Origin of the sequence: Pseudomonas coleopterorum (assembly GCF_900105555.1) — a bacterium.
Classification (GTDB): domain Bacteria; phylum Pseudomonadota; class Gammaproteobacteria; order Pseudomonadales; family Pseudomonadaceae; genus Aquipseudomonas; species Aquipseudomonas coleopterorum.
Map to the genome: position 1 here is coordinate 4,325,687 of NZ_FNTZ01000001.1, position 461,373 is coordinate 4,787,059.

Sequence of the window (461,373 nt, forward strand, 5' to 3'; positions counted from 1 at the left end):
TATCGGCGATGGAGGTGGAGATGGCATCGGTGGCCACCGACCAGCCATGGTAGGCCTCGAGCATGCTGAGCATGTCGCGACCACCGCTGGCCGCCCAGGCCAGCCGAATCGCCAGGTCGTTGGCCTCCGTGCCGCTGTTGACCAGAAACACCCGATCGAACCCTTCGGGCGCCAACGCCAGCAGGCGCTCGGAAAACTCGGCGATCGCGGCATAGTGGAAGCGTGAGTTGGTATTGAGCAACGACCATTGTCGCGCCGCCACCTGGGCCATGCGCGGATGCCCATGGCCAAGTACCGCGACGTTATTGAGCATGTCCAGATACGCCTGGCCGTGCATGTCGAACAGGTGGTTGCGCCAGCCGCGCTCGATCTGCGGCGGCGCCTGGTAGTAATGTTTCTGCGAACGCGCGAAGCTGGCGTCGCGACGCTGCAGCAGAAGGTCCGCGTCCGGGGGTGGCGGCGCATCGCAATCCATGCCCAGCACAAGCGCTGGCGAAGGGCACAGACGCTGCCAGGCTGCTGCCCGCGCCGGCGTACAGAACAGCGGCGGACTCAGCTCGGGAATGCGGCACAGTTGCACCAGCAGCGAACCGTCGACTCGGCCCAGCGGGGCGCCCGCCGCCAGCACCGTCCCGGCTGGGCAAGGACAATCGAGCCCCCACAGGTGCAGGCTCGCGAAGGCGCCTTCGAGCACCACGCTGGCATCGGCCAGTCGCCGCAGCGTGCCAGCCCAGGGCGCTTGCAGGGATGTGCCCGGCGGCGCCTGGACCTGCACATGCAGTGCGCAGGTCGCCGATGCCGAGCAGGTGTCGATGCGGGTACGCGAGAGGCGGTACTCGCCATACCGGGTGCAGGCCCAGCCACCGACCGCTGCGGCATCGACCAGCAGCCGTTCGTCGATATTCGCTTGCTCCCAATTGCCGTCCGCGAAATGCTCGCTGAGCACGCTCAAATCCACGGGGCAAACTGTCGAGTGCGTCACGCCGACGAACAACGGCAATATGCCATCGCTTGAAGATTCGGGTATGCTCCGAACCACACTGCTGAAAATTGCCGCTTCCATCAATTCGAATGGTTCTGCGGTAGCTATGTCGAAGATCTCCCACTCATGTTCGACATTGGCCCGGATGTAGTCGTTACCCGGCGCCACGCTCAACTGCCGGGCGCTGCTGGTTACCAGCACCGCCGCCCGCAGCACCACCAACGGCCACAGCGCACGCAACTCGGCTTCGCTCAGCGGATTGACCTGCTGATAGGCCATCACTGCCGGCAACACCGCGAACGGATCGCCATGGGCATGATGCAGCAGCGCGGCGCAGGTTGCCGCCAGGTCCGCCACACGCCAGGTGTGCACCAGATCACCAAAATCGATCAGACCCGCCAGTTGCCAGCGCAGATTCACATCGCGCTGCCAGACACTGTTGTCGTCGGTGATGTCCAGGTGCACCGCCTGCATCGGCAGATCGGCGCTCACCTCCCCCAGGCGACGCTGGGCCTCGAACGCCATTTCAACCACACGGCCACGTTGCCGTGGGTCGTCCAGCGTCGGCAACAGGCGATCAAGCAACTTATGCGCGTGGCGCGGGTCCCATTGCAGCGTGCGCGTAAGGCCTGGGTGCCGAAAGTCGATCAAGGCGCGGTCCACCTCGCCGCACAATCTGCCGATGCGGGCGATCGGTTCGGGCCCCAGGTGCTTGAGATGGGTCAGCGGCTGGCCTTCCAGATAGCTCAACACGCGCATCTGCAGGCGTTGCTGGCCAAGCGTCACGGCCACGGTGTCGCGACCGCTGGTCGCCAGCAGCACATGAGGCACTGACAGGCCACTGCGGGCCAGATGCAGCATTGCGGCATGCTGGGCAGCCAGTGCCTGACGGGCTCCCTCATCGTGACAGAACTTCAACACCCAGCGGCCCTGTGGGTTTTCGACCCGAAAATTCAGGTCCTGCTGGCTACCCAGGCTGTACAACTGGCCCTGCAGGCCGTAGTGCTCGAACAACAATGCCTGCGCCTGTTCGATACTCACCACGGGGTTGGGAAGACTGGCACGTTGCACGAGCGAGTCGAGCGGCATGAGTGAAACCTCGATGGCCTGATTTGCAAGTACTGTAGCGGTTCGCCGCGCGACATTTCCACCATCGGCAAGGTTGTCTGGCGCGACGCGATCGCGCAGGCCGGTGGCTACTGAACCATGCTGCACATTCGTTTAACCAACCGGGCTTGCACCGCCGCGCCCATCCACACAAGCTAGGCTGCAACGAATCTTTGTCAGCTAAGGAAGAAGGCTTTCGACATGCGCATTCTCATCACCGGCGGCGCCGGTTTCATCGGCTCGGCCCTGGTTCGTCACCTGATCGCCAACACCGAGCACGAAGTTCTCAACCTCGACAAGCTGACCTATGCCGGCAACCTCGAATCACTGACCGAAATCGCCAACGACAGCCGTTACGAATTCGTCCAGGCCGACATCGCGGACCAGGCAGCGGTCGCCGCCGTACTGGCGCGTTTCCAGCCCCACGCGATCATGCACCTGGCCGCCGAATCCCACGTCGACCGCTCCATCGACGGACCGGGCGAGTTCATCCAGACCAACGTGGTCGGCACCTATGCCCTGCTCGAAGCCACCCGTGGCTACTGGCAGCAGCTGCCCGCAGCCGAACGCGAAGCCTTCCGCTTCCACCATATTTCCACCGACGAGGTCTACGGCGACCTGCATGGCGTGGACGACCTGTTCACCGAAACCACGCCGTACGCGCCAAGCTCGCCCTACTCGGCCAGCAAGGCAGCCTCCGACCATCTGGTACGTGCCTGGCAGCGCACCTACGGCCTGCCGGTGCTGATCACCAACTGCTCGAACAACTACGGCCCGTATCACTTCCCTGAGAAACTCATTCCGCTGGTGATTCTCAACGCCCTGGCCGGCAAGCCGCTGCCGGTGTACGGCAATGGCATGCAGGTGCGTGACTGGCTGTACGTCGAAGACCATGCCCGCGCCCTGTTCAAGGTCGTCACCGAAGGCGTGGTCGGCGAGACCTACAACATCGGCGGCCACAACGAGCAGAAGAACATCGACGTGGTGCGCAGCATCTGCGGCCTGCTCGATGAGCTGGCACCGCAGCGTCCGGACGGTGTGGCGCACTATGCCGACCTGATCACCTTCGTCAAAGATCGCCCGGGCCACGATCTGCGCTACGCCATCGACGCCAGCAAGATCGAGCGCGAACTGGGCTGGGTCCCGCAGGAAACCTTCCAGACCGGCCTGCGCAAGACCGTGCAATGGTATCTGGACAATCTTCAATGGTGCCGTCGCGTACAGGACGGCAGTTATCAAGGTGAACGCCTGGGCTTCACCGAACCTAAGGACTTGATCGCATGATGAAAGGTATCGTTCTGGCCGGAGGCTCCGGCACCCGCCTGCACCCCATTACCCTGGGTGTTTCCAAGCAGTTGCTGCCCATCTACGACAAGCCGATGATCTACTACCCGATCTCGGTACTGATGCTGGCCGGCATCCGCGAGATCCTGCTGATCTCCACGCCCCAGGACCTGCCGCAATACCGCCAGTTGCTGGGCGATGGCAGCCAGTTCGGGATCAACATCCAGTTCGCCGAACAACCGGCGCCGGACGGCCTGGCCCAGGCGTTCCTGATCGGCGAGGAGTTCATCGGCGATGACCCGGTGTGCCTGATCCTGGGCGACAACATCTTCCACGGTCAGCACTTCAGCGATCAGCTCAAGCGGGCCTCGGCACACCCTACCGGCGCTACCGTGTTCGGTTACTGGGTCAAGGACCCCGAGCGTTTCGGCGTGGTCGAGTTCGACGAGGACGGTCGCGCACTGTCCATCGAAGAGAAACCGGCCGAGCCCAAGTCCAGCTACGCGGTCACCGGCCTGTACTTCTACGACAACGACGTGGTGCGCATCGCCAAGGACGTCCAGCCTTCGCCGCGCGGCGAGCTGGAAATCACCGATGTCAACAACGCCTACCTCGAGCGCGGCGACCTGCGCGTCGAGCGCTTCGGCCGTGGTTTCGCCTGGCTCGACACCGGTACCCACGACAGCCTGCTCGATGCCTCGCAATACGTGCAGACCATCGAACACCGCCAGGGCCTGAAAGTCGCCTGCCTGGAAGAAATCGCCTACCAGAACCACTGGATCGATCGCGAACAGCTGCTGGTGCGCGCCAAGTACTTCGGCAAGACCGGCTACGGCCAGTACCTGTACGCGCTGGCCGGAGAAACCCGATGAACGTGATCGCTACCGAACTGCCCGATGTATTGATCATCGAGCCGAAGGTTTTCGGTGACGAGCGCGGCTTCTTCTACGAAAGCTTCAACGCCCGGGCTTTCAAGGAAGCCACCGGCATCGAGCTGCCGTTCGTCCAGGACAACCACTCGCGTTCGGCCCGTGGCGTGCTGCGCGGGCTGCACTACCAGGTGCAGCATGCCCAAGGCAAGCTGGTGCGCGTGGTTGCCGGGCAAGTGCTGGACGTGGCGGTGGACATCCGCCGCAGTTCGCCCAACTTCGGCAAGTGGGTGGCCGTCGAGCTGTCCGCGCAAAACAGCCGCCAGCTGTGGATTCCACCGGGCTTCGCCCACGGTTTCGTGGTCCAGAGCGAATACGCCGAATTCCTCTACAAGACCACCGACTACTACGATCCGTCTTCGGAACGCAGCATCGCCTGGGATGACGAGCAGTTGGCGATCGACTGGAAATTGGACGCAGCGCCGTCGCTGTCGGCCAAGGACCTGGCCGGCAAGCGCCTGGAAGAGGCCGACGTGTTTCCGTGATCGCCTGTGGCAACGTCGCGATGCATGTCACCCGTGCTTCGCGGCGGTTGCCTGACGCATAATACGTCGGTCTCTCCCGGCGTGTTGTCTTATGACCTCCAGATCTTCCTCCACTCGCAGACCCCGCTGGCGCAGCCTGGCGATCCTCGCCTTGTGCCTGGCGCCCCTGTTGTGGCCGCTGGAACATTTGGCCGAGCGCTATTACAAAAGCGAGCTGGTCAGCCAGAACCGGCAGACGCTGGACCTCTACGTCGCCAACCTGCTGGGCACCCTGCACCGCTACGAAACCCTGCCGCAAATCCTTGGTGACCTGCCCGCGCTGCGTGCGCTGCTGGCTGCACCTCGCGACCCTCAAGCAACGCTAGACGCCAACCATCTGCTCAAGGACATCCGCGAACAGACCGGGGCGGAAGTCATGTACCTGCTGGACGCCGATGGTAATACGTTGGCTGCCTCCAACTGGGAGCAGCGCGACAGTTTCGTCGGTCGCAACTTCGCCTTTCGCCCCTATTACAGCGATGCCGTCGCCGGACGCCTGGGGCGCTTCTTCGGGCTTGGCACCACGTCGGCAAAACGCGGCTATTTCTTCGCCGCCGCCGTACATGACCAGGACAAGGTCATCGGCGTGCTGGTGGTGAAGGTCGACCTCGACCACACCGAAACCCTGTGGGGCAAGACCCCCGAACAGCTCCTGCTCACCGACCACAACGGCGTGGTCATCCTCACTTCGCGCCCCGAATGGCGCTTCCGGGCCACACGCCCGCTCAGCGATGGCGAGCGTCAGGCCATCGTCTCGATCCTGCCCTACCCCACCCGCGACCCGCAGCCGCTGAATCTGGACGCCGACGCCTGGCTCACCCAGACGCGAACCATCGCCGAAACCGGCTGGAACGTCAGCATCCTCGCCCCCAAGACCTTGCTCGATCGCCCGGTGCGCACCGTCGTGGCGGTGGGCGGAGCCCTGCTCCTGGCATTGATGCTGCTGCTTGGCCTGATGATGCAGCGTCGCCGCCACTACCTCGAACGCATCGAATTCGAAGGCCGCACTCGGCACGAGTTGGAAACGCGGGTGGTAGAGCGCACCAGCGCACTGGAAGGGCTCAACAGCAAGCTGCGCCAGGAAGTGCTCGAGCGCGAGCAGGCCCAGCAGGAGCTGGTGCGTGCCCAGGACGAACTGGTCCAGGCCGGCAAGCTGTCGGCGCTGGGCACCATGTCGGCCAGCATCAGCCACGAGCTCAATCAGCCCCTGGCAGCCATTCGCAGCTACGCCGAGAACACCGAAGTGCTGCTCGACCACGAGCGCATCGAGGATGCGCGGGGCAACCTCAAGTTGATCAGCGAACTGACCGGCCGCATGGCGTCGATCATCGCGCACCTGCGTGCCTTCGCCCGCCGCGACCGCCACGCCCTGGAAAGCGTCGCCCTGCAGCCGGCCCTCGACGATGCCCTGGCGCTGCTCGCCAAGCGCCGCCGGGCCATGGCCGTCGAGCTGATCCGCGACCTGCCCGATGCGCCGCTCTGGGTCCAGGCCGGCGAAACCCGGCTGCGTCAGGTGCTGGGCAACCTGCTGGCCAATGCCCTCGATGCCCTGACCGAAAAAGCCACGCCACGCTGCCTGTGGCTCAGCGCCGAACAGACGGCCGACGGCGTGGAGCTGCGCATCCGCGACAACGGCCCCGGCTTCACCAGCGAGGCCATGGCCCGGGCCCGCGAGCCATTCTTCACCACCAAGACACGCACACAAGGGCTTGGCCTGGGCCTCGCGATCTGCGATACGCTGATGCGCGCACTGGGCGGCGAACTGCTGCTGTCCAACCATCCCCAAGGCGGCGCCCTGCTGATCCTGCGTTTGCGCGCCGGAGAGCCGGGCGTCAGCCTGCAAGCCCCCGAGGACCCATCGGCATGACCAGCGACAGCGCCATCGACAGCAAGATCCAGGTCGTGCTGATCGACGACGATCCCCATCTGCGTCAGGCCTTGAGCCAGACCCTGGACCTGGCCGGCCTCAAGGTGCTGGCCCTGGCCGATGCCCAGGGCCTGTCCGCGCGCATCGAGCGCGACTGGCCTGGCGTGGTGGTCAGCGATATCCGCATGCCGGGCATCGACGGCCTGCAATTGCTCGAACAACTGCATGCCCGCGATACCGAGCTGCCGGTCCTGCTGATCACCGGGCACGGCGACGTGCCGCTGGCCGTGCAGGCCATGCGCGCCGGGGCCTACGACTTCCTCGAAAAACCGTTCGCCAGCGACGCGCTGCTCGACAGCGTACGCCGCGGCCTGGCCGTACGCCGCCTGGTGCTGGACAACCGCAGCCTGCGCATGGCCCTGAGCGATCGGCAGCAATTGAGTACGCGACTGGTCGGCCAGTCGGCCTCCATGGCACGCCTGCGCGAGCAGATCGGCGCGCTGGCCGGGACCCGCGCCGACGTGCTGATCCTGGGTGAAACCGGCGCCGGCAAGGAGGTCGTGGCGCGCGCCCTGCACGACCTGTCCAGCCGCCGCAGCGGGCCTTTCGTGGCGATCAACGCCGGCGCCCTCGCCGAATCGGTGGTGGAAAGCGAGCTGTTCGGCCATGAGCCCGGCGCCTTCACCGGCGCGCAGAAACGCCGCATCGGCAAGTTCGAGTTCGCCAACGGCGGCACCCTGTTCCTGGACGAAATCGAAAGCATGAGCCTGGACGTACAGGTCAAGCTGCTGCGCCTGCTGCAGGAACGGGTGGTCGAACGCCTGGGGGGCAACCAGCAGATCCGCCTGGATATCCGGGTGATCGCCGCGACCAAGGAAGACCTGCGCCAGGCCGCCGATCAGGGACGCTTCCGCGCCGACCTGTATTACCGCCTCAATGTCGCCTCGCTGCGCATCCCGCCCTTGCGCGAGCGGGGCGAAGACGTGCTGACGCTGTTCCAGTACTACGCCGATGCCGCGGCCGAACGCCACGGCGTGCTGGCCAACGAACTCTCCGCAGCGCAACGCGCGTTGTTGTTGCGACACAGCTGGCCGGGCAACGTGCGCGAACTGCAGAACGCTGCCGAGCGCTTCGCCCTGGGCCTGGAGCTGGCGCTGGACAACGGCGAGCCCGGCCCGGTGGAGATGACCCGCACGGTCACGGGCGGGCTCAGCGATCAAGTCGAGCATTTCGAACGCGCCTTGATTGCGGCCGAGATGAGCCGCTCGCACACTTCCGTTCGCAGCCTGGCCGAAGCCCTCGGCATCCCCCGCAAGACCTTGCACGACAAGCTGCGCAAGCACGGCCTGAGCTTTGGTGGAGGCGAGGAACATGAGTGAAATCCAGGCCCTCGAGCGGCTGCTGCATCATGACATTCCGCTGACCGGCGACATGGGCCTGCGCGTGCGGGCCTGGGACAACCATTGCCTGCGCCTGCATGTGCCGCTGGCCCCGAACGTCAATCACAAGAGCACGATGTTCGGCGGCAGCCTGTACTGTGCCGCCGTGCTGGCGGGCTGGGGTTGGCTACACTTGCGCCTGGGCGAGGCCGGCCTGAGCGGTGGCCATATCGTCATCCAGCAGGGCCAGATCGACTATCCCCTGCCGGTGGCCGGCGACGCCCTGGCCGTGTGCGAAAACATCGACGAGGCCCTGTGGCAGCGCTTTCTCAAGACCTACCGACGCCATGGCCGGGCGCGTCTGCAACTGCAGACCCAGGTGCTGGATGGCGAGCGCTGTGCGGTCACGTTCAGCGGTCAGTACGTGGTAGTTGCGCACACCCCGCCTGCGCCAGCGTAACCAGCGACTGACGCCAGGGCACATTGCTGGGCAGCGCCAGGAACGACGGATTGAGCAGTGACTCGCGGGCCGCATAGACAAACGGCTGTCCGTCGATCTGCAACACTTCGCCACCCGCGCCTTCGAGCACGCCCTGGGCCGCAGCGGTGTCCCACTGCGAGGTTGGCGCCAGGCGCGGATAGCAATCGGCGGCGCCTTCGGCCAACAGGCAGAACTTCAGCGAGCTGCCGACACTGACCAGCTCCAGCGGGCCCACCACGGTGCTCAGACCGGCCAGCAGGTGCTCCTGTTCGGGGCTGGAATGTCGCCGACTGGCGACCACGGTAAACGCGCTGCCGGGCGCAGGCACACTGCGTACGCCGATCGGTTGGGCCGGTTCTCCGCCCGCTGCATGCCAGGCACCCAGCCCGGCACCGCCATAGTAGGCACTGCCCGTTGTCGGCACGGTGACCACGCCGAACACCACCCGACCGTTCTCGATCAACGCGATGTTGACGGTGAATTCTTCGCTGCCGTTGATGAACTCCTTGGTGCCGTCCAGCGGATCGACCAGCCACCAGCGGGTCCAGCGTTCACGCACCGCGAGGGCGATGTCTGCATCCTCTTCGGACAGGATCGGGATATCGGGCGCCAGCGCCGTCAACCCGTCGACGATGATCTGATGCGCCGCCAGATCGGCGGCAGTCACCGGCGACTCGTCGGCCTTGGCCATGACCTGCACATCGGCCCGCCAGAACGGCAGGATTGCCGCGCCGGCCTGATGGGCCAGCGCCACGATTTCGGGCAACAGACGTTCCATGTCGCTCACAGGCTGAACACTCCGCGCTGGATCAACAGGTCGCGCGCCAGGTACAGGGCGGCCAATGCGCGGCCTTCGGAAAACTGCGGATGCTGGGCCAGGCCGGCCAGGTCACGCAGGTTGACCCGTTCGACGCGCATCGGCTCCGGCTCGTCGCCCTCGAGCCGCTCCTCGTACAGCCCCTGCGCCAGCACGACCTGGATCTTCTGGCTCATGTACCCCGGCGACAGCGACAGTTCGGTGAGGTGCTCCAGTTCACGTGCGCCGAATCCGGCCTCCTCCTTGAGCTCGCGGTCGGCGGCCGCCAACACGTCTTCGCCCGGCTCGATCAAACCCTTGGGCAACGACAATTCATAAGCATCGGTCCCGCCGCAATATTCCTCGACCAGCAGGGCATGCTCGGCATCGGCCATCGCCACGATCATCACCGCACCGTAACCAGTGCCGCGGCCCACCAGACGCTCGTAGGTGCGCTCCACGCCATTGGAGAAGCGCAACTGCACTTCCTCGACACGGAACAGGCGACTGCTGGCAACGATTTCGCGGGCGAGGACTTCGGGTTTCTGGCGCATCGGGCAGCTCCTGGACGTGAACGGGTTACTATACCGTGGCTTGGCCTGCGGCAGGCCACCCTTGATCCACCACTGCCCGAGAATCTTCGCTATGCCTTGCCTCGCCTGGAGCACCATCGACACCGTCCTGCTGGACATGGACGGCACCCTGCTCGACCTGCATTACGACAACCACTTCTGGCTGGAGCATCTGCCGCAACGCTATGCGCAGCTGCACGGGGTCAGTCTGGCGATGGCGCAGTTGGAGCTGCAACCGCTGTTCACCGACAACGCCGGCAAGCTGAACTGGTACTGCCTGGATTTCTGGACCCGCGAGCTGAACATCCCGGTGCGCGAGCTCAAACGCGAAACCGCCGAGCTGATTGCCCTGCGGCCCGACGCCGACACGTTCCTGGCCGCCATCAAGCAGGCCGGCAAGCGCGTGATCATGATTACCAACGCCCACCGCGACTCGCTGTCGCTGAAACTGGAGCGCATCGAGCTGGCGCCCTATTTCGAGCGGATGATCAGCTCTCACGACTACGGCTACCCCAAGGAAAACGCGCAGTTCTGGGACGCTCTGCAGGCCGACATCGGCTTCGACCCGGCGCGCAGCCTGTTCATCGATGACACCCTGCCCGTGCTGCGCAGTGCCCGGGCCTACGGGATCAAGCACCTGCTGGCGGTCAGCGAGCCCGACAGCCGCAAGGGCGCCAAGGACACCGAGGAGTTCGCGGCAGTGGGTGACTACCGCGAGCTCATCGCGGGTTTGTGACCCGCCCGGCCGGCCAGGGACCTACCGCCAGCGCGTGTCGCTATACTGCGCATCGCCAACCCAGGAGCGAGCATGGACATCAAGCAACTCAAATTCCTCATCGCGTTGGATGAAACCCGGCACTTCGGCCAGGCCGCAGCGCGCTGTCATATCACCCAGCCGACCCTCTCGATGCGCCTGCGCAACCTTGAAGAAGAACTCGACTTGCCGTTGGTGAAGCGCGGCCAGCGCTTTGAAGGTTTCACCGCGCCCGGCGAGCGCGTGCTGGCTTGGGCGCGTACCGTCCTGGCCGCCTACGATGGCCTGCAGGCCGAAGCGGCGGCGTGCCGCGGCCACCTGGTCGGGACGCTGCGTCTGGGTGTGGTGCCACTGTCCAGTTTCGACCCGGTGCCGCTGCTGCAGACCCTGCACGGCGAGCACCCCAACCTGCGCTTCGAACTCAGCTCGCTGAGCTCCGAGCAGATCCTCGAACAGCTGGCGAGCAACCGCATCGACCTGGGCGTCTCGTTTCTGGAGCGGCTGGACCAGGAGCGCTTCGAATCGCGCGCACTGGGCGAAACGCGCATGGGCCTGCTGTTCGATCAACGTCACTACGATTTCGGCGAGCAGGCCCTGAGTTGGGAAGCCCTGACCGAACTGCCCCTGGGCATGCTCACCACTGGCATGCATTTTCGCCAGTCCATCGACCACAACTTCCACTCGCGCGGACTCGCACCGCAACCGCTGCTGCAGACCGATGCCGTCCATCAATTGATCCAGGCCGTTCACGGTGGCCTGTGCTGCGCGATCATGCCGTTGGCGGGCGGGCTCGAAGGCTTGACCGAGCACCTGCGCCTGCAACCCATCGCCGAGGCCCACACGCTGGCGCCTCTGGGCTTGATCATGCGCCGCGCGGCGCCCCGTTCGGCACTGGCCGAAGCCTGCTTTAAGCTCTACGACGCGCCATGATCAATGCGGTCTATCGTCGCATCGGTAATAGCAATTAGACGCTAGGCAATCCTGCGCCTAGGCTTAAAGCTGAATTCATTGCCGGTCCATTCCCATGAACGCCAAGCACCCGGCCAGCGCGGTGCCCGTTTCTACCTCGGCTGCCCCTCTCGCCAGTCCCACCGCCAGCCAGACCTACAGTTACTGCAGCTTGAGCCTGGACGAACCCGGCAGCACGCCACTGGCCGAAGAAGTGGCGCTGGCGATCGCCTACAACGGCATCAGCCAGGCCGTCATGCTGGTCACCCCCACCGACCTCGAAGACTTCGTCACCGGCTTCAGCATCGGCAGCGGGATCGTGGCCGGCGCCGATGAAATCTATGACATCAAGCTCAGCGGCGCAGGCTCGGCACGTCATGCCGAGGTGCAGATCGCCAATCGCGCCTTCTGGAACCTCAAGACCCAACGTCGGCAATTGGCCGGCAGCAGCGGCTGCGGGCTGTGTGGCGTAGAAGCCGTCGAACAGGCATTGCCTGACCTGGCGGTATTGCCCGGCGCGGCCCTGCCGCCAGCGCAATGGCTCGAGGGCCTGCGCCAGCGCATCGGTGTCTTCCAGCCACTGGGCCAGCGCAGCGGCGCGGTCCACGCGGCGCTGTTCATGGACGCCACCGGCACCCTGCTGTTGGGCCGCGAAGACATTGGCCGCCACAACGCGCTCGACAAAGTGATCGGCGCCCTGGTGCGGCAGAACATCGACAGCACCGGCGGGCTGGCCATCGTCACCAGCCGCTGCAGCCTGGAACTCATCCAGAAAGTATTGCGCGCCGGCATCCAGACCCTGGTCAGCCTGTCGTCGCCGACCGGCCTGGCCCTGCAATGGGCACGCCGGCACAACCTGAACCTCATCCACCTGCCGCAGCACAGCGCGCCGCGGGTCTATAGCCCTGCGTTGGAGAATCAAGCGTGAGCATTCACAATCAAGCCGACAAGACTCCTGTTCCTCGCTACAAGCCCTACAAGGGCGCTGCCGGCGGCTGGGGCGCACTGATCAGCGTGACGCAGTTCTGGCTGAGCAGCGACAACGCCCTTAAGAACATCCGCACCATGCTCAAGACCAACCAGAACGGCGGTTTCGACTGCCCGGGTTGTGCCTGGGGCGACTCGCCGGAAAGCGGCATGGTGAAATTCTGCGAAAACGGCGCCAAGGCCGTGAACTGGGAGGCGACCAAGCGTCGCGTCGATCCGGCCTTCTTCGCCAAGCACAGCGTTACCTCGCTGCTGGAGCAGAGCGACTACTGGCTCGAATACCAGGGCCGCCTGACCGAGCCGATGGTCTATGACGCCGCCATCGATCGCTATGTCCCGATCGCCTGGGACGACGCCTACGCGCTGGTCGCCAAGCACCTGCTCAATCTGGAAAGCCCTGACCAGGCCGAGTTCTACACCTCGGGCCGGGCCAGCAACGAAGCGGCGTATCTGTACCAGCTGTTCGTGCGCGCCTATGGCACCAACAACTTCCCCGACTGCTCGAACATGTGCCACGAGGCCAGCGGCGTGGCCTTGTCGCAGAGCGTCGGAGTGGGCAAGGGTACGGTGACGTTCGACGACTTCGAGCATGCCGATGCCATCTTCGTTTGGGGTCAGAACCCCGGCACCAACCACCCGCGCATGCTCGAACCGCTGCGTGAAGCGGTCCAGCGCGGCGCGCAGGTGGTCTGCATCAACCCGCTCAAGGAGCGTGGCCTGGAACGCTTCCAGCACCCACAGCACCCGATCGAGATGCTCACCAACGGTGACCGTCCGACCAACACCGCCTACTTCCGTCCGGCCCTGGGCGGCGACATGGCGATGATGCGTGGCATGGCCAAGTTCCTGCTGCAATGGGAGCGCGAAGCCCAGGCCAACAATGCGCCGTCGGTGTTCGACCACGACTTCCTCAATGAGCACACCGCCACCGTGCTCGAATACCTGGCCGCGATCGATGACACGTCCTGGGAGCATATCGTCGAGCAATCCGGCCTGCCGCTGGAAGATATCGAACTGGCCGCGCGCATGTACCTCAAGGGCAAGAACGTCATCATGTGCTGGGCCATGGGTATCACCCAGCACCGCCACTCGGTGCCGACCATCCAGGAAATCGCCAACCTGATGCTGTTGCGCGGCAACATCGGTCGTCCAGGCGCAGGTCTGTGCCCGGTTCGCGGCCACAGCAACGTGCAGGGCGACCGCACCATGGGAATCAACGAGCGGCCACCGGCCTTTCTGCTCGATGCCCTGGAGAAGCGCTTCGGTTTCAATGTGCCGCGCACCAACGGCCACAACGTGGTCGAAGCCATTCATGCCATGGCCGAAGGTCGGGCCAAGGTGTTCATCGCGCTGGGCGGCAACTTCGCCCAGGCCACGCCGGACAGCACCCGCACGGCGCAGGCACTGCGCAACTGCGATCTCACCGTGCAGATCAGCACCAAGCTCAACCGCAGCCACCTGATGCACGGCAAACAGGCGCTGATCCTGCCGTGCCTGGGCCGTACCGACATCGACCAGCAGAGCGAGGGCCCGCAAGCGGTCACCGTGGAAGATTCGTTCAGCATGGTGCACGCGTCCAACGGCCAACTGCAGCCGCTGTCCAAGCAGATGCGCTCCGAACCGGCGATCATTGCCGGCATTGCCGCCGCCACGCTCGGTGCGCAGCCCGTTGACTGGAACTGGCTGATCGCCGACTACGACCGCATCCGCGACCTGATCGCCGACACCCTGCCCGGCTTCAAGGACTTCAACGAACGCCTCAAGCATCCAGGTGGGTTCTATCTGGGCAACAGCGCTGGCGCACGTCGCTGGAACACGCCTACCGGGCGCGCCAACTTCAAGCCCAACCGCCTGCCGCTGGACCTGATCGACGAGCGAGTACGCGCCACTGGCCAGGTGCCGGATCTGATCATGCAGTCGATGCGCTCTCACGATCAGTACAACACCACCATCTACGGCCTGGACGACCGCTACCGCGGCGTACGTGGCCAGCGTGACGTGTTGTTCGCCAATGAAGCCGACATCATTCGTCTGGGCTTCCGCCCGGGTCAGAAAGCCGATCTGGTATCACTCTGGGAAGACGGCCGCGAGCGCCGCGTGAAGGGCTTCACGCTGCTGGCGTTCGACATTCCGGCCGGTCAGGCAGCGGCGTACTACCCCGAGGTCAACCCGCTGGTACCGCTGGAAAGCGTCGGCGACGGCAGCAGCACGCCAACTTCGAAGTTCGTCGCCATTCGCCTGGAGCAACCCACCCCAAGCGCTCGCATCGCCTGAGGCCCCACGCAAACCCTTGTCGCGGCTCGTGCCGCGACAAGCCCTCATGCCAATCAAGGGTGAACGCTACCCCTGTAGCAGCGGCGCAAGCCGCGTAGCCCTTGATCTTGACCCTACCCCTCGGCCGCCCCAAAAAGACGCCTCTCCTGTAGCAGCGGCGCAAGCCGCGTAGCTCTTGATCTTGCCCTTAACCTTCAACGCCAGCAAAAGACGCCACTCCGGAAGTACGTGCGACCACCCTCTCCGCTCAAAGTTTCCCCATGAAAGTTCAGAATCTCAGAACTGCGCACCCATCGTGCTTTCCATCACATCGCGCTTGTCGGACGACCGATCGCATAGCAAAGTCGCGCCGTCATCCCTCTGAGATCTGATCGATGAAATTTCCCTCGATACTTTTGTTGACCCTCGGCCTGGTAACAGGCGCTGCCTCTGCTGGCAGCAACACCGAAGCCGGTGTAGGGGGCGCATTGGGTGGGGTACTGGGCGCGGTGGTCGGCCAGCAACTGGGCGGCAGCACCGGCTCGACCATCGGCGCAGGCCTGGGTGGTGCGGCAGGTAGCGCAGTCGGCGCCGACAAGCGCAGCCGTGGCCAGGCCGCCATCGGTGGCGCCCTGGGTGCTGCAGGCGGCAACGTGGTGGGCCGCAACGTAGGCGGCAGCACCGGCGGCCTGATCGGCGCCGCCACCGGCGGTGGTGCCGGCGGCGCGCTGGGCAACTACATGGGCACCTCGTCCGACCGCGACGATCGTGACGATCGCCGCTATCGCGGCCACGACAACCGCGGCAAATGGAAACACCGCGACCGCGGCCGCTATGTCGGCCACAACAAGCATTGGCGTGATCGCTAATTGCTCATACAGCAATATTCACCCAGTCATCTCGCTTGAAAACTTCCGCGCTCTGGCGAGCGCGGCATATAACTCACCCGCCGCGCTCACTTGTCGCTCCCATACCTCTTTCAGCTATAGTCAACGCCTGATCAGTTCCGTCACGGGCTGATGTCGTGCCATGGACCGAGCCACAGCCATTCGTTAATCGAGAGTGGACCGGTGCTCACTTCAGGAGACCTTCATGAAACCGTCTGCCGCGCTTGCTCTGAACAGGACCGCTGTACGCGAGGCCGTTGGCCGCTACCGAAGCGCCAACCCCAGAGTATTCGGATCAGTCTTGGCGGGCACGGATACCGAGGGCAGTGATCTTGATCTACTCGTCGATACCCTGCCTGGGGCAACATTGTTCGACTTAGGCGGGCTACTGGAAGAACTGGAGGAGCTCCTCGGTGTTTCGGTAGATCTTTTGACCCCTGGCGATCTTCCTATCAAGTTTCGTGACGACGTATTGACCCAGGCTGCACCCGTATGACACGCCTTGGGCTCGAAGACCACCTAGCCCAAATGACTACGGCAGCACAGGACGCGTTGACGTTCGTGGACGGTCTGGAACTGGAAGATTTTCTGGCGGACAAAAAGACCCAACAAGCCGTGACCATGAGTCTCGTTATCATCGGCGAGGCGGCTACCAAGGTGCTTGCAATGCATTCGGAGTTTGCAGCCACGCACCCGCAGGTGCCTTGGAGGAGCATGCGCGGCATGCGCAACAAGATTGCGCATGGTTATTACGAGGTAGCGTTCGACGTGGTGTGGGATACGATTCACGAGTCACTTCCTGCACTGTTGACCGCACTCAAAGCGCTACCACACTGTGACTGTTCTTTTTGAAACGGGTATCCCACAAAAAACCGCCTTGAAAAAGGCGGTTTTTTTTGTTTCAGCGAATGCTTACAACTGCGGACCGGCAGCCTTGATCGAGTCGCTCACGTCGAACTTCTTGAAGTTCTCGATGAACAGCGAAGCCAGGCCTTTGGCGGCTTCGTCGTAGGCGGCTGGGTCAGCCCAGGTGTTGCGTGGGTTGAGCAGGTTGGTGTCGACGCCTGGGACAACCTTTGGCACGTCCAGGTTGACGATGTCCAGGTGCTCGGTCTCGGTGCCGATCAGGGCGCCGCTCTGGATCGCTGCGATCACGCCACGGGTGGTGGGGATGTTGAAGCGCTTGCCAACGCCGTAGCCGCCGCCGGTCCAGCCGGTGTTGACCAGGTAGACCTTGGAGCCGAAGCCACGAATACGCTTGATCAGCAGCTCGGCGTACTCGCCAGCCGGACGCGGGAAGAACGGTGCGCCGAAGCAGGTCGAGAAGGTCGACTTGATGCCGCTGCCCGAACCCATCTCGGTCGAACCAACCAGCGCGGTGTAACCCGACAGGAAGTGATAGGCCGCCTGCTCTTCACTGAGAATGGACACAGGCGGCAGTACGCCGGTCAGGTCGCAAGTCAGGAAGATCACGGCATTGGGCTCGCCACCCAGGTTCTTCGGCGCGCGCTTTTCGATCAGCTCACGCGGATACGCGGCACGGCTGTTCTGGGTCAGGCTGTCATCGGCGTAGTCGGCCTTCTTGTCGGCATCGAGCACGACGTTCTCCAGCACGGCGCCGTGCTGAATGGCTTTCCAGATGACCGGCTCGTTCTTCTCGGACAGGTCGATGCACTTGGCGTAGCAGCCGCCCTCGATGTTGAACACCACGCCCACACCCCAGCCGTGCTCGTCGTCACCGATCAGGTAACGGCTTTCGTCGGCCGACAGGGTGGTCTTGCCGGTGCCCGACAGGCCGAAGAACAAGGTGACGTCGCCGTCTTCGCCCATGTTGGCGGCGCAGTGCATCGGCAGCACGTCGGCGGCCGGCAGCAGGAAGTTCTGCACCGAGAACATCGCCTTCTTCATTTCGCCGGCATAGCGCATGCCTGCGATCAGCACCTTGCGGGCCGCGAAGTTGATGATCACGGTACCGTCGGAGTTGGTGCCATCGCGCTCGGGCACGCACTCGAACTCAGGCGCGTTGAGCACCTGCCATTCATCCTTGCCACCGGCGTTGTACTGCTCCGGATTGATGAACAGGCAACGCCCGAACAGGTTGTGCCAGGCGGTCTGGGTAGTCATCTTGACCGGCAGGTAGTGCGCCGGATCGGAGCCTACATGCACATGGGAAACGAACCGCTCGCGCTCGCCCAGATAGGCTTCGACGCGATCCCACAGGGCATCGAACTTGTCGGCCGGGAATTTGCGGTTGATCGGGCCCCAGGCAATGGCGTCCTGGGTAGTGGGCTCTTCGACGATGAAACGGTCGACTGGCGAACGACCGGTACGATGACCGGTACGCACCACCAGAGCCCCGGTATCGGCAAGCTCGCCTTCACCACGGTTCAGGGCTTCTTTAACCAGATCGTCTACAGTCAGATCGGCGTACACGGCGTTCTTGGCTTGCGTCATGAGGTTCCCCGTCGGCTCTGGGCCGAGTGCTCCAAACGTTTTGTAGTAAGTTTACAACAACCACTACAGCTAAAAAGTGGGCCGGATTATGCCAGAAACGCCCGAAAAGAATAGCGTCCTCCTGTCGGTAACGGCGTTATTCCGGCGTCCGTTTGTTAATTTAGCGAGACTAAATCGCTTCAGTGACGGGTATCTGACGGAGCGTCCACACCAGCGCCACTGAAGAGCTGATCGACGTCGGTGGCGTCAAACAAGTAGCGCTGGTTGCAGAACTGGCAGTCGATCTCCACCGTACCGCCATGCTCCTTGAGCAATTCGCGTGCATCGTCGTGCCCAAGGCTGACGAGCGCTCGTGCCGAACGCTCCCTGGAACAGCTGCAGCGAAACCGAATCGGCTGGGTATCGAAAAGCCGCAATGCCTGCTCGTGGTACAGGCGGTACAACACGGTTTCGTTATCCAGGCCCAACAGTTCTTCGGCCTTGAGGGTATCGGCCAGGGTGATGGCGGTCTTCCAGCTCTCGGCGCGGTCGTCTTCGTCCTTGATCACAGCGGCAGGCAATTGCTGCAGCAGCAGGCCACGGGCACGCTGGCCATCGGCCTTGAGCCAGAAGCGCGTACCGAGCTGTTCGGAGAGGGCGAAGTAATTGGAGAAACTTGCCGACAGGTCGGCACCTTCCAGATCCACGATGCCTTGGTAGCGCTGACCTTCGGTAGGGTCGATGGTCATCGCCAGGGTACCGGCGGGCATCAATTCTGGCAGGCCATCGGTGTCGTTGATCTGCTCGGCATGGAAACGCGCCAGGCCGCGGATATCACGCTCGCTGGAGCATTCGATCATCAGCAACGGCACGGGGCCTTCGGAGCGGGCCTGCAGAATCAGCAAGCCATCGAACTTGAGCGTCCCTACCAGCAGGGCCGCGGCAGCCATGAACTCGCCCAGCAGCAACTGCACCGGCAGCGGGTAATCGTGCTTGGCCAGGACCTCGGCGTAGCTGCGTTCCAATGCTACCGCCTCACCGCGTACATCGGCGTCGTCGAAAATAAAGCGTTGGGTGAAATCGGCTTCAGGAAGATCGTGCATAAGTCCAGTATCTGAGAATGGTGACAAAATGTGTAGCGGCTTTTATAAAGCCCGCTTCAGAGCGTTCGTTTGATCGCTCACTGCCCTGTGGATGTAGAGGTATCTTATGAACAAAGGCCCACTGTTCCAAGCCAGGTGGAACGTTAGCGGCTTGCTGCTGTGCAATTCAATCCCGATCGTGCTGTTGTGCTTCTGGTTATGGCCTATTGGCCATCATTTGTGCACAGCATTCGACGAATGGCTGTTTCGCCTGCTCAACGCGCCCCTGGCCAGCAATGCCGCGTGGCGTTATGTGTGGACCCTGGGCAGCTTGCGACCCTTCGACATCGTGGTCGGCGTGATCATGCTGGCGCTGCTGATCCGCGGCAATTGGGTGTTCAAGGCCGGACAGGTTCGCCAAGCCTTTTTCGGCTTCATGGCCGTGCTGTTGCTCTTAGTGGTGGTGCGCGCGCTGTTTTCCAAGTGGATACACGTAATGGGCTGGGACCACGACAGTCCGAGCATGGTCCTGGCCGATCCGGTACTGCTCAGCGACTGGTACCCGAACCTGGAACGCCACTGGGAACTCAAGGACCGCTCCAGTCAGAGCTTTCCGGGCGATCACGCGTCGGTGCTGCTGATCTGGGCGCTGTTCATGAGCGTCTGTACCCGTCGAGTCGGCCAGTGGCTATGTATCTGGGCCCTGGCCCTGGTGTTCATGCTGCCGCGCCTGGTTGCCGGCGCCCACTGGGGGCAGGACGACTACATCGGCGGCGTGCTGATGGCCGTCTGGGCGCTCGGCTGGGGCTACTTCACGCCTTTCGCAGCCCATACTTCGCAGTGGCTGGTGCGGGTCACCGAGCCATTGTTCAGGCTGCTGGCGAAGCTGCCGGTACTGGGACGGTTGAGTATCGTCGCAGGGTGATGTGTTGACTGTGCTGCCCCCCATCAATCCCCTGATCGAAAACTGAACAACTGCCGACGCTGTTTCTTCGAAGGCTTGCCGTCGGTGGTCACGCCCAGCGCGCCGGCCTTGCGCATGGCCGCAGCGGCTTCGCGCCTGGCCTGGCTCTGCTCGGTTTCGCGGTAGAGCGTCTGCGCTTCGGGCGCACCACGGCGCACGATGGACAGCGCCTCGATGATCACGCTGCGCTCATCGAAACCGGTGCGTATCTGCAGCTCATCGCCCACGTGCGGCTCCTTGCCCGGCTTGCAGCGCTCGCCGCGGTAATGCACCTTGCCGCTCTCGATGGCTTCCTTGGCCAGGGCACGAGTCTTGTAGAAGCGCGCAGCCCACAGCCATTTGTCCAGACGGACCTTGTCCTCTTCTTCCTGCTTTTGCTTCTGTGCCACAGGCTCACCTCGCGAAATGCCGTCATCGAACTGTACTACCGTGCCTGTCGGATGCAAGCGACGGTCTTTGCGATTACAGTGCACGCACGCTTGCCAAGCGGCGTCGGGCTGGGTTGAATTGATCCGGGCCGCGCCGGTCTGAAGCTTGCGTATGTGGGTCCACCCCTACCTCTTGCGGTTTGCCGAATTTGAAAACATTTGATCACCTGACCGTCATTGGTCTGCGCGAGTGGGTGGCGCTGCCCGACCTGGGTGTCGCCGGCCTGCGCGCCAAGATCGACACCGGCGCCAGCACCTCCAGCCTGCACGCCACGGACATCGAACCGTTCACCCGTGCCGGTGAGAAGTGGGTGCGTTTCACCGCCCACCTGGGCACCGTGGTGCAACTGCGCCACAGACGCTGCGAAGCACCGCTGGTGGCCATGAAGACCATCAAGAGCTCCAATGGCCATGCGCAGACGCGCTACGTGATCAAGACCACTCTTGCCCTGGGCGACCGGGTCTGGACGGTCGAATTCACCCTGGCCTGTCGTAAATCCATGCGTTACCGCCTGCTGCTGGGTTCCAAGGCGCTGGTCCATGGCCAACTGGTCGTGAACCCTGGCGTCACCTACGTTCAAGACAAGCCGGTGTTCCCGGCCTCTACTACCTCTGCCACAGGTGTTGCATGAAGATCGCTGTGCTGTCGCGCAATCCGCGTCTGTATTCCACTCGTCGTCTGATCGAAGCCGGCACTGCCCGTGGCCATGAAATGGTCGTGATCGACACACTGCGCGCGTACATGAACATCGCCAGTCACAAGCCGCAGATCCACTACCGGGGCAAGCCGCTGCAGGGCTTCGATGCGGTCATTCCGCGCATCGGTGCGTCGGTCACCTTCTATGGCTGTGCGGTGCTGCGTCAGTTCGAAATGATGGACGTCTTTCCGCTGAACGAATCAGTGGCCATCGCCCGCTCGCGCGACAAGCTGCGCTCGCTGCAACTGCTGTCGCGACGCGGCATCGGCCTGCCTGTCACCGGCTTCGCCCACTCGCCGGACGACATTCCCGACCTGATCAGCATGGTCAATGGCGCCCCGCTGGTGATCAAGGTGCTCGAAGGCACCCAGGGCATCGGTGTGGTGCTGTGCGAAACCGCCACCGCCGCCGAGTCGGTGATCGAGGCGTTCATGGGTCTCAAGCAGAACATCATGGTTCAGGAGTACATCAAGGAGGCCGGCGGCGCCGACATTCGCTGCTTCGTGGTGGGTGACAAGGTGATTGCGGCCATGAAGCGCCAGGCCAAACCCGGCGAGTTTCGCTCCAACCTGCATCGTGGCGGCAGCGCCAGCCTGATCAAGATCACCCCGGAAGAGCGCATGACCGCGATCCGCGCGGCCAAGGTAATGGGGCTCAGCGTCGCCGGCGTGGACATCCTGCGCTCCAACCACGGCCCCTTGGTGATGGAGGTCAATTCATCGCCAGGCCTGGAAGGCATCGAGGTGACTACCGGCAAGGACGTGGCCGGGATGATCATCGAGCACATCGAAAAGAACAGAGGCCCGAACATGACCCGCACCAAGGGCAAGGGCTAGTTCCTAGACGGCATCCCTGGGCAGCATCAGGCCCAGTGGCAGCCGCACCCGCGCCTCCAGCCCGCCCGTCGAGCGATTGCGCAGTTCCACGTTGCCGCCATGCATGGCGGCAATGCGCTTGACGATCGCCAGACCCAACCCGGTGCCCTTGCCACTGCGCGCGCGATCGCCGCGGATGAACGGGTCGAAGATGCCAACCAGCTCCCCCGGATCGATACCGGCGCCACGGTCCAGCACGCTGAGCACCACATAGGGCGCGTTGTCGTCGCCCGAAACGTTGACCGCCACCTCCACACCGCTGCCGGCATGGTAGAGCGCGTTGCCGATCAGGTTGTTCAACAGCCGCTTCATCGACACCCGGCGCAGCGGGAACGGCGGGATCGGTTCCAGGCGAAGCAGCACCTGCTCCTGCGCCTGGTTGTAGGGCGCAACGACTTCCTGCACCAGATTCCCCAGGTCGACGACCTCGACTTTTTCGTCGCGCCCGTCGCGAATGAAGGCCAGGAACTGATCGAGGATCGCGTCCATGTCCTCGATGTCGCGGACCATGTCGGGGGTGAATTCGTTGTCCGAGGTCATCAGTTCCAGCGACAGCCGCAGCCGGGTCAGCGGCGTGCGCAGGTCGTGGGAGACGCCGGCAAGCATCAGCTCGCGCTCGCGACCGGCCTGTTCGACGTCTTCGGCCATCTGGTTGAACGCCCGGTACACCTCGGTCATCTCACTGGGCGTATCGCTCACCGGCAGGCGCACGCTGCGGCCCTGCCCTAGCTGACGGGCGGCAAACACCAGGCGCTTGAGCGGCTGGTTGAGCTGACGCACGAAGATCCAGGCCGAAGCGGTCGACAACAGGCCGATCGCCAGAAACCAGCCCAGCACGCTCCAGATCTTCTGTCCGCGCAATGGGTGCGGATACAAAGGCACCTTCAACCAGCCAGCGCCCAGGCTCGGCGCACGCACCCACAGGGCGGGCGGCGCATGGACGCGCAAGCGCACTTCGGTGTCCTCGCCCAGCTCGGCCTGCATCTGGCGTTGGTAGATTTCACTGTACGGCCAATGCTGTTCGCCTTCTGGCACACCGCCGCCGACCACGCGAATCAAGCCTGCGGCGTCAGCGATCTGGTCGCGGTTGTTCTCGTCCGCCGCCCAGTAGGCACGCAGGGTCAGCGCCACACCGTGACTGTACTGGCGGTCGACCAGCACGTCTTCGTTCATCAACAGGTAGACCAAGGTCAGAGCCTTGGAAAACAGGACGACGACCAGCACCAGCCAGAGGGTTCGGGCGAAGAAACTTTGGGGAAACCAGACAGGGGTCTTCATTGCGCGGCGGTCACATACGTTGCAGGAGCGAGCAGGCTCGCAGACATTCTGGATGACGAATATCCCGAATCAACATGTGATTCAGGACATCGACCCTACAAAAACCCCTGAAGTCTACCGGGCGGCGTTGCCATCGGGTACGAATACGTAACCCACGCCCCAGACCGTTTGGATGTAGCGCGGCTTGGACGGATCGGGTTCGATCATGCGGCGCAGGCGCGAGATCTGCACGTCGATGGAGCGCTCCAGAGCGTCCCATTCACGTCCACGGGCCAGGTTCATCAGCTTGTCGCGGGTCAGTGGCTGACGAGCGTTCATCACCAGAGCCTTGAGCACGGCGAACTCGCCGGTGGTGAGCATGTGCACTTCGTCGCCACGCTTGAGCTCGCGGGTGGCCAGGGAGAGCTCGTAGTCGCCGAAGGACACCGATTCGTCCTCGCTGCCTGGCGCGCCCGGCACAGGCGCCGACTGACGACGCAGCACGGCCTTGACGCGGGCCATCAGCTCGTCGGGGTTGAAGGGCTTGGCCAGGTAGTCGTCCGCGCCCAGCTCCAGGCCCTTGATGCGGCTGAGTTCGTCACCCTTGGCGGTCAACATGATGATCGGGACCTGATTGTTGCCGGCGCGCATGCGGCGGCAGGCGGACAGGCCGTCTTCGCCGGGCAGCATCAGGTCCAGCACCACCAGATGGAACACTTCGCGAGCCAGCAGGCGATCCATTTGCTCGACGTTGGGCACGGCGCGCGCACGGTAGCCTTTGCTGGTGAAGAATCGCTCCAGCAAGCTGCTCAATCCCGGATCGTCGTCAACGATGAGGATCTTTTCACCTTCGGCTGCTTGTGCGGTACTGCTCATGGGTTGCTCCTCTGATCTCGGCGCGCATTATGGCGTAGCTGCCGACGCTCGTGCCGTGTGCATTGTTAGCAGATTTTTCTTTGGCCGCCAGCCACATTCCTTGATCGTCAAGGCTTGGGGTTCGCGCCGAGACGATATCGCTGGGTATACTGCGCGGCTCGTCAGCGGCAACGTACGCATGAAAGCGTCCGCTGCCACGGTGCCCGAAACGTGCCCATACACCAGGCATATGGGGGACTGCACCTTGTACCTATCATTTTTCAGGTGGTTATCATGATCAGCATAAACAGCCGCATCGCCGAGGAACTCGGCGTCCGCCCTCAACAGGTCGAAGCGGCCGTCGCACTGCTGGATGAAGGTTCGACCGTGCCTTTCATCGCTCGTTACCGCAAGGAGGTGACCGGCAGCCTGGACGACACCCAACTGCGTCACCTCGAAGAGCGCCTGCGCTACCTGCGCGAACTCGACGAGCGCCGCGCCAGTATCCTGGCCAGCATCGAGGAACAGGGCAAGCTGACGCCCGAGCTGACCCGCGAGATCCAGCAGGCCGACACCAAGACACGCCTGGAAGACCTCTACCTGCCGTACAAGCAGAAGCGCCGCACCAAGGGCCAGATCGCCCTGGAGGCCGGCCTTGGCGAGCTGGCCGACGGCCTGTTCGCCGACCCGACGCTGAACCCGGAAACCGAAGCAGCCCGCTTCGTCGACGGCGATAAAGGTGTGCTCGACGTCAAGGCAGCACTGGAAGGCGCCAAGTACATCCTGATGGAGCGCTTCGCCGAAGACGCCACACTGCTGGCCAAGCTGCGCGGCTTCCTCAAGCAGGAAGCGGTACTCAGCGCCCGAGTGCTGGCAGGCAAGGAAGAAGAAGGCGCCAAGTTCCGCGACTACTTCGAGCACGACGAGCCGCTCAAGAGCATGCCCTCGCACCGCGCCCTGGCCATTTTCCGCGGGCGCAACGAAGGTATTCTCGGTTCGTCGCTGAAGGTAGGCGAAGAACTTCCGGGCACCCTGCATCCCTGCGAGATGATGATCGGCGAGCACTTCGGCGTGAAAAACCAGCAGCGCGCCGCCGACAAGTGGCTCGGCGAAGTGGTGCGCTGGACGTGGAAGGTCAAGCTCTACACGCACTTGGAAACCGACCTGCTGAGCGAGCTGCGCGAGAACGCCGAAAGCGAAGCCATCAACGTCTTCGCACACAACCTGCATGACCTGCTGCTGGCCGCCCCGGCGGGCCCGCGCGCCACCCTCGGTCTGGACCCTGGCCTGCGTACCGGCTGCAAGGTGGCGGTGGTGGATGCGACCGGCAAGCTGCTCGATCACGCCACGGTGTACCCGCACGTGCCGCATAACAAATGGGACCAGACCCTGGCCACGCTGGCTGCACTGTGCGCCAAGCATGCCGTGGACCTGATCGCCATCGGCAACGGCACTGCCAGCCGCGAGACCGACAAGCTGGCCGCCGAGCTCATCAAGAAATACCCCGGCCTGAAAATGACCAAGGTGATGGTCTCCGAAGCCGGTGCCTCGGTGTATTCGGCCTCGGAGCTGGCAGCGCGCGAGTTTCCCGACCTGGACGTGTCGATCCGCGGTGCGGTCTCCATCGCTCGGCGCCTGCAGGATCCACTGGCCGAACTGGTCAAGATCGATCCGAAATCCATTGGTGTGGGCCAGTACCAGCACGACGTCTCGCAGCTCAAGCTGGCACGCGGCCTGGATGCCGTGGTGGAAGACTGCGTGAACGCCGTGGGCGTGGACGTCAACACTGCCTCCGTGGCCCTGTTGGCGCGTATTTCCGGGCTCAATGCCACGCTGGCGCAGAACATCGTCGCCCACCGCGACGAGCACGGTGCGTTCCGGACCCGTGCGGCACTGAAGAAAGTCTCTCGCCTGGGCGAAAAAACCTTCGAACAGGCGGCCGGTTTCCTGCGCGTCATGAACGGCGACAATCCGCTGGACGCCTCGGCCGTGCACCCCGAAGCCTATGTGCTGGTGCAGCGCATCGCTGCAGGCACCGATCGGGATATCCGTTCGCTGATCGGCGACAGCGGCTTCCTCAAGCGCCTGGACCCGAAGAAATTCACCGATGAAACCTTCGGCCTGCCAACCGTGACCGACATACTGCAGGAGCTGGACAAGCCGGGCCGCGACCCGCGTCCGGAGTTCAAGACCGCCGAGTTCCAGGACGGTGTGGAAGAGCTCAAGGACCTGCAACTGGGCATGGTGCTCGAAGGCGTGGTGACCAACGTGACCAACTTCGGCGCCTTCGTCGATATCGGCGTGCACCAGGACGGTCTGGTGCACATCTCGGCGCTGTCGGAAAAATTCATCAAGGATCCGCGTGAAGCGGTGAAGGCCGGCGACGTGGTCAAGGTCAAGGTGATGGAAGTGGACATTCCGCGCAAACGCGTGGGGCTGTCGATGCGCATGGGCGACACGCCCGGCGAGAAGATCGACGGCGCACGGGGCAGCCGTCCCGGTGCCGCAGCCCGTCAGCAGGCCGCTCCGGCCCGCGTCAAGGAAGCCGCCGCGCCCGCCAACGGGGCCATGGCGTCGTTGTTCGCCAATGCCAAACAGTTGAAGAAACGCTGATGGAGATTGCCGACGACCTGACCCAGAGCGCCTACTTTCGTGAGCTCGGCTGCCAGGTGCGACGCCTGGATGCCGGTGTGGCGGAAGTGGCACTGCCCATGGCCGAGCACCTGCGCAACCGTGGCCAGGTGATGCACGGCGGGGCCATCTTCAGCCTGGTCGACATTGCCATGGGCCTGGCGTGCTCGACCTCCCACGGTTTCGATAATCAAAGCGTCACGCTCGAATGCAAGATCAATTACCTTCGCGCGGTGTCAGAAGGTGAGGTGATCTGCAAGGCCCAGGTATTGCACGCCGGCCGACGCACGATGGTGGTGGAGGCCGAGGTGCTTCAGGGCGAAAAACTGATGGCAAAGGCACAAGGTACTTTCGTGGTTCTCTAGCCCGAAGGGGTCGTTCTGCGGTAATTTCGGCACGGCGCAGGCGGTGTCGATCGCAGTACGGCCTGCACCTTGCCCGATCGAAACCAGGCGACGACGCCGGTTCCTTTTTGTCTTCACCCTTGCAGACCGTCCGTTCCACCCCCATATCGGGGCGACTGACGCGTGAAGGAATCCAACTTGAGCGAATTTCTCAACCGCCGCCTGACTTTGCTCGGCGAGCCTGCCACCCTTTCTCTGCTCGCGCAGTGCCTGCATGGCATCGAGCGCGAGTGCCTGCGCGTCAACCACGAGGGTCGCCTGGCACAGACGCCGCACCCCGAGGCGCTGGGATCGGCGCTGACCAACGAACAGGTCACCACGGACTACTCCGAATCGCTGCTGGAATTCATCACGCCCGCACTCGAGGATCCCGCCCAGACCCTGCACAGCCTGGAGCAGATCCACCGCTTCGTGTACAGCAAGCTGGGCAGCGAGTACCTGTGGAGTCCCTCCATGCCCTGCCCGTTGCCGGCCGAGGAAGATATTCCGCTGGCCTACTACGGCACCTCGAACATCGGCCGCCTCAAGTACGTCTATCGCCAGGGCCTGTCCCTGCGTTACGGCCGCACCATGCAGTGCATTGCCGGTATTCACTACAACTTCTCCCTGCCCGAGCAGCTGTGGCCGGTGCTCAAGCAGGCTGATGGCTATGTCGGCACCGATCGTGATTACCAGTCTTCCGCGTACATCGCGCTGATTCGAAACTTCCGTCGCTACAGCTGGTTGCTGATGTACCTGTTCGGCGCCTCGCCGGCACTGGATGCCGGTTTTCTGCGCGGGCGCGCCCATCAGCTCGAGCAGTTGGATGCGCAGACCCTGTACCTGCCCTACGCCACCAGCCTGCGCATGAGCGACCTGGGTTACCAGAGCAACGCCCAGGCCGGCCTGACGCCGTGCTACAACGATCTGGCCAGCTACACCGACAGCCTGCGCAAGGCAGTGGCCACGCCGTATCCGCCGTATGTACAGGTGGGCACGCACAAGGATGGCGAATGGGTGCAGTTGAACACCAACATCCTGCAGATCGAGAACGAGTATTACTCCAACATTCGTCCCAAGCGGGTGACCTACAGTGGTGAGCGGCCGATCCAGGCATTGATGGCCCGTGGCGTGCAGTACATCGAAGTGCGCTGCCTGGACATCAACCCGTTCCTGCCCACCGGCGTCGACCTGACCGAGTCGCGCTTCCTCGATGCGTTCCTGCTGTTCTGTGCGCTGGAAAGCAGCCCGCAGATCGACAGCAGCGAATGCGCGGCCTGTACCGGCAACTTCCTCAGCACGGTCAAGGAAGGTCGTCGGCCGGGCCTGCAGTTGCAGCGCAATGGCGAGGCGGTCGAGCTCAAGGCGTGGGCTGGCGATTTGCTGGAGCGTATCGACGCCGTCGCTGCGTTGCTCGATCGCAGTACTGGTACCGATGAGCATGCCCAGGCGATGGCGGCGCAACGCGCCAAAGTCAGCGATCCGTCGCTGACGCCATCGGCGCAGGTCCTGGCGAAGATGGCCGAGCAGAAACAGAGCTTCGCCGAGTTTTCCTTCAGCCAGAGCCAGGCCCATGCCGAGTACTTCCGGCAACAGCCCCTGAGCAGCCAAGACCAGGCGCAGTTCGAACAGCAGGCGCGCGATTCACTGGCCGCCCAGGCGACGCTCGAGGCCGAGGAAGTGGGCGATTTCGATGTGTTCGTCGGTTCCTACCAGGCAAGCATCCTGGCCATCAGCAACTGACCGCGCTGAATACCCTGCGGTATCTCTGCTGCACCGCAGCGCCCTTTTCGCGGGCAGAGCCCGCTCCCACAATGGATATGCGCTTATCTCATGTGGGAGCCGGGCTCTGCCCGCGAAGAAGGCGCCACCGATCGTTCTGATGCGCCGCTATAGCGCCTTTTCGAAGATCTTCGAATTACGCTGGTAGTTGTACAGCGAGGCGCGTGCCGCCGGCAGGCGTTCGACGCCGCTAGGCACGAAGCCGCGTTCGCGGAACCAGTGCGCCGTGCGGGTGGTGAGCACGAACAAGGTGTTCAACCCCAACGCCCGCGCCCGCTCTTCGATACGCTCGAGCAACTCGTCGCCACGACCGCCATGGCGGTATTCCGGATTCACCGCCAGGCACGCCAGCTCGCCGGTCTGTGAATCGGCGATCGGGTACAGCGCGGCGCAGGCGATGATCATGCCTTCACGCTCGACCACGCTGAACTGGGTGATCTCGCGCTCCAGCACCTCGCGGGAGCGGCGTACCAGGATGCCCTGCTCTTCCAGCGGGCTGATCAAGTCCAGCAAGCCACCGACGTCTTCGATGTTGGCTTCGCGTACCTGTTCGAACTGCTCCTGCGCCACCAGGGTACCGCCCCCATTGCGGGTGAACAGCTCGGTGAGCAATGCGCCATCTTCGGCGTAGCTGACGATGTGCGCGCGGCTGACGCCCCCCTTGCACGCCTGGGCGGCCGCATCGAGCAATTCCCCCTGGTAATCGTTACCCAGTCGCAACAGGTGCGCCGGCACCTGCTGCGGGCGCAGTTCGCGCACCAGGTGACCGGTTTCATCGAGCAGCCCCGGCTCGGCACCGAACAGCAGCAGCTTGTCGGCCGCCAGGTCGATGGCGGCCCGCGTCGCCACGTCTTCACAGGCAATGTTGAAGATCTCGCCGGTAGGCGAATAACCCAGCGGCGACAACAGCACGATCGAGCGTTCGTCGAGCAGGCGGTTGATGCCCTTGCGATCGACCCGACGCACTTCGCCGGTATGGTGATAGTCGACACCCTCGACCACGCCGATCGGCCGCGCCGTGACCAGATTGCCGCCTGCCACACGCAACCGCGAGCCCTGCATCGGCGAGGACGCCATGTCCATGGACAGGCGTGCCTCGATGGCGATCCGCAGATGGCCCACCGCATCGATGACGCACTCGAGCGTGGCGGCATCGGTGACCCTGAGGTTGCGATGATAGTGCGGACTCAGGCCACGCGCGGCCAGACGGCTTTCGATCTGCGGGCGCGATCCGTGGACCAGCACCAGGCGCACGCCCATGCTGTGCAACAGCACCAGGTCGTGGACGATATTGCCGAAGTTGGGGTGGGCAACGCCCTCGCCGGGCAGCATCACCACGAAGGTGCAGTCACGGTGGGCATTGATGTAGGGAGAAGCGTGGCGAAGCCAATTCACGTAGTCGGGCATAACGGCAGAAGCCTGTAGAAAAGTGGGACGAAAAGCATCACTCGGCGCACAGCGGTATGAGGGTTATCGTCGTGACAGGCTTGGCAACACGCGCGCACTCCTTGCAGGGATGACGGCCCGCAGGCACGCCGATTTAGGCAATCACCGATTCGAGGCAGTAATGCTCGATCAGTTCACGCAATAGACGCACGGTAGGCTGCAAACGTGACATTTCCAGGTATTCGCCGGGCTGGTGCGCACAGGCGATGTTGCCTGGCCCCAGTACCAGGGTTTCGCAGCCCATGCTCTGGAAGTATGGCGCCTCGGTACCGAAGCCCACGGCCGCCGCCGTGTACCCCGTCAGCCGCTCGGCAACCCGCACCAGCTCGGTGTCGGCACGCTGCTCGAAGGGTGGCACCTCGGCGAACAGCGGTGCATAGTCGATCTTCACCTGGTGCAACTCGGCCAACGGCGCAAGCTTGCTGCGGATGGCTGTGCGCAGGACCTGCGGGTCCATGCCCGGCAACGGCCGCAGGTCGAACTCCAGCGAGCATTGCCCACAGATGCGGTTGGGGTTGTCGCCGCCATGGATGCAGCCCAGGTTCAGGGTCGGTTGGGGCACGCTGAACTGCGCGTTGTTGTATTCGCGCTGCCATTGCCGACGCAGGTTCATCAGCTCGCCGATTGCACCGTGCATTGCTTCAAGGGCGCTGTGACCAAGGCTTGGGTCCGAGGAATGGCCACTGCGGCCAAGGATGTCGATGCGCTCCATCATCACCCCCTTGTGCAGGCGGATCGGCTTGAGCCCGGTCGGCTCGCCGATGACCGCGGCACGGCCCAGCGGCCGGCCGGCGGCGGCCAGCGCCTTGGCACCGGACATCGAGCTTTCTTCGTCACACGTGGCGAGGATGATCAGCGGCTGCTTGAACGGCTGATCGATCAGGCCACGCACCGCCTCGATCGCCAGTGCGAAGAAGCCCTTCATGTCGCAGCTGCCCAGCCCGACCCAGCGTCCATCGACCTCGGTGAGCTTGAGCGGGTCGGTGTTCCACAGCGCCTCGTCGTAAGGCACCGTGTCGCTGTGCCCGGCCAGCACCAGACCGCCAGGGCCGCTGCCGAACGTGGCGATCATGTTGAACTTGCCGGGCTCGACCTGCTGGATCTCGCAGGCGAAGCCCAGCTCGGTCAGCCAGTTGGCCAGCAGATCGATCACCGGGCCGTTGGACTGATCCAGGCTGGGCTGGGTGCAACTGACCGAAGGCGCCGCGATGAGGGCGGCGAATTGTTCCTGCATGGACGGCAATGGCATGGCGATCCTCCCGAGGCGAGCCCCATCATAGAGCCATCGGGCGCCAAGAATAAACCGCCGCGGCACGACTGCTGTACACTGCACGGCCTTATCTAGTCATCAGCGCGTTGTTGTCCGCCAGCGCTTGGATTGCCCCCTCATGCACAAAGAAACCGAAATCAAACTGCGCGTCAGCCGCGAAACGCTCGCTGCTCTGCGTGAGCATCCCCTGCTGAAAAAGCGCAACAAAAGTGGCTGGGAGCGCCGAGAGCTGTTCAACCAGTACTTCGACACGCCTGCCCGCGAACTGGCAGCGGCCAAGGTCGCCCTGCGCCTGCGCCGCGATGGCGAAGAGGTCATCCAGACCCTCAAGACCCGTGGCAGCAGCGTGGCCGGGCTGTCGCAGCGCAACGAATACGACTGGAACCTGACCAAGGCCAAGCTCGACCTGAAGAAGCTCGACGGCGAATGCTGGCCCGAGCAACTGGCCGAGCTGGACAAGAAGACCATCAAGCCGGTATTCACCACCGACTTCGTCCGCGAGCGGGCGGAAATTGCCTGGGGCCGCGGCAAGGCCCGGGTGGTGATCGAAGCGGCCCTGGACCTGGGCAAGGTCATCGTCGGCAAGCAGTCCGAAGAGATCTGCGAGCTGGAGCTGGAGCTGCGTGAAGGCGAGCCGGCGGCATTGCTGGAGCTGGCCGCCGAGCTGGCCGAGAAGCTGGCCCTGATGCCCTGCGACATCAGCAAGGCCGAGCGCGGCTATCGCCTGAGCGATCCGGACAGCTACGCGCTGAGCCTGCCCGCCCCCGAGCTTGAGGCTGAAACGACGCTCGACGATGCTTTTGCCGCCCTGGCCTGGCACCTGTTGGCGAACAGCCAGCGCTTGGCCGAGCAGTACCGCTTCAACGGCCACTGGCGCTTGCTGCAGGACTGGGTGCAACAGCTCATCGAGTTGCGCGGGTTGGTCGGCAGCCTGGGCCAGGCCGCACCGCGCGCCAGCAGCAACGAACTGCGCACTGCCCTGGACGCTCTGCTCGAAGACTGGCGCCCGCTGGTGCAGGCCGGCCAGGAAGACGAAGACGTGCGCAAGGCCGCACCCGAGCAGTTCGCCGAAGAGCTGCTGGACGTACGCTGGGGCCAGTTCTCGCTGAACACCTCACGCTGGTTGATGGGCCGCCTGTGGACGGTCGAGCGCAACAACCGCGGCAATCGCCAGGGCGCTGCTCAGCTGCAAAGCTGGCTGGGCCATCTGCTGGCCGAGGAAGGCGCAGCGCTGCAACTGCCCCGCTACCAGCAGCAACCTGAGGATCTGGCCGAGCAGTTGCCGCGTATCGAGCGGATCCAGAGCTGGTTGCACCTGGCCCGTGGCGTACTGGACGTGCCGGAAGTCGATCGCCTGTTCGGCGAGCTGAACAAGCTGCACGCGCTGGCCAGCCTGGACATCAGCGATGAAGTGCTGGATGCGCGGATGCAACAGGCCATCGCCGTGAGTCAGAATCGCGCGTGGAAACTGTTGCTGCGCAAGTAAGCTTTCTGGTGTCTGTCTGGCCGCTCCTACAGGGTGTTGCGAACCTGTAGGGGCGGCAGACATCGCGAGTCACCGGTCCACCGGCAAACTGGTGGTCGACTTGATTTCCGACAGCGCCACCGTCGAATTCACTTCTTGAATGCCCGGCACCATCGACAGCTTCTCGAAGAAGAACCGCTCGTAGGCCTCAATGTCCGGTGTGACGATGCGCAGCAGGAAATCGACATTGCCCATCAGCACATAGCACTCCAGCACCTCTGGAAAGCCCCTTATGGCCTCTGTGAATTCGGTGAAGTTCGAACGGCCGTGGGCGTTGAGTTTCACCTCGGCGAATATCTGTGTGTTCAAGCCGATCTTCTTACGATCCAGCAGGGTCACCTGCGCCCGGATGACCCCCTCTTCCTTGAGCCGCTGGATGCGCCGCCAGCAAGGCGACTGCGACAACCCCACCTGCTCGGCAATCTGCGCGCTGGACAGCGTGGCGTCCTCTTGCAGCAACGCCAGAATGCGCCGGTCGTAAGCATCCAGCGAGCTGTGCATAATTATTTCTCCATTGCCCGAATTGTAAAATTGTTTGATTCAGGATAGCCCCACAACGCGCAAAGTTGGGCAAGAAATACCGTAATGGGCATGGGAGACTTTCCCCATTGACCACGGAGATTACCCATGTCTGCCTTCGAATCGCTGACCCCGCTACGCCCGGATGTCTGGGCCGCTGGCAATCTGACTACCACCGTGCAGTTCAACCTGAGTGCAGAGATCGAAGCCGACGTGCTTTGCCGGGTGCTCAACCTGTTTGCCATGCAGTACCTGATCCCCTGTCAGCTCGCGGCCCGCCAGGTGGCGGACAGCCTGGAAATCCAGGTGCAGGTGAGCGAGTTGAGCTGGCATCGCGCACAGGTGATCGCGGAAAAGATGCGTAACCTGATCAGTGTCCTTGATGTGCAACTGGCCGATGCCCAGCATCCGGCCCAGGTGCAATCGTACGCCTGAGCCGGCGACAAATGCGGCAACGGTTGCCATGACGGCAATTTCCGGCGCGGGCGCTAGGCTGTGTGGCACGCCAGATCGCGCACCGCCAAGGAGGCCCACGCATGACCCTCGTCGCCACGACCCTGCGGCATCGCCATGACTGCGACCTGTGCTTGCGTGAGCTGGTCGACGACTTGCTGGCCGACGGCTTCATCGGGCTGGAGCGCGCTCAGGCACTGCGCGACAGCCTCGACTACAAGGAACCGCTTCAGACGCACCCCCTGCAACAGCTCGCCGACTGCCGATTACCCGATCCCCGCCAACCCGGACAATTGCTGACCCTCGAAGCCCTGACCCAATGGTTGGCACAGCGTGCCGACCAACCGTACCTGCGCATCGATCCGTTGTACATCGACGTACCCACCGTGGTGGCCTTGATGCCCCAGGCCTTTGCTCAGCGCCATGGCATCCTTGCCGTGGCCGTGGACGAGCGCAGTGTCACCATCGCCAGCGCGCAACCGTGGCAGCGTCAATGGGAGGCCGACCTGGCCCAGGTGCTCAAGCGCACGATCAGGCGTGTGGTGGCCAATCCCGTCGACATCCAGCGCTTCACCGAACAGTTCTTCCAACTGGCCCGCTCGGTCAGCGGTGCCAAAGTCCAGGGCCAGTCATACCATGCGGGCAACCTGGAGCAACTGCTGCAGCTGGGCGACATGGTCGCGCCTGCCGCCAGCGACCAGCACGTGGTCAACATCGTCGACTGGCTGTTCCAATACGCGTTCGAGCAACGCGCCAGCGATATCCATATCGAGCCTCGACGAGACTTCGGAGCGTTGCGCTTTCGCATCGACGGCTTGCTGCATTGCGTGTACCGCTTCCCCGAACAGGTCACGCTGGCCATCGTCAGTCGCCTGAAAAGCCTGGGTCGCATGAATGTCGCCGAGAAGCGCAAGCCTCAGGATGGGCGGATCAAAACCCGCCTGCCCGAGGGCCAGGAGATCGAGTTGCGCCTGTCCACCCTGCCCACGGCCTTCGGTGAAAAGCTGGTGATGCGCATCTTCGACCCACAGGTGCTGCTCAAGGATTTCGCCCAGCTCGGCCTTGTGGCCGACGACCTGAGTCGCTGGCGGCAGATGACCACCCAGGCTCATGGCATCGTGCTGGTCACCGGCCCCACCGGCTCGGGCAAGACCACCACGCTGTACACCACCCTCAAGCAGCTGGCGACGCCGCAGATCAACCTGTGCACCATCGAAGACCCGATCGAGATGGTCGAACCGGCCTTCAACCAGTTGCAGGTGCAGCACAACATCGATCTGGATTTCGCCAGCGGCCTGCGGGCGCTGATGAGGCAGGACCCGGACATCATCATGATCGGCGAGATCCGCGATCTGGAAACGGCCGAGATGGCGATCCAGGCGGCGCTGACCGGTCACCTTGTGGTGTCGACCCTGCACACCAACGATGCCGTGGGTGCGATCACCCGCCTGCTGGAACTGGGCGTCGCGCATTACCTGATCAAGGCCACGGTGCTGGGCGTCATGGCGCAGCGACTGGTACGCACGCTGTGCGTTGACTGCAAGGCGCCAACGCATATCGATCCGACAAGCTGGCAGGCCCTCATCGGGCCCTGGCGCATGGCCGTCCCGGAGGGGGCCCAGCGCGCCGTCGGTTGTCCGCGTTGTCGAGACACGGGTTATTGCGGGCGGGCCGGCGTGTATGAAGTGCTGCTGCTCAGCGACGGTGTGAAAGCCTGCATCGACGCCAACACCGACTTCACCGCGCTCAGGCGCCAGGCATGCAAGGAGGGTATGCGCAGCCTGCGCCTGGGAGGTGCACGGCAGATCGCTGCCGGCCTGACCACGCTCGAGGAAGTACTGCGCGTGACCCCGCGCATCGACTCGATGTGAGGCCGCTGCTGCGGGCCGCTCGACCGCCCCGGGGAACTTGAATGACGTTGACCCTATCCAACGAGCAGAACGACAACTGCCCCGGATCACATTCGTACCGGATCACACTGTGGAGTCTCGATCATGCGCGTCAAAACCGCTGTTGCTACCCTCGCGTTGCTGTCCCTGCCCGTCAGCTCGGCCATGGCCGATCCCTTCTGGCGCAACGTGCTTTCCTCGGGCGCCACGACCGGCTCCTCCTACCTGACCTTCAAGGATCACAAGCTGATCATCGCCGCACAGGACGATGCCGGCAGCTTCGTGGCCAGCGAAGGCGGTATCCGCGGCCCGTATCTGGAAGCGGCGATCCAGAAAGTCCGTGCGCAGAACCCTGGTCTGGAAGCGTCCGACATGGACCTGGCCAACGCCATTCTGGCCAAGAACGCCGTCGCCGATAACTGACAGCGCGGCCATGAAAAAACCCTCGCACAACGGTGCGAGGGTTTTTTTATGCGTGCAGCTTTTCGGTACCGGGTCGAGCGAGGGGCCTTAAGGCCCCTCTGTGACGGTCAACGCACCAAGTGCAGGAACTGCATGTGCCGTTCGTACTGATCGAGGATGTCGTTGATGATCTGCTCCTTGCTGTAGCCGACCAGATCGTAATCCTGGCTGCCTTCGGACAGATGCACCTCGGCTCGATAGTAGCGGCGGTTCTTGAGCTCCTGATTGCCCATCCCACCACGGGCGAAGGATGGCGTGAAGTAACCGCGCATCTGCACCTGGTAAATGAATGGCCGCTCCTCGCCATGCCCGATTTCGAACGTGACATTGTCGTGGCTGGTGTCCTCCTGGGTCACGGCATCCAGGCCCTTCTCGGCGAACGAGGCGGTCACTTCGGCCACTGCCGGGCGCACGTGGGTGTCCATGAACCGGTACACCTCGTCACGGGAGGGGAAGCTTACGGCCTGGCTCAGGCGCTGTCGCCAGCCACCGCGCCCAGGTCGCGAGCTGGCAACCGGGGCCAGCGAATACAACTGGGCGATCTTGCGCTGGCCCTCCATGTGGAACGCCTTGTGGAGCCCCCACATCATCGCCAGCAGGATGATCGAGAACGGCAGCGAGGTCAGCACCACCGCCGATTTCAACGAATCAATGCTGCCGGCGAAGAGCAGGCCACTGGTGACCAGCGCCGTCATCGCGCCCCAGAATACCCGCAGCCATTTCGGACCGTCTTCGTCCGGGTTGCCACCGCGTGCGGACAACGTCGAAAGCACGACAGTGCCCGAGTCGGCCGAGGTGACGAAGAACACGAAGCTGATGAACACGGTGACCGCGATCACTGTCCGCGCCCAAGGGTAGGTTTCCAGCAGCAGGTAGAGGGTCATCGACGGGTCGGTGATGGCCGACTGGCCGATCGCGGCCATGCCGTGATTGATCACCTGGTCGATGGCGCTGTTGCCGAAGATCGACATCCAGGCCAGGGTGAAACCCAGTGGAATCAGCAGCACGCCGAAGACGAACTCGCGAATGGTGCGTCCCCGCGAGATGCGCGCGATGAACAGCCCCACGAACGGCGACCAGGCAATCCACCAGGCCCAGTAGAACACCGTCCAGTTGCCCAGCCAGTCGCTGGGTTTGTCATACGCATAAACGTCGAAACTCTTGCTGGGCAGCGCGCCCAGATAGTCGCCGACGTTCTGCACCAGGGTGCTGAGCAGGTGCTGGGTCGGCCCGGCGAACAGCACGAACAGCAGCAGCGCACAGGCCAGCAGCATGTTGATGTCGGACATCACCCGCACGCCCTTGTCGACGCCGGAGACCGCCACGAGAATGGCTGCGCCCATCATCAGGGTGATCAGGATCACCTGAACCCATTGGGTATGGGCCACACCGAACAGGTAGTCCAGGCCGGAATTGAGGTGCAGGACGCCGAAGCCCATGTCGGCGCCCAGGCCAAAGATGGTAGCGATGATGCCAAAGCCATCCACGGCGTAGCCGATCGGCCCATTGATGCGCTTGCCGATCAGCGGGTAGAGCGCCGAGCGCAGCGCCAGCGGCAGGTTGTGACGATAGGCGAAATAAGCCAAAGCCATACCGACGAAGGCGAACACGCCCCAACCGTGCAGCCCCCAATGCAGGAACAGCAGCTGCATGGCTTGGCGCGCGGCCTCCTGGGTGCCCGCCTCGCCCTGCGGCGGTTGTAGCATGTGGGTCAGCGGTTCGGACACGCAGAAAAAGAACAGGGTGATGCTGATACCGGCGGCGAACAGCATGCCGGCCCAGGACAGGTAGCTGAATTCGGGCTCGTCATGATCGGCCCCCAGCTTGATCTTGCCGTAGCCCGACAGCGCGGTCACCACCACGAACACCAGGTACAGGGTCATGGCCAGCATGTAGTACCAGCCAACGGTGTTGGCCGCCCAGCTCTGCGCGGCCAGCAGCCATTGGCCGGCCGCCTGCGGGAAGGAAATGACGACGATGCCGAAAATCAGAATGAAGCTGGCGGCGAAGTAGAACACCGGAGGGTTCATGCGCACGTTGCCGCTTGGTGTCGATGAAGATGCACTCATGCGTTGTGCACTCCACACGTTCGGAAATGGAAGAAACTGGGCGTTTTCAGCAAGGGATGGCCTCCTGTTGAACGCGAATCGCGATCCATGGTTTTATTGAACGAGCGTTCAATTAAAACACGAGTGATGGGTAGATGGCCAACTGATGGGCCAAACGGTCCTGTCGAACAGGCCGCTGGCCGCGCGTCGTGCCGGCTTATTTCTGGCCGCTGTCGTGTTGCACCAGATTGGCCTGGGTCAGGTTGCTGCCGGCGGGCACGGTGCGCGTGAGCCACACGTTGCCGCCGATGGTCGAGCCCTTGCCGATGGTGATGCGACCCAGAATGGTCGCCCCGGCATAGATGACCACATCGTCCTCGACGATCGGGTGGCGCGGGTGGCCTTTCTGCAATTGCCCGGACTCGTCCGCCGGGAAGCGCTTGGCGCCCAGAGTGACCTGCTGGTAGATGCGCACCCGTTCACCGATCACGGCGGTTTCGCCGATCACCACGCCCGTGCCATGGTCGATGAAGAAGCTCGGCCCGATCCGCGCGCCGGGGTGGATGTCGATACCGGTCGCCGAATGAGCCAGTTCCGAGCTGATGCGCGCCAGCAACGGCAGGCCGGCCAGATACAGATGGTGAGCCAGACGATGATGAATCACCGCCAGCACGCCGGGGTAGCAGAGCAGCACCTCATCGACGCTGCGCGCTGCCGGATCGCCGTGGTAGGCCGCCAGCACATCGGTATCGAGCAACCGCCGCAGGCCCGGCAGAGCGGCGGCGAAACCCTGAATCAGCTCCAACGCCTTGGCGTCGACGGCTGGCAAGTCGCAGTCACCGTTGCGCGCTGCGTAGCGCAACTCCAGGCGAGCCTGGGTCAGCAGCTCGTTGAGCGCGGCGTCCAGGGTGTGGCCGACGTAGAAATCTTCGCTTTCCTCGCGCAGGTCCACCGGCCCCAGGCGCATCGGGAACAACGCACCGCACAACTGTTCGAGCACCTGGGCCATGGCCTCGCGCGAAGGCAGCTCGCGACCGCCCTGCATGCCGCAGCTGCGCCCGTTCTGCCGACGCCAATCGGACCGCGCCTCATGCAACTGGCCGACGATGGACTGTAACTGCCAATGGCCTTTGCGTGCCTGAGGAATGTCGTTCACGGTTATGTCCTGCCCTGTGCGAAAACAGCGATGGCCGCCGATAGGCGCCCACCATACGGGAAAAATCCTGGCACCAAAAAGAACGCTTTGGATCGATCGTGGAGCATCTGAACATAAGCCGGGGTCATACGTTCCGTGGCTACCGTTGGGACTTGTGGGCCAGCGTGGCGGTGCCTATAGTCCTGTTTTCCGATCGCTCCCCTCCTTCATCACGATCATCCATTACAACAAGGATTCGCCATGAATTTTCCCGCATTGCGCAAACACCTGCTGATCGCCGGTCTGGTTCTGGGCAGCTCGCTGCTGGGCCAGGCGGTCGCCGGCGAACAGTTGCAGAAGATCAAGGACGCCGGTGTCATCAACGTCGGCCTGGAGGGTACCTATCCACCGTTCAGTTTCGTCGATGAAAACGGCAAGCTGACCGGTTTCGAAGTGCAGCTTTCCGAGGCGTTGGCCAAGGAGCTGGGCGTCAAGGTCAAACTGCAGGCGACCCCGTGGGCCGGCATCCTCGCGGCGCTGGATTCCAAGCGTCTGGACATCGTGGTCAATCAGGTGACCATCTCCGAGGAGCGCAGGAAGAAGTACGACTTCTCCACGCCCTACACCATTTCGGGTATCCAGGCGGTGGTCGCCAAGAAGAACGCCGACAGCATCAAGCAGGCGTCGGACCTGGGGGGCAAGAAAGTCGGCATGGGCCTGGGCACCAACTACGAGCAGTGGCTCAAGGACAACGTGCCGAGCGCCATCGTGAAGACCTATGACGATGACCCCACCAAGTACCAGGACCTGCGCGTCGGCCGCATCGATGCCATCCTGGTGGATCGCCTGGCGGCCTTCGACCTGATCAACAAGACCAACGAGACCCTGGCCCTGGCTGGCGACGCCTTCTCGCGGCAGGAATCAGGGATCGCCGTGCGCAAGGGCGAACCGGAGCTGCTCAAGGCCATCGACGACGCTCTGGAGAAACTGCGCAAGGACGGCACCCTGGCCAAGCTCTCCAAGCAATGGTTCAGCGCTGACGTCACCCAATGATCGAGAGCAGCCTGCAGCTGATGCTCGATTCGGCGCCTTTTCTGCTCAAGGGCGCCTACTACACGATATTTCTCAGCCTGGGCGGCATGTTCTTCGGCTTGCTGCTGGGTTTCGGCCTGGCGCTCATGCGCCTGTCCAGAAGCCGGCTGCTGAGCTGGCCGGCGCGGGTCTACGTGTCGTTCTTCCGCGGCACGCCGTTGCTGGTCCAGCTGTTCGTGATCTATTACGGCCTGCCCCAGGTCGGTATCGAGCTGGACCCACTGTCGGCGGCGCTGATCGGGTTCTCCCTGAACATGGCAGCCTATGCCTGTGAAATCCTGCGCGCAGCGATCGCATCCATCGAGCGCGGCCAGTGGGAAGCGGCCGCCAGCATCGGCATGACCCGCGCCCAGACTTTGCGCCGAGCCATCCTGCCGCAGGCCATGCGCACCGCCCTGCCGCCGCTGGGCAACAGCTTCATTTCGCTGGTCAAGGACACGGCGCTGGCCGCGACCATCCAGGTGCCGGAGCTGTTCCGTCAGGCGCAGTTGATCACGGCACGCACGTTCGAAATCTTTACCATGTACCTGGCGGCCGCATTGATCTACTGGCTGTTGGCAAGCCTTCTGGCGCACCTGCAGAATCATCTGGAACGGCGGGTCAACCGCCACGACCAAGAGGCGTGAAGCAATGATCGTGGTAAAGGGCCTGACCAAGCAGTTCAATGGTCACACGGTGCTCAAGGGCATCGATCTGGAAATCGCTGCCGGCGAAGTAGTGGCCATCATCGGCCCCAGCGGTTCGGGCAAGACGACCTTCCTGCGCTGCCTGAACCTGCTGGAAACACCCACCAGCGGCCGCATCCGCGTGGGCGACATCGAAATCGACGGTGCCCGTGTGGCACAGCAGCAAGGCTTGATTCGCGAGCTGCGCCAGCAGGTGGGTTTCGTCTTCCAGAACTTCAACCTGTTCCCCCATCGCACGGCATTGGAAAACGTCATCGAAGGGCCGGTAGTGGTCAAGAAAACGGCCATGGCCGAGGCGGTCGAGCTGGGTCGCAGCCTGTTGGCGAAGGTGGGCCTGGCCGGCAAGGAGGACGCCTATCCGAGACGGCTGTCGGGGGGCCAGCAGCAGCGCGTGGCGATCGCCCGGGCACTGGCCATGCAGCCGCAGGTGATCCTGTTCGACGAGCCGACTTCGGCGCTCGATCCGGAACTGGTCGGCGAGGTGCTGGCGACCATTCGAGGCCTGGCGCAGGAACGGCGGACCATGGTCATCGTCACCCACGAGATGCAGTTCGCCCGGGACGTGGCCAACCGCGTGGTGTTCTTCGACCAAGGCGTGATCGTGGAGCAGGGTCCGGCCCGTGAGCTGTTCGCCAACCCGCAGCAGGCCCGGACCCGGCAGTTTCTCGATAAATTCCTGCACCCCGAGCGGTAGTACCGCTCAGGGTTTGCGGAACACGTAGAACAGGTTCGGTTCGCTGACCATGTACAGGTTGCCATCGTCGTCCATGGCGATGCCTTCGGGCTGCGGCACGCTCTTGCTCAAACCCTGGTGGCCTTTGCGCAGCGACATGGTGCTCAGGGGCCGCCCCTGCACGTCCAGTTCGACCACCAGCAGCGATTCGTCCGAGAGTGCCAGCAGGTGACCACTGCGTTCGTCGTACTGCAGGCTGGAAAGATCACGCACGAACAGCCCGGCATCGCGCCGACGGTCCTGGGTGACCTGCACGTCCAGCGGCTTGTCGCTCACCCCCCGTGGAAAGCCCTGAGCCTCGTAGATCAGCATGGGGTCACGCTCGCGCGCCACGAACAGGCGCTTGCCGGCCGAATCGTAGGCCAGCCCTTCGAAACCCTTGTTGCTGCGGCCGCCGAAGTTGAGGCTCAACTGCTCGGCGTGCTGAGCATCGAGGATCTGCGTGGTGTCGTCGATGTTGATCTTGATCAGGCGTTGCTGGCGCTCGTCGGTAATCACGTAGACACCGGGGCTGATGTACTCGACCGCTTCCGGATCACCGAACCCGACCAGCTCGATCCGCCGCAGGATGGTGCCCTGCAGCGACAGTTCGATCAGCTCGGAGCGCTGGTTGGTGACGGTGAACAAGGTCTTGCGCGATGGGTCGAAGGTGAGCGCCGAAATGTCGTCGTCCAGGCCTTCGATCACCTTGGCCTCGATGTCCACCTGATAGCTGTCCAGATCGATGGCGCCCGGCAGCGGCCCGCCGAGCCATCGCTCGACGTTGAAACTGGCGCGTTCGAGCCAGCGAAAGTGATGCAGTGCGGCAAAGGCGCAGATCAGGGCGATCAAGGCCGCGATCAGCAGCAGGTGAACGGGTCGGACGAAGAAACGCATTGCGTCGGGCTCTTGAATGAAGTGTGCGCATCAAACCATTAAATGATGAAGCCAAGCTTAAGTTTCTACGGATAATCGTGTGGGAAATTTCCCTTACTTCACAGCTCTACACTGCATGTTCAGGCTTAGTGTTTGCGCAATACGTAGAACAGATTCGGCTCGCTCACCAGATAGAGGGTGCCCTCGTCATCGATGGTCACGCCCTCAGCGCGCGGGATGGTGTCCTTGAGACCATTCATGCCGCCCAGCAAGGTCATGAAGCTCCACTGCTTGCCCGTTTCGTCGTATTCCATCAGCAGGTGCGAGTCGGCCGACAGCAGCAGACGGTGACCGGTACGCGGATCCACCGCCACCGCCGAGAGATTGCGCATGTCCAGGTCGGGCGCATCAAGGCGTTGTTTCTCTCCAGTCGGCTGCCCATCGCTGCCCAGTTTCAGCGAGAAGAGTGCCGGTGGTCGCTCTTCACCCAGCAGCAGGCGCTGATTGCGCGGATCCCAGGCCAACGCTTCGAACGCCTTGTTCTGTTCAACCGACGGGCCAAGGTCGAAAGGTGTGAAGTCGGCGATGTTCAGCTCGCGGGTAGTGGGGTCTACCTTGACCACGGTCAGTTGGTGCTGACGCTCGTCAACGATTGCCAGGCGTCCGTCGGGCAGCGTGGCAACGGCTTCCGGATTGCTCCAACCGTTGAGCGGCATCTTGCGCAACACGTCGCCCTGCAGGCTCAGTTCGACCAGGTAGGGATTCTTGCCCATGACCGCGAACAGCGTGCGGGTGCCGGGGTGATAGGTGATATCCGAAGCCTCGTCACCTTCCATGCCGGGCAAGTGCTTGCCGTCGATCACGGCCTTGTAGTCGGGCAACCAGACGCTGGCCTTGCGCTGTGCGCTGCTCTGCGTCCACTCCTTCACCCACAGCTCGGCCCGGTCGTCCCAGTGCAGGACCACGGCGACGATGTAGCCGATCAGCAGCACCAGCAGGCTCCACAGGTACCAACGTTTATACAGGGGGCGAGATGAATGCAGCGCGGCGCGGACCATGGAGTACCCTTGCTGGAGATGGATTCATACGGGCACATCTGGACGATGCACCCACTGGGGTGGGGGCATTATCCAGATCGAATGTAAAAAAAAAGTGAGGCGCGGCGCGACTACTGAACGCGGCTTTCGAAGCGGCTGACACCCGGCAGTTCCAGCACGATATCCGCGCCGACTTCGAGCGGACCGACCCCGGCCGGGGTGCCGGTGAGAATGACGTCGCCGGCCTGCAGCGAGAAGCATCCGGCCATGTATTGGATCATTGGTACGATGGGGTTGAGCATCAGACTGCTGTTGCCATCCTGGCGCACTTCGCCGTCGATGGTCAGGCGTATCGGGATGTCGGTAAGGTCCGGGAAGCTGGCAGCCGAGACGAACGGTGCGATCACCGCGGCGCCGTCGAACGACTTGGCGATCTCCCACGGCAGGCCTTTCTCGCGCAGGCGTGACTGCACGTCGCGCAAGGTCAGGTCCAGCGCCGGGGCGAAACCGGAGATGGCGTCGATGACTTCCTCGACACTGGGCCGAGTGCTCAGGGACTTGCCCAGCAGCACCGCGATCTCGGCCTCGTAGTGCACCGCGCCACGGTCGGTCGGGATGCTGAAGGTTTCCTGCAATGGCACCACGCAGCTGCTGGGCTTGATGAACAGCAGCGGCTCGGTCGGGATCGGGTTGTCCAGCTCCTTGGCGTGCTCGGCGTAGTTGCGGCCGATGCACACCACCTTGCCCAGCGGGAAGTGAATACGGGTGCCATCGATGTACTGGTGCTGGTAGCTCATTGCTCGAACCTCTGCTCAGATGAACGCATCAAATGGAAAAGATCTTGCCCGGGTTCATGACCCCGTTGGGGTCGAACACGGCCTTCATGGCCTTCATGTACTGGATTTCGACCGGCGAACGGCTGTACTGCAGGTAGTCGCGCTTGACCATGCCCACGCCATGCTCGGCGGAGATGGAGCCGTTGTACTTGCGCACGGTTTCGAAGACTTCGGTGTTGACCAGCGCGCACTCGGCGAAGAACGCGTCCTTGTCCATGTGTTCGGGCTTGAGGATGTTCAGGTGCAGGTTGCCGTCGCCGATGTGGCCATACCAGAGCACGTCGAAGGCTGGATAGCGTTCGCTGACGATGGCGTCGATTTCGCGCAGGAAGGCCGGCACCTTGGAAATGGTCACCGAGATGTCGTTCTTGTACGGCACCCAATGGGAAATGGTCTCGGAAATGTACTCGCGCAGCTTCCACAGGTTGCGCAGCTGCTGCTCGCTCTGGCTCATCACCCCATCCAGCACCCAACCCTGCTCCACGCAGTGCTCGAAGGTGGCCAGCGCGGTGTCGGCGATGTCGTCGGTGGTGGCTTCGAATTCCAGCAGGGCGTAGAACGGGCAGGCCGTTTCGAACGGCGCGGGCACGTCGCCGCGGCCCAGCACCTTGGCCAGTGCCTTGTCGGAAAAGAACTCGAACGCCGTGAGGTCCAGTTTGCCCTGGAACGCGTGCAGCACCGGCATGATCGCGTCGAAGTCGGCTGTGCCCAGGACCATGGCGGTGAGATTCTTCGGTGCGCGGTCCAGGCGCATGGTGGCCTCGACGATGAAGCCCAGGGTGCCCTCGGCACCGATGAACAGCTGGCGCAGGTCGTAGCCGGTGGCGTTCTTGACCAGGTCCTTGTTCAGTTCCAGCAGATCGCCCTGGCCCGTGACGACCTTGAGGCCCGCCACCCAGTTGCGTGTCATGCCGTAGCGAATGACCTTGATACCGCCAGCGTTGGTGCCGATGTTGCCACCGATCTGGCTGGACCCCGACGAGGCGAAGTCCACCGGATAGTACAGGCCATTCTCTTCAGCCAGGTTCTGCAACTGCCGGGTGATGACCCCAGGCTGGCACACCACGGTGCGGTCGGTGGCGTTGAATTCGAGCACCTTGTTCATGTACTCGAACGACACCACCACTTCGCCGTTGGCCGCGACCGCTGCCGCCGACAGACCGGTGCGGCCGCCGGAGGGCACCAGCGCGACCTGGCGCTGGTTGGCCCAGCGCACGATGGCCTGGACCTGTTCGATGGTCTTGGGAAAGGCGATGGCGCTGGGGGCCGGGGCGTACTGTTTGGTCCAGTCCTTGCCGTAGGTGTCGAGGGAGGCGGCATCGGTGAGGACCTTGCCGGGCTCGAGCAGGGTCTTGAGTTCATCGATCAGGGCGTGGCTGTTCATGGACGCGACTCTGGAAGTGAAGGTTTCACGAATCGAGCGGTTCGCGGCCCGTCAAACCTCGAACCATTCATAGTCACCCTGAGAACGGCTCATGACCCAGGATGGGCGTACGACAGGGAGGCTATGCTAGCATACGCACCCCGCCAATCGAGCTCTGGCCCGGTGCGCGCCGCTTCACTTCCTGCCATTTTTTTCGGGACACAGGTTTACGCAGATGAGCAAGACTTCCCTCGACAAGAGCAAGATCAAGTTCCTTCTTCTCGAAGGCGTCCACCAATCCGCCGTGGACGTCCTCAAGGCTGCCGGCTATACCAGCATCGAGTACCACACCAAGTCGCTGCCCGAAGCCGAACTCAAGGAAAAGATCGCCGACGCGCACTTCATCGGCATTCGCTCACGCACCCAGCTGACCGAAGAGCTGTTCGACTGCGCGAAGAAACTGGTGGCCGTGGGCTGCTTCTGCATCGGCACCAACCAGGTCGACCTGGCCGCTGCCCGCGAACGCGGCATCGCCGTGTTCAACGCGCCGTACTCCAACACCCGCTCCGTGGCCGAACTGGTACTGGCCGAGGCCATCCTGCTGCTGCGCGGCATCCCCGAGAAGAACGCTTCCTGCCACCGTGGCGGCTGGATCAAGAGCGCGGCGAATTCCTTCGAGATCCGTGGCAAGAAGCTGGGCATCATCGGCTATGGCTCGATCGGTACCCAACTGTCGGTCCTGGCCGAAGGCCTGGGCATGCAGGTGTACTTCTACGACACCGTGACCAAGCTGCCACTGGGCAACGCCACCCAGGTCGGCAGCCTGACCGACCTGCTGGGCATGAGCGACATCGTCACCCTGCACGTGCCTGAAACCGCCGCCACCCAGTGGATGATCGGCGAGAAGGAAATCCGCGCCATCAAGAAGGGCGGCATCCTGATCAACGCCGCGCGCGGCACCGTGGTCGAGCTCGACGCACTGGCCGAGGCGATCAAGGACAAGCACCTGATCGGCGCCGCCATCGACGTGTTCCCGGTCGAGCCACGCTCCAACGACGACGTCTTCGAAAGCCCGCTGCGTGGCCTGGACAACGTCATCCTGACCCCGCACATCGGCGGCTCCACGGCCGAAGCGCAGGCCAACATCGGTCTGGAAGTGGCCGAGAAATTGGTCAAGTACAGCGACAACGGCACCTCGGTGTCGTCGGTCAACTTCCCTGAAGTGGCCCTGCCGGCGCACCCGGGCAAGCACCGCCTGCTGCACATCCACGAAAACGTGCCGGGCGTGATGATGGAGATCAACAAGGTCTTCGCCGAGAACGCCATCAATATCTCCGGCCAGTTCCTGCAGACCAACGAAAAGGTCGGCTACGTGGTGATCGACGTCGACGCCGAATACTCGGATCTTGCGCAGGAAAAACTGCAACAGGTCACCGGGACCATTCGTTGCCGCGTACTGTTCTGATCCCGAACGGCTTCGATCAGTGAATGACCGCGGTGTGCCTGGCACACTGCGGTGTTCTAGAACGGCTCGTTGCCTCGACGGCGGAACCAGCCGGTCAGCGACAGCCGATTGCGCTGCGCCGGCATCACTTCGTGCGGCACCTCTCCGGAAAGAAACACCACCAGCGTGCCACCGATCGGCTGCACGTCGAACGCCGTGTCGCCTTGCAGGTACATGCGCAACTGCCCGCCATCCTCCTCGCCCCAATCTGCATCGTTCAGGTACAGCACCGCTGAAACCATGCGCCGGTCATCGTCGCGAAACCGGTCCAGATGACGCAGGTAAACACTGCCCGGCGGGTACAGGGCAAAGTGGCACTCGAAGTCTTCCAGCCCCAGGAACAGACCACGGTTCAGGGCTTCGCGCAGGCTGTCCATGACTGCCAGGTAGGTGTCGCACGGTAGCGCTTCGCCCGGCTCGATCCACTGGATGCGATCACCGCGAATGCCTTCGCGAATCTCCTGGGACGGGCCACGCCCGACGGCCGCTGGCGCCAGCTCGCCCTGGGCATGACGGGTACGGCATTCGGCCGCCAGCGCCAGGGTCAACGCCTGGGGCACGAAGAGTTCCTGCTGCGACCAACCCTGCTCGGCCAGGTCGTCGACGATGCGCAGCAGCAGCGGATGGTCAGAAGGTATTTGCATGCCCGGCATAGTATCCATACGCCCGCAAAACCGACAGAGGCTTGCGCAGTGTCGATGCATCCAGGCGCGATGCCTGTGTCACTTCTCGACAAAGCCTGGCAATGCCACGGACAATGGCCCCTTGCCGACAGGAGTCCCTATGCGCCGCGTCCTTGTGTTCTTGATGATGTTCAGTACGACGCCTGCCTGGGCCGACGACCACGACTTGCTGTACAAGGCTGCCGGCTGGCCTGAACAAAGGGCGCATTTCAGCGATGCCCTCAAGGCGGCCCAGCAGCGTTACCAGAGCAGCCTGCCACCGGCCGTGTTTCAGGCACTGGTGAGCAACAGCGACCAGCGCTTCGCGGCCCAGGCCATGGACCAGCGTGCCGAAGCGCGGCTGCGCCAGGGGTTGGCCGATCCCAAGCCTGCCCTCGCCTTCTTCGAGTCGCCATTGGGCCGCAAGATCGTCGCCGCCGAACTGCTCGCCACCCGCAGTGACCAACTGGCCAAGAACGCCCAGGGTTTGCCGAAACTGCAGGTCGAGTCCACCCGCGCGCTGTTGATCGGCCACCTGGCCCAGGCCCTGCCCGCCCGCCAGGCCGGTGCAGAGGTCAGCCTGGCGATCGCCGGGGTAGCCGCCGACAGCCTCAGTTCGATGATTCCAGGCCTGCTGGGGGGCGGTCAGGCCGCGGGTTTGCTCAATGGCCAGCGTGAGCGGCTGCAGCAGCAGATCGGCATCGATTTGAACAACACGCTGCTGTACGTGTACCGCGATCTGTCCGATCCGGAATTGGAAGAGTTCGTCGATTTCGCCGAGTCTGCCGCCGGGCAGGCTTATTATCAGGCCGCCCTGGAGGCAGTACGGGCAGGATTGGCGGTTGGACAGGCGCAAGGCCGGCCTGGGGCTTAGAGTGCCCATGCGGGCCTATTCGCGGGCAGAGGGCTCGCCGCCCGCCCCGCTCCCACAGGGTCCGCCAATGCCTGTGTGAAGAGCCTTGCTCCCACAGGTTCCGCTAATGCCTGTGTGTGGGAGCGGGGCTCTGCCCGCGAATGGAGCGACGCGGTTACAGATTCTGATCAAAAAACCCGAAGCACTGCGCCCTGATGGCCGGCACCTCATTGACCAGATGATGCTTGCCCCCCGCCACCTGCAACAGCCGCACTTCAGCGAACTTGCCACGCAGCACCGCAAGGTTGTGGCGCCAATCCACAGTGTCATCGTCATCCCCCTGCACGATCACCACTGTCCGCGGACTGCGCGGCGCGGCTTCGATGTGTCGCACCCATTGCACCAACGCACCCACCCATGCCGTTGGCAGGCGCCGGGGTTGCAACGGATCGGCCTGCAGAAACGGCAGAAAGTCTACGTCGTTGCTATTGGCGCTGAACCGCCGCGCAATGCCGTTGACGAAAGGCTTGAGCAGACGATAGCTGAGCTTGGACAGACCCCACGCCACCGGCCGCACCAGCGGCGCCATCAACAGCACCTGCCCCTGTGCCGGCGACCGTGCCCCGTGGTGCAGCAGATGGTCGATGATGATCGCGCCACCGGTGCTCTGGCCCAGCAGGTGCCATGGCTGGGGCAACTGCAGCAGGCTCGCTTCGGCGAACAGGCCGTCGAGGGTCGCCTGGTAATCGGCGAAGTTGTGAATGCTGGCCCGCTCTCCGTTGGACAGGCCATGACCTGGCAGATCGCAGGAAATGACCGCGAAGCCGCGTTCCAACGCCCAGCTCACGGCGTGCCGGTACAGCCCCATGTGGTCGTAGAAGCCGTGCATGACGAAGAGCGTGGCAATGGGTCGTTGCGGTATCCATACCTGGGCGACGAGGTCAAAACCTGCTGCCGAGAAGCGTCCCAGCCAGCTTTGTGCGGGCAGGTCGAGTTGGTAGAAGCGTTGATAGCCCTGGGCCTCGGCAGACAGTGGCTGTCGGGCGCTCAGGGGTTGCAGGGAGTTGCGCAGGGAATCGGGTTGGAATGCATGGGGCATGAGTGAGTATTCCAAGGCAATACGTGTGCTGACTTGCGGGCCTCTTCGCGGGCAGAGACCCGCTCCCACAATAAACCCGCACTGTGCCGTACTTGTGGGAGCGGGGCGGGCGGCGAGCCCTCTGCCCGCGAAGAGGCCCCTCCCACAATAAACCCGCGCTGTGTCTGTAGAGTAGTGCTCTATTGTGGGAGCGGGCTCTGCCCGCGAAGAGGCCCTCAAGGGCGCTGAAGATCCAGCGCCCTACCCCATCAAGCCGATGCCACCGGCCGCTGTGCCTTGGGCTGCTGCCAGGAGTTGGCCGCGCTTTCCTCTATGGCTTGCTGGATCGCCTTGCGGCGCCGCTCTTCAGCCTGACGACCGAAGTACCAGACCAGGAATGTCACCAGCGACACCGCCAGCAGAATCAGGCTGGCCACCGCGTTGATCTCGGGCTTCACGCCCAGGCGCACCGCCGAGAACACTTCCATCGGCAGCGTCGTGGAGCCCGGTCCGGATACGAAGCTGGCCAGTACCAGGTCATCCAGCGACAGTGCGAACGACATCATCCCACCGGCCGCCAGCGATGGCGCGATCATCGGGATGGTGATCAGAAAGAACACCTTCCACGGCCGTGCGCCCAGGTCCATGGCGGCCTCTTCGATCGACAGGTCCAGTTCGCGCAGCCGCGAGGACACCACCACTGCCACGTACGAAGCGCAGAAAGTGGTATGGGCGATCCAGATCGTGGCGATACCGCGCTCCTGCGGCCAGCCGATGACTTGCGCCATGGCCACGAACAGCAGCAGCAACGACAGACCGGTGATCACCTCGGGCATCACCAGTGGCGCGGTCACCAGGCCGCCGAACATCGTGCGGCCCCTGAAGCGACTGATGCGGGTCAGCACGAACGCCGCCATGGTGCCCAGCGCCACAGCCGTTACCGCCGTGTAGCAGGCGATTTCCAGAGAACGCATGACGGCGCCCATCAGCTGCGCATTGTCCAGCAGGCCAACGTACCACTGCACCGACCAGCCGCCCCATACCGTCACCAGACGCGAGGCGTTGAAGGAGTAGATCACCAGGATCAACATCGGGGCATAGATGAAGATCAGCCCCAGTATCAGGATCAGTTTGGAGAACCCGAAACGCTTCATGCCTTGCCCTCCAGCTCTTTGGCCTGGCTGCGGTTGAACAGCACGATGGGCACGATCAGAATCGCCAGCATCAGCACCGCCAGCGCCGAGGCGACGGGCCAGTCGCGGTTGTTGAAGAACTCCTGCCACAATACGCGGCCGATCATCAGGGTTTCCGGACCACCGAGCAGCTCGGGAATCACGAACTCGCCGACCACTGGAATGAACACCAGCATGCAGCCGGCGATGATGCCGTTCTTGGACAGCGGCACGGTGATCTTCCAGAAGCTGTTGAACGTGCTCGAACCCAGGTCGGAGGCCGCTTCCAGCAGGCTGTTGTCATGCTTCACCAGGTTGGCGAACAACGGCAGGATCATGAACGGCAGGTACGCATAGACCACACCGATGTACACCGCCAGGTTGGTGTTGAGGATCTGCAAGGGCTGATCGATCACCCCCAGCCACAGCAGAAAGGCGTTGAGTAGACCGTTGTTGCTCAGGATGCCCATCCAGGCATACACGCGAATCAGGATGGCGGTCCAGGTCGGCATCATGATCAGCAGCAACAGCACCGTCTGCAGGTCCTTGCGCGCCTTGCTGATGGCATAGGCCATGGGGTAGCCGACCAACAGGCAGATCAGCGTGCTGAAGAACGCCATCTTCAGCGAGCCCAGGTAGGCCGAGATGTACAGGTCGTCTTCGGTGAGCAGCGCGTAGTTGGCGAAATTCAGAACCAGCTGGAATTTCTGTTCGGCGTAGCTCCAGATCTCGGTGTACGGCGGAATCGCCACGTCGGCTTCGGCGAAGCTGATCTTGAGCACGATGAAGAACGGCAGCATGAAGAACAGGAACAGCCACAGGAACGGTACGCCAATGACCATCTGGCGACCGTCGGGGATGATCCGCTTGAGCTTGCGTTTGATCTTGCGCAGCTTCATGAGCGCAGTACCACGCCGCTGTCGTCTTCCCACCAGACGAACACTTCGTCGTCCCAGGTCGGGCGGGCGCCGCGGCGCTCGGCGTTGGCCACGAACGACTGCACCAGCTTGCCGCACGGCAACTGCACGTGGAACACCGAATGACCGCCCAGATAGGCGATGTCATGGACCTTGCCGCGCGACCAGTTGTGCTCGGTGGCCGGTTGCTCGGTGGTGACCAGCATCTTTTCCGGACGAATCGCGTAGGTCACGTTCTTGTCTTCGGCGGCGGTACTTACGCCATGGCCGACATAGATGCTGCGCTCCAGCTCCGGGCTGCTGATCAACGCGTAGCCTTCCATGTCCTCGACCACCTGGCCTTCGAACAGGTTGACGTTGCCGATGAACTCGCACACCAGGCGGCTGGTGGGGGTTTCGTAGATGTCGATCGGGCTGCCGATCTGGGCAATCCAGCCCAGGTGCATGATGGCGATGCGCTGGGCCATGGTCATAGCCTCTTCCTGGTCGTGGGTCACCATCACACAGGTCACACCGACCCGCTCGATGATCTCCACCAGTTCCAGTTGCATCTGCGAACGCAGCTTCTTGTCCAGCGCACCCATCGGCTCGTCGAGCAGCAACAGCTTGGGCTTCTTCGCCAGCGAGCGGGCCAGCGCAACGCGCTGACGCTGGCCGCCGGACAGTTGATGAGGCTTGCGCTTGCCGTACTGGGTCATCTGCACCAGCTTGAGCATTTCCGCCACGCGTGCGTCGATCTCGGCGGCCGGCAGCTTGTCCTGCTTGAGGCCGAAGGCGATGTTCTGCGCCACCGTCATGTGCGGGAACAACGCATAGGACTGGAACATCATGTTGATCGGCCGCTCGTAGGGCGGCATGTCGGTGATGTCCACGCCATCGAGGAAGATACGCCCCTCGGTCGGCCGTTCGAAGCCTGCCAGCATGCGCAGCAAGGTGGACTTGCCGGAGCCGGAACCGCCCAGCAAGGCAAAGATCTCACCCTGATTGATTTCCAAGGACACGTCGTCCACGGCCACCGTTTCGTCGAATTTCTTCGTGACCTTTTCGATCCGGACCAGCACCTTCTTCGGTTGCTGGCTGCCTTCTAGGGCTTTTTTGTAGGCGCTGGAGGCAACAGCCATTCACGAAACTCCCAAACTTGAGTGAGGGCGGCTCTGGATCGGGCCGCCCTGGGTATTTATTTGCCCGACTTGACCTTGGTCCAGCTGCGGGTCATCAAGCGCTGCACCTTGGGCGGCAGCTCGACGTTGACGTAAAGCTTGTCCTGAATGGCCTGTGGCGGATAGACCGACTCGTCGTTGCGCACGTCCTGATCCATGAACTCGCCGGACTTGAGGTTGGGGTTGGCATAGCCGACATAGTCGCTGACCTTGGCAATCACCTCTGGTTTCAACAGGTAGTCGATGAACGCCAGGCCCTGCTTGGCATCCGGCGCATCGGCGGGGATGGCCAGCATGTCGAACCACAGGTTGCCGCCTTCCTTGGGAATCGAATAGGCCAGTTTGATGCCCTTGCCCGCTTCCTCGGCACGCGACTTGGCCTGGAACACGTCGCCGGAATAGCCCACGGCCACACAGATGTTGCCGTTGGCCAGGTCGCTGATGTACTTGGAGGAATGGAAGTAGGTCACGTAGGGACGGACCTTGAGCAGCTTCTCCTCGGCTTTCTTGTACAGCTTCTCGTCGGTGGTGTTGGGGTCCAGGCCCATGTAGTTGAGCACGGCTGGAAACATCTCGTCGGGCGAGTCGAGGAAAGCGACGCCGCACTTGGACAGTTTCTTGATGTTTTCAGGCTCGAACACCATGGCCCAGGAATCGATCTTGTCGACACCCAGCACTTCCTTGATCTTGTCCACGTTGTAACCGATGCCGTTGGTACCCCATAGGTAGGGCACGGCGTACTGGTTGCCCGGATCGTTCTTTTCCAGGCGCTTGAGCAGCACCGGATCCAGGTTGGCGTAATTTGTCAGCTGGGTCTTGTCCAGTTTCTGGAAAGCCCCGGCCTTGATCTGTTTGCCCAGGAAATGGTTGGACGGCACTACCACGTCGTAGCCGGTATGGCCCGCCAGCAACTTGCCTTCCAGGGTTTCGTTGGAGTCGAACACGTCATAGATCGGCTTGATACCGGTCGCGGCTTCGAAATCCGCCAGGGTGCTTTCGCCGATGTAATCGGACCAGTTGTAGATGTGCACGGTGCCTGCCGCTTGGGCATTGAGCGCCAGGGTCAGACCCGCACCGATCAGCATGGCCTTGCGAAACAAAGAGTGTGACAAGTGCAGGTCCTCTCAATAGTCTGTTTTATATAATAAAACCGGCGCGCAACTTACCGTTCATGTCCTTGCGCCGCAATGATTGATTCCGCGAATCCCAGTCACAGCCTGGCTTCACTGACGCAGGATGAGTGATCACCGCCAGACCTGTGGGAGCGGGCTCTGCCTGCGATGAGGCCATCACTGGCTTACCGCTTCCACAGGACCGATGCTTACTTGCCCGACTTAATCTTCGTCCAGCTGCGCGTCATGATCCGCTGCGTTGCCGCAGGCAGGTCGGCGATGGCATACAGCTTGGCCTGCACGTCGGCTGGCGGGTAGATACCAGGATCTTCGCTGATGGCTTTATCCACCAATGCCGTTGCAGCCTGGTTACCGTTAGGGAACTGCACGCTGTTGGTGATCTCGGCCATGACTTCCGGCTTCATCAGGAAGGTCATGAACTTGTAGGCGCCTTCGACGTTCTCGGCATCCTTGGGAATGGCGACCATGTCGAAGAAGCTGCCAGCGCCTTCCTTGGGAATGTTGTAGCTGACCTTGACCTTGCCACCAGCCTCTTCGGCGCGCGACTTGGCCTGGTAGATGTCACCCGAGTAACCCACGGCTACGCAGATGTTGCCGTTGGCCAGGTCGGAGATGTACTTGGAGGAGTGGAAGTAACCGATCGAAGGACGCACCTTGAGGAACAGCGCTTCGGCTTCGGCGAGCTGCTTCTTGTCCTGCGAGTCGGTCGGATAGCCCAGGTAATGCAGGGCGATCGGCAACATCTCGGTCGGCGAATCGAGGAAGCTGATGCCGCACGACTTCAGCTTGGCCGCGTTTTCCGGCTTGAACAGCAGGTCCCAGCTGTTGGTCGGCGCGTCGGCGCCCAGGGCAGCCTTGACCTTGTCGGGATTGAAGCCGATGCCGATCGAGCCCCACATGTACGGGAAGGCATGCTTGTTGTCCGGATCGCTCACCGACACCGCCTTGAGCAGCGATTGGTTGAGGTTCTTCCAGTTCGGCAGTTTGGAGCGGTCCAGTTCTTGGTAAACGCCGGCCTTGATCTGCTTGGCCAGGAAGTTGTTGGAAGGCACGACGATATCGTAGCCGGACTTGCCGGCCAGCAACTTGGCTTCCAGGGTTTCGTTGCTGTCGAATACGTCGTAGACGACCTTGATCCCCGACTCTTCCTCGAACTGCTTGATCGTGTTCGGCGCAATGTAGTCCGACCAGTTGTACACGTGCAGAACCTTGTCGTCCGCCTGCGCAGCACTGGCCATCGCCCCCATCAGGGCCGCGGCGAGGAGGGTCTTGCCAAATATCTTCATGCGTTGTGCTCCAATTTTATCGAAATCCGATGTCGAGATTGCTGGGGAAGCTGCCGATACCCTGTGGGCGCTGGCTCTGTCTGCGAACGGCGTGAATCGGTGTCGCGGCCATTCGCGGGCAGAGCCCGCTCCCACAGGGGTATGGCCATTCGCGGGCAGAGCCCACTCCCACAGGGGGTGTGGCCATTCGCGGGCATAGCCTGTTCCTATAGGGGCAGGCATCAATTCGTCAGCCTCGGCAAGCCTAGCATTTAGCCACCTAGCGCTTCGAGTGTCAGGTCAAGGCAAAGGCGTGCCTTGCTCACCAGCTCGTCGATCTCGGCATGGCTGATGACCAGCGGCGGAGCAATGATCATGGTGTCACCCACCGCGCGCATGATCAGTCCGTTGTCGAAGCAGAACTGCCGACAGATCATGCCGGCACCCCGGCCCTCGTGACGGCTGCGCGTGGCCTTGTCCTTGACCAGTTCGATCGCCCCGAGCATGCCCAGGCCGCGGACCTCACCCACCAGTGGATGGTCCAGCAGCTCCCGCAGACGCTTTTGCAAATACGGTGCCGCCTCGGCCCTGACGTTGTCGACGATGTGCTCGTCGCGCAGGATACGCAGGTTTTCCAGCCCCACCGCTGCCGCGACCGGGTGCCCGGAATAGGTGAAGCCATGGTTGAAGTCGCCGCCCTGGTTGATCACGTTGACCACCTCGTCGCGCACGATCACCCCGCCCATGGGGATATAACCGCTGGTGAGGCCCTTGGCGATGGTCATCAGGTCGGGCGCCAGGTCATAGTAGTCGCTGCCGAACCAGTGGCCGGTACGGCCAAAGCCACAGATCACTTCATCGGCGACGAACAGGATGTCGTAGCGCGCCAGCACTTCCTTGACCTTCGGCCAGTAGGTGTCGGGCGGAATGATCACCCCGCCGGCGCCCTGGATCGGCTCGGCGATGAACGCCGCGACGTTGTCTTCGCCCACTTCCAGGATCTTCTTTTCCAGCTGCTCGGCGGCCCAGACACCGAACTCGTCGGGGGTCATGTCGCCACCTTCGTCGAACCAGTAGGGCTGGGCGATGTGCACGATACCCGGGATCGGCAAGTCACCCTGCTCGTGCATGCCCGACATGCCGCCCAGGCTGGCGCCGGCCACTGTCGAGCCGTGGTAGCCATTGACGCGGCTGATGATCACCTTCTTCTCGGGTTTGCCCTTGAGCGCCCAGTAATGGCGCACCAGGCGCAGCACGGTGTCGTTGCCTTCGGAGCCGGAGCCGGTGAAGAACACATGGTTCATGCCCTCGGGTGCCAGATCGGCGATGGCCTTGGCCAGCTCCAGCGCAGGCGGGTGAGCGGTCTGGAAGAACAGGTTGTAGTACGGCAGTTCACGCATCTGCGCGCTGGCCGCCTGCACCAGTTCTTCGCGACCGTAGCCGATCGCCACGCACCACAGGCCCGCCATGCCGTCGAGAATCTTGTGCCCTTCGCTGTCCCACAGGTACACGCCATCGGCCTTGGTGATGATCCGCGGACCCTTGTTCTTGAGCTGCGTGTAATCGCTGAAAGGAGCCAGGTGATGGGCGCTGCTCAAGTCCTGCCAATGCTGGGTCTGGGGGTTGTTGTTGCTCATCTGTCGCTCCTTTTTCTCACACCGCGAACAGCAGGAACTCACGTTCCCACGAGCTGATCACGCGCTTGAAGTTCTCGTGTTCGGCGCGCTTGACCGCGACATAGCCGACGACGAATTTCTTGCCCAGGTATTTCTCCACCGTCTTGCAGTTTTCCATGCGCTCCAGCGCATCCTCGATGGTCAACGGCAGACGCAGGTTGCGACGTTCATAGCCACGGCCCTGGACCGGGGCGCTCGGGTTCAGGCCCTCGACCATGCCGATGTAGCCGCACAGCAGGCTGGCGGCAATGGCCAGGTACGGGTTGGCATCGGCGCCCGGCAGGCGGTTCTCGACTCGCCGATTCTGCGGCGTCGCATCGGGCACACGCAGGCCCACGGTGCGGTTTTCCTCACCCCACTCGACGTTGACCGGCGCCGAGGTGTCGGGCAGGAAGCGGCGGAAGGAATTGACGTTGGGCGCGAACAGCGGCAGCAGTTCGGGAATGAATTTCTGCAGGCCGCCGACGTGGTGCAGGAACAGCTGGCTCATGGAGCCGTCTTCGTTGGCGAAGATGTTCTTGCCGGTGGCCGAGTCGACGATGCTCTGGTGCAGGTGCATGGCGCTGCCCGGCTCGCCGGTCATGGGCTTGGCCATGAAGGTCGCGGCCACGTTGTGCTTGAGCGCGGCCTCGCGCATGGTGCGTTTGAACACCAGGATCTGGTCGGCCAGGTGCAGGGCATTGCCGTGTCGGAAATTGATCTCCATCTGCGCCGTGCCGTCTTCGTGGATCAGCGTGTCGAGGTCCAGGTTCTGCGCTTCGCACCAGTCGTAGACATCTTCGAACAACGGATCGAACTCGTTCGCCGCCTCGATGGAAAACGACTGTCGACCGGTTTCGGGACGCCCGGAGCGGCCGATCGGCGGCTGCAGCGGAAAGTCCGGGTCTTCGCAGCGCTTGGTCAGGTAGAACTCCATCTCCGGCGCCACGATCGGCTGCCAGCCCTTGTCCGCGTACAGTTTCAAGACCTTCTTGAGCACGTTGCGCGGCGACAGCTCGATGGGGTTGCCCTGCTTGTCGTAGGTGTCGTGGATGACCTGCGCGGTGGGCTCGATGGCCCAGGGAACGAGAAACACCGCGTTCTCGTCGGGGCGGCAGATCATGTCGATGTCGGCGGGGTCGAGCAACTCGTAGTAGATGTCGTCTTCTACATAATCGCCGGTCACAGTTTGCAATAAAACACTTTCCGGCAAGCGCATGCCCTTTTCGGCGATGAACTTGTTGGTCGGGGAGATCTTGCCGCGGGTGATCCCGGTGAGGTCGCCGATCAGGCATTCGACTTCGGTGATCTTGTGTTCTTTCAACCAATCGGTGAGCTGGTCGAGGTTGGGACTCATAAATACCTCAGGAGGCCATTAACCCGGCTCGCGGCGAGCCAGGCACTTGTTGACGCATGGGCGTCGTTGGAAAAGCGGTCAAGCGAGGGCACCACGATGCCCGCCCGGCCTTTCGATACCCGGCCGGAACGTGAGGCTCAGGGTAGCGGTTTCGGGGCAAAGGCAGTACATGACGGACAAAAAAACAGAGACGCAACGCCGTGGGCTGTCAATTATTCTGGCCGCTGGCAACCGGCGGCTGCAGCGACTGAAATCAGATAATGGCAGACGTGCCATGATTCACCCTCGGTCTTATTGAAATGACGGGTTGAAAACGAGCTTAGCCTTGTTCATTTTTTTCCACAACTCTCGACCTGCAAACTTCATCGTGCACTTTTCATACAGTTGCAAAGTGCCTTAATTGCCTGTCACGCGCGCCCCGATATGCAGCAAAAGAGGCTTAACAGCGCCCTTTCAGGGCAAAACCCGGCTCGCTTGACTTCATGTTGGCTTTCGGATTGACTGAAACCTGCTCAACCCAATGATTGATATTTTTAACAACAAAGGTGTTGCATCATGTCGGTACCCCCGCGTGCCGTTCAGCTCAACGAAGCGAACGCATTCCTTAAGGAACATCCTGAGGTTCTGTACGTCGACCTTCTGATTGCAGATATGAATGGTGTGGTGCGCGGCAAGCGCATCGAACGCACCAGCCTCCACAAGGTTTACGAGAAAGGCATCAACCTGCCCGCCTCGCTGTTTGCTCTGGACATCAACGGCTCTACCGTGGAAAGCACCGGCCTCGGCCTGGATATCGGCGATGCCGATCGGATCTGCTATCCCATCCCCGACACCCTGTGCAACGAGCCTTGGCAGAAGCGCCCTACCGCGCAACTGCTGATGACCATGCACGAACTCGAAGGCGAACCCTTCTTCGCCGATCCGCGTGAAGTGCTGCGTCAGGTCGTCGAGAAATTCGACGCCATGGGCCTGACCATCTGCGCCGCGTTCGAGCTGGAGTTCTACCTGATCGACCAGGAGAACGTGAACGGTCGCCCTCAACCCCCGCCCTCACCCATTTCCGGCAAGCGTCCGCATTCGACCCAGGTGTATCTGATCGACGATCTGGACGAGTACGTGGACTGTCTGCAGGACATCCTGGAAGGGGCGAAGGAACAAGGCATTCCGGCTGACGCCATCGTCAAGGAAAGTGCGCCGGCGCAGTTCGAGGTCAATCTGCACCACGTCGCCGATGCCATGAAGGCCTGCGATTACGCAGTGCTGCTCAAGCGCCTGATCAAGAACATCGCCTACGACCATGAGATGGACACCACGTTCATGGCCAAGCCCTACCCAGGCCAGGCCGGCAACGGTTTGCACGTGCACATTTCGATCCTGGACAAGGACGGCAAGAACATTTTCACCAGTGAGGATCCCGAGCAGAACGCCGCATTGCGTCACGCGATCGGCGGTGTGCTCGAGACCCTGCCCGCGTCGATGGCGTTCCTGTGCCCGAACGTCAATTCGTACCGCCGCTTCGGTGCTCAGTTCTATGTGCCCAACTCCCCGTGCTGGGGTCTGGACAATCGGACCGTGGCGCTGCGCGTGCCCACCGGGACCCCGGATGCCGTACGCCTGGAACACCGCGTCGCCGGCGCCGATGCCAACCCGTACCTGCTGATGGCTGCGGTTCTGGCCGGCGTGCACCATGGCCTGACCAACCAGGTCGAGCCCAACGAGCCGGTGACGGGCAACTCCTACGAGCAGAACGAGCAGAGCCTGCCGACCAACCTGCGCGATGCCCTGCGCCTGCTGGACGACAGCGAGGTGCTGGCCAAGTACATCGATCCGAAATACATCGATATCTTCGTGGCCTGCAAGGAAAGCGAGCTGGAAGAGTTCGAACACTCCATCTCGGATTTGGAATACAACTGGTACCTGCACACGGTGTAACGGCCGAGTGTCGCGGTATGCCTGCCATGCCGCAGTGTTCACGAACGCATTTGCTGGGCTGCGGTGGAGCAGGTACACCGCGTCGTCCCCGGACGCGGCTTGCGCCGCTGCTACAGGGGTTCCCGTGTCTTCTGGACCGCGGTGCGGCGGTACACCGCATCGCGCCGCTGCTACAGGGGATCACCGTGTCGTCTGGGTATGCAGTCCCTGTAGCAGCGGCGCGAGCCGCGTCGGCGGTACGTGCGGATTACCTGACGTACCGCGTCCGGTTCAACGCGCCCAGCGCAACTGGGTCGGCAATGGCGACGGGGGCTCTGGCTCCGGTGGATTGCCCGGCAACGCCAATACCCGATTGAGCACTTCGGTTTCCAACGCCGCCAGGCGATGAGAACCGCGAGCCCGCGGCCGCGGCAGCTCGACGGCCAAGTCCAGACCGATACGCCCCTCCTCGATCAGAATCACCCGGTCGGCAATCGCCACGGCCTCGGAAACGTCGTGGGTCACCAGCAACACGGTGAAGCCGTGCTTGCGCCACAGGTTCTCGATCAACTGCTGCATCTCGATCCGCGTCAGGGCATCCAGAGCACCCAAGGGTTCGTCCAGCAGCAACAGCCGCGGCTTGTGGATCAGCGCCCGCGCCAAGGCCACACGCTGCTTCTGCCCCCCCGACAGCGCCGCCGGCCATTCATTGGCACGTTCGGCCAGCCCCACCGCTTCGAGCGCCTGCAGGGCCTGCTCGCGCCAATTGCCCGACAGCCCCAGGCCAACGTTGTCGATGACTCGTTTCCACGGCAGCAAGCGAGCTTCCTGAAACATCAGCCGAGTGTCGTTGCGCGCCTCACTGAGCGGACCCGAGCCGGCCAGCAGCTGGCCGCTGGTGGGCTGGTCGAGGGCCGCCAGCAGACGCAGCAAGGTGCTCTTGCCGCAACCGCTGCGACCGACGATGGCCACGAACTGCCCGGCCGGGATGTTCAGGTCGATGTCGCGCAGCACCTCGCGCTCGCCAAAGGTCTTGCGCAACTGACGGACCGCCAGGGGAATCCCGCGTCGCAGGTTCCGCGGCTGTTCCTTGAGAACGGTCATGCCGCACCTCCCTTGGTTTGATAGGCCGGATGCCAGCGCAACCACACCCGTTCCAGCCCACGCGCCGCAAGATCGGCCAGTTTGCCGAGAATCGCATACAACACGATGGCCAGAACCACGACGTCGGTCTGCAGGAATTCACGCGCGTTCATGGCCAGGTAGCCAATGCCCGAGCTGGCGGAAATGGTTTCCGCCACGATCAGCGTCAGCCACATCAGACCAAGCGCGAAACGCACGCCAACCAGAATGGAAGGCAAGGCTCCGGGCAGAATCACCTGCCAGAACAGACGAAACCCGGACAGGCCATAGCTGCGAGCCATTTCCACCAACGCGGGGTCGGCGTTCTTGATGCCGTGGTAGGTGTTCAGGTAGATCGGGAACAACGTGCCCAAGGCCACCAGAAAGATCTTCGCCGACTCGTCGATACCGAACCACAGGATCACCAGCGGAATGAGCGCCAGGTGCGGGACGTTGCGGATCATCTGCACCGAGGTGTCGAGCAGGCGCTCGCCCCAGCGCGACAGGCCGCTGATCAGCCCCAATACCAGGCCGATGCCGCCACCGATGGCAAAGCCGATGCCGGCGCGCCAGCCACTGATGGCCAGATGCGTCCAGATCTCCCCGGACTTGAACAACGCCACACCCGCCTCGAACACTGCGCTGGGCGCCGGCAGGATACGTGTCGACAGCCAGCCGACGCTGACCGCCACCTGCCAGATCAACAGCAGGCCCACTGGCAGCGCCCAGGGCGCCAGCCGGTGGATGATTTTGCTTGATGTACTCATGACAGATTCTCAGCGCTTGGCCACGGCCTTGGGCAAGATGTCATTGGCCACCATCTCACCGAAGGGGCTGACGTAATTGGCGCCGGTCGGTGTCTCGGGGCGCTGCACGTCCAAGTGCGGGAACAGCAACTCGGCCACGCGATACGACTCTTCCAGATGCGGGTAGCCGGAGAAGATAAAGGTGTCGATGCCCAGCGCGGCGTACTCCTTGACCCGCTCGGCCACGGTCGGACCGTCACCCACCAGCGCGGTGCCGGCGCCGCCACGAACCAGGCCGACGCCGGCCCACAGGTTGGGGCTCACCTCCAGCTTGTCCTTGCTGCCGCCATGCAACGCAGCCATGCGCTGTTGGCCTACCGAATCGAAGCGCGCCAGCGAGGCCTGGGCACGGGCAATGGTGTCGTCGTCGACATGGGCGATCAGCCGTTCGGCGGCGTGCCAGGCTTCTTCGTTGGTTTCCCGCACGATCACGTGCAGGCGAATCCCGAACCGCACGGTGCGGCCGAGCTTGGCCGCCTTCTCCCGCACCTGGGCGATCTTCTCGGCCACGGCCGCCGGCGGTTCACCCCAAGTCAGGTACATCTCCACCTGTTCGGCGGCAAGGTCTTGGGCGGCGTCGGAAGAGCCGCCGAAGTACAGCGGCGGACGGGGCTGCTGCACCGGGGGATAAAGCAGCTTGGCGCCTTTGACGGTGAGGTGCTTGCCATCGTAGTCGACGGTTTCGCCTTCCAGCACACGACGCCAGATACGGGTGAATTCCACCGATGCTTCATAGCGTTCCTCATGGGTGAGGAACAGCCCGTCGCCGGACAGCTCATCCGGATCGCCGCCGGTGACCAGGTTGAACAGTGCGCGGCCATTGGACAGCCGGTCCAGGGTCGCGGCCTGACGCGCCGCCACGGTGGGCGAAATGATGCCCGGACGCAGGGCCACCAGAAACTTCAGGCGCTGGGTGACTGGAATCAATGAGGCCGCCACCAGCCAGGAGTCTTCGCACGAACGCCCGGTCGGAATCAGTACGCCACCGTAACCCAAGCGATCGGCGGCCTGGGCGATCTGTTGCAGATACCCATGGTCGACCGCCCGCGCGCCTTCGGCGGTGCCCAGGTAATGGCCGTCGCCGTGGGTGGGAAGAAACCAGAAAATGTTGAGGCTCATGGAGTTGTCTCCTGACGTGGCTCGAAACCGGTGCCGGGGCACCGGTGCAATTGTGCGGTGGCTGAAACGGAGTGATTCACGGCGCCTTGGCTACATTGGCCGGCGGTGTCCAGATCACATCCTGAATGCGCAGCGGCTTGGGGATCAGCTTGAGCTGATGGAAGCTGTCGGCGATCTTCTGCTGCGCGGCAACGGTCTGCGGATTGAGAAACTGCGCACCGTAACCCTGGCGCTTCACCGAGGTCAGGGTGATGTCGGCCGGCAGGCCCAGCAGCGGTGCGACCTGGGCGGTCACTTCTTCGGGGTGGGCCTTGGACCATTCACCCACCGCGCGGACTTCCTCGACCAGGGCGGTGATCACCTCCGGGTGCTTCTGGGCATAGGGCTTGGTCGCGAGGTAGAACTGCAGGTTGTCGACGATGCCTTGACCGTCACGCAGGGTGCGGGCCTGCAACTGCTGCTCCGCGGCCGCCTGGTAGGGGTCCCAGATGACCCACGCATCGACGCTGCCGCGCTCGAAGGCGGCACGCGCGTCGGAAGGCGGCAGGTAGACGGTCTGGATATCGGAATACTTGAGCCCCGCCTCCTCCAGCGCGCGCACCAGCAGGTAATGCACGTTGGAGCCCTTGTTCAGCGCGACTTTCTTGCCTTTGAGCTCACTGACCGAGCGGATGGTCGAATCCTTGGGCACCAGGATCGCTTCGCTGGTCGGGGCTGGCGGCTCGTAGGCCACATACAGCAGATCGGCACCGGCGGCCTGGGCGAACACCGGCGGGGTTTCTCCGGTCACGCCGAAATCGATCGAGCCGACGTTGAGGCCTTCGAGCAATTGCGGCCCACCGGGAAACTCGGTCCATTTGACGTCCACGCCCTGTGCCGCGAGACGCTTCTCCAGCGTGCCCTTGGCCTTGAGCAGCACCAGCGTGCCGTATTTCTGATAACCGATGCGCAGGGTTTCAGCCTGGGCCTGGGTAATGGCGCCGAACGACACAGCCGCAGCAAACAGTGCGACCACACCACGACGCAAGAACAGGGTGCGCATGGCACTCTCCTTTTGCAGAGGTAATTGGGTTGCACCTGCTTGCCCGTTGGCGGGCGAGTAAGGTGGATACGACAGTTCGAATCAGATGCTCCAGCGGGCACTGCGCAGGCTTTGCGTGAGCAAGGCCGGGTCATGGGTCTGGGGTCGACGCAGCAGGAAAGCGTGGAATTCCTCCAGGGCGCTTTCCAGCCGCTGCTCGAGGGCCGGTGCCAATTGGGCCGCGACACTGCCTTCGCCGTAGGCGATCTGGCTGTCGTCGGCGAAGATGCCCTGAAGCATTTCCTGCGCCTTGAGCGAGGCCAGCACGGGCTTGAGCGCGTAGTCCACCGCCAGCATGTGAGCGATGCTGCCGCCGGTGGCGACGGGCAGCACCACCTTGTTGCTCAGGGCGCGCTCTGGGAGCAGGTCGAGCAGCGTCTTCAGCGCACCTGAGAACGAGGCCTTGTACACCGGTGTTGCCACGATGAGGCCGTCGGCCTTGCTGACCAACTCGATGAAATGCAATACGTGCGGGCTGTCGAAACGGGCGTGCAGCAAGTCTTCGGCCGGGAAGTCCCGTACCTGGAACGTCACCACTTCGACGCCTTTATGCTGCAGCCACTGCTTGCCGCGTTCCAGCAGTACACCGGAGCGCGAGCGCACGCTTGGGCTGCCGCCCAGAGATACGACGAGCATGGGGTAAATCCTTGAATAGCGAAGTCGGAGCGCTTCTGGAGAAGTCGCCGGAATGGAGGGAACAGTAACAGGCAGGAGTTATATCTTTAAATCATATTTATTCATTTGGTTATTCGATAAAAACATATCCACACCACCGCGCCCCTGTAGCAGCGGCGCAAGCCGCGTCAGCGGTAAACGCGGTACATCTGACGCACCGCAAACGCCGGACGCGGCTTGCACCGCTGCTAAAGGGCAGATGCTCAGCGGTTGGGCTGTGGGGTCAGGCGCAGGTACGGTTTCACTGCCTTGTAGCCCTTCGGAAAGCGCTGCTTGATCTCTTCTTCGTCCTTGAGCGAAGGCACGATCACCACATCGTCACCGTCCTGCCAGTTGGCCGGAGTCGCCACCTTGTGGTTGTCCGTAAGTTGCAGCGAATCGATCACCCGCAGGATCTCGTGGAAATTGCGCCCGGTACTGGCTGGATAGGTGATGGTCAACCGGACCTTCTTGTTCGGATCGATGACGAACAGCGAGCGCACGGTCAGGGTGTCGTTGGCATTGGGGTGGATGAGGTCGTAAAGCTCGGACACCTTGCGGTCGGCGTCAGCCAGGATCGGAAAATTCACCGTAGTACCTTGGGTCTCGTCGATGTCGCCGATCCAGCGCTGGTGGGACTCGACCGGATCTACCGACAAGGCGATGGCCTTGACGTTGCGCTTGGCGAACTCGTCAGCCAGCTTGGCGGTAAAGCCCAGTTCGGTGGTGCAGACAGGTGTGAAGTCGGCCGGGTGCGAAAACAGCACACCCCATTGATCACCCAGCCACTGATGGAAACTGATGCTGCCCTGGCTGGATTCCTGCTGGAAGTCGGGGGCGATGTCGCCGAGTCGAATGGTCATGGTGCTGCTCCTGGACTGTTGTGCGCATGACTGTGCACCGAGCGGCCGCGAAACAAAAAGAATGGATGGTGCTGGTGCTAGGCGAATCTGGAATAACGCTGCGCCACAAACGAAAAAGCCCGCACGAGGCGGGCTTTTTCCAACGTCACGTATTACTTGAAAGCGTACGTGTAGTTGAAGATCAGACGGGTCTGATCGGTGTTGGTGCCCACGTCGCTGCGGTAGGTACCGTTACGCAGGGTGGCGCCGAAGTTCTTCAGCAGACCGCTCTGGATCACGTAGTCGACGCGCATGTCGCGTTCCCACTCGGAGTTGTCCGAATCACCGGTACCGGCTGCCTTGATGTCATCGGCATGCAGGTAGGCGATCGAAGCCTTCAGGCCCGGTACGCCGACACGGCTGAAGTCGTAGGAGTACTGGGCGAACGTGGTGTTCTCGCCAGCACGGGTGAACGAGTTGACCATACTGTCGGTGAACAGGTAGACGCTGGAACCGCCGTTGCCTTCGTTGCGACCGTTGCCATCGACCACGCTGCCGTTGTTGATGAACGGCATACCACCGTCATCGCCCACTTGCTGGTAGCCAGCGAGGAACGCGTGACCAGCGATGCTGTAGGTGAAGATGGCACTCCAGGTCTTGTTGTCGATTTCACCTGGGGTCCTGGCGTAGCCGCTGTTGTTGTTGAAGCGGTAGCCAACGTCACCGTTCTTGCCGTCGGAGCGGCTGTCGAAGTAGCGCAGGTCGGTCTTGAACGACTGATCTTCACCCAGTGGCAACACGTGCACGGCGCCCAGGAAGGTCTGCTTGTAGAAGTCTTCCAGTTGCGCGTGGTAGACCTGCAGAGTCAGGTCCTTGGTGGCTTTCCAGTCCACACCGGCGAACTGGAAGTTGTTGGTGTCTTGAGTGGCACCGCCGACGCCCAGACCCGAGTAGTTACTGGTAGCACGACCCGCGGACTTGTTCAGTCGACCCACGGTGAAGGTGAAGTTGTCCAGGTCCTTGGAGGTCAGGATACCGCCCTGGTAGGTAGCAGGCAGCAGGCGACCATCGTTGGACACCAGGATCGGCAGGTTGGGCTGCAGTGCGCTACCCACCTTGAGTTCGGACTTGGCGAACTTGACCTTGCCGTTCGCGCCCAGACGCGACCAGGTCTTCTCGGCCGAGCCATCGGTGTCGCTCGGGAAGAAGCTGTTGTTGTTCGGGTGGTGACCGCGGCCGCCGTCCAGGTGGATACCGGTCATGGCCTGTACGTCCAGACCGAAGCCGACGGTGCCGGGGGTGTAGCCAGAGATGAAGTTGAAGAGGAAGCCTTGAGCCGATTCTTCCTGGTCGTTCGCTGTGCCTTCGCGGGTATCGTTGCGGAAGTACATGGTCCGCGAGCTCAGCGTTGCTTTGCTGGCTTCGAGGAAACCCGAGGGTGCCGGATCGGCGGCGTAAACACTGGTGGAGATGCTGGCGAGCGCGATGGCTACGGCGAGCGACTGCTTGTACATGTGATGCTCCTCTGGTTTCTAATTTTTGTGGTGTCTTTGGTCGGGGTCTGATGCCCCTTGTCCGCCGATGCGCGATTAGCGCTAAAGCGTGACCAGTTAGTCAATGTTTACAAGCCGATTCGAGACCTTGGTCTAAGCCAAACTCTGGGTGCCGAGATTAACGAAATTTTCACAAAACCAAAAAGAATTGTTTCAAGTTTTTTTAGAATTTAATCGCATAATAGCTGCAACCTTCCAAACAAAAAAGTTCAATCCGATTGTCAAACATAAGCTAATTCCCAAACGGTATTTCAAACCCGTTTCTTATATCGTTTAGATTCTTCTCATTCGCCGATCCGGCACCTCACTTCACGCGCCAGAAGCGCGTGCTGGAAGCTCACCGCCCCCCTGACTCTTGCAAAGGCAACCACCATGGCCAAGCAGCGCTTCGCACGAAAACTGTTCACCACTCTGGCCCTGACGGGCCTGGCCATGGGCATCCAGGCCGCCCCGTTGACCGTGGGCTACCAGACCGGCATCGACCCCAGCAAGGTGCCCCAAGCCGATGGTGTCTATGAAACGGCCATTGGCGAGAAGATCGACTGGCGCCGCTTCAACAGCGGTCCGGAAGTGGTCACGGCCATCGCCTCGGGCGATGTGCAGATCGGCAACCTGGGGTCGAGTCCGCTGGCAGCCGCCACTTCACGCAAACTGCCCATCGTCGCCTTCATCGTTTCGGCGCAGATCAATTCCGCTGAAGCCTTGGTAGTGCGCAACGGCAGCGGTATCGACAATCCCCAGCAACTGGTGGGCAAAACCATCGCCACGCCCTTCGTTTCCACGTCCCACTACAGCCTGCTCGGCGCGCTGAAGCACTGGGGCCTGGAGGGCAAGGTCAAGGTGGTCAATCTTCAGCCCGCTGAAATCGCCGCCGCTTGGAAGCGTGGCGACATCGATGGTGCTTTCGTCTGGTCGCCGGCATTGGGCGAGATCCGCAAGAGTGGCAAGACCTTGACCGATGCCGCGCAGGTCGGCCAATGGGGCGCACCGACCTTCGAAGTCTGGGTGGCGCGCAAGGATTACGCCGAGAAGCATCCTGAAGTAATCGCCAAATTCGCCAAGGTCACCCTGGATTCCTTTGCCGACTACGCGAAGAACCAGGCGCAGTGGACCGCCGACTCCGAGCCGGTGCGAAAGATCGCCAAGCTGACGGGCGCCAATGCCGCGGATGTTCCCGACCTGCTCGTCGGCTCCACCTACCCCGACGCCGAGGCCCAGGCTTCGGACGCGCTGCTGGGCGGCGGTACTGCCAAGGCGGTGGCCAAGACGGCCGAGTTCCTCAAGGAACAGGGCAAGCTGGAAGCCGTGCTACCCGATTACACGCCTTACGTCAGCGCCCAGTTCGTTCAGTGATCCCGCGCACGCCCAACGGAGTACCACCGTGGCCCAATTGATTCTCGACCGTATCAGTGCCCACTACCCAGGCGCTGCGCAGCCGGTTCTGCAGGACATCTCCCTGAGCCTGGGCCCACAGCAACTGTGCGTGGCGCTGGGTCCCTCGGGCAGTGGCAAGACCTCGTTGTTGAACCTGATCGCCGGTTTCGTGCCGCCCAGCAGTGGCCGCATCACCCTGGACGGGGTCGCGGTAAAAGGTCCAGGGGCGGACCGTGGCGTGGTGTTTCAGGATGACGCCCTGCTGCCTTGGCAGGACGTGCTGGCCAATGTCGCCTTCGGTCTGCAACTGGCGGGCATCGCCCGGCCGCAGCGTGAAGCGCGGGCGCGTGAAATGCTCGCGCTGGTCGATCTGGCCGGTTTCGCCGAGCGGCAGGTGTGGCAGCTCTCCGGTGGTCAGCGGCAACGCGTGGGCCTGGCCCGAGCGCTGGCGGCCGATCCGCAGGTGCTGTTGATGGACGAACCCTTTGGTGCATTGGATGCGTTCACCCGAGAGCAGATGCAGGAACTGCTGCTGCAGGTCTGGCAACGGACCGCCAAGCCGGTATTTCTGATCACCCATGACATCGAAGAAGCGGTGTTTCTGGCCACCGACCTGATTCTGCTCGCACCCGATCCGGGGCATGTCGAGGAGCGTCTGAGCCTGGACTTCGGCCTGCGCTACGCCGCCGGCGAGAGCGCCCGGGCGATCAAGTCCGACCCCCGATTCATCGAGACCCGCGAGCACGTGCTGGCTCAGGTATTTGCACAACGAGAGTCTGCACAACGAGAGTTCGCCCAGCGTGTTTCTCCACAGGGCGCCACCGCGCGCGAGGCACTGGCATGAGCCACTATCCGACCGAAGCCATCGACCGCACGCGCAAGCCCGCTGCGCGCCGACCCTGGCGTCTGAGTACGCGAGCCATCAGCACACTGACCCTGGCCGGCGTGCTGCTGCTCTGGTGGGCGGTCACCGCCAGCGAATTGATCGAACCGCTGTTCCTGCCCTCGCCGGGTGCCGTGCTGGACAAAGCCTGGCTGCTGGCAACCCAGGGCTACATGGACGCAACCTTGTGGCAGCACCTGGGTGCCAGCCTGGGGCGCATCGGCCTGGCCCTGGTCTTTGCCGTTTTGTTCGCCATCCCGGTGGGCATCGCCATCGGCCACAACCGCATTGCCCAAGGCATCCTCGATCCGCTGATCGAGTTCTATAGACCCATTCCACCGCTGGCCTACCTGCCGCTCATCGTGATCTGGTGCGGTATCGGCGAGACCTCGAAGGTGCTGCTGATCTACCTGGCGATCTTCGCTCCGATCGCCATTGCCACGGCCACCGGCGTGCGCAATGTCGATCCAGCCCGGCTGCGCGCCGCGCAGTCGCTGGGTGCCACACGGGCGCAGCTGATTCGTCATGTGATCGTGCCCAGCGCCCTGCCGGAGATCCTCACCGGCATCCGCATCGGCCTGGGCGTCGGTTGGTCGACCCTGGTCGCCGCCGAGTTGATCGCCGCCACCAGCGGCCTGGGTTTCATGGTGCAGTCGGCCGCGCAGTTTCTGGTCACCGATGTGGTGGTACTGGGCATCCTGGTGATCGCGCTGATCGCCTTTGGCCTGGAAATGGGCTTGCGCGCCCTGCAACGACGGCTGGTGCCCTGGCACGGCCAGAGCCACTGAATCACCGATTTCACCAACAGAGCTGACCAACATGACTCTGCACATCACCCCCTTGAGCCCCACCCTCGGCGCGGTCATCGCAGGCGTCGACCTGAGCCGGGAACTGACCCCGGCGCAGCAACGCGAGATCGACGCCGCGCTGATCGCCCACCAGGTCTTGTTCTGGCGCGACCAGCCACTGACGCCGGCCCAGCAGGCCCGGCTGGCGCACCAGTTCGGTGACCTGCACATCCATCCGATCTACCCCAGCGTGCCGGGGCAGCCCGAAGTGCTGGTGCTCGATACCGCCGTGACCGATGTGCGCGACAATGCCATCTGGCACACCGATGTCACCTTTCTCGCGGAACCGGCAATGGGCGCGATACTGACGGCCCAACAGGTGCCGCCCTTTGGCGGCGACACCTGCTGGGCCAACGGCATAGCCGCGTTCGAGGCGTTGTCCGCGCCCTTGCAGACCCTGCTCGACGGCCTGACCGCCACCCACGATTTCGCCAAGTCGTTCCCGCTCGAACGCTTCGGCAACGATGCCCAGGCCCTGGCACGCTGGGAGCAGACCCGGCAGCAGCATCCGCCACTGTCGCACCCGGTGGTGCGGACCCATCCGGTCAGCGGGCGCAAGGCCTTGTTCGTCAATGACGGCTTCACCACCCGTATCAACGAGCTGTCGGCGGCGGAAAGTCGGGCGCTGCTCGACTTGCTGTTCGCCCACGCCACGCGACCGGAGTTCTGTGTGCGCTGGCAATGGCGTCAAGGGGATGTGGCATTCTGGGACAACCGCGTGACCCAGCATTACGCGATCGACGACTACCGACCACAGCGACGCGTGATGCATCGAGCGACGATATTGGGGGATCGACCGTTCTGAACGGGCGGGGGTGGCGATGGCCACCCCCGCTGACCATCATTCGCCGATGGCGGCCTTGTAGCCTGCGGCATCGAGCAGTTTGTCCAGCTCACCGGCAGCGCTGGGCTTGAGCTTGAAGAACCAGGCGCCGTAGGGTTCGCCGTTGACGCTCTCGGGAGCGTCGGCGAGTGCCTCGTTGATGGCGATCACTTCACCGCCTACCGGCGAGTAGATATCGGACGCCGCTTTCACCGACTCCACCACACCGGCTTGATCACCAGCGGCGAACACCTTGCCGACTTCCGGCAGCTCGATGAACACCACGTCACCCAAGGCTTCCTGGGCATGGTCGCTGATGCCCACGGTCACCGTGCCGTCAGCTTCCAGGCGCGCCCACTCGTGGCTTTCGGCAAAACGGAGTTCAGCAGGGATATCGCTCATATCATTGTCCTCAACAAGGGTCAGCGGCCAGCCCGCCATACGATTCAGATCAGGGTGCTACCATGCCGGACGAAGGTCGGCTTGACCACCCGTACCGGGTACCATTTGCCGCGTATCTCGACTTCCGCACGGTCAGCGGTCGCCATGGGTACACGCGCCAGTGCAATCGACTTGCTCAGCGTAGGTGAGAAACTACCACTGGTGATCTCCCCTTCGCCAACTCCGGCGATCCGCACAACCTGATGCGCGCGCAGCACGCCGCGCTCCTCGAGCACCAATCCGACCAGTTTCATCGCCGGCCCGACTGACCGCTCGCGCTCCAGCGCTTCACGCCCGATGAAGGCCCGCGAGATCGGTTGCCACGCCACGCTGCCGGCCATGTTCGACGCCAATGGCGAGTTAGCCTCGTCCATGTCCTGGCCATACAGATTCATGCCTGCTTCCAGACGCAGCGTATCGCGCGCGCCCAGGCCGATGGGCGAAATGCCGGCGCCGATCAATTCGTTGAAGAAGTCGGCAGCCTGGGCCGCAGGCAAGACGATTTCGATGCCGTCTTCACCCGTATAGCCGGTGCGAGCAATGAACCAGTCGCCTTGGTGGCGCCCTTCGAAGGGTTCCAATCGCAGCAGCAATTCGCGGCGCTGGCTGCCCAACAGATCGGCGACCTTGCGCCGCGCCTCGGGCCCTTGCACCGCCAGCAGCGCCAACTCGGGACGCTCGCGCCACTGCACATCGAACCCATCGGAGTGAGTGCTCAGCCAGGCCAGGTCCTTGTCGCGGGTGGCGGCATTGACCACCAGGCGATAGCCATCCTCGGTGAGGTAGGCGATCAGATCATCGACCACCCCGCCCTGCTCATTGAGCATGGCGCTGTACAAGGCCTGGCCGGTTGCGGTCAGGTTGCCCACATCGTTGCTCAGCAGGTGTTGCAGGAACGCCCGGGCATCCGGCCCGTGGATATCGATCACGGTCACATGCGACACGTCGAAGACGCCGCAATCGCGACGTACCTGATGATGCTCTTCGACTTGCGATCCGTAATGCAGGGGCATGTCCCAACCGCCAAAATCGACCAGCTTTGCGCCGAGGGCAAGATGCAGGTCATACAGAGGCGTACGCTGTCCCATGGGTTTCTCCTTCCGGGCGTGGCGAAAGCGCAGGCGGATTGTCCTTGGTGCCTGCGCCGGATGCGGCGCATTGTAGCGACAAGGTCGCGTGATGACATCCGACGCGACAAGGTCGCAGTGGTGATATCTGTAGCGACAAGGTCGCGGTGGTGATATCTGAAGCTTGGATCAGTGAGTTCGACCCAGCTGGCGCGCCGAACGTCGAATCAGCCCGATGACCGGCAGCAAGCCGACCAGCACCAGGGTCAGGGCCGGCAGCGAAGCACGAGCCCACTCGCCTTCGCTGGTCATTTCGAAGACGCGCACCGCCAGCGTATCCCAGCCAAATGGACGCATCAGCAAAGTGGCCGGCATCTCCTTCAACGTGTCGACGAACACCAGCAGCGCTGCGCTGAGCGTGCCAGGCAGCAACAGTGGCAGGTAGACCTTGAAGAACAGCCGCGCACCGCCCACACCCAGGCTGCGCGATGCTTCGGGCAAGGACGGGCGAATCCGCGCCAGGCTGCTTTCCAGGGGCCCGTAGGCCACCGCGATGAAGCGGACCAGGTAGGCGACCAGCAGCGCCGCCACACTGCCCAGCAGCAACGGCCGACCGGCGCCGCCCAACCAGCTGGACACTGGCACCACCAGTTCGCGGTCGAGAAAACTGAAAGCCAGCATCAGCGACACCGCCAGCACCGATCCCGGCAGGGCATAGCCCAGGTTCGCGATCGCCACACCGGCGCGAATGCCCGGCGTGGGCGCCTGACGCCGCGCGAACGCCAGCAACAACGCCACCGCGACGGTGATCAGCGCGGCCATGGCGCCCAGGTACAGGGTATGCAGGATCAGCTCACGATAGCGCTCGTCGAGGTCGAAGCGTCCGCGCTGCCAGCACCATGCGACCAACTGCACCATGGGCACGACGAAGGCGCAGGCGAACACCAGCGCGCACCAGCCACTGGCCAACCATGCCTTGAATCCGCTCAGCCGATACAGCGCCTGCCCGCGCGGCCGCTCGCTGGCCGCGTGATCCTGACCGCGGGCGCGACGCTCGCCATAGAGCACCAGCATCACGGCCAGCAATAACAGGCTGGCCAACTGCGCCGCGCTGGAAAGGCTGAAGAAGCCGTACCAGGTCTTGTAGATGGCGGTGGTGAACGTATCGAAATTGAACACCGCCACGGCGCCGAAATCCGCCAGGGTTTCCATCAATGCCAAGGCCACACCGGCCCCGATGGCGGGCCGGGCCATCGGCAGGGCGACCCGCCAGAAGGCCTGCCAGGGTGATTGCCCAAGCATGCGCGCCGCTTCCATCAAGCCCTTGCCCTGGGCCAGGAACGCGGTCCGTGCCAGCAGATAGACGTAGGGATAGAACACCAGCACCAGCACGATGATGACCCCGCCCGTGGAGCGCACCCGCGGCAGGCGCAGGCCGTTGCCGAACCACTCGCGCAGCAGGCTCTGCACGGGGCCGGCAAAATCCAGCAGCCCTACGAACACGAAGGCAAGCACATAGGCAGGGATGGCAAACGGCAGCATCAGCGCCCAGTCGAGCCAGCGCCGCCCGGGGAATTCACACAGGCTGGTGAGCCACGCCAGGCTGACGCCGATCACCGTCACACCCGTACCTACGCCCACCACAAGAGTCAGTGTGTTGCCCAGCAGCCGCGGCATCTGCGTGTCCCACAAATGGGACCAGATCTGCAGGTCGATGCTTTGCCAGGACAGCACCAGCACACTCAGCGGCAAGAGCACGAGCCCGACCACGGCCAAGACCAGCGGATACCAACGGCGTTGGACGAAAGAGGACAATGGGCTCACTCGTGGTTTTCAGATTGCGGGCTTTCTCAACGACAGCCACTCCTGTGGAGAGCTTACTGTGCTGTGTCAGCATGTACGGTGGTGCGCCGTTCGCGGGCAGAGACCCGCTCCCACAGAAGAACAGGTGCTTTTGTGCTTTGCGTGTGGGAGCGGGTCTCTGCCCGCGAAGGCCGCGCCACCGATATCAGCTCAGTTCCACCCGGCACGGTCCATCAACCGGATCGCTTCGGCCTGACGCTTGCCCGCCACTTCCACGGGCAGTGTGTCGGCCTTGAACTTGCCCCAACTGGCGACTTCCGCAGAGGGCGCCACCGCCGGATTGGCTGGAAACTCCTGGTTCACCCCGGCGAAGATTGCCTGCGCCTGCGGCCCGGTCATCCACTCGACCAAGGCGATGGCCGCCTGAGGGTGCGGCGCATACTTGTTCAGGCCAATGCCCGACAGGTTCACGTGCACACCGCGATCGCCCTGGTTCGGCCAGAACAGCTTCACACCCAGGTCCGGTTGCTGCTTGTGCAGGCGGCCATAGTAGTAGCTGTTGACGATACCCACGTCGCACTGCCCGGCATCGATGGCCTGCAGCACCGCGATGTCATCGGAGAACACGTCAGTGGACAGGTTGTTCACCCAGCCCTTGAGAATCTGCTCGGTCTTCTCGGCGCCGTGGGTCTCGATCAAGGTGGCGGTCAGGGACTGGTTGTACACCTTCTTCGCCGTACGCAGGCACAGGCGTCCTTCCCATTGCTTGTCGGCCAGCGCCTCGTAGGTGCTCAGCTCCTGCGGTTTGACGCGCTCGCTGGCGTAGGCGATGGTTCGCGCACGCAGGCTCAGGCCGGTCCACTGGTGGGACGCGGCACGGTATTGCGGGGGAATGTTGCCATCGATGACGGTGGACTGGATGGGCTGCAGGATGCCCATCTGCTCGGCTTGCCACAGGTTGCCGGCATCGACGGTGAGCAGCAGGTCGGCCGTGGCGTTCTGCCCTTCGGCCTTGATGCGCTGCATCAACGGCGCTTCCTTGTCGGTGATGAACTTGACCTTGACCCCGGTTTTCGCGGTGTAGGCGTCGAAAACCGGCTTGATCAGCTCGTCGATGCGCGACGAATAGACGACCACTTCATCGGCAGCGTGGGCGTTGCCACCCAGCAGACAGAGCGCCAGTGCAGCGAGAAGACGTTTGCGCACCATCATGAGGGAAACCTTGCCGTTGGAGTGAGGCCGAAATGGTAGTGAATCACATTTACCTTCTCAACCGAACTCGGGGCCCAGCCGTTACCAAATGTTGCGGGCAGGCGCAGGTGTACGGCTGTCTCAGAGGCGCGCGAGCTCAGGTAGATCGCCGGTCAAGCCCAGCGCCTGGCGGACGAACAACGCCTTGGCTTCCGGCAGTCGCTCCACCCACTTCAAGCCGGTGTTGCGCAACCAGCGCAGCGGCAGCGGGTCGGCCTGGAACAGGCGCTCGAAGCCTTCCATGGCCGCCATCAGTGCCAGGTTGTGTGGCATGCGTCGGCGCTCGTAGCGCGTCAGCACCGGCAGGCCCGCCAGCCGCTCGCCTCGCTGCCGGGCATGGATCAGTTCTTCGGCCAGCACCGCCGCGTCGAGCAGGCCCAGGTTGACCCCCTGCCCGGCCAGCGGATGGATGGTGTGCGCGGCATCGCCGATCAGTGCCAGACCGGTTTCCACGTAGCGCTTGGCATGTCGCTGACGCAACGGGACGCACAAGCGAGGATCGGCAGCGAGAACCTCGCCCAGACGTCCCTCGAAGGCTTGGCCCAGCGCTCGGCAGAAGGCCACGTCGTCCAAGGCCATCAGGCGTTCGGACTGCTCCGGCGTGGTCGACCAGACGATCGAGCACCAATGCTTGCCATCACCGCGCTGCAAAGGCAGAAAGGCCAGCGGGCCCTCGTCGGTGAAGCGTTGCCAGGCCGTATCGCGATGGCCCTCGCTGCACTGCACGCTGGTGACGATGGCGTGGTGCAGGTAGTCCCATTCGCGAGTCTCGCAGCCAGCCAGTCGACGCACCGCCGAGTGCGCGCCGTCTGCGGCGATCACCAGCGGGGTGCGCACGGTCTGACCGCCGGCGAGGGTCAACAGACGATCGTCACCTGAATGGCGCAACTGCTCCAGTCGCGCATTGGCCAGCAGCCGGATCCCGCTGTCCTGCAGGCGTTCGAGCAAGGCGTCCTGAACCACGCGGTTCTCGACGATATGCCCCAGGGTGTCGGCATGCACGCTGGCGGCGGAAAAGTTGATCTGCCCGGTGCCGCTGCCGTCCCACACGCTCATGTGTCGATAGGGGTTGGCACGCCGCGCCTTGATACCGTCCCAGGCGCCCAGGCGCTGAAGGATGCGCTGGCTGGCCATGGACAGCGCACTGACCCGCGCTTCGAAAGGCGCCAATGCGTCGAAAGGTTTGCCGGTCAGCGGCCCGCCGTCGATCAGCAGGATGTCCAGGCCGCTGTCGCGCAGGGCGAGCGCCAGGGCGCTGCCGACCATGCCAGCGCCGACGATGACCAGGTCGGCGCGCAATTCGTTGGTGTGGGTCACTGTATTCATCGCCCTTTGATGTCCGACCGAGTGCCCAGGCCCATTGCCTGGCGTGCGAACCAGCGCTTGGCCGGCGGCAGCAGATCGAGCCCCAGCAGGCCCAGATTGCGGCCCACCGCGACCCATGGATCGGGTGTCGCGAACAAACGCGTCAGCTGGTCCGAAAAGCCCACGGTCAGGTTCTGATCCAGGCGCTGGCGTTGCTCATAGCCACGCAGCAGCGACAGTTCGCCCACATGGCCGGTGCTGGCGAGCAAGGCATCGGCCAGCGCCTGCACGTCGCGCATCGACAGGTTGAAGCCCTGTCCGGCAATGGGGTGCAAGGCATGCGCCGCGTTGCCAAGGACCACCAGATTGGAACGCACCTGCTCCTCGGCCCGTACCAGCGACAACGGATAGACATGTCGGGCGCCCACGCGCTGCAGCGTACCCAGACGGTAGCCGAATACGCCCTGCAGCTCCTGCAGAAACGCATCATCGGACAACCCCTGCAGGCGGCGGATATCGGCGGGCGTACGGGTCCAGATGAGTGCGCAACGGTTGTCGGGCAACGGCAGCAAGGCCATCGGCCCATCATCGGTGAAGCGCTCGAACGCCTGCCCCTGATGCGGATTGCCGGGGGTGATATTGGCGATCAGGGCGTCTTGATCGTAGCGCGTGTGCTGCACGGCAATGCCCAACTGTTCGCGCAGCTCGGAACGACCACCGTCGGCCAGCACGGCCAGGTCGCACTGCACCTGAGTGCCGTCGTTCAAGGTCAATGCGTAACCGTCGGCCAAGGCCTGGGTGCCGGTGACTTCCGCCGGACAGCGCCAGCTCACCACCTCTCGGTCAAGCGCCTGCCACAGGCACTGGCCGAGCCAGGCGTTCTCCACCACATAGCCCAAGGCCGGTACGCCTTCGTCCTCGGCGCGAAGCCGCGCGGTGCCGAAGCGACCGCGGTCGGAAACATGGATCTGACGAATCGCTTCGGCACGCTGGCTGATCGCCGGCCACAAGCCCAGGCGCTCATAGATCTGCCGGGTGCCGTAGGACAACGCTGAGGAGCGCGCATCATAGCTGGGCTGGTAGGCGTCGCCGGGGGCGAAGCGCTCGATCAGGACGATGTTCCAACCGCGAGCCTTGGCACCGGCCTGCAACGCCAGGGCCAGGCTCGCGCCGACCAGTCCGCCACCGATGATGGCCAGATTGAAGCGGCTCATGCCTCAGCCCGCGCGGTCGCCATCAGCGCCTCGATATCGGCGACCGACTTGGGCACCGCCCCGGTAAGAATCTCGCAGCCTTTCTTGGTCACCACTACATCGTCCTCGATTCGTACGCCAATGCCCCGCCACTTCTTCGCAACGCTGAGGTTGTCGGGCGCGATGTAGATGCCGGGCTCGACGGTCAGGGTCATGCCGGGTTCGAGCACCCGCCACTCGCCACCGACCTTGTACTCGCCGACATCATGCACATCCAGGCCCAGCCAGTGGCCGGCGCGGTGCATGTAGAACGCGCGGTGCGCGTCGCGGGCGATCAGCTCGTCGACCTCGCCCTTGAGCAGACCCAGCCGCACCAGCCCCTGGGTTATGACCTGGACCGTGGCTTCATGGGCCTGGTTCCAGTGCTTGTCGGGACCAATGGCAGCGAAGGCAGCCTGCTGCGCCTCGAGCACCAGCTCGTAGATGGCTTTCTGCTCGGGCGAAAAGCGACCGCTCACCGGGAAGGTACGGGTGATGTCGCTGGCATAGCATTCGATTTCGCAACCGGCGTCGATCAACACCAGGTCGCCGTCGCGCAGCACCGCATCGTTCTGCTGGTAATGCAGGATGCAGGCGTTGCGACCCGCAGCCACGATCGAGCCATAGGCCGGCATCTTCGCCCCGCCCTTGCGAAACTCGTAGTCCAGCTCGGCTTCCAGGCTGTACTCGTGCAGCCCGGCGCGGCAGGCCTGCATGGCACGGACATGGGCACGCGCAGAAATATCGGCGGCCCGGCGCATGACCTTGATCTCGGCCGCCGACTTGTACAGACGCATGTCGTGCAGCAGGTGGTCCAGCGCTTCGAATTCATTGGGCGGCTGGGCACCCAGGCGCGCCTTGGAGCGGATGCTGTTGATCCAATCCATCAGGTGCCGATCGAACTCCGGGTGGCTGCCGATCGAGGAGTAGACGCGGTCGCGTCCCTCGATCAGGCCGGGCAGGATGTCGTCGATATCGCTGATGGGAAAGGCGTCATCGGCGCCGAAATCGCGCACCGCCCCCTCCTGCCCGGCCCGCAACCCATCCCACAGCTCGCGCTCCGGATTGCGCTCGCGGCAGAACAGCACGTACTCGCCATGCTCGCGCCCCGGAATCAAGGCGATCACCGCTTCGGGCTCGGGAAAGCCGCTGAGGTACTGGAAATCGCTGTCCTGGCGGTAGACGTGCTCCACGTCGCGATTGCGGACGGCCACCGCGGCCGCGGGCAGAATGGCGATGCTGTTGGGCACCATCTGCGCCATCAGTGCCTTGCGGCGGCGGGCATATTCCGATTTCGGGATGTGGCTCATGGGCAGGCGCAGGCTCCGGGGTCAGGTCAGTGCAGCGACGGCTTGGCGCTGGCCGCGGTCGGGTGCTTGGCCGACTCGGTGTAGAGCAGCAGCGGCGCGACGCGCAGGTATTCCATGACCTCCATGTAGTCGGTCTCGCCGTCTTCGGACTCTTCCAGCGCGTCCTGCACCTGGGCGATGGCGGCCAGATCCTGCAGCACTTCCATGGCTTCGGTGCTCAACGCCGTGTCGCGTGCGGTCAGACCGAAACCAGCCAGGAAACCCTGGCACCATTCGCCCAGGGCGGCAGCCCGCTCGGGCAACGGCGACTCGTCGCTGGGGACCAGCAGTACCACGGTCATGTCGTCGCTGGTGAGTTCGCCCTTGACCATTTCCTGCAAGCCGATCAAGGCCTGGCGAACATTGTCTTCGGCGGGTGCGCCGAGCAGATCGGCGGCATCGACCAGCCATGGCTCGACCTCGAAGCCGGCCCCGGCGCAACTGCGCCCCAGTAACAGGCCGTGCAGTTCGGCAGGCGAAACGGAGTGGCCGCTGCTGTTGAGCAGGGTGGCGAAGGCGTGATAGGGGGAATTCTGAATAGGCATGGGCAACTAGGCGCCAGACGGCGCAATGACTAGAATGAAGGCCTTGTATCCTAGCACCGGCAACCGCGCCAGACTATCGACGCGGCCAACTACGTGTTCATCTTCACCGGACCTGCCAGTTCAGCGGCAGGCGACTTTTTCCAACCGTACCTACCGGGACTCCATGGAACACAACGACCTACAAGCGCTGATGAGCCGACTCGAATCATTGATCGGACGAGTCGAGCAACTTAAACGACAAAACGGACTCCTATTAGCGCAGGAAAAGACCTGGCGCGAGGAACGCGCAAGTCTTATCGAAAAGAATGAAATCGCCCGGCGTAAGGTCGAGTCCATGATTTCGCGCCTCAAGGCCCTGGAGCAAGACTCATGAGTTCAAGCAATAGCGTCACCGTTCAGATCCTGGACAAGGAATACTCGATCATCTGCCCGCCGCAGGAGCGCAGCAATCTGGTCAACGCCGCCCGTTACCTGGATGGCAAGATGCGCGAGATCCGCAGCAGCGGCAAGGTGATCGGTGCCGACCGCATTGCTGTCATGGCCGCGCTTAACATCACTCACGACCTGCTGCACCGCCAGGACACACCGGCGCTCCCGGTCAATGACAACACCCGCGAACAGGTCCGCGATCTGCTCGAACGCGTGGATCTGGTGCTTGCCACCGATCCGGAAACGCCCAAGGGCTGAAATCCGCAAAGCTTTTCTGTATACTGGCGCCACTCCCTGGAGTGCTTGCCAGTCGGTCATGTCCCTGAGCCGATACGCACAACCACGGGGGTTGCACGTGGGGTTGGTGTGCATGTCCGCTCGACGGAAAGCCTTAAAACCTCCTGTGATCTCCACCTTGAACTTTCGGGTTCAAGGGCTACACCGACAGCGGCTCGTCGGGGAGTACCTGAATTTCCAGCCCATGCCAGCTCGACTCGGCGTGGGCTTTTCATTTGTCGCTGGGCAGCACAGCCCCGGTGGCGTCCGTGATCAGGATCGACCGCGCCCATGACCGCCTCCGCGCCGCTGCCTCGTCAACAACCGTCTCGTCAGCAATTGCGCCGCCAGCTGCGCGCCGCGCGTCGCGCCCTCACCCCCGCACAACAGCGTCAGGCTGCCCAAGGCCTCTATCGGCAACTGGCTCAGCATCCGTTGTTTCGGCGTGCCCGGCACATTGCGCTGTACCTGCCCAATGATGGTGAGATCGACCCACGGCCCTTGCTGCGCGAGGCCCAGCGGCGCGGCAAGCGGACCTACCTGCCGGTGCTCAGCGATTGGCCGCGCACCAAGATGGTGTTTCAGCGGGTACGCCGAGGCGAAAAGCTTCGTCCCAACCGATTTGGCATCCCCGAGCCCCGTATCCAGCGCGCCCGCCAACGCACCATCTGGGCGCTGGATCTGATCCTGCTGCCGCTGGTGGGGTTCGATGACGAAGGCGGGCGTTTGGGCATGGGCGGCGGCTTCTACGACCGCAGCCTGGCCTATCGCGCTCGGCGCACGGCGTGGCATGCTCCGGTGCTGCTGGGGCTGGCCCATGAATGCCAGAAGGTGGGGCGCCTGGCGCAGGCCAGTTGGGATGTACCGTTGCAGGGCACGGTCACGGACAGGGGTTGGTATCTGACTTGAGCGTGGCGGTGTGGCCTTTGCAGGCAGAGGGCCCGCCACCGTTACCGCGTACTCACCACCGAAGTCTGCACCACGGTCAACTCAACACCCGTATCAGCCTTGCTCGCCCACAGACTCTGCGCGTATCCGGTGGTGACCACACCCAGACCAAACAAGATCACCAATGTCCACAACAAATCCGGCTTACGGCGCATCGACGCTGCCCCCCTACAAGGCAATTCAAGAATCAACGGAACGGTATTCAGGCCTGCCGAACAGCAGCGCCTGGCTTAAATTTGCGCGCATTCTGGGGCAAGCTTCAACGACAAGCAAACTTTGTGCGCAACCAATTGTCGGCTGCTTTTAAACCCCCAAAAAGCTGGCCATTTCGTATCACTGAGGAACCCCTGTCATGGCCTACTGGCTGATGAAATCCGAACCTGACGAACTGTCCATCCAGGACTTGGCCGCGCTTGGCCAAACGCGCTGGGACGGTGTGCGAAACTACCAGGCGCGCAATTTTCTGTGCGCCATGGCGGTGGGCGATGAGTTCTTCTTCTACCACTCCAGCTGCCCCGAACCTGGCATAACCGGTGTAGGTAAAATCGTGGCCGCCGACTATCCAGACCCCACCGCCCTGGACCCGGACAGCCCCTACTTCGACGCCAAGGCCAGCGCCGAGAAGAACCCTTGGACCTCGGTCGACGTCGCGCACGTCGAGACCTTCGGCAAAGTGCTCGGGCTCGGTTATCTGAAGCAGCAAGCAGGTCTGGCCGAAATGTCCCTGGTGCAAAAAGGCAGTCGCCTTTCGGTGATGCCGGTGACGGCAGAGCAGTGGGCGCTGGTAATGCAGTTGCGCTGAACATTCGAATAGGCCGTGGCCTACTCTGAAATTGATGTCGCTTAAGTGCCGACTGACCGTCTGCGCTGTTACTGCACAATCAAGTTATTGAACAGCAAGTCTTCCACGATGGGCTTGCCCTCTTCGTCGTTCATCACTTGCTGCAATTGCTTGAGGGCTTCCTGGCGCAGCTTTTCCTTGCCCTCGACATTGCTCATCGAGTCGGAAGTCTGTTGCGCGAACAAGGCCACCAGTTGATTGCGCAAGAGCGGATCCTGGCGCTTCACCGCAGCCTCCGCCTCCGCCCCGGTCACCTTCAAGGCAATGTCTGCCTTGTACACGTGCAGCTTGGGGCCGCCATCGAGGGCGTAGTTGCCCACGAACGGCGGGGTCATGCCGATATAGGCCACTTTGGGCGCGGCATTCTCCCCCTCTTTGGCCGCCTCATTGGCCATCACGGCGGTTGGCAGAGCCAACGCCAGCACTATGGATACCCAGGCTTTCATCTTTCATCTCTCCGCAAGGTCGTGTCCTGGCCGGGGCTGTCGTGCCGGCCAGCGCTGTTACCTGCTTGTATCGGCCAACATGGACAATTCAATAGCTCGTGCGAATCCGAAAAGCTGAAACGGTTCTTCCGAAAAACGAAACCAAATGACGAGCAGAACTGAACCGTTTGAGTTCGCATTGCAACATTTTCGCGCACTCCACTGGGCGGTTATCGATTTCGTTTTCGGTAATGAAACTGTAACATTCGAATCCGCAGCAAATAACAATAAATGGAGCTTGTGCATGTTCGCCTTCTTCCGCCCCGCCCCTCATCGCGCCGCCCTGCCCGATGAAAAGATAGACAGCACCTACCGCCGCCTTCGTTGGCAGATCTTCGCCGGGATATTCATCGGTTATGCCGGTTATTACCTGCTGCGCAAGAACTTCTCGCTGGCCATGCCCTATTTGATCGAAGAGCAAGGCTACACCCGTGGCCAGCTGGGTCTGGCGATGTCTGCCATCGCCATTTCCTACGGCCTGTCGAAGTTCCTCATGGGGATCGTCTCCGACCGCTCCAACCCGCGCTACTTCCTGCCGTTCGGTCTGCTGATCTCGGCCGGCGTGATGTTCGTATTCGGGTTCGCACCCTGGGCAACCTCCAGCGTCACCATGATGTTCATATTGCTGTTCATCAACGGTTGGGCCCAGGGCATGGGCTGGCCGCCCAGTGGACGGACCATGGTGCACTGGTGGTCGCAGAAAGAGCGCGGCGGCGTGGTGTCGGTGTGGAACGTAGCGCACAACGTCGGTGGTGGCCTGATCGGCCCGCTGTTCCTGCTCGGCATGGGCCTGTTCAACGATTGGCACGCGGCATTCTACGTGCCGGCGGCAGTTGCATTGCTGGTGGCCCTGTTCGCCTTCGCGACCATGCGCGACACGCCGCAATCGGTGGGCCTGCCGCCGATCGAACAGTACAAGAACGATTACCCGGAAGGCTACGATGCCAGCCACGAAGAAGAATTCACCGCCAAGGAAATCTTCGTCAAGTACGTGCTGCGCAACAAGATGCTGTGGTACATCGCCCTGGCCAACGTGTTCGTCTACCTGCTGCGCTATGGCGTACTGGACTGGGCGCCGACCTACCTCAAGGAAGCCAAGCACTTCACCGTGGACACCACCTCATGGGCGTATTTCTTCTATGAGTGGGCCGGCATTCCCGGCACGTTGCTGTGTGGCTGGATGTCGGACAAGATCTTCCGCGGCAATCGCGGGCTGACCGGCGTGGTGTTCATGGCCCTGGTGACCGTTGCCACTCTGGTGTACTGGCTCAACCCGCCGGGCAACCCGACCGTGGACATGATCGCGCTGTTCTCGATCGGCTTCCTGATCTACGGCCCAGTGATGTTGATCGGCCTGCAGGCCCTGGAATTGGCACCGAAGAAAGCGGCAGGGACCGCTGCCGGCTTCACCGGCCTGTTCGGCTACCTGGGTGGCTCGGTCGCCGCCAGCGCCGCGATGGGCTACACCGTGGACCACTTCGGCTGGGACGGTGGTTTCGTCCTGCTGATCGGCGCCTGCCTGCTGGCAATCGTCTTCCTGATCCCCACGCTCTGGCACAAGCAAGTGGCCAGCGCCGAGCGCCATGCCTGATTAACCCAGGCTACGCCGTCAGGGCAGGAATTGCTGCGAAGCTTGAGTGCAGCTGCCCTGATGGCAACGCTTGAGCCTGGCTTCCAGGTTCTTGTCCGGCATTGCGTGATTGCGCAGGGCACTGACGGTCTGCTCGACGTAATCGCGAGTGCTGCCGAAGCGACCACTGGCACCGTCCAGAATCTGCGTCAGCAGGTTGTCGGGCAAGTTGCCGGCATAGCTGGGCAAATGCCGCTCCAGCACGAAACCCAACGCCTGTACCTTGGTGCCGTCTTCCAGACGGCAGTTGAGCCAGTGCGGGCGGTAGGAGGGATAGGGCATTTCACGCTGCCAAAGCGCCAAAAGCGAGTCTTCGAGATTTTCCTGCGGCAGGCGGTAGGCGAACCCGGCGCAGGAGCCGCCACGGTCCAGACCGAACACCAGGCCCGGCCGCTCGGGCGTGCCTCGGTGCTCGTGGGACCACAGGTAAAGGCCCCGGTGATAGCCATGGACTCGAGCGCGACGACGTTCCGCGGCGCTGCATTCGGGCCGCCAGATGAGCGAGCCGTAGGCGAACAGCCAGACCGGACCGCCACGATGACGTCGCATCGTCGTATTCAGTGAATGAAGAAGTTGCTCGTGGGTCAGTTTTGGCCCGAGATCGAGCGACGGTGGATAGACCACATTCAAGTGCGCAGTTTCGAGTACCGACATAAGCAGTCGCCTGTTATCCCCGTAAGATTGCAATGAACCCTTACTCTAACGCATTGCAACTGTCGCGCCCCTACCGTATGGCAGATTGATCAATAAATACAATTGCTTATAATCAACTTCGAACAGATTGGTTATAAGCACTAAAGCAGTACAGGCACAAAACTCCGTGCACGATTACACGGCGTCGTGTTCGACGCCGGCCATGCAGTGAGGAAGTTCAAGCCACAAAATGAAGCAGTGCCGAAGAAACTAGAGTGGGCGCGGCGCGTAGGCGAAGACGTCCGCACGCATCTGGTGCGCATCCATGCCGGCTTCGACCAGGGCATCGAGCGTGGCATAGATCATCGCCGGTGAGCCGCTGCCATAGACATGCACCCCGCTGAGGTCGGCGATGTCTTCGCAGACCGCTTCGTGCAGCAGGCCGCAGCGCCCTTCCCAACCGCACAGGTCGCTCACCACCTTGTTCAGAAACAGGTTGGGCAACTGCTTCCATTGCTCCCAATGTTCCAGCGCGTAGAAATCCTCGGGGCGACGCACACCCCAGTACAGATGCACCGGATGCTTGAAGCCCTGGGAACGGCAGTGCTCGATCAGGCTGTTCATTTGCGCCATCCCGGTCCCTGCGGCAATCAGCACCAACGGCCCATCGGGCAATTCAGCCAGGTGGGTATCGCCATAGGGCATGTGCACACGGGCCATGCCATTGCGCTGCAACTGCTCGATCAGGCTCTGTGCGCTGGCCTCGCGAACCAGCACATGCAGTTCCAGGTCGCGCCCGCTATGGGGTGCAGACGCCAAGGAAAAGGCTGACTTTTCGCCGTTGTCGCGCTCGATCATCAGGTATTGCCCAGCGTGGTAGCGCGGGGGCTTGCCAGCCGGCGCGCGCAGGCGCACACGCCAGACGTCGCCGCCGATATCGACGCAGTCGATCAGTTGGCAGGCGAGGCTGCGCACCGGCAGCTCGCCCTTGGCCAGCACACCGTCCCAGAGGATCACGCAATCCTCCAAAGGCTCTGCGATGCAGGTGTGAAACTCGCCGTGATCGATCACGACGCCTTCCTCACGAACGCTGCCTTCCACCAGCACCGCGCTGCACACATGGCAATTGCCATTGCGACAGCTCTGCGGGCACTCGTAGCCCAGGCGCTGCGCGGCAGCCAGGATCCGCTCGCCAGGCAGGGTTTCCAGCACCACGCCCGAAGGTTGCAAGGTCACACGCATCAATCTATTCCCAACTGATTCCAGAGTTCATCGATGCGTCGGGTCACGGCCTCGTCCTTGACGATGACCCGCCCCCATTCGCGCGTCGTCTCGCCTGGCCATTTATGCGTGGCATCCAGGCCCATCTTCGAGCCCAGACCCGACACCGGCGATGCGAAGTCCAGGTAGTCGATCGGGGTGTTGTCGATCATCACGGTGTCGCGCTTGGGGTCCATGCGCGTGGTGATGGCCCAGATCACGTCGTTCCAGTCCCGGGCATTGATGTCGTCGTCGGTGACGATCACGAACTTGGTGTACATGAACTGGCGCAGGAACGACCACACTCCGAGCATGACCCGCTTGGCGTGTCCCGGATACTGCTTCTTCATGGTCACCACCGCCATGCGGTAGGAGCAGCCTTCGGGCGGCAGGTAGAAGTCGGTGATTTCCGGGAACTGCTTCTGCAGGATCGGCACGAACACTTCGTTCAGCGCCACGCCCAGAATGGCGGGCTCATCCGGTGGTCGGCCGGTGTAGGTGCTGTGGTAGATCGGCTTGATCCGGTGGGTGATGCGCTGCACGGTGAAAACCGGAAACTTGTCGACTTCGTTGTAGTAGCCGGTGTGATCGCCGTACGGCCCTTCGTCGGCCATCTCGCCCGGATGAATCACCCCTTCCAGGATGATCTCGGCGGTGGCCGGCACCTGCAGGTCGTTGCCGCGGCACTTCACCAACTCGGTGCGGTTACCGCGCAGCAGTCCGGCGAAGGCGTATTCGGACAGGCTGTCGGGGACCGGCGTCACCGCACCGAGGATGGTCGCAGGGTCGGCACCCAGGGCCACGGCCACGGGGAAAGGTTGTCCCGGATGCTTGTCGCACCACTCACGGTAATCCAGAGCGCCGCCGCGATGGCTCAGCCAGCGCATGATGACCTTGTTGCGGCCGATCACCTGCTGACGATAGATACCCAGGTTCTGACGCTCCTTGTTCGGCCCCTTGGTGACCGTCAGGCCCCAGGTGATCAACGGCGCAACGTCGCCAGGCCAGCAATGCTGCACGGGCAGCATGCCGAGGTCGACGTCGTCGCCTTCCAGAACGATCTCCTGGCAGGGCGCGTCCTTGATCACCTTGGGCGCCATGGCGATGATCTTCTTGAAGATCGGCAGCTTGGACCAGGCATCGCGCAGTCCCTTGGGCGGCTCGGGCTCCTTGAGGAACGCCAGCAGCTTGCCGATCTCGCGCAGCTCGCTCACCGATTCGGCGCCCATGCCCATGGCCACCCGCTCGGGCGTGCCGAACAGGTTGCCCAGCACCGGGATATCGAAGCCGGTGGGCTTTTCGAAAAGCAATGCCGGCCCTTTTGCGCGCAGGGTGCGGTCGCACACCTCGGTCATTTCGAGCACCGGCGAGATGGGCACCTGAATGCGTTTCAACTCTCCGCGCTGCTCAAGCTGCTGCACGAAATCCCGAAGATCCTTGAATTTCATCGACCATGCCAGTTAGAAAATAAGCGTACATCCTACCTGCTCTGGCGACCGCTGGCAGCCGCCGGCTGGGCTTTAATGGGAATAGCGATCGGATTGAGGCAGTGAAAATGCGAATGGCGCCACAAGGGCGCCATTCGGATCAAGCAGCCGCTGGGCTTACTTGCGCTTCATCGACAGGAAGAACTCGTCGTTGGTCTTGGTCTGCTTGAGCTTGTCGATCAGGAACTCGATGGCTGCGACTTCGTCCATCGGGTGCAGCAGCTTGCGCAGGATCCACATGCGCTGCAGTTCGTCGTCGGCGGTCAGCAGCTCTTCGCGACGGGTACCGGAACGGTTGATGTTGATGGCCGGGAAGACGCGCTTTTCGGCGATCTTGCGGTCCAGGGGCAGTTCCATGTTGCCGGTACCCTTGAACTCTTCGTAGATCACTTCATCCATCTTCGAGCCGGTTTCGACCAGCGCGGTGGCGATGATGGTCAGCGAACCGCCTTCCTCGATGTTACGCGCAGCACCGAAAAAACGCTTCGGCTTCTCCAGGGCGTGGGCGTCGACACCACCGGTCAGGACCTTGCCGGAGCTCGGGATCACGGTGTTGTAGGCACGCGCCAGACGGGTGATCGAGTCGAGCAGGATGACCACGTCCTTCTTGTGCTCGACCAGGCGCTTGGCCTTCTCGATCACCATCTCGGCCACTTGCACGTGGCGAGTTGGCGGCTCGTCGAAGGTCGAGGCGACCACTTCGCCGCGCACGGTGCGCTGCATCTCGGTCACTTCTTCCGGACGCTCGTCGATCAGCAGAACGATCAGGTGGCATTCGGGATTGTTGCGCGTGATGTTCGACGCGATGTTCTGCAGCATGATGGTCTTGCCCGCTTTCGGCGGAGCGACGATCAGGCCGCGCTGGCCCTTGCCGATCGGGGCGCACAGGTCGATGACACGACCGGTGAGGTCTTCGGTGGAACCGTTGCCGGCTTCCATCTTCATGCGCACCGTGGGGAACAGCGGCGTGAGGTTTTCGAAGAGAATCTTGTTTTTCGCGTTTTCCGGACGGTCGAAGTTGATGGTATCGACTTTCAACAGGGCGAAATAACGCTCGCCTTCCTTCGGCGGGCGGATCTTGCCGACGATGGTGTCGCCGGTACGCAGGTTGAAGCGGCGGATCTGGCTAGGCGACACATAGATGTCGTCTGGGCCGGCCAGGTACGAGGCGTCAGCCGAACGCAGGAAGCCGAAGCCGTCCTGGAGAATCTCCAGCACGCCATCACCGGAGATTTCCTCACCGCTTTTGGCATGCTTCTTCAACAGGGAGAAAATCACGTCCTGCTTGCGCGAACGGGCCATATTTTCTATGCCCATCTGTTCGGCCATTTCGAGCAGATCGGTGATCGGCTTTTGCTTGAGTTCAGTCAGGTTCATAAGGGAATGACGTAATCGTGTATGGAGGGGAGAAATTAAGCTTTGGGCTTAATGAGGCCGCGCCGCAGAGAAGGCGACAGGATCGCGTACTGATTCGAGTAGGAGTGCGTCGGCGACGGCTTGCAGGGGGCAGAGGAGAAACCAATGCGAGGCCGAATGTAACACCTGGATTTGCAGGCGTCCAGTATCACGGCCAGAAAAAGGCCCCGACGAATGCGGGGCCTTTCGGGTGTCAGATGTTGGCGTCCAGGAAGGCTGCCAACTGCGACTTGGACAGTGCACCGACCTTGGTCGCCTCGACGTTGCCGTTCTTGAACAGCATCAGCGTCGGGATGCCACGCACGCCGTGCTTGGCCGGGGTTTCCTGATTCTCGTCGATGTTGAGCTTGGCGACGGTCAGCTTGCCCTTGTAGGTTTCGGCGATCTCGTCGAGTACCGGGGCGATCATCTTGCACGGGCCACACCACTCGGCCCAGTAGTCGACGAGTACAGCACCGTCAGCCTTCAGTACATCTGCTTCGAAGCTGGCGTCGCTGACGTGCTTGATAAGGTCGCTGCTCATGGAGTGTCTCCGTGGTCATATTCGGAAAGAAAAACGTGGCCCATCATAGCGGCACAGCGCCGTCACAGGAAGCCGATGATCATTGATCATCACTATGAACATCGGTGATACAGCCAATGGAACGACGCTCAACGCACCAGGAATGACCGCAGGTGCAGTGCAGGGCGCTCCGCAACGGTGCGTGCCGTGCCCCCGGATGGGCAGCTTCCACACGTCAATACCCATGGAAAGCCAGCGCAATCCGCGCCCTGCCCCATTCTGGCACGCGCTGTGCTACCACCCCTGGCAACCTCGACTCGATCGCAATCGGAGTACTGCCATGATTTCGCGCTGCAGACTGCTGTTCACTGCCCTGGCCGCCAGCTTCATGCTCGCTCAGGCCGTTCACGCCGACGGCCTGAGCGACATCACCGAACGCGGCACCTTGCGTGTCGCCGTGCCGCAGGACTTCCCACCGTTCGGCTCGGTCGGCCCCGACATGCAACCGCGTGGCCTGGACATCGACACCGCCAAGCTGATCGCCGATCAGTTGAAGGTGAAGCTGCAGCTCACGCCAGTGAACTCTACAAACCGCATTCCCTACCTCACCACCGGCAAGGTCGACCTGGTGATCTCGAGCCTGGGCAAGAACGCCGAGCGTGAACAGGTCATCGACTTCTCCAGTGCCTACGCGCCCTTCTACCTGGCCGTGTTCGGCCCGCCAGAAGCACCGATCGCCACTCTGGATGACCTCAAAGGCAAGACCATCAGCGTGACCCGCGGCGCCATCGAAGACATCGAGCTGAGCAAGGTCGCCCCCGAAGGCCTCACCATCAAACGCTTCGAGGACAACAACTCGACCATCGCCGCCTACCTCGCCGGCCAGACCGACCTGATCGCCAGCGGCAACGTGGTGATGGTGGCCATTTCGGAAAAGAACCCCAAGCGCATTCCGGCCATGAAGCTCAAGCTCAAGGACTCGCCCGTGTACGTGGGCATCAACAAGCAACAGCCGGAGCTCCTGGCCAAGGTCAACGAGATCATCGCCGCAGGCAAGAAAGACGGCAGCCTGGAAAAGAATGCGCAGACCTGGCTGAAGCAGCCGCTGCCCGCCGATCTCTGATTGTCGAGCGTACGCAATGGCCTATCAGTTCGCTTTCGCCCCGGTGCTCGCCCAGGCCGACCTGCTGCTCAAGGGTGCACTGTTCACCCTTGAGCTGACCGCCATCGGCGCGCTCCTCGGGGTGGCCGTGGGCATCGTCGGTGGCGCCGTGCGGGCCTGGCAGATCAAGCCGTTCGCCGGCCTGTTTGGGGTCTACGTGGAGTTGATCCGCAACACGCCCTTCCTGGTGCAGCTGTTCTTCATCTTCTTCGGCCTGCCCAGCCTGGGTGTGCAGATCAGCGAATGGCAAGCCGCAGTGCTGGCCATGGTGGTCAATCTGGGTGCCTACTCCACCGAGATCATCCGTGCCGGCATCCAGGCCATACCCAAGGGCCAGCTCGAAGCGTCGGCGGCCCTGGCCATGAGCCGGTTCGAAGCCTTCCGCTACGTGGTCCTGCAGCCGGCGCTGGCCAAGGTCTGGCCGGCGCTGAGCAGCCAGATCATCATCGTCATGCTGGGCTCGGCGGTGTGTTCGCAGATCGCCACGCAGGAGCTGAGCTTCTACGCCAACTTCATCCAGTCACGTAATTTCCGCGCGTTCGAGACGTATCTGCTGACCACCCTGGTGTACCTGGTCATGTCGATCCTGATCCGCATGCTGCTGAACTGGCTGGGTCGGCGTCTCATCATGAGGAACAGTTGATGGATTTCACCCTGTGGGACATCGTGCGCAATCTGCTCACCGGCCTGCAATGGACCCTGGCCTTGAGCCTTGTGGCGTTCATCGGCGGCGGGCTGATCGGCTTGCTGGTGATGACCCTGCGCATCTCCCCCATGCATCCGCTGCGCACCGTAGCGCGCTGCTACATCGAAGTGTTTCAGGGCACGCCACTGCTGATGCAGCTGTTCCTGGTGTTCTTCGGCGTGGCGCTGATGGGCGTAGACATTTCGCCCTGGGTGGCCGCAGCCCTGGCCCTGACGCTGTTCACCAGCGCCTATCTGGCCGAGATCTGGCGCGGTTGCGTGGAGTCCATCGGCAACGGCCAGTGGGAAGCCTCGGCCAGCCTGGCGCTGACCCGGACCGAGCAACTGCGCTACGTGATCCTGCCCCAGGCCTTGCGCATCGCCGTGGCGCCGACCGTGGGCTTCTCGGTGCAGGTGGTCAAGGGCACTGCGGTGACCTCGATCATCGGCTTCACCGAGCTGACCAAGACCGGCAGCATGCTGGCCAACGCCACCTTCGAACCCTTCATGGTCTACGGCTTCGTCGCCCTGGGCTACTTCGCCCTGTGCTACCCGCTGTCGCTCAGTGCCCGTTATCTGGAAAGGAGGCTGCATGCCGCTGCTTAGGATTTCCGCCCTGCACAAGTACTACGGCGATCATCATGTGCTCAAGGGCATCGACCTGAGCGTGGACGAAGGTCAGGTGGTCGCGATCATCGGCCGCAGCGGTTCGGGCAAGAGCACCTTGCTGCGCACCCTGAACGGCCTGGAATCGATCAATGACGGCGTCATCGAAGTCGATGGTGAATACCTGGACGCCGCGCGCGCCGATTTGCGCAGTCTGCGCCAGAAGGTCGGCATGGTGTTCCAGCAGTTCAACCTGTTCCCGCACCTGAGCGTGGGCGAGAACGTCATGCTCGCTCCGCAGGTGGTGCAGAAGGTGCCCAAGGCCCGCGCCCGCGAACTGGCCCGCGAGATGCTCGAACGCGTCGGTCTGGGCGAGAAATTCGATGCGTTCCCTGATCGGCTGTCGGGTGGCCAGCAGCAACGGGTGGCGATCGCCCGGGCCCTGGCCATGTCGCCCAAGGTGCTGCTGTGCGACGAAATCACTTCGGCGCTCGACCCGGAACTGGTCAACGAAGTGCTCAGCGTGGTGCGCAAACTGGCCGAGGATGGCATGACGCTGATCATGGTCACCCATGAAATGCGCTTCGCCCGCGAAGTCGGTGACAAGCTGGTGTTCATGCACCACGGCAAGGTGCACGAAGTGGGCGACCCCAAGGACTTGTTCGTCAATCCGCGTACGCCCGAGCTGGCGCAGTTCATCGGTATGCAGCCGGCTTGAAGGTCGCCTGGGCTCGCCAGAGCTCGGGCCCGGGCGCAAAGATCAGGATGGCGCGTTGGCGCCGTCGCCTGATCGTGGCACGATGCGGGGGTTAACGACCGAGATCCTTTGACCATGCCGCAGACCAAAGCCAAGAACCTGTCCCTGATCGCCGCCATCGACCTGGGCTCGAACAGCTTTCATATGGTGGTGGCCAAGGCCCACGTCAATGAAATCCGCATCCTCGAACGTCAGGGGGAAAAGGTCCAGCTTGCCGCCGGCATCGACGAGGAGCGCAAGCTCAGCGAAGAGTCGATGCAACGCGGCCTGGACTGCCTCAAGCGCTTCGCCCAGCTGATCAACGGCCTGCCCCTGGGCGCCGTGCGCATCGTGGGCACCAACGCTCTGCGCGAAGCCCGCAACCGCAATGAATTCATCGTCCGCGCCGAGCAGATCCTGGGCCATCCGGTGGAAGTCATCTCCGGCCGCGAAGAAGCTCGCCTTATCTATCTGGGCGTTTCCCACACCCTGGCCGATACTCCGGGCAAGCGCCTGGTTGCCGACATCGGCGGCGGCAGTACCGAGTTCATCATCGGCCAGCGGTTCGAGCCATTGCTGCGCGAAAGCCTGCAGATGGGCTGCGTGAGCTACACCCAGCGTTACTTCCGCGACGGCAAGATCACCCCCGCCCGCTATGCCCAGGCCTACACGGCGGCGCGTCTGGAGATCATGAGCATCGAGAACGCTCTGCATCGGCTCAGTTGGGACGAGGCCATCGGCTCCTCCGGCACCATCCGCGCCATCGGCCTGGCACTGAAAGCCGGCGGTCAGGGCAGCGGCGAGGTCAACGCCGACGGGCTGGCCTGGCTCAAGCGCAAGCTGTTCAAGCTGGGCGATGTGGACAAGATCGATTTCGACGGCATCAAGCCGGATCGACGGACCATCTTCCCGGCGGGGCTGGCGATTCTCGAAGCGATCTTCGATGCGCTCGCCCTGCAGCGCATGGACCACTGCGATGGCGCCCTGCGCGAAGGCGTGCTGTACGACCTGCTGGGTCGTCACCACCACGAGGACGTGCGCGAGCGCACCCTGGGTTCGCTGATGACCCGCTATCACGTCGACGTCGAGCAGGCCGAGCGCGTGGAGCGCAAGGCCCTGCATGCCTTCGACCAGGTGGCAGCGGACTGGGGGCTGGAAGATGGGGTCTGGCGCGAACTGCTGGGCTGGGCGGCGAAGGTCCACGAGATCGGCCTGGACATCGCCCACTACCATTACCACAAGCACGGCGCCTACCTGATCGAACACTCGGATCTGGCCGGCTTCTCGCGTGAAGACCAGCAGATGTTGGCGCTGCTTGTACGTGGCCACCGACGCAACATCCCCAAGGACAAGTTCGCCGAGTTCGGCGATGACGGGGAGCAGTTGATCCGCCTGTGCGTGCTGCTGCGCTTCGCCATCCTGTTCCACCACATTCGGGGCACTCAGACGATGCCGGCGGTTTCCCTGCATGCCAAGGCCAAGAGCCTGGACGTGGTGTTCCCCGATGGCTGGCTGGAAAACAACCAACTGACCCAGGCCGATTTCGCCCAGGAAGCCGAATGGCTGACCCGCGTGGGTTTTACCCTGACCGTTCGCTGAAGACCGCGCAGGCCCTTTCGCGGACAGAGACCCGCTCCCACATTGGAATGCGATCCCTGTGGGAGGTGGGCTTTACCCTGACCGTTCGCTGAAGATTGAGCAGGCGCCTTCGCGGGCAGAGACCCGCTCCCACATTGGAATGTGATCCCTGTGGGAGGTGGGCTTTACCCTGACCGTTCGCTGAAGACCGCGCAGGCCCTTTCGCGGGCGGAGACCCGCTCCCACATTGGAATGCGATCCCTGTGGGAGGTGGGCTTTACCCTGACCGCTCGCTGAAGACCGCACAGGCCCTTTCGCGGGCGGAGACCCGCTCCCACATTGGAGTGCGATCCCTGTGGGAGGTGGGCTTTACCCTGACCGTTCGCTGAAGACCGCGCAGGCCCTTTCGCGGGCAGAGACCCGCTCCCACATTGGAGTGCGATCCCTGTGGGAGGTGGGCTTTACCCTGACCGTTCGCTGAAGATTGAGCAGGCGCCTTCGCGGGCAGAGACCCGCTCCCACATTGGAATGCGATCCCTGTGGGAGGTGGGCTTTACCCTGACCGTTCGCTGAAGATTGAGCAGGCGCCTTCGCGGGCAGAGACCCGCTCCCACATTGGAATGTGATCCCTGTGGGAGGTGGGCTTTACCCTGACCGTTCGCTGAAGACCGCGCAGGCCCCTTCGCGGGCAGAGACCCGCTCCCACATTGGAATGCGATCCCTGTGGGAGGTGGGCTTTACCCTGACCGTTCGCTGAAGACCGCGCAGGCCCTTTCGCGGGCGGAGACCCGCTCCCACATTGGAATGCGATCCCTGAGGGAGGTGGACTTTACCCTGACCGTTCGCTGAAGACCGCGCAGGCCCTTTCGCGGGCAGAGACCCGCTCCCACATTGGAATGCGATCCCTGTGGGAGGTGGGCTTTACCCTGACCGTTCGCTGAAGACCGCGCAGGCCCCTTCGCGGGCAGAGACCCGCTCCCACAGTGGAATGCGATCCCTGTGGGAGGTGGGCTTTACCCTGACCGTTCGCTGAAGACCGCGCAGGCCCTTTCGCGGGCGGAGACCCGCTCCCACAGTGGAATGCGATCCCTGTGGGAGGTGGGCTTTACCCTGAACGTCCGCTGAAGACCGCGCAGGCCCTTTCGCGCGCAGAGACCCGCTCCCACATTGGAATGCGATCCCTGTGGGAGGTGGGTTTTACCCTGACCGTTCGCTGAAGACCGCGCAGGCCCTTTCGCGGGCAGAGACCCGCTCCCACATTGGAATGCGATCCCTGTAGGAGGTGGGCTTTACCCTGACCGTTCGCTGAAGACCGCACAGGACCTTTCGCGCGCAGAGACCCGCTCCCACATTGGAATGCGATCCCTGTGGGAGGTGGGTTTTACCCTGACCGTTCGCTGAAGACCGCGCAGGCCCTTTCGCGGGCAGAGACCCGCTCCCACATTGGAATGCGATCCCTGTAGGAGGTGGGCTTTACCCTGACCGTTCGCTGAAGACCGCACAGGACCTTTCGCGGGCAGAGACCCGCTCCCACATTGGAATGCGATCCCTGTGGGAGCGGGTCTCTGCCCGCGAAGGGGGCGCCGCCGATCGTGATGTCTGCTAGCGCACCGGCAGGATCGGGTTGCTCAGCCGCTCCAGCAGGGTGTCCTGTGCACTGCGGGCGTTCTGGTTGCCGGTCGGCGTGTTGCGCACGTAGCGCCCGTCCGCCTGCAGGATCCAGGAATGGGTGTTGTCGGTCAGGTAGCTCTCCAGCTCCTTCTTGACCCGCATGATCAGCTTCTTGCCTTCGACCGGGAAACAAGTCTCCACACGCTTGTCGAGGTTGCGCTCCATCCAGTCGGCGCTGGACAGGAACATCTGCTCCTCGCCACCGTTGAGGAAGTAGAACACCCGCGTGTGCTCCAGGAAGCGCCCGATGATCGAGCGCACATGGATATTGTGCGACACCCCGGGAATACCCGGCCGCAGGCAGCACATGCCACGCACCACCAGATCGATACGCACACCGGACTGGCTGGCCTTGTACAGCGCGCGGATGATCTTTGGATCGGTCAGCGAGTTGAACTTGGCGATGATGTGCGCCGGCTTGCCATCGAGCGCGTACTGAGTTTCGCGCGCGATCATGTCGAGCATGCCCTTCTTCAGCGTGAAGGGTGCATGCAGCAGCTTTTTCATGCGCAGCGTCTTGCCCATGCCGATCAACTGGCTGAACAGTTTGCCGACGTCTTCGCACAGTGCATCGTCCGAGGTCAGGAGGCTGTAGTCGGTGTACAGCTTGGCGTTGCCGGCGTGGTAGTTGCCGGTACCCAGATGCGCATAACGCACGATCTCACCCCCCTCGCGCCGCAGAATGAGCATCATCTTGGCGTGGGTCTTGAACCCCACCACGCCATAGATGACCACCGCGCCGGCGGCCTGCAGGCGGCTGGCCAGCTGCAGGTTGGATTCTTCATCGAAGCGCGCGCGCAACTCGACGACCGCGGTCACCTCCTTGCCGTTGCGCGCGGCATCCACCAGCGCATCGACGATCTCGGAGTTGGCACCGCTGCGGTACAGCGTCTGCCGCACGGCCAGTACATGGGGATCCTTGGCGGCCTGGCGCAGCAGATCGACCACTGGCGTGAACGACTCGAACGGATGCAGCAGAAGGATGTCCTGCTTGCTGACCACGCTGAAGATGTTCTCGCTGTTCTGCAGCAGTTTCGGAATTTGTGGCGTGAACGGCAGGTATTGCAGTTCTGGGTGGCTGTCCAGGCCGGTGATGCTGAACAGACGCGTCAGGTTGACCGGCCCGTTGACTTGATAGAGCTCGGTCTCGGACAAATTGAACTGCTTGAGCAGGTAGTCGGACAGATGCTTGGGGCAGGTGTCGGCCACTTCCAGGCGCACCGCATCACCGTAGCGCCGCGAGAACAACTCACCGCGCAGGGCACGCGCCAGGTCTTCGACGTCTTCGGTGTCGACCGACAGGTCGGCGTTGCGGGTCAGGCGGAACTGGTAGCAGCCCTTTACCTTCATGCCCTGGAACAGGTCATCGGCGTGGGCATGGATCATCGAGGACAGGAAGACGAAATTGTCGCCTGGCCCACCGACGTCCTCGGGCACCTTGATCACCCGTGGCAACAAGCGCGGCGCCGGTATGATCGCCAGGCCCGAGTCACGGCCGAAGGCGTCGATGCCTTCGAGCTCGACGATGAAGTTCAGGCTCTTGTTCACCAGCAGCGGGAACGGGTGTGTGGGATCCAGCCCGATCGGCGTGATGATCGGGGCGATTTCATCGCGGAAATAACGACGCACCCAAGTCTTGAGCTTGGTCGTCCAGTGCCGGCGGCGAATGAAGCGAACCTGGTGCTTCTCCAGCTCCGGCAACAGGATGTCGTTGAGGATCGCGTACTGGCGATCGACGTGCCCATGCACCAGCTCGCTGATTCGCGCCAGCGCCTGATGAGGCTGGAGACCATCGGCCCCGGCCTGTTCACGGGCGAAGGTGATCTGCTTCTTCAGACCCGCCACGCGGATCTCGAAGAACTCGTCGAGGTTGCTGGAGAAGATCAGCAGAAACTTGAGCCGCTCGAGCAGCGGATAGGATTCATCCAGTGCCTGCTCCAGCACGCGGATGTTGAACTGCAATTGCGACAGCTCGCGATGGATGTACAGGCTGCTGTCGTCCAGACCCGGCACGACGATGTGCGGCGCCGGCGCGAGGGCCTCGCTCGGGTGCGCGGGTTCGACGATGGCTTCTATGACCAACGGCGCTTCTACCGGGGTTTCGACCACCGGCTGGTCTTGAGTGAGAGCGACTTGCGTCTGGGCTTCGTTGTTCATCTGGCGTTCCCGGGGGCGTAACTGCCCTCTGCAATTGAGCGGCACGGATCGCGTAATGCGTCAGGATGCCATTGGCGCCTGCACGCTTGGAAGGGGGGCGCGACAGTTATAAGCATCGATTATGACGTTCGCATGACATGCCTGGCCGCATACACATGCTGTCTACGATCTCAGGTTGACAAGCATTGTTCACGACAAGACACATTTGGACACTTTCATGTATGTCCCTGAAGGGTTAGGCTGCGCATTCACTTCGCCAGCATCGATAAAATGCTCCAACAATTCCTGAACGATTTTGGCTACTTCGCCCTGTTCCTCGGCACGTTCTTCGAAGGCGAGACTATTCTGGTCCTGGCCGGGTTTCTGGCGTTCCGTGGCTACATGGACATCAACATGGTTGTGGTGGTGGCCTTTTTCGGCAGCTACGCAGGCGACCAGCTCTGGTATTTCATGGGCCGCAAGCATGGCCGCAAGCTGTTGGCGCGCAAACCTCGCTGGCAGTTGCTGGGCGACCGCGCGCTGGAGCATATCCGCCGGCATCCGGACATCTGGGTCCTGAGCTTCCGCTTCGTCTATGGCCTGCGCACCGTCATGCCGGTGGCCATCGGCCTGTCGGGCTATCCCCCGCGACGCTATTTGCTGCTCAATGGCATTGGCGCGGCGGTGTGGGCCACCGCACTGGGATTGGCGGCCTATCATTTCGGCTCGTTCCTGGAACACATGCTGGGCAACGTGAAGAAATACGAGCTGTGGGTGCTGGGTGCGCTGGTACTGATCGGCGCCTTGCTGTGGATACGCCGCCGCATCAAAGCGGCCCGCATCGCCCGCCAGGCTCGCCTGCAACCCCCTGCGGTCACGCCTGCGCCCAGCGACGAACAGCCCTGATCGCCGACTCGAACTGAACACGCGACGCCGATCGGGATCCATGCTACTGAAACAGCGGACAGAATCGGAGTTCGACATGACCAAGAAAATCGCGGTGATCCTTTCCGGCTGTGGCGTCTATGACGGCAGCGAAATCCAGGAAAGCGTGATCACTCTGCTGCGTTTGGACCAACGTGGCTGCGAAGTGCAGTGCTTCGCTCCCGACGTTGCCCAGAAGCACGTGATCAACCACCTCAGTGGCGAGGAAATGCCCGAATCACGCAACGTGCTGGTGGAATCGGCGCGGATCGCCCGTGGCGAGGTGAAGGACATCGCCCTGGCCAACGCCGACGACTTCGATGCACTGATCGTCCCCGGCGGTTTCGGCGCGGCCAAGAACCTGTCTTCCTTCGCCAGCGACGGCGCCGCCTGTTCGGTGAACCTGCAGGTGCAGGCACTGGCTGAAGCCTTCGCAGAAGCACGCAAGCCGGTTGGCCTGATCTGCATCTCGCCGGCACTGGCCGCCAAGATCTACGGACCCGGCGTGACCTGCACCATCGGCACCGATGCCGATACCGCGCAGGCCATCGAGAAGATGGGCGGCACTCACCTGGAATGCGAAGTGACCGAGATCGTCGAGGACACCGCGCGCAAGCTGGTCAGCACGCCTGCCTACATGAGCGCCAAGACCATCAGTGAGGCCGCTGCCGGGATCAACAAGCTGGTAGATCGGGTGATCGAACTCACTCAGGCCTGACAGCCACCCTCAAGCCGGCACCCGGCGCAGCGTCGCGAGCAATGTGGCCGCCGCCACGAACAAGCCGGCAAAGGTACGGTTCATGCGCCGCTGCTGACGCGGCGTGCGCAGCAGGCGCAAGACCTTGGCCGCAAGCCCCGTATAGCCGGCCATGACGATCAGGTCCACGGTTATCATGGTCGCTGCAATGGTCAGGTATTGGGCCAGCAACGGCGCGTGCGGATTGATGAACTGTGGTAGTACCGCAAGCATGAACACCAGTGCCTTGGGGTTGCCGACGTTCACCAGAAAGCCTCGAAGAACCAGACTGGACGCTTTGCCTGTCGGCTTTTGCTGGGTTTCTTCACTGATGTCGGCGGGCAGCGCACGCCACTGCTTGACGGCCAGATAGAGCAGATACAGCACACCAAACCACTTGATGGCCTGGAACGCCGTGGCGGACGCTGCCAGCACGGCCCCGACGCCCGCGGCGATGATCACGATCTGCAGGAGCAGCCCCAACTGCAGGCCAATCGCATTCCAGTAACCGCGCAGGAAACCGTGCTGCAGGCCGCTGGACATTGACGCAATGGCCCCGGCACCCGGTGAAAGGCTGATGATCCAGCACGCAGCAAAAAAGGCCAACCAGGTTTCCAGCAACATACGGACCTCGACGCTTGAATAAGGACAGCCTAAGGTAAAGCGGCGCAGCGAATTTGGCTATGGGCCTGTGACGGCGGCCCGGCATCGAGCCGCAGCGTCAGCCCAATGCCTCCAGTTGTGCCTGCATGTCTTCGAGCAGCTCCAGCGCTTCCATCCACTGCTCCTCCAGCTCGCCTTCGCGAACCTTGAGCTTGGCCTGCTGGGCAAGCTGATCGCGCAATTCATCCTTGCGCGCGGCCTCGTAGAGCGCGCTGTCGGACAAGGCCGCTTCTATCTTCGCCAGCTTCTCGTGCACCTCACCCAGATCGCGCTCCAGCTTGTCGGCCTGGCGCTTGTGCGGGGCCAACTGCTGACGCAAGGCAGCGGCAGCCTGGCGCTGGGCTTTCTTGTCGGTCTTGTCGGGATTGACCGGGGTGTTGCTGACCGGGGCATGGCGTTGACGATAATCCACCAGCCAGCGCGCGTAGTCGTCCAGATCGCCATCAAACGTCTCGACCTTGCCGTCGGCCACCAGCAGGAAGTCGTCCGTGGTGCTCTTGAGCAGATGCCTATCGTGGGACACCACCAGCACCGCGCCACTGAATTCCTGCAGGGCCATGGTCAGGGCCAGGCGCATCTCCAGGTCCAGGTGGTTGGTCGGTTCGTCGAGCAGCAACAGGTTGGGCCGCTCCCAGGCGATCAAGGCCAGCGCCAGGCGCGCTTTTTCACCGCCGGAGAAATTCAGCACTGGCTCGTCGATGCGCGCACCGCGGAAATCGAAACCACCGAGGAAATCGCGCAGCACCTGCTCCCGCTCGGTAGGCGCCAGGCGTTGCAGATGCAGCAGCGGGCTGGCCTTGCTGTCCAGAGAGTCCAGTTGGTGCTGGGCGAAATAGCCCACCACCAGATTCTCGCCACGCACCAGGCGCCCGCCGATGGGCGTCAGCTCACCGGCGAGGTTCTTGATCAGGGTCGACTTGCCGGCGCCGTTGGGGCCCAGCAAACCAATGCGCGCACCGGGCGCCAACTGCAGCTTGACCTTCTCCAGCACAGCCTTGTCGCCATAGCCGAGGCGACCTTCGGAGAGGTCGAGCAACGGGCTGGAAATCTTCACCGACTCGCGGAAGACGAAATCGAAGGGCGAGTCGACGTGCGCCGCCGACAGCTCCTCCATGCGCTCCAGGGCCTTGATCCGGCTCTGAGCCTGGCGCGCCTTGGTGGCCTGGGCCTTGAAACGGGCGATGTACTTCTCCATGTGCGCCCGCTGCGCCTGCTGCTTCTCGTACGCTTGCTGCTGCTGCGCCAGGCGCTCCGCGCGGGCACGTTCGAAGGCGCTGTAGCCCCCGCGATACAGGGTCAGCTTGTGTTGTTCGACGTGCGCCACATGATCGACCACTTCGTCGAGGAAGTCGCGGTCGTGGGAGATCAACAGCAAGGTACCGGGATAGCCTTTCAGCCAGTCTTCGAGCCACAGGATGGCATCGAGGTCCAGGTGGTTGGTCGGCTCATCGAGCAGCAGCAGGTCGGAGGGGCACATCAAGGCCTGCGCCAGGCTCAGACGCATCCGCCAGCCACCGGAAAAGTCACCGACCTGACGGTCCATCTGCTCGTTGCTGAAGCCCAGCCCGGCCAGCAACTTACGGGCGCGGGCGTCGGCGGTATAGCCATCGGCGCTGTCGAGTTCGGCATGCAGACGGGCCTGGGCGGCGCCATCCTGCCGGGCTTCGGCGTCGGCCAGGGCATGCTGCACTTCGCGCAGACGTACATCGCCGTCCAGCACATAGTCGACCGCAATGCGTTCGAGGGTATCGACTTCCTGGCGCATATGGGCGATGCGCCAGTCGGCGGGCAGGTAGCAATCGCCCGAGTCGGGCGCAAGCTCGCCGCGCAACAGGGCGAACAGGCTGGATTTGCCGGCACCGTTGGCACCGATGAGACCGGCTTTCTGACCGGCGTGCAGCGTCAGCTCGGCATCTTCTAGCAGACGCTGCGGGCCACGCTGTAAAGTGAGGTTCTGAAGTCGAATCATAATGGCGGCGAAGTCTACCAGCTTCCTTGCCCACTGGCGCGAGTAGCACGATGCACGATGAATTGTGGGAGTTTGCCTTGAAGCTCTATGCCCGACCGGGCATCGAGGCCGCCTGCCTGCAGTTGCAGGCAGAAGGCGCCAATGTGTGCCTGCTGCTGTGCGGCGCCTGGCTGGGTGCCAGAGGCGTGGCCTGTTCGCATGAACGCATCATGCTGCTGCAGGCGATCGCCACGCCCTGGCACGATGAGGTCGTGCGACCACTGCGCGAGCTTCGCCAGCAGTGGCGCGCAAAGGCCATGCATGATCCTGAGCTGATGCCGCTGCGTGAATCGATCAAGGCGCTGGAACTCAATGCCGAGCGCCAGTTGCTGCAGCGCCTGCACCGCCAAGCCGCTCCGTGGCTCCTTGCCGCGGAACAGTCCAACATGACTTGGCTGCCCGCCCTGCTACCGGCGCCGGCTGCAGGCGTCAGCGATGCATTGCGGACACTGAGCGTGGCAGCCCGCGACACTCAGGCCTCGCTGGACGACGCGCCACCTTTGTCTGGCTGACCGGCCACGGCTTGGGTATCCGACTCGGTCGCGCTCGTATGAACGGCTGCCGCCAGCGACTTGGCGGCGGCAGGCTTCCTTGCAGGCCGGGCGGCAGGCTTGGCAGGTGCCTTCGCCTCGGGCTTGACCGCTGCGCCTGGCGCGGCGAGGACCTTGCGCGTGGTGCTGCGCGAAACAGCCGGTTTGCCTGCAGTGGCGGCGGCAGCGGCTCGGGTGGTCTTGCTCGCTGCCGGCTTGGCTGCGGCACGCGCGGTCGAAGCTGTCGGACTGGTTTTGGCTGGGGTACGAGCCGCAGGCTTGGCGGCCGAGCTGGCAGGCTGGGCGACCGATGCCGTGGTCACCTTGGGCTTGGTAGAACGGGTTTCGATGGCCTTGCTGGCCGCTTCGCGGACACGGCCCACGCCGGCTGCCAGCTTCAGGCTCTCCTGGGCATCGCGCTTGAGCTCGACGATGTAGGCGCGGGTTTCGGCCTGGCGTTCCTTGAGATCGTCGAGCAGCTCCTCGAGTTCGCTTACCGAATCATGCGCCTTGGCCTGTTTCTTTTTCTTGCCGGCGGCCGCGGCGTCCTGCACTTTGGTGCGCGACTTGTGCAGTTTTTCCTGAGCCTTGCCGCGTTGCTTCTCTAGCTTGGCGAGCAGTTTTTCAGCATCGGCCAAGGCTTGGGAACACGCACTTTCAAGGTGCTCGAGCAAACTGCCGGACAGCTGTTGCAGCAAATGCAGCGGGGTGTTTACAGGCTTCTTGTTAGCCGACATGGGTTACCTCCGGGCCGATGGGTTGAGGCTCATACTAGACCTGAGACCGTAGAGCCGCCAGAACATGTTGACCCTGCCTGTCAGCCCCCGTTGCGCACTCGGTGGCATAATCGCTCGATGCTCGGTCTGTCTTGTTCTGGAGAACCCAATGCTGTCTCGCCTGCTGCTGTCGTTGTCCCTGGTGCCGTTGTCGCTGGTGTGGTCGCACGCGCAGGCTGCGCAGGGTACACCGGATAATGGCCACGATCTGGCCTACAGTGTGGGTGCCAGCTTGGGCGAACGCCTGCGTCAGGACGCCCCCGGCCTTCAACTGGACGCCTTGATCAAGGGCTTGCAGCAAGCCTACCGGCAAGAGCCGCTGGCCTTGAGCGATGAGCGCATGGGCCAACTGCTGGCTCAATACCAGTCGCAGGCGGACAAGACTGACACGGGCCCGGGCGCGGATACGGAAAAGGCGCAGGCGGCCGAGCGTCGCTTCATGGCCGGCGAGCGAGCCAAGGCCGGTGTGCGGGAGATCTCGGATGGGGTATTGGTAACCGTACTCGAACCTGGGGCAGGCAGCCCTGCCACGGCCGATGGGCGCGTGCAGGTTCAATATGTGGGAAGGTTGCCTGACGGCAGCGTATTCGACCAAAGCAACCAGCCGCAGTGGTTTCGCTTGAACAGCGTCATCGAAGGCTGGCGTACGGCGCTGCAACAGATGCCTACAGGTGCGAAATGGCGCGTGGTGATTGCCTCGGCCCACGCCTATGGTGCGGAAGGCGCAGGAGATCTGATTCCCCCCTATACGCCACTCACCTTTGATATCCAGCTATTGGCCACGGCCCCATAGGGCCGTACCCGGGACGAATCACGCCTGAGCGACGGATTCCTCCTTGTGGGCGTTGTGCAGCACTTCGATCAGGCAATCCTCGAGCTCGAAGCGTTCGTGCAGCAAGCCGCCCAGCTCCTTTAGCTTTTCCAGGATAACGGCGGCATCGGAGCAGTCGCCCTTGTCGCAGTAGTCGTTGAAGTCGAGGGCTTTCTGAGTAATCTCGTCGATGCGTGGCCAGATCGTGTCAGCCAGCTCCAGACCGCGCGTGTCGTTGAATGCTTTGGCTTCGTCGGTCAGTTGCTCGTAGATCTCGAAATGGCCTGCCGAGGTGTAGTCGACCAGCAAACCGCAGAAATCCTGAAGCCTCTTACGATCCTCGACCAGCGCTTGGGGTGTGTCGCCCAATGCATCGAAAGCCTTGATCAGCTCGTTGCGTTCCTGCAGCCAGCGATCGATCAGCAGGTGAACTCCGCCCCAGCGTTCCTGGGCATTCTTGCAGCTTTCCAACATGATGAGTGCTTCCCTTGTGGGTCATGCCCGGCGTTGCACTCCTGTATCACAGGAAGCAGGGCTCGGACCGATTCGCGGTCTGTGACAGCGAATGTCGATGTACGTGCAGGGGGAGATTATGCCCGTGCGCCAGTGGCATCAAGGTACGCATCGGATAAAGTTCATACAAGTGTTTAATCGTGGCAATACCGGAACGAATACCGGATTTGCGAGCCTCGCCCCTGTTCCACGATCAAGTGGTGGAACAGGAGCGCAGCAGCCTGAGCACTCAGGCCGAAACGGGCTTCAGAGCGGGCGAACCGTGGTCGGCAGCGGCGCGGCCAACAGGCGCTCGTCGAGCAGCCCGAGACCTTCCTGGAACAGCAGGTTGCTACGCTCGGTATCGCCGAGCTGAGCCAGCAGGCGGGCCAGCTCAGCACAGGTTTCCGGACTGCGCTGCAGACGCAGGCTGCTTTCCAGGTAATCGCGTGCCTTGCCCCACAGGCGGTTCTGCAGACACAGGCGGCCGAGTGTCAGCAACAGCCCGGCGTCATCGGTGTGCTGCTTGAGCCAACCTTCGGCGGTCTGCAACTGACGCGCCGGATCGTTGCCGATGACCAGGCCGTAAAGGCGAGCCAAATGCGTGTCGTACTGACGCTTCTGCGCCGTACGCAGTACTTCTTCGGCCTGGGTCTGCGCGCCTACCTGCCGCAGCTGCTCTGCATAGGCGAGGACCAAGGCAGGCTCCTGACGCTGTGCCGAACTCAGTGCCTGCCATGCGCGCTCGAGTGCAGCCAGCCCCGCTTCGCCCTGACCCTGATCCGGTGCCGACACATGCGCGGCCACGCTGAGATTCTCGCCCCAGGCACGTCGCTCCAGTTCGGCCAGTTCGGCCGCTGGCAACGCCTTGTCCTTGCGCAACTGTGGCAGCAGCTTGACGACGGCTGCCCAGTCTCCACGCTGCTGATGCACGCGTTGCAGTTGACGCAACACCTGCACGTTGCGCGGATGACGCTCGTGCATGGCCTGCAGGGTTTGCAGGGAGCCGTCGCTGTCGCCGCGATCGCTCTGCAACTGGGCATGGCTCAAGGCAATCGCCAATTCGGCTTGTGGCTGACGTGCCAGGGCCTTTTCAAGCAGGCTGTCGCTGTCTTCGTAGCGGCCCAGCTCGTTGGCTGCGCGGGCTGCGCCCAGGTAATACAGCAGGGGCTGACGTTCGTGTTCGGCGGCGTGCTGCAGGTGTTTCTGAGCGCTGGCCCAGCGTCCTTCAGCCAGGTCCAACTGGCCCTTTTCGATGGCAGCCTGCACGCGGCGACTGCGGTTGCGGCCCGACCACGGATTGACCACGCGGCCGGAGGTAACCACCACGCTGATCAGCAGATAGATGATGAATACCAGCATCACCAGCACCACCAAGGCCAGTAACGTGGTCCACAGGCCGGATTCGTAGCGCATCACGTGGGGGTAGTCGATCAGCACATAGCCCGGGTGCTTGGCCACGGCCAAGCCGAGCCCGACCATGGCCGCGATCACCAGAAACAGGATCACGTAGAACCGTTTCATGGCTGGCTCTCCGTAGCGCCTGGCGTGGCTTCGGTTGATTTCTGCAGGCCTTCGACTGGCGTATGGCGGCGTTGCAGGTAGGCCTGGATGGCATTGAGGCTGGCATCCAGATCAGGTGTGGTGACCGACACCGGCTGGCTCTTGAGTGCGGTCAGCTGTTCGATCATAGCTTGGGTGTGGCCGTTTTCGCGGTTGAACCCTGCGATGAGAATGCTGCGTGCGTCATCCAGTGCTTGCGTATAGACCTTGCCCTGACCGTTGAGCGCGGCCCATTGCGCCTGTTCCAGTGCAAGGCTCAGAGCCAGGCGAACCTGGTTCAGGCTTTGCCCGGCCAGCAACGGACGGATGCTGTCATCGGGGTTGAAGTCGACGCGGAAGAACCCGGAAATCTTGTTCCACCACTGACGCCAGCGGGTCTCGCCTTCAGGCGAAGTGCCTTGCGCGGCGTCGGCGGCGGCCTGGAATTCCGGGGCCAGGGCCGTCAACTGCGTTGCCTGCTCGCGCAGGGCACTCAACTGCAGGAACAAGCCGGTGCGGTCGGGCTGGGTTGTGCCTTGCAGCGAGGCCAGGCTGCGGGTCAACTGTTCGCGGGCGGCGAAGGCTTGCGGGTCGTCCTGCTCGCGCAGGATTTCGTCGGCGCCCTGCACCAGTGCCTTCGCGCTGGTGACATCCTGCAGCGCGGACAGACGCAGGCTGGCCAGGCGCAGCAGATGCTCGGCCTCGGCCAGGCGCCAGTCCTTGCGGCTGGCACCCAGCACGGTTTCCAGGCGCTGGCTCAGACGCTGCTGATCGCCCTGCAACTGCGCGACCAGACGGCGGCGATCTTCCAGTTCGTTGGCATCGGGCAACTGCGCCAGGTCGGCGCTGAGTTGCCGTTCGTTGTGCTCCAGGGTCAGCGTCTGCGTGGCGAGCCCTTCGATCACTCGCGACTGCTGCTGATGACCGGCCGTGAGCGTGCGCACCTGCCACACGCCCCACCCTGCGGCAGCGAGGCCAGCGGCGGCCAGCAGCAGCGCGATGATCGCCAAGCCATTGCCATTGGCCGAGCGCTGAGGCGGCACGGCGGCTGGCTGTTCGAAAGGCGCCTTCGGGGCGCTCTGCGTCTCGTCTTTGGGCAAGGCTGTTTCGCTCACGTGTCCATCCTTTGCATAGGGGCGCGCCCGCCTGGTTGGCGGTCGCGCCTTACGATCTGGGTGCGGTCTGCGTGTGCAGCGCCGCCAGCAACGCCGAAGTGCTGGCACCTCGGCAATCCACAACATTCGAAGCGCCAGCGTCACGTGCCAGCGCCGCCACTCGCGGGCTGGGCACAAACAGTGGAAGGGCGCGGATCGCCGACCACTGCTCACCTGCCAACTGGTGCAAGTGTTGAAAACCCTGCCCACTGCTGACCACCACGGCGTTCAAGCGTTCCGATGCGATACGGGTCGCGAGCGTACCCGGCGGGTAGACCGGAATGCTGCGTCGATACAGTTGCAGATACTCCACCGCTGCGCCTTGGTCGCGCAAGTGTTCGGCCAGCGCCTCGCGTCCGCCCTCGCCACGAATGATCAGCACCCGTGGATGGGGACCGCTCAAAGCGGTGCGCAATTGGGCCAGATTCAGCAGGGCCTCGCTATCGTCTCCTGTTTCAGGATACGTCACGTGCAGCCCGCGCTCCTCGAGAATGGCCGCCGTGCCGGCGCCGACGCTGAACCAGACAGTCTGGCCGAGGCTGGTGGGCGCTCGTTCCAGCGCCAGGCGGGCGGCGGGCTTGCTGACGACGATCACTGCATCGTATTGATCGAGGCTGGCCAGAATTTGCCGCTGGCTATCGCTCGATGGCAGAGGCTCGATTGCCAGCAGCGGCAAGCTTGCTGCGAACACACCCTCCTCGCGCAGCGCCTGAGTTTGCTGCGCGCACTCGTCGGTGGGCCGTGTCAACAACACTCGCCACGGGCTCAAGGATGACCTGCCTCGCCGTACACCGCACGCAGGATGTCGTCGGCGCCCTGCTCCAGCAACGCTTCGGCGACCTGTACGCCCAGCTGTTGCGCATCGGCCAGTGGTGCCCGTGCCTGGGCATGCAGCAAGCGCTGCCCGGCCGGATCACCCACCAGGCCGCGAAGCCAGATCTGTTCGCCTTCGAGCACCGCATAACAGGCGATTGGCACCTGGCAGCCACCGTTGAGGTGCTTGTTCAGCGCCCGTTCGGCGCTGACGCGGAATTCGGTATCGCGATGATGCAACGGCCCCAGCAGAGCGTGGATCTCGCTGTCGCCCGTCCTGCACTCGATACCGACCGCGCCCTGACCGCCCGCAGGCAGACTGTCCTCGACGCTGATGCTGGTGGTGATGCGGTCTTCGAAGCCCAGACGGATCAAGCCGGCTGCGGCAAGGATGATCGCATCGTATTCACCGGCGTCGAGTTTGGCCAACCGGGTGTTGACGTTGCCCCGCAGGAAGCGGATCTGCAAGTCCGGGCGGCGCGCCAGCAGTTGGGTCTGACGACGCAGGCTGGACGTGCCGACGATACTGCCGGGCGGCAACGCTTCCAGGCTGTCCCAGGCGTTGGAAACGAAGGCATCGCGAGGGTCTTCGCGTTCGCAGATGCAATACAGACCCAGCCCTTCGGGAAAGTCCATCGGTACGTCTTTCATCGAATGCACGGCGATGTCTGCCGTGCCTTCGAGCAAGGCGGTTTCCAGCTCTTTGACGAACAGCCCCTTGCCGCCGATCTTCGACAAGGGCGAATCGAGCAGCTTGTCGCCGCGACTGACCATCGGGACCAGGTTGACCTGAAGACCGGGATGGGCCTGCTCCAGTCGAGCCTTGACGTACTCGGCCTGCCACAGGGCAAGGGCACTTTTACGGGTGGCGATGCGGATTTCGCGAATGGGCATGAATCGATCCGTATGAAGATTAGCGGACGATGATACCAGCTGTGCGGCAGGCCGCGCCCAGTCAGCCAGACTGGGCCGGCCACTGGAGCCCTAGAGGTGCTGCATCATCTTGCGCACGCCGGCGACATGGCGTCGGCTGACGATCAGCGCGTCACCGTTGAGACCTTTCAGGTAGAGCTGAAAGTGGCCCAACGGTGTGCGTTGCAGGCGCTCGATGCGCTCGCGGGCCACCAAAGCATTGCGGTGAATGCGCACGAAACGATCGCCGAATTCGTCTTCCAACGCCTTGAGCGGCTCATCGAGCAGCACTTCGCCGCCCTCGTGGCGCAGGGTCACGTACTTGTGGTCGGCGATGAAGTAGATCACCTGATCCAGCGGAATCAGCTCGATGCCTTTACGGGTTCGCGCACTGATGTGGCTGCGCGGACCGGTACCGGCCTCGGCAGCAGGACGAGTCAGTGCAGCCAACTGCACACGGTTGGGCTTTTCAGCCTTTTTCAGTGCTTCGAGCAGATGTTCGGAGCGCACCGGCTTGACCAGATAACCCACAGCGCTGACCTGGAATGCGTCCAGGGCGAACTCGTCATGGGCGGTGCAGAACACCACCGCTGGAGGCGTGTCGCGCTCGCACAGCTTGGCGGCAACTTGCAGCCCGTCCAGGCCAGGCATGCGAATGTCGAGCAAGACCACGTCCGGCTTGTGTGCCTCGATCATGCTCAAGGCTTCTTCGCCGTTGCTGGCACCGGGTTCGAGCACATGATAACCCTCGAGCTCGCCAACCAATCGGCTCAGGCGCTCGCGGGCAAGGGGTTCGTCATCAACGATCAGGACATTCATATAGCGCTGGATTCCTGCGTGAGTCTCGCACATGGATAACGTAGACAAGTGAAGTGACGACCGTCACGGCGATTCACGCTAAGACTTGCGCGCGGACCGAAAAGTGCCGCAAGTCGAGCGCCAATGTTTGCCAGTGCCTGCTGGGTTCCGCCTGACGCGTGCCCTGCGGCGGCCTCCTGGTAGGGATTGCTGATGGTCAATATGAACTCTCCCCCTTTATAGTCGGCCTCCACGCTGACCACCCCGCCCGCGATCAATGGGGCGATGCCATGCACCAGCGCATTTTCCAACAATGGTTGCAAGGTTAGTTGAGGGATCGGCAGATCATCCGGGATTGTTTCGATCCTCCAGTGCAACTGTAGACGCTCGCCAAGACGATATTGCTCAATCGATAAATAACGTTTGGCCAATTCCACTTCGTCCCGCCACATGACCAGGCTGTTGGGCTGGGCGAGACTGGCGCGGAACAGGTCGGACAGGTTGAGCACCGCCTGCTCGGCCTTCACCGGATCGCTGACCACCAGGCTGGCGATGCTGTTCAGGCTGTTGAACAGGAAGTGCGGACGAATGCGCGCCTGCAAGGCCTGGATGCGCGACTGCAGTTCAGCCTGTTGCTGGCGTCGCCACTGGCTCTGCAAGTAGAAGTAACGCAGCAGCAGTGCCGACATGATCAGCCCGATCAGGGCATGACGCAGGTAGCGGTTGACCTCTACGGTCGGCGTGTCGAGCCCGCCCAATTGAAAGTAGTCGATCACCGCCGTGCCCGTCAGGGTCAGACCCACCACCAACGCGCAGCACAGGCCACCTGCCATGCCCGGGCGCAGCCGCGCCAGCCAGGGGCGCAGGGTACAGAGCAGGCCCGCAGAGAGCAGGACGATCCACTGCACGAACAACGACGTCAGTGCCAGGCGCACCCAATTGAAGCCCGGATTCATGGGCTCGGCCAGCACCAGCACGAACACCAGCAACTGCGCCAGTACGATCAGCATCAGCAGGGCCTGGGGCAGGCAGAGCTCGGGCAGGAAAAAGTCCGGCTCGGGAGGGTTCGACGGCTTGCTGAACATGTACGGTTCCTGGCTGCTGTGGTGTGTTGCGGGCCTCTTCGCGGGCAGAGGGCTCGCCGCCCGCCCCGCTCCCACAGGTCAACGTGATCACTTGTGGGAGCGAGGGCTGCCCGCGAAGGGGTGAATGCAGACAATAGACATCTGCACTATGCCGCCAACAGACCCAGGCCGCATTTGTTATTATCGCGGCAATTTCCCGTTCACGCCTTGCACGAGCCTATTCATGAGCACTGACAAGACCAACCAGTCCTGGGGCGGCCGCTTCAGTGAACCCGTCGACGCCTTCGTCGCCCGCTTCACCGCATCGGTCGACTTCGACCAGCGCCTCTACCGCCATGACATCATGGGCTCGATCGCCCACGCCACCATGCTGGCCAAGGTCGGCGTGCTCACTGACGCGGAGCGCGACACCATCGTCGACGGCCTGCGCACCATCGAGCAGGAAATCGAGGCCGGCCAGTTCGACTGGCGCGTGGACCTCGAAGACGTGCACATGAACATCGAGGCGCGCCTGACCGATCGCATCGGCGTGACCGGCAAGAAACTGCACACCGGGCGCAGCCGCAACGACCAGGTTGCCACCGACATTCGCCTGTGGCTGCGTGACGAAATCGACCTGATCCTGGGCAAAATTACCCGCCTGCAGCAAGGCCTGCTGGAGCAGGCCGAGCGCGAAGCCGACACCATCATGCCGGGCTTCACCCACCTGCAGACGGCCCAGCCGGTGACCTTCGGGCATCACCTGCTGGCCTGGTTCGAAATGCTCAGCCGCGACCATGAACGCCTGGTCGACTGCCGCAAGCGCACCAACCGCATGCCCTTGGGCAGCGCCGCGCTGGCCGGCACCACCTACCCCATCGACCGCGAGCTGACCTGTCAGCTGCTGGGCTTCGAAGCGGTCGGTGGCAACTCGCTGGACGGCGTTTCGGACCGTGATTTCGCCATCGAATTCTGCGCTGCGGCCAGCATCGCGATGATGCACCTGTCGCGGTTTTCCGAAGAGCTGGTGCTGTGGACCAGCGCGCAGTTCCAGTTCATCGACCTGCCCGACCGTTTCTGCACCGGCAGCTCGATCATGCCGCAGAAGAAGAACCCCGATGTACCGGAACTGGTGCGCGGCAAGAGTGGCCGGGTGTTCGGTTCGTTGATGGGCCTGCTGACCCTGATGAAGGGCCAACCGCTGGCCTACAACAAGGACAATCAGGAAGACAAGGAACCCTTGTTCGACGCCGCCGATACGTTGCGCGATTCGCTGCGGGCCTTTGCCGACATGATCCCGGCAATCAAGCCCAAGCACGCCATGATGCGCGAAGCCGCGCTGCGTGGCTTCTCCACGGCCACCGACCTGGCCGATTACCTGGTGCGCCGTGGCCTGCCGTTCCGCGATTGCCACGAGATCGTCGGGCATGCGGTGAAGCACGGTGTGGACACCGGTAAGGACCTGGCGGAAATGAGCCTGGAAGAGTTGCGCCAGTTCAGCGACCAGATCGAAGCGGATGTGTTCGAGGTATTGACCCTGGAAGGCTCGGTCAACGCCCGCGATCACATCGGCGGCACCGCGCCGGCTCAGGTACGTGCAGCCGTGGCTCGTGGCCGGGAATTGCTGGCGGCTCGCTAAGCGCGCCTGGCAGGTCCGGCCTCTTCGCAGGCAGAGGGCTCGCCGCCCGCCCCGCTCCCACAGTAGGTGTTGAACATACATCCTGTGGGAGCGGGTCTCTGCCCGCGAAGGGCGCCCCACAGAATCCGACATTGACCCCATCGAGAACATGCCATGAGCGACAACCTGATAGACGAAGACGAAGCGTTCGCCGAGGCCACCCTCACCCAGGCCATCGAGAACCAGATCGAAAGCGACAACCCGCCGGCTGCCAAGGCCACGTTCAACAAGCTGACGCTGGTCGGTTACGAGCGCGAGGACATCCTCAACATGATGGCTCATGTGTTGGCGATCGAGATCGACGCCATCCTGGAGCAGGACCGGCCCTTCGACACCGCCTGGTACGAAGCCGCCCTGCGCGCCCTGCCCGAGCTGCCACCGGAAAAAGTCTGACGCCGCACAGGCGCGTTCGCCCAGGGCTGACTACACTGGAAAAACCCCGCTGCCACCGCATCAGGGGTACAGCGCACAGCGCCATTCGGCGCTGTCGTTCATTCCATAAGAAAGTCGGGAGCGCCTATGTCGTCCTACACCCCGGAACTGGTTGCCGAGCTGGAAATCCTTGCCCTGTTCAACCTCGGTAACACCATGGAAGGTCTGAAAATCCACCACACTGCGTCGCCCGCGGCCGTCGCAGCCGCCACTCGCCTGCATGACAAGGAACTGATCACCAAGCCTGACGGCGGCTACCTGACCAGCCTGGGCCATGAAGCGGCCGAGCACGCGCAGTCGTTGCTGACCATCCTGACGGTGGCCGAACCTGCCTGAGCGGCAGAGGCTTTATCGATCGTCCGCAGGCGCCGACAGCGCCTGCAACCGGCGCTGCTCGGCAGCCACGATGATTTTGCGCCGAGTGTCGTCATCGGCCGAGCGCCAGGCCCTGATGTCCTCGACGTGGCGGAAACAACCCTGACAGACCCGCTCTTCGTCCAGTCGGCACAAGCTCACGCAGGGTGACTGTACCGAGGGGCTGACATTGCTGTAGAGAGGCTTGGGCGCGCGTGCAGGCTGGCTCACAATCATCAGATCTCTTCGAAGTCCAGCTCGACGCCGGCCTGTTCCTTGGTGGCCCGGGCCAACACTTCGCCCAGCAACTCCTCGGATTTCTCGCAGCTCCACTTGCCCGACTCTTCGTCGTAGTCGAAGTGATAGCCACCGGAGCGTGCGGCCAGCCACAGCTGGCGCAGGGGCTCCTGGCGGCTGATGATCAGCTGGCTGCCGTTGTCGAACTTGATGGTCATCATGCCGGCGGAAATCTCGATGTCGTCGGCGTGGTCTTCGAGCAACTCCTCCAGCGCCTGCTGGGTGGCATCGACCAGGTCGTGGAAACGGGCTTCGGTCAAACTCATTGCAGGAACCTCGGAAAGTGTCTGTGCGCGCTACGGGCGGCAAGATACGAGCAGCCAGCGGTTTATGCAAAGCATAATGCACCCGTCTGGATCGATGGCACTACCGGCAGCCCACCTGCATAGCCACCATGCCGGGCGCTGGGTATACTCGGGCGCAATTACTGCTTATACAAAGGATTTCGCCATGAAGCGCCTGATCTCTTCCCTGGCCGCGCTCGTCGCCGTTGCCTGCCTGGTGTCCGCCTGCGGTCAAAAGGGCCCGCTGTACTTGCCCGATGACAGCAAATCCCCCGAAGACCAAGCCAAGTCGTCGCAACCGCACAAGCATTACTAAGGGAACACCATGGACGCTTTTCAACGCCGCGACGGTGAACTGTTCGCCGAAGGCGTAGCGCTGTCTGCCGTGGCCCAGCGCTTCGGCACGCCGACGTACGTCTACTCGCGCGCCCACATCGAGGCGCAGTACAACGCCTACGCCGATGCCCTGCAGGGCACCTCCTCGCTGGTCTGCTTCGCCGTGAAGGCCAACTCCAACCTGGCCGTGCTCAATGTCCTGGCGCGTCTGGGCGCCGGTTTCGACATCGTTTCGGGCGGCGAACTGGAGCGCGTGCTGGCCGCTGGCGGGCGCGCCGATCGCGTGGTGTTTTCCGGCGTCGGCAAGACCCGCGCCGACATGCGCCGCGCCCTGGAAGTGGGCGTGCACTGCTTCAACGTCGAATCCACCGACGAACTGGAGCGCCTGCAGGAAGTGGCCGCCGAACTGGGCGTGCGGGCTCCGGTGTCGCTGCGGGTCAATCCGGATGTCGACGCGGGCACCCACCCGTACATTTCCACCGGTCTGAAAGAGAACAAGTTCGGCATCGACATTGCCGCTGCCGAAGACGTCTATGTGCGTGCCGCGCAACTGCCCAACCTCGACGTAGTGGGCGTGGACTGCCACATCGGCTCGCAGCTGACCACCCTGGCGCCGTTTCTCGATGCGCTGGACCGTCTGCTCGATCTGGTCGATCGCCTGGGCGATTGCGGCATTTACCTGCGCCATATCGACCTGGGCGGTGGCCTGGGCGTGCGCTACAGCGAAGAACAGCCGCCGCTGGTGGCCGACTACATCAAGGCCGTGCGCGAGCGCCTGGACGGCCGCGAGCTGACGCTGGTGTTCGAGCCGGGACGTTTCATCGTGGCCAATGCCGGGGTGCTGTTGACCCAGATCGAATACCTCAAGCACACCGAGCACAAGGATTTCGCCATCGTCGATGCGGCCATGAACGACCTGATCCGCCCGGCCCTGTACCAGGCGTGGATGAACGTCACCCCGGTCAAGCCGCGTGAAGGTCAGGCGCGCGCCTACGACATCGTCGGGCCGATCTGCGAAACCGGTGACTTCCTGGCCAAGGACCGTGAACTGGTGCTGGCCGAAGGCGACTTGCTGGCAGTACATTCGGCCGGCGCGTACGGTTTCGTCATGAGCTCGAACTACAACACGCGCGGTCGTTGTGCCGAGGTGCTGGTCGATGGCGACCAGGCGTTCGAAGTCCGCCGCCGCGAAACCGTGGCTGAGCTTTTTGCCGGCGAAAGCCTGTTGCCGGAGTAATCCCATGCTACTGCGTTTTACCAAGATGCATGGCCTGGGCAACGACTTCATGGTGCTGGACCTGGTCAGCCAGCATGCCCACATCCTGCCCAAGCATGCCAAGCAATGGGGCGATCGCCATACCGGCATCGGCTTCGATCAACTGCTGCTGGTGGAAGCGCCGAGCAATCCGGACGTCGACTTCCGCTACCGCATCTTCAATTCCGACGGCTCGGAAGTGGAACAGTGCGGCAACGGCGCGCGCTGCTTCGCCCGCTTCGTGCTGGACAAGCGCCTGACGGCCAAGAAGACCATTCGCGTGGAAACCAAGGGCGGCATCATTACCCTGGACGTTCGCAACGATGGCCAGATCAGCGTCGACATGGGCCCGCCGCGCATGCTGCCGGCCGATATCCCGTTCCAGGCTGACGCCCAGGCGCATAACTATGCGCTGTCGGTCGATGGCCAGAGCGTCGAGATCGCCGCGCTGTCCATGGGCAACCCCCATGCGGTGCTGCGCGTGGACGACATCAACAACGCACCGGTGCACACGCTGGGGCCGAAGATCGAACATCATCCGCGCTTTCCGGCACGGGTGAACGTGGGCTTTCTGCACGTCGTCGATCGCACCCGCGCACAGCTGCGTGTCTGGGAGCGTGGCGCCGGTGAAACCCAGGCCTGTGGTACCGGCGCGTGCGCCGCTGCAGTCGCGGCCATCAGCCAAGGCTGGATGGACTCCCCGCTGCTGCTCGATCTGCCGGGCGGCCGCCTGTCCATCGAATGGGCCGGGCCAGGCCATTCGGTGATCATGACCGGCCCTGCGGTGCGAGTCTTCGAAGGACAAGTACGTTTATGAGCGAGTACAGCCAATGACCGATCAGCCTCAAGTACCCGCGCCTGCGGAGCTCCTGGAGGCTTCGGCCGTGGCCGAGTTTCTCGCTGCCAACCCGGCCTTCTTCGAGCAGCATGAAGAACTGCTGACCCAACTGCGCCTGCCCCACCAACGCGGTGACACGGTATCGCTGGTGGAGCGGCAGATGACCCTGCTGCGCGAGCGCAACGGCGAGATGCGCCAGCGTCTTTCGCACCTGATGGAAGTTGCCCGCGACAATGACCGCCTGTTCGAGAAGACTCGACGACTGATTCTGGCCATGCTCGATGCCACGTCCCTGGATGAGTTGGTGATCAGCGTCGAGGACAGCCTGCGCGAAGATTTCCAGGTGCCGTTCGTCAGCCTCATCCTGTTCAACGACATCCCTGCCCCGGTGGGTCGCAGCGTGACCAGCGGCGAAGCCCAGCAAGCCATCGGCGGCCTGTTGTCGGAGGGCAAGTCGCTCAGTGGCGCATTGCGCGAACACGAACTGGCGTTCCTGTTCGGCAGCGATCAGGCCTCGCAGGTTGGCTCGACCGCACTGGTGCCGTTGTTGCACCAGGGCCTGCACGGCGTGCTGGCCATCGGCAGCCGCGACCCTGCGCATTACAAAAGCTCGGTGGGCACGCTGTTCCTCAACCATATCGGCGAAGTGCTCAGCCGGGTATTGCCGCGTTACACCGGCGCCTTGCGCTCGGTGCGCTGAAGTGCGTGAACAGCTGGACGCCTACTGCACGCACCTGCGCAGTGAGCGCCAGGTGTCGGTGCATACCCTGGATGCCTATCGGCGCGACCTGACGAAAGTCGTCGAGTTCTGCGAGAAGGAAGGCCTGGCCAGTTGGCAGGTATTGGACATCCAGCAGTTACGGCGCCTGATCGCGCGCCAGCATCAGCAGGGACAATCGTCGCGCAGCCTGGCACGGCTGCTTTCGGCAGTGCGCGGCCTGTACCGCTACCTCAATCGCGAAGGCCTGTGCAGCCATGACCCGGCCAATGGCCTGGCCCCACCCAAGGGCGAACGGCGCTTGCCCAAGACGCTGGACACCGATCGGGCCCTGCAGCTGCTCGAAGGAGCGGTGGAAGATGATTTCCTGGCTCACCGCGATCAGGCCATTCTCGAACTGTTCTACTCCTCGGGCCTGCGGTTGTCGGAGCTGACCAGCCTCGACCTGGGTCAGCTCGACCTCGCCGATGGGCTGGTGCAGGTGCATGGCAAGGGCAGCAAGACCCGCGTGCTGCCCGTCGGGCGCAAAGCGCGAGCGGCTCTGGAGCAGTGGCTGTCCATGCGCCCGATGAGCAATCCGATTGACGACGCGGTGTTCGTCAGCCAGCAGGGCCGACGTCTCGGACCGCGCGCCATCCAGGTGCGGGTCAAGGCCGCCGGCGAGCGCGAGCTGGGGCAGAACCTGCACCCGCACATGTTGCGTCACTCGTTTGCCAGCCACTTGCTGGAGTCTTCCCAGGACCTGCGCGCCGTGCAGGAAATGCTCGGCCACGCCGACATCGCCACCACGCAGATCTATACCCACCTGGACTTTCAGCACCTGGCCAGTGTCTATGACAGTGCCCATCCACGGGCCAAACGCAAAGGCGGCGACTCATGAGCATCAAGCTGATCACCTTCGACCTCGACGACACCCTGTGGGACACCGCCCCGGTGATCGTCAGCGCCGAGGCCATCCTGCGTGACTGGCTCGCCGATCAGGCGCCGAAGCTGGGACCGGTGCCGGTGGAACACCTGTTCAAAATTCGCCAACGCCTGGTCGACGCCGATCCTTCGCTCAAGCATCGCATCAGTGCGCTGCGCCGCCGCGTACTGCTGCACGCCATGCAGGAAGCCGGCTACCCGGAAGACGAAGCCGGACCGTTGGCCGACAAGGCCTTCGAGGTATTCCTGCATGCCCGGCATCAGGTGGAGATCTTCCCGGAGGCCCAGCCGACCCTGGAAATCCTCTGTCAGCGCTACACCCTGGGCGTGGTCACCAACGGCAACGCCGATGTGCGCCGGCTGGGCCTGGCCGACTTCTTTACTTTCGCGCTGTGCGCCGAAGACCTGGGTGTGGGCAAGCCGGATTCACGGCCGTTTCTGGAGGCCATGCGCCTGGGCGGCGCAAGCGCTCATGAATCGGTGCATATCGGCGATCATCCGGGCGATGACATCGCTGGCGCGCAGAAGGCAGGCATGAAAGCCATCTGGTATAACCCGCAGGGCAAGCCCTGGACCGCCGAAGGCAAACCCGACGCCGAAGTGGCCAGCCTGGCCGAACTCCCCGCGTTGCTAACCCAGCTAGCCTAGTCACCGCCGTGGGAGCGGGGCGGGCGGCGAGCCCTCTGCCCGCGAAGAGACCCGAATTGCCCACCTCACGCCCACAAAAAAGCCCGCAGCGACCGCGGGCTTTTTCGTCAGCGCACCAAGCGCAACAGACCGTCAGATAGGACGGCTACCGTACTTGTTGTCGGGCTTCTTGGGTGGATCGGCCACCACATTGGGCTCGACTTCCTGCACTTTGCCGCCGCGCGAAAGAAATTCTTCCATCGCCCGCGCCAGCGCGTCGCGCTCTTTGTTCTTGGCTTCGATACTCGGCAGTTCGTCCACCGACACCGACGCCTTGGCCTTGCCTTTGGCAGCGGGTGCGGGCGTGTCACCACCTTCGTCGTCCGCCACGTCTTCGGCAGCGGCCTCGAGGGTTTCCTCGGTATCGTCTTCTTCGCCTACTTCGAGGTCGTCGTTTTCCAGATCATCGTCGCTCATGTTCTACCTCATGACTTGCGAAAGCAGATTATTTATAGCCCAGCTTTACCTTATGTCGACGGCTGCCGGAAAAAATTCACATCCACTGATAACCAGCGGTCAAGCGTCCTCGCCATACAGCGTGGCAAGGACCCGACGCGCGCCGCCATGATCGCGATGCTCGCCCAAATAAATACCTTGCCAGGTACCTGTCGCCAGCCTTCCCGAGGTGACCGGAACGGTCACCTGGCAGCGCAGCAAGCTGGCCTTGAAGTGCGCAGGCAGGTCATCGGGGCCTTCGTCGTTGTGTTCGAAACCGTCCGAGCCCTGTGGCACCAGACGGTTGAAGAAGCGCTCGAAGTCCCGGCGAACGGCCGGATCGGCGTTTTCGTTGACGGTCAACGACGCCGAGGTGTGTTGCAGCCACAAGTGCAGCAGGCCCGTGCGGCATTCGCGCAGGCGCGGCAGTTGTGCAAGCAACTCGTCAGTCACCAGATGAAACCCGCGAGGCTTGGCTCGCAAGGTGATGAGGGTCTGCTGCCACATACCGATCTCGTCCGTTCGGGGCGCATTCTAGCGCGCTCTGGGAAAAAGCAAAGAGCCTGTTCGTGACTGTTTTGCAGTGAGCCGCCGTCCTCGATCGCTACGGCAAAGGGCCGCCCCGGCGGCAAAACCGCAGGGACTGATGCAGATGACAAATCGCAGGCAAAAAAATGCCCGGCAAGCCGGGCATTTTTTTCCGAACGGTTACAAGTTGTAGCCGCGCTCGTTGTGTTGCGCGAGGTCAAGGCCCACGGCCTCTTCTTCCTCGTTGACTCGCAGACCCATCACCGCATCCAGAACCTTGAGGATGACGTAGGTCACGATCGCGGTGTAGACCACGGTGAAACCGACACCCTTGAGCTGGATCCAGACCTGCGCGCCGATGTCTTCGACGGTGCCGAAACCACCCAGTGCGGGAGCGGCGAACACACCGGTCAGGATGGCGCCGACGATGCCACCGATACCGTGTACACCGAAGGCATCCAAGGAGTCGTCGTAGCCCATCTTGCGCTTGAGCGTGGTGGCGCAGAGGAAGCAGATGACACCTGCCGCCAGGCCAATCACCAGGGCGCCCATCGGGCCGACGGTGCCGGCAGCCGGGGTGATGGCAACCAGGCCAGCGACCACGCCCGAAGCGATACCCAGCGCGCTTGGCTTGCCGTGGGTCAGCCACTCGGCGAACATCCAGCCCAGTGCAGCGGCGGCGGTTGCGATCTGGGTCACCAGCATCGCCATGCCAGCGGTGCCGTTGGCGGCAGCGGCGGAACCGGCGTTGAAGCCAAACCAGCCGACCCACAGCATGGCTGCGCCGATCAGGGTGTAGCCCAGGTTATGCGGCGCCATCGGCGTGGTTGGGTAGCCCTTGCGCTTGCCCAGCACGATGCAGGCAACCAGACCCGCCACACCGGCGTTGATGTGCACCACGGTGCCGCCAGCGAAGTCCAGCACGCCCCAGTCCCACATCAGGCCGCCGTTGCCGGACCAGACCATGTGCGCGATCGGTGCATAGACCAGGGTGAACCAGATGGCCATGAAGATCAGCATCGCGGAGAACTTCATGCGCTCGGCGAAGGCACCGACGATCAGCGCCGGGGTGATGATGGCGAAAGTCATCTGGAAGGTGATGAACACCGCTTCGGGGAACAGCGCCGCAGGGCCGGTGATGCTGCTTGGGGTGACGCCGCTGAGGAACGCCTTGGACAGGCCGCCGACGAAGGAGTTGAAGTTGACGACGCCTTGTTCCATACCGGTCGTGTCGAAGGCCAGGCTGTAGCCGTAGACCATCCACAGAATGCTGATCAGGCCGGTGATGGCAAAACACTGCATCATCACCGAGAGCACGTTCTTGGAGCGCACCATGCCGCCGTAGAACAACGCCAGGCCAGGAATGGTCATGAACAGCACGAGGGCGGTCGAGGTCAACATCCAGGCGGTGTCGCCGGAGTTGAGAACGGGGGCTGCCGCCTCGTCCGCCAAGGCAAGGCCAGGCATTGCGAGGGACAACAGGGCTCCTAGCCCTGCGAATTGACGCAGAGTCATATTGTTTACTCCTGGGGCGTTGGGTTGTGTCGGCTTTTTTTTAGATTGCGTCGGTATCGGTTTCGCCGGTACGGATGCGAATCGCCTGTTCCAGATTGACCACGAAAATCTTGCCGTCGCCGATCTTGCCGGTGTTGGCGGCCTTGGTGATGGCTTCGATGACGCGATCCAGATCCTTGTCGTCGATGGCAACGTCGATCTTGACCTTGGGCAGGAAGTCGACCACGTACTCCGCGCCGCGATACAGCTCGGTGTGGCCTTTCTGCCGACCGAAACCCTTGACTTCGGTTACGGTGATGCCCTGCACGCCGATTTCCGACAACGACTCGCGGACGTCGTCCAGCTTGAATGGCTTGATGATGGCAGTGACTAGCTTCATGAAACTCTCTCCCGAATTGGTGGACTTGCCCCAGGAAAACAAACCCGGATCAAGTCTAAGCGCAGTGCCTGGCTTTGTAACGCATCGTCGACCCCGCAGCCCCGGACCGACACCAGATAAACTGCTCCTGACGAAACACATCCTGCGAAGCTCAGCACTGCTCTCGTCACGGCGAGTCCATCAGTGCCAGGGTCACTTGGCTCTAAGCAGAAAGCTTGCCATGTCGCGCAAACCGCGTGATTTCGCCGCCCTGCCCGGCTTTTGTGCAACTCCGCCAGCAGGTCACGCCGACAGGTGCACAACAAGGGTGCAGCCATGGGCACACTCGTGCTCGAAAACCGTGCGCGGCCGGCCTGCTTTTCAGCGTGGGGCTGCGTGATACACTGCAACCCACTCTGCCTCAGGATATTTTCCATGCTCGCGCCCAAAGCTTTTCTCGACGCCCTGAGCGACCACGCATCCCGCCTGTTCAGCGGCGACACCGCGCAGCCGCGCGCCGAACTCGAAAGCCAGTTCAAGGCCTTGCTGCAGTCCGGTTTCAGCAAGCTGGACCTGGTCAGCCGCGAAGAATTCGACAGCCAGATGGTCGTCCTAGCGCGTACCCGTGCGCGATTGGAGAGCCTGGAAGCCAAAGTCGCCGAGATAGAAGCCAAGGCCGCGCCCAAGGCCGACTGACATCAGGGTGCAGCACGTCGCTGGGGCGACTGCACCGCTTTGCGTCACTCCCAGGCATTGCCATTGAACATGTTATTGAACGGCAGGGACGTGCTTCGATGAACCGCAACGAGCTGCGCAAGGCCGATATCAACCTGATGGTCGTGTTCGAGGCGCTCATGCTCGAGCGCAACGTCACCCGCGTCGCGGAAAAGCTGTTCCTCGGCCAGCCCACCGTCAGCTCGGCGCTGAACCGACTGCGCGCCCTGTTCAACGACCCTTTGTTCATCCGCATCGGCCATCGCATGGAGCCCACCGCGCGCGCCGAGGAAATCATCAGGCACCTCTCGCCCGCGCTGGACGCCATGTCCGTCGCGCTGAGCCTGACCCACGATTTCGACCCCACCGTGAGCACCATGACCTTCCGCATCGGGCTCTCGGACGACGTCGAGTTCGGCCTGTTGCCGCAAGTGCTGCGCGCCTTGCGCACCGAGGCGCCAAAGGTGGTGATCGTGGTGCAGCATGTGGATTACTGGCGCATCCCCGACCTGCTCGCGTCCGGCGACATCACCGTGGGCATCAGCCAGACCCGCGGCCTGCCGGCCAACGCCAAGCGCAAACTGCTGCGCCGCATGCGCCCGCGCGTGCTGCGCGCCGACAAGTCCGCCACACCGCTGACCCTGGACGAATACTGCTCACGCCCCCACGTGCTGGTGTCGCCCACCGCGCACACCAGCGGTATTGCGGACGAATGGCTGCAGGAAATCGGTCGCACACGCCAGGTGGTACTGTCGGTGCCCCAATTCAGCTCCCTCCCCGCCCTGCTCGCCGGCACCGACCTGCTCGCCGGCCTGCCCGACTACGCCGCCACCGCCATGGCCGCCCATGGCAATCTGTTCGACGAACCGCTGCCGTTCGATGCGCCCACCCTGGACCTGTCGATGGTGTGGTTGAGCATCACCGATACGGACCCGGCGGAGCGGTGGTTGCGGTCGCGGTTGGAGGCGTACATGGGGGATCGGGGTGGGGTGGTGTAGGGTCGCAACAGCGCATCACTCATCACACAAATCCGCCACTAGTGCCGGGTTTGTCGTTCAAAGGCGACATCTGGACATGGTGAACTGCCTACTGCTTTCATCCTTGCGTCCGTAGCACCCTGAATCATTTCCCCACTGGCATACCCGCCCTCATCCACTACCCTCGCACCACCACCGCAGGAAGCGGTTCATCTTTCAACGCATGGAGCACGCATGTCTCTCGCTATCGTTCACAGCCGGGCTCAGGTGGGTGTGGGTGCGCCTGCGGTCACGGTCGAGGCGCATCTGGCCAATGGGCTGCCAGCGCTGACCCTGGTGGGGTTGCCGGAGGCATCGGTCAAGGAGAGCAAGGATCGGGTGCGCAGCGCGATCCTCAATTCGGGGCTTGAGTTTCCGGCGCGGCGGATCACGTTGAACCTGGCGCCGGCGGATCTTCCGAAAGACGGCGGGCGGTTCGATCTGGCCATTGCGCTGGGAATCCTGGCGGGCAGTGGGCAGATTCCGGCGATCACCCTGGATAATGTGGAGTGCCTCGGCGAACTGGCGCTCTCAGGTGCCGTGCGGCCGGTGCAGGGTGTGTTGCCCGCTGCCCTTGCCGCTCGCGACGCGGGACGCACGCTGATCGTGCCCAGGGATAACGCCGAAGAAGCGGCGCTGGCCTCGAACCTGACGGTGATTGCCGCGGATGATCTGATGCAGCTGGTCAGTCACTTTAATGGGCGCGACCCGATCAGTCCCTTCAATGCCAACGGGCTGCTGCTGGTGAGCAAGCCTTATCCGGACCTGAGCGAGGTGCAGGGTCAGGTTGCGGCAAAGCGCGCGTTGCTGGTGGCCGCCGCTGGCGCGCACAACCTGTTGTTCAGTGGCCCACCGGGAACAGGCAAGACCTTGCTCGCCAGTCGATTGCCCGGATTGCTGCCGCCGCTGGACGAGCGCGAAGCGCTGGAGGTGGCGGCCATTCAGTCGGTGGCCAGCCATGTGCCGCTGAAGAATTGGCCACAGCGGCCCTTTCGGCATCCCCATCATTCGGCATCGGGTGCGGCGCTGGTGGGCGGTGGAAGTCGGCCGCAGCCAGGGGAAATCACCCTGGCGCACCATGGCGTGCTGTTTCTCGATGAATTGGTCGTTAGGTGAGCTTGTCAACAGTGTCTACAAATGACGACCGCTTTGTAGTCACGCTCAGCATTGAACCAGCGGTAGGGATCAACGGGCTTCTCTGCCCGTTTACGATCCCGAAGTGTGCTCAACCGAGCCTTCTCGGATCTCCAAAAAACAGCGCTTATTGGGTAGTCGGAGAAAAGGGAAATTGGGATTTCACATACGCGTGGTATGGCGCAAAGCCTCTAATCGGATTCTGCTCGCCTAGAGCATCCGCCACACTTTCGAGGCGCGGGAGTAAAAGCGACGGCTCATATTCGAGAGTTCTTGCCATCCGGTGTAGCTTCTCCAATGTGATATTTACCTCCCCCGCTCTATATATCCCATATAACTTCGATCGGCCTTTATAGTGGTCAACTGATCCCGCATACTGCGTTAAATTTTTCTTCGGCAACAGCAAGCGTCAACCAATCGTTGAACTGATGCGGCCTTTGCCAGATGTACCGTTGCATCATGATGCTGACCGATATCCTGCTGAGCGAATAACGCGCTCATGTAGTCAATTGTCGATATCACCTGATTACGAACGGATAGCTAGCCTAGAAAGCGCGCTGGAGATTAAAGATGGAAGATAATCAGTTACTCGAGCAATTACACCGCTGAATTTATAATGGAAACCCTATGGACAGGAGTTACTAAATAAAAGCACAGATAAAAAACGCCTTCCGGCTGTTACACAGGGACGATTCAAAAACTTAGCTCTAGGCGCTTATAGAACAATGATTAGACCTACCTTCGACAACTGAGCCAATCATGCCTACTAGCTCTCCAACTAGAAACTTTGTGAACATATCCTTTATAAATTAAAATCACACATGCTCTTCGGCGCCTCTATTCCTTAAAATATCTCAGTACAACTTCTATGGCGACATCAGAGCTGAAGACTGAGCCTCCCTCAAAAAACATCAGTAGGTTACTAACGCTCTGACGCCGTGTATCTATACGACCAGAAATCCTATTAGGGAAAAATCTTGCGAAGTGATACGCAGAGCCTTACTCCGAGCATTTTCTGGTAAAGGGAGCGGCATTCATGATCGTGCAGAAAAGTTCTGCGTACGATGAACTCATGAAATAAATCTGGGCAAGCGGTCTATGTGCTGAATTTTTATCCAACATTTCGACCTATCTATGCTTGGGCGAAGAGTATACTTAAGGCTAACACATGAATATCTTAAACGAGCCGTTAAATGGTAATATTTAGCAGCGAACAAGCTTAAAACGCAGATTTATGCCTCAGTATTAACGCTCATAGAGATTGCCGCTTGGAAGGGCTTCATACTCAAGACTAAATTTAATCTATCCTGTGTAAGATCACAGATAATACGTCGACAGCGGAGCCCACCAACATAAGCTCGTTCAACTCACCCAACCCCACATCTACTATGTTTACATGAATCACCATCGCCCCAGCTGCCTGAGCAATCTCAGGAATATCAGCAGCGGGCCTGACTATTCCGGACGTCCCTACAGAGACTAAAACATCGCAAGCTTGTACCTTTGAAACCGCACTTTTCCAGGCTCCAGATGGTAAGTCCTCACCAAACCATACGACACCGGGACGTAACCGACCGTTACACTTAAGGCAACGAGGCGGCTCAATCAGCTCACCTACTTCAGACACCTTTGTTTGTTCAGTCGTCAGATCCGCTGGTCTCTTGCAGGCAAAGCAGGCAGGCCTATCCAAGCTCCCATGCAGATGTATTACGTTTTCAGACCCAGCTCGTTCGTGCAGATTGTCGATGTTCTGAGTTATCACGGTAATCGTCCGGGCTCCTCCTCCTAAACGCGAGATCATTTCGTGGGCCGCATTTGGTAATGCTCTAGCGACTAGATTACGCCGCCATAAGTACCAGCCCCATACCAATGCAGGATTTTTTTTAAACGCTTTTGCAGTTTCTAATCTTTGAGGATCGTACATCTCCCAAATCCCGGTTAGCTTTTCTCGAAATGTCGGGATACCGCTTTCAGCGGAAATTCCTGCGCCGGTAAAAAACACAATTTTTCGAGCTGCTTTAAGCGCCGAAATTGCTATCTCTATATTACTCATGTGTAAACCTGCCCATAGGTCGAAACTGTAGCGCTTGAGTGCTAAATATAGAGTTGAGCTCATGCCTCATGATCATAACACGACTTCAATCTATTCTTAAACACGTGCTGGATACCCTACCTATTCCGCTTGACCAGCATCGCGCAAACAGTTTTATCATATGGCGAATACGTTCCGACGGAGAATTAACAAATGCTAGCTTCAGTAACAGTTCGCGGACTCAACCTTCAGCGTGCGCAAGCCGACTTAAGATTATTATTATTCCTCCCGGGCAAGCAACTCCAGTTCAAATATAGACACCTTGCTCGATTTGCCACAGCACTGCTTCTACATTAAAAAAGCCTATAGATGTCGATAAAAGTTTGCAAGGACATTGATAGTTGAGCCCGCGTACAGGTTCAACGAACCATAGCTCTGCTGAGCTTCTACTTCCCAACACTCGCTCAGCTATTATCAAAATCTGCTCTCGCCTCGCCAGAAAAAAGCCATATTGCATACTCCAGCAGTTTAGCGAGCATATTCTGCTTCTTGTGAAACCCTCAGGTTTGTACATTACTTAAGTCCTCGCTAGAGGTTTGGCGATCACGTCAATTCGTTAGCGTACGTCTGAGCGACAGGGTCTACAAGAAAGGGGCAACGCGGGACGGAGCTTCGCACCATCCCACGTACCCTCTTCCGATGCTCGGCAAATGCTATAGAGATATGTTTAGACATCATCTAAAGGTCGGATATTATTGCCCTTGTCAATATAACTTACGCGTACAAATTTTTGTAGTTATTAAATCACCTGAAAAGGCCATGACGATAAGCCTCATGCAAAATTAAAATGCGAATAAACCGCAGGCTTATGCTGCTCTACAAACTGATATATAAAATCGCCATACGCCTCACCTGCAATCATATTAAAAATAAATCCTGTGGTATAGTATAGTATTCAATTCGATGCACGATAAATTTGCTTTGTACCTGTTAGTGACTTCGCATCGAAATCTGGACGATTTGAGTCGTGATAGACCGCACCGCTTTCTACCTGGAATAGGCATGTCGCCACGTCATTACAATCAAATCCCATACTTAGGGATTGAAGACGTTCCATACACCACGATGCGCCTCCATTGATCCTACTTGGGGTGACGATTTGAACCTCTGAGACCCTAAAGGCCGCATCCTGCTTGCTCAGAAGTTCGGAAAGCCCCAATTCGTCGCTCAAGAGCTCCTCGGTGGAGACGACACTGCCATCCTGCCACCTCATGACGCTCACATGATACCAATGGGTGTTTAGCGACCTTGAGATGCTATTCCAATGCGCAAGGCCAATAACGAATAAACCTGGGGCACAAGCCATGTCATCTTCGTGAGTACAGAACATTCCTGGGTGTCCCAATCTCGTGCATCGCTTCGCGAAAGGGATGAGATCAGATTCCGTCGTCACGTTGCCCGGATTGCCGAACTACTGATAGTCACGGAGCTACCACTGCATCTCATCACTCAGGGCCTGCCACTACCGTCTGCTCGCATGAGCACCAGAGCACCGCCAGTGCAAGATGACGCCACTTAGGCGTCACGTTATCAATATATAGATTTGTTAGGCGGTACGCAAACGCGGCATACCGTCCCCTTTTAGGGGCCTAAAATGTCGCTACGCGAATCTTTTGGAGCGGTGCTACAGCTGCTCCGTACTCGAAAAGGTCTGACACAGAGTGATATCTCCAAGACCGTCGCCCAATCCCACGTTAGCCAGTTAGAGACCGCTAAGACTAGCCCTACCGTGGAGGTTATCTCCGATTTAGCGTCAGCGCTGGACATTCAACCTATGTCACTGCTTGCCTTGGCTCACGCGTCACATAAACGGAAGACCGCACGTGAAATGCTCATGGAGTCCATCGCTGAGCTGCACGAGCTAGAGTTGGCGGATGCTCCGCTACCGCTCAAATCGGAGTTGATAGTGACGCCAGCGATGGTAGAGGCTACCAGGAAGAGAAAGGCTGTCGAAGAGCTGAAGGCAAGGGGTCTGACCCAAGCTGAAGCTGCAAAGGAGTTAGGAATGGCGGAAAGCACGCTGAGACGACATTGGCATCAAACTGCTAAGGTGTAGTGGTCCAATGAAACCGGACACCCATTTAGGCGAGAATCCTCGCCACACAGAGGTGTTCGATGAGCAGACAACGACGTACCTTCACCCCCGAATTTAAGCGCGAAGCTGCCAGCTTGGTGCTTGACCAGGGCTACAGCCACGCTGATGCAGCCCAGTCGCTTGGGTTGTTAGAGTCGGCCTTGCGCCGGTGGGTCAACCAGCTCCAGCAGGACCGAGGCGGTGCCACACCGGCTAGCAAAGCGCTGACGCCTGAGCGGTAGAAAATCCAGGAACTGGAAGCCCGAATCAACCGCCTGGAACGAGAGAAATCGATTTTAAAAAGGCTACCGTGCTCTTGATGGCCGAGGAACACGAGCGTTCGCGTTAATCGATCAATTGCCGACTCAAGAGCCGATTGATCTGTTGTGCTCGGTATTTGAAGTAACCCGATATTGCTACTACGCGTACTGCCGGAAACGTCGGTATCAAAATGCCGAACGGGTGGTTTTGCGCAGCCGCGTGAACAGCTGTTTACGCAAAGCCGAAGCGCTGCGGCCAGCCGGAGCATCATGCTGATGATGAAAGCGGACCGCATGCAGATCGGGCGATTCAAGGTACGCAAGTTGATTCGCGAGATGAACCTGATCAGAAAACAGCCCGGTTCGCATGCCTATAAAAAGGCGACCGTGGAGCGACCTGATATTCCGAACGTGCTTGATCGAGGATTCACCGTCGCATCCCCAAACAAGGCCTTGTGCGGTGACATCACATACGTCTGGGCTGGAGGCCGATGGTACCACCAGTGACAAAAATCGGGAGTGCAAGGGTCAGGGTATTGACAACCTGGCATCCGGCGTTCTCGGCGGCATGGCTGGTTGCGCCATGATTGGCCAGTCGATCATTAACGTGAAGTCAGGCGGTCGGACACGACTCTCAACGTTATGCGCCGGCGTCTTTCTGCTTTTGATGGTTGTGTTTCTCGGCGAGTGGCTCTCCAGGATCCCAATGGCGGCGTTGGTAGCGGTCATGATCATGGTGTCCATAGGCACCTTCAGCTGGGACTCACTGCGCAACCTGAAACAGCATCCACTGTCGACCAACCTGGTTATGGTCGCAACCGTTGTCGTGGTCGTAGCCACCCATAGCGCTGTGCTTGTTCACCAGATACCGCATGTAGTCGCCCATACCAGCAATGCCCAACGCTTCTGCATCAACGGGGCTAGCAGGCGGGGTCGCGGTATCGAAAGCGTTTCCGACATCGATGCTTGGGAAGCTGCTCAAAACCTGAGAGAGCCGAGAATTGCGGCCTGGCGACATCTCGCGCTCTGCATCACGCAATGGTTTCAGGTACGCAGTGGCGAGCAGAAGACGGGCCCCTGCATCCAGGGACGGCCCTTCCCCGTTCTCTCCGGAACGCACTGAAACATCCACCCATCTGCGGGTGAGCGTTGAGCCTTGGACGCGCGTGGCTGACCAATGGATGTGCAGCCGACCTACGCTGTTCTTGTAGGTAACATACTCAGCGAACGCACCCAGTTCGGCCTTACTCAAACCATCTAATGTGCACCTCAACGTAATGGTGCTGGCCTGAGCTCCGCTGTCATCGATATGGAAGTCTTCTAGTTGCAGCTTCAGGTATTCGGCATCACGAGTTTGCAGTACATACCGGATCGCATCGATGACTGCCGTTTTACCTGCATCATTTTCCCCAACCAGCGCGGTGACACCTGGGTTGAAGGTGACCTGCAAGCCATGGTTGGCCTGGCCAAACTGGCGGAAATTGTCTAGCTTCAAAACAGATAGGTACACAGCGACGCTCCCTGTTACTCATGACGAGACAGGGACGCCTATCTTGGCCGTTTCTGCCAACGCAGTGCATCCCTGATGACTGGTAGCTTTATGACATGATCTAGCGGACGAAACCATTCTCTTGGGATGACTGTCCGCTACTGGCCGTTAGCTGTTACCTCAGTAAGGGCAGCTTCGGGTCGTTTCCAGCCGGTCAAGGCGTACCGGTGCACTGGGCATATCCAATGCAGATGGCTGGTCAAATCGAATGCAAACAGGTGGTTAAATTAGTCGATTACCCACTGTGCGTTGGAGGTTGGCCTGAGCTGCAATGAACGTGGCGCCTGTGCCTTAGATTGCATGGCCATTAGCGACCATCAGCGGCTTGTGACCCAGCAGCTGCGGCATCTGACGATGCTTGATCAGATTTGCCGTGGGGTGGACCACTGATTGGTGGTGCCTCCATTTCAGGGTGAAATCAGATGATCGTAAGTAGGCCTGGTTAGGCGAATAGACTAGAATGCCATCAAACGCAGTGGCCCGCAGACAGGACAGGGATATCGCTCAAATGGCTACGGCCCAACAAATCATTGCTCTGCTAAGCAGCCATAATCAGGGGGATGAGGAGCAATTCCTCTCAATCGCCTTGCAGGTTGCGGCCGCTGAAGCGAGACGCGGTCGGAATGATGTTGCGGCCGAGCTGAAAACGCTGGTTGATACTGCTCGGAAACGTGGACAGAGCAAATCGCGTCAGGGGCCGAGCCATGAGCAGGTTGCCATTCCGATTTCTAAACCTCGTGGCGAACTGGAAAACCTTCTCTCTGTAGCCTACCCAAAATCTCAGCTGCAAGATTTGATCTTGGATGAGTCCAAGAGTAACCGGTTGAGGAGGCTAATCCACCAACAGCGTCAGCGGGATAAGCTGAGAGCTCATGGCATGCCTCCTAGTTCGCGGCTACTTCTGGTGGGACCTCCTGGCGCCGGCAAGACGTTGACTGCTTCCGTTTTATCCGGGGAGCTCCAGCTGCCTTTATTTACCATCCGCCTAGAAACGCTAATCACCCGTTACATGGGTGAAACTGCATCCAAATTACGTTTGATTTTTGACCATCTCAATACAGTACGCGCAATATACCTCTTCGATGAATTTGATGCGATTGGGGGGCGGCGTAACGCTGATAACGACGTTGGCGAAATGCGCCGCGTCTTAAACTCCTTTCTTCAGTTCTTGGAAGAACCTAATAGCACTGATAGCCTAGTGGTGGCGACTACGAATCATCCAGAGCTCCTTGATAAAGCGCTTTTCCGACGATTTGATGAAGTAATCGAGTACGCCCTGCCGGATGCTAAGGGTATAAAAGCGGTTATAGAGATGTGTATGAGCGCCTATCTTCCCAAAAGAATGTCATGGGCCAAGATCGGCACTGTTGCTTCAGGTCTCAGTCAAGCTGAGATCAGCCGTGCGGCGGCTGAAGTCATAAAAGACTTGATTCTCCACGATGCTAAGCAGGCATCTGTCGAGCAGATTGTAGCCGCACTTCTGCAACGGCATGAACTCAAAGATACTCTTTCAGGATTAGGCCCTAGCTGATAGCTAAAACGTCTTGGGCTTTGGATTTATGGAAAAATTCCAATATGGCATCGTACGAGCTTCCGCACTGCAGATTTAAAAAAATTTAAATCTGGTCGCCCTTATAAAAAACGGCAGATGGATATGAGCTCTGCCTCGAACGAGCGAGAGGCAGGCCATGGGAGTCGTCTCCGTGAGAGATTTGATCTTTCCATCAAAGCTCATGCAGGGCGAAATGGATATTTCAGCAATGAGATTAGCGAAACTCCACCCGCTCTTTACCTCGATGTAGTGATTCAAGCAGGGGCGCCCCCGCCCGATCTTAATTGGAAAACACAACACATTCGGTTATCGGCTCTGAGGGTGCAAGAAGACGGAGTAACTGTCGGCGCGTTGTACGTGCCTGAAAGCTCGGTTTCCTTTTTTGATCAAAAACTAGTTGAGTATGCCGAGCAGAGAACTCCAGGAGGCAAACCAAAGAACGACTCAAAGTTCTCTTCCCTAAATCATTTCTCACTCGGATCCATTCAGAGCCTCTGGACAGATTCTCGCCCCTTCCCAGCAGGTACGAATAATCTTTGGTGGGAGTGCTGGTGCGGATCATCTCAAGTCAATCTGATCAGACGAATAGCGGAAAAGCTCAATCTTAGAATTAACGAAAATCTGCTAGTTTTCCCCGATACCGAGGTCCTGCTAATTTTTGCAAATGCTGTCGAAATATCTATGCTTGTGGATAATTCCTGTGGTATCCAAGAGCTGCGAAAAGCATCCGACAGCCCTTACTTCTTCACTAGGTTAGCGCCTCGTGAGCAACAAGACTGGAGTAATAACTTACTAGAGCGGATCCGGATTACCGGCAATGACCGCCCCGCAGTTTGTATCTTGGATAACGGCGTGAACTCGGCACATCCATTACTGCAGCCAGCGTTAGATCCAGAAGATTGTCAAGCAATAAATAGCGACTGGGGAAGCGATGACCATAATGGGCATGGTACCAACATGGCGGGAGCCGCATTGTTTGGTGATATGACCTATGCGTTGGCTGACCAAAGAGATTTGGAGCTAACCTACAAGCTAGAGTCAGTAAAATTCTTGCCACCCTCCGGCTGGGCACGTAACGCTCCGGAAAGCTATGGAATCATTACTCAGGCAGCGGTTAGCTTAGCGGAAACGAAGGCTCCTACAAGGAGCCGAGTATTCTGTATGGCCGTGTCGAATGAGCATGTCTCTGGAGAGCGGCCAACAACATGGAGCTCTGCGATCGATCAGTTGTGTTCCGGTACAATGATTGGTGACTTTGACGATGAAGATCATTCTGGTCCACGACGCCTATTTATACTTTCGGCAGGCAATATTCCGGATTCAACAAACCCTGCAGATGTATCTGATCTTTACGACTATCCAATCGAAGATCCTGCTCAATCTTGGAATGCAATAGCCATAGGCGGATTCACCAATAAAACTGATTTGGATGGGCAGCCTGGATATGAGGGCTGGGGAGCATTCTCCGAGGCAGGAGATCACAGTCCCTACAGTAGGTCATCGGTCGATTGGGAGCATAGTCGATGCCCCATCAAACCTGAGGTTGTCTTCGAAGCAGGTAACAAAGCCTTAAGCCCTGATGGTCAGCAATTCTATTCAGGAGTACCTGCGCTCTCGATTTTGACAACTGCTAGAAACTTTGCACGAAATCCAATCGAAGAGTTTTGGGCTACTAGCTCAGCAACGGCCCAAGCTGCGGGTATGGCTGCCGCCATCATAGCTGAGCACCCAGACTTCTGGCCAGAAACGGTTCGAGCGCTGATGATTCATAGTGCGCAATGGACACCTGCCATGCTCCAAAAATTACGAGGAAAGAGCAAGAGAGAGCGCATCCTTCTCGCTCGGCATTTTGGATATGGAGTTCCGCAGTTAGCACGCGCTCTAGCTTCTGCTGAGCACGATTTAGCGTTGATATCTGAAGCCCATATTCAGCCGTTTAAGAAGGATCTAGACTCCCGAGGACGAGAGAGCGGCGAGCCTCATTTCAATGAAGTCCACTACTACGATCTTCCATGGCCAAAAGACGAACTTGAGCGGCTTGAAAACCGTGTTGTTCAGTTGAAAATAACTTTATCGTACTTCATAGAGCCGAGCCCTAGCGAGCTAGCACAAGTTATTCCCGCAAGATGTCAGTCATTTGGACTTAGATTCGATTTGAAGCGTAAATCAGAAACTGAGCCGGCATTCCGTCATCGGATAAATAAGCTGGAGTCGCTTGAGCAAAAACCACCAAAAACAGAGAGTGACAATAACTGGACGTTTGGTTCAAAACATATTTCCGCCGGATCGGTACATAGTGATGTCTGGGTAGGCCCAGCGATCGACTTGGCAGCAAGAGACAAAATTGCAATATCACCGGTTTCCGGATGGTGGCGATATCGCCACCATTTGGGAAAGTACAACAGTCAAGCTCGATATAGCCTTATAGTATCCATTTCATCTGAGGGTGAGGATGTTAGGCTCTATACGGAAATCTCAAACCTAATCGCAGCTTCGGTTGAGCCAAATATTCTTGTATAAATCAATCAAACTAGGAAATTTCTGCCTGAAAGCACTTATCAGGGCAAAAACTGTGATATTTAATTCGGTTTGGATTGCTCACTATAAGCATTACGCCCTAGTCTTCCTCGTATTGCGACTGCCCAGCTAAAGCTTGGTCGTCGCTTACTTGGCCGTTGTAGGTAAGCCCCATAGAAAAGATAGGCTAGACGCGCTCATCCCGGCGCCTTAGAGGTCCCCGAGACCTGACTTAAATGTGAGTCGCTCCAGCTTGGGTAGACACTGGATGACTGCTATTGGCCGATAGCTGACGTCAGTCTGTAGTTACGATCAGTACTTTATCTTATACGTAGGCGAATCCTCCGATCGGTTCTGCCGCCGGTCGTAGATCTTCGTCGTGCTGATATTGGCATGCCCCAGCCAGGCTTGCACCTTGGCGATGTCCGCTTCATGTTCCAAGGCATTGGTGGCCGCAGTAGCCCGCAGGCCATGGACACCCAGCCCGTCGACCTGGATGCCGGCCTTTCTTGCATAGGCTTCCACCAGTGTGTAGATGCCATTGGCCGTGACGCCCAGGCCTTTCGCCCAGTGCCGCAAGGGCACGAACAGCGGCGCCTTCGGGTTGGCCAGCGCATGCCCCGAGCGTTCCAGGTACGCATGAATCCGATCCGCTGCTACAGGATGCACGGGGAGGTACCGCACCTTGCCGCCTTTACCGTGCACCATGAGGTGGCGAATGCCTCGACGCTCAACCAGGTGATTGACCTGCAGCTGCGCGGCTTCTTCCCGGCGTAGGCCGTGGTACAGCAACACGGCCAGGATCGCCCGGTCGCGCAGGCCTTTCAGGGTCGTATCATCCGGCGCATCGAGCAGTGCCTTAGCCTGGTGATCGCCCAGGGCCGGTGTCTTGCCTTCATTGGTTTCGATCCGGGGCCGTTTGACGCCATGCACTGGATTGCCACCGGCCACTGCATTGCTGTCCAGGAGGTGATCGAACAGGCTGGCCAACGCGGCGAGCTTGCGCCGAATGGTAGCCCCTGCCAGGCCGCGCCCTTCCAGATCCGCGCGCCAGGCCAAGACATGCGAGCGGGTGACCTGGCGAAAGTCCTCGGCGCTGGCCAGCCCTATAAAGGAAGAGAAATCCGTCAGATCGTTTTGGTAGGCACGGCGCGTGCGAGGGTTGTCGATGTTGGCAAACCATTCGACGGCGGCCGGTACCGCGGCCAGCTGCTGAAACTCGATCGCTGTAAGCCGCCTCTCCCCCTCTCGCACTGCAACCGCATGGCTTTGAACGGTTGTCACGCTTGTGGTCATGTATTCAACCCGTTTCGATAATCAGGTCATATCGGGCACGTTGTGTCGCCTATCCGTACACCTTACCCGAAAACGTCCCTTTACTGGTGATAACCTATATTTTGCCGTAAACACGAGTTCTGAATGCAGCACTCCGCTACGCAATCATCCCTAACGTATGCCACTGACAAACGTCCGTTAGGCACATCGTTGCCTTCACCCTCGAATCGTTCCAGCCTACAATCGCTGCCCAAACGAGCACTGTCTTTCGTCTGCTCGGACCCCTTATCAAAGCTATGGCAATGAATTATCTGTGCGAATCGGCTTCCACATGCCGCAGACACAGAATGCTTCAACCAATGGTGAACCGTGCTGACTCAAGATCAATCCCAAGCCCTTCAAGCTGCAGTGGAAAATTGCGCAAGAGAGCCTATCCGCATCCCAGGCAGCATCCAGCCCCAAGGGTTTCTCCTGGTCATCGAAGAGCCTGACATGCTTGTCAGGCAATTCAGTGAAAACCTTCCAGAATGGCTTGGCGTCTCACCTGACGTCCTGCTAGGCGCTCGATTCGAAGACGTCATCTCTGAAGGTGCTGAGCTGATTGAGCAGTTAGGCGAGCTCGAAGAGGACGAAACGCATCCCTATCATGTGGCTGACGTGCGTTTTCTGATCGGAAATCACTCCGGCACACAGCTACCTCTGATGCTGCACAGGCATGACCAAGTACTGATCGCTGAATTTGAGCGTACCGATGCCGGCACCGTGACTCACAACCGTTTGTATCCGATCGTACGATCCTTTATCAGCAGCGCACCTGAGATTGAAACAGTCACTGCCTTGTGTGAGCGCGCCGTACGTGTTGTCAAACGTCTGAGTGGATTTGGCCGCGTCAAAGCGTACCAATTTGATGAGCAGGGTAACGGCCTGGTGAATGCCGAGCTGCTTGATGATGGGTACCAGAGCTATCTGGGGCTGTGCTTCCCCGCATCCGACATCCCAGCCCAGGCGAGGGAGCTGTACTGCACCAATCGAATTCGCGTGATTGAGGACGCTGACTACAAGCCCGCCAGGTTGATACCCGAATTTAACCCCATAACCAATCAGCCACTGGATCTGAGCTTTGCAGCATTGCGCAGCGTATCGCCTGTTCACTTGCAGTACATGCGCAATATGCAGACGCTGAGCTCCATGTCGATATCGATTGTGGTTGAGGGTCGACTTTGGGGGCTCATATCCTGCCATCACCACACCCCTCATACCGTTAGCTTCCAAACGCGGACCGCTTGTGAGCTGCTCGGCCGAGTCTTATCCCTGCAGATTGAAAGTCGTGAAACGCATATCAAAACGTCTCGCATGCTGCAAATCCGTAACCGCATGGTGAGGCTACTGTCGGCCATTGCCGACTGCGATAGCGTCCTGCTCGGACTGCGTGCGGAAGCCGATATTTTCATGGGCTTTGTCGGTGCGGCAGGTGCTGCGGTAGTTTCAGGTGCGGGCTGCGATATTTACGGACAAACGCCTTCAAAAGCACAGGTCCAGTCATTGGCCGAATGGCTCTTCAGAAGACCCGATAGAGATTTTTTTGAGACAGACAATGCCGGCAACACCATCTCAGATTTGCCTGCCATAGGCCGGGCTACCAGTGGTGTTTTGGCCGTGGCCATTTCGGAGCTGCATCCCCATTACCTGATCTGGTTCAAGCCGGAGCTGACTCAGGTCGTTCATTGGGCAGGTAAGCCCGACAAAGTTATCGATGACTCAGGATCACTCAATCCGCGGGTCAGTTTTGAGCAGTGGCAAGAAACCGTACGAGGATTCTCAACGCCTTGGCTGCCCAGCGAAACTGAAGGGGTTCTGGAGCTACGGCAAGCGGTCTTGGGCATCGTCCTTCGCAAGGCTGAAGAATTGGCACAGCTATCTGAGGATTTAAAGGTTTCCAACAAAGAGCTCGAGGCCTTTTCCTACAGCGTCTCGCATGATTTGCGTGCGCCTTTGCGGCACATTGCAGGCTATGCAGAGCTCCTGGAAGACATGGAAGGCGAAAATCTCACGGTTAGAGGCCAACGGTTTCTGGAGACCATTGGTGACTCTGCTCGCTTCGCCGGCACCCTGGTTGATAATCTGCTCAGCTTCTCGCAGATGGGACGTTCCGCGATCCATCTGGCTCCAATCGATCTCAACGCCATGATCGACACCATACGCTTGGAGATGGCCCCTGACTATGAAGGGCAGCAGGTGGAGTGGAAGTACGAGCAGTTGCCTCAGCTGGTCGCGGACCCGGCGTTCATTCACCTGGCCATGCGTAACCTAATCTCCAATGCGTTGAAGTACTCCCGCGATCGATCGATTTCTGTCATCGAGATTGAAGGGTTGAAGCGCGAGGATGATGTTGTCATCACCGTCCGCGACAATGGTGTGGGATTTGACATGCAGTACGTGGACAAGCTCTTCGGCGTTTTTCAGCGCCTTCACCGGGTTGAAGAGTTCGAAGGTACCGGAATCGGTCTTGCGAACGTCAGACGAATCATCGAACGCCACAGCGGTACTGTGTGGGCTCGCGGACAAGTCGACCAAGGCTCTGAATTTTCATTCTCATTGCCAAACAAAATGCTGCCTGTGCTGGAGCGTCGAGAGGGTAAAAACACTCATGCTTAAGCCAATTTTGTTGGTAGAAGACAACCCTAACGACCTGGAATTAGCCCTGATTGCGCTGGAAAGAAGCCAACTGACTAATGAAGTGGTGATCATGCGAGACGGCGCGGAGGCTATGGATTACCTTCTGCGCCGTAATGAATATTCAGATCGTCAGGAAGGCAACCCAGCCGTTTTGCTGCTTGATGTTAAGCTTCCGAAAGTCAATGGTCTTGAGGTGTTAGAGGCTATTCGCCAGACCGAAGCTCTGCGCAGTATTCCTGTCGTGATGTTGACGTCTTCCAGGGAGGAACCTGACTTGGAACGTGCCTATCAGCTTGGCGTTAATGCCTATGTCGTCAAACCAGTGAAATTCAAAGAGTTCGTTTCAGCTATTACAGATCTTGGGATGTTCTGGGCCGTGCTGAATGAGCCACCTGTAGGATCGGCGCGATTTGTGAGAAAGCCAAAATCATAACCTCTCATAATCTGTGTGAACTCAATGCCTGACTCGCTGCTGAAGCTACTTTTGGTCGAGGACAGCATTCATGATGTTGAGCTCACCTTACTCACCCTGGAAAATGCTGGGCTATCCATCGAGCCCGTCGTTGTGCATAACCATACCGGCGCAGAACATGCCTTAAGACAGCAGGTTTTCAGCGTGATCATCTGTGATTACCTGTTACCTTCCTCCTCAGGGCTTCAGGTCCTGCAGGTAGCCAAGACTTATGCTCCCGGTACGCCATTTATCTTCTTATCCGGAGTGTTGAACGGTCAAAACTCGACAGACACCTCCCGGCATGGTGCGACTGACTATGTGCTCAAGCACAACCTCAAGATGCTGCCCAAAGTCATATGGCGTGCCGTCACTGAGGTTAAGGAACGCGAGCAGCGTATTCTTGCTGAGTCGGAGCTTGAGGAGGTCAGAGATCGAGCAAAGCTTGCCATCGAAGCTGCCGAAATGGGGGTTTGGGAGCTAAATTTGGGCACTCAGCAGGTGATCTGGGATGATCGGTGTAAGGAGCTCTACGAATGGACACCCGGCTCATCACTCGCGCTTGAGGAGATTTTGAAGCAGACATACCCTGCTGATGCTTTTCTACTAAGTTATAAAATCCAACAAGCTATATCTCAGGAGTCAACGTTCACTGCTGAGTACCGTATCCAACTGCCTAGCAATCAATTCCGATGGCTCTTATCCAGCGGCCGCTCGATTTTCAAAGATGGGCAGTGCGTTCGTTTTTCAGGTGTTCTTCAGGACATCAGCGAACGGAAGGAAGCTACCCAGACGCTCCTCAGGCTCAACGAAGCATTGGGTGAGAGAGTGCAGCAACGTACCCGCGAGCGAGATCGAACCTGGGAGCTGTCCCGCGAACTGCTTGCTGTCCTGAGCACCGACATGACGCCTGTTGCATTCAATCCTGCTTGGCAAACCACGCTGGGATGGTCTTCCGAAGAAATCAGCAGAAATACGCTACAGGTGCTGATCCATCCCGATGACTTGACCACCACCATACTCGAGATACGCAAGGTCACGATGGGCACCGTTTCAACCAGATTTGAGAACCGTATGCAGCATGCTAACGGCGAATATCGCTGGTTATCGTGGACTATCGTGCCTGAGGACGGATTGATGTACGCAGCGGTTCGAGACATGACTGAAGAGCGTACGGTCATGCATCAATTGGGCATGATGAACCAGCGGTTGGTCGAGCAAATCGAAGAACGTAAGCGTGTAGAGGAGGCTCTGAACCAGATGCAGCGGCTTGAAGTGGTTGGTCAACTGACTGCCGGCTTGGCTCACGACTTCAACAACCTGTTGACGATTGTCCTGACCAGTACTTCTTTGGCCGACTCAGCCCTCAAGAAGGGAAATTACGATCGTGTGTCAGCGCGTCACCGTAACATTCAGGAAGCCGGTGAACGAGGCGCAAAGCTGACCGCACAACTGCTGTCTTTCGCCAGAAGACAGCGTCTGGACCCAAAATCAATCGACTTGAACGCGACCATACGAGGAATGCGAGACCTGCTTCATAAAGCACTGGGTGCAACTGTTTGGTATGAGAGTCGGCTCGCTGATGATCTATGGACAGTCTCTGCCGATCCAACCCAAACCGAGATGATTATTCTAAACCTCGCCATCAACGCTCGTGATGCGATGCCAGATGGTGGCGCACTCATGCTCCGAACCTTCAATGAGGAGGTGGTGCAAACTCCTCTGCGCCCAGAAGATCCCGAGCCAGGTAAATACGTGGTGTTTGCGCTTAGTGATAGTGGGTCAGGCATGACTTCAGAGATAAGGGACAAAGTCTTTGAGCCATTTTTCACTACCAAGGAGGTTGGAAAGGGCTCAGGTCTAGGCCTAGCCCAGGTTTTTGGTTTTGCTAAGCAATCAGGTGGAGGCGTGCAGATTGAGACCGAAGTAGGTGAAGGAACGACGGTGTCAGTTTATTTCCCGATTGCCGAACAAGCGGAGATGCTGGGAGGATCCTTGATACCTCTATCCACGGATAGCGGTCCAAAAACTGTGTTGCTCGTAGATGATGACGAGGCGGTTCGGGAGGTTACTCAATTGTTGCTCAGCTCCTTTGGCCACCATGTGCTCACATCCAATGGTGGCCATGATGCGCTATCAAAGCTCACATCTGACATCGATATCGTAGTGACTGATTACTCTATGCCTGGAATGACAGGTTCAGATTTGGCACTGGAACTCTATACACGCAATCCAGAGCTGCCCGTGATCGTGATCACAGGCTTTGCAGACATTGCTGACGTTGGCCTGGGAACCCTAAAGGTATTGCAAAAACCCTTTTCCAACCAGGCATTACAGCAGGCTATCTCTGTAGCTCTTCAGGCACCATCGAGCTTCTGAACGAACACGGCCGCTCGTTAGGAAAGCCAAGATTCGACGGTATCTCCGCCATGCTCGGCTTTCCAAGCCTTCAACGTTTTATGGTTGCCGCCCTTGGTCTCGACTGTCTCGCCCGTGTGAGGGTTACGATAAACCTTCAGAGCTCTGCTTTTTCGAGTGGTTTTTTTGGACTGTGTCTCTGATAGCTGGCCAAGCTCAGCCTGGGGATCCATGATCGCTACTACGTCCCTCAAGCTTTTGCTGTACTCGCCCAGTAAATCACGAAGCTTACCTTCAAATTCGATCTCTTTTTTCAGGCCTTCATTATCTTTCATGGCTTCCAGCGCATGAAGCTGTTCAGCCAAGTCGCGTTCCAGGCGACGAAATTCTGCAAGCTTCGACATCGTATTTCCTCTCTATAGGTCGGCAAAAGGCGCGTAGTATGAATCAAGGATGAATCCTTCACCACGACATAACGCTGGCCGCTGCACCTAGCCTAGCCTAGCCTGGATTATTTCAGTTCGGGGCGAACGAGACGCTAGTCGAAGCACCTAATCTATGCCACGCCATATGGCGTCCAATCTGAAGGTAAATGTATGCCAGTCGTTCTCAAGACGTAACCGTCCGGGCAAGTCATCTAGCGTAGCTGGCTCTATTGTTTTACGAGATTGCGCAACGATGAAGCTCAGCCCTCAATGTCGATCAGGGACTGCCGGGCATCATCACCCCAGTCAGACCCGATCAAAGCACTTTCTCGTGCTATCAACAATTGAAACGCTTGAGATTCCTTTCAAGCGTTGCTGGATAACTTAAACTTGCCGACTACGCTGCGAAGTTCATTAGCGAGCAATGAAAGCTCGTCAGCCGTTACGGCGTTGTCCTCTACGCCTTTCATGACGATTAAGCTGCTGTTTCGAATGCCGATGACGTTGCGATTGATATCCTCTGAGACCGAATGTTGCTGCACCGCCGCACTTGCAATCTGAGTGTTCATGCCCACAATTCCGTCTACTGCTTCATTGATCTGGTTCAGGCTGCCAGACGCTTGGCTCGCTGCCTGAATGCATTCCCTAGCTCGGGTTTGCCCAGCTTTCATCTGTTGAACAGCGGCATCAGTAGCGCCTTGCAACTGTTGGATGATCCGTCGAATTTCTTCTGTGGAGTTTTGTGTGCGCGAGGCCAGAGTCCGCACTTCGTCAGCCACGACCGCGAAACCACGGCCTTGCTCGCCAGCTCGCGCCGCCTCGATGGCCGCGTTGAGGGCCAGCAGGTTAGTCTGATCCGCGATGGTACTGATGACCTCGATGACACCACCGATTTCTTTGCTGTGTGTCGCTAACGCTTCGACTTTGCTTGCACTGAGCTCCACTTCGTTGGCCAACGCCTCAATAGCGGCACTTGTTTCAATCATAACTTTCAAGCCGTCGTTAGACGCACTGCTTGCAGATTCAGCGGCACGTGCTGCGCCCTCGGTATTCTGGGCCACGTCGGCAACGCTCGCGGTCATTTCGTTGATGGCAGTAGCAACCTGCTCGGTTTCAGCCTGTTGTGAGTTCATTGAGGCTTTGGCTTGGCCTATGGAGATCTCTAGTCGCTTTGCCGCATCTGAGACTGAATGCGAGCTACGCTCCACCTGGCTCAGTGAGCCAGAGAAGGCCGTTACCATGCGGTTAAGTCCCTCGCCTACATCACCGATTTCATCGTGGCTGTTGATTCGGACGCGCGCGCTCAGATCGCCTTGAGCAATACGTGCCGTCACAGCTAGGAGCTCATCAACCCCAATCCGCAGAGCCTTGTAGATGCCGACGAACGCATAGAGCAGCAGTATCGCAATGGCGATAAATAGCTCAGTGCCGAAAGTACGCTCATTACTCAGTGTATTCAGACGCTCATCAATTCGAATTCGCAGCGATTCCTGCATCTGATCCTGAGCTTTGTAAAACTGAGCAACGACGGCGTTTCCACGCTCGCCCAAGGTGTTGGCATTCACGTTTGAGCGCTTGCTCGGATCAAGGTAGTCCACCAGGTCTTTACGCAGATTTTCCAGGTCGGTAATGGCTGTTGTTACAGACGGCTGAACTACACCAGATAATTTCGGCTCTTCTCGGCGAAGCAGGGAAAGGCTCTGCTGCAACTCTTGACGCATTAGCAGCTCCTGTTTCAACAAAGTCTGGGCAAAAATACGAGTGGTGTCGTCCAGAGGACGGTCAGCGCTAAAACCGCTGGCCAGACCGCGAATCTGTCCGACCAGATTTATTTGCCGAGGCAGACGTATAGAGCTTAGATCGATGAGGTACAACGAACCTGCTTCTTCGTCCAAAATCATGCCGGAAGTGGCCGTAATGTAGTAAACGAAATTCATTAGGTCGGTTAACTGGTCGTTCCACGCGGAAAAGATCACCAAAGGTGCTTCGCCTGCTTTGGCGCGTTCAACCAGCTGCACACTAGCGGTACGCAACGTCTGAACTCGGTCTGTCGTTGCCAGTTGGGTGCTAAATTTTGCGTCCTGCGCAGCAAGAGTCGCATAGGCATCGTTAAGCTTTTCAGCATTGCGTGCTGCATTGGCTACTGCGTTGGTGTCACCGCTGAGCATGCCGTGTGTCAGCGCCCTCTGAATCATGGTTAGACGCAGGATAGGGGTGACGTCCAACAAGTATTGTTGACCCACCTGTTCATGCTTGATGCCCGTGATGCTCGTGTTCAGTGAAAGCATCACCCGGGTGCCTAGCAGGAGCAGAGGAATCAGGACAATAAATCCCAAAATTGCGAATTTCATGGGAAATCGAACACGGTTGGTAACGAACAGGGCAGGCGCTAATAAATTCATCGGGTTCTCGATCACTCAAGGTCTGTGAGTGCTTTCTTAGGCGTTAAAAAGTGCCCATCTCTCATTTATGGTTATGAGGTGATGAAAGCATTCCAAGAGATCTTCCTCAAAAGCCGCTTACTCTCCTTTGTTACAGGATCGAATTGCCGCGCTTCTCTTGGTACGAAAACTATCGGCTGAACCGGGCGAAGCTGTAGGGAAGAATGCATGGATAACCAGCATAAAGGCTAAGTAGACCGGTAATGGCACCAGTTGGAGGTGCGTCCGCGCATCCCGTCTTGCGCAACTAAACCGGTCGCCACCTATGCGGTAGTAGCTCCGCAATCTCACTTGCCCGCTGCGTCGGCAGGCGCGTGAGGACGTCCTTCAAATAAGCATACGGATCATGGCCGTTGAGTCGCGCCGATTGGATCAAACTCATGATCGCCGCTGCACGTTTACCGCTGCGTAACGATCCCGCGAACAGCCAGTTCGAACGCCCAAGAGCCCACGGCCGGATTTGATTCTCGCACCAGTTATTATCGATGGGCACGGCACCGTCATCGAGATAGCGCGTCAGCGCTATCCAGCGTTTGAGACTGTAATCCAGCGCCTTGGCGATGGCCGAACCCTCAGGCACAAGCTGTCTTTGGGCGATCATCCAGGTATGAAGTGCGTCGGCGATTGGCGCTGCTTTGTCCTGCCGTATTCGCTGCCGATCACCCGGCTCCAGCTCTCGGACTTCTCGTTCAGCTTCGTACAAGGCCGCGATGTAGTTCAGCGCTTTTTCGGCGACCTGGCTCTTGTTGGTCACGTGCAAGTCGAAGAACTTCCGGCGGGCATGGGCCATGCAGCCGATCTCCGTAACTCCCAGTTCAAAGCCTGCCTTGTAGCCGGCAAAGTCATCGCAGACCAGCTTGCCGTTCCAACTGCCCAAGAAGGCTCGGGCATGTTCGCCAGCGCGGCTCGGGCTAAAGTCGTAAACGACCGCCGCCAGGTTGGAGAACTGACTGGTGGCATAGGCCCAGACGTAAGCGCGATGAGTTTTTTTCGCACCAGGCGTCAGCATTTGTACCGGCGTCTCGTCGGCGTGAACGACGTCGTGCGTCAGCACGGCTTCGCGCAGCGCATCAACCAGCGGCTGTAATTGCACGCCGCAGTTGCCCACCCACTGCGCCAAGGTCGAACGGGCGATGGGCAGCCCGGCGCGGCCGAAGATTTTCTCTTGGCGATACAGCGGCAGATGGTCGGCAAACTTGGCCACCATGATGTGGGCCAGCAGGCCTGCGGTCGGGACGCCTTTGTCGATGACGTGCGCCGGTACCGGCGCCTGGATCAGTGTTTCGCACTGTTCGCAGGCCCACTTTCCACGGATGTGGCGTTCGACTGTGAACACGCCGGGCGTGTAGTCGAGCTTTTCGCTGGCGTCTTCGCCGATGCGCTTGAGTGCGCAGCCGCACTGGCAGTGGCTGTTGTCCGGTTCGTGATGGATCAGTGTGCGAGGAAACTGCGGTGGCAGCGGTGCGCGCTTGGGTTGCTGGCGCACTTTGGCTTCGACAGGTGCCGGTTGCAGCGCCTCAAACTCGGCTTCGATAGCGGCGATATCCGTATCGATCAAGTCGTCGAGCAGGCTGGCTTGATCCGGGCTCAACTGCTCGCTGCGCTTGGCAAACTTGAAGCGTTTGAGCAGCGCGATCTCGTGGGCCAGCTTCTCGTTGACCGATTTGTGATGAGTGATTTGCTTGTCCATCGTCTCGACGCGCTGGATCAACTGCGCCGCCAAGGCACGCAGTTCTTCAGGGTTTAATTGATCGAGATTCGGATGCGAAGTCATGCCGCCGATTTTGCCAGAGAGGGCTAGTGGCGGCGATAGACTGATGGGCCAATTGCGCTGGCAAGCAGGCCATGGCAGGCGAATTAGAGCACCGTGATGGCTGCTCCGGAACCGACGCGTTGCCAAGGCAAGCCGAGCACCAAGGCTTGAAGTTGCTCTGCATCCAACTCGACTTCAGAGCCGTGCCGCACGCCCGGCCAAAAAAAACGTCCTTGATTCAAGCGCCGGGCAGCAAGCCAAATCCCCAAGCCATCATGCACCAGCACTTTCATGCGATTGGCACGACGGTTGGCAAACAGATAAGCACAGTGCGGCTTCGCCGCACCGAACACCGCCACGACCCGCGCCAGCGCAGTTTCAGTGCCTGCGCGCATGTCCATGGGCTCGGTGGCAAGCCAGATGGAGTCGATGCGGATCATCGCAGCAGGTCTCGCAGGAAAGCAGAACACGCCGCTGCATTTTCTGCCGGCCAACTCACCACGACTACGCCTTTTGAATGCGGCACTTCGATTCGGATCGTGGCAGGAAGGGCCTGATGCATCGGCACCGGCGGCGATGTCTTGACCGGGATGAAGGCGGTTTGAAGTGTCAGGTTTTTCTGTGCATGCACCCGAATCCATTTATGGACGAGGTTTGCATTGAGGTTGTGGGTCAAGGCGACATTGGCAATTGAAGTGTCAGGTTGGGCGCACTCAGCAATGATCTGGGCCTTGAAGGACTTGGAATAGGAACGGCGTTCTTGTGGCATGGGCGTCCGCTTAAAAAGGCTAAAAATGGTGTCCACCTATATTTGGGTGGACACCATCGCCTCAAGCGACGGTGTCAGGAAGGTGTGTTGCCCGGACGGTTACCTGGTAACTCGGCCTTGGCTTGTTTCTTCCACGCAGGACGGCTGGCAAATGGCACACTATGCCCTTAGTTTTATAGACGGATTATTGGCTTGAAACAGGATCGCTTCAAACACGCCGCGCTGCCTCGGCCTAAACCAGGTCGTCCCCGCGCAGATCAGGCAGGTGATGTCGAACGCCGGATACATGAAGCAGCCACTGCCCTCTTTCTGGAACAAGGATTTGGCCGCGCCACTCTTGACCAGATTGCAGAGCGAGCCCATGTCGGCAAGACGACCCTGTACAGTCGCTACGCGACCAAGGAAGCGCTTTTTGAAGCTGTGGTACGAAAGTGCGTGGAAACGTTTCTTCAAGAAATGGACATTGTGTCTGTCCAAGGCACTCTTGAACAAAAACTCGTGAGGGTGGGAACCGAGTTGGCCCAAGCCACACTCACCCCTTACGTAGTTTCGATCATGCGAATTACCCTAGCTGAAACGAATCGCTTCCCTGAAATCGCCAAAGAAGCCTTTCGGCTGGGTTTCGGCGCGTGCGTACAAAGTATTGCTGCCGGATTGAGCGGCGGTGAAGAGCCTATGGACGCCGAACGTGCTACTGGTGTGGGTGAGCGATTCGTGGAGCTGGCCCTTCATCCACTCTATTTTCATGCGTTTTTCGGTGATGATCTGGAACACCTAAACGATCGAATTTCAGATGACGTGGCCCAGGTCGCCCGAATGTTATCGAAAGATCTTGAATAGACATGGCTCGACAACATGGGCGAACTGCCAGCTTCTGAGCGGGTTGGCAGCAAGTCGGTCACTGCATCTTGATCACATAGTTTGTGAAACCACCGCAGCGACTTTCGGTGTCCTCTACAGCCTCGTTCACTTGCTCAAGCGGGAAGATCTTATGTTCATAGAATCCAAGATCCAGGAGTCCTACGCCGGCCAGATCAACCATCGTCTGGCTCTGCTGCGTTGTAAACCAGCTTGAGCCGATGATGGTTACGTCGTTTGAAAGCGCCCAGAATAAGTCCAAAGGAACATCACCCTGGACTGCCCCGATGTTCACAAGCCGCCCGCCCCGATTAAGACTTTTGAAGCCTTCTACCAACGGTTCGGCAGGCGCTCCCGGGGCCAATGCATCCAGCACAATGTCGATACCTTCGCCATTGGTCACTCGCTGGCTCCACTCCTTCACAGATTCTGAACCAGACTCCAGTATCTCGATCCTCCCAGCAGGTCCCATATCCTTAACCTTCTGAAACAGGTCCTTGTTTCGGGCAGTGCCCAAGATTTTCTTCACACCAAGTGCCAATGCCAACGCTACTGCACCCAGCCCCAATGTTCCTGTGATGCCGTTGATGAGTAGGATTTTGTCGGGCCCTGCATTAGCTCGGGTCAACCCGCGATAAGCGGTCCCCAGATAGCCCAGACGAGTCGCTGTTTCAAAACCCACCGCATCAGGCAGTCGAACAAGGCTGTACTGAGGTGCCGGCATGTATTCGCACAGACCACCGTACGGATAATCCTCGAACATCTGCGCGCCATTTTTGCCCAGTCCAAAGTACCCGTTTAGTACAAAGCTGTCGCAGGAGATCGGCTCACCGGCTAAGCAGGCACGGCACGAGCCGCAGTGTCGGCCGGGGTTTACATAAACGCGATCGCCAGGCTTAAAGCCGTACACCTGTGCCCCCACTGATTCGATCACGCCAGTTGCGTCCAGTCCAAAGATCGCGGGAAGTTTCGGCAGCGGCAGTTCGGGGGCTATTTCGTCCCATTGTGCGATCACGTTTTGCAAATTTTGCACCACTCCGCAAGCCTCTATTTTTACCAGTACCTCAGTGGAACGAATAACTGGTAAGGGCAGGCGTTCGATTTTCATCGGTTTGCCAGTCTCGTAAAGCCGGGCAGCGCGCATATCGTTAGGTGTCATCTGCATCTCTCCTGATTACACACCACAAAAGGAGGTGTGATTAATGGTACTGGTTCGTACCATTTATGGAGCGCTAGACGAGGAAAGGAGTTCAACGATTTTCGGTTGATTCCACTTGAGGGGTGCATGGCGTGTCTACTTGCCGCTCTGCAGTGACTCAAGCCAGCTTTTGAAACTTGACGAGTGTGAGCTGACACTGATCGTTCAAAGCACCTTCGGTCACGTCCTACTTTCTTATCACACGTTTGATCGCGTCCGGTTCATCGGCTCGCATTTCAGTCATGAAAGCAACGCATTATGCAAGGTACGTAGGCATACCTGACGAACGGTATTTGCTGTTGATAACGTATTTCTTACACTGATTAAGCAGCGACCGATGCATGGTGCGCTGAATCAATCCTGTACAAATACCCAATGGCCTTAACGTCGGGTACCAGTGCAAACGCTTATACAGTCAAAAATCTCAAGGGTCGACTACTCCGTTTTTCTAGCTCATTGAGGCAAGGTAAGCTGTAGATCACTCAGTTTATAGGATGGCCGCACATGAAACTCATAAGCCTAACTACCGCTGGACGGCGCACTGTCGCAGCCATGGCGCTGGCTGTCGCGTCCGTGACGCAAGCCGCTCCTGCGCACGTAATCGACGTGTACCGGGATCCCAATTGCGGATGCTGCTCCAAGTGGATTGCTTACCTGCGGGACAATGGCTTCACGGTCAATGACCATCTGGAAGAAAACATGAGCCTGGTGAAGGCCAAGCTGGGTGTGCCTGAGAAACTGACGTCGTGTCACACTGGTGTGGTGAACGGCAAGTTCATCGAGGGACATGTCCCGGTGCAGCAGATCGCTGAGCTTGAACGCCGGACCGACCTGATCGGCGTAGCGGCACCCGGCATGCCAATGGGCTCACCCGGTATGGAAACAGGGCACAAAAGCGCTTATCAAATCATAGGGCTGAAGAAAATCGGCAAGCAGGAGGTGGTAGCTGACTACCCATCACAATGACTTTTCTCCACACCAACCGGACTTGTGCCAGCTTACCGGGAAGACAGCTAATTGGTTGGTCCGGTATTGCTTTACAGCAAGTGATCTCCGTGGAGCTAACAAGCTGATGATAGGTGCCTTTGCCATACCTTACAGAAATGTAATAAAACTTGCGAAACTCGCAAAGCCTGGATCAGTCGGAATTATTGTGTCTTGAGAAAAGGGTATCGAGTTCAACATCTGAACTCGACCGTCAATTCAGGAGATTACTTCATGAACAGTGCTTACGATGACTGCATTTTAGAGTGCCTACGCTGTGCAATGGCTTGTGAAAGCTGTGCTTCAGCCTGCTTGCAAGAGCAGGATGTTCAAATGATGGCGAACTGCATAAAGCTGGACAGGGATTGCGCAGACATGTGCAGGCTCGCGGCAACCTTGATGGCTCGCCAAAGTCCTCTGGCCAATGAATTCTGTGCCCTGTGCGCAAAGGCCTGCAAAGCCTGCGCCGACGAGTGCGGCAACCACAGAGCCGATCACTGCCAGCATTGCGCGCAGGCTTGCCATGCCTGCGCTCAGGCCTGTGAGGCGATGGCGGCCTGAGCCAGCTTTTGGCCAAGAGCCCGAGCATAGCCGCCGTGCGAGGCTGGACGATCTAGATATTGCCCTAGCGCACAAACGTTAGGACAAAGACTGTTCGGCAGCTAGTTGACGTACACGAGATAGTGCCGCCATGAGCTTGCATCAAGGATCGGGCGATCGCCAGCCCCAACCCTGAATTCCCGGCGCCTTCGCGCCGCGCAGGGTCCACTTGGTAGAACCGGTCAAAGATGCGGTCCAAGTGCTGCGGGGCTATCTCGGGACCAGGGTTTTCCACCCAGAGCGCTACTCGCCCTCCGTGGTCGTGGATGCTGACCTTGATAGCCCCCCCTGACGGCGTGTAGCGCAGGGCATTGGACAACAGGTTTGACACGATCCGGTCGACCATCACGCTGTCCGCAAAGACAGAGGCGTTGCCTGATGCTTGCAGCTGAATCCCCTTATCCTCGGCCAGAAATTCATAATAGCCAAACAGCTTGCTGATGACCGTTCTCAGGTTCAGTTCAACAGGCTCGGGCACAACTAGTCCGTTATCGGACTTGGCCAAGAACAGCATCCCGTCGATGATTCCCGAAAGACGGTTGAGCTCTTCCAGGTTGGAGCTCAAGTTATCTTCGTACACTTCGGGCGCACGCTTTTTGGCCAAGATGACCTCGGTATGGGTCCGCAGGTTGCTGATCGGTGTACGGAGCTCGTGCGCAATGTCAGCAGAGAAATTCGATAGGCGCACGAAGGAATCGTCCAGGCGACCAAGCATGGAATTGAACGCGGTGATCAGCTCACGCAACTCATCCGGTACCGGCTCTAAGGGAATGCGTTCCTTCAGCGAGCCAGCGGACATTGAGGCGGCGGTCTGGGTCACCCTGGCCACCGGCCGCAGTCCGTTCTTGGCGACCAGCCACCCTAGGGCCGCGCTTAACACGGTACTGGCCAATAGAACGCCCCAGAACCAGCGTTCAAGCATGGCAAAAAAGTGCATATGCGTGGTGACGTCCAGGACAAGCCACGCGGTCAGCGGTGGGCTGGCAGTGGGCAAAGACACCGAGGTGATCAGGGCCCTGAACATGCGGCCTTCTTTTTCCCACTCCCAGACGCCATCGCGCTGGGTGGCCTGCGCGAGCGACGGCGCCGCTGATTGGGGAGGTTCTGCAAAAAAAGGCGTCCCATCGATCGTCAGAAATACAGCGCTGAGATCGGGATGTGCGCTCAGAAGAGTGTGCCAGCGCGCCTTGAGCTGGTCCGGGTTCGCGCCTGACTCCTTGGCAATCTGGGTAATCGCTTCCAGCTTTTCTCCCAGCGCCTGCGCATCCAAGGCGCGGAAGTGGTGACGACTCAGCTCGTTGAAGGCGACCCCCACAATGATGAGGACGGCGGCGACCGCGACCACAAACAGAAGGCTCAAGCGCAGGGTGAGTGAGCCAGGCTTCATCCTTCGTCCTGCGCGTCTAGCATGTAACCCATTCCCCGGCAGGTATGCAGCAGTTTTGCCTCGAAGTCATCGTCAATCTTGGCCCTCAACCGTCGTATTGCCACCTCGATAACATTTGTGTCGCTGTCGAAGTTCATGTCCCAGACCTGGGAGGCAATGAGCGATTTGGACAGCACTTCACCCTGCCGGCGCATCAGCAGTTCCAGCAGTGCAAACTCTTTGGCTGTGAGGTCGATTCGCTTGCCGCCCCGAGTCGCCCGACGCTTGAGCAAGTCCACATGAAGGTCTCCGATTTGCAGGCTCGTTTGAACCGGCAGGCTGCTGCTGCCGCGCCGTAACAGCGTTCGCACCCGTGCCAGCAGTTCTGAAAAGGCAAACGGCTTGACCAGATAATCATCGGCACCGAGCTCCAGGCCCTTGACCCGGTCGTCTATCCCGTCGCGTGCGGTCAGAAACAGCACTGGAACGGACTGGCCAGCGGTGCGAAGGCGTCTGATGACTTCCCAGCCATCTAGGCCCGGCATCATCACGTCAAGAATCAACAGGTCATAGGCTTCACTGAACGCCTGTTCAACGGCATCCGTGCCGGTGACCACGCGGTCCACATTGAAGCCGGCCTCCCGCAAGCCTTGCTGCAAATAAATCCCGGTTTTCGGTTCGTCTTCGGCGACCAGCAGTTTCATGTTCGACTCTCCACGGCACCGGGCCAGTGTGACGGCAAAACAGGACCAGGCACACTCACATCCCCGCTTCCATCTCAGGGGACAGCGTGCCAAGCCAGGCAATCAGGCCTAGCACCAAGACGGCGGCGCCCAGCTCCAGGGCCATGCTGTAGCGGATCGAGCGGACCGCTCGCGTGTACTCGCCCCGGTGGACCGCCTGTTCAAGCGTCGGGCTCAGGACAAAGCGGTTAGCCGAGGCCAATCCGAGCATCAGGCCAAACAGTGCCAGCTTGCCCAGCAGCAACACCCCGTAGGTGCTTTTCACCACGCCACTGACCTGGGGACCGACGATAAACAGATAGTTCACCACGCCTGTGAGGACTATCATCGCCACGATCACCGCGCCGGCCCTTTCGAAACCGCTGAGCGTGCGCGACAGCACTTGGACTGACTGTAGGGATTCGACCTTGTTAGGCCGCAGCATCAGTGCAAAAGCCACCAACGCGCCGAACCAGCCGCCCGAGGACCACAGATGAAGGATGTCCGCGCAGAAGTGCCAGAAGCGCGGGGAGCCTTCATCCATAGCCCCATGGCCTGTCCACGCCAAGGTCGCCAGGGCCACACCTCCCGACAGCGAAACCATCAGCAGGCTTGCCATGGGCGCCCGAGGGTTGAAGGCGATGGCCACCGCAGCCCCCACCAGTGCGGCTATGCGGATGAGCCAGGTGGTACCAAGCTCTGTCTGCGTCATCATCATCTCGACGTGAGGGACAGCCTCCAGCCATTCGGATGCACCGCTCATGTTCTTGGCCATTAGCACAAAGGAGGCGGCCGAAAGCAGCAGGCCGATCAAAGCGGTCGCGCTTAGCAGGGGGCTGAAGGGCAACACGGCGCCCGAGCGGCGTTCTGCGCCGCGTAGGCTGTAGAGGCCAAAGAGGGCCAGCCCGAACAGCATCATCAAATCGGTATACAACGCGAAACGAACTGCGATGCTGAGCGGATCTTCCATGTTTTACTTGACCTTAAACGTCACGCTACCGGTAATCGGGTGGGTATCGGAAGACACTGCCCGCCAATCGATCTTGTAGGTCCCTGCCGTCAGAGGTGAGGCCGGGGTAATGATCATGGTCTTAGGGTCACCCCCGCCCGATACTGCTGCTTTGACTGCCATTGGTGAGTGCTCCATGCCTGGCATCGCCGTCATGACCAGCTTCGCGCCGGAAAATTGGGTGACGAGGTTTTCGGAAAAATGCAGCTCGATCTTGCCAGGGACCGCGCCTTCACTGCCTTCAGCGGGAGTCGAAGACACCAGCTTGGGGTGGGCTTGGGCCAGTGCGCTGACCAGCATCCCAGCGGCAAAGAGCGTGACGAAACGTGTGCGGTTCAACAACATGCGAACTCCTTACAGCCCAAAAAAGGGCGTTCGTTGGGGTATCAGATTTAGACTAGAGTGGCTCAGAACCACATGCGCACACCCAGGACTAGGCGGGCTTCGCTACGGTCCTCGCCTTCCTCGCGGGCAAAGTCGGCTGTATTGCCGTAGGAGCGGTTCCAGGTGACGCCAATGTACGGGGCAAACTCCCGGTAGATTTCGTAACGCAAACGCACCCCCACTTCGGTTTCAGACAGGCCCGAGCCGATGCCGCGCTGAGGATCGCTCTGACCGTAGAAATTAACCTCCGCCGTGGGCTGCAAAATCAGCCGGTTAGTCAGCAAAATGTCGTAGTCACCTTCCAGCCTTAACCCAGTTTGGCCGCCTTCACCTAGAAACGCAGTGGCTTCGGCTTCGAAGTTGTACAACGCCAAGCCCTGAAGGCCAAATGCAGCCCAGGTTTGCGGCGAGCCTGGTTTGAAGTCTTGCCGGACGCCGCCGACCAGGTCCCACCAAGGACTGATCGCATGGCCCCACAGCGCTTGCAGTTCGGCCGATTCGGTATTGCCGTTGATACGTTCGCCCTCGGAGCGAATCCAGAGCCGATCGATGTCACCACCCACCCAGCCGTTAACGTCCCAATTCAGGACGCTGCCGTTGTCGGCGTCCTGCCATTCGAGTTGATCGAAGAGCAGGAAGTAATTAGCCGCTTCGTCATGGACAGTGTGGCCTTTGGCACTTTGGTAGACCGCTGCCCGATTGGCATCGGTGATAGGCGCAATAGGCGTGCGGCTTTGGGTAGGTGCCGCAGGCTTGCTGGGGGCCATGGTCGTAATGTCCGAGTCCATGCCCTGCATCTGGCTATGGTCCATACCCTGCATTTTGGAATGATCCATGCCCTGCATCTGGCTGTGGTCCATACCCTGCATTTTGGAGTGATCCATGCCTTGCATCTGAGAATGGTCCATGCCCGGCATAGCGGCCTCTGCCGCAAACACGCCCACTGGGAGCATTCCCAGGCCGGTGACCGCGAGCAGTGAACAAACGTGGAGTCGATTCAAAACAGTCATTGGCTTCACTCCTCTACCCGAACTTCGCGGAACATACCCATCTCCATGTGGTAGAGCAGGTGACAGTGATAGGCCCAGCGCCCCAGAGCATCGGCGGTGACACGGTAGCTGCGCTTGGAGCCTGGCGGCATATCGATGGTATGCTTGCGCACCCTGAAGTTTCCGTCCTCGTCCTCCAGGTCACTCCACATACCATGCAGATGGATCGGGTGAGTCATCATCGTGTCGTTCACCAGCACGATTCTCACCCGCTCGCCGTATTTGAGTACCAGAGGTTGAGCGTCCGAGAATTTGATGCCATCAAACGACCAGGCAAATTTTTCCATGTGCCCCGTCAGGTGCAGCTCAATGGTCCGGCTCGGCTCGCGCCCGTCAGGGTCTTCAAAAGTGCTTTTAAGGTCGGCATAGGTCAGCACCTTGCGCCCGTTATTACGCAGGCCCAGGCCAGGATCGTTCAGCTTGGCGGTGGGGCTCATGGCCTGCATGTCCACCAGCGGGTTGTTTTTCTCGCTGGCAGGGTGGCTCTGCATCACCATGCCTCCCATCGAACCATGGTCCATGCCCGACATAGCGCCGTGGTCCATACCCTGCATGGTCGACATTTTGTTGTGGTCCATGGCGGCCATAGAATTGCCCCCCATGCTGCTCATGGTCTGCATACCGTCGTCGGCACCCGAATCCATGCTGCCCATGCTGCCATGGTCCATACCACCCATACCCATATCGTCCATCGTGACCAGCGGACGAGGATCAAGGGGGGGAACCTGGGCTACCAAGCCTTTCCGCACGGCCAGGGTGCCGCGGGCGTAGCCCGTGCGATCCATGGATTGAGCAAAGACCGTGTACGCCTCGGCAGTGGGCTCAACGATCACATCGAAGGTTTCGGCCACGGCGATGCGTAATTCATCGACCTCAACCGGGTTCACATACTGGCCATCCGACGCTACCACGGTCATTTTCAGGCCTGGAATACGGATGTCGAAGTACGTCATAGCCGAGCCGTTGATGAACCGAAGACGCAGCTTTTCGCCAGGACGGAACAAGCCGGTCCAGTTCATATTGGGGGCCTGACCATTGAGCAGGTACGTGTAGGTGGCCCCGCTCACGTCCGCAAGGTCCGTGGGGTTCATCTTCATCTCGGCCCACATCTTGCGATCCGCGACGGTTGCGGCCCAGCCCTTGTCAGCCACATCGTTGACGAAGTCCCCGACTGTGCGCTTGTGGAAGTTATAGTAATCGGACTGCTTTTTGAGGGTACGCATCAGCGAGACGGGATCTTCATCCGTCCAGTCGGTCAGCATCACCACATGTTCACGGTCGTACTTGAAAGGCTCGCGCTCTTTCGCCTCGATGACGAGGGGGCCATACACCCCTACTTGCTCCTGAAACCCGGAGTGGCTGTGGTACCAGTACGTCCCGTTCTGTTGGACCTTGAACTGGTAGACGTACACGCCACCCGGCTCGATGCCTGCGAAGCTCAGTCCTGGAACGCCGTCCATGTTTGGCGGCAGGATAATGCCGTGCCAGTGTATGGAGGTTGCAGCGTCGAGTCGGTTGCGTACCCGGAGCGTAACCGTGTCACCCTCTTTCCAGCGCAGCAAGGGACCCGGCAGCCCGCCGTTGATCGCCATCGCTGTGCGACGTTTGCCGGTGATGTTTACCGGCATCTCGCCAATAGACAGGTCGTACTCCGTACCGCTCAATACGCTGAGCGCCGGCGAGCCGGACGCCGCCCAACTGGGCGAACGCCATAAGCCTAGCCCACCTAGCGCGCCGGCAGCCGCGAGGCCCTTGACGAAAGTACGTCGAGAAGTTCTTGATTCCATACGCGCGGGTCCAGGTAGGCAAGGACGGCAACTAAGCCGTGTGTTGGGTTTAACGAACTGGAGTGGACGATGTCACAGCATCGTAAGCGGCGCGATTACATTTCTGTAAGCTTGAAACCCCGGGTTGGTTAGCAACATGCCTTAGAGCTTTCAGCTTTTTTAGTATTTGCAGAAACCAGTTGCGCCTCAGCTTTTTTGTTTAGGGTTGTTTGTTGCGCATCCATCATTCGAGCGAACACGCGGTCGGCACCACCTTCAGCAAAGGCGACTGAGGAAATACTGAATGCGAGGGTAAGGAGTACAGCTTTGGACAGGTTCATGACGAGTTACCTTGTATTGGGAAGGCGGCACATGCCGCTGGGCCCAAGGTAACGAGTAGAGGCTTTCAGTTGGCTGAGTTGAGGGTTACAAAAAAGTCAGGTTGAGCGTTAACCAAGCCACCAAATGGTGGTTAATACTTCACCTTATAAGTCGGTGAATCCTCAGGCCTGTTCTCTCGCCGATCGTAGATTTTGGTTGTACTGATGTTCGCGTGTCCCAGCCAGGCCTGGACCTTGGCAATATCGGCTTCATGCTCCAGGGCATTGGTGGCGGCGGTTGCTCTGAGTCCATGCACCCCCAGGCCGTCGACTTTAATCCCGGCCTTTTTCGCGTAAGCCGCCACCACGGTGTAGATGCCGTTGGCCGTGATGCCCGCACCGGTCAGCTTGCCGCGTAACGGGATGAAGAGCGGCACCTTCCTGTCCGCCAGATGATGGCCCGAGCTTTCCAGGTACTGATGAATGCGCCCGGCCGCCACCGGGTGCAACGGCAGGTATCGCACCTTGCCGCCTTTGCCATGCACCTTGAGGTGTTGAATCCCGCGGCGATCCTGAATGTCGCTCACCTGCAGCAGCGCCGCTTCTTCGCGGCGCAGCCCGTGGTAGAGAAGAACAGCCAGTGCCGGCGTCTTGCCTTCGTTGCTTTCTATCTTGGGACGTTTAACCCCGTGCACCGGATTGCCGCCGGCGATTGCATTGCTCTCCAGGAGATGATCAAACAGGCTGGCCAGTGCGGCCAATTTGCGTCGGATCGTGGCTCCGGCCAAGCCGCGATGCTCGAGCTGGGCGCGCCAGGCCAGCACGTGTGATCGGGTCACCACGCGAAACTCATCCGCTGAAGCCAATCCGACAAAACCACAGAAGTCCTCGAGGTCATTTTGGTAGGCGCGTCGTGTGCGAGGGTTATCGAGGTTGGCAAACCACTCGACTGCGGCCGGAACCCGGGCCAGCGTCTGGAATTCGACTGACGTGAGCCGGCGCTGATCATTCTGATGGGACTTCGTCAGTTCTTGCATAGATTTCTCATGCTTGGCTGTCTTGCGATCAATGCTCATGTCCTCAGTCACTAAAGCAACGCTTAATGATGACGATGTTTCCGAAACCGATAAACGGCGATAATTGGTGATAACCTATTTTATCACCAGTAACACGTCAAAGGATCTGTCCAGACTCTCAAGGTCATTAATCAACCTAATTTGCAGTCTTAGTCTTGACAGGACGGCATAAATAAAATCACTCCTGATCATGCGCTATCATAAAAATATGTGTATATTCGAATACACACATATAAACATCTTTTAGGATTGCTCATGGATTTGTCACCGGCGACCGTCTTTAAATGTCTTGGCGACGAAACGCGCACACGCATCATGCTCATGCTCGCTGGCCAAGACGAGCTCTGTGTCTGCGAGCTGATTTGGGCGCTGGATGATAGTCAGCCGAAAATCTCTCGGCATTTAGCCCAACTTCGTAATTGCGGGTTATTAGCGGACCGCCGTCAGGGGCAGTGGATTTATTACCGCTTGCATCCACAGTTGCCCGAATGGGTTTTGCATGTGCTCCAGATAACACGCAGTGCTAATCAGTCCTGGATTGATCAAGACGTAAGCCGTCTTGCATCAATGGAAGGTCGTCCGGTCCGTCAGGCCGCATGCTGCTGATTTCGCCGGAGCGTCTCCATATGGTTGCTGCAATCACAATATTCGCTTTGACACTTATGTTGGTCATCTGGCAGCCGAAGGGATTGGGCGTAGGCTGGAGCGCCGCTGCCGGCGCAGTACTGGCTTTGCTTACGGGTGTGGTTGGTCTAGGCGACGTACCTACGGTATGGGCCATCGTGTGGTAAGCGTTCAGCAAACTCACACTGAATTGGATGTGATTTCGAGGCTTTCAGCCCCACTCACCTCAAAGTCTTCCACAGTCCGTAAGAAAACCTCGAGAAATCGAGAAATAAATTTTTCGCGGTGATGCACGATGTGGATCTGTCGCTTATGACGCGGCAGGTCATGGTTCAACAACCTCAGCTTACCTTCCGCGATTGCATCGCTCACTACCCAGTAAGACAGACAGCTGATTCCGATTCCGGAAGCGACCATTCGCTTAATGGCTTCAGAGCTACCGATCCGGCGAGCGTCGCTCCAGGCGCCAAGGTAGGGAAGTAGCCATTGAAGCACCTCATCAGCAGTTCCTGAGCCGTCCTCGCGAATCAGTCAGGTAGCGGCATTGAGGTCGTCTGAAGTGACCTTTTCCTGAGCGGCAAGGGGATGATTTGAGGCTGCGATGATCGCTAGTTCGTCCTCAAACCATGGACGAATCGTCAGCTCGGGTTGGCGGCACGGCCCCTCAATCAAGCTGATATCAATCGAAAGCTGTGCGGCTTGCTTGGCGATATCTGCACTGTTGCCCATGATGACATCGACTTGAATGCCCGGCGCTCGCGCAGCCAAACGTTCGATCAGCAGGGGCATGATGTAATTGCCAATTGTAGTGCTGCAACCGATCCTCATCCGAGCCGTCGTGTCCTTTTGAAAACCTTCTTCAATTTGTGCCGCCGCTTCCAGCAGCCGGATGGCCTGAGGTAGAAGCGTTTGCCCGTTTTCATTCAGCACTAGGCGTCTGCCGACCCGATCAAATAACTGGGTGCCCAGCGCGCTTTCCAACTCCTGGAGGGCAGCGCTCGTAGCTGACTGAGACAAAGCCAGTGACACGCCCGGGTCGTGGAGCCCAGCTGAGCGATGCCTCGAAAAATGTCCAGCTGGCGGAGAGTCAGCTTCACGAACTTACCTATTAAGTGGGTATGGCATAGAGAAATTACCCGTTTTCCTAGATAAATTCACCCCGCTATTCTGTAGGCACTGCTCCGATGAAGTACGCCGTGGAGGCACCATGCGAGACATCAGCTTGTCAAAAGTAATGCAAGGAGGGCAGCCGCTGTCGGCGCTCTCAAATCCAAGGGAAGCGATCCGGCAGTTCACCCCGAACTGGTTCGCCGCCACGATGGGTACGGGCATTCTGGCCCTGGCATTAGGACAGCTTCCAGGAGATATCGCGCTGCTGTCATACGCGGGAAAAGCACTTTGGCTGTTCAACATTGTGCTTTTCAGTGCCTTTACGCTTATGTACGCGGCACGTTGGGTTTTCTTTTTCAACGAAGCCAAGCAAATCTTCGGTCATTCAACCGTCTCTATGTTTTTCGGCACGATCCCGATGGGGCTGGCAACCATCATCAACGGCTTGATGCAGTATGGCGTACCTACCTGGGGTGATGCTCTAATACCATTAGCCCATGGCCTGTGGTGGCTAGATGTCGCCATGGCACTGGCATGCGGTGTTCTCATTCCATTCATGATGTTCACGCGGCAAGAGCACAGCATCGACCAGATGACTGCTGTGTGGTTACTTCCCGTTGTCGCTGCGGAAGTCGCTGCCGCCAGTGGTGGGGTGATCGCTCCACATTTAGCCGACGCGAGCGCGCAGTTCAATATGCTGATTACCAGCTACGTGCTATGGGCCTATTCCGTCCCTGTAGCCTTGAGCATTCTGGTGATCCTGGTGCTACGCCTGGCGCTTCATAAACTGCCTCACGAGAACATGGCTGCATCATCGTGGTTATCGCTGGGGCCTATTGGAACAGGAGCGCTGGGCATGCTGGTTATCGGCGGCGACGCCCCTGCCATCTTTGCCGCTCACGGCATGGCTAATGTTGGAGCCGTGGCAGCAGGGATTGGCCTGATCGCTGGCATTTTGTTCTGGGGCCTTGGCTTGTGGTGGATGCTCTTGGCACTGCTTATCACTGCCCGATATGCGAAAGGTGGTATTCCATTCAACCTGGGCTGGTGGGGCTTCACATTTCCTTTAGGCGTCTACGCCGTGACCACTCTGAAATTGGGCGTGATCTTGGACTTGGCTTTTTTTGACGTTCTGGGTGTGATTTTGGTGTTGATGTTGGCGGTAATGTGGTTGGTGGTGGCGGCGAAGACCACCATAGGTGCTTACCGAGGGAATCTGTTCGTATCCCCGTGCATTGCTTCTCTCAAGGCAAAGCAGGCCCAGCGTTAATTCAAATCATGTAGCCGCCTTGATGCCCGCGACAGCGTCACAACGATAGCCTTGGCTGCGTTGGGATTTGTACACACTGAAAGCGGGCTCGGATGTGGCATTTCGAACAGGCCCAGGTGACCGCCTGTTACTTCATGAATCGGGGTCTGACTTGCTCATTTTGGTTCGTCCTCCTCGACTTTTTTCGGGGCGCTCACGGCGTTGCGCTGAGAGTGAAATTTATTGATGTCCGAAAGACGGATATCAGTCGGTAGGGCATGGCGGTGTTTGCTGTGGCCCACGCGCTGGGCGTGATAGATCCCGGTATGGCCGGACACTAGATAACTGGCGATACAGGCAATCGCGGCAAGTTGAGCAATCTCTGGGCCGAACAGCTCCATGGCCATGACGATGGTCGCCAGTGGTGTGTTGGCGGCGCCGGCGAAGACTGCGACGAAGCCGATACCGGCGAGCATCGAGAATGGGAGGTGTAGCAGCGGCGCAAGCGCGTTGCCCAGCGTCGCGCCGATATAGAACAGCGGCGTGACCTCGCCACCTTTGAAGCCTGTGCCGAGTGATGCGACGGTAAACGCGAGTTTGCCGAACCAGTCCCATGGCGCAACGGGGGCGGCAAAGGACTGGACGATGCTCGGAATACCTAGGCCGACGTACTGATAGGCATCCAATGCCCACACCGCCGTGGCCACCACTATCCCGCCGAGAACAGGGCGCAAAGGCGAATAGGGAATCAGCTTTTTTATCCACGCCCCGAGGGTATGGGTGGCGGTGGCGAACAGCAGCCCCGCGAGTCCGAACACGATGCCTGCGACAACTATTGCCACCACTGTCCAGAACTGCACGGGCGCGATCTCGCCGATGACGTAGTGGGTGTGGACGACGCCCCAGAGCAGCCCGACTTGATCGGCGACGATCGCGGCGACCATGCATGGAAACAACGCGTCGTAGCGCATGCGGCCAATGGCGAGCACTTCAAGGCCGAACAATGCTCCCGCCAGCGGGGTGCCGAAGACCGAAGCGAAGCCTGCGCTGATGCCTGCCATGAGCATGATTCGGCGATCTTCGGGGCGCAGTCGGAACAGGTGGGTTATCTGATCGGCCAGAGCACCGCCCATTTGCACGGCGGTGCCTTCGCGTCCGACCGATGCGCCAAACAGATGCGAGATTAGCGTACCCGCAAGCACCAGAGGCACCATGCGCAGCGGCACGGTTTGCTTCGGGTCGTGAATCTCGTCGATCAGCAGGTTGTTGCCCGCGTCAACCGGCTTGCCAATCAGGTGGTAAACCAGCCCTACACCAAAGCCTGCCAGCGGCAGCAGCCAGATCGCCCAGCGGTGGGTCTCGCGCCATTGAGTGGCGTGATCGAGGGAGAACAGAAATAGCGCGGATGCCGATCCCGCCAAAAGTGCCACGGCGCTGGCAAGTACCAGCCATTTCCCGATGTAGGGAAGCAGAACGAGTTGTTCAGGTTTTCTGAGTTTTGACATAGGGTCGGCCATACAAGGAAAGTGAGCCTGACCAAAAAGGAATTTTTTCGCGCGAACGCCTACAGTCCTGTCTTGATCAGGTGTCTGTAGGCATCATCAGCTGCTACGGGCGCAGCGGTTGGTAAGTGGAGGAATGCCATCTCCAGGGCCCGAATATAGCGATCTCTCCCGGAGATGTAAACTTGGTCATCAGGTAGAAGGACGAATAGCTTTCCTAAAAGCTTGTCATGAGTGACAGGAGCATCGAGTCGCATCTCACTCGTAAATTCAAGTGTCTGCTTCAGCCGATCTCTATTGGTCAAGGCGAGTCCCTGCCCTGATTAAGTCCATGCAATGTAAGCGGCAAGCAAAAAAACCTTGCACAGATCAGGCGGGCATCCACTGATGCGGCAGCAGCTGCTCGATCTCGCTGGCCTGCTGCGTCGGCAGCCGCGTCAGCACATCCTTGAGATAAGCATACGGATCATGCCCATTGATGCGCGCCGACTGGATCAGGCTCATGATCGCTGCCGCCCGCTTGGCGCTGCGCAGCGACCCAGCAAACAAACAGTTCGACCGCCCGAGCGCCCACGGCCGGATCAAGTTCTCGATCTGGTTGTTGTCGATGAGCACAGCACTATCTTCCAGGTAGCGCGTCAGCGCTACCCAGCGTTTAAGGCTGTAATCCAAGGCTTTAGCCGTCGCTGATCCGTTGGGCACAAGATCGCGCTGGGTCAACATCCAGTTGTGAAGGGCTTTAGCCATCAGGATCTGCCGAAGGCCATTTGACGGTGATGGTTTGCTGACCGAAAGGGATCTCGAGACTCACCAGCAATGGCTGATCGGGCCGAGCTATGGGCTCCATTTTTATTGGAACGAAGGCAGGTAACGCCGGAGCCTGAACATCATGATAAAGAGGTATCCACTTTCGAGCCAGATTGGCATTGATGCCGTGGCGCAGGGCAACACTGGCCATGGACACGCCAGGTTGCAGGCATTCTTGGACTATCTGGGCTTTGAGGGGTTTGGGATAAGAGGTTCTTTGGCGCATGGGAATCCTGACGATAAGAGTGATGGTGTCCACGTATTTTTAGGTGGAGAACATCGCCCTTATTGCTGGGTTCGGATACCGCGAGCCTACCGATGGTGGTGTCCAACCTAGTCAATATCGTGTCAGCGGATTTCTTCCGAATAGGCTTCGCTGAATATGCTTCGGTGATGTGGCCCGTGAACATAGTCAGCGTGATGGCGACCTTGTTCATGCTGTGGCTGTGCTATCGGCGCGACATCCCTACTACCTATAATCCACAGCAGCTTCATGCGCCTGAGACTGTCACCCGTGACAAGGCTACCTTCGTCGCCGGCTGGTGGGCCTTGGCGTTGCTCCTTGTTGCCTGTTCGCGCTGGAGCCGTTGGGGATCCCCATCAGTGCGGTGGCAGCCAGCTGCGCACTCATCCTTCTGGTGATCGCCGGCAAAGGCTGCGTTATTTCTACCCGTACGGTTATCAAAAATGCACCGTGGCAGGTTGGTGTTTTCGCTAGGGATGTACCTGGTGGTCTATGGGCCGCGCAACGCGGGGCTCACGGACGCTCTCACGTCTCTGCTCAATGTCTTCGCTGAACAGGGCCTGTGGACTGCAACTATGGGTACCGGCGTGGTGGCTGCATTGCTGTCGTCTGTTATGAACAACATGCCCAGCGTGCTTATCGGTGCCCTATCGATTCAGGCCAGTCAGGCCACAGGCGTGGTCCATCAGGCCATGGTGTACGCCAACATCATCGGCTGCGACTTGGGGCCCAAGATCACTCCGATCGGTAGCCTGGCCACGTTGCTGTGGCTTCACGTACTGACTCAAAAAAACATCCGCATCATGTGGGGATACTACTTCAAGGTTGGCAGCCTGCTGACCATCCCTGTGCTGCTTATCACCCTGGCCGCACTCGCCCTGCGGCTCAGCATCCAAGCCTAGGACAATATTCCGGCGATTTCCCGAGTAGTCCAAGCCGCCTGACAGGTTCTGATCATGGAGTACTTGGCCTCCGAGAAGGCCTTGGCTGTGTCAATCAGTCGGACGTGAGCGTAGATACAACCTTGTTACTGGCGAGGTCGACTGTGGAGATGCTCAGATCTTCATTGAGCACATAAGCCTTCGACTTATCTTTGGTGAAGACGATAGCTTGGCGAGGTGCCTTCAAACCGGTCACCGTGGTCGTCACTTTCAGCGTTTTGGTGTCAATCACTGAAAGGCTATTGTCGCCTAGGTTGCCTGTGTAGACCTGCAAGCCGTCTGGCGTCAGGGCTGCACCGTAGGGGTCTTTGCCCACCATAACGGTGGTCGTGATGACGTGCTTTTGAGTGTCAACAATGGCAATGCTGTTACTGCCGCTGTTGGCCGCGTACAAGGTGTTACCGTCGGCAGAAATAGAGATGGCCCGCAGCTTATTGAAACCAGTAATTTCACCTTCGATCGCATTAGTCTTGCTGTCGACCAGGGTGATCTTGTCACCCAGAAAGTTGGTGACATAAACGGTTTTACCGTCAGGGCTCAACCGGATGCCCTGGCGCGGTTGAGAGAAACCGGGTACCACGGCGACAGGACGCTGATGCTCCAGGTCGATGACCGACAGCGTGCTGGCCGCTTGATTGTTGACGTAGAGCAAGCTGCCGTCCTTGTTGAGCGTGGTACCAAAAGCACCTGCGCCCAACGGCAGGTCTGCAATGACTTTCAAGGTTTTGGTGTCTATCTTGCGTACTACTCCCAAGCTGCTGTCGGAGAGGTAGAACACATCACCCTTTGGCGAAAATACAATGTTGCGCGGCGTGATGTAGCCGGTGAGAATCTGACGAACCTTACCAGTTTTCAAATCGTAGACCACGACGTCAGGACGCTGGCTGTAGGAAGCCACCGCCGTCGTTTCATCCGGGCTGATAGCCAGCGAGTTGTTGTGAATAGCGCCGTCGAAGGTCCAGCGATCTTCCGCTGCCAAGGCGCTCAGCGATGTTGCCAAGGTAATACCCAGCGTAAGGGCAGTTATTTTTTTCTTCAGTACATTCATCAAAGATTCCTCATCAGGGTCGGCCAGGCATGGGATAGCGCCTTGGCAAATGCAACTCGTTGGTGGCATGTGGCAACGAGCTGACCTTATGCGTCTCTTCTAAGTTCCGGAAACAACTTGTTAAGGTATCACCTACCTATTTTCTACATAGGTCCAGAAAGGGTTGGTTCGCAAACTGGCCACAGCTCTCCCAAAATCGACCGAGACCCGGTGAAATGAATTTGTCCCGGTGACGGATCAAGAAAAAGCGTCGGGTTAGCATAGGCAAGGCGTGCGGCAGTTCAATGAGCTCTTGAGAAACCAGCAGATCCCTCACTACCCAGCGCGACAAGCAGCTGATGCCGATGCCTTGTGCAAGGGTATGCTTGATGGCCTCTGAACTACCGATCTGGTGGGTTTCAGCAAGATTATGCAGATGACGCAGCAGCAACTGTTCGACTTCTTCACGGGTACCGGACCCTGGCTCGCGGAGTAGCCACTCAGCGGTCCGAAGGTCATCAAGCGAGACCTGTTGCCTGAGCGCCAAAGGATGTCGCTGGCTTGCGACGATGAGCAACTCATCCACAAGCCATGGCTCGGCATTCAATTCGGGCAGGTGACACGGTCCTTCGATCAGGCCCATGTCGATCTCGAAATCAGCGACTTTCCTTGCAATAGCCATGCTGTTCGCCATGTCCACATCGACCCGTAAATGCGGCGCCGATTGGCGTAGCTCACCAAGGATCAATGGCAGAACATAATTGCCAATGGTGGTACTGCAGCCCACTCGCAAGCGTGTCTTCAGCTCTGCATGCCCTGGAAGGAAACGGGTCTCTATTTGTTGTGCGTTCTCCAGCATCCTTCTGGCCTGAGGCAGTAAGGCCAAGCCGTTATCGTTCAGCACCAGGCGCTTGCCGACGCGGTCGAACAACCGAGTACCCAGCGCGTTTTCCAGTTCGTTAAGTGCAGCACTGGTGGCCGACTGCGAAAGTGAAACCGCAATGGCGGCGCTGGTGGTACTGCCCTGTTGCGCAATGGCGCAGAAAATTTGCAGTTGACGCAGACTTAGCTTCAAAGGATCTACCTTGTTGATAGGTAACCAAAACCCATATTATCCGTTTTTACCGCTATGTTCATCGAACTACACTTCAGGCATGCCACATCGAATGAATAACGAAGCGGGAGTAACACTATGAGTGACACACGACTCGCAGCGATCATGGGCGGCAGCCATCCACTGGCTGCCCTGTCCAATCCGCAGGAAGTAATCCGGCAATTCACACCCAACTGGTTCGCCGCCACGATGGGGACCGGGATTCTGGCTCTGGCGTTGGGCCAACTGCCATTCGCTGCACAATGGCCCAAAGCGTTAGGGCAAGCCTTGTGGTTTTTCAATATCGCGCTGTTTTGCCTGTTCACAGTGATGTACGCGAGCCGTTGGGTTCTGTTCTTTGATGAGGCCAAACAGATTTTCGGTCACTCCACCGTATCAATGTTTTTCGGCACTATCCCAATGGGGCTAGCGACCATCATTAATGGCTTCTTGCTTTATGGTGTACCGCAGTGGGGAGATGGGGTTGTCGCTGTGGCTGAGATGCTGTGGTGGATCGATGTCGCCATGGCATTGGCCTGCGGGGTATTGATCCCATACATGATGTTCACTCGCCAGCAGCACAGCATCGATCAGATGACAGCGGTATGGCTACTGCCTGTGGTGGCGGCCGAGGTAGCCGCCGCAAGTGGCGGACTCCTCGCGCCGCACCTCGCTGACGCGAGTGCACAGTTCACCCTGCTTATCACCAGCTACGTGCTATGGGCTTACTCGGTGCCGGTCGCCTTGAGCATCCTGGTGATCCTGCTGCTACGCATGGCGTTGCACAAATTACCTCATGAAAGCATGGCGGCATCGAGCTGGTTGTCGTTGGGGCCGATCGGCACCGGTGCTTTGGGGATGTTGGTGCTGGGCAACGATGCTCCGACGATCTTCGCTGCCCATGGAATGGCCAGCATCGGTGCCGTCGCCGAGGGCATCGGCCTGATCGGTGGTGTGCTGTTCTGGGGGCTGGGATTGTGGTGGATGGTATTGGCGCTGCTGATCACGGGGCGTTATTTCAAGGCAGGCATCCCTTTCAACCTTGGCTGGTGGGGCTTCACCTTTCCACTGGGGGTGTACGCCGTGACTACCCTCAAACTGGGTTCAATGCTGCACCTCGCTTTCTTTGACATCATGGGCATGGTGCTGGTGTTGCTGCTGGTTGTCATGTGGATCATCGTCGCGGCCAAAACCCTGGCGGGAGCCTATCGCGGCAACCTGTTCGTGTCGCCTTGTATCGCCTCGCTGAACAAGGCGAGCAAAGCCTGAGCCTTTGGCTACTCAACCGACTGTTTGGCGTGAAACAGTGCGGACAGGATGCGTTGCCGGACACTTGGGTGAGTGCAAACAGAAAGCGGACTGGGATGGGGCATTTCCAGCAATTCGAAATCAGGAAAGGCTAACCGGATACGCGGCATTGCCTGCTGAGCGACACGCCCTGCAAACACGACAGTGACGAGATCTGGGAAACGAGGCAGCAGGGTGATCAGCATCTCTATACCCTCGTCAATTTGCGCTCTGCGGAGCGCACCCTTGGTTTTTTCGAGGTTGGGCAGCCAAGGGTACAGATTCCAAAGGACTGTCTCTTGGCGTGCCAATCCAGCCTGCTCCATGAAACCCTTGAGGTTGCGTTGTGCGGGCCCTGGATTGTCTCGTGAGACATACCGTGGACGACTGACCGTTCGAGCCGGCGATTCCAACAAGATCAATACTCGGGCGAAGACCCCGCCATCCAACGGATCGAAATACGGCAACGTTTTATTGTCCGTGGACTGGGAATTCACCCAGCGTGTCAATTGCGCAACGTTCGGCAACAGCAGAAGGTCTTCGCGCGCTTGTAACGAAATTTCCTGCTGCGCGGTGATTTGATTAGGTAACACTGCTTGCACGCACCCTTCTATTGTCAAGAAATTGCCATTCGAAGGCCCGCTATGTTTGATTTGCAGGCTTTAGACCTCGCGCTGTCAAATTGCGATGCCTATGATGCAGGCATTCTATGCGATGGAAACTCTCCGAAGTACGACACACCTCGCCTGTTACTCTGTAGTGGTTTACTAACCCCGGACACGTTTTTAGGCGAAAATGGTCGCCACAGAGAGGTGTCTGATGACCAAGAAACGCCGTACCTTTTTCGCCGATTCCAAGTCCGAAACCGCCAGCTTTGTGCGCAATCAAGGCTGCATTCTTCCCTTGCCAATCGATCTAAAACCGTTTAGGTCATCTATAGCAGCCGAATGCAGATGATCGATATGCTATGCCCTACCACCGCACGTCCCAATGGGAACAACGTATTTTATCACCAGTAATAGGCCAAAAGCCTGCGCATGCCTCGAAAGTCATAAATCAACCTAATTTGCAATTTCAGTATTGACAGGCAGGAAAAAAAGAATCGTTTCTGGACCGTGCGGAGTAGGAACAAAATGTGTATATTCGAATATTCGAATACATGCATATCTAGGAATGCTCATGGATCTGTTACCGGCGACCGTCTTCAAATGTCTTGGCGACGAAACGCGCACACGCATCATGCTCATGCTCGCTGGCCAAGACGAGCTCTGTGTCTGCGAGCTGATTTGGGCGCTGGATGATAGTCAGCCGAAAATCTCTCGGCATTTAGCCCAACTTCGTAATTGCGGGTTATTAGCGGACCGCCGTCAGGGGCAGTGGATTTATTACCGCTTGCATCCACAGTTGCCCGAATGGGTTTTGCATGTGCTCCAGATAACACGCAGTGCTAATCAGTCCTGGATCGATCAAGACGCGAGCCGTCTTGCATTAATGGAAGATCGTCCGCTCCGCCAGGCCGCGTGCTGCTGATTTTGCTGGAGAGTGTCCATATGGTTGCTGCAATCACAATATTCGTTCTGACACTTGCGTTGGTCATCTGGCAGCCGAAGGGATTGGGCGTAGGCTGGAGCGCCGCTGCCGGCGCAGTACTGGCTTTGCTTACGGGTGTGGTTGGTCTAGGCGACGTACCTACGGTATGGGCCATCGTGTGGAATGCAACTGCCACTTTTATCGCCGTCATCATCATTAGCCTGTTACTGGATGAGGCCGGATTCTTCGAGTGGGCTGCCTTGCACATGGCACGGTTGGGCCAAGGCAAGGGCATCCGGTTGTTCATCCTGATGATCCTGCTGGGCGCCGCTGTTTCAGCTTTGTTTGCAAACGATGGCGCCGCGTTGATCCTGACCCCCATCGTCATTGCCATGCTCACAGCCTTGCGCTTTAGCCCGGCGTCTACTCTGGCCTTTGTCATGGCTGCAGGCTTCATCGCTGATACCGCGAGCCTGCCCATGGTGGTGTCCAACCTGGTCAATATCGTGTCGGCTGATTTCTTCCAGATTGGCTTTGCTGAATATGCCGCGGTCATGTGGCCTGTGAACGTGATCAGCGTAGTGGCGACCTTGTTCATGCTCTGGCTGTGCTATCGGCGCGACATACCCACTACCTATGATCCACAGCAGCTTCATGCGCCTGGGACTGTTATCCGTGACAAGGCTACCTTTGTCGCAGGCTGGTGGGTCTTGGCGCTGCTGCTTGTCGGTCTGTTTGCACTAGAGCCGTTGGGGGTACCTATCAGTGCAGTAGCAGCCAGCTGCGCACTCATCCTTCTGGTGATCGCCGGCAAAGGCTGCGTTATTTCTACCCGTACGGTTATCAAAAATGCACCGTGGCAGGTTGTGGTGTTTTCGCTAGGGATGTACCTGGTGGTCTATGGGCTGCGCAACGCAGGGCTCACGGACGCTCTCACGTCTCTGCTTAATGTCTTCGCTGAACAGGGCCTGTGGACCGCAACTATGGGTACCGGCGTGATGGCTGCATTGCTGTCGTCTGTTATGAACAACATGCCCAGCGTGCTTATCGGTGCCCTATCAATTCAGGCCAGTCAGGCCACAGGCGTGGTCCATCAGGCCATGGTGTACGCCAACATCATCGGCTGCGACTTGGGCCCCAAGATCACTCCGATCGGTAGCCTGGCCACGTTGCTGTGGCTCCACGTACTGGCTCAAAAACACATCCGCATCACGTGGGGATACTACTTCAAGGTTGGCAGCCTGCTGACCATCCCTGTTCTGCTTATTACCCTGGCCGCACTCGCCCTGCGGCTCAGCATCCAAGCCTAGGAGCCACCGATGAAAATCCTTTTCATGTGTACCGCCAATAGCTGTCGAAGCGTGCTTTCTGAAGCGCTGTTCAACCATTTGGCCCCTGAAGGCGTCACAGCAGTAAGCTCCGGCAGCTTTCCGAGCGGACGACTCAATGCACAGGCGGTCAGTACCCTCCAAGCGCTCGGCATCGATACGTCAGGACTACATAGCAAGGGCTCGGAGAGCTTCCAGGATAATCCCCCTGACGTTGTGATCACCGTCTGTGACAAGGCTGGAGGCGAGCCCTGCCCCGTCTATTTTGGCTCAGCTATCAAGAGTCATTGGGGGCTGTCTGACCCCTCGGATGTCATTGGCCGCGACGAGGAGAAGCAGGCAGCCTTTGATGCCACCGTGACAACTATCCGGAACCGATTTACGGCCTTCTTTGCTTTGGATTTGGATGCGCTCAGTTCAACAGAGCTCAAGCATGCGTTGGACAGGATTGGAGCGCTGTAATGATCGAGCCTACATCCGAATATCCGGAAGACTTTCCCAGCCTGGACCTAGCCCTGCTCGATGTGCCTACGCCTGAGAAGCTTGCCCAGGATATGCAGCCCGACCACAAGCCTCGCATCCTGTTGCTCTATGGATCCACCCGTGAGCGCTCGTTCAGTCGGTTGCTGACCCAAGAGGCAGCGCAACTCCTGAACCTCATGGGCGCAGAGACGGCCATCTTCGACCCTTCAGGTCTGCCGTTACCTGATGATGCACCGGTGGAACATCCAAAAGTCCAGGAACTGCGTGACCTGGTACTGTGGTCCGAGGGTCAGGTGTGGTGTTCGCCGGAACGGCATGGGTCGATGTCGGCCGTGTTCAAGGCGCAGATCGATTGGATACCTTTGGCGTTGGGCGCAGTACGACCCTCGCAAGGCAAGACGTTGGCTGTGATGCAGGTATGTGGTGGATCCCAGTCATTCAATACGGTCAATCAGCTTCGTATCCTGGGCCGCTGGATGCGTATGGTCACGATCCCGAATCAATCCTCGGTACCCAAAGCCTTCCTTGAATTTGACGAAGCCGGGCGCATGAAGCCGTCTGCCTACTACGATCGGGTAGTGGACGTGATGGAGGAATTGGTGAAATTCACGTTGTTGGTACGAGGTCGAGAGAGTTACCTGGTAGACCGCTATTCGGAACGCAAGGAAGACGCCGAGGCCCTTTCCAAACGGGTGAACCAGCGTTCTATCTAGACAAACATTTTGCCAGATAGGGCTCATCTCGATCCCAATGTTGAGTGCTGAGCTTGCTCCAAATCCGAGTGGGTGGATTTCAGTAATCCAATGGCATCAGCTACAGTGGAGCTTGAGTATTGTCAGCAGAAAACGGCACTAAAGCGATAAGACCTGATTCCGCCTGGTCAGTGTTTCTAGTGTTCTTACGCTTGGGACTTACGTCTTTCGGAGGCCCGATTGCGCATTTAGGGTACTTTCGCGAGGAGTTTGTTGTTCGACGGCAATGGCTTAGCGATCGCAGCTATGCCGACCTGGTCGCGCTTTGCCAATTTCTTCCAGGACCTGCGAGCAGTCAAGTTGGCATAGGGTTGGGGCTATCGCGTGCCGGTTTGTCAGGTGCCATTGCTGCGTGGGCCGGTTTCACATTGCCATCAGCTATCATCCTGGCTTTATTTGCTCAGGGCATGGCCACGTGGGGAACCACTTTCCCAAGCGGCCTATTGAGCGGACTCAAAATCGTCGCAGTTGCGGTCGTTGCTCAAGCAGTCTGGGGTATGGCCCGCAATCTTTGCACCGACGTGCCCCGCGTAACCATTGCCGCTTTTTCGGCATGCGCGGCGCTTTGGTTGCCCAACGCAACAGGACAGCTTGGTGTGATGGTCTGTGCGGCTGGAATCGGTTTGGTGTTTTTGAAACCTGTTCAAGGCCTAGTTACAGAATCGCTACCGATCGCAATCAGCCGGAAAGTGGGTGTGGTTTCATTGGCTTTGTTTTTCAGCCTATTGGCAGGCCTTCCATTACTACTGCAGGCCTTGCCCTCCCAAACACTCGCCATGTCGAACGACTTTTACCGGGCTGGCTCATTGGTATTTGGCGGCGGGCACGTGGTTTTGCCGTTGCTGCAGGCGGCAACGGTACCCAACGGCTGGGTAGCCAACGATGCGTTCCTGGCAGGATATGGCGTAGCGCAGGCGGTACCTGGTCCGCTTTTTACCTTTGCAGCATTTCTCGGTGCGTCTATGAACGTCCAGCCCTCAGGTTGGACAGGCGCATCAATATGCCTCATCGCTATTTTCGCGCCTTCATTCCTTCTCATACTCGGCGTTTTGCCATTCTGGGAACGACTGAAAAGTAGCGTTCGCATCCAGGCCGCGCTTGTAGGCGTCAACGCGGGAGTGCTCGGACTACTTTTGGCGGCTTTGTACAACCCGGTCTGGACAAGTGCCATATTAAAACCCACAGACTTCGGATTGGCGCTGATGGCTTTTGTTGCCCTAATGTTCTGGAAGGCCCCACCTTGGCTGGTCGTCTTGGTTTGCGGTTCGATCGGATGGCTGTCCGCACTGGTTCTATAAGCATCAAGCCCAGCCTTGCGAAGCGTCGAAGGAGCCCGAGATATCGATTATCGGTGCCTTTTGGACTCAGAAAATCTTCAAACATACGTAAATCGTACCCATCCATGCGCTTAGCAAATCCATAACCGCAGCTATATCTAGGCTCTGTACGAAAAGTATTGTCGCAAACACCGCATTGCACAGGCCAATGAGACCATCGCCGCAAAACTTGTTGCGAGCTTGTCGAAGCGAGTCACGATGCGGCGATTCTCTTTCAGCCAGCCGAACATGCGCTCAATGATGTTGCGCTGGCGGTATTTTGGCCGGTCAAACAATCTGGGTAAGCCCGGCTTGGGTTTACGTTTCATGTCGCGCAACGGAATCACCGGTTGCATCCGATAACGATCACAGTAGCGACGCAGAGCTTCAGCGTCATAACCCTTGTCGGCCAGCAACCATCGGCAGCGTTTGCGGGGACGACCGCGCAGGCTGGGAATGTAGGCCTCATCCAGCAGAGGTTGGGCATAGGTAATGTCGCTGGCCTGGCCGCCGGAAAGCAGGAAACGCAGAGGCACGCCATTGGCGTCGCACAGCATGTGAATCTTGGTCGTCAGGCCGCCCCGGCTGCGACCGAGCGCATGGTCATGCGGCTCTTCAGGCCCCCTTTTTTTCCGGCGCCTGATGAGGCCCGGGTGGCGCGAGCAGCAGTGGAGTCGATCATCCAGGTTTCCAGATCGATCAAGCCTTGCTCGTTCAATCGGATATGAAGGCGTTTGAGCATCTGATCGAAAGCGCCACAATTACGCCAGTCGCGAAACCGTTGATACACCGTTGACCAAGGGCCGAAACGCTCCGGCATGTCCCGCCAGGCTGCCCCCGAACAGAGCACCCAGAGGACGCCGTTGAGCATCAGGCGGTCATCAGCACGCGGGCGCCCGCTGCGGCGGGACTCAGTGAAGAGATCGGCAACCAGATCCCAGGCTGCATCGGGGAGTTCATACCGCTTTGCCATCGTGGCCTCCTAGCGTTAATGGCGGCGGATTCTACCGGAATCGATATTTCAAGGGATTTCGTACAAAGCCTAGTCTCCGTGTCTTCGCCACAAGCCTGCCGCTGCGCCAGATCGCTGCACCACCCTGCGTATTGATCAGAGAAAATAGGTTCTTCTCCCTCATTTCTTCCTGATAAAGCTAAACCTCAACTGTAATGGAAAAACCCTAAACCACTGATTTTGCCGAATAAGAAAATTTATCTAGCGTATTTTATCAACGGTAACAGAATTTATTCAGTCGTTATCTAAAGTCGATTTATGTGATGACCTTTGGTTCGTATACAATCAGATTGACTGACCTCGATTTAAAGCGCTTCAAGCAGATAAAAATAGGTGGGGAAATAATTGTGGCCACTCCTGCAAAAGACCGTTCTGTCACTGCGCACTTCCCGCTCGAGCTGGCCGAACGCGTCGATGAAATCGCCGAGTGCTTGGAGCTTTTGAAAAACTGGATCGTGAAACAAGCCTTGTCCGCCCGGCTTGACCAAAAAGAAGAACTGGGTCGGCTCACCCGTGAAGCGCTGCCCAATGTCGATGCTGGTCGTGTGATCGATCATCAGGCGGTCCAAGCATAGGCCGGGCGTCTAGAGACCGGTACCCCATCGCTGGTATCACGCTGACGGAGCTGCAATGGACCAGCTAGGCGGCTTAGGATCTGGCGTGGCTGCATAAATTTTTGGTTCTAGTAAATCGCCCGGTTGTTGCGCGCACGGTGCATTAGCTCACCGCCTCGCCTTCCTCACTGCTGACGAATCCGCACCTTGGTGAGCGCCATGACGAATTTGAGCCACGTGATATGCGTCGGTGGATGGTGGATGGTGGATGGTGGATGGTGGATGGTGGATGGTGGATGGTGGATGGTATGAGATCACAGGCGCCACTATCTACCTACTGCGGCTGTAGCACAGCTGAGAATGCCGCTCATGTTGTATGAAACTGCTATCCACCCATTGCGGACATTCCGGGCATGGCTTCAGATTGATCGCTGGTTCACCCGAGCAGATATGTGCTCGAAGTTTTCCTTGCGCTCCGAATAGCGGTCCACTAGTGATTCCTGGCGGTCACGCAGCATGATGGTGAGCCATACCATGTCCTCCGTGACATCCACCACGCGATCATTGTACGGCGAAAGCTTCATGCGCCCAACGTTATCGAACTCCAGATAAGCCTTGCGTACAGAGGACTGGTTCGGAACGGTGAACATCCACATCCAGCGCCCATGCACACGCAGCTGACTGACCACATTGAACGACTGCAAGCCGCCTCATACCTGCATTATTGCCAGGGTCTTGCCTTGGGTGAGGCGTAGCGCACCTGCCGCTAGAGATACCCAGTCTGTCTGCGCCTTGAGATCCGCAGACATCGCGTCATGGCGTTCTAGCCAAAGCCCCCATATTATCCCAACTTCATTTTACCGACTTCAACCTCTTGATTTTCGATTCTGCCAATTGTTGCTCAAGGAAATTTATCATTAAGTCTTTGGATCTAACCTCATCCGCGCAATCTCGCCGCACATCCTCCAGCTCAACAAGCAGTTCGGAGCATGCCTTAGTCAGAGCTGAAACAAGCTCTTTTTGATGAGTAAGTTGAGCCCTTAGCAGGTGGGCTTTCAGCTCCTGCTGCTTTTTAGGCTGTACGTCAGCACCGGAATTATGAAGTTTTATCAGCGCTACAATATCAGGATAATACTTATAAAAGGATGATCGACATAAATTCACAGATCGGGCCAACCCAGTGATGGTTATACCACCTTCAGCTTTGAGCGCCTCAAAAGACTTTAATATTAACTCGCGGCTACCTTTTCGCATGCTAATCCCTTCCGCTCGCAATGACGCTCAAAATTTGTTCAGCCTGCTGCAGTCTCACACTTAAGACATGACGCGTCTGATCTGGCAGCCCTGATAAAGACAACCATTTCAGACTATCGTCACGATACTGTTGCCACCAAATCTCGTGTTTGGGAGTTGCCAAGAAATTTGAGCAACGACCACAAACTTCAGGAGTTTTTTTCTCGGGATTGGGTTCCTCCTTACTCCCCTCGCAAGCGCTGAACTCCTGCTTATAGTTACAGGCACCCCATTGGCAAGGAATCAATTTCACTCCACGCCCTAGCAACAACAAAACGTCTTTAGTACTTCTAATCTCACCCGCAAACCTCACGATCGACTTGGATTTGAGATCTCCACCCTTGGTGGTGTAAATCATGTTGCTTTCAACCCCTACAAGATCAAGCATCGCCACTTCCATTTCCTGCGCAAGCTCATCTTTTACCAACCGACGAAATTCTGCGCCAGGTTTGGCATAACTAATATCGACGCTATAAGCCGAAGTATGGGAGTACTGCACCGCTAGATCACCTAAAGCAGATCGATCTCGCATCGCGACAAATCGAGCGAACAGTTTCCTTCCCATATGCGAATGTAAACTTCCATCCCAGCCAGTAGCTTCACTCAACCCAATAAACTTAGCGAACTTATTCAATCTGAGATTGAGTGAACAACCACTAAGAACGCTGAAACCGGCGCTCGAGAAGAATGGCCATAGGCTATCCCCAGGTGAAACCAACCATAGATTGTCCAAACCACTGCTCAATCGAGCAGGCGAAGACAATCGAATTAACGTTTGATAAGCCGTTACGGCTGCGCTTGATAGCACCCACGGGGCGTCCTCGCCTTGATCTCCATCACTTTTCTCAAGATCTGCCGAGTATCTCTTCTTCGATCTAGCCGCACTATAATAGTAGTATTCTTTCCCAGTATAGTGCTTCCTCTTATTTATACTGCCAACTTTAGCACGCCGTACTTCGCTCATGCGCGGGGCGGTTGTAAACGTGATCACAATGAAACAAGCTGTCTGAATGTGCCCCAAGAGTATCGCTACATCCTGCTGTCGACTGGCTTTCAGGGTATGCATGAACTGATCTGCTCCAGCACCACAGTCAAAGGCTTCATCTAAAATGGCTTTATCAGCATACCTCGCTACGGCACCTCTGCTTATCACCCCTTTGTATTTCATATGGTTAACTGCATCAATATACTTCTCATATATCCGTATAACACTTTCAGAAAAGCAGTCAATAAAATTCATAGCTTTCCTGAGCAAATAGAATGAAGCAGGATTAGGCGGAGCATCCCAAGCTCTCAAATCTTGACAAGCAAAAGAAGCTTTCTTGCGAACTTTTCTTGGAAAAGGCTCAGAGTCAAATCCATCACCCGTAAAGAGTGACAAACGATGAACTTGATTTATAATGAACATATACTGTTCTGCCGTTTTTTTACAAATTATCGCTTCACCGCTGGACAGAAATAGCTCACCTACTATTTTCTGCGCTTGCAAAGCCGTCATCGTAGCTAGCGCTGGAAAACCTCTCTGGAATGCGCAGAAGAAGAACCTTCGTATAGATTGAAGTTTCACCTTTGCCGTCGCTGGTGAATACGTAACACCTGCCAGACCGGAAAGCAGACATGCGATCACTAATTTTAGAAGTCGTGCGTAATGTGGAGAAAGCATATAAGGCGCCGTTAGCAAATCGGGCCAGTTGAATCGCGTCGGTCTGTCAGCGGTTGAGTCGCGACTTGGGTTTGCAAACACCCAAACATCATCATCAAACTTGAGTCCATATTTTGCCAGTCCTTCAGTAACAGTAGGATGCTGATGAGATAACGTATTAATTTTTCCCAATTCAGTACACCATCGGCAATTCTGGAGTCTGATCCATAATCTGCTTTGCGCGTTCAAGTATCGCACGCGAAATGCGCGGAATTATTTGTTCTGAAATGATAGAAAGTACTGGACGAAACACAGCTTCAAAGCGCATGACTTTATCGGCAGAAAGCTGGCTTTCTCGCTCCATCCTCTCAAGTGACAACTGGGTTTTTATTATCCTAGCAACAAATTTCGGATCGTCCACAACTACTAGAGCATTCGGACAAGTTGCGCACGAAAGAAATTCGAGACATTCCGTCCCTTTGACTGAGCTGGGAGCTTTCCCCTCTTTCGCGTCAACGCATGAGAACCCAAAAAGAGTTGAGTATTCTTCTTGACCCTCAGTCTCGCTAACAAGCGCTGCAGTAATCAATTCTCCCTGATAAACGGCTATTTTTTCATAACTATCCTGCTGTGTTTGCCTGCCATTCAAATAAAATCTTTTTGTGGTCGATAAATTCTTATGCTGCAAGTGTTTTCTGGCATGTTCTGCTGTCTTTTTAACTTTAATTAAATTTGAAACTGCCTTCCTTAAATCACTGAACGTAAAATACGAAAAGCCATATTGCTCCCTGAAGTCAGAAAGATAATCATGGAGCGACTGCACACAGAATCGTCTTGCGACATGACCTGTACGTGTCAAAAACAAAATGCGCTCATCACCGAATTGAGCCAGACCTCTACAAGGCTCGGTTAAAGAGCGTATTAATTCAACCAAGCTTAGGACCGAGTATTTTCCTGCTTTGGAGAAGGAGAGTTGCTGTTCCCTGCCTGACCTCCCCTTAGTCCATCGAATAAAGAATCTAGTCTCGTCCACAGGATCATCCTCACAACAGTCTATTTTCATCTCCATAATCGCAACTGGATTTGCAGCTAGCTCTACCAAAAGTAAAATATATAGCGGCAGTGCCGCTCTATAAGTCAACTCTCGAAAACGTCGAAACTCGCGTAGACTGATGCTATTTATGGTTCTACCAATTTTTGCTCGTATCTCTTCTCGACTCCAGACATTCTCTCTCGCTGCGCTAATAAGAAACGATATAACTTCAACATCTTCCACAGTCAATTCAGGGTGCGATACAGACTCACCTTTCTCGATAGCACGGCTAACCGCAAAATCCCGCCTTATACCCGCAACCTCCTTCTTGCAGACTGCGACTATCTTCTGCAACTCATCAATCGAAATGTCATTATCTCGATTATTGTTACGCTCACGGGCAAAGTCGAATACCTGAATTATTTGACGCACCCAAAAAACAGATTCACTAGTTTCTGAAAGCCAACAAATCAGCCGGCGGCAAAAGTTATAATGTGATCCATTGGTTTTCTTTAGCCTGCTACCACTTGCCAGAAACTTAGCAAACCCCGCAAGCACATCATTACAGCCGTCATCCAGCGATAGACTCCGCTCGATAATGCTAGCGCAAAGTAGCTTTGTCGACCTCCAAGCCTGCCTCCTGCTTCTAGGATGATAGTGCCCTGTTAGCTCTATAAATGCGCCGCTAATGTCTTTCGCAATCTTGTTGTCCAGCCCTTCCATAGCAAAGCTGTAGATCTCCCAACGCTTTCGCTCCGGATCGTAAAACTTAGCTATAAGCATGCTGTTCATGCGCCCCTCACAACTTCGCTAGCCAGCTCTTCGAGGAGCGCAAGCACATCGCTATTAGTGGAAACTATTGAGTCAAGGTAATCTTCCGTAGTTTCTGAAGAAGCGTGATTCAGAAATCCTTGCATAACCTTTATTGAGTCCAGATCCTTGCATGATGGAGATGTCGCTATCTTCCTCTCCACCACAGTCGCAAATGTATTTCGCGCCTGATGGGGATTGATATTGATATTTATCGCAGAGCACGCTCGCTTAAACGCAGAGTAATAGCAACTATAGGAGACTGCTTCTCCCGCACGATTCAAGAAAAGCTCTTCCGGCAGAACGTGAAGTTTAATTCCTTGCCCAAGACTTAAGACCCTATCGATTTCCACGTATCTGGCTGTTCTCTCAATGATTGATAACGGGACATATGCTTGAGCTCCCTTTCCCCCTTTAGAAAGCACAGAAACAAACCGATCAGAGAATTCACTACATAGCTGATCAAAATCCACCACCTTGAGGCTTAGCAACGCTCCAATGCGTAACCCCGTCGCTATTGACCATATAAATATTAGCTTGTGCACACCTTCCAAATTAGCGACTAATGCGTTGCAAGCGGTGACAGGAATACTTCTCTTTCTTTTTACACCGCCTCTAAGGCGCAGCTTTAATTTTGACAACTCCTTCAAACTATCGTGATAAACCTTAGCATTTAACGATGACTGGAAAGAAAGTCTCTCCCAATAAAAAAAGTAAAATTCTGAAACAACCACCAACCTAAGATTAATTGTGCTCACCGCGAGCAAACCATTCGTCTTCTCACTAATAGTATTTTTTAATGAATTCCTATATCGTAAAATGCTTCTTGGAGTCGCAGCCCGCCAGTCAAAATTACTTTCTTCAGCGTAATCAAACCAGGTAGCCAAGCATTCCGCATAAGTCTTGACAGTTTTATCGGTACGATATGCCTTTGAATAAAACAATTTTTCCTGAAGGAAATAATGCGCTTCTCTGATGATGACGCCCGAGTCGTCGGCCATCAGGGGTATCTGCGACAGGGGGGAAATTTTTTTTGATCGGAAATGATGAGCGGCGTCAGGCAGCCGTACTTCACTAAGCGACTGCTGTAGAGCGCTTCCGGAAATTCGAGCAGGCCAAAGCAGCTTCATGGGTACCTCCATAGTCCACAGTGTAGCCTAGCAATCTAATGCCGGAGTTCGACAGGAAGGTGCTGGAGGTCTTGCGCGAACCCTTGGAGAGCGGCGAGATCGTGATTGCGCGGGCGCGGGACAAGATTCGTTTTCCTGCGCGGTTCCAATTGGTGGCGGCGATGAATCCGTGCCCCTGCGGGTATCTGGGTGACCCCAGCGGCAAATGCCAGTGCGGCAGCGATCAGATCCAGCGGTACCGCAACAAGCTGTCCGGGCCGTTGCTGGATCGGATCGATCTGCATCTCACGGTGGCGCGGGAGGCGACGGCCCTGAGTCATGAGCCACAGGCGGGGGAAAACACAGCCAGTGCCGCCACCAAGGTGGCCGAGGCGCGTGAGTTGCAGAATCGGCGTCAGGGTTGTGCCAACGCGTTTCTCGATCTGCCGGGGTTACGCGAGCATTGCAGGTTGTCGTCCGAGGACGAGCGCTGGTTGGAAACCGCGTGTGAGCGGTTGACGCTGTCGCTGCGCGCAGCGCATCGATTGTTGAAGGTGGCCCGCACCTTGGCGGATCTCGAGCAGGCGAAAGATATCGAGCGGGCGCATGTTGCGGAAGCGTTGCAGTATCGGCCTTCGGCGCAGTGAGCAGTGACAGGGGATGTGCAGTGGAGCCAGAAGCGTGATTGCGTTTCAGCAGGCCAATCGGGGACACCGCCGACGCGGCTTGCACCGCTGCTACAGGGGATCGGGCATTCATGCATTAAAGCGCCGGCAACGGATGCGGTCTTCGTGGCTCACCACGTTGGTAAAGGATTGCGATACCCCTGTAGCAGCGGCGCGAGCCGCGTCGGCGGTGGGTGCGGTGTATCTGTCGGGACGCGATCAGGCCCGGCGGGGCTTGGGGTTACAGAACGACGCGCAGGACCTGGCCGGCGTGGTAGAGGGAGAAGCCGGTTTCGTAGACGCCGGTACGCAAACCAGGCGCCGACACCGGTTTATCCGCGCAGAACGGCAGTGGCAGTTTGTCGGCCTGCTCATGCAACAAGAACTGCGCCAAGGCTTTGCCCACGACGGTGCCGGTGGTGTTGCCGCGGCCGTTGTAGCCGGTCACCGACACCAGCCCTGGAGCGGGTTCGAACAGGCGCATCAGGTGGTCGGGGGTGAAGTCGATGCAGCCGGTCCAGTGCATTTCCCAGTCGACCTTGCCCAGTTGCGGGAAGTAATGGGTCTGGATGCGGTCGGCCCAGCGGCGGATGAACCAAGCGGGTTTGTTGTCCACGCGGCCCATGCTGCCGAGCAACAGACGGCCGTCGTCGTCGCGGCGGATGCTGCTCAGCACCAGGCGGGTATCCCAAGAGCCTTGCCCATGTTTGAGCACGGCATCGGCGGCTGCCGAATGCAGGGGCTTGGAGGCGACCTGATAGTAGTAGCCGCGGAAGAACTGGCCGCGCAGGTTGCACCAGTCGCCCTCGGTGTAGGCACCGGTGGAAATCAGCACTTTGTCGGCGTTGACTTCGCCTTTGGCGGTCTTCACCAGCCAGCCCCCGGCGTGTTGTTCCAGACCCAGTACCGGCGAATGCTGGAAAACCTGCCCGCCCAGACGCTGAACCGCCGCGCCCAGGCCACGGGTGTAGGCCATGGGGTTGATGGTGCCGGCGCGGCGGTCAAGCAGGGCTGCTTCGATCTTTTCGGTGCCGCAGTAGTCGACGCATTGCGCCCCGGTGAGCAGCTCTACGTCAGCGCCCCGCCGCTGCCATTGCTCGCAGCGCGATTTCAGGTCGGCCACGCCATTGGCGTTGTGGGCCATGTGCAAGGTGCCGTCGTTATGGGCCTGGCAGTCGATGCCATAGCGTTCGATCAGCGCGAAGACTTCGGCCGGCGCCCCGCCGAGCACGGTGTTGAGGCGACCGCCCACGGCACTGCCCAGGGTCTGCTCGACTTCGTCGGGCGGAATCCAGGTGCCGGCGTTGACCAGTCCGACATTGCGCCCCGAGCCGCCCGTGCCGATTTCACTGGCATCGAGCAGCACCACGCGCTTGCCCTGCTCCAATAATTCGATGGCCGCGCACAACCCGGTGATACCGCCGCCGATCACGCAGACATCCGCCTTTACCACACTGGCCAGAGCCGCCGTGTGAGGGGGCCTGGCGGTGATGTGTTCCCAAAGACATTGTTGCCGTAGTTCGCTCATGACTCATTCCAAGCCAGGGAAATCGGGTTCGGACCGCGCCGTCGTCATCGCGGGCAGAGCCCGCTCCCACAGGGATATCCATTGCAGCAAAGATCCCTGTGGGAGCGGGTTCCACCCGCGATAGCGCCGGCCCCGCCACCACATCACTCAACCATCAATCAATCAAACACGATGCCCTGGGCCAGCGGCAGCTCGCGCGAGTAATTGACGGTGTTGGTCTGGCGGCGCATGTAGGCTTTCCAGGCATCGGAGCCGGATTCGCGGCCGCCACCGGTTTCCTTCTCGCCACCGAAAGCGCCGCCGATTTCCGCGCCGCTGGTGCCGATGTTGACGTTGGCGATGCCACAGTCGCTGCCGGCCGCGCTCTGGAAACGCTCGGCTTCGCGCAGGTCGGTGGTGAAGATGCACGAGGACAGGCCCTGTGGCACTTCGTTGTTCAGGCGCAGGGCCTCGTCGAAGTCTTCGTAGCTCAAGACATACAGGATCGGCGCGAAGGTTTCGTGGCGCACGACGTCCGACTGCCCCGGCATTTCGACGATGGCCGGGGCCACGTAGTAGGCGTTCGGGTATTGATCGGCCAACTGACGCTCGCCACCGAACACTTCGCCACCCTCGTCACGCGCCTTGGCCAGGGCACCCTGCATGGCGTCGAAGGATGGCTTGTCGATCAGCGGGCCGATCAGGTTGTCCTTGCGCGGATCGCCGATACGCACCTTGGCGTAAGCCGCCTTGACCCGAGCGAGCACTTCGTCCTTGATCGAGCTGTGCACGATCACCCGGCGCAATGTGGTGCAGCGCTGGCCTGCGGTGCCCACGGCACTGAACAGGATGCCGCGCACGGCCAGGTCGAGGTCGGCGCTGGGGGCCAGAATCATGGCGTTGTTGCCGCCCAGTTCGAGGATGCTGCGGCCGAAGCGCGCGGCGACCCGTGGTCCGACTTCGCGGCCCATGCGGGTGCTGCCGGTGGCACTGACCAAAGCGACGCGCGGGTCGTCGACCAGAGCTTCGCCGGCTTGGCGATCACCGATGATCAGTTGAGCCAGGCCCTTGGGTGCATCGCCGAACTGCTCCAGGGCCTTGTCGAACAGTGCCTGGCAGGCCAGCGCGGTCAGCGGGGTCTTTTCCGACGGTTTCCAGATCACCGAGTCACCGGCCACCAGGGCCAGGGCGGTGTTCCACGCCCATACCGCCACCGGGAAGTTGAACGCGCTGATGACGCCCACCACGCCCAGTGGCTGCCAGGTTTCACGCATGTGGTGGCCAGGGCGCTCGGAGGCGATGGTCAGACCGTACAGTTGACGAGACAGGCCGACGGCGAAATCGCAGATATCGATCATTTCCTGCACTTCACCCAGGCCTTCCTGAGTGATCTTGCCGGCTTCGATCGACACCAGCTCGCCAAGCTGAGCCTTGTGGGCGCGCAGGACTTCACCGAACAGGCGCACCAGCTCGCCGCGACGCGGTGCCGGCACGGTGCGCCAGGCCAGGAACGCCTCGTGCCCCAAAGCGATCTTGTCGACGACCTGCGCCTTGGATTCCAGGCTCACCGAGGCGATCTGGCTGCCATCGATCGGGGTATGCACGGGATGGTTGCCATCCTTGAATGCACTCGCCGCAACACCTAGGCTTTCGAGCAGGCCATCGACCATTGTTTTCTCCTCACAAGGCTTTAACGATAAGAACGAATTGAGATCAGTATTAATCCGCGGCCCAGACCACCACAACGGAGCAATATTCCATATATCATTCCCTCACCTCATGACCTTGCGCCGATGCCTTCATGTCAAAACGCCTTGTTCCTTCGATGACGGCCTTGCAGTGTTTCGAAGCCGCCGCCCGCCACCTGAGCTTCACCCGCGCGGCGGAAGAACTGCACCTGACCCAGAGTGCGGTCAGCAAGCAGGTCGCACAGCTCGAAGACATGTTGCGCCATCACCTGTTCCTGCGCATTCGCCGACGTCTGCAACTGACCCCGGCGGGCTCGCTGTATCTGGCCGAGGTGAACAAGATCCTCACCCAGGTGGACATTTCCAGCCGCTACATCCTGTCCTACGGCGATGAAACCGAAGTGCTGACCGTGGCCACCCAGCCCAGCTTCGGTGTGGGTTGGCTGATTCCCAAGCTCAAGGGTTTCGGCAAGGCGCACCCCAATATTCATCTGGACATCCGCAACGAGCTGGAGCCGTTCGCGTTGCTGCAGGCCAAGGCGGACGTGGGTTTCTTCTTCGGCCAGGGCACCTGGCCCGGGGCGACCTGCATCGAGTTGTTCGACGATCAGGTGGTACCGGTGTGTGCGCCCGACCTGCTGGAACAGCCGTTGAGCAACGCCGAGCAACTGGCCGAGCAGGTGCTGATGCAATGCACGTCGCGGCCCGAAGCGTGGCACGAGTGGTTTCTGGAGCAGGGCCTGAGCGCCCAGAACAGTTATCACGGTCCCCGTTTCGATACCTTCTACATGTGCCTGAGCGCAGCACTTGCCGGCTGTGGCGTGGCGCTGGTGCCGCGTTATCTGGTGGAGAACCACCTGGCCAACGGTGATCTGGTCATGCCCTGGCCGCACACCATGAGCAGCCAGGGCGCGCATTTCGTGGCGTTTGCCGAGCATGCGGCGGAAGTCCCGAAAGTGCGTGCGCTGGTCGACTGGATCCTCGAGCAGGTCCCGTCCTGACAACCCAGGCGGATCAGAGGCAATGCCGACTTGCAGGAATGACCCCCGCACTTTTTTTCGCTTGATCGTTCAGGTCATTCCCCGCTTTCATACTCCCAGCCCTTTGCGCCTGGAGTCCGCCATGCCCTTCGTCAGTCCCGACCAGACCCGTGCCGCGTTTTCCCGCGCCATGTCCGAGATGTACAAGAAAGAAGTGCCGTTGTACGGCGACTTGATGAGCCTGGTCGGCGAGGTCAATCGTCAGTGCCTCGAGCACCAGCCGGAGCTGGGCCGATCCCTGGCCCGTACCGGCGAGATCGAGCGCCTGGATGCCGAACGCCACGGCGCGATTAGGGTTGGCACCGCCGCGGAACTGGCGACCATCGCCCGTCTGTTCGCGGTCATGGGCATGCAGCCGGTGGGTTACTACGACCTGACGTCGGCGGGGGTACCGGTGCACTCGACGGCCTTTCGGGCGGTCCACGAACAGTCACTGCAAGTGAGCCCCTTTCGCGTGTTCACCTCGCTGCTGCGCCTGGAGCTGATCGAAGACGCGGCGCTCCGCGAACAGGCCCGGCAACTGTTGGAACAGCGGCAGATCTTCACCCAGCCGTGCCTGGCGTTGATCGAGCGCTTCGAGCGCGATGGCGGCCTCGATCAGGCGAGCTCCGACGCCTTCGTCGAGCAGGCCCTGGAAACCTTCCGCTGGCACCACGACGCCACGGTGACCGCAGCCCAGTATCAAAGCCTGCACGACGCCCATCGCCTGATCGCCGACGTGGTGGCCTTCAAGGGGCCGCACATCAATCACCTGACGCCGCGCACGCTGGACATCGACACGGTGCAGGCGCTGATGCCCGCTCGCGGGATCACGCCCAAGGCCGTGATCGAAGGGCCGCCACCACGTCGTCATGCCATTCTGCTGCGTCAGACCAGCTTCAAGGCGCTGCAGGAAAAAGTCGCGTTCACCGACCCAACGGCTGGCGCCGAAGGCAGCCACACCGCGCGCTTCGGCGAGATCGAGCAACGCGGCGCGGCACTGACGCCCAAGGGACGCGAACTGTACGACCGCCTGCTGAACGCTTCGCGCACCGCACTGGCCGGGTTTCCCAGCGAGACCAACGCCTCGGAATACATGCGCCTTCTGGGTGAGCAGTTCGGTGAGTTTCCTGATGATCTGACGCAGATGCGCGAGCAGGATTTGGCATTCTTCCGCTACTTCGCCAGCGGCCAGCCGAGTGCGGGCGAAACCACACTGCAGGGGCTGCTGGACAATGGTGCCATCCGCTGCGAACCGTTGGTGTACGAAGACTTCCTGCCGGTCAGCGCCGCCGGCATCTTCCAGTCCAACCTGGGCGACGATGCCCAGGCCGAGTACGGTTTGGGGTCGAGCCAGGAGGCGTTTCATCAGGCCTTGGGGCGCGCGGTGCTCGATGAGCTTGCGCTGTACGCGCAAACCCAGCAGCGGTCGCTGGACGACTGCGCTCGCGCACTGGGGCTCCCCTCGCTAGGCTGATCCTGCCGCTAGCGGGCGCCGCCCACACGGAAGCGATTGACTTCCTGACGCAGTTCCGCCGCCAGCCCTTCGAGCTCGCGAGCGGTCTGCGCTAGATTGGAGACCACCTCACGCTGCTCGCCATTGGTCATGGCAATGCTCTGCAGGTTGCTGCTGAGCATGGTGGCGGTGCTGCTCTGCTCCTGGGTCGCGGTGCTGATCGCATCGAACTGATGCCCCGCCGACCGGCTCTGCTCGTCGATCTGCGCGAGCGCCTGGGCGACCTTGGCGTTGCGGGTCAGGCCTTCACGCATCAGCACGTTGCCCTGGTCCATGGTGCTGATGGCGTTGGCGGTTTCCTTCTGAATGCTGCCGATCATGCCGGAGATTTCGTCGGTGGCCTGGCGCGTGCGCGAGGCCAGGCTGCGCACCTCGTCGGCGACCACGGCGAAGCCACGGCCCTGCTCACCGGCACGGGCGGCTTCGATCGCGGCGTTGAGGGCCAGCAGGTTGGTCTGCTCGGCAATCGAGGTGATCACCCCGACGATGCCGCCAATTTCCTGCGAGCGCTGCCCCAGGGTGTTGATGACCCCAGCGGTGCTGTTCAGCGCTCCGGCAATCTGTTCAAGGGAATTGGACGCTTCATCCATCGAGGCGCGGCCGATACGGGTCTGCTGGGCGTTGTCCTGAGCCAGACGCTGGGTGTGGCCCATGTTGTCGGCGATGTCCAGGGACGTCGCACTGAACTCCTCGACCGCGCCGGCCATGCTGGAAATCTCACCGGACTGGTGCTCCATGCCCTCATAGGCACCCGCCGACAGGCTCGACAACGTTTGCGCGCGACCGCTGACTTCATGGGCGGCGTTGCGGATGTGCACCACCATGTTCGACAGGGCTTCGCCCATGTGGTTGAAACTGCTGGCCAGCTGGCCGATCTCGTCGTGGCTGGACACTTTCAGACGGGCATCCAGATCGCCCGCACCCAGCGCTTCGGCCTGGCGTACCAGTTCACCCAGCGGCCGCAGCTTGCTGCGCAACAGCCAGATCGCGGCGCCCACCGCGATCAGCATCGCCAGCAGGCTGCCGATCGCGAGTTGAGAGCCGACGTTCCAGGTCACGGCATTGATTTCAGCCTTGGGCATGCTTGCCACCACACTCCAGGGTCCCCCGGTAAACGTCACCGCTTCGGAGAATATGTCCTGCTTGCCGTCGTTCCACAGTCGGCCCTTGCCATCCAGACGCGCCAGATCGGCCAAAGTCTTGGCCGCGGCGTCCGGATCGTTGACGTTGGCCGGCGGCACCAGCCAGCGGTTCTGCTCGTCGAGCAGGGCCAGGGAGCCGGTCTCGCCGATGCGGAAGCGTTGCAGGTTGGCGAACTGTGTATTCTGCGCATCGGTGTAGTCGAAGCCGACGAAGAGCACCGCAATCACTTGGCCCGAGCCATCGCGAACCGGTGTGTACTGAGTCATATAGGAGCGATCGAACAGGACCGCACGACCAATGTAGTTCTGACCGTCGAGCAGACGCTTGTAGGCGGGATGCGCATGGTCGAGTGCGGTACCGATGGCGCGACTGCCGTCCTGCTTGGTCAGCGAGGTGCTGATGCGCACGAATTCGCTACCGTTGCGCACGAATACCGTGGCGACGCCTGCCGTGAGCTGTTTGAAATCGTCGACTTCCGTGAAATCGTTGTTCAGCGTCTGGCTGCCCAGGCGCAGGCTTGGCGTCTGCTGGTTGCCCACGGTGACCTGCTTGCTGGGGTCCATGCTCAGTCCCCCGGCGAAGCGCTTCTCGAACAGCCCGCTCAAGCGCTGGGTGCTGTCGCGCAGGGTGCTGTGGAACGTGCTGAGCTGGTCGGCCAGCAACCTCGCCTCGCTGGCCATGTGCTGCTCGCGGATGGCCAGGTTGGCGATGTCCAGTGAGCGCAAGGCAAAGGCCGTGCTGCCGGTGATGACTATCGCCAGAATCACGGCCAGGGCGATGCCCAGTTGCGTGGCGATACGAGCGCGAGGTTGCGACATGTGAAGCTCCTGAGAATCGTGTGCGTGGCGGCAGTGCCAGGGATGGTCCAGACCTGTCGAGCACCTGTCATCCTTGATCTTATTGGTACTGCTACATCGGCGATCCGACCGAATACTTGAGCACGATACTGCGGCATGGCCGGCACACGTACATTTGCGTTGCGCTGCCACAAGGCCGAGAATCCAGCGTCCCATCTCTCCGCCGACTGAGCTTCATCATGCACGCCTCCATCCGTATCGAACTTCGAGCCCTGCTTCGGCTGGCGGGGCCGCTGATCGCCTCTCAATTGGCGCACATGCTGATGGTCCTGACCGATACCTTGATGATGGCACGCCTGAGCCCCGAGGCGTTGGCCGGCGGCGGCCTGGGGGCGGCCAGCTATTCCTTCGTGTCGATCTTCTGCATCGGCGTGATCGCTGCGGTCGGCACCCTGGTGTCGATCCGCAAGGGTGCCGACGACCAGCAAGGCGTGGCCCGCCTGACCCAGGCCGGGCTCTGGCTGGCCTGGGGCATGGCGGCCGTGGCGGCCGTGCTGCTGTGGAACCTGGGACCGGTGCTGTCCATGCTCGGGCAGACCCCGGCCAACGTCGCCTTCGCTACCCAGTTCCTCTTGCTCTTGCCGTTCGCCTTGCCGGGCAACCTGAGCTTCATGGCACTGCGCGGCTTTACCGCCGCGCTGGGTCGCGCCACGCCGGTGATGGTCATCAGCATCATCGCCACCGTGGCCAACTACCTGCTCAACCATGCGTTCATCGAAGGCATGTTCGGCCTGCCCAAGCTCGGTCTGGTGGGCATCGGCATGGTCACGGCGATCATCAGCACCCTGATGGCGATTGCCCTGGCCCTGTACATTCGCTTTCACCGTGCCTATGCGCCCTACCCGCTGCTCAAGGGGCTGGCCCGGCCAAACCTGAACGCCTTGCGCGAGTTGTGGCGCCTGGGCCTGCCGATCGGCGGCACCTATGCCGTGGAGGTCGGCCTGTTCGCCTTCGCCGCGCTGTGCATCGGTACCATGGGCACCACGCCGCTGGCTGCGCACCAGATCGCCCTGCAGATCATTTCGGTGGCCTTTATGGTTCCGGCGGGCATGTCCTATGCGGTGACCATTCGCATCGGCCAGCACTACGGCGCCGGGCACCTGCTGGCCGCGCGCCTGGCCGGGCGGGTCGGCATCAGCCTCGGCGCCGTGGTGATGCTGGGCTTCGCCTTGCTGTTCTGGCTCGCCCCGGGGCCTTTGGTCGGGGTGTTTCTGGACCGCTCCGATCCGGCCTTCCACGGCGTCATCGAGCTGGCCATCAGTCTGCTGGCCGTGGCGGCCTGGTTCGAGATGTTCGATGGCATCCAGACCATCGCCATGGGGGCCATTCGTGGCCTCAAGGACGCCAAGACCACCTTTCTGGTCGGGCTGTTCTGCTACTGGGCGATCGGTGCGCCCGCGGCCTGGAGCCTGGCGTTCCATTTCCAGCTCGGCGCGGTGGGCGTCTGGTGGGGGCTGGCGCTGGGTCTGCTGTGTTCGGCCGTTACCCTGACCCTGGCGTTCGAGTGGCGCATGCGTCGATTGCGCCGGCTGGCCACGCCTACGGTGCTGGCGACCTGACGGCCTGAGCCTGGCCGAAACGCAGGAATGCCTGCAGCTGCTCCAGGGGCAAGGGCTGACTGATCAGATAGCCCTGCACCTGGTCGCAGCCGAAATCGCGCAGCAACGCCAATTGCTCGGGCGTCTCGACGCCCTCGGCGACGACGTTCAGGTCCAGGTTGTGCGCCAGGTTGATCATCGCGTGCACCAGCTTGCTGTTTTCAGGACGTTGCTCCATGCCGCTGACGAAGCTCTTGTCGATCTTGAGCAAGGCGATCGGCAGGCTGCTGAGGTGGACGAACGAGGAGAAGCCGGTGCCGAAATCGTCGAGGGAAAAGCGCACGCCCAGACGGCCCAACGCGTCCATGGTCTGCTTGACCAGATCGTTGCGGCGCATGACCGCGGTTTCGGTGAGTTCGAACTCCAGCCAGCCGGCATCGATGCCGCGCTCGGCGATCAACCGTCCCAGGGTGCTGAGCAACTGGCTGTCCTGAAACTGCCGGAACGACAGGTTGATCGCCATGTGCAAGGGTTCGAAGCCGCTTTCGCGCAAGGTCTGCATGTCGCGCAAGGCCCGTGCGATGACCCAGTAGCCCATCGGCACGATCAACCCACTCTGCTCGGCCAGCGGCACGAACTCGCCGGGCGCGAGCACGCCGCGTTCGCGGTGACGCCAGCGCACCAGGGCCTCGAGACCGACGATGGTATTACCGCTCAGGTCCAGCCGTGGCTGGTAGTGCAGTTCCAGCTCGTCACGCCGCAAGGCACGGCGCAGCTCGCTTTCGAGGTCGGCCAGGCTGCGCGCATGGCGGTTGATGCGTTCGTTGAACAGATGGTAGCTGCAGCCCTGGGTGCTCTTGGCCTGCTGCATGGCAATGTGCGCGTGCCACATCAGCGGGTCGGCACCGGCGCCCGCGCGGGCATGGGCGATGCCCAGGCTGCAGCCGATCAGCAGGCTCTCGCCATCGACGTAATAGGGTTCGGCCATGGCCTCGATGATGTTGGCCGCCAGGCGCTCGGCGCGTGACGGGTCGCGGCGGGTGTCGAGCAGCAGGGCGAACTCGTCGCTGCCCAGGCGGGCCACTTGATCGCCCGCCTCCAGCTGCTTCTTCAGACGCGCCACCACCTGCAGGATCAGCCGATCGCCGGCCTGGTGTCCCAGCGCATCGTTGGCATGGCGGAAGTTGTCCATGTCCAGATGGCCCAGGGCGACGCCACGGCCTTCCTGTTCGGCCAGGCGGGCGGTGAGCAGGGTCTGGAAACCGGGACGGTTGGCGATGCCGGTCAAGGGATCCTGTTCGGCCAGGCGTTGCAGGGTGTCCTGTAGCACGCCGCGCTCGCGCGCATGGCGCAGGCAGCGGCGCAGCGTATCGCTGTTGAGCTCGCCCAACACCAGCCAGTCGCTGGCACCGGGCGGCGGTTGCGCAGGCTCCTCGGTCAGCAGCAGCACCACCGGCAGCGCGCAGCGCCCAGGTGCCGGCAGCCGCTCGGGGGTCGCCAGCAACAGAGTGCCGGGCTGATTGTCGAACTGCCCGGCCACAGCATCCCAGGAGGACGCTTCGATCAACGTGGCCACATCGCCAAGGGCCGCCAGGCACTCGCGCAACGACGTGGCCCAGGTGCGATCCTGGGCCAGCAGCAACAGCCGCGCGGGTTCGACAGGCGTAGACAAACGAGCTCCTTGGGACAGTTTCACAGTCATTCGATAGCGCTTAAAAACGGCCTCGGCAACAGCTCGGGCCAGACCCAATCCAAAGTACGTGTCAACGTGTAACCACATCCTGCTGCAAAGTCGACAAACCGGCAAATTTTAATGGATCTGCGGTCGCGGCACAGTTGGACCAGCGGTGCTAAAATGCGCGGCCATTTCGTCAGTGACTCCCGTCATGTCCCGACTCAATCCCCGGCAGCAAGAAGCCGTGAACTACGTCGGCGGCCCTCTTTTGGTGCTCGCCGGTGCAGGTTCCGGCAAGACCAGCGTGATCACCCGCAAGATCGCCCACCTGATCCAGAACTGCGGCATTCGTGCCCAGTACATCGTCGCCATGACCTTCACCAACAAGGCCGCGCGCGAAATGAAGGAGCGCGTCGGCACCCTGCTGCGCAGCGGTGAAGGGCGGGGCCTGACCGTGTCGACCTTCCACAACCTGGGCCTCAACGTCATCCGCAAGGAACACGCGCGGCTGGGCTTCAAGCCGGGCTTCTCGATCTTCGACGAAGCCGACGTGAAAGCGTTGATGACTGACATCATGCAAAAAGAGTACTCGGGCGAGGACGGCGTCGACGAGATCAAGAACATGATCGGCGCCTGGAAGAACGACCTGATACTGCCGCCCCAGGCCTTGGAGCAGGCGCGCAACCCCAAGGAGCAGACCGCAGCCATCGTCTACAGCCATTACCAGCGCACCTTGCGCGCGTTCAACGCGGTGGACTTCGACGACCTCATCCTGCTGCCGGTGAAGCTGTTCCAGGAACATCCGGACATTCTCGAGAAGTGGCAGAACAAGGTTCGCTATCTGCTGGTGGACGAGTATCAGGACACCAACGCTAGCCAGTACCTGCTGGTGAAGCTGCTGATCGGTACGCGCAACCAGTTCACCGTGGTCGGCGACGACGACCAGTCCATCTATGCCTGGCGTGGCGCGCGCCCGGAAAACCTGATGCTGCTCAAGGACGACTACCCGTCGCTGAAAGTGGTCATGCTGGAGCAGAACTACCGCTCCACCAGCCGCATCCTGCGCTGCGCCAACGTACTTATTTCGAACAACCCGCACGCCTTCGAGAAGCAGCTGTGGAGCGAGATGGGGCACGGCGATGAAATCCGCGTGATCCGCTGCCGCAACGAGGATGCCGAAGCCGAGCGCGTGGCCGTCGAGATTCTCAGCCTGCACCTGCGCACCGACCGGCCCTACAGTGATTTCGCCATCCTCTATCGGGGCAACTACCAGGCCAAGCTCATCGAGCTGAAGTTGCAGCACCACCAGATTCCCTATCGGCTCAGTGGCGGCAACAGCTTCTTCGGGCGTCAGGAAGTGAAGGACCTGATGGCCTACTTCCGCCTCATCGTGAACCCGGACGACGACAACGCCTTCCTGCGCGTGATCAACGTGCCACGCCGGGAAATCGGCTCCACGACCCTGGAAAAGCTCGGCAACTATGCCACCGAGCGCAAGATCTCGATGTACGCCGCCACCGACGAGATCGGGCTGGGCGAGCATCTGGACGCGCGCTTCACCGATCGCCTGAGCCGCTTCAAGCGCTACATGGACAAGGTCCGCGAGCAGTGCGCCGGTGAAGACCCGATCGGGGCGCTGCGCAGCATGGTCATGGACATCGACTACGAGCAGTGGCTGCGCACCAACAGCTCCAGTGAAAAGGCCGCCGACTACCGCATGAGCAACGTGTGGTTCCTGGTCGAGGCCTTGAAGAACACCCTGGAAAAGGACGAAGACGGCGCCATGACGGTCGAGGAAGCGATCGGCAAACTGGTGCTGCGCGACATGCTCGAACGGCAGCAGGAAGAAGAGGACGGCGCCGAGGGCGTGCAGATGATGACCCTGCATGCGTCCAAGGGCCTGGAATTTCCCTACGTGTTCATCATGGGCATGGAAGAGGAAATCCTGCCGCACCGCTCCAGCATCGAGGCCGACACCATCGAGGAAGAACGCCGCCTGGCCTACGTGGGCATCACGCGCGCGCGGCAGACCCTGGCCTTTACCTTCGCCGCCAAGCGCAAGCAGTACGGCGAGATCATCGATTGCGCACCCAGCCGCTTTCTCGATGAACTGCCGCCCGACGACCTGGCCTGGGAAGGTAACGACGACACGCCCACGGAAGTCAAAGCCGTGCGCGGCAACACCGCATTGGCCGATATACGCGCCATGCTCAAACGCTGAATTCAACCCTGCCCGGGCCACAGCCGGCCTGCGCACATTGGTACATCGAGGAACCACCGTGGAAGCTCTGCACAAAAAGATTCGCGAAGAAGGCATCGTGCTTTCCGATCAGGTATTGAAGGTCGATGCCTTTCTCAACCACCAGATCGATCCGCTCTTGATGCAGCAGATCGGCGACGAATTCGCCCGCCGGTTCGCCGATGCCGGGATCACCAAGATCGTCACCATCGAGGCTTCGGGCATCGCCCCGGCGGTAATGGCCGGGCTGCGCCTGGGCGTGCCGGTGATCTTCGCGCGCAAGCACCAGTCGCTGACGCTGACGGAAAACCTGCTGGTGGCCTCGGTCTATTCGTTCACCAAGCAGACGGAAAGCACGGTGGCCATTTCGCCACGGCATTTGAACAGCAACGACACCGTGCTGGTGATCGACGATTTCCTGGCCAACGGCAAGGCCTCGCAAGCGCTGATTTCGATCATCAACCAGGCCGGCGCCAAACTGGCCGGACTGGGTATCGTCATCGAGAAGTCCTTCCAGGGCGGCCGCGCCGAACTCGATGCCCAAGGCTATCGCGTGGAATCCCTGGCCCGGGTGCAGTCGCTGGCCAATGGCGTCGTGACTTTCGTGGAGTGACCTGATCCATCGCGGCGCCTAGCGCGCCGGGTTTTCGGTCTCCTGCAGGGCAGCCAGGACCAGGCGCTGGTAGAGTTCCTCGCGCAACCCCTGCGGCTGGTCCAGCCCCATGCGCTGCAGGTGCAGGGGGTAGCGGCTGGCCTCGGGTGCCTCCAGCGCCGCCTTGCCCAGCTCGAGCATCTCGCTGAGCTTGAACTTGCTCTTGAGCCAGTTCAGCGCGCGCAGCAGGTCCTTTTCCTCGTCGGTGAAATCGCACCCCAGCGGATACTCAGGAAACAGCGACGCATGCCGTTCGCGAATGCCCTGCAAACGCTCGCTTGTGTTGTCGGCAAAGCGCGGATCGAGCACGAAATCCTTGCTCAACTTGCCGGCACGTTGCGCTTCGTCGATCAGGCTGGGCTGGAAGCGCGAATCGCTGATGTTGATCATCGCCTCGATCACCTCGGCATCGGTGCGCCCGCGCAACTGGGCAATGCCGTACTCGGTCACGACGATGTCGCGCAGGTGCCGTGGAATCGTGCAATGGCCATAGTCCCACAGCACGTTGCAGCTGATGACACCCGCCGACTCACGCCAGCTGCGCAGGATCAGCACCGAACGTGCGCCCTCCAGGGCGTGCCCCTGGACGACGAAATTGTACTGCCCGCCCACGCCGCTGATGACCCGCCCGTCTTCGAGCTGGTCCGACACGGCCGCGCCCATCACCGTAGCCGTGAACACGGTATTGATGAACCGCGCATCGCGTCGTTGCAGGCGCTTCAGCTGCTCGTCGCCATACAGCTCGTTGATGTAGCTGATCGCGGTCATGTCGAAGCGGGCCAAGCTCGCCGCCGGCATCTGGCGAAGGCGCTCGTAGAAACTGTTCGGCCCGAGAAAGAAACCGCCGTGTACCACCACCCCGTCCTGGTCCTCATCGGCGTGCAGCACACCGGCGTTTGCCGCGGCCTGGCGTGCCACGTCCGGGTAGACCTTGCGGCGTATCACTCCCGCTTCGGCGAGGGCCAGCAGGCCGTTGACGAACATCTCGCTGCAGCCATACAGGCCGGTAGCGAAGGGCTCGACGCCGCCTTCGGCCTGGATCAACGCCTGCCAGGGCGACAGGTCGAGTTCATCGAGCAGCGCCCGGTAGCCGGCATTGTCGGCCTGACGCGCAAGCAAGGCGGCGCTCAGCGCATCGCCCATCGCCCCGATACCGATCTGCAGCGTGCCGCCGTCGCGCACCAGTGTGCTGGCATGCAGACCGATGAAATGATCCTGCACACCGACCGGCATGTTGGGCGTGGAAAACAGCGTCGACTGCTCGGCACCGTCGATCAGCAGATCGAACGCCTCGCTGTCGATCTCAGCGCTGCCGGGCATGAACGGCAGGGCTTCGTGGACCTGGCCCAGAATCAGAATGGTCTCGCCGGCCGCACGACGCCTTTCGATCATCGGCAGCAGGTCCAGGGTGATGTCCGGATTGCAGCTCAGGCTCAGACGTTCGGCATTTTCGGGGTGCTGGCTGACCAGTTGCGCCACCAGATTCAGCCCCTTGGCATTGATGTCGCGCGCGGCGTGGCTGTAATTGCTGCTGATGTAGCTTTGCTGCGCCGTCGTGCTGCCCAGCAGGCTGCCCGGCTGCATGAAGAACTGTTGCACGCTGACGTTGGAGGGCAGCTCGTCACGGCGTAGGTCGGCGAGAAAGTCGAACTCGGGGTAATCGCCGAACACGCGCTCGACGAAGGGTTCGAGCAAGCGCTTCTGCAGGCCGTCGCCCAAGGGCGGGCGGCCCAGCACCAGCGCGGTGTAGATCGTCAGGCGTCGTTCGGGCAGGCTTTTGATGCGGGCATAAAGCGCGTTGACGAAGCGGTTGGGCTTGCCCAGGCCCAGCGGCATGCCCATGTGGATATGCGTGGGCAAACGCTGCAGCACCTGGTCCACGGCCACTTCGATGGAACATCGGTGGACCATGCGCAGGCTCCTTAGAAATTCGCCGGCGTGGCGGCACTGATCAAGCGGGCGGGCGTATCGAACGGGTTGCGGAAGCGATGCGGTTTGCTGCTTTCGAAGTAGTAGCTGTCGCCCTCTTCGAGCACGTAGGTGTCCTGACCGACCACCAGCTCCAGGCGCCCTTCCACCAGGATGCCGGTCTCCTCGCCCTCGTGCATGAGCATTTCCATACCGGTGTCGGCACCCGGTGGATAGACCTCGCTGAGAAAGGCGATGGCCCGGCTGGGGTGGGCCTTGCCGACCAGCTTCATGGTCACCGCACCGTCGGAGATATCGATCAGCTCGTTGGCCTTGTAGACCACCTGGGTTGGCCGCTCGGCCTGCAGTTCTTCGGAAAAGAACTCCACCATGGACATCGGAATCCCGCCCAGCACCTTGCGCAGCGAGCTGATCGAGGGACTGACGCTGTTCTTCTCGATCATGGAAATGGTGCTGTTGGTGACGCCCGCCCGTTTGGCGAGTTCACGCTGGGACAAACCCTTGAGTTTGCGAATGGCTTGCAGTCGTTCGCCGACGTCCAATGCGAAAGCCTCCTGGAATGCTGAGCAGTTCATGATGGCCGGTATCATGGCAACAGCGTTCGGGATTTACAACACATTGGCAGGCAATGGGTCGGCCCGGGCGCATGGCGCGCCCAGACGCTGGGCTAAACGTACTGCAAGGGCACGCGGCGCAGGTTGCAGAAGATCTGGTAGGCAATGGTGCCAGCCGCGTGGGCAACGTCACTGGCCAACACCTGCTTGCCCCACAGCTCGACCGTACTGCCCACGCCCGCCTGGGGCACATCGGTCAGGTCGACGTTGAGCATGTCCATCGACACCCGTCCCGCCAGCACGGTACGCACGCCGTCGACCAGCACCGGCGTGCCATTGGGCGCCAGGCGCGGGTAACCATCGGCATAACCCATGGCCACCACGCCGATCCGGCTCGGCCGCTGGGTGACGAAGCGCGCGCCGTAGCCCACGGCCTCCCCGGCAGGCAGTTCACGCACGCTGATGACCTTGGACTGCAGCGTCATCACCGGCTGCAATTGGGCACTGGCAGGGCTCGCGGTTTCGAACGGTGTGGCCCCGTAGAGCATGATGCCGGGGCGCACCCAGTCACTGGGAATCTGCGGCCAACCGAGCACTGCCGGGGAGTTGCGCAGGCTGATCTCGGCGCTCAGCCCCTGCCGCGCCGTGTCAAACACCGCCAGTTGCTCGGTACTGCTGGGGCAGTCCAGCTCATCGGCGCGGGCGAAGTGGCTCATCAGTACGATCTTGGCCACCTTGCCGCTGGCCAGCAGGCGCTGATAGGCGGCCTGGTAGTCCTTGGGATGCAGGCCCACACGGTGCATGCCCGAATCGAGTTTCAACCAGACCTGCAAGGGCTGGCTCAGGCGCGCCTGCTCGATGGCTTCCAATTGCCACAACGAATGCACCACGCACCACAGCCCGTGTTCGACGATCAGCGGCAGCTCGCTGGCTTCGAAAAATCCTTCGAGCAGCAACACTGGCGCGGTGATACCGGCCGCACGCAGCTGCAGGGCTTCCTCGATGCAGGCCACGGCAAACCCGTCCGCCTCGCCTTCCAGCGCCTGGGCGCAACGCACCGCGCCATGCCCGTAGGCATCGGCCTTGACCACGGCCAACGCCCTGGCTCCACTCATCTGGCGTGCCAGTCGATAGTTGTGGCGCAAGGCGGAAAGGTCGATCAGGGCGCGGGCTGGACGCATGGCGGGCTTCTTTTGCAAGGTTTGAAGGGTGAAAAGGTCGAGGGACCGCCGCGCTGGGCGGCGATCCAGGGCCAACGGTTACGAATGGGCTGGCGCGGACTGACCCTGGCGAACCGTTTCGTGCGGCTGCCCGTAGCGCGATATGTCGAGGCCGGCCGCGCTGATCTGCGGCTTTTTACGCGCGATCAGGTCGGCAAGCAAGCGTCCCGACCCACATGCCATGGTCCAGCCCAGCGTGCCATGGCCGGTGTTGAGGAACAGGTTCTTGAACGGCGTGGCACCCACGATCGGCGTGCCGTCCGGGGTGGTCGGCCGCAGCCCGGTCCAGAAGCTGGCCTGAGTCAGATCACCACCCTGCGGGTAGAGGTCATTGACGATCATTTCAAGCGTTTCGCGACGACGTGGATTCAGGCTCAGATCGAAACCGGCGATCTCGGCCATCCCGCCGACGCGGATGCGGTTGTCGAAACGAGTGATCGCCACCTTGTAGCTCTCGTCGAGAATGGTCGAGGTCGGCGCCATCGCCGCATCGGTGATCGGCACGGTCAGCGAGTAGCCCTTGAGCGGGTACACCGGTGCCCGGATGCCCAGCGGCTTGAGCAACTGCGGCGAATAGCTGCCCAGTGCCAGCACGTAGCGGTCAGCGGTTTCCAGCTTGCCGTCGATCCACACGCCGTTGATGCGGTCGCCGGCGAAGTCCAGACGTTCGATGGCCTGGCCGAAGCGGAACTGCACACCCAGATCCCTGGCCATCTGCGCCAGGCGGGTAGTGAACATCTGGCAGTCACCGGTCTGGTCGTTGGGCAGCCGCAGGGCACCGGCCAGAATGCCAGTGACCGAGGCCAGGGCCGGTTCGACGCGGGCAATGCCTTCGCGGTCGAGCAGCTCGTAGGGCACGCCGGACTGCTCCAGCACGGCAATGTCCTTGGCGGCGTTGTCCAGTTGCGCCTGGGTGCGGAACAGCTGGGTGGTGCCCAGGGTCCGGCCTTCGTAGGCGATGCCGGTCTCGGCGCGCAGCTCGTCGAGGCAGTCGCGGCTGTACTCGGACAGGCGCACCATGCGCTCCTTGTTCACCGCATAACGGCTGGCGGTGCAATTGCGCAGCATCTGCGCCATCCACAGGTACTGGTCGACATCGCCGGTCAGCTTGATCGCCAGCGGTGAATGGCGTTCCAGCAGCCATTTGATGGCCTTGAGCGGCACTCCAGGCGCCGCCCAGGGCGACGCATAGCCAGGCGAAACCTGCCCGGCATTGGCGAAGCTGGTTTCCATGGCGACGGCCGGCTGGCGATCGACCACGGTCACTTCCATGCCTTGCCGGGCCAGATAATAGGCACTGACGGTGCCGATCACACCACTACCGAGTACCAGAACGCGCATGTGTGTCGCCCTCATCGCGGAAATCCGCTGACGTAAGATGTTAGGTCCGAAGATGTGGGCAGTATAAAAAGGTCCAGCCAGTGCTTTTCACTGTATGCAAGGCTATATTTGGCGACAATTCTCGGCCATTGACGCTTTAACGGAGGGGCATCGCCTGTGCGTACCCAGCACCAGAGCAAACGCGAACTCGACAAGATCGACCGCAATATCCTGCGCATCCTGCAGGCCGACGGGCGCATGTCGTTTACCGAACTGGGCGAGAAGGTTGGCCTGTCGACCACACCCTGCACCGAACGGGTCCGCCGCCTGGAGCGCGAAGGCATCATCATGGGCTATTACGCCCGGCTCAATCCGCAGCATCTGCGCGGCAGCCTGCTGGTGTTCGTCGAGATCAGCCTGGACTACAAGTCGGGCGACACCTTCGAGGAATTTCGCCGCGCGGTGCTCAAACTGCCCCACGTGCTGGAGTGCCATCTGGTGTCGGGTGACTTCGACTATCTGGTCAAGGCACGTATTTCCGAAATGGCCTCCTACCGCAAGCTGCTGGGCGACATCCTCTTGAAACTGCCCCATGTGCGCGAATCCAAGAGTTACATCGTCATGGAAGAAGTGAAGGAGAGCTTGAACCTGCCGGTGCCGGACTGATCCACAGACGCTTCAGACCAGCACCTGGCGAGTGCTGGCGATCAGCTTGTGCACCTGATGCTCCACGGCAGGGTCGATCATCTCCACCGGACGCCGTCCATTGGGGCATGGCAGCGCCGGCGTGGTCCCGAACAGTCGGCAGATCAGCGGGCGCTCTTCATACACCGTGCAACCCTGCGGCCCCAGGTGCACGCAGTCGAACCGGGCCAGCGCGGCCTCCTGTTCAGCGGCCGTCTTGCGCGGCAGGCGCGCCATTTCCTCGGATGAAGTGGTCACCGGCCCGCAGCAGTCATGGCATCCCGGCACGCATTCGAACGAAGGAATCTGCTCGCGCAGGAAACGAAGCTTGTGGCTGTTGCAGCTCATGACGGTCACCGCGTGGACGAGGCGCCATTGTGCCGCGCGGTTGCCGCCATGGGAAACCCCGGCTTATGCTGCGTCGAATTTTCCGTACAACCCTTTCAAACCATTGCTACCAGGACCACTCACATGAACGCTCGCGCCGAGCACGCCGCCTCGTACTACGCCGCCAGTCTGCATCGGCAGCCGGTATACCCGCCCTTGCAGGGCGAGATCAGCGTCGATGTGTGCGTGGTAGGCGGTGGCTTCTCCGGGCTGAACACCGCGATCGAACTGGCGCAGCGGGGGTTCAGCGTGGCCCTGCTCGAAGCCCACCAGATTGGCTGGGGTGCCAGCGGGCGCAACGGTGGGCAACTGATTCGCGGCGTCGGCCACGATCTTGAACAGTTTCGCAAGATCATCGGCGACGACGGTGTGCGTGACCTGACCTTGATGGGGTTGGAAGCGGTCGAGATCGTCCGCCAGCGGGTCGACCGCCATGGTATCGAGTGCGACCTGACCTGGGGCTACTGCGACCTGGCCAACAAGCCGGCCCAGCTGCAGGGGTTCGTCGAAGACGCAGAAGCCCTGCGCAGCCTGGGCTACGCTCACGAGCTGCAAATCATCGAGGCACAGGACATGCACAGCGTGGTCGGCTCGGATCGCTACCACGGCGGCCTGGTCGACATGGGCTCGGGCCACCTGCACCCATTGAACCTGGCCCTGGGCGAAGCCGAAGTGGCGCGGCAGCTGGGTGTACGGCTCTTCGAACAGTCGCGGGTGACGCGTATCGAATATGGCCCGCAAGTGCGCGTGCACACCGCTCAAGGCCAGGTGCGGGCACGTTTCCTGGTGCTGGGCTGCAACGCCTACCTGAACGACCTCAACCCGCAGCTGAGCGGCAAGGTGCTGCCGGCCGGCAGCTACATCATCGCCACCGAGCCTCTGGATGCCGAACAGGCACGGCAGCTGCTGCCCCGCAACATGGCGGTGTGCGACCAGCGGGTGACGGTGGACTACTATCGACTGTCCGCCGATCGGCGCCTGCTGTTCGGCGGCGCCTGTCACTACTCGGGGCGCGATCCCAAAGACATCGCCGAATACATGCGACCCAAGATGCTCGATGTGTTCCCGCAACTGGCCAATGTGCGCATCGACTATCAATGGGGCGGCATGATCGGCATCGGCGCCAACCGTCTGCCGCAGATCGGCAGGCTCAAGGAGCAGCCCAACGTGTTCTATGCCCAGGCCTATTCCGGGCACGGGCTGAACGTCACGCACCTGGCGGGCAAACTGCTCGGCGAAGCCATCAGTGGCCAGGCCAGCCGCGGCTTCGACCTGTTCGCCAAAGTGCCGCACATGACCTTTCCCGGCGGCCGCTACCTGCGCTCGCCCCTGCTGGCGCTGGGCATGCTCTGGCACCGGTTCAAGGAGCTGGGCTAGGCCGCTGCGCTACGAACGCCAGAACGGCTTCAAGCCTTCGCGACGGGCCTGCTGCGCGTCCAGGCCGATGTCGCGCAACTGATCCTCGTCCAGTTCGAGCAGGGCCGGACGCGTGCGCAAGTGATGCAGCATCAGCGCCCAACGCCCCAGGCCTGCTGGTGCGCACGGCGTGCGCGAGCGCAGCTTCGGCTCTTCCAGCAATTCTTCGGTGCGCAGCAGCAGACGTACATCGCTCAAGCCGTTCATGGCCTTTCTCCTTGAAGTGTTTGGACAGCAAGGGCATGGTGCCGCACCCCATACCACCCAATACAGATCCAAAAAGCACTTATGTTTTTCATACAGAAGACTGACCTGTGCGTCTGAATGCTGTATTTTCGCTGCATCTGTATGGTCATCAGTTCGAGCACGCCCATGACGCTGTACATGAACCTTGCCCAGCTGCTCAGCCAGCGCATCGAACAAGGCCTCTATCGGCCTGGCGATCGCCTGCCGTCAGTGCGCGCCCTGAGCATCGAGCACGGGGTCAGCCTGAGCACCGTGCAGCAAGCCTATCGCCAGCTCGAAGACCACGGCTTGGCCGCGCCCCGGCCCAAATCCGGCTATTTCGTGCCCACCGCCCGCGAACTGCCGGCACTGCCCGCCGTGGGCCGCCCCATGCAGCGTCCTGTGGATATCTCCCAGTGGGACCAGGTCGTCGAACTGATGCGCGCAGCGCCCCGTGATGACGTGGTGCAACTGGGCCGTGGCATGCCCGACGTCAGCAGCCCGACCCTGCGGCCTTTGCTGCGCGAGTTGGCCCGCCTGAGTCGGCACCAGGCGATGCCGGGCCTGTACTACGACTCTCTGTATGGAACCCAGGCCCTGCGCGAACAGATCGCCCGGCTTCTGGTGGATGCCGGCTGCCGATTGGGCATTGGTGAACTGGTCGTCACCACCGGTTGCCATGAAGCGCTGTCGGCCAGCATCCGCGCCATCTGCGAGCCCGGCGATATCGTCGCCGTGGACTCCCCCAGCTTCTTCGGCGCCATGCAGACCCTCAAGGGCCTGGGCATGAAGGCCCTGGAAATCCCGACCGATCCGCTCACCGGCATCAGCCTGCAGGCGCTGGAACTGGCCCTGGAGCAATGGCCGATCAAGGCCATACAGTTGACGCCCAATTGCAACAACCCGTTGGGCTATGTGATGCCCGAAGCTCGCAAGCGTGCCTTGCTGACGCTCGCGCAACGCTTCGACGTGGCCATCATCGAGGACGATGTGTATGGCGACCTGGCCTTCAGCTATCCCCGTCCGCGAACCATCAAGTCGTTCGACGAAGACGGTCGCGTGCTGCTGTGCAGTTCGTTCTCCAAGACCCTGGCCCCCGGCCTGCGCATTGGCTTCGTCGCCCCCGGTCGCTACCTGGAACGGGTGCTGCACATGAAGTACATCGGCACCGGGTCGACCTCGACGCAGCCGCAGTTGGCCATCGCCGAGTTCATCAAGGGTGGTCATTACGAACCGCACCTGCGCCGCATGCGCACCCAGTACCAGCGCAGCCGCGACCTGATGATCGACTGGGTCACCCGCTACTTTCCCACCGGCGCCCGCTGCAGCCGCCCTCAAGGTGGCTTCATGCTGTGGGTCGAGCTGCCCGAGGGCTTCGATACCCTCAAGCTCAACCGCCTGCTGCTCGACCAGGGCGTACAGATCGCCGTGGGCAGTATCTTTTCGGCGTCGGGCAAGTACCGTAACTGCCTGCGCATGAATTTCGCCAGCAAGCCGTCGCCCGACATCGAGGCCGCCGTACGCACCGTGGGTACCTGCGCTCGGCAGCTGCTTGCGGATAATCCGCACCCCGATGCCGACCTTTGAGCCCGTGCCAAGGTCGAACGGCACGCCCGCCCTCCCTGCAAGGATGATCGCTTTGCGCTGCCCCAGGCTGTTACCGCTGCTGTTGACCCTGATCCTCGCCGTGCAAGGCTGCGCCAGCGTGAATGCGCCGCGTGAATACAGCGAGATGCTCCCGGCCGAACAATCGGCCTTCGGCAGGTCGGTACAGGCCCAGGTGCAGGCCCATCATGGCCAGTCGGGCTTCCGCCTGCTGTCGAGCAGTGACGAGGCCTTTCGCGCACGTGCCGAGCTGATCCGCAATGCGCAGGTCAGCCTCGACCTGCAGTACTACATCGTCCACGACGGTTTCAGCACCCGCGCCCTGGTCGACGAACTGCTCAAGGCCGCCGACCGCGGCGTGCGTGTACGCATCCTGCTGGACGACACCACCAGTGATGGCTTGGACAAGACCATCGCCACCCTCGCCGCGCATCACAATATCCAGATCCGCCTGTTCAACCCCACCCACCTGGGTCGCTCGACCGGCGCTACGCGCGCGGTGGGCCGCCTGCTGCAACTGTCTCGGCAGCACCGGCGCATGCATAACAAACTGTGGCTTGCCGACAACAGCGTGGCCATCGTCGGCGGACGCAATCTGGGCGACGAATACTTCGACGCCGAGCCGGACATGAACTTCACAGACATCGACCTGCTCGGCTTCGGGCCGGTCGCCCAGCAGCTGGGCTACAGCTTCGATCAGTACTGGAACAGTGCGCTGAGCCAGCCGATCGCCAATTTTCTGTTCACGGTGCCGACGGCCAAACACCTGGCTGCGTCGCGGGTGCGCCTGGAAAAGTCCCTGACCACCTCGCGAAGCCAGCATCACGCCCTCTATGAACGCTTGATGACTTACCAAAGCGCGCCCCAGCTGGACGTCTGGCGGCGTCAGTTGATCTGGGCCTGGGGCCAGGCATTGTGGGATGCACCCACCAAGGTGCTGGCCCGAGGCGAGCCCGATCCGCACCTGCTGCTGACCACGCAGCTTGCCCCGGAGCTGACCCAGGTCAAGCATGAACTGATGCTGATCTCCGCCTACTTCGTGCCGGGCGAAGCTGGCCGCGACTACCTCACCGGACGCGCCGACGCCGGCGTCGACGTCAGCCTGTTGACCAATTCCCTGGAAGCGACCGACGTACCTGCGGTACATGGCGGCTACGTGCCCTACCGCAAGAACTTGCTCGAGCACGGAGTGAAGCTGTTCGAACTGCGCCGTCAGCCGGGTGACGATGCAGGTGGCACATTGAGCTTCAGTGGCAGTTCCGATTCCAGCCTGCACAGCAAGGCGATGATCTTCGACGAGCGCAAGTCCTTCATCGGCTCGTTCAACTTCGACCCGCGCTCGGTGCTGTGGAATACCGAGGTCGGCGTGCTGGTGGACAGCCCGGAACTGGCGGCGCAGATGCGTCACCTGGCCCGTGAGGGCATGTCGCCTGCACGCAGCTACCAGGTGCGCCTGGAAAATGGCCAGGTGGTGTGGGACACCGAGGACCACCAGCAGATGCACACCCTCTACCGCGAACCGGGTGACTGGTGGCGTCGGCTGAATGCGTGGGCCAGTGAAGTGATCGGGCTGGAGAAGATGCTTTGATCCACCAGCCCGACCGGCAGTGGATCAGAGCTTGATCCAGGTGGCCTTCAGTTCGGTGTATTTGTCGAACGCATGCAGCGACTTGTCACGACCATTGCCCGACTGCTTGAACCCACCGAACGGCGCAGTCATGTCGCCACCGTCGTACTGGTTGACCCACACGCTGCCGGCGCGCAGCGCCTTGGCCGTCAGGTGTGCCTTGGAGATGTCCGCGGTCCATACCGCAGCCGCCAGGCCGTAGGGGCTGTCGTTGGCGATGCTGACCGCCTCCTCGGCGGTGTCGAAGGTGAGCACCGACAGCACCGGCCCAAAAATCTCTTCCTGGGCGATCTTCATGGCATTGGTCACGCCATCGAAGATGGTCGGTTCGACGTAGGTACCGCCGGTTTCCTCGAGGATGCGCTTGCCGCCCACCAGCAAGGTGGCGCCGCCTTCCTGACCGGCGCTGATGTAGGACAGCACCGTATTCATCTGCTGGGTGTCCACCAAAGCACCGACATTGGTCGCCGGGTCAAGCGGGTTGCCTGGCTTCCAGGCCTTGAGCGCCTCGACCACCATCGGCAGGAAGCGCTCCTTGACCGAACGCTCCACCAACAGGCGCGAGCCCGCCGTGCAAACTTCGCCCTGATTGAAGGCAATGGCGCTGGCCGCCGAATCGGCTGCGGCCTGCAGGTCAGGCGCATCGGCGAACACGATGTTGGGGCTCTTGCCGCCCGCCTCCAGCCAGACGCGCTTCATGTTCGACTCGCCCGCGTAGATCATCAGTTGCTTGGCGATCCTGGTGGAACCGGTGAAGACCACGGTGTCCACGTCCATGTGCAGGGCCAGTGCCTTGCCGACCGTGTGGCCATGGCCCGGCAGCACATTGAGCACGCCCTTGGGAATGCCCGCCTCGATCGCCAACTGCGCGATACGGATAGCGGTCAATGGGGATTTCTCCGACGGCTTGAGGATCACCGAGTTGCCCGTGGCCAGAGCCGGCCCCAGCTTCCAGCAGGCCATCATCAGAGGGAAATTCCATGGCACCACTGCGGCCACCACACCGACGGCTTCACGAGTGACCAGACCTAGTTGGTTATGCGGGGTCGGAGCGACCTCGTCGTAGACCTTGTCGATGGCTTCGCCGCTCCAGGCCAGGGCATTGGCCGAGCCGGGTACGTCGATGTTCAGCGAATCACTGATCGGCTTGCCCATGTCCAGCGTTTCCAGAAGCGCCAGCTCCTCGGCATGCTCGCGCAACAACCCGGCGAAACGAATCAGGGTGGCCTTGCGCTTGGCCGGCGCGGCCTTGGCCCAGACGCCTTCGTTGAACGTGGCGCGGGCATTCTCGACCGCGCGCTGGGCGTCGGCAGCGTCGCAGCTGGCCACCTGGGCCAGCAGACGACCGTCGACGGGGCTTACGCATTCGAAGGTCTGGCCCGACACGGCGTCGGTGTACTCGCCGTTGATGAACGCGCGCCCTTCGATCTTCAGCTGCTGGGCACGTTGTTCCCAGTCAGCGCGAGTCAGAGTGGTCATACGGATCTCCTGTGATTGAATGCAAAGCCCGGCCGTGCAAGGCTGAGCGGGGTGACATCGAACCACCCTAAACCACCGGCGCGACGCTTTTCAATATATTTGACACCCGGCGCACACAGGCCCACGGATGTGCGTTTTATCCAACAAGCGAGGGGTTTCCTGCATGAACATCACCAGCATCGTCGACTTCGCCCAACACAGCGTCACCCCGGAACGCTACCGCCCGGCGCCTGAAAAAATCCTCGGCGGCGACCCCGAACAGACACTGTTCAACCACTACCAGAGCCCCTGCGGCCAGATGAACGCGGGGGTCTGGGAAGGCCAGGTGGGGCAATGGACGGTCAACTACACCGAGCACGAATATTGCGAAATCGTGCAGGGCGTTTCCGTGCTGCGTGACGACCAGGGCAACGGCAAGACCTTACGCGCCGGCGACCGCTTCGTGATCCCTGCAGGCTTCACCGGCACCTGGGAAGTGCTGGAGGCGTGCCGCAAGATCTACGTGGTGTTCGAATCCAAATAAGCACCGCGTCCCATGCCTAGATCCAGGAGCTACAACCGTTGATGACACGACGTTATTTCGCTATCGGCTCCGCCCTGCTGGCTACCGGTGCGGCTTTTTATCGTTTCGCCCAGGCTGACGAAAAACGCCCTACCACCGGCGGCAACTACACGCCCCAGGTGCATTACGCGCCGCCCACAGGCTTCATGAACGACCCCAATGGCCTGGTGTTTTTCGACGGCGAATATCACCTTTACTATCAACACAACCCGTCGGCGGCGACGATGGGCAACGTGCACTGGGGACACGCCGTCAGCCCTGATCTTCTCAATTGGCAGACCTTGCCCACCGCCTTGTTCAACACCCCGGCCGGTCAGGCGTTCAGCGGCAGCGCGGTGGTTGACCAGCACAACCTGAGCGGACTGTTCCAGGCACAACCAGACACTGGGGAGCAGGCGGGCGGCATTGTCGCCATCTATACACGTGCTTCGGCAACCCTGCAGACCCAGGAAATCGCCGTTAGCAGCGACCGCGGGCGCAGCTTTGTCGAGTACGCTCACAACCCGGTGCTGGACATCGGTTCCAGCCAGTTCCGCGACCCCAAGGTCTTCTGGCACGCGCCGGAACAGTGCTGGATCATGGTGGTGGTCGAGGCACGCTCGCATCGGGTGCTGTTCTACGGCTCGGTCGATCTGAAATCCTGGGACAAGCGCGGTGAATTCGCAGACAGCGGCCTGCTGGGCATCGACTACGAGTGCCCGGACCTGATCCGTCTACCCGTCGAAAACGGCGGCGAGCGTTGGGTCCTGATCCTTTCGATCAACCCCGGCGGCCCCCTGGGCGGCAGTGCGGTGCAGTATTTCATCGGCGACTTCGACGGCCGGCAGTTCACCGCCGAGGACCGCGTCACGCGGCTGATGGACTTCGGCAAGGACTTCTACGCCTTTCAAAGCTTCTCCAACCACTCCGGGGCACCGGTGGGCCTGGCGTGGCTCAGCAACTGGCAGTACGCCAACGAGGTGCCTGCCTCACCGTCCAGAGGCATGATGACACTGCCGCGGACCCTGGGATTGCGGCGCGTGGGCAAGGACTGGCGGCTGGTGCAGCAGTTCATCGATCTCGCTCCCTTGGCGGGCAAGGTCCTGATCGACGACACCCGGCCATGGGGCAGCGCAACGCTGGCCAGTGCCGCATTGCCTGTCGGCGAGGCAATTGAGGTGCGTGTGGAAATTGAATTGCAGCCAGGTGCCGTGGTGACGGTCCGTCTGTCCAATCAGGCTGGAGAAACCCTTGAGGCCGGATTCGACGCGGGCCCTTTCGGCGGCTTGTTCATCGACCGACACGGTGCGTCAGGCTTTGAGCAGCGCTATTTCGTCGACCGGTTTTCGTATGCCTTCCAACCTGATACCCGCACCATGGACATGCACTTGGTGATCGATCGTTCCTGCCTGGAATTGCTCGGTGCCGCAGGCAGCGCGGCAGGGACTGCGCTGTACTACACGAAATCGCCATTGGAGCGCATCAGCGTTGTTGCACAAGGAGGAAACGCACGCCTGAGCAAGGTTTTCGTCACCACCCTGAACCCCATCACCAGCGCCCAAGCCCAGCATCGCTAGATCGAAAGCCTGGGCCTGCGCAAAACCGGGCACAAAAAAAGGCCCGCATCTTTCGATGCGGGCCTTTTTCTGGTCGCCAAAATCAATTACTTGATTTTGCCTTCCTTGTACATCACGTGCTTGCGAACAACCGGATCAAATTTCTTGATCTCGATCTTGTCCGGGGTAGTACGCTTGTTCTTGTCGGTAGTGTAGAAGTGACCAGTACCGGCGCTCGAGATCAAACGAATCAATTCACGCATGATAAAGCTCCCTTAGATCTTGCCAGCTTTGCGAATTTCGGCCAGCACGACAGTGATGCCGCGCTTGTCGATGATACGCATGCCCTTGGCGGATACGCGCAGGCGAACAAAACGTTTCTCTTCTTCAACCCAGAAGCGGTGATGCTGCAGGTTCGGCAGGAAACGACGACGGGTTTTGTTGTTTGCGTGGGAAATGTTATTCCCAGTCACCGGACCCTTACCGGTAACTTGACAGACTCTCGACATGCCTCAGCCCTCTAAAACCACATGCCCAACCCGGCATGGGTTGGCCGCTTATCTTTCAGTCATTTGGCGCACGGCGCCGCGTTTCTTCAGGGTCTTACCCGCCTCACCGTGAAGGCAGAGGAACAGGGCCCTAGAAAAGAGCGCTGCTTTATACCAGAAAGCCTGCAGCGCAACAACTCCAGATGCACAATCGATGTGCCGCGCTGCGCGGGCATCGGCCCATGTACAGCGCTGGCGGGCATGCAGCGGCATGACCACTCGTCGCGCAGAAAAACGATTTAGGGATAGTCAACGCCGCTCGACATCTCTAGGGTAGGACTTTTCTCCAGACTGCATAGGCAGATGGGCCCTCGACACGCCAAGGAACACACCATGCGTCTTGCGACTTTGCCGTTCTTGCTTGCTCCCCTGTTTGCCTCCGCACTGGTGCATGCCGCACCGCTGACGGTCTGTACCGAAGCCAGCCCCGAGGGCTTCGACGTGGTGCAGTACAACTCCTTGACGACCACCAACGCGTCAGCCGACGTGTTGATGAACCGCCTTGTAGAGTTCGACGCCAAGGCCGGCAAGGTCATTCCCAGCCTGGCGGACAGCTGGACCGTGTCGGCCGATGGCCTGACCTACACGTTCAAGCTGCACCCAGGGGTCAAATTCCACGACACTGCCTACTTCAAGCCAGACCGTGAGCTGAACGCGCAGGACGTGCTGTTCAGTTTCCAACGCATGCTCGACCCGGCCAACCCCTGGCACAAAGTGGCGCAAAGCGGTTTTCCGCACGCCCAGTCGATGCAACTGCCCGGCCTGATCAAGAAAGTCGAGGCGCCTGATCCACTGACCGTACGGTTCACCCTGGATCATCCCGATGCAACGTTCCTGGCGACCCTGAGCATGGGCTTCGCCTCGATCTATTCGGCGCAATACGCCGACCAATTGATGAAAGCCGGCACTCCGGAAAAACTCAACAGCCAGCCGATCGGCAGCGGGCCCTTCGTATTCGTGCGCTTCGAAAAAGACGCCGTGGTGCGCTACAAGGCCAACCCGGACTACTTTGCCGGCAAGCCTGCCGTCGACCCTTTGCTGTTCGCCATCACCCCGGACGCCAACGTGCGCCTGCAGAAGCTGCGCCGCAACGAGTGCCAGCTGACCCTGTCGCCCAAGCCCCTGGACATCGCTGCGGCCGCCGACGACAAGAGCCTGAAGGTGATCAAGACCGAGGCTTTCATGACCGCGTTCGTGGCCATCAACAGCCAGCACCCGCCTCTGGACAAGCCTGAGGTGCGCCAGGCCATCAACCTGGCCTTCGACAAGGACAGCTACCTCAAGGCCGTCTTCGAAGGCACCGCCGACGCTGCCAACGGCCCCTACCCGCCCAACACCTGGAGCTATGCACGGGACCTGCCCGGCTACAAGCAGGATGCGGCCAAGGCGCGCGAGTTGCTCGCCAAGGCAGGCTTGAAGGACGGCTTCAACACCACGATCTGGACCCGTCCTTCGGGCAGCCTGCTCAACCCCAACCCCAGCCTGGGCGCGCAGCTGTTGCAGGCCGACCTGGCCAAGGTCGGCATCAAGGCCGAGATCCGCGTGATCGAATGGGGCGAGTTGATTCGCCGTGCCAAGGCTGGCGAGCATGACCTGCTGTTCATGGGCTGGGCCGGCGACAACGGCGATCCGGACAACTTCCTCACCCCGCAGTTTTCCTGCGCAGCCGTGCAGTCGGGTACCAACTTCGCTCGCTATTGCGACAAGGGTCTGGACAAGCTGATCAGCGACGGCAAGGCAGTGACCGATCAGGCCCAACGCAGCAAGCTGTACCAGCAGGCCCAGGCGCAGATCCAGAAGCAGGCGCTGTGGCTACCGCTGGCCCACCCCACCGCCGCCGTACTGGCTCGCGAAGGGGTCGAGGGCTACACCGTCAGCCCATTCGGTCGACAGGATTTCTCCAGGGTGTCAGTGGAGAAATAGGCTGCCACTACCGGCCTCTTCGCGGGCAGAACCCGCTCCCACAGTGGATCTGTGTATCACCACAGATCCCTGCAGGAGCGGCTCCCGCTCCTTACATCCACCCATGCTCGACCATTGACAGCGGCTCACCCTCGCCGATGATGATGTGGTCAAGCACCCGCACATCCACCAGCGCCAATGATTCCTTGAGGCGCTGGGTCAGCGAGCGATCGGCCTGGCTCGGGGTCGGGTTTCCGGAAGGGTGATTGTGCGCCAGGATCAGCGCTGCCGCATTTGTAGCTATGGCCCGCTTGACCACTTCACGCGGATACACCGCCGCGCTGTCGATGGTGCCGCGAAACAGCACCTCGAAACCCAGCGGCTGATGCTTGGTGTCCAGAAACAGGCAACCGAACACTTCTTGGCGTTCATGGCGCAGCTTGGCTTTGAGGTAGTGGCGCACCGACGATGGATCTTCCATGGCCGGGCCACGGTTCAACCGCTCGGCCATGTAGCGGCGGTTCATCTCGATGGAGGCCTGCAACTGGGCGTACTTGGCAGGGCCCATGCCGAAGTGCTGGCTGAAGGTTTTCTGGTCGGCTTCGAGCAAGGCGCGCAGGCCACCGAAGCGGATCAGCAGGTTGCGCGCGACGTCGACGGCGCTGTGCCCGGCCACGCCGGTGCGCAGGAATATCGCCAGCAGCTCGCCATCGGAAAGACTGCCCGGACCATACGCCAGCAGGCGCTCACGCGGGCGCTCGGCCTCGGGCCAATCGCGAATACTCATCCCCACTCCCTGTCTGTGTGCCTCGCTGTTCCATAGCGAGCGCTGTGCTATCTTAGCGCAACTTTTTGCACGGCGATCCGGCCCCGGAAGGCGGTTTCACCGTGGTGTTATTACCAGATATAAAGGCAGGCCTATGCAGCGGCTGTATCGAAAACGCATCATTCTGGGCGTCGGCGGCGGCATTGCCGCCTACAAAAGCGCCGAGCTGGTACGTAGGCTTCTGGAGCAAGGCGCCGAAGTGCGCGTGGTAATGACCAAGGGCGGCAGCGAGTTCATCACGCCACTGACCCTGCAGGCGCTGTCCGGCCACCCGGTGCACATGGACCTGCTCGACCCGGCGGCCGAAGCTGCCATGGGCCACATCGATCTGGCCAAATGGGCCGACCTGGTCCTCATCGCCCCGGCCACCGCCGACCTGATGGCACGCCTGGCCCAGGGCCTGGCCAACGACCTGCTGACCACCCTGGTACTGGCCACCGACGCCACCGTGGCCATCGCCCCGGCCATGAACCAGGCCATGTGGCGCGACCCGGCCACACAGGACAACCTGCACCTGCTGCGCAGCCGCGGCCTCAAGGTCTTCGGTCCGGCCGCTGGCAGCCAGGCCTGCGGCGACATCGGCCTGGGCCGCATGCTCGAAGCCACCGAACTGGCGCTGTGCGCGGCCGAATGTTTCGAGCATCTGGCACTGACCGGCAAGCACGTGTTGATCACTGCCGGGCCGACCCAGGAAAACATCGACCCGGTGCGCTACATCACCAATCACAGCTCCGGCAAGATGGGCTTTGCCCTGGCCGAAGCGGCCGTCGAAGCCGGCGCTCGCGTCACCTTGATCTGCGGCCCGGTGCACCTGCCCACACCCGACCGCGTCACCCGCATCGACGTGGTCAGCGCGCGCGACATGCTCGCCGCCTGCGAGGCTGGCATGCCCTGCGACGTGTTCATCGCGTCCGCCGCCGTGGCCGACTATCGTCCCGAAGTGGTGGCTGCGCAGAAGCTCAAGAAAGACCCCAGCAGCGGTGACGGCCTGCTGTTGCAGATGGTCCGCAACCCGGACATCCTGGCAACCATCGCCGGTCGCGCCGATCGTCCATTCAGCGTCGGCTTCGCGGCCGAGACCGAGCACCTGCTCGACTACGCCGCGCGCAAGCTCAAGGACAAGAACCTGGACTTGATCGTGGCCAACGACGTCGCCAACCCCAGCATCGGTTTCAACAGTGAAGAAAACGCCTGCAGCGTGATCGACCGCCAGTTGCAGACCACTGCTTTCGCTCAGACCAGCAAGGGCAAGATCGCCCGCCAGCTGGTTTCCTTCATCGCCAAGCGCCTCGACCAGGTTTAACGATAGCCATGCACGCCCTACAAGCCAAGATCCTTGACCCACGTCTGGGCCGGGACTTCCCGCTGCCACACTACGCCACACCCGGTTCCGCAGGTCTGGACCTGCGCGCCATGCTGCAGCAAGACACCCTGCTGGCACCTGGACAGACCCTGCTGATCCCTACCGGCCTTTCGATCTATATCGGTGATCCGGGCCTGGCAGCGATGATCCTCCCGCGCTCGGGCCTGGGCCACAAGCACGGTATCGTGCTCGGCAACCTGGTCGGCCTGATCGACTCCGATTACCAGGGCGAACTGATGGTCTCGTGCTGGAACCGTGGCGACAGCGAGTTCACCCTGACGGTGGGCGAGCGTATCGCTCAACTGGTGCTGGTTCCTGTGGTGCAGGCTCACTTCGAACTGGTCGAAAGCTTCGACGAAAGCCAGCGCGGGACCGGCGGTTTCGGTCACTCCGGCACCCAGTAAACGGCCATGCAGTGCAGACCCGGCGGCCGTGGCGATGCCCGTCCGCTTCAAAGCGTTCAATGCGGAGATGACAGGTGAAAGGATTTCCTCGCAATGCCAAGACGGCCGAGCAAGGCCAGGCTTCGAACGCGCGGACCACCGCCGGTAACCAGGCACTGCTGATCGCCGTCGTGGGCGTGCTCGTCGCCTTGCTGCTGATCTGGTTTCTGGTCGTCGCGCCGCTCGCCGGCCGTGCCTTCCAGAACGCCGAGGCGACCGCCGCCGCGCCTTTCACCGCAGGTCTGGACACCGTGATCGCGCGCCAGGCCGGTGTAACGGCCACTCTGGCTCATTCACCTGCACTGACGGCTGCGCTGGCCAGCCAGGACCCTTCGCTCATCGCTCTGGCCGTTGGCGCCGTGCCCTTGATCGATGGCCTGCAGGGCGTGCGCCTGAATCTGCCGGGGCAGGCCAAGGTCGATCAGCAGGGCGCTGCGCCGATCAATTTTGCCGTACTGGACATGATCAACCGCGCCGAACGCGGTACTGCCACTGCGCCCGAGGCCTACAAGGTCAACGGGCGCTGGTGGATCTACAACGTCGCCACCGTCCAGCAAAGCTCGACATCGCCTGTGCTGGGTACGCTGGTGCTGGCCTTCGAGATGCAGCCCCTGACTCAGGCCCTGGCACTGCCCGACGCCGAGTTCGGCCAACTGCGCCTGCAACAGAGCGTGCTGGGCAGCCCGCCGCAAGTGCTGGTCGAACAAGGCAGCAATGCGTCGGCCATGCGCTACCCGTATCCGACCGCCAACCCCAACTGGCGCCTGGAATTCAGTCCCGGGCCACTGTTCCAGCCACCGTTTGCCTGGAGTGCACTGGGCCTGATGATGCTTGCCGCGGCGATCGCCATCGGCTGCGCCGCGCTGGCGGTACGTCTGGCCCAACGCCAACTGTATGCACGCATCGAGGCCGACGCGCGGCAGCTTGAGCAGTTGCTCAAGGAGTTGTCCGGCGGCAAGGCAGTCAAGGCGTTCGGCCTGAGCCTGGCGCCCCTCAACGGCCTGGCACAGGGTCTGGCGCGCCTGTCCCTGCGCGAGGGCGCCGCGCGTCCGGCCGACAGCAGCACGGCCGCGCCTGCGCCCGTGCCCGTCGTGGACGACTGGACCAATCCGATCTTCCAGGACATCGACATGCTCGAGCTCGACGCCACCGAGCCGGTCGTCGAAGCGAGCGACGTGCCGCCAGCGCTGCCCCACGGCATTTTTCGCGCCTATGACATTCGCGGCATCGTCGGCAGTACCTTGAACGCCGACACCGCCTATTGGGTTGGCCGTGCCGTCGGCGCGCAAAGCCTGGCCATGGGCGAGGCCAACGTCAATGTCGGCCGCGACGGGCGCCTGTCCGGTCCCGAGCTGGTGCAGCCGTTGATCCAGGGCCTGGTCGACGCCGGTTGTCACGTCAGCGACGTGGGCCTGGTGCCGACACCTGCGCTGTACTATGCCAACCACGTGCTCAGCGGCCGCTCCGGTGTGATGCTGACCGGCAGCCACAACCCGCCGGACTACAACGGCTTCAAGGTGGTGATCGCCGGCGACACGCTGGCCAACGAACAGATCCTGGCCCTGCACCAGCGCCTGCTGCATAACGACCTCAGCCAAGGCCAGGGCAGCGTCGAAAAGGTCGAGATTCTGGAGCGCTATGTGGCGCAGATCCGCGATGACATCGTTCTCACCCGCCGACTCAAGGTCGTGGTCGACTGCGGCAACGGCGCCGGTGCCATGGTAGCGCCGCAGCTGATAGAGACTCTGGGATGCGAAGTCATCCCGTTGTTCTGCGAGGTCGACGGGCATTTCCCCAACCATCATCCGGACCCGAGCAAGGCCGCCAACCTGCAGGCATTGATCGCCAAGGTCAGCGAAACGGGTGCCGACCTGGGCCTGGCCTTCGATGGCGACGCGGACCGTGTGGGCGTGGTCACCAACACCGGCCGCATCATCCATCCCGATCGCCTGCTGATGCTGTTCGCGCGCGACGTACTGTCGCGCAACCCCGGCGCTGACGTGATCTACGACGTCAAATGCACGCGCCGCCTGGGCCCGCTGATCAAGGAACACGGCGGCCGCCCGGTGATGTGGAAGACCGGGCATTCCCTGATCAAGAAAGAAATGAAGCGCACCGGCGCGCTGGTGGCCGGGGAAATGAGCGGGCACATCTTCTTCAAGGAACGCTGGTTCGGCTTCGACGACGGCATCTACAGCGCTGCACGGCTGCTGGAAATCCTCAGCCGCGAACACCTCAGTGCCGAAGACGTCTTCGCCGCATTCGCCGACGACGTGTCGACGCCCGAGCTCAACATTGCGGTGACCGAAGACAGCAAATTCGGCATCATCGACGCCCTGCACCACGGCGCTCAGTGGGGGGATGCCCAGCTCACCCTCATCGACGGCGTGCGCGTGGACTACCCTAGAGGCTGGGGCCTGGTCCGCGCCTCCAACACCACCCCCGTGCTGGTGACGCGTTTCGAGGCCGAAGACGCCGAGGAACTCGAACGAATCCAGGGCGTCTTCCGTACCCAGTTGTTGAAAGTCGCACCCGATCTGCACCTACCGTTCTGACCACTTGTTTCACTGGAGCCCCGCATGACCCTCGAACGTGATGCCGCCACCAACGTCGCCAAGGTATTGTCCGAAGCGCTGCCCTATATCCGCCGCTTCGTCGGCAAGACCCTGGTGATCAAGTACGGCGGCAACGCGATGGAGAGCGAGGAGCTCAAGACCGGTTTCGCCCGCGACATCGTGCTGATGAAGGCTGTGGGCATCAACCCGGTGGTGGTGCACGGCGGCGGACCGCAGATCGGCGACCTGCTCAAGCGCCTGTCCATCGAGAGCCATTTCGTCGACGGCATGCGCGTCACTGACGCCCAGACCATGGACGTCGTGGAGATGGTGCTCGGTGGCCAGGTGAATAAGGACATCGTCAACCTGATCAACCGCCACGGCGGCAGCGCCATCGGCCTGACCGGCAAGGACGCCGAGCTGATCCGCGCACGCAAGCTGACGGTCACCCGTCAGACCCCTGAAATGACCAAGCCGGAGATCATCGACATCGGCCACGTCGGGGAAGTCAGCGGGGTCAATACCGATCTGTTGAACATGCTGGTCAACGGTGACTTCATCCCGGTGATCGCGCCCATCGGTGTCGGTCCGGATGGCGAGTCCTACAACATCAACGCCGACCTGGTGGCCGGCAAGGTGGCCGAGGCACTCAAGGCCGAGAAGCTGATGCTGCTGACCAACATCGCGGGTTTGATGGACAAGGAAGGCAATGTGCTGACCGGCCTGACCACCGAGCAGGTATCGGGCCTGATCGCCGACGGCACCATCTACGGCGGCATGCTGCCCAAGATCCGTTGCGCGCTGGAAGCGGTGCAGGGTGGCGTGACCACTTCGCACATCATCGACGGCCGTGTCCCCAATGCCGTGCTCCTGGAAATCTTCACCGACAGCGGCGTCGGCACCCTGATCAGCAACAAGAAGATCGGTTGACCTGACCGCGCGCGGTGCTTCAGAAGCACCGCGACGACCGCCGACGCAGCTCGCGCCGCTGCTACTGAATCCTGATCCCCTGTAACGACGGAATTCACGATCCCCTGTAGCAGCGGCGCAAGCCGCGTCGGCAGTGCACACGGTGTTTCGGAAAAAACGCGGTGAGGCCCGACGCGGTTACAGCGGGGATTCGAGAAGCTTGACCAACCGGGTTCGCTGCTGGGCGAACCTGGCGTCCGCTTCGCTGCGTGTCTGCTGCAGTTTGGCGATTCGTGCTTGGGCGTCGATGATCTGAGCCTGCACGTCACGCAATTGGTCGAGCATCGATGTCGACACTTCCTGACCCGCCCGCTCCTGCGCCGCCGCCTGCCCCTGCAGCGCGGTCTGCTGACCCTGCAAGGTCTGCACATTCGCCGTGGCCACGGCAATCAGGGCATCGATCTCCGCCCTGCGACGAGCACTGGCCTTGTCCAGCTCTTCCAGCGATGGATAACGGTCGAGCAACTGCGCATCGGCCTGCGACTGCACTTGGGCTTGTTGCTTGAGGCGTATTTCTTCGGCCGTCGGCGCAGGCGGCACGGTCTGTACCACCCGACCGCTCTGGTTGAGCACCTGATAGCCCTTGCCCACGTACTCCGGCGGTACGCCCTGGCGATCCAGCACCGTCACGCCGCGGCTATCGACATAGCGATAGAGCAGCATGACCGGTGCCTGCGCGGCCACGGCCAAGACCGGCAGCAGGCCGAACGCTGCGACCACCAGCGCCCGCCAACGCACGTGACTAGATACCGTACTGCGCACGATAGGCTTCGACCGCCGGCAGATGCTGTTTGAGTTGCGCGTCGTCGGCGAGGAATTCCAGCACCTGGTTCAGCGAAACGATGCTGACCACGGGCACGCCGAAGTCACGTTCCACTTCCTGAATGGCCGACAGCTCGCCATTGCCACGCTCCTGGCGATTGAGGGCGATCATTACCCCTGCCGCGGTCGCGTTCTGCTGCTGGATGATCTGCATGACTTCGCGGATGGCCGTACCGGCAGTGATCACGTCGTCGATGATCAGCACGTTGCCGGCCAGGGGCGAACCGACCAGGCTGCCGCCTTCGCCATGCGCCTTGGCTTCCTTGCGGTTGAAGCACCAGGGTATGTCCAGCTGATGCTTTTCGGCCAGTTGCACCGAGGTCGCGGCCGCCAGCGGAATACCCTTGTAGGCGGGTCCGAACAGGACGTCGAAAGCGATGCCGCTGTCGACGATGGCTGCGGCATAATAGCGCGCCAGTTCGGCCAGTGCGGCACCGGTATTGAACAGGCCGGCATTGAAGAAATAAGGACTGGTACGCCCTGATTTCAGGGTGAATTCGCCGAAACGCAGAACGCCTCGATCAATTGCAAAACGAATGAAGTCGCGCTGATAGGCCTGCATCGAAAAAGTCCCGGATACCACGGATTTAGCTAATTAGGTAGAGCTCGGGTATCATACACGCACAAGATTTTTGGGGCCATGTATGCGGATCATCAGTGTGAACGTCAATGGTATTCAGGCGGCAGTCGAGCGCGGGTTGCTCAGTTGGCTGCAGGCCCAGAATGCCGACGTCATCTGCTTGCAGGACACCCGTGCTTCCGCCTTTGAACTGGACGACGCCGCCTTCCAACTGGACGGCTACTTCCTTTATGCGTGCGATGCAGAAGTTCCAGCCCAGGGTGGTGTGGCGCTGTACTCGCGGTTGCAACCCAAGGCGGTCATCAGTGGGCTGGGCTTCGAGACAGCCGACCGCTACGGGCGTTATCTGCAGGCAGATTTCGATAAACTCAGTATTGCCACCCTGCTGCTGCCTTCGGGCATGAACGGCGATGAAGACTTGAACCAGAAGTTCAAGCTCATGGACGACTTCGGCAAGTACCTGGACAAGCAACGGCGCAAGCGTCGCGAATACATCTACTGTGGTTCGCTGTATGTTGCGCAGCAGAAACTCGACATCAAGAACTGGCGCGACAGTCAGCAGTCGCCCGGCTTCCTGGCGCCCGAGCGGGCCTGGATGGACGAAATCGTCGGCAACATGGGCTACGTCGATGCGTTGCGCGAAGTCAGTCGTGAAGGCGACCAGTACAGCTGGTGGCCCGACAACGAACAGGCCGAGATGCTCAACCTGGGCTGGCGCTTCGACTACCAGCTGCTGACCCCAGGTCTGCGACGCTTCGTGCGCAGCGCGCGCCTGCCGCGCCAGCCCCGCTTTTCCCAGCACGCGCCACTCATCGTGGACTACGACTGGACCCTGACGATCTGATCGCCAGGCACAAAAAAGCCGACCTCGCGAGGTCGGCTTTTTTGTGGGCTTCTTGCAGAGCTTGGACACTGTGGGAGCGGGGCGGGCGGCGAGCCCTCTGCCCGCAGAGGCCGCGCTGCGGCGAATCAGACAGACCACATGCGCCGCTACAAAGGCAGCGCAATCTCTGTGGGAGCGGGCTCTGCCCGCGAATGCAGGCCCTGCGGTCAGTCTGACGCACCGCAGTGCCTGCATTCGCGGGCAGAGCCCGCTCCCACACAGAGCCTGCCTTCACAGAAAGCCAACCCCATGGCCAGCCTTATAGGAGGCTAGCCTTAATAGGAGGCCAGCCTTATGTAGAGCCCGCATCCACAAAGGGTTGCGTCACTCGGCCAGGGCAGCTTTCTGCAGGGCGAAGATCTCTTCCATGCCCTGCTGGGCCAGTGCCAGCATGGCGTTGAGCTCGGCCGGCTGGAACGGCGCGCCTTCGGCGGTGCCCTGCACTTCGATGAAGCCTCCGGTGCTGGTCATCACCACGTTGAGGTCGGTCTCGGCAGCGGAGTCTTCCAGGTAGTCGAGGTCCAGGACCGGTTCGCCCTGGTACATGCCCACAGAGACAGCAGCAATCATCTGCTTGAGCGGATCGCCGCCCTTCAGGCCGCCGCGCTTCTTGACCATCTTCAAGGCATCGACCAACGCCACCATGGCACCGGTGATGGACGCGGTCCGCGTGCCACCGTCGGCCTGGATGACATCGCAGTCGACGTACAGCGTGATGTCGCCCAGCTTGCTCATGTCCAGCGCAGCACGCAGCGAGCGGCCGATCAGGCGCTGGATTTCCAGGGTACGGCCGCCTTGCTTGCCACGGCTGGCTTCACGCTGGTTACGGTCGCCGGTGGCGCGCGGCAGCATGCCGTATTCGGCGGTCAACCAACCCTGGCCCTGACCCTTGAGGAAGCGCGGCACGCCGTTTTCGACGCTGACGGTGCAGATCACCTTGGTGTCGCCGAACTCTACCAAGACAGACCCTTCGGCGTGCTTGGTGTAGTTGCGAGTGATGCGGATCGAGCGGAGCTGATCGGCGGCGCGACCACTTGGACGTTTCATCGGGATACCTGTACTGGACTCAAATCTGGCGGGCATTATAGGGCGTTCGACCATGAATTGCCCGTCCCGCCCCCGCAGATCGCGCCAGCATTGGGAGCCGGCGCCAGGTTGCGCTACAATCCCGCGCCTCGATTCATCGTCCATCGTCTGCGAGGTTTCTCCCCCATGGTGCACAGCATGACCGCCTTCGCGCGTTGCGAACGAGCCGCGGCCCAAGGCACCCTGAGCTGGGAGCTACGTTCGGTCAACCATCGCTATCTGGAGCCGCATCTGCGCCTGCCCGAGGCCCTGCGCGACCTCGAAGGTTCGGTGCGCGAAGCACTGCGCCAGGGCCTGTCGCGCGGCAAGGTCGAATGCACCCTGCGCTACACCGAGGACACCAGCGGCCAACCCTTGCAGGTCGATCGCGAGCGCGCCACGCAATTGATAGCCGCCGCCGAGACCGTTGCCGCCCTGATCAAGCAGCCTGCCGCGCTCAACCCGCTGGAAGTGCTGGCTTGGCCCGGCGTGCTGGTGGCCGACGCCAGCGATCCCCAGGCTCTGAGCACGGCGGCCAACGAACTGTTCGCCCAGGCGCTGACCGAACTCAAGAATGGCCGCGTGCGCGAAGGCGCCGAACTGGCCCGGCTGATCAACGACCGGCTCGACGCCATGAGCAGCGAGGTCGCCACCTTGCGCAGCCTGGTGCCGCAGATGCTCAGCGCGCAACGGCAGAAGATCCTCGACCGCTGCGCCGACCTGCAGGCCGAACTCGACCCGCAGCGCCTGGAGCAGGAAATGGTCCTGCTGGCACAGAAAAGCGACGTGGCCGAAGAACTCGACCGCCTGACCACCCACGTCACCGAAGTGCGGCGCGTGCTCAAGGCTGGCGGCGCCGCCGGCCGACGCCTGGATTTCCTCATGCAGGAACTCAACCGCGAAGCCAACACCCTGGGCTCCAAAGCCTTCGACCCACGCAGTACGCAGGCTGCCGTCAACCTCAAGGTGTTGATCGAGCAGATGCGTGAACAAGTGCAGAACATTGAGTAAGGCCACCCTTTCATGACCCACAGCACCGGCACCCTTTACATCGTTTCGGCTCCCTCGGGCGCGGGCAAGACCAGCCTGGTCAAGGCCCTGATCGACGCCCAGCCATCCATTCGCGTCTCGGTCTCGCACACCACCCGCGCCATGCGTCCGGGCGAGGTCTGTGGCGTGAACTATCACTTCGTCGACCGCGAAACCTTCATCGACATGATCGGCCACGGCGACTTCCTGGAGCAGGCCGAGGTGTTCGGCAACCTCTACGGCACGTCCCAGAGCCATCTGCAGCAGACCCTCGACGAAGGCCACGACCTGATCCTGGAAATCGACTGGCAGGGTGCCGAGCAAGTGCGTCGGCTGATGCCCTCGGCCCGCTCGATCTTCATTCTGCCGCCTTCGCAACTGGCGCTGCGCCAGCGTCTGACCAACCGCGGCACCGACAGCGACGAGATCATCGAGACGCGCATGCGCGAAGCGGTCAGCGAGATGAGCCACTACGTCGAATACGACTACCTGATCATCAACGACGACTTTGCCTCGGCCCTGGAAGACCTCAAAGCGGTGTTTCGCGCCAACCGCCTGCAGCAGCAGGCACAGCAGCAAAAGCACGGCGATTTGCTGGCCGAACTGCTCGCCTGAAAACAAAGCTTCCCTAAACGCTGGTGATTTTTTAAACTATCGAGTCCGCTCGCCCATCCGGGCCGCGCGCATAATCGCATTTGCTACGAGGAAGACCATGGCCCGCGTAACCGTTGAAGACTGCCTAGAACACGTGGATAACCGTTTCGAGCTGGTCATGCTCTCCACCAAACGCGCTCGCCAGCTGGCGACCGGCGGCAAAGAGCCGAAAGTGGCGTGGGAAAATGACAAGCCTACCGTGGTAGCCCTGCGTGAAATCGCCGAAGGCCTGATCGACTATGCTGCTATCGCTGAAGCTGAAATCGTTGAAGACGAACCCCTCTTCGCAGCGTTCGAAGACGAGGCCAACGAGGCCGTCTAAGTCCATGCCTGGTCGACGCTGTACGGCGCGAGGTTCTATCCCACATCGGCAGGAGGTTTCCTCTTGCCGAGCATAGACGCCCTCGCCGATCGCTTGTCGACCTACCTCGGCAAGGAACAGGTCAACCTGGTCCGCCGAGCGTACTTCTACGCCGAACAAGCCCACGACGGCCAACGCCGTCGTAGCGGCGAAGCCTACGTCACGCACCCGCTGGCGGTGGCAGGCATTCTCGCCGACATGCACATGGACCATCAGAGCCTGATGGCGGCCATGCTGCACGATGTGATCGAAGACACCGGTATCGCCAAGGAAGCACTCAGTGCCCAGTTCGGCGAAACCGTGGCCGATCTGGTCGACGGGGTCAGTAAGCTGACCCAGATGAACTTCGAGACCAAGGCCGAGGCTCAGGCGGAAAACTTCCAGAAGATGGCCATGGCCATGGCCCGGGACATCCGCGTGATCCTGGTCAAGCTGGCCGACCGCCTGCACAACATGCGCACCCTCGAAGTGCTGTCCGGCGAGAAGCGTCGGCGCATCGCCAAGGAAACCCTGGAAATCTACGCGCCCATCGCCAACCGGCTGGGCATGCACAACGTGCGCGTCGAATTCGAGGACCTGGGCTTCAAGGCCATGTACCCGATGCGCTCGGCGCGCATCTACCAGGCGGTCAAGCGCGCCCGCGGCAACCGCAAGGAACTGGTCAACAAGATCGAAAATTCCCTGGCCCATTGCCTCTCGGTGGATGGCATCGAGGGCGATGTCAGCGGTCGCCAGAAACACATCTATGGCATCTACAAGAAGATGCGCGGCAAGCGCCGTGCCTTCAACGAGATCATGGACGTGTACGCCTTCCGCATCGTGGTCGACAAGGTCGACACCTGCTACCGCGTGCTGGGCGCCGTGCACAACCTGTACAAGCCCCTGCCAGGCCGCTTCAAGGACTACATCGCGATCCCCAAGGCCAACGGCTACCAGTCGCTGCACACCACCTTGTTCGGCATGCACGGCGTACCGATCGAAATCCAGATCCGCACCCGTGAAATGGAAGAGATGGCCAACAACGGCATCGCCGCCCACTGGCTGTACAAGTCCAGCGACGACGAACAACCCAAGGGCACCCATGCCCGTGCCCGTCAGTGGGTCAAGGGTGTGCTGGAAATGCAGCAACGTGCCGGCAACTCGCTGGAATTCATCGAGAGCGTGAAGATCGATCTGTTTCCGGACGAGGTCTACGTGTTCACGCCCAAGGGCCGCATCATGGAGCTGCCCAAGGGTTCCACGGCGGTGGACTTTGCCTATGCGGTGCATACCGACGTGGGCAACAGCTGCATCGCCTGCCGCATCAACCGACGCCTGGCGCCGCTGTCCGAGCCACTGCAGAGCGGTTCGACGGTGGAAATCGTCAGCGCACCCGGCGCACGCCCCAACCCTGCCTGGCTCAACTTCGTGGTCACCGGCAAGGCCCGCACCCATATTCGCCATGCCCTGAAGCTGCAACGTCGCTCGGAATCGGTGAACCTGGGCGAACGCCTGCTGAACAAGGTGCTCAACGGTTTCGACAGCGCGCTGGACAAGATTCCCGCCGAGCGCGTTCAAGCCATGCTGGCCGAGTACCGCCTGGAGCTGATCGAAGACCTGCTCGAAGACATCGGCCTGGGCAACCGCATGGCCTATGTCGTGGCGCGACGCCTGCTGGCGACCGATGGCGGCGAGCAGTTGCCCAGCCCCGAAGGGCCGCTGGCCATTCGCGGTACCGAGGGCCTGGTGCTCAGCTATGCCAAATGCTGCACGCCCATCCCCGGCGATCCGATCGTGGGTCACCTGTCGGCGGGCAAGGGCATGGTTGTTCACCTGGAAAACTGCCGCAACATCAGCGAAATCCGCCACAACCCGGAAAAATGCATCCAGCTGGGCTGGGCCAAGGACGTCACCGGCGAGTTCAATGTCGAGCTGCGTGTGGAGCTCGAACACCAGCGCGGTCTGATCGCGTTGCTGGCCAGCAGCGTCAACGCCGCCGACGGCAACATCGAGAAGATCAGCATGGACGAACGCGATGGCCGCATCAGCGTGGTCCAGCTGGTGGTCAGCGTGCACGATCGCGTCCACCTGGCCCGTGTCATCAAGAAACTGCGCGCCCTGGCTGGCGTCACCCGCCTCACGCGCGTGCGGGCCTGAGGCGCGGAACCTTCATTTCAAGGAGCTGTTCATGACCAAGACCGTAATCACCAGCGACAAGGCCCCGGCTGCCATCGGTACCTACTCCCAGGCCATCAAGGCAGGCAATACCGTCTACATGTCCGGCCAGATTCCACTGGACCCTGCCACCATGGAGCTGGTCGAAGGCTTCGAGGCTCAGACCGTGCAGGTGTTCGAGAACCTCAAGTCAGTGGCAGAGGCTGCCGGCGGTTCGTTCAAGGACATCGTCAAGCTCAACATCTTCCTGACCGATCTGAGCCACTTCGCCACCGTCAACGAAGTGATGGGCCGCTACTTCCAGCAGCCTTACCCTGCCCGCGCCGCCATTGGCGTCGCTGCCCTGCCCAAAGGCGCGCAGGTTGAAATGGACGCTATCCTGGTCATCGAATAAGCCGCCCCGCGCGCTGCGGCAATCGTCTGCAGCGCCATTCGCCAGCAAGGACTTCCTTCATGCGTCACGCGCTCGCCCTATCTCTGGCCGCCCTGCTTCTGGGCGGCTGCGCCAGCCACGAAAACGTCGACCCCAACGGCGTCTGGATCAATCAGAAAGCCATCGATGCCGCCGCCAAGGGCGCAAGCCTGCGCCAGGCGCTGTTGGCCAACGGCCCGACACTGGAATGGTCGATCGACACCGTGGCCGGTCAGGCTCGTTTCAGCAATGGCTTCGAAGAGGGTGAAGGCAAGCTGGTGCCCCAGGCCGATGGCCAGTTCAAGGTGGACTTCTACGGCAACGGTGAAGACACCCTGAAAATCGACGGCGATACCCTGCAACAAGCAGCGAGCGATAACGCCCCGGTGCAAACGTTCAGCAAGTCGGCCACCCCAGCGCGTGCGGACACGCCGGTGGGCGCGACCTTCGAGCAGGCGCTGTACACCGCCTACATGGGCGGCGACTGGAAAGTCGTCGAGGGCCCGGGCCAGGGCGGCGTGGCTCATTTCCTGCCCGACGGACGCATCGATGGCCTGGCGGGCCTGGATCGCTACGCGTTGTGCCTGGCGGGCGACTGCGCGGCCATGAGCGGCGAGTTCGACAGCATGTGGCTGGAACAGCAACAGCGCGGCAATGCCTTCATCTTCCGCCGCAAGGGCAATCAGCTGGAAATCCTCCAGGCGCTCAACCAGGCCCAGGACGATGAAATGCCCAACCTGGTCCCAGGCACCCGGCGCTGGTTGCTCAGCAAGTAGCACCGGGACGAGGCGAGGCTACCGGCTCAGCAAGGCTGCATACCCTTCCCGATAGGTGGGGTACTGCGGCGTCCAGCCCAAGGCGCGTGCACGCGCATTGCTGCAGCGCTTGGAACCGGTGCGGCGGATGCTCTGGGTCTGCGAGCGCTGGGTGACGTCCAGATACGTGCGCAGCCAATCCACCACCTCGTGCAACGGGGCCGGGGCATCGTCGACGCCTATGTAGCAATCATCCAGCCCGACGCCCCGAGCATCCGCTTCCAGCAGAAACGTCAAAAGCCCAGCGGCATCGTCGGCATGAATGCGGTTGCCGTACAGCGGCGGCTGCGACGCGACCTGATAACCCTCGCGTACCTGCCCAGCCAGACGCTCGCGCCCGGGCCCATAGATGCCGGTCAGGCGCACGACGGTCGCCGGTTCAGGCGCGCTCAATGCCAGTTGCTCGGCTTCGAGCATCAGGCGCCCGGAAAACCCGCTGGGCGTTACCGGCGAGGTCTCATCGACCCATTCCCCTTCGCTCTGTCCATACACGCTACTGCTGGAGACGAAGAACAGGCGTCTGGGCGTCTGCCGGTGCTCTGCCAGCCAGCTCAATACATGGCGCAAGCCGTCGACATAGGCGGCTTGATAGCCCGGCTCGTCGTGTTGCGTGGCGGCCACGCAATACAGCAGGTAATCCACGGGCTCGCGTGGCCAGGCCTCGGGGCACTGCGCCTGGTGCAGGTCGGCAGCGACGCCGAGCACACCGTCAGGCAACTGCTCGATGTGCCGACGCAGACCGTGCACGCGCCAGTTCGACGCCAGCAGGCGGCGTGCGACGCGGCTGCCGATATCGCCGCAACCGGCGATCAATACAGTGGGTGAAGTCATGCGCAAGGCTCCTGAAAGTCAGGCACCGAGCCTACCCTTAGCCGAGGTTTTGCGGCCAGTGGTATTAAATAAGTTACATTATTACTTTTGCTAACAAGAATTACTTGCAATAATACCGCCCCAATCTGTTCTCGGTCTTTCGCGAGGCCTTGAAGAACGTGCACCCCTTTTCTTTCTCTTCTCAGGTCCGGCCAGCATGATTCGCAAACACCCTTCCGCTTCGCCAAGCCAGCCACGCGCGTGGAGTGCCATTGCAGCGTTGCTGCTGGGCCTGGCCATCGCTCCGCTGACATTCGCCGACGCCACTGCGCCGAGCAATGCACCTGCCAGTAACGCGACTGCAGCGCCTGCGCAAGCCGCACCGGCATCGCAGCCCGCCGCCACGCCTGCACCGAGCGCCGATCAACCCGCGCCGGCCGAACAGGCGCTGGCCGAAGACACCACCCTGGGCATGGGTCACGACCTGTCGCCGTGGGGCATGTACCAGAACGCGGACATCGTGGTGAAGGCCGTGATGATCGGCCTGGCCATCGCCTCGATCATCACCTGGACCATCTGGATCGCCAAGGGCTTCGAGCTGCTGGGCGCCAAGCGTCGCCTCAAGGGTGAAATCGCCGCGCTGAAGAAAGCCGCCACCCTCAAGCAGGCGAGCGAAACCGCGTCGCGCAAAGGCACCCTGGCCAACCTGCTGGTGCACGATGCCCTCGAAGAGATGCACCTGTCGGCCAACGCGCGCGAACGTGAAGGCATCAAGGAGCGGGTCAGCTTCCGTCTCGAGCGTCTGGTCGCCGCCTGCGGTCGCAACATGAGCATGGGCACCGGCGTGCTGGCCACCATCGGTTCCACCGCGCCCTTCGTCGGCCTGTTCGGCACCGTGTGGGGCATCATGAACAGCTTCATCGGCATCGCCAAGACCCAGACCACCAACCTCGCCGTGGTCGCACCCGGCATCGCCGAAGCCCTGCTTGCCACCGCACTGGGCCTGGTCGCGGCCATCCCGGCAGTGGTCATCTACAACGTCTTCGCCCGCTCCATCGCCGGCTACAAGGCGCAGGTCTCGGACGCTTCGGCACAAGTGCTGCTGCTGGTCAGCCGTGACCTCGATCACCAGCCAGGCGAGCGCGCAGCTCAGCCGCAGATGGTCAAGGTGGGCTGACCTATGGGCCTGCACCTGAACGAAGGCGGCGATGATCTCGCCGAGAACCATGAAATCAACGTGACGCCGTTCATCGATGTCATGCTGGTGCTGCTGATCATCTTCATGGTCGCAGCCCCCCTGGCGACGGTTGACATCAAGGTCGACCTGCCCGCCTCGACCGCCAAGCCGGCGCCGCGGCCCGAAAAGCCGGTGTTCCTCAGCGTCAAGGCCGACCAGAACCTGTACGTGGGCGACGACAAGGTCGAGCGCACGCAGCTGGGCCAGATCCTCGACGCCAAGACCCACGGCAACAAGGACACGACCATCTTCTTCCAGGCCGACAAGGGCGTGGATTACGGCGACCTGATGGAAGTGATGAACACCCTGCGCGGCGCGGGCTACCTGAAGGTAGGCCTGGTCGGCCTCGAGACGGCAGCCAAGCAATGATCACGACGCGCCAGAAAACGACGCGTTATGTTGCCAGCCTGGCGGTCGTCCTCGGCGTGCACGCTGCGGCCATCGTGGTTGCCCTGAACTGGCCCGCGCCGCAGCCCATCGAGCTGCCGCCGCAGGCCATGATGGTGGAGATGGCGCCGCTGCCCGAACCGGCACCCCCTCCGCCGCCGCAGGTCGTCACGCCGCCGCCACCGCCCGAGCCGGTGGTCGAGGACCCATTGCCCAAGCTGGCGGAAGCGCCCAAGCCGACGATCTCGGTGCCCAAGCCGACGCCGCCCAAGCCCAAACCAAAACCGCAGCCGCCCAAGGTCGAGAAGAAACCCGAGCCGCCCAAGGAGCAGCCGCCGGCCGAGCAGACCGTCGACAGCCGTCCGGCGCCGCCACAACCGGCCAAGCCGGCAGCGCCTGCGCCCAGTCCGCCGTCCAACAGCAATGCGCTGCCCAGCTGGCAGGGCGATCTGCTGCGCCATCTGGCCAAGTACAAGAAGTATCCGGAGGACGCGCGTCGTCGCGGTATGACCGGGGTTAACCGCTTGCGCTTCGTGGTGGATGCCGAAGGCCGGGTACTGTCGTACTCCCTGGCAGGAGGTTCGGGCAGCGCGGCACTGGACCGCGCGACCATGGAGATGATCCGTCGGGCGCAACCGCTGCCCAAGCCACCGGCCGAGATTCTGGTCAATGGCAGCCTGGAAGTGGTCGCGCCCTTCGTTTACTCGCTGGACAAGCGCTGATTCGCATAATTTGATGCGTTTCAGCGCCGTTGATAACGTGCGTCTATCGGTTGCAGCCGCTATGCTGGGCTCGCAACTTCATGGACGCACGTTATGACCCTCACAGAATTGCGCTACATCGTTACCCTGGCTCAGGAGCAACACTTCGGCCACGCGGCCGAGCGCTGCCATGTCAGCCAGCCCACTCTCTCGGTCGGCGTCAAGAAGCTCGAGGACGAGCTCGGCGTGCTGATCTTCGAGCGCAGCAAGAGCGCCGTACGCCTGACCCCGGTCGGCGAAGGCATCGTGGCTCAGGCACAGAAGGTGCTCGAACAGGCCCAGGGTATCCGCGAGCTGGCTCAGGCCGGCAAGAACCAGCTCACTGCCCCGCTCAAGGTCGGCGCCATCTATACCGTCGGCCCGTACCTGTTCCCACACCTCATCCCGCAACTGCACCGCGTGGCGCCGCAGATGCCGCTGTACATCGAGGAAAACTTCACTCACATCCTGCGCGACAAGCTGCGCAATGGTGAGCTGGACGCGGTGATCATCGCCCTGCCGTTCAACGAAGCCGATGTACTGACCCTGCCGCTCTATGACGAGCCGTTCTACGTGCTGATGCCTGCGGATCACCCCTGGACGCGCAAGGAAACCATCGATTCGGGCCTGCTCAACGACAAGAGCCTGCTGCTGCTGGGTGAAGGTCACTGTTTCCGTGATCAGGTTCTGGAAGCCTGCCCGACCCTGACCAAGGGCTCGGAAGGCGCCAAGCACACCACCGTCGAATCCAGCTCGCTGGAAACCATCCGGCACATGGTTGCGTCCGGCCTGGGTGTTTCGATCCTGCCGTTGTCGGCCGTCGACAGCCATCATTATGCGCCTGGCGTCATCGAAGTCCGGCCACTGACCCCACCGACCCCGTTCCGCACCGTGGCGATCGCCTGGCGCGCCAGCTTTCCGCGGCCCAAGGCCATCGAGATCCTCGCCGATTCGATCCGTCTGTGCTCGGTGGCCAAACCGGTGGGCCGCGACGCGCCATGACCGAGCTGGCTCAGGTATCGGTCACTGCGCTCAAGGGCGTGGGCGAGGCGATGGCGGAAAAACTCGCCAAGGTGGGTCTCGAAAACCTCCAGGATGTGTTGTTCCACCTGCCCCTGCGCTATCAGGACCGCACCCGGGTAGTCCCGATCGGGGCGTTGCGCCCTGGCCAGGATGCGGTCATCGAGGGGGTGGTCAGCGGTGCCGACGTGTCCATGGGCAAGCGCCGCAGCCTGTTGGTGCGCCTTGGCGACGGCAGTGGCTCGCTGAGCCTGCGCTTCTATCACTTCAGCAATGCCCAGAAGGAAGCGCTCAAGCGCGGCACGCATGTGCGCTGCTATGGCGAAGCACGGCCCGGTGCCTCGGGGCTGGAGATCTACCACCCCGAATACCGCGTTCTGACCGGGGAGCAAGACATCCCGGTCGAGCAGAACCTGACGCCCATCTACCCGACCACCGAAGGCCTGACCCAACAGCGTTTGCGCCAGCTGTCGCAGCAGGCCCTCGACCTGCTGGGGCCGCGCAGCCTGCCCGACTGGTTGCCGCTGGAGCTGGCGCGCGAGCACCAACTGGCCCCTCTGGATGAAGCAATCCGCTACCTGCACCGCCCGCCGCCGGACGCCGACCTCGAAGAGCTTGCAGTGGGTCATCACTGGGCCCAGCACCGCCTGGCTTTCGAGGAGCTGCTGACCCATCAGCTGTCCCAGCAGCGCCTTCGCGAAAGCCTGCGTGCCCAACGCGCGCCTGCCCTGCCCATGGCCCGGGACCTGCCGGTGCGCTACCTGGACAACCTTGGGTTTGCGCCTACCGGTGCACAGCGTCGGGTGGGTGCGGAAATCGCCTACGACCTGAGCCAGCCCGAGCCGATGCTGCGCCTGGTGCAGGGCGACGTCGGTGCCGGCAAGACCGTGGTGGCGGCCCTGGCCGCCTTGCAGGCACTGGAGGCGGGTTATCAGGTGGCGCTGATGGCGCCGACCGAGATTCTCGCCGAGCAGCACTTCATCACCTTCCAGCGCTGGCTCGAACCGCTGGGCATCGAAGTGGCCTGGCTGGCCGGCAAGCTCAAGGGCAAGGCACGGGTCGGCGCACTCGAGCGTATCGCCGGTGGCGCGCCGATGGTGGTGGGTACCCACGCCCTGTTTCAGGCCGAGGTGCAGTTCGCCCGGTTGGCTTTGGTGATCATCGATGAGCAACACCGTTTCGGCGTCCAGCAACGCCTGGCGTTGCGGCAGAAAGGCGTGGACGGAACGATGTGCCCGCACCAGCTGATCATGACTGCTACGCCGATCCCGCGGACGTTGGCGATGAGTGCCTACGCCGACCTCGACACCTCCGTACTCGACGAGCTGCCGCCTGGACGTACGCCGGTCAACACCGTGCTGGTGGCCGACAGCCGTCGCCCCGAGGTGGTGGAGCGGGTACGCGCCGCCTGCGCCGAAGGCCGCCAGGCCTATTGGGTCTGCACCTTGATCGAGGAGTCCGAAGAACTCACCTGCCAGGCCGCGCAAAGTACTTTCGAAGAGCTTACCCTGGCCTTGGGTGAGCTGCGGGTCGGGTTGATCCACGGGCGCATGAAGCCTGCCGAAAAGGCAGAGGTCATGGCCTGGTTCAAGGCCGGGAATCTGCAACTGCTGGTGGCCACCACCGTGATCGAAGTTGGGGTGGATGTGCCCAATTCCAGCCTGATGATCATCGAGAACCCGGAACGCCTGGGGCTCGCCCAGCTCCATCAGCTGCGCGGACGCGTCGGTCGTGGCAGCGCCGCCAGCCACTGCGTATTGCTCTACCACCCGCCCCTGTCGCAGATCGGTCGGGAACGACTGGGCATCATGCGCGAAACCAACGACGGCTTCGTGATTGCCGAAAAGGACCTGCAACTGCGCGGTCCCGGCGAGATGCTGGGCACCCGGCAAACGGGCCTGCTGCAGTTCAAGGTCGCCGACCTGATGCGCGACGCCGACTTGCTGCCGGCGGTACGCGAAGCGGCCCAGGTGCTCATCGAACGCTGGCCCGGCCATGTCACGCCGCTGCTCGAGCGCTGGCTGCGGCATGGGCAGCAGTACGGTCAGGTCTGAAGCGCTCCAGAAACTTGTGTGATACAGGTCTCGGTTTCCTGGGCAAGCTGAGTATACTGAGGCGAATGTAGGACAATGGATGCAGACCATGAATGAACTTGCGCTGGAAGCCGTCACTTCGCCCGTCCCCTCCGTGATCCAGAAGATGCTCAACGATTCGGGCATCGCCTGGACCGCGGTAGATGCACGACAGGTGACCGCCGCCGATGCCGGCCGCACGATCCAGGCGGTTCTGCTGGCCGATGAGGTCGGGGCACTCATGGTGCTGTTTCCCCAGAGTCAGTTGCTGGACCTGAATCGCTTGACCGAGCTGACCGGGCGCAAGCTCACGGCCGTGTCCGAGGAGCGCCTGACCGCTATGCTGGGCAAGCACCAGCTGGCCTTGCTGCCGGGCCTGCCAATCCTGACCAGTTCGCCGTGCCTGTACGACGAGCGCTTGATGCTCGAACCCACGTTGCTGGTCAGCTCCGGCGAACCCGGCGGGTGGCTCGAACTGAGCGGCGATGATTTCCGCAAGATGCTGACCAAAGCCAGTTCCGGCTCTTTTGGCCAACCCTTGGCCAATGTCCGTCCCAACCTGGATCGTCCCGATGACGACGGCAAGGAAATCACCCGCGCGGTGCAGAATTTCACTGCACGGCGTATCCAACAGCGTCTGGAATCGACCATCGAGATTCCTCCCCTGGCAACAACGGCACAGAAGATCATCAAGCTGCGGGTTGACCCCAATGCCACCATCGACGACATCACCGGTGTGGTTGAAACCGATCCAGCGCTGGCCGCGCAGGTGGTCAGCTGGGCCGCGTCACCTTATTACGCCTCACCGGGCAAGATTCGTTCGGTGGAGGACGCCATCGTTCGCGTGCTGGGTTTCGATCTGGTAATCAATCTGGCGCTGGGTCTGGCCTTGGGCAAGACCTTGAACATGCCCAAGGATCATCCGCGTCAGGCCACGCCACACTGGCATCAGTCCATTTATGTGGCTGCAGTGATCGAAGGCCTGACCCGTGCCATGCCTCGGGCCAGCCGCCCGGAAGCAGGCCTCACCTACCTGGCCGGCTTGCTGCACAACTTCGGCTATCTGCTGCTAGCCCACCTGTTTCCGCCGCATTTCCAGCTGATCTGCCGCCATCTCGAGGTCAATCCGCACCTGCAGCATGATTTCATCGAGCAGCATCTGCTGGGCGTGACGCGAGAGCAGATGGGCGCCTGGCTGATGCGCTACTGGGAAATGCCGGAAGAACTGAGCACCGCGCTACGGTTCCAGCACGACCCCAGCTACACCGGCGAGCACGCCGCCTACGCCAATCTGGTGTGCCTGGCCATTCGCCTGTTGCGCAGCCGCGGCATCGGCAGCGGCGATCAGTACATTCCGGATGCCTTGTTCGAGCGCCTGGAACTGAGCCGAGACAAGGCCGAAGCGGTAGTCAGTAAAGTGCTGGAAGCCGAAGCGCTGCTGCGCGAGCTGGCCCACCAGTTCGACTGACAGGTGCGCGGTGACCTCAGCGCTTTCTGGGCTTGAGGTATTTCATCGCGCCCTGGAACCACACGACCAGCGCCGGGTTGCCCTTGATCTGGATGTGCTTGTCCTGAATGCCCTGCATGAACGCCAGTTGCTTGTTGCTGGCCTGCAGGGTGTCGTAGCCGTACTTGGCGTCTTTGAAGGCAATCGCGAAGGCCGGCTGTTCCACGCTGCCGCTGCGGCTGCTCACCCGTTGATCGCGGACGATGAAGTGCCGCGCGATCTTGCCGTCCAGTGTCTGTAACTGAAACACCAGGTCCTTGTCCTTGAGCTGCTGGGCGAAGGCTGGGTTGTTGCGGCTGGCGCGGGCCATCATCAGGCCCATGGCCCAGAGCAGGAAACGGAATTTCATGGCGAAGTCTCGGCGCGGGAAAGTGGCGGCGAGTGTACCGGCAATGCCCCGTTCAAGGCAGTCCGGCTAAGGCGGGGCAGGCTATCTGGCCGTTATGGCGGCAGGTATGTCGCAGGCACCCGGCGGACCGGGTGCCATGGCGGGCGGCGCTCAGCAGCGCGGTGCCAGGTGGATCAGTTCACACTGTCCTTGAGAAACTTCCCAGGCTTGAAGGCAACGGTATTGCTGGCCTTGATCTTCACCGGCTCGCCGGTCTGCGGATTCTTGCCGGTGCGGGCGCCGCGGTGGCGCTGAATGAAGGTGCCGAAACCGACCAGAGTGACACTGTCCTTGCGGTGCAATGCGCCAGTGATTTCTTCGAGTACGGCATTCAAGACGCGGTTGGCCTGTTCCTTGGTCAGGTCCGCTTTTTCAGCAATGGCATCTACGAGCTCTGGTTTACGCATGGTGAAGCCTCTTATGGCGGTTTTTGTTTTTATTGGCGACTGCCTGGTGGACGGCAACGCCCAACTCGCCGCAGGCTCTACGCTGCGGCAGACGGAGTGAGAATGGCACGCTGCACGAGGGCGCGCCAGTGTCTGCCACGGGTTTGTTACGGCAAAGTGCGGGTTATTCCGACAGAACGGCGCCTATCGGCAATACGGCACCCGAATGCGGGTCACCCTCAACCGATTTCGATCATTTCGAAATCCATCTTGCCCACGCCGCAGTCGGGGCACAGCCAGTCTTCGGGCACGTCTTGCCAAAGGGTGCCGGCAGCGATGCCATCCTCGGGCCAGCCGTCGGCTTCGTTATAGATCAAGCCACAGACGATACATTGCCACTTCTTCATCATGTTCCCTCGGTATTCAGGCGATCTGGCGGGCGCTCGATGGTAAGACGTTGTCGCCCGGCTCTCGCGGTTTGTACTGATCAACGTCGCGCGATGCAAGCTTCATCAGGCGGGGGCGGCCAATCGGTACCGGCAAACATGATAAAGTCGACGTCTTTCCAGCCGACCCGATTCACTACCGTGCCCCATTCAGGATTCCCCTCCCCCGATTGGCAATGCCTGGCCGACGCCGACCCGCTGGTACGCGACTGGCTGTTCGATCCAGGCTCCCTGACCCGCCGTTTGATTCAGCTCAGCGATGACCATTTCAGCGTCCGCGTGCTGCTGCAGGACTGGCAACCGCTGCGTGATGAAGAATGCCTGGCTCTGGATGTGCCGTCAGGCAGCCAAGGCTGGGTACGCGAGGTCTGTCTGCTCGGCCACGGCGAGCCCTGGGTGTTCGCCCGCAGCGTGGCAGCGCGCAGCAGCCTGCAGGCCAGCGACCTGGACCTGCAGGCGTTGGGCAACCGTTCGCTGGGCGAGCTGCTGTTCTGCGATCCGGCCTTCGTTCGTGGTCCCATTCAGACCTGCCGCTACCCGGCCCGGTGGCTACCTGCCCAGCAGGCCAGCGAGGGGCTGTGGGCCAGACGCTCGCGCTTCGACCGGGGGTCGCTGGCGGTGCTGGTCGCCGAAGTCTTCCTGCCCCCTGTGTGGCAAGCGGTTCGTAACCCAGTGGAGCACCGTTGATGTACCAGAGCCTGCTCAAGTCGCTGAACCGGCTGAATCCGCGCGCCTGGGATTTCATTCAGCTCACGCGCATGGACAAGCCCATCGGCGTCTACCTGTTGCTGTGGCCGACCCTGTGGGCACTGTGGATCGCCGGTGAAGGCAGACCTTCGCTGGCCAATCTGGTCATCTTCGTCGCCGGTGTGGTGCTGATGCGCGCGGCCGGTTGCGTGATCAACGACTTCGCCGACCGCAAGGTCGATGGCCACGTCAAGCGGACCGAAGCGCGGCCCTTGGTCAGCGGCAAGATCAGCAGCAAGGAAGCGCTGGTGTTCTTTGCCGTGCTGGTCGGCATCAGTTTCGTGCTGGTGCTGTGCACCAATGCCCAGACCATCGGCCTGTCGGTAGGCGGCTTGATATTGGCGGCAAGCTATCCGTTCATGAAACGCTACACCTACTACCCGCAGGTGGTGCTGGGCATGGCGTTCTCGTGGGGCATGCCGATGGCATTCACCGCCGAAACTGGCGAGTTGCCAGCGGCCGCCTGGCTGCTGTGGATCGCCAACCTGCTGTGGACCGTGGCCTATGACACCTACTACGCCATGACCGACCGCGATGACGACCTGCGCATCGGGGTGAAGTCCACCGCCATCCTGTTCGGCGCCGCCGATCGCCTGATCATTGTCATCCTGCAGGGGCTGGCCCTGGCCTGCCTGCTGCTGGCCGGCGCACGGTTCGGCCTCGGCGGCTGGTTCCACACGGGCCTGGCGGTGGCCGCGCTGTGTTTCGCCTGGCAGTGGTGGCATACCCGCGAGCGCGAGCGCATGGCCTGCTTCAGGGCGTTCCTGCACAACCATTGGGTAGGGTTGGTGATCTTCCTGGGCATTGTGCTCGACTACGCCCTGCGCTGACGCCTTCCTTGGCCGTCGCGCCGGATCGAGGTGTGCAGTTCAGTCTTCGACGGGACGGGCGACCTGCCAGGCGTTGTCTTTCTTGCCATCACCGCTGATGTCGCCGGGCTTCTTGTCGTTCTTGTAGGTGTACAGCGGGCTGCCCATGTAGGCCCACTGCAGGCTGCCATCGTCGCGGCTGATCACGGTCCAGTCGCCGTCGTCGGCGGCACCCTTGTCGGCCATCAGCGGCGGCCAGTTCTTCGCGCAGTCGGCGTTGCACGTCGACTTGCCGTCTTCGTCTTCGGCATAGGTGTAGAGCGTCATGCCGCGGCTGTCGACGAACGCCTTGCCCGGCTCCAGGCGCGGGTGGTCGGCGGCCATGGCCAAGCCGGACAGCGTCAGCGCCAGGGCGCCACACAGGGCCGTCCAGGCCGAAGTCGTACGAGTCTTCATGGGTGCCTCTCGTCATCAATGAACAGGGATTTACAGCTTAGTACAGTCTGAATAACTTGATACGCTCAAGCAGCTGTCACACGACTGCAATAATTGCGTTATCTAATGCGGCGCATGACAGGGTAATGACAAGAGGTTTGCACAATGGCTGGCAGGAGCATTCTCATCGTCGACGATGAGGCACCGATCCGCGAAATGATCGCCGTAGCCCTGGAAATGGCAGGCTACGACAGCTTCGAGGCGGAGAACGCGCAGCAGGCCCATGCGATCATCGTCGACCGCAAACCCGATCTCATCCTGCTCGACTGGATGCTGCCCGGCACCTCGGGCATCGAACTGGCACGCCGGCTCAAGCGCGACGAGCTGACCGGCGATATCCCGATCATCATGCTCACCGCCAAGGGTGAGGAAGACAACAAGATCCAGGGGCTGGAAGTCGGTGCCGACGACTACATCACCAAGCCGTTCTCGCCACGCGAACTGGTGGCCCGGCTCAAGGCCGTGCTGCGCCGCGCCGGCCCCAGCGATGGCGAATCGCCGATAGAGGTCGGTGGTCTGTTGCTGGACCCGATCAGCCATCGGGTCACGATCGACGGCAAGCCCGCCGAGATGGGCCCTACCGAATACCGTCTGTTGCAGTTCTTCATGACCCACCAGGAACGTGCCTACACTCGCGGGCAGTTGCTCGACCAGGTCTGGGGCGGCAATGTCTACGTCGAGGAACGCACGGTGGACGTTCACATCCGTCGGCTGCGCAAGGCCTTGGGCGACGCCTACGAAAATCTGGTACAAACCGTGCGCGGCACCGGTTACCGCTTTTCCACCAAGAGCTGAACCGGCAGGTTTTCACAGCATAGGATGCGCGATACGTGAAACAAGACTGGTATGCCACCCTCGTGCGTCACATGCTGTTGCTGGTCGCGGGATGCCTGCTGGTCGGGCTGATCACCGGCCATTACGGTTGGTGTCTGGCGCTGGGTCTGGCGGTGTACCTGGCCTGGACGCTCAAGCAGCTGCTGCGTCTGCACCGCTGGCTGCGCGAGCACCAGCCGGATCAACCGCCGCCCGACGGCTATGGCCTGTGGGGTGAGGTGTTCGACAGCATCTATCACATGCAGCGCCGCGATCAGCGCGCGCGCGGGCGTCTGCAGGCCGTGATCGATCGCGTGCAGGAGTCCACTGCGGCCCTGCGCGATGCCGTGATCATGCTCGATGCCGACGGCAACCTGGAATGGTGGAACCGCGCCGCCGAGACCCTGCTGGGGCTCAAGACACCCCAGGACAGTGGTCAGCCGGTGACCAATCTGATCCGCCATCCGCGTTTCAAGGAATACTTCGCCCAAGAGCAGTACGCCGAGCCGCTGGAGATTCCCTCGCCGGTCAATGACCGTCTGCGTGTGCAGTTTCTGATCACCCGCTATGGCAACAACGAACACTTGATGCTGGTGCGCGACGTGACTCGCATCCATCAGCTGGAACAGATGCGCAAGGATTTCGTGGCCAATGTGTCCCACGAGCTGCGCACGCCGCTGACCGTGATCACCGGCTACCTGGAAACTCTGCTGGACAACGTCGAGGACGTGAACCCGCGCTGGACCCGGGCTCTGCAGCAGATGGAGCAGCAAGGCGTGCGCATGCAGACCCTGCTCAACGACCTGCTGTTGCTGGCCAAGCTGGAAGCCACCGATTACCCCTCGGACAACCTGCCGGTGGCGGTCACGGCCCTGCTGCACAGTATCGTCAGCGACGCCCGGGCCCTGTCCGGGCCGCGCAACCAGACGATCAGCCTGGACATCGAAAACGAGGTACTGCTCAAGGGCAGCGAGGCCGAACTGCGCAGCGCGTTTTCCAACCTGATTTTCAACGCGGTGAAATACACGCCGGAACAGGGGACCATCCGCGTACGCTGCTGGACCGACGCCCAGGGCGCCCATCTGCGGGTACAGGATTCGGGGATCGGTATCGATGCCAAGCACCTGCCGCGCCTGACCGAGCGCTTCTATCGCGTGGACTCCAGCCGGGCCTCCAACACTGGTGGCACCGGGCTGGGGCTGGCCATCGTCAAGCACGTGCTGCTGCGCCATCGGGCAACGCTGGAGATCAGCAGCGTGCCGGGTCATGGCAGCATCTTCACGTGTCACTTCTCGTTGGTACAGGTCGTGGCTCGGTAACCGCGCAGGGCGCGATCCTGTCGTGGGAGCGGTCATCGGCCGCGAAGCAGGCGCTGCGGTGTGTTGGGAGAACGCTGCATATGGCTGCCTTATCAGCACACCCCCTAGGCAAGGGCCCGTCCAGCCGTTACATTGCCAAACACATTACCCACCCTGGGTATCGCCTCACTCCCCTCCAGCACACGGACACCGTAAAACGCCACCATGGACCCTTCCACAGGCATCTCCCTTTCGTCACTGTTCGCCGACTTCGGCATGATTCTTTTCGCTCTGTTCCTGGTCTTGCTCAACGGCTTCTTCGTAGCTGCCGAGTTCGCCATGGTCAAGCTGCGCTCGACTCGGGTGGAGGCCATCGCCAAGAAGCATGGATGGCGTGGCAGCATTCTGCGCACCGTGCACAGCCAGCTCGATGCCTACCTTTCCGCCTGCCAGCTGGGTATCACCCTGGCCTCGCTGGGCCTGGGCTGGGTCGGTGAACCGGCGTTCGCACACATCCTCGAACCGTTGCTGGGCGCCGTCGGCGTGCAGTCGCCGGAAGTCATCAAGGGCGTGTCGTTCTTCAGCGCCTTCTTCGTTATCTCGTACCTGCACATCGTGGTCGGCGAGCTGGCGCCCAAGTCCTGGGCGATCCGCAAGCCCGAACTGCTGTCGATGTGGACGGCGGTGCCGCTGTACCTGTTCTACTGGGCCATGTACCCGGCCATCTACCTGCTCAACGCCAGTGCCAACGGCATTCTGCGCATTGCCGGCCAGGGCGAACCCGGCCCGCACCACGAGCACCACTACAGCCGCGACGAGCTCAAGCTGATCCTGCACTCAAGCCGTGGCCAGGACCCCAGTGACCAAGGCATGCGCGTACTGGCCTCGGCAGTGGAGATGGGCGAACTGGAGGTGGTGGATTGGGCCAACTCGCGCGAAGACCTGGTGAGCCTGGAATTCAACGCGCCGCTCAAGGAAATCCTGGCGATGTTTCGTCGCCACAAGTTCAGTCGCTATCCGGTGTACGACACCGAGCGCGAAGAGTTCGTCGGCCTGCTGCACATCAAGGATCTGCTGCTGGAACTGGCCGCGCTCGACCACCTGCCCGAGTCGTTCAACCTGGCCGAGCTGACCCGTCCTCTGGAACGGGTGTCGCGGCACATGCCGCTGTCGCGTCTGCTGGAACAGTTCCGCAAGGGCGGCGCGCACTTTGCCCTGGTCGAGGAGGCCGATGGCAAGATCATCGGCTACCTGACCATGGAAGACGTGCTGGAAGTGCTGGTCGGCGACATCCAGGACGAACATCGCAAGGCCGAGCGCGGCATTCTGGCCTATCAACCCGGCAAGCTGCTGGTGCGGGGCGATACGCCGCTGTTCAAGGTCGAGCGGCTGTTGGGGGTGGACCTGGATCACATCGAGGCAGAAACCCTGGCAGGCCTGATCTACGAGACCCTCAAGCGGGTGCCCGAGGAAGAGGAGCTGCTGGAGGTGGAAGGTTTGCGCATCATCATCAAGAAGATGAAGGGGCCCAAGATCATCCTGGCCAAGGTGCTCAAGATCGAGTGAGGTGCGGCAGGTCAGTGCTGCCTGCGAGTGGGGCGTTGGGATATGCAGTGGGCTCGATGGCTTCTTCGCGGGTAGAACCCGCTCCCACAGGGGGTGGTTCCTGTAAGGGGCGTTATTGGCCGCCGACGGCGAAGTTGGGCAGTACGCCCAGTGGCCGGTCGAACTGGTAGGGAATCGACTCCAATGCCAGGCCGACGTTGCGTTGCACCACGAAGTGCAGGTGCGGGCCGGTGCTGTTGCCGGTGTTGCCCGAGCGCGCCAGCGCCGAGCCAACGCTGACCTGCTGCCCTTCCTTGACGCTCACCGAACCGCGCATCAGGTGCAGATAGACACCCATGGTGCCGTCCTCGTGGAGGATGCGCACGAAGTTGCCCGACGGGTTGTCGCCGCGGTTGGTCTGGTTGTTCTCCACCTTGATCACCGTACCGCCGCGCGCTGCGATGATCGGCGTGCCTTCGGGCATGGCGATGTCCATGGCGTAGCGCCCTTTGGCGCCGAAATGGCTGTAGGTGCCATTGGGCCCCTGGGTCAGGCGGAAGGGCCCGCCGCGCCAGGGGAACGGATAGCGGTAGCCGTGCGCCTCACCCTGCGGGTCGCCGATGGAAGACACCAGAGTCTGGACATAGCCCAGCGGCTTGCCAACCTGCTGGGCCGTCAGTGTCACCAGGCTGACGCTGCTGCGCGCCGGCACGACGCGGCGGATGCTGCTGGGCGGCAGACCCTGCACGTTGCGCAACTTGCTCAGTTTCAGTTCGACCTCGACGGGTGCGTACAGATCGTTGCGCACCATGAAATTGGCGCTGCCCTTGCTTTTCTTCACTTCCAGACGAACCTGCCGGTCGATCCGCTCGACGATGCGCTCGCGCATCACGAAGACCCGTGCGCCGGGCACGGGCTGATCGGTATAGGACGTGACGCCATCGGCATTGGTGAACTTGTAGACGGTCGCGGCCTGAGCCATGGGAGCGGCCGCGAGCAGGCCGCAGATCAGCAGGAGGCGATAGACCATGGGGACGATGTCTGAAGGGGAACGTGCGCCAAGATTAGCAGGTATCTGCAGAGCGGCAATGTGCCACCTGTCAGGCGCCTGGCACGAAATGTTTCTGCACCGAGCCCCGGGCGATCAGGCGCGAGACGTAGTCGAGTTTCTGCGCATCCTGGTCGAGAAAACGGAAGGTCAGCTGCAGCCAGTCGCTGTCGGGCTTGGGCTCGAACGCGGCCACGGCGTGCAGATAGCCGTTGAGACGCGCCACCTCGGCATTCTCGCCCTGCTCCAGATCGAGCACGGCCAGTTCCAGCACCTGAGGCAGCGTGTCGGTGCGCCGCACGACCAGCAAGGCCTCCTTGAGGCTCAAGGCCTTGATCACGCACTGCTGGCTGCCGCCGGGCAGGCGCAGTTGGCCTTGTCCACGCCCCATGGGCGCGGTGGCTCGCGCGCCTGGAGCTGGCGCACTGGCCGGTGCTGCGGCGGCCGGCCGAGGCGCAGGGGCTACAGGTCGCGCAGGCTCGGCGCGGCCCGAGGTCAGCGCACTCAGCGAATCGTTGGCAAAGGCCGAGGCGGCCTGTTGGCGCGTCGGTGCACCGGCTGCCAGCGCCTGTAGCTTGCCGACCTTGGCCAGGGCCTTCTTGACCTTGGTCATCAGCTGCTCGTTGGTGAACGGCTTGCCGATGTAATCGGACACGCCGGCCTGGATCGCCTGCACGACGTTTTCCTTGTCGCCACGGCTGGTCACCATGATGAAGGGCAAGGTCTTGCTGTTTTCCTGCTCGCGGGTCCAGGTCAGCAGTTCAAGGCCGGACATTTCCGGCATTTCCCAGTCGCACAGCACCATGTCGTAGCTGTTGTGCATCATCAGCGACTGCGCCTTGCGGCCGTTCACTGCGTCCTCGACGACGATGCCGGGAAAGGCATTGCGCAGGCATTTCTTCACCAGGTCGCGAATGAACGGCGCATCATCCACTACCAGCACACTGATCTTGCTCATCGACCGCTCCTGAAAACCGCGCAGGCATCGCCACGCGCCGAAGGCCACGTGCCGTTCGGCGGGGCTGGCCACACGGCTGCCTCGCTTCGCCCCACAACGAAAAACGCCCGGCAAAGGCCGGGCGTTCGTGTCGGACCCTCTTACTTATCGTCAGGTTGGTCCAGAACATTAGCGCTGTCGAGGGTGCCTTCGACTTCCTGCTTCATGCGCTTGAGGCCCATGTGCCGTACATCGGTGCCGCGGACCAGGTAAATCACCAGTTCGGAGATGTTGCGCGCGTGGTCGCCGATGCGCTCCAGCGAGCGCAGTACCCAGATCACGTTGAGCACGCGGGAAATGGAGCGCGGGTCTTCCATCATGTAGGTGACCAGCTCGCGCAGGGCGGTCTTGTACTCGCGATCGATGGTCTTGTCGTACTGGGCCACCGACAGGGCCAGGTCGGCGTCGAAGCGGGCGAAGGCGTCGAGCGCGTCGCGCACCATGATGCGCACCTGGTCGCCGATGTGGCGCACCTCGACGTAGCCACGGGGCGACTCGCCCTCCTCGCACAGCTGAATGGCCCGGCGGGCGATCTTGGTGGATTCGTCGCCGATGCGCTCCAGGTCGATCACCGATTTGGAAATGCTGATGATCAGCCGCAGGTCCGAGGCCGCCGGCTGTCGCCGCGCCAGGATGCGCAGGCATTCCTCGTCGATGTTGCGTTCCATCTGGTTGATCTGCTCGTCGACCTCGCGCACCTGCTGGGCCAGGCCGGAGTCGGCCTCGATCAGCGCGGTGACCGCGTCGTTGACTTGCTTCTCGACCAGCCCGCCCATGGCCAGCAGGTGGCTGCGCACCTCCTCCAGTTCGGCGTTGAACTGCTGCGAGATGTGATGGGTGAGGCCTTCTTTACTGATCATGGGTCGAATCCTTGGTGCGTCCGCTCGGGATGATGCCAGCAACGGCGGCGAAGCCCTAGCCGTAGCGACCGGTGATGTAGTCTTCGGTCTGCTTCTTGGCCGGGTTGGTGAACAGCGTGTCGGTGTCGCCGAACTCCACCAGCTTGCCCATGTACATGAACGCCGTGTAGTCGGACACCCGTGCCGCCTGCTGCATGTTGTGGGTGACGATGACGATGGTGTACTTAGACTTGAGCTCGTAGATCAATTCCTCGACCTTGAGCGTGGAGATCGGATCGAGTGCCGAGCAGGGCTCGTCGAGCAGCAAGACCTCGGGCTCCACGGCGATGGTGCGGGCGATTACCAGACGCTGCTGCTGGCCGCCGGACAGGCCCAGGGCGGACTCGTGCAGGCGATCCTTGACCTCGTCCCACAGCGCCGCGCCCCTGAGTGCCCATTCGACCGCTTCGTCGAGGATGCGCTTCTTGTTGATACCCTGGATGCGCAGGCCGTAGACCACGTTTTCGTAGATGGTCTTGGGAAACGGATTGGGCTTCTGAAACACCATGCCGACGCGGCGGCGCAGTTCGGCGACGTCTTCGCCCTTGCGGTAGATATCGTTGCCATAGAGGTTGATCGCGCCCTGCACGCGGCAGCCGTCGACCAGGTCGTTCATGCGGTTGAAGGTGCGTAGCAGGGTCGACTTGCCGCAGCCCGAAGGACCGATGAACGCGGTCACGCGCTGTTTGGGGATGTTCATGGCGATGTCGAATAGCGCTTGCTTGTCGCCGTAGAACAGGCTCAGGCCGGGCACTTCGATGGCCACGGTCTCCTTGGCCAGGTTCAGGCTCTGCTTGTCGCGTCCCAGGGCCGACAGGTTGATGCCATGGGATGGGTTTTCATGCTGCATGGCAGACTCCAAAGGCTGTCAAATTCAGTGCTAAGTTGAAATATTCTGAAGGCTGTGAGGGTCTCTTCGCGGGCGTGTGGGAGCGGGCTCTGCCCGCGAAGAGGACCTGGCTGACACCCCCCCTAACTGTCCAGCGCCTTGTACTTCTCGCGCAGATGGTTGCGAATCCAGACCGCCGACAGGTTCAGCGTAGCGATCACCAGCACCAGCAACAATGCGGTGGCATACACCAGCGGTCGCGCCGCCTCGACGTTGGGGCTCTGGAAGCCGACGTCGTAGATATGAAAGCCCAGGTGCATGATCTTCTGATCCAGGTGCAAGTACGGGTAGTTGCCGTCCAGCGGCAGCGACGGCGCCAGCTTGACCACGCCCACCAGCATCAGCGGGGCCACCTCGCCGGCGGCACGGGCCACCGCCAGGATCATGCCGGTCATCATCGCCGGGCTGGCCATGGGCAGGACGATCTTCCACAGGGTTTCCGCCTTGGTCGCACCCAGGGCCAGGGAGCCCTCGCGCACGGTCCGCGGAATCCGCGCCAGGCCCTCCTCGGTGGCCACGATCACCACCGGCACCGCCAGCAACGCCAGGGTCAGCGACGCCCATAGCAGCCCCGGCGTGCCGAAGGTCGGCGCCGGCAGGGCTTCGGGAAAGAACAGCCGATCGAGCGAGCCGCCCAGCACATAGACGAAGAAGCCCAGGCCGAACACGCCATAGACGATAGCCGGCACACCGGCCAGGTTGTTCACCGCGATGCGAATCAGCCGGGTGACGGTATTCTGTTTCGCGTATTCGCGCAGATAGACCGCCGCCAGCACGCCAAACGGCGTGACGATGACGGCCATGATCAGGGTCATCATCACCGTGCCGAAAATGGCCGGGAAGATCCCGCCTTCGGTATTGGCTTCACGGGGATCGTCGCTGAGGAATTCCCACATCTTGTTAAAGTAGAAACCCAGCTTGGTCAGCGTGCTCATGGCATTGGGCTGATAGGCGTGGACGATCTGGCCCAGCTGGACCTCGATTTCCTTGCCGTTGGCGTCGCGCACCGTGATGCTGTCGCGGTTGACCTGAGCATGGAGCGCACCCAGGCGGGTTTCGATGTCTTTGTAGCGCGCATCGAGTTCGGCGCGCTCGGCGTCCATGTCGGCCTGAGCGGCGGGGTTGAGCTGGCCTTCGAGCTCCAGGCGACGGCTTTGCAGACGCAGCCTCTCAAGCCCGGCGTTGACCTTGCCGATGTCGGATTTTTCCAGTCGGCCGAGCGCGTCCGCCAGGTCGCTGACCCGCAAGATGCGGCTTTGCAGCTCCGGCCAAGCACCCTCGCCCTCGGCCACGACCTTGCCCTGCTCCTTGATGTTGACCAGGTAGCCGTAGAAATTGCCCCACTCGCGACGTTCCAGCGCCAGCAATTCGGGTGGGGTGCTCTGTTCGGTCAGCCAGTCACCGACGATCCAGGTGAAATCGGCACCGTTGATGTCGCGGTTGCCCACCTTGACCAGCTCTCGGGTCATGAACTCGGGACCGTCGTCCGGCACCGGCAGGCCAGCGCTCTTCAGACGTTCGCGCGGCACCTCTTCCTGCTGCACGATCTCGCCGATGACCAGATGATTGGCCATCCCCGGCACGTTGTAGCTGGCGTGGACCAGGTCCGCCGGCCAGAAGTGCGCCAGACCGCGCACAGCGATCACGGCCAGCAGGCCCAGCGTCATGATGACCGCGATGGACACGGCGCCACCGCTGATCCAGACACCGGGCGAGCCGCTCTTGAACCAGCCTTTCAGGGAGTTCTGCTTCACAGCCGGCTACCTTTTCTCAAAGCGATGAATATTTCTTGCGCAGGCGCTGACGAATCAGCTCGGCCGCGGTGTTCATGACGAAGGTGAACAACAGCAACACCAGCGCCGAGAGGAACAGCACCCGGTAATGGCTGCCGCCCACTTCCGACTCGGGCATTTCCACCGCCACGTTGGCGGCCAGGGTGCGCAGTCCTTCGAACAGGTTCATTTCCATGACCGGCGTGTTGCCGGTGGCCATCAGCACGATCATGGTTTCGCCCACGGCCCGGCCCATGCCGATCATCAGCGCCGAGAAGATGCCCGGGCTGGCGGTCAGGATCACCACGCGCGTCAATGTCTGCCACGGCGTGGCGCCCAGCGCCAGCGAGCCCAGAGTCAGCCCGCGCGGCACGCTGAACACGGCGTCCTCGGCAATCGAATAGATGTTGGGAATGACCGCGAAACCCATGGCCAGGCCCACTACCAGCGCGTTGCGTTGGTCGTAGGTGATGCCCAGGTCGTTGCTGATCCACAGGCGCATGTCGCCGCCGAACCACCAGGTTTCCAGGAACGGGCTCATGTACAGCGCGAACCAGCCCACCAGCAGGATCACCGGGATCAAGATCGCACTTTCCCAACCGTCCGGGATGCGCAGGCGAATCGACTCGGGCAGACGACTGACCAGAAAGCCTGCACTCAGGATGCCCAGCGGCGTGAGCAGAAGCAGGCTGAAGATACCCGGCAGATGGCCTTCCACATAGGGTGCCAGAAACAGGCCGGCGAAGAAGCCGAGGATCACCGTGGGCATGGCTTCCATCAGCTCGATGACTGGCTTGACCTTGCGACGCATGCCCGGAGCCATGAAGTAGGCGGTGTAGATCGCGGCGGCGATGGCCAGTGGCGCGGCGAGCAGCATCGCATAGAACGCGGCCTTCAAGGTACCGAAGGTCAACGGCGCAAGACTCATCTTGGGCTCGAAATCGGTGTTGGCCGCTGTCGACTGCCAGACATAGGCGGGCTTGTCGTAGTTCTCGTACCAGACCTTGCTCCACATCGAGCTCCACGACACCTCGGGATGCGGGTTGTGCAGGCTCAAAGGCTGCAATGCGCCGTTGGCTTCGACCATGAGCCTGTTGGCCCGTGGCGACAGGGCGTAGATACCGGGGCCGTCGACCACCTGCTCGACCAGCAGCGTACGGTGGGCGGTGCTGTGGAACACGCCCAGCTGGCCCGAAGCGTCCAGGGCGGTAAAGCCCTTGCGACGCTGTTCGGAGCTGATCTGCACGATCGGCGAGTGGCCCATCTGGAACGTACGAATCTGCTTGAGGCGCGGCTCGCCGTCCTCGTCGCGGGCCATGAACCATTGCGCCAGGCCGCCCTTGGAGTCGCCGATGATCAGCGAGATGCCGCCGACCAGTTGCGCGCTGGCGGTGATCTGGGTGTCGGCGTTTTCGCTGAGCTTGTAGCGGCCGTTCATGCTGCGGTCACGCAGGCTGAAAACATCGGCCTGGGCGCGTCCGTTGATCACGTACAGCCACTGCTGACGCGGGTCGATGAAGATCGCCTTCACCGCCTGGTTCATCTGCGGCAGTTCGATGCGCTTCTGCTCGTTGGTGACCTCGCCGGTCATCATGCTTTCTTCGCGGGTGAGCTGCAGCACGTTGAGCTGGTCGCCGGTCGAGCCGGCCAAAATCAGGCTGGCGTCGCTGGCATTGAGACTGACCCGCTCCAGGGCGCGGCCCTGGGGGTCGAGCGCGATGGGGGCATCGCCATAGGGGTATTCGATCGCCGGCGTGATGGTCTTGTTGCCGCCCGGGTAGGTCACCCGGTAGGTGTGGCGAAACACCAAGGCCTGGCCGTTGGACAAGCCCAGTACCACCAACGGTGTACCGGGCTGGTCCTTGGCGCTGGCAGTCACGGTCACGCCGGCTGGAATGGGTAACGATGTGCGCGACAGCTCTTCGCCCGTCTGGGCGTTGAAGAACAGCGCGACCCCCTGCTCCGAAACGCGCATGCCCGCCTCGTTCTGCTCTTCGAGCGCGTACACCAGCGGTTTACCGGCGTCCTGCAGCCAGGCCGGATGCAGAGGCGGCTCCACGGTCAGGTCGGCGCCCTTGAACAGCGGCACGACTACATAGGCGAGAAAGAAGAAGATCAGCGTGATCGCCGCCAGCACGGCCAAGCCACCCACCAGGACGTACCAACGCGTGAAGCGATCCTTGAGCGCACGAATGCGCCGCTTGCGTTGCATCTCGGGGGTGTTGAAATCGATGCGCTTGGGTGGAGAAGTCGGGGTCATCGGGGAATTGGCCAGATCGTTCATGCGCACACCCTAGCGATCCTGTATGACAGAAACATGACAATGAGGTGACGCGACAAAATCGCCGTCCGGCACAGGGCCGTCGGCGAATAGATGTAGGTTGATCCCGTAGGAGCGGTCCGTGGCCGCGAAACGGTCACCGCGGTACATCAGGTTTCACGGCAGCGCGCTTTTCGCGGCCACAGACCGCTCCTACGAAGTCAGGGTGTCGTTCACTGCTTGGCGACGTCGGCCCCTTCCTTCAGGCCCAGGTCGGCCAGCGCCTTGGCAGCGACCTTGGCGGGCAGGGGAATGTAGCCATCCTTGACCACGACTTCCTGGCCCTGCTTGGACAGCATCAGCTTGACGAACTCGGCTTCCAGCGGTGCCAGCGGCTTGTTCGGCGCCTTATTGACGTACACATAGAGAAAGCGCGACAACGGGTACTTGCCGTTCAGGGCGTTCTCTTCGGTGTCTTCGATGAACTCGCTGCTGCCCTTCTTGGCCAGCGGCACGGTCTTCACGCTGGCTGTCTTGTAGCCGATGCCCGAGTAACCTATGCCGTTCAGCGAACTGCTGATCGACTGCACCACCGAAGCCGAGCCTGGCTGTTCGTTCACGTTGGGCTTGTAGTCACCCTTGCACAGGGCTTCTTCCTTGAAGTAGCCGTAGGTGCCGGACACCGAGTTGCGACCGAACAGCTGCACCGGCTTGTTGGCCAGGTCGCCGGTCACGCCCAGGTCGCCCCAGGTCTTCACATCGGCCTTGGCGCCGCACAGGCGGGTGGACGAGAACACGGCGTCGACCTGCTCCATGGTCAGGTGCTGGATCGGGTTGTCCTTGTGCACGAACACGGCCAGGGCGTCGACGGCCACGGGAATGGCGGTAGGCTTGTAGCCGTATTTCTGTTCGAAGGCCGCCATTTCGGTGTCCTTCATCTTGCGGCTCATCGGACCCAGGTTGGCGGTGCCCTCGATCAGCGCCGTGGGCGCCGTGGCCGAGCCTGCTGCCTGGATCTGGATGTTGACGTTGGGGTATTCCTTCTTGTAGTTCTCGGCCCACAAGGTCATCAGGTTGGCCAGGGTATCGGAGCCGACACTGGACAGGTTGCCCGACACGCCGGTGGTCTTGACGTAGGCAGGGATGGAAGGGTCGACGGCGGCTACCGCATTGGCCGTGGCAACGCCAGCAGCGACAAAGGTCATGGCGGCCATCAAACGCGTGAGTTTCATGCCTTGCTCCTAGCAAATCCAGAAAAGGGTGTTGAATCGGCGCTCAGTATCGGTGGGCCGTGCGAACACTCTATGAAAGGATTGTGACAGTAGGATGAATGGCCATCATCCCAGCGGGACCCCGTTCGCCGGTAGAACCGGCGAACGAGGCCGTCGGAATCAGCGCTTCTTGGCTATCAGGTAAAGCCCGCACACGAAGCCGATCACGCAGATCGCCGCCACATAGTAGGACGGACCCATGGGGTTGGATTTCATCAGCAGGGTAACCGCCATCGGCGTCAGGCCACCGAAGATGGCATAGGCCACGTTGTACGAGAACGACAGACCAGAGAACCGCACCACGGCCGGGAAGGCCTTGACCATCACGTACGGCACCGCGCCGATCACGCCCACGCAAAGGCCCGTCGCCGCATACAGCGGGAACAGCCAATCGGGGTGATCGTGCAGGCTGTGGAACAGGGTCCACGAGGTGGCCAGCAGCGCCAGGCTGCCGAACACGAACACCTTGCCGGCGCCAAAACGGTCGGCCAGCGCGCCCGAGCCGATGCAGCCAAGGCTGAGGAACACGATCGCCAGGCTGTTGGCCTGCAGCGACTGCTTGGGCGTGAAGCCGTAGAGGGTCTGCAGGATGGTCGGGGTCATCAGGATGACCACGATGATCCCCGCCGACAGCAACCACGTCAGCAGCATGGAGATGGCCACCGCCCCGCGATGGTCGCGCAGCACCGTGCGCAGCGGCACTTCGGCGGCCAGTGCCTTGCGTTGCTGCAGCTCGGCGAAGACCGGGGTTTCATGCAGCCAGCGACGCAGGTACACCGACGCCAGACCGAATACACCGCCAATCAGGAACGGGATCCGCCAGGCGTAATCCGACACCTCGGCCGGGGTATAGATGCTGTTGATGGCCGTGGCCATCAGCGACCCCAGCAGTATCCCGCTGGTCAGGCCGCAGGTCAGCGTGCCGCAGGCATAGCCGACGTTGCGCCCCGGCACGTGCTCGGAAACGAACACCCAGGCCCCGGGCACTTCACCGCCGATGGCCGCTCCCTGGATCACGCGCATCAGCAACAGCAGGATCGGCGCGAAGATGCCGATCTGCGCGTACGTCGGCAGCAGACCCATGATCAGGGTCGGCACGGCCATCATGAAGATGCTCAAGGTAAACATCTTCTTGCGCCCCAGCAGGTCGCCGAAGTGCGCCATGATGATGCCGCCCAGCGGACGCGCCAGGTAACCGGCGGCGAAGATGCCGAAGGTCTGCATCAGCCGCAGCCACTCGGGCATGTCGGCGGGGAAGAACAACTTGCCCACCACGGCGGCGAAGAATACGAAGATGATGAAGTCATAGAACTCAAGTGCACCGCCCAGGGCGGACAACGAAAGTGTCTTGTAATCACTGCGGGTCAGCGGACGCGAAGGCGGAGCGATACTCGAAGGCGCGGCGGTCATTTGATGTTCTCTTATATACAAATCCACAGCTTTGTTGCTGTTTAGGGTTTGGCAGTGCAAGCACGATAGCAAATTGCTAGAAAAAGCACATGGCCTGTATTGGCAAACGCAGTAATTGAACAGCGAACGGTCGTTATAGCGGTTCTGCGCCTATATACTGGGCATTATTGAAGGGTTTTGTGCGAAAGCGCAGCTAGCGTTGTAGCCGATTTCGCAGAGGTACCCTGTGTGCGCCAGTTGAAAGAAAAGCCGTGTAGGCTTTTGTCATTGGCGACGATCGATGCGCCACTCCAATAAAGCGTCACGGGTCAGAGGCCCCCCCGGCATGATTGAACTCGAACAAGAAGATCCCATTCCCCAAGGCGACCTGGCCTTGCAGATCACCGCGCTGCCGCGCGAAACCAACGGCTTCGGCGATATTTTCGGCGGCTGGCTGGTTGCCCAGATGGACCTGGCCGGCACGGCCATGGCCAGCAAGGTCGCCGGAGGGCGCGTGGCGACGGTGGCCATCGATCGCATGGCCTTCCTGGTCCCGGTCGCCGTCGGTGCGCAGTTGTCCTTCTATACCCAGACCCTGGAGATCGGCCGCAGCTCGATCCAGATGATGGTCGAGGTGTGGAGCGACGATCCGCTGTCCAGCGAATGGCGCAAGGTCACCGAGGCCGTGTTCGTGTTCGTCGCCATCGACGGCAGCGGTCGCACCCGCGCGGTACCGCCGCGGCGCTGATGGTCCCCCAGCGCGTCACCCGACTTTTTGAACCCATAGCGAGAACTCTACATGTCTGAGCCGCAGGTCGAATCGGTCAAGCTCGATGAACTCAATTGCTGGCGCATCAGCACCGATCAGGCCGAGCTGCTGATCGCGCAGCAAGGCGCCCAAGTGATCAGCTACCAGCGCCACGGCCAGCAGCCGCTGATCTGGCCCAACCCCGCTGCCTTCTACAAATCGGGCAAGGCCATTCGCACTGGCGTGCCGGTGTGCTGGCCGTGGTTCGGCAATCTGGCCCGCAACCCCGAGTCGGTGCAGGCCATGCGTACCGCCACCGACGAAGCGCCCGCTCACGGCCTGGTGCGGACGGTGGACTGGGAGCTGCTGGGCATCGACCAGCTCGAATCGGGCATCAAGGTCGAATTGAGCGTACCGCAGGCCGCTCGCGGCGAACTGCCGGGATGGCCGCACAAGGTCGAGGTCAAGCTGTGCGTGGTGCTCGGCGAGACCCTGGAGATCACCTTGCACAGCCGCAATCTGGACGACCATCCCGTGACCCTGAGTCAGGCGCTGCACAGTTACTTCGCCGTCAGTGACGTGCGCCAAGCCACGGTCGAGTGCCTGGGCGGCCTGACCTACATCGAAACCCTGGACGACTGGCAGCCTCGCCAGCAGGCCGGTGTGCTCGGGTTTGCCGGCGAGACCGACCGGATCTACCTGAACACTCCGGCGCAGCTGAGCTTCGTCGACCCGGGCTGGCAGCGTCGGGTAACCCTCGCCTCCACCGGCTCGCGCAGTGCAGTGGTGTGGAACCCATGGACCGCACGGGCCGCAGCCTTGCCGGACATGGCCGACGACGGCTGGCAGGGCATGCTGTGCATCGAGACGGCGAACGTCTGGGACGACGTGGTCACACTGGCGCCAGGCGCGGCCTGTGCCATGGGTGTGAGGTTTACTGCTTCACAGCTGTGATCTTCGCAGGCAGGTCTGGCCTCTTCGCGGGCAGAGGGCTCGCCGCCCGCCCCGCTCCCACAGGTCAATGTGATTACCTGTGGGAGCGGGCTCTGCCCGCGAAGAGGCCAGACCTGCAAACTCACCACCTCACAACCTCACAAATCCGACTCCTTCACCACCCTCACCTTCTGCGCATCCAGCGCATAGGCAGCATCGGCCAGGTCATTGCTGACCTTCTCCACCTTGACCTTGCCCGTCACCCACAACGGCGTGTAGATATCGGCCAGTTTCAAGCCCTTGGGGTAGCGCACCAGGATCAGCTGGTTCGGCGGCGGTGGCGGCACGTGGATGCAGGCACCCGGATACGGCACCAGGAAGAACAGCGTGCTGTTGCCCTTGGCATCGCTTTCCAGCGGAACGGGGTAGCCGCCGATGCGGATGTCCTTGCCGTTCATGGCCGCCACCGTCTTGGTGGAATACATCACGGCGGGCAGACCCTTGGCCTGCTTCATGCCGCCCTTTTCGGTGAAGGTGCCCTGCGCCTCGGGCGAGTCGTGGTCGATTTCGGGCATCCGCTCCAACGCCTCCTGATCGGCCTTGGGCATCAGTTGCAGCCAGTCGGTTTCCGGCAATTCAGCGTGCGCAGTGGCTGCAGCGAATACGAGGCAGAGCAGGAGAAATCGGCGCATGGCAGGGCCCAGAATGAAAGGTCGGCCATTCTACCCACAGCCCGGATACGACGCAGCCCCCATCGAGGCGAACTCGAGGGGGGCTGCAATACCCGCAGCGTGATACCCGTGGCGTCGCCACAGGCATCGAACGCAGTGGATCAGCGCTTCTTGCTGATCATGCCGTAGATCACCAGCAGGATGATCGCACCGACCAGGGCGCCGAGGAAACCGGCACCTTCGCCAGCCTGGTAGATACCCAGGGCCTGACCACCGTAGGTCGCGGCCAGGGAGCCGGCGATACCCAGCAGAATGGTCATGATCCAACCCATGCTGTCATCGCCAGGCTTCAGAAAACGAGCCAGCAGACCAACGATCAAGCCGATGAAGATAGTCCCGATGATTCCCATGATGTTCCCTCTGATATGAACAGGCTTGATGCCAGGGCTCGATAGCGGCCTTGGCGTACAGCCATCAGAGGGTTGCGGGTCGGCAATGGTTCCTCAACCCGCGATCAGGGCCTGCACTTCGGCGATCTGGCGCTGCAACGTGGCGCGATCGGCGCTGCGCACGGTGGCATGACCCACCTTGCGGCCGACCTTGAACGCCTTGCCATAGTGGTGCAAATGGCAATCGTCGATGGCCGCCACCTGCGCTACCGCCGGGACCTCACCGATGAAGTTGAGCATGGCGCTCTCGCCGACCTTGGCGGTCGAGCCCAGCGGCAGACCAGCCACGGCGCGCAGGTGGTTCTCGAACTGGCTGCACTCGGCGCCTTCGATGGTCCAGTGCCCGGAGTTGTGCACCCGTGGCGCGATTTCGTTGGCCTTGAGGCCGCCATCCACTTCGAAGAATTCGAATGCCAGCACGCCGACGTAATCGAGTTTCTCCAGCACCCGGCCGGCGTAGTCTTCGGCCAGACTCTGCAGCGGGTGCGCGGTGCTCGCCACCGACAGGCGCAGGATGCCGGTTTCGTGGGTGTTGTGTACCAGGGGGTAGAAGCGGGTCTCGCCATCACGGGCGCGCACGGCGATCAGTGACACTTCGCCGGTGAAAGGCACGAAGCCTTCGAGCAGGCACGGCACGCTGCCCAGTTCGGCGAAGGTGCCCGCCACGTCGGCAGCGTTGCGCAGAACCTTCTGGCCCTTGCCGTCATAGCCCAGGGTGCGGGTCTTGAGGACGGCAGGCAGGCCGATGCTGGCTACCGCAGCGTCGAGATCGGCCTGGGACTGGATGTCGGCGAACGTCGGCGTGGGAACGCCCAGGTCCTTGAACATGCTCTTCTCGAACCAGCGATCGCGCGCGATGCGCAGCGCGTCGGCACTGGGGTACACCGGGACGAACTGCGACAGGAAGGCCACCGTCTCGGCGGGCACGCTTTCGAACTCGAAGGTGACCAGGTCGACCTCGTCCGCCAACTGGCGCAGATGATCCTGGTCGCCGTAGTCGGCCCGCAGGTGCTCGCCCAGAGGCGCGGCACAGGCATCGGGGGCCGGGTCCAGGAAAGCGAAATTCATCCCCAGGGGGGTGCCGGCCAGGGCCAGCATGCGGCCCAGCTGGCCGCCACCGATTACACCGATCTTCATATCAAAGAACCTCAGGCCTGACGCGGGTCGGGATTGTCCAGAACGTTGTCTGTCTGCTCGGCGCGGAACGTCTTCAGCGCAGCGTGGAACTGCGGATGCTTGGCGCCCAGGATGCTGGCCGACAGCAGCGCGGCGTTGATCGCGCCGGCCTTGCCGATAGCCAGCGTCGCCACCGGAATGCCAGCTGGCATCTGCACGATGGACAGCAGCGAGTCGACGCCCGAGAGCATGGACGACTGCACCGGCACGCCCAGCACCGGCAGGTGCGTCTTGGCCGCGCACATGCCAGGCAGATGCGCCGCGCCACCAGCGCCGGCGATGATCACCTCGATACCGCGGCCTTCGGCCTCGTCGGCATACTGGAACAGCAGGTCCGGGGTGCGGTGGGCTGAAACCACCTTGACCTCGAAGGGAATACCGAGCTTTTCCAGCATATCGGCGGTGTGGCTAAGGGTGGACCAATCGGACTTGGAGCCCATGATCACGCCAACCAATGCACTCATCGTCGAGCCTCTTCTCTTGGGCGCCCGCGGGCGCGTCAAAAAATAACAAGCCACGCAGGAAGACCGGCGTGGCTTGTTATACGAATAATGGCCGGAGCAGACCGGCCGAAGGCCGCGCAGTATACCGTAAGAATGAAGATTTATTGCAGCCATCTTGACCGGTCGTCAAATGGCTGCGGAGCACGGTTTTATTGACTTTCCGGTCAGTGAAATCGGCGGTGAAGGCAGCACCGCCGACTCGAGTCAGGCACTGCCTGCCGCCGCACCCTCCAACCGCTTCCACAGCAGCCGGACATTGGCCTTGCGCACCAGCGCGCAGCGATACGCGCGGATCTCCAGCGGCACGTGCCACTGTGGCCCGCCACACACCACCAGCTCGCCGCGAGCCAGCTCGGCGCGCACGCTCAGGCGTGGCACCCAGGCGATCCCCAAACCCTCCAGGGCCATGCTTTTCAGGCTGTCGGCCATGGCGGTCTCGTACACTGTGGTGTAGCGCAGGCTGCGCTGGCGCAGCAGCAGATTCACCGAGCGCCCAAGAAACGCCCCTGCGGTGTAGGCCAGCAGCGGAATGCTGCCCTCGCCTTCCAGGTCGAACAACGGTTGGCCCTGGGCGTCGCTGGCGCAGATGGGCAGCATCTCGGTGGTGCCCAGGTGCAGCGAAGGAAATATCTCCGGGTCCATCTGCATGGCCGAATCGGGATCGTAGAAGGCCAGCATCAGATCGCAGCCGCCCTCGCGCAGCGCATGCACCGCATCACCGACGTTGGTGGCAATCAGGCGTGTGGCGATGGGCAGACCTTCGTTGCGCAGCTTGGCGATCCAGCCGGGAAAGAAACCCAAGGCCAGCGAATGCGCTGCGGCCACTTGCATCACCTCGCCCTGCCCGCCTTCCAGGTGATGCAGGTGACGCAGCACCTCACCCAGTTGATCGACCACCGTGCGTGCCGTGACCAGAAACAGCTGACCGGCCTCGGTCAACTCGATCGGCGTGCGCGAGCGGTTCACCAGGGTCAGGCCCAGCGCCGCTTCCAGGCTGCGGATGCGGCGGCTGAACGCTGGCTGGGTAACGAAGCGGCGCTCGGCCGCCTGCGAAAAGCTGCGGGTGGCCGCCAGGGCGCTGAAGTCCTCCAGCCATTTGCTTTCCAGGTTCATGTCGGTTCTCGTTTCATGGATTCACCCGCGTGCAACGGCCTGACGCGCCCACGCGATCCCTTGTAGCAGCGGCGCAAGCCGCGTCAGCGGACAACACCGGGATCACTGGAACACGCCGGATCGCCCTGGCACGTCACATGCACCATTATGCCGATTCTGCATACCCCAGCAAGCATCAGCATTAGCCGGAAATTCTCTGCAAGCCTAGGATTGCCAGCATTCCGGTGGTTACCGGGCCCCTACAGAGACTTTCTCTATCATGTCCTCCGCTGCATCACTGCGCACTGAAAAAGACCTGCTCGGCGTTCTCGAAGTCCCGGCTGAAGCCTACTACGGCATTCAAACGCTGCGTGCCGTGCACAACTTCCGCCTCTCCGGCGTGCCGTTGTCGCACTACCCCAAGCTCGTCGTGGCCCTGGCCATGGTCAAGCAGGCGGCCGCCGATGCCAACCACCAGCTGGGTCATCTCAACAGCGCCAAGCATGCGGCAATCAGTGAAGCGTGCGCCCGTCTGGTGCGCGGTGATTTCCACGATCAATTCGTGGTCGACATGATCCAGGGTGGTGCCGGTACGTCCACCAACATGAATGCCAACGAGGTGATCGCCAACATCGCCCTGGAAGCCATGGGCCATCAAAAAGGCGAGTACCAGTACCTGCACCCCAACAACGACGTGAACATGGCGCAGTCGACCAACGACGCCTACCCGACCGCCATTCGCCTGGGTCTGCTGCTGGGTCACGACGCCCTGCTGGCCAGCCTCGACAGCCTCATCCAGGCGTTCGCCGCCAAGGGCGTGGAATTCGCCCACGTCCTGAAGATGGGCCGCACCCAGCTGCAGGACGCCGTGCCGATGACCCTGGGCCAGGAATTCAAGGCCTTCGCCACCACGCTGACCGAAGACCTCAATCGCCTGCGCAGCCTGGCGCCGGAGCTGTTGACCGAAGTGAACCTGGGCGGCACCGCCATCGGTACCGGCATCAACGCCGACCCGGGCTATCAGGCCCTGGCCGTATCGCGCCTGGCCACCATCAGCGGCCAGCCGCTGGTGCCCGCCGCCGACCTGATCGAAGCGACCTCCGACATGGGTGCCTTCGTGCTGTTCTCCGGCATGCTCAAGCGCACTGCGGTGAAGCTGTCGAAGATCTGCAACGACCTGCGCCTGCTGTCCAGCGGCCCACGCACCGGCATCAACGAAATCAACCTGCCGGCGCGCCAGCCAGGCAGCTCGATCATGCCGGGCAAGGTCAATCCGGTGATTCCCGAGGCCGTCAACATGTGCGCCTTTGAAATCATGGGCAACGACCTGGCCCTGACCATCGCTGCCGAGGGCGGTCAGTTGCAGCTCAACGTCATGGAGCCGCTGATCGCCTACAAGATTTTCGACTCCATCCGCCTGCTGCAGCGGGCCATGGACATGCTGCGCGAACACTGCATCGTCGGCATCACCGCCAACGAACAGCGCTGCCGCGAGCTGGTGGAACACTCCATCGGCCTGGTCACGGCGCTGAACCCCTACATCGGTTACGAAAACGCCACCCGCATCGCCCGCGTCGCCCTGCAGACAGGCCGCGGTGTGCTGGAGCTGGTGCGTGAGGAAGGCCTGCTCGATGACACCATGCTGGCCGACATCCTGCGCCCGGAAAACATGATCGCGCCGCGCCTCGTGCCCCTGAAGGCCTGAGCCGGCCGTACGCTCACCAGGTCGAGGGACTAGACACCTCTCACCTTTTGAGGGCTCCGAGAGCAATTTCGGAGCCCTTTTTTTGTGCCGCTGTAACGCCCTGGGTCAGACATCCCACAAGATGAATATGCCCAGTCCTATGCACCAAAAAGCTGCGCGGGCTTACACCTATGGGTATAGTGCCGCCCTTTTGAACTTGACGAGGTAACCCCCATGCTTGAAGTCATCAACGACTTCCTCTCGGGAAAAGTCCTGATCGTGCTTATCGTCGGCCTCGGTGGCTATTTCACCGTGCGCTCGCGCTTCGTCCAATTGCGCCACTTCCTGCACATGTTCAGTGTGTTCCGCGACAGCCTGCGCAACAGTTCAGACCAGCTCAGCTCGTTCCAGGCGCTGATGCTCAGCCTGGCCGGTCGAGTCGGCGCCGGTAACATCGCAGGCGTCGGCATTGCCGTGACCCTGGGTGGCCCGGGCGCGGTGTTCTGGATGTGGGTCACCGCCCTGGTGGGCATGGCCAGCAGCTTCTTCGAATGTACCCTGGCGCAGGCCTACAAGCGCTGCGACCCCGACGGTCAATACCGTGGCGGGCCTTCGTTCTACATCCAGCATGGCCTGGGCAAGCGCTGGCTGGGCATGGTCATGGCGGTGCTGCTGCTGGTGACTTTCGGTTTTGCCTTCAACGGGCTGCAATCGCACGCGGTCACCAGCTCGCTGAACGATGCCTTCGGCCTGTCCACCACCTGGACCGGTGTCGGCCTGGCCGTGCTGCTGGGCCTGGTGTTCTTCGGCGGGATCAAGCGGATCGCGGCGGTCGCCGACCTGCTGGTACCGGTCAAGACCCTGGCTTACATCGCCGTCAGCCTGTACGTCATCGTCCTGCAGTTCGACCAGGTTCCGGAAATGCTCGCCACCATCGTGCGCAGCGCCTTCGGCCTGGACCCGGTGTTCGGCGGCCTGCTCGGCAGCGCCATCGTCATGGGCGTGAAACGCGGCGTGTTCGCCAACGAAGCGGGCCTGGGCAGTGCGCCCAACGTGGCCGCTGTGGCGCAGGTCGAGCACCCGGTCGCCCAAGGCGTGGTGCAGGCGTTCAGCGTCTTCCTCGACACCTTCGTGATCTGTACCTGTACCGCGCTGGTGATCCTGCTGTCGGGTTTCTACACGCCGGGCTTCGAAGGCGATGGCATTGCCCTGACCCAGAATTCGCTGGCCAACGTGGTGGGTGAATGGGGCCGTGTGTTCATCAGTGTCGCCCTGTCGCTGTTCGTGTTCACCTCGATCCTCTACAACTACTATCTGGGTGAGAACAGCCTGCGCTTCCTCATCGGCGACAATCGCAAGGCTGTGCTGGTGTACCGCGCGATCGTGCTGTTGCTGATCTTCTGGGGTGCCATCGAGAACCTGGAGACGGTGTTTGCCTTCGCCGACATCACCATGACCCTGCTGGCATTCGTCAACCTGATTGCCCTGGCGATGCTGTTCAAGATCGGTCTGCGCCTGTTGCGCGACTACGATGCGCAGCGCAGTGCCGGGATCAAGGTACCGGTGTTCGATGCCCGGCAGTTCGCCGATCTCGACCTGGACCCCAAGGCCTGGCCGGTGCCCAACCCTTCGGCTGCCAGCGAGAAGGCCCAGGCCGCCCAGCCCGTCCAGCGTTAAGGAGCCATCGGCATGAGCATCGCATCCCCTGCCCGTCACGTACGGGTGCTGTACACCGGTGGGACCATCGGCATGCAGGCCAGCGCCAACGGCCTGGCTCCGGCTTCCGGCTTCGAAGCGCGCATGCGTGAACAGCTTGGCGCCCAGCCTGATCGGGTGGTGCCGAAATGGAGCTTCGAAGAGCTGCTGCCGCTGATCGACAGCGCCAACATGACGCCGGCCTACTGGCAGCGTCTGCGCCAGGCCGTGGTGCAAGCGGTGGATGAGCAGGGATGCGATGCCGTACTGATTTTGCATGGCACCGACACATTGGCCTACAGCGCGGCAGCGATGAGTTTCCAGCTCTTGGGGCTCAAGGCACCGGTCCTGTTCACCGGGTCCATGCTGCCGGCCGGGGTGGCGGACAGCGATGCGTGGGAGAACGTCAACGGCGCCCTGGGTGACCTCGCCCGCGGCCTGGAGGCCGGTGTTCACCTGCATTTCCACGGCGCATTACTGCCGCCGACGCGCTGCGCGAAGGTGCGCAGCTCGGGGCGCAATCCGTTTGCCGCTCTGCGCCGCAATGGTGGCGCCGTCAGGGCTGCGTCGTTGCCTGAGGCGCTGGATTACCGCCAGCCACGCCAGCCAGCCAACATCGGCGTGGTGCCGCTGTATCCCGGTCTGGGCGTGCCGCTGTTGCAGGCCGTTCTGGACAGTGGGGTCCAGGCCTTGCTGCTCGAATGCTATGGCAGCGGCACCGGGCCGTCCGACAATGCGTCGTTCCTGGACACGCTGCAAGCGGCCTACGAGCGCGGCATCGTGGTGGTGGCGCTGACCCAGTGCCAGGAAGGCGGGGTCGAACTGGACGTGTATGAAGCCGGTAGCCGTCTGCGCGATGCAGGCGTGCTCTCCGGCGGCGGCATGACCCGCGAGACGGCCCTGGGCAAGCTGCACGCCCTGCTCGGCGCCGGTCTGCCCGTGGCGGAGGTCCGTCGCCTGATGGAGCTCGACCTGTGCGGCGAACTCGCCTGATCGAACCCCCAGCACGTCCTTCGCAGCCAATGACCGCCCCTACGAATCTGTAGAGCGGTCATCGGCCGCGAAGCAGGCGCTGCGGTGCTGCTGTCACTCAGCAGCCAGTCAGCCTTTCCACCCGCGCTTCGCCGGGGAAGAACCACGGCCGCAGGCGAACGCCAACGCTGTTGCCGATGAACGCGGCGACCAGCCATAGCCAGCCGTGCAGGCTACCGGATGCGATACCGCTGAAATATGCGCCGATATTGCAGCCATAGGCCAGACGCGATCCATACCCCAGCAGCAACCCGCCGATCACGGCAGCCACGAGTGACCTGCGCGGGATCTTCAGGCTCGGTGCGAAATGACCTGCCAGACCTGCCGCCAGCAACGCACCCAAGACGATTCCGATGTCCATGACACTGGTGATGTCCTCCCACACCGGCGCGGCCAGCGCCTTGGCATTGGCCGCGGCCTGCCAGAACACCCAGCTGCCCACATCGACCCCCAGCCCGCTGGCCACTTTCGCACCCCACAAGGCAAACGCCGAGGTGATGCCCCATGGACGCCCGGCCAACGCCAGTGTCGCGAAGTTCAGCAACGCCAGCGCCACCGCACCCCACACCAGCGGCCATGGACCGCGGATGAACCTGTTCGAACCGGGCTGTGCGCTGGTCTCGGGCGTTTCCAGCCCCCCGTGCCGACGCCGCTCCAGGCGTACCGTGACCAGCGCGATCACCGCGAACAAAGCCAAGCTCAACACCAGCGCCGGGATCACGCCGAGACTCTTGACGATCGAAATCGCCGGCAGCGATGGCAGGGCGAACCACCAGTCCACATGATGCGTGGCGATCAGCGAGCCGCAGATGAAGAACAGCAGCGTCACCAGCATGCGCGCGTTGCCACCACCGACAGTGAACAGCGTGCCCGACGCGCACCCGCCACCCAGCTGCATGCCGATACCGAAAATGAAGGCGCCGAAGACCACCGATACTCCGGCAGGCGCCACCAGCCCCACCACCGTCTGGCCAAACAGGCTGCCTGCGCCCAGTGCCGGGAAGAACAACAATACGGCCACGGCAAGCATCACCATTTGCGCCCGCAACCCTGCCCCGCGGCGATCACGGATGAACACCCGCCAGGCCGAGGTGAACCCGAACGCCGCGTGATAGAGCGTCAGGCCCAGGGCGGCCCCAACCACCCACAACAGCACTTGCCGAGCACCCACCACGGCCGCGAGAAACACCGCGCCGAGCACCAGCAGCGATACCGCCACCAACGGCGCGCCCAAGGCACGTCGCGGGGCAACAGAAACAGTCGAGCTCATGGAAGCGTCCAGATAGGAAAAACAATCGGCCAGTATAAAAGTTAATACACCGCCGTGCCGGCAAGCGTTGGCCGAAATTGACCGCTGCCGCACGAACCCTTTTGTGAACAACTTCACTGCAACGTTCTTCACGGGTGCCGGTCAGAAACTAGCCAATGATCGTACCGCAAGCCATTTTACTGTATGTAAAACCAGATGACTGGATTCATCTGTGGATAAGGCTGTGCATAAACAGGGGTATAACCCTGTGGATACCTGTGTGGATAATTTCCGAACGGGCCGATGGATGCGTTCATCGAGACGAACTGCCAAGATGACAGTCATCCACCACCGGAGCCCGAGCATGTCCGACCTTGCAATCCGTCCTGTCACTGCTGCCGACTATTCCACCTGGCTGAGCCTCTGGCAGGCCTATCAGCGTTTCTACAAGACCGACATCCCCGACGCCGTGACCCAGGTCACTTGGCAGCGCATGCTCGACGAGGCCGAACCCATCAACGCCGCGCTCGCCTGGCGCGACGGCGTGGCGGTCGGTATGGTCCACTACATCTATCACCGCTCATGCTGGACCATTGAAAATTCCTGCTATCTGCAGGACCTGCTGGTGGACGATGCGGCACGCGGCGCAGGCGTCGGTCGCTAGTTGATCGACTATGTCTACGCCACCGCGAAGGCCGCCGGGTGCGTCAAGGTGCACTGGTTGACCCATGAAACCAACGGCACTGCCATCGGCTTGTACCAGCGTGTCGCCGAACAACCCGGCTTCATTCAATTTCGCAAGACACTCTAGGAGCTGCCATGCCTACCTCCGCAATCGACTGGAAGCCTGTCAAGGCACCCGTGGCGACCACCATGAATGGCCGCTACATCCGCCTGGAGAAACTCGACCCCAAGCGCCATGGCGAAGACCTCTGGGAAGCCCTGCAAGGGCCGCAGTCCGACGCGCAGCTGTGGGACTACCTGCCCTACGGCCCGTTCAACGACCTGGAACTGTTCTACATCTGGCTCGATGGCTATGCGATCAGCAATGACCCCCTCGGCTTCTGTGTGGTCGACCAGCACACCGGCAAGGCCGAGGGCATCCTCAGCCTGATGTCGATCGTACCGGCGCACGGTCGCCTGGAAGTCGGCCATGTGGCCTTCGCCGCCTCCATGCAGCGCACGCCCAAGGGCACCGAAGCCATCTACCTGGCGCTCAAGCTGGCCTTCAGCCAGGGTTATCGCCGGGTCGAATGGAAATGCGACAACGCCAACAAACGCTCGCGTCGCGCCGCCGAACGGGTCGGTTTCACACTGGAGGGCGTGTTTCGTCAGCACATGATGGTCAAGGGTCGCAACCGTGACACGGCGTACTTCTCCATCACCGACAGCGAATGGCCGGCGATCGAGGGCGCGTTCGAGGGGTGGCTGGCAGCGGACAACCAGCCGGCGTCGGGGCAAGTGAAGGCGCTGGAGCAGTTTCGCGTCGCCGGTTAAATAATTCTGTAAAGACCAGCCGCTATACAGGACGACCTCACTGCCTCCAGGTCGTCCGCTCATGCCGTACTCTCCGCACCGCCTTGCCCTTGCCATCGCACTGCTCACCTTGGGCACACAGATGTCGGCAGCCTTTGCCAAAGACCTGCAGATCGACACTGCCACCCAGGCGACGCAAAGCCTGAGCGACACCGATCGGCTGATCGTGGGCAAGGCTGGAAGCATTACCGCCAGCACCGAAGCGATCAAGCTCAAAGGTGCGGCAGCGGGCACCGGCGTGGTGGTGGATAACTCAGGCCGACTGATTTCCACCGGGAATCGGGCCATCGACAGCTCTGGCAGCGGCGCCGTACGCAGCTATACCCTGATCAATCGCGCGGGCGGCCTGGTGCAAGGTTCGTCCGACGCCTTTCGCATCAAGGATGACTTCGACCGTGGCGCCATCGTGGTCGACAACAGCGGCACACTGCGCTCGCTGAACAAGCGTGCCATCGATCTGGAGGCGCTGAAAAGCACCGGCATTGCGACCACCCTCGACAATCGTGCGGGCGGGCTGATCCGCAGTGAAAAGAACGACGCGATGAAAACCGGGATCAATGCCACCATCACCAATCACGGTGAGATATCCACAGGCGACACCCTGAGCCTGGACGATAAATACGACGGTATCGACGTGGCCGCAGCGACCGGCGTCTCCGTGTACAACTATGGCCTGATCAGCGGTGGCCGCCACGGCGTGACCACGGATGAAGGCGCCCTGCTCTACAACGAAGGCACCGTGATCGGCCGCAATGGCTCCGGCTATGGTTCGGACGGCAATGGCACTGTGATCAACCGAGGCCTGATTTCCGGCGATGTGTCCGGGCTGCAAGCCGTGGGCGACGGCGACGGCGTAGACATCGACTACATCGGCCATATCGAGAACTATGGGACCATTCGCGGCACCGGCGCGTCCGGCGCCAAGCCCGGCGACCCGTTGAACGCCAGTGAAGGCATCGCCATGGGCGGTGGCTATATCTTCAATGCCTCGGGCGCCACCATCAGTGGTGCCGACAATGCCATCCTGATCGACGATGGCAGCAACGGCTCGGCCCATGGTGCCACCTACCTGGAGAACCACGGCAGCATCACCGGGCTCAAGGGTTTCGGCGTGCAATTGAATGGCGAGTTTGCCGACACCGTGATCAACGCCGGGACCATCGGCGGCAGCAATGGCCAAGCGCTGCAGATGGGCGCTGGCGATGACAGCTTGACCGTACACAGTGCGGGCCGCTTCATCGGCCTGGTGGACGGCGGCAGCGGCAGCGACCGGGTGAATCTGCAAGGCAATGCCGATGGCAGCTTTGGCAACAGTCGCAACTTCGAGACGCTGGAGGTGCAGAGTGGTACCTGGACCCTGACCAGCGTCGACGATTTCAGCGCCCAGAGCCGCATTGCCAACGGTGCCACGCTGATCAACCAAGGTAGCATCGCCGGTGCGCTGACCGTGGACCAGGGCGGGGTCTACGCCGGTGGCGGCGCGGTAGGCAATCTGCTCGTCAACGGAACCCTGGCGACCAACAGCCGGCTGGGCACGGCCGTGGTCCGTGGCGACCTGACTCTGGCACGCGGCGCGACGTTGGCATATGGGGTCAACGCCGATGGCAGCAGTGCGCCACTGCGGATTGCAGGTGCGGCCAACCTCGACGGCGCCACCTTGAACATCGTGCCGAGCAGCGGTGAGTATCCCTGGCAGAGCCGCTACACGGTGTTGCAAGCCGGCAGCGTCAATGGCCGCTTCGCTACGGTGACGAGCGACTACGCCTTTCTGACCCCGACCCTGAGCTACAGCGCGACCTCCATCGACCTCGACTACGCCCGCAACGACATCGCCTTCGCCGACTACGCCAGTACTGTCAATGGCGGCAACGCTGCGCGCAGCATGTCCGCCATGAGCGGCGGCGCCCTGTATGAGGCGTTGCTCGGCACCCGTGCTGCCAGCGCGGGGATGGCCATCGAGCAACTGGCTGGCAGCAGCAATGCCAGCCTGGGTGTTGCGACGTTGGCCAGTACTGCACAGGTCGGCCAAAGCATGTTGTCGGCCATGCGCCAGATGGGCAGCGATGGCGGCCTGCTGGTGGGCCTGCACGAGCGGGACACGCCGGTACTGGCGGCCAATGGCGTGCCTGACCAGGCACGCAACCTGAACGACCCAAATGCCCGTGGCCGGGTATGGATCCAGGCGCTGGGCAGCTACGGCAAGCTCGAGGGCGCACACGGCGGCGATGGTCTTGAGCAACGGACCTCGGGCGCCGTGCTGGGTACCGACTGGGCACTGACGCCGGAGTGGCGCGCAGGTCTGCTGGGCGGTTACTCACGCACCGACCTGGACGCGTCCGGCGTGGACGGCAACGTCGACAGCTGGCACGCGGGCCTCTACGCCATGCGTCAGAGCGGACCTCTGGCCCTGCGCCTAGGCGCGGCGTACAGCAAACATGACGGCAACAGCAAACGCACGGTCAGCTTCGACGGCTTCAGCGACCGGCCACAGGGTGACTACGATGCCGACAGCCAACAGGCCTTTGCCGAACTGGGTTACAACCTGGGCAGTGGCCGGCTGAGTGCCGAGCCGTTCGCCAACCTCGGCTACCAGCGCTACAGCCGCAACGGTTACCGGGAAAAAGGCGGCCCGGCGGCGCTGGACGTGGAATCGCAAACCCAGGACAACTTCACCAGCACCTTCGGTGTGCGCTTGGCCCACCTGAGCCAACTGGACAATGGCATGAGCCTGACGCCACGCGGCAGCCTGGGCTGGCGTCACACCTATGGCGATGTGGCCAACAGCACACGCCAGGCTTTCCTGAGCGGCGGCAGTGGCTTCAACGTGGAAGGCAGCGCCCTGGATCGCGACAGCCTGATGCTGGAAGCCGGGCTGGATCTGGGCGTGAGCGCGCGGCAGAGCGTGGGAATCAGCTACAGCGGGGAGTTGGGCAGCAACAACCGTAACCATGCTTTGGCAGGGCACTGGCAACTGCGCTTCTAACCCACGCAGGTTGAGAAGGCGGCACCTTCATTCACGGCCAGCGTCTCATCCAAGCTGCCTCGCTCATCATTCGGTGAACCGTACGCATTTTTGAGCGCCAGCCTGGCGGCGACTCAAGCACGCCGCCGGGGCGGCCTGAAACGGTGGGCAACGGACGTGATCCAGTCAATGCCCCACGTTTCAGAACTTGCATTGCGCACGCTCAAATCCCAGCGCGGCCTACCCTCGTTAGTCATCCCTTAACTCAAGTAAAGACCGGCTCTAAATCCACCGGCCAGCAAAATGTGACAAATAATTAAAGCTACTTCGTACCCCCCTCTTCAACGACTACGCTCCAATGCCATTTACATAAAACACCTGCGCCACTGCAGCGGGTGACGATCGAGTGCAAAAAAAGAGCGTTATATGAATATTGATTTCTACAAACTTGCTATTGCGCTAACCTTTATAACTGTATTGCCCGTACCCACATTTGCTATTGACTGGGGAGAAGGGCTACCCAACTTACAACCTTCCCAGGCTTTGCTTAACGGCCAAGGCCAGCATGCCGCGTGGGAAGCCATTGGTCGATTGACCGTAGAGGGAGGCATGGAATGCACAGGCGCGCTGCTGGACACGCGGCAACCTGGAACGCCGACTGATGCACCCGCTTATGTTCTAACGGCCGGTCACTGCACGCATCCGTCCAATCAGCCGCAACGTATCGCTTATCAAATGGACGCTGAGGGCTCAATGACCTTCAACTATTTTGAAGATACGCAAGACCAGCGCAAGGTGTTCAGAGTCAAGCGTATTACCTGGAGCACCCTGCGAGGGTCAGACCTCTCAATTGTAGAACTGGACGCCAGCTTGCAGACCGTGCTGAAGGCAGGTATTACTCCGCTCAAGCTCAGGAGTGAACCTTCACCGGCCCACCAACTGCCCATACTGGTGATAGGCGCGCCGCTGGCCTTCCAGGGTGCCGAAGGCTACTTGCGCATGGCCGCCTGCCTCGCGCAACCCAGTGCAGCGGTGGTCGAGTACATGTGGGTATGGGTCAACGAGCAAAGTAATGGCTGCCATGACATCTTTCCGGGCGTCTCTGGTTCGCCGATCCTGGACCGTTTTACCAATGAAATCATCGGTGTGATTGGCACCTCGACATGGGGCGGCGGGAGGTCGCGATGCAGTCGCAATGATCCGTGCGAGGTTGAGAATGGTGGCATCACCAAGCAGACGAATACCAGTTATGGCTCCAAGACTCAGGGCTTGACCAAATGTTTCTCAGCGGGGCGATTTGCCTTCAACGCAGTGAACTGTCCGCTTGGCGCGCCGACAACCTTTGAACTAGGTAGTGATCCACTTTTCGATTATCTCAAAGGTGGCGATGGCACGTGGCAGTGGGAACAAACTTTCTCGGTCAATGCACCCGCCATACGCTACAAGTACGTTCGCTCTGCGACGGACTGCGCAACACTGGAAAATTACGCTGAGGCAATACCTTCGACCGGTCCCGTCACGGTCTCCCATGCAATGAACGAAGGCCCTGGCATTACGTTCCTTTGTGTACTGCCTCTTGAAACTCCAGACGGCCCGATTCGACCCCTGTTTTCCAATAGTGTTTTAATCTTCTACCGCTGGCTTATCAATCCACCATCGCTCATGCCGCCTCACTATCGCAGAACGTACGATGCTGAAACACGCGTGCATGAATTTACGTTGCTTCCAGTAACGCCAGAGTTAGACATGGCCGGTTATCGTTACAAGTCCGGTGAGCCGGATAAGCTGGATTGTCTCTCTGATCAAGACTATCAGCGGATCAACCCCAGCTTCGGGCGTTTCGAGGTCGAGGTGGGTTCGCAGCCCTCTGTCGTTTGCATAGCAGGCATGGACATGGCGGGCCATCAGTCGCCTCGTATACGCCTGCATCTGGCACCTGCGACGATAGCCAGCAACCAATGAACTTGACGAGCCAGTAGGTCGCCCATCATTGAATCCAAGCCTACTGAAATAGGCCAGGGATAAACAAACGTCACCGGTGCCCGATGAGGCACGGGCCCTGGGTCAGCATACTGAAAAAAAAAGGGGGCCACCCGGCCCCCAGAGGAAAACCTTGCAGCCCGAGGTCAGCCCTCGATCTCGATCAATATCTCGCCGGGGTTCACGCGGTCGCCTTTGGCCACATGGATGGCCACCACCTTGCCGGCCACACCGGCCTGAACCTCGGTCTCCATTTTCATCGCCTCGGTGATCAACACCGCCTGCCCGGCCTTGACCGCATCGCCCTGCTTGACCAGCACGTCGACGATGTTGCCGGGCATCGCAGTGCTGACATGGCCCGGTTCGCTGGCCTGCTTGCGCTTGCCGATACCGCCGCTGACGAACTCGTTCAGGGGTTCGAACACCACCTCTTCGGGCATGCCGTCGATGGACAGGTAGAAATGCCGCTTGCCTTCGGCCTTGACCCCGACGCCGGTGATGTCGACCCGATAGCTTTCGCCGTGCACATCGATGACGAACTCGGTCGGTACCCCTTCACCAGTGCGCGCAACCTGGGCACCTGCCTCGGGGATCGGCAGCAACACCTCGGGCACCAGCGTGCCGGCGGCACGCTCTTCGAGGAACTTGCGCCCGATGTCGGGGAACATCGCAAACGTCAGTACATCCTCCTCCGACTGGGCCAGCTCGCCGATGTCCTTGCGCAGCTTGTCCATCTCCGGCTTGAGCAGGTCGGCGGGACGTACGTCGATGACTTCCTCGCTGCCGATCGCCTGGCGCCGCAGTTGTTCGTTGACCTTACCCGGCGCCTGGCCATAACCGCCTTGCAGGTACAGCTTCACTTCGTTGGTGATGGTCTTGTAGCGCTCGCCGGCCAACACGTTGAAAAACGCCTGGGTACCGACGATCTGCGAGGTAGGCGTGACCAGGGGCGGGAAGCCCAGGTCTTCACGCACCTTGGGAATCTCGGCCAGCACCTCGTTCATACGGTTCAGCGCGCCCTGCTCCTTCAGCTGGTTGGCCAGGTTGGAAATCATGCCGCCGGGCACCTGGTTGACCTGCACGCGAGTATCGACCGCCGTGAATTCGCTCTCGAACTGGTGGTATTTCTTGCGCACGGCATAGAAATACAGGCCGATCTCCTGCAGCAGCTCCAGGCTCAGGCCGGTGTCGAATTCGCTGCCCTTGAGCGCGGCGACCATGGACTCAGTGCCCGGATGACTGGTGCCCCAGGCAAAGCTGGAGATGGCCGTATCGATATGATCGGCGCCATTTTCCACCGCCTTGAGCTGACACATCGCGGCCAGGCCGGCCGTGTCGTGGCTGTGGATGAACACCGGCAGCGACTGCTCGGCCTTCAGGGCCCTGACCAGCTCGCCGGTGGCATAGGGCGTCAACAGACCCGCCATGTCCTTGATCGCCACCGAGTCGCAGCCCATGGCTTCCATCTGCTTGGCCTGGGCCACGAAGGCGGCGACGGTGTGCACCGGGCTGGTGGTGTAGGCGATGGTGCCCTGGGCGTGCTTGCCAGCCGCCTTCACCGCCTCGATGGCCACACGAAGGTTACGCACGTCGTTCATTGCATCGAAGATGCGGAACACATCGATACCGTTGTCGGCCGCCTTGGCCACGAAGGCGCGGACCACATCGTCGCTGTAGTGCCGGTAGCCCAGCAGGTTCTGCCCGCGCAGAAGCATCTGCAGACGGGTGTTGGGCAGCGCCTGGCGCAGTTTGCGCAGGCGTTCCCACGGGTCTTCCTTGAGGAAGCGCACACAGGCATCGAAGGTGGCGCCGCCCCACACTTCCAGCGACCAGTAGCCGACCCGGTCGAGCTTGTCGCAGATGGGCAGCATGTCTTCGGTGCGCATGCGGGTCGCCAGCAACGACTGATGGGCGTCGCGCAGGATGGTGTCGGTCACGAATATGCGCTTGGAAACAGGAGTATTGGACATTGTTGTGTTCCTCACAGGCCGGCGTGGGCGGCGATGGCGGCAGCGATGGCCAGGGCCAGCTCTTCGGGTTTGCGCTTGATCGAGTACTGGGTCAGCTCCGGATGGCTGTCGACGAAGCTGGTATTGAACTGGCCGCTGCGAAACTCGGGGTTGCGCAGGATTTCCTGGTAGTAGGCCGCCGTGGTCTTGATGCCTTGCAGGCGCATGTCATCGAGCGCCCGCAGGCCGCGGTCCATGGCCTCTTCCCAGGTCAAGGCCCAGACCACCAGTTTGAGGCACATGGAATCGTAGAACGGCGGAATGGTGTAGCCGGTGTAGATCGCTGTGTCGGTGCGCACGCCCGGCCCGCCGGGAGCGTAGTAGCGGGTGATCTTGCCGAAGCTGGGCAGGAAGTTGTTCTTCGGATCCTCGGCATTGATGCGGAACTGCAGGGCAAAGCCGCGGTGCACGATGTCCTCCTGCTTCACCGACAGCGCAAGGCCCGAAGCAATGCGGATCTGCTCGCGGACAATGTCGATACCGGTGATTTCCTCGGTGATGGTGTGCTCCACCTGCACCCGGGTATTCATCTCCATGAAATACACCTCGCCTTCGGCGAGCAGGAACTCCACGGTACCGGCGTTCTCGTAGCCGACCGCCTTGGCTGCGCGCACCGACAGGTCGCCGATGTAGGCGCGCTGCTCGGGGGTCAGCTGCGGGCTGGGGGCGATCTCGATGAGCTTCTGGTTGCGTCGCTGGATCGAACAGTCGCGTTCGAACAGGTGCACCACATTGCCGAAGCGGTCACCCAGGATCTGCGCCTCGATGTGCTTGGGATTGACGATGCACTTTTCCAGGAACACCTCGGCCGAGCCAAAGGCCTTGGTCGCTTCGGAAATCACCCGTGGAAAGGCCTGCTCCAGTTCCTCGCGGCTGTTGCAACGGCGAATGCCTCGCCCACCGCCGCCCGAGGTAGCCTTGAGCATGACCGGGTAGCCAATGCGCTCACCCTCGGCCAACGCCTCGTGGATATCGGCGACGTTGCCCTCGGTGCCGGGCGTGACGGGTACGCCCGCCTTGATCATGCTGCGCCGGGCTTCGGTCTTGTCGCCCATGCGGCGAATGACCTCGGCCGACGGCCCGATGAACTTGACCCCGCGCTCGGCGCAGATGTCCGCCAGTTCGGCATTCTCGGAGAGAAAGCCATAGCCTGGATGCAAGGCATCGCAGCCGGTTTCCACCGCCAGGTTCACCAGCTTGCGCGGGTTCAAATAGCCGGCCAGGGGCTCGGCGCCGATGCTGTGGGCTTCGTCTGCGCGCTTGACGTGCAACGCGTGACGATCGGCTTCGGAATAGATCGCGACCGAACGAATGCCCATTTCGGCGCAGGCTCGTACGATGCGTACGGCAATCTCACCTCGGTTGGCGATCAGGATCTTTTTTATCACTTTGAATTTCCTCGACCGATGAATCCATTCGGGTCGGTGCGTGGCCGACCCTTTGGGTAACCAGTTGTTTCCTGGTCGCCTCTGCAAGCTAGCGCGGTACGAGGATTAATAAAAATCAATCTTTGTTAGGTTACATATTAGCTAAAGCTTATAGTTGGTTGATTATCGTTCGAACATCGGATGGGGGCATGCGTAAGTCACTGATGCGCCTGACATTGCGTCAGCTGCAAGTATTCAACGAGGTGTGCGATCTGCGCTCCTACAGCCGTGCCGCCGAAGAAATGTCGCTCACCCAGCCAGCGGTGAGCCTGCAGATTCGCCAGCTGGAAGAGCTGGTGGGCCAGCCACTGTTCGATTACGTGGGCAAGAAGCTCTATCTGACCGAAGCAGCCCAGGCGCTGCAGGCGGCCAGCCGCGACATCTTCGGCCGCCTGGAAAACCTCGACATGCAGCTCTCCGACATGCAGGGCTCCCTGCAGGGGCAGCTCAAGCTGGCGGTCGAATCCAGTGCCAAGTACTTCACGCCCCATCTGTTCGCCGCCTTCCGCACCCTGCACCCGGAGGTCAACCTGCAGCTCACGGTGGTCAACCGCGCCCAGGTGATCCGCCGCCTGAGCGACAACCGCGACGACGTGACCATCATGTCGATGGTGCCGCAGGACATGGGCTTGGACTTCATGCCTTTCCTCAACAATCCGATCGTCGCCGTCGCCCCGCCCGAGCATCCGCTGTGCCAGTTCGAACGGCTGAGCCTGCAGGAGCTGCAAGCCTATACGTTGCTGGTGCGCGAACAAGGTTCGGGCACGCGCCGGGCCTGTGAGGAATATTTCAAGGAGAAACGTGTGTACTTCACGCAGACCCTGGAAGTGGCATCTGCCGAAGCCCAGCGCGAATGCGTGATCGCAGGCCTGGGGCTGGCGCTGCTGACGCGCCATGCCGTCGCCCGGGAGTTATCCACAGGCACGCTGCGAGAGTTGCCTGTGGCAGAACTGCCGTTGCAGCGCAGCTGGTGCGTGGTGCAGGCCAAGGCGCGGCGTCAGTCGCCGGTGGCGTTGGCCTTCGCCGCGTTCATCCGTGCCGAGCGGGCGCAGATCACGACGCTGGTCGAGCGCTTTGCCGGACATCCACCGACACCGTCTGCCAGACGTTGAGCTGGGCGTCGTCGCCAATTTCCTGGAGCAGGCGACGCTGCTCGGCGTAGCTTTCGATCGCACGGCGAAACTCCATGCGGCGCTGATCTTCCTGCTGACGTTTGGTGCGGGCGGCACTGTTGCCTTGCGCTTGCGAGCCATCGACGTAACGAGCCATTGCCTGTCTCCCAGTTCGAGTTCGGGAGTACAGGGTGGCGTGGGTGTATGAAGGTTTGGCGACGGGGCGGTGAACATCGGGTTAAACCCATCACGCCTCGCTCAGTCCTCGTGGGCCTCGTGGGCCTTCAACGACTTGGGCGACAGGCGCAGGCTGCGCAGACTGCGCTTGACGCTCTTCAAGTGATTGACCAGGTCCGGGCCACGGGCCATCGCCACGCCCATGGCCAGCACGTCGATCACCACCAGGTGGGCGATACGCGAGGCCAGCGGCGTATAGATCTCGGTGTCTTCGTGCACATCGACCGCCAGGTTGACCGTCGCCAGCTCCGCCAGCGGCGTCTGCCCCGGACACAGGGAGATCAACGTGGCGCCACTTTCGCGCACCAGGTTGGCGGTGATCAGCAGGTCCTTGGAGCGCCCCGATTGGGAGATGCACACGGCCACGTCGGTCGGCTTGAGGGTCACCGCCGACATGGCCTGCATGTGCGGGTCCGAATAGGCCGCCGCCGTGAGCAGCAGGCGGAAGAACTTGTGCTGGGCATCGGCCGCCACCGCGCCAGAGGCGCCGAAACCATAGAACTCGACCCGCTGCGCCGTGACCATGGCGCTGATCGCCCGTTGCAAGGCTTCGGGGTCGAGCTTCTCGCGCACTTCCATCAAGGTATGCAGGGTGGTGTCGAAGATCTTCAGGCTGTAGTCGGCCACCGAGTCGTCTTCGTGAATGGCGAACTGGCCGAAGCTCGCCCCCGCCGCCAGACTCTGCGCCAGCTTGAGCTTGAGGTCCTGGAAGCCGGTGCAGCCGATCGCGCGGCAGAAGCGCACGATGGTCGGCTCGCTGATGCCCACGCTGTGCGCCAGATCGGCCATGGAGCTGTGCATCACCGCCGCAGGGTCCAGCAGCACATGCTCGGCAACCTTGAGTTCGGATTTGCGCAGCAGGTGGCGAGACTGGTCGATGTGTTGCAGCAGGTTCAAGGGACAGCTTCCGCTAAAGGAGTCGAGGGGCCAGGATGTAGCTGGCCTGTAGTTATACTACAGGCCTCGGTGATCGCCCAGTTAAACGTCTCAGCACCCGCCGCGCAGGCAAAAACGGCCGCACATTGCTCGGCGCACACGTCGAATCTGCACCTTATGTCCGACACTCGCAGGATTTGTCTCGCAAGCGACAACTCTTGTTTGCCCCAACTCCATCGCGCACCCTAAAATGCCGGAATGCGCGATGACCTCTCCCTTCTGCTGAATTCCCTCAACGATGCCCAACGCCAGGCCGTAGCCGCCTCCGTCGGCCGTCAGTTGGTCCTGGCCGGTGCTGGTTCCGGTAAAACCCGAGTGCTGGTTCACCGTATCGCCTGGTTGATCCAGGTCGAAAACGCCTCGCCCCACTCCATCCTGTCGGTGACGTTCACCAACAAGGCCGCTGCCGAGATGCGCCAGCGCATCGAGCAGTTGATGGGTATCAACCCGGCCGGCATGTGGGTAGGCACCTTCCACGGCCTGGCCCACCGCCTGCTGCGCGCGCACTGGCAGGAAGCCAACCTGAACCAGAATTTCCAGATTCTAGACAGCGACGACCAGCAACGTCTGGTCAAGCGGGTCATGCGCGAGCTGGGCCTGGACGAGCAGAAATGGCCGGCGCGCCAGGCGCAGTGGTTCATCAATGGGCAGAAGGACGAGGGTCTGCGCCCGCAGCACATCCAGCCTGGCGGCGATCTGTTCCTGGCAACCATGCGCTCGGTCTACGAAGCGTACGAGGCAGCCTGTGCACGGGCCGGCGTGATCGACTTCTCCGAACTACTGCTGCGCGCCCTCGACCTGTGGCGCGACAACCCCAGCCTGCTGGCGCACTACCAACGTCGTTTCCGCCATGTGCTGGTCGACGAATTCCAGGACACCAACGCCGTGCAGTACGCCTGGCTGCGGCTGCTGGCACAAGGTGGCGACAGCTTGATGGTGGTGGGTGACGATGACCAGTCGATCTACGGCTGGCGCGGTGCCAAGATCGAGAACATCCACCAGTATTCCGCCGACTTCCCGGACTCCCAGCTGATTCGCCTGGAGCAGAACTACCGTTCCACGGCGGGTATCCTCAAGGCCGCCAACGCGCTGATCGCCAACAACAGCGGGCGACTGGGCAAGGAACTGTGGACCGACGGCGACGATGGCGAGCCGCTGAGCCTGTATGCCGCGTTCAATGAACACGACGAGGCGCGCTACGTGGTCGAAACCATCGAGAGCGCCCTCAAGACCGGCCTGGCGCGCAGCGACGTCGCCATTCTGTACCGCTCCAACGCCCAGTCGCGGGTGCTGGAAGAGGCGCTGCTGCGCGAGCGCATTCCCTACCGCATCTACGGTGGCCAGCGCTTCTTCGAACGCGCCGAAATCAAGAACGCCATGGCCTACCTGCGCCTGCTCGAAGGGCGCGGCAACGATGCAGCCCTGGAACGCGTGATCAACGTCCCGCCCCGTGGCCTGGGCGAGAAGACCGTCGAAGCCATCCGCCAGCATGCACGTCACGCCGAACTGTCGATGTGGGAAGCCGGGCGGCAACTGGTGGCCAACAAGGGCCTGACCGGTCGCGCCGCCAACGCCCTGGGCGCGTTCATGGAGCTGATCGAGAACCTGGCCGCCAAGGTCATGCACATGCCGCTGCACCTGATGACCCAGACCGTCATCGAGCAGTCCGGCCTGATCGTCTATCACCAGGAAGAAAAGGGTGAAAAAGGCCAGGCACGGGTGGAAAACCTCGAGGAACTGGTCAGCGCCGCGCGCAACTTCGAAAACAGCGAAGAAGACGCCGACCTCACGCCCCTGGCCGCATTTCTTGGCCATGCGTCCCTCGAAGCCGGCGACACCCAGGCCGAGGAGCACGAAGACAGCGTTCAGTTGATGACCCTGCACAGTGCCAAGGGCCTGGAGTTTCCCTACGTGTTCCTGGTGGGCATGGAAGAGGGCCTGTTCCCGCACAAGATGAGCCTTGAAGAGCCTGGTCGCCTGGAAGAAGAACGCCGCCTGGCCTATGTCGGCATCACCCGGGCCATGCAGCACCTGGTGATGACCTATGCCGAAACACGCCGTCTGTACGGTAGCGAGACGTACAACAAGGTCTCGCGCTTCGTGCGCGAAGTGCCCGCCGGGCTGATTCAGGAAGTGCGCCTGTCCAACAGTGTGAGCCGTCCCTTCGGCGGGGGTCAGGCACAGAACTCGAGCAGCCTGTTCGGGGCTGCCGCCATCCCGGAAACCCAGTTCAATCTCGGCCAGCGGGTACAGCATTCGGTTTTCGGCGAGGGTGTGATCCTCAACTTCGAAGGCTCCGGCGCCCAGGCGCGGGTGCAGGTCAACTTCGCCGAAGGCAGCAAGTGGCTGATGCTGGGGTACGCGAAACTGGAGGCGGTGTAACGGTTGGCTTCCTGGCCTTTTCGCAGTGCTCGGCGGCCGCGAAAAGGCCGACACTGCATTTTCCACAGGCAGTGAAATTTCCTACGCCGCTTTTCGCAATTACGCAAAAGCTCGAAACATGTTGTCACTAGCTATGTACAGCACACCTGTGCAACATGACTCGCGTGCAATCCACCTAACGGAATGAACCTATGCAACGATTTCTCAGCATGGCTCTGGCCCTTTGCATTGGCCTGACCATGAGCCTGGATGCCAGTGCCAAACGCTTCGGCGGCGGCAAGAGCATGGGCGCAGCCCCGACTCACCAGACGCGCCAGGCCGCGCCTGCCACTCCAGGTGCCACAGCCGCCGTACCGGGCCGTGCCGCCCCTGCCGCGAGCGGTGCTTCGCGCTGGTTGGGCCCTCTGGCCGGCCTCGCCGCCGGTGGCCTGCTGGCCTCCATGTTCATGGGCGACGGCTTCCAGGGCATGCAGATCTTCGACTTCCTGATCATGGCAGTCATCGCCTTCCTGATCTTCCGCTTCATCGCCGCTCGCCGTCGCAAGCAGCAAGGCCCGCAAATGGCTGGCGCCGGTGCACCTTACCAGCGTGAAACCATCAACCAGGCCCCTGCCCAGCCGTCGATCTTCGGTGGTGCAAGCGGTGCTTCCGCAGCCCGTCCGGTGATCAACGCGCCGGCCTGGTTCAACGAAGAGAACTTCCTGAACGCCGCACGCAACCACTTCCAGTCGCTGCAGCAGCACTGGGACGCGAACGAGATGGACAAGATCGCCGAGTTCGTCACCCCACAGATGCTGCAATCGCTGAAGCAGGAACGCGCCGAGCTGGGTGATGGCTTCCAGTCCACCTACATCGACGATCTGCATGTACAGCTGGAAGGCGTGGATGATCGTGCCGAGAAGACTATCGCTACCCTGACATTCGTTGGTGTATCGAAGACTTCGCGCTTCGACAAGGGCGAACCCTTCAGCGAAAGCTGGAACATGGAACGCGCCCAGGGCGAGAACCAGCCTTGGCTGGTGGCCGGTATCCGCCAGAACTGATACGCGTCACGCTTTGCAAAGCCCCGGCCCTGGTCGGGGCTTTTGCATTTTGAACGTTGCATCCATTTCCAGCTAAGGTATAAACCGCAGCGCGTATTCTGGTCAGAGGAAAACATCGTGGAAGAAGTGATCGAGCAGCTCCGAGAAGCCAACGAACCGGTACCGGTTCCCCTGGAACTGCCAGACGAAGACCTGCTGGTCGAGATCGAAGAGCAGTTGTTCATCAACATTCCGTTCGTCTTCAAGGAATATCTGCTCACCGTCAGCGACGTGGTGTACGGCAGCCTGGAGCCGGTTACCGTGACCGATCCGCAATCGCACACCTACCTGCCGGACGTTGCGGCGACGGCATGGGACCTCGGCGTCCCGCGCGAGCTGATCCCGATTTGTCAGGACGGCGACGATTACTACTGTGTCGAAGAAGACGGCACCGTCGTGTTGTGGTCGGGCGAAGAAGAGCTGGTGACCGAGGAAAGCTGGGAGTCTGTCTGGCATTGGGCGCGGGACGTCTGGCTGGAAAGCTGATCGGTACAGGCAGGTGTGACCTTTTCACAGCTCGATGGCGCGCCGCCAACCTTGTGGGAGCGGTTCTACCCGCGAAGAGGCCAAACCTGCCTACCCAACTTCAATGCTCGACGTTGTTGTCCAGGGTCTCCAGCAAAGCCACCTGCATCCGCGTATGCACGCGAATGAACCAGCGCCACAACACGGCTACCACTGCGGCTGCCACCACGGCGATCAGCAGCAGCAATTCCAGGGTTGGCAGGATACTCGCCGACAGCGCGGCCAGCAGCACGAAAATCATCAGCAGCGACAATAGCGGAATGACTTCGGCAATGATGCGTCGAACCCGCTGGGTGTGCCTGCCCGCCATTTCCGGCTTCACGCCCATTTCCGCCAGGAGCATCGACAGCGCCTTGAGCTTGCGATAGGCCGCGATCAGGAATGGCAACGACAGCAGCAAAGCTGCGCCCCAGATCAAAGCTTTCTGCCCACCGGGCTCTGCCACCCATGTGGTCAGGTAGCCACCGATCCGCTCGGCGAAATAGGCCCCGGCAAAGAAGATACCGATCACCAGCGCCAGGTTGACCCCCACCTGCAGGAGAATCTTGCGGATCATCGACGCCAGCATGGCGCTCTGCCCGCGCGGCTGAATGCTGCGCAGCCATTCCCCATACATCCCCAGCACCCGCGCCATCCGCTGCGGCACCAAAGCGCCCAGACGGTGGGAAAGCGGGTCTGCCGCCCGGATCAGGTACGGCGTGGACAAGGTCGTCAGCACCGACACCGCCACGGCAACGGGATAGAGGAAGTCGCTGGTGACCTGCAGGGTCATGCCCAGCGCTGCGATGATGAACGAGAACTCGCCGATCTGCGACAGCCCCATCCCCACTCGCAGGGACGTCTTGCCATCGTTGCCGGCGATGAATGCACCCATCCCGCAGGAGACGATCTTGCCCAGCACCACCGCCACGGTGATGACCGCGATCGGCCAGGCGTAGGCAAGCAGGATGGCAGGGTCGAGCATCAGGCCGATGGCGACGAAGAAGATCGCGCTGAACATGTCGCGGATGGGTTCGATCAGCCGCTCGATTTTCAGCAGTTGCCGAGATTCGGCCATGATCGCCCCGATCAGGAAGGCGCCCAGTACCATGCTGTATTCAAGCTTGACCACCAGCAGGCAGAAGCCGAAGCACAGGCCCAGCACGGTCACCAGCAGCATCTCGTTGCTCTCGAAGGTGGCCACGTAGGCCAGCAGACGCGGCACCACCAGGATCCCCACCACCAACGCGATCACCATGAACAGCGAGAGCTTGCCGACCGTGGAGAACACCTCACCGGAACTCACCGCACCGCTGACGGCGATACCTGAAAGCAGGGCAATGATGCCGATACCCAGAATATCCTCGACGATCAGCACACCAAAGATCAATTGCGCAAACCGCTCGTTCTTCATCTTCAGGTCATTGAGCGCCTTGACGATGATGGTGGTCGAGGAGATGGCCAGGATCGCACCCAGGAACAGCGAGTCCATGGTGCCCCAATCGAACCAGCGGCCGATCTCGTAGCCGATCCAGATCATCAGCACGATTTCCAGGAACGCGGCGATGAAGGCCGTGGCGCCGACCTTGAACAACTTGCGCAGGCTGAATTCGAGCCCGAGGCTGAACATCAGGAAAATCACTCCCAGTTCGGCGAGGGTCTTGATGGTGTCTTCGTCGTGGATCAAGCCGAAAGGCGGAGTGTGCGGGCCAATGATGAAACCCGCGACGATGTAGCCGAGCACCACCGGTTGCCGCAATCGGTGAAACAGAATGGTCACCACGCCGGCCACCAGCATGATCACTGCCAGGTCCTGGATGAAACTGATGGCATGCACGGTGATAGCCTCCTTTGCTATTCGGAATTACGGTACCAATTGTTTCAGGAGGCAGGTTAACACTGCCCATTGCAGGCAAACGTCGGTGCAATATGCGGAAACAGATCGCCGCTATGCCCTACGTAATGGCACGATAGACGTGACGGAGTAGCCTCGTTCAGCGTCCGCCTGTGGACGAGACCCGTCGTAAGTGGCCAACGCCAGAATAGGTGATGCCCCTGTAATTCTGCCAACCAACCGTGAGTTCACTATGGAACCTGGAAACGCCCAGCTGTCGATGACGGTGCTGATGACCCCTGACATGGCCAATTTTTCCGGCAATGTGCATGGAGGAACGCTGCTCAAATACCTCGACGAAGTGGCTTACGCCTGCGCCAGCCGCTATGCCGGCCGGTATGTGGTGACCTTGTCGGTGGATCAGGTGATTTTCCGCGAGCCAGTGCACGTGGGCGAGCTGGTGACCTTCCTGGCATCGGTCAACTACACCGGCAACACGTCGATGGAAGTGGGGATCAAAGTGGTCACCGAGAACATCCGCGAGCGTTCGGTGCGCCACACCAACAGTTGCTTCTTCACCATGGTGGCGGTGGACGACCAGCGCAAACCCGCTCACGTACCGCCTTTGAAGCCACAGGATGCCGAGGGCACGCGGCGCTTCATCCAGGCGCAGCAGCGCCGGCAGATCCGCCAGGAGCTGGAAAAGCGCTACCGCGATCTCAAGGAAGAACCGATTTAAAGCGCCACGGCTTCGAAACGCAGGCGCGGATGCACGATCCGATCCTGGGCGCGCACCAACTCCAGTTCGTAGCTGGCGCACGCCTGGGTCTCCAGCAGCACTTCGTGCACTGCCGCGGCCGTGAACTCGAAAGCGGCCAGCCAATCATCGCCCAGCAGTAGCCTGGCCAGGAACAAACCGCTGGTCAGATCACCCACGCCGACCGGCTGACGCGGAAACGCCAGCAGCGGACGCCGCAGGTGCCAGCTGCCTGTGGCGGTGACCAGCAGCATCTCGAAGTCTTCAGGTGATTTGCCGGGGTAGGCCAGATGTTTTACCAGCACCGCTTTCGGGCCCCGGGCCAGCAAGGCGCGCGCCATGGCCACGCAATCCTGCAGGGAGTCGGCCTTGCGGCCGCTGAAGCTGTCGAGCTCCAATTGGTTGGGACATAGCACGTCGGCTGCCGCCACGGCTTCATCGAGCAGAAAGTCGCTGACCTCGGCCGGCACCACGCAGCCTTTCTCCGCATGCCCCATCACTGGGTCGCACAGGTACAGGGCCTTGGGATTGGCTGCCTTGACTCGCCGTACCACGCCCAGGATTGCCCGCCCCTGCGCAGCGCTGCCCAGGTAGCCGCTGAGCACCGCATCGCAGTTGCCCAACTCGCCAATCGTCGCAATCCCTTCGACCAGTGCGGGAATGTGTTGCGGCGCCAACACTTCTCCCGTCCACTGACCATACTGTGTGTGATTGGAAAACTGCACCGTATTCAATGGCCAGACCTTGACGCCCACTCGCTGCATCGGGAAAACCGCCGCGCTGTTGCCGGCGTGGCCGAACACGACGTGGGACTGGATGGCGAGCAGGTGTGGTGTACGTTTCATGCAAGGATTCCGGACCGGTGACAGGACTTCATGGCGCGCAGTATCGCGCGAAATGCAGCCTGTACGACAGACCGGAGACACAGTTAAGCTGCGAGCAACCGGTTGGAGCGCACGTTGATGTTGACCCTTGGCAATATGTTCATCCTGATGTTACTAGCCGCAGGTGCGGCCTGGTTGTGGCACAACCATGGCCTGCGCGAGAAGGCGTTGGAGCGGGTCAAGCAGCATTGCGGCAAGCTCGATCTGGAACTGCTCGACGACAACGTCGCCTTCAAGCGCTTTGCCTGGCTGGCCGATGCCAACGGCCGCAAGCGCCTGGCGCGGGTGTACAACTTCGAGTTCACCGTCACCGGCGAGCAGCGCCATGCAGGCATCGCCACGCAGTTCGGGCCGCACGCAGTGCAGATCGAGCTGGCGCCCTACCCGTTCGAAGTGAAGACGCCGACCAGTGCCGAGGTCATCGAAATGAGCCAGTGGCGCCAGGAACACAAGCGCTGGCGCCCCTGAGGGTGTCAGTCCTGTAACGGATCCGGCACCTGTGCTCGCAGCAACCCTTGCTGCAAGCGCGTTGCGTCCTGGGGTGTGTCGAATATCAGCTCCACCCGTGAATCGCGACGCCACTCACTCGGTCTCCATTGGGCGGTTTGTCCTGCCAGCAAATTACTTGATCGCCACCCCTGCGTGCTGTGGATAACCAGCTTGGCCCGACGCCAACTTTCATCCTCCAGCCAACGCCCTAGGGTCTGCAGGTCGAACTGCACCTGTGGGTGCCAGCGCCAGCCGATGCTCCAACCATCAGGATGATTCTGCACCTGGCATTGGGCGAGAGACTTATCCACCCATAGATCACCCAGCGCATTGGGGCTGTCTATCAGCTTGTCCACAAAAAGCTCTACAGGCTTATCCACAATCGGCAGTTGATCGAAGCAGATTTCGTCGACGTCCCGCCACAGCATTTGCGCTGTGGGTAAATTTGTACTTATGCACAGCTCATCGGTACCGGATGCCTTGTTCATGATCAGCAATCCCGCCTCGCGCGCGGCTTCCAGCTGTACCGCAGGCAGCGCATTCCCCACCCTGAGTGCCAGCGCGTCGAGCACCATCACCAGCGGTTGCACGGCCAGGACCCCACGCCAAGGCGCTTCACCCAGTTGTGCAAGGATCTGCAGCGGATGGCCCAGGCCCGACGGCTCGATGAACAATCGGTCCGGAGGGGCACTGCGCAGCAAGCGGGCAAGACCAATTTGAAACGGCGCTCCATTCACGCAGCACAGGCAACCCCCGGCGATTTCACCGATTGCGATACCATCGTCGGCTGTAGCCAGCAACGCGGCGTCTATGCCCACCAGACCGAATTCGTTGATCAAGACGGCCCAGCGTTCGTGCGCTGGTTTGCACGTCAGCAGATGACGAATCAGGCTGGTCTTGCCGGCGCCCAAGGGGCCTGCGATGACATGGGTGGGAATGTTCTGCAGCATGGTCGGATGTCTATGGAGGTTGAACGATGCGTGTGTGGGTTTTGCTAGGCCTGCTGGCCAGCACTCAGGTATGGGCCGAGGCCTGCGTGGTGCACAGCCAGGCCGAGCGGGTGAGCGTGGAAGTGTGCCAGCAGAATCGCACTATACCGCCGAAGCTGTTTCATGACGGATTCTGCCAGCCGAATCTGCCGGGCCAGAAGGTCGAGGTGCAACACCTGGAGCAATGCCCGCAGGGCGCCTACGGTGTCTGTCGCGGCGCGCGCGTGGAGCGCATGCCCTATGAACAGGACATCCACTACTACGGTGTGGCCAGCGATGCCGCTTACCTCAAGCCATTCTGCGAACAGAACAGTGGGGGCCACTGGGAGACCCCCTGATCAGCCGAAGTTACACGACCGGTGTCTGCTCGTGCCAGTCACCGAAGGGATCCGGCCAACGGGTCCAGGCGCGTGCACCCAAGGCCAGTTCCTCGTCATCGAGCAGGCAACTGTCCAAGTCTCGACTCAAAGCGGCGAAGTCGATGTTCTGGCCAATGAACACCAATTCCTGTCGGCAGTCGCCGGTGTCGGCGTTCCAGTTGTGCTGGATGGCAGCGATGCTTTCAGCATCCTGCGGCCATTGCGATTCAGGCACGAAGCGCCACCAGCGCCCGGCAAAACCATAGCGCATCAGTCCTCCCGCCTGTGACCAGCTCCCGGCTTCCCGGGGCTTGCTGGCCAACCAGAAAAAGCCCTTGGAGCGCAGCAACTTGCCGTTGGTCCAGGGTTGGTCGATGAAGGCATGGAAGCGCTGTGGATGAAACGGGCGTCGGGCGCGATAGGCCGTCGAGGCGATGCCGTAGGCGTCGGTTTCAGGCACATGTTCGCCCTGCAGCTCCTTCAGCCAACCTGGCGCCTGCGCCGCGCGCTCGAAATCGAACAGTCCAGTGTCCAGTATGCGCGCCAGAGGTACCTGACCCATGACCATCGGCAGCACCTGTGCGACCGGGTTGAGCTTTTGCAGCACCGCGGTCAGTTCGGTGCGTTCGGCCTGGCTGATGAGGTCGATCTTGCTGATCAGGATCACATCGGCGAACTCCACCTGCTCAATCAACAGCTCGGTGATCGCCCGCTCGTCTTCCTCACCCAACGTCTCGCCTCGGCTCGCCAGACTTTCAGCTGCCTGGTAGTCGAGCAGGAAATTGACCCCATCGACGACGGTGACCATGGTATCGAGCCGCGCCAGATCTGCCAGGCTCTGACCTTGCTCGTCGCGAAAGGTGAAGGTTTCTGCCACCGGTAGCGGTTCGGAGATGCCGGTGGATTCGATCAACAGGTAATCGAAACGCCCGTCGGCGGCCAGTTTTGCCACCTCCTGAAGCAGGTCTTCGCGAAGCGTGCAGCAGATGCAGCCATTGCTCATTTCGACCAGCTTTTCTTCGGCGCGGTTGAGGCTGACATCGCGCTGCACTTCGCTGCCGTCGATGTTGATCTCGCTCATGTCATTGACGATCACCGCGACGCGCAGGTCGTCACGATTACGCAGGATGTGATTGAGCGAGGTGCTTTTCCCGGCTCCCAGAAAACCTGAGAGCACAGTGACGGGTAAACGGTTGGGCATGACGGACCTCATCAGGAACGGTTACAACGGACTATACGCTGATTTTATTGTTATAACATAACATTAACAGCGTTAATCTGTTGTCACTTAACCGATTCGTCATGAGTTAAAAAAACACGTGTTCCACGTGGAACACGTGCCCTATGTTTCACGTACGGGGCTTTACCGCACCGCAGTCGTTACCCAACCAGACGGCACGGGTATTCATGCTGCCCTTCTGAGCGGTACCGGAGGCATTGAAGGTGCCGCTGACCGTAGTCAGAAATTCCCGGTCGCTCAGGAATTGCGCCTGTCCCGCGCCTTGAGCCTTTGGACAGCTGAATTGGAATTTCCAGACATTGCCGTTGCGCTCGGTGATCTTCTGCGTGCAGCCCGACTTGGGGTCCTGCAGCGGGATGTCGTTGGTCTTGACCTGTTCTGGGGTCAGGCACGAACGAATGCCATTACCGCCCAAGGTAATGCCCTGGTTGGCCAATACGCCTTCCATCATCGCCCTTTGCTCGGGCGGGAGCATCTTCAGCTGGCCCAGCATGACCTGCATGTCCGGCAATGGCTTGCCATCGACCTGCATGTTGCTGGTGGTCATTTCCCATAGACCTGGCTGCAACATCTGCGCCTGCGCGCCTGTCGCCGAAAGGCTCACTATCAATGCTGCCATCGGCCATTTGAATCTCATCTGATGTCACTCCTGAAGGTCGTTGGGAAAAGCGCGGGCGCCTCGGCTTTTGACGCCGAAACCGGACCCGAGTTGCGCAGGAATAAAAACGCGACAACCGCTCCTGAACGTGGTCTGTTACCACAGCGCATCAAGGAGCCGCCGTGCAATGGATTATCACAGTCCGATTTTTTTTGGGTATCTATTTGGCCTGCTGCACGTACTGGGCATCGGGGCGGCCGTACATGCCGTGCTTACCGTACGCACCGCGCAAGGGTCGATCGCCTGGGCCTTGTCGTTGATGTTCATTCCCTACCTCACATTGATCCCCTATCTGGTGTTCGGGCGCAGCACGTTCGATGGCTACATCGAGGCGCGTCGGCATGCCAACAAAGAAATGCACACAGCCATTGCCGACCTGGATTGGCGGCCGTGGATCGAGGAAGCGCTGGCTGCACGAAAGTCGACGTCCTACGCCTCGCTCAGAGCCATGCCCAAGCTTGGTCGCATGCCCTGCCTGGCCAACAATCGGGTCGGCCTGCTGGTCAACGGCCACGCGACATTCGATGCCATCTTTGCTGCCATCCGCGAGGCCAAACAAGCAGTGCTGGTGCAGTTCTTCATCATTCATGACGACCATATCGGGCGTCAGCTGCAAGGCCTGTTGTTGCAGAAAGCCTCCGAAGGTGTGCAGGTCTATGTGCTGTATGACCAGGTCGGAAGCCATGCCCTGCCCCGTGAATACGTCGAGCGCCTGCGTGACGGTGGAGTGAACGTAAAGGCGTTCGCCACGCAGAGCGGCTGGTTGAACAGGTTCCAGGTGAATTTCCGCAACCATCGCAAGATCGTGGTGGTGGACGGTATCAAAGGCTTCATCGGCGGTCATAACGTGGGTGATGAATACTTGGGTGGCAACCCCAAGCTGTCGCCTTGGCGCGATACCCATGTGAGCATCAGCGGACCTGTGATCGCCTGCCTGCAGGAGTCTTTCGCGGAGGACTGGTTCTGGGCGGCACGCGAGCTGCCACCGTTGATTCTGCCGGATGCGTACGAAGAGGACGGTGTGCTGTGCCAGGTCCTGGCGACCGGTCCGGCGGATTCCTATGAAACCTGCTCACTGTTTTTCGTCGAGTCGATTCACGCCGCGAACGAACGCGTCTGGATCACGACGCCCTATTTCATCCCCGATGAGGCGGTGTTTGCCGCTCTGAGGCTGGCCGTGCTGCGCGGTGTGGACGTCAGGATCCTGCTGCCCTCTCGTCCCGATCACAAAGTGGTGTATGCCGCCTCCAGCCTGTTCGCTTTCGAGGCCGTCCGTGCGGGCGTCCGGATGTTCCGGTATGGGCCGGGATTTCTGCACCAGAAAGTGGTGCTGATCGATGACGAAATCACCGCGATCGGGAGCGCCAACATGGACAACCGCTCCTTCCGCCTGAACTTCGAAATCATGCTGTTGACCGTGGACAAGGATTTCACCGGCGAAGTCGAACGAATGCTGCTCGACGACTTCGCTCAATCACGCGAGATCGATGTGCGCGACAGCAAGGAAACCCATCGCCTGCAAAAGTTGGGCATGCGCGTCGCGCGGCTGATCTCACCCATCCTCTAGCCTGCTCAGCTGCTGTAGATATCATCGCGGGTCCAGGGCAGTCCGGTATGGCCGTCGGTGTAGGGTTTGACGGCAAGGATCTGGTGGATGTTGATCCAGCCCCGACTGAACCCATAGGCGCAGCCGGCCAGGTACAGACGCCAGATCCGCAGAGACTGTTCGGATACCATGCCGGCGGCGGCCTCCAACTGGTTTTCCAGGCGCGCGCTCCAGTGCTGCAAAGTGCGCGCGTAGTGCAGCCGTAGACTCTCCACGTCCACGACCTCAAGTCCCGCTTCGCTGACCTGCGCGTCGACCATGGACAGGTGAGGCAATTCGCCGTGGGGGAAAACGTACTTGCCGATGAACTCCCCCGCGCCCCTGCCGACCGGACGGCCGTCCGTGTGCCGGGCCGTGATGCCGTGGTTCATCACCAGGCCACCCTCGCGAACAGCGCCGCAAAGGCGCTGGCAATAGAGCCCCAGGTTCGCGTGGCCAACATGCTCGAACATGCCCACGCTGACGATCTTGTCGAAGCGTCCGTCCTGGGGCAGGTCACGATAATCTAGCAGCTGCAGTTCGACCTGATGTTGCAGGCCTTCGGCTACCACTCGCGCCCGAGCCAGCTTCAGCTGCTCCTTGCTCAGGGTAATCCCCAGCACCCTGGCACCGAACTCGCGCGCGGCGAATCGCGCCAGGCCACCCCATCCACAACCGACATCCAGCAGGTAGTCACCCTGGCGCAGACGTAATTTGCGGCACAGGTGTCTGAACTTGTCCTGTTGCGCCTGTTCCAAGGTCTCCTGACCGGTATGGAAGTAAGCACAGGAGTAAGCCATGTCGCGGTCAAGCCAGAGCTGATAGAACTCGTTGGACAAGTCGTAGTGATAGGCGATCGAACGTTCATCGGTGTCCTTGTCGTGTGCCGAGCGCACGGGCACGGGCCCCTCATCGTCGTGCAGAATCGCCTGGCTGAGTTCATCGCACAGGCGGATGACGTCACCGATCTCGCCTTCCACATCCACCTTGCCTTCGATGAAGGCACTACCAAGCTGATCCAGGCTGGGGTGGGAAAACTGGCTGATGACCTGCGGCTCTTTCAGCACGAGTGTGACGCTTGGTGAAGGACCCAGGTCCAGTTCGTGTCCATCCCAGAGACGCAGCCGTAAGGGAAGCTGCAGGTTTTGCAACACAGGCGGTAGGTGCGCGAGCATGGAAGTTCTCCCCTGTCTGAACGATTCAGCACAAAAGACTAGCTCAGAAGTCGGTGCCCGGATGACCAGTCGATCATCGAGTCAGGTGCCGTGGGTCGGTAATCCTTCGATCTGTAATTAAATTTTCACGTCATCAGCTACGCTGGCAGCTACAGGACACATCCAGAAACATCGGAAATGCCAGATGTAGCATGCCCGGGCTTCGACATCATCAAGGAAATGGACCTGCATGAGCGCAGACAACGAAAGATTCATAGGTTTGGAATGGCTGCGCTTTTTCCTCGGCGTGTACCTTGTGATGTTTCACACACTGCCCTTCTACAGCGAGTACACGCACCTGAGCGGATTGGTGGAGTTCACCGAACTGGGATTTTTCGCCACCAGTAGCTTCTTCGCGTTATCCGGCTTTCTCCTTACCCACGTCTACCTGGACGGCAACAAGCTTCGAGAGCCGCCGCTCTCCTTCATGACCAAGCGCTTCGCCAATCTCTACCCCATTCACTTGTTCGGCCTTGCCAGTTGCGTGATCCTGATTGCGCTCACGGGCCTGTTCGACAGCAACACCGACCTGGGTGTCGCCTATCGATCCGATGACCTGCTCAAGCGCACCGCTCCCGAGCTGCTGAAATATCACCTCAGTGACTTCCAGATAGCCGTCAACGCGGTGCTGCAGGTCACCCTGCTGCAAGCCTGGAACCCGGTCTACCTCGCTTACAACGGGCCGCTGTGGTCGATCTCGGCACTGTTCTTCTTCTATCTGGTATTCCCCTGGTTCGCACCGCGTCTGGCGGCCGCCAAACACAAGGTGCGGTTGCTGCTGATCATCTGGGCGGCGTGTCTGGTCCCGCCGCTGCTGGTGGTCCTCAACGATGACTACAGCTCGATCTGGATCGGTTTCCTTCACCACTTTCCGTTGCTGCGGCTACCGGTTTTCCTCGCCGGCATCGTCGCCTATCTATTGTTTCGCGAGCATCGGTTGATGGGCGCCGGGTTGCGGGGCCCTGGCAAACTGCTGGCGGTGGTTGCCCTGGGCTTTGGTGTAGCGATCGCCGCCGAGGTCAACTGGCGGGGTGCCAGCCACTGGTATGTGCTGCTGCACAACGGCCTGCTGCTGCCGCTGGTGCTCAGTGGGATCACGCTGTGCGCCATGGCCTCGAGTCCGCGCAGCGAGCGCTACATCAAATGGGCGCGCCGGCTGGGCGCGGCATCGCTGCCGATGTTCGCCTTGCACACACCGATCTTTATCATCTTCCGTCGTCTGGAAATGCTGGCGAACATCAATGTGCCGTTGTGCTTCAGCAATGCCTCGGCCTGCGTTGCGCAAGCCAAGGGCCATCCGCTGTCGCTGGCGTACTACCCTCTCCTGCTGCTGCTGTGCATCATCATCTGCGTGATATTCCAGGAGCAGATCGGCGACCGCACGCGGCAGTGGCTGTTGCAGGGGCCGCTGAGTCGGTGGGTGGTCAAGAGCAAACGTGCAGATACCGGCAAGGCCAAGACCATGCGCACGAGCATGAGCCGCGGCTGAGGGGCCAAGCGCCATGCCCTGAGACCGTTGGGTTCTCAGGGCATGGCGCTGGCACCCGGTCAGTACTTCCAGCTGACCGATGCGGTGATGTTGCGCGGCGCGCCGTAGCTGCTGGCGGTCTGGCTGTACAGCGAACGCAGGTACTTGCGATCGGTGACATTGTTGAAGTTCAGCGACGTGCTCCAATGGTCGTCGATGTCATAGCGGGTCATCAGATCGACGATGGCATAGGCATTCTGGCGAATGGCGCTGTTGGTGTCGTTCTCCACCCCGCTCTGCCAGCTCAGGCGCGTGCCCACGTGAGCCTTCGGCAGCATCGGCAGGCGGTAGCTGACCAGACCGTGGAAGCTGTGTGTAGGCACATAGTTGCGCGCATCACTGCCGTCCTCGTCTTCGATGGCGACATAGGTGTAGCCGGCCAGCACGTCCAGGCCGGGGTACGCTTCGCCTGAAGCCTCCAGTTCCACCCCATGGCTCTTGTAGTCCTCGGTCTCGTACAGGTACTGCGATCCCACCAGGGTGGAGGCCCCGGCCACGTTGCTCTGCTGCGTCTTGAACACAGCCGCCGTCAGGTCCAGACGGTTGTCGAGCAAGCGACCCTTGACGCCGGCCTCCAGGCTTTTGCCTTCGAGCGGGTCAAGCAACTTGCCATCCAGCCCATAGGTGGCGTATTGCGGATTGAAGATCCGTGTCCAGCTGGTATACACCGCCCACTGCTCGCTCAGGTCGTAGACCAGGCCAGTGTACGGCGTCACTCGGCCATGCTCGCGCAGGGAATGATCCGAGCCGTAGCTCTCACCCGAGCCATCGGCGCTGAGCATGCGTGCACCCGCGATCCAGTGCAGATCGTCCGTCAGGTTGAAGCGCGCGCCGGCGAAGAGGCTTTTCTGCCTGTCCACGAAGTTCTGGGTATTGGTATCGCTGGTTTCGGTGAAGGACGGACGTGCGGTGGTGCCGTTCAGGATGTTTGCGAATGACGTGTAGTAATACCCCCCCAGCTCTATTCCTTCGGAAGAGTCGTACTCACGCGCAGTCTGATGCGTTCGTCCGTAGGTGGCCCCAAAGGTCAGTTCATGCTGGCGACCGAACAGGCTGAAAGGGCCCGACAGCTTCGCTTCACCAATGGCCTGGTTGGCCGTGGCGGAGGTGTCTGCCGCAAAGACCAGCGCCTGATCAGCGTCCAGACCCGCCACGTAGAACATGTTTGTGTCCTGGTATTCATGAATACCGGTTACCGTCAGCGTGGCATTCCAGCCGTTGTCGAAGGCATGCTGCAGCTCGGCGAAGGTGCGCTGCGTGTGCATGTTCCAGTAGGTCCAGGGCTGGCCCACGTTGGAACTGCGGCTGCTGTAGTGCAACCGGTTGCCGCCGTCGTCCACCAGCGGCAGGTTGCCCCAGGTGCTGGCATTGGAGTCGCTGTTGTGCTGGGAGAAGCCGACCGTGAGCGTATCCCGCTCGCTCAGATCGAACGCCAGCAAACCCGCGGCCACGTTGCGTTCGTGGCTGTAGCGGTCCATCCAGGAGTTGCCCTTGTCGTGGGCGTAGATGAAACGGCCACGCACGTTGCCGGTGTCGGTCAACGGGCCTGAGACGTCGGCGGCGATACGGCGGCCGTCCCAAGAGCCCACGCTGCTATCGATCTGCGCCTGGAAGGTCTCGGTTGGGCGTTTGCGCACGAAATTCACCGTCGCCGACGGGTTGCCGGTCCCGCTCATCAATCCGTTGGCCCCGTGCAGCACGTCGATCTGCTCGTACTCAGCCATGTCAACGTCGCCGATCAAGGTGGCCTGGGAAAACGGCATGCTCATCCCATCGTATTCGAACGACGTGATTTCAAAGCCGCGGGATGTGAATTCGGTCCGATCGCTCTCGCTCTGCTCCACCGTCACCGAAGGCGCCGAGCGCAAGGCATCCTTGATGCCACGGATCTTGAAGTCTTCCATCTGCGCCTGGGTGACGGTGGTGATGCCCTGTGGTGTTTCCTGCTTGCTCAGCCCCAGCTTGGTGGTGCTCGAGGACGGCTTGGCCGTGTAGCTGACAGTGGGATCTCTGTATTGATCCTCGGAGGCCGACTCTTGCACCTGAATGGACGGCAGCGTGAGGGAATCATCGGCGTGCGCCAGCGGAAAGGTACCGCAGGCGCCGGCCAGCAACAGGGTGGCGGAAATACGAGGCTTCAAGATCGGCGTCCCAAGACGAAGAAAAGGACGGGGATGATGTAGGAAATTTCAAACAAGAACTAGAATCGTTTACCTGTTTTTTACTTTTTTTTCACATTTATTCTGGGAAATCAGTCGTGTCGGCAAGGGGATGGTGCCGAGCATCAGGCTCGCAGGGCGATCAGTCCACCTTGTCCAACTCCACCACACAGACCTGAGCCATTGCGCCCTCCAGGCTATAGCGCTGCAACTGACCGCCGACGTTGGTGCAACGCAGCGTGGCTCGCGGGGCCAGTTGATGGCGCTGCCCACTGCTCGCGTGAGTGACGTTGACAATGCCCACTGACGCATTGAAGAAAACGACCTGAGTCGCCTTGGAGCCCAACACCACGGCCGGATGACAATCCACCCAGCGCAACGACGCGTTGATCCGATCCGGGCGGTAGATCAGGTTGAAATCCTCGATCGGCGAGCCCAGCAAGCGACACTGCACGGTCGCTCCACCGTCGAAACTCAGCGGCTGCAGGGGACCCAGCGCCTCACTGTCCACCCCATTGATCTGCAACACCATCCCATCGCCATGCAGCACGGTGATGACCCGGCTATAGCCGGGGAACACGGAAAAGGGTCCATCGACATCGATCTGGGCGATCGACAGGCGCCAGTCATAGCCGCTGTCATCGACGCAGCGCTGCTGGGCAATCTCCAGGGTGCTGCCACCCCCGTTTTTCCATGGCATGGCCGTGTACGCTTCGGGTTGGTACAGGTGCGAATCAGTCATCGGAATCCGGCTAGCAAAGAAATGTCAGGCAGGCTTGAACGCCATGAAGCGCTCGATCAGCGCAAGCAGTACCGGGCGCAAGGTATCGACTTTGGCCTGTTGCAACCCGTAGGGCGGCGCTTCCTGCATGTAGGCACGCTGCGCCAGCTCCAGCTGAACCGCGTGAACCCCATGGGCCGGGCTGCCGTACTGGCGGGTGATGTAGCCGCCCTTGAACCGACCGTTGAGCACCGCTGGCAACTGCGGGGCCAACTGCTCGGCCAAGGCGTGCAACTGCTCGCCAACGCCAGGTGCGCAGGCGCTGCCGCTTGCCGTACCGAAGTTGAACACCGGCAACTCGCCTTCGAACAGGTGCGGGATGACCGAACGGATCGAGTGGGCATCCCACAGCAGGGCATACCCGTGGATGGCTTTGATTCGCTGCAGTTGCTGGTGCAAGGCCCGGTGGTAAGGCTGCCAATAAAGCTCCAGGCGCCGAGCGATTTCAGTATCGTCAGGCTCGTATCCCGGCTGATACAGCGGCACGTCGTCGAAGGTCGCCAGCGGGCAGAGTCCGGTGGTGTTCTGGCCCGGATAGAGGCTGGCGCCATCGGCCGGCCGATTCAGATCGATCACGTAGCGCGAAAAGCGGGGGCGCAGTGTCGACGCCCCCAGCGCGGTGGCGAAGTCGTACAGCTCATGAATATGCCAGTCGGTGTCGTCTACCGCCTGGCCGACCGGGCTGTAATGCGCCTTCAGATCGTCTGGCAGTTCAATGCCCACGTGGGGCATGGAGATCAGCAAGGGGCCGATGCCCTCATGCACCTCGAACGTGTGTTCCTGAGTCATATCGTTTGCTCCAAGAGGTCGGCCAGGGTGGCGCGGTAGCCGTGCAGCGCTTCCACCTGCAGGGCGTGCTGGCCGTTGTCGATGACGTGCCTGCCGCCGACGAAGACATCGCGTACGGGGTGGGTGCCGTGCTCGCAGAACACCATCGAGGACAACAGCTGTGCCGGATTGCCCGGGGCGATAGTGGCGGCGTCCGAATCGATCACGACCAGGTCGGCACGCTGGCCGACCACCAGTCCGCCCACCGAGCGGCCCGTGGCCTGCGCCCCGCCACTGACCGCCTGAGCGAACAGTCGGTCCGCCACCACCGGCGCTTCGGCGCTGGCCAGCACGTTGCGGCGGCGATGCAACAGGCGTTGGCCGTATTCCAGCAAGCGCAGTTCGGCCCAGGGATTGACCGCCACGTTGCTGTCCGAACCGATACCCCAATTTCCCTTGTCGGCCAGGAAACGCTGCGCATCGAACACACCATCGCCAAGGTTGGCTTCGGTGGTCGGACACAGACCGACGACGGCACCACTGCGCGCCAAGGCGGTGTATTCGGCGTCGTCCATGTGGGTGGCGTGCACCAGGCACCATCGCGGGTCCAAGGGTTGGCGGTCCAACAGCCACTGCACCGGGCGCTGGCCGAGGATGGCTACGCAGTCATCGACCTCACGGGTTTGTTCGGCAATATGGATATGCACGGGCGCCCGTGGGTCTTCACTGTTCACGCCCTGGATCAGCCTCGACAAGGAGGCTTCGCTCACGGCGCGCAACGAGTGCGGCGCTACGCCGTAGCGCCGATTGCCGTTCTGCGGCATGGCTTTTTGCAGGTGCTGACGCAGCTCGAAGATCCACTCGGGTGAATTGATGAAGCGACGCTGGTGCGGTAACGGTTCCGCCTGACCCAAGCCGCCGTACTGGTACAGCACCGGCAGCAGGGTCATGCCGATGCCCACCTCCTCGGCTGCACGAACCACGCGCAGGGACAGTTCGGCGGGGTTGGCGTAGGGCTGGCCGTCAGCGCCATGGTGCACGTAGTGAAACTCGCAGACCGAGGTGTACCCGGCCTTGAGCATCTCGATGTACAGATGCCGGCCGATGGCCTGCAGGTGCCGCGGCTGCAGGCGCTGGGCGAAGCGATACATCAGGGTGCGCCAGCTCCAGAAGGAGTCTTTCGGGTCACCCAGGGTTTCGGTCAACCCGGCCATGGCGCGCTGAAAGGTATGGGAATGCAGATTCGGCATGCCACTGATCACCGGGCCCCGCGCCACCGGCGTGCCAGCCGCAGGTACGGCATCGATGCTCACGGTGGTCAGATCGCCGAGCGCGTTCCAGCTCAGCAGCACATTGTGCTGCCAGCCATCGGGCAGTAGGGCGTTGTGGGCAAACAGGCTGCTCTGGGCGTGACTGGTAGGTGAATCCAAGGGTGTATCCACATGAACCTCTGGGCAGTGAGTCAGGCGCGGGCAATCAGAGAACAGGCGCTGCGTCTCGCGACAGCACGCTTTGCAGGAAACTGCGCGTACGGGCTTCGCGAGGCGCGGTGAACAGCTGGGCTGGCGGCGCGGCTTCGACGATGGCGCCTTGGTCCATCACCACCACTACATCGGCCACTTCCCGGGCAAAACCCATTTCGTGGGTGACGATGATCATGGTCATGCCTTCGTTCGCCAGGGTCTTCATGACCTGCAACACCTCACCCACCAGCTCCGGGTCCAGTGCCGAGGTCGGCTCGTCGAACAGCATGACCTTGGGTTCCATGGCCAATGCACGGGCGATCGCCACGCGCTGCTTCTGCCCGCCCGACAGGGTGCCGGGATAGACCTGGGCCTTGTGTTCGAGGCCGACCTTGTTCAACAGGCGCAGGCCCTGCTCTTGCGCAGCCTGGCGCGACTTGCCGCGCAGGGCCATGGGCGCCAGGGTGATGTTGTCCAATACGCTGAGGTGCGGGAACAGGTTGAAGGACTGGAACACCATGCCGACTTCGCTGCGCAGGGCGTCGAGTTTGCTTTCGGACATCATCCGGCCCTGCTCCACCACCGTGTGGCCGCAAGCCCGCAGCGTTCCGCCTTCGGCGGTCTCCAGGCCGTTCATGCAACGCAGGAAGGTGCTCTTGCCCGACCCGCTGGGGCCGATCACTACCACAACCTGACTGGCCTGCACGCTGAAGTCGATGTTGTGCAGCACCTGATGGGTGCCAAAGGATTTGCTCAGGTTCTGAATGTCGATGATGGCGGTGCTCATCACACTCTCCCGTCAGCGCGCAGCACTTTCTCGGTGCGGCGCAGGATCAAGGTGGTGATGCTGGTCAGCATCAGATAGATGAAGGCGATGGCCAGGTACACTTCGAGGGAGCGATACGACACGCTGATGATCTTCTCGCCTTCGTGCATGACGTCGGCAATGGTCAGCAACGACACCAGCGCCGAGTTCTTGATCAAGGCAATGAATTCGTTGCCCAGGGCGGGAATCATGCGCACGAAGGCCTGGGGCAGGATGACCTTGCGCATCGCCAGCTTGTGCGGCAGCCCCAGGGATCGAGCGGCTTCCATCTGGCCCTTTTCCACGGACTGGATCGACCCGCGGACGATCTCCGAGACATAGGCCGCGCTGTAGATGCCCAGGCCAAAGATCCCACATACATAGGCCGGCAATTGGATGCCGAAATGCGGCAGACCGAAGAACAGAATGAACAACTGCACCAGCAGCGGCGTGCCACGGACCAGCGTCAGGTAGGTGGTGCACAGCCCATAGATGATCTTGCGATCGGGATTGAGCCGGCCCAGCCCGATCAACAGGCCCAGCACACAGCCCAGCACCAATGCCGCAGCCGTGATTTCGATGGTGATCAGGGTGCCGGAGGCGAGCGCGCGCCAGCCGTCCCAGACCGGGGAAAAGTCGAGATCCATGAAGTACTCCGCACAGGCTACGGTTGAAGGCGTGATGTGCAGGTCCGCCGCAAGCATCGCGCGGACCTGCAGCGGCGGCTTATTCTTTGGTGGTGCCGAACCATTTCTGGGTCAGGGCGGCATATTCGCCGTTGCTGCGCAGGGTTTGCAGCGCCTGGTTCATCTGCTGTTGCAGCTCGGTGTCATTCTTGCGAATGGCGAAACCGTACAGTTCGGTGGTCAGACCTTCGTCCAGCACCCGGACCTTGGGCTGACGCTTGGCGTATTCCACTGCCGCCGGACGCCCAGTGACCGCAGCGTTGACCCGGCCAATGGCCAACAGGTCGAACATGGCCTGGTTCTTCTCCACTTCCACCACAGTCACTGCGGGGTAGTTGGTCTTCAGAAAGTCGATGGACTTGGTGCCCACTTGGGCCGAAACCTTCTTGCCCGCCACCAGATCGGCAGGCTTGCCGATGCTGGCGTCCTCCTTCAGGACCAATACAGCCAGGCCCCCGCGATAGTAGGAGTCGGTGAAGTTGACCACCTTCTGACGCTCTTCGGTCATGTAGATGGCCGATGCGGCGACATCGAAGCGGTTCGAAATCAAGCCCGGAATCAGCCCCTTGAAGCCGATGTCGACCCATTCGACCTTCTTGTTCAGTTGCTTGCCGATGGCTTCGATCAATTCGATATCGAAGCCGGTGCGCTTGCCATCCTGCACGAACTCCATGGGCGGGAAGGTGGCATCGGTGCCGACACGCATCACATCGTCGGCTGCCTGGGCCGAGGTGCAGAGCGAGGCCATCAGCGTCAGCGCGGCAGCCAGGGGGGTGAACAACTTCAACGCTTTCATCACAAATTCCTTTGGCAAGGGTGAGTCCGTCAGGACCCGAAACATGGATTGAGCGGCAGTTAGAAGCGATTGCAGATGCGGCTGGCTGCTTTTCTGGTGAGGCTGATCAGCTCAGCCTCCCGTGGGCCAACGCGCAATGACGGCGCCATCAACGTAATGGTGCCTTCCAGGCCACCGTCCGCTGAAACCAATGGGACACTCACGCCCCAGACACCCAGATCGACTTCACTGTCACTGGTGGCATAGCCATTCTTGCGAATCCGGGCGATCTCCTTTTCCAGCGCCGCGATGTCCACGGCGCCCTGTTGCGCTTGCTCTGCGAGCAACTGGCGCTGCACCGGCTCGGGCAGAAACGCCAGCAGGCTCTTGGCCGATGCCCCCTGCATCATGGAATGCGCGCGGCCCTTGGTGAACGAGCAACGCAGCGAGCTGCTGCTCTCCTCCATGGCGATGCACACCATCTGGCCGTTGCTGTACACCAGCAGGCCAACACTTTCGCCCGTGCGTTCAGCCAGGGCACCGATCTCGTCGCGGCTCTGGCTGATCAGGTGGGACGTCTGATCGAAGCCCCAGGCCAGTTGCACCCCGGTCGCACCGGGTTCGTACAGCCCGGTGGTCATGTGCTCTTGCAGCAAGCCCCACTTCTTCAGCGACGCCAGATGCCGGTAGACCGTGCTCAGCGGCAGCTCAACCTGCGCGGCAATGCGCTTGGCCGCTATGGGTTGTCCGGCCTTGGCCACACAGGTCAGCACCTGCAGCACACGGTCGACGATGCCTGTGGTTCGTGGGTCGTTCATGACTGCACTATAAGAACAAATTCTCGATTCTGAAGGACGATTCTCACTGAGCGGGAAAAAAATCCCACACAGCCGACTGTAGTCTTCACTAAGGCAGCCATGGGATGCCTCACTGACCGCTCTAGATCCGAACTCTCATGATTTCCTACAGGTCACAACTCCATGTCCTGCCCACGGACTTTCAGGAGACAGCCCATGCCCTACTCGACCCCTACGCTGCTGACACCTTTGCGCCGCGCGTGCCTGGCCGGGCTGTTGCTCGGCGCCCTGCCGATGGCCCATGCGGCCGACGTCCTGCTGGTGGGCAACAAGGCCGGCGCCAGTGTGTCGGCACTGGACATGGTCAACGGCAAGGAACTGTTGAAGCTGCCAGTCGGCACCGGCCCCCATGAAGTCATCGTCGCCGGCGACGGTCGGCTGGCAGTGGTGGGCAACTACGGCGCCCAGGGCAAGGCCAACAACAGCCTGAGCGTGATCGACTGGCCGACCCGCAAGGTGGTGCGCACCATCGACCTGGGCCAGGATTCGCGCCCCCACGGCATACGCTTCTTTCCCGACAACCAACGCATCGTGGTGACCACCGAAGACAGCGAACGCCTGCTGGTGGTCGACCTGGCCCAGGGCAAGGTGCTCGCGCGCATCGACGTTGGCGGTGGCCAGCCCCATATGGTGGTGCTGTCGGCAGACGCCAGCCGCGCCTACGTGACCCACGTCAAAGGCGGCAGCCTGTCGGTGGTCGACCTTGTACAGCACCGCAAGCTCGCCTCGGTGCCCACCGGCAACAGCACCGAGGGCATTGCCATCGAGCCGTCGGGCAAGCATGTGTGGGTGAGCAATCGTGAAGACGACGAGGTGGCGCTGGTCGATACCCAGACGCTGAAGGTGCTGGATCGGATCAAGACCGGCCGCTTCCCGATCCGCATCGTCATGACACCCGATGGCAACCATGCCTTGGTCAGCTGCGCCAAATCTGCCGAGCTGTCGGTGATCGACGTGGCGAACAGGCGCGAGATCAAGCGCATCGATCTGGCCCGAAAAGGCGCGGTGTATCGCGAAACCTTGCTGGGCGCCGCAGCCCTGCCCATCGGCGCGGTGGTGGCGCCGGACGGCAAGCGTGCATTCGTGGCCATCAGCGGCGGTGACGAGATTGCCGTGATCGACACTGCCACCTGGTCCGTGCAGGCCCGCTGGCCGGCAGGCCCGGAGCCGGATGCACTGGCCATTATTCCGCAGGGTTGAGTGATCGTCCCCGGCGCTGCACAGCAGGGACGCTGGCTGTGCGCGTCGTCACCTTCGGCTTCGCGCACTGGCCAGACGGGAGCACGCGGTTGCGGGTCAGTGGTGGAGAATCTGTCGCAAGAAGGCTTTGGCCCGCTCAGATTTCGGGGCATTGAAGAAGTGTTCCGCCAGCGCATCCTCGATGATTTCTCCCGCATCCATGAACAGCACACGATCGGCCACCTTGCGCGCAAAACCCATTTCATGGGTCACGCAGAACATAGTCATGCCTTCACGGGCCAGCTCGGTCATCACAGCCAGCACTTCGGCCACCATCTCGGGATCCAGCGCTGAAGTCGGCTCGTCGAACAGCATGGCTTGTGGCTCCATCGCCAGCGCACGTGCGATCGCCACGCGTTGCTGCTGCCCTCCAGAGAGCTGAGCAGGGTACTTGTCACCGTGGGCGGCAAGACCGACCCGCTCCAGCAGTTCGCGGCCCTTGATCAGCGCAGCGGCCTTGCCGCGCTTGAGAATGCGGGTTTGTGGGATGGTCAGGTTATCCATCACCGTGAGGTGAGGAAAAAGCTCGAACTGTTGGAAGACCATGCCTACCCGGCGACGCAGCAGCGGCAGATCGGTGCCCTTGGCGCCCACGGAGATGCCATCGAAATGGATCTCGCCTTCATCGAAGGGCTCCAGCGCATTGATGCATTTGATCAACGTGGATTTCCCCGAACCGGAGGGGCCGCACACCACGATCACTTCACCTTTGGCCACTTGCGTGGTGCAGTTCTTCAGCACCTGAAAAGAGCCATAGAACTTGTTCACCTGATTGATGGCGATCATTTTTCAACGCCCTCCTTGAGCAGCTCCAGAAGAGTATTGGCAATCACCTGGGTGGCCTTGCGCAGGTCTTGCAGGGGGACGCGCTCGTCGGCGCGATGGCCGTTGGCTTCCAGCAACGTCCGCGGGCCGGCACCGTACATGACGGTTGGAATGCCCGCCTCGCTGTACAGGCGGGCATCGGTGTACAGCGGCACGCCGATGGGTGTGACCGGCTCGCCGAACACTGCGCCCGCTTCACGGCACACCAACTCGGCCAGGCGCTCGCTGCCTGCCACCGGCACGAAAGGCCTCGCCAGCAAGATCCGCGAAACGTCGATGGTGATGCCTGGGAGCTGCGCGGCCACGGTCTGGATCAGATCGCGCAATTCGGTCTCCACCGCTTCGGGTGACTCCTCCGGCACGATACGGCGGTCCAGACGCAGGGTCAGGCGGTCGCCGACGACGTTGGTGTTGATGCCGCCTTCGATCAAGCCCACTACCAGCGTGGGATGGCTGATACCCAGGGTGGCCGAAGGGCGCTCGCGCAGGCTGTCGCGGTAGCGGTACAGGGCCTGCAGCAACGGCACGCTGGCCTCGATGGCATCCACGCCGGTATCGGGCATCGCCGCATGGGCAGATTTGCCAAGCAGGGTCAGCTCCAGGTGCAGACAGCCGTTGTGGGCAGTAATCACATGGTAGGAAAACGCCGCGCTGAGCACGTAGTCGGGCTTGCTCAGCCCAGCGCCCAGAATCCAGCCGGGGCCTGTGGCACCGCCGGTTTCCTCGTCGTAGGTAATGTGCAATTCGACACTGCCGGCCAGCGGTGTTTGCAGTGTTTTCAGCGCTGCCAGCGCGCAGGCATAGGTGGTGATGTCGGACTTGGACACCGCAGCGCCGCGACCGTAGAGCCAGCCTTCGCGAACCTCACCGCCATAGGGGTCGGCGCTCCAACCACGGCCGGGCGGCACCACATCGCCGTGGGCATTCAGGGCAATGGTGGGGCCAGGGCCAAACCGATGGCGCACGATCAGGTTGGTGGCGCTGAGCATCCCGGCCTCGGCCACCACTTCGGCTGGGGTGACATGCCGCTCGACCTCAAGACCCATGGCTTCGAGCAGGCGCGCCGTGGCTTCGGCATGAGGCGTGCAGTCGCCGGGCGGATTGTCCGACGGCGTACGCACCAAGGCTTGCAGCATTGCGGTTTGCGCAGTGAAGCCTTGGTCGATCCGAGCCGCGAGATGTTGCTTGAGGTCGTGCATGCACTTCGATCCCTGTCAGGCTGTGGCGCCGAAGCGCTCGATACGGAAGGCGGAAATGTCCAGTTCGGTCCGCCCGTTGACGATCAGCTCGGCCACCGTGTGCGCCACGATCGGCGCAAGGGTGTAGCCATTGGAGGTGACGGCATTGAAGAAACCAGGTACGCCGGGGACTTCACCCAGAATCGGTGCGCCGTCGATGTTCACGTTCATGCCGGCCCAACTGCGCAGCATATGCAACCCGCGCAGGGCGGGCAGGACCCTGGCGGCGACCCACAGATTGCCCTCGATGCTGCTGCGCACGGCGTGGTTCAGGCGCATGGATGCATTGAAGCCGGCGCTCCAGCCGCCGCCGATCAGCAGGCCACCGTTGGCGCTCTGCTTGAGGCTCAGGTGACGGTCGGCATGGGCGATCAGGTGATCGACCAAGGGCGGAGCACGTTCAGTGACGATCATTTGCAAGGGCGCGCCCTTCACCGGAATGGCCACACCGAGCATGTCGCCAATGGTGCTGGACCAGGCGCCCGAGGCGTTGATCAAGCGCTTGGCTACGATAACGCCACGGCTGGAGGTCACGCGAAAACCGCCGTTGGCCAGTTTTTCGATGCCCTGCACATTGGTACCGCGCTGAAAGCGTGCGCCCTGCTCACGGGCCAGCGCGCCGACGGCATAGGTCGCGCGCAACGGGTTGATCTTGCCTTCCAGAGGGCAGAGTTCGGCACCGATCAGGTTATCGGCCAAGTGCGGTGAAAGCCGGCGCAGTTCGGCGCCATCGAGCATCTGCGCATCGATACCGTAGCTGCGTTCCAGGTGTACCTTCTGCTCGAGGAAGCGCAGGCCTGGTTCGTTCTCGGCAACCATCAGGCCGCCGGTGATCTTGATTTCAAGCGACTCGCCGCACGCCCGCTCCAGGTCTTGCCACAACTTGATGGACAGCGGCCCCAGCGGCAGAGTCTGCGCGGCGGGGCCACCGCCCGCCTGGGCCTTGGCGCCGAAGTCGAACGACAGCAATTGCACATGCAGACTGCCAGCATTGGCGCCCGACGCCTGCAGGTTGCTGTCATCACGGTCGATCACCAGCACTTGGGCACCCGCCTTGGCCAAGTAATAGCCCAGACAACTGCCCAGTACTCCGGCGCCAATCACCAGCACATCGGTATGCTGCTCGGTCAGCGGCGTGGTTTCCACCGGCCGGGCCAGGTTCGGTGTCATGGCGGGCAAGTGGCCGCCCCACTCGGGCTTCTCGAAGGTCAGGGCCGCAATGGGTACCGGCTTTGCCGGTGGACGTGGGGCGAAGCCGCTTTCCACCTGAGGAGCACGACCGCAGGTTTCCTCCAGCAGCTGGCAGGCGACGCCCGAACAATAGCGGCCCTGACAGCGCCCCATGCCCAGACGCGTGTTGCGCTTGAGGCTGGCAAGTGTGTCGTGCCCGTCGCCGACGGCCTTGCGCAAGGTGCCCAGGTCGACTTCTTCGCAACGACAGATCGGAGTCGCATCGGCAAGGCCCGCCAGCTTTACCGGCGGCGCTTGGTACAGGCGCCACAACGCCGACTGGAACCGTTCGGCGCTGTGCAGCCGCCGCCGCGCCAAGGCCGCCTGACCTTCATCGCTGCCCAGTCCCAGTGCCTGGGCGACCGCCAGCCCGGCCAAGGTGCCGCGTGCCAGCGCCACCCGCGAGCCACCCAGATCGGCACCGTCGCCAATCACGTAAACACCGGCGATGCTGCTCGCGCCATCCTCGGCAGTACGCACCGCAGGCGTGCTGAAGGGTGTGGTACGCAGGTACTGCTCGCAGCCGAGCATCCGGGCCAGTTCCGTGGAAGGAATGAAGCCGTGTCCCAGGCACAACACATCGCATTCGATGCGTCGCTCGCTGCCGGGCACCGCTTGGCCGTTGATGTCCAGGCGGGCGACGGTCACCGCCTCCAGGCGTTCGTTGCCATGCGCTGCGATCACCGTTTGCCCCCAGCGCAGCGGCACCCCGGCGCGCTTCAGGCGACTCAGGTACGCGGCGCCCTCGGCCAATAGGTCACTGCCCTCGCGCAGCAGGCCGAATAGCTCCCTCCACCGCTGCAAGGAAGGCGCCGGTGCCGACTCCAACACCTCGCACACCCCGGCTCCACCATTCAACAGCTCTGCCGCCAGCTGCAGATTCAAGGGACCGTTACCGCTGATCACGGTGCGCTCGCCTGCAGCGACCTGGTAGGCCCGCGCCAGCGTCTGCCCGGCGCCTGTGGTCATGACCCCTGGCAGCGTCCAGCCAGGAAACGGTACCGGCCGCTCGTAGGCGCCCGGCGCGAGGATCAGCTGACGAGGCTCGAACACCCAGGCTTCACCGTCTACCAGCGCGGCAATCTCGTTGACGCCGAAGGCGCCCCATACGCAGGCGCCCTGACGGATTTGCACGCCGGCCGCCCTGGCTGCGGCTACCAATGCCAGCCCTTTGGCGAACTGCGCGGCCGGGGCACGTTTGAAGCCGTGGGACGGTGCCAAGGGCTTGTAGAACTGCCCGCCACTTTGTAGGCGCTCGTCCAGCACCAGTACCTTGGCACCCCGCTGCGCGGCGGCCAGTGCAGCCGACAAACCGCCAGGGCCGGCGCCGACCACCAGTACATCCGGGCGCTCTACTGCCGGCTCATGACCTTGGGGTGTCGGCGCCAGGGGCGCCAATTGTGCCTGGGCTGGCAAGCCACTGCTGACCTGCATCCCATCGCTGACCTTGACCAGACAACTGCGCTGTCCACCCTGCCCGTCCACTTCGACGGCGCATTCGAAACACGCGCCCATCCCGCAATACAGACCGCGGCGACCGCTGTAGCGGGTCTGCCGCACGCCCACGATGTGCGCCCGAGCCAGCGCCGCGGCAATGGTTTCGCCCGCCAGCGCAGAGACCGGCTGCCCGTCGTATTCGAAGGTAACGGCAGCGGCGATGCTTTCGATTGCGGGATGGATAAGACGCATCAGAAAAGATCCAGAGGTTGTTGCATACCGATTGTATACGTATACAATCGGTATGCAACAACCTTCGAGAATCTGCGATGACACATTTCCGCGGTACCTACACAGTCCTGATCACACCTTTCACGGCCGACGGCAGCGCGGTTGACGTTGCTGCTTTGGAACGCCTGGTGGAATGGCAGATAACCGAAGGCATCCACGGCCTGATTCCGTTGGGGAGCACGGGCGAGTTTCTGTCGATGACCCGCGAAGAGCGGCAATTGGTCACCGAAACAGTAATTCGCACCGCCAACGGGCGTGTTCCGGTCCTGATCGGCACGGGCGCCGAATGGACCCGCGATTGCGTCGAGCTGAGCCTGGAAGCGCAGTCGATGGGCGCCGATGGGGTCATGATCATCCCGCCTTTCTATAGCTGTCCCAACGAGGACGAGCTGTTCGCTCACTACCGCGCAGTGGGTGAAGCAATCGACATACCAATCATGATCTACAACAACCCGGCGACCGCGAACGTCGACCTGATTCCCAGCACGGTAGCGCGCCTGGCGCAGATCGACACCGTGAACTACATCAAGGAGTCCACCCTGGAAGTCACCCGGGTGCGCGACATCATCGAACTGTGCGGCGAACGCATGAACGTGTTCGCCGGCATTCTGGGCTACGAGTCGTTCTGGCTCGGTGCTTGCGGCTGGATCGCGGTGGCGTCCAACCTGCTGCCCAAACTCTCCGCGCAAATGTTCGAAGCCGCCGTGGACCGCGGTAATCGCGACGAAGCGCTGGCCATCTACAAGAAAATCCTGCCCATCGTGCGTGCCGTAGGCGGCCCGCACTATGTGGCAGCCAGCAAAGCCGGGCTGGACATGCTCGGACTCGCAGTCGGCGACCCGCGCGCGCCACGTTTGCCTTTGGCACTGCCGCAACAACACGCCTTGCGCGCCGCCCTGGAAGAACTTCAGGTCATCGGCAGCCTGCGTGGCTGATCAATCCTTCGCCGACTAGAGAGCACGTCCATGAGAGCACCCCTGCGCAGCCTTTTGACCCTCGGCCTGCTGGCCACCTTCGCGACAGCCCCGGCCTTTGCCGCCGACTGCACCGCCCCGACGGGACTGACCCTGATCAACCCCGGCCACCTGGTGATGTCGACCAACCCAACCTTGCCACCCTTGCAGTTCGTCGACAGCAGCGGCGAGCTCAAGGGCATGCGCATCGAGCTGGGCGCGGAAATCGCCAAGCGCCTGTGCCTGCAGCCCGACTACGTGCGTATCGAGTTCTCGGCCATGGTGCCGGGTCTACAGGGGGGCCGCTGGGACATGATCAATACCGGCATTTTCTTCACCCCCGAGCGAGCCAGGATCATGTGGATGATCCCTTACGAGAACCAGGCCGTCAGCCTGTCGGCACTCCCGGACAATCCCGGCAAGATCAGCCGTCTGGAAGATCTCGCCGGCCAGAGCGTGGGCGTGGAGATTGGTGGCTTCGAGGAAAACGCTGCCAAGAAAGCCAGCGCCGAACTGGTTGCCAAGGGCCTCAAGCCTATCGATATCCGTACCTTCGATAACTTCTCCATCGCCTTCCAGGCCCTGCGCGCCGGCCAGGTTCAAGCGGTGGTCAGCCTGGACTCGGTCGCCGTCGAGTATCAGAACCAAGGCAAATTCAAACAGGTGATCGCCGGACTGGAACCGACCCCGGTCGCCATCGCCTTCAAGGACCGCGCCCTGGCCGATGCCGCCGCCAAGGTGCTCAACGACATGCGCGCCGATGGCAGCCTGGAGGCTCTGTTCAAGCGCTACGGCGCCCAGAGCACGTCCGGCGATTTCACCGTCAAGGGCCCGACCACCTGAACGTCCGCCACTCAAAGGAGGCATGACTGATGAATCAAGGCTGGAGCTGGACCGGGTACTTCGACTACCTCTTCAATCATTTCTTGATGATGGGGGCGTTCTACACCGTCTGCCTGACTCTGGCCGGGATGCTGGGCGGCCTTGTGCTGGGTGCGCTGCTGACCTTCGCGCGGATGTCGCCCAGGGTCTGGTTGTCGACCCCGGCGCGCCTGTACATCTGGATCTTCCGCGGCACGCCGTTGCTGGTCCAACTCATCATCATCTATACCGGCCTGCCCCAACTGGGGCTGCGCTTCAGCGTACTCGAAGCGGTGGTGCTGGGGCTGGTGATCAACGAAGCGGCGTACCTGGCCGAAATCATCCGCGGTGGCGTCCAGGCCATCCCGCCGGGGCAAATCAATGCGGCCAAGGCACTGGGCTTCCGCGGCCTGGGCGTACTGCGCTACGTGGTGTTCCCGCAGACCATGCGCCTGATCGTGCCGACCCTGGGCAACAGCTTCAATGGCCTGCTCAAGACCACCTCGATCGCGTCGGTGATTTCCATGGAGGAGTTGCTGCGCCGCACGCAGATGCTCATTCAGGAGAAATTCATGGTGCTGGAATTGTTCATGGTGGCGGCCACCTATTACCTGATCCTCACCACCCTGTGGGATTTCGTCCAACGGCGCATCGAGCGTCATTACGCAACCGCCTACCTTGTCGATCGCGGCAGCAATAAAAATGTGCCTGCGCTCGACACACCTGCCGCCCTACCCACCACCGCCAAGGAGAGTCGCTGAATGCACCGCTTCGACCTGATTGTCAGCAACGCCGATATCGTCACGGTGGGCGGTCGCTTCAACGCCGACATAGGCGTTCGCGACGGCCGTATCGCGACCTTGGCCCACGGCCTGGATCCTGCCCTGGCCGACCAGGTGATCGATGCCGCCGGGCGCATGGTCACTCCGGGTGGCGTGGACGCCCACTGTCATCTGGATCAAGCATCCGACGATGGCTCCAAAGGCTCGGATGACTTCCTCACCGGCACCCGCTCGGCAGCCTGCGGTGGCACCACCACGGTGATTCCGTTCGCCATGCAGTTCAAGGGACAAAGCCTGGACGAAGCAGTGGCCGACTACCACCGACGTGCCGAGGGTCAGGCCAGCATCGACTACGCCTTTCACCTGATCATCAGCGACGCTTCTCCCGCTGTGGTCAAGGAACAACTGCCGCGCATGGTCGAGGCGGGTTACACCTCGTTCAAGATCTACATGACGTATGAATCGCTGAAGCTGTCAGACCGTGAAATCCTCGATGTACTCGACGCGGCTCGCACGCTGGGTGCCTTGAGCATGATCCATGCGGAAAACGACGACTGCATCGCCTGGCTCACCGAGCGCCTGCTGGCTCAAGGCAAGACTGCCCCGCGCTACCATGCGCTGGCCCATTCCGCGATTGGCGAGCGCGAGGCGACCCACCGGGCTATCTCCCTGTCCGAACTGGTAGACGTCCCCATCCTGCTGGTGCATGTCTCCAGCCGCGCGGCAGTGGAGCAGATTCACTGGGCGCGCGGCCAAGGGTTCAACATCTTCTCGGAGACCTGCCCGCAGTATCTATTTCTGACGGCCGAAGACCTGGGCATAGGTGACGATTTCCATGGTGCCAAGTGCATCTGCAGCCCGCCGCCACGAGATGCAGATAGCCAGAAGGCCATCTGGAATGGGCTGGCCAACGGTACGTTCACGATCTTCTCCTCGGACCACTCCCCCTATAACTTCGACGATCCGCAGGGCAAGAAGCTGCACGGCGAAGATGCCTCCTTCGACCGTATTCCCAACGGCATCCCGGGTTTGGAAACCCGCTTGCCGCTGCTGATGAGCGAAGGTGTATTGGGCGGACGCATCAGCGCCGAGCGTTTCGTGGAACTCACGGCCACGGCTCCGGCACGCCTGTACGGGCTGTATCCCCAGAAAGGCACCATCGCCGTGGGCGCCGATGCCGATCTGGTGATCTGGGACAACGACCTGGATAAGACCCTTCGCCATGTCGACCTGCATAGCGCGGCAGATTACACTCCGTACGAAGGCTTCAAGCTCAAGGCATGGCCGGCATGGACCTTGTCGCGTGGCAAGCCGGTGTGGGCCCACGGTGCCTATTGCGGCACCGCCGGAGCGGGACGTTTCCTCCCATGCGCAGCGCCCTTCCCTGCGCAGAAATGACCGGGCTGCACTCATTCATTACGGATTCAACACTTTCATGTCGGACAACCAAGACAAAGCGCTCGCCGCGATCATGGCGGCCACCCCGCTCTCCCTGAAATCTTCCAGCCTGGCGGAGCAGATCTACACACTGCTGCGTCAGTTGATCCTGGAACGCAAGATCCCGGGCAGCAGCGAGATGTCTGAATCCCGGTTGGCGGATGAACTCAAGGTTTCTCGTACACCCATGCGTGAAGCCTTGGTACGCCTGGCCGGCGAGGGCCTGCTGGTACGCCGCGGCGCCCGCTCGTTTGCCGTTCGCGCAGTGGATACCAAGGAATACTTCGACAGCATGACCCTGCGCGAAATGCTCGAGTGCGAAGCCATCGTCAAGGCTGCCGGACGGATCGACCAAGCTCAACTGGAAGTCTTCGCGGCGGAACTGCAGGAACTGGACCAAGGCGAGCACGACGAGAACGACTACTGGCTGTTCGACGATCGCCTGCACAATTTCATTGCCGAAGCCTCCGGCAATACGGTGCTGGTAAAGTTGCTCGCCCAACTGCGCGCCAACTCCCGCCTTTTCCGCCTGCACAGCCCCCTGCATCGGCAGAAGGAAAACCATAGCGAGCATTCGGCCGTGCTCGATGCGTTGCGCCAGCAGGATACCGAGGCCGGGGTATCGGCGATGCGGCAGCACATCCAGAACCTGCGCAATGAAGTGCTCAAAGCCCTTTCAGAGTAATCCAGACCCCTCTATACCCGGCACCTGCGCAGAGGAGACATCCTTCGCGCCAGTCACATCCGGGCATTCAACAGCGTCGAATTCCATGGGATAGTGGCCGTCTTCCTCACCATCTGAAGACCCTGCCCCATGGCCACCAAGCACCCACTTGAACCGCTGGCTCGACGCTTCCTCGGCAAACACCCTCATCAGCTCGAACCCGAAGAAATCCATGTGCTGGAGCAGATGAGAAAACGACTGCCGGTCAGCCGCGATGCCGGTGACGCCTCCGATGAGGTAGCCACCTTCGGTGAACGGTTGTCCGATCGTGTAGCGGCAATCGGTGGTTCATGGGCCTTCATCATCGCTTTCACCATCATCCTGCTGGGCTGGATGCTGCTCAACACCGATGTACTCGATCACTTCGGCCTGGCCTTCGACCCCTACCCGTACATTTTCCTCAACCTGATGCTGTCCACCGTCGCAGCCATTCAGGCGCCGGTGATCATGATGAGCCAGAACCGCCAGTCAGCCAAAGACCGCCTGGCCGCGAGCCTGGACTTCGAGGTGAACCTGCGCGCGGAGCTGGAGATCATGCGACTGCATGAAAAGATCGACAAGGAGATCGTCGAGCGCCTGGATCGGATATTGGCGAAGGTGGAGCCTGAGGGGACGGTGTGAGAAGGCTTGTGGAAACCCACCCTCCAACTGGCCGTATAACCGTCTGTGCTCATGCCATTGGAGAAAAAAGGTCGCGATGAACGAAAAAGCCAGGCGCGCAGGCGACCTGGCTTTTTTGCTTTACACGGTTGGCTACCTTGCATCAGTTCAGGCCAGGCACCCCGGCCCGCGTCACATGCTTCACCGCCTGATACGCCGCCAGCCCCCAGGGGCCGAGTTCGCGCCCAATGCCGCTGCCCTTGCTGCCACCCCACGAGGTTTCGACGAACACCGCTTGTATCGAGTTGATCCACACGTGCCCGACCTCAAGCGCATCAGCCACCCGCTCGGCGCGGGCAATATCGCAGCTGGCTACCGTGGCCACCAGGCCGAAGCGGCTGTCGTTGGCACGATCGATCGCCTCTTGTTCACGGCTGAAACGCTGAGTACACAGCACCGGGCCGAAGATTTCTTCATTCCACAAACGGCTGCTCGTCGGCACGTCCTGGTACAGCGTCGGGCTTACGAACCAGCCGTCTCGCGTCAGCGCGGCGCCGCCGCTCAGGCACCGCAAGCCTTCCTGTTCGGCAATGGCGAAATACTCGCGCACCTTATGCCACTGCGCCTGGCTGGTCAGCGGTCCCATGTCGACCTCTTCGGTCAGGGGGTTACCCACCCGCAGTGCGGCGAACGCAGCCTGTAAGCGCGGGATCAGTGCCTCGGCGATGCCGTCCTGAATCAGCAACCGCGAAGTGGCCGAGCACATTTGTCCTGCGTTCCAGCAGATGCCACCCACGATCCATTCCACCGCCTCGTCGGGGTCGCAGTCATCGAACACGATAAACGCCGATTTTCCGCCCAGCTCCAGAGTAACTGGCCGACAGAATGCCGCTGCGCTGTGCATCACCTGGCTACCTACGCTGTTGCTGCCGGTGAACGACAGCTTGTCGAGGCCCGCATGGTTGCTCAGTGCCGCGCCGATGTCTGCCTTGCCGTTGACGATATTCAGCACGCCGGCGGGCAAACCCAGGCTATCGGCGATTTCGGCGTAGGCCTGCTCGATCAGCGGGGTGACTTCCGAGGGTTTGAGTACCACGGTGCAACCGGCCGCCAGGGCCGGGGCAAGTTTCCAGGCGCTGGTGACCAGTGGAAAATTCCACGGCACGATCAGGCCGACCACGCCCACCGGTTCCAGCCGTGTGCGGGACGTGAAGCCGGGCAAGGCCAGTTCGACGTCGCGGTGGCTGGACTGGGTTTCGATCAGCTTGGCGTAATAGCCGAAGGTCGCCACAGCGTCGTCGAGATCGACTTCGGCTTCGTGCCGAGGCTTGCCGTTGTTGCGCATCTGCAAGGCAACCAGCGCTTCGCGGCGCTGGATAAGGTGCTCGGCAAAACCGCGCAATACGGCAGCGCGCTCGGCGACAGAGGTGTTTTTCCACGCAGGCAGCGCGGCGCGGGCGGCAGCCACGGACTGATCGACCTGCGCGCTGCTGGCGGCGATCAGTTCGACGAAGGGCAGTCCCAGCGCCGGATCGTACACGGTCAGGACATCAGCGCCCTCGCCCGGCTGCCAGCGGCCATTGATGTAGTGCGGGGTGTTCATGGTGTGGCTCCATCGGGGATTTTATAGCGGGTTCAGGGGGCAAACGGTGGAGCCTGGTTGATTTCGATGATCAGCGGGCGATCATCCGGGGCTTCGCGCAGCAGGGTTTGCAGGTGTTGGTAATCGCGGGCGCGCTCGGCCGCGCAGCCAAACCCGCGGGCTATCGCGAGAAAGTCCGGGGTGTAGATGTCGACACCCAGCGGCGTGATGTCGCGGCGTTGCATGTAGCTTTTGATCTCGCCGTAGCCCTGGTTATTCCAGAGCAGCACGATGATGCCAACCTGCGCCTCAACGGCGCTGGCCAGTTCCGGCAGGGTGAACTGAATGCCACCGTCACCCATCAGGCTGATCACCACCCGCGCAGGCTCGGCCAACTTGGCGCCGATGGCCGCCGGCAGGCCGTAGCCAAGAGTGCCGTAGCCGGTGGAGGCGTTGAACCAGCGGCGTGGGCTGCTGAGCTCGACCAGGTGATTGCCGCTGTACACCGTCTGCGTCGAGTCGCCGACAAAGCGCGCCTCGGGCAGTACCTCAAGCACGCAGTCGAACAGTTTGCGGTAGTGCGCCCAGCTGCTGAAATCCTCGGCCAGTTGCTGCTGCACCGCCGCCGTACGCTGCACGCCAAGGCTATCGGCACTGGCCGCCCGCGCCGGCAGTTCGGCTAGCAAGGCGCGTATCGCTGCCGTCGCATCACTGAGGATCGCGAGATGCGGCGTATGGTTGCGGGTCAACTGTTCGGCATCGATATCGATGCGGATCAGTTCGCCGCCAATCCTGAAGTTGCCATCGAACACCACGTCGTAATCGGTCTCGCCCAGCTCGGTGCCGATCGCCAGCACCACATCGGCATCCAGCGCTAGTTGCCGCACCGGTACCAGCGACTGGTTGCTGCCCAGCAACAACGGGTGCCCGCCCGGCAACAAACCTTTGGCATTGATGGTCAGGGCCGTCGGTGCATCCAGCCGGGTGACCAGCTCGCGGACTTCGTCCATCGCGGCCACGCAGCCTCCACCGAGTAACAGCAGCGGCTGCTGGGCTGCGCGCAACCGCGCAGCCGCCTTGCTGATCGCCTCAAAGTCCGGCGCCGGTCGGGCGATGACCTGGCGCGGCACCAGCGTCAGGTGATCGGCGCTGGCAGTGATGATGTCCAGCGGCAGCTCGATGTGCACCGGGCGTGGGCGCTGGCTGTCGAACACCGCGAAGGCCCGCGCCAGCACAGCGGGCAGTTCGTCGACGCTCATCAGCGTGTGGCTGAATGCGCTGACGCCGGCGACCATCGTCCGCTGGTTGGGCAACTCGTGCAGATAGCCGTTGCCCAGGCCCAGGCGATGACGCTCGTTGACGCTGGAAATCACCAGCATCGGAATCGAGTCGGCATACGCCTGGCCCATCGCGGTGAGGATATTGGTCATGCCGGGGCCGGTGATGATGAAACATACCCCAGGCTTGCCACTAACCCGCGCATAGCCGTCGGCCATGAAGCCCGCGCCCTGTTCGTGGCGCGGCGTGACATGGCGAATGCCGCTGTTTGGCAGGCCGCGATACAGCTCGACGGTGTGCACGCCGGGAATGCCGAACACCATGTCGACGCCCCAGGCATGCAGTTGCTTGACCAGGAACTCTCCGCAAGTGCTTGCACACGTACTCATGCTGCGCTCTCCTGTTCCAGACCGATAAAGCGCCGCACCCGCGCATCGCCTTTGTGGCGGATCGCCGCTGGCGAGGCGTCGGTGACCACGTGGCCGTTTTCCATGAACACGATGCGATCGGAAATCGACAGGGCGAAATCCATCTCGTGGGTGACGATCAGCATGGTCATGCCTTCGGCCGCCAGGTCACCAATCACCTTGAGCACATCGCCCACCAGTTCCGGGTCCAGCGCCGAGGTCGGTTCGTCGAACAGCATGATGTCGGGCTCCATCGCCAGCGCGCGGGCAATCGCCACGCGCTGTTGCTGGCCGCCCGACAACTGGTGCGGGTACTTGTCGGCATGCGCCAGCAGCCCGACCCGGTCCAGCAAGGCATGGCCCTTGCGGCGCAACTCAGCCGTACTGGCCAGACTGTGGTAACGCGGGGCAAGGATGACGTTGTCGAGAATGGTCCGGTGCGGGAACAGATTGAAGTTCTGGAAGACCATGCCGATGCGCCGGATGCCTTGGCGGATCACCGGAGAATCGGTGCGTGTGCCGGCCTTGATGAAGTCATGGCCGAACAGCACGATTTCGCCTTGATCAATGGTCTCCAGGCTATTGATAGTGCGGATCAACGAGGTCTTGCCGGAGCCGGACGGGCCGATGATCGAAATCACCTCACCGGGCCGCACAGCGAGGTCGATGCCCTTGAGCACTTCATGGTTGCCATAGCGCTTGTGAATGTTGCGCAGTTGCAAGGCGTCGGGCTGTCCCGCCACCGGCTCGCAACGCGGCTTCGCAAGGCCGGCCGGTTGGCGCAAGGCTTCGGTCTGCACGGCCTCCAGGGTTTGTGCGTTTTTGCGTGAGAGGTCCAGATGGCGCTCGGCCCACTGCAACAGCCAGCCGAACAGGGTGACGATCAGCACGTAATACACGGCTACCGCTGCCAGGGTTTCCAGCACCAGAAAGTTTTGCGCGTACAGGCGCTGGCCGACCATCAGCAGCTCGCTGAGCGAGATCACCGAGACCAGCGAGGTGAGTTTGACGATGGTCACGTATTCGTTGGTCAACGTCGGCAAGGAGATACGAATCGCCTGCGGGATGATCACCAGCCGCTGCGCGCCCAGCCCGCGAATACCCAGCGCCTTGGCCGCTTCGCGCTGGCCCTTGAGCACCGACAGCAGGCCGCCCCGGTGAATCTCGGCCATGTACGCGGTTTCAGTCAGTACCAACGCGATCAGCCCGGAATAGAACGGCTGCGACAGCACGCTGCCGGCGGCTGGAAACAGCTGCGGCAGGTTATAGACGAACACCAGCAGCACCAACAGCGGGATGCTGCGAAACAGCCAGATGTACAGGCTGACCGGCAGGCGCAGCCAGGCACGCGTCGACAGCTTGGCGCTGGCCAGTACAAAGCCCAGCACCAGACCCAGAGTCCAGGACAAGGTGCTGAGCTGCACCACCGTCAGGCAGGCCTTCCAGAAGGCCGAGACGGAGAACAGTGAGAAAAAATAGGCCCATTCGAATGCCATGATGACCTCGGTATAGCGGATGGATGGCGATCAGCTCGGGGTTAGCACGAACGTTGCAGGAGCGCGCTTGCCGGAATGCCGGACCGCCACGCTCCTGCGCAGGGAGGATTGTCAGGCAGGGTCCAGGTTGTACTTCTTCAGCAGTTCGCTGTATTCGCCGCTGCGCTTGTAGGTTTCAACCACGCCACGCATCTTTTCCAGCAACTCGGTGTTGCCCTTCTTCACATAAATGCCGAGGGTCTGCGGGTACAGGGATTTCTGCGAGCTGATCACGATCCGGCCACGGGCCTTGTCGACGATCATTTTCGCTGCCGCCGAGATTTCCAGATGCGCCTGGATATTGCCGGACATCAACGCCTGGGAAGCTTCTGCGGTGGTCGGGAATTCGCTGATGGCGATCTCGCCCTTGTTCTGCTTGGTGCAGTAATCAGCCGAAACTGCCTTGAGCTGGTTGATCCAGTTGGTGCCCTGCTGCAAGCCGACTTTCAGGCCGCACAAGTCTTCAGGCTGCTGCGGTTTGGCGGTGCTGTCGCTGCGCACCATGATCGCCGCGCCGACTTGCGCGTACGGAATCGCGTCGGCCTGCTTGGTGCGCTCGTCGGTGATGTACATGCCGGAAATGATGGTGTCGAAGCGGTTGGCGTTCAGGCCCAGGATCAGGTTCGGAAAGCGGGTGTCGACGAATTCGACCTTCAGGTCGCCCAGTTGCTTGGCCAGCGCGGTCGACACCTCAGGGTCAAAGCCCACCACCTTGTCGCCGTCGTAGGACTCGAACGGCGGGTAAGAAATCTCCATGCCGACCTTCAGCGTACCGGGCGTGGCAGTGGGCGCGGCCTGCACGCTGCCGGCGAACAGGGCGGCACCCATGAGCACAGAAGTGGCAAGGCGCGAAAACGTGGTGTTTGGCATAGTCATGATTCCAGATTGAGGGTAAAGGCAGATCACGAAGTCACGTTCTGGTTTTTCAGGTGCCCGAAGCTAGAAGGCTTTCTGGCGTGCTGCGGCAAGGCAATCTGCCCGTCGGCGACACGCTGGCGAAGGTACTGATAGGTCTGTAAAGCCTGGGCCCACATGTGCTCGCCAATGGTGATGGGCGTGTAGTTCTGCTCGCCGGCCGCGAAGGGCGGCAGCGGTTTGATCTGGGTGTGGTAATCGCAGGCGTAGAACAGCGGAAACGAATAACGCTCCTGCTTGACCTTGCGCACCCGGTGCGCGGTGGCGACAAAGGCGCCGGCGGTCATCACCTCGAGCATGTCGCCGATATTGACCACGAAGGCGCCGTCGACCGGCGGCGCATCGATCCACTCGCCCTGCTCGTTCATTACCTCAAGGCCTGGCTGGTCGGCCTTGAGAATGGTGAAGCACTCGTAGTCGGTGTGCGCGCCGATGCCCGGTGCGTCCTGTGCGTCGCCATCAAACGGATAATGGATCAGGCGCAGCTTGGACGGCGGAAAGCAGGCCATGTCGTCGAAGGCATGTTCATCCAGGCCCAGCGCCAGGGCAAAGCCGCGAAACAGCTGGTGCCCCAAGGCAAACACCGCTTTGTAGTAGGCCTGCACCGCCGCTTGAAAACCTGGCAGGGTCGGCCAGTTGTTCGGCCCCAGCAGCGGCGTGCCGTTGAGCACCAGCGGGTTGTCTGCCGGTACTTCAAAACCGATATCGAACGCCTCTTTATGGTCCGGCTTGCCGGTGCCGTACACCTCCTCCCCCTCGGGAACGAAGCCCTTGTGGCTATCGGAAGCGCCGATGTAGTGCTGCATCTTGGCGTCCAGCGGCTGGGCGAAATACTGTTCGGCGGCGCGGTGCAGGTTATCGATCAGCTGCGGCGCGATGCCGTGGCCGGTGATGTACAGAAAGCCCACATGCCTGGCCGCCTCGCCGAGCGCCTGGGCCACTGCCTGGCGATCTTCCAGGCGTTCGCTGAACAGACCGTGGATATCGACCACGGGAATGCGGGTGAAAGCAGAACGTTCACTCATGGCAGCAGGCTCTCCGGACGGTTGGAAAAGGCAGTGAAGTGTTCGCGCTCGGTGCGGCCCATCCACGCATTCAGGTTCCACAGGTCGGCCACCGGCACATCGGTGAACGGCAAATGATGCAGGTAACCATCGGGGCCGAACTCCGGCGTCAGCGTGGTGCCGGTGTAGCCGCGGGCCTGTTGCGAGCGCCAGATGGCTTGCCAGTGCTGCTGATGAAACGCCAGCGCAGCGGCGTATTCCGGCGCGCCGGGATGCGGCACTTGCGGGCCCTGGTCATAGCCGACCCGGGCCTGAATGTGATGCACGCGCTCGACAAAGGCGCTGAGGTCATCGGCGGGATCGTCGAGCAGTCGCTCGCACGTCACCACCCAATGGCTGATGTCGCTGGTAAAGCGCAGGTCGGGCACTTGCTCGATCAATTGCAGGGTCAGCCACGGATTGAACAGCGAGCGCGCGCGGTGGGTTTCAAAGCTGCAGGTCAGGCCGCTGCGTTTTGCAATCTCCAGCGCCTCAGCGAAAAAGTCGACCTGCTGAGCCAGCGGCCAGCGGTCGTTGCCGGCCAGTACATTGACAAAACGAGGTTCCAGTTCGACGGTCAGTTGCAACTTGCGGGCAAAGTCCGTCAGGTGCTCGGCCGGCGTCGCCGCCTGCAACGGCAGCACCGGCGTCGAAGTAAAAAGAATGGCGATGTACGGCACGCGATTGTCACGCAGGAACGCCGCGAACGCCGCCCGCTCGGTCGCGTCCTCGGGGATGCGCGCCTCGAAGCCGTCGAAGCCTGCGGCACGTGCCTCGACCAGCGCCTGTTGCCATGTGCCGCGATAGCCCCACAGCGTACGAAAGATTTCCAGTTTCATGGGCGAACCTCGCCGCCTGTGCCCGCTTGGGCACAGCACGGATCACAAATGGGCGGTGGCCGATTGAGTGACGTTGCTCATGGCCTTGCGGCCCAGCATCGGGTGCGCGCCTTTCGGGCCGTATACCGAAGCCGGCTCCGGAAACGTGCGCAGCAAGGTCAGGTACAGCAGCGCGGCAAGGCCCAGCGTGATCGGCAAGCTGATGTCGATACCGCCGGCCAGTTCGCCCAGCGGCCCGACAAATTGCCCTGGCAGATTGACGAAGCACAGGCCCACCGCCGCGCTCGGAATCCACGCGCCCAGGCCGCGCCAGTTCCAGCCATGGTTGAACCAGTAGCGACCACCGCGCTGGCCACGAGTGAACACCTGCAAATCATCGGCGTGATAAAAACCGCGACGGCTGATCAGGCCAAGGATCATCACCACCATCCACGGGCTGGTGCAGGTGATGATCAGCACCGCGAAGGTCGACACGCTCTGGACCAGATTGAAGGTGAAACGGCCAATGAAGATAAACGCAATCGCCGCCACACCGATCAACAGCGTAGCGCCAGCGCGGCTGAGCAGGCGCGGAAACATGCTCGACATGTCCAGCCCCGTGCCATACAGCGCCGTGGTGCCGGTCGACAGGCCGCCGATCACCGCAATCAGACACACCGGCAGGAAGAACCAGCTCGGCGAAATCGCCAGCAGGCCGCCAACATAGTTATTCGCCTCGATGTATTGCGGTGCCTGGGACGCGACCAGCGTCGCCGTGCACAGGCCGAACAGGAAGGGAATCAGCGTACCGGCCTGAGCGGCCAGCACCGCGAGCATGATGCGAGTCTTGTCGGTGTCGCGCGGAATGTAGCGTGACCAATCGCCGAGAAAGGCACCGAACGACACCGGGTTGCTCATCGCCAGCAACGCCGCGCCGATGAACGCCGCCCAGAAGCCCGGTTGTTGCAGGTTGACGCTGCCGGCATAGCCCGCATCGAATGGCCCGGCAAACGCCAGAATGCCCAGCAGAAACAGCAGGCTCGACGCCCACACCGCGATTTTGTTGACCCACAGCATGAAGCGAAAACCGAAGATGCAGACGATCAATACCAGCACCGCAAACAGCCCGTAGGCCAGGCCCAGGCTGAAGTCGGTTTCCGGCAAGCCAACCAGTCGTCTCGCGCCACCGACCAGCGCGTCGCCAGAGCTCCAGACCGAGAGGGAAAAGAACGCCACCGCCGTGAGCAGTGACAGAAACGAGCCGATGATGCGCCCGTGGACGCCGAAGTGCGCCCCGGACGACACCGCGTTGTTGGTGCCATTGATGGCGCCGAACAAGCCCATCGGCGCGAGAATCAACGCCCCCACCGCCACGCCCAGCAGAATCGCCCAGACCCCGGCCTGGAACGACAGCCCGAACAGCACCGGGAAACTGCCCAGCACCGCCGTGGCAAAGGTATTGGCACCGCCGAAGATCAAGCGAAACAGATCGATAGGGGAAGCATCGCGTTGGTTGTCGGGTATCTGCTCGACACCAAAGGTTTCGATACGCGTCGAATGGCTCATGTGTTGCTCCAGCACCTGTCACGGTTGTTGTAAGGCCAGCGCAGGCACGCTGACCCTTTATGGCCGCCCGTTGACCCCGGGCGGAGGGTTGCTGCTATTTTTTTATAATGTCGCGGCGGTTAACCCGTCACTTCCGACAAATGCTCATGCCAAGCAAGCCAGCGCTCGCCCTCACAGCGGAATACGATCGTCTCGCGCTCCTTCAAGCGCAGCTCTTCGGTACCGATGCGCACATGTGTCGCCACGTCATGCACGAAAATGGCCGTATCGCCCTGCACGTTGACCCAGACGTTACTCGACTCACAGCCCAGCACCGCAAAACCATCGATCTGCCATTGCTGCCACAACGTTTCATACTCGGCCCGCGAGTTCAGCGGCTTGGCCAGGGTATGAAAGACAAAACTGGCGTCAGGACTGAAACAGTCGAAATAACGTGCCGTGTCGTTGCTGGCAAAGGCCGCGACCAGCGCCGCAGCCGCCTCGAGAACCTCGGTTTCACGGTTCATCGACGGACGACGCCCGGCAGCACACAGAGCATTTCGTACAACAGGTTGGCGCCCAGCAGCGAGGTGTTGCCAGTGGTGTCATACGGCGGCGACACCTCGACCAGATCGCAACCGATCAAGTCCAGCCCCTGGCAACCTCGGATTATCTCCAGCGCCTGGATCGTAGTCAGCCCGCCGACCTCCGGTGTCCCGGTGCCCGGTGCCCAGGCCGGGTCGATGCCATCGATGTCGAACGACAAGTACACCGGCCCACCACCGACCTTCTCGCGGACTTCGGCCATCAACGGCGTCAGCGACTTGTGCCAGCAATCCTCGGCCTGCACCACACGGAAACCCTGCTTGCGGCTCCAGTTGAAATCCTCGGCGGTATAACCCTGAGCCCGCAGGCCGATCTGCACCACACGGTCGCTGTCGAGCAGACCCTCTTCCTGCGCGCGGCGGAACGTGGTGCCGTGGGCAATCTTCTCGCCGAACATGTGATCGTTGACGTCGGCATGCGCATCGATATGCACCAGTCCGACCTTGCCATGCTTCTTGTGAATGGCCCGCAGGATCGGCAGCGTCAGTGTGTGATCGCCTCCCAGCGTCAGCGGCACGATGCCGTGGCCCAGAATCCGGTCGTATTCCTGCTCGATGATGCGCACCGCATCGAGCAGGTTGAAGGTATTGATCGGCACATCGCCGATGTCGGCCACGTTCAACGAATCGAACGGCGCGGCACCGGTGGCCATGTTGTAAGGACGGATCATCACCGACTCGGCACGAATCTGCCGTGGCCCGAAACGAGTGCCGGAACGCAGCGAAGTACCGATGTCGAGCGGGATACCGATAAACGCTGCATCCAACCGATCGAGTTCTTCGGCGGCTTGTATATGAGGCAAACGCAGCATGGTGGCGATGCCGCCGAAACGAGGCATCTCGTTCCCGCCCAAAGGCTGGTGGAAAGTCGTGTCCACGGGGTGGCCTCACTTTGTGGTCATTGAAGTGACCCCATTCTGGTGACGCCCCGCAGCCAGAAGAATCGCTGCCCACAAATAATCAGTTCAGAGATTTCTAAACTATCCAGGGATACACTGGCCGTCTGAAACACTGCGATATCCCATCCGGCAATGGACCTGTGGGAGAGGGCTCTGCCCGCGCCACAGCCCAACCCTACAAGACCTGAACTGCCCCCCCGGAGCCCACCCCCAATGTCCTCTGCCCTGCCCGACCTCAAACTGCTGCGCATCTTCGCCTGCGTAGTACGCCACCAGGGTTTCGCCGCCGCGCAGCAGGAACTCAACCTCTCCACTTCCGCCATCAGCACTTACATGAGCCAGCTCGAGACCCAGCTCGGCCTGGTGCTCTGCCACCGTGGCCGTGGTGGCTTCAGCCTGACCAGCAAAGGCGAACTGTTCCATCAGGAAACCTTGCGCCTGCTCGCCGAACTCGAAGGCTTCGAACGCTACAGCGCCGCCCTCAAAGGCGAACTGCGCGGCACTCTCAATCTCGGTGTGCTCGACTCCACCGTCAGCGACCCGGCCCTGCCGCTGGCCGACGTCATCGGCGCCTACAGCAAGGAACACCCCGCAGTACACCTGCACCTCTCCGTGCTCAGCCCCGCGCAACTGCAACTGGGCTTACAGGAAAACCGCCTGGACCTGGCCATCGGCGCCTTCTCGGTGCGCATGAATGGGCTTATGTACCAAGCGCTGTACCGCGAACAGCACTGGCTGTATTGCAGCGATCGGCATGAGTTGTTCGAGCAGCGGCGAATTCCGGCCGAGGTGATCACCCAACAACGAATGGTCGGGCGCGGGTACTGGAGCCAGGCGGAACTGGCCCGCCACGGGTTCAAGCACAGCGCGGCGACGGTGGAGTCGATGGAGGCGCAACTGATCTTGGTGTTGTCGGGAGCGTATATCGGCTATCTGCCGGAACACTACGCGCAATTCTGGGCGGATCAGAAGCGGTTGAAGGTGCTGTTGCCGACGACGTTCGGATATCAGGCACCGTTTTCGTTGGCTTTGCGGCGGGGACGGTCGAGGGAGCCTTTGATACAGAGCTTTCGAGATCGGTTGAGGGGGTGGTTTGAAGCCAGCTGATTCAAGTGACACAAAATCCGCGGGAGTAAGCGACGCTCGCCAATTGAGTATGCAGCGCCGCAGAAATGCGCCTTGCTGGTAGACCGCTACACGATGAGGCCTGGCCAGCAGGGGACCTGAAGGCCCCCTGTTTGTACGGTTGTTTAGCTTTCTGAACGGTTTTCAATCCGAACGACCACGGCTTGCAATCCTACCCCCCTCACTCCACCGTCACCGACTTCGCCAAATTACGCGGCTGATCCACATCCGTCCCCTTCAGCACCGCCACGTAGTACGAAAGCAGCTGCAACGGAATGGTGTAGAGGATCGGCGCCAACGCATCGATGATGTGCGGCATGGCCACCACATGAGTGCCGGGGCCGTTGCTCAGCTGCGCCTGCTCATCGGCGAATACCACCAGCTCGCCGCCGCGTGCGCGCACTTCCTGCAGGTTGGATTTGAGTTTTTCCAGCAGCTCGTTGTTCGGTGCCACGGTGACCACCGGCATGTCCTTGTCCACCAGCGCCAGCGGCCCGTGCTTCAATTCGCCAGCAGGATAGGCTTCGGCATGGATGTAGGAGATCTCCTTGAGCTTCAGTGCACCTTCCATTGCCACCGGGAACTGCGCGCCGCGGCCCAGGAACAGCGTGTGGTGCTTCTCGGCGAACAGCTCGGCGATGCGCTCGATGGTGGTGTCCATGGCCAGGGCTTCGCCCAGGCGGGTGGGCAGGCGGCGGAGCTCGGCCACCAGCTGCGCCTCGACACCCTCCTCCAATGATCCGTGGACCTGCCCAAGGGAAAGCGTCAGCAACATCAGCGCGACCAGCTGCGTGGTGAACGCCTTGGTCGAAGCCACACCGATCTCCGGGCCTGCCTGAGTCAGCAGGGTCAGGTCGGACTCGCGCACCAGAGAGCTGATGCCGACGTTGCAGATGGCCAGGCTGCCGAGAAACCCGAGTTGCTTGCCGTTGCGCAATGCGGCCAGGGTGTCAGCCGTTTCGCCGGACTGGGAGATGGAGACGAACAAGGTGTCGGGCTGCACCACGACCTTGCGATAGCGGAACTCGCTGGCCACTTCGACCTGGCAAGGGATGCCGGCCAGGCCTTCGAGCCAGTAGCGCGCAACCATACCCGCGTGATAGCTGGTGCCGCACGCAACGATTTGCACGTTGCGCACCTTGGCGAACAGTTCGGCCGCCTGTGGGCCGAAGGCCTGCACCAGCACCTGGTTCTGCCCAAGACGGCCTTCCAGGGTGCGCTGTACCACGGTAGGTTGCTCATGGATCTCTTTCATCATGAAGTGGCGATATTCGCCCTTGTCGGCGGCCTCTGCGCCTTCGTGGTACTGCACGCTTTCGCGTTCCACAGGTGCGCCCGCGGCGTCCCAGATCTGCACGCTTTCACGACGGATCTCGGCAATGTCACCTTCCTCCAGGTACATGAAGCGGTCGGTCACCTGGCGCAGGGCCAACTGGTCGGAGGCCAGGAAGTTCTCGCCCATGCCCAGGCCGATCACCAGCGGACTGCCGCTGCGGGCGGCGACCAGACGATCGGGCTGGTGCACGCTGATGGCAGCCAGGCCGTAGGCGCCGTGCAGTTGCTTGACCGTCGCCTTGAGCGCATCGGCCAGGTCCGGGAGGGCCTTGAGGGTGTGGTGCAGCAAGTGGGCGATGACTTCGGTGTCGGTCTGCGAGGTGAACACGTAGCCCAGCTCCTTGAGCTGGGTGCGCAACACTTCGTGGTTTTCGATGATGCCGTTGTGCACCACGGCCACTTCGTCTGTGGAAAAGTGCGGATGAGCGTTCTGTTCGGTGGGTGCGCCGTGGGTAGCCCAGCGGGTGTGGGCAATCCCCAGCTTGCCGAGCAGTGGCTCATCCGCCAGCGCCGTTTGCAGTTCAGCGACCTTGCCCACACGACGTTGGCGCTGCACGCTGCCATCTTCGCCCAGCACCGCGACACCGGCGCTGTCGTAGCCACGATATTCCAGGCGCTTGAGACCCTCGACCAGAATGGCTGTGATGTTGCGCTCCGCAATGGCGCCGACGATTCCACACATGTTCGCTTCTCCTAGCTGGTAGCGGCGAGCACGAGATCGATCCCGCGCGCCTGAATCTGATCGCGCGCTTCGAGCGGCAGACGATCATCGGTGATGAGGGTACTGATGCGGCCCCAGGGCAGCTCCAGATTGGGAATCTTGCGTCCGACCTTGTCGGACTCGACCATGACGATCACTTCGCGAGCGACTTCGGCCATTACCCTGCTCAGGCCCAGCAACTCGTTGAAAGTCGTCGTGCCGCGCTCCAGATCGATGCCGTCGGCACCGATGAAGAGCTGATCGAAGTCATAAGAGCGCAGGACCTGTTCGGCCACTTGGCCCTGGAACGATTCGGAGTGCGGATCCCAGGTGCCACCGGTCATCAGCAGTACGGGCTCGTGTTCCAGCGCACCCAGAGCGTTGGCCACGTGCAGCGAGTTGGTCATGACGACCAGACCCGGCTGCTTGCCCAACTCCGGAATCATCGCCGCCGTGGTGCTGCCACTGTCGATGATGATCCGCGCGTGTTCCTTGATACGTAGAACGGCTGCACGGGCGATGGATTGCTTGATGGCCGAGACGCGTGGACCGGGTTCGCCAATGAGCTCCTGAGGCATGGTCACCGCACCGCCGTAGCGACGCAGGAGCAACCCGTGACTCTCGAGGGCGGCAAGGTCCTTGCGAATGGTCACTTCGGAAGTGGCGAAATGCTTGGCCAAGTTATCCACACTCACTTCGCCCTGCTCGTTGAGCAAGGCGAGGATGCTGTGACGGCGTTGAGGCGTATTACGCTTCGACATGACGACCTAAGTTTCGTTTCGAAAGATAACGAAGGTAATGGAAACCTAAAATGAAAGGTCCGTCAATGGTGAAGCAAAGCTTTTCTGTAATCTCTTCGTGGAGCGGAGGGGTCACCGCCCGCCTCGCTCTCACGAATTAGCACACAGGACACTGTGGGAGCGGGGCGGGCGGCCAAGCCCTCTGCCCGCGAAGAGGCCAGTGATAAAACCACCGTGCTGTGGATAACTAAGGCTTTTTGATCTTCACCGGCCGTTTCCACCCTTCAACATTGCGCTGCCGGGTCCGCGCCACTGCCAACTGCCCTTCCGGCACCTCTTGGGTAATGGTCGAACCCGCAGCAGTGGTCGACCCCGCCAAGATATCCACAGGCGCTACCAGCGAATTGTTCGAACCAATGAACACGTCCTCACCAATGGTGGTTTTCCATTTGTTCGCCCCGTCGTAGTTGCAGGTGATGGTCCCCGCGCCGATGTTGCTGCCGGCACCGATGTCCGCATCACCCAGATAGGTCAAGTGACCGGCCTTGGCGCCCTCGCCCATGCGCGCGTTTTTCAGCTCGACAAAGTTACCCACATGGGCGCGAGCCTCCAGCACTGTACCCGGTCGCAGCCGCGCGAACGGGCCGGCATCGCTGTTTTCATGCAACACGGCACCGTCCAGATGACTGTTGGCCTTGACCACCACGCCGCGGCCCAGGGTGCTGTCCTTGATGTAGCAGTTGGGACCGATGACCACGTCGTCCTCGATCACCACGCGGCCTTCGAGCACCACGTTGACGTCGATCAGGACATCGCGGCCCACGGTGACGTCTCCGCGCACATCGAAGCGTGCCGGGTCGCGCAAGGTCACGCCTTGGGCCATCAGGCGACGACCTTCGCGCAGCTGGTAGTGACGCTCCAGTTCCGCGAGCTGACGCCGATCATTGGCGCCCTGCACTTCCATCGGATCCTGAGCGGTTTCAGTGGCAACCACCAAGCCGTCGCTGACCGCCATGGCGATCACGTCGGTCAAGTAATACTCACCCTGGGCGTTGTCGTTGGACAGGCGCGCCAGCCAGTCGGCCAGGCGCTTTCCAGGGACCGCAAGAATACCGGTGTTGCCTTCGTTGATGGCTTTCTGCGCATCGCTGGCGTCCTTGTGCTCGACGATGGCCTGCACCTGACCATCAGCATCACGCACGATGCGCCCGTACCCCGTGGGGTCGGCCAGGTTGACGGTGAGCAGACCCAGTTGATCGGCACTGACCTTCTGCAGCAGCCGCTGCAGGGTCGTCACCTCGATCAGCGGTACGTCACCGTAGAGAATCAACACATTATCGGCGCTCAGGCCCGGAACCGCCTGTGCGACCGCATGGCCCGTACCCAGCTGCTTGTCCTGCAACACGAAATTCAGATCATCGGCAGCGAGGCGTTCGCGTACGGCATCGGCGCCATGGCCGATCACCACGTGGATTCCCTGCGGCTGGAGTTGGCGCGCGCTGTGGATAACATGGCCGAGCATGGAATTGCCGGCGACAGGGTGCAATACCTTGGGCAGGGCCGAGCGCATGCGCGTGCCCTGGCCGGCGGCGAGAATGACGATATCGAGAGACATGGACGGCTACCAATCCGGAGAATGGCCAGCGGGCTGACCGGGGAGGAAATACTGAAAAAGAAAAAGGGTAGCCGAGGCTACCCTTTTACTCAATCGCAAGTGAATCGACGCATCAGCCGCCAAATTTCTTGCGGATCTGCTGGACGGTGCGCAGCTGGGCTGCAGCCTCGGCCAGGCGTGCGGCGGCAGATCCGTAATCGAAGTCTGCGCCTTTTTCGTTCAGGGCCTTCTCGGCAGCCTTGACGGCTTCCTGAGCGGAAGCTTCATCCAGGTCGGCAGCGCGCTGCACGGTGTCGGCAAGAACCTTGACCATGTTCGGCTGAACCTCGAGGAAACCACCAGAGATGTAGAACACCTCGGCTTCGCCACCCTGCTTGATCAGGCGGATCGGGCCCGGCTTGAGATCAGTGATCAGCGGGGCGTGGCCTGGAGCGATACCGATATCACCCAGGTTACCGTGCGCAATCACCATCTCGACCAGGCCGGAAAAGATTTCTCCTTCCGCGCTGACGATATCGCAATGGACTGTCATAGCCATACTTGCCTCAACCTGATTAGCGCCCGTTGCCGGGCGCCAGGATTACAGTTTCTTGGCTTTCTCGATCGCTTCTTCGATGCCGCCGACCATGTAGAACGCTTGTTCCGGCAGGTGGTCGTAGTCGCCGTTGAGGATGCCTTTGAAGCCTGCGATGGTGTCTTTCAGGGAAACGTATTTACCCGAGGCACCGGTGAAGACTTCAGCCACGAAGAACGGCTGCGACAGGAAGCGCTGGATCTTACGAGCGCGGGATACCAACTGCTTGTCGGTTTCCGACAGCTCGTCCATACCCAGGATCGCAATGATGTCCTTCAGCTCTTTGTAGCGCTGCAGCACGTACTGAACGCCGCGAGCGGTGTCGTAGTGCTCCTGGCCGATCACGTTCGGGTCCAGCTGGCGCGAAGTCGAGTCCAGTGGATCGACCGCTGGGTAGATACCCAGGGAAGCGATGTCACGGGACAGTACGACGGTGGCGTCCAAGTGGGCGAAGGTGGTCGCCGGCGACGGGTCGGTCAAGTCGTCCGCAGGTACGTATACCGCCTGGATCGAGGTGATCGAACCTTCCTTGGTCGAAGTGATGCGTTCCTGCAGAACGCCCATCTCTTCGGCCAGGGTCGGCTGGTAACCTACTGCCGAAGGCATACGGCCCAGCAGTGCGGATACTTCGGTACCGGCCAGGGTGTAACGATAGATGTTGTCGACGAACAGCAGAACGTCGTTACCTTCGTCACGGAATTTCTCGGCCATGGTCAGACCGGTCAGGGCGACGCGCAGACGGTTACCCGGCGGCTCGTTCATCTGGCCGTAGACAAGGGCTACCTTGTCCAGAACGTTGGAGTCCTTCATCTCGTGGTAGAAGTCGTTACCCTCACGGGTACGCTCACCCACACCGGCGAACACGGAATAACCGCTGTGCTCGATGGCGATGTTACGGATCAGCTCCATCATGTTCACGGTCTTGCCGACACCGGCACCACCGAACAGACCGACTTTACCGCCCTTGGCGAACGGGCAGACCAGGTCGATAACCTTGATGCCGGTTTCCAGCAGGTCGTTGCCGCCTGCCTGCTCCGCGAAGGAAGGTGCTGGACGGTGAATGCCCCAGCGCTCTTCGGTATCGATCGGGCCCGCTTCGTCGATCGGGTTGCCCAGAACGTCCATGATGCGGCCCAGGGTGGCCTTGCCGACAGGGACGGAAATGGCTGCGCCGCTGTCGAGCACGTTCAGGCCGCGTTTCAGGCCTTCGGTGGAACCCATGGCGATGGTACGAACCACGCCGTCGCCCAGCTGCTGCTGGACTTCGAGAGTGGTTTCAGCGCCTTGTACCTTCAGCGCGTTGTAGATGCTCGGTACGCTGTCGCGTGGAAATTCCACGTCGATAACGGCGCCGATGATTTGAACGATACGTCCGCTACTCATAGCTGGATCCTCTGAATATTTGAACCGTTAAACCGCGGCAGCGCCGCCGACGATTTCCGAGATCTCTTGGGTGATCGCAGCCTGACGCGCCTTGTTGTAGATCAGCTGCAAATCGCTGATCAGGTCGCCGGCGTTGTCGGTTGCATTCTTCATTGCGATCATCCGCGCCGCTTGTTCAGCAGCGTTGTTCTCGACCACCGCCTGGTACACCTGCGACTCCACGTAACGCACCATCAGGCCTTCAAGCAGCTCTTTGGCGTCGGGTTCGTACAGGTAATCCCAGTGGTGCTTGAGTTCTTGATCCGGGGTTGCCTCCAACGGGATCAACTGCTCCACCGTTGGTTGTTGCGTCATGGTATTGATGAACTTGTTGGACACCACGGACAGGCGATCGATACGGCCTTCCAGGTACGCGTCCAGCATCACCTTGACGCTGCCGATCAGATCATTGATCGACGGCTCTTCGCCCAGATGGCTGATCGCTGCCACGACGTTGCCGCCGAAGTTGCGAAAGAACGCTGCACCCTTGCTGCCGATCACGCACAGGTCGATTTCGACGCCGCGTTCGCGATTGGCCGCCATGTCCTTGACCAGGGCCTTGAACAGGTTGGTGTTCAAGCCGCCGCACAGACCACGGTCGCTGCTCACCACGATATAGCCGACGCGCTTGACGGCGCGTTCGATCATGAACGGGTGGCGGTATTCCGGGTTGGCGTTGGCCAGATGTCCAATCACCTGGCGGATACGCTCCGCGTAGGGACGGCTGGCTGCCATGCGCATTTGTGCCTTGCGCATTTTGCTGACCGCCACTTTTTCCATGGCGCTGGTAATTTTTTGCGTGCTTTTGATGCTCGCAATCTTACTGCGAATCTCTTTTGCGCCTGCCATGTAACACCTATCAGGTTAGCAAGCAGGGGCCTTGCGGCCCCTGCTGCGGCTTACCAGGTTTGGGTGGCCTTGAACTTCTCGATACCGGCCTTGAGGCCAGCGTCGATTTCGTCATTGAAGTCACCCTTCACGTTGATCTTCGCCAACAGGTCGGCGTGATCGCGGTTGAAGTAAGCAATCAGGGCCTGCTCGAAGCTACCAACCTTGGCGATCTCGACGTCGGTCAAGAAACCACGCTCGGCTGCATACAGCGACAGCGCCATGTCGGCGATCGACATCGGCGAGTACTGCTTCTGCTTCATCAGCTCGGTCACGCGCTGGCCGTGCTCGAGCTGCTTGCGGGTGGCTTCGTCCAGGTCAGAAGCGAACTGGGCGAATGCCGCCAGTTCACGGTACTGAGCCAGAGCGGTACGGATACCACCGGACAGCTTCTTGATGATCTTGGTCTGAGCGGCACCACCTACGCGGGATACCGAAACACCGGCGTTCACTGCAGGGCGGATGCCCGAGTTGAACATGGCCGATTCCAGGAAGATCTGACCGTCGGTGATCGAGATCACGTTGGTCGGAACGAACGCGGAAACGTCGCCAGCCTGGGTTTCGATGATCGGCAACGCGGTCAGGGAACCGGTCTTGCCAGTCACTGCACCGTTGGTGAACTTCTCGACGTATTCTTCGGAAACGCGCGATGCACGCTCCAGCAAGCGGGAGTGGAGATAGAACACGTCGCCTGGGTAGGCTTCACGGCCTGGTGGACGACGCAGCAGCAGGGAAATCTGGCGGTAGGCCACTGCTTGCTTGGACAGGTCGTCGTAGACGATCAGTGCGTCTTCGCCACGGTCACGGAAGAATTCGCCCATGGTGCAACCGGCATAAGGTGCCAGGAATTGCAGCGCAGGAGATTCCGAAGCACTGGCAGCCACCACGATGGTGTTGGCCAGGGCGCCGTTTTCTTCCAGCTTGCGAACCACGTTGGCGATGGTCGATTGCTTCTGACCGATGGCAACGTAGACGCAGAAGATACCGGAGTTCTTCTGGTTGATGATCGCGTCGATCGCCAGAGCGGTCTTGCCGATCTGACGGTCGCCGATGATCAGCTCGCGCTGGCCACGGCCGACAGGGATCATGGCGTCGACAGCCTTGTAGCCAGTCTGTACAGGCTGGTCTACCGACTTACGCCAGATAACGCCCGGTGCAACCTTTTCGACCGCGTCGGTCTCGGTGTTGCCCAGCGGACCCTTGCCATCGACAGGGTTGCCCAGTGCGTCGACGACGCGACCCAGCAGTTCCTTGCCAACCGGAACTTCCAGGATGCGGCCGGTGCACTTGGCGCTCATGCCTTCGGCCAGGCTGGTGTAGGCGCCCAGTACCACGGCACCTACGGAGTCCTGCTCCAGGTTGAGTGCCATGCCGAAGACGCCGCCAGGAAACTCGATCATTTCGCCGTACATGACGTCGGCCAGACCGTGAATCCGTACGATACCGTCGGAAACGCTGACGACAGTGCCTTCGTTACGGGCTTGGGAGGTCACATCGAGCTTGTCGATGCGACCCTTGATGATTTCACTTATTTCGGAAGGATTGAGTTGCTGCATTGCTCTGCTGCCCCTTCAAACTCAAGATTTCAATGCTTCGGCCAGTTTCGCGAGTTTGCCGCGAATCGAGCCATCGATAACCAGGTCGCCGGCGCGGATGACGACGCCACCTATCAGGCTGGCATCCTCCGCAACTTGCAGGCGCACTTCCCGGTCGAGTCGTGCACTGAGAACCTTGGCGAGTTTGTCTTGCTGTTCTTGGTTCAATGCGAAGGCACTGGTGACTTCCACATCAACCGATTTTTCCTGCTCGGCCTTGTACAGGTCGAACAGTTCGGCGATCTCCGGCAGAAGCAGGAGACGGTCGTTTTCGGCAACGACGTGGATGAAATTCTGTGCCTTGGCATCGAACTTGTCGCCGCACACGTCAATGAACGTGGCGGCCTTGTCTGCGCTCGTCAGTCGCGGGGCCTTGAGCAGGCTCTGCATGGTGGCGTCTTGCGCCACCGCTGCAGCCAGGCCGAGCATGGCTGACCAATTGGCCAGCTGCTGGTGGGCCTGAGCGTGCTCGAAGGCCGCCTTAGCGTAAGGTCGGGCCAACGTGGTCAGTTCTGCCATGATCGCCCTCGCTTAGATTTCAGCAGCCAGTTTGTTAACCAGCTCCGCGTGCGCGTTTTGATCGATTGTGGCGCCCAGGATCTTCTCGGCACCGCCTACGGCCAGCACGCCCAGTTGGGCACGCAGCGCGTCTTTGACGCCGTTCAGTTCCTGCTCGATCTCGGCTTGAGCCTGCACTTTCACGCGGTCAGCGTCGATACGGGCCTTTTCAACGGCCTCTTCGACGATCTGGTTGCCGCGTTTCTTTGCCTGCTCAATGATTTCGGCTGCCTGAGCTTTCGCTTCGCGCAGTTGCTGACCCACTTTCTCTTGGGCCAACTCCAGGTCGCGAGCTGCTCGGCTGGCAGCGTCCAAACCATCAGCGATCTTCTTCTGACGTTCGTGCAAAGCCGCGATGACCGGAGGCCACACGAACTTCATGCAGAACAGCACAAAAATGAAGAACGCAACGGTCTGGCCAATCAGGGTTGCATTAATGTTCACGCCAACACCTCGCTCGTTCTTTGTCCATCACACCAATCCACTCGAAGGTTCGAGAGATCAGCCAGCGAGTTGACCAACGAAGGGGTTCGCGAAGGTGAAGAACAGAGCGATACCAACACCGATCATGGTCACGGCGTCGAGCAGACCGGCGACGATGAACATTTTAACTTGCAGCATTGGGACCATTTCTGGCTGGCGAGCAGCGCCTTCCAGGAACTTGCCGCCCAGCAGGCCGAAGCCGATAGCGGTACCCAGTGCGCCCAGGCCGATCAGCAGAGCAACAGCGATAGCGGTTAGACCAACTACAGTTTCCATCTTTCCTCCCGACTTTTTACGTCGTCTTTTGCTTGGTTTTTAGGTTTTAAAGCGGTGTTACAAACCGGTGTTTCGGCCCGTGTGGACCTCCCTCGCGCCTGGGCGCGAGGGACATCAGACTCGCCAGGCGGGCCTTAATGATTTTCTTCGTGAGCCATCGAAAGGTAGACGATGGTCAGCATCATGAAGATGAATGCCTGCAGCGTGATGATCAGGATGTGGAACACCGCCCACGCCCACTGCAGCACGACGCCCAGGCCGCTGAGCCACAACAGGCCGCTGCCGAACATCACGGCGATCAGGATGAACACCAGCTCGCCGGCATACATGTTGCCGAACAGTCGCAGCGCCAGCGAGATCGGCTTGGCGATCAGGGTGACGAATTCGAGCAGGAAGTTCACCGGAATCAGCAGGATCTGAACGAAGATGTTTTTGCTGCCGAACGGGTGCAGGGTCAGTTCGCCGATGAAGCCGCCGATGCCCTTGACCTTGATGCTGTAGAAGATGATCAGCGCGAATACCGACAGGGCCATGCCCAGTGTCGCGTTCGGGTCGGTGGTCGACACGGCGCGGAACGGGATGTGCGAGTCGCCGGAGATCCAGGCCGCGGCCATCGGGATCCAGTCGACCGGAATCAGGTCGATGGCGTTCATCAGGAACACCCAGACGAAGATCGTCAGCGCCAACGGTGCGATCACCGCGCTGCGGCCGTGGAAGCTGTCACGCACGCTGCCGTCGACGAACTCGACCAGAACCTCGACGAAGTTCTGCAGGGCGCCCGGCTGGCCGGACGTCGCCTTCTTGGCTGCCATGCGGAAGATCAGGATGAAGATCAGGCCCAGGGCAACCGACCAGCCGAGTGTATCGACGTGGAACGCCCAAAAACCCATTTCCTTGGCTTCTGCAGCGGTGTGGGCAAAGCCCCAGCCGCCTTCTGGTAGCTGACCGAAGGTCAAGTTCTGCAAGTGGTGCTGGATATAGCCCGAAGCGGTTGTTTCTGCCATGGTTGCCTCAAACGCCCTAAGGTCTCGAAAGTCTTGTTTTCATGAGCAGGGGTGCGAACCAGCTGACCAGCTGGGTCAGCCCGAAGACGCCGAATACAGCCAGCGGCGCCAGTGGTTTCACTCCTGCGAACGTCAGTGCGAACAGCACTGCCGTCAAAATCAGCTTGCCTGCCTCGCCGGCGTAGAACGACCGGACGATGGCTTGTGCGGCCCGGGCTCCGGTGAACCGGAAAGCCTTCCAGGCGAAATACAGATTGGGCAACCAGGCGATCAGGCCCCCGCAGAGTCCTGAATAACCGCTGACCGCCCCGAGCCATTGCCACAGCACCAGAGCTGCCAGCAACACGACGACACCTTGCGCCAACAACATCGGGAAAACGACCCACTGATGGAACGGCAGGCGGTTTGGCGTGCGGGTTTCCATCGTGACGACTCCTCAATGGTCGACGTGCCATAAGCCGTAACTTGGCATAAATTGTGCCGACAAAATGCGCGCAGAGTATAGGGGCGGTTCCTCCCCTATTCAACTGCCGGGTAGTGATTTCCGACTGCGCGCTACACAAGGAATTGTTTCAGCGGATGTGTGCAAGCACACCTTGCAACTCATCCAGAGAGTTGTAGCGGATGACCAACTGGCCTTTTCCCTTCTGCCCATGCCGGATCTGCACCGCAGAGCCTAGGCGTTCGGCCAGTCTTTGCTCCAGCCGGGTGATGTCAGGGTCGGCCTTGGCTGGTTCCACCGGCTCGGGTTTACCGCTCAACCACTGGCGAACCAGGGCCTCGGTCTGCCGAACGGTGAGGCCTCGTGCGACAACGTGTCGCGCGCCTTCGACCTGCTGCTCATCCGGCAGACCGAGCAATGCGCGCGCATGGCCCATTTCCAGATCGCCATGGGACAGCATGGTCTTGATCACTTCAGGCAGCGCGATCAGGCGCAACAGGTTGGCCACGGTGACCCGCGACTTGCCCACCGCATCGGCGACCTGCTGCTGCGTCAGCTGGAACTCGTGTTGCAGACGCTGCAGGGCAATGGCCTCTTCCACCGGGTTGAGGTCTTCGCGCTGGATGTTCTCGATCAGCGCCATGGCGATCGCCGCTTCGTCAGGCACATCGCGGACCATGGCCGGGATGGTTTCCAGGCCAGCCTGTTGCGCGGCACGCCAGCGACGTTCGCCGGCGATGATCTCGAAGCGTGCGTTGGCCACCGGCCGTACCACGATCGGTTGCATCACGCCCTGGGTCTTGATCGAGTGCGCCAGCTCTTCGAGCGCCTGCGGGTCCATGTCCCGGCGCGGCTGATACTTGCCCCGCTGAATGACGTCCAGCGGCAGGTGCTGCAACTCGTTCTGGTCGACCTTGACAGCCTGCTCCTCGAGCGAGCTGACGGTCGGACCGCTGAGCAGCGCATCCAGTCCACGTCCGAGACCACGTTTCTTGACGGCCATTGGAATCCTTAAATGACTGCAGCGGTGCGAGATTGGCGACGTTGCCGACGAACCATCTCGCCGGCCAGTGCCAGATAGGCCAGCGCGCCGCGTGATGATTTGTCGTACGACAGCGCCGGCATCCCGTAGCTGGGCGCTTCGGCCAGACGAATGTTGCGCGGGATCACCGTATCGTACAGCTGATCGCCGAAATGCTCCTTGAGCTGTGCCGAGACATCGTTCATCAGGCTCAGGCGCGGGTCGTACATGGTGCGCAGCAGACCCTCGACCTTCAGGTCCGGATTGAGCAACTCGGCAATGCGCTTGATGTTATCCACAAGGTCGCTCAATCCCTCCAGGGCGAAATATTCGCACTGCATCGGGATGATCACGCCATCGGAGGCCACCAGCGCATTGAGGGTCAGCATCGACAGCGATGGCGGACAGTCGATGAGGATGTAATCGTAGTTGTTACGCACCGGCGCCAGCGCGCTGCGCAGACGGCTTTCCTTCATCTGCATTTCCAGCAGGACCACCTCGGCCGCGGTCAGGTCGCGGTTGGCAGGCAGCAACTGGTATCCGCCGTGTTCGGAAAAATGCATGGCCTGAGCCAGGTCGCACTCGCCGATCAACACGTCGTAGATCGAATTTTCCAGCGCATGCTTGTCCACACCGCTGCCCATGGTGGCGTTGCCCTGCGGATCGAGATCGATCAGCAGCACGCGGCGCTTGGTCGCGACCAGCGATGCTGCGAGGTTGATGCAGGTGGTGGTCTTGCCCACACCACCTTTCTGGTTCGCTATCGCGAATACCTTAGCCATTAGTGCTCGTGTTCCCAATCATGCCGTGCGGCGCAGTATCAGCAGATGGCGTTGGCCTTGGCAACCGGGTACGGCCAGGGCGTGTTCGCTATCGAGGTGGAAGTCCGCTGGCAATGCTACCAGTTCGTCGGCCGGATGCAGCCCTTTCATCGCCAACCAGCGCGTATCGCTGTCGCCCAGGTGGCGTGTCCAGTGAGCGAAGTCGTGCAGGCTGCTGAAGGCGCGGGAAACGATGCCGTCGAAGGGCTGCTCGGGTACGAACGCTTCTGCGCGGCTGTGGATAACCTGCAGATTGGCGAGTCCCAGTTCCAGCTTCACCTGCGTCTGGAAACGGGTCTTCTTGCCATTGCTGTCGAGGGTGGCGATGTGCTTCTCGGGAAACATGATCGCCAGGGGAATACCCGGCATGCCACCGCCGCTGCCGACATCGAGCCAGCGCTGGGCATTACCCAGGTGCGCAAGAATGCTCAGGCTGTCGAGCAGGTGCCGTGACACCATCTCGTCAGGATTGCGCACTGCCGTCAGGTTGTAAGCCTTGTTCCATTTGATCAACAGGGCCAGATAGGCCAGCAGCTGTTCGCGCTGGCCTTCGGACAATTCGACACCCAATTGCCGGGCGCCTGTGGACAACTCTTCGCGGTGTTGTTCGGTGACCATGGAACTCAAGCGCTTTGCTCCAACTCGCGGCCTGCGCCGCGTTTTTTCAGGTGAATCATCAACAGCGAAATGGCTGCAGGCGTGACGCCCGGGATGCGCGATGCCTGACCGAGGGTTTCGGGGCGGGTCGCGCCCAGCTTGCCCTGAATCTCCTTGGACAGCCCGGAGATCCTGGCATAGTCGATATCCACAGGCAGACGAGTGTCCTCGCTGGCGCGCAGCCGAGCGATCTCGTCCTGCTGACGATCGATGTAGCCCGCGTACTTGGTCTTGATCTCGACCTGTTCGGCCACCTGTGGATCATGCGCTCCGCCGCCGGTGACTTCGACCAGACCGACATAGTCGATCTCGGGGCGGCTGAGCAGGTTAAGCAGGTTGTATTCATGGGTCAACGGCGTACCGAACTTCTCGGCGACGGCATTCCCCTGAGCGGTGTTGGGGCGTACCCAGGTGCTCTTGAGCCGTTGTTCCTCGATTTCGATCGCTTCGCGCTTGGCACTGAAGGCCGCCCAGCGAGCGTCATCGACCAGACCCAGTTCCCGGCCCTTTTCGGTCAGGCGCAGGTCGGCGTTGTCTTCGCGCAGGATCAGTCGATACTCGGCTCGCGAGGTGAACATCCGGTACGGTTCCTGGGTTCCCAGGGTAATCAGGTCGTCGACCAGGACGCCGATGTACGCCTCGTCGCGGCGTGGACACCAGGCCTCTTTGCCCTGGGCGCGCAGTGCGGCGTTCGCGCCAGCCAGCAGACCTTGGGCGCCGGCCTCTTCGTAACCCGTGGTGCCGTTGATCTGCCCGGCGAAGAACAACCCGGCGATCACCTTGGTTTCCAGGCTGTACTTGAGATCACGCGGATCGAAGTAATCGTATTCGATGGCATAGCCGGGTCGCATGATGTGCGCGTTTTCCATGCCGCGAATCGAACGCACGATCTGCAACTGCACGTCGAACGGCAAGGACGTGGAAATACCGTTGGGGTACAGCTCGTGGGTGGTCAGCCCTTCGGGCTCGATGAACACCTGATGGCTCTGCTTGTCGGCGAAGCGGTGGATCTTGTCTTCGATCGACGGGCAGTACCGTGGACCCACCCCTTCGATTTCGCCGGCAGCCGAGTACATCGGCGAGCGATCGAGGTTGGCCGCGATGATTTCATGGGTGCGCGCGTTGGTGTGGGTGATCCAGCAACTGACTTGGCGCGGGTGCAGCGCCTTGGAGCCCATGAACGACATCACCGGAATGGGGGTATCGCCCGGCTGTTCGGTCATGACCGAGAAGTCCACCGACTTGCCGTCGATACGCGGTGGTGTACCGGTCTTCAAGCGACCTACCCGCAGCGGCAGCTCACGCAGACGATGGGCCAACGCGATAGATGGCGGGTCGCCGGCACGGCCACCCGAATAATTCTGCAACCCTATGTGGATAAGTCCGCCCAGGAACGTTCCGGTGGTGAGCACCACGGAATCGGCCATGAAACGCAGGCCCATCTGGGTAACCACACCCTTGACCTCGTCCTGCTCGACGATCAGGTCGTCGGCCGGCTGCTGGAATATCCACAGGTTGGGCTGATTCTCGAGAATCTCGCGAATGGCTGCCTTGTACAGAACGCGGTCGGCCTGCGCACGGGTAGCCCGCACCGCCGGGCCTTTGCGGTTGTTGAGCACGCGAAACTGAATGCCACCCTTGTCGGTGGCCAGCGCCATGGCACCGCCGAGCGCATCGATCTCCTTGACCAGATGGCTCTTGCCGATGCCGCCGATGGCCGGGTTGCAGCTCATGGCACCGAGGGTTTCCACGTTGTGCGTCAACAGCAGGGTCTTTGCACCCATGCGTGCTGAGGCCAGTGCTGCCTCGGTACCGGCATGACCGCCGCCGATGACGATCACTTCAAAACGGGAAGGGAAATCCACCACGCACCTCGTGCCTGTTCTATGTGGGTAATTGGGATAGCTGCGCAGTATAGGGAATTTGCCTTGGCTAAAGAACCCTTCTGCACAAAAAATAACCAGCTGTGGATAGCGTCGGTAATAGAAATTAAAAGAGAGAGATTTATTAAAGCTTTGTTTTTATGTTTATTACTAGGCACCACCGTATCTGTGGATAAAGCTCTGCAAGCCTGTATCTACAACGTGTACAGGGAAATTAAAGGTTGTGATCAGGTGCCTGTCAGCTCGGTGTATAACCCAAATTAACCTGTGGGTAACAGCTGCGCTTACCCACAGCGGCATTTATCATCAGCTTTCGGACCTGCTTATCAACCTAGCTCAGCTGGGGTTGTCCACAGGGCTCCTGAAGCGTGTATAAAAAAAAGCCACCTCGAAAGGTGGCTCTTGATGAGTCCATGCAGCGCTGCATGGGTATCGGGAGATCTACTTGCCGATGCAGAAGCTCGAGAAAATGCGCCCCAGCAGGTCGTCCGAACTGAACGCACCGGTGATTCCCCCCAGCGCATGTTGGGCCAGGCGCAAGTCTTCAGCCAGGAGCTCGCCCGCGCCCGCCAGCGTCAGCTGATCACGCCCATGGTCAAGATGATCACCCGCATGCCGCAAGGCTTCCAGATGACGTCGACGGGCGCTGAAACTGCTCTCGGCGGTCTGCTCGTAACCCATGCAGGCTTTGAGATGGTCACGCAGCAGTTCAAGGCCTTGGCCAGTTCCCTTGGCTGTGAGACTCAAGGTCACGTGACCGTCGTCGTCATGCTGGATACCGATCGCTTCACCACTCAGATCCGCCTTGTTGCGAATCACGGTGACCTTGCCGATGTCGGGCGTGAGTTCCAGAAACTCCGGCCAGACCGCGAAGGGATCGGCCGCCTCGGCAGACGTCGCGTCCACCACCAGCAGGATACGGTCGGCTTCGGCAATGGCCTTCAGCGCGCGCTGGACGCCGATCTGCTCGACTTCATCGAGGGTGGTACGCAATCCGGCAGTATCGATCACGTGCAGCGGCATGCCGTCGATGTGGATATGTTCGCGTAACACGTCGCGGGTAGTACCGGCGATGTCAGTGACAATGGCCGCTTCACGCCCGGCCAGCAGATTGAGCAGGCTGGACTTGCCCGCATTCGGCCGGCCAGCGATTACCACGTTCATCCCATCACGCAGCAAGGCACCCTGCCCGGCTTCGCGCAATACGGTGGATAACTCGCTGCGAACCTTGTCGAGCATGCTCAACACGTGGCCATCGGCAAGAAAGTCGATTTCTTCCTCGGGAAAGTCGATGGCAGCTTCCACATAGATCCGCAACGCGATGAGCTGCTCGGTCAAGTTATCCACACGTCGGGAGAAAGCTCCCTGCAATGAACGTACTGCGTTGCGTGCCGCCTGGGCGGAGCTGGCTTCGATGAGATCGGCAATGGCCTCGGCCTGGGCCAGGTCCAGCTTGTCGTTGAGAAAGGCCCGCTCGCTGAACTCGCCGGGACGTGCCAGGCGGCAGCCCAGTTCCAGACAGCGCTGCAGCAGCATGTCCATCACCACGGGTCCGCCATGACCCTGCAGCTCGAGCACGTCTTCGCCGGTGAACGAGTTGGGCCCTGGAAAGTAAAGGCCCAGCCCTTCATCGATGACCTGGAACTGCGCATCGAGCATCGGACCATAGTGCGCATGACGAGGGGTCGGCACGCGGCCGATGATCGCCTGGGCGGCCTGGCTGGCCAGCGGTCCGGAGATGCGTACGATCCCTACTCCGCCTCGACCCTGGGCGGTGGCAATGGCAGCGATGGTTTCGCGAACGACGTTCATGCAGGTACTCCGGTCGAATTTCAGATAGCAAAACGCCCCACGAGGGGGCGCCTTGTACACAGGTTAGTCGAGCAACCCGTCAGACGGCAGGTTTGTTCGCCGCGGCTTTCTCGATGCTGCGTGTGATGTACCACTGCTGGGCGATCGACAGGGTGTTGTTGGTTACCCAGTACAGCACCAGACCTGCCGGGAACCACAGGAAGAAGAAGGTGAACACGATCGGCATCATCTTCATCACCTTGGCCTGCATCGGATCCGGAGGCGTCGGGTTCAAGCGCTGCTGGATGAACATGGTCGCACCCATGATGATCGGCAGGATGAAATACGGATCCTTGATCGACAGGTCGGTTATCCACAGCAACCACGGTGCCTGACGCATCTCGACGCTTTCCAGCAATACCCAGTACAGGGAAAGGAAGACCGGCATCTGCACCAGGATCGGCAGGCAGCCGCCCAGTGGATTGATTTTCTCTTTCTTGTACAGCTCCATCATGGCCTGGGACATTTTCTGCCGGTCATCGCCATGCTGTTCCTTGAGGGCAGCCAGTTTCGGCGCTACGGCACGCATGCGCGCCATCGACTTGTAGCTGGCGGCCGACAGCGGGAAGAACAGCAGCTTGATCAGGATGGTCAGGCAGATGATCGAGAAGCCCCAGTTCCCCAGGATCGCGTGGATATGCTTGAGCAACCAGAAGATCGGTTGAGCGATGAACCACAGGATGCCGTAGTCGACGGTCAGCTCCAGACCTGGGGACAACTCCTTGAGCTTGTCCTGAACCTTGGGACCGGCGTACAGCGTGGCTGTGGTTTCAACCTTGCCACCTGGCGCTGCCGACAGTGATGGGCCGGTGTAGCCAATGATGTAGTTGCCCTGGTTGTCTTTGCGCGTCATGACATTGTTGCTGTCGCCGGCGGCAGGAATCCAGGCCGTCACGAAGTAATGCTGCAGCCAGGCGACCCAGCCGCCCTGTACGGTTTCCTTGAGGCCGGCCTTGTCCATGTCTTTCATCGACACTTTCTTGTACGGCTCGCCACTTGTCCACAGGGCTGCGCCCAGATAGGTAGCGGTACCGGTGGCCGTAGTCGAAGAAGGATCGGAGCTGTTGTCGCGTTTGAGCTGGGCGAACATGTTGCCGCTCCAGTTCTGCGCGCTCTGGTTATCCACAAGGTAGCTGACTTTCAAGTCGTACTCACCGCGATCGACGGTGAAGCGCTTGAGGTAGTTCACGCCATTGTCGCTGTAGGTCAGGTCGACCATGAGCTGGTTCTGGCCGTCAGCCAGTTGATAACTTTTCTGCGAAGCGCTGTACACAGGACGTCCGCTTGGACGCGCGTCCGGGCCGTTCGTACCGGTCAGGCCGCTCTGGGCCAGGTAGGTCAGCTCACCACCGTTGTCGAACAATTGGAACGGAATGTTCGGCATGTCCTGGCGACGAGGGTACTCGGGCAGGTTCAGCTGGACGATATCACCACCGGTAGGATCGATAGCGAAGTTGAGCACGTCGGTCTTGACCCAGATCAGGTCCTTGCTGACCACAACAGGCGTCGGCACAGGCAGATTGGCATCAGGATTGGCGCTGGGTACATCGGCACTGGCTTGAGTGTTGGTGCCCGGTACCGTTTCCGGCAACGCCGGCGTCGGGTTCTGGGTAGCCACATTCTGAGTCGGCAAGGCGGCTTGACCGTAATCCTGGTTCCATTTCAGGACCATGACGTAGGCCACGACTGCCAGGGCGACGATCAGGATCGTGCGTTTAATATCCATGATTACTCGGCTATCGAAGAAGAACGGGGTGATGGGGCGTCTGGAACCGGGTCGAAACCACCGGCATTCCATGGGTGACAGCGGCCAAGGCGACGAACGGTCAGCCAGCTTCCACGCATGAGGCCGTGGATTTCGATGGCTTCGAGCGCGTAGCAAGAGCAACTGGGGTAAAAACGACAGTGATTCGCCATGAGAGGGCTGATGGCGTAGCGGTAGAACTGGATCGGAACGATTGCCAGTTTACGCATCTTGACTGTCCACTCCTGCAGGTTCGGTCTTCACCACTGGAGCGGGCCGGTTACGTGCGAGGCGCTTCCAGAGCTTGCCAAAATGCTCATGCAATTCAGGGTTTTCCACGTCGCCCAAACCTTTACGCGCGACGATGACGATGTCCCAGCCCGCCAGGATGCCCTGGTGCAGACGGAACGAGTCACGCATCAAGCGTTTCAAGCGATTGCGCTGAACGGCGAGCTTGACGCTCTTTTTACCGATGACCAGCCCCAGACGGGGATGTTCGAGGCCGTTCTCACGCGCAAGGAGCAGCAGGTTCTTGCCGGGTACCTTGCCAGATGGCGAGTCGAAGACTGCTTTGAAATGCCGGGCTGTCAGCAGACGCTTTTCCCGACCGTAGTCCTGACTCACCACCCGTGCCGAAGGATCAAACTGCCAGACGCTTGCGGCCCTTGGCGCGACGACGCGACAGGACGGTACGGCCGTTCTTGGTAGCCATGCGAGCACGGAAACCGTGGGTGCGAGCGCGCTTGATGGTGCTGGGTTGGAAAGTACGTTTCATGGTTGTTACCTGGTTCGTCCACAACGGGCCGGAATGGACCCCGTTTTAAGAGACCGGCGATTCTAGTGAAAGCGCGGCAGAAGGTCAATTTCCAACCAACTATTACTTTTTGGCCCCTTTCCTCAGATAGAGGGGGGACTGAAGGACACAGGTCGGTGATTGAGAGCCTTCATTGCCAGTGCCTTCTCAGGAGGATGGGTTGGACGATTCGGGCGATCAAATATAAAAATAGAGAAGGGACTTATTTAAAGCTTTTCTGTAATGCTTATAGATCTTAGAGGAGCCAACATCTGTGGATAACCATCTGGAGGCCTTATTCACAGGGCGTTCTGGAGATCCACAACCCTGTCCAGAAGATGGGCTGCGCCTGTGTCATTGCTCCGCACAACCTGTGGATTAAATCAATGGATATCCACAGGCGAGTTATACACAGCGCTCGACCCCTACTTGTGCATAGATCTCAAGATGGGTTATCCACAGAGCTCACAGACAGGTTTTCGAGGCATTGACGTTGTGTTTTTACGTGCAGCAGAGGCAGCGGACCCGACCTACATGTGGATAAGTGTGCGGAGCGTCGGTACAATGGCCGTTGTTTTTGCCTTGCCGGCTTTCAATTCAGGGGATACCTGTGTCAGTGGAACTTTGGCAGCAGTGCGTGGAACTCCTGCGCGATGAACTGCCTGCCCAGCAATTCAACACCTGGATCCGTCCGCTACAGGTCGAAGCCGAAGGCGACGAGTTGCGCGTCTATGCGCCTAACCGGTTCGTGCTGGACTGGGTCAACGAGAAATACCTGACGCGGCTCCTCGAATTATTGGGTGAGCATGGCAATGGCCTGGCGCCGGCACTTTCGTTGCTGATCGGCAGCCGTCGCAGCTCGACGCCCCGCGCTGCTCCAAACGCGCCTCTGGCAGCCGCCGCAGCTGCGAATCAGGTGCAGGCCGCCCCGGTGGCAGCCGCACCTGCGGCAGCGCCTGTAGAAGCCGTTGCCAAGCCTTCAGTGGCAAGCGAAGAACCCTCGCGTGACAGTTTCGACCCCATGGCCGGCGCCAGCTCGCAGCCGGCACCCGTACGCTCCGAGCAACGCACTGTCCAGGTAGAAGGTGCGCTCAAGCACACCAGTTACCTGAACCGCACATTTACCTTCGAAAACTTCGTGGAAGGTAAATCCAACCAGCTGGCACGCGCGGCTGCCTGGCAGGTGGCGGACAATCCCAAGCATGGCTACAACCCGCTGTTCCTTTATGGTGGTGTCGGCCTGGGTAAGACGCACTTGATGCACGCTGTGGGTAACCACCTGCTCAAGAAGAATCCGAATGCCAAGGTGGTTTACCTGCATTCCGAGCGGTTCGTTGCAGACATGGTCAAGGCGTTGCAGTTGAACGCGATCAACGAATTCAAGCGTTTCTACCGCTCGGTCGATGCGTTGCTGATCGACGATATCCAGTTCTTCGCGCGCAAGGAACGCTCCCAAGAGGAGTTCTTCCACACCTTCAACGCGCTGTTGGAAGGCGGCCAGCAGGTCATCCTCACCAGCGATCGCTACCCCAAGGAAATCGAAGGCCTCGAGGAGCGGCTGAAATCGCGCTTCGGCTGGGGTCTCACCGTCGCTGTCGAGCCGCCCGAGCTGGAGACCCGTGTCGCCATCCTCATGAAGAAGGCGGACCAGGCCAAGGTCGAGCTGCCTCATGACGCGGCGTTCTTCATCGCCCAGCGCATCCGTTCCAACGTCCGCGAACTGGAAGGCGCACTCAAGCGGGTCATTGCGCACTCCCACTTCATGGGTCGCGAGATCACCATCGAGCTGATCCGCGAGTCGCTCAAGGACCTGCTGGCACTGCAGGACAAGCTGGTGAGTGTGGATAACATCCAGCGAACGGTGGCCGAGTACTACAAGATCAAGATTTCCGATCTGCTCTCCAAGCGACGTTCGCGCTCGGTGGCCCGACCACGGCAGGTGGCGATGGCGCTGTCCAAGGAATTGACCAACCACAGCCTGCCGGAAATCGGCGATGTGTTTGGTGGGCGTGATCACACTACCGTGCTGCACGCGTGCCGCAAGATCAACGAACTCAAGGAATCCGACGCGGATATCCGCGAGGACTACAAGAACCTGCTGCGTACACTGACCACGTGAACACTCACTACGCAGCTTTTGAGGCAAGGGACTAGACCATGCATTTCACCATTCAACGCGAAGCCCTGTTGAAACCCCTGCAACTGGTCGCCGGCGTCGTCGAACGCCGCCAGACCTTGCCTGTGCTTTCCAACGTCCTTCTGGTGGTTCAGGGGCAGCAGCTGTCTTTAACCGGTACTGACCTGGAAGTGGAACTGGTTGGCCGCGTGCAGCTGGAAGAGCCGGCCGAGCCTGGCGAGATCACCGTGCCTGCGCGCAAGTTGATGGACATCTGCAAGAGCCTGCCCAACGACGCCCTGATCGACATCAAGGTCGATGAGCAGAAGGTCGTGGTCAAGGCCGGGCGCAGTCGGTTCACCTTGTCGACGCTGCCGGCCAATGACTTTCCTACCGTCGAAGAAGGCCCGGGTTCGCTGACCTGCAGCCTGGTGCAGAGCAAGCTGCGTCGCCTGATCGAACGCACCAGCTTCGCCATGGCCCAGCAGGACGTGCGCTATTACCTCAATGGCATGTTGCTGGAAGTATCGGCCGGCATCATCCGAGCAGTCGCCACCGACGGCCATCGTCTGGCCATGTGCTCGATGCAGGCTGATATTGGTCAAGCCGACCGCCATCAGGTCATCGTGCCGCGCAAGGGCATTCTGGAACTCGCCCGTCTGCTGACCGAGCCCGACGGCAATGTCAGCATCGTGCTGGGCCAGCATCACATCCGCGCAACCACGGGTGAGTTCACCTTCACCTCCAAGCTGGTCGACGGCAAATTCCCTGACTATGAGCGTGTGCTGCCCAAAGGTGGCGACAAGCTGGTGCTGGGTGACCGTCAAGCACTGCGTGAGGCCTTCAGCCGCACCGCGATCCTGTCCAATGAAAAGTATCGCGGCATCCGCCTGCAATTGGCAGCCGGTCAGCTGAAGATCCAGGCCAACAACCCTGAACAGGAAGAAGCGGAAGAAGAAGTGGCCGTGGACTATAACGGCGGTGCGTTGGAAATCGGCTTCAACGTCAGCTATCTGCTCGACGTGCTGGGAGTGATGACGACCGAGCAGGTTCGCCTGATCCTGTCTGACTCCAACAGCAGCGCCCTGGTCCAGGAATCCGACAACGACGACTCGGCATACGTCGTCATGCCGATGCGCCTCTGACAGCCACCTGAATGTCCCTGACCCGCGTTACGGTCACCGCGGTGCGCAACCTGCACCCGGTGACCTTCTCCCCCTCCCCGCGTATCAACATCCTCTACGGCGCCAACGGCAGTGGCAAAACCAGTGTGCTGGAAGCCATACACCTCTTGGGCCTCGCGCGATCGTTTCGCAGCACGCGTCTGGTGCCGATCATTCAGCACGAGCAAGCCACTGCGTCGGTATTTGGCCAGGTTGAGTTGGCTGAAGGCGGTCATAGCAACCTGGGTATTTCACGGGAAAGACAGGGCGATTTCACTATTCGTATCGACGGCCAGAACGCCCGGAGCGCGGCTCAGCTTGCCCAGATATTGCCCTTGCAGTTGATCAATCCCGATAGCTTTCGGCTGCTGGAGGGGGCTCCAAAGATCCGCCGACAGTTTCTCGACTGGGGAGTGTTCCACGTGGAACCTCGATTCATGTCGACCTGGCAGCGGTTGCAGAAGGCCCTGAAGCAACGAAACTCATGGCTTCGGCATGGTACACTTGACGTTGCTTCGCAAGCGGCATGGGACCGTGAGCTCTGCCTGGCCAGCGCTGAAATCGACGACTATCGGCGCGCTTATATCAAAGCGCTGAAGCCAGTGTTTGAGCAGACACTCGCCGAGTTGTTGAAGCTCGAAGGTCTAACACTGAGCTATTACCGAGGCTGGGACAAGGATCGCGAACTCGCAGACGTTCTGGCAGGGTCCTTGTTGAGAGATCAGCAGATGGGGCATACCCAGGCTGGACCTCAGCGCGCTGACCTTCGATTGCGAATGGGCGCCCACAACGCGGCCGACATCTTGTCGCGCGGTCAACAGAAGCTCGTGGTGTGCGCACTTCGCATTGCCCAAGGCCATCTGGTCGGCCAAGCCCGCCGCGGTCAATGCATCTATCTGGTAGACGACTTGCCGTCCGAGCTGGATGAACAGCACCGTCGCGCATTGTGCCGCTTGCTTGAAGATTTACGCTGCCAGGTGTTCATCACCTGCGTAGACCAGGAATTATTGAGGGAAGGCTGGCAGACGGAAACGCCAGTTGCTTTGTTCCACGTGGAACAAGGCGGTATTACCCAGACCCACGATCATCGGGAGTGAAGGCATGAGCGAGAATCAAACGTACGACTCCTCCAGCATCAAGGTGTTGAAAGGGCTTGATGCCGTACGCAAACGTCCCGGTATGTACATCGGCGACACCGATGATGGTAGCGGCCTGCACCACATGGTCTTCGAAGTGGTGGACAACTCCATCGACGAGGCACTGGCTGGCCACTGTGACGAAATTACCGTCACCATTCATCCAGACGAATCCATTTCCGTAACGGACAACGGTCGCGGTATTCCCGTGGACGTGCATAAGGAAGAAGGCGTATCTGCAGCCGAGGTCATCATGACCGTACTGCACGCTGGCGGTAAGTTCGATGACAACTCCTACAAGGTGTCGGGTGGTTTGCACGGCGTGGGTGTGTCCGTGGTGAACGCCCTGTCCGAAGGTCTGCAACTGACCGTGCGCCGCGCTGGCAAGTTGTGGGAGCAGTTCTACGTGCACGGCGTGCCGCAGGAACCGATGAAGATCGTCGGCGACAGCGAGACCACCGGCACCAAGATTCACTTCAAGCCGTCGGCTGAAACCTTCAAGAACATTCACTTCAGCTGGGACATTCTGGCGAAGCGGATCCGTGAGCTGTCGTTCCTGAACTCCGGTGTTGGCATTCTGCTGAAGGACGAGCGCAGCGGCAAAGAAGAACTGTTCAAATACGAAGGCGGTTTGCGCGCGTTTGTCGAGTACCTCAATACCAACAAGACAGCTGTGAATCAGGTCTTCCATTTCAACGTGCAGCGCGATGATGGCGTGGGCGTGGAAGTTGCCCTGCAGTGGAACGACAGCTTCAACGAAAATCTGCTGTGCTTTACCAACAACATTCCACAGCGCGATGGTGGGACTCACCTGGTGGGTTTCCGGTCGGCGCTGACGCGCAACCTGAACAACTACATCGAGCAGGAAGGTCTGGCCAAGAAGAACAAGGTCTCGACCACTGGTGACGATGCGCGTGAAGGTTTGACCGCGATCATTTCGGTCAAGGTTCCGGATCCCAAGTTCAGCTCGCAGACCAAGGACAAGCTGGTTTCGTCCGAAGTGAAGACTGCAGTCGAGCAGGAAATGGGCAAGTACTTCTCGGACTTCCTCCTGGAAAACCCGAACGAAGCCAAGGCCGTGGTCGGTAAGATGATCGATGCCGCGCGTGCTCGCGAGGCGGCTCGTAAAGCGCGCGAGATGACTCGCCGTAAAGGGGCTCTGGACATCGCCGGCTTGCCAGGCAAATTGGCCGACTGCCAAGAGAAGGACCCTGCCCTTTCCGAACTGTACCTGGTGGAGGGTGACTCCGCCGGTGGTTCGGCCAAGCAAGGTCGTAACCGCAAGACCCAGGCGATCCTGCCGCTCAAGGGCAAGATCCTCAACGTCGAGAAGGCCCGCTTCGACAAGATGATCTCGTCGCAGGAAGTCGGCACCCTGATCACGGCGCTGGGCTGCGGTATCGGTCGCGAAGAGTACAACATCGACAAGCTGCGCTATCACAATATCATCATCATGACCGATGCCGATGTCGACGGTTCGCACATTCGCACCCTGCTGCTGACGTTCTTCTTCCGCCAGCTGCCGGAGCTGATCGAGCGCGGCTATATCTACATCGCCCAGCCGCCGCTGTACAAGGTCAAGAAGGGCAAGCAGGAGCAGTACATCAAGGACGACGACGCCATGGAAGAATACATGACGCAGTCGGCTCTGGAAGATGCGAGCCTGCACCTCAACGATTCGGCGCCAGGGATTTCCGGTGAAGCACTGGAGCGTCTGGTCAATGATTTCCGCATGGTCATGAAGACGCTCAAGCGCCTGTCGCGTCTGTATCCGCAGGAGCTCACCGAGCACTTCGTGTACCTGCCGGCGGTTTCGCTCGAGCAACTGGGCGACCACGAAGCCATGCAAGCCTGGTTGGCCAAGTTCGATGCGCGTCTGCGCACCAGCGAGAAATCCGGCCTGGTGTACAAAGCCAGCCTGCGTGAAGACCGTGAGCGCAATGTCTGGCTGCCGGAAGTGGAGATCACTTCCCACGGCCTGGCCAGCTACATCACCTTCAACCGCGATTTCTTCGGCAGCAACGACTACAAGACCGTGACCGCTCTGGGCGCACAGTTGGCCAGTCTGCTGGATGAAGGTGCCTACGTGAAACGTGGCGAGCGCAAGAAGGCTGTGGTCGAGTTCAAGGAAGCCCTGGACTGGCTGATGACCGAGAGCACCAAGCGTCATACCATCCAGCGCTACAAAGGGCTGGGTGAGATGAACCCGGATCAGCTGTGGGAAACCACGATGGACCCAAGCGTGCGCCGCATGCTCAAGGTCACCATCGAGGACGCAATCGGCGCCGACCAGATCTTCAACACCCTGATGGGGGATGCGGTCGAGCCACGTCGCGAGTTCATCGAAAGCAACGCACTGGCGGTGTCGAACCTGGACTTCTGATAGGTCGACGCGCTCGGCAAACCAGACCCCGGTGCCTTTGGCCCGGGGTTTTTTTATGGGTGCCGGTTTGGGGCTCATGCATAGCAGGTAACGGTTCCGACGCTGGCTTGGATCTTGCGACGGCCTGTCACAGGCGCGTTGCGGCCATGACTACGCCAATGCCGTTTTTTGGCAATCGTGGGATGCCACGCACCGGATAATCGATCGCTCGATACAACTGTGCAGGGGTGGAGATCATGAACCAGGCAATGGAGGGGCGGGTTTCTCCCGCAACGTTGAAAAAGGTGATCTGCGCGGCTGCCGTGGGCAACTTCGTGGAATGGTTCGACTTTGCCGTCTATGGTTTTCTGGCCACGGCGATTGCTCAGCAGTTCTTTCCCAGCGGGGATGCCACCACGGGGTTGTTGAAGACCTTTGCGGTGTTCGCCGTGGCGTTCGCTTTCCGGCCATTGGGCGGGATCGTGTTTGGCATGCTCGGCGACCGGATCGGACGCAAGAAGGTGCTGGCCATGACCATTCTGCTCATGGCTGGTGCAACGACGCTCATCGGCTTGCTGCCTACCTATGCCGCCATTGGTATTGCCGCGCCGATCCTGCTCACGCTGATCCGCTGCGCGCAGGGTTTTTCTGCAGGAGGCGAATACGCTGGAGCCTGTGCCTACCTCATGGAGCACGCCCCGCGTACCCAGCGTGCCTGGTATGGCAGCTTTATCCCGGTGTCGACTTTCAGCGCGTTTGCCTGTGCTGCGGTGTTGGCTTATGCACTGGATGCATCGCTGTCGCCCGAGGCGATGGCCAGTTGGGGGTGGCGCGTGCCCTTCCTGATTGCAGCGCCGCTGGGCCTGGTCGGTCTTTACCTGCGCTGGCGTCTGGATGAGACGCCCGCATTCCAGGCCGTGAAACAGGATCACGATGTCGCCCACTCGCCCCTCAAGGAAACCCTGCGCAGTCATGGCGGTGCAATCCTGTGCCTGGGGGCATTCGTATCGCTGACCGCCCTCTCCTTCTATATGTTCACGACCTATTTCGCGACCTACCTGCAGGTGGTGGGTGGGCTGAGCAGGGCCACGGCACTGCTGATCTCGGTGATCGCGCTGGTGTTCGCCGCATTGATGTGTCCGGTGGCGGGTGCGTTTTCCGACAAGGTCGGCCGCCGCGCGACGGTGGCCACCACTGGCGTATTGCTGATTGCGGTGGTTTACCCTTCGTTCCTGCTGGCCAGTTCGGGCTCGTTCGCCGCCTCTGTGTTCGGCGTGATGATGCTGGCGGTGGGCGCAGTGCTCAGCGGTGTGGTGACTGCTGCGCTGCTCTCGGAAACCTTCCCGACCCGGACCCGCTACACGGCGTCAGCGATTACCTACAACCTGGCCTATACCCTGTTTGGCGGTACGGCGCCGTTGATGGCAACTTGGTTGATCGGCATGACCGGGAGCAACCTGTCGCCTGCGTTCTACCTGATGGGGGTGTCGGTGCTGGCGCTTGCGGGAGGGTTGGCGTTACCGGAGACGTCGAAGATTTCCCTGCATGGCGATGCGGAGGAAGCTGTTCATGGTGGGCAGCCGGTGGTTGTTTGAGCCCGCTGAAACTGTAGTGGCGCGACTGACGCTTTCGCGGGCAGAGCCCGCTCCCACATGACGGCAACATATCTCTCCCTTGTGGGAGCCGGGCTCTGCCCGCGAACGATACGCCTCGGTGCAACTGATACGCTGCGAGGGCCTCTTTCGCGGGCAGAGCCCGCTCCCACATGACGGCAACATATCTCTCCCTTGTGGGAGCCGGGCTCTGCCCGCGAACGATACGCCTCGGTGCAACTGATACGCTGCGAGGGCCTCTTTCGCGGGCAGAGCCCGCTCCCACATGAAGGCAACACACCTCTCCCTTGTGGGAGCCGGGCTCTGCCCGCGAACGATACACCTCGGTGCAACTGATACGCTGCAAGGGCCTCTTTCGCGGGCAGAGCCCGCTCCCACATGACGGCAACATACCTCTCCCTTGTGGGAGCCGGGCATGGCTTCAGGTGGCGAGTAAGGTGGCTTGCTGGTCGGCGCACAGTTGCAGGAGGAAATCCCAGACCACGCGCAGCCGCACCGATTTGTGCAGCTCGCGCCGGGTGCTTATCCAGTAGCTGCGCTGAATGGTTTCGTCAGGTAGTACGCGCACCAGGCGCGGGTCCTCGGCGGCCATGTACACGGGAAGCACGGCGATGCCGAGACCGATGCAGGCAGCCTCCTGCTGGGCCAGGACGCTGGTGCTACGGAAGGCAACCACCGGGTTGCGGCAGAAGCTGTTGAGCATGAGCAGTTCCTGACTGAACAACAGGTCGTCGACATAGCCGATCCAGCGGTGCTGTGCCAGGTCTTCACGGCTACGCAACGGTGCCGCGGTGGCGAGGTAATCGGCACTGGCATACAGGGCCAGGTGATAATCGGTGAGCTTGCGGGTAATCAGCAAGTCGGCGTTGGGACGCTCCAGGTGCACACTGATTTCGGCTTCCCGATTGAGGATGCTGACGAAGCGTGGAACCGCCACCAGCTCCACTTCCAGGCCCGGGTAGCGGCGGAACAGTTCACCGATGCGGGGCGTGATGAAGGCGATGCCGATCCCTTCGGTCACGCCCAGGCGGATCTTGCCCAGCGGGTTGAACGACTGCGTGATGTCTTCCTGCGCGCGCAACGCCACGTTTTCCATGGCCTCGGCATGCTTGAGCAACGTCTGCCCCGCCGGGGTCAGTTCGTAGCCATGGGCATTCTGTACGAACAGTGGCGTACCCAGATGGCGCTCGATGCTTTCGATGTGCCGCGCGACGGTGCTGTGGGTCGTGTGCAGGCGCTTGGCGGCGGTCAGCAGGCGACCGCTGCGGTGCAGTTCGAGAAAGAAGCGCAGGTCGTTCCAGTCGAACATCGATTTTCCCTTGTTAATCAACTGCGCGATGCGCTGTGCGAAAACGCTCAGCCCCTGGGTGAAATCTTTCGTTTTCACCACGAAGCTAATCAATAACATGGGGAACGACAAGAACAATAAAACGGCGCGGAGTACACCATGCCATCGATCTCATCCGTCTACGACTACATCATTGTCGGCGCCGGTCCTGCAGGCTGCCTGCTTGCCAATCGACTGTCCGCCGATCCCTCGGTCAAGGTGTTGTTGCTGGAGGCCGGAGGCCGGGACAACTATGCCTGGATCCATATTCCGGTGGGCTACCTGTTCTGCATCGGCAACCCCCGCACCGACTGGTGCTTCAAGACCCAACCGCAACCGGGCCTCGACGGCCGTGCCCTGAATTACCCACGGGGCAAGGTCCTGGGTGGATGTTCGTCGATCAACGGCATGATCTACATGCGCGGGCAGTCCAGCGACTATGACCGCTGGGAGGCCTTGGGCAATCCGGGTTGGGGCTGGAAAGACGTGCTGCCGTTGTTCCGCAAGAGCGAAAACCACCATGCTGGCAATTCGGAATTCCATAGCGCCGAGGGCGAGTGGCGCGTGGAGCAGCAGCGCTATCGCTGGCCCATTCTCGATGCGTTCCGCAGTGCGGCGGCGGAATCCGGCATTGCCAGCATCGATGACTTCAACACCGGCGACAATCAGGGGTGTGGGTATTTCCAGGTCAATCAGAAAGCTGGAGTGCGCTGGAATTCGACCAAGGCGTTCCTGCGTCCGGCGCTCAAACGGGCGAACCTGACGGTCCATACGGGCGTTCGAGTGGACAAGGTGCTGTTGCAGGATGGCCGTGCTCACACCGTGGTTGCCCGCTGGCAGGGTGAGGACCATCGGTTCCAGGCTGCAAGGGAAATCATTCTCTGTGCGGGCGCGATCGGCTCCCCGACCATCCTTCAGCGATCCGGCATCGGTCCGCGGCCATTGCTCGAACGCCTGGGCATCCAGGTGCAGCACGAACTGCCTGGGGTGGGCGGCAACCTGCAGGACCATCTGCAACTGCGTCTGGTCTACAAGGTCAGCAATGCACGCACGCTTAACCAGGTGGCCAACAGCCTGTGGGGCAAGTTCGGCATGGGCGTGCGCTACCTGTACGACCGCAGTGGGCCGCTGGCCATGGCGCCCAGCCAGCTGGGTGCGTTCGTGCGCTCAAGCCCCGAGCAGCCCTCCCCCAACCTTCAGTATCACGTACAGCCCCTGTCGCTGGAGCGCTTCGGCGAGCCGCTGCATCGGTTTCCTGCGTTCACGGCCTCGGTGTGCAACCTGCGCCCGAAAAGTCGCGGGCGGGTCGATATCAGTTCTGCCGACCCGGACGCAGCGCCGCTGATCGATCCCAACTATCTGAGCGATCCCGAGGATATTCGGGTGGCCGTGGATGCCATCCGCCTGACACGCAAGATCGTTCAAGGCTCGGCACTGCAAGGCTTCGCTCCACAGGAATACCTGCCAGGGAAAGACGTGCAGAGTGAGGAAGCGTTGCGCGCAGCGGCAGGACGCATAGGAACGACTATCTTTCATCCAGCGGGTACCTGTCGCATGGGCAATGACACCCTTGCGGTGGTGGATGCGCAACTCAAGGTACGTGGCGTGCAGGGTCTGCGTGTGGCGGACGCGTCGATCATGCCGGAAATCGTCTCGGGCAATACCTGCTCGCCGACGGTGATGATCGCCGAAAAGGCTGCGCAGATGATCCTTGATCCACAGCCTTTGCAAGCTGTGCCGGCGACATCGCTGCAAATGCCGGAAAGGATTTGACCGAGCACAGGCAGTACTCGGGACAGGCAACAGTGGAACAACAACAATAATCACTGAGGATGCGAATATGGCGGATTATCTGCAACAGGGCGCGGCGGCCGCGCCTGCCGCGAACCGGGACGAGAAGAAGATCATCTTCGCCTCGTCCCTGGGGACGGTGTTCGAATGGTACGACTTCTTTCTGTACGGCGCCCTGGCTGCGGTGATCAGCAAGCAGTTCTTTGCCGGAGTGAACGAGACCACAGCCTTCATCTTTGCCCTGATGGCATTTGCAGCAGGCTTTCTGGTGCGCCCTTTCGGCGCTTTGGTGTTCGGCCGTCTGGGCGACATGATCGGGCGCAAGTACACCTTTCTCATGACCATCATTCTGATGGGGATATCGACCTTCGCAGTAGGCTTGCTCCCGACCTACGCCAGCATCGGCATCGCGGCGCCGATCATCCTGGTGATCCTGCGCATGCTGCAGGGCCTGGCGCTGGGAGGTGAGTACGGTGGCGCGGCGACCTATGTGGCCGAACATGCGCCACAGGGCAAGCGAGGTTTCCATACCGGCTGGATTCAGTCGACTGCCACCCTGGGCTTGCTCCTGTCGTTGCTGGTGGTGCTGGGCAGCCGCTACATCAGCGGCGATCAGTTCGAGGTCTGGGGCTGGCGCCTGCCGTTCCTGCTGTCGATCGTGTTGCTGGGTATCTCGACCTGGATTCGTCTGAGCCTGAGCGAGTCGCCGACGTTCACCAAGATGAAGTCCGAGGGCAAGACCAGTAAATCACCGATCCGGGAGTCCTTCGGTTCCTGGCAGAACCTGAAGATCGTGCTGACCGCGCTGTTCAGCATCAACGCCGGGCAGGCGGTGACCTTCTACTGCGCGCAGTTCTACGTGCTGTTCTTCCTGACGCAAATGCTGAAGATGGATCCGGCGCTGGCCAACCAGTTGCTGATCATCAGTGTGATCATCGGTGCGCCGTTCTTCGTATTCTTCGGTTGGTTGTCCGACCGCGTCGGGCGCAAGCCCATCCTGATGCTGGGGTTGCTGTTGGCAACCTTTGCCTATTTCCCGCTGTTCAAGGGCTTGAGCCACTACGCCAATCCGCAGATCGACCAGGCCACTCGTACAGCGCCAGTGACGGTCATGGCTGACCCGGCCACCTGCACCTTCCAGTTCGATCCGGTGGGCAAGGCCAAATTCGACAGTCCCTGCGACAAGGTCAAGACGTTGCTGATCAAATCGGGTGTGCCGTATTCCTCGGCTCCAGCCGACGGCAGCGATGTGGCGATCACGATCGGCGAGCAGCGCATCACAGGCTATGACGAGCCGGCGTTGCGGGCTGCCATCGCCCAGGCCGGCTACCCTGCCAAGGCCGATGCGAGCCTAGTGAATCAACCCATGGTGGTGTTGATCATCGTTGCCATGATTCTGATCGCTACCATGACCTATGGCCCGCTGGCAGCGGTGATGGTGGAACTCTTCCCCACACGCATCCGCTATACCTCACTGTCCCTGCCCTATCACATCGGCAACGGCTGGTTCGGCGGATTCCTGCCCACGGTTTCGTTTGCGTTGGTGGTGTACACGGGGGATATCTTCTACGGGCTGTGGTACCCGGTGCTGGTGACCGGGATCAGCTTCGTGGTGGGGATGTTCTGTCTGAAGGAAACGCGGCACGTTGATCTGGACAAGGTCTAGACGCTGCGGTGAAGGGCTCGAAAATCGAGCCTTTCACCGCCGTGCAAAAAACTTATGCACCAATGGCAGGGATTTATAGCCTTTCGAAAACTTCATATCCAACAAATGGTTACGCAGTTTTCAAATAGTTTACGCGAGAAACAATACACAAGTTATCCACAGAAATCAGATAACCGGTGTCGGTGCGATTTCGGGCTTTTCCGGCAGCGCGCCCATGGCCTGCTGGGTTTGCTCATTCCACGTCTGTACGCGCTCGTTCAGGGCTGCAATGGCTCGCGGGCCTGTACCCTCGGCGTACATCGGTTCACCAATGACCACTTCGATGGTCCCACGGTGCTTGTTCCAGCCTTCCTTGGGCCAATAGCGCCCGGCGTTGTGAGCGATGGGCAATACGGGTAACCCGGCATTCACCGCCAGGGCACTGCCGCTGCGGGTGAATTTGCCAATCTGGCCATAGGGAACGCGGGTACCCTCAGGAAAGATCAGCACCCACACCCCATCTTTCAACAGGGTGTCCCCTTTGCTCGCGACTTCCTTGAGTGCCAACTTTGGGTTGTCGCGATCGATGGCGATGGGGCGCAGCATGGCCATGGCCCAGCCAAAGAACGGGACGAACAGCAGCTCACGCTTGAGCACCTGGCTCAGGGGCTGGAAATAGGCCGAGAGAAAAAAGGTTTCCCAGGTGCTCTGATGGTTGGAGACGATGACGCAGGGTGTCTGGGGAACGTTGTGTGCGCCCTTGATCTGCACATCGATGCCGAGCATGACGCGTGTCAGCCACAGCGCACAACGGCACCAGTACACGTTGATGAAACGGTAGCGCGCCTTGAACGACAGGAACGGCGCGATGAAGAAGCTCAGCGTGCACCACAGCAAGGCGCTGCTGCCCAATAGCAGATAAAAGGCAAAGATTCTGATTGCCCGCAGGATCGACATAGCGGTGGATACCGTCAAGTGTGGATAAGGTGCCCGGCGACTGCCGCCAGGTCATCGAAAATCAGCGTCCCTTCGGGCAGTTCATGGGTCAGGGTACGCAGGCCTTTGCCGGTTTTCACCAGCACCGGCTGAGCAGCCACCGCCGTTGCGGCGTTCAGGTCACTCAAGCTATCACCCACGAACCAGACGCCAGCCAAAGACACGTCGTAGTGCGCAGCGATGGTCTGCAACAAGCCCGGACGCGGTTTGCGGCAGGTGCAATGGTCATCCGGACCATGTGGACAGTGCACGATCAGACCGACCTCGCCGCCCTGCTCGGCCACCAGCGAGCGCAGGCGCTCATGCATGGCGTCGAGGGTAGCCAGGTCGTAGTATCCGCGCGCCAGGCCGGACTGGTTGGTGGCGACCGCCACCGTCCAGCCGGCCTGGTGCAACTGTGCAATGGCCTCGATCGCGCCGGGTAATGGTAGCCATTCGGCGACCGATTTGATGTAGGCATCGGAGTCATGGTTGATGACCCCATCGCGATCGAGAATCAGCAGTTTCAAGGCTTACCCCAGCAACGAAATGTCGGCGACGCCCAGGAACAGACCGCGCAGCCGTGCCAGCAAGGCATAGCGGTTGGCCCGCACGTTGGCATCCTCGGCATTGACCATCACCGCTTCGAAGAACGCATCCACTGGCTCGCGCAAGGCGGCCAGACGGGTCAGCGCTTCGTTGTAGCGACGTTCTGCCGCCATGGGCACCACGGCCTGATCGGCCTGAGTGATGGCCGAATACAGCGAGAACTCGTTGGCGTTGTCGAAGTACTTGGGCTCCACGGTGGCGGAGATCTTGCCGTCTGCCTTGCTCAGCAGGTTCGAGACGCGCTTGTTCACTGCCGCCAGGGCAGCCGCTTCGGGCAACCGGCGGAACGCCTGGACAGCCTGCACGCGCTGGTCGAAATCCAGCGCCGAACCAGGCTGCAGTGCACGGACCGACAGGTAGGTGGCGACATCGATGCCTTCGTCTTCGTAGCGAGCACGCAGGCGGTCGAAGATGAACTCCTGCACCTGCTCGGCCAGCCCTGCGGACTTCACCTTGCTGCCGAAGGCCGAGACCGCGAAGCCCACGGCATCGTTGATGTTCAGGTCCAGTTGCTTGTCGATCAGGATGCGCAGCACGCCCAGCGCGGCACGGCGCAGGGCATAGGGGTCCTTGCTGCCGGTGGGCAGCATGCCGATGCCGAAGATGCCGACCAGGGTGTCGAGCTTGTCGGCGATGGCCACGGCTGCGCCGGTCAGGGTGCTGGGCAGTTCGGCACCCGCGCCACGCGGCATGTACTGCTCGTTGAGCGCCAGAGCAACGTCTTCGGGCTCGCCATCGTTGAGCGCGTAGTAGTAGCCCGCCACGCCCTGCATTTCCGGGAATTCACCGACCATTTCCGTAGCCAGGTCGCACTTCGACAGCAAGCCTGCCCGCGCGGCGCGCTGGGCATCGCCACCAATGCGCGAGGCAATATAGGCCGCCAGTTTGGAGACCCGTACGGCCTTGTCGTAGACGCTGCCCAACTGGGCCTGGAACACCACGTTTTCCAGACGCGCGTTGAAGCTTTCCAGCGGCTGCTTCTTGTCCTGATTGAAGAAGAACTCGGCGTCGGTCAGGCGTGGGCGCACGACTTTTTCGTTGCCTTCGACGATCTGACGCGGATCCTTGCTCTCGATGTTGGCCACGGTGATGAAGCGTGGTAGCAGCTTGCCGTCGGCATCCAGCAGGCAGAAGTACTTCTGGTTGTCCTGCATGGTGGTGATCAGGGCTTCCTGCGGCACCTCCAGGAAACGTTCTTCGAACGAGCACACCAGCGGCACCGGCCATTCGACCAGCGCCGTCACTTCGTCGAGCAGGGCCGGTGGCACGATGGCGCTGCCTTCCTGCTGGGTGGCCAGCTCGGCGGTGCGTCGGGCGATCAGTTCACGGCGCTCCTGAGCGTCGGCCAGAACGTAGGCCTGGCGCATGTCTTCGCGATAGCTGGCCGGCGAGCCGATGCGTACGTTCTGCGGATGATGGAAGCGGTGACCGCGTGATTCACGTCCGGCTTTCTGAGCCAGGATCGTGCAATCGACGACGTCGTCACCCAGCAGCATCACCAACCACTGGGTCGGCCGCACGAACTCTTCCTTGCGCGCGCCCCAGCGCATGCGCTTGGGGATCGGCAGGTCGTTGAGCGAGTCTTCGACGATGGTCGGCAGCAGGCTGGCCGTCGGCTTGCCGACGATGTTCTGGCTGTAGCGCAGCTTGGGGCCGCTACGATCGATTTCGCTGAGGTCCACGCCGCATTTCTTGGCGAAGCCCAACGCGGCCTGGGTCGGCTCGCCTTCGGCATTGAACGCGGCCTGCAGCGGCGGGCCGTCGAGGTTGATGCTGCGGTCCGGCTGCTGGGTGTCCAGGCCCGTGATCAGCACGGCCAGGCGACGAGGCGCGGCATAGACGTTCTTGGCGCTGTAGTTCAGGCCAGCGGCCTGCAGGCCTTTCTCGATACCGGCCAGGAAAGCGTCGGCCAGGGTGTTGAGGGCCTTGGGTGGCAGCTCTTCGGTGCCCAGCTCGACCAGAAAATCTTGAGCACTCATTGCGCAGCCTCCAGCTTGGCCAATACTTCATCACGCAGATCAGGGATCGCCATGGGGAAACCCAGCTTGGCACGGGCCATCAGGTAGGCCTGTGCCACGCCGCGGGCCAGGGTCCGCACGCGCAGGATGTACTGCTGGCGCGCGGTGACCGAAATGGCGCGGCGGGCATCGAGCAGGTTGAAGGTGTGGGACGCCTTCAGGACCATTTCATAGCTGGGCAGCGGCAGGGGCTGGTCCAGCTCGAGCAGACGCTTGGCTTCGCTCTCGTAGAAATCGAACAGTTCGAACAGCTTGTCGACGTTGGCGTGCTCGAAGTTGTAGGTGGACTGCTCCACCTCGTTCTGATGGAACACGTCGCCGTAGGTCACCTTGCCGAACGGACCATCGGCCCAGACCAGGTCGTAAACCGAGTCGACGCCCTGCAGGTACATGGCCAGGCGCTCGAGGCCGTAGGTGATTTCGCCGGTAACCGGGTAGCACTCGATGCCACCGGCCTGCTGGAAGTAGGTGAACTGAGTGACTTCCATGCCGTTGAGCCAGACTTCCCAGCCCAGACCCCAGGCGCCCAGGGTCGGCGACTCCCAGTTGTCTTCGACGAAGCGTACGTCGTGCACCAGCGGATCGAGGCCGATGTGCTTGAGCGATCCTAGGTACAGCTCCTGGAAGTTATCCGGGTTGGGCTTCAGAACGACCTGGAACTGGTAGTAGTGCTGCAGGCGGTTGGGGTTCTCGCCATAGCGGCCGTCAGTCGGACGGCGGCTGGGTTGCACGTAAGCGGCGTTCCAGGTTTCCGGGCCGACGGCGCGCAGAAACGTGGCGGTATGAAAAGTGCCGGCGCCCACTTCCATATCGTAGGGCTGAAGCACCACACAACCTTGCTCGGCCCAGTATTGCTGGAGGGCGAGGATCAAGTCTTGGAAGGTACGCACGGCTGGCGTAGGCTGGCTCACGAAATTCACCTGTTTCTAGGGCTGCGAATATAAAGAGCGGGAGTATACCGCGATTCCGCGGCGCCTCTACCCATGGAGCCCCAATGCCTCGCTGCTTTTGGTGTACCCAAGACCCGTTGTACCAGGCCTATCACGACCTTGAGTGGGGGGTGCCGCTGCGCGAGGCGGGCGCCCTGTTCGAGTTGCTTTCGCTGGAAGGGTTCCAGGCCGGCCTGTCGTGGATCACCGTGCTGCGCAAGCGTGAACGCTATCGACAGGTGCTCCACGGCTTCGACCCGCAGCGCCTCGCGCAGCTGAGTGACGCGCAGATCGAGGAACTGATGCAGGATCCGGGCATCGTGCGCAATCGCCTCAAACTCAACGGGGTACGCAAGAATGCCCGCGCCTGGCTGCAGCTTGAAGACCCGGTGGGTTTTCTCTGGTCGTTCGTCGGTGGGCAGCCGAAGATCAATCATCCGCACGATCGCAGCGACATCCCCACGGAAACCGACGAAGCCCGAGCCATGAGCAAGGCCTTGAAGAAAGCCGGCTTCACCTTCGTCGGCCCGACCATCTGCTACGCCTTCATGCAGGCCTCGGGCATGGTCATGGACCATACCCGGGATTGCGATCGCTACGCCGCGCTGGCCGGCTGAGGCTAGAATGAGCGCCTGGGCAATTAAGGAGTGATCTGTGGATAAGTTCAAAGGGGCGCTGATGGTCGGTGCCTTGCGGTTGTTCGCGCTGCTGCCGTGGCGCACCGTGCAACGGGTCGGCACCGCCATCGGCTGGCTGATGTGGAAGCTGCCGACCCGGTCGCGCGATGTGGTGCGTATCAACCTGGCCAAGTGTTTTCCGGAGATGGACGGTGCCGAGCGCGAGCGTCTGGTGGGACGCAGCCTGATGGACATCGGCAAGACCTTGACCGAGAGCGCCTGCGCCTGGATCTGGCCGGCCCAGCGCTCGCTCGATCTGGTGCGCGAAGTCGAGGGCCTGGAGGTGCTCACTCAGGCGCTGGCATCGGGCAAGGGCGTGGTCGGCATCACCAGCCATCTGGGCAACTGGGAGGTGCTCAATCACTTCTATTGCAACCAGTGCAAGCCGATCATTTTCTACCGCCCGCCCAAGCTCAAGGCAGTGGACGAGCTGCTGCAGAAGCAGCGGGTGCAATTGGGCAACCGCGTGGCGGCTTCGACCAAGGAAGGCATCCTCAGTGTCATCAAGGAGGTGCGCAAGGGCGGCCAGGTGGGCATTCCGGCGGACCCGGAACCGGCCGAATCGGCCGGCATGTTCGTCCCCTTCCTCGGTACGCTGGCCCTGACCAGCAAGTTCGTGCCCAACATGCTGGCTGGCGGCAAGGCCGTCGGGGTGTTCCTGCATGCGCTGCGCCTGCCGGACGGTTCGGGCTACAAGGTCATTCTGGAAGCGGCGCCCGAGGCCATGTACAGCACCGATACGCACACCTCGGTGGCCGCGATGAGCGCTGTGGTCGAGAAGTATGTGCGGGCTTATCCGAGCCAGTACATGTGGAGCATGAAGCGCTTCAAGAAGCGGCCCGCGGGTGAGGCGAAGTGGTATTGAGATAGCGGCCTGGCGTAATGGCCTCTTCGCGGGCAGAGACCCGCTCCCACAGGACATGCTTCCGCAGGACATGCTTCCAGACCTGCTTCCACAGAGCGGGCTCCTGGAGAGCCCGCTCTGTGAGGGAGCGGGATCGGGGGTCAGAAGAAGCTCAGGCCCACGTGGAACAGCTTTTCCACGTCGCGGATGTATTTTTTATCCACAACGAACAGGATCACGTGGTCACCGGCTTCGATCACCGTGTCGCTGTGGGCGATGATCACCTGGTCATCGCGAATGATCGCGCCGATGGTGGTTCCCGGTGGCAGGTCGATGGTTTCGATGGGCTTGCCGATCACCTTGCTCGAGCGCGCATCGCCGTGGGCAATGGCCTCGATGGCTTCGGCTGCGCCGCGGCGCAATGAATGCACACTGACGATATCGCCACGCCGTACGTGCGCAAGCAGCGTACCGATGGTCGCCAGTTGTGGACTCAGGGCGATGTCGATCTCGCCGCCCTGGACCAGATCGACGTAGGCCGGGTTGTTGATGATGGTCATGACCTTGCGCGCGCCCAGTCGCTTGGCCAGCAACGAGGACATGATGTTGGCCTCGTCATCGTTGGTCAGGGCCAGGAATATATCGGCCTGGGCGATGTTCTCTTCGAGCATCAGGTCGCGGTCCGAGGCGCTGCCCTGCAACACCACGGTGCTGTCCAGGGTGTCGGAAAGATAGCGGCAGCGCGCCGGATTCATCTCGATGATCTTCACCTGGTAACGGCTTTCGATGGCTTCGGCCAGGCGCTCGCCGATCTGCCCGCCGCCGGCGATAACCACCCGCTTGTTGCTCTGGTCGACCCGGCGCAGTTCGCTCATCACCGCGCGAATGTCTTCGCGGGCGGCGATGAAGAAGACTTCATCGTCCGCTTCGATGACCGTGTCGCCGCGGGGCAGGATCGGCCGATCCCGGCGGAAGATGGCCGCCACGCGTGTATCGACCTTGGGCATGTGGTGACGAATCTGCCGCAATTGCTGGCCCACCAGCGGGCCGCCGTAGTAAGCCTTGACCGCAACCAGCTGCGCCTTGCCTCCGGCGAAGTCGATGACCTGCAGGGCGCCGGGGTATTCGATCAGGCGCTTGATGTAGTTGGTCACCACCTGTTCCGGGCTGATCAGTACATCCACCGGGATGGCATCGTTGTCGAACAGGCCGGCACGGGTGAGATACGCCGATTCGCGTACCCGGGCGATCTTGGTCGGGGTATGGAACAGGGTGTAGGCGACCTGGCAGGCGACCATGTTGGTTTCGTCGCTGTTGGTCACTGCCACCAGCATGTCCGCGTCGTCGGCACCGGCCTGGCGCAGCACGGTCGGAAACGAGCCGCGGCCCTGCACGGTACGGATGTCCAGGCGATCGCCGAGGTTGCGCAGGCGTTCGGGGTCGGTGTCGACCACGGTGATGTCGTTGGCCTCGCTGGCCAAGTGCTCGGCCAAAGTGCCGCCCACCTGCCCTGCACCCAGGATGATGATCTTCATCCGTTATTCCCCGTCAATGGCCGCGTACGGCGGCAATCTTGATCAGTTTGGCGTAGTAGAAGCCATCGTGACCGCCCTCTTGCGCCAGCAGTTGGCGGCCATGGGCCTGCTTGATCCCGGCAGAGGTGGCCACGTCCAGTTCGCGGGCGCCGGACGTGCGAGCGAGGAATGCCTCGATGACCTCGGTATTTTCCGTGGGCAAGGTCGAGCACGTGGCATAGAGCAACACGCCGCCAACCTCCAGGGTCGGCCACATGGCGTCGAGCAACTGGCCTTGCAGCACGGCCAAGGCATGGATGTCGTCGGGTTGGCGGGTCAGCTTGATGTCGGGATGACGGCGGATCACGCCGGTGGCCGAACAGGGTGCGTCGAGCAGGATGCGTTGGAACGGCTTGCCGTCCCACCAGGCCGAGGTATCGCGGCCATCGGCGGCGATCAAGTGCGCCTGCAACCCCAGACGCTGCAGGTTCTCGCGCACCCGGACCAGGCGTTTCGCTTCGAGATCGATTCCCACGACTTCAGCCAGGGCCGGTTCGGCTTCCAGGATATGGCATGTCTTGCCACCTGGCGCGCAGCAGGCATCGAGCACGCGTTGACCGGGGGCCAGGTCGAGCAACTCGGCGGCCAACTGCGCGGCTTCATCCTGCACGCTGACCCAGCCTTCGCTGAAACCGGGCAGCCCGCGCACATCGCAGGCTTCTGAAAGAACGATGCCATCGCGGCTGTGGACACAGGCCTGCGCGGCCACGCCCTGCTCGGCCAGCAGGCCCAGGTAGGTATCACGGTCGTGATGGCGGCGGTTGACTCGCAGGATCATCGGCGGGTGAGCGTTGTTGGCAGCGCAAATGGCTTCCCATTGCTCTGGCCAGAAAGCTTTGAGCGATTTCTGCAGCCAGCGCGGGTGGGCGGTGCGTACTACCGGATCGCGTTCGAGTTCGGCCAGAATGGCGTCACTCTCGCGTTGGGCGCGCCGCAGTACGGCGTTGAGCAATGCCTTGGCCCAGGGTTTCTTCAGCTTGTCGGCGCAGCCGACGGTTTCGCCGATCGCGGCATGGGCCGGCACGCGGGTGTACAGCAGCTGGTAGAGGCCCACCAGCAGCAGGGCATGCACATCGGCATCGGCGGCCTTGAAGGGCTTTTGCAGCAGCCGCTCGGCCAGTGCGTCGAGACGGGGCTGCCAGCGTGCCGTGCCGAACGCCAGGTCCTGAACCAGGCCACGGTCCCGCGCTTCGACCTTGTCCAATTCCTTGGGCAGGGAGCTGTTGAGCGAGGCCTTGCCGTTGAGCACTGCCGCGAGCGCGCGGGCCGCCGCCAGACGTGGGTTCATTGGCCCAGCACCGTGCCGACCACGAAGCGATCGCGGCGGCTGTTGAACAGGTCACTGAAGTTGAGTGGCTTGCCGCCCGGCAACTGCAGGCGGGTCAGGCGCAGTGCCTGTACACCGCAGGCGACGGTCAGCCCGTCCTTGTCGACCTGAAGGATTTCACCCGGCTGACCGCTGCCGTCGGCCAACTCGGCCGCCAGCACTTTCACGGCCTCGGCGTTCAAGGTGCTGTGGCAGATCGGCCAGGGGAAAAACGCCCGTACCAGGCGTTCCAGCACTTCGGCCGGCTGGCTCCAGTCGATGCGTGCTTCGTTCTTGTCCAGCTTGTGCGCGTAGTTGGCCAGGCTGTCGTCCTGGGTTTCGCCCGGCAGGCAGCCCGCAGCCAAGCCGGCAATGGCCTGGACCACCGCCGGCGGGCCCAGCTGCGCCAACCGATCGTGCAGGCTGCCGCCGGTATCGTGGGCATCGATCGGGGTGCTGACCTTGAGCAGCATCGGGCCCGTATCGAGACCGGCCTCCATGCGCATCACGGTGACGCCGCTCTGCGCATCGCCAGCCTGCACCGCCCGCTGGATCGGCGCTGCACCGCGCCAGCGTGGCAGCAGCGAAGCATGACTGTTGATGCAGCCCAGCGGCGGAATATCCAGCACCGCCTGCGGCAGGATCAGCCCGTAGGCGACCACCACCATCAGGTCCGGAGCCAGTTCACGCAGCTCGGCCTGTGCCTGCGGGTCACGCAGGGTCACTGGCTGTAGCACGGGGATGCCGTGCTCCAGGGCCAGTTGCTTGACCGGACTTTGCATGAGTTTCTGCCCGCGTCCCGCCGGGCGATCCGGCTGGGTGTACACGGCGACGATATCGTGGGAAGTGGCCAGCAGGGCCTTGAGGTGTTCGGCGGCAAACTCGGGAGTGCCCGCGAAGACGATGCGCATGGAGTTCTCGCTGTTGGAGGTGGGCCGCAACCCTTTGTAGGAGCGGCTGGCAGCCGCGAAGGGGCCCTTCCTGACGCACCGAGGTGCGTTGTTCGCGGTTACTAGCCGCTCCTACAGGGCACCGGAATCAGGCTTGCTGCTTGTGCAGTTTTTCCAGCTTCTTCTTGATTCGGTCGCGCTTGAGGTTGGACAGGTAGTCGACGAACAGCTTGCCGTTGAGGTGGTCGCACTCGTGCTGGATGCACACGGCCAGCAGGCCTTCGGCGATCAGTTCGTAGGGCTTGCCGTCGCGATCCAGCGCCGTGACCTTGACCTTCTGCGGACGATCGACATTCTCGTAGAAGCCAGGCACCGACAGGCAACCTTCCTGGTACTGGTCCATCTCGTCGGTCAACGACTCGAACTCGGGGTTGATGAACACCCGCGGTTCGCTGCGATCTTCGGACAGGTCCATGACCACGATGCGCTTGTGCACATTGATCTGGGTAGCGGCCAAACCGATGCCCGGCGCGTCGTACATGGTTTCAAACATGTCATCGATGAGCTGGCGAACGCTGTCGTCCACCACCGTGACCGGCTTGGCGACGGTACGCAGGCGCGGGTCTGGAAATTCGAGGATGTTTAAAATAGCCATATGCGTATGTGCTGCACTGTGAGGTAAAGTCGTTATTTCGCGTGAACAGACATGATAAAGGGATTCACGGCATGAGGAAATCACTACTCGCCCTGCTACTGCTGGCAATGTCCGGCCTGACGCAGGCGCAGGTGCAGCTCAGGGACGGCTACCCACAGCGCTACACCGTGGTCCGTGGCGACACATTGTGGGACATTTCCGGCAAGTTTCTGCGCCAGCCGTGGCAGTGGCCGCAGCTCTGGCACGCCAATCCGCAGATCGCCAACCCCGATTTGATCTACCCCGGCGATTCGCTGGTGCTGGGCTTCGTCGACGGCCAGCCGCAACTGATGCTCGAGCGCGGCGCCTCGCGCGGCACTATCAAGCTCTCGCCAAAAGTGCGCACCACACCGGTGGCCGAAGCCATTCCCAGCATACCGCTGGAATCGATCAACAGCTTTCTGCTGACCAACCGCATCATGGATTCGGTCGACGACTTCAACGCCGCACCCTATATCGTCGCTGGCAATGCCGAGCGGGTGCTCAGTGGCATGGGCGACCGCATCTACGCACGTGGGGCGTTCGATCCGGCGCAGTCGGTCTATGGCATCTTCCGCCAGGGCAAGGCCTACACGGACCCCGATACCCAGGAATTTCTTGGCATCAACGCCGACAATATCGGTGGTGGCGAAATCGTCGCGACCGAAGGGGACATCTCTACCCTGGTCCTGCAGCGCTCGCGCGAAGAAGTTCGCCTGGGCGATCGGCTGTTCAGCGATGAACAGCGTGCGGTCAATTCGACATTTTTTCCCAGCGCGCCGCAGTCGGACATCCATGGTGTGATCATTGATGTGCCACGAGGTGTTACACAGATCGGCAAGTACGACGTGGTCACCTTGAACCGCGGAAAGCGCGACGGGCTGCGCGAAGGCAACGTTCTGGCGGTCTACAAGACCGGCGAGACAGTGCGCGATCGTATCACTGGCGAGCAGATCAAGGTCCCGGACGAGCGTTCCGGACTGCTCATGGTGTTCCGCACCTATGAAAAGCTGAGCTATGGTTTGATCCTCAACGCCAACCGCTCGCTGGCAGTGATGGACAAGGTGAGTAACCCGTAGCCGCACCTGGCGCCTGGGTACGAGAGGATCGTGCCCAGGCGCATTCCGATACTTTTGTGCACAGAGTTATCCACAGCTTGTCCAGATGCTTGCGAGCCTGCCGATTCAAGGATGATCGGATGCCGCTTTTCGAAAGCAACACCCACACCTGTTCCGAACTCGAAGCGCGTCTGCGCTTGCAACTACTCCCCGACATTGGCTCGCAACGCTTTCACAAGCTCGTTGCGCACTTCGGCTGTGCGCGTTCGGCGCTCGATGCCTCGGCCGTGCAATGGCGCGGTGCAGGTTGCAGCGACGCCAGCGCCCAGGCCCGCCGCGACCCCGGCATTCATCAATCTGCTGCGGCTGCGATGGCCTGGCTAGAGCGTGCGGACCAGCATTTGCTGATGTGGGACCAGCCTGACTACCCGGCCCTGCTCAAGGAGATCGCCGATCCACCGCCGCTGCTGTTCGTGCGCGGGGACCCCGGCGTACTGGAGCGGCCGCAGATCGCCGTGGTCGGCAGTCGCCGCGCCTCGCCGCCCGGATTGGACAATGCCCGGGCCTTCGCTCGCAGCCTGGCAGGTGCGGGATTCACGATCACCAGCGGTCTGGCCCTGGGTGTGGACGGTGCTGCCCACCAAGGTGCATTGGACGTGGGTGGACATACCAGCGCGGTCTTGGGCACCGGGCTGGAAAAACTTTATCCACAGAAGCACCGTGCCTTGGCGCAGGCCATCGTCGAGGCCCGTGGCGCGCTGGTTTCCGAGTTTCCCCTGCAGGCCCAGGCACAGCCCGGCAATTTTCCCCGGCGCAACCGGATAATCAGCGGCTTGTCGCTGGGCGTGCTGGTCATCGAAGCGAGTCCGGCCAGCGGGTCGCTGATCACTGCACGTCTTGCCGCCGAGCATGGTCGCGAAGTGTGGGCACTGCCAGGCTCGATTCATCATCCTGGCGCCCGCGGTTGTCATCAGTTGATCCGCGACGGTGCGCAGTTGGTCGAGACCATCGATCACATCCTCGAAGGCTTGCAGGGTTGGCAGCGCCTGCCGCCAGCCTCGTCGCCAGCACCGCAACGATCGCAAGATCCGCTGCTGAGCGCGTTGGTGGCAGCGGCGCATACCACTGAAGGTCTGGCCGCAGCCCTCGGCTGGCCATTGCCCCGGGTGATGGCGCAACTCACCGAGCTGGAACTGCAGGGGCGTGTGGTCAGTCAGGCGGGGCGTTGGTTTGCACGTGCCAGCTAAGTACACTGGCGGCAGTTTCCAATGGGAGTGACAGCAGATGGTGAGCAGTTGGCGTGTGCAACAAGCGGCGCGCGAGATCCGAGCGGGCGCGGTGATCGCCTACCCGACCGAAGCTGTCTGGGGGCTGGGTTGCGATCCGTGGGACGAAGAGGCGGTCTACCGCTTGCTCGCCATCAAGGAGCGCTCGGTCGACAAGGGCCTGATCCTGGTTGCCGACAACATTCGTCAGTTCGACTTCCTGTTCGAGGACTTCCCCGAGGACTGGATCGATCGGATGGCCAGCACCTGGCCCGGCCCGAACACCTGGCTGGTGCCTCATCAGGACCTGTTGCCCGAATGGATCACCGGTGTCCACGACTCCGTGGCCCTGCGCGTGAGCGATCACCCGCAAGTGCGCGAGCTGTGTGCGTTGGTAGGGCCGCTGGTGTCGACTTCGGCCAATCGCCAGGGCCGTCCGGCTGCCCGCAGCCGCCTGCGCGTGGAGCAATACTTCCGGGGCGAAGTGGACCTGGTGCTGGGGGGCGCGCTGGGCGGGCGGAAAAGCCCGAGCGTGATCCGTGACCTGGTCACCGGCGAGGTGATCAGGCCCTGACTCTTGCCCTGCTTCTTGCCCTGACTCTTGCCCTAAAAAATATGGCGAGAGAGCCGTCAGCGTGCGGCTCCCTGCCCGGCTTCACGGCAGCAGGATGGTCGAGCCCACCGTCTCGCGTGCGGCGAGGGCGGTTTGTGCCTTCGCCGCATCGCTCAACGGGTATTGCTGGCTGACGTCGACCTTGAGCTTGCCGCTGGCGATCATCCCGAACAGTTCGTCGGCCATGCCCTGTACCGTACCGGGCACGGCGTAACTGGCCAGGGTCGGCCGGGTGACGTACAGCGAGCCCTTCTGCGACAGGATCCCCAGGTTGACGCCACTGACCGCGCCGGAGGCGTTGCCGAAGCTGACCATCAGGCCACGTGGTTGAAGGCAGTCGAGCGAGGTTTCCCAGGTGTCCTTGCCCACGCCGTCGTAGACCACCGGGCATTTCTTGCCATCGGTCAACTCCAAAACTCGCTTGGCCACATCCTCGTGGCTGTAGTCGATCACCTCCCAAGCCCCCAGTGCCTTGGCTCGCTCGGCCTTGGCGGGCGAGCTGACGGTACCGATCAGCTTCACGCCCAACGCCGCTGCCCATTGGCAGGCCAGCGAACCCACGCCACCGGCGGCCGCGTGGAACAGAATGGTTTCTCCGGCTTCGACCTTGTAGGTCTGGCGCAACAGGTATTGAACGGTCAGGCCCTTGAGCATCACCGCAGCGGCCTGCTCGAAAGTGATCGCTTGCGGCAGGTGCACGGCCATGGCCGCAGGCAACACGTGCAGGTCGCTGTAGGCGCCCAGGGGGCCGCCTGCGTAGGCCACACGGTCGCCGACCTTGAAGCCGTCCACCTCGCTGCCCACTGCCTCCACCACGCCGGCCGCCTCGGTGCCCAGGCCCGATGGCAGTTGTGGCGTCGGGTACAGGCCGCTGCGGAAATAGTTGTCGATGTAGTTCACGCCCACGGCGTGATTGCGTACGCGAATCTCCTGCGGGCCCGGTTGCCTGGGCTCGAAGTCGACGAACTTGAGGACTTCCGGGCCGCCGGTGGAACCGAACTGGATACGCTTTGCCATCTGTTCACTCCTGCTGTCGTTGGGCGAAGGCCTATCGGACGCCTTTGCTTGATCGGCGTCAACTGCCGCAGGCAGTGAGCGATGCTATGCTACGCGCCGACTTGATCGCCGGTCAGGCGTGTTCGCAGGCCGCTGGCGGTATTTGCCCTTCTCCAAGGTGATGCCATGACTACCCGCACCGAGGCCGTAAAAGCCTATCTGCTCGATCTGCAGGACCGAATCTGCCACGCCTTGCAGGCCGAAGACGGCGGCGCGCAGTTCGTCGAAGATGCCTGGACGCGTCCTGCGGGCGGCGGTGGTCGTACCCGGGTGATTGCCGACGGTGAGTTGATCGAAAAAGGCGGGGTCAATTTTTCCCACGTGTTCGGCAGCGGCCTGCCGCCCTCGGCCAGCGCTCATCGCCCGGAACTGGCCGGCCGTGGTTTCGAGGCGCTGGGCGTGTCCCTGGTGATTCACCCGCACAACCCGCATGTGCCCACGTCCCACGCCAATGTGCGCTTCTTCATCGCCGAAAAGGAAGGCGAAGAGGCGGTCTGGTGGTTCGGTGGTGGTTTCGACCTGACGCCCTACTATGCCCACGAGGAAGACTGCATTCACTGGCACCGCGTCGCCCAGCAGGCCTGCGAGCCCTTTGGCGCCGATGTCTACCCGCGCTACAAGGCCTGGTGCGATCGCTATTTCCATCTCAAGCACCGCGGCGAGCCGCGCGGTGTGGGCGGTTTGTTCTTCGATGACCTCAACGAGTGGGATTTCGACACCAGCTTCGCCTTCATGCGCGCCATCGGCGATGCCTTCATCGACGCCTATTTGCCCATCGTGCAGCGTCGCAAGGCCATGGCATACACCGCGCAGCAGCGTGAATTCCAGGAATTCCGCCGTGGCCGCTACGTCGAGTTCAACCTGGTCTACGACCGCGGTACGCTTTTCGGTCTGCAGTCGGGAGGCCGCACGGAGTCGATCCTGATGTCGCTGCCGCCGCAGGTGCGCTGGGGCTATGACTGGAAGGCGGCACCCGGTAGCGAAGAAGCGCGGTTGACCGATTACTTCCTCCAGGACCGCGACTGGCTGGCACAAGCCCCCGCCCTTTGATTCAGGAACCGTTTCGCATGGACAGTTATGTGGTTTTCGGCAACCCGGTGGGTCACAGCAAGTCACCGGCCATTCACCGATTGTTTGCCGAGCAGACCGGCCAGGCGTTGGACTACAGCACGCTGCTGGCGCCCATCGATGGCTTCACCGACTGTGCCCTGGGCTTTTTCAAGGAAGGCCTGGGCGCCAACGTCACCGTGCCGTTCAAGGAGCAGGCCTTCAGCCTGTGCAACGTGCTGACCCCACGCGCGCAGCGTGCCGGCGCGGTGAACATGCTCAGCCGTCTGCCCGATGGCGGCCTGCGCGGCGACAATACCGATGGCGTGGGGCTGGTGCGCGATCTGGTCGACAACGCCGGTGTGACCTTGCAAGGCAAACGCATTCTGTTGCTGGGTGCCGGCGGTGCGGTGCGAGGGGTGATCGAGCCGCTGCTCGAACAGCAACCGCTGTCGCTGGTGATCGCCAACCGTACGGTCGAGAAAGCCGAACAGCTGGCGCGGCTGTTCGCTGATCTGGGCCCGGTTGCGGCCAGTGGCTTCGATTGGCTGGAAGAGCCTGTGGATATCATCATCAACGCCACGTCGGCGAGCCTGGCGGGCGATCTGCCGCCCATTGCCAGCAGCTTGATCGAACCCGGTGTCACGGTCTGCTACGACATGATGTACGGCAAGGAACCAACGCCGTTCTGTCGCTGGGCCAGCGAATACGGTGCGCGGCTGTCGCTGGATGGTTTCGGCATGCTGGTCGAGCAGGCGGCGGAAGCTTTCACCTACTGGCGCGGTGTGGCAGTGGATACGGCGCCGGTGCTGAGCCAGTTGCGGCGGGAGATGGCGGCGGGTTGAGTTGATTGAAGGGGTGTCAGTGAAGGCCTCTTCGCGGGCAGAGAGCTCGCCGCCCGCCCCGCTCCCACAGAGATCCAGTGCTCAACGCGGTATCCATGTGGGAGCGGGCTCTGCCCGCGAAGAGGCCATCACTGACACCCACCACCATCAAGCCCGTAAAAATCAAAGCTTCGCCCGCACCGCCGGCAGCGCATCCTTGCCATCCAGGGTTTTCACCCCGTCCAGCCATTTCTCCAGCACCGCCGGATTGGCTTTCAACCAGGCATGCGCCGCCTGAGCGCTGGTTTTCTTGCTGTTGGCCACATCGGCCATGATCCCGTTCTCCATCTCCTGGGTGAACACCAGGTTGCTGAGCAGCTTGGCGGTGTTCGGGCAGCTCTGGGCATAACCCTTGCGGGTCAAGGTGTGCACGGTCCCGGTGGAGCCGAAATACTTCTCGCCGCCCGTGAGGTACTTGAGCTTGATCTGCACGTTCATCGGATGCGGCGTCCAACCGAGGAAGACCACGAACGCTTTCTTCTTCACGTTGCGATTGACCTCGGCCAACATGGCCTGCTCGCTGGACTCCACCAGCTTCCAGTCACCCAGGCCGAATTCGTCTTTCTTGATGATCTCGGCCAATGACAGGTTGGCTGGTGCCCCCGAACCGATGCCGTAGATCTTCTTGCCGAACTGATCGGCATGCTTGTCCAGGTCGGCGAAATCCTTCACTCCGGCGTCGTAGACATAATCGGGAACGGCCAGGGTGAACTCGGTACCGTCCAGGTTCTTGGCGTACTGCACCACATCGCCGTTGGCGACGAACTTGTCGTAGAAACCCTGTTGAGCCGGCATCCAGTTGCCAAGGAAGACATCCACCTGCCCATCCTTCAAGCCGCCGAAAATGATGGGCACGGCCAGGGTGTCGATCTTGGGCTTGTAGCCCATGCCCTCCAACACCAGGCTGGCCAGCGCATTGGTGGCGGCGATGTCGCTCCAGCCCGGGTCGGCCATCTTCACGGTGGCGCAACTTTGTGGGTCAGACAGCGGTTCATCGGCAAACGCCGGCGAGCCGGCAACTGCCAACCAGCTGGCTGCCAGGGCTGTGGATATCTTCATGGTCACCTTCATGCGGACTTCCCTCAGAGCGTCTGATGTAATGGGCAGGGTTGTGGATAACGTGCCTTGCGCTCCAGGTCGTCGAGGTCGATGTGGTTGCGCATGTATTGCTGACTGGCGTCCACCAGCGGCTGGTGATCCCAGCTCTTCAGCGTGCCCTGGGTCAACGCACTGGCCACGAAACGACGGCGGCGCTGGCTGGCGAGCACCTCTTGGTGTATCGCCGGCATGTCCCATTTACGGCGGGCTTCATTCAGAAACGCCTCGAACAGTGCCTGGTGCGAGGGTGACCGGCTCAGGTCTTCGCGTTCGTGTGGATCGTTGTCCACGTCGTAGAGCAGGCAGGGGTCCTGCTCGCTGTAGATGAATTTCATCGCCCCGCGGCGGATCATCATCAGCGGACTGTTGGTGCCTTCGGCCATGTACTCGCCGAACACCTCGTCGTGGCCGCCCTCACCTTGCAGGTGGGAAACCAGCGAACGGCCATCCAGAGGCAGGCCGGGCTCGAGTTCGCCGCCGGCCAGCTCGACGAAGGTAGGCAGCAGGTCGGCGGTGGAAACGGCCGCCTGCACGCGCCCCGGCTGGAACTGGCCAGGGGCGCAGACCAGCAGCGGCACCCGCGCCGCCATCTCGAACCAATGCATCTTGTACCAGAGCCCACGCTCGCCAAGCATGTCGCCGTGATCGCCGGAGAAGACGATGATGGTGTCGTCGGCCAGCCCGGTTTCTTCCAGGGTCTGCATCAGCTTGCCGACATTGTGATCGATGTAGCTGCACGCGCCGAAATAGGCGCGTCGTGCGTCGCGGATCTTATCCACAGGCAAGGGTTTGTCCCACAGGTCATAGACCTTGAGCAGGCGTTGCGAATGCGGGTCCAGTTCGGTCTGGCTCGGCACGTTCTGCGGCAGGGGAATGTCTTCGTCGCGGTACAGGTCCCAGAACGGCTTGGGAATGGTGTAGGGATCGTGCGGGTGGGTCATCGACACCGTCAGACAGAAAGGCTGGTCACCGTCTTCGCGAATGTGATCGAACAGGTACTGCTGGGCCTTGAACACCACTTCTTCATCGAAATCCAGCTGGTTGGTGCGCACACAGGGGCCAGCCTGCAGCACCGAGGACATGTTGTGATACCAGCTGGGGCGCACGTTGGGTTCGTCCCAGTTGACGGCCCAGCCATAGTCGGCGGGATAGATATCGCTGGTCAGGCGTTCCTCGTAACCGTGCAGTTGGTCAGGGCCGCAGAAATGCATCTTCCCCGACAGCGCCGTGCGATAACCCAGGCGGCGCAGATAGTGGGCGTAGGTGGGCACGTCTGCGGCAAAGTCGGCAGCGTTATCGTAGGCGCCGATCTTGCTCGGCAACTGCCCACTGACCAAGGTGAAACGCGACGGCGCGCACAGCGGGCTGTTGCAGTAGGCGGCATCGAACACCACGCCGGTTTCGGCCAGGCGGCTGATGTTCGGCAGCTTGATGGGAGACGCCGCGTAGATCGGCAACAGAGGGGCGGCCATCTGATCGGCCATGATGAAAAGAATGTTCTTGCGCTTCATCGGCTCAGGGCATTCCATAGTGGAGATTAATGCGAAGTTTCTACCGTTCACCATGCGGTGCCGCTGTGGCCTGGTAAAGCCCATGCAGAACAATACCTAGGATAAGTAGCGCTTATGTTGGCAAGCCTTGGAGAACTCTCCCTTGATCTGTTGCGGGCCTTCGAGGCCGCCGCCAGGCTGCGCAGTTTCACGGCCGCCGCCGCCGAGTTGGGTACGACACAACCTGCCGTCAGCCAGCAGATCAAACGGCTCGAGGAACAACTGGCCATCCGCCTGTTCGATCGTATCTACCGAGGCATCGAGCTGACCGACGCAGGCTACACCCTGTTCGAGGCGGTACAGGGAGGGCTGCGCAGCATCGACGACTGTCTGGGTTTGATCACCACCCAGACCCAGCATGAAGTGCTTCAGGTCTCTACCGACTTCGCGTTCGCCGCCTATTGGCTCATGCCACGCCTGCATCGCTTCCATCAACGTTATCCACAGGTCGATGTCAGCTTGGTCACCAGTGAACGCAGCCATGCCATGCTCGGCCCGAACATCGATGTGGCAGTCCTGTTCGGCAATGGCCGGTTCCGTCAGGGTGAAAGCCACTGGTTATTCAATGAAGAAGTCTTCCCGGTCTGCAGCCCGCGCCTGTTGGACGATCGAACGCTACCGCTGGGCTCCGATGCATTGCTCGAATGGCCGCTGCTGCACCTGCGCGGTGAAAGCAGCTGTCAGTGGTTCGATTGGAGCGGCCTGTTCCGCGCCCTGCACATCCCCAGTGCCCCAGCACCGGGGCAATTGCGCTTCGACAACTACACGCTGCTCATCCAGGCCGCGATTGCCGGGCAAGGCGTTGCCATCGGCTGGCGTCACCTGGTGGACGCATTGCTGGAGCAGCAACTGCTCTGCCGCCCTTTCGAAGGCGCCGCCACATCGGCGTTGGGCTATTTCGTGGTGGTGCCGCAACGCAAACGCCGCGGACAAATGGTGCAAAGGTTCGTGGATTGGGTGATGGAGGAGCAGAGCCGGCGGTAGAGGGGATATCTCACATTCACTTGGGAAACGGCTGCTACTGCACAATCGGTCGACTGGCTACCCTGCATGTCCCGCCGATCAGGAATGCATCGACATGCGCCGTGCCATAGCAGTCGCCGTTGTATCTACCGCCGTTTCAGGATGTTATCTACCCATCCCTCAGGATTATCACCCGCCTACCCCAATCGATATCTTCACTTATACAATCATCCGCATGATGCCGGATGATCACTCGCCTTCCCTTCGTCTTGATGAAGGTAGATCCATAGGCGCTCGGGCGTTTCGACCGCTGGATCATGCATCCCTTGTGGCGTTTTTCAAAGGCATGCAAGGCGAGTGCGTTTCGGCTCAACACACCTCTAACCGGATTGAATGTACGGTAATCAGGGAAACCCATTTCCAGCAGCCGGATCGCAACGTCGAAAAAGTGAGCAGCTGTTGGGGCAATATCACGCTTGTTTACGGTTTCGACTATCTCGAGCCTGTTTCAGACCTGTCGAAGTGGTCATCCATGGATTTTTTTGCCAGTGAGATGGGTTGCGTAAACGCTTGGGCGACTCCGAGCTATAGCGCTTCTGATTCGGGACAGGCAGTGCATCTCTAGATGGCTGATCAGTTCAAAACCCCCTGCAACACCTCGTAGACGATCCCGGTACCAATGGCGATCAGCACCACATCCGTGCCCATGCGGCGCCATTCATAGCCTTCGTAACGCGGTAGGTGCTTCAGCGCGGGACCGTCGAGGCGGGCACCGTAGCCGCGAGGTAGAGGTTGTCCCTTGATGGCGCGAATACTGGCGGGAGGCGGGTTGCCGGGCCGGAAGACGTCGCGGTGATCCTGAATGGTCTGGCGTACGGGGCCGAAATCCTGGGGTGGACCACCGCGCGCGATGCCGCCACCTGGGTTGCCTTGGCCACGGTTGCCTGGACCGCGCTCGTCATGATCAGGCCGATCGGGTCCGCCCTGCCGCTGATGGGGTTGTTCCTGGCGCCCTTGACGTTGCTCATCCGGTCCTCCCGGACCACCAGGGGCGGCTTGCACCAGCGGTGCACAAGCGATCACCAGTGCGCCCACGCTCAGAATCAGGTTTTTTGGCATGTTCATCATGGATTTCCTTCACGGCCAAACAGCAAAAAGGGGGACCGAACACAGGTTCGATCCCCCTTGGTCTTGCCGTTTAGTCCCGTGAACCAGAGGCTAATTCCTCTGTATTGGAATCTTTACCTTCAGCTGACACGAGCCTTACGTACGCCCTGCGCCAGTTGACTGCACAGCGACAGCACATCTTCCACAGCCTGACCGTGGTGCTGGGCATGGGCGATCTTGTCCACCAGTGCCGAGCCGACCACCACGCCATCGGCCAGGCGGGCAATGGCGGCAGCCTGGTCGGGCGTGCGGATGCCGAAACCGACGCTGATCGGCAGGTCGGTATGTCGACGTAGCCGCTCGATGGCACCGCCCACGTGCTCGGTGGTAGCCGAGCCGGCACCGGTCACGCCGGCCACCGATACGTAGTAGACGAACCCGGAGCTGCGCTCCAGTACCCGTGGCAAGCGTGCATCGTCGGTGGTTGGCGTGGTCAGACGGATGAAGTCGATACCCGAGGCCTGTGCCGGGGTCGCCAATTCACCATCATGCTCGGGCGGCAGGTCGACGATGATCAGGCCGTCGACACCGGCCTCCTTGGCCTCGGCCACGAAGGCTTCGACGCCGAAGCGGTGAATCGGGTTGTAGTAGCCCATTAGCACGATGGGCGTGGTGCTGTTTTCGACGCGGAATTCACGAACCATCTGCAGGGTTTTCGCCAGCGTCTGACCGGCGTTCAGTGCCCGCAGGGTCGCCAACTGAATGGCCAGGCCGTCGGCCATCGGATCGGTGAAGGGCATGCCCAGCTCGATGACATCCGCACCGGCGGCTGGCAGGCCCTTGAGGATCGACAGGGAAGCGTCGTAGCCGGGGTCGCCAGCGGTGATGAAGGTGACCAGGGCCGCGCGGCCTTCGGCCTTGAGTTCGGCAAAGCGTTGTTCGAGGCGGCTCATGCCAGTGTCTCCTTTGCGCCTTGGGCGCCCATATGGCTCATCACGGTTTGCATGTCCTTGTCGCCGCGGCCCGACAGGCACACCACCATCAAGTGGTCGGCAGGCAGCGTCGGCGCACGCTTCATGGCTTCGGCCAAGGCGTGAGCGGTTTCCAGCGCCGGGATGATGCCTTCCAGACGGCAGGTGGCATGGAACGCAGCCAACGCCTCTTCGTCGGTGATGCTGGTGTAGTTCACCCGCTTGATTTCGTGCAACCAGGCGTGTTCGGGACCGATACCGGGGTAGTCCAGGCCAGCCGAGATGGAGTGCGCATCGGTGATCTGCCCATCGTTGTCCTGCAGCAGATAGGTGCGATTGCCGTGCAGTACACCGGGAACGCCACCGTTGAGGCTGGCGGCGTGCTTGCCCGAATTCACGCCATGGCCGGCAGCTTCGACGCCGATGATCTCCACGCTGCTGTCATCCAGGAAGGGGTGGAACAGGCCCATGGCATTGGAACCACCGCCGACGCAGGCAACCAGGCTATCGGGCAGGCGACCTTCCTTCTCCTGCATCTGCTCGCGGGTTTCCTTGCCGATGATCGACTGGAAGTCGCGCACCATCGCCGGATACGGGTGTGGGCCGGCCACGGTACCGATCAGGTAGAAGGTGTCGTCGACATTGGTGACCCAGTCACGCAGCGCATCGTTCATGGCGTCTTTCAAGGTGCCGGTGCCGGAAGTGACCGGCACGATTTCGGCGCCCAGCAGTTTCATGCGAAACACGTTCGCCTGCTGGCGCTCGATGTCGGTGGCGCCCATGTAGATCACACAAGGCAGACCGAAGCGCGCGGCCACGGTGGCCGTGGCCACGCCGTGCATGCCGGCGCCGGTTTCGGCGATCAGGCGCTTCTTGCCCATGCGCTTGGCCAGCAGCACCTGGCCGATGCAATTGTTCACCTTGTGTGCGCCGGTATGATTGAGTTCTTCGCGCTTGAAGTAGATTTTCGCCCCGCCGCAATGTTCGGTCAGGCGCTCGGCGAAATACAACGGATTGGGCCGGCCGATATAGTCGCGCTGGAAGTAGGCGACCTGCTCGAGAAACTCGGGATCGGCCTTGGCCGCTTCGTATTCCCGAGCCAGCTCAAGCACCAGCGGCATCAGGGTCTCGGCGACGTAGCGGCCGCCGAAGGCACCGAACAGGCCGTTGCTGTCCGGGCCACTGCGAAGATTGCTCTGGGTCATGCGAAGCTCCAGGGGAAATGAGAGGGCGATGTCACTACTGTACCCATGACAGCCGCTCGGGAAAACCGATAAGATCTGAGCAACCTGTCAGGAATTCTCACATTACCATGAGCCGTGACCTGCCCCCGCTGAATGCCCTCAAGGCATTCGAAGCCACTGCCCGCCTCAACAGCGTCAGCAAGGCGGCCGAATCCTTGAGCGTGACCCACGGTGCCGTCAGCCGACAACTGAAGCTGCTCGAAGAGCATCTGGGCATCGCATTGTTCGTCAAGCAGGGGCGTGGCCTGAAACTCACAGATGCCGGCAGTCGGCTGCGCGATGCCAGCGCCGAGGCTTTCGAACGCCTGCGTCTGGTCTGTGCGGAATTGAGTCAGGCCCAGGCTCAGGCGCCGTTCGTCCTGGGCTGCTCGGGAAGCCTGCTGGCGCGCTGGTTCATCCCGCGTCTGGGTCGATTGAACAGCGACTTGCCGGACCTGCGCCTGCATCTATCGGCCGGCGAAGGCGATCTGGACCCTCGCCGTCCTGGCCTGGACGCCTTGCTGATGTTTGCCGAACCACCCTGGCCCGCCGACATGGACGTGTTCGAACTGGCCGAAGAGCGCATCGGACCGGTGCTCAGCCCGCGCTTCCATGAATTCGAAGCCTTGCAGAACTGTACGGCCAAAGACTTGCTCAAGCACGCCCTGTTGCACACGACATCACGGCCACAGGCCTGGCCCAGCTGGGTACGGCGCAACGGCCTGGAACCCGAGGCGTTGACCTTGGGACAGGGGTTCGAGCATTTGTATTATCTGCTGGAAGCAGCAGTGGCTGGACTGGGCATTGCCATCGCACCCGAACCGCTGGTGATCGATGACCTGCGGGCCGGGCGTCTGGCCGCGCCATGGGGTTTTACGCAAACCCCGGCGCGGCTGGCGCTTTGGGTCCCGCGGCGCGCCTCGGATGGGCGCGCTCGACAGCTGGCGCTATGGCTCAAGCAGGAGCTGGCGCGCCAGGTCGATTAGTTGCTGCGGTTGCACATCAGGTAAGCGGCGATCAGACCCAGCGCGCCGACGGCGACGCCAGCTGCGGCCCAAGGGTGCTCTTGAGCGTAGTCACGGGTAGCGATACCGGTTTCCTTGGTCTTGACCTTCACTTCTTCGTACGCGTCGCTGATCAGGCTGCGCGAGTGGCTCAGCGCGGTCTCGGCATTGGCCTTTAGCGCTTTGAGGGTCTTGCGCGACTCCTCGGTGGAATCTTCCTTCAGGCTTTCCAGGGAGCGCAGCAGACTTTCGATTTCTGCTTCCATGCTTTGCAGCGAGGCCTTGCGGGTCGAAATTGCCATGGGTATCTCTCCTTCGTTGTGGTGAATAGCGTGTGTAGATTCCGACTGCGCGGCAGGATGAAAGTGCAGTGCGTATGAACTTTTAGCGCAGAAATCCCCACACAGGTAGACAACCTTTCGTAGTCCATCCACTGGAGAGCACCATGAGCGATCACCACACGTACAAGAAAGTCGAACTGGTCGGTTCCTCGACCACCACCATCGAAGACGCCATCAACAACGCATTGGCCGAAGCGAGCAAGAGCATCGAGAAAATGGAGTGGTTCGAAGTGACCGAAACCCGTGGTCATATCGAGGATGGTCGAGTGGCTCATTTCCAGGTCACGCTGAAAGTTGGCTTCCGTATCCAAAATAGCTGACAGAAAACACGGAATCTTCCGACTGGCCGAATGCCATAGGTTGAGTTACAACACACTCCCGGCGTATCGACCTGACCACAGGCGATCCGCCGTTTGTCTTTAACCGGCAGTACCAAACCAAGGATGCAAGCGATGAAGCGAATTTTGTTGGCTGTGGGTTTGTTGAGCGTGGCAAGCGGCGTGTTCGCTGCAGGCAAGCCGTGCGAGGAGCTCAAGAGCGAAATCGCCGCGAAGATCGATGCCAACGGCGTGTCGGGTTACACGCTGGAAGTGGTCGACAATGTCACACCGGATGCAGGTTTCCAGGTTGTCGGTTCGTGTGAAGGCGGCACCAAGGCCATCGTCTACAAGCGCTGATGGCATCGCTGCCATGACTCGCTCCCGCAGGACATCCAATCCCCTGTAGGAGCGGTCAGCGGCCGCGAAACACGCGCCGCAGTACCTCAGGTCAGTGCACGCTCAACCCTTCATCACCTGCGCCAACAGTTCATAGGATCTGAGCCGATCGGCATGCTCATACAGATCGCACGTGAAGATCAGTTCGTCCGCCTGCGTCTGCTCCTGCAACACCTCAAGCTTGGCACGGACCTTCGCCGGTCCTCCCACCACCGCCAGGCCCAGAAAGTCCCCGACCGCAGCCTTTTCATGGGGCAACCACAATCCTTCCATGCTCTTGACCGGTGGCTGCTGCACCAGGGTCTGGCCGCGCATAAGGTTGAGAATACGCTGGTAGACCGAAGTGGCCAGGTAGTCGGCGTGCTCGTCGCTGTCGGCGGCCACCAATGGCACACCCAACATCACATACGGCTTGTCCAATACCTCGGAAGGCTGGAAATGGGCGCGATAGACACGAATAGCCTCATGCATGTAACGCGGCGCGAAATGCGAAGCGAAGGCATAGGGAAGGCCATACATGCCTGCCAATTGGGCGCTGAACAGGCTCGATCCCAGCAGCCAGATGGGCACGTTGGTCCCGCTGCCCGGCACGGCGATCACTTTCTGATCAGGAGTACGAGGCCCCAGGTAGGCCATCAGCTCGCGAACGTCGTCGGGAAAATCGTCGGCACTGCCAGAGCGTTCACGGCGCAGCGCGCGCGCGGTCATCTGGTCCGACCCAGGCGCGCGGCCTAGGCCCAGGTCGATGCGTCCCGGGTACAGACTTTCCAGCGTGCCGAATTGTTCGGCGATCACCAGCGGCGCATGGTTGGGCAACATCACCCCGCCCGAGCCCACCCGGATCGAGGACGTGCCACCGGCCAGATAGCCCAGCAGCACGGAGGTCGCCGAGCTGGCGATACCGTCCATGTTGTGGTGCTCGGCCACCCAGAAGCGGTTGTAGCCCCAGGTTTCGGCATGGCGCGCCAGATCCAGGGCATTGTGCAGCGACCGTGCCGGGCCATGGTCGGCACGTACGGGCACAAGGTCGAGGACGGAGTATTTCGTATCGGTCAAAACGGTCATGATCAATGGCATCCTGTGGGTATGTGGCAGGTGGGATGCCCCGCGCATCTTTGCTACCGAATGTTTATTTCTTATGAATAGTCAGTATGGGCATCTTGCCCGGATTCAATAGCCAGCTGTCCGAATCGCGCTGAACTTGCCCAGCGCCCTGCCCTCTGAACACATGACACCGCGCGAACCCGTCGCGCCCATCATGGAGGCTTTTATGAGCATCAAGAAAACCGCATCTGCTGTCTGGAAAGGCGATCTGAAAACCGGTAAGGGCGAGATTTCCACTCAGAGCGGCGCTCTGAAAAGCAATCCCTACGGCTTCAACACCCGTTTCGAAGGCCAGCCGGGCACCAATCCGGAAGAGTTGATCGGCGCAGCGCATGCAGGCTGTTTCTCCATGGCATTCTCGATGATTCTGGGCGGCGAAGGCTTCACCCCCGATGAAATCAAGACCTCCGCCGAAGTCAGCCTGGACAAGGAAGGCGAAGGTTTTGCAATCACCGCCATCAAGCTGACCATGTCGGCCAAGATCCCGAACATCGACCAGGCCAAGTTCGAAGAGCTGGCCAACAAGGCGAAGGAAGGCTGCCCGGTATCGAAAGTACTGAACGCCGACATCACCCTGAGCGCCACCCTGGAATCTTGAGGTAGCGTGCGCCCGGTTGCCTTACACTGCCCCCTCACCAGGAGAATCGAGTCATGAAGCAATTGATTTTGGCGATGGCGTGCAGTGTGTTGGCAACCACGGCGTTGGCAGCACCCAAGCCATGTGAGGATTTGAAGGCTGAAATCGAGGCCAAGATCCAGGCCCAGAGTGTCACGTCGTACACACTGGAAATTGTCGACAACCTCGATGCCAAGGACCCGAATATGGTCGTGGGCACTTGCGACAATGGTACGCGCAAGATCGTCTATCAGAAAAACGACGACTGATTGCGCTGCGGTGCAATCACGCCATGGCGCTCAAGCAGCCGCTCAGGGAATGCAGTGAATGGCCCGGTCCTCGGCCACGATCTGCCGGCTTGAGTCGTACAGTCGCGCACTGGCCTGCATGGCGATCGCCCTACCCTCCAGACGATAACGTTCACCTGGCTTGAAGCTGTCATAGCGCACGGTCAGGTAACAGGTTCGGTCATACGGGTCGTTGATCAGCCCACCCCCCGCATAGATCTCGTAATCGAAGCGCACTTCCAGTTCATGACTTCCGGGTTCCACCTGGAAATAGCGCCCGTCATTGAGCTTGCGTCCATCCAGGCTCTCGGCCATGACCAGACGGCCGGTGGTAGTGAACATGTCGATCCACGCCTTGCCTGGATCCACTGTGGGCAACGGCGGGTTGGCGCAGCCAGCGAGCGTGGCGAAGGTCAACAGGGCGAGCACGGCGCGCATGGGAGTTCCTTGGCTGCAGAGAACCATCGGTAAGACGAGTACCGAGTCTAGAAGCTTTGTGCCGACGGCGCGAGTCGGCGCCGTCAGTGGTTATACCGGGTGAGCGGTGCTCAAGTGCTCTGACAGCCCGCAGGTTGGGCCTGGCCGACCAGCTTGCGCTGCTCGTCGTAGAGTCTGGCCCAGGGGCTGAAGCCAACGCTGCCCGCTTCCAGGAAATAGCGTTGGCCCGCATCGAAGCTTGCGTAGGTGACGTTCAATTCACAATTACGCCACAGCGGTGCGGGCACCGGGCCGATGTTGGTTGGCTCTACGGGAAATTGCAGGCGTACGGTCAGCTCATGGCGGCCGGGCTCGACTTCGAAATAACGCGTGTCGGTCCATTCCTTCTCGTCGACCTGGGTCGCGTGCAGGGCGTTGTGATCGTCGGCCGCAAGATCGATCCAGGCCTGGTTGGGATCCGGGTCGGGCAGTCCGGCACAGCCGGCAAGCGTCAGCAGGCTGCCAGCAATGATCAATGCGCGCATGGAATTCTCCTCATGGGATCGTAAGATGCAGGGTCAGCGCCGATAACACCTGCTCGCTGGCGGGCCTGGCCATGGAAAACCACATGCATGAATTCGTTGTTGTTCGTCGTTCCATTCTTGCCGCACTCGACCGCGGTTTGCGCCTGTTTGTTCCCCTGTGCCTGCTGTTCCTGCTCAACGGTTGCAGCAGCGCGGGCTATTACGGCCAGTTGATGCAGGGCCAGTGGCAGCTGTTGCAGGCACGCGAGCCGGTGGCGCAGATCCTTGCCGATCCGTCGCGCGACCCGCGGCTGCGCGAGCAATTGCAGCGTGCCCAGGCGGCCCGCGACTTCGCCAGCGAGCACTTGCATCTGCCGGACAACCGCAGCTATCGCCTGTACGCCGACATCGGTCGGCCATTGGTGGTGTGGAACGTGTTCGCCACACCGGAGTTTTCCTTGGCGCCGTTGACTCATTGCTTCCCCATTGCCGGTTGCGTGGCTTATCGCGGTTACTACAGTCAGTCCGGTGCTCGGGGCGAAGCGGCGTTGCAGAAGCTGGCGGGCCGGGATGTGTATGTCGGTGGCGTCGAGGCCTACTCGACCCTGGGCTGGTTCGACGATCCGATTCTCAACACCATGCTCGGTTGGGGCGACGAGCGTCTGGCTACGCTGATCTTCCACGAGCTGGCGCATCAGCGTGTGTATGTGAAAGACGACACCGAGTTCAACGAGTCCTTCGCCACCTTCGTCGAGCAGGAAGGCACCCGGCAGTGGCGTGCCCAGCGAGGCTTGCCGCCGGTGGCAAGCACGCTGGTGGCGCAACGTGACCAGTTCACCGCATTGGTGCTCGCGACCCGCGAACGCTTGGCTGCGCTGTACGCCCAACCGTTATCCGCGCAAGCCATGCGCACGGGCAAGGCTGCCGAGTTCGAGCGCCTGCGCCGCGAGTATCGCCAACTGCGCGATGGGCCTTGGCAGGGAGACAGGCGTTTCGATGCCTGGATCAACGGGCCGATGAACAATGCCAAGCTGCTGCCGTTTGGCCTGTACGACCAGTGGGTGCCGGCGTTCGCGGGTTTGTTCCGGCAGGTCGCTGGCGATTGGCGCGCCTTTTATGATCGGGCGGCGGCACTGGGCAAGTTACCGATGGACGAGCGCAGAGCTGAGTTGGCGCGGTTGGGTGGGTAGTTTTGCGGTGCCCTTTCGGGCCTATTCGCGGCCACTGGCCGCTCCTACAGGGTTGCGAGAAGTCTTGTGTAGGAGTGGTCAGTGGCCAAGAATGCCCCGCATCGTTACCGACTCATCCTGCGCCTTGCAGGAACGCCTCATGCAGCGCCTGCAACGTGTCGAAATGATACGTCGGGTTCTCCAGGACCAATTCCTCCCGCGAACCGAAACCATAGCCCACCGCCGCGCAATCCAGACCATTGCGGCGGGCACCGATCAGGTCGTGCTTGCGGTCGCCGACCATCAGGGTCTGGGCAGGGTCCAGCTTTTCCTGTTCCACGATGTAGGCAATCAGCTGCACCTTGTCGGTCCGCGTGCCATCCAGTTCGCTGCCGTAGATGACCTTGAAGTGCCTGGCGAAATCGAAGTGCCGGGCGATCTCCCGGGCGAATTCCCAGGGTTTTGAAGTGGCGATGTACAGATGCCGGCCTTGTCCCTGAAGGGTTTCGAGCAGTGCAATGACACCGGCGAAGATCTGGTTTTCGTACAGGCCGGTGACGCGGAAGCGTTCGCGGTAGAAATTCACCGCCTGCCAGGCGCGGGCCTCGTCGAAGCCGTAGGCGTGCATGAACTGCTCGAGCAATGGCGGACCGATGAAGTGTTCCAGGTTGCGCAGGTCGGGTTCGTCGATGCCCAGCTTGGCCAAGGCATACTGAATGGAGCGGGTGATGCCCTCGCGCGGGTCGGTCAAGGTGCCGTCGAGGTCGAACAGAATGTTTTGATAGTGCACGGAATCAGTCCTTGTCGAAGCCTTCGGCCAGGTGTTGGTCCTTGAGCTTCACGTAGTTGCCAGCGGTGTAGGTGAAGAACGCACGTTCCTTGTCCGTCAGCGGCCGGGCTTGCCTGGCCGGACTGCCGACGTACAGAAAGCCGCTCTGCAGGCGTTTGCCCGGTGCTACCAGGCTGCCTGCGCCGATGATCACGTCGTCTTCCACCACCGCGCCGTCCATGACGGTACTGCCCATGCCGACCAGAATGCGATTGCCCAGGGTGCAGCCGTGGAGCATGACTTTGTGTCCAATGGTGACATCATCGCCGATCAGCAGCGGGAAACCGTCCGGATTGAAAGGACCGGCATGGGTGATGTGCAGCACGCTGGCATCCTGCACGCTGGTGCGCTTGCCGATGCGGATCCGGTGCATGTCGCCGCGGATCACGGTCAGCGGCCAGACCGAGCTGTCGGTGCCGATCTCGACGTCGCCGATCACCACCGCCGAGCGGTCGACGAAGGCGCGTTCGCCCAGGCGCGGCGTATGCTGCTGGAAATTGCGAATGGCCACGATAGGCATCCTCTGTGTTGTCGATAGCTGCGGTGAGTCGTAATTGTAATTAAGATGTCCCAGTGTTTCTTCATAGCCAAGGTGTTTAACCGTGAGCGCGAATCCCCTTCTGCAGTCCTACGACCTGCCGCCGTTCTCGGCGATCCGTGCCGAGCACGTACAACCGGCGATTGAACAGATCCTGGCCGACAACCGCGCGGCCATTGCCCACATTCTGCAAACCCAGGGCAGCCAGCCTACCTGGGCCGGCCTGGTGCTGGCCATGGACGAGCTGAACGACCGCCTGGGCGCTGCCTGGAGCCCGGTCAGCCACCTCAACGCCGTGTGCAACAGCGCCGAACTGCGCCAGGCCTATGAGGCCTGCCTGCCGGCGCTCAGTGCCTACTCCACCGAGCTGGGCCAGAACCGCGAGCTGTTCCAGGCCTTCGAAACCCTGGCCAACAGTCCTGAAGCCGCGGGCTTCGACGTTGCCCAGAAGACCATTCTGGAGCATTCGCTGCGCGACTTCCGACTGTCCGGTATCGATCTGCCGGTGGATCAGCAGCAGCGCTATGCCCAGGTGCAGAGCAAGCTGTCGGAGCTGGGCAGCCGTTTCTCCAACCAACTGCTCGACGCCACCCAGGCCTGGACCAAGCACGTCACCGACGAAACGGCCCTGGCCGGGCTGACCGATTCGGCCAAGGCGCAAATGGCGGCCGCAGCCCAGGCCAAAGGTCTGGACGGCTGGCTGATCAGCCTTGAGTTCCCCAGCTATTACGCCGTCATGACCTACGCTCAAGACCGCGCCCTGCGTGAAGAAGTCTACGCAGCCTATTGCACCCGCGCCTCGGACCAGGGCCCCAATGCCGGCCAGAACGACAACGGCCCGGTGATGCGCGAAATCCTCGACCTGCGTCAGGAATTGGCCGAGCTGTTGGGCTATGCCAGTTATTCGGAATTGAGCCTGGCCACCAAGATGGCCGAGTCGACCGATCAGGTGCTGACCTTCCTGCGTGACCTGGCCCAGCGCAGCAAGCCGTTCGCGGCCCAGGACCTGGAGCAGCTGCGCGCCTATGCCGCCGAACAGGGCTGTGCCGACCTGCAAAGCTGGGACAGCGGTTTCTATGGGGAAAAACTGCGTGAGCAGCGCTACAGCGTTTCTCAGGAAGCACTGCGCGCCTACTTTCCGATCGACAAGGTCCTGAGCGGCCTGTTCGCCATTGTGCAGCGCCTGTACGGTATCGAGATCGCCGAGCAGAAAGGTTTCGACACCTGGCACCCTGACGTGCGCCTGTTCGAGATCAAGGAAAACGGCCAGCATGTGGGCCGCTTCTTCTTCGACCTGTACGCCCGCGCTAACAAGCGTGGCGGCGCCTGGATGGACGGCGCCCGCGACCGCCGTCGCACCGAGAATGGCGAGCTGCAGAGCCCGGTGGCCAACCTGGTGTGCAACTTCACCCCGGCCGACGCCGGCAAACCGGCGCTGCTGACTCACGACGAAGTCACCACGCTGTTCCACGAGTTCGGCCACGGCCTGCACCACCTGCTGACGCGCGTCGAGCACGTCGGCGTGTCGGGTATCAACGGCGTGGCGTGGGATGCGGTCGAGCTGCCCAGCCAGTTCATGGAAAACTGGTGCTGGGAGCCCGAAGGCCTGGCCTTGATCTCGGGTCACTACGAAACCGGCGAGCCGCTGCCTCAGGACCTGCTGGAAAAGATGCTGGCGGCGAAAAACTTCCAGTCTGGCCTGATGATGGTCCGCCAGATCGAGTTCTCGCTGTTCGACTTCGAGCTGCATGCCTCCCATGGCGATGGCCGCAGCGTGATGGAAGTGCTGGACGGTGTGCGTGACGAGGTTTCGGTCATGCGTCCGCCGGCCTACAACCGCTTTCCCAACAGCTTCGCGCACATCTTCGCCGGCGGCTACGCGGCGGGCTATTACAGCTACAAGTGGGCCGAAGTGCTGTCGGCCGATGCGTTCAGCAAGTTCGAGGAAGACGGCGTGCTCAATGCCGACACCGGTCGTGCTTTCCGCGAAGCCATTCTGGCGCGGGGCGGATCGCAGGCCCCGATGGTGTTGTTCGTCGACTTCCGCGGTCGCGAGCCGTCCATCGATGCCCTGTTGCGCCATAGCGGTCTGAGCGAGGAAGCGGCGGCATGATCACCAAGAAACGCTTCATCGCCGGGGCCGTCTGCCCGGCCTGTAGCGAGCCGGACAAGCTGATGATGTGGAGCGTCGACGAGGTCCCCCATCGCGAGTGCGTGGCCTGTGGGTACAGCGACACGCTCAATGCGCAGGGCCAGTCGGTGCCCAGCGAACTGGGCACGCGGGTCAACAAGGTGGCCGTCAAGGTCGCCCGGCCCACCTCGCAACCGGTGCAGTTCTTCCCCAACCCCAAGCTCAAGAAACCTTGAGCCAGGCCTGCCGTCGATTTGCCGCAAGGGCAGGTCGACGGCAATAGCCGGCTACCACTTCACAGGTTGTTCGCCTTCCTAGACTGGCTCGCCACTCAGGCGTCACTCAAGGAATCGAACATGACCACCGCACCCTCGTCGGTACTCCCTGCGCTTCTTGCCGACAACCCCTTGCTGGGCAACCACGAGATAGTCCCCTATCACCTCATCAAGGCCGAACACGTCGAGCCGGCCATCACCCATGTGATCGAAAGCAACTTGCGTCAGCTGGCGCAACTGCTCCCCGAGCAGCTCGAATCACCCACGTGGGAAGGCTTGGTCAAGCCACTGGAAGACATGCATCAGCGCCTGCTGGCGGTTCTGCAACCCGAGCAGTTGCTCAGTCGGCATCACCATCTGGCGGTGATCGAGGCTTATGCGAAATGCCGCGAGCGGGTACAGGCCTATGAGTCGGCCATCAAGCACAACCGCACGGTGCAGGCCGCCTTGCAACTGCTGCAGCAAAGCCCGCAGGCCCTGGAGTTCGATGAGACCCAGCAGGCGGCATTGAACCAGGCCCTGCGCGCCACGCGATTGGCCGGGGTGGGCACCCAGCGTCCCACGCAGATACGCATCGAACGCCTGCATGTAGAACTGGAAGGCTTGTACCAGACCTTCGCCGACAACCTGAATGCGGCCAGCCAGGGCTGGACCCTGGCCATCGATGACGAAACTGCCCTGGCGGGCATCGCCCCTGCCGTACGCGCCAGCATGGCCCAACGGGCACGCGAGGCCGGCCTTTCCGGTTGGCTGCTCACCCTGGAACTGCCGCTGGTGCTGGCGGTGGCGAGCCAGGCTCACGACCGCTCGCTGCGCGAACAGGTGTACAAGGCTTTCTACACCCAGGCCTCGGACCAGGGCCCGCGTGCCGGGGAGCAGGATAACGGGCCCGTGCTGCAACGCATCCTCGCGGCCCGTGCCGAGTTGGCCGAAGCGAGTGGGTATCGCAGCTACGCCTCGCTGGCCCAAGCCACGCGCATGTTCGACGAAGCCGCCGACGTGGAGCAGTTGCTGCTGCAACTGATCGACAAGGTCCGTCCGGCGGCGCAGGCCGAATTCGCGCCCGTGCAAGAGCTGGCTTCATTGTTTGGTGTGAAATCGCTGAAGGCGTGGGACTGGGATTACTACCGGGAAAAATACCAGCAGATCCACCACGGCGTGACCGAGCTCAAGGTGCGCGAATATTTCCCCATGCAGGCGGTGATGGACGGCATGCAACACCTGCTCGCCCAACTGTTCGACGTACAGTGGCTCGAATGCCCCCCAGCACCACGCCAACCTGCCTCGGTGCGCCTGTTCCGCCTCAGCGAAGGGGATCAGGTGCTGGGTTACATTTACCTGGACCTGCACACCCGGCCGAAGAAGCGCGCGGGCGCCTGGATGGAGGCTCTGCGTGACCGCCACCGCTTCGCCGACGGACGCCTGCAACTGCCGATTGCCCATGTGGGCTGTGATTTCGCTGCCCAGACACCAGAGTTTCCCTGCCTTTTGAGCCTGGGCGATATCCAGACGTTTTTCCACGAACTGGGCCATGCGTTGCACCATGTGCTGACGCGCATCGATCACGGCAGCGTGTCCGGCATCAAGGGCGTGGCCGAAGATGCGGTGGAACTGCCCAGCGGCGTGTTCGAACACTGGGCCATGCAGCCGGAAATCCTGCAGTCGTTGTCGCGCCATCATCGGACCGGCGAGCAGATCGGCAGCGCTTTCGTCGAACAGGCGCTCGCAGCCCAGGCCCGCTTCCGGGCTCAGGCGCTGTTGTGGCAGCTCGAATACGCCCTGGTGGACTATCGCCTGCACAGCACGAGCGATGGCCTGTCGGCGCAACAGATCGGCGAGCAGGTGCTGGAGAAGACCCAAGTGGTCCGCCATCCACCCTATGTGCGTTGGCTCAACACCTTCGCTCATTTGTTCACCAATGAAGACTATGCGGCCGGGTATTACACCTATGTCTGGTCGCAGGTGCTCGCAGCTCATCTGTTCACTCGTTTCAAACGCGAAGGATTGTTGGCGAATCGGGCCGGTAAGGATTTCCAACGCCTGATTCTGGCATCGGGCGGGACTCGGCCCTTCGCCGAACTGGTGGAAAGCTTCGCCGGGAGCAAGCCGGGTGTCGAGGCATTGCTGGCAGATCTGGGGATCGAGGCTTGACCTGTTCGAGCAGATGCATCGAGCCAACCGATACACTGCAAGACTGAAACCGGTTTCATTTGCCGTCACAAATAGATACATTTGTCGGTTGAAGCGCCAGGGCGGCATTTTGCCGCGCCTGGCTTCGTGCCGAATGTGTCGCGTCTGCGCCTTCCACAAAGCATCACCCGCCTCTGGCCGCGTGGTGCAACGAACACGTACCGCTGAGCTGCGCATCGATAAAAACCGTATCGAACAGCTGATGAGAACCCTGATGTCCGAGCAAGAAAACAACCCGCGCCGGGATTTTCTGCGCAAAACACTGACCTTGATTCCGGTGGTGACCGTTGCCAGTAGCGGCCTGGGCCTCGGCGCCCTGACGGCCGATGCCCAGGCGGATACGCGGGCCGCGCCGCCTGCGCCGGTGCCAAGCGCCGATTACCAGCCGTCGTTTTTCACCGCTGAAGAGTGGGCTTTCGTACAGGCCGCGGTGGCTCGGCTGATTCCAGCGGATGACCTGGGCCCCGGTGCCCTGGAAGCCGGCGCAGCGGAATTCATCGATCGGCAGATGAACACCCCGTATGCCACGGGGGCATTGTGGTACATGCAAGGTCCATTCGTGACCGATGCCCCGCCCCAGATGGGCTATCAACTGCAGCTGGTGCCCCAGCAGATCTACCGCCTGGGCATTGCCGCCACTGATGCCTGGTGCAAGGCTCAATCGGGCAAAGTGTTCGCTGAGCAAGACAGCGCTACCCAAGACCGTGTTCTTAGCAAGATCGAGGCAGGAGAGCTGGTTTTCGACGAACTGCCCGCCACTGCCTTCTTCAGTCTGATCCTGCAGAACACCCGTGAAGGCTTCTTCTGTGACCCCGTGCACGGCGGCAACAAGGGCATGGTCGGCTGGACCCAGATCGGTTTTCCGGGCGCACGCGCCGACTTCATGGATTGGGTGGAGCGCAACGAGCAATACCCCTTCCCCGCTGTATCGATTCGCGGCGAGAGGGCCTGACATGACAACGGTAATGAAGAAAGTCGACGCGGTCATCGTCGGGTTCGGCTGGACGGGCGCGATCATGGCCAAGGAACTCACCGAGGCAGGTCTCAACGTGGTGGCGCTGGAGCGCGGCCCGATGCAGGACACCTACCCGGACGGCAGTTATCCACAGGTGGTCGACGAGTTGACCTACAGCGTGCGCAAGAAGCTGTTTCAGGACATCTCCAAGGAAACCGTGACCATCCGCCACAGCGTCAACGACGTTGCACTGCCCAACCGCCAGTTAGGTGCGTTTCTGCCGGGCAAGGGTGTCGGCGGCGCCGGTCTGCATTGGTCGGGCGTGCACTTCCGTGTCGATCCCATGGAACTGCGCATGCGCAGCCACTACGAGGAGCGCTACGGCAAGCAGTTCATCCCCAAGGACATGACCATCCAGGACTTCGGTGTCAGCTATGAAGAGCTGGAGCCGTTCTTCGATTTCGCCGAAAAAGTCTTCGGCACCTCGGGTCAGGCCTGGACGGTGAACGGCGTGCGGGTCGGCGAAGGCAAGGGTGGCAACCCCTATGCACCGGATCGTTCCAACCCGTTCCCGCTGGCCTCGCAGAAGAACACCGTTTCGGCGCAGTTGTTCCAGAAGGCCGCCGCCGAGGTCGGTTACAAGCCGTACAATCTGCCGTCGGCCAATACATCGGGGCCGTACACCAACCCCTATGGTGCGCAGATGGGCCCCTGCAACTTCTGCGGTTTCTGCAGTGGCTATGTCTGCTACATGTATTCCAAGGCGTCACCGAACGTGAACATCCTGCCGGCGTTGCGCCAGGTCGAAACCTTCGAGTTGCGCACCAACGCCCACGTCCTGCGGGTCAATCTGGACAGCACCAAGCGCAAGGCGACCGGTGTGACCTACGTCGATGCCCAGGGGCGAGAAGTCGAGCAACCGGCGGATTTGGTGATTCTCGGTGCGTTCCAGTTCAACAACGTGCGCCTGATGCTGCTTTCCGGTATCGGCAAGCCCTACGATCCCAAGACCGGCGAAGGTGTGGTCGGCAAGAACTTCGCCTACCAGAACATGGCCACCATCAAGGCCTTCTTCGACAAGGACACCCACACCAACAACTTCATTGGCGCCGGTGGCAACGGTGTGGCGTTCGACGACTTCAATGCCGATAACTTCGACCACGGCCCCCATGGCTTCGTCGGCGGCTCGCCGATGTGGGTCAACCAGGCCGGCAGCCGACCGATCGCCGGCACGGCCAATCCACCGGGCACGCCAGCCTGGGGCAGCGCCTGGAAGAAGGCCACCGCCGACTACTACACCCATCAGGTGTCGATGGACGCCCACGGCGCCCATCAGTCCTATCGCGGCAACTACCTGGACCTGGATCCGGTGTACCGCGATGCCTATGGCCTGCCGTTGCTGCGCATGACCTTCGACTGGCAGGAAAACGACATCAAGATGAACCGCTTCATGGTCGAGAAAATGAGCAAGGTCGCCCAGGCCATGAACCCCAAGACCATTGCCTTGCTGGGCAAGAAGGTCGGTGAGCATTTCAATACCGCCTCCTACCAGACCACCCACCTCAACGGTGGCGCGATCATGGGCACCGACCCCAAGACCAGTGCGATCAACCGCTACCTGCAGTGCTGGGACGTGCACAACGTGTTCGTTCCAGGCGCCTCGGCCTTTCCCCAGGGGTTGGGTTACAACCCTACCGGCCTGGTGGCGGCACTGACCTACTGGTCTGCACGGGCCATTCGCGAGCAGTACCTGAAGAACCCCGGCCCGCTGGTGCAGGCATAAGGAGCGCAGAGATGAACGTTATCCAGATCGCTGCGCTGACCCTGCTCGCCAGTCTGTTGACCAGCCTCCCGGCCAGGGCCGCAGAGTCCGACGACGCCCTGATCGAGCAGGGCCGTTACCTGGCCCGTGCCGGTGACTGCGTGGCCTGCCATACCGCCAAGGGCGGTGCGCCGTTCGCCGGCGGGTTGGGCATGGAGACGCCGATCGGCACGGTTTACTCGACCAACATCACGCCGCACAGCGACGGCATCGGCAACTACAGCTTCGAAGACTTCGACAAGGCCGTGCGCCACGGCATCGGCAAGAGTGGCAGCAGCCTGTATCCGGCCATGCCCTACCCGTCTTATGCACGGGTCAGCGATGCCGACATGCACGCCCTGTACGCCTACTTCATGAAGGGCGTGGCGCCGGTGGCCGAACCGAACAAGCCGACCGACATTCCCTGGCCACTGAGCATGCGCTGGCCGCTGGCGATCTGGCGCGGACTGTTCGCCCCTCCGGTCAGCGCCTATCAGCCGCCGCCGGGCTCCGATCCGGTGATCAGCCGCGGCGCCTACCTGGTCGAGGGGCTTGGGCACTGTGGCGCCTGCCATACCCCGCGGGCGATCACCATGCAGGAGAAGGCCCTGAGCGCCGGCGACAACGCCGACTTCCTGGCTGGCAGCGCACCGCTCGAAGGCTGGATTGCCAAGAGCCTGCGCGGCGATCACAAGGACGGCTTGGGCAGCTGGAGCGAAGAGCAACTGGTGCAGTTTCTCAAGACCGGCCGCAGCGATCGCAGCGCGGTGTTCGGCGGCATGAGCGATGTGGTCGAGCACAGCATGCAGTACATGACCCATGAAGACCTCACGGCCATCGCTCGATACCTGAAGACGCTGCCGGCGGTGGACCGTGCCGACAAGCCCCATGAATACGACGCACGTGTGTCCGACGCATTGTGGAAGGGAGACGACAGCAAGGTCGGTGCCGGGGTGTACATCGACAACTGCGCGGCCTGTCATCGGACCGATGGCCAGGGCTACACCCATGTGTTCCCGGCCTTGGCTGGCAACCCGGTGCTGCAGACCGAGGATGCCAGTTCGCTGATCCATATCGTGCTGGCAGGTGGCACGTTGCCGGCCACTCACACGGCGCCGTCCACCTTCACCATGCCCGGCTTCGCCTGGCGCCTGTCCGATCAGGAAGTGGCTGATGTGGTGAACTTCATCCGCACCAGCTGGGGCAATCAGGGCTCGACGGTGTCGGCCGACGACGTCGAGCAGATGCGCGGCGACGACATGAAGCACACCTCCGGCGATGACCTGGGGCAGTCCACCAGCCACTGATCATGGCTGGCGGCCCTTTCGCGGGCAGAGACCCGCTCCCACAGTGAGATGAATTCTCAACTGGCCTTGTGGGAGCGGGTCTCTGCCCGCGAAGGGGCCCCCACTGACACCCTCCGGTAAAAAGACCCCTCAATTCCAGCCTTGTGGGAGCGGGTCTCTGCCCGCGAAGAGGCCCTCACTGACCCCCTCCAGTAAAAAGACCCCTCAATCCTAGCCTTGTGGGAGCGGGTCTCCGCCCGCGAAGAGGCCCTCACCGACACCCTCCAGTAAAAAGGCCTCCTCAATCCGCATTGAAACGATCACGGCTGTTGCTCAAATGCAGCCACATCGCCGCCCGTGCCGCATCGGCATCCTGCTTGCGAATCGCCTGGTAGATCGCTTCATGCTCGAGGTTCGCCACCTGCCCCAGCTGGGACAGATCGGCATCGCCCTTCTCCAGCGCGTTGAGCCGAGTGCGCGGAATCATCGCATCGCCCAGGTGCTGCATGATGTCGGTGAAATACGTATTACCCGTTGCCTCGGCGATCAGCAGGTGAAAGCGCTTGTCTTCCTCCACGCAACTGTCGTTGTTGGCCAGCGAGCGCTGATAGTCGTCCAGCGCCTTGCGCATGCGTTGCAGTTGAGACTCGCTGCGGCGCTTGGCCGCCAGGGCGGCCGCCTGGGTCTCCAATCCCAGACGCAACTCGAGAATGCCACGCACACTGAGCGCCGTGTCGACGTTCAAGCGCAGGCCATGGGCCGGCTCGCGCTGCAGCACGAACGTTCCCACCCCATGCCGGGTTTCCACCAGACCCGATGCCTGCAACCGTGACAAGGCTTCGCGCACCACGGTTCTGCTGACGCCGTGCTCGGCGACAATAGCGCCCTCCGACGGCAGCTTGGCGCCCGGCGCCAGGGTGCCCAGGCGGATCTGCTGGCTCAAGGCCTCGACCAGCCCGTGGGCCAGGCTGTTTGGTCGCTTCGACATCGATGAGGCTCCCGGAGGAAAAAACCGATCATACCTTGCGAGCATCTTCCGGGCGCTGCCGGGCCAGTCACCGGATGACACCGACCGTTCAGCAACGGCATCACCAACACTGATGAAGATGTATGACAACGACGAATGGCAGGCTGGTTGACCCTGTATGCGTTGAGTTCAACAAATATCTAGTTGTATGATGTCTGCCGACCGAGCACCCAGCTGCCGATCGACACAGAAACTACCCGCATAAAAACAATCAGTGGGAGATTTGAATTGTGAGCAATTCAAACGTTGCAACCGGCGATGCCGTCCTGGCCCGTGCCGTCTCGAAAGTGAAGAGTCACGTACTCCCGCTGTTCGTCATCATGTTCATCGTCAACTACATCGATCGGGTCAACATCGGCTTCGTGCGCACGCACCTGGAGCATGACCTGGGCATCGGCGCGGCGGCCTATGGCTTCGGTGCCGGGCTGTTCTTCATCGGCTATGCACTGTTCGAAGTGCCGTCCAACATGCTGTTGCAGAAAGTCGGCGCACGGGTCTGGTTGACGCGGATCATGTTCACCTGGGGCATCGTCGCCACGATGATGGCGTTCATTCAGAACGAAACCCACTTCTACATCCTGCGCTTTCTGCTGGGGATCGCCGAAGCCGGTTTCTTCCCGGGCGTGATCTACTACTTCACCCGCTGGTTGCCTGGCGTCGAGCGCGGCAAGGCGATTGCCATCTTCCTCAGCGGCTCTGCCTTGGCCTCGCTGATTTCCGGACCCCTGGCCGGTGCGCTGTTGCAGATCGAAGGTTTGGGGATGCACGGTTGGCAGTGGATGTTCCTGATCGAAGGCCTGGCTTCGGTGCTGCTGTGCTTCTTCGTCTGGTTCTGGCTGGATTCAAAGGTCCACGACGCCAAATGGCTGACCCTGGAGGAGAAAGACGCGCTGGTGGGCGAGATCGATCGCGAACAGCGCGAACGTGACGCCATGCACACCGTCAAGCCGACCTTGGGCACGCTGCTCAAGGATCGCCAGATCCTGCTGTTCTGCCTGATCTACTTCTGCATCCAGCTGACCATCTATGCCGCCACCTTCTGGCTGCCCAGCATCATCAAGAAAATGGGCGGTCTGGATGACCTGCAGGTGGGCTTCCTCAATTCGATACCCTGGCTGATTTCGATCATTGCCATGTACGCGTTTGCCGCGCTGTCGGGCAAATTCAAGTTCCAGCAAGCCTGGGTGGCCACAGCGCTGCTGATCGCCGCCGCCGGTATGTTCCTGTCCACCACGGGCGGACCGGTGTTCGCCTTCGTGGCCGTCTGCTTCGCCGCCATTGGCTTCAAGTCGGCGTCCTCGCTGTTCTGGCCCATCCCCCAGGCCTACCTGGATGCGCGTATTGCCGCGGCGGTGATCGCACTGGTGAACTCGGTGGGTAACCTGGGCGGCTTCGTCGCGCCGGCCACCTTCGGTTTCCTGGAGCAGAGCACCGGCTCGATCCAGGGCGGGCTGTACGGCCTGGCCGCGACATCGGTGCTGGCCGCGATCGTGGTGTTCTTTGCCCGCACTCAGCCCAAGCCCGGCAAACCCGTAAGCGGCATCGCCGAACCCGTGCAGGCGCGTCCGCTCTGACGAGCGCGATCCCCTGTACCGTTTTCGCCAGGCCCCTGCGGCGCCTGGCGTGGATTCAATGACAAGGAAAACCACATGACCACGCACAACGCCCCCATCGTCACCAGCCTGCAAGTCATTCCGGTTGCCGGGCACGACAGCATGCTGCTCAACCTCAGCGGTGCCCACGGCCCGTTCTTCACCCGCAACATCGTGATTCTCAAGGACAGCGCCGGCAACACCGGGGTTGGTGAGGTGCCCGGGGGCGAGCGCATTCGCGAGACCCTGGAAGATGCCCGCAGCCTGGTGGTGGGGCAGCCCATCGGCCAGTACCAGCAGATCCTCAACCGCATGCGCACCACCTTTGCGGCTCGCGACAGTGCGGGCCGTGGTCTGCAGACGTTCGACCTGCGCATCACCATCCATGCCGTGACGGCCATGGAAGCTGCCCTGCTCGACCTGCTTGGCCAGTTTCTCGAAGTGCCGGTGGCAGCGCTGCTCGGTGAAGGCCAGCAACGCGATGCGGTGAAGATGCTCGGCTACCTGTTCTATGTGGGCGATCGTGGCCAGACCGACCTGGCCTACCGCAGCGAGCCGGACGCCGCTGATGACTGGACCCGCCTGCGTCACGAAAAGGCACTGACCCCCGAGGCGGTGGTGCGATTGGCCGAAGCGGCCAAGGCCAAGTACGGCTTCAACGACTTCAAGCTCAAGGGCGGCGTACTGCGCGGTGCCGAGGAAATCGAGGCGGTGACGGCACTGGCCGAGCGTTTCCCCGACGCGCGCATCACCCTGGACCCCAACGGTGCCTGGTCACTGAAAGAGGCGATCGGCCTGTGCCGTGATCAGCACCATGTGCTGGCCTACGCCGAGGACCCCTGTGGCGCGGAAAACGGCTATTCGGGACGTGAAGTCATGGCCGAGTTCCGCCGTGCCACGGGCCTGCCCACCGCCACCAACATGATTGCCACCGACTGGCGCGAGATGGGGCACGCCATTCAATTGCAGTCGGTGGACATCCCGCTGGCCGACCCGCATTTCTGGACCATGCAGGGGTCGGTACGGGTGGCGCAGATGTGCAACGACTGGGGGCTGACCTGGGGCTCGCACTCCAACAACCATTTCGATATTTCGCTGGCGATGTTCACCCAGGTGGCCGCTGCGGCACCGGGCGAGATCACCGCGATCGACACGCACTGGATCTGGCAGGACGGCCAGCGCCTGACCAAGGAGCCATTGCAGATCATCGATGGCTTCGTCAAAGTGCCCGCCAAGCCGGGCCTGGGCGTGGACATCGACATGGACGAAGTGGCCAAGGCCCACGAGCTGTACAAGACCAAGGGCCTGGGCGCGCGGGATGACGGCATTGCCATGCAATACCTGATTTCAGACTGGAAATTCGATAACAAGCGCCCCTGCCTGGTGCGCTAATCCACGTATCAACCCTGTGGGAGCGGGTCTCTGCCCGCGAAACGGAGCATGCGGTGGCTCAGGCAGACCGTGGCGGCTGCTTCGCGGGCAGAGCCCGCTCCCACAGACCTGCTGCCGCTATACAGAACTTGAACCTTATCTCGGGTTGGCAATTCGATAACAAGCGCCCCTGCCTGGTGCGCTAAGCCACGTATCGACCCTGTGGGAGCGGGTCTCTGCCCGCGAAACGGAGCATGCGGTGGCTCAGGCAGACCGTGGCGGCTGCTTCGCGGGCAGAGCCCGCTCCCACAGACCTGCTGCCGCTATACAGAACTTGAACCTTATCTCGGGTTGGCAATTCGACAACAAGCGTCCCTGCCTGGTGCGCTGAGCCACTCATCGCCCCTGTGGGAGCGGGTCTCTGCCCGCGAAACGGAGCATGCGGTGGCTCAGGCAGACCGTGGCGCCTGCTTCGCGGGCAGAGCCCGCTCCCACACCATGTCGCCCCTGTGAGAGCGGGTCTCTGCCCGCGAAACGAAGCATGCGGTGGCCCAGGCATACCGCGGCGCCTGCTTCGCGGGCAGAGCCCGCTCCCACAGTTCTGCTGCCGCTATGCAGAACTTGAACCTTATCTCAGGTCGGCAGTTCGACAACAAGGTCCCTGCCTGGTGCGCTAAGCCACGCATCGACCCTGTGGGAGCGGGTCTCTGCCCGCGAAACGGAGCATGCGGTGGCTCAGGCAGACCGTGGCGGCTGCTTCGCGAGCAGAGCCCGCTCCCACAGTTCTGCTGCCGCTATGCAGACGACTTGAATCCTATGTAGCAACGGCGCAAGCCGCGTCGGCGGTTTAAGCGGTGCATCTGGGAGAACGCGGTGAAGCCGGACGCGACTCACGCCGCTGCTACAGGGACGCCGTCCATCGTCTCGATAATCCCCATCCCCGCACAATAGAGCGCTCGATTCAGGTTCAGTTAAGTTTTCACCGGTAACGTTAGTGACAAATGACTCACAAGTCATAATCCTATGTAAATCGTCTCGTCCAGCCGTGAGCTGTGGGAATTTTTACCCGGTAAACTGGGAACCATCTCAAATCCAGCAAGAGGATGAATCATGAGCGACAAGGATCCTACACCGAGCCATGCCGATACGGCTGAAGCCTCCCTGAAACAGATCGTCGACGGCTTCCTGCATTTCCATCATGACGTCTTCCCCCAGCAACAAGAGTTGTTCAAGAAGCTTGCCACCGCGCAAGCACCGCGGGCCATGTTCATCACCTGCGCCGACTCGCGCATCGTTCCCGAACTCATTACCCAAAGCTCTCCCGGCGACCTGTTCGTGACCCGTAACGTCGGCAACGTCGTGCCGCCTTATGGCCAGATGAACGGCGGCGTTTCCACCGCTCTGGAATACGCCATCCTGGCCCTGGGCGTGCAGCACGTCATCGTCTGCGGCCACTCCGACTGCGGCGCCATGCGGGCCGTACTCAACCCCGCTTCGCTGGAAAAGATGCCAACCGTCAAGGCCTGGCTGCGCCACTCGGAAGTGGCCCGCACCGTGGTCGAAGACAACTGCAACTGCGCCAACGAAGCCGAAAGCATGAAAGTGCTGACCGAAGAAAACGTCATCTCCCAGTTGCAACACCTGCGCACCCACCCATCGGTGGCCTCGCGCATGGCCAGCGGCCAGTTGTTCATCCATGGCTGGATCTACAACATCGAAACCAGCGAGATCAAGGCCTACGACGCCGAGCAGGACTGCTTCCGTCCGCTCGACAGAACGACCACGACGCCTAGCGCTACGCCCAAGGGCCGCTTCTAGGTCGCCGTGGCGTCCGTTTGACAGGGCCTGCCTGGCCAACATCTGTCGACAGCACACCTCAACGATTGCTTGCCGAATCCACCTGTAACCGCCGCGCCGGTTGGGCTACAGGGGATTGGGCAGGCACGCTGCTGCCTGTCGAAAAGAGTGGCCCGGCTCGCTTGAATGCTTGCAGGAGATTGAACGTGAATATTGCACACATGAAAGCGGTGTTGCCGCGCGAGTTGCTCGCCTCGGTCGTGGTATTTCTGGTCGCGCTGCCGTTGTGCATGGGTATTGCCATCGCCTCGGGAATGCCGCCCTCCAAGGGCCTGATCACCGGCATCATCGGCGGTATCGTGGTCGGCTTTCTGGCCGGCTCGCCGTTGCAGGTCAGTGGTCCGGCCGCCGGCCTGGCCGTGCTGGTCTTCGAACTGGTTCGTCAGCACGGCATGGCCATGCTCGGTCCCATCCTGCTGCTGGCTGGTCTGCTGCAACTGTTGGCCGGGCGTTTCAAGCTCGGTTGCTGGTTCCGCGTCACGGCGCCGGCGGTGGTCTACGGCATGCTGGCCGGTATCGGCGTGCTGATTGTCTTGTCCCAGGTCCACGTCATGCTCGACCGGGCGCCGCAGCCTTCGGGTCTGAGCAACCTGATCGAATTCCCTGCGGTCGTCGGCCAAGCCATTCCCAGCATCGGTGGCGGATTGGGCTGGCAAGCCGGGTTGTTGGGCCTGCTGACCATCGCCGTCATGTACGCCTGGGAAAAGCTACGCCCGCAGAAGCTGCGCTTCGTTCCCGGCGCGCTGCTGGGCGTGGGGCTGGCCACCGGGCTGAGCCTGTTCTTCGCCATGCCGGTCAAGCGTGTCGAAGTGCCGGCGAACCTGGCTGAAGCCATCGACTGGCTGCGCCCCGCCGACCTGCTCAACCTGGCCGATCCGGCCCTGTTGATCGCCGCCATTGCCGTGGCCTTCATTGCCAGTGCCGAGACATTGCTGTCGGCGGCTGCGGTGGATCGCATGCACAATGGTCAGCGTTCGGATTTCGATCGCGAACTGTCGGCGCAAGGTGTGGGCAACATGCTGTGCGGCATCCTCGGCGCGCTGCCGATGACCGGTGTGATCGTGCGCAGTTCGGCCAACGTCCAGGCCGGTGCACAGACCCGTCTGTCGGCGATCCTGCACGGTGTCTGGCTGCTTGGTTTCGTCGTCCTGCTGTCCAGCCTGTTGCAGAGCATCCCGGTGGCAAGCCTCGCGGGCGTACTGGTCTTCACCGGCGTCAAGCTGGTCGACTTCAAGGCCTTCAAGGGCCTGGGCCGCTACGGTCGCATGCCGATGTTCACCTACGCGGCCACGGCCCTGGCGATCGTCTTCACCGACCTGCTTACCGGTGTGCTGCTGGGCTTCGCCCTGACCCTGCTGAAGCTGGCCTTCAAGGCAGCGCGCCTGAAGATCACCCTGGTCGACCAGGCCCCTGGTGAGGTGGAGTTGCGCATGGTGGGCTCGGCAACCTTTCTCAAGGTCCCGGCGCTGACCAAGGCATTGGCCAGCATTCCGGAAGGTACGATTGTCCATGTGCCGCTTGCTGGCCTGACCTACATCGACCACTCCTGCCTGGAACTGCTGGAGGACTGGGGCCGCGCGAATCAGAGCAAGGGCTCGCGGATGATCATCGAAAGCCGCGGCCTCAAGCGGCGCATCGAAGGTCAACTGCGGACCAGCGCAGGCTTCGGCAGCTGACCCGGCAACCGGGAAGCGCTCTGCAGGGCTTGGCGACTAGTGCTCGCCAGGTCCTGTCGCAGCCTGCGAGCCTGCGAGCCTGCGTTCAAGTCCAGGCCAATCCCCAGGCGCCGTGACATGCACGGCCACTGTTTCCATGCTGCCCCGGTCTCGGGGCTGATCAGCTTGTCGCGGTAGGCTTGCACCGACGGCAGCTCGAAGCTTTCATCGCACAGCATCTGGTCCACCGAATGGTGCACGACCTCGTCCAACTCGTTGGCGAAGGTTTCACCGATCAACTGGTGGGCGATCAGGTTGGCCACGGTCATGTCCAGCGGTATCAGCGGCTGGCCGAGGTGACGGATGTACAGATCGTTGATTTCCTCTACCAGACGATGGGCCAGGTAGGCTTCATCGAGCAGGCCATCCATTCCTGGATGGTCCGCGAGAATGCCGGGCGGTTGCAGGAAGTATTCTTCGGCAATCTTCAGCACCGGATCGATCTGCGATTGGATACCCGCCTTGACCGACACCTCGCTGGCGGCGTCGAGCAGTTGCGGGACTTCATCGATGTAGGCGGCGACGAAGCGCCACAGGGCGGTGTCGTTGCCTTCAGCGATGTCGATGGACGGGTGCAGCTGCGGCAGCTGCTTTTCCAGGCGCTGCTGCAGCTGGCCGGAAGCGGCCTCGTGTTCGGTGGCACGTTGGATCTGCTCGCGCAATGCGGCGGTGTTCATGAAGGCTCCAGGCGGGTGTCACGAAAGTGAAGTGGGAACGATAGCTGGCCCATCGGGAAGGCTAAGACGCATTTGTCATAGTCGGGACACATTTCATAACGACGCGAACCACTACCCTCCTCATGGCTCGCCTGATAACGTCGCCCCTCTTACGTGCATTGACCCCAGACTCATGACAAAAGCGCAGAAAATCGTCTTCATCGTTGCCGGTGCCCTTGCCTTGCTGATCGGATTGAGCGTTCACCACCTGCTCACCCGGCAGAGCCAACCCAACCGCGCCGCATTGGTCGATGCAGGGATCATCCTGTTGGCCCAGAGTCGCGCGATGCCTGCGCTGCAGATGACCGACCAGGACGGCGCCCCCGTTCACGTCGACCAGCTCAGGGGCAAGTGGTCGCTGCTGTTCTTCGGCTACACGTTCTGCCCGGATATCTGCCCGACCACCCTGGCCAACCTGCGCGACGTGCAGCAACAGCTGCCCAACGCCACGCGCGAGCGCTTGCAGGTGGTGCTGATCAGTGTCGACCCGCACCGCGACACCCCCGAGCGCCTCAAGCAGTACTTGGGTTATTTCAAGGCAGGCTTCGAAGGGTGGGTCGCGCCGGTCGAAACCCTGCAGGCGCTGGCCAGCGCCATCAGCATTCCGTTCATCCCCGCCGACACGCGCAAGCCCAATTACCTGGTGGAGCACAGCGCCAACCTGGCGTTGATCGGGCCGGATGGGCGCCAGCGGGGGTTCATTCGCGGGCCGATCGACAATGCGAAGATGATCGCCCAGCTTCCGGGGCTGGTCGCGGGCGATTGAGAAAGGAAGGTCGAGCTTACACTCGACCTGTCACAGGCTTAAAAAGCGGGAAGCACCGCGCCCTTGTATTTCTCGGTGATGAACTGCTTGAGCTCGGGGCTGTGCAGCGCGGTGGCCAGTTTCTGCATGGCCGGTGAGTCCTTGTTGTCCGGGCGCGCCACCAGAATGTTCACGTAGGGCGAGTCGTTACCTTCGATGAACAACGCATCTTTGGACGGATCCAGCTTGGCTTCCAGGGCGTAGTTGGTGTTGATCAGCGCCAGGTCGACCTGCGTCAGTACGCGCGGGATGGTCGCCGCTTCCAGCTCACGGATCTTCAAGCCCTTGGGGTTCTCGACGATGTCCTTGGTGGTGGCCAGGATGTTGCTCTGGTCCTTGAGGCGAATCAGGCCGTATTTCTGCAGCAGCAACAGGGCACGACCGCCGTTGGTGGCGTCGTTGGGCACCACCACGTTGGCGCCGTTGCCCAGCTCGTCGAGCTGCTTGATCTTGCTCGAATAGGCGCCCAGGGGCTCCAGGTGAACGCCGGTCACGGCGACCAGATCGGTACCCTTGCCCTTGTTGAACTCATCCAGATACGGCTGGTGCTGGAAGAAATTGGCGTCCATGTTCTTCTGCGCGACCTGGACGTTGGGCTGGATGTAGTCGGTGAACACCTTGATGTTGAGGTCCACGCCCTGCTCGGCCAGTTGCGGCTTCACGAATTCCAGAATCTCGGCATGGGGCACGGCGGTGGCCGCCACGTTCAGGCTTTCGTTGGCCTGGGCGGACAGTGCAGCGACGGCGGCCATGGCGGCCAGTAGTCTTTTCATCTTCGATTTCCTTTTCGGCCCGTGGGCCAGACCTACGATTATTTGCGAGAGAAGTGCACGACCAGGCGGTCGCCCAGCATCTGCAGCAGTTGGACCATCAGAATCAGGATGATCACCGTGACGTACATCACGTTGTCCTGGAAACGCTGGTAGCCGTAGCGAATCGCCAGGTCACCCAGGCCCCCGGCGCCGACCACGCCAGCCATGGCGGTGTACGACACCAGCGTGATGGTCGTCACGGTGATGGCCGCTATGATCCCCGGCAGGGCTTCGGGCACCAGCGCCCGGGTGATGATCTGCCGCGTCGTGGCGCCCATGGCCTGGGTTGCCTCGATGATGCCGCGGTCGACTTCGCGCAGGGCGGTTTCCACCAGCCGCGCGAAGAAGGGCACGGTGCCGATGACCAGTGGCGGAATTGCCCCGGCCACGCCCAGCGACGTCCCCACCAGCACCACGGTGGTGGGGATGAGCAGGATGATCAGGATGATGAACGGCAGCGAGCGGACCACGTTGACGATGAACGACAGCACCGCATAGAGCCTGGGCTTTTCGAACATCTGCCGCGGGCTGGTGAGGAACAGCAAAACACCCAGCGGCAGGCCCAGCAGGATGGTGAACAGCAGCGACGCACCGAGCATCACCAGCGTGTCGAGAGTGGCCTGCCAGATTTCGCTCCAGTCGACGCTGGCGAAGAAGTTGATCAGGTCCATCAGCGCAGCACCTCCATGTGAACGTCGGCAGCGGTGAAGCGGGCGAATGCCGCGTTCATGTCGCCGCCATTGATTGCCAGGGTCAACTGGCCATAGGGGGTGTCCTTGATGCGATCGATGCGGCCGGCCAGGATGCTGTAGTCGACGCCGGTCTCGCGCGCCACGGTGCCCAGCAGCGGCGCGTAGGTGGCCTCGCCCTGGAAGGTCAGGCGCACGATGCGGCCTTCCACATGGGCGAAGTCGCTGCGCTGCTCGTTCTCGTCGACTTGCTCGTCTTCCTGAACGAAACGACGGGTGGTCGGATGCTGTGGGTGCAGGAATACGTCGGCCACAGGGCCTTGTTCGACGATGCGTCCGGCGTCCATCACCGCAACCTGATCGCAGACCCGACGGATCACGTCCATTTCATGGGTGATGAGCACGATGGTCAGTTGCAGTTCGCGGTTGATCTCGGCCAGCAGTTGCAGGACAGAGGCCGTGGTCTGCGGATCCAGGGCGCTGGTGGCCTCGTCGCAGAGCAGGATCTTGGGGTTGGTCGACAGCGCGCGGGCGATGCCGACACGCTGCTTCTGACCACCGGACAGCTGTGCCGGGTACTTGCGCGCATGGTCGGACAAGCCGACGCGCTCGAGCAACTGGGCCACGCGCTGGTCGATTTCCTTGCGCGACAGGCGCCCGGCCAGGTTCAGCGGCATCGCCACGTTATCGGCAACGGTCTTGGAAGCCAGCAGATTGAAATGCTGGAAAATCATGCCGACCTGTTGCCGAAAACCCCGCAGGCCGTCGGCATCGAGCGCGGTGACGTCTTCACCGTCGACGATGATCGTGCCACCGCTGGGGTTTTCCAGGCGGTTGATCAGGCGCAGCAGCGTGCTTTTGCCCGCGCCGGAGTGGCCGATGAGGCCGAACACTTGGCCTGCCGGCACCGTGAATCGGGTGGGATGCAGCGCGGGAATTTCCCTACCGGCCACGCGGTAGGTCTTGTGGACATCTTGGAACTCGATCACGTAGCGAACCTTGTGGGGCGCATGAATGGGGTAGCAGCTGATAGCCGGGCGCGCATTTTAGCCCAGGCGTCCAGTCGTATTTAGCATTTATTTTCGCCGCAACCTGCGATTTGGCAATAACGCGACTAAAGGTCGGCCTGGCGACCGTTCGTGAAAAAAAAGGAACGCCCCTGCAATTTATCAGGTCACTTGCTGAGTATTCCTGACCCATGCCTGCCGTGATCAGGTGAGGGTACTTATCAAAGTCCGACCACGGACTGCCGTGAACCAAGGAGTTAAGGCCCGATGAGCAACAAGACCCCCCCTGCCGGCAAGAGCGAAGCGGCTGGCACCGACACTCTGGATCGTCAGAACACCAACGCCAAACTGGAATCGCTCGAGCAGTTCCGTGCCGATGGCACCGGACAAGCGCTGCGCACCAACCATGGCGTGAAGATCAGCGATAACCAGAACACCCTCAAAGCCGGCGCACGCGGCCCGTCCTTGCTCGAAGACTTCATCATGCGTGAGAAGATCACGCACTTCGACCACGAACGCATCCCGGAGCGTATCGTCCACGCCCGCGGTACTGCTGCCCATGGCTTCTTCGAGACCTACGAAGACCATTCGGCCCTGACCAAGGCTGGCTTCCTGCGCGACCCGGCGAAGAAGACCCCGGTCTTCGTCCGCTTCTCCACCGTGCAGGGCCCACGCGGCTCGGGTGACACCGTGCGCGACGTGCGTGGGTTCGCCGTGAAGTTCTACACCGACGAAGGCAACTTCGACATGGTCGGCAACAACATGCCGGTCTTCTTCATCCAGGACGCGATCAAGTTCCCCGACTTCGTTCACGCCGTGAAGCCTGAGCCACACAACGAGATCCCGACCGGCGGTTCCGCTCACGATACCTTCTGGGACTTCGTCTCGCTGGTGCCTGAGTCTGCGCACATGGTGCTGTGGACCATGTCCGACCGTGCGATCCCGAAAAGCCTGCGTACCATGCAGGGCTTCGGTATCCACACCTTCCGTTTCGTCAACGGCGAAGGCAAGGGCACGTTCGTCAAGTTCCACTGGAAGCCAAAGTTCGGCACCTGCTCGCTGGTCTGGGACGAAGCGCAGAAACTGGCCGGCAAGGACACCGATTTCCACCGCCGCGACCTGTGGGAATCCATCGAGATGGGTGACTACCCGGAATGGGAACTGGGTGTGCAGATCGTGCCGGAAGAAGACGAACACAAGTTCGAATTCGACCTGCTCGACCCGACCAAGATCATTCCCGAAGAGCTGGTTCCGGTCACTCCGCTGGGCCGCATGGTCCTGGACCGCAACCCGGACAACTACTTCGCCGAAACCGAACAGGTTGCCTTCTGCCCGGGCCACATCGTTCCCGGTATCGACTTCAGCAACGATCCTCTATTGCAGGGTCGCCTGTTCTCCTACACCGATACCCAGATCAGCCGTCTCGGTGGGCCGAACTTCCACGAGATCCCGATCAACCGTCCGATCGCGCCGAACCACAACGGTCAGCGTGATGCCCAGCACCGCACCCGCATCGACAAGGGCCGTGCGTCCTACGAGCCAAACTCCATTGACGGTGGCTGGCCGAAGGAAACTCCATCGGCACCGATCGATGGCGGCTTCGAGACCTATCCCGAGCGTGTCGACGCGCACAAGGTCCGCGAGCGCAGCGAATCGTTCTCCGACCACTTCTCGCAAGCCACGCTGTTCTTCAACAGCATGAGCCATGCCGAGAAAGAGCACATCATCGCGGCCTACAGCTTCGAATTGGGTAAGGTCGAGCGCGAGTACATTCGTGCCCGTCAGGTCAACGAAATCCTGGCCAACATCGATCTGGAACTGGCTTCGCGCGTTGCCGCCAACCTGGGTCTGCCTGCGCCGACCAAGGGCACCGTATCAGTCAAGCCTTCTTCGCTGAAGGAATCGCCTGCGCTGAGCCAGACCAACCTGCTGTCGGGCGACATCAAGAGCCGCAAGGTGGCGATCCTGGTCGCCAACGGTGTGGATGGCAAAGCGGTCGCTGCGCTGCAGAAGGCGCTCAAGGCCGAAGGCGCACACGCCAAGGTTCTGGGCCCTACCAGCGCACCGGTCAAGACTGCCGACGGCCAGACGTTGGCAGTCGACGCTTCCCAGGAAGGTCTGCCGTCGGTGGCTTTCGATGCAGTGTGGGTGCCAGGTGGCGCGGATTCGATCAAGGCACTGAGCGCCGATGGCGTGGCCTTGCACTACCTGCTCGAAGCCTACAAGCACCTCAAGGCAATCGGTGTCAGCAAGGATGGCAAGGCGCTGCTCGAAGCGCTGCGCCTGCAGGAAGATGCCGGTCTGCTGGTGGGCGACGATGACAGCACCATCAAGGCGTTCATCGCTGCGATCGCCAAGCATCGCGTGTGGGATCGTGAGCCGGCCGCCAAAGCCATTCCGGCTTAACGGCGCGGTATAAGCACCACTTGGGTCGGTTGTCCGTGCACCACACGGCGACCGACCTTCAGTTGCATTTCTGGCAACTGTTCGCTGACGCGCTGCTTGAGCAGCGCTTCCAGCCGGCGATATTCGCCTGGTTGGGCCACCTGAATGATCACATCACATTGGTAATGAACGACGTCGGTCGCGATGTCGCGCATCTGTGCGCGCAACTGAGGTGCGCTGTGCATCTTCAAAGGCACTGCTGAAACACTGGCGTTCGGATCCAGCACCAAGGCCTTCGGCCGGGCTTCGGCCGCTTTCAGGGCCGCTTCGGCTTTTTCCAGCTCGGCCTTGCGCGCCTGGGCGATGGCACCATTGACGCCGCCGATGAGGGCCGGTGCCTGAGGCATCAACACGCGAGCACGGCCCAGCGCAGTGGCCGCCGCATTGACGTCACCCTTTTGCAGCATCACCTGGCTGCGCTGCAGATAGGCCTCGGCCAACTGCCGCTGCGCCTCGTTGACGCGCGGATCCTGCGGAGCCTGGGCCTGTAGCTTGACCAGCTGATCTTCAGCCGTGGCCAGCTCGCTGCTGGCGATATTGGTTTCCAGCTGTTGCCAGGCATCAGGACCTGCGTCAGCGGCAGGGTCGCGCGACGAAGTCTGGCAAGCGGTCAACAGCAGGGAAAGTGTGGCAAGTAGCAGATAACGGGAGGCGAACGGCTTCATTGCTGCGACTCTCTATTTGCCCAAAAAACGGCCAAGTCTACACCGTGGGGGTGTCGGCGAAAATATGGACGCTGAAAATCGCCGATCCGCCGCTTCCGGGCAGTACCTGAGCGAGAGGCGAGCCCTCGCCGTAGAGAGTCTTTTTCTGACAAATGCCTACCGCTTGGGCAAAGCGAAACTCAGCAGAAACAACACCGCAGCACTCACCACGATCGATGGCCCGGCTGGCGTGTCCTTGAACCACGAGAGCGCCAACCCGGCACACACCGCGATCACCCCCAGCACGCTGGCGCCCAGTGCCATCTGCTCGGGCGAGCGTGCATGGCGTTGGGCGGCCGCCGCCGGAATGATCAGCAATGAAGTGATCAGCAATACGCCGACGATCTTCATCGCCACCGCGATCACCACGGCGATCAACAGCATCAAGGCCATGCGCAGACCTGCCACGGGCAACCCTTCGATGCGTGCCAGCTCTTCATGAACGGTGATCGCCAGCAATGGCCGCCACAGGGCGATCAACAGCCCCAGCACCACCACGCTGCCGCCGACGATCCAGTACAGGTCGGTCGCGCTGATCGCTAACAGATCACCGAACAGATAGCCCATCAGGTCGATGCGCACGTCATGCATGAAGCTCAGCACCACCAGGCCCAGCGACAGGGTGCTCGGCGCCAGGATCCCCAGCAGGGTGTCCGAGGCCAGCGGCTGGCGTTGCTGCAGCGTCACCAGCAATATCGCCAGCAGCAGGCAGCCCACCGTTACCGCCAGCGCCGGGCTGATGTCGAGCACGAAGCCCAGGGCCACGCCGAGCAGGGCCGCATGGGACAAGGTATCGCCGAAATAGGCCATGCGGCGCCAGACCACGAACGAACCCAGCGGTCCCGCGACCACTGCCAGGGACAGGCCTGCCAGCAAGGCATACAGTAAAAAATCAGCCATGCTTGCAGCTGTCTCCGTGTACGTGAGTGTCACTGACCACGCCGCCATGCAGGTCATGGGCGTGGTCGTGATGATGGTGATAGATCGCCAGGCTCGGCGCGTGGCTGCCGAACAGCTCGACGAAGGCTGGATCGCCGCTGACCTGTGCAGGATGACCGGAACAGCAGACGTGGCGGTTCAGACAAACCACCTGATCGGTGGTGCTCATGACCAGATGCAGGTCGTGGGACACCATCAGCACGCCGCAGCCATGGCGCTCGCGCAGGCGTGTGATCAGGGCATAGAGTTCGGCCTGGCCGGCCACGTCGACGCCTTGCACCGGCTCGTCGAGCACCAGCAGTTCGGGCTCGCGCAGCAGCGCTCGCGCCAGCAGCACGCGCTGCATTTCGCCGCCGGACACCGTCTGGATCGGGCTGTCGATGGTCTGCGCGGCGCCCACTTCCTCCAGCGCCGCCAGGGCACGCGCGCGGTCCACACCCGGCACCAGGCGCAGGAAACGCAGCACCGACAGCGGCAGGGTCGGGTCCACGTGCAGCTTCTGCGGCATGTAGCCGATGCGCAGCCGAGGCTTGCGCCAGACGCTGCCCGAGTCGGGCTTGAGCAAACCGAGCACGGCACGCACCAGGGTAGTCTTGCCGGCGCCGTTGGGGCCGATCAAGGTGACGATTTCGCCAGGCTGCACGCACAGATGGATGTCATCGAGCACGCGCTGGCCGGCGAACTCGACGCTGACCTGGTCCAGGCGGATCAAGGCTTCGCTCATCACGCCCCCCGGCAGGCCGCGCACAGGCCGACCACTTCCACGGTCTGCCCCTCGACGGCGAAGCCGATACCCTGCGCGCTCTCGACGATGGCATCGCTGATGGTCTTGTGCTCCAGTTCCACGGCCACATGGCAGGTGCGGCAGATCAGGAACTGGCCCTGGTGGGCGTGCTCGGGATGGTTGCAGCCGATGAAGGCGTTGAGCGAAGCAATGCGGTGCACCAGGTTGTTGTCGAGCAGAAAGTCCAGGGCGCGATAGACCGTGGGCGGCGCTGCGCGACGGCCATCCTGTTCGCTGAGCACGGCAAGGATGTCGTAGGCCCCCAGCGGCTTGTGGCTTTGCCAGACCAGCTCCAGTACGCGGCGGCGCAAGGCAGTCAAACGCAGGCCCTGTTTCAGGCACAAGGCATCGGCCTCGCTCAGTGCGTGATGGACGCAATGGGAGTGGTCGTGGGGACGGCTGGCCAGCGGTGTTTTGGACATGAGCGGCGACGAATTCTGATAGAGACGTTATTATGTTACCTGTTCTTGCCCCCGAGAGTGTCCATTGTGGTTCGTATTTTTGCTCTTTCCATCGGTTTGCTCGCCGCTTGCATGACCGCCCTGCCGGCACAGGCCCAGGTGCGTGTACTGACCAGCATCAAGCCGGTGCAGCTGATCGCAGCCGCCGTGCAGGACGGCGTGGGCCAGCCTGAAGTACTGCTGCCGCCCGGCGCCTCGCCGCACCACTATGCGCTGCGACCATCGGACGTACGCCGGGTAGGCGACGCCGATCTGCTGTACTGGATCGGCCCGGACATGGAAGGCTTTCTGCCCCGCGTCCTGGAGACTCGGCAGAAGCCCACGGTGACCATCCAGACGCTGCCGGGGCTGCATCTGCGGCATTTCGCCGAGGACAGTCACTCCCACGCCGAGGAAGCGTCGGACCACGATCACGACCATCGCCCAGGCACACTGGACGCCCACCTGTGGCTTTCCACCGTCAACGCCCGGGTAATCGCCACGCGCATGGCCGCCGACCTGTCCGCGGCCGATCCGGTCAATGCGCCCCGCTACCAGTCCAACCTGGCGGCGTTCACGCAACGTCTGAATGCACTGGACACCCGCCTGGCCGCGCGGGTTGCGGGTATCCAGGGCAAGCCCTATTTCGTCTTCCACGAGGCTTTCGATTATTTCGAGGAAGCCTATGGCCTCAAGCATACGGGCGTATTTGCCGTAGCAGCCGAAGTGCAACCGGGCGCGCAGCATGTTGCCGCAATGCGCCAGCGGCTGCAGGAAGTGGGCAAGACGTGCGTGTTCAGCGAGCCGCCGATGCGGCCGAAGCTGGCGCAGACCCTGACGGCCGGCCTGCCGGTGACCCTGGCCGAACTTGACGCCCTGGGTGGTTTCGACGAGGCCACGGCGACGGGCTACGAGACCCTGCTGGCCAACCTGGCCGACAACCTCGCCGGCTGCCTGGAAAAGCTCTGACGCTCCTGCGCTGGGAGCAGGCTCATGTGGCAGCGAGGCGGGCGGCGGACCGTGTGGGAGCGGGGCTCTGCCCGCGAAGGCCGCCCCGCGAAATCAAGCCCTAGAAAGCAAACGGCAGCGCCACCCCAACCTTCTGCCGCAACCCCAAGCGATCCTGAAAATCCTTATTGTGGGAGCGGGGCTCTGCCCGCGAAGGCCGCCCCGCGAAATCAAGCCCTAGAAAACAAACGGCAACGCCACCCCAACCTTTTGCCGCAACCCCAAGCGATCCTGAAAATCCTTGGGATCGTGAATCAGCACATCCATCCCGGCAAACGACTGCGCCGCGATCAGGCGCGACAGCCAGAAACGCACACAGGCCACGCGCAACATCAGTGGCCAGAGCTGCGCTTCGGCTGCGGTGAACGGCCGCAGCGCCGCATAGGCACCCAGCAACGCCCGCGCCCGTGGCGCATCCAGCGCACCCTGCTCGTCCGAGCACCAGTCGTTCACGGTGATCGCCAGGTCGTAGAGCATCGGCCCCGAGCAGGCATTGTAGAAATCGATCACGCCGGTCAGGTGCGTGCCTTCGAACATCACGTTGTCACGGAACAGATCGCCGTGCAGGTTGGCCTGCGGCAGGGCCAGGATCTGCGCGTGATGCGCCTGGATCTCGGCCAGGGCCGGACGCAGCAATTCGGCAGCCGCCGCGTCGAGGCCACCGACCAGCTTTTCGCCCTCCTCCAGCATCCAGTCCAGGCCACGGTCGGTTCGGCGTACCAGTGGTGCGTCCAGGGTTGCCGTGTGAATGTGCGCCAGCAACTCGCCTACCTGAACGCAGTGCTGGTTGTTCGGTGCCTGCACATGCCGACCGTCCAGGCGCGGCTGCAGCAGGGCTGGTTTGCCGGCGAGGGTACGCAGCGCGACTCCGTCGGTGGTGCGCAAGGCATAGGGCACCGACAGCTGCGCGTCGTGCAGCACATCGAGCAGTTCGATGAAGAACGGCAAATCCTGAGTCGGCCCGCGCTCTACCAGAGTCAGTACGTATTCACCCTGCTCCAGGCTGATGAAAAAGTTGCTGTTCTCGGTACCGGCGGCAATCCCCTGGAAGTCCCGCAGACGGCCAAGGCCATAAGGGGCCAGAAAGGTTTCGAGCTCGGCGCGGGTCAAGGGTGTAAACACAGACATGTCGTAGATTTGCCCATACTGGCGCCACAACGGCGGCGCCCGGTTGAATTGAAAATTACAGCCTCACCACTCGAAGATCTTCCAGGCCGGGATCAACATGTCCGGCTGGTCGGAGCGGATGAAATTGTCGTCGGTGCCATCGGCGCGCACCAGAAAGTACGGCTTGCCGTGCTTCGGGGTGATCTTGATGGCGTACAGGAAGCCGTTCTGGCGGTACTCCTGAATGGTCTTGTCGCCGTCCTGGCGAATGGTCACGTCCGGATCGGCCGAAGGCGCATCGTCAGCAGCCTGGACCATCAGCGGGCCGCTCAGCAGCAGTGTCGCGAGCAACAGGCGTTTTACATTGCGCATGATAACCTTGTCCCTTTGTTGTCACAGTTCTTGTTGACATGGTTCTTGTGGTCACAGCTCGGGGCATTCTAACGCCGAGCTCGCCGAAAAGGTTGATTCTGCTCATGAGCAAAGCTCCTCTCGTCCTGGTGGACGGTTCCTCCTATCTGTACCGCGCTTTCCACGCTCTGCCACCGCTGGCGACCTCCAAGGGCATGCCCACGGGCGCCGTGAAGGGCGTGCTGAACATGCTCAAGAGCCTGCGCCGACAGTATCCGGACAGCCCGTTCGCCGTGGTATTCGACGCCAAGGGCGGGACCTTTCGCGATGCCCTGTACGTCGACTACAAGGCCAACCGACCCAGCATGCCCGACGACCTGCGGGTGCAGGTCGAGCCCTTGCACGCGGCGGTCCGCGCGCTGGGCTACCCGTTGCTGTGCGTGGACAATGTCGAAGCGGACGACGTGATCGGTACCCTGGCCCGCAGCAGCGCGGCCGCGGATCGGCCGGTGGTCATTTCCACCGGTGACAAGGACATGGCGCAGCTGGTCGATGGCCACATCACGCTGGTCAACACCATGACCGGCAGCGTGCTGGACATCGAAGGCGTGAAAGAGAAATTCGGCGTCGGCCCCGAGCACATCATCGATTTCCTGGCCCTGATGGGCGACAAGGTCGACAACATTCCCGGTGTTCCCGGCGTGGGCGAGAAAACTGCTCAAGGTTTGCTCACCGGCATCGGCGGCGGTCTCAAGGAGCTCTACGAGAACCTCGACAAGGTCCCGACCCTGGCCATTCGCGGCGCCAAGTCGTTGCCGGCCAAGCTGGAAGAGCACCGGGAGATGGCCTTTCTTTCGTACGAATTGGCGACCATCAAGATCGACGTGCCGCTGGACGTCGAAGTCGATCAGCTGATGTGCACCGAGCCGGACCGCGACGCCCTGCTGGAGATCTACAGCGAGCTGGAATTCCGCAGCTGGATCGAAGACGTCGAGCGCGACGCCCGGCGCGCCGGTGAGGAACTGGCCCCGGTGCAGGAGCCGGTGGCCGCCATTGAGGTCCGCTACGAGACGATTCTCGATCAGGCCCGTTTCGATGTCTGGCTAAAGAAGCTCGAACAGGCCAGCCTGTTCGCCTTCGATACCGAGACCACCGGCCTGGACGCACAGCGCGCGCAATTGGTGGGCATTTCCTTTGCAGTCGAACCGCACGAAGCGGCCTACATTCCTTTGACCCATTCCTACATGGGCGTGCCCGAGCAGCTCGACCGCGACACCGTACTGCTGGCGCTCAAGCCGCTGCTCGAAGACCCGCGCAAGCTCAAGGTCGGGCAGCACGCCAAATACGACATGAACATCCTGGCCAACTGTGCAATTGGCGGCGTGCAGGAAAACGGCATCGAGGTTCGCGGCGTGGCCTTCGACACCATGCTCGAATCCTACGTGCTCGACTCCACCGCGACGCGGCACGACATGGACAGCTTGGCCTTCAAGTACCTGAACCACACCACCATCAAGTTCGCCGACATCGCCGGCAAGGGCGCCAAGCAGCTGACCTTCGACCAGATCGCTCTGGAACAGGCCGGCCCCTACGCCGCCGAAGACGCCGACATCACCCTGCGCCTGCACCAGCTGTTCCAGGCCAAGCTGGACGCCGTGCCCAGCCTCATGCCCGTGCTGCAGGACATCGAAATGCCGCTGGTGCCGGTGCTGGCACGGATCGAGCGCCAAGGCGCGCTGGTCGATGCCAAGCTGCTGGGTATCCAGAGCGTGGAGCTGGGCGAAAAGATGGTCGCCCTGGAGCGCGAAGCGTTCGAGATCGCCGGTGAAGAGTTCAACCTGGGCTCGCCCAAGCAGCTGGGTGTGATTCTCTACGAGAAACTCGGTCTGCCGATCATCTCCAAGACGGCCAAGGGCCAGGCATCCACGGCCGAAGCCGTGCTTGCCGAGCTGGCCGAGCAGGATTACCCGCTGCCCAAGGTGCTGATGCAGTACCGCTCGATGAGCAAACTCAAGAGCACCTACACCGACCGTCTGCCGGAGCAGATCAACCCGCGCACCGGGCGTATCCATACCTCCTACCATCAGGCGGTCGCTGCCACCGGGCGCCTGTCATCCAGTGATCCGAACCTGCAGAACATTCCGATCCGCACCGCCGAAGGCCGCCGCATCCGTCAGGCGTTCATCGCCGCGCCGGGGTATCGTTTGCTGGCTGCCGACTATTCCCAGATCGAACTGCGCATCATGGCCCACCTGGCCAAGGACGAAGGCCTGCTGCATGCCTTCCAGAACGATCTGGACGTGCACCGCGCCACGGCAGCGGAAGTGTTCGGTGTGGACCTGGCTCAGGTCACCACCGACCAGCGGCGCAGCGCCAAGGCGATCAACTTCGGCCTGATCTACGGCATGAGCGCATTCGGCCTGGCCAAGCAGATCGGCGTAGATCGCAAGCAATCGCAAGCCTACATCGATCGCTATTTCGCCCAGTACCCCGGCGTGCTCGAGTACATGGAGCGCACCCGCGCCCAGGCCGCCGAGCAGGGCTTCGTCGAAACCCTGTTCGGCCGTCGGCTGTATGTGCCGGACATCAATGCCAAGAACCCGGCCTTGCGCCGCGGCGCCGAACGCACCGCAATCAACGCCCCGATGCAGGGCACGGCGGCTGACATCATCAAGCGCGCCATGGTCGCCGTGGACACCTGGCTGGCCGACAGTGGGCTGGATGCGCGGGTGATCCTGCAGGTGCACGATGAACTGGTGCTGGAAGTGCGTGAAGATCTGGTCGAACAGATCGGCACCCAGATCCGTCCGCACATGAGCGGCGCTGCGCAGCTCGACGTGCCTCTGCTGGTGGAAGTGGGCGTGGGCTCCAACTGGGACGAGGCGCACTGATTCAACACCGTGTCGGCTGTTTCGCGGCCACTGGCCGCGAACAGACCTGGCCCGATGCCACCAATCATGAAACCCTGAACTTCACATGAAACCAACGACTTAGTGCAAATAGTTTGCATCTACCCAGGAACTCCGCCGGCCATCTCCAGTCAGATACTGGGATTGGCTAGTGAAGCCTTTCGATGCTCCTATGTTGTGTTAAGTGTTGGCAGATATCCGGACCCTCAGCGGTTCGGACCTTGAGCCCCAGACTTCCCCCTCCCCATACGAAGTCCGGGGTTTTTTTTGCCTGGCTTTTCTGTTCAGGCCTCGGCGCTGTCCTTGTCCGGCAACTCCATCCAGCGCGCGAGCACCGTGTAGGCCTCTTCCAGACCCAGACGCTTGGGCGCAGAGAACAACTGGATGCTCACCGCATCGCCCCAGCCCTTGCGAATTTCCGCCTGAACCTTGAGCAGGGTGTTCTTGGCCGCGCCGTAGGTCAGCTTGTCGGCCTTGGTCAGCAGAATGTGCATGGGCATGTGGCTGGCCACCGACCAATCCAGCATCAGCAGGTCGAAGTCGGTCATCGGATGGCGGATGTCCATCATCAGAATCAGCCCCTTGAGGCTTTCACGGCTGCCCAGGTACGCCTCCAGATGGCGCTGCCAGTGCTGCTTGAGCGGGATCGGCACCTTGGCATAGCCATAGCCTGGCAGGTCGACCAGGCGGCGTTCTTCGTCCAGATTGAAGAAGTTGAGCAACTGCGTGCGGCCCGGGGTTTTCGACGTGCGCGCCAGGCTGGCGTGGGTCAGGGTGTTCAAGGCGCTGGACTTGCCGGCGTTGGAGCGGCCGGCAAATGCGACCTCGAACCCTTCGTCATCGGGGCACTGGTCGACCTTGGCAGCGCTGAGCGAAAAGGTAGCCTGTTGGCACAGGCCCAGGATGGGGTTTTTGAGTTGCATGTGATTTCCGGTAGAGGCAGGGCCCGATGCACAGGCCGCAAGAACGATGCAGCGAAGTATATAGGGCTGGGCAATATGTGGGTGATTTTGCCGGCAATGGCGTGCGTACAGGCATAATGCATCCAGGCCTGCCGTGGGATACGGCAGGCTGCGAACTTCACCCTGGTTGGATCAGTCGATGAGCGCAATACGTGTGATGGGCCTGCTCGGCGCCCTGCTGGCCAGCGGTACGGCGAGCGCTGCCGACCTGGTTGGCGATGGCGCCCGAGGTCAGCCGCTGACGACCCTGTGCGCGGCGTGCCATGGTCCCAGCGGCAACAGCGTGGTGCCGATCTTTCCAGCGTTGGCCGGCCAGGGCGAGCGCTACCTGAACCAGCAGTTGCTGCACATCCGCGACAATCGCCGCGTGGTCCCGGAGATGGCCGGCACGCTGGCCGGGTTCAGCGATCAGGATCTGCTCGACATTGCCAGCTGGTACGCAAGCCAGAAGCCGACCCCTGGCGAAGCCCTGGCCGCCGCGCCGCAACGTGGTCAGGACCTCTATCGCAGCGGCGACCTTGCCCTGGGGCTGCCCGCCTGCAGCGGTTGCCACAGCCCGAACGGCGCCGGTGCTGCGCTGGCCGGCTTTCCCCGGCTGGGCGGGCAGCACGCACCCTACCTGATCAAGCGCTTGACCGATTTCCGTCAGGGTGACGACGCTGCGGCGCCGATCATGCATCGGATTGCGGCCAAACTGAACAATGACGATATCGCGGCCCTGGCAGCGTATATCCAGGCGCTGCGTTGAAGCCATACGATTCGGGTCAGGATCAGGTCCGCCCTTGCGGTTCGCTCACGCCGTGTTGCATCCATTGCGCAATGAAATTAGCGCAAACGCCCTTCCCGTCTACCCTTTTTTGACATCACTGCCGTTACACTACCTGCCTCCATCAGGCAGGTCCGGTGCTCGCACCGATCCGTCCCTTGTATGAAACTGCTCAGGAGTCACGCATGCGTAATCTGATTTTCGGCGCCTTTCTCGTTGTCGCCAGTGCCATGGGCGTTACCGCCCAGGCGGCGGATGTGCCGCTGGAAGCCGGCAAGACCTACGTTCAATTGAGCGCCCCGGTGCCTGTAGCCGAGCCTGGCAAGATCGAAGTCGTCGAAATGTTCTGGTACGGCTGCCCGCACTGCTACGCGTTCGAACCGACCATCAATCCATGGGTCGAGAAGCTGCCGGCCGATGTCAACTTCGTGCGTATTCCTGCCATGTTCGGCGGCCCTTGGGACGCCCATGGCCAGCTGTTCCTGACCCTTGAAGCCATGGGTGTGGAGCACAAGGTCCACAACGCCGTGTTCAACGCCATCCAGAAGGAACACAAGCGCCTGACCGACCCGCAGGAGATGGCCGAATTCGTCGCCACCCAGGGCGTGGACAAGGACAAGTTCCTGCAGACCTTCAACTCTTTCGCCATCAAGGGCCAGATCGCCAAGGCCAAGGAGCTGGCCAAGAAGTACGAGATCTCCGGCGTGCCGACCATGATCGTCAACGGCAAGTATCGCTTCGACCTGGGCACCGCCGGTGGTCCGGAGCAGACCTTGAACGTCGCCGACCAGCTGATCGCCAAGGAACGCGCCGCCGCCAAGTAAACGGCGACACCCGCGATACGACGTTTTCGCAGCGCGCCCATCGCGGGTGGGCGTGAGCTGCAGGTCAACGAGCAGCCCTTGCCATGAGCGACGACAGCCAGCGCTGGAAAGAGAAATACCTGCACAGCATCGACCAGCAGGAAAAGCTCGAGCGGCGCTGGAACGCTCGGTTCGACCTGCTGCGTCGGGGTCTGGTGCGCAGCAGTCTGGCCGCCGAGGGCAGCGACCGCGCGGTGGACGCGTGCATGAAGGAGATGCGCGAAGTACTGCGTGGCGAGGACATGGATGCCAAGCTGGCTGCCTTGATCCCGCGCCTGGAAACCGCAGTGCTGGAGTCCGAACAGCGGCGTCAGTCCCGTGTCCAGCAGATCGGCACCGCGCTGGGGGCGCTGGTCACCCAGCTGCAATCGCTGCCCTTGCCTCGCGACATCAGCAAACCCTTGAAGAAGCTTGCCCACGGCCTGGAGGAACGCGCCGGCCAGGCACGCGAAATGCCGCTGCTGCTCAGCGAGCTCAGTGGTCTGCAGGAGCGGGCACTCCATACCCTCGACCGACCGCTACGCGCGCAGCGGGCGGGCTTGCTGCAGCGTCTGTTCGGCAGTTCCGATGCGGTCGATGCGAACTCGCTCCAGCCCGTGCAGGATGCGTCGCCGGTGACAAACGCGGTGCCTCCAGCAACTGTGGCGCAGCTCGAAGTGCCGGAAGTAAAAGAAGCACCGCAAGCACCACCAGTAGAGTTGTCATCCGTTGCCGAGCCTGAGCCCGTTCGCGTTCAACCCGTAGAGCCCCATCCAACCCTGCCCGCTAGCAGCACTGACACTGTCGAGCCGGTGGCCAGCGATACCGAGGCTGTCGCATCGCCCGTCATCACCGAGCCGACCGAGCAGCCTGTCGAGGAGCCGACCGAACAGTCCAACGAGCAGCCCATCGAACAGATGGAAGTGCTCGACAGTAACTTGACCGACGAGCAAGCCTTCTACGCCCTACCCGCCAGCCTCGAGCCACCCTACAGCAGCGTGGCCAGCCACATCGAAACCACCTTGCTCGAACTGCTGAGCGAGCTGACCCTGCCCGAGCGCTACATGGCTCAGGCCCAGGCCATGCACGCGCGCATCCAGCGTGGGCTGAACTGGTACGAGCTGTTGCCGGTGCTCGATGAGCTCGCCATATTGATGCTGGCCGTCAACGACGGCAGCCAGCAGGAATTCGAGCGCTACCTGCAGCAGCTCAATCAACGCCTGGAGAATTTCCAGCGTCAGTTGCAGCTCACCCATGGCGACCATGTCGAATCGCGCAGCGCTGCCCTGGCGCTGGACGATGTATTGCGCGAACACGTCGACGGTCTGCAGACCAGCATGCGCGGCGCCACCGATATCGATGGCCTCAAGCAAGTGCTTGAAAGCCGCCTCGAAGGCCTGCTGGCCAGCATGGAACAGCACCGTCTGCAGCGCGAGGCCCGCGAGCAGGAAATCGCCGCGCGTCTGCAAGGTCTCGGCGAGCGAGTGACCAGCATGGAGCGCGAAGCACTCGATTACCGCGACAAGCTCGAACAGCAGCGCCACAAGGCGTTGCTCGACCCGCTCACCGGCTTGCCCAACCGAGCCGCCTGGAACGAGCGGCTGGCGCTGGAGCATGGGCGCCTGCAACAAACCGGCATGGGCCTGCTGCTGGCCATTCTGGACCTGGACCATTTCAAATCGATCAACGACACCTATGGCCATCAGGCCGGCGACAAGGTTCTGAAGATCATCGCCAATGTCCTGCGCAAGGGCCTGCGCGGCGACGATTTCATCGCCCGCTTCGGTGGCGAGGAGTTCGCCCTGCTGATGCCCGGCAGCGATCTGAGCGGCGGCAGTCGCCTGCTCGAACGCCTGCGTGCAGCGGTGGAACAATGCCCTTTCCATTTCAAGGGCGAGCGCGTCACCGTGACGATGTCTGCCGGTGTGGCAGTGTTCAAATCAGGTGAAAACGCCAGTCAGGTGCTCAAGCGTGCCGACCAGGCGCTGTACCGTGCCAAGGAAGCTGGACGCAACCAGATCGAACAGGCGCCCTGAGCCTGCCTCGAACGTGTACGCAACATTCGGCAACGAGGCGTCATGCACGTCACCTCAATCCGAGCCACCAGCTAGGCTATGCTCACGCTCTTTTCCTACAACCTGCATGTGACCCTCCCATGAAGTTGCTCCTAGTTGCCCTATCTGTGCTGGTGCTGGCCGGTTGCTCGAACGGTTTGAGCATCGACCGCAGTCACCCTTCCGCCAATCATGACAACCGCGTGCAATTCGTGGTGCTGCACTACACCTCGGCCGACGAGGCGCGGTCCCTGCAATTGCTGACCCACGGGGAAGTCAGCAGTCACTACCTGATCGGCGATCGCTCGGCCACGGTCTACCAATTGGTGGACGAGAGCCAGCGTGCCTGGCATGCCGGCGACAGCCAGTGGGATGGCCGGACTTGGCTCAACTCCAGCTCCATCGGCATCGAAATCGTCAACCCCGGCTACAAGGACACCCCGAACGGTCGTGTCTGGTACCCCTACAGCGAAGCGCAGATCCAGGCCGTGATCGCGCTGCTCAAGGATATCGTCCAGCGCAACGGCATCGCCCCGCGCAACATCATCGGCCACAGCGATATCGCCCCGCTGCGCAAGACCGATCCGGGGCCGATGTTTCCCTGGCAGCGCCTGGCCGAGCAGGGCCTGGGCATCTGGCCCGATGCGCAAGCCGTGGCGCGCAATCAGGCGCGTTTCCAGGTCAGCCCGCCAAGCATCTCGTGGTATCAGCAGCAGCTGGCCCGATTGGGCTACAACGTGGTCCAGAGCGGCGAGCTGGACGTCGCCACGCGGCATGTGATCGCCGCCTTCCAGATGCACTTCCGCCCGCAACGCTTCGACGGCGAGCCCGATGCACAAAGCGCCGCGATCCTGCAGGCGCTCAACAACAGGTAACGATGGATTTCACGTTGATGGGTCCGAAAGCGCGGGCCAATCGCCATCCTGTTGCTATACATTGATGCCCCCGACTGGATGATTCTCGATGGCCGCCGTTTTCCCGCAGCTCCGCAGTCTTCTGTACCGCCCCTGGGCGCTGGCGATGCTCGCCGCACTGGCCAGCGCGCTGTTGCTGTTCGCGGCCAGTTTCGCGTTGATCATGCATCAGCTTCAGCTCAGCGAAAGGCAGCAGATGAATGCCAGCGGCGAACGGTTCCTGGTGCGCCTGGAGCAGGTGTTCGGTCAATTGCGCGAGGGTGTCGATGCGTTGCAGGCGCAACCTGTCCGCCATTGCGGCCCGCAGATGATGGACGCCCTGGAGAAGATCGGCTTCGATAACCGCTTCGTTTTCGAGGCCGCGTTCATCGACGGCGCCCAGCGCTGCTCCAATCGCCGTGGCAAGGACGTCGCCAGCCTGAGTCGCCCCCCGGACATCCAGGGTTCCACCTACAGTTATTGGCTCAACACCACTACCCAACGCAATGACAACTGGGCCGCCCTGATGCTTGGACGCGGACCGTTCCGGGTCTCGACCTCCCGAGGGCACTTGAGCGATGTGGTCGATCTGCCCGCCGGTGGCAGCCTGCTGGTGGTTCTGGATCAGGGCCGCCGGGCGATTCCCGTGCTCGGCTCCGAGCAGCCCTGGCCGCCGGCCTCGGGCTGGCGGGCCGACGCGGTCGATGCCCTGCAGGTAACGTCGGACCGGCTGATCTACCGCATGTCCACCAAGTCCCCAGACTTTCAGTTGGTGCTGATCGCGCCGCGCAGCAAGGAACTGCCCATATTCAATACCCTGCTGTGGCTGCTGTTTCCGGTCAGCCTGGTGGTGGCCCTGTGCATTGGCTGGCTGGTCTTGCAGCTGATCACTCAGCGCCGCTCGATGGGTGGCGAGTTGCACGGTGCGTTGCGTCGCGGTGAACTGCAGGTGCTCTACCAGCCGATCTTCGATCTGAGCAATCGGCGCTGTGTCGGTGCCGAGGCCTTGGTGCGCTGGCGCCGACCCGACGGTACCCTCACCAGCCCGGAGCTGTTTATTCCACTGGCCGAGCACAGCGGGCAGATCCGGCAGATCACCGACTTCGTCCTGCAGCAGTCGCTGGAGCAGCTCAGCCACCTGTTGCGAGCCAATCCGCATCTGTACATCTCGGTGAACCTGGCCGCATGCGACGTCACCGTGCCGCGTATCGGTGAGGTGGTGGCCCAACTGCTGGCGATCTATCGCGTGGCACCCGAGCAGATCGCCTTCGAGGTGACCGAACGTTCCCTGATCGACGTCGACGTGGCGCGCGAAAACCTTCAGGCTCTTCGCGATGTCGGTCATACGGTATTGATCGATGATTTCGGTACCGGTTACTGCAGCCTCGCCTACCTGCAAAGCCTGCCCGTGGACTGCCTGAAAATCGACAAGGCGTTCATCGACGCCCTGGGCGATGACGCTGAAAGCAGTGGTGTGGCACCCCATATCATTCGCATGGCCCATGCCCTGGATCTGCGCGTGATTGCCGAAGGCATCGAGCACGAGGCTCAGGCGTTATTGCTTGAAAGCGAAGGCGTCGACTACGGTCAGGGTTGGTTGTTTGCACAGGCGTTGAATGCGCGCCAGTTCAAGGAACTGATCACCAAGGGCCGGCGCCGCGCTGGCCGGCGTGCGGGCGACGAAGCCTGAGCGCGGACAGCGCTCGCGACGTCCGCCTAGATCGACAGGGTCATGTAGAACTGGGTACCTTGCCCAGGCCGTGAATAGACGCCCATGCGGCCACCGTGCAGTTGCACGATTTCCTTGCACAGCGCCAGGCCCAGACCGGCTCCGCCCTTCTTGCGGCCCACCTGCACGAAAGGCTCGAAGATCCGCCCCTGCTGGCCGTAGGCGATGCCCTCGCCGTTGTCTTCGACGCTGATGATCACCCGCTCGGCGTGGCGACGTGCCTGCAGGCGGATGTGACCGTTTTCCGCGGTATGTCGCAAGGCATTTTCCAGCAGGTTGTCCAGCACCCGATCCAGCTGCCCTGCATCCACGTGCAGGCGCGGCAGCTCTTCGGCCAGCTCGACGGTCAGCGTAATACCCAGCTCATGGGCACGGCTGGCGAAACGCTCGTAGGCGCGTTGCAGCAGGTCATCCAGCGCACACGGGGCCAATACCAGCTTCTGCAGACCGTTCTGGTAGCGAGAGAAGTTGAGCAGGTCATTGATCAACTGCATCAAGCGCTGCATCTCTTCGTTCACCGTCATGAGCAGATCCGCCTCGCGGCTCTGCTCGGGAAAGTGCACGCGCTCCTGCAACAGCCCGAAGGCCATGTGCATGCCAGTCACCGGCGTACGCAGTTCGTGGGAAGCACGCAGCACGAACTCGCTGCGCACCCGCGCGAAGGCGCGCTGCTCGGTCACATCGTGCAGCACCATGACCGCGCCCAGGATATTACCCTGGGTGTGGGTCACGGGCGTCAGGCTGTACGACAGCAGTCGCGCCTCTCCGTCGACATCGAAACTCAGGTCGTCCAGCGCACGCTCCATGCTGCCGCCGCGCAGGATCAAGTTCAGTTGCTCGTCCAGATCCGGTCTGCCCAGCGCCTCACCCAGACCCTGGCCCAGACGATGGTCTTCCCAGCCCAGCTGACGCTGCGCCACAGGGTTCAAATGCTCCAGCTGGCCTTGCCGATCGATCATCAGCAAGCCGTCGTCGATACTGTCCAGAACCGCCTGCAACCGTTGCTGACCGGCGCGAAGCTCATCGACGTTGGTCGCCTGGTGCTGACGCAGCGCGTGGGCCATGGTGCCGAAGCGGCTGGCCAGCCGATTGAGTTCGGCCGCCGGTGACACCGGCAGTTGCACATCGAAGTTGCCCTGACTGATATCGTCTGCAGCCTTGGCCAAGGCTTCGATGGGTTCACCGAAACGGCGCGCGATACCGTGCGCGGTGAAGTAGCCGACGATGAGCACCGCCAGCCCCACCAGGCCGAGCAGGCCCGACACCCACATCGCTCGCTGGTGAGACTCGTGCTCCAGCGCCGCAATACTCTGCAAGGTGCCCTTGTAGGAGTCGATCAAACCGGTGCGCAAGGTATTGAACGCCTGGCTCAAGGGCGGGTTCTGGCTCAATGGCAAGTGTTGGGTGGCCGTGGCGCGGTATTGCGCGACGAAGGTCTGGAAGTTTTCGGCGGACTGCAGAAAGCCATAGTGGGCACTGTGGCTTTGTTCGTGCGCAATGCCTTCATCGAGCAGGGCCTGAAACTGCTGCTGTGCCTGAGCGATGCCCGCTGCATCCGGGTTCGCTTCCAGCATCATGACCAGTTGATCGCCCAGGTTCTGGCGCATCTTGAGCCCCAGGTCCAGGGTGGTGAAATGGCTGCGCAGCATGCTCTCCTGCGAAGCGGCCATCTGCATCACGCTGACCAGACCCAGCACCAACCCCAGCAACGCGACGGTAATCAGCGCCGAAATGCTGAGAAACAGCCGGGTGTGCAGCTTCATGGCCAGTTTCATAGGTTGTACTGTTTACGTTTGCGGTAAAGCGTCGAGGCGTCGATGCCCAGGGTCTTGGCGGCCTGATCCAGGGTATCGCTGGTGGCCAGCACCGCACCGATGTGCGCTTTCTCCAATTCGTCCAGACTCAGCGCGGCACCGATGCGCGGCGCATTGTTGGCAGGCTGCTCGGCCATGCCCAGATGGCTGACTTCGACGCGCTCCTGGGGGCAGATGATGCTGGCCCGTTCGATCACGTTACGCAGCTCACGAATGTTGCCCGGCCAGCGGTAATTGAGCAGAGCGGCGCGAGCCTCTTCGCTGAAGCCACGGGCAGGCCGCGCGTATTCCTTGACGAAGCGCGCCAGAAAACGATCGGCCAGGGTGAGAATGTCCTCGCTGCGTTCGCGCAGTGGTGGCAGGTGCAAGGTAATCACGTTCAGGCGATACAGCAGATCTTCGCGAAAACGTCCCTCGCGAACCATGTCTTCGAGGTTGAGGTTGGTCGCCGCCAGAATGCGCACGTCGGCCCGACGCGTGACCGGGTCACCCACCCTTTCGTATTCCTTGTCCTGGATGAAACGCAGCAACTTGGGTTGCAACGTCAGCGGAAAGTCGCCGATCTCATCGAGGAACAGCGTGCCGCCGTCGGCTTGGTTGACGCGGCCCAGGGTGCTTTCACTGGCGCCGGTGAATGCGCCGCGGCTGTGGCCGAACAGTTCGCTCTCCATCAGCTCGGCGGTCAGGGACGGACAGTTGATGGTCACGCAGCTTTTCTTGGCGCGTTTGCTCCAGCCATGGATGGCCCGTGCCAGTTCGCCCTTGCCGGTCCCCGACTCGCCGAGGATCAGAATGTTGGCATCGGTGACCGCTACCTGACGCGCGGTTTCCAGCACGACCATCATCGCCGGGCTGTGCGAGTCCAGGCCGTCCTTGGGCTTGCGCACCTCGCCTTCGAGTGCCTCGAGGCGTGCCGACAGTTGGCGTACCTCAAGCTGCTTGGCGGTCGCAAGACGCAACTGATCAGGGCTGCAGGGCTTGACCAGATAGTCGGCAGCACCGGCCTGGATCGCGTCCACGGCAGTATCCACCGCCGAATGCGCGGTAACGATCACGACGCGCATCCAGGGCGCCTGCACGCGCATCTGCGCCAGGACATCGAGGCCGTTGTCTTCGCCCAGGCGCAGGTCGAGGAAGCACAGGTCGAAGACCTGACGCTGCATCAGGGTATCCGCCTGGTTGGCGCTGTTGGCCGTCGCGACGCTGTAGCCTTCGTCTTCCAGGCAATAGCGGAAGGTACGCAGGATGGCCGACTCATCATCGACCAGCAGAATGCGGCCTTTATGCTCCGTGCCAGATTCCATTTTCCTACGCTCCTTAGAGAAATTTCTTGGTTGATCCCGGAAAGATCGGGCAGCTTGCATGGTCAATTCTGATTGATTCGGCAGGCTGCATGGTAGCTATTCGCTCATGACATTTCTAACTGTATGAAATGTCTGAGCTTTCAGTAGGTAAAAAGTTTGGCATGTGCCTTGCGATAATCAGCTGTTTGTCTTGAATTGGAGGAGAGTACGAATGCGCAGCTTCAAACGACTCACGTTGGCGAGCGTCATCGCAGGCCTGGTCAGCCTTTCGTCGTTGGCCGCGGCGGCCCCCGCCAGTCTCGATCAGCAATTGCAGGCGGCCCGGCAAGAGGGCTCGATCTGGACAGCATTGGCTTTGAATCGCCAGCTCAACGGCTTCGAATTTGGTGTGAAGGTCGACCAGGGCACCGCTACCCTGACCGGCGCTGTGGAGGACGAAGTGGATCGCGAGCTGGCCGAGCAGGTGGCGCTCAATACCCAAGGTATCGACAAGGTCGATAACCGCCTCACCTTGAATCCGGAGTTGGTTGAGCACGTCAATCAACGGCAGCAGTTCGCGCAACATCTGGAAGACGCCACGCTGACGGCAATCATCAAGTCCAAGCTGCTATGGAACACCAGCACTCAGGCATTGGACATCGTGGTCAGCACGGCTGATGGCGTCGTCACGCTCAAAGGCCAGGCGCAGACGGCCGACGCGAAGCAGTTGGCAGGCACCCTGGCGACCAATACCGATGGTGTCTACCAGGTGAACAATCTGATCAGCCTCGGCGCGGCGGATACGGCTACCACGCGTGCCGAAACCCAGGCGAAGAAAACCGAGGAAGCGCTGAGTGATACATGGGTCACCAGCAAGATCAAGGCGAGTCTGCTACTCAATCGCGATCTCGACGGGCTGAGTATCGATGTGGAGACCCGTACCGGGATGGTCACGCTCAAGGGCGATGTCGCCAGTTCCGAGCAGAAAACCCTGGCGGTAGAGGTTGCGCGCAACATTCGCGGTGTGCGCGGAGTTGATGCCGATCTGCTGAAAATATCCAAGCCGATCATCTGATCGTGCAAATAGCCCGACCTCCACAGGCCCATCGTGCAGGTTGCTATCCAACGGCAATCTGTATTGTCTATAACTAATTGATTTCAAAGGTAATTATCGGGACAAAAAGGTTGGCATGCAGGCTGCAATATCCGTATCAAGATTACACGTACAGCCGCCATCCAAGTTCAAGGAGTTACCGGATGAACCGTCCTCAAGCCGCTAAAGCGTCCGCCCTGTCCCAATCGATGCGCCAAGCATTGTTCCTGGTTCTGGCGGCGCTGATGACGTTGCTGGCGGTTCAGCAGTATGCAAGTTGGGCCGCCTCGCAGCAGCAGGAGCTTCTTCTGCCGCCTCAAGAGCGTCTTGTCGATACGGCTCATCTCAATCCTGCCAGCGCGCAATGGGTGGGCTACAAGCAATCCGGAAACATCGAACGCGTACAAACCAGCGAACCGGTTGAACACATTCGCAGTTGGGTGTTCTGAGCTTGGGTAACGCATCTGATCAACAGATAAAACACGACAAATCGTAAAGGAGATACACCATGCTGAGTTGGGCAGTCACATTCCTGATCATCGCCATCATCGCCGCCGTTCTGGGCTTCGGTGGTATCGCTGGCACCGCAGCAGGCATCGCCAAGATCCTGTTCGTCGTATTCCTGGTGCTGTTCGTCGTTTCGTTCATTTTCGGCCGTCGCGGTCGAGGCTGACCATGACCAGCGTGACCTTCAAGGGTATAGCCATGGCGCTGTCGCTGGTCGGCAGCAGCATGGCGATGGCCGCCAATGACGGTCAGAACCGAGTCAGTGAAATTCTGAGCTCGGGTGCCGAATACCGTGATACCTGGCAGTCAGTGATCAGATCCGAAGAACGCGTCCCGGATTGGATCATCAATCTGTCCGGCGTTTCGACAGAGCAGATGACTGCCGTCGCCGAAGATGGCGACAACTACCTGGTGGGCCCGCTTTGCGAGACCGCCGACAGCTGCAAGAGCGGTCGATTGTTGGTGGCATTCAGCATGGACAAGGAAGATGCCTACGCCTTGTACGTTCAGGTGCCAGCAGGCTTGCCCGCCGACAAATCGCCCACGCGTCACGCGACCTATCGCTTTCTCGGCAAGCCTGATGAAGGCATGCAGCAGATGTTGATGGAACAGTTGAAGAAAGACCCTAACTGGTACTGACTTCCTGATTGACGTGACATGCAGCGCAACCAGCGCAATATGGCGTGGATTTACAGATTGGGCCAGGTCTACCCGGCCCGAATGGTCGGCACTCAGAAGGTGCCGGTCATGACCATGGGGTCGGGTTGTTCTGAATGCAGTTGGTTCGGAGTGACCTAGGGGTACAGGGAGGACCTCCGCACCGGGCCGGGTCAGGCAACAGCTGCTGCGCAAGCCATGTACGACCATTGCGTACTCTGGCTTGCGCAGAGCCTATACAGGCTAACTTGGCTGCCTTTCATCTTGTTTCATACTTTTCCTACGTTCGTGACGGTGTGTTCGGTTTCTCGAACGCAATGGGTCATGCTGCCTTATCAATCCGTTGAAACCTCCCGAATCGCCTGTCGTGGACAGTCGTCTATCCGAACGGAGGCGTTTGCGCGATAAATCCACTCGATTAAATTATGCCGATTCTGCATGGGGTAGTCGTTTCCGGCATTAGACGCTGCTGCAACGCATCGGAATAGTTGCGCCTTTTTTCGTTCGCCAAAGCGCTTCGCTACGGGCGGCGAAGCCTCTACGGAGGGCCGCTCGGTTTCCTCGCGGCGCTCACGAGTTGACTTGGAAAAAGGGTAACGACATGAAGAAGGCAAAACTGAGCCTCGCTTGGCAGATACTCATCGGCTTGGTACTGGGTATCGCACTGGGTGCATTGCTCAATCATTTCAGCGCCGAGAAGGCCTGGTGGATCAGCAACATCCTGCAGCCGGCAGGGGATATCTTCATCCGCCTGATCAAGATGATCGTGATCCCTATTGTGATCTCGTCGCTGATCGTCGGCATCGCCGGGGTTGGTGATGCGAAAAAGCTGGGCCGCATCGGCGTCAAGACCATCCTCTACTTCGAGGTGGTGACGACGGTGGCCATTCTGGTCGGCCTGGGTCTGGCCAATCTGTTCCAGCCCGGTGTGGGCATCGACATGAGTACCCTGGGTACCGTGGACATCTCGCAGTACCAGAAGACTACGGCCGAGGTGCAGCATGACCATGCGTTCGTGGCCACACTTCTCAACCTGATTCCCTCCAATGTGTTCGCCTCGATCGTGCGCGGCGACATGCTGCCGATCATCTTTTTCTCGGTGTTGTTCGGCCTTGGCCTGTCGAGCCTGCCCAGCGAGACACGCGAGCCGTTGGTGAAGGTCTTCCAGGGCGTATCGGAAACCATGTTCAAGGTCACCCACATGATCATGAACTACGCCCCCATCGGGGTCTTCGCCCTGATTGCGGTGACCGTGGCCAACTTCGGCTTCGCTTCGCTGCTGCCCCTGGCCAAACTGGTGGTGCTGGTCTACGTGGCGATCCTGTTCTTCGCCATCGTCGTGCTGGGCCTGATTGCACGCCTGTTCGGCTTTTCGGTCTTCAAGCTGTTCCGGATCTTCAAGGATGAGCTGGTACTGGCGTATTCCACCGCCAGTTCGGAAACCGTACTGCCGCGGGTGATCGAGAAGATGGAAGCCTATGGTGCGCCGAAGGCCATCAGCAGCTTCGTGGTACCGACCGGGTACTCGTTCAACCTCGATGGCTCGACCCTCTATCAAAGCATCGCTGCGCTGTTCATCGCCCAGCTGTATGGCATCGACCTGTCGATCGGGCAACAGCTGATGCTGGTGCTGACCTTGATGGTGACCTCCAAAGGCATCGCCGGCGTGCCGGGCGTATCGTTCGTGGTCCTGCTGGCGACACTGGGCAGTGTCGGCATTCCCCTCGAAGGCCTGGCCTTCATCGCCGGCGTCGACCGCATCATGGACATGGCCCGCACCGCGCTCAACGTGATCGGCAATGCCTTGGCGGTGCTGGTGATCTCGCGCTGGGAAGGCATGTACGACGATGCCAAGGGCGAGCGCTACTGGAACTCCCTGCCGCACTGGCGCAGCAAGGAGCGCGTCGCCTCCTGACACGGCTCGCGCCGCTTCTACATGACACTGTGTGAGCGGGCTCTGCCCGCGAAGGGCCCACAACCGCTCTGCGCACCTCACGCGCACTGTGGGAGCGGGCTCTGCCCGCGAAGGGCTCACAACCGCTCTGCGCACCTCGCGCGCACTGTGGGAGCGGGCTCTGCCCGCGAAGGGCCCACAACCGCTCTGCGCACCTCACGCGCACTGTGGGAGCGGGCTCTGCCCGCGAAGGGCCCACAACCGCTCTGCGCATCTCACGCGCACTGTGGAAGCGGGCTCTGCCCGCGAAGGGCTCATAACCGCTCTGCGCACCTCACGCGCACTGTGGGAGCGGGCTCTGCCCGCGAAGGGCTCACAACCGCTCTGCGCACCTCACGCGCACTGTGGGAGCGGGCTCTGCCCGCGAAGGGCTCACAACCGCTATAGGTGCCTGCCTGTAGCGGTGCAAGCCGCGTCCGGCTTCACGCGAAAATCCTGACACCCCCCACTGCCCTGCGGGGCAGAATCCCACTTCGCTTTGGGCTATCATCCGCGCATCTTCGAATGAGGGAATACCCATGCTGAACGGCCTGTGGCTCAGCTTCTTTCTGATCGCCGCGATCTCGGCCTTCGGCCAATGGCTGGTCGGCGGCAACGCCGGTATCTTCGCCGCCATGGTCGAAAGCCTGTTCGCCATGGCCAAGCTGTCGGTCGAAGTGATGGTCCTGCTGTTCGGCACCCTCACCCTCTGGTTGGGTTTTCTGAAAATCGCCGAGAAGGCAGGTATCGTCGATTGGCTGGCCAAGATCCTCGGACCGCTGTTCAGCCGGCTGATGCCCGAGGTTCCGCGCGGGCATCCGGCACTGGGGCTGATCACCATGAACTTCGCCGCCAATGGCCTGGGCCTGGACAACGCCGCGACGCCCATTGGCCTCAAGGCCATGCGCTCGCTGCAGGAACTCAACCCCAGCGCTACCACGGCAAGCAATGCGCAGATCCTCTTTCTGGTGCTCAACGCCTCGTCGCTGACCCTCCTCCCGGTATCGATCTTCATGTACCGCGCCCAACAAGGCGCCGTGGACCCGACTCTGGTCTTTCTGCCGATCCTGCTGGCCACTTCCGCCGGTACGCTGGTCGGCCTGCTGGCAGTGGCTGTGATGCAGCGCTTGCGCCTCTGGGATCCGGTGGTTCTGGCCTATCTGGTCCCGGGCGCGCTGCTGCTGGGCCTGTTCATGGCGTTTCTGGGCACCCTGTCGGCAACCGCGCTTGCAGGGCTGTCGTCGATCCTGGGCAACCTCACCCTGTTCGGCCTGATCATCCTCTTTCTGGCCATCGGGGCGCTGCGCAAGGTGCAGGTCTACGAAGCATTCGTCGAGGGCGCCAAGGAAGGTTTCGATGTCGCCAAGAGTCTGCTGCCCTACCTGGTCGCCATGCTTTGTGCTGTGGGCGTGCTGCGCGCTTCGGGCGCCCTGGAGCTGGGGTTGGACGGGATTCGCCACCTGGTCCAGTGGCTGGGCATGGACACCCGTTTCGTCGACGCCCTGCCGACCGCACTGGTCAAGCCGTTCTCCGGCAGTGCCGCGCGGGCGATGCTGATCGAAACCATGCAGTCCCACGGCGTGGACAGTTTTGCGGCCCTGGTCGCGGCCACCATTCAAGGCAGTACCGAAACCACCTTCTATGTGCTGGCGGTGTACTTCGGCGCCGTGGGTATCCAGCGCGCCCGCCACGCCGTGGGCTGCGCACTGTTGGCGGACCTGGCCGGGGTCATTGCGGCCATCGTCGTGTGCTACTGGTTCTTCGGCGCCACCGCTGCCTGAGAGGCGTCGTCGGTCACCTTGAAGCGCAATACACCGACGATCTGGCCATCTTCGGTCAGGACCCGCACCTGCCACCTTCCCGCGACATCGTCCGGGAAGTTCTGCTTGTGGCTCCAGGCGCGATAACCTTCCTTGCGTCCGCCGTGGATGTCCAGGGCGATGCGGTCGACTTCCTTACCCTTGTGCTGCCACACGTGGTAGATCCGCTCGTCCAGGCCCCGTGGAGCGTTGATTGCGGTGTAGGCATACAGACCACCACTGCGCAGTTGCGCCGCGCTGACTGTCTCCAGACTGTCCCCGTGAGTGCGGCTACGGTTGTCCAGCTCGGTGGTCACCGCTACCTCCGTCAGCCACAGGGTCGCCGGCGGAACCCAGGAGCGCAGCAGCCACCCGGCGCCGCCGATCATCAGGGTCACCCCCACCAGCGCCACGCCCCGGCGCCAGTGATTGATCGGGAAGCTGACCGCGAGGCTTGGAAAAGCCAGCAGCATGGCGATGGCCAGCGCCAGCTTGAAGCTTTCATCGGTGGTCAGGTGCAGGATGATCGGCAGCGCTGTGAGCAACGCTGCGAACAACGTAAAAGTGTGCAGCGCCATGAAAAGCCAGCGCCGGGGTGCGACCCATTTGTAGTACAGCGGATCGATGATCGACACCAGTCCGGCTAGGGTCAGCAAGCCGGTGAACACCCATTGGCCACTGTTCCATGTGGTGGTGATATAGAAGAAAGGCAGCACGAAGAACAGACTTTCCTGGTGGATCATCTGCGTGGCATAGCGCAGCACCGGCGTTGGTATCTCGCGCTTGAACACCCGTGCGAACAACTGGGTGAAGGTGTTCTCCAGCATCAGCCAGAGCCAGGTCAGCAGCATCAGCACCGCGATCCAGCTGGCCAGCCCCGCCTGTCGATCGACTAGCACGAAGCTGCCGATCCCGGACAGGAAACCGCCCAGCGCGATCACGCCCGGATAGCGTTTGATAAGGTCGATGAGTCGCTGGACGAAGTACGGCATGGTCTTCCACAAAAAAAAGGCAAAGAAACGGCAACCAGCAGACGGCTCCGGCAGGGCTCAGTGTCGTTTGGCGCGACGCCGCCAGACGATCAGCACCACCAGCAACAGTGCCAGGCCGATCAACACGGCCCAGGCAAGCTGATAGAACTGGTCATAGCTGAGCAGCGGTTTTTCCACACGCATGTACCCCGGCTTGCTGAGCAGCTGGCGCAATGCAGTATTGGCGTCTTCCACGGTGACCTGCCCCAACTGCCGTGCCGGGCTGGCAAAGCGGCCGTCGGTATAGTCGGCCAGTGCTCCCCAATAGTAGTCGGCCAAGGCAATGTTGCCTTGTGCCGCCCATGCTTGCCGGGCAATCGCCAGGTTCTTGAGACGCTTGAAGGTCACAGCGTCCACACCGCTGTCGCGCAGACGCGCGACCATCTGCCCCATGACCAGACCTGCCTGACCGATATCGGCCTGGTCCACCGCGGCATTCAGGCTCAACAGGCCGCTGTCGCCATACGACTCGCGGGCCACCCAGGGCCCATACGACAATCCGTGAGCCAGTCGCAGTTCGCGGTACAGCTCCCATTCCAGATAACTTTGCAGCAGGTCCAGCGTCGCCGGGTGTACGGTATCCAGCACCGGTTCGAGGAAATACAGGTGAAGCGTGGCGTCGTCGCCCAGCCAGCCGCGTATCAGGTCGGCCTGCGGCTCGGCTTCGTGGGTGACTGAACGAAGATCCTGATGATCGCTGGGCTCGACCGCGTCCAGCGCGCCCCAGGTCCGCTCCAGATAGGCGGGCAACAGCTTATCCAGGCCTCCGACGACGATCAGGCTCATGTTGTTCGGTGCATACCAGTTCTGCCGAACCTCACGCACCTGTTCCAGGGTCAGATCGGTGACTTCCGCAGGCTGGGGACACTTGAGCCCCAACTCGATGGCCAACTGGCTGCTGGCATTGCTGTCCTGAGCTGGCTTGTCGAGCAGGTGCTGCAGGTGGGAGTAATGGGTGCCATCTTCGTGCTCGATGATGCGCTTGGTGCTTGCCAGGACGTTGTCATCGATTCTGGTCTGGGTAATGGCGGCCAGCAGGAGGTCGAGCACCTTGCGCTGATTGCGCGCCGGTGCTTCGATCACGAAAGTGGTGTCGGCACTGCTGGTAAAGGCATTCCATTCGCCGCCCAGCGCTTGCATGCGCTCTTCGAGGCCGCCTTCGCCATGCTCGTCGATGCCGCTGAACAGCAGGTGCTCGAGCAGGTGGGGCAATTCCTGATCGGCGCAGGAGAAGTCGTCGAAACCCACGCCGACGACCAGGCGGATGGAAACATGGGCGCGTTCGTCGCCAGGCTTGAGCAGCAGTTGCAAGCCATTGGGCAGCAGATAGCCCTCAACCTGGAAACGGTCCAGCGCCAAGGCTTCACGGCCGGCGCACAACAGCGCCGCTGCCAGAAGCCACAGGCACAACAGGCGGCGCTGTGTACCTGGAGCGCTTTTCACCCGCTCGTGCATGAATCCCTTCCATCGAAATCGGCCAAGTCAATGGAACAGACTCCCCGACCGGCGAGTCGTTCATAGCACATTGCTGGCCATCACTGCGTGCCGCGAGGGCAGCACGCAGCTCTGCAGGCTCAGGACTCTTCCTGAGACTCGCGACGCTTGCGCGCGATAGCGGTACGCATCTTGATGTTGATCGCTTCCACGGCCAGGGAGAAGGCCATGGCGAAATACACGTAACCCTTGGGCACATGCACATCGAAGGCTTCGGCGATCAGTACGGTACCGACCACCAGCAGGAACGACAGTGCCAGCATCTTCAACGACGGGTGCTGATCGATGAAGCGGCTGATGGTGCCCGAGGCGACCATCATCACCAACACCGCGACGATGATCGCAGCGACCATGACCGGCACATGGGACACCATGCCGACCGCGGTGATGACCGAATCCAGCGAGAACACGATGTCGATGATGGCGATCTGAATGATGGTGTAGATGAAATTGCCGCCCTTGCCTGCAACTTCGTCCCCGCCCTCTTCTTCACCTTCCATGCCGTGGTAGATCTCTTGCGAGCTTTTCCACAGCAGGAACAGGCCACCGAAGAACAGAATCAGATCACGCCCGGAGATGCCCTGGCCGAACACCACGAACAGGTCGGCGGTCAGGCGCATGACCCAGGTGATCGAAAGCAGCAGCAGGATACGGGTGACCATCGCCAGCGCCAGGCCGAAGATTCGCGTACGCGCCTGCATGTGCTTGGGCATGCGGCTCACCAGGATCGAGATCATGATGATGTTGTCGATGCCCAGCACGATTTCCAGTGCTGTCAGGGTCAAGAAAGCAACCCAGATTTCCGGGTTGGTGAACCATTCCATGTGAAGTCCTTCGTGTTGGAGGCCAGGGCGAGGCAAGGCCGGAGACTACGGCGCCGCTGCCTGTGAATGGCAGCGGCGCAACGTCATCCGGCCTGGTCCGCGAATAAGATTTATAGACTGCTGAACAGAGGAAAGATCCCCATGGCCAGTGCGGCGAACATTATGCACAGGCAAACCAGTACTGCCCACTTGAGGGTGAAGCGCTGGTGGTCACCGAACTCGATACCGGCCAGGGCCACCAGCAGGTAGGTCGAGGGAACCAGCGGGCTGAGCAGGTGCACTGGCTGTCCGACGATCGAGGCACGCGCCATTTCGACCGGCGAGATACCGTAGTGCGCAGCCGCTTCGGCCAGTACCGGCAGGACGCCATAGTAGAAGGCATCGTTCGACATGAAAAAGGTGAACGGCATGCTCACCAACGCGGTGATCACGGCCAGGTACGGGCCCATGGCATCCGGAATCACGGCCAGCAGGCTCTTGGACATGGCGTCGACCATGCCGGTACCGGTCAGGATACCGGTAAAGATACCCGCGGCGAAGATCAACCCGACCACGGCCAGAACGCTGCCGGAGTGAGCGGCAACACGTGCCTTCTGCGCTTCCAGGCACGGGTAGTTGACGATCATGGCGATACTGAACGCGATCATGAACAGCACCGGCAGCGGCAGCAGGCCCATGATCAAGGTCACCATCAACAGCAGGGTCAAGCCGCCGTTGAACCAGATCAATTTGGGCCGGCGCGCGTCCGGGTACTGCGAGACGCTGATCTCGCTGTGGTCTATTTCATCGCCTTGCAAATGCAGCTCGCCCAGGCGAACGCGCTCGCGCTTGCCGTACATGTAGGCAATCACCAGGATGGCGATGACGCCGAACGCCATGGCCGGGATCATCGGCACGAAGATGTCCGAAGGGTCGACATGCAAGGCGCTGGCGGCACGTGCGGTGGGACCACCCCACGGCGTCATGTTCATGACCCCGCCTGCCAGGATGATCAAGCCGGCCATGATCCTCGGGCTCATGCCGATGCGCTGGTACAGCGGCAGCATGGCCGCCACGCAGATCATGTAGGTGGTCGCGCCGTCACCGTCCAGCGAAACGATCAGTGCCAGCACGGCGGTACCGACCGAGACTTTCAGCGGGTCGCCCTTGACCAGCTTGAGGATCTTGCGCACTGCCGGGTCGAACAAACCCGAATCGATCATCAGTGCGAAATACAGGATGGCGAACATCAGCATCACGCCGGTCGGCGCAAGCTTGGTAATGCCCGCAAGCATCATCGGGCCGATTTCCGGTGCGAAACCACCGAACAGAGCGAACAGGATAGGCACGATGATCAAGGCGATCAGCGCGGAAAGGCGCTTGGTCATGATCAGGAACATGAACGTGATGACCATGGCAAAGCCAAGGAATGTCAGCATGGGAATACTCCAGGCACAGCGCGGCTAAGGACGAAGAACGATAGGTTCAGCGAAGAATGGCAAGAGCCGGGAGTATGGGAAGGGAGGCACTACGGGTAGGGATCATCAAGGACATCGGTTTCACCATTGTTGTTGTTCAAGAGGCCGAAAGCGCATCTGGATGCTGCTTTCTGGCCGGCCGGTCTTACGCCGGGGGTGAGTCGATGCTAAGTCGGCAAGCTTTCAACAACCTTTCGCCATTCAAAACGATACAATTGAACACAAATCAATCCCCTCAACGACACACCGTCCCTTTGAGAAAACTCTCTACCCGTAACGCACACCTCCCCTGTGGGAGCGGGCTCTGCCCGCGAAGAGGCCCTCAAGGCAACACCAACCCCCCCGCCGCCTTGTGCAATTCACGCAGATGCTCCCCCACCTGCTTGAGATTCGCTTCGGTGGCCGCAATTTCCCTGGCCCGCTCAGGCGTCAACAGCGCCCTCACCTCTTTGTCCAGACCGGTACTCAGGCGCTGCAGCTGTTGCTGACGCTGACTGCTTTCCGATTCCAGGCGCTGCCACTCCGCCGTCTGCGGCAAACCGTAGCCACCGTTGTCGAGCAACTCCGCCGGTCGGCTGAGAAATCCGCTGTTGGCCAGGATCTCCTGCAGCATCTGGTTGGCATTGGCCACACTACCGTCGCCCAGCTCGCGAGCACCCAGGTAGCGCTGCTTCACTTCCTCCTGGGCCAACAGCAACTGACGTCGGTAACTGGCCTGCTCCAGCAACAGCAGCGCGGCACTGGTGCGCAGATCGGCCTGGGCAAACCAGGGTTGCCGCTGCTGCGCGCTCTGCTCCAGCCACGCTTCGACGCTTTGCTGCGGAATCGGCAGATGCTTGCGCAGCACCTCGAACATGGCCTGATAGCGATCGCGATACGAATCGAACCGATAACCCAGGCGCAGTGCCTCGCGCGGATCATCCAGTACGCTGCCATCGGCCAGCCCGCGGCCTTCCAGAACTTCGAGCAATCCGTTGGGCAAGATGCTGTCGATACCCTGCAAGCGCGGATCATGCGTACCACTGCGCAGCAGCTTGAGGTTTTCCACCGCACAGTTGTTGGACAGAAAGTAGTAGCTGCCGTCGTAGCTCCAATGCATTTCGGCCGCATGGCGCACCAGCGACTCGATCTCCGGCCGATCCAGCTTCAGCGGCACCGAAGCCAGGCTGCGCAGCTCGGTCTTGGTGTATTCGTCGATCACCTGCGACAACGGCAACACGAACAGCCGCGAGGGGTATTGCCCCATCAGCCCGCCCCAGGTGGAAAGCTGCACGTCGTTGACGAACGCGCGGTAGGACAACACCAGATGCTGCTCCAGATCCAGACGACAGTCCGGGCCACGCGGCCGCCCCGGTGCGCAGATGACCAGGCGCAGCATGCTGTGCCCCCAGCGGCTGGCCAGGTTCTGATTGGCCTCGGCCAGCAGGTAGTCCACCGCATAGACCCGTTCAGGATCGATCTTGCCCAGCGGCGTCTTGGCAAAGTCGCTGCCCGCATTCAGGTACGGCAGGCCTTGGGCACAGCTTTGCTGGCGTGCGGGCGCCCAGTCGAACCGCGCCTTGAAATATTCGAACAGTGCCGGACGACGGCAGGCATAGGTCGGGTCGAGCAGGAAATACTCCATGTTCACCGCAACGAATTCCTTCGGACTGCTCACCTCATAGATATCAGGGCTGCGCACGATCTGACGGTTCTGCTCTTCACGCTCACCACGGCGCCCGACATATTGCTGCCAGCCAGCCAGGTCCAACAGGCGTGGATCGTCGCTCAGGGTGAAGCGGCGGGTCGTCTGGCCACGGCACTCATCGGGCAGGCCCACCTTGCCCAGGCTTGCATCCTGTCGGCCGCAGCGGCTGACCAAAGTGCGCTCGGCAGGTGTCCAGAGGCGCGCGCGGTCGTAGATATGGGTCAGCTCGTGAAGCATGGTGGCCAGCAGCTCCTCGCGCACCGTGCCGTGGGGACGATTGGTCCGCCGCTGGGCCGAAGAGCCGTCGGCCAGTCCTTGCAGCTGGTTGAGGTTCAACTCAAGGCTCGAGACCAGGGAGGCCTGACCATAGGCATTGTCGGGCATGCGCGACGACCAGCTGACGTCGATCCGGCGGTCCAGTTGCTCGACGAAGCGCGGCGGCAATGCAGCCATCGCATCGTCGAGCAGTGCTTGGCTGGCATCGGCCTGTCGTGCGTCCAGCCCGCTGCGATCAAGGACCAACTGCAAGCCGGCCGTGGCCTGCGCCGTCGTCAGCAGAAGGCCTGCCGCCAGCAGCCAGCTGGTCAATCGTCTCACAGTGCGAGAATGGCTTCGGCAAGGTCCTGGTCACTGGCGCTGCGCGCCTGTGGAACGCGTTCGCGCAGCGTATTGAAAGCCGCCTCCAGTTGGGCGCCACGAATATCGCCCTGGCTGGCCACATAGCTGGCCGCATCGTCCCGGGCTTCCAGGACCACCTTGGAGTCACGGATCGAAGTGGTGGTGTCGGACGTGAAATCGATCGATCGGCCGAATGCACGAACGATGATATTACTGGTGGCCACGACAGTTTGGGCCTGGGCCACATCGGCCAGCAAGAACAGGCCGAGGGTAGCGGCAATCAGCGGGGTACGCATGGAGCTTCTCCGTAATACGAGGTGTCTATTGGACGAGTATCGCCTGCGCCAGTTCAAGGTCGCTGGCAGCAATTTGTGGGTGCTTCTGGCGAATGCTCGCCAGAGCCGCCTGCAGCCGTGCCCCACGGCATCGCCCGCTGCTGGCGACGAAGCACGCAGCATCGTCACGGGCAGACAGGATCAACTTGCGATCGAAGGGGGCCGTCGTGACCTTGCTGGTCACATACAAGGTGATCACCGATGACTGCAGACTCACGTCGAAGGCCGCAGCCGACGACGCCCAGATGACGAGAATCAGTGGCAAATAACGCATCAGGCTTCAGATGTCGAGCGATTGGGCCGGCAAGGCTAGCCCAACGTGGGTCCGAGAACCACCCGCGATGAGCAGGCTGCAGCAGCCTGTCGCATTCTTCATCTGCGGGAGGTACCCGTTGCAGAGCATCAGATGGCCAGAATGGCCTGGGCCAGTTGCGCGTCGCTGGCCTGCATCTGCGGGGCGACCTTGCGGATGTGGGCAAAAGCGCTTTCCAGCTTGGCACCGCGAATATCGCCCTGGCTGGCGACGAAGCTCGCCGCATCGTCCCGCGCTTCACGTACGATCTTGTTGTCGCGCAGCGAGGAAGACAGGTCAGAGGTTGCATTGGTCGATGCATTGACCCCACGGACCAGTGCATCGGTCGTGACGACGAAGCTTGAAGCCTGCGCGCCGCTGGCCAGAGCCAACAATACGGCGGCACCCAACAGATGATTACGGGACATGATGGATCTCCAGATCAAGGCGAAGTTTGAGCGCTATGAAGCTTATTAGAGCGCCTCGAAGCTTCGGGCGCCAGCACTCCGACCATCCGGCGCCAGCGATGATTCAACTGTTATGGTCTTTAATCATAATCATATAACTGTATCTGTCAGCTTTCGTGCAGGCAAAAAAAACCCGTCAGCGTTGACCGCGACGGGCTTTTTTAGAATTCGTTGCTGGTTCGGCCTTCAGGCTCTGTCACCAGCGCGGCGTTGCATCAACGCCAGAACGGCTTGCTCAACTCTTCGCAACGCTGGGCTTCGCTGATACCGGCATCGGCCAGCAGACGAGCATCCAGACGAGCCAGTTGATGGCGGCTGGCGATACGGCGCTGCCAAAGCATCAGGTTGGCGAAAAAGCGCAGAGGAGCCGAAGTTTGAGCGGTTTTGGTGTTGGCCTGGAACAGGTCGGAACTGAGGGTACGTTCCATGATGTACATCCTTCCGCTTGTGGCGGGGCTGAGTAGTGGTTTATCTGGTAACCATTTTCCATGCTCCGTGTCCAGAACAGTAGGCACAGTTCACCTGTATTGTGTGCGGTCAGTTGACTGTTAAACCCAACTGTCTTGCTCTGGAATGAGGCAACTGTACGGGTCTGCCCTCAAGTAGTGCATTTTAGCTCGATTTGCATTCGCTCCAGGCAAACCGACCTCGATTTTTACCCGTACAGTAGTACAGTTTACGCTTCTTGCTGCTGAGTCCAGACATTACTCCCAAGAACTGTATTGCATCACAGTGAAACTGTGCGCTTCAGCTCGCCAACATGCGCCCGGTCTCTTCCAGGTTGATGTGCCATTGCAGTGCCTCCCGCAAGACATGAGGCGTATGGCCGCCACGCAGGCATGCTTGATCGAAATAGTGCTGCAGTGCCTCGCGATACTGCGGGTGAACACAGTTGTCGATGACCGCCTGCGCCCGCTCTCGGGGTGCCAGGCCGCGCAAATCCGCCAGCCCCTGCTCGGTCACCAGGATATCGACGTCGTGTTCGCTGTGGTCGACATGGCTGACCATGGGTACGACGCTGGAAACTGCACCACCCTTGGCAATCGATTTGGTGACGAAGATGGCCAGGTGGGCGTTGCGCGCAAAATCACCCGACCCGCCGATGCCGTTCATCATCCGGGTGCCGCAGACATGGGTAGAATTCACGTTGCCGTACAGGTCGAACTCCAGCGCAGTGTTGATACCGATGATGCCCAGGCGTCGAATCACCTCCGGGTGATTGGAAATCTCCTGCGGACGCAGCACCAGGCGCGATTTGTATCGTTCGAAGTGGCTGAAAACTTCCGCATGCTTGCGTGCCGACAAGGTCATGGAGCTGCCCGAAGCGAACGCCAGCTTGCCGGCATCGAACAGGTCGAAGGTCGAGTCCTGCAGCACTTCGGAGTACATCGTCAAGTTGTCGAACGGTGAATCCAGCAGGCCGTGCATCACCGCATTGGCGATGGTGCCGATGCCCGCCTGCAACGGCATGAGGCTGTTGGTCAAACGCCCTGCGTCGACCTCGCTCTTGAAAAAGTCCACCAGATGCCCCGCGATCGCCTGGGTATCGTCGTCCGGTGGCAGCACAGTCGATGGTGAGTCGGCCTGCTGGCTGATGACGATGGCGCTGATCTTCGCCGGGTCGATCTGCACTGCGCAGCGGCCGATGCGGGTATCGGCGCTCAACACCGGGATCGGCAGGCGTGTGGGCCGATAGCTGGGAATATAAATGTCGTGCAGGCCTTCCAGCTCCAATGGCTGCGCCAGGTTGATCTCGACGATCACCTGTTCGGCCAGGATCGCGAAACTTGCCGAGTTGCCCACCGACGTACTGAGCACCAGATGCCCTTCCTCGGTAATGGCGACGCATTCGATGACGGCCAGGTCGACGGCCTTGATCTGGCGGTTGCGCAACTGTTCCACGGTATCGGACAGATGCTGGTCGATGAACATCACCGAGCCGGCATTGATGGCCTTGCGCAAGGTGCTGTCGACCTGGAATGGCATGCGCCGGGCCAGCACGCCAGCTTCGGTCAACTGCTTGTCCAGGTCATTACCCAGGCTGGCGCCAGTCATCAGGCTGATCTTGAGCGGTGTGCGCAGCGCGCGTTCCGCCAGCGCCTGGGGAACGGCCTTGGCCTCCCCGGCACGGGTGAAGCCACTCATGCCCACGGTCATGCCATCTTCGATCAGTTCAGCCGCCTGGGCGGCGCTCATTATCTTGTCCTGCAAGGAAGCCAGGCGAATACGGTCAGCGTGCATGTTCATTATCCCGAGAAGCGAAACGCGTGCTGCGCAGTCTAGTGAATGCGGGCAGTCGCGTCCTGCGACCAAAGTCGCATCAACCGCTCTATTCCGGGCCTTTTTCCGTAAAACACTTTTACCGTGGATGCAAAAAACCCCGCCATGGGCGGGGTTTACAGTTTACGGCGTGACACTTGGCGCGGCCTTTACTCCACAGCTTTGACCATGTCTTCGATGACTTTCTTGGCATCGCCGAAGACCATCATGGTCTTGTCCAGGTAGAACAGCTCGTTGTCCAAACCGGCGTAGCCGCTGGCCATCGAGCGCTTGTTGACAATGATGGTCTTGGCTTTGAACGCTTCAAGGATCGGCATCCCCGCAATGGGTGATTTCGGATCGTTCTTGGCCGCCGGGTTGACCACGTCGTTGGCGCCGAGCACCAGCACCACGTCGGCCTGGCCGAACTCGGAGTTGATGTCGTCCATCTCGAAGACCTGGTCATAAGGCACTTCGGCCTCGGCCAGCAGCACGTTCATGTGCCCGGGCATACGTCCGGCCACCGGATGGATCGCATATTTGACGGTCACGCCGGCGTGGGTCAGTTTCTCCGTCAGCTCCTTGAGCGCATGCTGCGCGCGGGCCACGGCCAGGCCATAGCCAGGCACGATGATCACGGTGTCGGCGTTGGTCAGCAGGAACGTGGCATCGTCCGCCGAACCCGATTTCACTGGTCGTGCTTCCTTGGCGCCCGCCGGGCCTGCATCCGCAACCGCGCCGAAGCCACCGCCAATGACGTTGAAGAACGAACGGTTCATCGCCTTGCACATGATGTAGGACAGAATCGCACCACTGGAACCCACCAGCGAACCGGCAATGATCAGCATCGAGTTGTTCAGCGAGAATCCGATGCCCGCTGCAGCCCAGCCCGAATAGCTGTTGAGCATGGACACCACCACCGGCATGTCGGCCCCGCCGATCGGGATGATCAACAGCACACCCAGGACGAACGCCAGGGCCAGCATCAGGCCAAAGGCGGCATAGCTGCCCGTGAACATGAAGATCAGACCACACAGCAAGGTACCCAGGCCGATCAGCAGATTGAGCTTGTGCTGGCCGGCAAACTGTACGGGCGCGCCCTGGAACAGGCGGAACTTGTATTTGCCGGACAGCTTGCCGAAGGCAATCACCGAGCCGGAAAAGGTGATGGCGCCAATCGCTGCGCCCAGGAACAGTTCCAGGCGGTTACCAGTTGGAATCGCGTCACCCAGGTGCGCGACGATGCCCAGCGATTGCGGCTCGACCACGGCGGCGATAGCGATGAACACTGCCGCCAGACCGATCATGCTGTGCATGAAGGCCACCAGCTCTGGCATCTTGGTCATTTCCACGCGCTTGGCCATGATCGACCCAGCGGTACCGCCCACCAGCAGACCGACCAGCACGTAGCCGATGCCGGCGGTTGCCAGTTCTGCGCCCAGCTTGTAGATCAGGCCGACAGTGGTGAGCACCGCAAGGGTCATGCCCAGCATGCCGAACAGGTTGCCGCGTCGCGACGTGGTCGGATGGGACAGACCCTTCAACGCCTGGATGAAGCACACCGATGCCACCAGATAAAGAAGCGTAACCAAATTCATGCTCATTGTTTGGACGCCTCATCCTTCACTTTCGGGGCTTTCTTCTTGAACATCTCCAGCATCCGCCGGGTTACCAGGAACCCGCCGAATACGTTCACCGCTGCCAGCGCCACGGCCAGGGTGCCCATGGTCTTGCCCAGAGGCGTCACGGTCAGCGCTGCGGCGAGCATCGCACCGACGATGACAATGGCCGAAATGGCGTTGGTCACGGCCATCAGGGGTGTGTGCAGCGCAGGTGTCACGTTCCAGACCACGTGATAGCCGACATAGATGGCCAGCACGAAAATGATCAGGTTGTAGATACCGTGGGAGATCAGCATGTCTTCCATTTGTAGTGTCCTCAGCCGTTCTTGCGCACGATCTGGCCATCGCGGCACATCAGGCACGCGGCGACGATGTCGTCTTCCAGGTTGATGGTGAACTGCCCTTCCTTGTCGAACAGCAGCTTCATGAAATCCAGCAGGTTGCGGGCATACAGCGCCGAGGCGTCGGCACCCACCTGCGCCGGCAGGTTGGTCGGCCCGACGATGGTCACGCCGTTATGCACCACCACCTGATCGGCCACGGTCAGTGGGCAGTTACCGCCCTGCAGGGCTGCGAGGTCGATCACCACCGAGCCGGGCTTCATCTGTGCCACCGTTTCGGCACTGAGCAACGTAGGCGCCTTGCGCCCCGGAATCAGCGCAGTGGTGATGACGATGTCGGCCTGCTTGGCCCGCTCGTGAACCGCCTGCGCCTGACGCTGCATCCAGCTGGCAGGCATGGGCCGGGCGTAACCCCCCGTGCCTTCGGCGCATTCGCGTTCCTCGTCGGTTTCATACGGCACATCGATGAACTTCGCCCCCAGCGATTCGATCTGCTCCTTCACCGCAGGACGTACGTCCGAGGCCTCGATCACCGCACCCAGGCGCTTGGCCGTGGCGATGGCCTGCAGCCCCGCCACACCGGCACCCAGAATCAGCACCCGTGCCGCCTTGACGGTACCGGCTGCGGTCATCAGCATCGGCATGAACCGTGGGTAGTGATGCGCCGCCAGCAGCACTGACTTGTAGCCGGCGATGTTGGCTTGCGAAGACAGCACGTCCAGGCTCTGCGCACGGGACGTACGAGGCGCTGCCTCGAGGGCGAAAGCACTGATGCCCCGCTCCGCCATCTTGGTGATCAACTCGTTGTTGAACGGGTTGAGCATGCCCAGCAGCACCGTACCGGTGCTCATCTGCAACAGTTCTGTGTCGTTGGGGGGGTTGACCTTAAGCACCAACTGCGTGGCAAGCACCTGGGCCGCGCTGCCAATGATCGCGCCAGCGGCCTCATAGGCACCGTCGGTCACGCTCGCGCGCACGCCTGCGCCACTTTCAACCGTCACCACATGGCCCTGAGCGACCAGCTTCTTGATGGTCTCCGGGGTGGCGGCTACACGTGTCTCGCCCTGCTGCGTTTCGAGAGGAACACCAATGTGCACGTTATATCTCCTGCTGGATCTTCTTCCTGGTCGTACCCAAGCACTGGCAATGGCTCATTCTGCGATGGCCCATCAGCACGATACCGCCTGAAAACGGCGGGCCGCGGCATTTTGCAGGCCCCGACGAGCGGCTTCAACAGGTTGTGGAGCGATACACGCAAAGCACTACAAGTCACGCTGTGACCGAATGTCACAGCGGTAGGCCTCAAAGCCTTCTAGATCGGGAGTTACAGCGATGACCGGAGGCGTTGAAATATTTTGCGAAATATCTGGAGGGTAGAGATTGATCAGCGTCAAAAACACGCCATAGTCAGGCAGTGCGAAGGCTGGCGCGGAGAATTCGCCATTTTCCCTATGTTTCAGAAACGCGCCAAAAACATATATCTGTAGGGTTTTTCAAGGTACCACTACGGATTGTCAGCGATGCTGCCGCCCTTCCATTGCGTGATAATCCTGCGCCTGCTGCATCAGCCAATCGCGAAAAACCCGCAGCGATCCCAACTCGCGATGCCTGTCCGGCACGGCCAGGTAATAGGCTTTGGAACTGGTCAGCTCGTGGGGATTGGCAACGACCAGGCTGCCCTCGCGCAACTCCCGCTGGATCAGAAACGGAGGAATGAGGGCAATCCCCATTTCATGTACCGCTGCCTGAGCCAGCATGGAGAACAGCTCATAGCGCGGACCGCTCAGATCACGCGGCACGTTAATGTCCAGGCTGGCAAACCACTGTCGCCATGCATAGGGACGAGTGCTCTGCTGCAGCAGCGCAAGTTCGGCGATGCGGGCCGGCGTCAATGCCAACTGCCCTTGCAGAAGCGCCGGACTGCACACGGGAACGGGATGCTCTTCCATCAGTCTGCTGGTCTGCGTGCCCGGCCAGTCACCGTCCCCGAAGTAGATCGCCGCATCGAAGTCGGTGTCGGCGAACAGGAAAGGCCGAGTCCGGTTGGTCAGGTGGACCGTGATCTGCGGGTTATGCCGCTGGAAATCCTTCAGCCGCGGCAGCAGCCATTGGGTACCGAAAGTCGGCACCACGGCCAGCTCCAGGGTACTGGCGCCCTGCTGACCCATCACCGCCAGCGTCTCGCGCTCCACGGCATCGAGTTGCGCGGCCACCCGGCGGCTGTACGACAATCCCGCTTCGGTCAGCTTCACGCCCCGCTTGGAGCGTCGAAACAGGCGCACATCGAGAAACGCTTCGAGATTGGCAATCTGCCTGCAGACTGCCCCCTGCGTCAGGAACAGCTCCGCAGACGCCTTGGTGAAGCTTCCATGGCGCGCCGCCGCCTCGAAGCAGATCAGTGCGGCCGTACTGGGTATTCGTCTGCGCATGTAACCGTTCCTCACTCAAGTCCCGGCGCTGTGCACCATGGCCCACTTACGAAGTGAGAAATTATCACAAGCCCATGCGTAATCCTGCTTTGTCCGCCAGGTCGCACCGGCCTAATCTGCAGATATACCGCTTTCTAGAGGATGGACACATGGCAAGCTTCAACTGGATCGACCCGCTGCTGCTGGACCAGCAACTTACCCAGGAAGAGCGCATGGTGCGCGACAGTGCGGAGCAATACGCGCAGGACAAACTCATGCCGCGTGTCCTGGAGGCCTTTCGTCATGAAACCACCGATCCCTCCATCTTTCGCGAAATGGGCGAGATGGGTCTGCTCGGCGCCACCATCCCGGAAGAATTCGGCGGCAGTGGTCTCAACTACGTCTGCTATGGCCTGATCGCCCGTGAGGTCGAGCGCGTAGATTCCGGCTACCGCTCGATGATGAGCGTGCAGTCGTCATTGGTGATGGTTCCAATCAATGAATTCGGCACTCAAGCGCAAAAGCAGAAATACCTGCCCAAACTGGCCAGTGGCGAGTGGATCGGCTGCTTCGGCCTGACCGAGCCCGACCACGGCTCCGATCCAGGCGCCATGGTTACACGGGCGCGCAAGGTCGACGGCGGCTACCGCATGAGCGGCAGCAAGATGTGGATCACCAACAGCCCGATTGCCGACGTGTTCGTGGTGTGGGCCAAGGACGATGCGGGTGACATCCGCGGCTTCATTCTGGAAAAAGGCTGGGCCGGCCTCAGCGCACCCGCCATTCACGGCAAGGTAGGCCTGCGCGCCTCCATCACCGGTGAAATCGTCATGGACAACGTGTTCGTCCCGGAAGAAAACATGTTTCCCGATGTGCGTGGTCTCAAGGGGCCGTTCACTTGCCTCAACTCCGCGCGTTACGGCATCTCTTGGGGGGCGTTGGGGGCAGCGGAATTCTGCTGGCATACCGCTCGACAGTACACCCTGGATCGCCAGCAGTTCGGCCGCCCGCTCGCCGCCAACCAACTCATCCAGAAGAAGCTGGCCGACATGCAGACCGAGATCACCCTCGCCTTGCAAGGCTGCCTGCGCCTGGGTCGGATGAAAGACGAAGGCACCGCGGCCTTCGAGATCACCTCGATCATGAAGCGCAACTCCTGCGGCAAATCCCTGGACATCGCACGCATGGCCCGAGACATGCTCGGCGGCAACGGGATCTCCGATGAGTTCGGCATTGCCCGCCATCTGGTCAACTTGGAGGTGGTCAATACCTACGAAGGCACCCACGACGTGCACGCCTTGATCCTGGGGCGTGCGCAAACCGGCCTGCAAGCCTTCTATTGACAGGAGGTCATCATGGGCGCGCTTTCGCATCTTCGTGTACTCGATCTGTCGCGAGTGCTGGCCGGGCCTTGGGCAGGTCAGATCCTCGCCGACCTCGGCGCCGAGGTCATCAAGGTCGAACGTCCAGGCCGCGGTGACGACACCCGAGCCTGGGGACCGCCGTTCCTGGCGGATCAGGCAGGCAACAGCACCGGTGAAGCCGCCTATTACCTGGCGGCCAATCGCAACAAGCGCTCGGTCACCATCGACTTTACTCGGTCCGAGGGGCAACAGCTGGTCCGCGAGCTGGCTGCGAACTCCGACATTCTCATCGAGAACTTCAAGGTCGGCGGTCTGGCTGCGTATGGGCTGGACTATGCGTCACTCAGCGCCGTGAATCCGCAACTGATCTACTGCTCGATCACCGGTTTCGGCCAGACCGGCCCCTATGCCACCCGCCCAGGATACGACTTCATGGTGCAAGGCATGGGCGGCCTGATGAGCCTCACCGGCAAGGCCGATGGCGATCCTGGTGCCGGGCCTGCCAAGGTGGGCGTCGCTCTGACTGACATCCTGACCGGTCTGTATTCCACCGTCGCCATACTGGCTGCATTGGCGCATCGCGACAAAGGTGGCGGTGGCCAGCAGATCGACATGGCCCTGCTGGACGTGCAGGTAGCCTGTCTGGCCAACCAGGCCATGAACTACCTCACCACAGGGGTCGCGCCTGGGCGCTTGGGCAATGCCCATCCAAACATCGTGCCCTACCAGGATTTTCCTACAGCCGACGGCGATTTCATCCTGACGGTGGGCAACGATAGCCAGTTCGCCAAATTCGCCCAGGTGGCCGGCCATCCCGAATGGGCCACCGACCCCCGTTTCGCCTCCAACCAGCAGCGGGTCGCCAATCGCACGCAGCTGATCCCCTTGATCCGGCAGGCGACGGTGTTCAAGACGACCCAGCAGTGGGTCACCGAACTCGAAGTGGCTGGCGTGCCCTGCGGTCCGATAAACGATCTGGCCCAGGTGTTCGCCGACCCCCAGGTGCTTGCCAGGGGGCTGGCCATTGAACTGAAACATCCTCTGGCGGGCACCCTCCCCATGGTCGCCAGCCCACTACGGCTGAGCGCCAGTCCCGTGGAGTACCGACATGCGCCTCCTTTGCTGGGCGAGCATACCCAAGAAGTCCTGCAGCAGCTGTTAAACATGGATGCCCAGACCTATGACCAACTCCACGCCGCAGGCGTGGTGTAGTGCTGCTTCTATATAGGAGCAGCACGTGAGCAAGGTTTATGACAGTTTTCTGAATTGGGGGTTGACGGCAGATTTCAAGTGTCTATAATTCGCCCCACTTCCGGCGCAGCCGAAACGATAAACGCCTTGTTAATCAATGAGTTAGTCGTTAAGGCAGTGAGGAAGTGCTTCGATCTTCAAGTTCGGAGGCGGCGAAAAGGCAGTTGACAGCGGTTTGAAACGCTGTAGAATTCGCCTCCCGCTAACGAGTGATCGAAGCGAGTCAAGTGTTTGAAGTTGTTCAGGTTTCTGGAAAAATACTTCGAAATAAACGCTTGACAGAATATGAGGCTAGCGTAGAATGCGCGCCTCGGTTGAGACGAAAGAATCAACCCACCGCTCTTTAACAATTGAATCAAGCAATTCGTGTGGGTGCTTGTGAGTTAAGACTGTTAGTCAACAAGATTATCAGCATCACAACGACTCCACGAGAAATCAAAGAGTTACCTCGATCCTTCGGGTTCGAGTTTGCGATTGCTGAGCCAAGTTTATAGGGTTTTCTCAAAACCCGATTGCAGTATTGAACTGAAGAGTTTGATCATGGCTCAGATTGAACGCTGGCGGCAGGCCTAACACATGCAAGTCGAGCGGTTGAAGGAAGCTTGCTTCCTGATTCAGCGGCGGACGGGTGAGTAATGCCTAGGAATCTGCCTGGTAGTGGGGGACAACGTTTCGAAAGGAACGCTAATACCGCATACGTCCTACGGGAGAAAGCAGGGGACCTTCGGGCCTTGCGCTATCAGATGAGCCTAGGTCGGATTAGCTAGTTGGTGAGGTAATGGCTCACCAAGGCGACGATCCGTAACTGGTCTGAGAGGATGATCAGTCACACTGGAACTGAGACACGGTCCAGACTCCTACGGGAGGCAGCAGTGGGGAATATTGGACAATGGGCGAAAGCCTGATCCAGCCATGCCGCGTGTGTGAAGAAGGTCTTCGGATTGTAAAGCACTTTAAGTTGGGAGGAAGGGCAGTCAGCGAATACCTTGCTGTCTTGACGTTACCGACAGAATAAGCACCGGCTAACTCTGTGCCAGCAGCCGCGGTAATACAGAGGGTGCAAGCGTTAATCGGAATTACTGGGCGTAAAGCGCGCGTAGGTGGTTTGTTAAGTTGGATGTGAAATCCCCGGGCTCAACCTGGGAACTGCATCCAAAACTGGCAAGCTAGAGTAGGGCAGAGGGTGGTGGAATTTCCTGTGTAGCGGTGAAATGCGTAGATATAGGAAGGAACACCAGTGGCGAAGGCGACCACCTGGGCTCATACTGACACTGAGGTGCGAAAGCGTGGGGAGCAAACAGGATTAGATACCCTGGTAGTCCACGCCGTAAACGATGTCAACTAGCCGTTGGGAGTCTTGAACTCTTAGTGGCGCAGCTAACGCATTAAGTTGACCGCCTGGGGAGTACGGCCGCAAGGTTAAAACTCAAATGAATTGACGGGGGCCCGCACAAGCGGTGGAGCATGTGGTTTAATTCGAAGCAACGCGAAGAACCTTACCAGGCCTTGACATCCAATGAACTTTCCAGAGATGGATGGGTGCCTTCGGGAACATTGAGACAGGTGCTGCATGGCTGTCGTCAGCTCGTGTCGTGAGATGTTGGGTTAAGTCCCGTAACGAGCGCAACCCTTGTCCTTAGTTACCAGCACGTTAAGGTGGGCACTCTAAGGAGACTGCCGGTGACAAACCGGAGGAAGGTGGGGATGACGTCAAGTCATCATGGCCCTTACGGCCTGGGCTACACACGTGCTACAATGGTCGGTACAGAGGGTTGCCAAACCGCGAGGTGGAGCTAATCTCACAAAACCGATCGTAGTCCGGATCGCAGTCTGCAACTCGACTGCGTGAAGTCGGAATCGCTAGTAATCGCGAATCAGAATGTCGCGGTGAATACGTTCCCGGGCCTTGTACACACCGCCCGTCACACCATGGGAGTGGGTTGCACCAGAAGTAGCTAGTCTAACCTTCGGGAGGACGGTTACCACGGTGTGATTCATGACTGGGGTGAAGTCGTAACAAGGTAGCCGTAGGGGAACCTGCGGCTGGATCACCTCCTTAATCGACGACAACAGCTGGCTCATGAGCTCCCACACGAATTGCTTGATTCATTGAAGAAGACGATTGGGTCTGTAGCTCAGTTGGTTAGAGCGCACCCCTGATAAGGGTGAGGTCGGCAGTTCGAATCTGCCCAGACCCACCAATTATGGGGCCATAGCTCAGCTGGGAGAGCGCCTGCCTTGCACGCAGGAGGTCAGCGGTTCGATCCCGCTTGGCTCCACCACTTTTGGTGCTCCATCGTTGTCAAAGCTTAGAAATGAGCATTCCATCGAATGATGGTTGAATGCTGATTTCTGATCTTTTTCAGAATCGTTCTTTAAAAATTTGGGTATGTGATAGAAAGATAGACTGGACAGACACTTTCACTGGTGTAGGTTCAGGCTAAGGTAAAATTTGTGAGTTGCTCTTTGAGTAAATGCGAATTTTCGGCGAATGTCGTCTTCACAGTATAACCAGATTGCTTGGGGTTATATGGTCAAGTGAAGAAGCGCATACGGTGGATGCCTTGGCAGTCAGAGGCGATGAAAGACGTGGTAGCCTGCGAAAAGCTTCGGGGAGTCGGCAAACAGACTGTGATCCGGAGATGTCTGAATGGGGGAACCCAACTGTCATAAGACAGTTATCTCATGCTGAATACATAGGCATGCGAGGCGAACCAGGGGAACTGAAACATCTAAGTACCCTGAGGAAAAGAAATCAACCGAGATTCCCTTAGTAGTGGCGAGCGAACGGGGACCAGCCCTTAAGTTGGTTTGAGATTAGCGGAACGCTCTGGAAAGTGCGGCCATAGTGGGTGATAGCCCTGTACGCGAAAATCTCTTGTCAATGAAATCGAGTAGGACGGGGCACGAGAAACCTTGTCTGAATATGGGGGGACCATCCTCCAAGGCTAAATACTACTGACTGACCGATAGTGAACTAGTACCGTGAGGGAAAGGCGAAAAGAACCCCGGAGAGGGGAGTGAAATAGATCCTGAAACCGTATGCGTACAAGCAGTGGGAGCAGACTTTGTTCTGTGACTGCGTACCTTTTGTATAATGGGTCAGCGACTTATATTCAGTGGCGAGCTTAACCGAATAGGGGAGGCGTAGCGAAAGCGAGTCTTAATAGGGCGTTTAGTCGCTGGGTATAGACCCGAAACCGGGCGATCTATCCATGGGCAGGTTGAAGGTTAGGTAACACTGACTGGAGGACCGAACCGACTACCGTTGAAAAGTTAGCGGATGACCTGTGGATCGGAGTGAAAGGCTAATCAAGCTCGGAGATAGCTGGTTCTCCTCGAAAGCTATTTAGGTAGCGCCTCATGTATCACTGTAGGGGGTAGAGCACTGTTTCGGCTAGGGGGTCATCCCGACTTACCAAACCGATGCAAACTCCGAATACCTACAAGTGCCGAGCATGGGAGACACACGGCGGGTGCTAACGTCCGTCGTGAAAAGGGAAACAACCCAGACCGTCAGCTAAGGTCCCAAAATCCTGGTTAAGTGGGAAACGATGTGGGAAGGCTTAGACAGCTAGGAGGTTGGCTTAGAAGCAGCCACCCTTTAAAGAAAGCGTAATAGCTCACTAGTCGAGTCGGCCTGCGCGGAAGATGTAACGGGGCTCAAACCAGGTACCGAAGCTACGGGTATCACCTTCTGGTGATGCGGTAGAGGAGCGTTCTGTAAGCCTGTGAAGGTGAGTTGAGAAGCTTGCTGGAGGTATCAGAAGTGCGAATGCTGACATGAGTAACGACAATGGGTGTGAAAAACACCCACGCCGAAAGACCAAGGTTTCCTGCGCAACGTTAATCGACGCAGGGTTAGTCGGTCCCTAAGGCGAGGCTGAAAAGCGTAGTCGATGGAAAACAGGTTAATATTCCTGTACTTCTGGTTATTGCGATGGAGGGACGGAGAAGGCTAGGCCAGCTTGGCGTTGGTTGTCCAAGTTTAAGGTGGTAGGCTGAGATCTTAGGTAAATCCGGGATTTCAAGGCCGAGAGCTGATGACGAGTTGTCTTTAGACGACGAAGTGGTTGATGCCATGCTTCCAAGAAAAGCTTCTAAGCTTCAGGTAACCAGGAACCGTACCCCAAACCGACACAGGTGGTTGGGTAGAGAATACCAAGGCGCTTGAGAGAACTCGGGTGAAGGAACTAGGCAAAATGGCACCGTAACTTCGGGAGAAGGTGCGCCGGTGAGGGTGAAGGACTTGCTCCGTAAGCTCATGCCGGTCGAAGATACCAGGCCGCTGCGACTGTTTATTAAAAACACAGCACTCTGCAAACACGAAAGTGGACGTATAGGGTGTGACGCCTGCCCGGTGCCGGAAGGTTAATTGATGGGGTTAGCGCAAGCGAAGCTCTTGATCGAAGCCCCGGTAAACGGCGGCCGTAACTATAACGGTCCTAAGGTAGCGAAATTCCTTGTCGGGTAAGTTCCGACCTGCACGAATGGCGTAACGATGGCGGCGCTGTCTCCACCCGAGACTCAGTGAAATTGAAATCGCTGTGAAGATGCAGTGTATCCGCGGCTAGACGGAAAGACCCCGTGAACCTTTACTATAGCTTTGCACTGGACTTTGAATTTGCTTGTGTAGGATAGGTGGGAGGCTTTGAAGCGTGGACGCCAGTCTGCGTGGAGCCATCCTTGAAATACCACCCTGGCAACTTTGAGGTTCTAACTCAGGTCCGTCATCCGGATCGAGGACAGTGTATGGTGGGTAGTTTGACTGGGGCGGTCTCCTCCTAAAGAGTAACGGAGGAGTACGAAGGTGCGCTCAGACCGGTCGGAAATCGGTCGTAGAGTATAAAGGCAAAAGCGCGCTTGACTGCGAGACAGACACGTCGAGCAGGTACGAAAGTAGGTCTTAGTGATCCGGTGGTTCTGTATGGAAGGGCCATCGCTCAACGGATAAAAGGTACTCCGGGGATAACAGGCTGATACCGCCCAAGAGTTCATATCGACGGCGGTGTTTGGCACCTCGATGTCGGCTCATCACATCCTGGGGCTGAAGCCGGTCCCAAGGGTATGGCTGTTCGCCATTTAAAGTGGTACGCGAGCTGGGTTTAGAACGTCGTGAGACAGTTCGGTCCCTATCTGCCGTGGACGTTTGAGATTTGAGAGGGGCTGCTCCTAGTACGAGAGGACCGGAGTGGACGAACCTCTGGTGTTCCGGTTGTCACGCCAGTGGCATTGCCGGGTAGCTATGTTCGGAAAAGATAACCGCTGAAAGCATCTAAGCGGGAAACTTGCCTCAAGATGAGATCTCACTGGAACCTTGAGTTCCCTGAAGGGCCGTCGAAGACTACGACGTTGATAGGTGGGGTGTGTAAGCGCTGTGAGGCGTTGAGCTAACCCATACTAATTGCCCGTGAGGCTTGACCATATAACACCCAAGCAATTTGCGTCGAATGACCAGATTGCGGTGACTGTGGAGATGACACGAACCGAAAGTTCGCAAGCAGGACAACCCACGAACATCACATACCCGATTCGCTGGAGTGCCTCCCAAGGGCATCCCGGCTACAGAATTTCTTGACGACCATAGAGCATTGGAACCACCTGATCCCATCCCGAACTCAGCAGTGAAACGATGCATCGCCGATGGTAGTGTGGGGTTTCCCCATGTGAGAGTAGGTCATCGTCAAGATTCAATTCCGAAACCCCTATCTGCGCGAGCAGGTAGGGGTTTTGTCTATAAGTAGAAGTCCCAATATTTCGCTGAGGCTGGCCACGCCAGCCCGGCACACGGAATTTCTTGACGACCATAGAGCATTGGAACCACCTGATCCCATCCCGAACTCAGTAGTGAAACGATGCATCGCCGATGGTAGTGTGGGGTTTCCCCATGTGAGAGTAGGTCATCGTCAAGATTGAATAAGAAAACCCCTGTCTGCTGACGCAGACAGGGGTTTTTGCTTTTCAGCCTTGCTAATCCTGCCCTTGGGCATTCGCCAGATAGCGGGTAATGGCATCGACGCCGCGTTGCAGATGCTCTCGCAGCAACTGGGTTGCAAGGGGGATATCACGTTGCCGAGCAGCTTCGAGCAGCTGTCGATGGTCATCCTGTGCCAATTTGCGCAAACCCATGGCCTCCAGGTTGAAGCGTAGGAAGCGCTCCTCTTCAATCAGCCCCTCGTCTACCAACTGCAACAGCCGGCGATTGTCGGCGCGTTTGTACAGCGTGTAGTGGAAGGCGCGGTTGAGTTGACTGATCTCGACGTAGTCGCCAGTTAGCTCCAGGTGTTCGATACAGTCCTGGGCATAGGCAAAGTCGGATTCCTCCAGAAACGGAATCGACAGGCGCAGGGCCTCGCATTCCAGCAGCATGCGCAAGGCATAGGTTTCCACTGAGTCATGATTGATCAGTGGAGCCACCACAGCGCCTTTGTGATGCACGACCTTCAACAGACCCTGTGCCTCAAGCTGACGCAAGGCTTCGCGCACTGGCATACGGCTGACGCCGAACAGAGTAGCCAGTTCCTGCTGCCGGATGGCCATGCCGCAGGGCAGGCGTCCATCGTAGATCGCTGCACGAACTTTTTCTTCGATCACCGAGCGCGCCAGATGCGCAGGCACCTGTTCACTGCCCAGAATGCTGGCCAGCACAGTGGTTTTTTCAGTCACGCCAAACAGCCTCTGTTATTTTGCGACATCCTGACGCAACAAGTTACACATTGAAAGGCGGCGCTTTTGAATAACCACCTGGGATGCCGACAGCCAGACGAAGTGCGGCGTTGTGGCGACGAAAAGACTGCCCAGAACCTCGCGAAAGTGATTTCATCGTGCCATTGTTTTTTATTCAGCGCCCCCGCACCATGGTGGGCTGCAATGCGTCCCCGGCGGATCGAACACGTTGGTTACACGGTTGAAGTACCTACAGACGGTGCGCTGTCTTGCGATTGCCTTGGCCCTGGCGGGTACGTTGCTGGGTGGGCTTCGTGCCGATTGGGATTTCAACCAGATCAGTCGCCGTGCCGAGAGTTTGTATGGGCCCTTGGGTGAGGGCGCGCAGCGTATCGATGCGTGGCAACGATTGCTGGCCACGCAAAAGCCACTGAGCGAAAGCGAGCAGTTGGAAGTGGTGAACCAGTTCTTCAATCATCAGCTGCGGTATCGGGAAGACCTCGATCTGTGGCATGAGGTGGATTACTGGGCAACGCCGGTGCAGTCGCTGCTCAAGGGCGCTGGGGACTGCGAGGACTATGCGATCGCCAAGTATTTCAGCCTG

Annotated in this window: 412 protein-coding genes, 2 tRNA genes, 4 rRNA genes, 1 other RNA gene, 14 pseudogenes and 1 riboswitch (2 of these 434 only partly in view); of the genes and pseudogenes, 199 read left to right on the forward strand and 234 right to left on the reverse strand. The window is 61.2% G+C overall.

Features of this window, described 5'->3' with window-relative positions; genetic code table 11:
- Positions 1–2,071 carry the 5' portion of an aminotransferase gene (locus BLV18_RS19455; RefSeq protein ID WP_090361073.1) on the reverse strand. It extends 842 nt beyond the left edge of the window, so 2,071 of the gene's 2,913 nt are visible here — the first part of the coding sequence; it begins with the start codon at positions 2,069–2,071; its stop codon lies beyond the left edge, outside the window.
- 219 nt (positions 2,072–2,290) lie between these two features.
- Here BLV18_RS19455 and rfbB point away from each other — a divergent pair, with 219 nt between their 5' ends.
- The 6 genes from rfbB (at position 2,291) to BLV18_RS19485 (ending at position 8,532) form a co-directional block, all read left to right on the forward strand.
- Positions 2,291–3,373, forward strand: coding sequence for a dTDP-glucose 4,6-dehydratase (rfbB, locus tag BLV18_RS19460; protein WP_049861433.1), 1,083 nt, complete (start codon positions 2,291–2,293; stop codon positions 3,371–3,373).
- The gene (rfbA, locus tag BLV18_RS19465) at positions 3,370–4,245 is read left to right on the forward strand and encodes a glucose-1-phosphate thymidylyltransferase RfbA (RefSeq protein WP_049861434.1); all 876 of its coding nucleotides are present in this window, start codon (positions 3,370–3,372) and stop codon (positions 4,243–4,245) included. The genes rfbB and rfbA overlap by 4 nt, the downstream gene beginning before the upstream one ends.
- A complete protein-coding gene (gene rfbC / locus BLV18_RS19470; protein WP_090361076.1) occupies positions 4,242–4,787 on the forward strand; it encodes a dTDP-4-dehydrorhamnose 3,5-epimerase in 546 nt (181 codons plus the stop codon). The genes rfbA and rfbC overlap by 4 nt, the downstream gene beginning before the upstream one ends.
- 91 nt (positions 4,788–4,878) lie before the next feature.
- Positions 4,879–6,693: a sensor histidine kinase gene (locus tag BLV18_RS19475; protein ID WP_090361079.1), complete on the forward strand. Its 1,815-nt coding sequence runs from the start codon at positions 4,879–4,881 to the stop codon at positions 6,691–6,693.
- Complete coding sequence (locus tag BLV18_RS19480; protein WP_090361083.1) at positions 6,690–8,072, forward strand: sigma-54-dependent transcriptional regulator; 1,383 nt, start codon at positions 6,690–6,692, stop codon at positions 8,070–8,072. The genes BLV18_RS19475 and BLV18_RS19480 overlap by 4 nt, the downstream gene beginning before the upstream one ends.
- The gene (locus tag BLV18_RS19485; RefSeq protein ID WP_049861438.1) at positions 8,065–8,532 is read left to right on the forward strand and encodes a thioesterase domain-containing protein; all 468 of its coding nucleotides are present in this window, start codon (positions 8,065–8,067) and stop codon (positions 8,530–8,532) included. The genes BLV18_RS19480 and BLV18_RS19485 overlap by 8 nt, the downstream gene beginning before the upstream one ends.
- On the opposite strand, the gene cysQ is transcribed toward BLV18_RS19485, so the two are convergent.
- Both cysQ and nudE read right to left on the reverse strand, forming a co-directional pair.
- Positions 8,483–9,331, reverse strand: a complete 849-nt coding sequence (cysQ, locus tag BLV18_RS19490; RefSeq protein WP_090362429.1) for a 3'(2'),5'-bisphosphate nucleotidase CysQ — start codon at positions 9,329–9,331, stop codon at positions 8,483–8,485. The two genes, BLV18_RS19485 and cysQ, sit on opposite strands and share 50 nt — an antisense overlap.
- A gap of 5 nt (positions 9,332–9,336) precedes the next feature.
- Positions 9,337–9,903, reverse strand: a complete 567-nt coding sequence (nudE, locus tag BLV18_RS19495; protein WP_090361086.1) for an ADP compounds hydrolase NudE — start codon at positions 9,901–9,903, stop codon at positions 9,337–9,339.
- A gap of 91 nt (positions 9,904–9,994) precedes the next feature.
- Here nudE and yrfG point away from each other — a divergent pair, with 91 nt between their 5' ends.
- The 7 genes from yrfG (at position 9,995) to BLV18_RS19530 (ending at position 16,602) form a co-directional block, all read left to right on the forward strand.
- On the forward strand, positions 9,995–10,657 hold the full coding sequence (gene yrfG / locus BLV18_RS19500; RefSeq protein ID WP_090361089.1) for a GMP/IMP nucleotidase: 663 nt from the start codon (positions 9,995–9,997) through the stop codon (positions 10,655–10,657).
- 72 nt (positions 10,658–10,729) lie between these two features.
- Complete coding sequence (locus BLV18_RS19505) at positions 10,730–11,605, forward strand: LysR family transcriptional regulator (RefSeq protein WP_090361093.1); 876 nt, start codon at positions 10,730–10,732, stop codon at positions 11,603–11,605.
- Positions 11,606–11,699: 94 nt separating this feature from the next.
- On the forward strand, positions 11,700–12,551 hold the full coding sequence (gene fdhD / locus BLV18_RS19510; RefSeq protein WP_090361096.1) for a formate dehydrogenase accessory sulfurtransferase FdhD: 852 nt from the start codon (positions 11,700–11,702) through the stop codon (positions 12,549–12,551).
- A complete protein-coding gene (locus BLV18_RS19515) occupies positions 12,548–14,884 on the forward strand; it encodes an FdhF/YdeP family oxidoreductase (RefSeq protein WP_090361099.1) in 2,337 nt (778 codons plus the stop codon). The genes fdhD and BLV18_RS19515 overlap by 4 nt, the downstream gene beginning before the upstream one ends.
- 374 nt (positions 14,885–15,258) lie before the next feature.
- Complete coding sequence (locus BLV18_RS19520) at positions 15,259–15,732, forward strand: glycine zipper 2TM domain-containing protein (RefSeq protein ID WP_090361102.1); 474 nt, start codon at positions 15,259–15,261, stop codon at positions 15,730–15,732.
- Positions 15,733–15,955: 223 nt separating this feature from the next.
- Complete coding sequence (locus BLV18_RS19525; RefSeq protein WP_090361105.1) at positions 15,956–16,246, forward strand: nucleotidyltransferase family protein; 291 nt, start codon at positions 15,956–15,958, stop codon at positions 16,244–16,246.
- Entirely contained in the window at positions 16,243–16,602 is a 360-nt protein-coding gene (locus BLV18_RS19530; RefSeq protein WP_090361108.1) for a HepT-like ribonuclease domain-containing protein, read from the forward strand. The genes BLV18_RS19525 and BLV18_RS19530 overlap by 4 nt, the downstream gene beginning before the upstream one ends.
- A 60-nt stretch (positions 16,603–16,662) precedes the next feature.
- Here BLV18_RS19530 and BLV18_RS19535 read toward each other — a convergent pair whose 3' ends face one another.
- Both BLV18_RS19535 and hslO read right to left on the reverse strand, forming a co-directional pair.
- Complete coding sequence (locus BLV18_RS19535) at positions 16,663–18,204, reverse strand: phosphoenolpyruvate carboxykinase (protein WP_049860236.1); 1,542 nt, start codon at positions 18,202–18,204, stop codon at positions 16,663–16,665.
- Positions 18,205–18,383: 179 nt separating this feature from the next.
- Positions 18,384–19,286 (reverse strand): Hsp33 family molecular chaperone HslO, encoded by a 903-nt coding sequence (gene hslO / locus BLV18_RS19540; protein WP_049860237.1) that lies wholly within the window; start codon positions 19,284–19,286, stop codon positions 18,384–18,386.
- Positions 19,287–19,392: 106 nt separating this feature from the next.
- Between hslO and BLV18_RS19545 the strand changes: the two genes are divergently transcribed.
- Positions 19,393–20,190, forward strand: a complete 798-nt coding sequence (locus tag BLV18_RS19545; RefSeq protein WP_090361111.1) for a phosphatase PAP2 family protein — start codon at positions 19,393–19,395, stop codon at positions 20,188–20,190.
- Positions 20,191–20,213: 23 nt separating this feature from the next.
- Here BLV18_RS19545 and BLV18_RS19550 read toward each other — a convergent pair whose 3' ends face one another.
- The gene (locus BLV18_RS19550; protein ID WP_049860239.1) at positions 20,214–20,618 is read right to left on the reverse strand and encodes an RNA-binding S4 domain-containing protein; all 405 of its coding nucleotides are present in this window, start codon (positions 20,616–20,618) and stop codon (positions 20,214–20,216) included.
- Positions 20,619–20,806: 188 nt separating this feature from the next.
- On the opposite strand from BLV18_RS19550, the gene rimB reads away from it, so the two are divergent.
- Both rimB and rimK read left to right on the forward strand, forming a co-directional pair.
- Complete coding sequence (rimB, locus tag BLV18_RS19555) at positions 20,807–21,289, forward strand: retropepsin-like aspartic endopeptidase RimB (protein WP_043192313.1); 483 nt, start codon at positions 20,807–20,809, stop codon at positions 21,287–21,289.
- Positions 21,286–22,191: a 30S ribosomal protein S6--L-glutamate ligase gene (rimK, locus tag BLV18_RS19560; RefSeq protein ID WP_049860240.1), complete on the forward strand. Its 906-nt coding sequence runs from the start codon at positions 21,286–21,288 to the stop codon at positions 22,189–22,191. The genes rimB and rimK overlap by 4 nt, the downstream gene beginning before the upstream one ends.
- A 3-nt stretch (positions 22,192–22,194) precedes the next feature.
- On the opposite strand, the gene BLV18_RS19565 is transcribed toward rimK, so the two are convergent.
- A complete protein-coding gene (locus BLV18_RS19565; RefSeq protein WP_049860241.1) occupies positions 22,195–23,508 on the reverse strand; it encodes an ATP-binding protein in 1,314 nt (437 codons plus the stop codon).
- 114 nt (positions 23,509–23,622) lie between these two features.
- A complete protein-coding gene (ompR, locus tag BLV18_RS19570) occupies positions 23,623–24,363 on the reverse strand; it encodes an osmolarity response regulator transcription factor OmpR (protein ID WP_043192310.1) in 741 nt (246 codons plus the stop codon).
- Between the two features lie 273 nt (positions 24,364–24,636).
- On the opposite strand from ompR, the gene BLV18_RS19575 reads away from it, so the two are divergent.
- From BLV18_RS19575 to gshA, 3 genes are all read left to right on the forward strand, one after another.
- Positions 24,637–26,955: a Tex family protein gene (locus BLV18_RS19575; RefSeq protein ID WP_090361114.1), complete on the forward strand. Its 2,319-nt coding sequence runs from the start codon at positions 24,637–24,639 to the stop codon at positions 26,953–26,955.
- Positions 26,955–27,338, forward strand: coding sequence for a PaaI family thioesterase (locus BLV18_RS19580; protein ID WP_090361117.1), 384 nt, complete (start codon positions 26,955–26,957; stop codon positions 27,336–27,338). Before BLV18_RS19575 ends, BLV18_RS19580 begins: the two co-directional genes overlap by 1 nt.
- A 177-nt stretch (positions 27,339–27,515) precedes the next feature.
- Positions 27,516–29,099, forward strand: a complete 1,584-nt coding sequence (gene gshA, locus BLV18_RS19585; RefSeq protein ID WP_090361120.1) for a glutamate--cysteine ligase — start codon at positions 27,516–27,518, stop codon at positions 29,097–29,099.
- Between the two features lie 147 nt (positions 29,100–29,246).
- Here the strand turns inward: gshA and argA are convergent, their stop codons facing one another.
- Entirely contained in the window at positions 29,247–30,545 is a 1,299-nt protein-coding gene (argA, locus tag BLV18_RS19590; protein WP_049860245.1) for an amino-acid N-acetyltransferase, read from the reverse strand.
- A 133-nt stretch (positions 30,546–30,678) separates the two neighbouring features.
- Entirely contained in the window at positions 30,679–31,833 is a 1,155-nt protein-coding gene (argE, locus tag BLV18_RS19595; protein ID WP_090361124.1) for an acetylornithine deacetylase, read from the reverse strand.
- Positions 31,834–31,972: 139 nt separating this feature from the next.
- Here argE and BLV18_RS19600 point away from each other — a divergent pair, with 139 nt between their 5' ends.
- Complete coding sequence (locus BLV18_RS19600; protein WP_090361126.1) at positions 31,973–33,340, forward strand: CYTH domain-containing protein; 1,368 nt, start codon at positions 31,973–31,975, stop codon at positions 33,338–33,340.
- Between the two features lie 69 nt (positions 33,341–33,409).
- Here BLV18_RS19600 and BLV18_RS19605 read toward each other — a convergent pair whose 3' ends face one another.
- Positions 33,410–33,880, reverse strand: coding sequence for an Lrp/AsnC family transcriptional regulator (locus tag BLV18_RS19605; RefSeq protein WP_090361129.1), 471 nt, complete (start codon positions 33,878–33,880; stop codon positions 33,410–33,412).
- Between the two features lie 126 nt (positions 33,881–34,006).
- Between BLV18_RS19605 and BLV18_RS19610 the strand changes: the two genes are divergently transcribed.
- From BLV18_RS19610 to BLV18_RS19620, 3 genes are all read left to right on the forward strand, one after another.
- Positions 34,007–34,333 carry an ACT-like domain-containing protein gene (locus BLV18_RS19610; protein ID WP_049860249.1) on the forward strand — a complete coding sequence of 109 codons (327 nt, stop codon included), beginning with the start codon at positions 34,007–34,009 and terminating at the stop codon, positions 34,331–34,333.
- A gap of 101 nt (positions 34,334–34,434) precedes the next feature.
- Positions 34,435–36,222, forward strand: coding sequence for a type IV pilus assembly ATPase TfpB (gene tfpB, locus BLV18_RS19615; protein ID WP_090361132.1), 1,788 nt, complete (start codon positions 34,435–34,437; stop codon positions 36,220–36,222).
- Positions 36,223–36,345: 123 nt separating this feature from the next.
- Complete coding sequence (locus BLV18_RS19620) at positions 36,346–36,663, forward strand: DUF2388 domain-containing protein (protein WP_090361136.1); 318 nt, start codon at positions 36,346–36,348, stop codon at positions 36,661–36,663.
- A gap of 107 nt (positions 36,664–36,770) precedes the next feature.
- On the opposite strand, the gene betT is transcribed toward BLV18_RS19620, so the two are convergent.
- Both betT and epsC read right to left on the reverse strand, forming a co-directional pair.
- On the reverse strand, positions 36,771–38,732 hold the full coding sequence (betT, locus tag BLV18_RS19625; RefSeq protein ID WP_177331308.1) for a choline transporter BetT: 1,962 nt from the start codon (positions 38,730–38,732) through the stop codon (positions 36,771–36,773).
- Between the two features lie 235 nt (positions 38,733–38,967).
- Entirely contained in the window at positions 38,968–39,906 is a 939-nt protein-coding gene (epsC, locus tag BLV18_RS19630) for a serine O-acetyltransferase EpsC (RefSeq protein ID WP_090361139.1), read from the reverse strand.
- Between the two features lie 240 nt (positions 39,907–40,146).
- On the opposite strand from epsC, the gene tcyJ reads away from it, so the two are divergent.
- From tcyJ to tcyN, 3 genes are read left to right on the forward strand one after another with little or no spacing between them, the layout of a single operon-like run.
- The gene (gene tcyJ, locus BLV18_RS19635; protein WP_090361142.1) at positions 40,147–40,938 is read left to right on the forward strand and encodes a cystine ABC transporter substrate-binding protein; all 792 of its coding nucleotides are present in this window, start codon (positions 40,147–40,149) and stop codon (positions 40,936–40,938) included.
- Positions 40,935–41,603 carry a cystine ABC transporter permease gene (gene tcyL, locus BLV18_RS19640; RefSeq protein WP_090361145.1) on the forward strand — a complete coding sequence of 223 codons (669 nt, stop codon included), beginning with the start codon at positions 40,935–40,937 and terminating at the stop codon, positions 41,601–41,603. The genes tcyJ and tcyL overlap by 4 nt, the downstream gene beginning before the upstream one ends.
- A gap of 4 nt (positions 41,604–41,607) precedes the next feature.
- Positions 41,608–42,357, forward strand: coding sequence for an L-cystine ABC transporter ATP-binding protein TcyN (tcyN, locus tag BLV18_RS19645; RefSeq protein ID WP_056844707.1), 750 nt, complete (start codon positions 41,608–41,610; stop codon positions 42,355–42,357).
- A gap of 6 nt (positions 42,358–42,363) precedes the next feature.
- Here tcyN and BLV18_RS19650 read toward each other — a convergent pair whose 3' ends face one another.
- The 4 genes from BLV18_RS19650 to BLV18_RS19665 all read right to left on the reverse strand — a co-directional run bounded on the left by BLV18_RS19650 (position 42,364) and on the right by BLV18_RS19665 (position 46,508).
- Positions 42,364–43,272, reverse strand: coding sequence for an SdiA-regulated domain-containing protein (locus BLV18_RS19650; RefSeq protein WP_090361148.1), 909 nt, complete (start codon positions 43,270–43,272; stop codon positions 42,364–42,366).
- A gap of 125 nt (positions 43,273–43,397) precedes the next feature.
- Positions 43,398–44,309, reverse strand: a complete 912-nt coding sequence (locus BLV18_RS19655; RefSeq protein WP_090361151.1) for an SdiA-regulated domain-containing protein — start codon at positions 44,307–44,309, stop codon at positions 43,398–43,400.
- A 110-nt stretch (positions 44,310–44,419) separates the two neighbouring features.
- On the reverse strand, positions 44,420–45,085 hold the full coding sequence (locus tag BLV18_RS19660) for a fumarylacetoacetate hydrolase family protein (protein ID WP_090361154.1): 666 nt from the start codon (positions 45,083–45,085) through the stop codon (positions 44,420–44,422).
- Positions 45,086–45,113: 28 nt separating this feature from the next.
- The gene (locus BLV18_RS19665) at positions 45,114–46,508 is read right to left on the reverse strand and encodes a D-2-hydroxyglutarate dehydrogenase (RefSeq protein ID WP_090361157.1); all 1,395 of its coding nucleotides are present in this window, start codon (positions 46,506–46,508) and stop codon (positions 45,114–45,116) included.
- Between the two features lie 214 nt (positions 46,509–46,722).
- Here BLV18_RS19665 and serA point away from each other — a divergent pair, with 214 nt between their 5' ends.
- The gene (gene serA / locus BLV18_RS19670; protein ID WP_049860260.1) at positions 46,723–47,952 is read left to right on the forward strand and encodes a phosphoglycerate dehydrogenase; all 1,230 of its coding nucleotides are present in this window, start codon (positions 46,723–46,725) and stop codon (positions 47,950–47,952) included.
- A 56-nt stretch (positions 47,953–48,008) separates the two neighbouring features.
- Here the strand turns inward: serA and BLV18_RS19675 are convergent, their stop codons facing one another.
- The gene (locus tag BLV18_RS19675; protein WP_090361160.1) at positions 48,009–48,644 is read right to left on the reverse strand and encodes a 2OG-Fe(II) oxygenase; all 636 of its coding nucleotides are present in this window, start codon (positions 48,642–48,644) and stop codon (positions 48,009–48,011) included.
- A 130-nt stretch (positions 48,645–48,774) separates the two neighbouring features.
- Between BLV18_RS19675 and BLV18_RS19680 the strand changes: the two genes are divergently transcribed.
- Positions 48,775–49,527: a DUF2059 domain-containing protein gene (locus BLV18_RS19680; RefSeq protein WP_090361163.1), complete on the forward strand. Its 753-nt coding sequence runs from the start codon at positions 48,775–48,777 to the stop codon at positions 49,525–49,527.
- A gap of 154 nt (positions 49,528–49,681) precedes the next feature.
- Here the strand turns inward: BLV18_RS19680 and bipL are convergent, their stop codons facing one another.
- From bipL to BLV18_RS19720, 8 genes are all read right to left on the reverse strand, one after another.
- Positions 49,682–50,605 (reverse strand): phospholipase BipL, encoded by a 924-nt coding sequence (gene bipL / locus BLV18_RS19685; protein ID WP_090361166.1) that lies wholly within the window; start codon positions 50,603–50,605, stop codon positions 49,682–49,684.
- 248 nt (positions 50,606–50,853) lie between these two features.
- Complete coding sequence (locus tag BLV18_RS19690) at positions 50,854–51,738, reverse strand: ABC transporter permease subunit (protein WP_090361170.1); 885 nt, start codon at positions 51,736–51,738, stop codon at positions 50,854–50,856.
- Positions 51,735–52,616 (reverse strand): ABC transporter permease subunit, encoded by an 882-nt coding sequence (locus tag BLV18_RS19695; RefSeq protein ID WP_162240092.1) that lies wholly within the window; start codon positions 52,614–52,616, stop codon positions 51,735–51,737. The genes BLV18_RS19690 and BLV18_RS19695 overlap by 4 nt, the downstream gene beginning before the upstream one ends.
- Before the next feature lie 35 nt (positions 52,617–52,651).
- Positions 52,652–53,794: a polyamine ABC transporter ATP-binding protein gene (gene potA / locus BLV18_RS19700; protein WP_049860266.1), complete on the reverse strand. Its 1,143-nt coding sequence runs from the start codon at positions 53,792–53,794 to the stop codon at positions 52,652–52,654.
- Positions 53,795–53,850: 56 nt separating this feature from the next.
- Entirely contained in the window at positions 53,851–54,945 is a 1,095-nt protein-coding gene (locus BLV18_RS19705; RefSeq protein ID WP_090361173.1) for a polyamine ABC transporter substrate-binding protein, read from the reverse strand.
- A 209-nt stretch (positions 54,946–55,154) separates the two neighbouring features.
- Positions 55,155–56,252, reverse strand: coding sequence for a polyamine ABC transporter substrate-binding protein (locus tag BLV18_RS19710; RefSeq protein WP_049860267.1), 1,098 nt, complete (start codon positions 56,250–56,252; stop codon positions 55,155–55,157).
- A 251-nt stretch (positions 56,253–56,503) separates the two neighbouring features.
- A complete protein-coding gene (locus BLV18_RS19715; protein ID WP_090361178.1) occupies positions 56,504–57,868 on the reverse strand; it encodes an aspartate aminotransferase family protein in 1,365 nt (454 codons plus the stop codon).
- 16 nt (positions 57,869–57,884) lie between these two features.
- Positions 57,885–59,243: a glutamine synthetase family protein gene (locus BLV18_RS19720; RefSeq protein ID WP_049860269.1), complete on the reverse strand. Its 1,359-nt coding sequence runs from the start codon at positions 59,241–59,243 to the stop codon at positions 57,885–57,887.
- A 555-nt stretch (positions 59,244–59,798) separates the two neighbouring features.
- Here BLV18_RS19720 and BLV18_RS19725 point away from each other — a divergent pair.
- Positions 59,799–61,175: a glutamine synthetase family protein gene (locus BLV18_RS19725; RefSeq protein ID WP_090361181.1), complete on the forward strand. Its 1,377-nt coding sequence runs from the start codon at positions 59,799–59,801 to the stop codon at positions 61,173–61,175.
- A 270-nt stretch (positions 61,176–61,445) separates the two neighbouring features.
- Here the strand turns inward: BLV18_RS19725 and ssuB are convergent, their stop codons facing one another.
- The 7 genes from ssuB to BLV18_RS19760 all read right to left on the reverse strand — a co-directional run bounded on the left by ssuB (position 61,446) and on the right by BLV18_RS19760 (position 68,292).
- Positions 61,446–62,258 (reverse strand): aliphatic sulfonates ABC transporter ATP-binding protein, encoded by an 813-nt coding sequence (gene ssuB / locus BLV18_RS19730; protein ID WP_090361183.1) that lies wholly within the window; start codon positions 62,256–62,258, stop codon positions 61,446–61,448.
- Complete coding sequence (gene ssuC, locus BLV18_RS19735) at positions 62,255–63,043, reverse strand: aliphatic sulfonate ABC transporter permease SsuC (RefSeq protein WP_049860271.1); 789 nt, start codon at positions 63,041–63,043, stop codon at positions 62,255–62,257. The genes ssuB and ssuC overlap by 4 nt, the downstream gene beginning before the upstream one ends.
- A 9-nt stretch (positions 63,044–63,052) precedes the next feature.
- The gene (gene ssuD, locus BLV18_RS19740) at positions 63,053–64,201 is read right to left on the reverse strand and encodes an FMNH2-dependent alkanesulfonate monooxygenase (protein ID WP_090361186.1); all 1,149 of its coding nucleotides are present in this window, start codon (positions 64,199–64,201) and stop codon (positions 63,053–63,055) included.
- A 76-nt stretch (positions 64,202–64,277) separates the two neighbouring features.
- Positions 64,278–65,243 (reverse strand): sulfonate ABC transporter substrate-binding protein, encoded by a 966-nt coding sequence (locus BLV18_RS19745; RefSeq protein ID WP_056844720.1) that lies wholly within the window; start codon positions 65,241–65,243, stop codon positions 64,278–64,280.
- A gap of 81 nt (positions 65,244–65,324) precedes the next feature.
- Positions 65,325–65,918 carry an NADPH-dependent FMN reductase gene (gene ssuE, locus BLV18_RS19750; RefSeq protein ID WP_090361188.1) on the reverse strand — a complete coding sequence of 198 codons (594 nt, stop codon included), beginning with the start codon at positions 65,916–65,918 and terminating at the stop codon, positions 65,325–65,327.
- Between the two features lie 242 nt (positions 65,919–66,160).
- Positions 66,161–66,799, reverse strand: a complete 639-nt coding sequence (locus tag BLV18_RS19755; protein ID WP_049860275.1) for a peroxiredoxin — start codon at positions 66,797–66,799, stop codon at positions 66,161–66,163.
- Between the two features lie 152 nt (positions 66,800–66,951).
- Positions 66,952–68,292, reverse strand: a complete 1,341-nt coding sequence (locus BLV18_RS19760; RefSeq protein ID WP_090361193.1) for an OprD family porin — start codon at positions 68,290–68,292, stop codon at positions 66,952–66,954.
- Between the two features lie 471 nt (positions 68,293–68,763).
- Between BLV18_RS19760 and tauA the strand changes: the two genes are divergently transcribed.
- Genes tauA through tauD form a run of 4 tightly spaced genes read left to right on the forward strand, consistent with a single transcriptional unit; the run spans position 68,764 to position 72,241 of the window.
- Entirely contained in the window at positions 68,764–69,684 is a 921-nt protein-coding gene (gene tauA, locus BLV18_RS19765; protein WP_425272652.1) for a taurine ABC transporter substrate-binding protein, read from the forward strand.
- 28 nt (positions 69,685–69,712) lie between these two features.
- Positions 69,713–70,549, forward strand: coding sequence for a taurine ABC transporter ATP-binding subunit (tauB, locus tag BLV18_RS19770; RefSeq protein WP_090361200.1), 837 nt, complete (start codon positions 69,713–69,715; stop codon positions 70,547–70,549).
- On the forward strand, positions 70,546–71,376 hold the full coding sequence (tauC, locus tag BLV18_RS19775; RefSeq protein WP_049860279.1) for a taurine ABC transporter permease TauC: 831 nt from the start codon (positions 70,546–70,548) through the stop codon (positions 71,374–71,376). Before tauB ends, tauC begins: the two co-directional genes overlap by 4 nt.
- A gap of 31 nt (positions 71,377–71,407) precedes the next feature.
- The gene (tauD, locus tag BLV18_RS19780) at positions 71,408–72,241 is read left to right on the forward strand and encodes a taurine dioxygenase (RefSeq protein WP_090361203.1); all 834 of its coding nucleotides are present in this window, start codon (positions 71,408–71,410) and stop codon (positions 72,239–72,241) included.
- 36 nt (positions 72,242–72,277) lie between these two features.
- Here the strand turns inward: tauD and gcvH are convergent, their stop codons facing one another.
- The 8 genes from gcvH to BLV18_RS19820 form a co-directional block, all read right to left on the reverse strand.
- Positions 72,278–72,661: a glycine cleavage system protein GcvH gene (gene gcvH, locus BLV18_RS19785; RefSeq protein ID WP_090361205.1), complete on the reverse strand. Its 384-nt coding sequence runs from the start codon at positions 72,659–72,661 to the stop codon at positions 72,278–72,280.
- Positions 72,662–72,705: 44 nt separating this feature from the next.
- Complete coding sequence (gene gcvT, locus BLV18_RS19790; RefSeq protein WP_090361209.1) at positions 72,706–73,788, reverse strand: glycine cleavage system aminomethyltransferase GcvT; 1,083 nt, start codon at positions 73,786–73,788, stop codon at positions 72,706–72,708.
- Positions 73,789–73,956: 168 nt separating this feature from the next.
- Entirely contained in the window at positions 73,957–75,582 is a 1,626-nt protein-coding gene (locus BLV18_RS19795; RefSeq protein ID WP_090361212.1) for an ABC transporter permease, read from the reverse strand.
- Positions 75,583–75,780: 198 nt separating this feature from the next.
- Positions 75,781–76,782, reverse strand: coding sequence for an extracellular solute-binding protein (locus BLV18_RS19800; RefSeq protein ID WP_090361215.1), 1,002 nt, complete (start codon positions 76,780–76,782; stop codon positions 75,781–75,783).
- A 120-nt stretch (positions 76,783–76,902) separates the two neighbouring features.
- A complete protein-coding gene (locus tag BLV18_RS19805) occupies positions 76,903–78,120 on the reverse strand; it encodes a 2-octaprenyl-3-methyl-6-methoxy-1,4-benzoquinol hydroxylase (RefSeq protein WP_167375990.1) in 1,218 nt (405 codons plus the stop codon).
- Between the two features lie 23 nt (positions 78,121–78,143).
- Complete coding sequence (gene ubiH / locus BLV18_RS19810) at positions 78,144–79,340, reverse strand: 2-octaprenyl-6-methoxyphenyl hydroxylase (RefSeq protein WP_090361221.1); 1,197 nt, start codon at positions 79,338–79,340, stop codon at positions 78,144–78,146.
- Positions 79,337–80,668: a Xaa-Pro aminopeptidase gene (gene pepP, locus BLV18_RS19815; protein WP_049860287.1), complete on the reverse strand. Its 1,332-nt coding sequence runs from the start codon at positions 80,666–80,668 to the stop codon at positions 79,337–79,339. The genes ubiH and pepP overlap by 4 nt, the downstream gene beginning before the upstream one ends.
- A 26-nt stretch (positions 80,669–80,694) precedes the next feature.
- Complete coding sequence (locus BLV18_RS19820; RefSeq protein WP_090361225.1) at positions 80,695–81,252, reverse strand: YecA/YgfB family protein; 558 nt, start codon at positions 81,250–81,252, stop codon at positions 80,695–80,697.
- A 163-nt stretch (positions 81,253–81,415) separates the two neighbouring features.
- Between BLV18_RS19820 and BLV18_RS19825 the strand changes: the two genes are divergently transcribed.
- From BLV18_RS19825 to BLV18_RS19850, 5 genes are all read left to right on the forward strand, one after another.
- Positions 81,416–81,625 (forward strand): TIGR02449 family protein, encoded by a 210-nt coding sequence (locus BLV18_RS19825; RefSeq protein WP_043193782.1) that lies wholly within the window; start codon positions 81,416–81,418, stop codon positions 81,623–81,625.
- Positions 81,622–81,939, forward strand: a complete 318-nt coding sequence (locus BLV18_RS19830) for a cell division protein ZapA (protein ID WP_056844732.1) — start codon at positions 81,622–81,624, stop codon at positions 81,937–81,939. Before BLV18_RS19825 ends, BLV18_RS19830 begins: the two co-directional genes overlap by 4 nt.
- Positions 81,940–81,969: 30 nt before the next feature.
- Positions 81,970–82,147: non-coding RNA, 6S RNA (ssrS, locus tag BLV18_RS19835), on the forward strand.
- Between the two features lie 101 nt (positions 82,148–82,248).
- Positions 82,249–82,866: a 5-formyltetrahydrofolate cyclo-ligase gene (locus tag BLV18_RS19840; RefSeq protein WP_090361228.1), complete on the forward strand. Its 618-nt coding sequence runs from the start codon at positions 82,249–82,251 to the stop codon at positions 82,864–82,866.
- 391 nt (positions 82,867–83,257) lie between these two features.
- On the forward strand, positions 83,258–83,707 hold the full coding sequence (locus tag BLV18_RS19850; protein WP_090361235.1) for an EVE domain-containing protein: 450 nt from the start codon (positions 83,258–83,260) through the stop codon (positions 83,705–83,707).
- A gap of 68 nt (positions 83,708–83,775) precedes the next feature.
- On the opposite strand, the gene BLV18_RS19855 is transcribed toward BLV18_RS19850, so the two are convergent.
- Positions 83,776–84,192 (reverse strand): flagellar basal body-associated protein FliL, encoded by a 417-nt coding sequence (locus tag BLV18_RS19855; RefSeq protein WP_056844743.1) that lies wholly within the window; start codon positions 84,190–84,192, stop codon positions 83,776–83,778.
- Positions 84,193–84,475: 283 nt separating this feature from the next.
- Between BLV18_RS19855 and glpT the strand changes: the two genes are divergently transcribed.
- Positions 84,476–85,822: a glycerol-3-phosphate transporter gene (gene glpT / locus BLV18_RS19860; RefSeq protein ID WP_049860293.1), complete on the forward strand. Its 1,347-nt coding sequence runs from the start codon at positions 84,476–84,478 to the stop codon at positions 85,820–85,822.
- A gap of 18 nt (positions 85,823–85,840) precedes the next feature.
- Here glpT and BLV18_RS19865 read toward each other — a convergent pair whose 3' ends face one another.
- From BLV18_RS19865 to trxA, 5 genes are all read right to left on the reverse strand, one after another.
- On the reverse strand, positions 85,841–86,515 hold the full coding sequence (locus BLV18_RS19865; RefSeq protein WP_090361238.1) for a gamma-glutamylcyclotransferase: 675 nt from the start codon (positions 86,513–86,515) through the stop codon (positions 85,841–85,843).
- 249 nt (positions 86,516–86,764) lie between these two features.
- A complete protein-coding gene (locus tag BLV18_RS19870) occupies positions 86,765–87,736 on the reverse strand; it encodes a CDP-6-deoxy-delta-3,4-glucoseen reductase (RefSeq protein ID WP_090361240.1) in 972 nt (323 codons plus the stop codon).
- The gene (ubiD, locus tag BLV18_RS19875; protein ID WP_090361243.1) at positions 87,736–89,202 is read right to left on the reverse strand and encodes a 4-hydroxy-3-polyprenylbenzoate decarboxylase; all 1,467 of its coding nucleotides are present in this window, start codon (positions 89,200–89,202) and stop codon (positions 87,736–87,738) included. The genes BLV18_RS19870 and ubiD overlap by 1 nt, the downstream gene beginning before the upstream one ends.
- Positions 89,203–89,358: 156 nt before the next feature.
- Positions 89,359–90,618, reverse strand: coding sequence for a transcription termination factor Rho (gene rho, locus BLV18_RS19880; protein ID WP_043192255.1), 1,260 nt, complete (start codon positions 90,616–90,618; stop codon positions 89,359–89,361).
- Between the two features lie 232 nt (positions 90,619–90,850).
- Complete coding sequence (gene trxA / locus BLV18_RS19885; protein WP_043192254.1) at positions 90,851–91,180, reverse strand: thioredoxin TrxA; 330 nt, start codon at positions 91,178–91,180, stop codon at positions 90,851–90,853.
- A gap of 319 nt (positions 91,181–91,499) precedes the next feature.
- Between trxA and BLV18_RS19890 the strand changes: the two genes are divergently transcribed.
- The 5 genes from BLV18_RS19890 to ppx all read left to right on the forward strand — a co-directional run bounded on the left by BLV18_RS19890 (position 91,500) and on the right by ppx (position 95,946).
- Complete coding sequence (locus BLV18_RS19890; RefSeq protein ID WP_056844748.1) at positions 91,500–92,282, forward strand: transporter substrate-binding domain-containing protein; 783 nt, start codon at positions 91,500–91,502, stop codon at positions 92,280–92,282.
- A gap of 16 nt (positions 92,283–92,298) precedes the next feature.
- Positions 92,299–92,964 (forward strand): amino acid ABC transporter permease, encoded by a 666-nt coding sequence (locus BLV18_RS19895; protein ID WP_090361246.1) that lies wholly within the window; start codon positions 92,299–92,301, stop codon positions 92,962–92,964.
- Positions 92,961–93,611, forward strand: a complete 651-nt coding sequence (locus tag BLV18_RS19900; RefSeq protein WP_082223624.1) for an amino acid ABC transporter permease — start codon at positions 92,961–92,963, stop codon at positions 93,609–93,611. Before BLV18_RS19895 ends, BLV18_RS19900 begins: the two co-directional genes overlap by 4 nt.
- A complete protein-coding gene (locus BLV18_RS19905; protein WP_056844750.1) occupies positions 93,598–94,329 on the forward strand; it encodes an amino acid ABC transporter ATP-binding protein in 732 nt (243 codons plus the stop codon). Before BLV18_RS19900 ends, BLV18_RS19905 begins: the two co-directional genes overlap by 14 nt.
- Positions 94,330–94,443: 114 nt before the next feature.
- On the forward strand, positions 94,444–95,946 hold the full coding sequence (gene ppx, locus BLV18_RS19910; RefSeq protein WP_090362439.1) for an exopolyphosphatase: 1,503 nt from the start codon (positions 94,444–94,446) through the stop codon (positions 95,944–95,946).
- A gap of 1,581 nt (positions 95,947–97,527) precedes the next feature.
- Here the strand turns inward: ppx and ppk1 are convergent.
- Positions 97,528–99,753 carry a polyphosphate kinase 1 gene (gene ppk1 / locus BLV18_RS19915; RefSeq protein WP_049860302.1) on the reverse strand — a complete coding sequence of 742 codons (2,226 nt, stop codon included), beginning with the start codon at positions 99,751–99,753 and terminating at the stop codon, positions 97,528–97,530.
- A 270-nt stretch (positions 99,754–100,023) separates the two neighbouring features.
- Between ppk1 and BLV18_RS19920 the strand changes: the two genes are divergently transcribed.
- Both BLV18_RS19920 and elbB read left to right on the forward strand, forming a co-directional pair.
- Positions 100,024–100,638 carry a DedA family protein gene (locus BLV18_RS19920; protein ID WP_049860303.1) on the forward strand — a complete coding sequence of 205 codons (615 nt, stop codon included), beginning with the start codon at positions 100,024–100,026 and terminating at the stop codon, positions 100,636–100,638.
- Between the two features lie 76 nt (positions 100,639–100,714).
- On the forward strand, positions 100,715–101,374 hold the full coding sequence (gene elbB, locus BLV18_RS19925; protein WP_090361249.1) for an isoprenoid biosynthesis glyoxalase ElbB: 660 nt from the start codon (positions 100,715–100,717) through the stop codon (positions 101,372–101,374).
- 9 nt (positions 101,375–101,383) lie between these two features.
- On the opposite strand, the gene BLV18_RS19930 is transcribed toward elbB, so the two are convergent.
- Together BLV18_RS19930 and BLV18_RS19935 are read right to left on the reverse strand one after the other, a co-directional pair.
- The gene (locus tag BLV18_RS19930; RefSeq protein WP_049860307.1) at positions 101,384–102,016 is read right to left on the reverse strand and encodes a LysE family transporter; all 633 of its coding nucleotides are present in this window, start codon (positions 102,014–102,016) and stop codon (positions 101,384–101,386) included.
- Positions 102,017–102,113: 97 nt separating this feature from the next.
- Positions 102,114–104,024, reverse strand: coding sequence for an ATP-binding cassette domain-containing protein (locus BLV18_RS19935; protein WP_090361252.1), 1,911 nt, complete (start codon positions 104,022–104,024; stop codon positions 102,114–102,116).
- A gap of 50 nt (positions 104,025–104,074) precedes the next feature.
- On the opposite strand from BLV18_RS19935, the gene BLV18_RS19940 reads away from it, so the two are divergent.
- A complete protein-coding gene (locus BLV18_RS19940; protein WP_090361255.1) occupies positions 104,075–104,575 on the forward strand; it encodes a TIGR02444 family protein in 501 nt (166 codons plus the stop codon).
- Here BLV18_RS19940 and BLV18_RS19945 read toward each other — a convergent pair.
- Positions 104,554–105,330: pseudogene (locus tag BLV18_RS19945) on the reverse strand (AlgP family protein); the annotation flags it as partial. The gene BLV18_RS19940 and the pseudogene BLV18_RS19945 overlap by 22 nt on opposite strands.
- A gap of 151 nt (positions 105,331–105,481) precedes the next feature.
- Here BLV18_RS19945 and BLV18_RS19950 point away from each other — a divergent pair.
- Positions 105,482–106,162 carry an FKBP-type peptidyl-prolyl cis-trans isomerase gene (locus BLV18_RS19950; protein ID WP_425272653.1) on the forward strand — a complete coding sequence of 227 codons (681 nt, stop codon included), beginning with the start codon at positions 105,482–105,484 and terminating at the stop codon, positions 106,160–106,162.
- 18 nt (positions 106,163–106,180) lie between these two features.
- Here BLV18_RS19950 and rsd read toward each other — a convergent pair whose 3' ends face one another.
- The 7 genes from rsd to BLV18_RS19985 form a co-directional block, all read right to left on the reverse strand.
- Positions 106,181–106,654 carry a sigma D regulator gene (rsd, locus tag BLV18_RS19955; RefSeq protein WP_090361261.1) on the reverse strand — a complete coding sequence of 158 codons (474 nt, stop codon included), beginning with the start codon at positions 106,652–106,654 and terminating at the stop codon, positions 106,181–106,183.
- Between the two features lie 285 nt (positions 106,655–106,939).
- Positions 106,940–108,196, reverse strand: a complete 1,257-nt coding sequence (locus BLV18_RS19960) for a heme biosynthesis HemY N-terminal domain-containing protein (protein WP_090361264.1) — start codon at positions 108,194–108,196, stop codon at positions 106,940–106,942.
- Positions 108,193–109,329 carry a uroporphyrinogen-III C-methyltransferase gene (locus BLV18_RS19965; RefSeq protein WP_090361267.1) on the reverse strand — a complete coding sequence of 379 codons (1,137 nt, stop codon included), beginning with the start codon at positions 109,327–109,329 and terminating at the stop codon, positions 108,193–108,195. The genes BLV18_RS19960 and BLV18_RS19965 overlap by 4 nt, the downstream gene beginning before the upstream one ends.
- Positions 109,330–109,378: 49 nt before the next feature.
- Positions 109,379–110,137, reverse strand: a complete 759-nt coding sequence (locus BLV18_RS19970) for a uroporphyrinogen-III synthase (protein WP_090361270.1) — start codon at positions 110,135–110,137, stop codon at positions 109,379–109,381.
- Positions 110,134–111,075 (reverse strand): hydroxymethylbilane synthase, encoded by a 942-nt coding sequence (gene hemC, locus BLV18_RS19975; protein WP_090361274.1) that lies wholly within the window; start codon positions 111,073–111,075, stop codon positions 110,134–110,136. Before hemC ends, BLV18_RS19970 begins: the two co-directional genes overlap by 4 nt.
- Positions 111,076–111,165: 90 nt before the next feature.
- Complete coding sequence (locus tag BLV18_RS19980) at positions 111,166–111,912, reverse strand: LytR/AlgR family response regulator transcription factor (protein WP_090361277.1); 747 nt, start codon at positions 111,910–111,912, stop codon at positions 111,166–111,168.
- The gene (locus BLV18_RS19985; RefSeq protein WP_090361280.1) at positions 111,909–112,976 is read right to left on the reverse strand and encodes a sensor histidine kinase; all 1,068 of its coding nucleotides are present in this window, start codon (positions 112,974–112,976) and stop codon (positions 111,909–111,911) included. The genes BLV18_RS19980 and BLV18_RS19985 overlap by 4 nt, the downstream gene beginning before the upstream one ends.
- A gap of 223 nt (positions 112,977–113,199) precedes the next feature.
- Between BLV18_RS19985 and argH the strand changes: the two genes are divergently transcribed.
- The 3 genes from argH to BLV18_RS20000 all read left to right on the forward strand — a co-directional run bounded on the left by argH (position 113,200) and on the right by BLV18_RS20000 (position 115,401).
- A complete protein-coding gene (gene argH, locus BLV18_RS19990; protein ID WP_090361283.1) occupies positions 113,200–114,594 on the forward strand; it encodes an argininosuccinate lyase in 1,395 nt (464 codons plus the stop codon).
- A 153-nt stretch (positions 114,595–114,747) separates the two neighbouring features.
- A complete protein-coding gene (locus BLV18_RS19995; protein WP_049860320.1) occupies positions 114,748–115,026 on the forward strand; it encodes a hypothetical protein in 279 nt (92 codons plus the stop codon).
- 126 nt (positions 115,027–115,152) lie between these two features.
- On the forward strand, positions 115,153–115,401 hold the full coding sequence (locus BLV18_RS20000; protein WP_090361286.1) for a TIGR02647 family protein: 249 nt from the start codon (positions 115,153–115,155) through the stop codon (positions 115,399–115,401).
- A 12-nt stretch (positions 115,402–115,413) separates the two neighbouring features.
- Here BLV18_RS20000 and BLV18_RS20005 read toward each other — a convergent pair whose 3' ends face one another.
- Positions 115,414–115,656 carry a DUF1289 domain-containing protein gene (locus BLV18_RS20005; protein ID WP_167375962.1) on the reverse strand — a complete coding sequence of 81 codons (243 nt, stop codon included), beginning with the start codon at positions 115,654–115,656 and terminating at the stop codon, positions 115,414–115,416.
- Entirely contained in the window at positions 115,656–115,982 is a 327-nt protein-coding gene (cyaY, locus tag BLV18_RS20010) for an iron donor protein CyaY (RefSeq protein WP_090361290.1), read from the reverse strand. Before cyaY ends, BLV18_RS20005 begins: the two co-directional genes overlap by 1 nt.
- Positions 115,983–116,166: 184 nt before the next feature.
- On the opposite strand from cyaY, the gene lptM reads away from it, so the two are divergent.
- From lptM to BLV18_RS20040, 6 genes are read left to right on the forward strand one after another with little or no spacing between them, the layout of a single operon-like run.
- Complete coding sequence (lptM, locus tag BLV18_RS20015; RefSeq protein ID WP_043192229.1) at positions 116,167–116,316, forward strand: LPS translocon maturation chaperone LptM; 150 nt, start codon at positions 116,167–116,169, stop codon at positions 116,314–116,316.
- A 9-nt stretch (positions 116,317–116,325) separates the two neighbouring features.
- Positions 116,326–117,573 (forward strand): diaminopimelate decarboxylase, encoded by a 1,248-nt coding sequence (gene lysA, locus BLV18_RS20020; protein WP_049860324.1) that lies wholly within the window; start codon positions 116,326–116,328, stop codon positions 117,571–117,573.
- A 4-nt stretch (positions 117,574–117,577) separates the two neighbouring features.
- Positions 117,578–118,408, forward strand: a complete 831-nt coding sequence (gene dapF / locus BLV18_RS20025; RefSeq protein ID WP_090361293.1) for a diaminopimelate epimerase — start codon at positions 117,578–117,580, stop codon at positions 118,406–118,408.
- 13 nt (positions 118,409–118,421) lie between these two features.
- Positions 118,422–119,129, forward strand: a complete 708-nt coding sequence (locus BLV18_RS20030) for a DUF484 family protein (RefSeq protein ID WP_090361296.1) — start codon at positions 118,422–118,424, stop codon at positions 119,127–119,129.
- 1 nt (position 119,130) lies between these two features.
- Positions 119,131–120,027 (forward strand): tyrosine recombinase XerC, encoded by an 897-nt coding sequence (gene xerC, locus BLV18_RS20035; protein ID WP_049860327.1) that lies wholly within the window; start codon positions 119,131–119,133, stop codon positions 120,025–120,027.
- A complete protein-coding gene (locus BLV18_RS20040) occupies positions 120,024–120,719 on the forward strand; it encodes an HAD family hydrolase (RefSeq protein ID WP_090361299.1) in 696 nt (231 codons plus the stop codon). Before xerC ends, BLV18_RS20040 begins: the two co-directional genes overlap by 4 nt.
- Before the next feature lie 132 nt (positions 120,720–120,851).
- On the opposite strand, the gene sutA is transcribed toward BLV18_RS20040, so the two are convergent.
- From sutA to glnK, 4 genes are all read right to left on the reverse strand, one after another.
- Complete coding sequence (sutA, locus tag BLV18_RS20045; RefSeq protein ID WP_056844770.1) at positions 120,852–121,175, reverse strand: dormancy-specific transcriptional regulator SutA; 324 nt, start codon at positions 121,173–121,175, stop codon at positions 120,852–120,854.
- A 99-nt stretch (positions 121,176–121,274) separates the two neighbouring features.
- On the reverse strand, positions 121,275–121,700 hold the full coding sequence (locus BLV18_RS20050; protein WP_090361302.1) for a secondary thiamine-phosphate synthase enzyme YjbQ: 426 nt from the start codon (positions 121,698–121,700) through the stop codon (positions 121,275–121,277).
- Between the two features lie 201 nt (positions 121,701–121,901).
- Complete coding sequence (locus tag BLV18_RS20055; RefSeq protein WP_049860330.1) at positions 121,902–123,236, reverse strand: ammonium transporter; 1,335 nt, start codon at positions 123,234–123,236, stop codon at positions 121,902–121,904.
- Between the two features lie 40 nt (positions 123,237–123,276).
- Positions 123,277–123,615 (reverse strand): P-II family nitrogen regulator, encoded by a 339-nt coding sequence (gene glnK, locus BLV18_RS20060; RefSeq protein ID WP_002555808.1) that lies wholly within the window; start codon positions 123,613–123,615, stop codon positions 123,277–123,279.
- A 414-nt stretch (positions 123,616–124,029) separates the two neighbouring features.
- Between glnK and BLV18_RS20065 the strand changes: the two genes are divergently transcribed.
- From BLV18_RS20065 to BLV18_RS20075, 3 genes and pseudogenes are all read left to right on the forward strand, one after another.
- The gene (locus BLV18_RS20065; RefSeq protein ID WP_090361305.1) at positions 124,030–124,290 is read left to right on the forward strand and encodes an accessory factor UbiK family protein; all 261 of its coding nucleotides are present in this window, start codon (positions 124,030–124,032) and stop codon (positions 124,288–124,290) included.
- Between the two features lie 98 nt (positions 124,291–124,388).
- The gene (locus BLV18_RS20070; RefSeq protein WP_090361307.1) at positions 124,389–125,306 is read left to right on the forward strand and encodes a LysR family transcriptional regulator; all 918 of its coding nucleotides are present in this window, start codon (positions 124,389–124,391) and stop codon (positions 125,304–125,306) included.
- 213 nt (positions 125,307–125,519) lie between these two features.
- Positions 125,520–126,428, forward strand: a pseudogene (locus BLV18_RS20075) (YifB family Mg chelatase-like AAA ATPase); the annotation flags it as partial.
- Positions 126,429–127,755: 1,327 nt separating this feature from the next.
- Here the strand turns inward: BLV18_RS20075 and BLV18_RS20080 are convergent.
- Complete coding sequence (locus BLV18_RS20080) at positions 127,756–128,511, reverse strand: SIR2 family NAD-dependent protein deacylase (RefSeq protein ID WP_090361310.1); 756 nt, start codon at positions 128,509–128,511, stop codon at positions 127,756–127,758.
- 286 nt (positions 128,512–128,797) lie between these two features.
- Positions 128,798–129,064, reverse strand: coding sequence for an antitoxin Xre/MbcA/ParS toxin-binding domain-containing protein (locus BLV18_RS22810; RefSeq protein ID WP_090361313.1), 267 nt, complete (start codon positions 129,062–129,064; stop codon positions 128,798–128,800).
- Positions 129,065–130,144: 1,080 nt separating this feature from the next.
- On the opposite strand from BLV18_RS22810, the gene BLV18_RS20095 reads away from it, so the two are divergent.
- From BLV18_RS20095 to BLV18_RS20105, 3 genes and pseudogenes are all read left to right on the forward strand, one after another.
- Positions 130,145–130,606, forward strand: coding sequence for a helix-turn-helix domain-containing protein (locus BLV18_RS20095; RefSeq protein ID WP_090361320.1), 462 nt, complete (start codon positions 130,145–130,147; stop codon positions 130,604–130,606).
- Between the two features lie 59 nt (positions 130,607–130,665).
- A pseudogene (locus BLV18_RS20100) lies at positions 130,666–131,385 on the forward strand (transposase); the annotation flags it as partial.
- Positions 131,369–131,731: pseudogene (locus tag BLV18_RS20105) on the forward strand (SulP family inorganic anion transporter); the annotation flags it as partial. The pseudogenes BLV18_RS20100 and BLV18_RS20105, both read left to right, overlap by 17 nt.
- On the opposite strand, the gene BLV18_RS20110 reads toward BLV18_RS20105, so the two are convergent.
- Complete coding sequence (locus BLV18_RS20110) at positions 131,648–132,394, reverse strand: AAA family ATPase (RefSeq protein WP_244156903.1); 747 nt, start codon at positions 132,392–132,394, stop codon at positions 131,648–131,650. The pseudogene BLV18_RS20105 and the gene BLV18_RS20110 sit on opposite strands and share 84 nt — an antisense overlap.
- A gap of 547 nt (positions 132,395–132,941) precedes the next feature.
- Between BLV18_RS20110 and BLV18_RS20115 the strand changes: the two genes are divergently transcribed.
- Together BLV18_RS20115 and BLV18_RS20120 are read left to right on the forward strand one after the other, a co-directional pair.
- On the forward strand, positions 132,942–133,964 hold the full coding sequence (locus BLV18_RS20115; RefSeq protein ID WP_090361324.1) for an AAA family ATPase: 1,023 nt from the start codon (positions 132,942–132,944) through the stop codon (positions 133,962–133,964).
- 123 nt (positions 133,965–134,087) lie between these two features.
- A complete protein-coding gene (locus tag BLV18_RS20120) occupies positions 134,088–136,505 on the forward strand; it encodes a S8 family peptidase (protein WP_167375963.1) in 2,418 nt (805 codons plus the stop codon).
- 309 nt (positions 136,506–136,814) lie between these two features.
- On the opposite strand, the gene BLV18_RS20125 is transcribed toward BLV18_RS20120, so the two are convergent.
- Positions 136,815–137,798 carry a tyrosine-type recombinase/integrase gene (locus tag BLV18_RS20125; RefSeq protein WP_090361333.1) on the reverse strand — a complete coding sequence of 328 codons (984 nt, stop codon included), beginning with the start codon at positions 137,796–137,798 and terminating at the stop codon, positions 136,815–136,817.
- A 351-nt stretch (positions 137,799–138,149) separates the two neighbouring features.
- Here BLV18_RS20125 and BLV18_RS20130 point away from each other — a divergent pair, with 351 nt between their 5' ends.
- From BLV18_RS20130 to BLV18_RS20140, 3 genes are read left to right on the forward strand one after another with little or no spacing between them, the layout of a single operon-like run.
- Positions 138,150–140,432 carry an ATP-binding protein gene (locus tag BLV18_RS20130; RefSeq protein WP_425272654.1) on the forward strand — a complete coding sequence of 761 codons (2,283 nt, stop codon included), beginning with the start codon at positions 138,150–138,152 and terminating at the stop codon, positions 140,430–140,432.
- Positions 140,425–140,886 carry a response regulator gene (locus tag BLV18_RS20135; protein WP_090361338.1) on the forward strand — a complete coding sequence of 154 codons (462 nt, stop codon included), beginning with the start codon at positions 140,425–140,427 and terminating at the stop codon, positions 140,884–140,886. The genes BLV18_RS20130 and BLV18_RS20135 overlap by 8 nt, the downstream gene beginning before the upstream one ends.
- A 24-nt stretch (positions 140,887–140,910) precedes the next feature.
- Positions 140,911–143,283 (forward strand): hybrid sensor histidine kinase/response regulator, encoded by a 2,373-nt coding sequence (locus BLV18_RS20140; protein ID WP_090361341.1) that lies wholly within the window; start codon positions 140,911–140,913, stop codon positions 143,281–143,283.
- A gap of 17 nt (positions 143,284–143,300) precedes the next feature.
- Here the strand turns inward: BLV18_RS20140 and BLV18_RS20145 are convergent, their stop codons facing one another.
- The 6 genes and pseudogenes from BLV18_RS20145 to tnpA (BLV18_RS22260) all read right to left on the reverse strand — a co-directional run bounded on the left by BLV18_RS20145 (position 143,301) and on the right by tnpA (BLV18_RS22260) (position 148,650).
- Positions 143,301–143,666 carry a histone-like nucleoid-structuring protein, MvaT/MvaU family gene (locus BLV18_RS20145; RefSeq protein WP_090361344.1) on the reverse strand — a complete coding sequence of 122 codons (366 nt, stop codon included), beginning with the start codon at positions 143,664–143,666 and terminating at the stop codon, positions 143,301–143,303.
- 386 nt (positions 143,667–144,052) lie between these two features.
- Positions 144,053–144,928 (reverse strand): methyl-accepting chemotaxis protein, encoded by an 876-nt coding sequence (locus BLV18_RS22815; protein WP_411431746.1) that lies wholly within the window; start codon positions 144,926–144,928, stop codon positions 144,053–144,055.
- Positions 144,929–146,089, reverse strand: a pseudogene (locus BLV18_RS22820) (HAMP domain-containing protein); the annotation flags it as partial. It abuts the gene before it with no gap.
- Between the two features lie 286 nt (positions 146,090–146,375).
- Positions 146,376–147,902, reverse strand: coding sequence for an IS66-like element ISPsy43 family transposase (locus BLV18_RS20155; RefSeq protein ID WP_090361350.1), 1,527 nt, complete (start codon positions 147,900–147,902; stop codon positions 146,376–146,378).
- A gap of 83 nt (positions 147,903–147,985) precedes the next feature.
- The gene (gene tnpB, locus BLV18_RS22550) at positions 147,986–148,321 is read right to left on the reverse strand and encodes an IS66 family insertion sequence element accessory protein TnpB (protein WP_004409766.1); all 336 of its coding nucleotides are present in this window, start codon (positions 148,319–148,321) and stop codon (positions 147,986–147,988) included.
- Entirely contained in the window at positions 148,318–148,650 is a 333-nt protein-coding gene (gene tnpA / locus BLV18_RS22260; RefSeq protein WP_054081783.1) for an IS66-like element accessory protein TnpA, read from the reverse strand. The genes tnpB and tnpA (BLV18_RS22260) overlap by 4 nt, the downstream gene beginning before the upstream one ends.
- 192 nt (positions 148,651–148,842) lie before the next feature.
- On the opposite strand from tnpA (BLV18_RS22260), the gene BLV18_RS20175 reads away from it, so the two are divergent.
- The gene (locus BLV18_RS20175) at positions 148,843–149,490 is read left to right on the forward strand and encodes a TetR/AcrR family transcriptional regulator (protein WP_167375964.1); all 648 of its coding nucleotides are present in this window, start codon (positions 148,843–148,845) and stop codon (positions 149,488–149,490) included.
- A gap of 58 nt (positions 149,491–149,548) precedes the next feature.
- Here the strand turns inward: BLV18_RS20175 and BLV18_RS20180 are convergent, their stop codons facing one another.
- Positions 149,549–150,667: an alcohol dehydrogenase catalytic domain-containing protein gene (locus BLV18_RS20180; protein WP_090361358.1), complete on the reverse strand. Its 1,119-nt coding sequence runs from the start codon at positions 150,665–150,667 to the stop codon at positions 149,549–149,551.
- A 543-nt stretch (positions 150,668–151,210) separates the two neighbouring features.
- Here BLV18_RS20180 and BLV18_RS20185 point away from each other — a divergent pair.
- Together BLV18_RS20185 and BLV18_RS20190 are read left to right on the forward strand one after the other, a co-directional pair.
- A complete protein-coding gene (locus tag BLV18_RS20185; RefSeq protein WP_090361361.1) occupies positions 151,211–151,672 on the forward strand; it encodes a DUF411 domain-containing protein in 462 nt (153 codons plus the stop codon).
- Positions 151,673–151,924: 252 nt separating this feature from the next.
- The gene (locus BLV18_RS20190; protein WP_090361366.1) at positions 151,925–152,251 is read left to right on the forward strand and encodes a four-helix bundle copper-binding protein; all 327 of its coding nucleotides are present in this window, start codon (positions 151,925–151,927) and stop codon (positions 152,249–152,251) included.
- 64 nt (positions 152,252–152,315) lie between these two features.
- Here the strand turns inward: BLV18_RS20190 and BLV18_RS20195 are convergent, their stop codons facing one another.
- The 8 genes from BLV18_RS20195 to BLV18_RS20230 form a co-directional block, all read right to left on the reverse strand.
- Positions 152,316–153,677, reverse strand: a complete 1,362-nt coding sequence (locus BLV18_RS20195; RefSeq protein WP_090361369.1) for a heavy metal sensor histidine kinase — start codon at positions 153,675–153,677, stop codon at positions 152,316–152,318.
- A complete protein-coding gene (locus BLV18_RS20200) occupies positions 153,674–154,360 on the reverse strand; it encodes a heavy metal response regulator transcription factor (protein WP_090361372.1) in 687 nt (228 codons plus the stop codon). Before BLV18_RS20200 ends, BLV18_RS20195 begins: the two co-directional genes overlap by 4 nt.
- A 55-nt stretch (positions 154,361–154,415) precedes the next feature.
- Positions 154,416–155,348: a copper homeostasis membrane protein CopD gene (copD, locus tag BLV18_RS20205; protein WP_090361378.1), complete on the reverse strand. Its 933-nt coding sequence runs from the start codon at positions 155,346–155,348 to the stop codon at positions 154,416–154,418.
- Positions 155,349–155,351: 3 nt separating this feature from the next.
- Entirely contained in the window at positions 155,352–155,732 is a 381-nt protein-coding gene (gene copC, locus BLV18_RS20210) for a copper resistance system chaperone CopC (protein ID WP_090361382.1), read from the reverse strand.
- Between the two features lie 62 nt (positions 155,733–155,794).
- On the reverse strand, positions 155,795–156,781 hold the full coding sequence (locus tag BLV18_RS20215) for a copper resistance protein B (RefSeq protein WP_090361384.1): 987 nt from the start codon (positions 156,779–156,781) through the stop codon (positions 155,795–155,797).
- Positions 156,782–156,786: 5 nt separating this feature from the next.
- On the reverse strand, positions 156,787–158,607 hold the full coding sequence (locus tag BLV18_RS20220) for a copper resistance system multicopper oxidase (RefSeq protein ID WP_090361386.1): 1,821 nt from the start codon (positions 158,605–158,607) through the stop codon (positions 156,787–156,789).
- Between the two features lie 128 nt (positions 158,608–158,735).
- Positions 158,736–158,927 carry a co-regulatory protein PtrA N-terminal domain-containing protein gene (locus BLV18_RS20225; protein WP_090361391.1) on the reverse strand — a complete coding sequence of 64 codons (192 nt, stop codon included), beginning with the start codon at positions 158,925–158,927 and terminating at the stop codon, positions 158,736–158,738.
- Positions 158,928–159,058: 131 nt separating this feature from the next.
- Complete coding sequence (locus BLV18_RS20230) at positions 159,059–159,943, reverse strand: tyrosine-type recombinase/integrase (protein WP_090361394.1); 885 nt, start codon at positions 159,941–159,943, stop codon at positions 159,059–159,061.
- A gap of 294 nt (positions 159,944–160,237) precedes the next feature.
- On the opposite strand from BLV18_RS20230, the gene BLV18_RS20235 reads away from it, so the two are divergent.
- Together BLV18_RS20235 and BLV18_RS20240 are read left to right on the forward strand one after the other, a co-directional pair.
- Positions 160,238–160,588, forward strand: a complete 351-nt coding sequence (locus BLV18_RS20235; protein ID WP_090361397.1) for a metalloregulator ArsR/SmtB family transcription factor — start codon at positions 160,238–160,240, stop codon at positions 160,586–160,588.
- Between the two features lie 20 nt (positions 160,589–160,608).
- Positions 160,609–160,770 (forward strand): annotated as a pseudogene (locus tag BLV18_RS20240) (ArsB/NhaD family transporter); the annotation flags it as partial.
- A 16-nt stretch (positions 160,771–160,786) separates the two neighbouring features.
- On the opposite strand, the pseudogene BLV18_RS20245 reads toward BLV18_RS20240, so the two are convergent.
- A pseudogene (locus tag BLV18_RS20245) lies at positions 160,787–161,635 on the reverse strand (LysR substrate-binding domain-containing protein).
- Between the two features lie 178 nt (positions 161,636–161,813).
- Between BLV18_RS20245 and BLV18_RS20250 the strand changes: the two are divergent.
- Positions 161,814–162,986, forward strand: coding sequence for a TDT family transporter (locus BLV18_RS20250; RefSeq protein ID WP_090361400.1), 1,173 nt, complete (start codon positions 161,814–161,816; stop codon positions 162,984–162,986).
- A gap of 155 nt (positions 162,987–163,141) precedes the next feature.
- Here BLV18_RS20250 and BLV18_RS20255 read toward each other — a convergent pair whose 3' ends face one another.
- From BLV18_RS20255 to tnpA (BLV18_RS20265), 3 genes and pseudogenes are all read right to left on the reverse strand, one after another.
- Positions 163,142–164,470, reverse strand: a complete 1,329-nt coding sequence (locus BLV18_RS20255) for a voltage-gated chloride channel family protein (protein ID WP_090361403.1) — start codon at positions 164,468–164,470, stop codon at positions 163,142–163,144.
- An 80-nt stretch (positions 164,471–164,550) separates the two neighbouring features.
- Positions 164,551–164,623, reverse strand: a riboswitch (Fluoride riboswitch).
- 213 nt (positions 164,624–164,836) lie between these two features.
- Positions 164,837–165,205: pseudogene (locus tag BLV18_RS20260) on the reverse strand (IS66 family transposase); the annotation flags it as partial.
- Position 165,206: 1 nt separating this feature from the next.
- On the reverse strand, positions 165,207–165,500 hold the full coding sequence (gene tnpA / locus BLV18_RS20265; protein ID WP_090361406.1) for an IS66-like element accessory protein TnpA: 294 nt from the start codon (positions 165,498–165,500) through the stop codon (positions 165,207–165,209).
- Positions 165,501–165,562: 62 nt separating this feature from the next.
- Here tnpA (BLV18_RS20265) and BLV18_RS20270 point away from each other — a divergent pair.
- Positions 165,563–166,420, forward strand: a pseudogene (locus tag BLV18_RS20270) (ArsB/NhaD family transporter).
- Positions 166,421–166,514: 94 nt separating this feature from the next.
- On the opposite strand, the gene BLV18_RS20275 reads toward BLV18_RS20270, so the two are convergent.
- Positions 166,515–167,507 (reverse strand): YVTN family beta-propeller repeat protein, encoded by a 993-nt coding sequence (locus tag BLV18_RS20275; protein ID WP_090361409.1) that lies wholly within the window; start codon positions 167,505–167,507, stop codon positions 166,515–166,517.
- Between the two features lie 136 nt (positions 167,508–167,643).
- Positions 167,644–168,561 carry a LysR family transcriptional regulator gene (locus BLV18_RS20280; protein WP_090361411.1) on the reverse strand — a complete coding sequence of 306 codons (918 nt, stop codon included), beginning with the start codon at positions 168,559–168,561 and terminating at the stop codon, positions 167,644–167,646.
- Between the two features lie 117 nt (positions 168,562–168,678).
- Here BLV18_RS20280 and BLV18_RS20285 point away from each other — a divergent pair, with 117 nt between their 5' ends.
- Positions 168,679–169,848 (forward strand): TDT family transporter, encoded by a 1,170-nt coding sequence (locus BLV18_RS20285; protein ID WP_090361414.1) that lies wholly within the window; start codon positions 168,679–168,681, stop codon positions 169,846–169,848.
- 8 nt (positions 169,849–169,856) lie between these two features.
- Here the strand turns inward: BLV18_RS20285 and BLV18_RS20290 are convergent, their stop codons facing one another.
- Positions 169,857–170,459 (reverse strand): uracil-DNA glycosylase, encoded by a 603-nt coding sequence (locus BLV18_RS20290; protein WP_090362448.1) that lies wholly within the window; start codon positions 170,457–170,459, stop codon positions 169,857–169,859.
- Positions 170,460–171,045: 586 nt separating this feature from the next.
- Here BLV18_RS20290 and BLV18_RS20300 point away from each other — a divergent pair.
- The 5 genes from BLV18_RS20300 to chrA all read left to right on the forward strand — a co-directional run bounded on the left by BLV18_RS20300 (position 171,046) and on the right by chrA (position 175,257).
- Positions 171,046–171,396: a metalloregulator ArsR/SmtB family transcription factor gene (locus BLV18_RS20300; RefSeq protein ID WP_090361419.1), complete on the forward strand. Its 351-nt coding sequence runs from the start codon at positions 171,046–171,048 to the stop codon at positions 171,394–171,396.
- A 20-nt stretch (positions 171,397–171,416) separates the two neighbouring features.
- Positions 171,417–172,706 (forward strand): arsenic transporter, encoded by a 1,290-nt coding sequence (locus tag BLV18_RS20305; protein WP_090362451.1) that lies wholly within the window; start codon positions 171,417–171,419, stop codon positions 172,704–172,706.
- Positions 172,707–172,715: 9 nt separating this feature from the next.
- On the forward strand, positions 172,716–173,186 hold the full coding sequence (locus BLV18_RS20310) for an arsenate reductase ArsC (RefSeq protein ID WP_090361422.1): 471 nt from the start codon (positions 172,716–172,718) through the stop codon (positions 173,184–173,186).
- Positions 173,186–173,920, forward strand: a complete 735-nt coding sequence (arsH, locus tag BLV18_RS20315; protein WP_090361425.1) for an arsenical resistance protein ArsH — start codon at positions 173,186–173,188, stop codon at positions 173,918–173,920. The genes BLV18_RS20310 and arsH overlap by 1 nt, the downstream gene beginning before the upstream one ends.
- Before the next feature lie 119 nt (positions 173,921–174,039).
- A complete protein-coding gene (gene chrA / locus BLV18_RS20320; protein ID WP_244156905.1) occupies positions 174,040–175,257 on the forward strand; it encodes a chromate efflux transporter in 1,218 nt (405 codons plus the stop codon).
- Between the two features lie 137 nt (positions 175,258–175,394).
- Here the strand turns inward: chrA and BLV18_RS20325 are convergent.
- Positions 175,395–176,248 (reverse strand): IS5 family transposase gene (locus BLV18_RS20325; protein ID WP_090361428.1). Its coding sequence is split into 2 segments (ribosomal slippage): positions 175,395–175,904 and positions 175,907–176,248, totalling 852 coding nucleotides; the frame shifts between segments, so codons are not numbered across the junction.
- A 386-nt stretch (positions 176,249–176,634) separates the two neighbouring features.
- Here BLV18_RS20325 and BLV18_RS20330 point away from each other — a divergent pair.
- Complete coding sequence (locus BLV18_RS20330) at positions 176,635–176,862, forward strand: CopG family ribbon-helix-helix protein (RefSeq protein WP_090362458.1); 228 nt, start codon at positions 176,635–176,637, stop codon at positions 176,860–176,862.
- 398 nt (positions 176,863–177,260) lie between these two features.
- Here the strand turns inward: BLV18_RS20330 and BLV18_RS20340 are convergent.
- From BLV18_RS20340 to BLV18_RS20355, 5 genes and pseudogenes are all read right to left on the reverse strand, one after another.
- Positions 177,261–177,665 (reverse strand): annotated as a pseudogene (locus BLV18_RS20340) (NAD(P)H-dependent oxidoreductase); the annotation flags it as partial.
- Between the two features lie 28 nt (positions 177,666–177,693).
- Positions 177,694–178,095, reverse strand: a complete 402-nt coding sequence (locus BLV18_RS20345; RefSeq protein WP_090361430.1) for a hypothetical protein — start codon at positions 178,093–178,095, stop codon at positions 177,694–177,696.
- Position 178,096: 1 nt separating this feature from the next.
- Positions 178,097–179,968 (reverse strand): hypothetical protein, encoded by a 1,872-nt coding sequence (locus BLV18_RS22265; protein ID WP_139211035.1) that lies wholly within the window; start codon positions 179,966–179,968, stop codon positions 178,097–178,099.
- 1 nt (position 179,969) lies between these two features.
- Complete coding sequence (locus BLV18_RS22270) at positions 179,970–181,601, reverse strand: hypothetical protein (protein WP_139211036.1); 1,632 nt, start codon at positions 181,599–181,601, stop codon at positions 179,970–179,972.
- Positions 181,598–182,749: a tyrosine-type recombinase/integrase gene (locus tag BLV18_RS20355; protein WP_167375965.1), complete on the reverse strand. Its 1,152-nt coding sequence runs from the start codon at positions 182,747–182,749 to the stop codon at positions 181,598–181,600. Before BLV18_RS20355 ends, BLV18_RS22270 begins: the two co-directional genes overlap by 4 nt.
- Positions 182,750–182,787: 38 nt before the next feature.
- On the opposite strand from BLV18_RS20355, the pseudogene BLV18_RS20360 reads away from it, so the two are divergent.
- Positions 182,788–183,375: pseudogene (locus BLV18_RS20360) on the forward strand (ATP-binding protein); the annotation flags it as partial.
- Positions 183,376–183,634: 259 nt separating this feature from the next.
- On the opposite strand, the gene amaA reads toward BLV18_RS20360, so the two are convergent.
- Positions 183,635–184,921 (reverse strand): L-pipecolate oxidase, encoded by a 1,287-nt coding sequence (gene amaA, locus BLV18_RS20365; protein ID WP_090361439.1) that lies wholly within the window; start codon positions 184,919–184,921, stop codon positions 183,635–183,637.
- 158 nt (positions 184,922–185,079) lie between these two features.
- The gene (gene amaB, locus BLV18_RS20370) at positions 185,080–186,570 is read right to left on the reverse strand and encodes an L-piperidine-6-carboxylate dehydrogenase (protein WP_090361442.1); all 1,491 of its coding nucleotides are present in this window, start codon (positions 186,568–186,570) and stop codon (positions 185,080–185,082) included.
- A 131-nt stretch (positions 186,571–186,701) separates the two neighbouring features.
- Here amaB and BLV18_RS20375 point away from each other — a divergent pair, with 131 nt between their 5' ends.
- Both BLV18_RS20375 and hglS read left to right on the forward strand, forming a co-directional pair.
- Positions 186,702–187,589: a LysR substrate-binding domain-containing protein gene (locus BLV18_RS20375; protein WP_049860340.1), complete on the forward strand. Its 888-nt coding sequence runs from the start codon at positions 186,702–186,704 to the stop codon at positions 187,587–187,589.
- Positions 187,590–187,710: 121 nt separating this feature from the next.
- Positions 187,711–189,084 (forward strand): 2-oxoadipate dioxygenase/decarboxylase HglS, encoded by a 1,374-nt coding sequence (hglS, locus tag BLV18_RS20380; protein ID WP_090361444.1) that lies wholly within the window; start codon positions 187,711–187,713, stop codon positions 189,082–189,084.
- Between the two features lie 8 nt (positions 189,085–189,092).
- Here hglS and BLV18_RS22825 read toward each other — a convergent pair whose 3' ends face one another.
- Together BLV18_RS22825 and BLV18_RS22830 are read right to left on the reverse strand one after the other, a co-directional pair.
- Positions 189,093–189,968: a methyl-accepting chemotaxis protein gene (locus BLV18_RS22825; RefSeq protein WP_376787070.1), complete on the reverse strand. Its 876-nt coding sequence runs from the start codon at positions 189,966–189,968 to the stop codon at positions 189,093–189,095.
- Positions 189,963–191,279, reverse strand: a pseudogene (locus BLV18_RS22830) (Cache 3/Cache 2 fusion domain-containing protein); the annotation flags it as partial. The gene BLV18_RS22825 and the pseudogene BLV18_RS22830, both read right to left, overlap by 6 nt.
- A 23-nt stretch (positions 191,280–191,302) precedes the next feature.
- Between BLV18_RS22830 and BLV18_RS20390 the strand changes: the two are divergent.
- Positions 191,303–192,682, forward strand: a complete 1,380-nt coding sequence (locus tag BLV18_RS20390; protein ID WP_090361448.1) for a NorM family multidrug efflux MATE transporter — start codon at positions 191,303–191,305, stop codon at positions 192,680–192,682.
- On the opposite strand, the gene BLV18_RS20395 is transcribed toward BLV18_RS20390, so the two are convergent.
- Positions 192,663–194,333 (reverse strand): putative bifunctional diguanylate cyclase/phosphodiesterase, encoded by a 1,671-nt coding sequence (locus BLV18_RS20395; RefSeq protein WP_090361450.1) that lies wholly within the window; start codon positions 194,331–194,333, stop codon positions 192,663–192,665. The two genes, BLV18_RS20390 and BLV18_RS20395, sit on opposite strands and share 20 nt — an antisense overlap.
- A gap of 214 nt (positions 194,334–194,547) precedes the next feature.
- On the opposite strand from BLV18_RS20395, the gene rep reads away from it, so the two are divergent.
- Together rep and BLV18_RS20405 are read left to right on the forward strand one after the other, a co-directional pair.
- Positions 194,548–196,557, forward strand: coding sequence for a DNA helicase Rep (rep, locus tag BLV18_RS20400; protein ID WP_049860345.1), 2,010 nt, complete (start codon positions 194,548–194,550; stop codon positions 196,555–196,557).
- Between the two features lie 58 nt (positions 196,558–196,615).
- Positions 196,616–197,188, forward strand: a complete 573-nt coding sequence (locus BLV18_RS20405) for a xanthine phosphoribosyltransferase (RefSeq protein WP_049860346.1) — start codon at positions 196,616–196,618, stop codon at positions 197,186–197,188.
- Between the two features lie 18 nt (positions 197,189–197,206).
- On the opposite strand, the gene BLV18_RS20410 is transcribed toward BLV18_RS20405, so the two are convergent.
- The 4 genes from BLV18_RS20410 to dadA all read right to left on the reverse strand — a co-directional run bounded on the left by BLV18_RS20410 (position 197,207) and on the right by dadA (position 202,271).
- Positions 197,207–199,138, reverse strand: coding sequence for an acetyl-CoA hydrolase/transferase C-terminal domain-containing protein (locus BLV18_RS20410; RefSeq protein ID WP_090361453.1), 1,932 nt, complete (start codon positions 199,136–199,138; stop codon positions 197,207–197,209).
- 11 nt (positions 199,139–199,149) lie between these two features.
- Entirely contained in the window at positions 199,150–199,698 is a 549-nt protein-coding gene (locus BLV18_RS20415; RefSeq protein ID WP_049860349.1) for a cupin domain-containing protein, read from the reverse strand.
- Between the two features lie 125 nt (positions 199,699–199,823).
- The gene (gene alr / locus BLV18_RS20420; protein ID WP_090361459.1) at positions 199,824–200,891 is read right to left on the reverse strand and encodes an alanine racemase; all 1,068 of its coding nucleotides are present in this window, start codon (positions 200,889–200,891) and stop codon (positions 199,824–199,826) included.
- 78 nt (positions 200,892–200,969) lie between these two features.
- Positions 200,970–202,271 (reverse strand): D-amino acid dehydrogenase, encoded by a 1,302-nt coding sequence (gene dadA, locus BLV18_RS20425; RefSeq protein ID WP_049860351.1) that lies wholly within the window; start codon positions 202,269–202,271, stop codon positions 200,970–200,972.
- Positions 202,272–202,427: 156 nt separating this feature from the next.
- On the opposite strand from dadA, the gene BLV18_RS20430 reads away from it, so the two are divergent.
- Complete coding sequence (locus tag BLV18_RS20430; RefSeq protein ID WP_043192202.1) at positions 202,428–202,916, forward strand: Lrp/AsnC ligand binding domain-containing protein; 489 nt, start codon at positions 202,428–202,430, stop codon at positions 202,914–202,916.
- Positions 202,917–202,928: 12 nt separating this feature from the next.
- Here BLV18_RS20430 and BLV18_RS20435 read toward each other — a convergent pair whose 3' ends face one another.
- Entirely contained in the window at positions 202,929–203,282 is a 354-nt protein-coding gene (locus tag BLV18_RS20435) for a YkgJ family cysteine cluster protein (RefSeq protein WP_090361462.1), read from the reverse strand.
- A gap of 123 nt (positions 203,283–203,405) precedes the next feature.
- On the opposite strand from BLV18_RS20435, the gene BLV18_RS20440 reads away from it, so the two are divergent.
- Positions 203,406–204,698 (forward strand): NAD(P)/FAD-dependent oxidoreductase, encoded by a 1,293-nt coding sequence (locus tag BLV18_RS20440; protein WP_090361464.1) that lies wholly within the window; start codon positions 203,406–203,408, stop codon positions 204,696–204,698.
- A 9-nt stretch (positions 204,699–204,707) separates the two neighbouring features.
- On the opposite strand, the gene BLV18_RS20445 is transcribed toward BLV18_RS20440, so the two are convergent.
- Positions 204,708–204,944, reverse strand: coding sequence for a DUF1127 domain-containing protein (locus BLV18_RS20445; protein WP_056844786.1), 237 nt, complete (start codon positions 204,942–204,944; stop codon positions 204,708–204,710).
- Between the two features lie 165 nt (positions 204,945–205,109).
- On the opposite strand from BLV18_RS20445, the gene BLV18_RS20450 reads away from it, so the two are divergent.
- The gene (locus tag BLV18_RS20450) at positions 205,110–206,549 is read left to right on the forward strand and encodes an aminotransferase-like domain-containing protein (protein ID WP_090362460.1); all 1,440 of its coding nucleotides are present in this window, start codon (positions 205,110–205,112) and stop codon (positions 206,547–206,549) included.
- Positions 206,550–206,592: 43 nt separating this feature from the next.
- Positions 206,593–208,155 carry a phospholipase D family protein gene (locus BLV18_RS20455; RefSeq protein WP_090361467.1) on the forward strand — a complete coding sequence of 521 codons (1,563 nt, stop codon included), beginning with the start codon at positions 206,593–206,595 and terminating at the stop codon, positions 208,153–208,155.
- A 24-nt stretch (positions 208,156–208,179) separates the two neighbouring features.
- On the opposite strand, the gene BLV18_RS20460 is transcribed toward BLV18_RS20455, so the two are convergent.
- Entirely contained in the window at positions 208,180–209,673 is a 1,494-nt protein-coding gene (locus BLV18_RS20460) for an aldehyde dehydrogenase (RefSeq protein WP_090361469.1), read from the reverse strand.
- Between the two features lie 163 nt (positions 209,674–209,836).
- Here BLV18_RS20460 and BLV18_RS20465 point away from each other — a divergent pair, with 163 nt between their 5' ends.
- Complete coding sequence (locus BLV18_RS20465; RefSeq protein WP_049860357.1) at positions 209,837–210,196, forward strand: cupin domain-containing protein; 360 nt, start codon at positions 209,837–209,839, stop codon at positions 210,194–210,196.
- Positions 210,197–210,237: 41 nt separating this feature from the next.
- Entirely contained in the window at positions 210,238–211,791 is a 1,554-nt protein-coding gene (locus tag BLV18_RS20470; protein ID WP_208598872.1) for a glycoside hydrolase family 32 protein, read from the forward strand.
- 86 nt (positions 211,792–211,877) lie between these two features.
- Here the strand turns inward: BLV18_RS20470 and rpmG are convergent, their stop codons facing one another.
- Together rpmG and rpmB are read right to left on the reverse strand one after the other, a co-directional pair.
- On the reverse strand, positions 211,878–212,033 hold the full coding sequence (gene rpmG, locus BLV18_RS20475) for a 50S ribosomal protein L33 (protein ID WP_022960960.1): 156 nt from the start codon (positions 212,031–212,033) through the stop codon (positions 211,878–211,880).
- 12 nt (positions 212,034–212,045) lie between these two features.
- A complete protein-coding gene (gene rpmB / locus BLV18_RS20480; protein WP_007894701.1) occupies positions 212,046–212,279 on the reverse strand; it encodes a 50S ribosomal protein L28 in 234 nt (77 codons plus the stop codon).
- Positions 212,280–212,651: 372 nt separating this feature from the next.
- On the opposite strand from rpmB, the gene BLV18_RS20485 reads away from it, so the two are divergent.
- The gene (locus BLV18_RS20485; protein WP_090361473.1) at positions 212,652–214,241 is read left to right on the forward strand and encodes an ABC transporter substrate-binding protein; all 1,590 of its coding nucleotides are present in this window, start codon (positions 212,652–212,654) and stop codon (positions 214,239–214,241) included.
- 91 nt (positions 214,242–214,332) lie between these two features.
- On the opposite strand, the gene radC is transcribed toward BLV18_RS20485, so the two are convergent.
- The gene (radC, locus tag BLV18_RS20490) at positions 214,333–215,007 is read right to left on the reverse strand and encodes a RadC family protein (RefSeq protein ID WP_090361475.1); all 675 of its coding nucleotides are present in this window, start codon (positions 215,005–215,007) and stop codon (positions 214,333–214,335) included.
- A 133-nt stretch (positions 215,008–215,140) separates the two neighbouring features.
- Between radC and coaBC the strand changes: the two genes are divergently transcribed.
- From coaBC to argB, 4 genes are all read left to right on the forward strand, one after another.
- Complete coding sequence (coaBC, locus tag BLV18_RS20495) at positions 215,141–216,349, forward strand: bifunctional phosphopantothenoylcysteine decarboxylase/phosphopantothenate--cysteine ligase CoaBC (protein ID WP_090361478.1); 1,209 nt, start codon at positions 215,141–215,143, stop codon at positions 216,347–216,349.
- A gap of 8 nt (positions 216,350–216,357) precedes the next feature.
- Positions 216,358–216,813 carry a dUTP diphosphatase gene (gene dut / locus BLV18_RS20500; RefSeq protein WP_090361481.1) on the forward strand — a complete coding sequence of 152 codons (456 nt, stop codon included), beginning with the start codon at positions 216,358–216,360 and terminating at the stop codon, positions 216,811–216,813.
- 1,169 nt (positions 216,814–217,982) lie between these two features.
- The gene (locus BLV18_RS20505; protein ID WP_244156972.1) at positions 217,983–219,407 is read left to right on the forward strand and encodes a phosphomannomutase/phosphoglucomutase; all 1,425 of its coding nucleotides are present in this window, start codon (positions 217,983–217,985) and stop codon (positions 219,405–219,407) included.
- 24 nt (positions 219,408–219,431) lie between these two features.
- Positions 219,432–220,337 carry an acetylglutamate kinase gene (gene argB, locus BLV18_RS20510; RefSeq protein WP_049860364.1) on the forward strand — a complete coding sequence of 302 codons (906 nt, stop codon included), beginning with the start codon at positions 219,432–219,434 and terminating at the stop codon, positions 220,335–220,337.
- Between the two features lie 177 nt (positions 220,338–220,514).
- Here argB and BLV18_RS20515 read toward each other — a convergent pair whose 3' ends face one another.
- Together BLV18_RS20515 and pyrE are read right to left on the reverse strand one after the other, a co-directional pair.
- Entirely contained in the window at positions 220,515–221,039 is a 525-nt protein-coding gene (locus BLV18_RS20515) for a DUF4124 domain-containing protein (RefSeq protein ID WP_375143204.1), read from the reverse strand.
- Between the two features lie 79 nt (positions 221,040–221,118).
- Positions 221,119–221,760 carry an orotate phosphoribosyltransferase gene (gene pyrE / locus BLV18_RS20520; RefSeq protein WP_090361486.1) on the reverse strand — a complete coding sequence of 214 codons (642 nt, stop codon included), beginning with the start codon at positions 221,758–221,760 and terminating at the stop codon, positions 221,119–221,121.
- Positions 221,761–221,842: 82 nt separating this feature from the next.
- On the opposite strand from pyrE, the gene BLV18_RS20525 reads away from it, so the two are divergent.
- Positions 221,843–222,622 carry a catabolite repression control protein Crc gene (locus tag BLV18_RS20525; protein WP_043192186.1) on the forward strand — a complete coding sequence of 260 codons (780 nt, stop codon included), beginning with the start codon at positions 221,843–221,845 and terminating at the stop codon, positions 222,620–222,622.
- A 363-nt stretch (positions 222,623–222,985) separates the two neighbouring features.
- Here the strand turns inward: BLV18_RS20525 and rph are convergent, their stop codons facing one another.
- Positions 222,986–223,708, reverse strand: coding sequence for a ribonuclease PH (rph, locus tag BLV18_RS20530; RefSeq protein ID WP_090361489.1), 723 nt, complete (start codon positions 223,706–223,708; stop codon positions 222,986–222,988).
- Positions 223,709–223,873: 165 nt separating this feature from the next.
- On the opposite strand from rph, the gene BLV18_RS20535 reads away from it, so the two are divergent.
- The 6 genes from BLV18_RS20535 to BLV18_RS20560 all read left to right on the forward strand — a co-directional run bounded on the left by BLV18_RS20535 (position 223,874) and on the right by BLV18_RS20560 (position 229,112).
- On the forward strand, positions 223,874–224,737 hold the full coding sequence (locus tag BLV18_RS20535) for a YicC/YloC family endoribonuclease (protein WP_090361492.1): 864 nt from the start codon (positions 223,874–223,876) through the stop codon (positions 224,735–224,737).
- Positions 224,738–224,749: 12 nt separating this feature from the next.
- Positions 224,750–225,370: a guanylate kinase gene (gene gmk / locus BLV18_RS20540; RefSeq protein ID WP_090361495.1), complete on the forward strand. Its 621-nt coding sequence runs from the start codon at positions 224,750–224,752 to the stop codon at positions 225,368–225,370.
- 97 nt (positions 225,371–225,467) lie between these two features.
- Entirely contained in the window at positions 225,468–225,731 is a 264-nt protein-coding gene (gene rpoZ, locus BLV18_RS20545; RefSeq protein ID WP_043192179.1) for a DNA-directed RNA polymerase subunit omega, read from the forward strand.
- 63 nt (positions 225,732–225,794) lie between these two features.
- The gene (gene spoT / locus BLV18_RS20550) at positions 225,795–227,906 is read left to right on the forward strand and encodes a bifunctional GTP diphosphokinase/guanosine-3',5'-bis pyrophosphate 3'-pyrophosphohydrolase (RefSeq protein WP_049860370.1); all 2,112 of its coding nucleotides are present in this window, start codon (positions 225,795–225,797) and stop codon (positions 227,904–227,906) included.
- Positions 227,907–227,937: 31 nt separating this feature from the next.
- Positions 227,938–228,318 carry a RidA family protein gene (locus BLV18_RS20555; protein ID WP_049860371.1) on the forward strand — a complete coding sequence of 127 codons (381 nt, stop codon included), beginning with the start codon at positions 227,938–227,940 and terminating at the stop codon, positions 228,316–228,318.
- A gap of 59 nt (positions 228,319–228,377) precedes the next feature.
- The gene (locus tag BLV18_RS20560; protein ID WP_090361498.1) at positions 228,378–229,112 is read left to right on the forward strand and encodes a hypothetical protein; all 735 of its coding nucleotides are present in this window, start codon (positions 228,378–228,380) and stop codon (positions 229,110–229,112) included.
- Between the two features lie 18 nt (positions 229,113–229,130).
- Here BLV18_RS20560 and BLV18_RS20565 read toward each other — a convergent pair whose 3' ends face one another.
- Positions 229,131–229,982, reverse strand: a complete 852-nt coding sequence (locus BLV18_RS20565) for an SDR family oxidoreductase (RefSeq protein ID WP_056844797.1) — start codon at positions 229,980–229,982, stop codon at positions 229,131–229,133.
- A gap of 196 nt (positions 229,983–230,178) precedes the next feature.
- On the opposite strand from BLV18_RS20565, the gene exbB reads away from it, so the two are divergent.
- The 6 genes from exbB (at position 230,179) to BLV18_RS20595 (ending at position 236,885) form a co-directional block, all read left to right on the forward strand.
- Positions 230,179–231,138, forward strand: coding sequence for a tonB-system energizer ExbB (exbB, locus tag BLV18_RS20570; RefSeq protein WP_090361501.1), 960 nt, complete (start codon positions 230,179–230,181; stop codon positions 231,136–231,138).
- A gap of 3 nt (positions 231,139–231,141) precedes the next feature.
- Positions 231,142–231,567: a TonB system transport protein ExbD gene (gene exbD / locus BLV18_RS20575; RefSeq protein WP_043192170.1), complete on the forward strand. Its 426-nt coding sequence runs from the start codon at positions 231,142–231,144 to the stop codon at positions 231,565–231,567.
- Positions 231,564–232,307 carry an energy transducer TonB gene (locus BLV18_RS20580; RefSeq protein WP_090361507.1) on the forward strand — a complete coding sequence of 248 codons (744 nt, stop codon included), beginning with the start codon at positions 231,564–231,566 and terminating at the stop codon, positions 232,305–232,307. Before exbD ends, BLV18_RS20580 begins: the two co-directional genes overlap by 4 nt.
- Before the next feature lie 93 nt (positions 232,308–232,400).
- On the forward strand, positions 232,401–233,327 hold the full coding sequence (locus BLV18_RS20585) for a hydrogen peroxide-inducible genes activator (RefSeq protein ID WP_049860377.1): 927 nt from the start codon (positions 232,401–232,403) through the stop codon (positions 233,325–233,327).
- Entirely contained in the window at positions 233,324–235,399 is a 2,076-nt protein-coding gene (recG, locus tag BLV18_RS20590; protein WP_090362466.1) for an ATP-dependent DNA helicase RecG, read from the forward strand. Before BLV18_RS20585 ends, recG begins: the two co-directional genes overlap by 4 nt.
- 88 nt (positions 235,400–235,487) lie before the next feature.
- Positions 235,488–236,885 carry an aminoacyl-tRNA deacylase and HDOD domain-containing protein gene (locus BLV18_RS20595; RefSeq protein ID WP_049860378.1) on the forward strand — a complete coding sequence of 466 codons (1,398 nt, stop codon included), beginning with the start codon at positions 235,488–235,490 and terminating at the stop codon, positions 236,883–236,885.
- 16 nt (positions 236,886–236,901) lie between these two features.
- Here BLV18_RS20595 and BLV18_RS20600 read toward each other — a convergent pair whose 3' ends face one another.
- From BLV18_RS20600 to BLV18_RS20610, 3 genes are all read right to left on the reverse strand, one after another.
- Positions 236,902–237,273: a hypothetical protein gene (locus tag BLV18_RS20600; protein WP_049860379.1), complete on the reverse strand. Its 372-nt coding sequence runs from the start codon at positions 237,271–237,273 to the stop codon at positions 236,902–236,904.
- Between the two features lie 173 nt (positions 237,274–237,446).
- Entirely contained in the window at positions 237,447–237,719 is a 273-nt protein-coding gene (locus BLV18_RS20605) for an HU family DNA-binding protein (RefSeq protein ID WP_049860380.1), read from the reverse strand.
- A gap of 218 nt (positions 237,720–237,937) precedes the next feature.
- Positions 237,938–238,105, reverse strand: a complete 168-nt coding sequence (locus tag BLV18_RS20610; RefSeq protein ID WP_049860547.1) for a rubredoxin — start codon at positions 238,103–238,105, stop codon at positions 237,938–237,940.
- Positions 238,106–238,285: 180 nt separating this feature from the next.
- On the opposite strand from BLV18_RS20610, the gene BLV18_RS20615 reads away from it, so the two are divergent.
- A complete protein-coding gene (locus BLV18_RS20615; RefSeq protein WP_425272632.1) occupies positions 238,286–238,831 on the forward strand; it encodes a chorismate--pyruvate lyase family protein in 546 nt (181 codons plus the stop codon).
- Positions 238,831–239,721 carry a 4-hydroxybenzoate octaprenyltransferase gene (ubiA, locus tag BLV18_RS20620; protein ID WP_090361512.1) on the forward strand — a complete coding sequence of 297 codons (891 nt, stop codon included), beginning with the start codon at positions 238,831–238,833 and terminating at the stop codon, positions 239,719–239,721. Before BLV18_RS20615 ends, ubiA begins: the two co-directional genes overlap by 1 nt.
- 39 nt (positions 239,722–239,760) lie before the next feature.
- On the opposite strand, the gene BLV18_RS20625 is transcribed toward ubiA, so the two are convergent.
- Positions 239,761–240,156 carry a COG4315 family predicted lipoprotein gene (locus BLV18_RS20625; RefSeq protein WP_090361515.1) on the reverse strand — a complete coding sequence of 132 codons (396 nt, stop codon included), beginning with the start codon at positions 240,154–240,156 and terminating at the stop codon, positions 239,761–239,763.
- A gap of 144 nt (positions 240,157–240,300) precedes the next feature.
- Between BLV18_RS20625 and phoB the strand changes: the two genes are divergently transcribed.
- The 3 genes from phoB (at position 240,301) to BLV18_RS20640 (ending at position 243,872) form a co-directional block, all read left to right on the forward strand.
- Complete coding sequence (gene phoB / locus BLV18_RS20630) at positions 240,301–240,990, forward strand: phosphate regulon transcriptional regulator PhoB (RefSeq protein WP_043192154.1); 690 nt, start codon at positions 240,301–240,303, stop codon at positions 240,988–240,990.
- A 71-nt stretch (positions 240,991–241,061) separates the two neighbouring features.
- A complete protein-coding gene (phoR, locus tag BLV18_RS20635; RefSeq protein ID WP_244156974.1) occupies positions 241,062–242,327 on the forward strand; it encodes a phosphate regulon sensor histidine kinase PhoR in 1,266 nt (421 codons plus the stop codon).
- A gap of 204 nt (positions 242,328–242,531) precedes the next feature.
- Positions 242,532–243,872 carry a hemolysin family protein gene (locus tag BLV18_RS20640; protein ID WP_043192150.1) on the forward strand — a complete coding sequence of 447 codons (1,341 nt, stop codon included), beginning with the start codon at positions 242,532–242,534 and terminating at the stop codon, positions 243,870–243,872.
- Between the two features lie 112 nt (positions 243,873–243,984).
- Here BLV18_RS20640 and BLV18_RS20645 read toward each other — a convergent pair whose 3' ends face one another.
- From BLV18_RS20645 to BLV18_RS20680, 8 genes are all read right to left on the reverse strand, one after another.
- On the reverse strand, positions 243,985–244,881 hold the full coding sequence (locus BLV18_RS20645; protein ID WP_090361522.1) for a peptidoglycan DD-metalloendopeptidase family protein: 897 nt from the start codon (positions 244,879–244,881) through the stop codon (positions 243,985–243,987).
- A gap of 70 nt (positions 244,882–244,951) precedes the next feature.
- The gene (locus BLV18_RS20650) at positions 244,952–245,857 is read right to left on the reverse strand and encodes a response regulator (protein WP_090361525.1); all 906 of its coding nucleotides are present in this window, start codon (positions 245,855–245,857) and stop codon (positions 244,952–244,954) included.
- A 140-nt stretch (positions 245,858–245,997) separates the two neighbouring features.
- Positions 245,998–246,756 (reverse strand): phosphate signaling complex protein PhoU, encoded by a 759-nt coding sequence (gene phoU / locus BLV18_RS20655; protein ID WP_043192144.1) that lies wholly within the window; start codon positions 246,754–246,756, stop codon positions 245,998–246,000.
- 55 nt (positions 246,757–246,811) lie between these two features.
- Complete coding sequence (pstB, locus tag BLV18_RS20660; protein ID WP_049860387.1) at positions 246,812–247,645, reverse strand: phosphate ABC transporter ATP-binding protein PstB; 834 nt, start codon at positions 247,643–247,645, stop codon at positions 246,812–246,814.
- 122 nt (positions 247,646–247,767) lie between these two features.
- Positions 247,768–249,438 (reverse strand): phosphate ABC transporter permease PstA, encoded by a 1,671-nt coding sequence (gene pstA, locus BLV18_RS20665; RefSeq protein WP_090361528.1) that lies wholly within the window; start codon positions 249,436–249,438, stop codon positions 247,768–247,770.
- A gap of 16 nt (positions 249,439–249,454) precedes the next feature.
- Positions 249,455–251,488, reverse strand: coding sequence for an ABC transporter permease subunit (locus BLV18_RS20670; RefSeq protein WP_177327961.1), 2,034 nt, complete (start codon positions 251,486–251,488; stop codon positions 249,455–249,457).
- Positions 251,489–251,949: 461 nt separating this feature from the next.
- Positions 251,950–252,948, reverse strand: coding sequence for a phosphate ABC transporter substrate-binding protein PstS family protein (locus BLV18_RS20675; protein ID WP_049860390.1), 999 nt, complete (start codon positions 252,946–252,948; stop codon positions 251,950–251,952).
- 159 nt (positions 252,949–253,107) lie between these two features.
- Positions 253,108–254,397 carry an MFS transporter gene (locus BLV18_RS20680; RefSeq protein WP_090361534.1) on the reverse strand — a complete coding sequence of 430 codons (1,290 nt, stop codon included), beginning with the start codon at positions 254,395–254,397 and terminating at the stop codon, positions 253,108–253,110.
- 325 nt (positions 254,398–254,722) lie between these two features.
- On the opposite strand from BLV18_RS20680, the gene BLV18_RS20685 reads away from it, so the two are divergent.
- Together BLV18_RS20685 and BLV18_RS20690 are read left to right on the forward strand one after the other, a co-directional pair.
- Positions 254,723–255,124 carry an acyl-CoA thioesterase gene (locus BLV18_RS20685; RefSeq protein WP_043192132.1) on the forward strand — a complete coding sequence of 134 codons (402 nt, stop codon included), beginning with the start codon at positions 254,723–254,725 and terminating at the stop codon, positions 255,122–255,124.
- Positions 255,125–255,175: 51 nt separating this feature from the next.
- A complete protein-coding gene (locus tag BLV18_RS20690; protein ID WP_090361537.1) occupies positions 255,176–256,078 on the forward strand; it encodes a D-hexose-6-phosphate mutarotase in 903 nt (300 codons plus the stop codon).
- 137 nt (positions 256,079–256,215) lie between these two features.
- Here the strand turns inward: BLV18_RS20690 and BLV18_RS20695 are convergent, their stop codons facing one another.
- The 5 genes from BLV18_RS20695 to BLV18_RS20715 form a co-directional block, all read right to left on the reverse strand.
- On the reverse strand, positions 256,216–256,749 hold the full coding sequence (locus tag BLV18_RS20695; RefSeq protein WP_049860393.1) for a DUF3299 domain-containing protein: 534 nt from the start codon (positions 256,747–256,749) through the stop codon (positions 256,216–256,218).
- Between the two features lie 140 nt (positions 256,750–256,889).
- On the reverse strand, positions 256,890–257,138 hold the full coding sequence (locus BLV18_RS20700; RefSeq protein ID WP_049860394.1) for a GlsB/YeaQ/YmgE family stress response membrane protein: 249 nt from the start codon (positions 257,136–257,138) through the stop codon (positions 256,890–256,892).
- Positions 257,139–257,231: 93 nt separating this feature from the next.
- Positions 257,232–258,314 carry a 5-(carboxyamino)imidazole ribonucleotide synthase gene (locus BLV18_RS20705; RefSeq protein WP_090361539.1) on the reverse strand — a complete coding sequence of 361 codons (1,083 nt, stop codon included), beginning with the start codon at positions 258,312–258,314 and terminating at the stop codon, positions 257,232–257,234.
- 11 nt (positions 258,315–258,325) lie between these two features.
- Entirely contained in the window at positions 258,326–258,817 is a 492-nt protein-coding gene (gene purE / locus BLV18_RS20710; RefSeq protein WP_056844811.1) for a 5-(carboxyamino)imidazole ribonucleotide mutase, read from the reverse strand.
- A gap of 243 nt (positions 258,818–259,060) precedes the next feature.
- Positions 259,061–259,969 carry a LysR substrate-binding domain-containing protein gene (locus BLV18_RS20715; protein WP_056844812.1) on the reverse strand — a complete coding sequence of 303 codons (909 nt, stop codon included), beginning with the start codon at positions 259,967–259,969 and terminating at the stop codon, positions 259,061–259,063.
- Positions 259,970–260,228: 259 nt separating this feature from the next.
- Here BLV18_RS20715 and BLV18_RS20720 point away from each other — a divergent pair, with 259 nt between their 5' ends.
- The 3 genes from BLV18_RS20720 to BLV18_RS20730 all read left to right on the forward strand — a co-directional run bounded on the left by BLV18_RS20720 (position 260,229) and on the right by BLV18_RS20730 (position 264,320).
- Positions 260,229–261,653, forward strand: coding sequence for an aspartate ammonia-lyase (locus BLV18_RS20720; protein WP_090361541.1), 1,425 nt, complete (start codon positions 260,229–260,231; stop codon positions 261,651–261,653).
- A gap of 213 nt (positions 261,654–261,866) precedes the next feature.
- Positions 261,867–263,309, forward strand: a complete 1,443-nt coding sequence (locus BLV18_RS20725; protein ID WP_049860399.1) for an alanine/glycine:cation symporter family protein — start codon at positions 261,867–261,869, stop codon at positions 263,307–263,309.
- Between the two features lie 12 nt (positions 263,310–263,321).
- On the forward strand, positions 263,322–264,320 hold the full coding sequence (locus tag BLV18_RS20730) for an asparaginase (protein ID WP_090361543.1): 999 nt from the start codon (positions 263,322–263,324) through the stop codon (positions 264,318–264,320).
- A 97-nt stretch (positions 264,321–264,417) separates the two neighbouring features.
- Here BLV18_RS20730 and BLV18_RS20735 read toward each other — a convergent pair whose 3' ends face one another.
- Positions 264,418–265,629 carry a YeeE/YedE family protein gene (locus tag BLV18_RS20735; protein ID WP_090361545.1) on the reverse strand — a complete coding sequence of 404 codons (1,212 nt, stop codon included), beginning with the start codon at positions 265,627–265,629 and terminating at the stop codon, positions 264,418–264,420.
- Positions 265,630–265,972: 343 nt separating this feature from the next.
- Here BLV18_RS20735 and BLV18_RS20740 point away from each other — a divergent pair.
- The 4 genes and pseudogenes from BLV18_RS20740 (at position 265,973) to BLV18_RS20755 (ending at position 272,068) form a co-directional block, all read left to right on the forward strand.
- Positions 265,973–266,419: pseudogene (locus BLV18_RS20740) on the forward strand (GNAT family N-acetyltransferase).
- A gap of 8 nt (positions 266,420–266,427) precedes the next feature.
- Positions 266,428–267,105 (forward strand): GNAT family N-acetyltransferase, encoded by a 678-nt coding sequence (locus tag BLV18_RS20745; protein ID WP_090361547.1) that lies wholly within the window; start codon positions 266,428–266,430, stop codon positions 267,103–267,105.
- A gap of 61 nt (positions 267,106–267,166) precedes the next feature.
- Positions 267,167–270,127, forward strand: a complete 2,961-nt coding sequence (locus BLV18_RS20750) for an autotransporter outer membrane beta-barrel domain-containing protein (RefSeq protein WP_090361549.1) — start codon at positions 267,167–267,169, stop codon at positions 270,125–270,127.
- A 405-nt stretch (positions 270,128–270,532) separates the two neighbouring features.
- Positions 270,533–272,068 carry a trypsin-like serine peptidase gene (locus tag BLV18_RS20755; RefSeq protein WP_090361551.1) on the forward strand — a complete coding sequence of 512 codons (1,536 nt, stop codon included), beginning with the start codon at positions 270,533–270,535 and terminating at the stop codon, positions 272,066–272,068.
- Positions 272,069–272,232: 164 nt separating this feature from the next.
- Here BLV18_RS20755 and oadA read toward each other — a convergent pair whose 3' ends face one another.
- Complete coding sequence (gene oadA / locus BLV18_RS20760; RefSeq protein WP_090361553.1) at positions 272,233–274,056, reverse strand: sodium-extruding oxaloacetate decarboxylase subunit alpha; 1,824 nt, start codon at positions 274,054–274,056, stop codon at positions 272,233–272,235.
- 11 nt (positions 274,057–274,067) lie between these two features.
- Positions 274,068–275,483, reverse strand: coding sequence for an acetyl-CoA carboxylase biotin carboxylase subunit (locus BLV18_RS20765; protein ID WP_043192108.1), 1,416 nt, complete (start codon positions 275,481–275,483; stop codon positions 274,068–274,070).
- 188 nt (positions 275,484–275,671) lie between these two features.
- Between BLV18_RS20765 and BLV18_RS20770 the strand changes: the two genes are divergently transcribed.
- Positions 275,672–276,634: a LysR family transcriptional regulator gene (locus BLV18_RS20770; RefSeq protein ID WP_090361557.1), complete on the forward strand. Its 963-nt coding sequence runs from the start codon at positions 275,672–275,674 to the stop codon at positions 276,632–276,634.
- Here the strand turns inward: BLV18_RS20770 and BLV18_RS20775 are convergent.
- Positions 276,576–276,791: a PA3496 family putative envelope integrity protein gene (locus BLV18_RS20775; protein WP_090361561.1), complete on the reverse strand. Its 216-nt coding sequence runs from the start codon at positions 276,789–276,791 to the stop codon at positions 276,576–276,578. The genes BLV18_RS20770 and BLV18_RS20775 overlap by 59 nt on opposite strands.
- 101 nt (positions 276,792–276,892) lie before the next feature.
- Positions 276,893–277,768 (reverse strand): transcriptional regulator HexR, encoded by an 876-nt coding sequence (hexR, locus tag BLV18_RS20780; protein WP_049860406.1) that lies wholly within the window; start codon positions 277,766–277,768, stop codon positions 276,893–276,895.
- Positions 277,769–278,005: 237 nt separating this feature from the next.
- Here hexR and uvrD point away from each other — a divergent pair, with 237 nt between their 5' ends.
- The 3 genes from uvrD to BLV18_RS20795 all read left to right on the forward strand — a co-directional run bounded on the left by uvrD (position 278,006) and on the right by BLV18_RS20795 (position 281,757).
- Entirely contained in the window at positions 278,006–280,189 is a 2,184-nt protein-coding gene (uvrD, locus tag BLV18_RS20785) for a DNA helicase II (protein WP_090361564.1), read from the forward strand.
- 191 nt (positions 280,190–280,380) lie between these two features.
- Positions 280,381–281,232, forward strand: coding sequence for a Tim44 domain-containing protein (locus tag BLV18_RS20790; protein ID WP_049860408.1), 852 nt, complete (start codon positions 280,381–280,383; stop codon positions 281,230–281,232).
- Positions 281,233–281,349: 117 nt separating this feature from the next.
- Positions 281,350–281,757: an SMI1/KNR4 family protein gene (locus BLV18_RS20795; protein ID WP_049860409.1), complete on the forward strand. Its 408-nt coding sequence runs from the start codon at positions 281,350–281,352 to the stop codon at positions 281,755–281,757.
- A 100-nt stretch (positions 281,758–281,857) separates the two neighbouring features.
- On the opposite strand, the gene BLV18_RS20800 is transcribed toward BLV18_RS20795, so the two are convergent.
- Entirely contained in the window at positions 281,858–283,612 is a 1,755-nt protein-coding gene (locus BLV18_RS20800) for a cation:proton antiporter (RefSeq protein ID WP_056844823.1), read from the reverse strand.
- A 250-nt stretch (positions 283,613–283,862) separates the two neighbouring features.
- Here BLV18_RS20800 and BLV18_RS20805 point away from each other — a divergent pair, with 250 nt between their 5' ends.
- Positions 283,863–284,348 (forward strand): acyl-CoA thioesterase, encoded by a 486-nt coding sequence (locus tag BLV18_RS20805; RefSeq protein ID WP_049860411.1) that lies wholly within the window; start codon positions 283,863–283,865, stop codon positions 284,346–284,348.
- On the opposite strand, the gene pdxY is transcribed toward BLV18_RS20805, so the two are convergent.
- Complete coding sequence (pdxY, locus tag BLV18_RS20810) at positions 284,345–285,211, reverse strand: pyridoxal kinase PdxY (RefSeq protein ID WP_049860412.1); 867 nt, start codon at positions 285,209–285,211, stop codon at positions 284,345–284,347. The two genes, BLV18_RS20805 and pdxY, sit on opposite strands and share 4 nt — an antisense overlap.
- A 117-nt stretch (positions 285,212–285,328) precedes the next feature.
- Between pdxY and BLV18_RS20815 the strand changes: the two genes are divergently transcribed.
- The gene (locus tag BLV18_RS20815; protein WP_049860413.1) at positions 285,329–285,718 is read left to right on the forward strand and encodes a DUF3301 domain-containing protein; all 390 of its coding nucleotides are present in this window, start codon (positions 285,329–285,331) and stop codon (positions 285,716–285,718) included.
- A gap of 5 nt (positions 285,719–285,723) precedes the next feature.
- Here BLV18_RS20815 and BLV18_RS20820 read toward each other — a convergent pair whose 3' ends face one another.
- Positions 285,724–286,689, reverse strand: coding sequence for a CobW family GTP-binding protein (locus BLV18_RS20820; RefSeq protein ID WP_090361567.1), 966 nt, complete (start codon positions 286,687–286,689; stop codon positions 285,724–285,726).
- A gap of 26 nt (positions 286,690–286,715) precedes the next feature.
- On the opposite strand from BLV18_RS20820, the gene BLV18_RS20825 reads away from it, so the two are divergent.
- Entirely contained in the window at positions 286,716–287,066 is a 351-nt protein-coding gene (locus BLV18_RS20825; protein ID WP_049860415.1) for a hypothetical protein, read from the forward strand.
- 10 nt (positions 287,067–287,076) lie between these two features.
- Here BLV18_RS20825 and zigA read toward each other — a convergent pair whose 3' ends face one another.
- Entirely contained in the window at positions 287,077–288,288 is a 1,212-nt protein-coding gene (gene zigA, locus BLV18_RS20830; RefSeq protein WP_090361570.1) for a zinc metallochaperone GTPase ZigA, read from the reverse strand.
- 148 nt (positions 288,289–288,436) lie between these two features.
- Positions 288,437–288,964, reverse strand: a complete 528-nt coding sequence (locus BLV18_RS20835; protein ID WP_049860417.1) for a DUF3617 domain-containing protein — start codon at positions 288,962–288,964, stop codon at positions 288,437–288,439.
- A 148-nt stretch (positions 288,965–289,112) separates the two neighbouring features.
- On the opposite strand from BLV18_RS20835, the gene cls reads away from it, so the two are divergent.
- Positions 289,113–290,552, forward strand: coding sequence for a cardiolipin synthase (gene cls / locus BLV18_RS20840; RefSeq protein ID WP_090361573.1), 1,440 nt, complete (start codon positions 289,113–289,115; stop codon positions 290,550–290,552).
- Positions 290,553–290,557: 5 nt separating this feature from the next.
- Here cls and cfaB read toward each other — a convergent pair whose 3' ends face one another.
- Positions 290,558–291,745, reverse strand: a complete 1,188-nt coding sequence (cfaB, locus tag BLV18_RS20845; RefSeq protein WP_056844828.1) for a C17 cyclopropane fatty acid synthase CfaB — start codon at positions 291,743–291,745, stop codon at positions 290,558–290,560.
- Positions 291,746–291,974: 229 nt separating this feature from the next.
- On the opposite strand from cfaB, the gene BLV18_RS20850 reads away from it, so the two are divergent.
- Positions 291,975–293,273, forward strand: a complete 1,299-nt coding sequence (locus BLV18_RS20850; protein WP_090361576.1) for an acyltransferase family protein — start codon at positions 291,975–291,977, stop codon at positions 293,271–293,273.
- Between the two features lie 59 nt (positions 293,274–293,332).
- On the opposite strand, the gene BLV18_RS20855 is transcribed toward BLV18_RS20850, so the two are convergent.
- The 8 genes from BLV18_RS20855 to BLV18_RS20890 form a co-directional block, all read right to left on the reverse strand.
- Entirely contained in the window at positions 293,333–295,453 is a 2,121-nt protein-coding gene (locus BLV18_RS20855) for a TonB-dependent siderophore receptor (RefSeq protein ID WP_244156907.1), read from the reverse strand.
- Between the two features lie 160 nt (positions 295,454–295,613).
- Positions 295,614–296,213, reverse strand: coding sequence for a HutD/Ves family protein (locus tag BLV18_RS20860; RefSeq protein WP_090361579.1), 600 nt, complete (start codon positions 296,211–296,213; stop codon positions 295,614–295,616).
- Positions 296,214–296,237: 24 nt separating this feature from the next.
- The gene (gene hutG / locus BLV18_RS20865; RefSeq protein WP_090361583.1) at positions 296,238–297,041 is read right to left on the reverse strand and encodes an N-formylglutamate deformylase; all 804 of its coding nucleotides are present in this window, start codon (positions 297,039–297,041) and stop codon (positions 296,238–296,240) included.
- A complete protein-coding gene (locus tag BLV18_RS20870) occupies positions 297,038–298,450 on the reverse strand; it encodes a formimidoylglutamate deiminase (protein WP_090361586.1) in 1,413 nt (470 codons plus the stop codon). The genes hutG and BLV18_RS20870 overlap by 4 nt, the downstream gene beginning before the upstream one ends.
- A 46-nt stretch (positions 298,451–298,496) precedes the next feature.
- The gene (locus BLV18_RS20875; protein ID WP_208598899.1) at positions 298,497–299,258 is read right to left on the reverse strand and encodes an amino acid ABC transporter ATP-binding protein; all 762 of its coding nucleotides are present in this window, start codon (positions 299,256–299,258) and stop codon (positions 298,497–298,499) included.
- An 11-nt stretch (positions 299,259–299,269) separates the two neighbouring features.
- Complete coding sequence (locus BLV18_RS20880; RefSeq protein ID WP_043192069.1) at positions 299,270–299,935, reverse strand: amino acid ABC transporter permease; 666 nt, start codon at positions 299,933–299,935, stop codon at positions 299,270–299,272.
- Between the two features lie 79 nt (positions 299,936–300,014).
- Positions 300,015–300,770: a transporter substrate-binding domain-containing protein gene (locus tag BLV18_RS20885; RefSeq protein WP_090361592.1), complete on the reverse strand. Its 756-nt coding sequence runs from the start codon at positions 300,768–300,770 to the stop codon at positions 300,015–300,017.
- Between the two features lie 59 nt (positions 300,771–300,829).
- Complete coding sequence (locus BLV18_RS20890) at positions 300,830–301,567, reverse strand: IclR family transcriptional regulator (protein ID WP_090361595.1); 738 nt, start codon at positions 301,565–301,567, stop codon at positions 300,830–300,832.
- A 195-nt stretch (positions 301,568–301,762) separates the two neighbouring features.
- Between BLV18_RS20890 and BLV18_RS20895 the strand changes: the two genes are divergently transcribed.
- Positions 301,763–302,806 carry a YVTN family beta-propeller repeat protein gene (locus BLV18_RS20895; protein WP_167375966.1) on the forward strand — a complete coding sequence of 348 codons (1,044 nt, stop codon included), beginning with the start codon at positions 301,763–301,765 and terminating at the stop codon, positions 302,804–302,806.
- A 96-nt stretch (positions 302,807–302,902) separates the two neighbouring features.
- Here BLV18_RS20895 and BLV18_RS20900 read toward each other — a convergent pair whose 3' ends face one another.
- The 3 genes from BLV18_RS20900 to BLV18_RS20910 are packed head-to-tail and all read right to left on the reverse strand — an operon-like array spanning position 302,903 to position 307,827.
- Positions 302,903–303,631: an amino acid ABC transporter ATP-binding protein gene (locus BLV18_RS20900; RefSeq protein WP_090361602.1), complete on the reverse strand. Its 729-nt coding sequence runs from the start codon at positions 303,629–303,631 to the stop codon at positions 302,903–302,905.
- Positions 303,628–304,869, reverse strand: coding sequence for a M20/M25/M40 family metallo-hydrolase (locus BLV18_RS20905; protein WP_090361604.1), 1,242 nt, complete (start codon positions 304,867–304,869; stop codon positions 303,628–303,630). The genes BLV18_RS20900 and BLV18_RS20905 overlap by 4 nt, the downstream gene beginning before the upstream one ends.
- Before the next feature lie 15 nt (positions 304,870–304,884).
- Complete coding sequence (locus BLV18_RS20910) at positions 304,885–307,827, reverse strand: FAD-dependent oxidoreductase (RefSeq protein ID WP_090361606.1); 2,943 nt, start codon at positions 307,825–307,827, stop codon at positions 304,885–304,887.
- Between the two features lie 77 nt (positions 307,828–307,904).
- Between BLV18_RS20910 and dapA the strand changes: the two genes are divergently transcribed.
- From dapA to BLV18_RS20940, 6 genes are all read left to right on the forward strand, one after another.
- The gene (gene dapA, locus BLV18_RS20915; RefSeq protein ID WP_090361610.1) at positions 307,905–308,801 is read left to right on the forward strand and encodes a 4-hydroxy-tetrahydrodipicolinate synthase; all 897 of its coding nucleotides are present in this window, start codon (positions 307,905–307,907) and stop codon (positions 308,799–308,801) included.
- Positions 308,802–308,831: 30 nt separating this feature from the next.
- Positions 308,832–309,662, forward strand: a complete 831-nt coding sequence (locus BLV18_RS20920) for an ABC transporter substrate-binding protein (protein ID WP_090361613.1) — start codon at positions 308,832–308,834, stop codon at positions 309,660–309,662.
- Positions 309,663–309,691: 29 nt separating this feature from the next.
- Positions 309,692–310,441 (forward strand): amino acid ABC transporter permease, encoded by a 750-nt coding sequence (locus BLV18_RS20925; RefSeq protein ID WP_049860434.1) that lies wholly within the window; start codon positions 309,692–309,694, stop codon positions 310,439–310,441.
- Entirely contained in the window at positions 310,442–311,860 is a 1,419-nt protein-coding gene (gene hydA / locus BLV18_RS20930; protein WP_090361616.1) for a dihydropyrimidinase, read from the forward strand. It abuts the gene before it with no gap.
- 37 nt (positions 311,861–311,897) lie between these two features.
- Positions 311,898–312,584 carry a GntR family transcriptional regulator gene (locus tag BLV18_RS20935; protein ID WP_090361619.1) on the forward strand — a complete coding sequence of 229 codons (687 nt, stop codon included), beginning with the start codon at positions 311,898–311,900 and terminating at the stop codon, positions 312,582–312,584.
- Between the two features lie 129 nt (positions 312,585–312,713).
- On the forward strand, positions 312,714–313,244 hold the full coding sequence (locus tag BLV18_RS20940) for a DUF1003 domain-containing protein (RefSeq protein ID WP_049860436.1): 531 nt from the start codon (positions 312,714–312,716) through the stop codon (positions 313,242–313,244).
- Between the two features lie 142 nt (positions 313,245–313,386).
- Here BLV18_RS20940 and BLV18_RS20945 read toward each other — a convergent pair whose 3' ends face one another.
- From BLV18_RS20945 to speB, 9 genes are all read right to left on the reverse strand, one after another.
- Positions 313,387–314,826, reverse strand: a complete 1,440-nt coding sequence (locus BLV18_RS20945) for an aldehyde dehydrogenase family protein (protein ID WP_090361622.1) — start codon at positions 314,824–314,826, stop codon at positions 313,387–313,389.
- Positions 314,827–314,858: 32 nt separating this feature from the next.
- Positions 314,859–316,472: a 5-guanidino-2-oxopentanoate decarboxylase gene (locus BLV18_RS20950; protein WP_090361625.1), complete on the reverse strand. Its 1,614-nt coding sequence runs from the start codon at positions 316,470–316,472 to the stop codon at positions 314,859–314,861.
- On the reverse strand, positions 316,469–317,986 hold the full coding sequence (locus tag BLV18_RS20955) for an amino acid ABC transporter permease/ATP-binding protein (RefSeq protein WP_090361626.1): 1,518 nt from the start codon (positions 317,984–317,986) through the stop codon (positions 316,469–316,471). Before BLV18_RS20955 ends, BLV18_RS20950 begins: the two co-directional genes overlap by 4 nt.
- A gap of 111 nt (positions 317,987–318,097) precedes the next feature.
- Positions 318,098–318,895 (reverse strand): ABC transporter substrate-binding protein, encoded by a 798-nt coding sequence (locus BLV18_RS20960; RefSeq protein ID WP_090361628.1) that lies wholly within the window; start codon positions 318,893–318,895, stop codon positions 318,098–318,100.
- Between the two features lie 32 nt (positions 318,896–318,927).
- Positions 318,928–319,965, reverse strand: coding sequence for an isopenicillin N synthase family dioxygenase (locus BLV18_RS20965; protein ID WP_090361631.1), 1,038 nt, complete (start codon positions 319,963–319,965; stop codon positions 318,928–318,930).
- A complete protein-coding gene (locus BLV18_RS20970; RefSeq protein ID WP_090361633.1) occupies positions 319,962–320,822 on the reverse strand; it encodes a sugar phosphate isomerase/epimerase family protein in 861 nt (286 codons plus the stop codon). The genes BLV18_RS20965 and BLV18_RS20970 overlap by 4 nt, the downstream gene beginning before the upstream one ends.
- 42 nt (positions 320,823–320,864) lie before the next feature.
- On the reverse strand, positions 320,865–322,367 hold the full coding sequence (locus BLV18_RS20975; RefSeq protein WP_090361635.1) for a purine-cytosine permease family protein: 1,503 nt from the start codon (positions 322,365–322,367) through the stop codon (positions 320,865–320,867).
- A gap of 119 nt (positions 322,368–322,486) precedes the next feature.
- Positions 322,487–322,873, reverse strand: a complete 387-nt coding sequence (locus tag BLV18_RS20980; protein WP_090361640.1) for a nuclear transport factor 2 family protein — start codon at positions 322,871–322,873, stop codon at positions 322,487–322,489.
- Positions 322,870–323,829 (reverse strand): agmatinase, encoded by a 960-nt coding sequence (speB, locus tag BLV18_RS20985; protein ID WP_049860445.1) that lies wholly within the window; start codon positions 323,827–323,829, stop codon positions 322,870–322,872. Before speB ends, BLV18_RS20980 begins: the two co-directional genes overlap by 4 nt.
- 234 nt (positions 323,830–324,063) lie before the next feature.
- Between speB and BLV18_RS20990 the strand changes: the two genes are divergently transcribed.
- The gene (locus BLV18_RS20990; RefSeq protein WP_090361643.1) at positions 324,064–324,957 is read left to right on the forward strand and encodes a LysR family transcriptional regulator; all 894 of its coding nucleotides are present in this window, start codon (positions 324,064–324,066) and stop codon (positions 324,955–324,957) included.
- Positions 324,958–325,156: 199 nt separating this feature from the next.
- Here BLV18_RS20990 and glmS read toward each other — a convergent pair whose 3' ends face one another.
- The 21 genes from glmS to rpmH form a co-directional block, all read right to left on the reverse strand.
- Positions 325,157–326,992 carry a glutamine--fructose-6-phosphate transaminase (isomerizing) gene (gene glmS, locus BLV18_RS20995; protein WP_090361645.1) on the reverse strand — a complete coding sequence of 612 codons (1,836 nt, stop codon included), beginning with the start codon at positions 326,990–326,992 and terminating at the stop codon, positions 325,157–325,159.
- Between the two features lie 11 nt (positions 326,993–327,003).
- Complete coding sequence (locus BLV18_RS21000) at positions 327,004–327,771, reverse strand: DeoR family transcriptional regulator (RefSeq protein WP_043192059.1); 768 nt, start codon at positions 327,769–327,771, stop codon at positions 327,004–327,006.
- Positions 327,772–327,997: 226 nt separating this feature from the next.
- Positions 327,998–329,365, reverse strand: coding sequence for a bifunctional UDP-N-acetylglucosamine diphosphorylase/glucosamine-1-phosphate N-acetyltransferase GlmU (glmU, locus tag BLV18_RS21005; protein WP_090361648.1), 1,368 nt, complete (start codon positions 329,363–329,365; stop codon positions 327,998–328,000).
- Between the two features lie 112 nt (positions 329,366–329,477).
- On the reverse strand, positions 329,478–329,903 hold the full coding sequence (locus BLV18_RS21010; protein ID WP_043192055.1) for a F0F1 ATP synthase subunit epsilon: 426 nt from the start codon (positions 329,901–329,903) through the stop codon (positions 329,478–329,480).
- 42 nt (positions 329,904–329,945) lie between these two features.
- A complete protein-coding gene (gene atpD / locus BLV18_RS21015; protein ID WP_049860449.1) occupies positions 329,946–331,322 on the reverse strand; it encodes a F0F1 ATP synthase subunit beta in 1,377 nt (458 codons plus the stop codon).
- Between the two features lie 27 nt (positions 331,323–331,349).
- Positions 331,350–332,210 (reverse strand): F0F1 ATP synthase subunit gamma, encoded by an 861-nt coding sequence (atpG, locus tag BLV18_RS21020; protein WP_043192052.1) that lies wholly within the window; start codon positions 332,208–332,210, stop codon positions 331,350–331,352.
- A 50-nt stretch (positions 332,211–332,260) separates the two neighbouring features.
- Positions 332,261–333,805: a F0F1 ATP synthase subunit alpha gene (atpA, locus tag BLV18_RS21025; protein ID WP_049860450.1), complete on the reverse strand. Its 1,545-nt coding sequence runs from the start codon at positions 333,803–333,805 to the stop codon at positions 332,261–332,263.
- 21 nt (positions 333,806–333,826) lie between these two features.
- Positions 333,827–334,363: a F0F1 ATP synthase subunit delta gene (locus BLV18_RS21030; protein WP_043192047.1), complete on the reverse strand. Its 537-nt coding sequence runs from the start codon at positions 334,361–334,363 to the stop codon at positions 333,827–333,829.
- 12 nt (positions 334,364–334,375) lie between these two features.
- A complete protein-coding gene (locus BLV18_RS21035; RefSeq protein WP_043192045.1) occupies positions 334,376–334,846 on the reverse strand; it encodes a F0F1 ATP synthase subunit B in 471 nt (156 codons plus the stop codon).
- 57 nt (positions 334,847–334,903) lie between these two features.
- Positions 334,904–335,161, reverse strand: coding sequence for a F0F1 ATP synthase subunit C (atpE, locus tag BLV18_RS21040; protein WP_002555987.1), 258 nt, complete (start codon positions 335,159–335,161; stop codon positions 334,904–334,906).
- Positions 335,162–335,295: 134 nt separating this feature from the next.
- Positions 335,296–336,165, reverse strand: coding sequence for a F0F1 ATP synthase subunit A (gene atpB, locus BLV18_RS21045; RefSeq protein WP_049860451.1), 870 nt, complete (start codon positions 336,163–336,165; stop codon positions 335,296–335,298).
- 16 nt (positions 336,166–336,181) lie between these two features.
- Positions 336,182–336,589 (reverse strand): F0F1 ATP synthase subunit I, encoded by a 408-nt coding sequence (locus tag BLV18_RS21050; RefSeq protein WP_043192037.1) that lies wholly within the window; start codon positions 336,587–336,589, stop codon positions 336,182–336,184.
- Between the two features lie 148 nt (positions 336,590–336,737).
- On the reverse strand, positions 336,738–337,610 hold the full coding sequence (locus tag BLV18_RS21055; protein WP_056844842.1) for a ParB/RepB/Spo0J family partition protein: 873 nt from the start codon (positions 337,608–337,610) through the stop codon (positions 336,738–336,740).
- Between the two features lie 8 nt (positions 337,611–337,618).
- Entirely contained in the window at positions 337,619–338,410 is a 792-nt protein-coding gene (locus BLV18_RS21060) for a ParA family protein (protein ID WP_049860453.1), read from the reverse strand.
- Between the two features lie 18 nt (positions 338,411–338,428).
- Positions 338,429–339,067, reverse strand: a complete 639-nt coding sequence (gene rsmG, locus BLV18_RS21065; RefSeq protein ID WP_090361652.1) for a 16S rRNA (guanine(527)-N(7))-methyltransferase RsmG — start codon at positions 339,065–339,067, stop codon at positions 338,429–338,431.
- A gap of 5 nt (positions 339,068–339,072) precedes the next feature.
- The gene (gene mnmG, locus BLV18_RS21070; protein ID WP_090361655.1) at positions 339,073–340,971 is read right to left on the reverse strand and encodes a tRNA uridine-5-carboxymethylaminomethyl(34) synthesis enzyme MnmG; all 1,899 of its coding nucleotides are present in this window, start codon (positions 340,969–340,971) and stop codon (positions 339,073–339,075) included.
- 459 nt (positions 340,972–341,430) lie between these two features.
- Positions 341,431–342,801: a tRNA uridine-5-carboxymethylaminomethyl(34) synthesis GTPase MnmE gene (gene mnmE / locus BLV18_RS21075; protein ID WP_090361657.1), complete on the reverse strand. Its 1,371-nt coding sequence runs from the start codon at positions 342,799–342,801 to the stop codon at positions 341,431–341,433.
- Between the two features lie 79 nt (positions 342,802–342,880).
- Positions 342,881–344,566: a membrane protein insertase YidC gene (gene yidC / locus BLV18_RS21080; RefSeq protein ID WP_090361662.1), complete on the reverse strand. Its 1,686-nt coding sequence runs from the start codon at positions 344,564–344,566 to the stop codon at positions 342,881–342,883.
- Between the two features lie 2 nt (positions 344,567–344,568).
- Positions 344,569–344,814: a membrane protein insertion efficiency factor YidD gene (yidD, locus tag BLV18_RS21085; protein WP_090361665.1), complete on the reverse strand. Its 246-nt coding sequence runs from the start codon at positions 344,812–344,814 to the stop codon at positions 344,569–344,571.
- Positions 344,807–345,211 (reverse strand): ribonuclease P protein component, encoded by a 405-nt coding sequence (rnpA, locus tag BLV18_RS21090; protein ID WP_043192022.1) that lies wholly within the window; start codon positions 345,209–345,211, stop codon positions 344,807–344,809. Before rnpA ends, yidD begins: the two co-directional genes overlap by 8 nt.
- A 13-nt stretch (positions 345,212–345,224) precedes the next feature.
- A complete protein-coding gene (gene rpmH, locus BLV18_RS21095) occupies positions 345,225–345,359 on the reverse strand; it encodes a 50S ribosomal protein L34 (RefSeq protein ID WP_043192020.1) in 135 nt (44 codons plus the stop codon).
- A gap of 628 nt (positions 345,360–345,987) precedes the next feature.
- Here rpmH and dnaA point away from each other — a divergent pair.
- From dnaA to BLV18_RS21120, 5 genes are all read left to right on the forward strand, one after another.
- On the forward strand, positions 345,988–347,496 hold the full coding sequence (gene dnaA, locus BLV18_RS21100) for a chromosomal replication initiator protein DnaA (RefSeq protein WP_056844846.1): 1,509 nt from the start codon (positions 345,988–345,990) through the stop codon (positions 347,494–347,496).
- A gap of 38 nt (positions 347,497–347,534) precedes the next feature.
- The gene (gene dnaN, locus BLV18_RS21105) at positions 347,535–348,638 is read left to right on the forward strand and encodes a DNA polymerase III subunit beta (RefSeq protein WP_049860460.1); all 1,104 of its coding nucleotides are present in this window, start codon (positions 347,535–347,537) and stop codon (positions 348,636–348,638) included.
- Between the two features lie 11 nt (positions 348,639–348,649).
- Entirely contained in the window at positions 348,650–349,753 is a 1,104-nt protein-coding gene (gene recF, locus BLV18_RS21110) for a DNA replication/repair protein RecF (RefSeq protein WP_090361668.1), read from the forward strand.
- Positions 349,754–349,757: 4 nt separating this feature from the next.
- On the forward strand, positions 349,758–352,175 hold the full coding sequence (gene gyrB, locus BLV18_RS21115) for a DNA topoisomerase (ATP-hydrolyzing) subunit B (protein ID WP_049860462.1): 2,418 nt from the start codon (positions 349,758–349,760) through the stop codon (positions 352,173–352,175).
- 236 nt (positions 352,176–352,411) lie between these two features.
- Positions 352,412–353,749 carry an MFS transporter gene (locus BLV18_RS21120; protein ID WP_090361671.1) on the forward strand — a complete coding sequence of 446 codons (1,338 nt, stop codon included), beginning with the start codon at positions 352,412–352,414 and terminating at the stop codon, positions 353,747–353,749.
- A 439-nt stretch (positions 353,750–354,188) separates the two neighbouring features.
- Here BLV18_RS21120 and BLV18_RS21125 read toward each other — a convergent pair whose 3' ends face one another.
- Positions 354,189–355,076 carry a LysR family transcriptional regulator gene (locus BLV18_RS21125; protein WP_090362474.1) on the reverse strand — a complete coding sequence of 296 codons (888 nt, stop codon included), beginning with the start codon at positions 355,074–355,076 and terminating at the stop codon, positions 354,189–354,191.
- Positions 355,077–355,214: 138 nt separating this feature from the next.
- Here BLV18_RS21125 and BLV18_RS21130 point away from each other — a divergent pair, with 138 nt between their 5' ends.
- Positions 355,215–356,867 (forward strand): GMC family oxidoreductase, encoded by a 1,653-nt coding sequence (locus BLV18_RS21130; protein WP_090361674.1) that lies wholly within the window; start codon positions 355,215–355,217, stop codon positions 356,865–356,867.
- Positions 356,868–356,934: 67 nt separating this feature from the next.
- The gene (locus BLV18_RS21135) at positions 356,935–358,551 is read left to right on the forward strand and encodes an MFS transporter (RefSeq protein ID WP_090361678.1); all 1,617 of its coding nucleotides are present in this window, start codon (positions 356,935–356,937) and stop codon (positions 358,549–358,551) included.
- Positions 358,552–358,716: 165 nt separating this feature from the next.
- On the opposite strand, the gene BLV18_RS21140 is transcribed toward BLV18_RS21135, so the two are convergent.
- From BLV18_RS21140 to glyQ, 4 genes are read right to left on the reverse strand one after another with little or no spacing between them, the layout of a single operon-like run.
- Positions 358,717–359,487: a lysophospholipid acyltransferase family protein gene (locus BLV18_RS21140; protein WP_056844851.1), complete on the reverse strand. Its 771-nt coding sequence runs from the start codon at positions 359,485–359,487 to the stop codon at positions 358,717–358,719.
- A 14-nt stretch (positions 359,488–359,501) separates the two neighbouring features.
- Positions 359,502–360,035, reverse strand: a complete 534-nt coding sequence (gene gmhB / locus BLV18_RS21145) for a D-glycero-beta-D-manno-heptose 1,7-bisphosphate 7-phosphatase (protein WP_090361682.1) — start codon at positions 360,033–360,035, stop codon at positions 359,502–359,504.
- A 3-nt stretch (positions 360,036–360,038) separates the two neighbouring features.
- Complete coding sequence (glyS, locus tag BLV18_RS21150) at positions 360,039–362,093, reverse strand: glycine--tRNA ligase subunit beta (protein ID WP_090361685.1); 2,055 nt, start codon at positions 362,091–362,093, stop codon at positions 360,039–360,041.
- Positions 362,090–363,043, reverse strand: coding sequence for a glycine--tRNA ligase subunit alpha (gene glyQ, locus BLV18_RS21155; RefSeq protein WP_090362476.1), 954 nt, complete (start codon positions 363,041–363,043; stop codon positions 362,090–362,092). Before glyQ ends, glyS begins: the two co-directional genes overlap by 4 nt.
- A gap of 83 nt (positions 363,044–363,126) precedes the next feature.
- On the opposite strand from glyQ, the gene BLV18_RS21160 reads away from it, so the two are divergent.
- Both BLV18_RS21160 and BLV18_RS21165 read left to right on the forward strand, forming a co-directional pair.
- Positions 363,127–363,678: a DNA-3-methyladenine glycosylase I gene (locus tag BLV18_RS21160; protein WP_090361688.1), complete on the forward strand. Its 552-nt coding sequence runs from the start codon at positions 363,127–363,129 to the stop codon at positions 363,676–363,678.
- A 37-nt stretch (positions 363,679–363,715) separates the two neighbouring features.
- Positions 363,716–364,603 (forward strand): lysophospholipid acyltransferase, encoded by an 888-nt coding sequence (locus tag BLV18_RS21165; protein ID WP_090361691.1) that lies wholly within the window; start codon positions 363,716–363,718, stop codon positions 364,601–364,603.
- Between the two features lie 140 nt (positions 364,604–364,743).
- On the opposite strand, the gene trkA is transcribed toward BLV18_RS21165, so the two are convergent.
- From trkA to def, 4 genes are all read right to left on the reverse strand, one after another.
- Positions 364,744–366,117, reverse strand: coding sequence for a Trk system potassium transporter TrkA (gene trkA / locus BLV18_RS21170; RefSeq protein ID WP_056844856.1), 1,374 nt, complete (start codon positions 366,115–366,117; stop codon positions 364,744–364,746).
- A gap of 13 nt (positions 366,118–366,130) precedes the next feature.
- Positions 366,131–367,444 (reverse strand): 16S rRNA (cytosine(967)-C(5))-methyltransferase RsmB, encoded by a 1,314-nt coding sequence (gene rsmB / locus BLV18_RS21175; protein WP_090361694.1) that lies wholly within the window; start codon positions 367,442–367,444, stop codon positions 366,131–366,133.
- Positions 367,441–368,373, reverse strand: coding sequence for a methionyl-tRNA formyltransferase (gene fmt / locus BLV18_RS21180; protein ID WP_090361697.1), 933 nt, complete (start codon positions 368,371–368,373; stop codon positions 367,441–367,443). The genes rsmB and fmt overlap by 4 nt, the downstream gene beginning before the upstream one ends.
- A 127-nt stretch (positions 368,374–368,500) precedes the next feature.
- Entirely contained in the window at positions 368,501–369,007 is a 507-nt protein-coding gene (gene def, locus BLV18_RS21185; protein WP_049860474.1) for a peptide deformylase, read from the reverse strand.
- Between the two features lie 71 nt (positions 369,008–369,078).
- Here def and BLV18_RS21190 point away from each other — a divergent pair, with 71 nt between their 5' ends.
- The 3 genes from BLV18_RS21190 to tsaC all read left to right on the forward strand — a co-directional run bounded on the left by BLV18_RS21190 (position 369,079) and on the right by tsaC (position 371,922).
- Positions 369,079–370,104, forward strand: coding sequence for a LysM peptidoglycan-binding domain-containing protein (locus BLV18_RS21190; RefSeq protein ID WP_090361700.1), 1,026 nt, complete (start codon positions 369,079–369,081; stop codon positions 370,102–370,104).
- A 119-nt stretch (positions 370,105–370,223) separates the two neighbouring features.
- Entirely contained in the window at positions 370,224–371,330 is a 1,107-nt protein-coding gene (gene dprA, locus BLV18_RS21195) for a DNA-processing protein DprA (RefSeq protein ID WP_090361704.1), read from the forward strand.
- 37 nt (positions 371,331–371,367) lie between these two features.
- Positions 371,368–371,922: an L-threonylcarbamoyladenylate synthase type 1 TsaC gene (gene tsaC, locus BLV18_RS21200; RefSeq protein WP_090361707.1), complete on the forward strand. Its 555-nt coding sequence runs from the start codon at positions 371,368–371,370 to the stop codon at positions 371,920–371,922.
- Positions 371,923–372,003: 81 nt separating this feature from the next.
- Here tsaC and BLV18_RS21205 read toward each other — a convergent pair whose 3' ends face one another.
- On the reverse strand, positions 372,004–372,978 hold the full coding sequence (locus BLV18_RS21205; protein ID WP_090361710.1) for an NADPH:quinone reductase: 975 nt from the start codon (positions 372,976–372,978) through the stop codon (positions 372,004–372,006).
- A gap of 165 nt (positions 372,979–373,143) precedes the next feature.
- Here BLV18_RS21205 and hemF point away from each other — a divergent pair, with 165 nt between their 5' ends.
- Together hemF and aroE are read left to right on the forward strand one after the other, a co-directional pair.
- Positions 373,144–374,067 (forward strand): oxygen-dependent coproporphyrinogen oxidase, encoded by a 924-nt coding sequence (gene hemF, locus BLV18_RS21210; protein WP_090361713.1) that lies wholly within the window; start codon positions 373,144–373,146, stop codon positions 374,065–374,067.
- Positions 374,068–374,084: 17 nt separating this feature from the next.
- The gene (gene aroE, locus BLV18_RS21215) at positions 374,085–374,909 is read left to right on the forward strand and encodes a shikimate dehydrogenase (protein WP_090361716.1); all 825 of its coding nucleotides are present in this window, start codon (positions 374,085–374,087) and stop codon (positions 374,907–374,909) included.
- Positions 374,910–375,071: 162 nt separating this feature from the next.
- Here the strand turns inward: aroE and choX are convergent, their stop codons facing one another.
- The gene (gene choX / locus BLV18_RS21220) at positions 375,072–376,007 is read right to left on the reverse strand and encodes a choline ABC transporter substrate-binding protein (protein WP_090362479.1); all 936 of its coding nucleotides are present in this window, start codon (positions 376,005–376,007) and stop codon (positions 375,072–375,074) included.
- A gap of 23 nt (positions 376,008–376,030) precedes the next feature.
- Positions 376,031–377,557, reverse strand: coding sequence for a choline-sulfatase (gene betC / locus BLV18_RS21225; protein WP_090361718.1), 1,527 nt, complete (start codon positions 377,555–377,557; stop codon positions 376,031–376,033).
- A 114-nt stretch (positions 377,558–377,671) separates the two neighbouring features.
- On the opposite strand from betC, the gene BLV18_RS21230 reads away from it, so the two are divergent.
- Positions 377,672–378,580, forward strand: a complete 909-nt coding sequence (locus BLV18_RS21230; RefSeq protein ID WP_090361720.1) for a choline sulfate utilization transcriptional regulator — start codon at positions 377,672–377,674, stop codon at positions 378,578–378,580.
- 94 nt (positions 378,581–378,674) lie between these two features.
- Positions 378,675–379,184, forward strand: a complete 510-nt coding sequence (locus BLV18_RS22275; RefSeq protein ID WP_139211037.1) for a hypothetical protein — start codon at positions 378,675–378,677, stop codon at positions 379,182–379,184.
- A gap of 8 nt (positions 379,185–379,192) precedes the next feature.
- Here BLV18_RS22275 and BLV18_RS21235 read toward each other — a convergent pair whose 3' ends face one another.
- From BLV18_RS21235 to trpB, 3 genes are all read right to left on the reverse strand, one after another.
- Positions 379,193–379,684 (reverse strand): anti-virulence regulator CigR family protein, encoded by a 492-nt coding sequence (locus BLV18_RS21235; protein WP_090361723.1) that lies wholly within the window; start codon positions 379,682–379,684, stop codon positions 379,193–379,195.
- 122 nt (positions 379,685–379,806) lie between these two features.
- Entirely contained in the window at positions 379,807–380,619 is an 813-nt protein-coding gene (trpA, locus tag BLV18_RS21240) for a tryptophan synthase subunit alpha (protein ID WP_090361727.1), read from the reverse strand.
- Complete coding sequence (trpB, locus tag BLV18_RS21245) at positions 380,616–381,842, reverse strand: tryptophan synthase subunit beta (protein ID WP_090361730.1); 1,227 nt, start codon at positions 381,840–381,842, stop codon at positions 380,616–380,618. The genes trpA and trpB overlap by 4 nt, the downstream gene beginning before the upstream one ends.
- A gap of 107 nt (positions 381,843–381,949) precedes the next feature.
- On the opposite strand from trpB, the gene BLV18_RS21250 reads away from it, so the two are divergent.
- Complete coding sequence (locus tag BLV18_RS21250) at positions 381,950–382,846, forward strand: LysR family transcriptional regulator (protein WP_090361733.1); 897 nt, start codon at positions 381,950–381,952, stop codon at positions 382,844–382,846.
- On the opposite strand, the gene BLV18_RS21255 is transcribed toward BLV18_RS21250, so the two are convergent.
- The gene (locus BLV18_RS21255) at positions 382,843–383,166 is read right to left on the reverse strand and encodes an ElaB/YgaM/YqjD family protein (protein ID WP_043191960.1); all 324 of its coding nucleotides are present in this window, start codon (positions 383,164–383,166) and stop codon (positions 382,843–382,845) included. The two genes, BLV18_RS21250 and BLV18_RS21255, sit on opposite strands and share 4 nt — an antisense overlap.
- 143 nt (positions 383,167–383,309) lie before the next feature.
- Between BLV18_RS21255 and BLV18_RS21260 the strand changes: the two genes are divergently transcribed.
- Both BLV18_RS21260 and BLV18_RS21265 read left to right on the forward strand, forming a co-directional pair.
- Entirely contained in the window at positions 383,310–383,525 is a 216-nt protein-coding gene (locus BLV18_RS21260; RefSeq protein WP_043191958.1) for a dodecin, read from the forward strand.
- Between the two features lie 132 nt (positions 383,526–383,657).
- Positions 383,658–383,882 carry a DUF1161 domain-containing protein gene (locus BLV18_RS21265; RefSeq protein WP_043191956.1) on the forward strand — a complete coding sequence of 75 codons (225 nt, stop codon included), beginning with the start codon at positions 383,658–383,660 and terminating at the stop codon, positions 383,880–383,882.
- A gap of 102 nt (positions 383,883–383,984) precedes the next feature.
- Here BLV18_RS21265 and BLV18_RS21270 read toward each other — a convergent pair whose 3' ends face one another.
- Entirely contained in the window at positions 383,985–384,986 is a 1,002-nt protein-coding gene (locus tag BLV18_RS21270; protein WP_090361736.1) for an LLM class flavin-dependent oxidoreductase, read from the reverse strand.
- A 211-nt stretch (positions 384,987–385,197) separates the two neighbouring features.
- Between BLV18_RS21270 and BLV18_RS21275 the strand changes: the two genes are divergently transcribed.
- Positions 385,198–385,623: an OsmC family protein gene (locus tag BLV18_RS21275; RefSeq protein ID WP_043193753.1), complete on the forward strand. Its 426-nt coding sequence runs from the start codon at positions 385,198–385,200 to the stop codon at positions 385,621–385,623.
- Positions 385,624–385,676: 53 nt separating this feature from the next.
- On the forward strand, positions 385,677–385,910 hold the full coding sequence (locus BLV18_RS21280; RefSeq protein WP_090361738.1) for a DUF1161 domain-containing protein: 234 nt from the start codon (positions 385,677–385,679) through the stop codon (positions 385,908–385,910).
- A gap of 42 nt (positions 385,911–385,952) precedes the next feature.
- Here the strand turns inward: BLV18_RS21280 and BLV18_RS21285 are convergent, their stop codons facing one another.
- Positions 385,953–386,366: a PA0061/PA0062 family lipoprotein gene (locus BLV18_RS21285; RefSeq protein ID WP_090361742.1), complete on the reverse strand. Its 414-nt coding sequence runs from the start codon at positions 386,364–386,366 to the stop codon at positions 385,953–385,955.
- Between the two features lie 110 nt (positions 386,367–386,476).
- Entirely contained in the window at positions 386,477–386,890 is a 414-nt protein-coding gene (locus tag BLV18_RS21290) for a PA0061/PA0062 family lipoprotein (protein WP_090361745.1), read from the reverse strand.
- An 83-nt stretch (positions 386,891–386,973) separates the two neighbouring features.
- Between BLV18_RS21290 and BLV18_RS21295 the strand changes: the two genes are divergently transcribed.
- Positions 386,974–388,059 (forward strand): aminopeptidase, encoded by a 1,086-nt coding sequence (locus BLV18_RS21295; RefSeq protein ID WP_090361748.1) that lies wholly within the window; start codon positions 386,974–386,976, stop codon positions 388,057–388,059.
- A gap of 112 nt (positions 388,060–388,171) precedes the next feature.
- Here the strand turns inward: BLV18_RS21295 and BLV18_RS21300 are convergent, their stop codons facing one another.
- Positions 388,172–388,828 (reverse strand): HAD family hydrolase, encoded by a 657-nt coding sequence (locus BLV18_RS21300; protein WP_090361751.1) that lies wholly within the window; start codon positions 388,826–388,828, stop codon positions 388,172–388,174.
- 4 nt (positions 388,829–388,832) lie between these two features.
- Positions 388,833–389,378, reverse strand: a complete 546-nt coding sequence (locus tag BLV18_RS21305) for a gamma carbonic anhydrase family protein (protein ID WP_043191947.1) — start codon at positions 389,376–389,378, stop codon at positions 388,833–388,835.
- Between the two features lie 91 nt (positions 389,379–389,469).
- On the opposite strand from BLV18_RS21305, the gene prlC reads away from it, so the two are divergent.
- The 6 genes from prlC (at position 389,470) to BLV18_RS21335 (ending at position 398,064) form a co-directional block, all read left to right on the forward strand.
- Positions 389,470–391,518 (forward strand): oligopeptidase A, encoded by a 2,049-nt coding sequence (gene prlC / locus BLV18_RS21310; protein WP_090361754.1) that lies wholly within the window; start codon positions 389,470–389,472, stop codon positions 391,516–391,518.
- A complete protein-coding gene (locus BLV18_RS21315) occupies positions 391,515–391,772 on the forward strand; it encodes a YheV family putative zinc ribbon protein (protein WP_043191945.1) in 258 nt (85 codons plus the stop codon). Before prlC ends, BLV18_RS21315 begins: the two co-directional genes overlap by 4 nt.
- Positions 391,773–391,892: 120 nt before the next feature.
- Positions 391,893–393,962 carry a M3 family metallopeptidase gene (locus BLV18_RS21320; protein WP_090361757.1) on the forward strand — a complete coding sequence of 690 codons (2,070 nt, stop codon included), beginning with the start codon at positions 391,893–391,895 and terminating at the stop codon, positions 393,960–393,962.
- 253 nt (positions 393,963–394,215) lie between these two features.
- Positions 394,216–394,953, forward strand: coding sequence for a gluconate 2-dehydrogenase subunit 3 family protein (locus BLV18_RS21325; RefSeq protein ID WP_090361760.1), 738 nt, complete (start codon positions 394,216–394,218; stop codon positions 394,951–394,953).
- Between the two features lies 1 nt (position 394,954).
- Positions 394,955–396,739, forward strand: a complete 1,785-nt coding sequence (locus BLV18_RS21330; RefSeq protein ID WP_090361763.1) for a GMC family oxidoreductase — start codon at positions 394,955–394,957, stop codon at positions 396,737–396,739.
- Positions 396,740–396,750: 11 nt separating this feature from the next.
- Positions 396,751–398,064, forward strand: a complete 1,314-nt coding sequence (locus BLV18_RS21335) for a c-type cytochrome (RefSeq protein WP_090361766.1) — start codon at positions 396,751–396,753, stop codon at positions 398,062–398,064.
- Positions 398,065–398,344: 280 nt separating this feature from the next.
- Here BLV18_RS21335 and BLV18_RS21340 read toward each other — a convergent pair whose 3' ends face one another.
- Positions 398,345–399,031 carry a FadR/GntR family transcriptional regulator gene (locus BLV18_RS21340; RefSeq protein ID WP_056844879.1) on the reverse strand — a complete coding sequence of 229 codons (687 nt, stop codon included), beginning with the start codon at positions 399,029–399,031 and terminating at the stop codon, positions 398,345–398,347.
- Positions 399,032–399,297: 266 nt separating this feature from the next.
- Here BLV18_RS21340 and BLV18_RS21345 point away from each other — a divergent pair, with 266 nt between their 5' ends.
- The 4 genes from BLV18_RS21345 (at position 399,298) to BLV18_RS21360 (ending at position 405,566) form a co-directional block, all read left to right on the forward strand.
- Positions 399,298–400,644, forward strand: coding sequence for an MFS transporter (locus BLV18_RS21345; protein ID WP_376787072.1), 1,347 nt, complete (start codon positions 399,298–399,300; stop codon positions 400,642–400,644).
- A 75-nt stretch (positions 400,645–400,719) separates the two neighbouring features.
- Positions 400,720–402,054: a glucarate dehydratase gene (gene gudD / locus BLV18_RS21350; RefSeq protein ID WP_090361769.1), complete on the forward strand. Its 1,335-nt coding sequence runs from the start codon at positions 400,720–400,722 to the stop codon at positions 402,052–402,054.
- A 1,089-nt stretch (positions 402,055–403,143) separates the two neighbouring features.
- Positions 403,144–403,851, forward strand: coding sequence for a carbonic anhydrase (locus tag BLV18_RS21355; protein ID WP_049860502.1), 708 nt, complete (start codon positions 403,144–403,146; stop codon positions 403,849–403,851).
- 200 nt (positions 403,852–404,051) lie between these two features.
- A complete protein-coding gene (locus BLV18_RS21360) occupies positions 404,052–405,566 on the forward strand; it encodes a SulP family inorganic anion transporter (RefSeq protein WP_197980065.1) in 1,515 nt (504 codons plus the stop codon).
- Positions 405,567–405,649: 83 nt separating this feature from the next.
- Here the strand turns inward: BLV18_RS21360 and BLV18_RS21365 are convergent.
- A pseudogene (locus BLV18_RS21365) lies at positions 405,650–406,282 on the reverse strand (hypothetical protein); the annotation flags it as partial.
- A 172-nt stretch (positions 406,283–406,454) separates the two neighbouring features.
- Here BLV18_RS21365 and BLV18_RS21370 point away from each other — a divergent pair.
- Positions 406,455–407,087, forward strand: coding sequence for an SCO family protein (locus tag BLV18_RS21370; RefSeq protein WP_090361776.1), 633 nt, complete (start codon positions 406,455–406,457; stop codon positions 407,085–407,087).
- A gap of 38 nt (positions 407,088–407,125) precedes the next feature.
- Here the strand turns inward: BLV18_RS21370 and BLV18_RS21375 are convergent, their stop codons facing one another.
- The 3 genes from BLV18_RS21375 to BLV18_RS21385 are packed head-to-tail and all read right to left on the reverse strand — an operon-like array spanning position 407,126 to position 409,616.
- On the reverse strand, positions 407,126–407,899 hold the full coding sequence (locus tag BLV18_RS21375) for a MetQ/NlpA family ABC transporter substrate-binding protein (protein WP_090361778.1): 774 nt from the start codon (positions 407,897–407,899) through the stop codon (positions 407,126–407,128).
- A gap of 38 nt (positions 407,900–407,937) precedes the next feature.
- Positions 407,938–408,609 carry a methionine ABC transporter permease gene (locus tag BLV18_RS21380; protein ID WP_049860507.1) on the reverse strand — a complete coding sequence of 224 codons (672 nt, stop codon included), beginning with the start codon at positions 408,607–408,609 and terminating at the stop codon, positions 407,938–407,940.
- The gene (locus BLV18_RS21385) at positions 408,609–409,616 is read right to left on the reverse strand and encodes a methionine ABC transporter ATP-binding protein (protein ID WP_090361781.1); all 1,008 of its coding nucleotides are present in this window, start codon (positions 409,614–409,616) and stop codon (positions 408,609–408,611) included. The genes BLV18_RS21380 and BLV18_RS21385 overlap by 1 nt, the downstream gene beginning before the upstream one ends.
- A 285-nt stretch (positions 409,617–409,901) precedes the next feature.
- Between BLV18_RS21385 and katE the strand changes: the two genes are divergently transcribed.
- Positions 409,902–412,040: a catalase HPII gene (gene katE / locus BLV18_RS21390; RefSeq protein WP_049860509.1), complete on the forward strand. Its 2,139-nt coding sequence runs from the start codon at positions 409,902–409,904 to the stop codon at positions 412,038–412,040.
- Here the strand turns inward: katE and BLV18_RS21395 are convergent.
- The 4 genes from BLV18_RS21395 to zur all read right to left on the reverse strand — a co-directional run bounded on the left by BLV18_RS21395 (position 412,037) and on the right by zur (position 414,928).
- Positions 412,037–412,744, reverse strand: coding sequence for a PA5502 family lipoprotein (locus BLV18_RS21395; RefSeq protein ID WP_049860510.1), 708 nt, complete (start codon positions 412,742–412,744; stop codon positions 412,037–412,039). The two genes, katE and BLV18_RS21395, sit on opposite strands and share 4 nt — an antisense overlap.
- Before the next feature lie 156 nt (positions 412,745–412,900).
- On the reverse strand, positions 412,901–413,683 hold the full coding sequence (gene znuB, locus BLV18_RS21400; protein ID WP_090361784.1) for a zinc ABC transporter permease subunit ZnuB: 783 nt from the start codon (positions 413,681–413,683) through the stop codon (positions 412,901–412,903).
- The gene (znuC, locus tag BLV18_RS21405; RefSeq protein WP_090362482.1) at positions 413,676–414,446 is read right to left on the reverse strand and encodes a zinc ABC transporter ATP-binding protein ZnuC; all 771 of its coding nucleotides are present in this window, start codon (positions 414,444–414,446) and stop codon (positions 413,676–413,678) included. The genes znuB and znuC overlap by 8 nt, the downstream gene beginning before the upstream one ends.
- On the reverse strand, positions 414,446–414,928 hold the full coding sequence (gene zur, locus BLV18_RS21410) for a zinc uptake transcriptional repressor Zur (RefSeq protein ID WP_049860514.1): 483 nt from the start codon (positions 414,926–414,928) through the stop codon (positions 414,446–414,448). Before zur ends, znuC begins: the two co-directional genes overlap by 1 nt.
- 111 nt (positions 414,929–415,039) lie before the next feature.
- Here zur and BLV18_RS21415 point away from each other — a divergent pair, with 111 nt between their 5' ends.
- A complete protein-coding gene (locus tag BLV18_RS21415; RefSeq protein ID WP_375143198.1) occupies positions 415,040–415,915 on the forward strand; it encodes a zinc ABC transporter substrate-binding protein in 876 nt (291 codons plus the stop codon).
- Between the two features lie 216 nt (positions 415,916–416,131).
- On the opposite strand, the gene BLV18_RS21420 is transcribed toward BLV18_RS21415, so the two are convergent.
- The gene (locus BLV18_RS21420; RefSeq protein ID WP_090362485.1) at positions 416,132–417,082 is read right to left on the reverse strand and encodes a homoserine kinase; all 951 of its coding nucleotides are present in this window, start codon (positions 417,080–417,082) and stop codon (positions 416,132–416,134) included.
- A gap of 63 nt (positions 417,083–417,145) precedes the next feature.
- Entirely contained in the window at positions 417,146–417,433 is a 288-nt protein-coding gene (locus BLV18_RS21425) for a DUF2782 domain-containing protein (RefSeq protein WP_049860515.1), read from the reverse strand.
- A 104-nt stretch (positions 417,434–417,537) separates the two neighbouring features.
- Here BLV18_RS21425 and polA point away from each other — a divergent pair, with 104 nt between their 5' ends.
- Positions 417,538–420,303: a DNA polymerase I gene (gene polA, locus BLV18_RS21430; RefSeq protein ID WP_090361790.1), complete on the forward strand. Its 2,766-nt coding sequence runs from the start codon at positions 417,538–417,540 to the stop codon at positions 420,301–420,303.
- A 302-nt stretch (positions 420,304–420,605) separates the two neighbouring features.
- On the opposite strand, the gene yihA is transcribed toward polA, so the two are convergent.
- Positions 420,606–421,244, reverse strand: a complete 639-nt coding sequence (yihA, locus tag BLV18_RS21435; protein ID WP_090361794.1) for a ribosome biogenesis GTP-binding protein YihA/YsxC — start codon at positions 421,242–421,244, stop codon at positions 420,606–420,608.
- A gap of 178 nt (positions 421,245–421,422) precedes the next feature.
- On the opposite strand from yihA, the gene BLV18_RS21440 reads away from it, so the two are divergent.
- From BLV18_RS21440 to BLV18_RS21460, 5 genes are all read left to right on the forward strand, one after another.
- Positions 421,423–422,031, forward strand: a complete 609-nt coding sequence (locus tag BLV18_RS21440; RefSeq protein WP_090361797.1) for a c-type cytochrome — start codon at positions 421,423–421,425, stop codon at positions 422,029–422,031.
- 203 nt (positions 422,032–422,234) lie between these two features.
- Entirely contained in the window at positions 422,235–422,873 is a 639-nt protein-coding gene (locus BLV18_RS21445) for a thiol:disulfide interchange protein DsbA/DsbL (RefSeq protein ID WP_049860519.1), read from the forward strand.
- Between the two features lie 83 nt (positions 422,874–422,956).
- Positions 422,957–424,927: a diguanylate cyclase gene (locus BLV18_RS21450; protein ID WP_090361798.1), complete on the forward strand. Its 1,971-nt coding sequence runs from the start codon at positions 422,957–422,959 to the stop codon at positions 424,925–424,927.
- A 119-nt stretch (positions 424,928–425,046) separates the two neighbouring features.
- A complete protein-coding gene (locus BLV18_RS21455; protein ID WP_090361801.1) occupies positions 425,047–425,820 on the forward strand; it encodes an N-acetylmuramoyl-L-alanine amidase in 774 nt (257 codons plus the stop codon).
- An 88-nt stretch (positions 425,821–425,908) separates the two neighbouring features.
- Positions 425,909–427,528, forward strand: a complete 1,620-nt coding sequence (locus BLV18_RS21460; protein WP_049860522.1) for an EAL domain-containing protein — start codon at positions 425,909–425,911, stop codon at positions 427,526–427,528.
- Positions 427,529–427,554: 26 nt separating this feature from the next.
- Here BLV18_RS21460 and BLV18_RS21465 read toward each other — a convergent pair whose 3' ends face one another.
- Together BLV18_RS21465 and algB are read right to left on the reverse strand one after the other, a co-directional pair.
- Positions 427,555–429,342 carry a KinB sensor domain-containing domain gene (locus tag BLV18_RS21465; protein ID WP_090361804.1) on the reverse strand — a complete coding sequence of 596 codons (1,788 nt, stop codon included), beginning with the start codon at positions 429,340–429,342 and terminating at the stop codon, positions 427,555–427,557.
- Entirely contained in the window at positions 429,339–430,685 is a 1,347-nt protein-coding gene (algB, locus tag BLV18_RS21470; protein WP_049860524.1) for a sigma-54-dependent response regulator transcription factor AlgB, read from the reverse strand. The genes BLV18_RS21465 and algB overlap by 4 nt, the downstream gene beginning before the upstream one ends.
- Positions 430,686–430,896: 211 nt before the next feature.
- Between algB and BLV18_RS21475 the strand changes: the two genes are divergently transcribed.
- The 6 genes from BLV18_RS21475 (at position 430,897) to BLV18_RS21500 (ending at position 436,635) form a co-directional block, all read left to right on the forward strand.
- Positions 430,897–431,739, forward strand: coding sequence for a BON domain-containing protein (locus BLV18_RS21475; RefSeq protein WP_049860525.1), 843 nt, complete (start codon positions 430,897–430,899; stop codon positions 431,737–431,739).
- Between the two features lie 182 nt (positions 431,740–431,921).
- Entirely contained in the window at positions 431,922–432,206 is a 285-nt protein-coding gene (locus BLV18_RS21480) for a hypothetical protein (protein WP_090361807.1), read from the forward strand.
- 59 nt (positions 432,207–432,265) lie between these two features.
- Positions 432,266–432,430: a DUF1328 domain-containing protein gene (locus BLV18_RS21485; RefSeq protein WP_043191899.1), complete on the forward strand. Its 165-nt coding sequence runs from the start codon at positions 432,266–432,268 to the stop codon at positions 432,428–432,430.
- A 2-nt stretch (positions 432,431–432,432) separates the two neighbouring features.
- Positions 432,433–432,903: an inhibitor of vertebrate lysozyme family protein gene (locus BLV18_RS21490; protein ID WP_090361810.1), complete on the forward strand. Its 471-nt coding sequence runs from the start codon at positions 432,433–432,435 to the stop codon at positions 432,901–432,903.
- Positions 432,904–433,522: 619 nt separating this feature from the next.
- Positions 433,523–434,836, forward strand: a complete 1,314-nt coding sequence (gltP, locus tag BLV18_RS21495; protein ID WP_056844900.1) for a glutamate/aspartate:proton symporter GltP — start codon at positions 433,523–433,525, stop codon at positions 434,834–434,836.
- Positions 434,837–435,393: 557 nt separating this feature from the next.
- Positions 435,394–436,635: a nucleoside recognition domain-containing protein gene (locus BLV18_RS21500; protein WP_049860529.1), complete on the forward strand. Its 1,242-nt coding sequence runs from the start codon at positions 435,394–435,396 to the stop codon at positions 436,633–436,635.
- On the opposite strand, the gene BLV18_RS21505 is transcribed toward BLV18_RS21500, so the two are convergent.
- The 14 genes from BLV18_RS21505 to BLV18_RS21570 all read right to left on the reverse strand — a co-directional run bounded on the left by BLV18_RS21505 (position 436,605) and on the right by BLV18_RS21570 (position 451,509).
- Positions 436,605–437,645, reverse strand: coding sequence for a DUF5924 family protein (locus BLV18_RS21505; RefSeq protein WP_090361813.1), 1,041 nt, complete (start codon positions 437,643–437,645; stop codon positions 436,605–436,607). The genes BLV18_RS21500 and BLV18_RS21505 overlap by 31 nt on opposite strands.
- Positions 437,646–437,702: 57 nt before the next feature.
- Positions 437,703–439,139 carry a M16 family metallopeptidase gene (locus BLV18_RS21510; RefSeq protein ID WP_090361816.1) on the reverse strand — a complete coding sequence of 479 codons (1,437 nt, stop codon included), beginning with the start codon at positions 439,137–439,139 and terminating at the stop codon, positions 437,703–437,705.
- Between the two features lie 119 nt (positions 439,140–439,258).
- A complete protein-coding gene (locus tag BLV18_RS21515; protein ID WP_049860531.1) occupies positions 439,259–440,002 on the reverse strand; it encodes a TerC family protein in 744 nt (247 codons plus the stop codon).
- 110 nt (positions 440,003–440,112) lie between these two features.
- A complete protein-coding gene (locus BLV18_RS21520; protein WP_049860532.1) occupies positions 440,113–441,420 on the reverse strand; it encodes a CitMHS family transporter in 1,308 nt (435 codons plus the stop codon).
- A gap of 361 nt (positions 441,421–441,781) precedes the next feature.
- Positions 441,782–443,743, reverse strand: coding sequence for a DUF7844 domain-containing protein (locus BLV18_RS21525; RefSeq protein WP_090361819.1), 1,962 nt, complete (start codon positions 443,741–443,743; stop codon positions 441,782–441,784).
- Positions 443,740–444,060 (reverse strand): DUF2388 domain-containing protein, encoded by a 321-nt coding sequence (locus tag BLV18_RS21530; RefSeq protein WP_049860534.1) that lies wholly within the window; start codon positions 444,058–444,060, stop codon positions 443,740–443,742. The genes BLV18_RS21525 and BLV18_RS21530 overlap by 4 nt, the downstream gene beginning before the upstream one ends.
- A gap of 25 nt (positions 444,061–444,085) precedes the next feature.
- A complete protein-coding gene (locus BLV18_RS21535) occupies positions 444,086–444,373 on the reverse strand; it encodes a DUF2388 domain-containing protein (protein ID WP_043191882.1) in 288 nt (95 codons plus the stop codon).
- A 128-nt stretch (positions 444,374–444,501) separates the two neighbouring features.
- A complete protein-coding gene (locus tag BLV18_RS21540; protein ID WP_043191880.1) occupies positions 444,502–444,819 on the reverse strand; it encodes a DUF2388 domain-containing protein in 318 nt (105 codons plus the stop codon).
- A gap of 254 nt (positions 444,820–445,073) precedes the next feature.
- Entirely contained in the window at positions 445,074–445,286 is a 213-nt protein-coding gene (locus BLV18_RS21545) for a DUF1127 domain-containing protein (protein ID WP_049860536.1), read from the reverse strand.
- Positions 445,287–445,605: 319 nt separating this feature from the next.
- Entirely contained in the window at positions 445,606–447,099 is a 1,494-nt protein-coding gene (locus BLV18_RS21550; RefSeq protein ID WP_090361824.1) for a succinyl-CoA:acetate CoA-transferase ScpC, read from the reverse strand.
- A 188-nt stretch (positions 447,100–447,287) separates the two neighbouring features.
- A complete protein-coding gene (locus BLV18_RS21555; protein WP_056844905.1) occupies positions 447,288–448,721 on the reverse strand; it encodes an NAD(P)(+) transhydrogenase (Re/Si-specific) subunit beta in 1,434 nt (477 codons plus the stop codon).
- Positions 448,718–449,044 carry an NAD(P) transhydrogenase subunit alpha part 2 gene (locus BLV18_RS21560; RefSeq protein ID WP_043191874.1) on the reverse strand — a complete coding sequence of 109 codons (327 nt, stop codon included), beginning with the start codon at positions 449,042–449,044 and terminating at the stop codon, positions 448,718–448,720. The genes BLV18_RS21555 and BLV18_RS21560 overlap by 4 nt, the downstream gene beginning before the upstream one ends.
- A gap of 11 nt (positions 449,045–449,055) precedes the next feature.
- Complete coding sequence (locus tag BLV18_RS21565; protein ID WP_090361826.1) at positions 449,056–450,177, reverse strand: Re/Si-specific NAD(P)(+) transhydrogenase subunit alpha; 1,122 nt, start codon at positions 450,175–450,177, stop codon at positions 449,056–449,058.
- A gap of 417 nt (positions 450,178–450,594) precedes the next feature.
- Positions 450,595–451,509, reverse strand: coding sequence for a LysR family transcriptional regulator (locus tag BLV18_RS21570; protein WP_090361829.1), 915 nt, complete (start codon positions 451,507–451,509; stop codon positions 450,595–450,597).
- Between the two features lie 149 nt (positions 451,510–451,658).
- On the opposite strand from BLV18_RS21570, the gene BLV18_RS21575 reads away from it, so the two are divergent.
- From BLV18_RS21575 to rrf (BLV18_RS21610), 8 genes are all read left to right on the forward strand, one after another.
- On the forward strand, positions 451,659–452,831 hold the full coding sequence (locus tag BLV18_RS21575; protein ID WP_090361832.1) for an acyl-CoA dehydrogenase: 1,173 nt from the start codon (positions 451,659–451,661) through the stop codon (positions 452,829–452,831).
- A 9-nt stretch (positions 452,832–452,840) separates the two neighbouring features.
- The gene (locus tag BLV18_RS21580) at positions 452,841–454,064 is read left to right on the forward strand and encodes a CaiB/BaiF CoA transferase family protein (RefSeq protein WP_208598900.1); all 1,224 of its coding nucleotides are present in this window, start codon (positions 452,841–452,843) and stop codon (positions 454,062–454,064) included.
- 561 nt (positions 454,065–454,625) lie between these two features.
- Positions 454,626–456,162: ribosomal RNA gene (locus tag BLV18_RS21585) — 16S ribosomal RNA — on the forward strand.
- Positions 456,163–456,227: 65 nt separating this feature from the next.
- Positions 456,228–456,304: transfer RNA gene (locus tag BLV18_RS21590), tRNA-Ile, on the forward strand.
- 5 nt (positions 456,305–456,309) lie between these two features.
- Positions 456,310–456,385 (forward strand) — tRNA-Ala (locus BLV18_RS21595).
- A 250-nt stretch (positions 456,386–456,635) separates the two neighbouring features.
- Positions 456,636–459,528: ribosomal RNA gene (locus BLV18_RS21600) — 23S ribosomal RNA — on the forward strand.
- A 148-nt stretch (positions 459,529–459,676) separates the two neighbouring features.
- Positions 459,677–459,792, forward strand: a 5S ribosomal RNA gene (gene rrf / locus BLV18_RS21605).
- Positions 459,793–459,899: 107 nt separating this feature from the next.
- A 5S ribosomal RNA gene (gene rrf / locus BLV18_RS21610) occupies positions 459,900–460,015 on the forward strand.
- The 16S, 23S and 5S rRNA genes sit together here with 2 tRNA genes alongside, the layout of an rRNA operon.
- 58 nt (positions 460,016–460,073) lie before the next feature.
- Here rrf (BLV18_RS21610) and BLV18_RS21615 read toward each other — a convergent pair.
- The gene (locus BLV18_RS21615) at positions 460,074–460,769 is read right to left on the reverse strand and encodes a GntR family transcriptional regulator (RefSeq protein ID WP_090361838.1); all 696 of its coding nucleotides are present in this window, start codon (positions 460,767–460,769) and stop codon (positions 460,074–460,076) included.
- Positions 460,770–461,010: 241 nt separating this feature from the next.
- Between BLV18_RS21615 and lapG the strand changes: the two genes are divergently transcribed.
- Positions 461,011–461,373, forward strand: partial view of a cysteine protease LapG gene (lapG, locus tag BLV18_RS21620; RefSeq protein WP_236690448.1) — the 5' portion only. Its footprint extends 318 nt past the window's final position; 363 of the gene's 681 nt are visible here — the first part of the coding sequence; it begins with the start codon at positions 461,011–461,013; the stop codon falls past the right edge of the window.

Coding starts and splice junctions, on each gene's coding strand:
- rfbB (WP_049861433.1), top strand. CDS start 2,291: ATGCGCATTCTCATCACCGGCGGCGCCGGTTTCATCGGCTCGGCCCTG.
- rfbA (WP_049861434.1), top strand. CDS start 3,370: ATGATGAAAGGTATCGTTCTGGCCGGAGGCTCCGGCACCCGCCTGCAC.
- rfbC (WP_090361076.1), top strand. CDS start 4,242: ATGAACGTGATCGCTACCGAACTGCCCGATGTATTGATCATCGAGCCG.
- BLV18_RS19475 (WP_090361079.1), top strand. CDS start 4,879: ATGACCTCCAGATCTTCCTCCACTCGCAGACCCCGCTGGCGCAGCCTG.
- BLV18_RS19480 (WP_090361083.1), top strand. CDS start 6,690: ATGACCAGCGACAGCGCCATCGACAGCAAGATCCAGGTCGTGCTGATC.
- BLV18_RS19485 (WP_049861438.1), top strand. CDS start 8,065: ATGAGTGAAATCCAGGCCCTCGAGCGGCTGCTGCATCATGACATTCCG.
- cysQ (WP_090362429.1), bottom strand. CDS start 9,331: ATGGAACGTCTGTTGCCCGAAATCGTGGCGCTGGCCCATCAGGCCGGC.
- nudE (WP_090361086.1), bottom strand. CDS start 9,903: ATGCGCCAGAAACCCGAAGTCCTCGCCCGCGAAATCGTTGCCAGCAGT.
- yrfG (WP_090361089.1), top strand. CDS start 9,995: ATGCCTTGCCTCGCCTGGAGCACCATCGACACCGTCCTGCTGGACATG.
- BLV18_RS19505 (WP_090361093.1), top strand. CDS start 10,730: ATGGACATCAAGCAACTCAAATTCCTCATCGCGTTGGATGAAACCCGG.
- fdhD (WP_090361096.1), top strand. CDS start 11,700: ATGAACGCCAAGCACCCGGCCAGCGCGGTGCCCGTTTCTACCTCGGCT.
- BLV18_RS19520 (WP_090361102.1), top strand. CDS start 15,259: ATGAAATTTCCCTCGATACTTTTGTTGACCCTCGGCCTGGTAACAGGC.
- BLV18_RS19525 (WP_090361105.1), top strand. CDS start 15,956: ATGAAACCGTCTGCCGCGCTTGCTCTGAACAGGACCGCTGTACGCGAG.
- BLV18_RS19530 (WP_090361108.1), top strand. CDS start 16,243: ATGACACGCCTTGGGCTCGAAGACCACCTAGCCCAAATGACTACGGCA.
- BLV18_RS19535 (WP_049860236.1), bottom strand. CDS start 18,204: ATGACGCAAGCCAAGAACGCCGTGTACGCCGATCTGACTGTAGACGAT.
- hslO (WP_049860237.1), bottom strand. CDS start 19,286: ATGCACGATCTTCCTGAAGCCGATTTCACCCAACGCTTTATTTTCGAC.
- BLV18_RS19545 (WP_090361111.1), top strand. CDS start 19,393: ATGAACAAAGGCCCACTGTTCCAAGCCAGGTGGAACGTTAGCGGCTTG.
- rimK (WP_049860240.1), top strand. CDS start 21,286: ATGAAGATCGCTGTGCTGTCGCGCAATCCGCGTCTGTATTCCACTCGT.
- BLV18_RS19565 (WP_049860241.1), bottom strand. CDS start 23,508: ATGAAGACCCCTGTCTGGTTTCCCCAAAGTTTCTTCGCCCGAACCCTC.
- ompR (WP_043192310.1), bottom strand. CDS start 24,363: ATGAGCAGTACCGCACAAGCAGCCGAAGGTGAAAAGATCCTCATCGTT.
- BLV18_RS19575 (WP_090361114.1), top strand. CDS start 24,637: ATGATCAGCATAAACAGCCGCATCGCCGAGGAACTCGGCGTCCGCCCT.
- BLV18_RS19580 (WP_090361117.1), top strand. CDS start 26,955: ATGGAGATTGCCGACGACCTGACCCAGAGCGCCTACTTTCGTGAGCTC.
- argA (WP_049860245.1), bottom strand. CDS start 30,545: ATGCCCGACTACGTGAATTGGCTTCGCCACGCTTCTCCCTACATCAAT.
- argE (WP_090361124.1), bottom strand. CDS start 31,833: ATGCCATTGCCGTCCATGCAGGAACAATTCGCCGCCCTCATCGCGGCG.
- BLV18_RS19600 (WP_090361126.1), top strand. CDS start 31,973: ATGCACAAAGAAACCGAAATCAAACTGCGCGTCAGCCGCGAAACGCTC.
- BLV18_RS19605 (WP_090361129.1), bottom strand. CDS start 33,880: ATGCACAGCTCGCTGGATGCTTACGACCGGCGCATTCTGGCGTTGCTG.
- BLV18_RS19610 (WP_049860249.1), top strand. CDS start 34,007: ATGTCTGCCTTCGAATCGCTGACCCCGCTACGCCCGGATGTCTGGGCC.
- tfpB (WP_090361132.1), top strand. CDS start 34,435: ATGACCCTCGTCGCCACGACCCTGCGGCATCGCCATGACTGCGACCTG.
- BLV18_RS19620 (WP_090361136.1), top strand. CDS start 36,346: ATGCGCGTCAAAACCGCTGTTGCTACCCTCGCGTTGCTGTCCCTGCCC.
- betT (WP_177331308.1), bottom strand. CDS start 38,732: ATGAACCCTCCGGTGTTCTACTTCGCCGCCAGCTTCATTCTGATTTTC.
- tcyJ (WP_090361142.1), top strand. CDS start 40,147: ATGAATTTTCCCGCATTGCGCAAACACCTGCTGATCGCCGGTCTGGTT.
- tcyL (WP_090361145.1), top strand. CDS start 40,935: ATGATCGAGAGCAGCCTGCAGCTGATGCTCGATTCGGCGCCTTTTCTG.
- tcyN (WP_056844707.1), top strand. CDS start 41,608: ATGATCGTGGTAAAGGGCCTGACCAAGCAGTTCAATGGTCACACGGTG.
- BLV18_RS19650 (WP_090361148.1), bottom strand. CDS start 43,272: ATGCGTTTCTTCGTCCGACCCGTTCACCTGCTGCTGATCGCGGCCTTG.
- BLV18_RS19655 (WP_090361151.1), bottom strand. CDS start 44,309: ATGGTCCGCGCCGCGCTGCATTCATCTCGCCCCCTGTATAAACGTTGG.
- BLV18_RS19660 (WP_090361154.1), bottom strand. CDS start 45,085: ATGAGCTACCAGCACCAGTACATCGATGGCACCCGTATTCACTTCCCG.
- BLV18_RS19665 (WP_090361157.1), bottom strand. CDS start 46,508: ATGAACAGCCACGCCCTGATCGATGAACTCAAGACCCTGCTCGAGCCC.
- serA (WP_049860260.1), top strand. CDS start 46,723: ATGAGCAAGACTTCCCTCGACAAGAGCAAGATCAAGTTCCTTCTTCTC.
- BLV18_RS19675 (WP_090361160.1), bottom strand. CDS start 48,644: ATGCCGGGCATGCAAATACCTTCTGACCATCCGCTGCTGCTGCGCATC.
- BLV18_RS19680 (WP_090361163.1), top strand. CDS start 48,775: ATGCGCCGCGTCCTTGTGTTCTTGATGATGTTCAGTACGACGCCTGCC.
- bipL (WP_090361166.1), bottom strand. CDS start 50,605: ATGCCCCATGCATTCCAACCCGATTCCCTGCGCAACTCCCTGCAACCC.
- BLV18_RS19690 (WP_090361170.1), bottom strand. CDS start 51,738: ATGAAGCGTTTCGGGTTCTCCAAACTGATCCTGATACTGGGGCTGATC.
- potA (WP_049860266.1), bottom strand. CDS start 53,794: ATGGCTGTTGCCTCCAGCGCCTACAAAAAAGCCCTAGAAGGCAGCCAG.
- BLV18_RS19710 (WP_049860267.1), bottom strand. CDS start 56,252: ATGAAGATATTTGGCAAGACCCTCCTCGCCGCGGCCCTGATGGGGGCG.
- BLV18_RS19715 (WP_090361178.1), bottom strand. CDS start 57,868: ATGAGCAACAACAACCCCCAGACCCAGCATTGGCAGGACTTGAGCAGC.
- BLV18_RS19720 (WP_049860269.1), bottom strand. CDS start 59,243: ATGAGTCCCAACCTCGACCAGCTCACCGATTGGTTGAAAGAACACAAG.
- BLV18_RS19725 (WP_090361181.1), top strand. CDS start 59,799: ATGTCGGTACCCCCGCGTGCCGTTCAGCTCAACGAAGCGAACGCATTC.
- ssuB (WP_090361183.1), bottom strand. CDS start 62,258: ATGACCGTTCTCAAGGAACAGCCGCGGAACCTGCGACGCGGGATTCCC.
- ssuC (WP_049860271.1), bottom strand. CDS start 63,043: ATGAGTACATCAAGCAAAATCATCCACCGGCTGGCGCCCTGGGCGCTG.
- ssuD (WP_090361186.1), bottom strand. CDS start 64,201: ATGAGCCTCAACATTTTCTGGTTTCTTCCCACCCACGGCGACGGCCAT.
- BLV18_RS19745 (WP_056844720.1), bottom strand. CDS start 65,243: ATGCGCACCCTGTTCTTGCGTCGTGGTGTGGTCGCACTGTTTGCTGCG.
- ssuE (WP_090361188.1), bottom strand. CDS start 65,918: ATGCTCGTCGTATCTCTGGGCGGCAGCCCAAGCGTGCGCTCGCGCTCC.
- BLV18_RS19755 (WP_049860275.1), bottom strand. CDS start 66,799: ATGACCATTCGACTCGGCGACATCGCCCCCGACTTCCAGCAGGAATCC.
- BLV18_RS19760 (WP_090361193.1), bottom strand. CDS start 68,292: ATGTACAAGCAGTCGCTCGCCGTAGCCATCGCGCTCGCCAGCATCTCC.
- tauA (WP_425272652.1), top strand. CDS start 68,764: ATGGGCATCCAGGCCGCCCCGTTGACCGTGGGCTACCAGACCGGCATC.
- tauC (WP_049860279.1), top strand. CDS start 70,546: ATGAGCCACTATCCGACCGAAGCCATCGACCGCACGCGCAAGCCCGCT.
- tauD (WP_090361203.1), top strand. CDS start 71,408: ATGACTCTGCACATCACCCCCTTGAGCCCCACCCTCGGCGCGGTCATC.
- gcvH (WP_090361205.1), bottom strand. CDS start 72,661: ATGAGCGATATCCCTGCTGAACTCCGTTTTGCCGAAAGCCACGAGTGG.
- gcvT (WP_090361209.1), bottom strand. CDS start 73,788: ATGGGACAGCGTACGCCTCTGTATGACCTGCATCTTGCCCTCGGCGCA.
- BLV18_RS19800 (WP_090361215.1), bottom strand. CDS start 76,782: ATGATGGTGCGCAAACGTCTTCTCGCTGCACTGGCGCTCTGTCTGCTG.
- ubiH (WP_090361221.1), bottom strand. CDS start 79,340: ATGAGCCGCTTCAATCTGGCCATCATCGGTGGCGGACTGGTCGGCGCG.
- pepP (WP_049860287.1), bottom strand. CDS start 80,668: ATGAGCCACATCCCGAAATCGGAATATGCCCGCCGCCGCAAGGCACTG.
- BLV18_RS19820 (WP_090361225.1), bottom strand. CDS start 81,252: ATGCCTATTCAGAATTCCCCCTATCACGCCTTCGCCACCCTGCTCAAC.
- BLV18_RS19825 (WP_043193782.1), top strand. CDS start 81,416: ATGGAACACAACGACCTACAAGCGCTGATGAGCCGACTCGAATCATTG.
- BLV18_RS19830 (WP_056844732.1), top strand. CDS start 81,622: ATGAGTTCAAGCAATAGCGTCACCGTTCAGATCCTGGACAAGGAATAC.
- BLV18_RS19840 (WP_090361228.1), top strand. CDS start 82,249: ATGACCGCCTCCGCGCCGCTGCCTCGTCAACAACCGTCTCGTCAGCAA.
- BLV18_RS19850 (WP_090361235.1), top strand. CDS start 83,258: ATGGCCTACTGGCTGATGAAATCCGAACCTGACGAACTGTCCATCCAG.
- BLV18_RS19855 (WP_056844743.1), bottom strand. CDS start 84,192: ATGAAAGCCTGGGTATCCATAGTGCTGGCGTTGGCTCTGCCAACCGCC.
- glpT (WP_049860293.1), top strand. CDS start 84,476: ATGTTCGCCTTCTTCCGCCCCGCCCCTCATCGCGCCGCCCTGCCCGAT.
- BLV18_RS19865 (WP_090361238.1), bottom strand. CDS start 86,515: ATGTCGGTACTCGAAACTGCGCACTTGAATGTGGTCTATCCACCGTCG.
- BLV18_RS19870 (WP_090361240.1), bottom strand. CDS start 87,736: ATGCGTGTGACCTTGCAACCTTCGGGCGTGGTGCTGGAAACCCTGCCT.
- ubiD (WP_090361243.1), bottom strand. CDS start 89,202: ATGAAATTCAAGGATCTTCGGGATTTCGTGCAGCAGCTTGAGCAGCGC.
- rho (WP_043192255.1), bottom strand. CDS start 90,618: ATGAACCTGACTGAACTCAAGCAAAAGCCGATCACCGATCTGCTCGAA.
- trxA (WP_043192254.1), bottom strand. CDS start 91,180: ATGAGCAGCGACCTTATCAAGCACGTCAGCGACGCCAGCTTCGAAGCA.
- BLV18_RS19890 (WP_056844748.1), top strand. CDS start 91,500: ATGATTTCGCGCTGCAGACTGCTGTTCACTGCCCTGGCCGCCAGCTTC.
- BLV18_RS19895 (WP_090361246.1), top strand. CDS start 92,299: ATGGCCTATCAGTTCGCTTTCGCCCCGGTGCTCGCCCAGGCCGACCTG.
- BLV18_RS19905 (WP_056844750.1), top strand. CDS start 93,598: ATGCCGCTGCTTAGGATTTCCGCCCTGCACAAGTACTACGGCGATCAT.
- ppx (WP_090362439.1), top strand. CDS start 94,444: ATGCCGCAGACCAAAGCCAAGAACCTGTCCCTGATCGCCGCCATCGAC.
- ppk1 (WP_049860302.1), bottom strand. CDS start 99,753: ATGAACAACGAAGCCCAGACGCAAGTCGCTCTCACTCAAGACCAGCCG.
- BLV18_RS19920 (WP_049860303.1), top strand. CDS start 100,024: ATGCTCCAACAATTCCTGAACGATTTTGGCTACTTCGCCCTGTTCCTC.
- elbB (WP_090361249.1), top strand. CDS start 100,715: ATGACCAAGAAAATCGCGGTGATCCTTTCCGGCTGTGGCGTCTATGAC.
- BLV18_RS19930 (WP_049860307.1), bottom strand. CDS start 102,016: ATGTTGCTGGAAACCTGGTTGGCCTTTTTTGCTGCGTGCTGGATCATC.
- BLV18_RS19935 (WP_090361252.1), bottom strand. CDS start 104,024: ATGATTCGACTTCAGAACCTCACTTTACAGCGTGGCCCGCAGCGTCTG.
- BLV18_RS19940 (WP_090361255.1), top strand. CDS start 104,075: ATGCACGATGAATTGTGGGAGTTTGCCTTGAAGCTCTATGCCCGACCG.
- rsd (WP_090361261.1), bottom strand. CDS start 106,654: ATGTTGGAAAGCTGCAAGAATGCCCAGGAACGCTGGGGCGGAGTTCAC.
- BLV18_RS19960 (WP_090361264.1), bottom strand. CDS start 108,196: ATGAAACGGTTCTACGTGATCCTGTTTCTGGTGATCGCGGCCATGGTC.
- hemC (WP_090361274.1), bottom strand. CDS start 111,075: ATGCCCATTCGCGAAATCCGCATCGCCACCCGTAAAAGTGCCCTTGCC.
- BLV18_RS19980 (WP_090361277.1), bottom strand. CDS start 111,912: ATGAATGTCCTGATCGTTGATGACGAACCCCTTGCCCGCGAGCGCCTG.
- BLV18_RS19985 (WP_090361280.1), bottom strand. CDS start 112,976: ATGTTCAGCAAGCCGTCGAACCCTCCCGAGCCGGACTTTTTCCTGCCC.
- argH (WP_090361283.1), top strand. CDS start 113,200: ATGAGCACTGACAAGACCAACCAGTCCTGGGGCGGCCGCTTCAGTGAA.
- BLV18_RS19995 (WP_049860320.1), top strand. CDS start 114,748: ATGAGCGACAACCTGATAGACGAAGACGAAGCGTTCGCCGAGGCCACC.
- BLV18_RS20000 (WP_090361286.1), top strand. CDS start 115,153: ATGTCGTCCTACACCCCGGAACTGGTTGCCGAGCTGGAAATCCTTGCC.
- BLV18_RS20005 (WP_167375962.1), bottom strand. CDS start 115,656: ATGATTGTGAGCCAGCCTGCACGCGCGCCCAAGCCTCTCTACAGCAAT.
- cyaY (WP_090361290.1), bottom strand. CDS start 115,982: ATGAGTTTGACCGAAGCCCGTTTCCACGACCTGGTCGATGCCACCCAG.
- lptM (WP_043192229.1), top strand. CDS start 116,167: ATGAAGCGCCTGATCTCTTCCCTGGCCGCGCTCGTCGCCGTTGCCTGC.
- lysA (WP_049860324.1), top strand. CDS start 116,326: ATGGACGCTTTTCAACGCCGCGACGGTGAACTGTTCGCCGAAGGCGTA.
- dapF (WP_090361293.1), top strand. CDS start 117,578: ATGCTACTGCGTTTTACCAAGATGCATGGCCTGGGCAACGACTTCATG.
- BLV18_RS20030 (WP_090361296.1), top strand. CDS start 118,422: ATGACCGATCAGCCTCAAGTACCCGCGCCTGCGGAGCTCCTGGAGGCT.
- BLV18_RS20040 (WP_090361299.1), top strand. CDS start 120,024: ATGAGCATCAAGCTGATCACCTTCGACCTCGACGACACCCTGTGGGAC.
- sutA (WP_056844770.1), bottom strand. CDS start 121,175: ATGAGCGACGATGATCTGGAAAACGACGACCTCGAAGTAGGCGAAGAA.
- BLV18_RS20050 (WP_090361302.1), bottom strand. CDS start 121,700: ATGTGGCAGCAGACCCTCATCACCTTGCGAGCCAAGCCTCGCGGGTTT.
- BLV18_RS20055 (WP_049860330.1), bottom strand. CDS start 123,236: ATGACTCTGCGTCAATTCGCAGGGCTAGGAGCCCTGTTGTCCCTCGCA.
- glnK (WP_002555808.1), bottom strand. CDS start 123,615: ATGAAGCTAGTCACTGCCATCATCAAGCCATTCAAGCTGGACGACGTC.
- BLV18_RS20065 (WP_090361305.1), top strand. CDS start 124,030: ATGCTCGCGCCCAAAGCTTTTCTCGACGCCCTGAGCGACCACGCATCC.
- BLV18_RS20070 (WP_090361307.1), top strand. CDS start 124,389: ATGAACCGCAACGAGCTGCGCAAGGCCGATATCAACCTGATGGTCGTG.
- BLV18_RS20080 (WP_090361310.1), bottom strand. CDS start 128,511: ATGAGTAATATAGAGATAGCAATTTCGGCGCTTAAAGCAGCTCGAAAA.
- BLV18_RS22810 (WP_090361313.1), bottom strand. CDS start 129,064: ATGTACAAACCTGAGGGTTTCACAAGAAGCAGAATATGCTCGCTAAAC.
- BLV18_RS20095 (WP_090361320.1), top strand. CDS start 130,145: ATGTCGCTACGCGAATCTTTTGGAGCGGTGCTACAGCTGCTCCGTACT.
- BLV18_RS20115 (WP_090361324.1), top strand. CDS start 132,942: ATGGCTACGGCCCAACAAATCATTGCTCTGCTAAGCAGCCATAATCAG.
- BLV18_RS20120 (WP_167375963.1), top strand. CDS start 134,088: ATGAGCTCTGCCTCGAACGAGCGAGAGGCAGGCCATGGGAGTCGTCTC.
- BLV18_RS20125 (WP_090361333.1), bottom strand. CDS start 137,798: ATGACCACAAGCGTGACAACCGTTCAAAGCCATGCGGTTGCAGTGCGA.
- BLV18_RS20135 (WP_090361338.1), top strand. CDS start 140,425: ATGCTTAAGCCAATTTTGTTGGTAGAAGACAACCCTAACGACCTGGAA.
- BLV18_RS20140 (WP_090361341.1), top strand. CDS start 140,911: ATGCCTGACTCGCTGCTGAAGCTACTTTTGGTCGAGGACAGCATTCAT.
- BLV18_RS20145 (WP_090361344.1), bottom strand. CDS start 143,666: ATGTCGAAGCTTGCAGAATTTCGTCGCCTGGAACGCGACTTGGCTGAA.
- BLV18_RS22815 (WP_411431746.1), bottom strand. CDS start 144,928: ATGGTAACGGCCTTCTCTGGCTCACTGAGCCAGGTGGAGCGTAGCTCG.
- BLV18_RS20155 (WP_090361350.1), bottom strand. CDS start 147,902: ATGACTTCGCATCCGAATCTCGATCAATTAAACCCTGAAGAACTGCGT.
- tnpB (WP_004409766.1), bottom strand. CDS start 148,321: ATGATCCGCATCGACTCCATCTGGCTTGCCACCGAGCCCATGGACATG.
- tnpA (WP_054081783.1), bottom strand. CDS start 148,650: ATGCCACAAGAACGCCGTTCCTATTCCAAGTCCTTCAAGGCCCAGATC.
- BLV18_RS20180 (WP_090361358.1), bottom strand. CDS start 150,667: ATGACACCTAACGATATGCGCGCTGCCCGGCTTTACGAGACTGGCAAA.
- BLV18_RS20185 (WP_090361361.1), top strand. CDS start 151,211: ATGAAACTCATAAGCCTAACTACCGCTGGACGGCGCACTGTCGCAGCC.
- BLV18_RS20190 (WP_090361366.1), top strand. CDS start 151,925: ATGAACAGTGCTTACGATGACTGCATTTTAGAGTGCCTACGCTGTGCA.
- BLV18_RS20195 (WP_090361369.1), bottom strand. CDS start 153,677: ATGAAGCCTGGCTCACTCACCCTGCGCTTGAGCCTTCTGTTTGTGGTC.
- BLV18_RS20200 (WP_090361372.1), bottom strand. CDS start 154,360: ATGAAACTGCTGGTCGCCGAAGACGAACCGAAAACCGGGATTTATTTG.
- copD (WP_090361378.1), bottom strand. CDS start 155,348: ATGGAAGATCCGCTCAGCATCGCAGTTCGTTTCGCGTTGTATACCGAT.
- copC (WP_090361382.1), bottom strand. CDS start 155,732: ATGTTGTTGAACCGCACACGTTTCGTCACGCTCTTTGCCGCTGGGATG.
- BLV18_RS20215 (WP_090361384.1), bottom strand. CDS start 156,781: ATGACTGTTTTGAATCGACTCCACGTTTGTTCACTGCTCGCGGTCACC.
- BLV18_RS20220 (WP_090361386.1), bottom strand. CDS start 158,607: ATGGAATCAAGAACTTCTCGACGTACTTTCGTCAAGGGCCTCGCGGCT.
- BLV18_RS20225 (WP_090361391.1), bottom strand. CDS start 158,927: ATGAACCTGTCCAAAGCTGTACTCCTTACCCTCGCATTCAGTATTTCC.
- BLV18_RS20230 (WP_090361394.1), bottom strand. CDS start 159,943: ATGCAAGAACTGACGAAGTCCCATCAGAATGATCAGCGCCGGCTCACG.
- BLV18_RS20235 (WP_090361397.1), top strand. CDS start 160,238: ATGGATTTGTCACCGGCGACCGTCTTTAAATGTCTTGGCGACGAAACG.
- BLV18_RS20250 (WP_090361400.1), top strand. CDS start 161,814: ATGCGAGACATCAGCTTGTCAAAAGTAATGCAAGGAGGGCAGCCGCTG.
- BLV18_RS20255 (WP_090361403.1), bottom strand. CDS start 164,470: ATGTCAAAACTCAGAAAACCTGAACAACTCGTTCTGCTTCCCTACATC.
- tnpA (WP_090361406.1), bottom strand. CDS start 165,500: ATGCGCCAAAGAACCTCTTATCCCAAACCCCTCAAAGCCCAGATAGTC.
- BLV18_RS20275 (WP_090361409.1), bottom strand. CDS start 167,507: ATGAATGTACTGAAGAAAAAAATAACTGCCCTTACGCTGGGTATTACC.
- BLV18_RS20285 (WP_090361414.1), top strand. CDS start 168,679: ATGAGTGACACACGACTCGCAGCGATCATGGGCGGCAGCCATCCACTG.
- BLV18_RS20300 (WP_090361419.1), top strand. CDS start 171,046: ATGGATCTGTTACCGGCGACCGTCTTCAAATGTCTTGGCGACGAAACG.
- BLV18_RS20305 (WP_090362451.1), top strand. CDS start 171,417: ATGGTTGCTGCAATCACAATATTCGTTCTGACACTTGCGTTGGTCATC.
- BLV18_RS20310 (WP_090361422.1), top strand. CDS start 172,716: ATGAAAATCCTTTTCATGTGTACCGCCAATAGCTGTCGAAGCGTGCTT.
- arsH (WP_090361425.1), top strand. CDS start 173,186: ATGATCGAGCCTACATCCGAATATCCGGAAGACTTTCCCAGCCTGGAC.
- BLV18_RS20345 (WP_090361430.1), bottom strand. CDS start 178,095: ATGCGAAAAGGTAGCCGCGAGTTAATATTAAAGTCTTTTGAGGCGCTC.
- BLV18_RS22270 (WP_139211036.1), bottom strand. CDS start 181,601: ATGAACAGCATGCTTATAGCTAAGTTTTACGATCCGGAGCGAAAGCGT.
- BLV18_RS20355 (WP_167375965.1), bottom strand. CDS start 182,749: ATGAAGCTGCTTTGGCCTGCTCGAATTTCCGGAAGCGCTCTACAGCAG.
- amaA (WP_090361439.1), bottom strand. CDS start 184,921: ATGAGCGAACTACGGCAACAATGTCTTTGGGAACACATCACCGCCAGG.
- amaB (WP_090361442.1), bottom strand. CDS start 186,570: ATGGTCGATGGCCTGCTCGAAAGCCTAGGTGTTGCGGCGAGTGCATTC.
- BLV18_RS20375 (WP_049860340.1), top strand. CDS start 186,702: ATGTCAAAACGCCTTGTTCCTTCGATGACGGCCTTGCAGTGTTTCGAA.
- hglS (WP_090361444.1), top strand. CDS start 187,711: ATGCCCTTCGTCAGTCCCGACCAGACCCGTGCCGCGTTTTCCCGCGCC.
- BLV18_RS22825 (WP_376787070.1), bottom strand. CDS start 189,968: ATGGGCGAAGCCCTGTCGAACATGGTGGTGCACATCCGCAACGCCGCC.
- BLV18_RS20390 (WP_090361448.1), top strand. CDS start 191,303: ATGCACGCCTCCATCCGTATCGAACTTCGAGCCCTGCTTCGGCTGGCG.
- rep (WP_049860345.1), top strand. CDS start 194,548: ATGTCCCGACTCAATCCCCGGCAGCAAGAAGCCGTGAACTACGTCGGC.
- BLV18_RS20410 (WP_090361453.1), bottom strand. CDS start 199,138: ATGGTCCACCGATGTTCCATCGAAGTGGCCGTGGACCAGGTGCTGCAG.
- alr (WP_090361459.1), bottom strand. CDS start 200,891: ATGCGTCCAGCCCGCGCCCTGATCGACCTTTCCGCCTTGCGCCACAAC.
- dadA (WP_049860351.1), bottom strand. CDS start 202,271: ATGCGCGTTCTGGTACTCGGTAGTGGTGTGATCGGCACCGTCAGTGCC.
- BLV18_RS20435 (WP_090361462.1), bottom strand. CDS start 203,282: ATGAGCTGCAACAGCCACAAGCTTCGTTTCCTGCGCGAGCAGATTCCT.
- BLV18_RS20440 (WP_090361464.1), top strand. CDS start 203,406: ATGAACGCTCGCGCCGAGCACGCCGCCTCGTACTACGCCGCCAGTCTG.
- BLV18_RS20445 (WP_056844786.1), bottom strand. CDS start 204,944: ATGAACGGCTTGAGCGATGTACGTCTGCTGCTGCGCACCGAAGAATTG.
- BLV18_RS20450 (WP_090362460.1), top strand. CDS start 205,110: ATGACGCTGTACATGAACCTTGCCCAGCTGCTCAGCCAGCGCATCGAA.
- BLV18_RS20455 (WP_090361467.1), top strand. CDS start 206,593: ATGATCGCTTTGCGCTGCCCCAGGCTGTTACCGCTGCTGTTGACCCTG.
- BLV18_RS20460 (WP_090361469.1), bottom strand. CDS start 209,673: ATGACCACTCTGACTCGCGCTGACTGGGAACAACGTGCCCAGCAGCTG.
- BLV18_RS20465 (WP_049860357.1), top strand. CDS start 209,837: ATGAACATCACCAGCATCGTCGACTTCGCCCAACACAGCGTCACCCCG.
- BLV18_RS20470 (WP_208598872.1), top strand. CDS start 210,238: ATGACACGACGTTATTTCGCTATCGGCTCCGCCCTGCTGGCTACCGGT.
- rpmG (WP_022960960.1), bottom strand. CDS start 212,033: ATGCGTGAATTGATTCGTTTGATCTCGAGCGCCGGTACTGGTCACTTC.
- rpmB (WP_007894701.1), bottom strand. CDS start 212,279: ATGTCGAGAGTCTGTCAAGTTACCGGTAAGGGTCCGGTGACTGGGAAT.
- BLV18_RS20485 (WP_090361473.1), top strand. CDS start 212,652: ATGCGTCTTGCGACTTTGCCGTTCTTGCTTGCTCCCCTGTTTGCCTCC.
- radC (WP_090361475.1), bottom strand. CDS start 215,007: ATGAGTATTCGCGATTGGCCCGAGGCCGAGCGCCCGCGTGAGCGCCTG.
- coaBC (WP_090361478.1), top strand. CDS start 215,141: ATGCAGCGGCTGTATCGAAAACGCATCATTCTGGGCGTCGGCGGCGGC.
- dut (WP_090361481.1), top strand. CDS start 216,358: ATGCACGCCCTACAAGCCAAGATCCTTGACCCACGTCTGGGCCGGGAC.
- BLV18_RS20505 (WP_244156972.1), top strand. CDS start 217,983: ATGCTCGAGCTCGACGCCACCGAGCCGGTCGTCGAAGCGAGCGACGTG.
- argB (WP_049860364.1), top strand. CDS start 219,432: ATGACCCTCGAACGTGATGCCGCCACCAACGTCGCCAAGGTATTGTCC.
- BLV18_RS20515 (WP_375143204.1), bottom strand. CDS start 221,039: ATGCTGCTCTATCGCTATGTCGATAGCCGCGGCGTGACGGTGCTGGAT.
- pyrE (WP_090361486.1), bottom strand. CDS start 221,760: ATGCAGGCCTATCAGCGCGACTTCATTCGTTTTGCAATTGATCGAGGC.
- BLV18_RS20525 (WP_043192186.1), top strand. CDS start 221,843: ATGCGGATCATCAGTGTGAACGTCAATGGTATTCAGGCGGCAGTCGAG.
- rph (WP_090361489.1), bottom strand. CDS start 223,708: ATGAAACGTCCAAGTGGTCGCGCCGCCGATCAGCTCCGCTCGATCCGC.
- BLV18_RS20535 (WP_090361492.1), top strand. CDS start 223,874: ATGGTGCACAGCATGACCGCCTTCGCGCGTTGCGAACGAGCCGCGGCC.
- gmk (WP_090361495.1), top strand. CDS start 224,750: ATGACCCACAGCACCGGCACCCTTTACATCGTTTCGGCTCCCTCGGGC.
- rpoZ (WP_043192179.1), top strand. CDS start 225,468: ATGGCCCGCGTAACCGTTGAAGACTGCCTAGAACACGTGGATAACCGT.
- BLV18_RS20555 (WP_049860371.1), top strand. CDS start 227,938: ATGACCAAGACCGTAATCACCAGCGACAAGGCCCCGGCTGCCATCGGT.
- BLV18_RS20560 (WP_090361498.1), top strand. CDS start 228,378: ATGCGTCACGCGCTCGCCCTATCTCTGGCCGCCCTGCTTCTGGGCGGC.
- BLV18_RS20565 (WP_056844797.1), bottom strand. CDS start 229,982: ATGACTTCACCCACTGTATTGATCGCCGGTTGCGGCGATATCGGCAGC.
- exbB (WP_090361501.1), top strand. CDS start 230,179: ATGATTCGCAAACACCCTTCCGCTTCGCCAAGCCAGCCACGCGCGTGG.
- exbD (WP_043192170.1), top strand. CDS start 231,142: ATGGGCCTGCACCTGAACGAAGGCGGCGATGATCTCGCCGAGAACCAT.
- BLV18_RS20580 (WP_090361507.1), top strand. CDS start 231,564: ATGATCACGACGCGCCAGAAAACGACGCGTTATGTTGCCAGCCTGGCG.
- BLV18_RS20585 (WP_049860377.1), top strand. CDS start 232,401: ATGACCCTCACAGAATTGCGCTACATCGTTACCCTGGCTCAGGAGCAA.
- recG (WP_090362466.1), top strand. CDS start 233,324: ATGACCGAGCTGGCTCAGGTATCGGTCACTGCGCTCAAGGGCGTGGGC.
- BLV18_RS20595 (WP_049860378.1), top strand. CDS start 235,488: ATGAATGAACTTGCGCTGGAAGCCGTCACTTCGCCCGTCCCCTCCGTG.
- BLV18_RS20600 (WP_049860379.1), bottom strand. CDS start 237,273: ATGAAATTCCGTTTCCTGCTCTGGGCCATGGGCCTGATGATGGCCCGC.
- BLV18_RS20605 (WP_049860380.1), bottom strand. CDS start 237,719: ATGCGTAAACCAGAGCTCGTAGATGCCATTGCTGAAAAAGCGGACCTG.
- BLV18_RS20610 (WP_049860547.1), bottom strand. CDS start 238,105: ATGAAGAAGTGGCAATGTATCGTCTGTGGCTTGATCTATAACGAAGCC.
- ubiA (WP_090361512.1), top strand. CDS start 238,831: ATGTACCAGAGCCTGCTCAAGTCGCTGAACCGGCTGAATCCGCGCGCC.
- BLV18_RS20625 (WP_090361515.1), bottom strand. CDS start 240,156: ATGAAGACTCGTACGACTTCGGCCTGGACGGCCCTGTGTGGCGCCCTG.
- phoB (WP_043192154.1), top strand. CDS start 240,301: ATGGCTGGCAGGAGCATTCTCATCGTCGACGATGAGGCACCGATCCGC.
- phoR (WP_244156974.1), top strand. CDS start 241,062: ATGCTGTTGCTGGTCGCGGGATGCCTGCTGGTCGGGCTGATCACCGGC.
- BLV18_RS20640 (WP_043192150.1), top strand. CDS start 242,532: ATGGACCCTTCCACAGGCATCTCCCTTTCGTCACTGTTCGCCGACTTC.
- BLV18_RS20645 (WP_090361522.1), bottom strand. CDS start 244,881: ATGGTCTATCGCCTCCTGCTGATCTGCGGCCTGCTCGCGGCCGCTCCC.
- BLV18_RS20650 (WP_090361525.1), bottom strand. CDS start 245,857: ATGAGCAAGATCAGTGTGCTGGTAGTGGATGATGCGCCGTTCATTCGC.
- phoU (WP_043192144.1), bottom strand. CDS start 246,756: ATGATCAGTAAAGAAGGCCTCACCCATCACATCTCGCAGCAGTTCAAC.
- pstB (WP_049860387.1), bottom strand. CDS start 247,645: ATGCAGCATGAAAACCCATCCCATGGCATCAACCTGTCGGCCCTGGGA.
- BLV18_RS20675 (WP_049860390.1), bottom strand. CDS start 252,948: ATGAAACTCACGCGTTTGATGGCCGCCATGACCTTTGTCGCTGCTGGC.
- BLV18_RS20680 (WP_090361534.1), bottom strand. CDS start 254,397: ATGACCGCCGCGCCTTCGAGTATCGCTCCGCCTTCGCGTCCGCTGACC.
- BLV18_RS20685 (WP_043192132.1), top strand. CDS start 254,723: ATGATTGAACTCGAACAAGAAGATCCCATTCCCCAAGGCGACCTGGCC.
- BLV18_RS20690 (WP_090361537.1), top strand. CDS start 255,176: ATGTCTGAGCCGCAGGTCGAATCGGTCAAGCTCGATGAACTCAATTGC.
- BLV18_RS20695 (WP_049860393.1), bottom strand. CDS start 256,749: ATGCGCCGATTTCTCCTGCTCTGCCTCGTATTCGCTGCAGCCACTGCG.
- BLV18_RS20700 (WP_049860394.1), bottom strand. CDS start 257,138: ATGGGAATCATCGGGACTATCTTCATCGGCTTGATCGTTGGTCTGCTG.
- BLV18_RS20705 (WP_090361539.1), bottom strand. CDS start 258,314: ATGAAGATCGGTGTAATCGGTGGCGGCCAGCTGGGCCGCATGCTGGCC.
- purE (WP_056844811.1), bottom strand. CDS start 258,817: ATGAGTGCATTGGTTGGCGTGATCATGGGCTCCAAGTCCGATTGGTCC.
- BLV18_RS20715 (WP_056844812.1), bottom strand. CDS start 259,969: ATGAACCTGGAAAGCAAATGGCTGGAGGACTTCAGCGCCCTGGCGGCC.
- BLV18_RS20720 (WP_090361541.1), top strand. CDS start 260,229: ATGTCCTCCGCTGCATCACTGCGCACTGAAAAAGACCTGCTCGGCGTT.
- BLV18_RS20725 (WP_049860399.1), top strand. CDS start 261,867: ATGCTTGAAGTCATCAACGACTTCCTCTCGGGAAAAGTCCTGATCGTG.
- BLV18_RS20730 (WP_090361543.1), top strand. CDS start 263,322: ATGAGCATCGCATCCCCTGCCCGTCACGTACGGGTGCTGTACACCGGT.
- BLV18_RS20735 (WP_090361545.1), bottom strand. CDS start 265,629: ATGAGCTCGACTGTTTCTGTTGCCCCGCGACGTGCCTTGGGCGCGCCG.
- BLV18_RS20745 (WP_090361547.1), top strand. CDS start 266,428: ATGCCTACCTCCGCAATCGACTGGAAGCCTGTCAAGGCACCCGTGGCG.
- BLV18_RS20750 (WP_090361549.1), top strand. CDS start 267,167: ATGCCGTACTCTCCGCACCGCCTTGCCCTTGCCATCGCACTGCTCACC.
- BLV18_RS20755 (WP_090361551.1), top strand. CDS start 270,533: ATGAATATTGATTTCTACAAACTTGCTATTGCGCTAACCTTTATAACT.
- oadA (WP_090361553.1), bottom strand. CDS start 274,056: ATGTCCAATACTCCTGTTTCCAAGCGCATATTCGTGACCGACACCATC.
- BLV18_RS20770 (WP_090361557.1), top strand. CDS start 275,672: ATGCGTAAGTCACTGATGCGCCTGACATTGCGTCAGCTGCAAGTATTC.
- BLV18_RS20775 (WP_090361561.1), bottom strand. CDS start 276,791: ATGGCTCGTTACGTCGATGGCTCGCAAGCGCAAGGCAACAGTGCCGCC.
- uvrD (WP_090361564.1), top strand. CDS start 278,006: ATGCGCGATGACCTCTCCCTTCTGCTGAATTCCCTCAACGATGCCCAA.
- BLV18_RS20790 (WP_049860408.1), top strand. CDS start 280,381: ATGCAACGATTTCTCAGCATGGCTCTGGCCCTTTGCATTGGCCTGACC.
- BLV18_RS20805 (WP_049860411.1), top strand. CDS start 283,863: ATGGAACCTGGAAACGCCCAGCTGTCGATGACGGTGCTGATGACCCCT.
- pdxY (WP_049860412.1), bottom strand. CDS start 285,211: ATGAAACGTACACCACACCTGCTCGCCATCCAGTCCCACGTCGTGTTC.
- BLV18_RS20815 (WP_049860413.1), top strand. CDS start 285,329: ATGTTGACCCTTGGCAATATGTTCATCCTGATGTTACTAGCCGCAGGT.
- BLV18_RS20820 (WP_090361567.1), bottom strand. CDS start 286,689: ATGCTGCAGAACATTCCCACCCATGTCATCGCAGGCCCCTTGGGCGCC.
- BLV18_RS20825 (WP_049860415.1), top strand. CDS start 286,716: ATGCGTGTGTGGGTTTTGCTAGGCCTGCTGGCCAGCACTCAGGTATGG.
- zigA (WP_090361570.1), bottom strand. CDS start 288,288: ATGCCCAACCGTTTACCCGTCACTGTGCTCTCAGGTTTTCTGGGAGCC.
- BLV18_RS20835 (WP_049860417.1), bottom strand. CDS start 288,964: ATGAGATTCAAATGGCCGATGGCAGCATTGATAGTGAGCCTTTCGGCG.
- cls (WP_090361573.1), top strand. CDS start 289,113: ATGGATTATCACAGTCCGATTTTTTTTGGGTATCTATTTGGCCTGCTG.
- cfaB (WP_056844828.1), bottom strand. CDS start 291,745: ATGCTCGCGCACCTACCGCCTGTGTTGCAAAACCTGCAGCTTCCCTTA.
- BLV18_RS20850 (WP_090361576.1), top strand. CDS start 291,975: ATGAGCGCAGACAACGAAAGATTCATAGGTTTGGAATGGCTGCGCTTT.
- BLV18_RS20860 (WP_090361579.1), bottom strand. CDS start 296,213: ATGACTGATTCGCACCTGTACCAACCCGAAGCGTACACGGCCATGCCA.
- hutG (WP_090361583.1), bottom strand. CDS start 297,041: ATGACTCAGGAACACACGTTCGAGGTGCATGAGGGCATCGGCCCCTTG.
- BLV18_RS20880 (WP_043192069.1), bottom strand. CDS start 299,935: ATGGATCTCGACTTTTCCCCGGTCTGGGACGGCTGGCGCGCGCTCGCC.
- BLV18_RS20885 (WP_090361592.1), bottom strand. CDS start 300,770: ATGAAAGCGTTGAAGTTGTTCACCCCCCTGGCTGCCGCGCTGACGCTG.
- BLV18_RS20890 (WP_090361595.1), bottom strand. CDS start 301,567: ATGAACGACCCACGAACCACAGGCATCGTCGACCGTGTGCTGCAGGTG.
- BLV18_RS20895 (WP_167375966.1), top strand. CDS start 301,763: ATGCCCTACTCGACCCCTACGCTGCTGACACCTTTGCGCCGCGCGTGC.
- BLV18_RS20900 (WP_090361602.1), bottom strand. CDS start 303,631: ATGATCGCCATCAATCAGGTGAACAAGTTCTATGGCTCTTTTCAGGTG.
- BLV18_RS20905 (WP_090361604.1), bottom strand. CDS start 304,869: ATGCACGACCTCAAGCAACATCTCGCGGCTCGGATCGACCAAGGCTTC.
- BLV18_RS20910 (WP_090361606.1), bottom strand. CDS start 307,827: ATGCGTCTTATCCATCCCGCAATCGAAAGCATCGCCGCTGCCGTTACC.
- dapA (WP_090361610.1), top strand. CDS start 307,905: ATGACACATTTCCGCGGTACCTACACAGTCCTGATCACACCTTTCACG.
- BLV18_RS20920 (WP_090361613.1), top strand. CDS start 308,832: ATGAGAGCACCCCTGCGCAGCCTTTTGACCCTCGGCCTGCTGGCCACC.
- BLV18_RS20925 (WP_049860434.1), top strand. CDS start 309,692: ATGAATCAAGGCTGGAGCTGGACCGGGTACTTCGACTACCTCTTCAAT.
- hydA (WP_090361616.1), top strand. CDS start 310,442: ATGCACCGCTTCGACCTGATTGTCAGCAACGCCGATATCGTCACGGTG.
- BLV18_RS20935 (WP_090361619.1), top strand. CDS start 311,898: ATGTCGGACAACCAAGACAAAGCGCTCGCCGCGATCATGGCGGCCACC.
- BLV18_RS20940 (WP_049860436.1), top strand. CDS start 312,714: ATGGCCACCAAGCACCCACTTGAACCGCTGGCTCGACGCTTCCTCGGC.
- BLV18_RS20945 (WP_090361622.1), bottom strand. CDS start 314,826: ATGAACACCCCGCACTACATCAATGGCCGCTGGCAGCCGGGCGAGGGC.
- BLV18_RS20950 (WP_090361625.1), bottom strand. CDS start 316,472: ATGAGTACGTGTGCAAGCACTTGCGGAGAGTTCCTGGTCAAGCAACTG.
- BLV18_RS20955 (WP_090361626.1), bottom strand. CDS start 317,986: ATGGCATTCGAATGGGCCTATTTTTTCTCACTGTTCTCCGTCTCGGCC.
- BLV18_RS20960 (WP_090361628.1), bottom strand. CDS start 318,895: ATGCCAAACACCACGTTTTCGCGCCTTGCCACTTCTGTGCTCATGGGT.
- BLV18_RS20965 (WP_090361631.1), bottom strand. CDS start 319,965: ATGAGTGAACGTTCTGCTTTCACCCGCATTCCCGTGGTCGATATCCAC.
- BLV18_RS20970 (WP_090361633.1), bottom strand. CDS start 320,822: ATGAAACTGGAAATCTTTCGTACGCTGTGGGGCTATCGCGGCACATGG.
- BLV18_RS20975 (WP_090361635.1), bottom strand. CDS start 322,367: ATGAGCCATTCGACGCGTATCGAAACCTTTGGTGTCGAGCAGATACCC.
- BLV18_RS20980 (WP_090361640.1), bottom strand. CDS start 322,873: ATGAACCGTGAAACCGAGGTTCTCGAGGCGGCTGCGGCGCTGGTCGCG.
- BLV18_RS20990 (WP_090361643.1), top strand. CDS start 324,064: ATGTCCTCTGCCCTGCCCGACCTCAAACTGCTGCGCATCTTCGCCTGC.
- glmS (WP_090361645.1), bottom strand. CDS start 326,992: ATGTGTGGAATCGTCGGCGCCATTGCGGAGCGCAACATCACAGCCATT.
- BLV18_RS21000 (WP_043192059.1), bottom strand. CDS start 327,771: ATGTCGAAGCGTAATACGCCTCAACGCCGTCACAGCATCCTCGCCTTG.
- glmU (WP_090361648.1), bottom strand. CDS start 329,365: ATGTCTCTCGATATCGTCATTCTCGCCGCCGGCCAGGGCACGCGCATG.
- BLV18_RS21010 (WP_043192055.1), bottom strand. CDS start 329,903: ATGGCTATGACAGTCCATTGCGATATCGTCAGCGCGGAAGGAGAAATC.
- atpD (WP_049860449.1), bottom strand. CDS start 331,322: ATGAGTAGCGGACGTATCGTTCAAATCATCGGCGCCGTTATCGACGTG.
- atpG (WP_043192052.1), bottom strand. CDS start 332,210: ATGGCAGGCGCAAAAGAGATTCGCAGTAAGATTGCGAGCATCAAAAGC.
- atpA (WP_049860450.1), bottom strand. CDS start 333,805: ATGCAGCAACTCAATCCTTCCGAAATAAGTGAAATCATCAAGGGTCGC.
- BLV18_RS21030 (WP_043192047.1), bottom strand. CDS start 334,363: ATGGCAGAACTGACCACGTTGGCCCGACCTTACGCTAAGGCGGCCTTC.
- atpE (WP_002555987.1), bottom strand. CDS start 335,161: ATGGAAACTGTAGTTGGTCTAACCGCTATCGCTGTTGCTCTGCTGATC.
- atpB (WP_049860451.1), bottom strand. CDS start 336,165: ATGGCAGAAACAACCGCTTCGGGCTATATCCAGCACCACTTGCAGAAC.
- BLV18_RS21050 (WP_043192037.1), bottom strand. CDS start 336,589: ATGGAAACCCGCACGCCAAACCGCCTGCCGTTCCATCAGTGGGTCGTT.
- BLV18_RS21055 (WP_056844842.1), bottom strand. CDS start 337,610: ATGGCCGTCAAGAAACGTGGTCTCGGACGTGGACTGGATGCGCTGCTC.
- BLV18_RS21060 (WP_049860453.1), bottom strand. CDS start 338,410: ATGGCTAAGGTATTCGCGATAGCGAACCAGAAAGGTGGTGTGGGCAAG.
- rsmG (WP_090361652.1), bottom strand. CDS start 339,067: ATGGTCACCGAACAACACCGCGAAGAGTTGTCCACAGGCGCCCGGCAA.
- mnmE (WP_090361657.1), bottom strand. CDS start 342,801: ATGAACGTCGTTCGCGAAACCATCGCTGCCATTGCCACCGCCCAGGGT.
- yidC (WP_090361662.1), bottom strand. CDS start 344,566: ATGGATATTAAACGCACGATCCTGATCGTCGCCCTGGCAGTCGTGGCC.
- yidD (WP_090361665.1), bottom strand. CDS start 344,814: ATGCGTAAACTGGCAATCGTTCCGATCCAGTTCTACCGCTACGCCATC.
- rpmH (WP_043192020.1), bottom strand. CDS start 345,359: ATGAAACGTACTTTCCAACCCAGCACCATCAAGCGCGCTCGCACCCAC.
- dnaN (WP_049860460.1), top strand. CDS start 347,535: ATGCATTTCACCATTCAACGCGAAGCCCTGTTGAAACCCCTGCAACTG.
- recF (WP_090361668.1), top strand. CDS start 348,650: ATGTCCCTGACCCGCGTTACGGTCACCGCGGTGCGCAACCTGCACCCG.
- gyrB (WP_049860462.1), top strand. CDS start 349,758: ATGAGCGAGAATCAAACGTACGACTCCTCCAGCATCAAGGTGTTGAAA.
- BLV18_RS21120 (WP_090361671.1), top strand. CDS start 352,412: ATGAACCAGGCAATGGAGGGGCGGGTTTCTCCCGCAACGTTGAAAAAG.
- BLV18_RS21125 (WP_090362474.1), bottom strand. CDS start 355,076: ATGTTCGACTGGAACGACCTGCGCTTCTTTCTCGAACTGCACCGCAGC.
- BLV18_RS21130 (WP_090361674.1), top strand. CDS start 355,215: ATGCCATCGATCTCATCCGTCTACGACTACATCATTGTCGGCGCCGGT.
- BLV18_RS21135 (WP_090361678.1), top strand. CDS start 356,935: ATGGCGGATTATCTGCAACAGGGCGCGGCGGCCGCGCCTGCCGCGAAC.
- BLV18_RS21140 (WP_056844851.1), bottom strand. CDS start 359,487: ATGTCGATCCTGCGGGCAATCAGAATCTTTGCCTTTTATCTGCTATTG.
- glyS (WP_090361685.1), bottom strand. CDS start 362,093: ATGAGTGCTCAAGATTTTCTGGTCGAGCTGGGCACCGAAGAGCTGCCA.
- BLV18_RS21160 (WP_090361688.1), top strand. CDS start 363,127: ATGCCTCGCTGCTTTTGGTGTACCCAAGACCCGTTGTACCAGGCCTAT.
- trkA (WP_056844856.1), bottom strand. CDS start 366,117: ATGAAGATCATCATCCTGGGTGCAGGGCAGGTGGGCGGCACTTTGGCC.
- rsmB (WP_090361694.1), bottom strand. CDS start 367,444: ATGAACCCACGTCTGGCGGCGGCCCGCGCGCTCGCGGCAGTGCTCAAC.
- fmt (WP_090361697.1), bottom strand. CDS start 368,373: ATGCGCATCGTCTTCGCGGGCACTCCCGAGTTTGCCGCCGAACACCTC.
- def (WP_049860474.1), bottom strand. CDS start 369,007: ATGGCTATTTTAAACATCCTCGAATTTCCAGACCCGCGCCTGCGTACC.
- BLV18_RS21190 (WP_090361700.1), top strand. CDS start 369,079: ATGAGGAAATCACTACTCGCCCTGCTACTGCTGGCAATGTCCGGCCTG.
- dprA (WP_090361704.1), top strand. CDS start 370,224: ATGCCGCTTTTCGAAAGCAACACCCACACCTGTTCCGAACTCGAAGCG.
- tsaC (WP_090361707.1), top strand. CDS start 371,368: ATGGTGAGCAGTTGGCGTGTGCAACAAGCGGCGCGCGAGATCCGAGCG.
- BLV18_RS21205 (WP_090361710.1), bottom strand. CDS start 372,978: ATGGCAAAGCGTATCCAGTTCGGTTCCACCGGCGGCCCGGAAGTCCTC.
- hemF (WP_090361713.1), top strand. CDS start 373,144: ATGACTACCCGCACCGAGGCCGTAAAAGCCTATCTGCTCGATCTGCAG.
- aroE (WP_090361716.1), top strand. CDS start 374,085: ATGGACAGTTATGTGGTTTTCGGCAACCCGGTGGGTCACAGCAAGTCA.
- choX (WP_090362479.1), bottom strand. CDS start 376,007: ATGAAGATATCCACAGCCCTGGCAGCCAGCTGGTTGGCAGTTGCCGGC.
- betC (WP_090361718.1), bottom strand. CDS start 377,557: ATGAAGCGCAAGAACATTCTTTTCATCATGGCCGATCAGATGGCCGCC.
- BLV18_RS21230 (WP_090361720.1), top strand. CDS start 377,672: ATGTTGGCAAGCCTTGGAGAACTCTCCCTTGATCTGTTGCGGGCCTTC.
- BLV18_RS22275 (WP_139211037.1), top strand. CDS start 378,675: ATGCGCCGTGCCATAGCAGTCGCCGTTGTATCTACCGCCGTTTCAGGA.
- BLV18_RS21235 (WP_090361723.1), bottom strand. CDS start 379,684: ATGAACATGCCAAAAAACCTGATTCTGAGCGTGGGCGCACTGGTGATC.
- trpA (WP_090361727.1), bottom strand. CDS start 380,619: ATGAGCCGCCTCGAACAACGCTTTGCCGAACTCAAGGCCGAAGGCCGC.
- trpB (WP_090361730.1), bottom strand. CDS start 381,842: ATGACCCAGAGCAATCTTCGCAGTGGCCCGGACAGCAACGGCCTGTTC.
- BLV18_RS21250 (WP_090361733.1), top strand. CDS start 381,950: ATGAGCCGTGACCTGCCCCCGCTGAATGCCCTCAAGGCATTCGAAGCC.
- BLV18_RS21255 (WP_043191960.1), bottom strand. CDS start 383,166: ATGGCAATTTCGACCCGCAAGGCCTCGCTGCAAAGCATGGAAGCAGAA.
- BLV18_RS21260 (WP_043191958.1), top strand. CDS start 383,310: ATGAGCGATCACCACACGTACAAGAAAGTCGAACTGGTCGGTTCCTCG.
- BLV18_RS21265 (WP_043191956.1), top strand. CDS start 383,658: ATGAAGCGAATTTTGTTGGCTGTGGGTTTGTTGAGCGTGGCAAGCGGC.
- BLV18_RS21270 (WP_090361736.1), bottom strand. CDS start 384,986: ATGACCGTTTTGACCGATACGAAATACTCCGTCCTCGACCTTGTGCCC.
- BLV18_RS21280 (WP_090361738.1), top strand. CDS start 385,677: ATGAAGCAATTGATTTTGGCGATGGCGTGCAGTGTGTTGGCAACCACG.
- BLV18_RS21285 (WP_090361742.1), bottom strand. CDS start 386,366: ATGCGCGCCGTGCTCGCCCTGTTGACCTTCGCCACGCTCGCTGGCTGC.
- BLV18_RS21290 (WP_090361745.1), bottom strand. CDS start 386,890: ATGCGCGCATTGATCATTGCTGGCAGCCTGCTGACGCTTGCCGGCTGT.
- BLV18_RS21295 (WP_090361748.1), top strand. CDS start 386,974: ATGCATGAATTCGTTGTTGTTCGTCGTTCCATTCTTGCCGCACTCGAC.
- BLV18_RS21315 (WP_043191945.1), top strand. CDS start 391,515: ATGATCACCAAGAAACGCTTCATCGCCGGGGCCGTCTGCCCGGCCTGT.
- BLV18_RS21320 (WP_090361757.1), top strand. CDS start 391,893: ATGACCACCGCACCCTCGTCGGTACTCCCTGCGCTTCTTGCCGACAAC.
- BLV18_RS21325 (WP_090361760.1), top strand. CDS start 394,216: ATGTCCGAGCAAGAAAACAACCCGCGCCGGGATTTTCTGCGCAAAACA.
- BLV18_RS21330 (WP_090361763.1), top strand. CDS start 394,955: ATGACAACGGTAATGAAGAAAGTCGACGCGGTCATCGTCGGGTTCGGC.
- BLV18_RS21335 (WP_090361766.1), top strand. CDS start 396,751: ATGAACGTTATCCAGATCGCTGCGCTGACCCTGCTCGCCAGTCTGTTG.
- BLV18_RS21340 (WP_056844879.1), bottom strand. CDS start 399,031: ATGTCGAAGCGACCAAACAGCCTGGCCCACGGGCTGGTCGAGGCCTTG.
- gudD (WP_090361769.1), top strand. CDS start 400,720: ATGACCACGCACAACGCCCCCATCGTCACCAGCCTGCAAGTCATTCCG.
- BLV18_RS21355 (WP_049860502.1), top strand. CDS start 403,144: ATGAGCGACAAGGATCCTACACCGAGCCATGCCGATACGGCTGAAGCC.
- BLV18_RS21360 (WP_197980065.1), top strand. CDS start 404,052: ATGAAAGCGGTGTTGCCGCGCGAGTTGCTCGCCTCGGTCGTGGTATTT.
- BLV18_RS21370 (WP_090361776.1), top strand. CDS start 406,455: ATGACAAAAGCGCAGAAAATCGTCTTCATCGTTGCCGGTGCCCTTGCC.
- BLV18_RS21375 (WP_090361778.1), bottom strand. CDS start 407,899: ATGAAAAGACTACTGGCCGCCATGGCCGCCGTCGCTGCACTGTCCGCC.
- BLV18_RS21380 (WP_049860507.1), bottom strand. CDS start 408,609: ATGGACCTGATCAACTTCTTCGCCAGCGTCGACTGGAGCGAAATCTGG.
- katE (WP_049860509.1), top strand. CDS start 409,902: ATGAGCAACAAGACCCCCCCTGCCGGCAAGAGCGAAGCGGCTGGCACC.
- BLV18_RS21395 (WP_049860510.1), bottom strand. CDS start 412,744: ATGAAGCCGTTCGCCTCCCGTTATCTGCTACTTGCCACACTTTCCCTG.
- znuB (WP_090361784.1), bottom strand. CDS start 413,683: ATGGCTGATTTTTTACTGTATGCCTTGCTGGCAGGCCTGTCCCTGGCA.
- znuC (WP_090362482.1), bottom strand. CDS start 414,446: ATGAGCGAAGCCTTGATCCGCCTGGACCAGGTCAGCGTCGAGTTCGCC.
- zur (WP_049860514.1), bottom strand. CDS start 414,928: ATGTCCAAAACACCGCTGGCCAGCCGTCCCCACGACCACTCCCATTGC.
- BLV18_RS21415 (WP_375143198.1), top strand. CDS start 415,040: ATGACCGCCCTGCCGGCACAGGCCCAGGTGCGTGTACTGACCAGCATC.
- BLV18_RS21420 (WP_090362485.1), bottom strand. CDS start 417,082: ATGTCTGTGTTTACACCCTTGACCCGCGCCGAGCTCGAAACCTTTCTG.
- BLV18_RS21425 (WP_049860515.1), bottom strand. CDS start 417,433: ATGCGCAATGTAAAACGCCTGTTGCTCGCGACACTGCTGCTGAGCGGC.
- polA (WP_090361790.1), top strand. CDS start 417,538: ATGAGCAAAGCTCCTCTCGTCCTGGTGGACGGTTCCTCCTATCTGTAC.
- yihA (WP_090361794.1), bottom strand. CDS start 421,244: ATGCAACTCAAAAACCCCATCCTGGGCCTGTGCCAACAGGCTACCTTT.
- BLV18_RS21440 (WP_090361797.1), top strand. CDS start 421,423: ATGAGCGCAATACGTGTGATGGGCCTGCTCGGCGCCCTGCTGGCCAGC.
- BLV18_RS21445 (WP_049860519.1), top strand. CDS start 422,235: ATGCGTAATCTGATTTTCGGCGCCTTTCTCGTTGTCGCCAGTGCCATG.
- BLV18_RS21450 (WP_090361798.1), top strand. CDS start 422,957: ATGAGCGACGACAGCCAGCGCTGGAAAGAGAAATACCTGCACAGCATC.
- BLV18_RS21455 (WP_090361801.1), top strand. CDS start 425,047: ATGAAGTTGCTCCTAGTTGCCCTATCTGTGCTGGTGCTGGCCGGTTGC.
- BLV18_RS21460 (WP_049860522.1), top strand. CDS start 425,909: ATGGCCGCCGTTTTCCCGCAGCTCCGCAGTCTTCTGTACCGCCCCTGG.
- BLV18_RS21465 (WP_090361804.1), bottom strand. CDS start 429,342: ATGAAACTGGCCATGAAGCTGCACACCCGGCTGTTTCTCAGCATTTCG.
- algB (WP_049860524.1), bottom strand. CDS start 430,685: ATGGAATCTGGCACGGAGCATAAAGGCCGCATTCTGCTGGTCGATGAT.
- BLV18_RS21475 (WP_049860525.1), top strand. CDS start 430,897: ATGCGCAGCTTCAAACGACTCACGTTGGCGAGCGTCATCGCAGGCCTG.
- BLV18_RS21480 (WP_090361807.1), top strand. CDS start 431,922: ATGAACCGTCCTCAAGCCGCTAAAGCGTCCGCCCTGTCCCAATCGATG.
- BLV18_RS21485 (WP_043191899.1), top strand. CDS start 432,266: ATGCTGAGTTGGGCAGTCACATTCCTGATCATCGCCATCATCGCCGCC.
- BLV18_RS21490 (WP_090361810.1), top strand. CDS start 432,433: ATGACCAGCGTGACCTTCAAGGGTATAGCCATGGCGCTGTCGCTGGTC.
- gltP (WP_056844900.1), top strand. CDS start 433,523: ATGAAGAAGGCAAAACTGAGCCTCGCTTGGCAGATACTCATCGGCTTG.
- BLV18_RS21500 (WP_049860529.1), top strand. CDS start 435,394: ATGCTGAACGGCCTGTGGCTCAGCTTCTTTCTGATCGCCGCGATCTCG.
- BLV18_RS21505 (WP_090361813.1), bottom strand. CDS start 437,645: ATGCCGTACTTCGTCCAGCGACTCATCGACCTTATCAAACGCTATCCG.
- BLV18_RS21510 (WP_090361816.1), bottom strand. CDS start 439,139: ATGCACGAGCGGGTGAAAAGCGCTCCAGGTACACAGCGCCGCCTGTTG.
- BLV18_RS21515 (WP_049860531.1), bottom strand. CDS start 440,002: ATGGAATGGTTCACCAACCCGGAAATCTGGGTTGCTTTCTTGACCCTG.
- BLV18_RS21520 (WP_049860532.1), bottom strand. CDS start 441,420: ATGCTGACATTCCTTGGCTTTGCCATGGTCATCACGTTCATGTTCCTG.
- BLV18_RS21530 (WP_049860534.1), bottom strand. CDS start 444,060: ATGCGTACCCCGCTGATTGCCGCTACCCTCGGCCTGTTCTTGCTGGCC.
- BLV18_RS21535 (WP_043191882.1), bottom strand. CDS start 444,373: ATGCGTTATTTGCCACTGATTCTCGTCATCTGGGCGTCGTCGGCTGCG.
- BLV18_RS21540 (WP_043191880.1), bottom strand. CDS start 444,819: ATGTCCCGTAATCATCTGTTGGGTGCCGCCGTATTGTTGGCTCTGGCC.
- BLV18_RS21545 (WP_049860536.1), bottom strand. CDS start 445,286: ATGGAACGTACCCTCAGTTCCGACCTGTTCCAGGCCAACACCAAAACC.
- BLV18_RS21550 (WP_090361824.1), bottom strand. CDS start 447,099: ATGCACGCTGACCGTATTCGCCTGGCTTCCTTGCAGGACAAGATAATG.
- BLV18_RS21555 (WP_056844905.1), bottom strand. CDS start 448,721: ATGAGCATGAATTTGGTTACGCTTCTTTATCTGGTGGCATCGGTGTGC.
- BLV18_RS21560 (WP_043191874.1), bottom strand. CDS start 449,044: ATGGAAGACATGCTGATCTCCCACGGTATCTACAACCTGATCATTTTC.
- BLV18_RS21570 (WP_090361829.1), bottom strand. CDS start 451,509: ATGCGCAGACGAATACCCAGTACGGCCGCACTGATCTGCTTCGAGGCG.
- BLV18_RS21575 (WP_090361832.1), top strand. CDS start 451,659: ATGGCAAGCTTCAACTGGATCGACCCGCTGCTGCTGGACCAGCAACTT.